Source organism: Anaerocolumna sedimenticola, from assembly GCF_009931695.1.
GTDB lineage: Bacteria > Bacillota > Clostridia > Lachnospirales > Lachnospiraceae > Anaerocolumna > Anaerocolumna sedimenticola.
In genome coordinates, this window is sequence record NZ_CP048000.1 from 4,460,857 (window position 1) to 4,922,229 (window position 461,373).

Annotated in this window: 415 protein-coding genes, 4 tRNA genes, 1 other RNA gene, 22 pseudogenes and 3 other annotated features; of the genes and pseudogenes, 87 read left to right on the forward strand and 355 right to left on the reverse strand. The window is 35.7% G+C overall.

Annotated elements, in window-relative coordinates; genetic code table 11:
- Positions 1-25: 25 nt before the first annotated feature.
- The 32 genes from Ana3638_RS19815 to spoIIIAA all read right to left on the reverse strand — a co-directional run bounded on the left by Ana3638_RS19815 (position 26) and on the right by spoIIIAA (position 31,245).
- Positions 26-841, reverse strand: coding sequence for a CheR family methyltransferase (locus tag Ana3638_RS19815; RefSeq protein ID WP_161839571.1), 816 nt, complete (start codon positions 839-841; stop codon positions 26-28).
- 17 nt (positions 842-858) lie between these two features.
- A complete protein-coding gene (locus Ana3638_RS19820; RefSeq protein WP_161839572.1) occupies positions 859-2,577 on the reverse strand; it encodes a methyl-accepting chemotaxis protein in 1,719 nt (572 codons plus the stop codon).
- A gap of 45 nt (positions 2,578-2,622) precedes the next feature.
- Complete coding sequence (locus tag Ana3638_RS19825) at positions 2,623-3,120, reverse strand: chemotaxis protein CheW (protein WP_161839573.1); 498 nt, start codon at positions 3,118-3,120, stop codon at positions 2,623-2,625.
- Between the two features lie 46 nt (positions 3,121-3,166).
- The gene (locus tag Ana3638_RS19830) at positions 3,167-5,242 is read right to left on the reverse strand and encodes a chemotaxis protein CheA (RefSeq protein ID WP_161839574.1); all 2,076 of its coding nucleotides are present in this window, start codon (positions 5,240-5,242) and stop codon (positions 3,167-3,169) included.
- Positions 5,243-5,273: 31 nt separating this feature from the next.
- Complete coding sequence (locus tag Ana3638_RS19835) at positions 5,274-5,636, reverse strand: response regulator (protein WP_161839575.1); 363 nt, start codon at positions 5,634-5,636, stop codon at positions 5,274-5,276.
- 758 nt (positions 5,637-6,394) lie between these two features.
- The gene (locus tag Ana3638_RS19840; protein WP_161839576.1) at positions 6,395-10,147 is read right to left on the reverse strand and encodes an Ig-like domain-containing protein; all 3,753 of its coding nucleotides are present in this window, start codon (positions 10,145-10,147) and stop codon (positions 6,395-6,397) included.
- 429 nt (positions 10,148-10,576) lie between these two features.
- On the reverse strand, positions 10,577-10,969 hold the full coding sequence (locus Ana3638_RS19845) for a DUF2680 domain-containing protein (RefSeq protein ID WP_161839577.1): 393 nt from the start codon (positions 10,967-10,969) through the stop codon (positions 10,577-10,579).
- 372 nt (positions 10,970-11,341) lie between these two features.
- Complete coding sequence (locus Ana3638_RS19850) at positions 11,342-11,560, reverse strand: DUF3006 domain-containing protein (RefSeq protein WP_161839578.1); 219 nt, start codon at positions 11,558-11,560, stop codon at positions 11,342-11,344.
- 84 nt (positions 11,561-11,644) lie between these two features.
- A complete protein-coding gene (locus Ana3638_RS19855; RefSeq protein ID WP_161839579.1) occupies positions 11,645-12,049 on the reverse strand; it encodes a ComEC/Rec2 family competence protein in 405 nt (134 codons plus the stop codon).
- 125 nt (positions 12,050-12,174) lie between these two features.
- On the reverse strand, positions 12,175-12,672 hold the full coding sequence (locus Ana3638_RS19860) for an MBL fold metallo-hydrolase (protein WP_161839580.1): 498 nt from the start codon (positions 12,670-12,672) through the stop codon (positions 12,175-12,177).
- Positions 12,673-12,962: 290 nt separating this feature from the next.
- Complete coding sequence (gene nudC / locus Ana3638_RS19865; protein WP_161839581.1) at positions 12,963-13,811, reverse strand: NAD(+) diphosphatase; 849 nt, start codon at positions 13,809-13,811, stop codon at positions 12,963-12,965.
- A 120-nt stretch (positions 13,812-13,931) separates the two neighbouring features.
- Positions 13,932-14,333, reverse strand: coding sequence for an FMN-binding protein (locus tag Ana3638_RS19870; protein ID WP_161839582.1), 402 nt, complete (start codon positions 14,331-14,333; stop codon positions 13,932-13,934).
- Positions 14,334-14,906: 573 nt separating this feature from the next.
- Positions 14,907-15,419: a tetratricopeptide repeat protein gene (locus Ana3638_RS19875; protein WP_161839583.1), complete on the reverse strand. Its 513-nt coding sequence runs from the start codon at positions 15,417-15,419 to the stop codon at positions 14,907-14,909.
- A gap of 225 nt (positions 15,420-15,644) precedes the next feature.
- Positions 15,645-15,896 (reverse strand): hypothetical protein, encoded by a 252-nt coding sequence (locus Ana3638_RS19880; protein WP_161839584.1) that lies wholly within the window; start codon positions 15,894-15,896, stop codon positions 15,645-15,647.
- Positions 15,897-16,608: 712 nt separating this feature from the next.
- Positions 16,609-17,337: a YebC/PmpR family DNA-binding transcriptional regulator gene (locus Ana3638_RS19885; RefSeq protein ID WP_161839585.1), complete on the reverse strand. Its 729-nt coding sequence runs from the start codon at positions 17,335-17,337 to the stop codon at positions 16,609-16,611.
- Between the two features lie 255 nt (positions 17,338-17,592).
- Positions 17,593-18,054 (reverse strand): arginine repressor, encoded by a 462-nt coding sequence (argR, locus tag Ana3638_RS19890; protein ID WP_161839586.1) that lies wholly within the window; start codon positions 18,052-18,054, stop codon positions 17,593-17,595.
- Between the two features lie 2 nt (positions 18,055-18,056).
- Positions 18,057-18,923 (reverse strand): NAD(+)/NADH kinase, encoded by an 867-nt coding sequence (locus Ana3638_RS19895; RefSeq protein WP_161839587.1) that lies wholly within the window; start codon positions 18,921-18,923, stop codon positions 18,057-18,059.
- A 75-nt stretch (positions 18,924-18,998) separates the two neighbouring features.
- Positions 18,999-19,865, reverse strand: coding sequence for a TlyA family RNA methyltransferase (locus Ana3638_RS19900; RefSeq protein WP_161839588.1), 867 nt, complete (start codon positions 19,863-19,865; stop codon positions 18,999-19,001).
- A gap of 36 nt (positions 19,866-19,901) precedes the next feature.
- Positions 19,902-21,851 carry a 1-deoxy-D-xylulose-5-phosphate synthase gene (gene dxs / locus Ana3638_RS19905; protein ID WP_161839589.1) on the reverse strand — a complete coding sequence of 650 codons (1,950 nt, stop codon included), beginning with the start codon at positions 21,849-21,851 and terminating at the stop codon, positions 19,902-19,904.
- Between the two features lie 77 nt (positions 21,852-21,928).
- Positions 21,929-22,897: a polyprenyl synthetase family protein gene (locus Ana3638_RS19910; protein ID WP_161840646.1), complete on the reverse strand. Its 969-nt coding sequence runs from the start codon at positions 22,895-22,897 to the stop codon at positions 21,929-21,931.
- The gene (xseB, locus tag Ana3638_RS19915; protein WP_161839590.1) at positions 22,887-23,096 is read right to left on the reverse strand and encodes an exodeoxyribonuclease VII small subunit; all 210 of its coding nucleotides are present in this window, start codon (positions 23,094-23,096) and stop codon (positions 22,887-22,889) included. Before xseB ends, Ana3638_RS19910 begins: the two co-directional genes overlap by 11 nt.
- Positions 23,097-24,305: an exodeoxyribonuclease VII large subunit gene (gene xseA / locus Ana3638_RS19920; protein ID WP_161839591.1), complete on the reverse strand. Its 1,209-nt coding sequence runs from the start codon at positions 24,303-24,305 to the stop codon at positions 23,097-23,099.
- 61 nt (positions 24,306-24,366) lie between these two features.
- A complete protein-coding gene (gene nusB, locus Ana3638_RS19925; protein ID WP_161839592.1) occupies positions 24,367-24,771 on the reverse strand; it encodes a transcription antitermination factor NusB in 405 nt (134 codons plus the stop codon).
- A gap of 197 nt (positions 24,772-24,968) precedes the next feature.
- On the reverse strand, positions 24,969-25,358 hold the full coding sequence (locus Ana3638_RS19930; RefSeq protein WP_161839593.1) for an Asp23/Gls24 family envelope stress response protein: 390 nt from the start codon (positions 25,356-25,358) through the stop codon (positions 24,969-24,971).
- A gap of 379 nt (positions 25,359-25,737) precedes the next feature.
- Entirely contained in the window at positions 25,738-26,598 is an 861-nt protein-coding gene (locus tag Ana3638_RS19935; protein WP_161839594.1) for a SpoIIIAH-like family protein, read from the reverse strand.
- Between the two features lie 20 nt (positions 26,599-26,618).
- A complete protein-coding gene (gene spoIIIAG, locus Ana3638_RS19940) occupies positions 26,619-27,233 on the reverse strand; it encodes a stage III sporulation protein AG (RefSeq protein WP_161839595.1) in 615 nt (204 codons plus the stop codon).
- A 28-nt stretch (positions 27,234-27,261) separates the two neighbouring features.
- A complete protein-coding gene (gene spoIIIAF / locus Ana3638_RS19945; RefSeq protein WP_161839596.1) occupies positions 27,262-27,888 on the reverse strand; it encodes a stage III sporulation protein AF in 627 nt (208 codons plus the stop codon).
- A 20-nt stretch (positions 27,889-27,908) separates the two neighbouring features.
- On the reverse strand, positions 27,909-29,084 hold the full coding sequence (locus Ana3638_RS19950; RefSeq protein ID WP_161839597.1) for a stage III sporulation protein AE: 1,176 nt from the start codon (positions 29,082-29,084) through the stop codon (positions 27,909-27,911).
- A gap of 21 nt (positions 29,085-29,105) precedes the next feature.
- A complete protein-coding gene (spoIIIAD, locus tag Ana3638_RS19955) occupies positions 29,106-29,495 on the reverse strand; it encodes a stage III sporulation protein AD (RefSeq protein ID WP_161840647.1) in 390 nt (129 codons plus the stop codon).
- 12 nt (positions 29,496-29,507) lie between these two features.
- The gene (gene spoIIIAC, locus Ana3638_RS19960) at positions 29,508-29,702 is read right to left on the reverse strand and encodes a stage III sporulation protein AC (RefSeq protein ID WP_161839598.1); all 195 of its coding nucleotides are present in this window, start codon (positions 29,700-29,702) and stop codon (positions 29,508-29,510) included.
- A 36-nt stretch (positions 29,703-29,738) separates the two neighbouring features.
- Positions 29,739-30,263 (reverse strand): stage III sporulation protein AB, encoded by a 525-nt coding sequence (locus Ana3638_RS19965; protein ID WP_161839599.1) that lies wholly within the window; start codon positions 30,261-30,263, stop codon positions 29,739-29,741.
- 31 nt (positions 30,264-30,294) lie between these two features.
- The gene (spoIIIAA, locus tag Ana3638_RS19970; protein ID WP_161839600.1) at positions 30,295-31,245 is read right to left on the reverse strand and encodes a stage III sporulation protein AA; all 951 of its coding nucleotides are present in this window, start codon (positions 31,243-31,245) and stop codon (positions 30,295-30,297) included.
- A gap of 231 nt (positions 31,246-31,476) precedes the next feature.
- Here spoIIIAA and Ana3638_RS19975 point away from each other — a divergent pair, with 231 nt between their 5' ends.
- Positions 31,477-32,262: a shikimate dehydrogenase family protein gene (locus Ana3638_RS19975; RefSeq protein WP_161839601.1), complete on the forward strand. Its 786-nt coding sequence runs from the start codon at positions 31,477-31,479 to the stop codon at positions 32,260-32,262.
- Position 32,263: 1 nt separating this feature from the next.
- On the opposite strand, the gene Ana3638_RS19980 is transcribed toward Ana3638_RS19975, so the two are convergent.
- The 7 genes from Ana3638_RS19980 to leuB form a co-directional block, all read right to left on the reverse strand.
- Positions 32,264-33,328, reverse strand: a complete 1,065-nt coding sequence (locus tag Ana3638_RS19980; protein ID WP_161839602.1) for a linear amide C-N hydrolase — start codon at positions 33,326-33,328, stop codon at positions 32,264-32,266.
- A gap of 219 nt (positions 33,329-33,547) precedes the next feature.
- Positions 33,548-35,617 carry a HelD family protein gene (locus tag Ana3638_RS19985; RefSeq protein ID WP_161839603.1) on the reverse strand — a complete coding sequence of 690 codons (2,070 nt, stop codon included), beginning with the start codon at positions 35,615-35,617 and terminating at the stop codon, positions 33,548-33,550.
- A 453-nt stretch (positions 35,618-36,070) separates the two neighbouring features.
- Entirely contained in the window at positions 36,071-37,672 is a 1,602-nt protein-coding gene (locus tag Ana3638_RS19990) for an MBL fold metallo-hydrolase RNA specificity domain-containing protein (RefSeq protein ID WP_161839604.1), read from the reverse strand.
- Positions 37,673-37,704: 32 nt separating this feature from the next.
- On the reverse strand, positions 37,705-38,577 hold the full coding sequence (locus tag Ana3638_RS19995) for a DegV family protein (RefSeq protein WP_161839605.1): 873 nt from the start codon (positions 38,575-38,577) through the stop codon (positions 37,705-37,707).
- Between the two features lie 262 nt (positions 38,578-38,839).
- The gene (leuD, locus tag Ana3638_RS20000) at positions 38,840-39,322 is read right to left on the reverse strand and encodes a 3-isopropylmalate dehydratase small subunit (RefSeq protein WP_161839606.1); all 483 of its coding nucleotides are present in this window, start codon (positions 39,320-39,322) and stop codon (positions 38,840-38,842) included.
- 196 nt (positions 39,323-39,518) lie between these two features.
- Entirely contained in the window at positions 39,519-40,784 is a 1,266-nt protein-coding gene (leuC, locus tag Ana3638_RS20005; protein WP_161839607.1) for a 3-isopropylmalate dehydratase large subunit, read from the reverse strand.
- A gap of 231 nt (positions 40,785-41,015) precedes the next feature.
- Positions 41,016-42,098, reverse strand: a complete 1,083-nt coding sequence (gene leuB, locus Ana3638_RS20010; protein ID WP_161839608.1) for a 3-isopropylmalate dehydrogenase — start codon at positions 42,096-42,098, stop codon at positions 41,016-41,018.
- A gap of 309 nt (positions 42,099-42,407) precedes the next feature.
- On the opposite strand from leuB, the gene Ana3638_RS20015 reads away from it, so the two are divergent.
- Positions 42,408-43,352 carry a LysR family transcriptional regulator gene (locus Ana3638_RS20015; RefSeq protein WP_161839609.1) on the forward strand — a complete coding sequence of 315 codons (945 nt, stop codon included), beginning with the start codon at positions 42,408-42,410 and terminating at the stop codon, positions 43,350-43,352.
- Positions 43,353-43,434: 82 nt separating this feature from the next.
- Here the strand turns inward: Ana3638_RS20015 and Ana3638_RS20020 are convergent, their stop codons facing one another.
- The 9 genes from Ana3638_RS20020 to pheA all read right to left on the reverse strand — a co-directional run bounded on the left by Ana3638_RS20020 (position 43,435) and on the right by pheA (position 52,615).
- Positions 43,435-43,851, reverse strand: a complete 417-nt coding sequence (locus tag Ana3638_RS20020) for a VOC family protein (RefSeq protein WP_246240407.1) — start codon at positions 43,849-43,851, stop codon at positions 43,435-43,437.
- A gap of 191 nt (positions 43,852-44,042) precedes the next feature.
- Positions 44,043-45,131 carry an A/G-specific adenine glycosylase gene (mutY, locus tag Ana3638_RS20025; protein ID WP_161839610.1) on the reverse strand — a complete coding sequence of 363 codons (1,089 nt, stop codon included), beginning with the start codon at positions 45,129-45,131 and terminating at the stop codon, positions 44,043-44,045.
- A 384-nt stretch (positions 45,132-45,515) separates the two neighbouring features.
- A complete protein-coding gene (gene ilvC / locus Ana3638_RS20030; RefSeq protein WP_161839611.1) occupies positions 45,516-46,526 on the reverse strand; it encodes a ketol-acid reductoisomerase in 1,011 nt (336 codons plus the stop codon).
- A gap of 161 nt (positions 46,527-46,687) precedes the next feature.
- The gene (gene ilvN, locus Ana3638_RS20035; protein WP_161839612.1) at positions 46,688-47,194 is read right to left on the reverse strand and encodes an acetolactate synthase small subunit; all 507 of its coding nucleotides are present in this window, start codon (positions 47,192-47,194) and stop codon (positions 46,688-46,690) included.
- A 197-nt stretch (positions 47,195-47,391) separates the two neighbouring features.
- Entirely contained in the window at positions 47,392-48,393 is a 1,002-nt protein-coding gene (locus Ana3638_RS20040; protein ID WP_161839613.1) for a glycosyltransferase family 2 protein, read from the reverse strand.
- A 77-nt stretch (positions 48,394-48,470) separates the two neighbouring features.
- A complete protein-coding gene (locus Ana3638_RS20045) occupies positions 48,471-49,466 on the reverse strand; it encodes a glycosyltransferase (protein ID WP_246240410.1) in 996 nt (331 codons plus the stop codon).
- Between the two features lie 567 nt (positions 49,467-50,033).
- Positions 50,034-51,050, reverse strand: a complete 1,017-nt coding sequence (locus tag Ana3638_RS20050; RefSeq protein WP_161839614.1) for a S1C family serine protease — start codon at positions 51,048-51,050, stop codon at positions 50,034-50,036.
- Positions 50,999-51,349 carry a hypothetical protein gene (locus Ana3638_RS20055; RefSeq protein ID WP_161839615.1) on the reverse strand — a complete coding sequence of 117 codons (351 nt, stop codon included), beginning with the start codon at positions 51,347-51,349 and terminating at the stop codon, positions 50,999-51,001. The genes Ana3638_RS20050 and Ana3638_RS20055 overlap by 52 nt, the downstream gene beginning before the upstream one ends.
- 129 nt (positions 51,350-51,478) lie before the next feature.
- Complete coding sequence (gene pheA / locus Ana3638_RS20060; protein ID WP_161839616.1) at positions 51,479-52,615, reverse strand: prephenate dehydratase; 1,137 nt, start codon at positions 52,613-52,615, stop codon at positions 51,479-51,481.
- A gap of 252 nt (positions 52,616-52,867) precedes the next feature.
- Between pheA and Ana3638_RS20065 the strand changes: the two genes are divergently transcribed.
- Positions 52,868-53,899, forward strand: coding sequence for a DUF5050 domain-containing protein (locus Ana3638_RS20065; RefSeq protein ID WP_161839617.1), 1,032 nt, complete (start codon positions 52,868-52,870; stop codon positions 53,897-53,899).
- Here Ana3638_RS20065 and folK read toward each other — a convergent pair.
- From folK to Ana3638_RS20090, 5 genes are all read right to left on the reverse strand, one after another.
- Positions 53,891-54,703 (reverse strand): 2-amino-4-hydroxy-6-hydroxymethyldihydropteridine diphosphokinase, encoded by an 813-nt coding sequence (gene folK, locus Ana3638_RS20070; RefSeq protein WP_161839618.1) that lies wholly within the window; start codon positions 54,701-54,703, stop codon positions 53,891-53,893. The two genes, Ana3638_RS20065 and folK, sit on opposite strands and share 9 nt — an antisense overlap.
- A 73-nt stretch (positions 54,704-54,776) precedes the next feature.
- The gene (gene folP, locus Ana3638_RS20075) at positions 54,777-55,592 is read right to left on the reverse strand and encodes a dihydropteroate synthase (protein ID WP_161839619.1); all 816 of its coding nucleotides are present in this window, start codon (positions 55,590-55,592) and stop codon (positions 54,777-54,779) included.
- Positions 55,593-55,712: 120 nt separating this feature from the next.
- A complete protein-coding gene (gene folE / locus Ana3638_RS20080) occupies positions 55,713-56,264 on the reverse strand; it encodes a GTP cyclohydrolase I FolE (protein ID WP_161839620.1) in 552 nt (183 codons plus the stop codon).
- 19 nt (positions 56,265-56,283) lie between these two features.
- Positions 56,284-57,609 (reverse strand): bifunctional folylpolyglutamate synthase/dihydrofolate synthase, encoded by a 1,326-nt coding sequence (locus Ana3638_RS20085; protein WP_246240413.1) that lies wholly within the window; start codon positions 57,607-57,609, stop codon positions 56,284-56,286.
- 9 nt (positions 57,610-57,618) lie between these two features.
- Entirely contained in the window at positions 57,619-58,821 is a 1,203-nt protein-coding gene (locus tag Ana3638_RS20090; RefSeq protein WP_161839622.1) for a class I SAM-dependent rRNA methyltransferase, read from the reverse strand.
- Positions 58,822-59,089: 268 nt separating this feature from the next.
- Between Ana3638_RS20090 and Ana3638_RS20095 the strand changes: the two genes are divergently transcribed.
- Both Ana3638_RS20095 and Ana3638_RS20100 read left to right on the forward strand, forming a co-directional pair.
- Complete coding sequence (locus Ana3638_RS20095; RefSeq protein ID WP_161839623.1) at positions 59,090-59,488, forward strand: putative ABC transporter permease; 399 nt, start codon at positions 59,090-59,092, stop codon at positions 59,486-59,488.
- 264 nt (positions 59,489-59,752) lie between these two features.
- Positions 59,753-60,958 carry a GNAT family N-acetyltransferase gene (locus tag Ana3638_RS20100; protein WP_161839624.1) on the forward strand — a complete coding sequence of 402 codons (1,206 nt, stop codon included), beginning with the start codon at positions 59,753-59,755 and terminating at the stop codon, positions 60,956-60,958.
- A 119-nt stretch (positions 60,959-61,077) separates the two neighbouring features.
- On the opposite strand, the gene Ana3638_RS20105 is transcribed toward Ana3638_RS20100, so the two are convergent.
- The 8 genes from Ana3638_RS20105 to Ana3638_RS20135 form a co-directional block, all read right to left on the reverse strand.
- Positions 61,078-61,446 (reverse strand): hypothetical protein, encoded by a 369-nt coding sequence (locus tag Ana3638_RS20105; RefSeq protein WP_161839625.1) that lies wholly within the window; start codon positions 61,444-61,446, stop codon positions 61,078-61,080.
- Between the two features lie 121 nt (positions 61,447-61,567).
- Positions 61,568-62,359 carry a TIGR03915 family putative DNA repair protein gene (locus Ana3638_RS20110; protein ID WP_161839626.1) on the reverse strand — a complete coding sequence of 264 codons (792 nt, stop codon included), beginning with the start codon at positions 62,357-62,359 and terminating at the stop codon, positions 61,568-61,570.
- Positions 62,356-62,703, reverse strand: a complete 348-nt coding sequence (locus Ana3638_RS25405) for a hypothetical protein (protein ID WP_246240419.1) — start codon at positions 62,701-62,703, stop codon at positions 62,356-62,358. The genes Ana3638_RS20110 and Ana3638_RS25405 overlap by 4 nt, the downstream gene beginning before the upstream one ends.
- Positions 62,704-62,723: 20 nt before the next feature.
- Positions 62,724-63,842 (reverse strand): putative DNA modification/repair radical SAM protein, encoded by a 1,119-nt coding sequence (locus Ana3638_RS20115; protein WP_246240422.1) that lies wholly within the window; start codon positions 63,840-63,842, stop codon positions 62,724-62,726.
- 87 nt (positions 63,843-63,929) lie between these two features.
- Positions 63,930-65,093 carry an ABC transporter permease gene (locus Ana3638_RS20120; RefSeq protein ID WP_161839627.1) on the reverse strand — a complete coding sequence of 388 codons (1,164 nt, stop codon included), beginning with the start codon at positions 65,091-65,093 and terminating at the stop codon, positions 63,930-63,932.
- Positions 65,080-65,298 (reverse strand): hypothetical protein, encoded by a 219-nt coding sequence (locus Ana3638_RS20125; RefSeq protein WP_161839628.1) that lies wholly within the window; start codon positions 65,296-65,298, stop codon positions 65,080-65,082. Before Ana3638_RS20125 ends, Ana3638_RS20120 begins: the two co-directional genes overlap by 14 nt.
- Positions 65,295-66,215: an ABC transporter permease gene (locus Ana3638_RS20130; RefSeq protein ID WP_161839629.1), complete on the reverse strand. Its 921-nt coding sequence runs from the start codon at positions 66,213-66,215 to the stop codon at positions 65,295-65,297. The genes Ana3638_RS20125 and Ana3638_RS20130 overlap by 4 nt, the downstream gene beginning before the upstream one ends.
- A 35-nt stretch (positions 66,216-66,250) precedes the next feature.
- Positions 66,251-67,183 (reverse strand): ABC transporter ATP-binding protein, encoded by a 933-nt coding sequence (locus tag Ana3638_RS20135; protein WP_161839630.1) that lies wholly within the window; start codon positions 67,181-67,183, stop codon positions 66,251-66,253.
- A 218-nt stretch (positions 67,184-67,401) separates the two neighbouring features.
- On the opposite strand from Ana3638_RS20135, the gene Ana3638_RS20140 reads away from it, so the two are divergent.
- Together Ana3638_RS20140 and Ana3638_RS20145 are read left to right on the forward strand one after the other, a co-directional pair.
- Positions 67,402-68,358 (forward strand): sensor histidine kinase, encoded by a 957-nt coding sequence (locus Ana3638_RS20140; protein ID WP_161839631.1) that lies wholly within the window; start codon positions 67,402-67,404, stop codon positions 68,356-68,358.
- Positions 68,359-68,651: 293 nt separating this feature from the next.
- Positions 68,652-69,275, forward strand: a complete 624-nt coding sequence (locus tag Ana3638_RS20145) for a response regulator (protein WP_161839632.1) — start codon at positions 68,652-68,654, stop codon at positions 69,273-69,275.
- Between the two features lie 141 nt (positions 69,276-69,416).
- Here the strand turns inward: Ana3638_RS20145 and Ana3638_RS20150 are convergent, their stop codons facing one another.
- The 5 genes and pseudogenes from Ana3638_RS20150 to Ana3638_RS20170 form a co-directional block, all read right to left on the reverse strand.
- Positions 69,417-70,394, reverse strand: coding sequence for an ABC transporter ATP-binding protein (locus tag Ana3638_RS20150; RefSeq protein WP_161839633.1), 978 nt, complete (start codon positions 70,392-70,394; stop codon positions 69,417-69,419).
- Positions 70,394-71,555, reverse strand: a pseudogene (locus Ana3638_RS26915) (ABC transporter ATP-binding protein). The gene Ana3638_RS20150 and the pseudogene Ana3638_RS26915 overlap by 1 nt, the downstream one beginning before the upstream one ends.
- Before the next feature lie 10 nt (positions 71,556-71,565).
- Positions 71,566-72,561, reverse strand: coding sequence for an ABC transporter permease (locus Ana3638_RS20160; protein WP_161839634.1), 996 nt, complete (start codon positions 72,559-72,561; stop codon positions 71,566-71,568).
- 14 nt (positions 72,562-72,575) lie between these two features.
- Positions 72,576-73,544 (reverse strand): ABC transporter permease, encoded by a 969-nt coding sequence (locus Ana3638_RS20165; protein WP_161839635.1) that lies wholly within the window; start codon positions 73,542-73,544, stop codon positions 72,576-72,578.
- A 221-nt stretch (positions 73,545-73,765) separates the two neighbouring features.
- Positions 73,766-75,826, reverse strand: a complete 2,061-nt coding sequence (locus Ana3638_RS20170; protein ID WP_161839636.1) for an ABC transporter substrate-binding protein — start codon at positions 75,824-75,826, stop codon at positions 73,766-73,768.
- A gap of 706 nt (positions 75,827-76,532) precedes the next feature.
- Between Ana3638_RS20170 and Ana3638_RS20175 the strand changes: the two genes are divergently transcribed.
- Both Ana3638_RS20175 and Ana3638_RS20180 read left to right on the forward strand, forming a co-directional pair.
- A tRNA-Pro gene (locus Ana3638_RS20175) sits at positions 76,533-76,606 on the forward strand.
- Between the two features lie 15 nt (positions 76,607-76,621).
- A tRNA-Thr gene (locus Ana3638_RS20180) sits at positions 76,622-76,694 on the forward strand.
- Between the two features lie 473 nt (positions 76,695-77,167).
- On the opposite strand, the gene Ana3638_RS20185 is transcribed toward Ana3638_RS20180, so the two are convergent.
- From Ana3638_RS20185 to Ana3638_RS25420, 18 genes are all read right to left on the reverse strand, one after another.
- Positions 77,168-78,418: an MFS transporter gene (locus Ana3638_RS20185; protein ID WP_161839637.1), complete on the reverse strand. Its 1,251-nt coding sequence runs from the start codon at positions 78,416-78,418 to the stop codon at positions 77,168-77,170.
- A 24-nt stretch (positions 78,419-78,442) separates the two neighbouring features.
- Positions 78,443-78,658, reverse strand: a complete 216-nt coding sequence (locus tag Ana3638_RS20190) for an LPXTG cell wall anchor domain-containing protein (protein WP_161839638.1) — start codon at positions 78,656-78,658, stop codon at positions 78,443-78,445.
- Between the two features lie 5 nt (positions 78,659-78,663).
- Positions 78,664-79,368, reverse strand: coding sequence for a hypothetical protein (locus Ana3638_RS20195; protein WP_161839639.1), 705 nt, complete (start codon positions 79,366-79,368; stop codon positions 78,664-78,666).
- Entirely contained in the window at positions 79,361-80,092 is a 732-nt protein-coding gene (locus Ana3638_RS20200) for an ABC transporter ATP-binding protein (protein ID WP_161839640.1), read from the reverse strand. Before Ana3638_RS20200 ends, Ana3638_RS20195 begins: the two co-directional genes overlap by 8 nt.
- Positions 80,093-80,172: 80 nt before the next feature.
- Positions 80,173-80,823: a TetR/AcrR family transcriptional regulator gene (locus Ana3638_RS20205; RefSeq protein WP_161839641.1), complete on the reverse strand. Its 651-nt coding sequence runs from the start codon at positions 80,821-80,823 to the stop codon at positions 80,173-80,175.
- 369 nt (positions 80,824-81,192) lie between these two features.
- Positions 81,193-81,693: a GNAT family N-acetyltransferase gene (locus tag Ana3638_RS20210; protein WP_161839642.1), complete on the reverse strand. Its 501-nt coding sequence runs from the start codon at positions 81,691-81,693 to the stop codon at positions 81,193-81,195.
- A gap of 332 nt (positions 81,694-82,025) precedes the next feature.
- Positions 82,026-82,823: a sugar phosphate isomerase/epimerase family protein gene (locus tag Ana3638_RS20215; protein ID WP_161839643.1), complete on the reverse strand. Its 798-nt coding sequence runs from the start codon at positions 82,821-82,823 to the stop codon at positions 82,026-82,028.
- A gap of 101 nt (positions 82,824-82,924) precedes the next feature.
- Complete coding sequence (locus Ana3638_RS20220) at positions 82,925-83,614, reverse strand: aspartate/glutamate racemase family protein (protein WP_161839644.1); 690 nt, start codon at positions 83,612-83,614, stop codon at positions 82,925-82,927.
- A 36-nt stretch (positions 83,615-83,650) separates the two neighbouring features.
- Positions 83,651-84,403, reverse strand: coding sequence for a GH39 family glycosyl hydrolase (locus Ana3638_RS25825; protein WP_161839645.1), 753 nt, complete (start codon positions 84,401-84,403; stop codon positions 83,651-83,653).
- A 41-nt stretch (positions 84,404-84,444) separates the two neighbouring features.
- Positions 84,445-85,311 (reverse strand): GH39 family glycosyl hydrolase, encoded by an 867-nt coding sequence (locus tag Ana3638_RS25830; RefSeq protein ID WP_161839646.1) that lies wholly within the window; start codon positions 85,309-85,311, stop codon positions 84,445-84,447.
- A gap of 105 nt (positions 85,312-85,416) precedes the next feature.
- Positions 85,417-86,457: an ABC transporter ATP-binding protein gene (locus tag Ana3638_RS20235; protein WP_161839647.1), complete on the reverse strand. Its 1,041-nt coding sequence runs from the start codon at positions 86,455-86,457 to the stop codon at positions 85,417-85,419.
- On the reverse strand, positions 86,457-87,461 hold the full coding sequence (locus tag Ana3638_RS20240; protein ID WP_161839648.1) for an ABC transporter ATP-binding protein: 1,005 nt from the start codon (positions 87,459-87,461) through the stop codon (positions 86,457-86,459). Before Ana3638_RS20240 ends, Ana3638_RS20235 begins: the two co-directional genes overlap by 1 nt.
- 10 nt (positions 87,462-87,471) lie before the next feature.
- Positions 87,472-88,599, reverse strand: a complete 1,128-nt coding sequence (locus tag Ana3638_RS20245) for an ABC transporter permease (protein WP_161839649.1) — start codon at positions 88,597-88,599, stop codon at positions 87,472-87,474.
- Between the two features lie 16 nt (positions 88,600-88,615).
- The gene (locus Ana3638_RS20250; protein WP_161839650.1) at positions 88,616-89,599 is read right to left on the reverse strand and encodes an ABC transporter permease; all 984 of its coding nucleotides are present in this window, start codon (positions 89,597-89,599) and stop codon (positions 88,616-88,618) included.
- 177 nt (positions 89,600-89,776) lie between these two features.
- On the reverse strand, positions 89,777-91,783 hold the full coding sequence (locus tag Ana3638_RS20255; RefSeq protein WP_161839651.1) for an ABC transporter substrate-binding protein: 2,007 nt from the start codon (positions 91,781-91,783) through the stop codon (positions 89,777-89,779).
- 87 nt (positions 91,784-91,870) lie between these two features.
- Positions 91,871-92,899: a substrate-binding domain-containing protein gene (locus tag Ana3638_RS20260; protein ID WP_161839652.1), complete on the reverse strand. Its 1,029-nt coding sequence runs from the start codon at positions 92,897-92,899 to the stop codon at positions 91,871-91,873.
- A gap of 938 nt (positions 92,900-93,837) precedes the next feature.
- Positions 93,838-94,467, reverse strand: a complete 630-nt coding sequence (locus Ana3638_RS25415) for a DegV family protein (RefSeq protein WP_330588052.1) — start codon at positions 94,465-94,467, stop codon at positions 93,838-93,840.
- Positions 94,407-94,706 carry a DegV family protein gene (locus Ana3638_RS25420; RefSeq protein ID WP_246240425.1) on the reverse strand — a complete coding sequence of 100 codons (300 nt, stop codon included), beginning with the start codon at positions 94,704-94,706 and terminating at the stop codon, positions 94,407-94,409. Before Ana3638_RS25420 ends, Ana3638_RS25415 begins: the two co-directional genes overlap by 61 nt.
- A 222-nt stretch (positions 94,707-94,928) precedes the next feature.
- Between Ana3638_RS25420 and Ana3638_RS20270 the strand changes: the two genes are divergently transcribed.
- The gene (locus Ana3638_RS20270) at positions 94,929-95,645 is read left to right on the forward strand and encodes an ABC transporter ATP-binding protein (protein WP_161839653.1); all 717 of its coding nucleotides are present in this window, start codon (positions 94,929-94,931) and stop codon (positions 95,643-95,645) included.
- 424 nt (positions 95,646-96,069) lie between these two features.
- Here the strand turns inward: Ana3638_RS20270 and Ana3638_RS20275 are convergent, their stop codons facing one another.
- On the reverse strand, positions 96,070-96,255 hold the full coding sequence (locus Ana3638_RS20275) for a hypothetical protein (RefSeq protein ID WP_161839654.1): 186 nt from the start codon (positions 96,253-96,255) through the stop codon (positions 96,070-96,072).
- A gap of 161 nt (positions 96,256-96,416) precedes the next feature.
- Here Ana3638_RS20275 and Ana3638_RS20280 point away from each other — a divergent pair, with 161 nt between their 5' ends.
- The 7 genes and pseudogenes from Ana3638_RS20280 to Ana3638_RS26920 all read left to right on the forward strand — a co-directional run.
- The gene (locus tag Ana3638_RS20280) at positions 96,417-98,060 is read left to right on the forward strand and encodes a recombinase family protein (RefSeq protein WP_161839655.1); all 1,644 of its coding nucleotides are present in this window, start codon (positions 96,417-96,419) and stop codon (positions 98,058-98,060) included.
- Between the two features lie 37 nt (positions 98,061-98,097).
- Positions 98,098-98,268 (forward strand): sulfonate/nitrate/taurine transporter ATP-binding protein, encoded by a 171-nt coding sequence (locus tag Ana3638_RS20285; protein ID WP_161839656.1) that lies wholly within the window; start codon positions 98,098-98,100, stop codon positions 98,266-98,268.
- The gene (locus Ana3638_RS20290) at positions 98,255-98,752 is read left to right on the forward strand and encodes an ABC transporter permease (protein WP_202621518.1); all 498 of its coding nucleotides are present in this window, start codon (positions 98,255-98,257) and stop codon (positions 98,750-98,752) included. Before Ana3638_RS20285 ends, Ana3638_RS20290 begins: the two co-directional genes overlap by 14 nt.
- Before the next feature lie 302 nt (positions 98,753-99,054).
- Complete coding sequence (locus tag Ana3638_RS20295) at positions 99,055-99,228, forward strand: hypothetical protein (protein WP_161839657.1); 174 nt, start codon at positions 99,055-99,057, stop codon at positions 99,226-99,228.
- A gap of 224 nt (positions 99,229-99,452) precedes the next feature.
- Positions 99,453-100,298 (forward strand): recombinase family protein, encoded by an 846-nt coding sequence (locus Ana3638_RS25425; RefSeq protein ID WP_246240428.1) that lies wholly within the window; start codon positions 99,453-99,455, stop codon positions 100,296-100,298.
- Positions 100,250-100,660, forward strand: coding sequence for a zinc ribbon domain-containing protein (locus tag Ana3638_RS27150; protein WP_246241197.1), 411 nt, complete (start codon positions 100,250-100,252; stop codon positions 100,658-100,660). Before Ana3638_RS25425 ends, Ana3638_RS27150 begins: the two co-directional genes overlap by 49 nt.
- Positions 100,661-100,860: 200 nt before the next feature.
- Positions 100,861-101,213: pseudogene (locus Ana3638_RS26920) on the forward strand (ABC transporter permease); the annotation flags it as partial.
- Between the two features lie 172 nt (positions 101,214-101,385).
- On the opposite strand, the gene Ana3638_RS20310 reads toward Ana3638_RS26920, so the two are convergent.
- The 18 genes and pseudogenes from Ana3638_RS20310 to Ana3638_RS20395 form a co-directional block, all read right to left on the reverse strand.
- Positions 101,386-102,231, reverse strand: coding sequence for an MBL fold metallo-hydrolase (locus Ana3638_RS20310; protein ID WP_161839658.1), 846 nt, complete (start codon positions 102,229-102,231; stop codon positions 101,386-101,388).
- A gap of 87 nt (positions 102,232-102,318) precedes the next feature.
- Entirely contained in the window at positions 102,319-103,104 is a 786-nt protein-coding gene (locus Ana3638_RS20315; protein WP_161839659.1) for a sugar phosphate isomerase/epimerase family protein, read from the reverse strand.
- Positions 103,105-103,844: 740 nt separating this feature from the next.
- Positions 103,845-104,855, reverse strand: coding sequence for an ABC transporter permease (locus Ana3638_RS20320; protein WP_161839660.1), 1,011 nt, complete (start codon positions 104,853-104,855; stop codon positions 103,845-103,847).
- Between the two features lie 9 nt (positions 104,856-104,864).
- Positions 104,865-106,343: a sugar ABC transporter ATP-binding protein gene (locus tag Ana3638_RS20325; protein WP_161839661.1), complete on the reverse strand. Its 1,479-nt coding sequence runs from the start codon at positions 106,341-106,343 to the stop codon at positions 104,865-104,867.
- A 79-nt stretch (positions 106,344-106,422) separates the two neighbouring features.
- A complete protein-coding gene (locus Ana3638_RS20330; RefSeq protein WP_161839662.1) occupies positions 106,423-107,484 on the reverse strand; it encodes a sugar ABC transporter substrate-binding protein in 1,062 nt (353 codons plus the stop codon).
- 103 nt (positions 107,485-107,587) lie between these two features.
- Positions 107,588-108,997, reverse strand: a complete 1,410-nt coding sequence (locus tag Ana3638_RS20335; protein ID WP_161839663.1) for an ATP-binding cassette domain-containing protein — start codon at positions 108,995-108,997, stop codon at positions 107,588-107,590.
- The gene (locus tag Ana3638_RS20340) at positions 108,990-109,817 is read right to left on the reverse strand and encodes a sensor histidine kinase (protein ID WP_161839664.1); all 828 of its coding nucleotides are present in this window, start codon (positions 109,815-109,817) and stop codon (positions 108,990-108,992) included. Before Ana3638_RS20340 ends, Ana3638_RS20335 begins: the two co-directional genes overlap by 8 nt.
- 12 nt (positions 109,818-109,829) lie before the next feature.
- A complete protein-coding gene (locus Ana3638_RS20345) occupies positions 109,830-111,581 on the reverse strand; it encodes a response regulator (RefSeq protein WP_161839665.1) in 1,752 nt (583 codons plus the stop codon).
- 176 nt (positions 111,582-111,757) lie between these two features.
- Positions 111,758-112,375: an L-2-amino-thiazoline-4-carboxylic acid hydrolase gene (locus Ana3638_RS20350; protein ID WP_161839666.1), complete on the reverse strand. Its 618-nt coding sequence runs from the start codon at positions 112,373-112,375 to the stop codon at positions 111,758-111,760.
- Positions 112,376-112,687: 312 nt separating this feature from the next.
- Complete coding sequence (locus tag Ana3638_RS20355) at positions 112,688-113,680, reverse strand: restriction endonuclease (protein ID WP_161839667.1); 993 nt, start codon at positions 113,678-113,680, stop codon at positions 112,688-112,690.
- Between the two features lie 18 nt (positions 113,681-113,698).
- Entirely contained in the window at positions 113,699-113,899 is a 201-nt protein-coding gene (locus Ana3638_RS20360; RefSeq protein WP_330588053.1) for a BrxA family protein, read from the reverse strand.
- A 545-nt stretch (positions 113,900-114,444) separates the two neighbouring features.
- Positions 114,445-115,281, reverse strand: a complete 837-nt coding sequence (locus Ana3638_RS20365; protein ID WP_161839669.1) for a DegV family protein — start codon at positions 115,279-115,281, stop codon at positions 114,445-114,447.
- Positions 115,282-115,864: 583 nt separating this feature from the next.
- Positions 115,865-117,927: pseudogene (gene htpG / locus Ana3638_RS20370) on the reverse strand (molecular chaperone HtpG).
- 254 nt (positions 117,928-118,181) lie between these two features.
- The gene (locus tag Ana3638_RS20375) at positions 118,182-118,601 is read right to left on the reverse strand and encodes a hypothetical protein (RefSeq protein WP_161839670.1); all 420 of its coding nucleotides are present in this window, start codon (positions 118,599-118,601) and stop codon (positions 118,182-118,184) included.
- 256 nt (positions 118,602-118,857) lie between these two features.
- A complete protein-coding gene (locus tag Ana3638_RS20380; RefSeq protein ID WP_161839671.1) occupies positions 118,858-119,199 on the reverse strand; it encodes a hypothetical protein in 342 nt (113 codons plus the stop codon).
- Positions 119,200-119,438: 239 nt separating this feature from the next.
- Positions 119,439-119,957, reverse strand: coding sequence for a hemerythrin domain-containing protein (locus tag Ana3638_RS20385; protein WP_330587681.1), 519 nt, complete (start codon positions 119,955-119,957; stop codon positions 119,439-119,441).
- A 97-nt stretch (positions 119,958-120,054) separates the two neighbouring features.
- Entirely contained in the window at positions 120,055-120,663 is a 609-nt protein-coding gene (locus Ana3638_RS20390; RefSeq protein WP_161839672.1) for a hypothetical protein, read from the reverse strand.
- A 158-nt stretch (positions 120,664-120,821) separates the two neighbouring features.
- Positions 120,822-121,319 (reverse strand): DUF5721 family protein, encoded by a 498-nt coding sequence (locus Ana3638_RS20395; RefSeq protein ID WP_161839673.1) that lies wholly within the window; start codon positions 121,317-121,319, stop codon positions 120,822-120,824.
- Positions 121,320-121,421: 102 nt separating this feature from the next.
- On the opposite strand from Ana3638_RS20395, the gene Ana3638_RS20400 reads away from it, so the two are divergent.
- Entirely contained in the window at positions 121,422-121,619 is a 198-nt protein-coding gene (locus Ana3638_RS20400) for a hypothetical protein (protein ID WP_161839674.1), read from the forward strand.
- Here Ana3638_RS20400 and Ana3638_RS26925 read toward each other — a convergent pair.
- From Ana3638_RS26925 to Ana3638_RS20435, 7 genes and pseudogenes are all read right to left on the reverse strand, one after another.
- A pseudogene (locus Ana3638_RS26925) lies at positions 121,601-122,385 on the reverse strand (TraX family protein). The gene Ana3638_RS20400 and the pseudogene Ana3638_RS26925 sit on opposite strands and share 19 nt — an antisense overlap.
- Before the next feature lie 22 nt (positions 122,386-122,407).
- Complete coding sequence (locus Ana3638_RS20410) at positions 122,408-123,772, reverse strand: alpha-amylase family glycosyl hydrolase (protein WP_161839675.1); 1,365 nt, start codon at positions 123,770-123,772, stop codon at positions 122,408-122,410.
- Positions 123,773-123,825: 53 nt separating this feature from the next.
- Positions 123,826-124,248 carry a hypothetical protein gene (locus tag Ana3638_RS20415; protein ID WP_161839676.1) on the reverse strand — a complete coding sequence of 141 codons (423 nt, stop codon included), beginning with the start codon at positions 124,246-124,248 and terminating at the stop codon, positions 123,826-123,828.
- A 205-nt stretch (positions 124,249-124,453) separates the two neighbouring features.
- Positions 124,454-125,116: a DUF6320 domain-containing protein gene (locus Ana3638_RS20420; protein ID WP_161839677.1), complete on the reverse strand. Its 663-nt coding sequence runs from the start codon at positions 125,114-125,116 to the stop codon at positions 124,454-124,456.
- A 14-nt stretch (positions 125,117-125,130) separates the two neighbouring features.
- The gene (locus Ana3638_RS20425; protein ID WP_161839678.1) at positions 125,131-126,390 is read right to left on the reverse strand and encodes a hypothetical protein; all 1,260 of its coding nucleotides are present in this window, start codon (positions 126,388-126,390) and stop codon (positions 125,131-125,133) included.
- A 350-nt stretch (positions 126,391-126,740) separates the two neighbouring features.
- A complete protein-coding gene (locus Ana3638_RS20430) occupies positions 126,741-127,655 on the reverse strand; it encodes an alpha/beta hydrolase (protein ID WP_161839679.1) in 915 nt (304 codons plus the stop codon).
- Positions 127,656-127,725: 70 nt separating this feature from the next.
- The gene (locus tag Ana3638_RS20435; RefSeq protein WP_161839680.1) at positions 127,726-128,100 is read right to left on the reverse strand and encodes a YkvA family protein; all 375 of its coding nucleotides are present in this window, start codon (positions 128,098-128,100) and stop codon (positions 127,726-127,728) included.
- Positions 128,101-128,392: 292 nt separating this feature from the next.
- Here Ana3638_RS20435 and Ana3638_RS20440 point away from each other — a divergent pair.
- Positions 128,393-130,026 (forward strand): annotated as a pseudogene (locus tag Ana3638_RS20440) (ABC-F family ATP-binding cassette domain-containing protein).
- Positions 130,027-130,290: 264 nt separating this feature from the next.
- Here Ana3638_RS20440 and Ana3638_RS20445 read toward each other — a convergent pair.
- Positions 130,291-130,887, reverse strand: coding sequence for a zinc dependent phospholipase C family protein (locus Ana3638_RS20445; protein ID WP_161839681.1), 597 nt, complete (start codon positions 130,885-130,887; stop codon positions 130,291-130,293).
- Between the two features lie 891 nt (positions 130,888-131,778).
- Between Ana3638_RS20445 and Ana3638_RS20450 the strand changes: the two genes are divergently transcribed.
- Entirely contained in the window at positions 131,779-133,056 is a 1,278-nt protein-coding gene (locus Ana3638_RS20450; protein ID WP_161839682.1) for an HlyC/CorC family transporter, read from the forward strand.
- A gap of 128 nt (positions 133,057-133,184) precedes the next feature.
- On the opposite strand, the gene Ana3638_RS20455 is transcribed toward Ana3638_RS20450, so the two are convergent.
- From Ana3638_RS20455 to Ana3638_RS20605, 32 genes and pseudogenes are all read right to left on the reverse strand, one after another.
- The gene (locus Ana3638_RS20455; protein ID WP_161839683.1) at positions 133,185-133,382 is read right to left on the reverse strand and encodes an alpha/beta hydrolase; all 198 of its coding nucleotides are present in this window, start codon (positions 133,380-133,382) and stop codon (positions 133,185-133,187) included.
- Between the two features lie 77 nt (positions 133,383-133,459).
- Positions 133,460-134,068 carry a nucleotidyltransferase family protein gene (locus tag Ana3638_RS20460; RefSeq protein ID WP_161839684.1) on the reverse strand — a complete coding sequence of 203 codons (609 nt, stop codon included), beginning with the start codon at positions 134,066-134,068 and terminating at the stop codon, positions 133,460-133,462.
- Between the two features lie 90 nt (positions 134,069-134,158).
- Positions 134,159-134,683: a dihydrofolate reductase family protein gene (locus Ana3638_RS20465; RefSeq protein WP_161839685.1), complete on the reverse strand. Its 525-nt coding sequence runs from the start codon at positions 134,681-134,683 to the stop codon at positions 134,159-134,161.
- Positions 134,684-134,942: 259 nt separating this feature from the next.
- The gene (locus tag Ana3638_RS20470; RefSeq protein ID WP_161839686.1) at positions 134,943-135,269 is read right to left on the reverse strand and encodes a hypothetical protein; all 327 of its coding nucleotides are present in this window, start codon (positions 135,267-135,269) and stop codon (positions 134,943-134,945) included.
- A 488-nt stretch (positions 135,270-135,757) separates the two neighbouring features.
- Positions 135,758-135,961: a hypothetical protein gene (locus Ana3638_RS20475; RefSeq protein WP_161839687.1), complete on the reverse strand. Its 204-nt coding sequence runs from the start codon at positions 135,959-135,961 to the stop codon at positions 135,758-135,760.
- An 83-nt stretch (positions 135,962-136,044) separates the two neighbouring features.
- Positions 136,045-136,503: a DUF3788 family protein gene (locus tag Ana3638_RS20480; protein ID WP_161839688.1), complete on the reverse strand. Its 459-nt coding sequence runs from the start codon at positions 136,501-136,503 to the stop codon at positions 136,045-136,047.
- A 121-nt stretch (positions 136,504-136,624) separates the two neighbouring features.
- Complete coding sequence (locus tag Ana3638_RS20485; RefSeq protein WP_202621519.1) at positions 136,625-136,888, reverse strand: hypothetical protein; 264 nt, start codon at positions 136,886-136,888, stop codon at positions 136,625-136,627.
- 362 nt (positions 136,889-137,250) lie between these two features.
- Positions 137,251-137,814: a GNAT family N-acetyltransferase gene (locus Ana3638_RS20490; RefSeq protein WP_161839689.1), complete on the reverse strand. Its 564-nt coding sequence runs from the start codon at positions 137,812-137,814 to the stop codon at positions 137,251-137,253.
- A gap of 237 nt (positions 137,815-138,051) precedes the next feature.
- Complete coding sequence (locus Ana3638_RS20495; protein ID WP_161839690.1) at positions 138,052-141,297, reverse strand: DUF5704 domain-containing protein; 3,246 nt, start codon at positions 141,295-141,297, stop codon at positions 138,052-138,054.
- A 14-nt stretch (positions 141,298-141,311) separates the two neighbouring features.
- The gene (locus tag Ana3638_RS20500) at positions 141,312-142,541 is read right to left on the reverse strand and encodes an S-layer homology domain-containing protein (RefSeq protein ID WP_161839691.1); all 1,230 of its coding nucleotides are present in this window, start codon (positions 142,539-142,541) and stop codon (positions 141,312-141,314) included.
- 528 nt (positions 142,542-143,069) lie between these two features.
- Complete coding sequence (locus tag Ana3638_RS20505; RefSeq protein ID WP_161839692.1) at positions 143,070-144,023, reverse strand: hypothetical protein; 954 nt, start codon at positions 144,021-144,023, stop codon at positions 143,070-143,072.
- A complete protein-coding gene (locus tag Ana3638_RS20510) occupies positions 144,010-144,525 on the reverse strand; it encodes a hypothetical protein (RefSeq protein WP_161839693.1) in 516 nt (171 codons plus the stop codon). The genes Ana3638_RS20505 and Ana3638_RS20510 overlap by 14 nt, the downstream gene beginning before the upstream one ends.
- A 39-nt stretch (positions 144,526-144,564) precedes the next feature.
- Positions 144,565-149,685 carry an Ig-like domain-containing protein gene (locus Ana3638_RS20515; protein WP_161839694.1) on the reverse strand — a complete coding sequence of 1,707 codons (5,121 nt, stop codon included), beginning with the start codon at positions 149,683-149,685 and terminating at the stop codon, positions 144,565-144,567.
- A gap of 50 nt (positions 149,686-149,735) precedes the next feature.
- On the reverse strand, positions 149,736-150,116 hold the full coding sequence (locus Ana3638_RS20520) for a hypothetical protein (protein WP_161839695.1): 381 nt from the start codon (positions 150,114-150,116) through the stop codon (positions 149,736-149,738).
- Between the two features lie 2 nt (positions 150,117-150,118).
- A complete protein-coding gene (locus Ana3638_RS20525; protein ID WP_161839696.1) occupies positions 150,119-150,568 on the reverse strand; it encodes a hypothetical protein in 450 nt (149 codons plus the stop codon).
- Between the two features lie 104 nt (positions 150,569-150,672).
- Positions 150,673-152,697 carry a hypothetical protein gene (locus Ana3638_RS20530; protein WP_161839697.1) on the reverse strand — a complete coding sequence of 675 codons (2,025 nt, stop codon included), beginning with the start codon at positions 152,695-152,697 and terminating at the stop codon, positions 150,673-150,675.
- On the reverse strand, positions 152,690-154,504 hold the full coding sequence (locus Ana3638_RS20535) for an ATPase, T2SS/T4P/T4SS family (RefSeq protein WP_161839698.1): 1,815 nt from the start codon (positions 154,502-154,504) through the stop codon (positions 152,690-152,692). The genes Ana3638_RS20530 and Ana3638_RS20535 overlap by 8 nt, the downstream gene beginning before the upstream one ends.
- On the reverse strand, positions 154,501-155,295 hold the full coding sequence (locus tag Ana3638_RS20540) for a hypothetical protein (protein ID WP_161839699.1): 795 nt from the start codon (positions 155,293-155,295) through the stop codon (positions 154,501-154,503). The genes Ana3638_RS20535 and Ana3638_RS20540 overlap by 4 nt, the downstream gene beginning before the upstream one ends.
- Position 155,296: 1 nt before the next feature.
- Positions 155,297-155,950: a hypothetical protein gene (locus tag Ana3638_RS20545; RefSeq protein WP_161839700.1), complete on the reverse strand. Its 654-nt coding sequence runs from the start codon at positions 155,948-155,950 to the stop codon at positions 155,297-155,299.
- Complete coding sequence (locus Ana3638_RS20550) at positions 155,940-156,926, reverse strand: CpaB family protein (protein ID WP_161839701.1); 987 nt, start codon at positions 156,924-156,926, stop codon at positions 155,940-155,942. The genes Ana3638_RS20545 and Ana3638_RS20550 overlap by 11 nt, the downstream gene beginning before the upstream one ends.
- A complete protein-coding gene (locus tag Ana3638_RS20555; RefSeq protein WP_161839702.1) occupies positions 156,923-157,789 on the reverse strand; it encodes a hypothetical protein in 867 nt (288 codons plus the stop codon). The genes Ana3638_RS20550 and Ana3638_RS20555 overlap by 4 nt, the downstream gene beginning before the upstream one ends.
- A 428-nt stretch (positions 157,790-158,217) precedes the next feature.
- Positions 158,218-158,370 (reverse strand): hypothetical protein, encoded by a 153-nt coding sequence (locus Ana3638_RS24735; protein ID WP_202621520.1) that lies wholly within the window; start codon positions 158,368-158,370, stop codon positions 158,218-158,220.
- A 54-nt stretch (positions 158,371-158,424) separates the two neighbouring features.
- Complete coding sequence (pyrE, locus tag Ana3638_RS20560; protein ID WP_161839703.1) at positions 158,425-159,099, reverse strand: orotate phosphoribosyltransferase; 675 nt, start codon at positions 159,097-159,099, stop codon at positions 158,425-158,427.
- A 34-nt stretch (positions 159,100-159,133) separates the two neighbouring features.
- Positions 159,134-160,044, reverse strand: a pseudogene (locus Ana3638_RS26935) (dihydroorotate dehydrogenase).
- Positions 160,045-160,158: 114 nt separating this feature from the next.
- Entirely contained in the window at positions 160,159-160,926 is a 768-nt protein-coding gene (locus Ana3638_RS20570; protein ID WP_161839704.1) for a dihydroorotate dehydrogenase electron transfer subunit, read from the reverse strand.
- 196 nt (positions 160,927-161,122) lie between these two features.
- On the reverse strand, positions 161,123-162,265 hold the full coding sequence (locus tag Ana3638_RS20575) for a DUF4097 family beta strand repeat-containing protein (RefSeq protein ID WP_161839705.1): 1,143 nt from the start codon (positions 162,263-162,265) through the stop codon (positions 161,123-161,125).
- A gap of 55 nt (positions 162,266-162,320) precedes the next feature.
- Entirely contained in the window at positions 162,321-163,004 is a 684-nt protein-coding gene (locus tag Ana3638_RS20580) for a permease prefix domain 1-containing protein (RefSeq protein WP_161839706.1), read from the reverse strand.
- Positions 163,005-163,019: 15 nt separating this feature from the next.
- A complete protein-coding gene (locus Ana3638_RS20585) occupies positions 163,020-163,343 on the reverse strand; it encodes a PadR family transcriptional regulator (RefSeq protein ID WP_161839707.1) in 324 nt (107 codons plus the stop codon).
- Between the two features lie 808 nt (positions 163,344-164,151).
- Positions 164,152-164,460, reverse strand: coding sequence for a DUF2087 domain-containing protein (locus Ana3638_RS20590; RefSeq protein ID WP_161839708.1), 309 nt, complete (start codon positions 164,458-164,460; stop codon positions 164,152-164,154).
- Between the two features lie 20 nt (positions 164,461-164,480).
- Positions 164,481-165,230 carry a DUF2087 domain-containing protein gene (locus Ana3638_RS20595; protein WP_161839709.1) on the reverse strand — a complete coding sequence of 250 codons (750 nt, stop codon included), beginning with the start codon at positions 165,228-165,230 and terminating at the stop codon, positions 164,481-164,483.
- Between the two features lie 258 nt (positions 165,231-165,488).
- On the reverse strand, positions 165,489-166,415 hold the full coding sequence (locus Ana3638_RS20600; RefSeq protein WP_161839710.1) for a glycosyltransferase family 2 protein: 927 nt from the start codon (positions 166,413-166,415) through the stop codon (positions 165,489-165,491).
- Positions 166,416-166,429: 14 nt separating this feature from the next.
- Complete coding sequence (locus Ana3638_RS20605; protein WP_161839711.1) at positions 166,430-169,141, reverse strand: YfhO family protein; 2,712 nt, start codon at positions 169,139-169,141, stop codon at positions 166,430-166,432.
- Between the two features lie 271 nt (positions 169,142-169,412).
- Between Ana3638_RS20605 and Ana3638_RS20610 the strand changes: the two genes are divergently transcribed.
- The 4 genes and pseudogenes from Ana3638_RS20610 to Ana3638_RS26940 all read left to right on the forward strand — a co-directional run bounded on the left by Ana3638_RS20610 (position 169,413) and on the right by Ana3638_RS26940 (position 175,018).
- Positions 169,413-169,937 (forward strand): peptidylprolyl isomerase, encoded by a 525-nt coding sequence (locus tag Ana3638_RS20610; RefSeq protein WP_161839712.1) that lies wholly within the window; start codon positions 169,413-169,415, stop codon positions 169,935-169,937.
- Between the two features lie 235 nt (positions 169,938-170,172).
- Entirely contained in the window at positions 170,173-171,969 is a 1,797-nt protein-coding gene (locus tag Ana3638_RS20615) for an aminopeptidase P family protein (protein ID WP_161839713.1), read from the forward strand.
- A 204-nt stretch (positions 171,970-172,173) separates the two neighbouring features.
- Positions 172,174-172,469 (forward strand) — a binding site (T-box leader).
- Positions 172,470-172,634: 165 nt separating this feature from the next.
- Entirely contained in the window at positions 172,635-173,768 is a 1,134-nt protein-coding gene (locus Ana3638_RS20620) for a trans-sulfuration enzyme family protein (RefSeq protein ID WP_161839714.1), read from the forward strand.
- A gap of 54 nt (positions 173,769-173,822) precedes the next feature.
- Positions 173,823-175,018, forward strand: a pseudogene (locus Ana3638_RS26940) (MalY/PatB family protein).
- 211 nt (positions 175,019-175,229) lie between these two features.
- Here the strand turns inward: Ana3638_RS26940 and pyrF are convergent.
- From pyrF to Ana3638_RS20640, 3 genes and pseudogenes are all read right to left on the reverse strand, one after another.
- A pseudogene (gene pyrF / locus Ana3638_RS20630) lies at positions 175,230-176,152 on the reverse strand (orotidine-5'-phosphate decarboxylase).
- 29 nt (positions 176,153-176,181) lie between these two features.
- Positions 176,182-177,464: pseudogene (locus Ana3638_RS20635) on the reverse strand (dihydroorotase).
- A gap of 99 nt (positions 177,465-177,563) precedes the next feature.
- Positions 177,564-177,959, reverse strand: coding sequence for an NUDIX domain-containing protein (locus Ana3638_RS20640; RefSeq protein ID WP_161839715.1), 396 nt, complete (start codon positions 177,957-177,959; stop codon positions 177,564-177,566).
- Positions 177,960-178,261: 302 nt separating this feature from the next.
- Here Ana3638_RS20640 and Ana3638_RS20645 point away from each other — a divergent pair, with 302 nt between their 5' ends.
- On the forward strand, positions 178,262-178,513 hold the full coding sequence (locus Ana3638_RS20645) for a hypothetical protein (protein ID WP_161839716.1): 252 nt from the start codon (positions 178,262-178,264) through the stop codon (positions 178,511-178,513).
- 459 nt (positions 178,514-178,972) lie between these two features.
- On the opposite strand, the gene Ana3638_RS20650 is transcribed toward Ana3638_RS20645, so the two are convergent.
- The 5 genes from Ana3638_RS20650 to Ana3638_RS20670 form a co-directional block, all read right to left on the reverse strand.
- Positions 178,973-179,647 (reverse strand): DUF3298 and DUF4163 domain-containing protein, encoded by a 675-nt coding sequence (locus Ana3638_RS20650; protein WP_161839717.1) that lies wholly within the window; start codon positions 179,645-179,647, stop codon positions 178,973-178,975.
- Between the two features lie 89 nt (positions 179,648-179,736).
- On the reverse strand, positions 179,737-180,585 hold the full coding sequence (locus Ana3638_RS20655; RefSeq protein WP_161839718.1) for a sugar phosphate isomerase/epimerase family protein: 849 nt from the start codon (positions 180,583-180,585) through the stop codon (positions 179,737-179,739).
- Between the two features lie 220 nt (positions 180,586-180,805).
- Entirely contained in the window at positions 180,806-181,807 is a 1,002-nt protein-coding gene (locus tag Ana3638_RS20660) for a Gfo/Idh/MocA family protein (protein ID WP_161839719.1), read from the reverse strand.
- A gap of 90 nt (positions 181,808-181,897) precedes the next feature.
- Positions 181,898-183,070 carry a Gfo/Idh/MocA family protein gene (locus Ana3638_RS20665; RefSeq protein WP_161839720.1) on the reverse strand — a complete coding sequence of 391 codons (1,173 nt, stop codon included), beginning with the start codon at positions 183,068-183,070 and terminating at the stop codon, positions 181,898-181,900.
- Between the two features lie 176 nt (positions 183,071-183,246).
- Positions 183,247-184,005, reverse strand: a complete 759-nt coding sequence (locus tag Ana3638_RS20670; protein WP_161839721.1) for a sugar phosphate isomerase/epimerase family protein — start codon at positions 184,003-184,005, stop codon at positions 183,247-183,249.
- Positions 184,006-184,207: 202 nt separating this feature from the next.
- Here Ana3638_RS20670 and Ana3638_RS20675 point away from each other — a divergent pair, with 202 nt between their 5' ends.
- A complete protein-coding gene (locus Ana3638_RS20675; RefSeq protein ID WP_161839722.1) occupies positions 184,208-185,053 on the forward strand; it encodes a helix-turn-helix domain-containing protein in 846 nt (281 codons plus the stop codon).
- A 161-nt stretch (positions 185,054-185,214) separates the two neighbouring features.
- Positions 185,215-186,600: an MATE family efflux transporter gene (locus tag Ana3638_RS20680; RefSeq protein ID WP_161839723.1), complete on the forward strand. Its 1,386-nt coding sequence runs from the start codon at positions 185,215-185,217 to the stop codon at positions 186,598-186,600.
- Positions 186,601-186,714: 114 nt separating this feature from the next.
- On the opposite strand, the gene Ana3638_RS20685 is transcribed toward Ana3638_RS20680, so the two are convergent.
- The 6 genes from Ana3638_RS20685 to Ana3638_RS20710 form a co-directional block, all read right to left on the reverse strand.
- The gene (locus tag Ana3638_RS20685; protein ID WP_202621521.1) at positions 186,715-187,332 is read right to left on the reverse strand and encodes a glycerol-3-phosphate acyltransferase; all 618 of its coding nucleotides are present in this window, start codon (positions 187,330-187,332) and stop codon (positions 186,715-186,717) included.
- Positions 187,319-188,413, reverse strand: coding sequence for a glycosyltransferase (locus Ana3638_RS20690; protein WP_161839724.1), 1,095 nt, complete (start codon positions 188,411-188,413; stop codon positions 187,319-187,321). The genes Ana3638_RS20685 and Ana3638_RS20690 overlap by 14 nt, the downstream gene beginning before the upstream one ends.
- Before the next feature lie 308 nt (positions 188,414-188,721).
- A complete protein-coding gene (locus Ana3638_RS20695; RefSeq protein WP_161839725.1) occupies positions 188,722-189,549 on the reverse strand; it encodes a helix-turn-helix domain-containing protein in 828 nt (275 codons plus the stop codon).
- Between the two features lie 181 nt (positions 189,550-189,730).
- Positions 189,731-190,552, reverse strand: a complete 822-nt coding sequence (locus Ana3638_RS20700; protein ID WP_161839726.1) for a phosphotransferase — start codon at positions 190,550-190,552, stop codon at positions 189,731-189,733.
- 298 nt (positions 190,553-190,850) lie between these two features.
- Positions 190,851-192,146, reverse strand: a complete 1,296-nt coding sequence (locus tag Ana3638_RS20705) for a WS/DGAT domain-containing protein (RefSeq protein WP_161839727.1) — start codon at positions 192,144-192,146, stop codon at positions 190,851-190,853.
- Positions 192,147-192,248: 102 nt separating this feature from the next.
- Entirely contained in the window at positions 192,249-192,812 is a 564-nt protein-coding gene (locus Ana3638_RS20710; protein WP_246240434.1) for a DUF6198 family protein, read from the reverse strand.
- A 321-nt stretch (positions 192,813-193,133) separates the two neighbouring features.
- On the opposite strand from Ana3638_RS20710, the gene Ana3638_RS20715 reads away from it, so the two are divergent.
- From Ana3638_RS20715 to Ana3638_RS20720, 3 genes are all read left to right on the forward strand, one after another.
- Positions 193,134-193,883, forward strand: coding sequence for an HAD family hydrolase (locus Ana3638_RS20715; protein ID WP_161839728.1), 750 nt, complete (start codon positions 193,134-193,136; stop codon positions 193,881-193,883).
- Positions 193,884-194,188: 305 nt separating this feature from the next.
- Positions 194,189-194,446, forward strand: coding sequence for a Rossmann-fold NAD(P)-binding domain-containing protein (locus tag Ana3638_RS25440; protein WP_246240436.1), 258 nt, complete (start codon positions 194,189-194,191; stop codon positions 194,444-194,446).
- A 41-nt stretch (positions 194,447-194,487) separates the two neighbouring features.
- The gene (locus Ana3638_RS20720; protein ID WP_246240439.1) at positions 194,488-195,144 is read left to right on the forward strand and encodes a D-2-hydroxyacid dehydrogenase; all 657 of its coding nucleotides are present in this window, start codon (positions 194,488-194,490) and stop codon (positions 195,142-195,144) included.
- Positions 195,145-195,395: 251 nt separating this feature from the next.
- Here Ana3638_RS20720 and Ana3638_RS20725 read toward each other — a convergent pair whose 3' ends face one another.
- The 16 genes from Ana3638_RS20725 to Ana3638_RS20800 form a co-directional block, all read right to left on the reverse strand.
- Positions 195,396-195,641, reverse strand: a complete 246-nt coding sequence (locus tag Ana3638_RS20725) for a hypothetical protein (protein WP_161839729.1) — start codon at positions 195,639-195,641, stop codon at positions 195,396-195,398.
- Between the two features lie 82 nt (positions 195,642-195,723).
- Entirely contained in the window at positions 195,724-196,296 is a 573-nt protein-coding gene (gene rfbC / locus Ana3638_RS20730; protein ID WP_161839730.1) for a dTDP-4-dehydrorhamnose 3,5-epimerase, read from the reverse strand.
- A gap of 216 nt (positions 196,297-196,512) precedes the next feature.
- Positions 196,513-197,289 (reverse strand): APH(3') family aminoglycoside O-phosphotransferase, encoded by a 777-nt coding sequence (locus tag Ana3638_RS20735; RefSeq protein ID WP_161839731.1) that lies wholly within the window; start codon positions 197,287-197,289, stop codon positions 196,513-196,515.
- A 118-nt stretch (positions 197,290-197,407) separates the two neighbouring features.
- A complete protein-coding gene (locus tag Ana3638_RS20740) occupies positions 197,408-198,058 on the reverse strand; it encodes a flavin reductase family protein (protein ID WP_246240443.1) in 651 nt (216 codons plus the stop codon).
- Between the two features lie 367 nt (positions 198,059-198,425).
- Positions 198,426-199,061, reverse strand: a complete 636-nt coding sequence (locus Ana3638_RS20745) for a hypothetical protein (protein WP_161839732.1) — start codon at positions 199,059-199,061, stop codon at positions 198,426-198,428.
- Positions 199,062-199,692: 631 nt separating this feature from the next.
- Complete coding sequence (locus Ana3638_RS20750; protein WP_161839733.1) at positions 199,693-201,105, reverse strand: HAMP domain-containing sensor histidine kinase; 1,413 nt, start codon at positions 201,103-201,105, stop codon at positions 199,693-199,695.
- Positions 201,102-201,803, reverse strand: a complete 702-nt coding sequence (locus tag Ana3638_RS20755) for a response regulator transcription factor (protein WP_161839734.1) — start codon at positions 201,801-201,803, stop codon at positions 201,102-201,104. Before Ana3638_RS20755 ends, Ana3638_RS20750 begins: the two co-directional genes overlap by 4 nt.
- A gap of 122 nt (positions 201,804-201,925) precedes the next feature.
- Positions 201,926-202,135, reverse strand: coding sequence for a DUF1189 family protein (locus Ana3638_RS20760; RefSeq protein ID WP_281352847.1), 210 nt, complete (start codon positions 202,133-202,135; stop codon positions 201,926-201,928).
- A 135-nt stretch (positions 202,136-202,270) separates the two neighbouring features.
- Entirely contained in the window at positions 202,271-203,110 is an 840-nt protein-coding gene (locus Ana3638_RS20765; RefSeq protein WP_161839736.1) for a CPBP family intramembrane glutamic endopeptidase, read from the reverse strand.
- Positions 203,111-203,336: 226 nt separating this feature from the next.
- Positions 203,337-203,582: a hypothetical protein gene (locus Ana3638_RS20770; protein WP_161839737.1), complete on the reverse strand. Its 246-nt coding sequence runs from the start codon at positions 203,580-203,582 to the stop codon at positions 203,337-203,339.
- Between the two features lie 118 nt (positions 203,583-203,700).
- Positions 203,701-203,898 (reverse strand): hypothetical protein, encoded by a 198-nt coding sequence (locus Ana3638_RS20775; protein ID WP_161839738.1) that lies wholly within the window; start codon positions 203,896-203,898, stop codon positions 203,701-203,703.
- Positions 203,899-204,112: 214 nt separating this feature from the next.
- A complete protein-coding gene (locus tag Ana3638_RS20780) occupies positions 204,113-204,922 on the reverse strand; it encodes a CPBP family intramembrane glutamic endopeptidase (RefSeq protein ID WP_161839739.1) in 810 nt (269 codons plus the stop codon).
- A 609-nt stretch (positions 204,923-205,531) separates the two neighbouring features.
- The gene (locus Ana3638_RS20785) at positions 205,532-206,299 is read right to left on the reverse strand and encodes an alpha/beta fold hydrolase (RefSeq protein WP_161839740.1); all 768 of its coding nucleotides are present in this window, start codon (positions 206,297-206,299) and stop codon (positions 205,532-205,534) included.
- 379 nt (positions 206,300-206,678) lie between these two features.
- Positions 206,679-207,140, reverse strand: a complete 462-nt coding sequence (locus Ana3638_RS20790) for a helix-turn-helix domain-containing protein (protein WP_161839741.1) — start codon at positions 207,138-207,140, stop codon at positions 206,679-206,681.
- Positions 207,141-207,407: 267 nt separating this feature from the next.
- On the reverse strand, positions 207,408-207,866 hold the full coding sequence (locus tag Ana3638_RS20795; protein ID WP_161839742.1) for a GNAT family N-acetyltransferase: 459 nt from the start codon (positions 207,864-207,866) through the stop codon (positions 207,408-207,410).
- 107 nt (positions 207,867-207,973) lie between these two features.
- A complete protein-coding gene (locus Ana3638_RS20800; protein WP_161839743.1) occupies positions 207,974-208,522 on the reverse strand; it encodes a flavodoxin family protein in 549 nt (182 codons plus the stop codon).
- Positions 208,523-208,763: 241 nt separating this feature from the next.
- On the opposite strand from Ana3638_RS20800, the gene Ana3638_RS20805 reads away from it, so the two are divergent.
- The 5 genes from Ana3638_RS20805 to Ana3638_RS20825 all read left to right on the forward strand — a co-directional run bounded on the left by Ana3638_RS20805 (position 208,764) and on the right by Ana3638_RS20825 (position 214,068).
- The gene (locus Ana3638_RS20805) at positions 208,764-209,018 is read left to right on the forward strand and encodes a tyrosine-type recombinase/integrase (RefSeq protein ID WP_161839744.1); all 255 of its coding nucleotides are present in this window, start codon (positions 208,764-208,766) and stop codon (positions 209,016-209,018) included.
- Positions 209,019-209,473: 455 nt separating this feature from the next.
- Positions 209,474-210,688: a DNA cytosine methyltransferase gene (locus Ana3638_RS20810; RefSeq protein ID WP_246240446.1), complete on the forward strand. Its 1,215-nt coding sequence runs from the start codon at positions 209,474-209,476 to the stop codon at positions 210,686-210,688.
- Positions 210,669-211,196 (forward strand): ATP-binding protein, encoded by a 528-nt coding sequence (locus Ana3638_RS20815; RefSeq protein WP_161839745.1) that lies wholly within the window; start codon positions 210,669-210,671, stop codon positions 211,194-211,196. The genes Ana3638_RS20810 and Ana3638_RS20815 overlap by 20 nt, the downstream gene beginning before the upstream one ends.
- Positions 211,197-211,408: 212 nt before the next feature.
- Positions 211,409-212,797 carry a sensor histidine kinase gene (locus tag Ana3638_RS20820; RefSeq protein ID WP_161839746.1) on the forward strand — a complete coding sequence of 463 codons (1,389 nt, stop codon included), beginning with the start codon at positions 211,409-211,411 and terminating at the stop codon, positions 212,795-212,797.
- Positions 212,794-214,068 carry a hypothetical protein gene (locus tag Ana3638_RS20825; protein ID WP_161839747.1) on the forward strand — a complete coding sequence of 425 codons (1,275 nt, stop codon included), beginning with the start codon at positions 212,794-212,796 and terminating at the stop codon, positions 214,066-214,068. Before Ana3638_RS20820 ends, Ana3638_RS20825 begins: the two co-directional genes overlap by 4 nt.
- A 187-nt stretch (positions 214,069-214,255) precedes the next feature.
- On the opposite strand, the gene Ana3638_RS20830 is transcribed toward Ana3638_RS20825, so the two are convergent.
- Positions 214,256-214,900, reverse strand: a complete 645-nt coding sequence (locus tag Ana3638_RS20830; RefSeq protein WP_161839748.1) for an HNH endonuclease — start codon at positions 214,898-214,900, stop codon at positions 214,256-214,258.
- Between the two features lie 521 nt (positions 214,901-215,421).
- Positions 215,422-216,546 carry a transglutaminase domain-containing protein gene (locus Ana3638_RS20835; RefSeq protein WP_161839749.1) on the reverse strand — a complete coding sequence of 375 codons (1,125 nt, stop codon included), beginning with the start codon at positions 216,544-216,546 and terminating at the stop codon, positions 215,422-215,424.
- A gap of 179 nt (positions 216,547-216,725) precedes the next feature.
- Between Ana3638_RS20835 and Ana3638_RS26945 the strand changes: the two genes are divergently transcribed.
- On the forward strand, positions 216,726-216,938 hold the full coding sequence (locus Ana3638_RS26945; protein WP_161839750.1) for a helix-turn-helix domain-containing protein: 213 nt from the start codon (positions 216,726-216,728) through the stop codon (positions 216,936-216,938).
- 110 nt (positions 216,939-217,048) lie between these two features.
- Here the strand turns inward: Ana3638_RS26945 and Ana3638_RS20845 are convergent, their stop codons facing one another.
- On the reverse strand, positions 217,049-218,137 hold the full coding sequence (locus Ana3638_RS20845; protein ID WP_161839751.1) for a hypothetical protein: 1,089 nt from the start codon (positions 218,135-218,137) through the stop codon (positions 217,049-217,051).
- A gap of 294 nt (positions 218,138-218,431) precedes the next feature.
- Between Ana3638_RS20845 and Ana3638_RS20850 the strand changes: the two genes are divergently transcribed.
- From Ana3638_RS20850 to Ana3638_RS20880, 7 genes are all read left to right on the forward strand, one after another.
- On the forward strand, positions 218,432-218,773 hold the full coding sequence (locus Ana3638_RS20850; RefSeq protein ID WP_161839752.1) for a hypothetical protein: 342 nt from the start codon (positions 218,432-218,434) through the stop codon (positions 218,771-218,773).
- Entirely contained in the window at positions 218,773-219,522 is a 750-nt protein-coding gene (locus Ana3638_RS20855) for a hypothetical protein (protein ID WP_161839753.1), read from the forward strand. Before Ana3638_RS20850 ends, Ana3638_RS20855 begins: the two co-directional genes overlap by 1 nt.
- Positions 219,523-220,260, forward strand: a complete 738-nt coding sequence (locus tag Ana3638_RS20860) for a hypothetical protein (RefSeq protein ID WP_161839754.1) — start codon at positions 219,523-219,525, stop codon at positions 220,258-220,260.
- Positions 220,257-220,577: a hypothetical protein gene (locus Ana3638_RS20865; protein WP_161839755.1), complete on the forward strand. Its 321-nt coding sequence runs from the start codon at positions 220,257-220,259 to the stop codon at positions 220,575-220,577. The genes Ana3638_RS20860 and Ana3638_RS20865 overlap by 4 nt, the downstream gene beginning before the upstream one ends.
- A 201-nt stretch (positions 220,578-220,778) precedes the next feature.
- Complete coding sequence (locus Ana3638_RS20870) at positions 220,779-221,807, forward strand: hypothetical protein (RefSeq protein ID WP_161839756.1); 1,029 nt, start codon at positions 220,779-220,781, stop codon at positions 221,805-221,807.
- Positions 221,808-221,891: 84 nt separating this feature from the next.
- Entirely contained in the window at positions 221,892-222,698 is an 807-nt protein-coding gene (locus Ana3638_RS20875) for a hypothetical protein (RefSeq protein ID WP_161839757.1), read from the forward strand.
- The gene (locus Ana3638_RS20880; protein WP_161839758.1) at positions 222,674-223,087 is read left to right on the forward strand and encodes a tyrosine-type recombinase/integrase; all 414 of its coding nucleotides are present in this window, start codon (positions 222,674-222,676) and stop codon (positions 223,085-223,087) included. Before Ana3638_RS20875 ends, Ana3638_RS20880 begins: the two co-directional genes overlap by 25 nt.
- A 252-nt stretch (positions 223,088-223,339) precedes the next feature.
- On the opposite strand, the gene Ana3638_RS20885 is transcribed toward Ana3638_RS20880, so the two are convergent.
- Positions 223,340-223,411 (reverse strand) — tRNA-Gly (locus Ana3638_RS20885).
- A gap of 405 nt (positions 223,412-223,816) precedes the next feature.
- Positions 223,817-224,608, reverse strand: a complete 792-nt coding sequence (locus tag Ana3638_RS20890; RefSeq protein ID WP_161839759.1) for an HAD family hydrolase — start codon at positions 224,606-224,608, stop codon at positions 223,817-223,819.
- A gap of 333 nt (positions 224,609-224,941) precedes the next feature.
- On the opposite strand from Ana3638_RS20890, the gene Ana3638_RS20895 reads away from it, so the two are divergent.
- Entirely contained in the window at positions 224,942-226,081 is a 1,140-nt protein-coding gene (locus Ana3638_RS20895; protein WP_161839760.1) for an acyltransferase family protein, read from the forward strand.
- A gap of 180 nt (positions 226,082-226,261) precedes the next feature.
- On the opposite strand, the gene Ana3638_RS20900 is transcribed toward Ana3638_RS20895, so the two are convergent.
- From Ana3638_RS20900 to Ana3638_RS20910, 3 genes are all read right to left on the reverse strand, one after another.
- Positions 226,262-227,044, reverse strand: a complete 783-nt coding sequence (locus Ana3638_RS20900; protein ID WP_161839761.1) for a class I SAM-dependent methyltransferase — start codon at positions 227,042-227,044, stop codon at positions 226,262-226,264.
- A gap of 140 nt (positions 227,045-227,184) precedes the next feature.
- Positions 227,185-227,868, reverse strand: a complete 684-nt coding sequence (locus Ana3638_RS20905; protein ID WP_161839762.1) for a 4Fe-4S dicluster domain-containing protein — start codon at positions 227,866-227,868, stop codon at positions 227,185-227,187.
- A gap of 350 nt (positions 227,869-228,218) precedes the next feature.
- Positions 228,219-228,683: a GNAT family N-acetyltransferase gene (locus Ana3638_RS20910; RefSeq protein WP_161839763.1), complete on the reverse strand. Its 465-nt coding sequence runs from the start codon at positions 228,681-228,683 to the stop codon at positions 228,219-228,221.
- 156 nt (positions 228,684-228,839) lie between these two features.
- Between Ana3638_RS20910 and Ana3638_RS20915 the strand changes: the two genes are divergently transcribed.
- Complete coding sequence (locus tag Ana3638_RS20915) at positions 228,840-229,481, forward strand: peroxiredoxin (RefSeq protein WP_161839764.1); 642 nt, start codon at positions 228,840-228,842, stop codon at positions 229,479-229,481.
- Between the two features lie 96 nt (positions 229,482-229,577).
- Here the strand turns inward: Ana3638_RS20915 and Ana3638_RS20920 are convergent, their stop codons facing one another.
- From Ana3638_RS20920 to Ana3638_RS21120, 42 genes are all read right to left on the reverse strand, one after another.
- Complete coding sequence (locus Ana3638_RS20920) at positions 229,578-230,042, reverse strand: RidA family protein (protein ID WP_161839765.1); 465 nt, start codon at positions 230,040-230,042, stop codon at positions 229,578-229,580.
- A gap of 4 nt (positions 230,043-230,046) precedes the next feature.
- A complete protein-coding gene (locus Ana3638_RS20925; protein ID WP_161839766.1) occupies positions 230,047-230,418 on the reverse strand; it encodes an amidohydrolase family protein in 372 nt (123 codons plus the stop codon).
- Between the two features lie 34 nt (positions 230,419-230,452).
- Positions 230,453-231,529, reverse strand: coding sequence for an alanine racemase (locus Ana3638_RS20930; RefSeq protein ID WP_246240449.1), 1,077 nt, complete (start codon positions 231,527-231,529; stop codon positions 230,453-230,455).
- A 208-nt stretch (positions 231,530-231,737) separates the two neighbouring features.
- The gene (locus Ana3638_RS20935; RefSeq protein ID WP_161839767.1) at positions 231,738-232,835 is read right to left on the reverse strand and encodes a hypothetical protein; all 1,098 of its coding nucleotides are present in this window, start codon (positions 232,833-232,835) and stop codon (positions 231,738-231,740) included.
- Positions 232,836-233,131: 296 nt separating this feature from the next.
- A complete protein-coding gene (locus Ana3638_RS20940) occupies positions 233,132-233,917 on the reverse strand; it encodes a class I SAM-dependent methyltransferase (RefSeq protein ID WP_161839768.1) in 786 nt (261 codons plus the stop codon).
- A gap of 93 nt (positions 233,918-234,010) precedes the next feature.
- Positions 234,011-234,460, reverse strand: a complete 450-nt coding sequence (locus Ana3638_RS20945; RefSeq protein ID WP_161839769.1) for an NUDIX hydrolase — start codon at positions 234,458-234,460, stop codon at positions 234,011-234,013.
- Positions 234,461-234,515: 55 nt separating this feature from the next.
- Positions 234,516-234,998, reverse strand: coding sequence for a cupin domain-containing protein (locus Ana3638_RS20950; RefSeq protein ID WP_161839770.1), 483 nt, complete (start codon positions 234,996-234,998; stop codon positions 234,516-234,518).
- A gap of 223 nt (positions 234,999-235,221) precedes the next feature.
- A complete protein-coding gene (locus Ana3638_RS20955) occupies positions 235,222-236,187 on the reverse strand; it encodes a GNAT family N-acetyltransferase (protein ID WP_161839771.1) in 966 nt (321 codons plus the stop codon).
- Between the two features lie 201 nt (positions 236,188-236,388).
- Positions 236,389-237,615, reverse strand: coding sequence for a UTP--glucose-1-phosphate uridylyltransferase (locus Ana3638_RS20960; protein ID WP_161839772.1), 1,227 nt, complete (start codon positions 237,613-237,615; stop codon positions 236,389-236,391).
- A gap of 139 nt (positions 237,616-237,754) precedes the next feature.
- Positions 237,755-237,880, reverse strand: coding sequence for a hypothetical protein (locus Ana3638_RS25835; protein WP_281352848.1), 126 nt, complete (start codon positions 237,878-237,880; stop codon positions 237,755-237,757).
- 95 nt (positions 237,881-237,975) lie between these two features.
- Entirely contained in the window at positions 237,976-238,386 is a 411-nt protein-coding gene (locus tag Ana3638_RS20965) for a GNAT family N-acetyltransferase (RefSeq protein ID WP_246240452.1), read from the reverse strand.
- A 156-nt stretch (positions 238,387-238,542) separates the two neighbouring features.
- Positions 238,543-238,796 (reverse strand) — a binding site (T-box leader).
- 307 nt (positions 238,797-239,103) lie between these two features.
- On the reverse strand, positions 239,104-239,934 hold the full coding sequence (locus Ana3638_RS20970) for a PHP domain-containing protein (protein WP_161839774.1): 831 nt from the start codon (positions 239,932-239,934) through the stop codon (positions 239,104-239,106).
- Between the two features lie 60 nt (positions 239,935-239,994).
- On the reverse strand, positions 239,995-240,813 hold the full coding sequence (locus tag Ana3638_RS20975; protein ID WP_161839775.1) for a DUF4037 domain-containing protein: 819 nt from the start codon (positions 240,811-240,813) through the stop codon (positions 239,995-239,997).
- 163 nt (positions 240,814-240,976) lie between these two features.
- The gene (locus tag Ana3638_RS20980; protein WP_161839776.1) at positions 240,977-241,339 is read right to left on the reverse strand and encodes a hypothetical protein; all 363 of its coding nucleotides are present in this window, start codon (positions 241,337-241,339) and stop codon (positions 240,977-240,979) included.
- Positions 241,340-241,465: 126 nt separating this feature from the next.
- Positions 241,466-241,996, reverse strand: a complete 531-nt coding sequence (locus Ana3638_RS20985; protein WP_161839777.1) for an HD domain-containing protein — start codon at positions 241,994-241,996, stop codon at positions 241,466-241,468.
- A gap of 100 nt (positions 241,997-242,096) precedes the next feature.
- On the reverse strand, positions 242,097-242,579 hold the full coding sequence (locus Ana3638_RS20990; protein WP_161839778.1) for a deoxycytidylate deaminase: 483 nt from the start codon (positions 242,577-242,579) through the stop codon (positions 242,097-242,099).
- Between the two features lie 71 nt (positions 242,580-242,650).
- Positions 242,651-243,328: a class I SAM-dependent methyltransferase gene (locus Ana3638_RS20995; protein WP_161839779.1), complete on the reverse strand. Its 678-nt coding sequence runs from the start codon at positions 243,326-243,328 to the stop codon at positions 242,651-242,653.
- 240 nt (positions 243,329-243,568) lie between these two features.
- The gene (locus tag Ana3638_RS21000) at positions 243,569-244,114 is read right to left on the reverse strand and encodes a GNAT family N-acetyltransferase (protein WP_161839780.1); all 546 of its coding nucleotides are present in this window, start codon (positions 244,112-244,114) and stop codon (positions 243,569-243,571) included.
- A 30-nt stretch (positions 244,115-244,144) separates the two neighbouring features.
- The gene (locus Ana3638_RS21005) at positions 244,145-244,330 is read right to left on the reverse strand and encodes a hypothetical protein (protein ID WP_161839781.1); all 186 of its coding nucleotides are present in this window, start codon (positions 244,328-244,330) and stop codon (positions 244,145-244,147) included.
- 5 nt (positions 244,331-244,335) lie between these two features.
- Positions 244,336-244,524 (reverse strand): hypothetical protein, encoded by a 189-nt coding sequence (locus Ana3638_RS21010; RefSeq protein WP_161839782.1) that lies wholly within the window; start codon positions 244,522-244,524, stop codon positions 244,336-244,338.
- 108 nt (positions 244,525-244,632) lie between these two features.
- Positions 244,633-245,178 carry a sensor histidine kinase gene (locus Ana3638_RS21015; RefSeq protein ID WP_161839783.1) on the reverse strand — a complete coding sequence of 182 codons (546 nt, stop codon included), beginning with the start codon at positions 245,176-245,178 and terminating at the stop codon, positions 244,633-244,635.
- An 84-nt stretch (positions 245,179-245,262) separates the two neighbouring features.
- Positions 245,263-245,733: an NUDIX hydrolase gene (locus Ana3638_RS21020; protein WP_161839784.1), complete on the reverse strand. Its 471-nt coding sequence runs from the start codon at positions 245,731-245,733 to the stop codon at positions 245,263-245,265.
- 92 nt (positions 245,734-245,825) lie between these two features.
- Positions 245,826-246,446, reverse strand: a complete 621-nt coding sequence (locus Ana3638_RS21025; protein ID WP_161839785.1) for a methyltransferase domain-containing protein — start codon at positions 246,444-246,446, stop codon at positions 245,826-245,828.
- A 214-nt stretch (positions 246,447-246,660) separates the two neighbouring features.
- Positions 246,661-247,326: a DEAD/DEAH box helicase family protein gene (locus Ana3638_RS21030; protein ID WP_161839786.1), complete on the reverse strand. Its 666-nt coding sequence runs from the start codon at positions 247,324-247,326 to the stop codon at positions 246,661-246,663.
- Positions 247,327-247,466: 140 nt separating this feature from the next.
- The gene (locus Ana3638_RS21035; protein ID WP_161839787.1) at positions 247,467-247,634 is read right to left on the reverse strand and encodes a hypothetical protein; all 168 of its coding nucleotides are present in this window, start codon (positions 247,632-247,634) and stop codon (positions 247,467-247,469) included.
- Between the two features lie 4 nt (positions 247,635-247,638).
- Complete coding sequence (locus tag Ana3638_RS21040; protein ID WP_161839788.1) at positions 247,639-248,421, reverse strand: class I SAM-dependent methyltransferase; 783 nt, start codon at positions 248,419-248,421, stop codon at positions 247,639-247,641.
- A 305-nt stretch (positions 248,422-248,726) separates the two neighbouring features.
- Entirely contained in the window at positions 248,727-249,443 is a 717-nt protein-coding gene (locus Ana3638_RS21045) for an ABC transporter permease (protein ID WP_161839789.1), read from the reverse strand.
- Entirely contained in the window at positions 249,440-250,255 is an 816-nt protein-coding gene (locus Ana3638_RS21050; protein WP_161839790.1) for an ABC transporter ATP-binding protein, read from the reverse strand. Before Ana3638_RS21050 ends, Ana3638_RS21045 begins: the two co-directional genes overlap by 4 nt.
- The gene (locus Ana3638_RS21055) at positions 250,252-251,052 is read right to left on the reverse strand and encodes a MerR family transcriptional regulator (RefSeq protein WP_161839791.1); all 801 of its coding nucleotides are present in this window, start codon (positions 251,050-251,052) and stop codon (positions 250,252-250,254) included. The genes Ana3638_RS21050 and Ana3638_RS21055 overlap by 4 nt, the downstream gene beginning before the upstream one ends.
- 232 nt (positions 251,053-251,284) lie before the next feature.
- Positions 251,285-251,479, reverse strand: coding sequence for a DUF6199 family natural product biosynthesis protein (locus Ana3638_RS21060; RefSeq protein WP_161839792.1), 195 nt, complete (start codon positions 251,477-251,479; stop codon positions 251,285-251,287).
- 556 nt (positions 251,480-252,035) lie between these two features.
- Positions 252,036-252,779 carry a GNAT family N-acetyltransferase gene (locus tag Ana3638_RS21065; RefSeq protein WP_202621522.1) on the reverse strand — a complete coding sequence of 248 codons (744 nt, stop codon included), beginning with the start codon at positions 252,777-252,779 and terminating at the stop codon, positions 252,036-252,038.
- A 241-nt stretch (positions 252,780-253,020) separates the two neighbouring features.
- Entirely contained in the window at positions 253,021-253,200 is a 180-nt protein-coding gene (locus tag Ana3638_RS26950) for an NUDIX domain-containing protein (protein WP_161840654.1), read from the reverse strand.
- Positions 253,201-253,465: 265 nt separating this feature from the next.
- Positions 253,466-253,933 (reverse strand): NUDIX domain-containing protein, encoded by a 468-nt coding sequence (locus tag Ana3638_RS21075; RefSeq protein WP_161839793.1) that lies wholly within the window; start codon positions 253,931-253,933, stop codon positions 253,466-253,468.
- Positions 253,934-254,105: 172 nt separating this feature from the next.
- The gene (locus Ana3638_RS21080; protein WP_161839794.1) at positions 254,106-255,110 is read right to left on the reverse strand and encodes a phosphotransferase; all 1,005 of its coding nucleotides are present in this window, start codon (positions 255,108-255,110) and stop codon (positions 254,106-254,108) included.
- Between the two features lie 283 nt (positions 255,111-255,393).
- Positions 255,394-256,188, reverse strand: a complete 795-nt coding sequence (locus Ana3638_RS21085; protein ID WP_161839795.1) for a class I SAM-dependent methyltransferase — start codon at positions 256,186-256,188, stop codon at positions 255,394-255,396.
- A gap of 68 nt (positions 256,189-256,256) precedes the next feature.
- Positions 256,257-256,506: a binding site (T-box leader), on the reverse strand.
- A 98-nt stretch (positions 256,507-256,604) separates the two neighbouring features.
- Positions 256,605-257,048 carry a GNAT family N-acetyltransferase gene (locus Ana3638_RS21090; protein WP_161839796.1) on the reverse strand — a complete coding sequence of 148 codons (444 nt, stop codon included), beginning with the start codon at positions 257,046-257,048 and terminating at the stop codon, positions 256,605-256,607.
- Positions 257,049-257,149: 101 nt separating this feature from the next.
- On the reverse strand, positions 257,150-257,740 hold the full coding sequence (locus tag Ana3638_RS21095) for an HAD family hydrolase (RefSeq protein WP_161839797.1): 591 nt from the start codon (positions 257,738-257,740) through the stop codon (positions 257,150-257,152).
- A gap of 470 nt (positions 257,741-258,210) precedes the next feature.
- A complete protein-coding gene (locus tag Ana3638_RS21100) occupies positions 258,211-260,844 on the reverse strand; it encodes an alpha-L-rhamnosidase (protein WP_161839798.1) in 2,634 nt (877 codons plus the stop codon).
- A gap of 80 nt (positions 260,845-260,924) precedes the next feature.
- Positions 260,925-261,779, reverse strand: coding sequence for a carbohydrate ABC transporter permease (locus tag Ana3638_RS21105; protein ID WP_161839799.1), 855 nt, complete (start codon positions 261,777-261,779; stop codon positions 260,925-260,927).
- A gap of 9 nt (positions 261,780-261,788) precedes the next feature.
- Positions 261,789-263,768: an ABC transporter permease subunit gene (locus Ana3638_RS21110; protein ID WP_161839800.1), complete on the reverse strand. Its 1,980-nt coding sequence runs from the start codon at positions 263,766-263,768 to the stop codon at positions 261,789-261,791.
- Positions 263,769-263,873: 105 nt separating this feature from the next.
- Positions 263,874-265,553 (reverse strand): ABC transporter substrate-binding protein, encoded by a 1,680-nt coding sequence (locus Ana3638_RS21115; RefSeq protein ID WP_161839801.1) that lies wholly within the window; start codon positions 265,551-265,553, stop codon positions 263,874-263,876.
- A gap of 140 nt (positions 265,554-265,693) precedes the next feature.
- Positions 265,694-266,674, reverse strand: a complete 981-nt coding sequence (locus Ana3638_RS21120) for a LacI family DNA-binding transcriptional regulator (protein ID WP_161839802.1) — start codon at positions 266,672-266,674, stop codon at positions 265,694-265,696.
- Positions 266,675-267,313: 639 nt separating this feature from the next.
- Between Ana3638_RS21120 and Ana3638_RS21125 the strand changes: the two genes are divergently transcribed.
- From Ana3638_RS21125 to Ana3638_RS26960, 4 genes and pseudogenes are all read left to right on the forward strand, one after another.
- Positions 267,314-267,898 (forward strand): tyrosine-type recombinase/integrase, encoded by a 585-nt coding sequence (locus tag Ana3638_RS21125; protein ID WP_161839803.1) that lies wholly within the window; start codon positions 267,314-267,316, stop codon positions 267,896-267,898.
- A gap of 106 nt (positions 267,899-268,004) precedes the next feature.
- A complete protein-coding gene (locus Ana3638_RS21130; protein WP_161839804.1) occupies positions 268,005-268,253 on the forward strand; it encodes a carbon storage regulator in 249 nt (82 codons plus the stop codon).
- 182 nt (positions 268,254-268,435) lie between these two features.
- Positions 268,436-268,850, forward strand: a pseudogene (locus Ana3638_RS26955) (flagellin N-terminal helical domain-containing protein); the annotation flags it as partial.
- A 1,907-nt stretch (positions 268,851-270,757) separates the two neighbouring features.
- Positions 270,758-271,213, forward strand: a complete 456-nt coding sequence (locus tag Ana3638_RS26960) for a flagellin (protein ID WP_246241201.1) — start codon at positions 270,758-270,760, stop codon at positions 271,211-271,213.
- A gap of 86 nt (positions 271,214-271,299) precedes the next feature.
- Here Ana3638_RS26960 and Ana3638_RS25450 read toward each other — a convergent pair.
- The 8 genes and pseudogenes from Ana3638_RS25450 to Ana3638_RS21175 all read right to left on the reverse strand — a co-directional run.
- Positions 271,300-271,453, reverse strand: a pseudogene (locus Ana3638_RS25450) (transposase); the annotation flags it as partial.
- 121 nt (positions 271,454-271,574) lie between these two features.
- Positions 271,575-272,339, reverse strand: a complete 765-nt coding sequence (locus tag Ana3638_RS21145; RefSeq protein WP_161839805.1) for an HAD-IIB family hydrolase — start codon at positions 272,337-272,339, stop codon at positions 271,575-271,577.
- Between the two features lie 456 nt (positions 272,340-272,795).
- The gene (locus Ana3638_RS21150; RefSeq protein WP_161839806.1) at positions 272,796-274,331 is read right to left on the reverse strand and encodes a M3 family metallopeptidase; all 1,536 of its coding nucleotides are present in this window, start codon (positions 274,329-274,331) and stop codon (positions 272,796-272,798) included.
- A 250-nt stretch (positions 274,332-274,581) separates the two neighbouring features.
- Positions 274,582-274,926 (reverse strand): hypothetical protein, encoded by a 345-nt coding sequence (locus Ana3638_RS21155; RefSeq protein ID WP_161839807.1) that lies wholly within the window; start codon positions 274,924-274,926, stop codon positions 274,582-274,584.
- A gap of 346 nt (positions 274,927-275,272) precedes the next feature.
- Complete coding sequence (locus tag Ana3638_RS21160; RefSeq protein ID WP_161839808.1) at positions 275,273-276,109, reverse strand: MBL fold metallo-hydrolase; 837 nt, start codon at positions 276,107-276,109, stop codon at positions 275,273-275,275.
- Positions 276,110-276,716: 607 nt separating this feature from the next.
- Positions 276,717-277,175 carry a GNAT family N-acetyltransferase gene (locus Ana3638_RS21165; RefSeq protein ID WP_161839809.1) on the reverse strand — a complete coding sequence of 153 codons (459 nt, stop codon included), beginning with the start codon at positions 277,173-277,175 and terminating at the stop codon, positions 276,717-276,719.
- 83 nt (positions 277,176-277,258) lie between these two features.
- On the reverse strand, positions 277,259-277,633 hold the full coding sequence (locus tag Ana3638_RS21170; RefSeq protein WP_161839810.1) for a VOC family protein: 375 nt from the start codon (positions 277,631-277,633) through the stop codon (positions 277,259-277,261).
- Between the two features lie 601 nt (positions 277,634-278,234).
- Complete coding sequence (locus Ana3638_RS21175) at positions 278,235-279,863, reverse strand: putative polysaccharide biosynthesis protein (protein ID WP_161839811.1); 1,629 nt, start codon at positions 279,861-279,863, stop codon at positions 278,235-278,237.
- Positions 279,864-280,881: 1,018 nt separating this feature from the next.
- On the opposite strand from Ana3638_RS21175, the gene Ana3638_RS21180 reads away from it, so the two are divergent.
- Both Ana3638_RS21180 and Ana3638_RS21185 read left to right on the forward strand, forming a co-directional pair.
- Positions 280,882-281,085 carry a hypothetical protein gene (locus Ana3638_RS21180; protein ID WP_161839812.1) on the forward strand — a complete coding sequence of 68 codons (204 nt, stop codon included), beginning with the start codon at positions 280,882-280,884 and terminating at the stop codon, positions 281,083-281,085.
- 20 nt (positions 281,086-281,105) lie between these two features.
- Positions 281,106-281,702, forward strand: a pseudogene (locus Ana3638_RS21185) (tyrosine-type recombinase/integrase); the annotation flags it as partial.
- A gap of 231 nt (positions 281,703-281,933) precedes the next feature.
- Here the strand turns inward: Ana3638_RS21185 and Ana3638_RS21190 are convergent.
- The 3 genes from Ana3638_RS21190 to Ana3638_RS21200 form a co-directional block, all read right to left on the reverse strand.
- Positions 281,934-282,005 (reverse strand) — tRNA-Gly (locus Ana3638_RS21190).
- 117 nt (positions 282,006-282,122) lie between these two features.
- On the reverse strand, positions 282,123-282,890 hold the full coding sequence (locus tag Ana3638_RS21195) for a nitroreductase family protein (RefSeq protein WP_161839813.1): 768 nt from the start codon (positions 282,888-282,890) through the stop codon (positions 282,123-282,125).
- Between the two features lie 51 nt (positions 282,891-282,941).
- Positions 282,942-283,805, reverse strand: coding sequence for an AraC family transcriptional regulator (locus tag Ana3638_RS21200; RefSeq protein ID WP_161839814.1), 864 nt, complete (start codon positions 283,803-283,805; stop codon positions 282,942-282,944).
- Between the two features lie 346 nt (positions 283,806-284,151).
- Here Ana3638_RS21200 and Ana3638_RS26585 point away from each other — a divergent pair, with 346 nt between their 5' ends.
- From Ana3638_RS26585 to Ana3638_RS21210, 3 genes are read left to right on the forward strand one after another with little or no spacing between them, the layout of a single operon-like run.
- Positions 284,152-284,319, forward strand: a complete 168-nt coding sequence (locus Ana3638_RS26585; RefSeq protein ID WP_330587702.1) for a hypothetical protein — start codon at positions 284,152-284,154, stop codon at positions 284,317-284,319.
- Positions 284,320-284,327: 8 nt separating this feature from the next.
- Entirely contained in the window at positions 284,328-285,914 is a 1,587-nt protein-coding gene (locus Ana3638_RS21205) for an ABC transporter ATP-binding protein (protein WP_330587704.1), read from the forward strand.
- Positions 285,907-287,703: an ABC transporter ATP-binding protein gene (locus tag Ana3638_RS21210; RefSeq protein ID WP_161839815.1), complete on the forward strand. Its 1,797-nt coding sequence runs from the start codon at positions 285,907-285,909 to the stop codon at positions 287,701-287,703. The genes Ana3638_RS21205 and Ana3638_RS21210 overlap by 8 nt, the downstream gene beginning before the upstream one ends.
- 163 nt (positions 287,704-287,866) lie before the next feature.
- Here the strand turns inward: Ana3638_RS21210 and Ana3638_RS21215 are convergent, their stop codons facing one another.
- Genes Ana3638_RS21215 through Ana3638_RS21225 form a run of 3 tightly spaced genes read right to left on the reverse strand, consistent with a single transcriptional unit; the run spans position 287,867 to position 289,548 of the window.
- Positions 287,867-288,493 (reverse strand): DUF4825 domain-containing protein, encoded by a 627-nt coding sequence (locus tag Ana3638_RS21215; protein ID WP_161839816.1) that lies wholly within the window; start codon positions 288,491-288,493, stop codon positions 287,867-287,869.
- On the reverse strand, positions 288,480-289,208 hold the full coding sequence (locus Ana3638_RS21220; protein ID WP_161839817.1) for a permease prefix domain 1-containing protein: 729 nt from the start codon (positions 289,206-289,208) through the stop codon (positions 288,480-288,482). The genes Ana3638_RS21215 and Ana3638_RS21220 overlap by 14 nt, the downstream gene beginning before the upstream one ends.
- Complete coding sequence (locus tag Ana3638_RS21225) at positions 289,201-289,548, reverse strand: PadR family transcriptional regulator (protein WP_161839818.1); 348 nt, start codon at positions 289,546-289,548, stop codon at positions 289,201-289,203. The genes Ana3638_RS21220 and Ana3638_RS21225 overlap by 8 nt, the downstream gene beginning before the upstream one ends.
- Positions 289,549-290,319: 771 nt before the next feature.
- On the opposite strand from Ana3638_RS21225, the gene rsgA reads away from it, so the two are divergent.
- Positions 290,320-291,393, forward strand: a complete 1,074-nt coding sequence (gene rsgA, locus Ana3638_RS21230; protein ID WP_161839819.1) for a ribosome small subunit-dependent GTPase A — start codon at positions 290,320-290,322, stop codon at positions 291,391-291,393.
- A 314-nt stretch (positions 291,394-291,707) separates the two neighbouring features.
- Here rsgA and Ana3638_RS21235 read toward each other — a convergent pair whose 3' ends face one another.
- The 3 genes from Ana3638_RS21235 to Ana3638_RS21245 form a co-directional block, all read right to left on the reverse strand.
- Positions 291,708-292,238: an ABC-2 transporter permease gene (locus Ana3638_RS21235; protein WP_330588054.1), complete on the reverse strand. Its 531-nt coding sequence runs from the start codon at positions 292,236-292,238 to the stop codon at positions 291,708-291,710.
- A gap of 109 nt (positions 292,239-292,347) precedes the next feature.
- Positions 292,348-293,205 carry an ABC transporter ATP-binding protein gene (locus Ana3638_RS21240; protein WP_161839821.1) on the reverse strand — a complete coding sequence of 286 codons (858 nt, stop codon included), beginning with the start codon at positions 293,203-293,205 and terminating at the stop codon, positions 292,348-292,350.
- A 50-nt stretch (positions 293,206-293,255) separates the two neighbouring features.
- Positions 293,256-293,624 carry a GntR family transcriptional regulator gene (locus tag Ana3638_RS21245; RefSeq protein WP_161839822.1) on the reverse strand — a complete coding sequence of 123 codons (369 nt, stop codon included), beginning with the start codon at positions 293,622-293,624 and terminating at the stop codon, positions 293,256-293,258.
- Between the two features lie 334 nt (positions 293,625-293,958).
- Here Ana3638_RS21245 and Ana3638_RS21250 point away from each other — a divergent pair, with 334 nt between their 5' ends.
- The 4 genes from Ana3638_RS21250 to Ana3638_RS21265 all read left to right on the forward strand — a co-directional run bounded on the left by Ana3638_RS21250 (position 293,959) and on the right by Ana3638_RS21265 (position 295,563).
- Positions 293,959-294,171 carry a helix-turn-helix transcriptional regulator gene (locus tag Ana3638_RS21250; RefSeq protein WP_161839823.1) on the forward strand — a complete coding sequence of 71 codons (213 nt, stop codon included), beginning with the start codon at positions 293,959-293,961 and terminating at the stop codon, positions 294,169-294,171.
- Positions 294,164-294,487: a hypothetical protein gene (locus Ana3638_RS21255; protein ID WP_161839824.1), complete on the forward strand. Its 324-nt coding sequence runs from the start codon at positions 294,164-294,166 to the stop codon at positions 294,485-294,487. The genes Ana3638_RS21250 and Ana3638_RS21255 overlap by 8 nt, the downstream gene beginning before the upstream one ends.
- A gap of 130 nt (positions 294,488-294,617) precedes the next feature.
- Positions 294,618-294,899, forward strand: coding sequence for an autorepressor SdpR family transcription factor (locus Ana3638_RS21260; protein WP_161839825.1), 282 nt, complete (start codon positions 294,618-294,620; stop codon positions 294,897-294,899).
- Positions 294,889-295,563: an SdpI family protein gene (locus Ana3638_RS21265; RefSeq protein WP_161839826.1), complete on the forward strand. Its 675-nt coding sequence runs from the start codon at positions 294,889-294,891 to the stop codon at positions 295,561-295,563. The genes Ana3638_RS21260 and Ana3638_RS21265 overlap by 11 nt, the downstream gene beginning before the upstream one ends.
- 211 nt (positions 295,564-295,774) lie before the next feature.
- Here Ana3638_RS21265 and Ana3638_RS21270 read toward each other — a convergent pair whose 3' ends face one another.
- From Ana3638_RS21270 to Ana3638_RS21280, 3 genes are all read right to left on the reverse strand, one after another.
- On the reverse strand, positions 295,775-296,725 hold the full coding sequence (locus tag Ana3638_RS21270) for an L-lactate dehydrogenase (RefSeq protein ID WP_330587706.1): 951 nt from the start codon (positions 296,723-296,725) through the stop codon (positions 295,775-295,777).
- Positions 296,726-296,753: 28 nt separating this feature from the next.
- Positions 296,754-299,117, reverse strand: a complete 2,364-nt coding sequence (locus Ana3638_RS21275; RefSeq protein WP_161839827.1) for a diguanylate cyclase — start codon at positions 299,115-299,117, stop codon at positions 296,754-296,756.
- 439 nt (positions 299,118-299,556) lie between these two features.
- Positions 299,557-303,336: a phosphoribosylformylglycinamidine synthase gene (locus tag Ana3638_RS21280; RefSeq protein ID WP_161839828.1), complete on the reverse strand. Its 3,780-nt coding sequence runs from the start codon at positions 303,334-303,336 to the stop codon at positions 299,557-299,559.
- Between the two features lie 409 nt (positions 303,337-303,745).
- On the opposite strand from Ana3638_RS21280, the gene Ana3638_RS21285 reads away from it, so the two are divergent.
- The 3 genes from Ana3638_RS21285 to Ana3638_RS21295 all read left to right on the forward strand — a co-directional run bounded on the left by Ana3638_RS21285 (position 303,746) and on the right by Ana3638_RS21295 (position 306,083).
- Positions 303,746-304,519: an MBL fold metallo-hydrolase gene (locus Ana3638_RS21285; protein WP_161839829.1), complete on the forward strand. Its 774-nt coding sequence runs from the start codon at positions 303,746-303,748 to the stop codon at positions 304,517-304,519.
- 132 nt (positions 304,520-304,651) lie between these two features.
- Entirely contained in the window at positions 304,652-305,020 is a 369-nt protein-coding gene (locus tag Ana3638_RS21290; RefSeq protein ID WP_161839830.1) for a VOC family protein, read from the forward strand.
- 181 nt (positions 305,021-305,201) lie between these two features.
- Positions 305,202-306,083 (forward strand): LysR family transcriptional regulator, encoded by an 882-nt coding sequence (locus Ana3638_RS21295; protein ID WP_161839831.1) that lies wholly within the window; start codon positions 305,202-305,204, stop codon positions 306,081-306,083.
- Between the two features lie 212 nt (positions 306,084-306,295).
- Here Ana3638_RS21295 and Ana3638_RS21300 read toward each other — a convergent pair whose 3' ends face one another.
- The gene (locus Ana3638_RS21300; RefSeq protein ID WP_161839832.1) at positions 306,296-306,508 is read right to left on the reverse strand and encodes a hypothetical protein; all 213 of its coding nucleotides are present in this window, start codon (positions 306,506-306,508) and stop codon (positions 306,296-306,298) included.
- A gap of 269 nt (positions 306,509-306,777) precedes the next feature.
- Here Ana3638_RS21300 and Ana3638_RS21305 point away from each other — a divergent pair, with 269 nt between their 5' ends.
- Positions 306,778-307,890: an aldo/keto reductase gene (locus tag Ana3638_RS21305; protein ID WP_161839833.1), complete on the forward strand. Its 1,113-nt coding sequence runs from the start codon at positions 306,778-306,780 to the stop codon at positions 307,888-307,890.
- Between the two features lie 120 nt (positions 307,891-308,010).
- On the opposite strand, the gene Ana3638_RS21310 is transcribed toward Ana3638_RS21305, so the two are convergent.
- The 10 genes and pseudogenes from Ana3638_RS21310 to vanR form a co-directional block, all read right to left on the reverse strand.
- Positions 308,011-308,943, reverse strand: a complete 933-nt coding sequence (locus Ana3638_RS21310) for a DUF1848 domain-containing protein (protein WP_161839834.1) — start codon at positions 308,941-308,943, stop codon at positions 308,011-308,013.
- A gap of 215 nt (positions 308,944-309,158) precedes the next feature.
- Positions 309,159-310,448, reverse strand: a complete 1,290-nt coding sequence (locus Ana3638_RS21315) for a LysM peptidoglycan-binding domain-containing protein (protein WP_161839835.1) — start codon at positions 310,446-310,448, stop codon at positions 309,159-309,161.
- Positions 310,449-310,590: 142 nt separating this feature from the next.
- The gene (locus Ana3638_RS21320; protein ID WP_246240456.1) at positions 310,591-310,881 is read right to left on the reverse strand and encodes a hypothetical protein; all 291 of its coding nucleotides are present in this window, start codon (positions 310,879-310,881) and stop codon (positions 310,591-310,593) included.
- An 18-nt stretch (positions 310,882-310,899) separates the two neighbouring features.
- Positions 310,900-311,226 (reverse strand): MazG-like family protein, encoded by a 327-nt coding sequence (locus Ana3638_RS21325; protein ID WP_161839836.1) that lies wholly within the window; start codon positions 311,224-311,226, stop codon positions 310,900-310,902.
- A 298-nt stretch (positions 311,227-311,524) separates the two neighbouring features.
- Entirely contained in the window at positions 311,525-313,594 is a 2,070-nt protein-coding gene (locus Ana3638_RS21330) for a DNRLRE domain-containing protein (protein ID WP_161839837.1), read from the reverse strand.
- Between the two features lie 608 nt (positions 313,595-314,202).
- Positions 314,203-315,579: an alpha-galactosidase gene (locus Ana3638_RS26590; RefSeq protein ID WP_330588056.1), complete on the reverse strand. Its 1,377-nt coding sequence runs from the start codon at positions 315,577-315,579 to the stop codon at positions 314,203-314,205.
- Positions 315,556-316,395 (reverse strand): annotated as a pseudogene (locus Ana3638_RS26595) (glycoside hydrolase family 36 N-terminal domain-containing protein); the annotation flags it as partial. The gene Ana3638_RS26590 and the pseudogene Ana3638_RS26595, both read right to left, overlap by 24 nt.
- 232 nt (positions 316,396-316,627) lie before the next feature.
- Positions 316,628-317,790: pseudogene (locus Ana3638_RS27155) on the reverse strand (D-alanyl-D-alanine carboxypeptidase family protein).
- A gap of 168 nt (positions 317,791-317,958) precedes the next feature.
- Positions 317,959-319,095: a vancomycin resistance histidine kinase VanS gene (gene vanS / locus Ana3638_RS21345; RefSeq protein WP_161839838.1), complete on the reverse strand. Its 1,137-nt coding sequence runs from the start codon at positions 319,093-319,095 to the stop codon at positions 317,959-317,961.
- Complete coding sequence (gene vanR, locus Ana3638_RS21350; RefSeq protein WP_161839839.1) at positions 319,085-319,780, reverse strand: VanR-ABDEGLN family response regulator transcription factor; 696 nt, start codon at positions 319,778-319,780, stop codon at positions 319,085-319,087. The genes vanS and vanR overlap by 11 nt, the downstream gene beginning before the upstream one ends.
- Positions 319,781-319,991: 211 nt before the next feature.
- Here vanR and Ana3638_RS21355 point away from each other — a divergent pair, with 211 nt between their 5' ends.
- The 5 genes and pseudogenes from Ana3638_RS21355 (at position 319,992) to Ana3638_RS21375 (ending at position 324,853) form a co-directional block, all read left to right on the forward strand.
- Positions 319,992-321,086, forward strand: a complete 1,095-nt coding sequence (locus Ana3638_RS21355) for an acyltransferase family protein (protein ID WP_161839840.1) — start codon at positions 319,992-319,994, stop codon at positions 321,084-321,086.
- Positions 321,087-321,242: 156 nt separating this feature from the next.
- The gene (locus Ana3638_RS21360) at positions 321,243-321,605 is read left to right on the forward strand and encodes a DUF1622 domain-containing protein (protein WP_161839841.1); all 363 of its coding nucleotides are present in this window, start codon (positions 321,243-321,245) and stop codon (positions 321,603-321,605) included.
- Between the two features lie 104 nt (positions 321,606-321,709).
- Positions 321,710-322,611, forward strand: a pseudogene (locus Ana3638_RS21365) (M14 family metallopeptidase).
- The gene (locus Ana3638_RS21370; RefSeq protein ID WP_161839842.1) at positions 322,604-323,539 is read left to right on the forward strand and encodes a M14 family metallopeptidase; all 936 of its coding nucleotides are present in this window, start codon (positions 322,604-322,606) and stop codon (positions 323,537-323,539) included. Before Ana3638_RS21365 ends, Ana3638_RS21370 begins: the two are co-directional and overlap by 8 nt.
- Positions 323,540-323,680: 141 nt before the next feature.
- Positions 323,681-324,853, forward strand: coding sequence for a peptidylprolyl isomerase (locus Ana3638_RS21375; protein WP_161839843.1), 1,173 nt, complete (start codon positions 323,681-323,683; stop codon positions 324,851-324,853).
- A 279-nt stretch (positions 324,854-325,132) separates the two neighbouring features.
- Here the strand turns inward: Ana3638_RS21375 and Ana3638_RS21380 are convergent, their stop codons facing one another.
- Both Ana3638_RS21380 and Ana3638_RS21385 read right to left on the reverse strand, forming a co-directional pair.
- On the reverse strand, positions 325,133-325,435 hold the full coding sequence (locus tag Ana3638_RS21380) for an AzlD domain-containing protein (protein ID WP_161839844.1): 303 nt from the start codon (positions 325,433-325,435) through the stop codon (positions 325,133-325,135).
- A 13-nt stretch (positions 325,436-325,448) separates the two neighbouring features.
- Positions 325,449-326,159 (reverse strand): AzlC family ABC transporter permease, encoded by a 711-nt coding sequence (locus tag Ana3638_RS21385; protein ID WP_161839845.1) that lies wholly within the window; start codon positions 326,157-326,159, stop codon positions 325,449-325,451.
- Positions 326,160-326,403: 244 nt separating this feature from the next.
- On the opposite strand from Ana3638_RS21385, the gene Ana3638_RS21390 reads away from it, so the two are divergent.
- The 3 genes from Ana3638_RS21390 to Ana3638_RS26965 are packed head-to-tail and all read left to right on the forward strand — an operon-like array spanning position 326,404 to position 329,744.
- Positions 326,404-328,206 (forward strand): sensor histidine kinase, encoded by a 1,803-nt coding sequence (locus Ana3638_RS21390; RefSeq protein ID WP_161839846.1) that lies wholly within the window; start codon positions 326,404-326,406, stop codon positions 328,204-328,206.
- Positions 328,207-328,209: 3 nt separating this feature from the next.
- Entirely contained in the window at positions 328,210-329,601 is a 1,392-nt protein-coding gene (locus Ana3638_RS21395; protein ID WP_246240464.1) for a response regulator, read from the forward strand.
- Positions 329,559-329,744 carry a helix-turn-helix transcriptional regulator gene (locus Ana3638_RS26965; protein ID WP_246240467.1) on the forward strand — a complete coding sequence of 62 codons (186 nt, stop codon included), beginning with the start codon at positions 329,559-329,561 and terminating at the stop codon, positions 329,742-329,744. The genes Ana3638_RS21395 and Ana3638_RS26965 overlap by 43 nt, the downstream gene beginning before the upstream one ends.
- A 169-nt stretch (positions 329,745-329,913) precedes the next feature.
- Here Ana3638_RS26965 and Ana3638_RS25470 read toward each other — a convergent pair whose 3' ends face one another.
- From Ana3638_RS25470 to Ana3638_RS21425, 7 genes are all read right to left on the reverse strand, one after another.
- Positions 329,914-330,222, reverse strand: a complete 309-nt coding sequence (locus tag Ana3638_RS25470; protein ID WP_246240470.1) for a hypothetical protein — start codon at positions 330,220-330,222, stop codon at positions 329,914-329,916.
- Positions 330,201-331,748: a type 2 periplasmic-binding domain-containing protein gene (locus tag Ana3638_RS21400; RefSeq protein WP_246240472.1), complete on the reverse strand. Its 1,548-nt coding sequence runs from the start codon at positions 331,746-331,748 to the stop codon at positions 330,201-330,203. The genes Ana3638_RS25470 and Ana3638_RS21400 overlap by 22 nt, the downstream gene beginning before the upstream one ends.
- A gap of 82 nt (positions 331,749-331,830) precedes the next feature.
- Positions 331,831-332,751: a carbohydrate ABC transporter permease gene (locus Ana3638_RS21405; RefSeq protein WP_161839847.1), complete on the reverse strand. Its 921-nt coding sequence runs from the start codon at positions 332,749-332,751 to the stop codon at positions 331,831-331,833.
- 14 nt (positions 332,752-332,765) lie between these two features.
- Positions 332,766-333,719, reverse strand: a complete 954-nt coding sequence (locus tag Ana3638_RS21410; RefSeq protein WP_161839848.1) for an ABC transporter permease — start codon at positions 333,717-333,719, stop codon at positions 332,766-332,768.
- Positions 333,720-334,140: 421 nt separating this feature from the next.
- A complete protein-coding gene (locus Ana3638_RS21415) occupies positions 334,141-335,184 on the reverse strand; it encodes an aromatic acid exporter family protein (protein WP_161839849.1) in 1,044 nt (347 codons plus the stop codon).
- Between the two features lie 77 nt (positions 335,185-335,261).
- Complete coding sequence (gene yicI / locus Ana3638_RS21420; RefSeq protein WP_161839850.1) at positions 335,262-337,631, reverse strand: alpha-xylosidase; 2,370 nt, start codon at positions 337,629-337,631, stop codon at positions 335,262-335,264.
- 567 nt (positions 337,632-338,198) lie between these two features.
- Positions 338,199-340,829 (reverse strand): bifunctional diguanylate cyclase/phosphodiesterase, encoded by a 2,631-nt coding sequence (locus tag Ana3638_RS21425; RefSeq protein ID WP_161839851.1) that lies wholly within the window; start codon positions 340,827-340,829, stop codon positions 338,199-338,201.
- Positions 340,830-341,039: 210 nt separating this feature from the next.
- On the opposite strand from Ana3638_RS21425, the gene Ana3638_RS21430 reads away from it, so the two are divergent.
- The gene (locus Ana3638_RS21430) at positions 341,040-342,749 is read left to right on the forward strand and encodes a S8 family peptidase (RefSeq protein WP_161839852.1); all 1,710 of its coding nucleotides are present in this window, start codon (positions 341,040-341,042) and stop codon (positions 342,747-342,749) included.
- 80 nt (positions 342,750-342,829) lie between these two features.
- Here Ana3638_RS21430 and carB read toward each other — a convergent pair whose 3' ends face one another.
- The 4 genes and pseudogenes from carB to Ana3638_RS21450 form a co-directional block, all read right to left on the reverse strand.
- Entirely contained in the window at positions 342,830-346,030 is a 3,201-nt protein-coding gene (gene carB, locus Ana3638_RS21435; protein ID WP_161839853.1) for a carbamoyl-phosphate synthase large subunit, read from the reverse strand.
- Positions 346,030-347,166, reverse strand: a complete 1,137-nt coding sequence (locus tag Ana3638_RS21440; RefSeq protein ID WP_161839854.1) for a carbamoyl phosphate synthase small subunit — start codon at positions 347,164-347,166, stop codon at positions 346,030-346,032. The genes carB and Ana3638_RS21440 overlap by 1 nt, the downstream gene beginning before the upstream one ends.
- Positions 347,167-347,640: 474 nt before the next feature.
- Positions 347,641-348,027 (reverse strand): annotated as a pseudogene (locus tag Ana3638_RS21445) (peptidoglycan-binding domain-containing protein); the annotation flags it as partial.
- Positions 348,028-348,047: 20 nt separating this feature from the next.
- The gene (locus Ana3638_RS21450) at positions 348,048-348,404 is read right to left on the reverse strand and encodes a hypothetical protein (protein WP_161839856.1); all 357 of its coding nucleotides are present in this window, start codon (positions 348,402-348,404) and stop codon (positions 348,048-348,050) included.
- Positions 348,405-349,031: 627 nt separating this feature from the next.
- Between Ana3638_RS21450 and Ana3638_RS21455 the strand changes: the two genes are divergently transcribed.
- Positions 349,032-349,319, forward strand: coding sequence for a hypothetical protein (locus tag Ana3638_RS21455; RefSeq protein WP_161839857.1), 288 nt, complete (start codon positions 349,032-349,034; stop codon positions 349,317-349,319).
- Here the strand turns inward: Ana3638_RS21455 and Ana3638_RS21460 are convergent.
- Positions 349,316-349,498, reverse strand: coding sequence for a hypothetical protein (locus Ana3638_RS21460; protein WP_161839858.1), 183 nt, complete (start codon positions 349,496-349,498; stop codon positions 349,316-349,318). The genes Ana3638_RS21455 and Ana3638_RS21460 overlap by 4 nt on opposite strands.
- Positions 349,499-349,868: 370 nt before the next feature.
- Here Ana3638_RS21460 and Ana3638_RS21465 point away from each other — a divergent pair, with 370 nt between their 5' ends.
- Entirely contained in the window at positions 349,869-351,317 is a 1,449-nt protein-coding gene (locus Ana3638_RS21465; RefSeq protein WP_161839859.1) for a recombinase family protein, read from the forward strand.
- A gap of 20 nt (positions 351,318-351,337) precedes the next feature.
- On the opposite strand, the gene Ana3638_RS21470 is transcribed toward Ana3638_RS21465, so the two are convergent.
- From Ana3638_RS21470 to Ana3638_RS21500, 7 genes are all read right to left on the reverse strand, one after another.
- Positions 351,338-352,318: a carboxypeptidase-like regulatory domain-containing protein gene (locus tag Ana3638_RS21470; protein ID WP_161839860.1), complete on the reverse strand. Its 981-nt coding sequence runs from the start codon at positions 352,316-352,318 to the stop codon at positions 351,338-351,340.
- 155 nt (positions 352,319-352,473) lie between these two features.
- The gene (locus tag Ana3638_RS21475) at positions 352,474-353,373 is read right to left on the reverse strand and encodes a polysaccharide deacetylase family protein (RefSeq protein ID WP_161839861.1); all 900 of its coding nucleotides are present in this window, start codon (positions 353,371-353,373) and stop codon (positions 352,474-352,476) included.
- A 302-nt stretch (positions 353,374-353,675) separates the two neighbouring features.
- On the reverse strand, positions 353,676-354,488 hold the full coding sequence (locus tag Ana3638_RS21480; RefSeq protein ID WP_161839862.1) for an ABC transporter ATP-binding protein: 813 nt from the start codon (positions 354,486-354,488) through the stop codon (positions 353,676-353,678).
- Positions 354,481-355,488 (reverse strand): ABC transporter ATP-binding protein, encoded by a 1,008-nt coding sequence (locus tag Ana3638_RS21485; protein WP_161839863.1) that lies wholly within the window; start codon positions 355,486-355,488, stop codon positions 354,481-354,483. The genes Ana3638_RS21480 and Ana3638_RS21485 overlap by 8 nt, the downstream gene beginning before the upstream one ends.
- Before the next feature lie 14 nt (positions 355,489-355,502).
- On the reverse strand, positions 355,503-356,756 hold the full coding sequence (locus Ana3638_RS21490; RefSeq protein WP_161839864.1) for an ABC transporter permease: 1,254 nt from the start codon (positions 356,754-356,756) through the stop codon (positions 355,503-355,505).
- 25 nt (positions 356,757-356,781) lie between these two features.
- On the reverse strand, positions 356,782-357,786 hold the full coding sequence (locus Ana3638_RS21495; RefSeq protein WP_161839865.1) for an ABC transporter permease: 1,005 nt from the start codon (positions 357,784-357,786) through the stop codon (positions 356,782-356,784).
- Positions 357,787-357,943: 157 nt separating this feature from the next.
- The gene (locus Ana3638_RS21500; RefSeq protein WP_161839866.1) at positions 357,944-359,836 is read right to left on the reverse strand and encodes an ABC transporter substrate-binding protein; all 1,893 of its coding nucleotides are present in this window, start codon (positions 359,834-359,836) and stop codon (positions 357,944-357,946) included.
- Positions 359,837-360,162: 326 nt separating this feature from the next.
- Between Ana3638_RS21500 and Ana3638_RS21505 the strand changes: the two genes are divergently transcribed.
- The 3 genes from Ana3638_RS21505 (at position 360,163) to Ana3638_RS21515 (ending at position 363,362) form a co-directional block, all read left to right on the forward strand.
- Complete coding sequence (locus Ana3638_RS21505) at positions 360,163-360,807, forward strand: cupin domain-containing protein (protein WP_161839867.1); 645 nt, start codon at positions 360,163-360,165, stop codon at positions 360,805-360,807.
- 11 nt (positions 360,808-360,818) lie between these two features.
- Entirely contained in the window at positions 360,819-362,663 is a 1,845-nt protein-coding gene (locus Ana3638_RS21510; protein ID WP_161839868.1) for a GH39 family glycosyl hydrolase, read from the forward strand.
- Between the two features lie 147 nt (positions 362,664-362,810).
- A complete protein-coding gene (locus tag Ana3638_RS21515) occupies positions 362,811-363,362 on the forward strand; it encodes a DUF3877 family protein (protein WP_161839869.1) in 552 nt (183 codons plus the stop codon).
- A gap of 197 nt (positions 363,363-363,559) precedes the next feature.
- On the opposite strand, the gene Ana3638_RS21520 is transcribed toward Ana3638_RS21515, so the two are convergent.
- The 14 genes and pseudogenes from Ana3638_RS21520 to Ana3638_RS21575 all read right to left on the reverse strand — a co-directional run bounded on the left by Ana3638_RS21520 (position 363,560) and on the right by Ana3638_RS21575 (position 380,840).
- Positions 363,560-365,710: a methyl-accepting chemotaxis protein gene (locus tag Ana3638_RS21520; RefSeq protein WP_161839870.1), complete on the reverse strand. Its 2,151-nt coding sequence runs from the start codon at positions 365,708-365,710 to the stop codon at positions 363,560-363,562.
- A 274-nt stretch (positions 365,711-365,984) separates the two neighbouring features.
- Positions 365,985-366,539 carry an RNA 2',3'-cyclic phosphodiesterase gene (gene thpR, locus Ana3638_RS21525; RefSeq protein WP_161839871.1) on the reverse strand — a complete coding sequence of 185 codons (555 nt, stop codon included), beginning with the start codon at positions 366,537-366,539 and terminating at the stop codon, positions 365,985-365,987.
- Positions 366,540-366,624: 85 nt separating this feature from the next.
- Entirely contained in the window at positions 366,625-367,314 is a 690-nt protein-coding gene (locus Ana3638_RS21530) for an MgtC/SapB family protein (RefSeq protein WP_161839872.1), read from the reverse strand.
- Between the two features lie 386 nt (positions 367,315-367,700).
- Complete coding sequence (locus Ana3638_RS21535) at positions 367,701-369,473, reverse strand: APC family permease (protein ID WP_246240475.1); 1,773 nt, start codon at positions 369,471-369,473, stop codon at positions 367,701-367,703.
- 423 nt (positions 369,474-369,896) lie between these two features.
- Positions 369,897-370,967 carry a branched-chain amino acid aminotransferase gene (locus tag Ana3638_RS21540; RefSeq protein WP_161839873.1) on the reverse strand — a complete coding sequence of 357 codons (1,071 nt, stop codon included), beginning with the start codon at positions 370,965-370,967 and terminating at the stop codon, positions 369,897-369,899.
- A 187-nt stretch (positions 370,968-371,154) separates the two neighbouring features.
- Positions 371,155-372,287, reverse strand: a pseudogene (locus Ana3638_RS21545) (class I SAM-dependent methyltransferase).
- A gap of 323 nt (positions 372,288-372,610) precedes the next feature.
- Positions 372,611-374,248, reverse strand: a complete 1,638-nt coding sequence (gene hcp / locus Ana3638_RS21550) for a hydroxylamine reductase (protein ID WP_161839874.1) — start codon at positions 374,246-374,248, stop codon at positions 372,611-372,613.
- A gap of 247 nt (positions 374,249-374,495) precedes the next feature.
- Positions 374,496-374,900 carry a D-lyxose/D-mannose family sugar isomerase gene (locus Ana3638_RS21555; protein WP_330587713.1) on the reverse strand — a complete coding sequence of 135 codons (405 nt, stop codon included), beginning with the start codon at positions 374,898-374,900 and terminating at the stop codon, positions 374,496-374,498.
- 172 nt (positions 374,901-375,072) lie between these two features.
- Positions 375,073-375,189, reverse strand: coding sequence for a glycoside hydrolase family 2 protein (locus Ana3638_RS25475; RefSeq protein ID WP_246240477.1), 117 nt, complete (start codon positions 375,187-375,189; stop codon positions 375,073-375,075).
- Positions 375,186-377,600 (reverse strand): glycosyl hydrolase 2 galactose-binding domain-containing protein, encoded by a 2,415-nt coding sequence (locus tag Ana3638_RS21560; RefSeq protein WP_246240478.1) that lies wholly within the window; start codon positions 377,598-377,600, stop codon positions 375,186-375,188. Before Ana3638_RS21560 ends, Ana3638_RS25475 begins: the two co-directional genes overlap by 4 nt.
- Before the next feature lie 39 nt (positions 377,601-377,639).
- Positions 377,640-378,473 carry a carbohydrate ABC transporter permease gene (locus tag Ana3638_RS21565; RefSeq protein ID WP_161839875.1) on the reverse strand — a complete coding sequence of 278 codons (834 nt, stop codon included), beginning with the start codon at positions 378,471-378,473 and terminating at the stop codon, positions 377,640-377,642.
- A complete protein-coding gene (locus tag Ana3638_RS25480; RefSeq protein ID WP_246240481.1) occupies positions 378,473-378,688 on the reverse strand; it encodes a hypothetical protein in 216 nt (71 codons plus the stop codon). Before Ana3638_RS25480 ends, Ana3638_RS21565 begins: the two co-directional genes overlap by 1 nt.
- Entirely contained in the window at positions 378,685-379,356 is a 672-nt protein-coding gene (locus Ana3638_RS21570) for a carbohydrate ABC transporter permease (RefSeq protein ID WP_246240483.1), read from the reverse strand. Before Ana3638_RS21570 ends, Ana3638_RS25480 begins: the two co-directional genes overlap by 4 nt.
- Positions 379,357-379,472: 116 nt before the next feature.
- Positions 379,473-380,840 (reverse strand): extracellular solute-binding protein, encoded by a 1,368-nt coding sequence (locus Ana3638_RS21575; protein ID WP_161839876.1) that lies wholly within the window; start codon positions 380,838-380,840, stop codon positions 379,473-379,475.
- A 305-nt stretch (positions 380,841-381,145) separates the two neighbouring features.
- On the opposite strand from Ana3638_RS21575, the gene Ana3638_RS21580 reads away from it, so the two are divergent.
- Positions 381,146-382,879, forward strand: coding sequence for a sensor histidine kinase (locus tag Ana3638_RS21580; protein ID WP_161839877.1), 1,734 nt, complete (start codon positions 381,146-381,148; stop codon positions 382,877-382,879).
- On the forward strand, positions 382,854-384,362 hold the full coding sequence (locus tag Ana3638_RS21585) for a response regulator (RefSeq protein WP_161839878.1): 1,509 nt from the start codon (positions 382,854-382,856) through the stop codon (positions 384,360-384,362). The genes Ana3638_RS21580 and Ana3638_RS21585 overlap by 26 nt, the downstream gene beginning before the upstream one ends.
- Positions 384,363-384,416: 54 nt before the next feature.
- On the opposite strand, the gene Ana3638_RS25485 is transcribed toward Ana3638_RS21585, so the two are convergent.
- The 11 genes and pseudogenes from Ana3638_RS25485 to Ana3638_RS21630 form a co-directional block, all read right to left on the reverse strand.
- Entirely contained in the window at positions 384,417-384,830 is a 414-nt protein-coding gene (locus Ana3638_RS25485; protein WP_246240485.1) for a Crp/Fnr family transcriptional regulator, read from the reverse strand.
- Positions 384,713-385,087: a Crp/Fnr family transcriptional regulator gene (locus tag Ana3638_RS26970; RefSeq protein ID WP_334297122.1), complete on the reverse strand. Its 375-nt coding sequence runs from the start codon at positions 385,085-385,087 to the stop codon at positions 384,713-384,715. The genes Ana3638_RS25485 and Ana3638_RS26970 overlap by 118 nt, the downstream gene beginning before the upstream one ends.
- A 1-nt stretch (position 385,088) precedes the next feature.
- A complete protein-coding gene (locus Ana3638_RS21595) occupies positions 385,089-385,580 on the reverse strand; it encodes a dihydrofolate reductase (RefSeq protein WP_161839879.1) in 492 nt (163 codons plus the stop codon).
- Between the two features lie 156 nt (positions 385,581-385,736).
- Positions 385,737-386,584 (reverse strand): annotated as a pseudogene (gene thyA / locus Ana3638_RS21600) (thymidylate synthase).
- A gap of 281 nt (positions 386,585-386,865) precedes the next feature.
- Entirely contained in the window at positions 386,866-389,307 is a 2,442-nt protein-coding gene (locus Ana3638_RS21605) for a ribonucleoside triphosphate reductase (protein ID WP_161839880.1), read from the reverse strand.
- 662 nt (positions 389,308-389,969) lie between these two features.
- Positions 389,970-390,914 (reverse strand): GTPase HflX, encoded by a 945-nt coding sequence (hflX, locus tag Ana3638_RS21610; protein ID WP_408609481.1) that lies wholly within the window; start codon positions 390,912-390,914, stop codon positions 389,970-389,972.
- Complete coding sequence (locus Ana3638_RS27160) at positions 390,914-391,225, reverse strand: HflX-like GTP-binding protein (RefSeq protein ID WP_330587720.1); 312 nt, start codon at positions 391,223-391,225, stop codon at positions 390,914-390,916. The genes hflX and Ana3638_RS27160 overlap by 1 nt, the downstream gene beginning before the upstream one ends.
- Before the next feature lie 38 nt (positions 391,226-391,263).
- Positions 391,264-392,463: a tetratricopeptide repeat protein gene (locus Ana3638_RS21615; RefSeq protein ID WP_161839881.1), complete on the reverse strand. Its 1,200-nt coding sequence runs from the start codon at positions 392,461-392,463 to the stop codon at positions 391,264-391,266.
- 271 nt (positions 392,464-392,734) lie between these two features.
- Positions 392,735-393,004 (reverse strand): hypothetical protein, encoded by a 270-nt coding sequence (locus Ana3638_RS21620; protein ID WP_161839882.1) that lies wholly within the window; start codon positions 393,002-393,004, stop codon positions 392,735-392,737.
- A 198-nt stretch (positions 393,005-393,202) separates the two neighbouring features.
- A complete protein-coding gene (locus tag Ana3638_RS21625; RefSeq protein ID WP_161839883.1) occupies positions 393,203-393,868 on the reverse strand; it encodes a GyrI-like domain-containing protein in 666 nt (221 codons plus the stop codon).
- Between the two features lie 256 nt (positions 393,869-394,124).
- The gene (locus Ana3638_RS21630; protein ID WP_330587721.1) at positions 394,125-394,466 is read right to left on the reverse strand and encodes a hypothetical protein; all 342 of its coding nucleotides are present in this window, start codon (positions 394,464-394,466) and stop codon (positions 394,125-394,127) included.
- Between the two features lie 434 nt (positions 394,467-394,900).
- Between Ana3638_RS21630 and ssrS the strand changes: the two genes are divergently transcribed.
- Positions 394,901-395,077, forward strand: a non-coding RNA gene (ssrS, locus tag Ana3638_RS21635) — 6S RNA.
- Positions 395,078-395,401: 324 nt separating this feature from the next.
- Here ssrS and Ana3638_RS21640 read toward each other — a convergent pair.
- The 9 genes from Ana3638_RS21640 to Ana3638_RS21680 all read right to left on the reverse strand — a co-directional run bounded on the left by Ana3638_RS21640 (position 395,402) and on the right by Ana3638_RS21680 (position 405,793).
- On the reverse strand, positions 395,402-396,202 hold the full coding sequence (locus Ana3638_RS21640) for a sugar phosphate isomerase/epimerase family protein (protein ID WP_202621523.1): 801 nt from the start codon (positions 396,200-396,202) through the stop codon (positions 395,402-395,404).
- A gap of 62 nt (positions 396,203-396,264) precedes the next feature.
- Complete coding sequence (locus Ana3638_RS21645; RefSeq protein WP_161839884.1) at positions 396,265-397,320, reverse strand: Gfo/Idh/MocA family protein; 1,056 nt, start codon at positions 397,318-397,320, stop codon at positions 396,265-396,267.
- 181 nt (positions 397,321-397,501) lie between these two features.
- The gene (locus Ana3638_RS21650) at positions 397,502-398,473 is read right to left on the reverse strand and encodes a sugar phosphate isomerase/epimerase family protein (RefSeq protein WP_161839885.1); all 972 of its coding nucleotides are present in this window, start codon (positions 398,471-398,473) and stop codon (positions 397,502-397,504) included.
- A 124-nt stretch (positions 398,474-398,597) separates the two neighbouring features.
- Positions 398,598-399,419 (reverse strand): AraC family transcriptional regulator, encoded by an 822-nt coding sequence (locus tag Ana3638_RS21655; RefSeq protein ID WP_161839886.1) that lies wholly within the window; start codon positions 399,417-399,419, stop codon positions 398,598-398,600.
- A gap of 379 nt (positions 399,420-399,798) precedes the next feature.
- Positions 399,799-400,113: a hypothetical protein gene (locus Ana3638_RS21660; RefSeq protein ID WP_246240488.1), complete on the reverse strand. Its 315-nt coding sequence runs from the start codon at positions 400,111-400,113 to the stop codon at positions 399,799-399,801.
- Between the two features lie 122 nt (positions 400,114-400,235).
- Entirely contained in the window at positions 400,236-402,938 is a 2,703-nt protein-coding gene (locus Ana3638_RS21665; protein ID WP_161839887.1) for a GH36-type glycosyl hydrolase domain-containing protein, read from the reverse strand.
- 198 nt (positions 402,939-403,136) lie between these two features.
- Entirely contained in the window at positions 403,137-403,676 is a 540-nt protein-coding gene (locus Ana3638_RS21670) for a DUF5662 family protein (RefSeq protein WP_161839888.1), read from the reverse strand.
- 235 nt (positions 403,677-403,911) lie between these two features.
- Positions 403,912-404,229 (reverse strand): hypothetical protein, encoded by a 318-nt coding sequence (locus Ana3638_RS21675; RefSeq protein WP_161839889.1) that lies wholly within the window; start codon positions 404,227-404,229, stop codon positions 403,912-403,914.
- A 58-nt stretch (positions 404,230-404,287) separates the two neighbouring features.
- Positions 404,288-405,793, reverse strand: a complete 1,506-nt coding sequence (locus Ana3638_RS21680) for an amino acid permease (protein WP_161839890.1) — start codon at positions 405,791-405,793, stop codon at positions 404,288-404,290.
- Positions 405,794-406,043: 250 nt separating this feature from the next.
- Here Ana3638_RS21680 and Ana3638_RS21685 point away from each other — a divergent pair.
- Positions 406,044-407,410 (forward strand): annotated as a pseudogene (locus Ana3638_RS21685) (MATE family efflux transporter).
- Positions 407,411-407,446: 36 nt separating this feature from the next.
- Here the strand turns inward: Ana3638_RS21685 and Ana3638_RS21690 are convergent.
- A complete protein-coding gene (locus Ana3638_RS21690; RefSeq protein ID WP_161839891.1) occupies positions 407,447-409,051 on the reverse strand; it encodes a nitrite/sulfite reductase in 1,605 nt (534 codons plus the stop codon).
- A 331-nt stretch (positions 409,052-409,382) separates the two neighbouring features.
- On the opposite strand from Ana3638_RS21690, the gene Ana3638_RS21695 reads away from it, so the two are divergent.
- Positions 409,383-410,306, forward strand: coding sequence for a LysR family transcriptional regulator (locus Ana3638_RS21695; protein WP_161839892.1), 924 nt, complete (start codon positions 409,383-409,385; stop codon positions 410,304-410,306).
- Positions 410,307-410,975: 669 nt separating this feature from the next.
- On the opposite strand, the gene Ana3638_RS21700 is transcribed toward Ana3638_RS21695, so the two are convergent.
- The 33 genes and pseudogenes from Ana3638_RS21700 to Ana3638_RS21855 form a co-directional block, all read right to left on the reverse strand.
- The gene (locus Ana3638_RS21700) at positions 410,976-413,282 is read right to left on the reverse strand and encodes a glycoside hydrolase family 3 N-terminal domain-containing protein (RefSeq protein WP_161839893.1); all 2,307 of its coding nucleotides are present in this window, start codon (positions 413,280-413,282) and stop codon (positions 410,976-410,978) included.
- A gap of 336 nt (positions 413,283-413,618) precedes the next feature.
- The gene (locus Ana3638_RS21705) at positions 413,619-414,920 is read right to left on the reverse strand and encodes an alkaline phosphatase family protein (protein ID WP_161839894.1); all 1,302 of its coding nucleotides are present in this window, start codon (positions 414,918-414,920) and stop codon (positions 413,619-413,621) included.
- A gap of 22 nt (positions 414,921-414,942) precedes the next feature.
- Complete coding sequence (locus Ana3638_RS21710; protein WP_161839895.1) at positions 414,943-416,331, reverse strand: ABC transporter substrate-binding protein; 1,389 nt, start codon at positions 416,329-416,331, stop codon at positions 414,943-414,945.
- Between the two features lie 75 nt (positions 416,332-416,406).
- A complete protein-coding gene (locus tag Ana3638_RS21715; protein WP_246240491.1) occupies positions 416,407-417,234 on the reverse strand; it encodes a carbohydrate ABC transporter permease in 828 nt (275 codons plus the stop codon).
- 212 nt (positions 417,235-417,446) lie between these two features.
- A complete protein-coding gene (locus tag Ana3638_RS21720) occupies positions 417,447-418,400 on the reverse strand; it encodes a carbohydrate ABC transporter permease (RefSeq protein ID WP_246240493.1) in 954 nt (317 codons plus the stop codon).
- Between the two features lie 11 nt (positions 418,401-418,411).
- Positions 418,412-419,446, reverse strand: coding sequence for an ABC transporter ATP-binding protein (locus tag Ana3638_RS21725; RefSeq protein WP_161839897.1), 1,035 nt, complete (start codon positions 419,444-419,446; stop codon positions 418,412-418,414).
- A gap of 352 nt (positions 419,447-419,798) precedes the next feature.
- Complete coding sequence (locus Ana3638_RS21730) at positions 419,799-420,206, reverse strand: F0F1 ATP synthase subunit epsilon (RefSeq protein WP_161839898.1); 408 nt, start codon at positions 420,204-420,206, stop codon at positions 419,799-419,801.
- A gap of 201 nt (positions 420,207-420,407) precedes the next feature.
- Positions 420,408-421,811 (reverse strand): F0F1 ATP synthase subunit beta, encoded by a 1,404-nt coding sequence (gene atpD / locus Ana3638_RS21735; RefSeq protein WP_161840659.1) that lies wholly within the window; start codon positions 421,809-421,811, stop codon positions 420,408-420,410.
- A 227-nt stretch (positions 421,812-422,038) separates the two neighbouring features.
- Positions 422,039-422,911 (reverse strand): ATP synthase F1 subunit gamma, encoded by an 873-nt coding sequence (gene atpG / locus Ana3638_RS21740; protein WP_161839899.1) that lies wholly within the window; start codon positions 422,909-422,911, stop codon positions 422,039-422,041.
- A 9-nt stretch (positions 422,912-422,920) separates the two neighbouring features.
- Positions 422,921-424,429, reverse strand: a complete 1,509-nt coding sequence (atpA, locus tag Ana3638_RS21745; RefSeq protein WP_408609482.1) for a F0F1 ATP synthase subunit alpha — start codon at positions 424,427-424,429, stop codon at positions 422,921-422,923.
- Positions 424,426-424,932, reverse strand: a complete 507-nt coding sequence (atpH, locus tag Ana3638_RS21750; RefSeq protein ID WP_161839901.1) for an ATP synthase F1 subunit delta — start codon at positions 424,930-424,932, stop codon at positions 424,426-424,428. Before atpH ends, atpA begins: the two co-directional genes overlap by 4 nt.
- Before the next feature lie 19 nt (positions 424,933-424,951).
- Complete coding sequence (atpF, locus tag Ana3638_RS21755) at positions 424,952-425,413, reverse strand: F0F1 ATP synthase subunit B (RefSeq protein ID WP_161839902.1); 462 nt, start codon at positions 425,411-425,413, stop codon at positions 424,952-424,954.
- Between the two features lie 15 nt (positions 425,414-425,428).
- Positions 425,429-425,653, reverse strand: coding sequence for an ATP synthase F0 subunit C (gene atpE, locus Ana3638_RS21760; protein ID WP_161839903.1), 225 nt, complete (start codon positions 425,651-425,653; stop codon positions 425,429-425,431).
- Between the two features lie 97 nt (positions 425,654-425,750).
- Entirely contained in the window at positions 425,751-425,975 is a 225-nt protein-coding gene (gene atpE, locus Ana3638_RS21765) for an ATP synthase F0 subunit C (protein WP_161839903.1), read from the reverse strand.
- 35 nt (positions 425,976-426,010) lie between these two features.
- Positions 426,011-426,697, reverse strand: coding sequence for a F0F1 ATP synthase subunit A (locus Ana3638_RS21770; protein ID WP_161839904.1), 687 nt, complete (start codon positions 426,695-426,697; stop codon positions 426,011-426,013).
- Positions 426,698-426,859: 162 nt separating this feature from the next.
- Complete coding sequence (locus tag Ana3638_RS21775; protein ID WP_161839905.1) at positions 426,860-427,225, reverse strand: hypothetical protein; 366 nt, start codon at positions 427,223-427,225, stop codon at positions 426,860-426,862.
- 391 nt (positions 427,226-427,616) lie between these two features.
- A pseudogene (gene gloA2 / locus Ana3638_RS21780) lies at positions 427,617-427,996 on the reverse strand (SMU1112c/YaeR family gloxylase I-like metalloprotein).
- 361 nt (positions 427,997-428,357) lie between these two features.
- Positions 428,358-429,167, reverse strand: coding sequence for an SDR family NAD(P)-dependent oxidoreductase (locus tag Ana3638_RS21785; protein ID WP_161839906.1), 810 nt, complete (start codon positions 429,165-429,167; stop codon positions 428,358-428,360).
- A 182-nt stretch (positions 429,168-429,349) separates the two neighbouring features.
- Complete coding sequence (garR, locus tag Ana3638_RS21790; RefSeq protein ID WP_161840660.1) at positions 429,350-430,234, reverse strand: 2-hydroxy-3-oxopropionate reductase; 885 nt, start codon at positions 430,232-430,234, stop codon at positions 429,350-429,352.
- Between the two features lie 245 nt (positions 430,235-430,479).
- Positions 430,480-431,415 carry a transketolase family protein gene (locus Ana3638_RS21795; RefSeq protein ID WP_161839907.1) on the reverse strand — a complete coding sequence of 312 codons (936 nt, stop codon included), beginning with the start codon at positions 431,413-431,415 and terminating at the stop codon, positions 430,480-430,482.
- A gap of 236 nt (positions 431,416-431,651) precedes the next feature.
- Positions 431,652-432,476, reverse strand: a complete 825-nt coding sequence (locus Ana3638_RS21800; protein WP_161839908.1) for a transketolase — start codon at positions 432,474-432,476, stop codon at positions 431,652-431,654.
- A gap of 136 nt (positions 432,477-432,612) precedes the next feature.
- Positions 432,613-433,293: a FadR/GntR family transcriptional regulator gene (locus tag Ana3638_RS21805; RefSeq protein ID WP_161839909.1), complete on the reverse strand. Its 681-nt coding sequence runs from the start codon at positions 433,291-433,293 to the stop codon at positions 432,613-432,615.
- Between the two features lie 174 nt (positions 433,294-433,467).
- On the reverse strand, positions 433,468-434,229 hold the full coding sequence (locus Ana3638_RS27165; protein WP_408609533.1) for a beta-xylosidase family glycoside hydrolase: 762 nt from the start codon (positions 434,227-434,229) through the stop codon (positions 433,468-433,470).
- Positions 434,230-435,050 (reverse strand): annotated as a pseudogene (locus tag Ana3638_RS27170) (glycoside hydrolase family 43 protein); the annotation flags it as partial.
- Between the two features lie 57 nt (positions 435,051-435,107).
- Entirely contained in the window at positions 435,108-435,956 is an 849-nt protein-coding gene (locus Ana3638_RS21815) for a carbohydrate ABC transporter permease (protein ID WP_161839910.1), read from the reverse strand.
- 57 nt (positions 435,957-436,013) lie between these two features.
- On the reverse strand, positions 436,014-436,901 hold the full coding sequence (locus Ana3638_RS21820; RefSeq protein ID WP_161839911.1) for a carbohydrate ABC transporter permease: 888 nt from the start codon (positions 436,899-436,901) through the stop codon (positions 436,014-436,016).
- A 348-nt stretch (positions 436,902-437,249) separates the two neighbouring features.
- Complete coding sequence (locus Ana3638_RS21825; RefSeq protein WP_161839912.1) at positions 437,250-438,626, reverse strand: ABC transporter substrate-binding protein; 1,377 nt, start codon at positions 438,624-438,626, stop codon at positions 437,250-437,252.
- A 232-nt stretch (positions 438,627-438,858) separates the two neighbouring features.
- Positions 438,859-440,655: a cache domain-containing sensor histidine kinase gene (locus tag Ana3638_RS21830; protein WP_161839913.1), complete on the reverse strand. Its 1,797-nt coding sequence runs from the start codon at positions 440,653-440,655 to the stop codon at positions 438,859-438,861.
- 3 nt (positions 440,656-440,658) lie between these two features.
- Positions 440,659-441,396, reverse strand: a complete 738-nt coding sequence (locus Ana3638_RS21835) for a response regulator transcription factor (protein ID WP_161839914.1) — start codon at positions 441,394-441,396, stop codon at positions 440,659-440,661.
- Between the two features lie 99 nt (positions 441,397-441,495).
- Positions 441,496-442,395, reverse strand: coding sequence for an alpha/beta hydrolase (locus Ana3638_RS21840; RefSeq protein WP_161839915.1), 900 nt, complete (start codon positions 442,393-442,395; stop codon positions 441,496-441,498).
- 472 nt (positions 442,396-442,867) lie between these two features.
- A complete protein-coding gene (locus tag Ana3638_RS21845; protein ID WP_161839916.1) occupies positions 442,868-443,293 on the reverse strand; it encodes a hemerythrin domain-containing protein in 426 nt (141 codons plus the stop codon).
- A 74-nt stretch (positions 443,294-443,367) separates the two neighbouring features.
- The gene (locus Ana3638_RS21850; protein ID WP_161839917.1) at positions 443,368-444,480 is read right to left on the reverse strand and encodes a glycoside hydrolase family 88/105 protein; all 1,113 of its coding nucleotides are present in this window, start codon (positions 444,478-444,480) and stop codon (positions 443,368-443,370) included.
- Positions 444,481-444,641: 161 nt separating this feature from the next.
- Entirely contained in the window at positions 444,642-444,935 is a 294-nt protein-coding gene (locus tag Ana3638_RS21855; protein ID WP_281352850.1) for a helix-turn-helix transcriptional regulator, read from the reverse strand.
- Positions 444,936-445,515: 580 nt separating this feature from the next.
- Here Ana3638_RS21855 and Ana3638_RS21860 point away from each other — a divergent pair.
- Positions 445,516-447,678: a HelD family protein gene (locus Ana3638_RS21860; RefSeq protein WP_161839919.1), complete on the forward strand. Its 2,163-nt coding sequence runs from the start codon at positions 445,516-445,518 to the stop codon at positions 447,676-447,678.
- 189 nt (positions 447,679-447,867) lie between these two features.
- Here the strand turns inward: Ana3638_RS21860 and Ana3638_RS21865 are convergent, their stop codons facing one another.
- The 10 genes and pseudogenes from Ana3638_RS21865 to Ana3638_RS21905 form a co-directional block, all read right to left on the reverse strand.
- Entirely contained in the window at positions 447,868-448,776 is a 909-nt protein-coding gene (locus tag Ana3638_RS21865) for an acyltransferase domain-containing protein (protein ID WP_161839920.1), read from the reverse strand.
- 191 nt (positions 448,777-448,967) lie between these two features.
- Positions 448,968-449,549, reverse strand: coding sequence for a manganese efflux pump (locus Ana3638_RS21870; RefSeq protein WP_161839921.1), 582 nt, complete (start codon positions 449,547-449,549; stop codon positions 448,968-448,970).
- Between the two features lie 263 nt (positions 449,550-449,812).
- Positions 449,813-450,304: a siroheme decarboxylase subunit beta gene (ahbB, locus tag Ana3638_RS21875; protein WP_161839922.1), complete on the reverse strand. Its 492-nt coding sequence runs from the start codon at positions 450,302-450,304 to the stop codon at positions 449,813-449,815.
- A 4-nt stretch (positions 450,305-450,308) separates the two neighbouring features.
- Positions 450,309-450,764 (reverse strand): siroheme decarboxylase subunit alpha, encoded by a 456-nt coding sequence (gene ahbA / locus Ana3638_RS21880; RefSeq protein ID WP_161839923.1) that lies wholly within the window; start codon positions 450,762-450,764, stop codon positions 450,309-450,311.
- A gap of 1 nt (position 450,765) precedes the next feature.
- Positions 450,766-451,215 carry an SPASM domain-containing protein gene (locus tag Ana3638_RS26625; protein ID WP_330587733.1) on the reverse strand — a complete coding sequence of 150 codons (450 nt, stop codon included), beginning with the start codon at positions 451,213-451,215 and terminating at the stop codon, positions 450,766-450,768.
- Between the two features lie 17 nt (positions 451,216-451,232).
- A pseudogene (locus Ana3638_RS26630) lies at positions 451,233-451,720 on the reverse strand (radical SAM protein).
- Between the two features lie 76 nt (positions 451,721-451,796).
- Positions 451,797-452,981 (reverse strand): putative heme d1 biosynthesis radical SAM protein NirJ1, encoded by a 1,185-nt coding sequence (gene nirJ1 / locus Ana3638_RS21890; RefSeq protein WP_161839924.1) that lies wholly within the window; start codon positions 452,979-452,981, stop codon positions 451,797-451,799.
- A gap of 266 nt (positions 452,982-453,247) precedes the next feature.
- Positions 453,248-454,999 (reverse strand): S8 family peptidase, encoded by a 1,752-nt coding sequence (locus Ana3638_RS21895; protein ID WP_161839925.1) that lies wholly within the window; start codon positions 454,997-454,999, stop codon positions 453,248-453,250.
- 29 nt (positions 455,000-455,028) lie between these two features.
- The gene (locus Ana3638_RS21900; protein ID WP_161839926.1) at positions 455,029-455,976 is read right to left on the reverse strand and encodes a DUF2156 domain-containing protein; all 948 of its coding nucleotides are present in this window, start codon (positions 455,974-455,976) and stop codon (positions 455,029-455,031) included.
- Positions 455,977-456,207: 231 nt separating this feature from the next.
- The gene (locus Ana3638_RS21905) at positions 456,208-456,519 is read right to left on the reverse strand and encodes an ArsR/SmtB family transcription factor (RefSeq protein WP_161839927.1); all 312 of its coding nucleotides are present in this window, start codon (positions 456,517-456,519) and stop codon (positions 456,208-456,210) included.
- A 386-nt stretch (positions 456,520-456,905) separates the two neighbouring features.
- On the opposite strand from Ana3638_RS21905, the gene Ana3638_RS21910 reads away from it, so the two are divergent.
- Together Ana3638_RS21910 and Ana3638_RS21915 are read left to right on the forward strand one after the other, a co-directional pair.
- Positions 456,906-457,727, forward strand: a complete 822-nt coding sequence (locus tag Ana3638_RS21910; protein ID WP_161839928.1) for a LysM peptidoglycan-binding domain-containing protein — start codon at positions 456,906-456,908, stop codon at positions 457,725-457,727.
- 171 nt (positions 457,728-457,898) lie between these two features.
- On the forward strand, positions 457,899-458,669 hold the full coding sequence (locus Ana3638_RS21915; protein WP_161839929.1) for a LysM peptidoglycan-binding domain-containing protein: 771 nt from the start codon (positions 457,899-457,901) through the stop codon (positions 458,667-458,669).
- Positions 458,670-458,872: 203 nt separating this feature from the next.
- On the opposite strand, the gene Ana3638_RS21920 is transcribed toward Ana3638_RS21915, so the two are convergent.
- Positions 458,873-459,571, reverse strand: coding sequence for a cyclic nucleotide-binding domain-containing protein (locus Ana3638_RS21920; RefSeq protein WP_161839930.1), 699 nt, complete (start codon positions 459,569-459,571; stop codon positions 458,873-458,875).
- A 135-nt stretch (positions 459,572-459,706) separates the two neighbouring features.
- Between Ana3638_RS21920 and Ana3638_RS21925 the strand changes: the two genes are divergently transcribed.
- On the forward strand, positions 459,707-460,129 hold the full coding sequence (locus Ana3638_RS21925; protein ID WP_161839931.1) for a DMT family transporter: 423 nt from the start codon (positions 459,707-459,709) through the stop codon (positions 460,127-460,129).
- 28 nt (positions 460,130-460,157) lie between these two features.
- A complete protein-coding gene (locus Ana3638_RS21930) occupies positions 460,158-460,607 on the forward strand; it encodes a DMT family transporter (RefSeq protein ID WP_330587736.1) in 450 nt (149 codons plus the stop codon).
- A gap of 158 nt (positions 460,608-460,765) precedes the next feature.
- Here the strand turns inward: Ana3638_RS21930 and Ana3638_RS21935 are convergent, their stop codons facing one another.
- Positions 460,766-461,320, reverse strand: a complete 555-nt coding sequence (locus Ana3638_RS21935; protein ID WP_161839932.1) for a flavodoxin family protein — start codon at positions 461,318-461,320, stop codon at positions 460,766-460,768.
- Positions 461,321-461,373: the final 53 nt, after the last annotated feature.

The window sequence follows — 461,373 nt, forward strand, 5'->3', positions numbered from 1 at the left end:
ATTTAGAATTTCTCCCCTTATAGCATTATTCTTTTCTATAAACCGCAGGCATAAGATATTTAAATCTGGTATCATCGTGGTTCAGGGATTCGGAGTGTCCAATAAAAAGATATCCTCCGTATTCCAGATAATCATAAAATTTCTGTACCAGTTCCTGCTTGGTTTTACTGTCAAAATAGATCATAACGTTCCTGCAGAATATTACATGGAATTTCTTTTTAAATGGAAAACTCCTATTAATTAAATTAAATTGCCGGAATATTACTTCATTTTTTATTTTATCCTGGAAGATATAATGTTCTTCGTCCTGTCTTTTTAAATAGTAATGTTTCCATTCCGGAGGCAGAGCTGATATATCTTCACTTTTGTAAATGCCAGTTACCGCTTTTTCTAAAACCGAACCGGATATATCGGTTGCTAAAACTTTGGAATCCCATAAGTGCTTTTCCCAACCGAAATATTCATCCATGATCATTGCTAACGTATATGGTTCTTCTCCGGAAGAGCATCCGGCACTCCAGATTCTTAAATCCTTATCAGTCACTGTATTCTTCAGATAAGGGAGCACTTTATCCTTAAAATAGTCAAAGTGCTCCGCTTCTCTCATAAAAAACGTATGATTTGTAGTTATTTTATTAATGAGTATAGAAGCAGCATTACCGGTTTTGTCCGAAACCAGATAATCATAATAATCAGTGAAATTCCGGAAATTCTTTTCCATCAGCACATGCTGAAGTCTGCCCATAACCAGGGCCTGTTTTTCCGGTTTCAGATAAATACCGTAATAAGATTTAATATATGTAGCAAGTTGATTAAATTCTTTCTCTGTAATTGTAATCACTTTAGTTCTTTACCACCTTAATATTTACCAAATTCATTGTCATTCAGAGTTATCTGTGGCTTTGGGACAGCTGTTTCCCCCTGTTCTTTCCGATTTTTCTTAGGGTTTCTATTTTTTTCAGCCATATTCTCTAACATATTCAGCACATCCGGACTGATGTTGTCTATAGAATTATAGTTCGTTGTATTCTGTTTTAATTTAAAATTGCCAACCATTTCTCTTAACAATAATGCCTGGCTGGAAAGTTCTTCACTGGCACTTGCACCTTCTTCCGAAGTTGCCGAATTGGTTTGAATGACCTCTGAAATCTGCATTATTCCCTGATTAATCTGTTCGATACCTACCGCCTGTTCATTGGAGGCAACAGCGATATCTCCGACTAAAGATGCGGCTTTCGTAACATCGGTAACTATTTTGGTAAGAGCGTCTGCTGTTTCATTAGCTATTTTAGTACCTATTTCGACTTTTTTTATAGAACCCTCAATCATATCGGTGGTTTCTTTTGCCGCATTTGCTGATCTTGCAGCAAGATTCCTTACTTCCTCTGCCACAACGGCAAATCCCTTTCCGTGTTGACCGGCTCTGGCCGCTTCTACAGCAGCATTTAATGCTAAAATATTAGTCTGGAATGCTATTTCGTCAATAACTTTAATTATTTTTGATATATTGGAAGAAGAATCATTAATATCTTCCATGGCTTTTAGCATCTCGTTCATCTGGAGATTGCCGTGTTCAGCATTGTTTTTAGCAACTTCAGCCAAATCATTCGCCTGATTTGCATTCTGAGCATTTAGTTTTGTCTGTGAGGAAATTTCTTCCAGTGAGGCTGTCAGTTCTTCGATTGAACTTGCCTGTTCCGTTGCACCTTGCGATAGTGCCATACTGGAATCAGAAACCTGTTTTGACCCGGAAGCTACCTGTTCTGCTGCTGAATTAATATTAGTCATAACCTGGTTTACGTTATCTGTCATTTTCTTAAAAGCTTTAGCCAAAATCCCTACTTCATCATTTGAATAAACATCAATGGTTACATCCAGATCTCCGTCCGCAATCCTATTAGCGGCTTTAACAAGTCGATTAAGCTGCTTACTTATCATATTGGCAAGAAGTAAACCAAAAAGTACTGCCAGGATAATACCAATAATCATGACACCTATCATTAAAGCAGTTTGCTTTTTGAAATTTTCAGCATTGGTATTAATCGTATTAGTTGATAATAATTTATTATAATCTACTAACTTTTGTAATGCTTCGTCTGCTTCCACTCTTGCATTCGTAACATTATCCAGATCACTTAACGCCTCATCATATTTTTGATTCTTAATTATATCCAGATTTTTATTACGAACTGTCCGATAATTTTCCATACAGCTAAGGACATTATCATATAGTGTTTGATTTTGTGAATCACCTAAGATGGTTTTTTTATAATTTTCCAATAAGGTATTGGATTGCTCTACTAAACTTGTTATTTCGTCCATCCGGGTTTGAAACTTAGTTGAATCTCTTTCATATAATACCAATAAATGATCTGCCCGTACTTGTTGCAAAGCAGTTTGTATTTTAGCAAGATCCTGAGACGGTAAAAAGTCATTATGATACATATTCATACTGGTGTTATTTAAGGTATTCATATTACTGATGCCTACTATACCTACAATTCCGGTAAATATTGCAAGAACAATAAAACAAGCTATTAACTTTGCACGAATTTTCATATTTAAAAACCACTTCATAATTTCCTCTCCTGACTTATGACGGAACTACAAGTTCCCTTATTTTTAATTTATATATACCTCATCCAAATCATTAAGCTCATCTTCTGATAACAATTTTTCACAATCCAACAATAACTTTACGTCATTACCAACCTTTCCGATTTTTTTAATGTAACGGTTAAATCCTTTATTCATTTCAGGCGGATCCACAATCTCCTGCTCCGGTATGGTAAGAACTTCCGATACACCGTCTACGATTAAACCGATAGAAATATTTTTTATATCTACTACAATAATACAGGTTCTGTCATTGTAGCTTTTCGCTTCTTTCTTAAATCGCAGCCTGACATCCATTACCGGAATAATTTTGCCTCTAAGGTTAATGATTCCTTTGACATAATCAGGCAGTTCCGGTATTTCTGTTATAGATTGAATACCTATGATTTCCATAACATACTGTATTTCAATTCCGTAACTTTCTTTCCCAAGAGAAAAAGTCAGATATCTCCCTTTTTGGGTATCTTCCTCCATTTCCACAGCACTATTATTTATCTCTTCCATATTCAGCTCCCATCTGTGCTTTGCACTTTTTTTATAAGGTGTGAATCTATTTACTTTGGATTAATCCAGTAACATCAAGTATTAAACTAATACTGCCGTCTCCTAAAAGTGTACACCCTCCCAATCCTTTTATCTTTTTATACCGCACAATGTAATCCGGCAAAGATTTAACTACAACCTGCTGCTGACCAATTAACTCGTCTGCAAATATGCATAACCTTTTTTCTTCTTGCTGGGCCATAATGAATATTCCTTCGGTAAATTTCACAATATCAGTCTTTACCTTGTAACGCTCATGCAGGCGTAAAATAGGATAACACTGCCCTCTTACCATTATCATTTCATTTCCGTCAGGGTCAGTTATAAGATCTTTATCCATGGGGCGGAAAGATTCTTTGATGGAATTGGTAGGTATGGTATAATAGGATTTACCGACTTTGATAGTCATACCGTCTATGATTGCTAAAGTGAGAGGAATTTTCAAAGTGATAACGGTTCCTTTATCAATTCCGCTGTCTACGACTAACGAACCGCCGACCATCTCAATATTTTTAGCAACCACATCCATTCCCACACCTCTGCCGGAGAATTCCGTTACACTTTCTTTTGTTGAAAATCCCGGCAATAATATGAGGTTATAGATTTCTTTCTCTGTCATTTCATTTTCATCTTTATAAAGCAAATTATTTTCTTTCGCTTTTTGAAGAATTTTTTCTTTGTCTAAGCCGCTCCCATTATCTTTTACAATTACCAGAACGTCACTTCCTGCATTTTTTGCTTCCAGGGTTATGGTTCCATTCCCCTGTTTACCTTTTTGCTTCCGTTCTTCCAATGATTCAATACCATGATCCAGGGCATTTCGAACCAAATGCATTAGCGGATCAGAAATATGCTCAATGATATTTTTATCAACTTCCGTATCTTCACCTATAATCTCCAGTTCTACTTCTTTCCCCAATTTTTTATTCATATCCCGGACGATTCGATGCATTTTTTGGAACGTAGCTGATAAGGGTACCATTCGTATGGACATTACCATATCCTGCATTTCACTTGTAATCTTACTTAGCTGCCGTGCTGATTTTTGAAAATTGTCCAGTATCAATCCCTTTAAATCCGGATTCTGTATTACCATTGCTTCGGCAATCACCATTTCTCCGACCAAATCCATCAATTTATCCAATTTAGCTACACTTACACTGATTATACTTTGGCCGGTTGATATGACTTGTCCTTCTTTTGTACCTGTCTCTTTTTCTCTTACCGCAGTATTCTTTACAGATTGAGAAACCGTACTGTCCGATAGCTTTATCTCTTTCGTTTTAATAAATTGTTTAAATTCATCCTCAGTTTCTAATTGGATTAATTCTAAGTCTTTCAGAAATACTGTATGTATTAATTGTTTATGCATGTACTCATAATCATAATTTGATTTAAAAAATATTTGAAACCCATCTTTGCGGATAACCTCAATACTGTCATCGCTCTCCATAATATCATCCGGAATGTAATAAACCTCTTCTGTAATATCTTTTAGATCATGAATTACTGCATAGGCTCTTATGTTTTCCATTTCACAGCCATCTTCAAAAAAAATGGTTGCTTTATAGCTGTATTTATACAAAATGGGTTCTTTCTTTTGCTGACTTATGTAATATTGTTGTTTTTCATCTTTTAATGGCTGGATTTCACAACTGACACCCGTATCATTATTTTGCTTCAATACCATTAAATAATCTTTTAAATTAGTTATAAGCGGTGTTGAATTTCCATCAGCCTCTTTATTAATTTTTATCTTTTCCAGTTCACTTTTTATAAAATCCACTCCGTTTAGAACTAAATCAGATAGATATGAATAATCTACCTGTTCCGGGCTGCACTCTCTAAGATAATAAAATAAATCCTCAATGGTATGAGCTAATGTAGAAATATTATTAAACATCATCATGGATGATGATCCTTTTATTGTATGCATGATACGGAATATTTCGTTTATTGCTTCCAGGGTATAGCTGCATTCTTTTTCACTTGACAATATAGATTGTTCCAATTGTTCCAACAACTGAGCAGTCTCAAATATGAACATATCAAGAAGTGGTTCATTGGTATATTGGTCAGACATCGGACTCCCCCTCTTCTTCCATTTGAGATAATTATATCGTAGTCAATTTGTTTAATGATTGGATAACCTGCTCTTCTTTAAAAGGTTTTATAATAAAGGTTTTAGCTCCGTTTAAGATGGATTGTTTTACTAATGTTTCCTGTCCCATAGCTGACACCATAATAATTTTGGCTTTAGAATCATATTGCATGATTAATTTTAGTGCCTCAATCCCATCCATCTCCGGCATTGTAATATCCATTGTTACGATGTCCGGTTTTAATTCTTTGTATTTGCTAACCGCTTCCAAACCATTACCGGCCTCTCCTGCTACCTCATAACCACCTTTTTCTAGCATGTTTTTAATTGACATCCTCATAAATGATGCATCATCAACAATCAAAACTCTCTTCATATGTATCTCCTTTCAATTCCTTATTCCCCCGCAAAGGCCTTTTATATAACATTCAGCGTAGATATAATCTGTTTTTTCGGTGATTAATTATCTCTGTCCATTCTATATTTTTACTATATTTCATGGCACATCCTGATATAATATCAGATAATTGTACGCTGTCTGTTTTTCAACTTATTTCACCTGCTTTTATGGCAGTCTCAATTATTTAATCCATGGATGAATCTTCTTCTATGAAATACTTTTCCGTATTATTCCATCCAAAAAGCTTTTCCATATATATCCACTAGAGGTAGTAAGTACTTACATATCCTTTTTATAACATTATATCTGTAAAAATTTCCTTTGTCAATATATGTTTTATATTGTCGAAGTTAATTTTATAACATCATTTTTTGTCAAATAGTGTTATCTGAATGGTATCCTTGGGTTGTCCCGATTGAAATGGTCGGTTGAATGGTTCGATTGAATGGTTCGATTGAATGGTTCGATTGAATGGATTGAAAACTATAGAAAAGATAATTTTACTGAATAAAAGCTTATTATAACATTTATACCAATATAAAGGTACAGGGCGGGATTTCAGCACAACCTGAAAATCCCACCCTATAAAGAATTGAATTTAGTAATTATTTAAAATTATTTTACTATTCGGTTAAAACTCTCTAACACTCAAATCCCAAACCCACCGCTTACGCTGCACCAAGAAGCGGGGGAATTACTTGTAAGGTTAAATTGGTTCTCTTTATCTGATTAAACTACCTGATTTTCACTACTTGCAGTCTACAGGTTAAGCGTCTGCCGTTAACAGTGGCTGTTATGGTTGTCGTCCCGGTTCTTCTGGAACTTACTAAGCCATTTGAAACAACTGCTATATCATTGTCTGCGACATCCCAGGTAATGCCGCTGGTTATGCCTATCACGGTAAGCTGGTAAGTGCTATATTGTTCCAACACAAGGTTGGTTGTATTTAAACCAACAACTGTTACTTTCGTAGTAGCTGTTTTTCCTGATTCCGTCATAACCGTTATATTTGCAATACCAGGAGTACGCGCAGTTACTGTACCTGTTGACGAATTTACGGAAGCAACGGTTTTGTTATCACTTTCCCAGGTAAATCGGTCAGTGGAAGTAGTCGGATTTATTGCTTTCTGTACTGTTGTAGTTTCACCAACTACCATAGTAAGATTCTGATTAATTATAGTAACGCTATTAGCAGGTGTCCTTTTTTGAACAATAACAAAACAGGTTGCAACTTTTCCGCTGTTATCTTTCGCAGTAGCTTTTATGGTAACTGTTCCTTCCGCAATTGCAGTTACATTACCTTTGGAATCAACAATTGCTACTTTCTCGTCACTTGAACTCCAGTTAAGCGTTTTGTAAGTCGCATTACTTGGATTAACTTTGGCTGTTAATTTAAAGCTGCGTCCTTCCACGGTGGTAACGGAAGTTTTACTTATAGAAATGGAAGTAGCCTGCTTTACTACACGAATGATACAGGTATCTTTTGCTTTGCTTCCATCCTGTGCAGCTGCGGTTATTGTAACCGTACCTATAGCTTTACCTGATACTCTACCATTAGAATCTACCGTAGCTATTCTACTGTTGCTGGAAGACCATTTTAATTTCGGTTTGGTAGCCGCATTACTTTTTACCGTTGCCTTTAAAGTATAACTTTTACCCAGCCCTACCGGTATATTGGATTTATTGAGTGTTACGCTGGTAACCCGTTCAACTACGGTAACAACACAGTATGTAGTAAACCGCCCATCATCTGTTTTACAGGTAATGACTGTTGTCCCACCCTTTATACCTGTTACGACACCGGATGCGGATACAGTAGCAACGGAAGTTTTCGAACTGGACCACTTAATACTAACTTCATCGGCTGCTGAACTTGGTACGATTGTTGCTTTTAACGTAAACTTATCGCCTTTTACTATATTTTTTTCCTTGTAATTAAGTTGGATACCGGTAATTTGCTCTTTGACCGTAACATAACAATACGCAATTTTACCATTCGAGGTTTTTACCGTTATAGTTGCCGAACCAGCCGCAACAGCAGTTACAACACCATCTTCATCTACGGTAGCGACCGTTGTATTAGAGGATTCCCAGGTAAAATCATCCTTATCACTGTTTGCCGGAGTTACGGTTGCTTTTAATTCATAAGTCTGATTTACAAACAATTCCAGATCAGTAACGTCTAATTTAATTCCTGTAGCTTTTTGTTTTACCGTAATAGTACAGGTTGCTGATAAACTGCCATCTGATGTTTTTACTGTAATCACAGCCTGACCGGGTGCTACTGCCTTTACCAATCCGCTTGAGTCTACCGTAGCCACCGTTGTATTTGAAGAACTCCAGGTAACATTTTTATTTGCTGCATTGGTAGGTGTAATAACATAACCCAATCTTACCGTATCACCTACATCCATGGTTTTGGTTGTTTCATCCAGAACAATACCCGATGTTGATACTTGTACCGTAATATTACAGATAGCAGTTACAGCAGGATTGTCATCTGAAGTCGCTATAATGGAGGTAGTTCCTCCGGCTGCCAAAGTAACTAATCCATTACTGTCTACCGTAGCCACCTGTGTATTGGTTGATCTCCAATTTATCTTTTTGTTAACTGCAGTATCCGGAGTAACCGTTGCTGTCAGCTGATATGTCTTTTTAGATAATGCCAGTGTCAGAGATGTATTAGATAATGTTATTTTGCTGACTTTATCTTTCACCGTAACATGACAGTAACCAACAACAACATTTTCCTCATTGATTGCAGTAATAACTGCAGCGCCAGGTGCAAGTCCCTGAATTGTTGCCGATAAATCGTAAGCTTTATCTACTTTAACAACCGTTTCATTGGATGATACCCATTTTAAATGTACATTATTTAATTCAGCCGGTTCAACCGTAGCTGTCAAGGTTGTTTTTTCATTCGCATTCAAGGTTACTGTTGCAGGATCAATGGCAATCTTATTAACTGACGGCTGTACGTTTACGGTACAGGTAGCCGTTTTAACGACTCCATTTATGGTCTGGGATGCTGAAATGATTGCAGTCCCCTGGCTCACACCTGTAACAAGACCGTTTTTGTCAACTGTTGCAACAGCAGGCTTATCGGAAGTCCATACAATCGGTGCAACTTTGTTTGTTACATATGCATCCAGCTGTATGGTTCCGGAAGTATATATTTTAACACTGCTGTAATTAAGTGCTATACCGTCAATAACCTTAATAGTAAAGGAATAACTTTCCGGTGGTGTTGAAGTAGAACCTAAAACTGTTAATGTTACAGTAGTTTCTCCAACTTCCATAGCTTTGATAATACCCTGGCTGTCATTGGCAATAGCTGTATTGCTATAGTCAATACTGAACTTTTCATAGGAGTCAATGTTTGTATTATCCTCAATACTATAGGTATCTCCCACGTTCATTATAATTGTTTTATCACGGTCATTCACTTTGATCGGCACGGTCAGTTTAAGCTGGATAAAACCAACATTGCCCCTAATATTCTCTTTTAATTCAGATGGTTTATAATCCTCTTTTATGTATCCTCTTATAAAATAAGTTCCCGCCTTGGCACCATTTATAATAAACTTATTACTATCCAAACTGTACGATATCTTTCCGCTAGGAACAGGCTTAAAATCAGTATCATATATCTGCCAGAATAATTTTTGAGCACTGATTGCATTTGTATAAATATTTAAAGGAAAAACATTTGTTTCTTTAGTAAGGTTCGTTGTATAAGAATCACTCTCATTTAGTCTGGCTTTTGGCTCTACTATTACCTTAAAAGTCTTGGTAATAGGTTCTTCCTTTAGGGTAGAATTGGTGCTGACTTCTATGTCCGTTTCGCCCGCACCTTTTATTGTCATTTTTCCAGTGGTATTATCTATCTCTATAACATTCGTGTCCAGAGATCTCCAGGTCATTTGAGTGCTCGTAAGAGTTCCATTATCTGCATTGGTGTATTTTAGTTTTACTGCTTCTACAGGGTCACCTACGTTACCACTTAATAACATTGTATAATTATCCTGTAAGTCTGTTGTAAAAATCGGTTGAAAGGGTGCAATGCTCTTATCAACCTTATAATCAACCTTTACCTTACAGGTAAGGGTATAATAGGTAGTTCCTTTTTTAATAATTGCAGTTACTTTAGAATAACCGGGACCTTTCCTGGTTAGTTTGGCAATCATAGGATTTGGATTTAATGGATCAGATGCGTTTCCGCCCTTAACTTCCAATACATTTGTGTCTGAAGATTCCCAGGTGACTGTATCCGTCCCCGATATTTCCATACCAGCCTCACATTTTACAATAATGCTGTCTTCTGCCTGCTTGAGTTCTATTTCGGCACCTTCTTGTATGGCACTTTCGTAGAAAAACCAATAATCACTATTAGCTGCATAAACCTGGTAAAACTTCCATAGCCCTGCAATCATAAAAACTACAGCACAAACTGTTACCAATAAAAATTTCTTTTTCTTAATATTCATTTGTGACCTCCCTGCCAGTAACACTCCTATTATTACTATAAATTAATAAGTAAGAAGTATTAAATAAAATACTTATCCTTGAATAATTTATCAATATTTACACAATAACCCAATACTTTGTCATTTTTGTGTTATTTTGAATAATTCATTCAAATAATCTAAATATAGCCAATTATGTATCAATTCTGATTTTAATCATTAATGTTTATTCCTAAATATATATAACATTTTTATTAGTTCTTATCCTCCCTTTTTCCCTATAATATCACATTTTTCATCTTTTTTAGTTTAGCATACTCTTACTGTTAAAGCAAGTAATGTTGCCACGGAGTAACTAGCATATTTTTCCTAGTTATAATACTTGAATAAAAAAGTTAGCGTTCTTGTTGTTATATCGATCCGTAACCTGCCGCTTTTAATCTTTACCTGTTATTTTCTTCCTTTTTGCCTGATAAATGGAAAATCCCCGCTCTCTTTTATTCTATTATATCTTTCCTGCATACGGGATTTCATAGCTTCTGCATCATTTTGCTCTAATATTCCAAATTCAGCTAATTTATCCATTAACCTGCTTTCAACTTTCATTTCTTCCTCTAACAGCGAATAAACTTCCTCTTTTTGCTTAGCAGATAGAGTATTCCATTTTTCTGAAGCTTTTTTTAATTTTTCTTCAATTGCTTTTCTATCTTTATTTTTGTTAAGATTATCTGTCTGAGTTACTGATTCCGTATTTGTTTCAGCCGCAAAGGTGGTAATTGGACTTATACTAAGGAATCCTATCATACCTGCTAAAGCCAAACCGCATAACTTTCCTTTATCCATCCTGCTTCCTCACTTTCTTAACAACAAGTACACTAACTTTCTGAATTAGTATTCCCATAAGATGTGAAGAAAGTGTGAATTCCATAGAAATATCCTTTAATGTAATAATTACCATTGAACCAGAAATATGTAACATAATTTAATCCTATTAAATTTTATTTTCATTTAATTAATTTCATAATTCTTTCACGAATCGTTCATACCTGCTACACATTTTTCATTTATTATAATATTATAAATAAAATAAATTTTAGAAGCCACGACTGCTATAGTGGTTACTGGCTTCGCCTACAAATAAGTAACCTTAACATAGATTTTCATAAATCTCCCTCTCTTTAGCCAGCTGATAACAGTTGGCTTTTTTCTATAAATTTACTCAGCCAGTTCTTCTAATAATCTTGCTATCTCTTCTTTCCTTTTTAGATATTCCTCCTGATCTTCTTTGATTGTTCCATTATCCGTTATAATAATACAACTTCCCTCTGTTACCCCTTGTGGCAAAGATGACCTTGGAATATCTATCATAGTCCTGTCTTCTTTTTCACATACTGCAAACTCTTCTTCAAATCTATCTATTATAAGTTTTTCCATATTGTTCTTCTCCTTTCTGAATATTAAACCTTTGTTTAATATTCTTAATTTGTCATTTATAAATTTACTTTTTAACATATCCATTTATTTGGGCGGATTACATCTGCTGCAGGGAGTTAAATTCTTTGCTTTTGCATCGTTTAAAGAAGTTTTTATTTTACTCTGGCTTAAGTATGGGCAGTTAGGCAGATGATACTTCTTTCCGGTTTTCGTAATGTATACTATCGTGCTGTTATCCGTACTTTTTACCGACTTTATTTCAGTAGGTTTTGCATTAAATGTTATCTTATTTCCCGTGCTGGATGCTACAATTGTTCCGCTTATATCAGTGCGATAAGTCTTTATATTCTTTTTAGCCAGTAAATTTAACGTACTGTCACTCGGATGACCATAATTATTTTTACCAACTGATATTACAGCATAATCCGGATCTACCGCATTTAATAATTTATCGTTTGTACTGGTTTTAGAACCGTGATGTCCACACATTAATACATCTGCTTTTATGTTTATTTTATTAGCCAGAATATCGGTAATTGCTTCCGACTCATTATCACCTAAGAATATAAATGAGTCATTACCGTTGACCAGCTTTATCCCTACGGAATAATTGTTTATATTATCACCATAATTATAATTTTCGGGGACAAGATAGTAAAAGAAGCTTTCCCTAAAGTATATTTTGTACCAACAACCGGTTTCGTTATTTTTAAACCTTCTTTTTTAATTGTAGTAACTAAATTGGTATATGCTTTTGTAGTATGTGTTATAATCGGTACAATTACTTTGCCAACGGTATACTTTTTAATTACATCATCCATGGCACCAATATGGTCTTCATGAGGATGTGTCGCAATTATGTAATCCAGCTTTTTAACTTTTTTCGATTCCAGGTAATTGATAATTACATCAACGTCATCCGTATCGCCTGCATCTATTATCATATTCTTTCCGTCCGACTGGATCAAAACGCTGTCCGATTCACCAACATTTATGTAATTTACCTGCATAGGATAATACTTTGCTGCCGCATAGGTATTATAAATTACACCGGAAATTGTTAAAGCAATCAGAAAAATGCTTAAATAACTCAGATATTTTTTTAATTTCATAAGATAAACTCCTATTTTTATTCTATTATATCATCCGCCTTATTATGGATTCGTGGGATATAATTTCATAATTTAAATTTTTTCATATAAGTACCTATTTTCGTTTACTTCTATCCTTTGTATAGCATCCATACATGGTTAAAGCCGGAAGAAACACGCTTTGCGAGTTTCTTCGGTTCGCGTGCGCGTTGGAATTATTGCAAGCAAGCTTGCTAATTCTCACTTTGCTTTCGCGGAATTAATAAAGCGGACCTTTCTAGATATTTTTAGGGTCCGCTTATACATCTCTATTAATTTGACATTTTGTTCATCTGGTCACGGTACCAACGAATCATCTTACCTGCTACACTGTCGGTGTTTGGAATCTCCGGTAAGTTATCTGCACTATACCAAGCAGCATCTGTAATTTCGAAATTATCTACCTCTATTTCTCCGCTTTCATATTCAGCGGTAAAAGCCATCATTAAAGAATCTGGAAACGGCCAGGGCTGGCTTCCAAAATATTTCATGTTTTTAACTTTAATCCCTACTTCTTCCCGGATTTCTCGTACCACACACTGCTCCAGAGTCTCTCCAGGTTCAACATAACCAGCAATAAGACTATATAAATCCTTTTTAAAATTTTTATTATGAGCTAGTAATATCTTATCCTTATGAAACACTGCTGTAATCGTTGCCGGAGAGATTCTTGGATATACCGTATATCCGCAATTAGGGCAGATTTTTGCTCTCTCATCTTTTTTATCCGCAGTTTTATGTCCACAGTAACCGCAATACTGATTCACGCTATTCCAATGGAGTATATGATTTGCCGTACCTGCAAGTATAAATAACCCCGGATCACCGGTTTGTACTGTAATTTCCCTTAATTCCACTGCTTTTAGATTCTCTGTAAGTGTTTGCAAATCGTCTATCTTTTTGCAATAACAGGCATGACCGTCGTATCTGCCGATATACACCATGTCTCCATCTATTGATATGGTATCTTTCAATTCATTTATTTCAGGAATCCGTAATTGATTGTCTGCTTTCCATAATAATATTTGTTTACCAGATATAATAAGGGCCCACGCATCTTTTTCAATTTTTTCCGGCTTTAGAAATGCGGGTATGTATTTAACTTCACTTGATATCATCATTTCAATTTACCCTTTCTTGTTTAAAAATCCCTCTGTGGACCATAATCCGATTTATGGTACACAGAGGAATTTTCTTATGTATTTTTATTCAATGGTTCGAGGCTTTAATACCCTTTAATTTTATTGTTCTAAAGCATTTTCAACAGCTTTTTTAATAACCTTACTTGAATTGGTCGCTCCCGAAATAACATCAACATCAATGCGCTGCTCTTGCAGTATTTTATCCGTTATGGCCTCCGCATTGCTTCCATGCTCATTTTTGTGTTCCAGTAGTTTTACATTCGTTAATTTTCCGCCTTTAACGGTAACCTCGACTTTAGCATAAATAAAATCAACATCACATTCTCCGATATAAGTTCCGTCGGCTATACTAGAAATATCAATATCATTATAAGTTAAATTACTTACTTTTTCCTGATATCGGTTGACCCGAAGCATATAATTAATAAAATATGCAGCTGCAATCAGTAGAACTACGCATACTATTACTACCAGAATCCTGGCTTTCTTTTTTGTTTTCATACCTAAAACCTCTTACATCATAACCAAATTTTTTAACATTTCTTACAATCATTGAGTAGTAGTTTATCATTATCTTCCTCCAAAAACAAGCGTTAATATATTAATATTTTGTAAAAAAATTAATGTTTATGATTCATTTTTTGTATTTATCCTTATAGCCGCTAAAGAAATAGGCAGTATTCTAGCAAACTTTCCATAGTTTTAAAACTGGAAGAAACACGCTTTGCGAGTTTCTTCGGTTCGCGTGCGCGTTCGAATTATTGCAAGCAAGCTTGCTAATTCTCACTTTGCTTTTTCCTTGAATTCCTTGTAATAAACCAAACCACAGAAATTTGAACTACGATTACACTAAAATTTACTGCTAACGGAAGAATCCTGTTTTGCTGTGAAAGAATCCCGGATGTGCTTCTTTCATATTTATTTTCTCCTTTAATTTTTATTGTTAACATCAAATCCTTTCTTTAAAGATTTACCGGTAATACCTGCCGAACCAAATTATAATCTGTTTTTCATATACTTTTATACCTCTAATTCCATGTATAATTTAAAGAAAATCTCACAGTAAATGGGATACTATTTATCAATATATTGCTGCTTATTAAAATCCAAACCACTGGCTGCTTCAAACATCTTTAATGAAGTTATTGCTATCTGACTATCAGGAAATTCTTTTAATACCTGTTGGTATAACTCCTTTGCTTTCTCACCATTCCCTAGCTGTCCATAGCAAAATGCCATATTTAATAAAGCCATTTCAGTATATGAAATTTGGCTGGGGGACAGCATTACTATATGTCTATATTTATCAATCCATTTATATTTTGAAAAATATAGGTAGCTTTCATGAAACTCAACTAATGCCTCATCATATTGGTTATTTTTAATATAGTTAATTCCTTTTCTATGATTTTTTGGTATTATTGCTCTCCCAGTATAGGAAACCACTAAATATACAATTAAACTCTCTTCTATAGGAATTGAAATCCCCATTAAAGAAAAAATTCCATAAGAAATAACTATCAACAAGATACTCGGTAACAAGAAACTATATTTTATTTGTCTTACAATTGGAAGCTTAGAAGCCATATTATACTCTCCTTTTTAATTCGTATATTGTAATACGTTCATCAATGGTATCTTTCTTATTTAACCGTTGATGTTAAAACTTTTATAACTAATCATTAAACTTAGTTTTCTTCTTAAATATATAAATCACGAAAATTAATCTGTATAGAATCATATCCTTTAAAGAGTTATACATGCAGTATGGGTAAAGATCCTACCCAGAAATCCGCTAAAGTTGATATGCTCTTATTTCTTAATAGAGAAAAATCTAACTAAGGAGGGGGCACATAACGATGCAAATGGCAGATATAATTTATCCGGATTTAAAAACGTTTTATCCTTAATTAAAGATAATAGAATAACGATTAAAAATGTACCCAAAAACGAAAGAGCAGCCTCTTTAGCAATGGTTGTAAAGCCGATCTTTTTAATTCCATACATGGTACCTATTACAACACATATTCCCAATAATACAATTGAGATATAAAGTAAAATCATATATATTAATCCAATATGTTGTATTATAGTCAGAATTTTTTCATTTGCTATATTAGGATTAATTAGCGCAAACAACAGAATTACAAGGGAGAAAATAAAAAAGGATGTCAAAAATATAATTATTAATTTTACCATACGTTTCCTATTACCCTCATCTATTATATACATAAAGACCTACATTAGAATTATATCAGATGTTAGTATTTTATTATACATGTAGTATGTGGTAACACCCTACCTGATTTTCGGATAGAAATATAAATTAATCAGTCTTAACAATAATCAGTCAAGCATCCCAGCTTCCATCTTCAATTATTTCTTTTATTATAATATTCCAGTTTGGAAAAGTCAAAATTTACCTCAATAAATTAATGGATGCAATCTTGCAGATTTAAATGTATTGTGCCATAGGAATTCATACAAAAAAAGAGGATTTGATAACCCCTCTGCATTGCATCTATAAATTATATTCAATTCTTTTTAATATCTGAATAACGATTACCTTTTCATATCACCAAACTGATTCTTTTAAAATATCTTGATTTTACATAGAAAAATCCTCCATTCATCACTTGTGTCAGTTGTGATAAATGTAGGATTAGAAGTACCCTCCATTTTCTATTTAAAGCTACCTAGTATATCATACTGGTAAACTTTTTTCTCTTTTAAAATTGCAAAAAACCAATAAAAACAGTACTATCAGCCTTTTCCCTTACTCATCCCAGTTATGATATACTTCCTGTACATCATCATCCTCGTCGAGTAAGTCAAGAGTACGGTTCATCATTTTAATATCCTGATCACTGGTTAATTCTACCCAGGTCTGCGGAATCATAGTTACGTCAGCCTGAGCCATTGGTATTCCTGCTTTTTCCAGCGTTTCACGAACTTCACTAAAAGAATCCGGATCGGTCAGAACTTCAAAGCTATCGTCTTCTTCTGTAAAATCTTCCGCACCGGCATCTAATGCGATCATCATAAGTTCATCCGCTTCCATGTCGCATTCTTCTTTATCTATAATAATTTGGCCCTTTTTATCAAACATAAATGATACACAACCTGGTGTACCTACATTACCGTTACCTTTAGTAAATGCATTTCTTACATTGGATGCAGTTCTGTTCTTGTTATCGGTCAAAGCTTCTACAATAATTGCAATTCCATTAGGACCATAGCCCTCATAGGTTACAAATTCATAATTGACAGCATTTGCATCACCTGCAGCCTTTTTAATACTTCTGTCTATGGTATCATTAGGCATATTATTGGATTTAGCTTTCGCTACGATATCTTTTAATCGACTGTTACTATTAGGATCCGGACCACCTTCTTTTACCGCTACCGCTATTTCTCTTCCTAATTTCGTAAAGATTTTTCCTTTTGTAGCATCATTTTTTTCTTTTTTATGCTTTATATTGGCAAATTTGGAATGTCCCGACATATTAACTCTCCTTTTTATTATTAATGGATATAGGTAATTGCGAAACTCTAGAGTCTTCTGGATATACCATACAATTAATACGAATTTCATATCTTCAGTTGCCTTTAGGGGCAAAATTCAGCTCTGTCATTGTATTAATTGCATGGCATATAAATACAATAATCTAGTTTTTCCAATTACCTAATTTAAATCGCAGGTTCTTCAGATCATGAGATAACCTGCACAATAAAACATTGTACCACGGTCTGTTTTTATTTACAAGCTTTTTGAATTGATAAGTTTGTTCAACTTTTCCATAACAATAACGGTTTCTTCCGTAGTTTTAATTACGCACATAACCGTATCGTCTCCTGCAATACATCCCATAATTCCCTGAATGTGTAATGCATCCAAAGCTGCTGCAACAGCCATAGCCATACCGGATACGGTTTTTACAATAATAATATTCTGGGCCATGTCCATGGAAACAAAACCATCTTTTAAAACACGGACAAATTTCTCACTTAAACCGGTTTCCGTATTGTTTAAAACAATATATTTCTGTCTTCCGTCATCTACTGATATTTTGGTTAATTTTAATTCTCTGATATCTCTGGAAATTGTAGCCTGAGTTACATTATAACCTGCTTTCGTTAGTAAATCTGCCAACTCTTCCTGGGTTTCAATATCATTCTTATTAATTAACTCTATAATTTTACTCTGTCTTCCTACTTTCATATTTATTCCCCGCCTTGTCCTATTTTTGTTCTTAGTATATCAAAAAAACTAGTATGATTGATTTTCACTAATTTTGTTTCTTCTTTTGCTTTACCCACTTCTATAATATCTTCTGCCTGAAGTAAAATTGCCATCCGTCCGTCAAATGTAGCTATTGCTTCTTCTTCCTGGGTCTTTTTGCTCTCATCGATTTTTATCTTAACAGCATCCTCGGAAGAAACCACAATACTTCTGGAATTTAAAGTATGAGGACATATTGGTGTTATGATAATAGTTCTTGCATCCGGTTTAACAATCGGCCCACCGGAGGATAAATTGTATCCTGTGGAACCTGTCGGCGTGGATACAATAACTCCGTCACCGCGATACCGCCCTACTAATTCATCATTTACAAAAATACTTACACTAATAATCCTTGAAAAACCACTTCGGGTTATAACAATATCATTTAATATAATACCGCCGTAAACCCGCACTTTTTTGCTATATACATTTCCTTTCAGCATCATTCTGTTCTCTAAACTAAATTGATCCGAGTATAAGACATCCAGCGCTTCATAAAGGTTATGCTTTTCAATTTCTGCCAGAAAACCCAGTGTTCCAAGATTTATACCAAGTATAGGAATCCCTTTTCCTGCAAGATCATTCGCAGCCTGTATAATGGTACCGTCCCCGCCTAATACAATAGCGCATTCCGTATCTTTAGGAATAGTACCTGCATCCGTAAAACGGTTTTGGTAATTTACAGGGTTTTGACCTTCCAAAAGGATACATTCCTTTTGATTTTTCCTCATATAATCTACAATCTTAGTTGTAATTTCTAAATCTGTATCTTTATCCCGATTTGTTATTACACAAAACTTTTTCATTAAAAGCTCCTATAAATTACATTGTTATGATTATTTATACAATGCCCATATTATTGTATCATAAACACTCCTTATTTACAAGTTTAATGTATTATGAGCGACTCCTACAATATTATGAATATAATTCGATAAATTACCTATATCATCATTGTGGACGTACTGATTGCATTCTTCTAAAGCAAATTCAGTCTCCTGTTCCCGGTCAGGGATGATATCTTTCTGAATATGTAATAAATATTCAATATTACCCTCCGGTCCTTTAATCGGTGAATAGTCCAGATTAAGAATATGAAAACCTGTGGATACGGCATAAATAATTACTTTCTCTATTACTTCAATGTGAACACTCTGTTCACGAACTACACCTTTTTTCCCTACTTTTTCCCTGCCTGCTTCAAATTGAGGTTTTATAAGGCATACAACCTCACCGCCGTCTTTTAACAGTTCTCGTACGGGTAACAAAACCTTTGTAAGGGATATAAATGCTACATCTATGGATATAAAATCTATACTGTCCGGAATTTGATTCGGTTCCAAATACCTGATATTGGTCTTTTCCATGGAAACAACCCGTTCATCCTGTCTTAATTTCCAGGCAAGCTGATTTGTTCCCACATCCACGGCATAAACTTTACTGGCTCCGTTCTGCAGCATACAATCCGTAAATCCTCCTGTTGAGGACCCCACATCCATACATATTTTTCCCTCTAAGGAAACCCCATATTGTTCAACAGCCCTTTCTAATTTAAAACCTCCGCGGCTTACATATCTTGATGGAATACCTTTTACTTCTATGGTTACCGAATCCGCAAATGTACTTCCGGCTTTATCTTCTCTCTGCCCGTCAACGAAGACATTTCCTGCCATGATAATCGCTTTTGCCTTTTCCCGGGATTCTATCAGGTTTCTTTTAACTAATAAAACATCCAATCGTTCCTTCACAATAACCTCCACAAAATAGAAACGAATATTACGAAATTAACTTTCTACTTTTGCTAATATATTTTTTAAAATAGATGCTGCGTCAAATTGTAATTTTTCTTTTAATACTGCAACATCGCCCTGTTCTATAAATTGATCCGGCAGAGAAATATTAATCAGTCTGATCTGCCTGTAATTATGTTCCATTAAAAATCCAGCAACTTTTTCACCATAACCGCCTGTCTTTACATTTTCTTCCATGGTAATCCATACCCCAGTACTTAATGCTAAGCGGTGGAACAACGCTTCATCCATAGGAGAAATAAATCTCACATTTACCAATACTGCCTGCTTGCCAAGGTTACTCAATTCCTTAACAACCTGTACAGCTGTTTCCACCATACTTCCTACTGCAAGGATAACCATAGTCTCCGGCTGAAATTCTTTGCCAAATATATCAAGGGAGGTTTGATCTTTATCGGTTCCAAACACATCGTTATTTTTTCTTTTGTTTAAATTAATAATCTCACTTTTGCCGTATTCGATTGGAGTTTGGAACTCTTCCAACCCTTCATATACCCGGCCTCTGGGATACCGAATGGCAACAGGACCGTCAAACTGATTTGCAAAATAAAGCATTTGACGGAATTCCTGTTTATTCTTAGGTGCTAACATTGTCATCGACGGCATATGGGATAAAAATGAGATATCAAAGATTCCCTGATGGGTTTCACCGTCATTTCCGACTAACCCGGCACGGTCGATAGCAAGTACTACAGGAAGTTTATTAATACATACATCGTGAAGAATCTGATCATAAGCCCGCTGCAAAAATGTAGAATAAATAGCTACAAAGGGTTTCAAACCACCGGAAGCTAAACCGGCGGCATAAGTAACCGCATGTTCTTCCGCAATCCCTACGTCAAAAAACCGTTCCGGATACTGTCTCATAAATTTATTTAAACCGGTCCCGCTGGGCATGGCTGCCGTGATTGCTACCAGTTTCTCGTTTTCTTTCGCAAGTTCTAGTAAGGTTTCAGAGAAAACATCGGTATAGGTAACACCTTTTTTCGGGGTACTATTTTTGCCGGTCTTTACATCAAAGGATTCCACACTATGGTACCAGCAGGGATTCAGCTCAGCCGGTTTATAACCTCTGCCTTTTTTGGTTATTACATGAACCAGAACTGCTTCATTAACTTTGGACGCACTGGAAAATGCAGTAATCAACTGGTTAATATCATGACCGTCAATCGGTCCTATATAAGTTAATCCCATATCTTCAAATAACATACCCGGAATAACCAGCCGTTTAATGGAATCTTTAGACTTTCTTAATTTGTCCATAATGATAGAACCCAGCCCAGGAATATGATTCAAAGCATTTTCTATGGAATCCTTAAATTTATTATATTTTACGTTTGTCCGCAATTGACCTAAATAATTAGCCAAACCACCGACATTTTCTGAAATGGACATATTGTTATCATTTAAAACTATCATCAGATTGGAGTTAAGCCTTGCCGCATTATTCAAAGCTTCAAATGCTAATCCTCCGGATAATGCTCCATCTCCGATAACTGCCGTAACCCTGTAATTCTCACCTTTTAAGTCCCTGGCTTTTACCAGTCCCATTGCGGCTGAAATCGAAGTTGAACTGTGTCCGGTATCAAAAGAATCACAATTACTTTCTTTCTTTTTGGGAAATCCACTTAATCCCTCGAAAGTTCTTAAAGTGCAGAAATCATTTTTCCTTCCGCTTAATAGTTTATGCGTATAAGCCTGATGGCCCACATCCCATACTAATTTATCCTTAGGAAAGTCCATACACAGATGCAAGGCCATGGTTAATTCCACCGTACCCAGATTAGAAGCTAAATGCCCGCCTGTCTTACTGATATTTTGCACCAGAAATTTTCTAATTTCCTCAGCCAGTTTCTTATAATCGGATGGGTTTATTTTTTTTATGTCATTTGCCTGATTTATATTATCCAAGATTCGTGACAAAACTTCACCTTCATTTCTGTTTATAATAAGTTATCGGAAAGTAATGAACCGATAAACGATATATTCTTCTCAAATTACTACTTTTTACGGTTAATAAGATCTATAATTAAATCTTGTAAAAACTGATTCTCTTTCTTTAGCGTTTGAAAAGCAGAAATTCCTCTCTCTGATAATGCCGCAACTTCTTCTTTTGCTTTGTTTATTCCTAATAAGGTTACATAGGTAACTTTATTATTCTTTTCATCGCTGTGAGCTGGCTTTCCCATAATCTCAGTCGTTGAAGTAACATCTAAAATATCGTCCTCTATCTGAAATGCAAGGCCTATATCCGAAGCCATTTGTTCCACTGTCAGTACCTCTTTCGCATCTGCCCCTGCCAATACAGCGCCTATCATCATACTGGCTTCAATCAGAGCGCCTGTCTTTAGCCTGTACATATAGTTTAATTTATCCAGAATTGATTTATGATTCGTATGGAAGTCTGATAATGGTACCTCATTTTCATTCTTATTTAAGTGCATATTCGATTCATTTAGAGTTCCGAATCCCTCCATATCAACAACCTGTCCGCCTATCATCCCATAAATACCTGCTTTTTTGGCAAGGATACTAAGTGCGGCTGCCGCACACTTTAAATTTTCATAAGAACCACCTTTTAATGCCAGACAGGCTGTTTCAAAAGCATAATTTAGTAAACCATCTCCTGCTAAAATTCCCATGGCTTCACCAAATACGATATGAGTGGTTTTTCTTCCTCTGCGGTATTCATCATTATCCATTGCAGGAAGATCGTCATGTACCAGAGAATACGTATGAATCATCTCTATTGCGGCCATAAAAGGTTTTATTTCTTCTTCCTCACATCCACCGAATAAACGGTATGTTTCCAACATTAACATGGGACGAAGCCTTTTACCTCCGGCCAGTATGCTATAGTTCATAGCTTCGTAGATACGTTTTTGGTATCCCTCTTCTTCAGGCAGATATTCCTTAATTATTGCTTCAATATAATTAACCCTCTTATCAAGTTCTTCCCTAAAGTTCATCTGTTTCATTTTTCTCCCCTAATATTATAAGCTTTTTTTCAACCTTATCGATGGAATCATTACAATATTTTAGTAACTTGATACCTTCCTGATAGAGTGAAAACGAGTCTTCAAGCGTAATATCTTCCTGTTCCAGCTTACTTATAATTTCATTTATTTCTTGAAAGGAAGCTTCCAGGGATTTTTCTTCTTTTTTCATTTAATTCCGCTCCTTTTTAATCATTTCATCAACCGTAGCCAATACATCACCATCCGTAATACAAATGCGGATTTTTTCACCTACCGATACTTTATCAAGATGGTTCATTATCTTGTTCTCACTATTTAAAACCAAGGCAAACCCCTGATTTAATTTCTTAAGAGGAGAAAGCCCTTCTAATTTTTCAATATATAGTTCCAGCATATGTCTTTTAAGTGTTAACTTATTTTGCAGCTGCTGCGACAATTTCTGTTCCATATCAATCAGCTGCTGCCTTTTTTGGCGGATTTGATAGATAGGACTTGCATAATCTAATTTTAAGGATAGATGTTTCAGTTCATTACGGTAAACTGCAATTTTCTTTTGTAAGCCGCTGTTCAGGGAATGATTCAGTGCCGTTATATCAAAAAGAATCGCTTTAATATCTGGTACAGCCAGCTCTGCAGCCGCGGACGGCGTCGGAGCCCGCAGATCAGAGACAAAATCAGCTATAGTCACGTCGGTTTCATGACCTACCGCTGAAATAACAGGGGTTTGACATTCATAAATAGCTCTCGCCACAATTTCTTCATTAAAAGCCCATAAATCTTCAATGGAACCGCCCCCGCGTCCGACTATTATCGTATCCACACCCAGTTTGTCCAAAGTACGAATCCCGGCTGCAACGGTTTGTGCCGCTCCCTCACCCTGCACCAAAGCCGGATAAAGTATTAATTGAACGTATGGATTCCGTCGTTTTGTAATATTTATGATATCCTGAATTGCCGCTCCTGTCTTAGCTGTAACGATGCCAACCTTTTTCGGGTAGACAGGTATCTTTTTCTTGTGGTCTGCTTCAAAGAGTCCCTCTTCTTCCAATTGGTTTTTAAGCTGTTCATACTTCTGGTATAAAAGACCGGAGCCGTCAAGTATTATTTCTTTCGCATAAAGCTGATACTTTCCGTCTCTTTCATATACATTCACAGACCCAAGGGCTATAATGCTCTGTCCTTCTTTTAACTGAAATTTCAAACCATTTCTCTGCCCGGCAAACATGACACAGGCCATTTGCCCTTTATCGTCTTTCAGTGTAAAATAAATATGCCCGGAAGTATGATATTTACAATTGGATACCTCTCCTTTAATATAAATATTATTTAAAGCATAGTCCCTTATAAACATATTTTTGATATATAAATTAACCTGTGTTACGGAATAAACATTATTCATGAAATCACCCTTGTTCCCATAACATATCCGAAGTAAACTTCAGATACCGCCTGATATATTGTTATTCATCCTTAGCGAGCTTAGCCAAAACACCATTAACAAAGGATCCGGAGGAATCTCCTCCGAAAATTTTGGCTATTTCAACAGCTTCGTTAATAGCTACTTTAGTTGGTATATCATTGTCATATTTAATTTCATATATGGCAAGCCTCATTATGGTAAGGTCCACCTTACCCATACGGTTTAATTTCCATCCGCTGGAAGCTTCTGCTAATATAGCATCAATTTCCGGAATTCTTTCATTTATTTTATGAAAACGCTCTTTTAAATAAAGTAAATCCGCTTCTTTTGGTTCCTCTAAAGATTCAAAATATAAATCAATCTGTTCCTTTAATTCCGTATCTTCATGAAAATCTTTTCGGAAAAGCATTCGAAAAAGATGTTCCCTGATTTCTCTTCTACTCATAATTACATCCATTGCATACCGCATGCTGTTTAGCGGTACCGCCTCATATAAAACAGGTTAAAAGAATGATTTATGGCATCCTTTCACTTTTAATTTTCTTTCAACCTTTATAAAACGAAATGGTATTAACACATAAACAACCCTTAAATAGAATTATCTAAGGGTTGCATGGGTTTAGACACTATTATTTTATTCGTTTATTTGTTTCTTTCTATATTAACACCTGAAATCCTGACATTAACTTCCGAAACCGTCAAACCGGTCATATTCTCAATTGCTGATTTAACCTTTTCCTGAACCTGTCTGGAGGTATTGGGAATACTGTATCCATATTCCAATGTCAGGGATAAATCCACCGATACGGAGTCTGAGCTAACATCAATCTTAACTCCTTTGGATAAGTTTTTCATACCTAATTTGCTCACCAATTCTTTGGTGATATTAGTTGACATTGCAGCGACGCCTTCTACTTCGGTGGCAGCTAAACCGGCAATGGTAGCAACTACTTCATCAGCAATCTGCACCTCACCCACATTACTTTCAGCATGTATTTGATAAGTATTTCTATTCTCTTGCTCCTTAACCACTGTAATTACCTCCTAAGTTTATACACATAACAGTAACATATGTCCATAAAATGCTACTTAATGTAATTATTATATCAAACTTATTCTTAATTGCAAATCATTTATTCATATTTTTAAAATACAAGTACAGCATTGTATTAGTTTCACCTTAATATCAGTGCCAAATATTTGCTCTGGTACAAGGCTGTACTAAGAAAGCTTACCGTGTTGTCTGTTTTTAGGAACAAATTTTCTTATATTAATTTATTATGGTATACTTCACCACTTAATATTATTATTACCAGATTTTTATACCATAATCGTAAAAAAGGGCTATTGCAAAATTTGCATTAGCCCCTTAAATTATGCTGCTATGCTATTAACATTGATACTTTTTTTATTATTCTCCAACTACTACCGGAGCTATATTAATATCTTTTGATTCAAAACCTGTTTTTCTCTTAACTATATCTTCAATTTTGGCAACATCCTGTTCGTCTAAGCTGGCTGCATTAACAACAACATCAACGAGTTTTCCTTCAATTGTAACGATAGCATCGCTAAATCCCATTGCTTCCAGAAGAGTTTCCGTTGCATTTTCTTTTTCAGAAATTGCAGTCATTTCAATAATATTATTAACTGCATCTTCTTTGGCTTTTTCAGTAAGATTTGCGCTGTCAACGATTTTCATTAATTCATCTTTATTAACTGCCCTCATTTGCTCTCTTGCTAATTTCCTGGAAGCAAAGAAATCAGGAGTCGTAGTTGTGCTGACTAAAACTGCTTCACCAGGCGCAGTGGTTTCTTCACCTTTTTCATCAACAACAACTTCACCGTTATCGGATACATCATAAGCAGCTACTTCTTCTGAATCAGCTTTCTTGGAATCATCAGCTTTTGCTTCATCTTTCTTCTCACCATTATCTGTAGAAGCGGTTTCATCCGTGTTCTTCGCATCTTTTTTATCTTTTCCTGTATCTTCTGCTAATGTCTCTTTGCTGTCACTTTCTCCATCCGTAGTTACGTCCAAAGCGGTTTCATCCAATAAATCTTCGGTATCCTGAAGAGAAACAGTATCTCCGTCTGTAATATTGTCGCCTTCCGTTTCCGTATATGTATCATAATCCAATACCTCACCGTTGCCGACATCGGCAATTTTATCCTCGTTGTTTCTGTCAGAAAAATTCAGATACCCTGCAATTGCTATCATAATAGCCAATGCAGTAATAATGATTTGATTTTTCTTAAATATATTTTTCATACTTGCCTCCTTTAAAACATTTATTTATTCATTTTCATTACTTTAACTTTATGTGCAGGTACGTCAAATAATACCTGTGCTGCCTCCATAATTTCTGTCATAATTTTTGCATTACCTCCGCCTTCGGCTATTACCACTACACCTTCCACCTCCGGTTCTTTTTCCTGTATGACATATGGTACGCCTTCTCCGTTACCACCATTTACCAAAACAGTGGTATCTTCTTTGCTAATACTGCTGCTATCTCTGTTTCCGCCCTCCCCATCTACTTCATTCATGCTTTCTTGTGTATATGGACCATCTTTCAGTATAACTTTTTCTTTGGAACCCTTTAAAGTAATCATGACATCTACATCCCCAATACCCTCTACTTTAGCAAGTACCTTCTTTAAACGGTTCTCTAATTCATTGATATAAGCTTCGGTTTCATCATCTGTCTCTGTATTGTCAGTATTCTCTTTCACTTTGTAATCTTGCTTTGCCGTATTATCTTTTGAGGAATTTTCTGATGAAAGCATATCAGGAAATGATAATACAAGCAGAAATATTCCTGCCATCAACAGTATTACGAGTCTTGCGGGACCAATTTCCTTAATACTGAGCTTTTTCTTTTCCTTTACCTTTTCTTTTTCCATACTTTCTCCTTAAGTATTACAGGCTCGGTTATTTCTCCTGTATACTAATATTTATATTATCAGGGTTCATATTATAGAAGTCCGACAACAGGTTTTTTATATTAATTTCAATAGGTGTAAGAAGATTTTTTTCTTTATCCGTCTCGTTCTCCTTCTTTTCTCCGATTTTAATGTCTTCTATATCTACCTTGTCAATATCAACAGAACCTTCCTTGGTTTCATTCCTGATATAACCGGCCGAAATATTAAGTGACAGCAGATTACCGAAAGTACTGCTGTTTTCATCTTCATCTACTTTAACTTCAATACCGGTAAGATATAGATTCTCTCCTTCCAGTAAATTACTGACCTGTTTTCCGATCTGTTCCTTATATTCTTTTAAAATAGCAGACATCTGATTATCTTCTGCATCCACTAATTTATCGTTCATATCCTCAGCCTCTGCCAAAAGGGAATTGGTAGTAAAATAATAATCCATGGTTTTGTCCAGCTGAAACAGTTTTAATAACGGGGAAATAACAAGAATTACCAATATAATCCCAGTGATTAAATTTACGTATTTCTTATAGGAACTCTTGCCAAGCAAGTTGGTAATAATCGTTGTCAGAACCAAGAATATTACTATATTTTTAACCCAACCATATATTTCACCCATATCTTATTCCAATCATCTCCTTATGTCGTTGTAGCTGCAATTATTGTTATAGTTAATAGAAATAAAACGGCACCTACCAATACGGTCTGCAGTAATAAAGCCGCTGCGTCAGCGGAGGCAGTAACACAATTTAACATACGCTTGTCCGAAATTGGCTGAACGGCTGCACTGCTTACCCGGTAAATAAGGGTAGTTATTGCCAGTTTAATAATCGGAAGAGCACAAATGATGATGATTACAACAACCCCTGCAACTCCTATGGCATTCTTTAGCAGGATACCTGCTCCAAATACGCTTTCGGTCACACTACCAAGTACATCTCCAACACCCGGTATAACACCTGCAATTTTATATAAAGCTGATTTCTTAATGTTATCTGCTACGGGTAAAATCAAACCCTGTATCGCATTGAAACCTACAACTAATCCCACCAGTGTTTTTAGCGCCCATTTGATTACTACGGATAACAGATCTGCAAGTTTTGATAATAAATCTTCTTTGGATAGATTATTTGCCATAGATACAACCAGATAAATATTAATCATAGGAATAATTAATTTAATTAATAATACATCCACAAAAGTGATTAAAAACAAAGTTACCTGATAATAAACCATAGAAGTTCCGGCACTTGAGACAAATGCTACCGATAAGAAATAGGTTGGTACTAAAGCTTTCATAAAGTTTAGGACTGCCAAAATAGTATTAGATGCTAATGTTGCCGCCGAAATAAAAGAGGCCGTCAATACGGAAAATAAAAGCAGGTATGCAACATAAAATCCGGTTTCTGCCACCTGGGTATTTTGAAAAGCATACGAAAAATTTGTAAAAACGGCAGCAATTACAGCGATGGATATTAAGCTTGTCAAGGTGCCGATATTATCTCTGATTTCGTTTATTACGGCATTTTTAATATCGTTACCAATCTGCTGCAAAGAAAACTTCTTATTACCTGTCACAAGATCGGTTACGTATTGTTCAAAATTCATATTATCGCCCGAATCTAAAACTTCGTCAATTACACGCTGTATATCATTATAATTGAAATCTGTACCGCTGGTTTCATTGGAATCATCCACATTGATTTCATTTTCCATTGCATATACTTTTTCTTTCGTTAATAACAGGAACAAAAGAACCAGCAGAAAGATAAGTATTTTAGTTATTTTCCGGTTTCTTTTCGTAGAAATAATCATTAGGAATCCTCCTCCTATGAACTATGCCGTTAAAAATTCATTAATGGTATCCAGCAAAGCCAGCAGAATTGGCATTCCAGTCGCTAATATCGTCAATTTACCTACCAGTTCAATCTGATTGGCAACTGCAGTATGTCCACAATCCTTGCAGATATTTGAAGAAAACTCAGCAATATATGTAATCCCTATAATCTTAATTAATATGGAAATATAGGTTTCATTAAGACTGATATAAGTCTGGATTTTCTTTATGGTATCAATAATAATCTCTAATTTATTTACTCCAAGGTAAAAGATGAGAATGCATCCTACAAGGCTTATGTATACTGCATATTCTGATTTCGTACTCTTAAATTGTATTGCCATTAAAACTACAATAATACCGATTAAGGCAATCTGTATCATACTTATGCTCCCTTCTCCTTATAAGGTAAATAAATTCCTGATTATTTCAAACAGCTCGGATATGTATGGTACAATCCAAAAAAGTACCAGAATCAGCCCTGCCAATGTAGTCAAAAATGCCTGTTCTTCTCTGCCAGATTGCTTAAGTATCTGGTTAAGAACCGATACCAGTATTCCGACCGCTGCAATTCTAAATATCAGGTTGATAGTCATGTTATCCTCCTTGTGAATGTTTATGGCTTAAGCGCTTCAAAGCATTATAATCGTTATAAATATCCCTCCCAGAACACCCAGGGAATTGTATAAATAGGACTTTTGTTTTACGTTATGGGACAGTTCTTTTATTTCATCTTCTATTTGGGATATATATAAATCTATGGTATTAATCTGCATATCCTTATCCAGATATCCGAGGTTTTCTCCAAACTGGCCAAGACCAGCCAGATCCTTCTTACTTAGCGAGGTATTATCCAGTTCCTTTACAACCGCCTCTTTCCATATGGTACAAAATGAAACACCGCCCAGTTCATTTAGCCTGTCTGCAATTCCGGAGAGAAATGTTTTATATTTTCCCTCGTGCCGTAATGATAAGGCTTGTACTGCTTCCGGCAATGGAGTATTGGCATACCGGATATCACCCCGTAAAAGAAAGATAATCTTCTTTAATTCGCGTAAATCCATAATCCTGTTTTTTAATTCGCTGCTGAAATATAAACCCATTCCGGCAGATGATGACAGTATTAATATACAGCCAATCACTTTAATAATTATCATAGCTACCTCCTTTCTTATTCCTAAAGAACACTTAGTAAATTCTCATACCATTCTCATCATAGATTTCTTCCAGATGGCCTACTCCTCCATGATTGTTCAGTAATATATAACGCTCAAATAATTTTTCTTCCACTAGTTTTCCCAGTATGGGTTTATTTCTTATATCTTCAATAGAATTACCATGAACTGTGGCTATTAATTTGCATCCGCAATTCATTACATATTCTATGGCACTGATATCTTCCACGGATCCGACTTCGTCAACGGCAATTACTCTTGGGGACATGGACCGGATCAGCATAAGCATTCCTTTTGCCTTAGGGCAGCAATCCAATACATCCGTCCGGATTCCCAATTCATTTTGAGGAATGCCCATATAACAGGCTCCGATTTCAGAACGTTCATCTACTACACCTACTGTAATACCCGGACGTTTTTCATTGCCGTCGGATAATTGGCGGATTACATCCCGTAAGAGAGTCGTCTTTCCGCAGCGGGGCGGTGATATAATTAACGTATGATAGCAGTCATTTCCCATAACACCTGTTATATAAGGTATTACCTTATCTGCACAGCCCTTTACCTGATGGGATAGTCGGATGTTGATAAAGGATATATGCTTCATACTTTTTATTTTATTTTCTTCCAAAACTGCCTTTCCGATAATACCTACCCTATGCCCTCCGGTTATGGTGATAAATCCCTGTTTCAGCTCTTCTTCGAATGCATACAGGGAATAGTTACTGATATATTCCATAGTTTCCCGGATTTCATTTTTCGTAATTACATAGGTATCTTCATCGCTTACCGAAAGTGTTGACTGTGAAGTTACGAAAAACTCCTGATTATCGTAGATAACCAGCAAGGGTGCATTTACCCTAAGACGAATTTCCTGTAATAAATCATAATCAAAATTTATCTTGGAAAGAATTGTCCTAAGCTTTATCGAAAAGATTTTCAACAGCTCGTCTTTTTTATTCATCTCATTCCTCCTCCTTTAGAACAATATATGTATGGCATACGAAATTATGACCGGATATTTTTCTTGCAAATTTATATTAATTATATTATTCTTTAACTAATTTATTTTTGTAAGTATTTGCGAAACTTATAGTTTTCTGAATCTACCATACAATTAATACGAACTTTATAGCTTCAGTTGCCCTAAGCTTCAGCTCTGAAGTTCATGATTACAGGAAGGAAAGAATTTGACATGGAATATGGATTAATAGGAGAAAAATTGGGACATAGTTATTCAAAGATCATTCATGAGAAGCTTGCAGATTATAATTATGAGATTACTCCTTTATCAAAGGATGAGTTTACGCTTTTTATGGAGAAAAGGAAATTTAAGGCTATTAATGTTACGATTCCTTATAAAAAAGATGTAATTCCGTACCTGGATGAGATAGATGACAACGCAAGGCAGATTGGTGCTGTAAATACCATTGTTCATAAAGATGGTAAATTAATCGGGCATAATACGGATTTTTCCGGATTTTTATATATGGTTGAACATAACGGAGTGAAAGTAGAGGATAAAAAAGTAATCGTACTTGGCAATGGAGGTGCTGCCCAGGCTGTTATAGCAGTACTTAATTATTTAAAGGCTAAGGATATTATTATTGTGAAAAGAACCGGAGGGGATGGCTTTATTTCCTATGAAGAATGCCAAAATTACCATTCCGATGCACAGCTGATAGTAAATACCAGTCCGGTAGGTATGTATCCCAAAACGGATGCAAGTCCCATTGATTTATCCCTTTATCCTGAGTGTGAGGCTGTTTTGGACATTATTTACAATCCCCTTAAAACAAAATTACTGCTTCAGGCGGAAGCATTGGGAATGAAAGCTGTCAATGGGCTTGAAATGTTAGTTGCTCAGGCGAAATATGCTGTGGAATATTTCCTGGATTCCGAGATAAAAGATGAGGTGATAGATAAGATCTATCAAAAAATATTGGTTGAACTTTTAATAGAATCGTCACCGCTCACATAAGCTAAGGGTTCATATCTAATTGCGTATGTATTATATTATGTATATTCCTTTGGGCGAAAAGTTCTACATTACCTGATGTCAGATTGTACAGTACGGACCATTGCAGCTTGTCCGTAGCTCCATCCATAACGCCGACTTCCGCCAGAAGGGAAAGTGCCTGTTCATCGGTGAGGCCGATTTTGTTTTTTTCAATTGCTGCTTTGACAGTATTATAACGGTCAAACTCCGTAAAACCCTCACCAATATTGACATCATTATATGCAATAAAATTTGATGCAATCTGATAATTCCCACTCGGCCTTACAGTTTGCATTTTGCCGTCGTAATACTCCAAAAGAACCGATTCTCCAGCCGCATCCGCAATTAAATAATGACAGTCAATTCCCCCGGAAAAATAGATGTTATAATTGCTGAGCAACTGAACCGCCTCGTCAACCGTGGCGGCTTTATCCAATACAAGCCGTATTGCAGTAGTTGTATTAAGCGTAATCTTATCCGGGTCGCTGCTATAGTCCGCTTTCGGCACCGCCAGTAAGGCTATGGCAACACCCTTTTCATTGATACCGTCAAAAGGCAAATACGGGGCCGACAAAGTCAAAAAGCTGTTAAAACTCAGACCTTCGGGAAGATTATCTCTTCCGTATCCTGCGAAAGACAGATTGACTGTTGAAACAGACGCATAACCCTTATTAGGATTTGTAAATACCTGCAGAGAAGGAGCATACGTAAAATCAAAATTCCTGCCGTATATAATTTCACCGTCGTTGTTTCGTGTCACAAAAGCGGTACAGCCATCCCCTGTAATTCCCAAATCGATGGGCAGGCCTTTCAGCAGTCGTTTTGTTACAAAACTTTCAATATCGTTGTCACTTGTTGCACCGGTTATCAAAAAATCATCAAATCCATAATCACCATAATATGTCATCTGAAACATACCATATTCGTCAACTTTTCGAAGCGAGTACAGCGACCTCAGCTCATTCCGGAACAATATGGTCGAAATTACCGCGACAGCTAATACAAGACACAAAACAATAAGACCTGTCCGCTTAAGCATCTTTTTCATTATGTACTTCACGTCCCCACTTTATAAACTATCGATAATCTAACTCTTGAATATCATTATAAAGTAAAAGGGCTCAAACCACAAGTGAATATTCTTTAGGATACAATGCTTCGCCTGGTGGAAGCTTAGTGTATTGTTTCCCAGGTATTGGGAACATAAGTAAAGAGTCATTCTCAGTTATAATTCTGTAATGACTCTTCACATTTATTATATTTATTTTTATATTAATTTTGTTACAGCCCCTGCATGAAGTATAGTTAGTTCATGTAAAGCACGAGTTGCTGCTACATACAAAAGTTTAGCGTGGCCGTCATCCTCGGGATAATTATTACTGGTTGGATTATATATGAGAACTGTATCGAACTCCAGCCCTTTTGTATACTCTACCGGAAGCACCATAACTCCTTTTTTAAATTCTGCTTTTTCCAGGTCACTCTCCTCGATAGTGATACGTTTCCCAAGATTTTTAGCTACAAGCTCTGCTTCCATAGCATTTCTGCATACTACCGCAATGGTATCATATCCCTCCTGCTGCCACTTTTCAATAATACGGGCGGATTGGTTCAACATATCTTTCTCATCATGGCACTCAGTTACAGATACTTCCTCTCCATGTCGTATAATGGGTTCAATCGGATAACTGGAAAATGAGCCCTTCTGTAATATTTTCTGTGCAAAATTGGATATCTCTACAGTATTTCTATAACTCTTAGATAATATTCCGAAGTTGTCAAAGCGGTCTGTTAAAATTAAGTCCTTTAATTCTTCCCAGTCGTGGAGCCCATATCCAAAGTGAATATTCTGGGATACATCACCCATAATAGTAAAAGAACAATTTGGAATGCAATAATGCAACACCGAATATGCCATCATACCAAAATCCTGTGCTTCATCCACTACGATGTGGTGCGCTTCACGAATGGGATCTGTTTCCTTCACACGTTTATACAAATATGCCAGGGCAGCTAAATCATATACATCAAATTCCTTCATGGAAACATTCATTTCTTGTATCCCAATATCCTCATGCCATATTTCTTTTTGTTTTATCAGAAACTCACTATATAAATCATAGATGGAGACTTTCCATTTCTTCTCTCCAAACCGTTTCGTATAATCTTTCACTAACTGTTTTTTCATTTCCGGAGTATAAGTAATCTCTCTGCCTGTAATCTCATTCTTTAACTTGTTTAAAACACGTTGATTTAAACCGTCAATTTTTGTTTGTATCGATAATCTTTTACCTTCCTCAATATATCCTTTAATCTGTTCAGAAGAATAAAGAAGCTTGTCATTTAAATAAATATCCTCCTGTGGTATCACTTTAGCTTCTAGCTTACTGCAAAATTCTTCTAATGTTTGAAACCAATCATAAGTTCCTTTACGATAGTTCCTCTTATCACATGGAATTACTTTGTATTTTTTTTCATTCCAATCTTCATAAAGCAAACGGATAAAGAGCTGTTCCATGGTCATTTGCTTCACACCATGTACATCCAAATCAGGTAACACACCAGTAATATAGTTCAACAAAATACGATTACTTCCAATGATGTAAAAGTCTTCCGGTTTAAAATCTTCTGCGTAGTTATATAGGATATAGGAGATTCGATGCATTGCCACGGTGGTTTTCCCACTGCCTGCAACTCCCTGTACAATCATATTACGATAGGGAGATTTTCGTATAATATCATTCTGTTCCTTTTGTATTGTTGCTATGATTTCACCTAGAACCGCTTCTTTGTTCTTCGCTAAATATTTTGTCAGCAGATCATCATTGGTCACCACTTCAGAATCAAAGTAATCAATTAGCTTTTCTCCATCTATTTCAAAGGTCCGTTTCTTTTTTAAATCAATGGTAATTTTTATTTTATCCGGTGCTATATAGGAGCATTCACCGAGTCCATTTTCATAATAAACATTGGCTAATGGAGCACGCCAGTCGACAACCATGATTGTGGTGGCGTCTTTCATAACTCCTCCCTTTCCTATATAGAATGTCTCTTCTTCCATATCATGGTCTTTGATGTCAATTCGCCCAAAATAGGGTTTCTTCAAAGCCCGCCTGTTCTTACGAAGTGCTGTTTTCATATTTTCATTCATGGTGATGGTGTTTGACAATTCTGTAAATATTTCCGGATCATCATGCCGATACCGATCATACATATCTTCAATGTCTGCACTCATAATTTCAATTTCTTTCTTATACGCATCAATATTTTTTTTAATGATACTGATGCAACTATTCAAGTATTGCTCTTCCAAAAGACGCTCTGTCTGGTTTGTCATATTGGTAACCTCCTTTTTTTCGACATATTAACTTCGCTATCGTGCAAAATCTGTTTTGTTCTTGCATACAGTCGGTTTTAACTGCCGTTATCCACTGTTTATCAGTTGCAAAGTCTATTATATAGAATAAAAAAAATAATACTAGACTTTATTTTCAAAATGTGTTAATATTAATAATGAGGTGTGGATAAATTTAAGAATTTACATATTGTGCTATCTGCTTATGGCAGGCAGCTTTTTTTATGCTTTCTGTATAAAAAACTCCCTGCCGTCAAAAGAAATCAAAGGACGTTTATATGTCCTATTATTATATAAAACAAGGACGTACTGCATCCTAACTTAAAAAAATTCATGATAAGACCGATAAAAATTTCCAAAGAAAAAGTACTATTACTTATTGATATCACCGCATCAACTTCCGTAATAGTACTCTAAATCTACAAATATATAATTTTATCTATCCCATTTATCACTTAAGGAATTAATCTGATCTGTGAACTTGGCCAAATCTTTATTCGTGCCTCCTTCATTATGCTGAATTACAACCAGTAAACGCTTTCCGGCATTTACCAGGCGTTCATATACGGATGAAATTCCTTTCTTCTTATCCTCTCTGCCCTGTACTTCAATTGCTTTACCTTTTTCCAGACATTCATTGGTAAGAAGATCATAAATTTCTCCGCTGAAAGGTGCAACCGCATCATATCCATACTCACTTTTCAGAGTTTCGGTAAATAAATCACATACATTTGATTCACCATGAACTACAAATACCCTTTGTGGTTTCTTTTTAAACTGATTGATCCATTTTAGTAATCCGTCTTTATCTGCATGACCGCTTACTCCATCCAGCCTTTTGATTTCCGCATTTACCTGGACTGTTTCACTGAATAGCTTAACTTCCGTTGCACCATCCTGTATAATACGCCCTAAAGTACCGACTGACTGATGGCCTACAAATAAAATCGTGCTTTCACTTCTCCATAAATTATGTTTTAAGTGATGACGGATTCTGCCTGCATCGCACATTCCGCTGGCAGAGATTATTATTTTACAGTCATCATCAAAATTAATTGCTTTGGATTCTTCTGAGGTTACGGAGGTTTTTAATCCCGGAAATGATATCGGGTTAATACCTTTCTTAACTAACTCCATTGCTTCCTGATCAAAATAACCAACCATATTTTCATTGAAAATCTGAGTTGCTTCATTCGCTAATGGGCTGTCCACATACACTTTAAAATCTCCATGTCCGGTAACCATTCGGTCTGCTTTAATTTTACGGATGAAATACAATAATACCTGTGTTCTTCCCACCGCAAAGGATGGGATAACAACATTACCGCCCCTGTCAAAGGTAGTCTGTATAATTTTGGTTAACTCTCCGATATAATCCGGTCTTGCTCCATGACTGCGATCTCCGTAAGTAGACTCCATGATAACATAATCTGCTTCGCTGATATATTGGGGATCATTAATTAAAGGCTGATTATTATTTCCGATGTCTCCGGAAAATACAATTTTCTTCGTAACTCCCTCTTCGGTAACCCAGATTTCAATACTTGCAGAACCAAGTAAATGGCCTACATCAACTAAACGAAATTGGATACCATCAAATAAATTAATTTTTTCATTGTATCCGTGGGATACAAAAGAACGTATGGTGCCATAGGTGTCTTCCATTGTATATAGAGGTAAGAACGGACTTTCACCTTTTCTTTTTCCTTTACGGTTTCTCCATTCCGCTTCGAACATTTGAATATGTGCACTGTCTCTGAGCATTATATCGCATAAATCACTGGTTGCAGCCGTTGCATGAATTTTTCCTCTGAATCCCTGTGCATACAACAGAGGGAGTTTTCCGGCATGATCCATATGTGCATGAGTTAATAATATGGCATCTATTTTGGCGGATGGTATTGGAATCTCCTGATTTTCATATATATCTTTTCCCTGTTCCATACCACAGTCTATTAATATATGTTTTCCGCAAGCCTCTAAATAATAACAACTTCCTGTAACTTCATGTGTAGCTCCAATAAAAGTCAATCTCATGTTGTACCTCCATACTTTTTTCTATGGTCTCTTTATCTTTGTGTTCCAAAGAAGAACAATGCTATGGTACCGGGTCCTGAATGGGTTCCGATAATCGGTCCGATTGGATTAATAATAATATCCTGCACATCAAACTTTTCTCTTATTAGATCTGCCAAAAATTCCGCATCCTCATAGGTGTCACCATGTCCAATAAATACAACCTGACCCTTAGCCGGGGCACAGGTATCAATCATATGATCTAAAAGTGCATAAAGAGATTTTTTGCGGCCCCTGACCTTTTCCATTGGAATTAAATGTCCTTCGTTATCAACATGAAGAATAGGTTTTACATTTAGAGCAGTTCCTATTCCTGCACTAAAAGCACTGACTCTGCCGCCGCGTTTTAAGTGATTTAAATCATCAACGGTAAACCAATGACATAGTTTTAGTATATTCTGTTCAAGCCAGCTGCCTAATTCCAAAAGGTTTAATCCTTCTTCCTTTTTTTTCACCGCACTGTAAACCAGTAAACCTTCTCCCGCACATGCTGCTTTTGAATCAATACAGATTATTTTTGCATCCTCATATTTTTCCAATAATTCTTCTCTGGCAAGCAGGGAAGAATTATAAGTTCCGCTTAATCCGGATGAAAATGCAATGTAAAGAATATCCTTACCATCTTTTAAAATAGGTTCAAAAAATTCAAGAAAGGCTTCCGTATTAATTAATGATGTAACGGATTTTTCCCCTTTTTTGAGACGCTGGTAAAACTCGTGTATGTTCATTTCCCTGGTGTCCGGATAGTGCATGTAACTTTTTCCATTTAATTCAAATGCCATAGGCATTACTTTAATTCCCAATTCGTCAATCATGTCCTGGGAAAGATCAGCAGTAGATTCCGTTATTATTACATAATCTTTCATAATTCACCTATTTCCAAAGTATTTGGATTGCCTGTTTTTTTTTTATATTTTACCACTTTTATATATTTAATACAACTGCTACCAGATTAAAATGGGACATATAGCCGTATCCAGATATAAAAAAAGCTCCCCAGGAAATGATATAGCTCCTATAAAAATAAATTAAACTATTTTTACAGATAACATAGATCGATATAATTCCCGAAAGCTTTTTATATTTTATACTATTTAATAATTCCGTTCAATACACACTTAGCCTGAATTAACCGTTAATATAATTAATTAATCCCTCAGCTTTTATTATTTTCTGCATAAATTCAGGGAATGGCTGGCCCTGGTAGCTGGTACCTTTTGTAATATCATAGATTTTACCATTGTCAAAATCAATCTCTATTTCATCCCCTGCTTCAATTGCTTTAGCAGCTTCCGGGCATTCTATAATAGGCAGCCCGATATTGATAGCATTACGGAAGAATATTCTTGCAAATGTTTCAGCAATCACACAGCTGATTCCGGCTGCTTTTATAGCTATCGGCGCATGCTCTCTGGAGGAGCCGCATCCAAAATTTTTATTGGCTACTATAATATCTCCGGCTTTTACCCTGCCTACGAAATCAGGATCAATATCCTCCATACATTTTTTAGCAAGTTCCGCAGGATCGGAAGAATTTAAATATCTTGCAGGAATGATTACATCCGTATCTACATTATCCCCATATTTGTGTACTGTTCCATGTGCTTTCATAATTTACACCTTTACATACCGCAGGTTAACCAGCGATACTGCCACAAATAAAAAGAGTGAAAGAATTATCTTGTGGCATCCTTTCTTTATTTATATTTTTCTTCACTCTTGCCTCTCATTCAGCCGCAGCCGGGAGAAAATATCAAGGTTATTTCTTAGCCAATTTAGCTTCTATCATTCACTTTATGAATGTGTCTTATAATCCCAATTCACTCGGCCCTGATATTTTGCCGGTTATGGCACTTGCTGCTGCTACGGCCGGACTTGCTAAATAAACTTCAGAATCTACATGTCCCATACGGCCTACAAAATTACGGTTTGTTGTTGCTACGGCTCTTTCCCCTGCAGCCAAAATACCCATATGTCCTCCGAGACAAGGTCCGCAGGTTGGTGTGCTGACAACCGCACCTGCTTTTATAAAAGTAGTTAACAACCCCTCTTCCAGAGCTTTAAGATAAATATCCTGAGTTGCAGGAAATATTATTACGCGCATGCCTTTTGCTACTTTTTTTCCTTCCATTACTTTGGCAGCAATTCTTAAATCATCAATCCGGCCATTGGTGCAGGAGCCGATAACAACCTGATCTATCTTAATCTCACCTACTTTATCTATGGTCTTTGTATTTTCCGGCAAATGAGGAAATGCAACGGTTGGTTTTAAGGTTGATAAATCAATTGCGTAAGTTTCATCATATTCCGCATCTTCATCTGCCTCATAGATTGTATATTCTTTTTTTGAATGCTCTTTCATATATTCCACTGCTTTGTCATCCACAGGGAAAATACCGTTTTTCGCTCCTGCTTCAATTGCCATGTTTGCCATTGTAAAACGGTCATCCATACTTAAATTAGCTATTCCGTCACCGACAAATTCCATGGATTTGTATAAAGCACCGTCAACTCCTATCATACCAATGATATGCAAAATTACATCTTTACCGCTTACCCACTTTGCAGGTTTGCCGGTTAATTCAAATTTAAGGGCGGATGGAACTTTAAACCATGCTTTTCCCGTAACCATACCGGCTGCCATATCCGTACTGCCCACACCGGTGGAGAATGCCCCCAAGGCTCCGTATGTACAGGTATGTGAATCCGCTCCGATAACCGCGTCTCCTGCAACAACCAGACCTTTTTCCGGTAAAAGCGCATGTTCAATACCCATTTCGCCGATCTCAAAATAATTGGTTATTTCATGTTCCATAGCGAAATCCCGCATACATTTGCAATGTTCTGCAGATTTGATATCCTTATTCGGAGTAAAATGATCCGGTACTAAAGCAATTTTATCCTTATCAAATACTCCTTTTTTATTTACTTTCTCCATCTCATGAATAGCCACCGGAGCTGTTACGTCATTACCTAAAACTAAATCCAAATCTGCTTCAATTAACTGACCGGCTGTTACGCTTTTAAGTCCGGCATGAGCTGCTAAGATTTTTTGAGTCATTGTCATTCCCATACTCATATCCTCCATTTATTTTATCAGTTTATAAACTTATACATAATTTAATCCTATTATGTAAATTGAATATTTTAAAGTTTTTAATCTATCTTATCATTAATTACCCGGCGCAAAAGGTTTAAAGAAGAAAATATTATGTACGAGGGAAGTCAGCTAAATTGAATCTATTATTCATTCGTATTCATTCAATTTATTAGACTTTTAACCCTTAATTCACAGTTATAAAAATTAGATTTCATCAGTAATACGGTCACCCATTTCCTTGGTTCCTACTAATGTTTTACCCTCAGACATAATATCTACGGTACGGTATCCCTTCTTAAGTACGGTTTTAACTGCTTCTTCAACCCGGTCCGCTTCTTCCTCTAAATCAAAAGAATACCTTAGCATCATAGCAGCGGACAATATGGTGGCGATTGGATTAGCTTTATCCTGTCCTGCTATATCCGGTGCGGAACCATGACTCGGTTCATATAATCCAAGTTTCGTATCACCAAGACTTGCGGAAGCTAACATACCGATGGAACCTGTTATCATACTTGCTTCATCGGATAAAATATCACCAAACATGTTCTCGGTCAAGATAACATCAAATTGTTTCGGATCTTTTACTATCTGCATAGCACAATTATCAACAAGCATATCGCTTAATTCCACTTCAGGATAATCAGCGGAAACTTCTTTTACGACCTGCCTCCATAACCGGGACGAATCAATTACATTGGCCTTATCTACGCTGCAGACCTTTTTATTTCTTTTTTTGGCAATTTCAAACGCCCATTTGGCAATTCTTTTTATTTCATTTTCATCATACACTAATGTATCCATGGCTTTTCTGAGACCATTTTCTTCATAAGTTTTACGTTCTCCAAAATATAATCCGCCGGTTAACTCTCTTACTACCACAAAATCAAACCCATCACCGATAATTTCATCCTTAAGCGGACAGGCACCTTTTAACTCATCAAATAAAACGGCCGGTCTTAGATTTGCAAATAGTCCCAACCCTTTACGGATAGCTAAAAGTCCGGCTTCCGGTCTAAGATGGGGTGGAAGGCTGTACCAATTGGATTGTCCGACTTTACCTCCAACCGCACCAAGCAGCACCGAATCACTTTTTCCGGCAGTTTCCAAAGCTTCCTCTGTTAAAGGTACTCCTGTCGCATCAATGGAAACACCCCCCATAAGTACTTCAGTATATGTAAATTTGTGGCCGTACTTTTCGCCTATTTTGTCCAGTACTTTCTTCGCTTCCGTAATTATTTCAGGACCAATCCCATCCCCCGGTATAACAGCAACATTATAATTCATAGCCCTCTTCCTTTCGTCCTCTTATAGGATATATTTTCTATTGTTATTTCATCCTTAACTATTTTATTTTTGTTATTGCTATTCTAACATACTCTTTGCTATAATTGAAATACATATTAAGAATATGTATTATAACTTATAGTTATAGTTATAATTTTAAAACATGAATCATATATCCTGCTATTATACTCTTCACACTAAAACCCATACTTATTATGCATAAATCTCGAAGAATAGCTGCTTTTGCTATTCTTCCAATGGCTTACATGATTTTGCGAAGGAAAAGAAAGGGATGCAATGGGAGAAACTATGGAACAAAACTTATCCTTATATAAAATTTTTAACACGGTAGCAGAAACAGGTAATATATCCCATGCAGCAAAAGAGCTTTATATCAGCCAGCCTGCCATCAGCAAAGCCATAACAAAACTGGAGGAGAATCTGGGTATCCTTTTATTTAACAGAACCTCAAGAGGAGTTCATCTTACCGAGGAGGGAAACCTGTTATATGAACATACAAAATCTGCTTTTGATACCTTGCTGCAGGGGGAAGCAAATATAAAACGTATTAACGAATTAGGAATCGGGCATCTCCGTATCGGAGTCAGCACTACATTGTGTAAGTATATCTTACTCCCATATCTGAAGCGTTTTGTATCTTCCCATCCACATATTAAAATAACCATAGAATGTCAGTCGACCTTCCAGACTTTAGAATTATTGGAACGTGGAAAACTGGATATTGGTTTAATTGGAAAACCGGTTAATTTAAAAAATTTAGATTTTTATACGGTAGAGCAGATTGAAGATATTTTTGTTACTACGGAATCATACCTGGAAAATTTAAGAGTACGTGAATCTACCTCCTCCGTGTCAGTTCAGGTAAAACGTTCTAAGGATAATAAATTATCTGGTATTTCGGACGATATTTTTAAGACAGCTAATGTTATGCTGCTTGATGAAAAAAATATGACCAGATTATATATTGAAGATTATTTTACAAGAAACCAGATTGAAACTAACCAGATACTCGAAGTCAGTAATATGGATCTGTTAATTGAATTTGCTAAGATCGGGCTCGGGGTCTCCTGCGTAATTAAAGAATTTATACAAAAAGAATTAGAAGGTGGAATCCTGATAGAAATTCCATTAGAAAAGCCCTTAGGCAAAAGAGAAGTAGGTTTTGCTTACTTAAGTAATTCCAGGCTATCGGAAGCAGCAAAGCGGTTTATACAATTTTATAAACATCAATAATTTATATAACGAATATAGGATGCTGCTGCAAATTCTCACCAGAAAAATATATTTCAGCTGTAGCAACAGCACCCTTCTTTAATCAATTATTACTTTCATGGCTTAATTGCCAGTGAATACCAAACTTGTCCGTTAAGGAACCGTAACATTTACTCCAGAAAGTTTCCTGCAATTCCATTTCAACCTTACCGCCATCTTTTAATTTTTCAAACCAATTTTTTATTTCATCTACGTTATTATGGACAACAGCAAGACTGATATTATTTCCCTGGGTAAATGCCGATCCGGCCACATTATCGGAAAACATAACGTAACTACCGCTGATGTTAAGTCTGGCATGCATGATTAATTTTTTATTTTCTTCTGAGACCGGATAATCCGGATCCTCCGGAGCATCTCCCATAGTCATGATCTGGGGCATATCAGTACCAAAAACCTCTGCATAAAACTCTACCGCTTCTCTGCAGTTCCCGTTAAAAATGAGATATACATTTACCATAATCGTTCTCCTTATTCTATGCTTGATTTAGGTAATTACGAAACAAGATAATTACAGTTTATAACATACGATTAATACAATAATTCCGTTTCGCAATTATGTTCATTTTTGTCTATCAATTTGAAATAGTACAGTAAATAATGTCTCTGATATTATATAGATTATTTTTATTTTTATACTTTTATAAAAACTTAATCACGATTTTCCAATACTCCCCTGTATTTTTCAAATGCGCTTGGCAGTGTATAAATCTCATCGATTTCTTTTTTCGTTACCCAGGCTTCGTTTAAAGATATATCTGAGTTGTAAACACTTTCTTCAGCTACCTTATCTTCTTTTGTGATATGCACATAAAATCCTGTCATATGCCATTCAATATGGGAAAAAATATGTTTTCCTTCTCCTAAGCTATAATAATTAAAATCAGAATATCCCTGATTCTTTAAATATTCTTCCAGTTGTAACGGTGTTAATTTTCCCTCCAGAGAAGGTAGTTCCCAGAGTCCGGCAAGCAAGCCTTCATTATGACGTTTTCTAATGTAATACGTACCAGATTTCTCTAATACCAGAATTGTTTTGTCTTCGACTTTTCGCGCCTTTTTGTCCTGTTTAACCGGAATACTCATCTCAGTTTTATTGTGATAAGCCTTACATAAATGCATAATAGGACATTTCATACAGATTGGTTTCCCGTTTGGTATACATACCGTAGCTCCAAGTTCCATAATTGCCTGATTAAAATCACCCGGCCTCTCCTTGGGTATAATTTCCCTGATATCCTGTTCCAATTCTTTTTTTATACTTGCTTTGGTAATGTCGTCAAAACTACCTGCCACCCGCTTCATTACCCGAAGTACATTACCATCTACTGCCGGTTCCGGAATTTGAAAGGCTATGGAAGCTATGGCACCTGCCGTATAGGAACCGATTCCAGGGAGTTTTAACAGACTGGAATAATCCGGAGGTAATTCACCATTGTATTCCTCCAAAATAATTCGGGCTGCTTTCCCAAGATTCCTGACTCTGTTATAGTACCCTAACCCCTCCCATAATTTAAGAAGCTGCTCCTCTTTGGCATATGCCAGTGACTTTATGTCCGGCAGGGTATTGATAAAACGGTCAAAATAGATTTTTACCGCTTCTACCCTGGTTTGCTGCAGCATAATTTCCGAAATCCAAACATAATAGGGCTTGGGATTTTCCCTCCATGGCAATATTCTGGCATTGTTGTCGTACCAGTCCAGTAAATATTCAATTGTATCCGTATAATTATAATTCATTCCTTGTCTCCATTTTATTGAATTTAACCTAAATGTATAAGTAACAAAACATAATAGGAAAGACATTACGATCGTTTAATATCGTAATAATCCTATTCATTAATCCTGTATGTAATAATCCAATACTATTTTACATGAATACAGAGGTTGTAACAATAAATATTTATTAGCTGATATTTCCATAAGGGTCAAAGTGTGGAAAAGAAACTGCCCTGCAGTTCTTTGGAAGTATGAAACTAAATCCGCAGGAATTTCCTATGTAACAAAATAAGAATATCCCCGGTTATTATAATTACCTCATCCGGGGATATTCTCCTTTTTTTCTAAAACAGTCGAAACTCCTAAACATTTCTTCCTGTTATAAATCCAATAAATTAATTATTTTTAGTTATTGATGAGTTTATCTTTATTCGTCCAGCTCATCATCTTACGAAGTTCTGCTCCGACTTTTTCTAATTGATGTTCGGATTCTCTTCTTCTCATTGCTAAGAAATTAGTACAGCCGATCTGATTCTCAAGTAACCAGTTACGTGCAAATACACCTTCCTGGATATCTTTAAGAACCTGTTTCATTGCTTTCTTTGTATCTTCAGTAATGATCTTAGGTCCGGTAATATAATCACCGTATTCTGCGGTATTGGAGATAGAATATCTCATTCCGGCAAAACCACTTTCATTAATCAGATCAACAATTAACTTCATTTCATGAATACATTCAAAATAAGCACTTTCCGGCTCATAACCTGCTTCTACCAAAACTTCAAAACCGGTTTTCATTAATTGGGTTACACCGCCGCAAAGAACAGCCTGCTCACCGAAAAGGTCTGTTTCTGTTTCTTCTCTGAATGTAGTCTGAAGTACACCGGCTCTTGCGCCACCAATTGCAAGGGAATATGCTAATCCCAAATCATGAGCTTTACCGGTTGCATCCTGTGCTACTGCTATTAGACAAGGAACGCCTTGTCCTTCTTTGTATTGACTTCTTACCGTATGTCCGGGCCCTTTTGGAGCAATCATAATAACGTCAACATCTTTTGGCGGAATAATCTGACCGAAATGAATTGCAAAACCATGAGCAAACATAATAGCATTACCCGGCTCTAAATTAGGTTCAATGGATTCCTTATACATCTTGGCCTGTTTTTCATCGTTAATTAAGATCATAATCATATCTGCTTTTTTTGCAGCTTCTGCTGCAGTATATACTTCAAAGCCGGCAGCTTCTGCTTTTGCCCATGAGCTACTGCCTTCATACAGACCGATAATCACATGAACACCTGATTCTTTTGCGTTTAAAGCATGGGCATGTCCCTGACTGCCGTAACCGATAATAGCTACTGTCTTGCCTTCTAATAATGATAAGTTACAATCTTCTTGGTAAAATATCTTTGCCATCTTCGTATCCTCCTAAATATAATAATTTATTATTGTAAAAAGTGTCGCCACTCTTTGAAATAATCCCTTTTATCTTTACCCATTTAACTTGTTAAAGTCTCAATTTAAATAACACCGCCTGCACGTATGCAGGCGTTTTAAATAATGTCACCTACGACTGCTTAATCATCCAGATAATCCGCTATATCTCCTGAACCTCTTGTAAGACCGGTTATTCCCGTTCTTACAATTTCCTTTATGGTATAACCCTCTAATAACTTTATAAAAGCATCTATTTTAGCCTGGTTACCGGTTAATTCTATCATGAGGGATTCCATAGCCACATCTACGATTTTAGCTCTGAAAATGTCGGCTACCGCAATAATTGCTTGTCTTTCTTTTACTGTCGACAATACTTTTACCAGAATTAACTCCCTGCATACAGATTCTTCCGGAAGCAGCTCACGGATTTCCCTGACATCCTCTAACTTTAATAATTGTTTTCGGATCTGTTCTAAAATCTGGTCATCACCATTCACAACTACAGTCATTCTGGAATAAGCAGGATCCTGTGTTTCACCAACTGTTAAACTGTCTATATTGTAACCTCTTCTGCTGAATAAACCTGATACACGGCTTAATACGCCGGCCGTATTATCCACCAGTATTGATAACACCATTTTCTTCATAGGAACCTCCCATGTATTTCTATGCATTTAAATTGTATTCATTTTAACAATATGAGTATTAATTGTCAATAATTAAAACATTTTTTGAATAACAATTTATATACGGCGGAAAAACTCCGCCTTTTATCGGATATTTGTAAAACAATTTCTAATAAGGAATACTATCATGGATTATGAGAAAATTTCGGTTTCATTTTCTAAAGAATGTACAGTAATCCCAGGTTTCTTAAAACACCTGTTTTCATAAACCCGAATTTTAAAACCAGATGTCTTCTTTTAATCCAATTTTGATTTAGTATATTTGCCATGGAATAAACCTGTAACTTTTGTCTTATTGGCATTTCCGACTCAAACATACGGTAAAATTCATCTGCCTGCAGCGCGGTTTTATATATAACTTCTTTTTGCTTTTCTAAAGAGGAAACGCGATCGTGTATATAGGACAAAAAGTTTTGATTTCCAACCACATTCCCGCCATGCTGTCTGTAAAATAATGTAACGGTAGGTAAAAAATTAATTTTACCAAATGTAGCAGCAATTAAAGCTACCCACCAATCATGATATCTTGCATTGATGGGCTGAACAGTCATATATTTTCTTAAAGATTCATTAAACATAACGGTACATCCGATTAATTTATTTTCCATCATAATATGGGGCAGGTCAACTTTCCTGGTATCTAATTTACTGCTTTTATAAAAGGAGCGGTTTAGGATGTTCAAATTGCTGTCTACGACCAAAGCATCTGTAAATACTGCTAACGGGATATCTTGTCCGTATTTCTTCTCTACCTTTTTCATTTGAATCATAGTTTTATCAATTTTGTCTGTCATCCAGACATCATCCTGGTCACAAAACATATAGTAATCCATCACAGGTACCGGCTCCGAATCATCACCATCCGCTTCTTCAAGCCGTCCCGCTTCTTCCTGTAATCTTCTGTTAAAATCAGCCGCATATTGAACACCCTCTAAAAAATTCAGAGTAACTCCTTTATTTCTGTTATTCTGCTGAAACATAATTTTATCCGGTTGACGACGAACATATTCTTCAATTATACCTTTGGTATCATCCGCTGAGCCATCATCAAATATCCATAATTTCCAATTTTTATAAGTATTCTTTAATATAGATTCAAGCTGTTCTCTTATATATTTCTCGCCGTTATATGTTGCCATAATAATATTTACACGATTCATACCTTTTCCTGACCTTTCCGGAAGTTTACCTGCAAAAACAGGTAAGTCATTTTAATTTCTATCATTATTTAGTTTCTTCATTTCCAGTAAGAAGGATTCATACTTAGTTTTTTTATCAGACTCGAAGGGAGCTTATCATAATTTTTCCCAGCTAAATAACCCAGATATTTAAACCCGCTTATGAATATTAAGTCAGGGATTAAAATATACTCTTTTTTCTCGATTAAATAATCTAAGGTCTGTTTTACCAATTTAGTACCTTCCGTTTCTGATTTAACGGATGAAAAGATATGATTATACTGTTTTTGTGAAACAGCTAAATCAAAATTTCTTTTAAATTGCTGTACATAAGTATATACATGGGAATGATAAACCCTGGCGCCGGCAGCATATGCTATGGAGTATCCGGCATTAATAATTCCGGCTGCCATTATCATATCCTCATTGAATATTGTCTTGGTAGCAAAACCGGAAAGCTCTTCGTAAACGCTTTTTCGGTATGCGGCACATACATTAGAGCAAAAATAAGTTTTTATACCCAGCACAGGTAAGTCCTCCAATGATTTTGTGAAACTTTGATCGGGATAATTAAACTGTCTGGTATAACTTTCAATGATACCGCTTTTTGGCATAGCTAACTGCCTTCCATAAGCTGCTGCGACCTTCTTGTCCTGAAAAGGTATAAGCAGAGATTTTATCAGATTTACATCGGCCGGAACTGCATCCTGTGTCATAAAAACAATGATTTCAGCCTGTGACAGGGAAGCACCGTAGTTTCTTGTTCCACCATGATCAAAATCAGGTTTTTTTATTTCATAACGCTCAATCTTACAGCCGGAACTGTTTAAACTCAGGGCATATGCCAGGGCTTCTTCCGGATTATCTATACTATCGGTTTCTGTCTCCACGGTATGAAGTAATATGATCCGATTTGGCTTTACTGTTTGTTTTACCAGTCTTTCCATTAACTGATTAAATTTTGTATCCGGTTTATATACCGGTATTATAACATCAACTGAGACCGAATATTTACTCGGCATATCATTATTATCTAGTTCTTCTCTCTCCTTCATATCGATGTGCCACCTCACTTATTGTACAATTATAAGCCTATCATACCCAAGTATTAATTTTCTGTCAAGGAGGTATCTATTTTATCTTATTTTGTTGGATTTTATTGTATTTTGTCACATTTCAATCAATTACTATCTCTGAGCTTCTCCCTTTCTCCCTATTTACAATCATTCAAACAAGCTTATATTAACTGTACTTTCGCGTAAACCGGAAGAAACACGCTTTGCGAGTTTCTTCGGTTCGCGTGCGCGTTCGAATTATTGCAAGCAAGCTTTCTAATTCTCACTTTGTTTTCGCGGAAATAACAGAGTGTCCATAAAAGCAACACTCTTATGGACACTCTCTGTTCATTTTAATTTTATAAGATTAGGCTGTCAAAAGGTCAATTTAAAATTATGGTTCGTTAATTATTTGTATGGCTTTTGACACCCTAATCTTTTATAATTATTAAAAATATTATTCAGTTAAATCTTTCAGATAATAAAGTCTTCAAAATTATCATTTTATTAAAGTTTTTAACGGTTTATTTATTTAAGGTTATTAATTTACATCAATCTTTAATACATTTAATTACCGGCAGGTCTGGCATCAAAAGTTACGTTAATTGTCTTATCAACATATTTTCCGTCTTCTAAAGATTTGACTACTACCGTACCGTTTGTATCTGCTTTGGTATATCCCAATACTTCCTGTAAATCAGCCATTGTTTTAATCGTTATATTATTTACTGAAATAATAATATCTCCAACTTTTATACCCGCTTTTTTGGCAGCGGAACCTTCTTTTAATTCACCCACATAAACACCAACCGGCATATTGAATCTCTGGGAATAATCATCGGTAACATCTTTTCCGGCAATTCCTAAATATGCTTTCTCTTTATCCGTTAATACCGTTCTGTTCATTAATTCATTAATAACCGGAATGGCATCGGAGATAGGAATCGCATAACCAACACTTTCAACATTGTCATCTACGTATTTCACAGAGTTAATACCGATTACTTCACCCTTAGAGTTAAGCAATGCGCCGCCGCTGTTACCGGGATTAATCGCTGCATCTGTTTGTAACACTTTTAAAGTGACACCATCAACGGTTACTTCACGATCTAAAGCACTGACATAACCAACCGTTATGGATTGGCCATAACCTAACGCATTACCGATTGCAATTGCCATCTCGCCCAATTTTACAGATTTGGAATCACCTAAGGTTGCAATTTTAATCTTATCTATGGTTCCTTCTTTTAAATCTGAGAGTTTTACTGATACGACAGCTAAATCATTACTTGGCTCCGTACCTTTTATCGTAGCCGATGCTGTTGTATTATCTGCAAATACGATATTAACGGTTTTAGCATTTGCTACAACGTGGTTATTGGTTGCAATTAATATTTCATTTTCATTCTGTCCAATTATAATACCTGAACCGCTGCCCTGTACATCTTCGCTGTATTGTCTGCCGAAAAAGTCACTGGTCACATCATTCACTGTTGAATTAATCGCTACAATGGATGGCATTACATTCTCTACTACAGTAGAAACATCCCCTGATGAATTACTCTTTGTGTTTCCTGTTTCCACTGCAACAACGCCATCAGCCCCCCTTTACTATTATCACCGGCACTGTTAACGATCTGTCCTTTTGAATTATTCAGGCCTGATAATGCATAATAGCCCTGGAATGAAGCTCCTGCCACTAAGCCGAATACTGCCGCTGATACAACTATTTTTGATAGATTTTTTAAAAATTTATGTTTTTTCTTCGGTTTTACATCGGAGATTATTACATTACTTTCAATAATATCTCTGTTGTTATTGGATGTAAAATCATTATTATTTTCATTATCATTAAATTGGTTATTAAAAAAGTTATCGTTCATAGTTATTACTCCTTTCAAACTTTAGTTATTATATTTTGTCATTCAATATTTGTTTCTTTATTTTATAACTAAAGTTTAACAAGAAATTATGTCTACTTTGTGATTACTATTTGAAAATTGTATGAAGCATTAAATCGATTTATAGTTTCCTAATATTTTTAAACTCATGGCTTCTTCCTGAATTCCGAACAATGCATTTTTTACACCTGCTTCATTTAAATTTCCTTCAAAATCTACAAAAAAACGATATTCAAAAACTTTTCCCTCCAGGGGCCTGGATTCAATTTTCGTCATATTTAAATTATTATAAATAAAGTGAGAGAGCATATTATAAAGTGTTCCGCTCTCATGAGGCAATTCAAAGCAGATGCTTATTTTATTGGCATCTTTTCTATACTTTTTATCTCTTGAAATGATTATAAAGCGGGTTGAATTAGAATCCTCATGGTTAATTGCTTCTTCTAATATCTGAAGCCCATAATAAGCCGCAGCCTGTTTACTTGCAATGGCACCCTGAGTCATATCCTTATCTTCCAGTACTTTCTTAGCGCTGTCTGCCGTGCTGGTACACTCTACAGGTTTCATAAGCGGATGGCGTTCTATGTATTTCGAACACTGCATAAGGCCCTGTGGATGAGAATAAATTGTACGAATATCATTAATTTCAGCTCCGTGGAGTCCTAAAAGTGCATGCTGGATTTTTACAACATGTTCTCCTATAATAGAATTATCAAATTCTACAAGTAAGTCATAAATGTCGGAGATTCCGCCGGTAGAAGTGTTTTCAATGGGAAGAACACCATAATCTGCTTCTCCCTCTTTGATAGCCTGCATAACTTTTTTAAAAGACGGAGCGTAACTACGGCTGATATTCGATCCAAAATACTCTTCCATAGCCTGTTCCGTATAGGAACCCCTTACACCAAAACAAACAACTTTTGTATTCTGATCTACGGGAAGACTTTGAAGCTCAGTAAATGGGTGTCTAAAACTTCCTTCACTGATTAATCCGTATTGCAATTTACGGCTCATTGATATTATCTGTGTAAATAACTCCTGGATGCCGTGGCTGTTATAGTCGTTGCTTGCCATTCCTTTTAAAACACGTAGTTTTTCCTGTTCCCTTTCTTTATCGAAAACCTTTTTACCAGTCTGAATTTTATATTCCGCAACATCTTTTACTAATTGCATCCGATATTCAAACAAATCTACTATTTGTTTATCTACCTTATCAATTTCATCCCTGCTCTGTTGTAAATCAATCATATAAACCTCTTTCTTGGTACTTTCCTATTAATTGTTCGGATTTAAGTAAATGAAAAAAACCGCTGCCTTTATCACTTTATTCGGTTTGTATTTAATTCTACACAAATTATATAACACTTTGGTGTACGAATGCAATCCTTAAGAAGAATTCATTGCACAATATACATTATGGATTTATAATTAAACAAAGGAACTTTAATTATAGGTAAAGGTGGTAACACATCTGCCTGAAGATGTGTGATGGGTGGTGTTATGAAACTTAATAAAAAAATTATCAGTGTTTTTATTATCATTATTATAACAGGCAGTATCTTTTTATTTTATCGAAATTCCATAAAAACAAAATATATTGCTGACAAGGCTTATGGCAATACATCCGGTAATCTGTTTAACGGAGGATTATTCTGCGAATATAACGACCGAATATATTTTAGTAATTTAAAAGATGACGGTACTTTATATTCCATGGATTTGGACATGCTTAATTTTAAAAAGATTAGTAATGACAGAGCAGAATACATTAATGCAACCGGCAGTTATATTTACTATTCCCGTATGAATCATAAAAAGGAAAAGAGCAAACCAAGTGTATTTGCTTTTAGAAATGCGGGTTTATACCGTATTAATTTAAACGGCAGAAATACAAAAAGTTTAAACGATAATCCCAGCGGTTTATTAAATGTGTATGGCAATAACGTATATTATCAGCATTATACGAACGAAGACGGTTTAAAATTTTATAAAGTAGGAATAGACGGATCCGGGGAAAAGAAATTATCAGATGAAGGAATCCTCCCTATGACTATAGATGATTCTGTTTTATATTACAGCGGAACTAAGAAAGATCATTACCTCTATTCCATGAATTTAAAAAACGGCAGTATATCTACCGTTTTTGAAGGAGAATGTTATGCTCCGATTTTAATTAAAGCTAATCAAAATTACATTTATTTTATGTCGGTTTCAGATAACTATTCCATAAATCGTATGGGTTTAAACGGCGGTCATAAAACTCTAGTTTTAAATGAAAGATGCAGTACTTACAATATTTCGGAAGATGGCAGATTTTTATACTATCAGGTTGATAACAATAAAAATAACCATATCGGAGTAATGGACCTTAATACAGGTAAATCCCAGAACATAATGGAGGGGAATTTTAAAAACATACATATTGCAGGAAATAAAGTATTTTTTAATGATTTTAATGAAAAAGTGTCCTATTATATACCTGTTGGTCTGAATAATACTGTTTCCGTTTTTCAGCCGCCTGCGCTAGATTAAATCCTGCAGTAATTGGTACGTTGTAGCTTTGTATATGGGATGAATGTAATCGGGGGCAATTTCATACAGTGGTTTTAATACAAACTCCCGGTTTTTAATTTCCGGATGGGGAATAATTAAATTTTCAGTATTAATCACGATTTCATCATAATAAAGAATATCCAGGTCTATCGTTCTCGGCCCCCAATGTATGATCCTCTCCCGTTTTAATTTTGCTTCAATTTCATGTATCAGCTCCAAAAGTTCAAAAGGGGTTCGAAGTGTTTGAATCTCAAGAGCACCATTTAAAAAATCATCCTGCTCTACCCCTCCAACCGGTGCGGTAACAATAAAATTTGAAACATTGGCTACTTTGCATAAATTATCTGCTTTTAATAGTTCTACGGCTGTTTTTAAGTTTTTTTCCTTATCACCAAGATTGGAACCAATGCTCAAATAAACCCGGTGCCATTCTCTCTCCATAACTACTGAAACCGTTTCTATGGGCAGTAAAATGGGTGCCCAGGGCTTTTTAACTTCCAGATTAACTTTCTCTATAAGAGGAAAATGAATTAATATCTCCCTTGCCAGATGTTCGGTTAATGTTTCAATTAATTTAAAAGTATACTTTTCCACTTCACGTTTTATAAAATGGCAGACCTCGCCATAATTAACGGACCTTGATAAATCATCGTTACCGGAAGCTTTCGATAAATCGGCATATAGTATAACGGTAACTAAAAACTTTTGTCCTAGTACATTTTCTTCTTTATAAACACCATGATGTCCAAACACTTCAAGGTTGGTTATTCTTATCTGATCCATACTAAACCCCTTTCAAACTTTGCGATATGGCCGCCATACGACACGAATAAGAAACTGAAAAACAGTTTCTTTCTTATACCTTCTGTTCCTTACGTATAGCTTCCGTCATTTTTACTGCTCGGTAATTCGGTAATACATCATGAACCCTTATAAAACTGCAACCTTTTAATACTCCAATAACCGTAGTTGCAATAGTACCCTCCAGCCGTTGTTCGGGCGGTAAATCCAGGGTAAGGCCTATCACTGATTTTCTTGAAGTACCTAATAAAATGGGAAGTTCTAACCGGTGCAGTTCCTCAAGATGGTTCAATAACGTAAGATTCATCTCATAAGTCTTAGCGAAACCGATACCGGGATCGATAATAAATTTCTCCTGTTTGATACCCGCTGAAAGCCCGATTCGAATACTATCCTCTAAATCTGAGATGACATCTTCCAGATAATTCTCATAAATAGCTACTTTTCTATTATGCGTAACACAGACAGGAACATCATAACTTCGGATGATTTCAGCCATATTACTGTCATATTTCAATCCCCATATATCATTTACAAGATCTGCTCCTGCTTCTATGGCTGCTTTAGCAACTTTACTTTTATAAGTATCAATAGAAACGGGTATATTAAATTGTTTTTTTATTTCTTTAATTACCGGAACAACCCGGCGGATTTCTTCCTCATCCGTTATCTGTGTAAAATTGGGCCTTGTAGATTCGCCGCCTACGTCGATAATATGTGCACCTTCGGCTACCATTTTCTGTGTTTGCTTCATTGCTTCCATAACACTATTATATTTGCCTCCGTCAGAGAAAGAATCCGGAGTAACATTTAATATCCCCATAATATAGGTTTGTTCTTTCAGATCAAAATTTTTATTTCCTATTTTCATAATACACCTCATGCATTTCGCAAGTTTACCCCCGAAACTGCCCAAATTGATAGTGAAATACATTCTCTCCTGTAATCAAACGAAAGAAATCCTGCATAATATCGGGTGACAATTTATTGCTTATTTTAACAGTTGAAAAAATGAATTTCTCAGCTCTGTGTTATTTTCAAAAACTCCTCTGCCAAGTAAAGTAGTCGTTAAAGTTCCGGGCTTTTTTACTCCTCGCATTGTCATGCACATATGCTCTGCTTCCAATAATACAATCACTCCTTTTGGTTTAAGGTATTTCATAATATCATCTGCAATCTGTGCGGTCAGTTGTTCCTGTATCTGCGGCCTGCGTGCATAAGTATCCACCGTTCTTGCCAGTTTACTAAGTCCTAATACTCTACCGTCAGGTATATATCCAATATGTGCTTTCCCGTAAAACGGCAGTAAATGATGTTCACAGACGGAATAAAATGTAATATCCTTTTCAATAATAATTTCATTATTTACGGCATTAAAAGTTCTGGACAGAAATTCTCCCGCATCCTGATTCAGTCCGCCGAATATTTCTTTACACATCGCTGCTATCCTCTTCGGTGTATCAGTAAGACCTTCTCTATGAATATCCTCGCCGATTCCCTCTAAAAACAGCTTAACTGCTTCTTCTATTTTTTTGTCATCCATAAAAGTCCTCCTTGTACAGCTATGGCAATGCCACTCCTAGTGCATCGTAAATCTCATTTAGATAGGATAAAGAACCAAAAGCAATTATAACGTCTTCTTCACCTGCTGTTTCGTAAGCTAGTTTAACAGCCTGCAAAACAGTCCCTGCAATGACAACCTGGCTGTTATGTTTTAAAGCAGTTTGGGCTAACTTTTCAGCCGGTAAACCGCGTATCGTATTCGGTGTAATTGTATATATTTTGACTGCATATTTCCCTGTATGTCTTAATACGGCATCATAATCTTTGTCTGCCAGAACACCCATAATAAAAATAATTCTCTTACCTTCAAAGTAATGTTTTATATTTTGTGCCAACGAAGCAGCTGCATCCTCATTATGAGCGCCATCAATAATAAAATATGGTTTCTTTTTAATAACTTCAAAACGCCCCCGCCAATAAGTCTGTTCTAAACCGTTATAAATATTTTTATCGGTAATGGAATATCCAAGGTTCCTTAAATTTACGGCGGTTAATACTGCTATGATTGCATTCTTAACCTGGTTTTCTCCTAATAAGCTTATTTTTAAATGTTTAAAACTCTCATAGGAAAATATGGTTTCTTCTATATTTTGTGTTTCTATCATAATTTTATTAAAATCAGCTTCTGTTAAAACAGAATGATTTTTCCTGCAGACGAATTCTATTACCTTTTTAGCTTCCGGCTCCTGATCATAGGAAATAACCGGTATTCCTTCTTTTATAATTCCTGCTTTTTCTTCTGCTATCTTTTCTAAGGTATTCCCTAAGATATGCATATGATCCATACTGATGGAAGTTATCACCGCACACTCTGTTGTTGTGATAACATTGGTGGCATCAAGCCTGCCTCCTAAACCAACTTCCAGTACTACCACATCACATTTTTCCTTTACGAAATGCAGCATGGCCATAGCAGTTTCAATTTCAAATACCGTAGGATGTGGTAGACCTTCGTTTGTCATCATCCAGCATATCTCTTTTATACGATCAATATATTCGGCAACTTCATTACTTTTGATAAATGTAGTTTGTACCGATGAGTTCTCCTGCATATGTTTATCCGAAAAGGTTATTTGTATTTTCTCAAAATAGCTGAATACGGAAGGAGAGATATAACGTCCCGCCAGATATCCTGCAGAGGCCAGTATATTGGCTATATAAGCAGCCGTTGAGCCTTTGCCGTTGGTTCCCGCTATATGAACAAATTTCAGCTTATCCTGAGGATTGCCTAACCTTCTTAGCAAATTTCTCATATTATCCAGACCTAATACACTGCCATACTGCTCGGATGATTTTATAAAACTTAAAGCCTCTTCATATGTCATGGCTGTCACCTATCTTTCCTCGCATATCTGGAAAATAAAGAATTTTAAATAATAGGATTCATCGGCTGCCCAAAGTATCGGATGATCCGGTGCCTGGGTTCTGTATTCCACCTGTCTTAATCTTTTTCTTGTATTTCTGGCGGCCTGTCCAACCGTTTCTGAAAATAATTCCGGTGTCATAAAATGGGAACAGGAGCAGGTAGCTAAATACCCTCCGTCTTTAATTAATTTCATAGCTCTAAGATTGATTTCACGGTATCCTTTGATTGCATTTTTTATGGAATTTCTTGATTTTGTAAATGCGGGCGGATCCAGGATTATTACATCAAATTTTCTATTTTGTTTTTCTAATTCCGGTAATAATTTAAATACATCCCCACATTTAAAGTGAACGATATCCTGTAACCCGTTTAAGACTGCATTTTCTTCGGCTTGTAAAATCCCAAGCTCCGAAGCATCCACACCAAGTACACTTTTGGCACCGGCCAAACCGGCATTTAAAGCAAAGGAACCGGTATGGGTAAAGCAATCTAATACCTCGGCTCCCTGACAAATTTTTTTTATCGCTTCCCTGTTATATTTTTGATCAAGGAAAAAGCCTGTTTTCTGGCCTTCTTCCACATCAACCATATATTTTACACCATTTTCAACTATCTGGACTTTTGTATCAAATGGTTCACCGAGGAAACCTTTTATCCGTTCCATTCCTTCATTACTTCTTACTTTGGCGTCACTTCTTTCATAAACACCTCGGATATTAATACCATCCTCTTTCAGACAGTCTTTTAGCAACTCCACAATGGTATTTTTCATACGATCAATTCCAAGCGCCAGCGACTGTACCACTAAAATATCGGCAAACTTATCTATAACAATTCCAGGCAGAAAATCAGCTTCTCCGAAGATAATTCTGCAGCTGCTGGTATCCACGGTTTTTTTTCTGTATTCCCATGCGTTTTTTACCCTGTTCTTGAGAAACTCCGTATCAATCTCCTGTCCTTTGATTCTAGACATAATTCTAACAGTTATTTTGGACTTGGTATTGATAAAACCGCTTCCCATATAATAATCGTCAAAATCATGGACATGTATAATATCACCATTTTCAAAATCACCTGTTATCGTATCTATTTCATTATCATAAACCCACATACCGCCTGCTTTAAGGGTTCTTCCTTCCCCTTTTTTTAACTTTACGATTGCTTTCTCCATTCGCTGTTTTTCTCCATTTTCTCATAATTTCACTATTAAAACTCCATGTTCACAATCTCCCATGGTATAATATCTGTCGATATTATACCATAGTAGGCAGGATTGTCAACGCACCCTGGCTTTCCATCCAAGGTGTATGATTAAAAACATAATTTGTTAAAGCTTCGGCAATCCCGGAGTAGTGTATCCCGTTCCTGTCAGCTAAAACCGTAACACTATGTTATAGATGCAGTGTATAGTTTTTCCATGATTCGTTTATACTAAATCCATGAAAAAATGTTTTATAAGTAATTTTTTATTATGCGGCCTTAGCGGCTGGTGTATGGAATGCTTTTGGACCGGACTTCATTCTGTTTTAACTCATAAGGATAAAACTTTGCTTTGCCGTACCTCTGTATGGATGTTTCCTATTTATGGTATGGCTGCTTTCCTAAATCCTGTTTGCAAAAAACTGAAAGACAAGAGTGCTCTTATAAGAGGAGGTGTTTATGCATTTTTTATCTTTATAGCAGAATTCTCAACCGGAAATCTGTTAAAAAAATTTGGAGCATGTCCCTGGGATTACAGTAATGCAAAACTAAATTATAAAGGATTAATCCGTCTTGATTATGCACCGGCATGGTTTTTAGTCGGATTATATTATGAGAAATTATTAAACCGGTCATAAATTAATTTATTATACAGGTTAAAAGCTGTTACAGAATCCTTAAAAGTATACACTTGTGTAAGAATATGCCGTTATATTTTGCAGTTACTTTGTACGAAGTATTTATTATTCCCAATACAAAAGTAATATAACCCATATTCCAGACACAAGTTTATTACTGTTTTAAATTTTTTAGTTCGTCTATCTATAATATTAACGGTTTTCTTTCCATTCCTTTTCTGGTATAATAGCTGCAAAATATTTGCATAACAGGAGGTAAACACAGTGTTAAAAGCCGTAATTTTTGATATGGATGGTGTATTGGTAGATAGTGAACCTCAACACGCCAGAGCTGCCGTTCTGGCTCTAAAAAGTCTGGGTTATCAAGTTACAATAGATTATTGTTATGGTTTTATTGGCTCCACTACAATACATATGTTAGAAACAATGATAAAGGATTATAATATATCTTTATCCGCCGCTGAATTATATGATGTTTACAAGGAAACCTTGAATCATTTAATTAAAACGGAAGGATATGAACCAATACCTTATACTAAAGATTTAATTTTAGATCTGTATCATAACGGAATCAAATTAGCTATTGCGTCTTCTTCAACAATTAAAGAAATAACAGCTGTGGCTGAAGCCTTTGGTATAACCGAGTATTTTACTAAACTGGTAAGCGGAACTACTGTTTCACACCCGAAACCAGCACCCGACATATTCTTAAAAGCCGCTGATGAACTCGGTGTAAATCCGGACGAATGTATCATAATCGAAGATTCCTATAATGGTGTTTGTGCTGCAAATTCTGCAGGTATTCCGGTTATCGGATTTGTTAACGAGCATTCCGGGAAACAGGATCTATCCTCCGCCGCCTATCTGATCGAAGGATTTGATGAAATAAATAAAAAATTTATTGAAACGGTATACTTACACGCTTTCAATTTGCCTGCTACTATTGTAATAACAGACCGGTTAGTTATTAAAGAATTGACCTTGGATGATATCCCGGCTGTGTATCAGATTTATCAAAATGAAGACATAAAAAGGTATATACCCGATATATCGGATAATTTGGAAGAAGAAATAGAAAAACATAAAGCTTATATAAAAAATGTTTACCACTTTTATGGATATGGTTTTTGGGGTATATTCGATAAAAATTCAGGAGAGCTCATTGGGAAATGCGGATTCAATGATTCGGTAATTGATGGTAACGAGGTAATTGAACTGGGGTATATGCTGGATTATAATAAATGGGGTTATGGATTTGCAACGGAAAGTTTACAGGCTGTACTGAAATATGCATTTTATAGTTTAAATATAGAGACCATTGTTTCTGTTATAAACCCTTTTAATAACCGTTCAATAAAAACTGCTGAACAAATCGGTATGATAAGAGAAAAACAAATAATTAAGGATGGAACAGAGTACTTATTATATATGATAAATAGCAAGGATTATAAACAAACCCATCCTAAATAAAAATATGAGAATTTTAATGTTCCCTGGCAAATAAAGCCCAAGCTTAAAACTTTAAAATAAAAACGAGTAGAAATCTTCTTCTGCTCGTTTTTTAATTCTTTCATAAAATATTAATAATTTTAGTCTGTGGTATTAGTGGTATTAGTATTTGTAGTATCGCCAGCTTTATTGATAGTATCATTGGTATTGTTACCGGCACCACCAACACCTGTTGTACCGTTATTTACTCCACCGGTTCCGCCGGTTGTATCAGTTGTGCCATTGGTTGTTCCGGTTCCGCCGGTAGTACCATTATTATCATTTATTGTACCTGTACCTGTTGTGTTTCCGGTTCCGCCAGTATTATCGGTTGTATTTCCGATGCCATTTGTTGTGTTTTGATCCGTTGTTGCAGAGTTGTTGCTGCCATTACCTGTTCCAGTACAAGCAGTAAAAGTTAGAAATGTCAGGCAGCATACCGCCATTAACAAATATAATCTTTTTTTCATGGATACTCCTCCTAATAATATTTAATTTTACGGATTTAGTATCCCACTGATTCATGTAATTATGCATTTTAATTTATGAATAATATTACTTATCAGAAGTTGCTTTGATAAAGGCAGTTTTTCACTTTACATCCGGCGCATCTTTAAATTCCAACATATTACTTCGAAATCGCAAAGGCAGATTATTTTTTTGTAGTTTATCATTTTTACGTTCCTCTATTGCAATAGAATCAAAAAATGTTTTCCAAAGTAACTGGAATTCTTCTTCCCGTTCAGATAGTTCCTCAAACTTGTCCAGATCAAAATCATTACCTGAAACATAAACCCAGGAAAAACCGCTCCGATGTATCACCGCTGTTTTTCTTCTTTCATCATATATTACAAAATTTTCCGTATTAAGACGATCTGAAAAATGCGGTGCAATAAGCCGCAATATATCATTTTTAGGATTTATTTTGGATAATAAAATATGATTTTCTATTTCCTTAAAGCGGAGAAAACCAAGAAAGTGATGTGATTCATTAAATACATTACGATTTAAATTAAAAATATTTAAAACAGCATCCTTACTTAAACAGCTTACTACTTTAGACCCCATGGTAAACCCTAATATCAGAAACCGGTAAATCTTATCTCCTTTTTGCAAATCGTCTGAAAATACAGAATGACAAACCATGTCGAAAGCTTCCAGCGAAATTTTTTCCTTAATTGCTTTTGCTACTTTTTCTGCTTTTTCTGCGCTATCCTTGATATAAATATATTCGGTAAAAAGTTCCATATTATAATTGGATTCGTCCGGATTCTGTACCTGTATCCGAATATTATCATGTCCATATCTACTGCTCCAGGCATCATAGATAGCTGTAAATATACCCTCAATACTATCGTAACATAAAAATATTTTTTTATTCATAAAGATAAGCTCCTAAAACCTGAATTATTAACTGAATTAAAACTAACGTCATCAAATAAGGATATCTGCCTGTAAAGGTTACTACCATCAATCCCCAACGGAAGTCTTTCTTTGATACTGATTAACTGATTCGTAATATAATTCTCCTCAATCTTTATTGGATACATCATCTTACCGCTGCAGGTAATAAAATATAATGCTCGTTTTAAAACGACTCCGATTTTTTTCAAATCTTCAAAACGCAGATTACAATTCCGCCTTGCTTTTACGATTCGTTCGGCTGATTTAACACCGATACCCGGTACTCTAAGTAAGGTATAATAATCTGCTTTATTAACTTCCACAGGGAATTGCTCTAAATGTCCTAAAGCCCAATTGCACTTGGATCCATTAATATATTAAAATTAGGCCTTGCCTCAGACAACAGTTCCGAAGCCCGAAAACCATAAAACCTGAGTAACCAGTCAGCCTGGTATAACCGGTGTTCTCTTAATAAGGGCGGACCTCCGGGTAATGCCGGCAATGAACTATCCTCGTTAACTTTAACATAGGCAGAATAAAAAACACGTCTTAAATCAAACTTCTGATATAATGCTTCCGCCACGGATATAATCTGATAATCGTTCTCAGGTGTTGCTCCTATAATCATCTGTGTGCTCTGTCCGGCCGGCACAAACCCCCTGTTGGTTTTAGGGCGGTTCACCAGACCCAAAACAGATGAATTCGTATTGGCCAGTATCGTATTCCTATCCGTAACATCCTCACCATGTAAAATCCCCGATGTATTAATCTCATTATTTATTGAAATTCTCCTTTGATTTCTGTCAGCCGGCAGCCGGTTATAAGAATGAATTCCCAGTGATTCATTTCTTCCAAGCTGAATCTGCTTCATTGGCCTTAATATATTCTTACGGCTTTTATGAGGCGCAAGGTTCCTTAACCCGTCTGCCGTGGGTAATTCCAGATTTACACTCATACGGTCTGCATACCATCCGGTCATCTCGATTAGGGAGGGATCTGCACCGGGTACTGCCTTACAATGTATATATCCGTTAAAGCGATGCACTTCCCGTAACATCTTTAACGTATTACATAATAATTCCATAGTGTAATTGGGAGTCATCAAAACACCGGAACTTAAAAATAAACCCTCGATATAATTCCTGCGATAGAATTCCATTGTTAAGGTACACACTTCCTCCGGAGTAAATGAAGCCCTTACAATATCATTGGAGGAACGGTTAAGACAATACTTGCAGTCAAAAATACATTCGTTGGTAAATAATATCTTTAATAAAGAAATACATCTTCCATCTGCTGAAAAAGTATGACAGATGCCGCAAGCCACCGAATTACCCATAGCACCACTCGTACCATTCCGGTCAACACCGCTGGAAGTACAAGCAACATCATACTTTGCCGCATCAGATAATATCTCTAATTTTTTTTGTATTGACATATTCTCTTGAATTATCACACTCATAGTTTTCACTCACTTTACAAACATTTGTTTGTTTTATTGTAACACCATCCGGCAAATAAATCAAGGTAAAAAGAACATTTGTTTGCTCTAATTATTCAATTTTCTGTTTTTACTAACTACCAGGGATAATGAAAATATCGCTGCAGCGAATCCGACCTGTATTAACATATAAGCATATATTTTACTTAAAAAATTCCCGTTAAAATCAGTTAATAATGCGATTGTGTCATTTCCTTTGACAAACCAGTAAACAGGTGTAAAACTGGCCAGCTTAAGCACGGAATCACCTAAAATAAATTGCGGAATAAAAGCCCCGCTGATAAAACTAAAACCCAAAGGTAATACATAGGCCATAATATCATTTACCTGCTTATTTTTAATTACGACTGCCATAAAATAACTGATGCTTAAAGCGCTGATGGAATATACGATCATATTAAGCCAAAATAATATAAGATTACCGGTTACACTCTTATCATCATTTATAATAAAACCAAACAGGGCAAACAATATGTCATGGGTTAACACAAAGATCAGATTTCCTCCAATAAGCTGTAAATTCATATCTTTATGCGTCATGGGTGTTACCATGTTTCTCCTTAAAATATGCACGTTATGAAAGGTCAGCATGATCATACCAACCCCTATCAGACAGCTGCTTAATATGATATAGGAAGCGGTGTTAAAATATCTATTATAAAAACTAAAATTATTATCTTGTTTTTCAAAATTCGCTATTGTTACTTCTGTTTTTTCCTGCATATCCTGATTTACATAGGATACTAACTCTTCTTCTGAAATATTCGGAAGGTTTCTAAGGTAGTTTCTGGCTGTATTTAAATAATTATTAATTGCATGATCAACGGATGAATTGTATACACCATCCGGAATGGCTCTTTTCTCTACTGCGACATCTTTACCGTAATAAAAATCTTCCCCGAAATCATATGGTATCGTAAGGATATATTCTACCTGGCGGAAAAATAAGGCATCCGCCAGATTGTCTTCATCATCGCCATAATCTTTAAAATTACAATAATTAGATAAATAATTGATTAGATTTTTTGAAAAAATACTGTCTTCATCATAATTTACCAAAGCCGTATCGATTTTCGTTTCTTCAAAATGCGTTATATTTTGAGCCTGATCCGTAGAGATGATAAAAATTAAGATTACAAATATAACTGCATAAATAATTAAAGCAGGTGCTACACTTTTTAAAAGTTTAAAATAAAGATTAAATACTTGCATATTCCCGCCTCCTGACTTCAAAATATGTGATTAAGCCGAATATTACAGTTAGAATACCAAGCATATACAGATTTCTAAATAATCTGTCATAACCGTCATAATAGTACAAACAGTAAAAGGAATCCGTTATCAGGCTGGAAGGATTAATAAACTGAAGCATAGGTAATCTGGTAGCTATTATATATTTCATATTAACAATTATCATTCCGGATAAAACCCCCCTCCCAAAACTATAGCATTTAATATAGCACCTCTTACCTTTACATTTGCTTTGACAAATACACATACCATAGCACCAAGAGAAATGCCACATAAGGACCCAAATGCACCGGTTAGTAATATCATTCCAATCCGATGACCGAAATCTATTTGTAATACTTTATTCAGGAATGTTAATAAAAATAAAATACTGAGATAATGAAGAGTGAACGCTGCCAAAATATTACATAACAAAAGTTTCATCTTATGGACAGGTGTTATATTTATTCTGGTACCAACTGCTGATTGATCTGCCTGAATATCCACCATTTCGCGAAACCCCCAATTCGTACCAAACATACAGGCTAATGCAATTAAAGTATAAAAATAGATAAGAGTGTAGTCAGGATTTCTTTCTTCATCACGGTTGTCAACAATATAATCCTTATAAGCAGTTATACTCTTATAAAAATTATCATTTATGGCTTTTGGGGTTAAATCAGATATATGTTTCGCCGTACTGCTCATTTGAAGATAATTGTCAGTCAACAATTTAAGAATGGATTGTTCTAATCCGTTATTCTTAAAATACAGGGCCGGTTTATTATTCAGTACAATGTAACCGGCAATCTTATTATCCCGAAGCATAACCTTGGCATTTTCCAAGGATTGAAATTCCACCATAAAGAGATTTTTATCATTACTTATGTGAGCGTTTATTATTGTTTTTATAAATTCCACATCTGCATTGGATTCTTTTACTATTGCAACAGGAATTGTCTTTATATTTTCATGACTGGCTAAATTATTAAACCCCATATAAAAGAATAAAGATAATAATATTGGAAAACCAAATGACCAAAAGATTGTTTCATAACTTCTGCATAAACATTTAATCCTGGTTCTGTATAAATAAAAAGCCATGGACTTTCTCCCTTCTAATAAATAACTAAATAAGTTTAATCTCTGAGATCTTTCCCTGTTATCTCCAGAAAAACATCATTTAAAGTCGGCATTTCCGTATAAATTTTCCCGAATGTAATTTCGTGCCTTTGTAAATAGTCAAGAACATGGATTAAATTATTTTTTCCTTTTTTCGATCTGATAACTAATTGGTTTTCAGTATAATCAACATGGGAAATATTAGGGATATGCAGCATTTCATCCAGCTGTTCCTCCCTTAAGTTATAAGCTTCCACTGTAATCTTTTCACCCAGAGATATCATATTTTTTAATTCGTCTTTCGTACCGGTAGCTATGACTTTTCCTTTATCAATAATGGAAATCCTGCTGCAAAGCTGTTCCACTTCCTCCATATAATGGGATGTATATATAATTGTGGCTCCGTTTTCATTCAGTTTCTTAATACCCATAAGGATCTTATTCCTGCTCTGGGGGTCAACCGCAACCGTCGGTTCATCTAATATAATAAGCTTCGGTTTATGAGCAATTCCACAAGCAATATTCAATCTGCGCAAAAGTCCTCCGCTTAATTTTTTCGGCATAAACTTAGTAAAATCCTGTAAAGAAACAAAATCAATTGCTTCCTCCGTAAGTCTTTTTACTTCTTTTTTATCTTTTATATATAAGCTGCAGAAATAAGAAATATTTTCATAAACCGTCAGCTCATCAAAAACAGCTACATTTTGCATAATGATACCAATATCCTTCTTGATATCATAAGCATCCGGTCTCATGGGTTTTCCAAATATCTCTATACTTCCTTTATCATATTTTAACAGGGATAACATGCAATTTATAGCAGTAGTTTTACCGGAACCATTGGGACCTAACAATCCATAGATTTCTCCCTCTTCCACTGCTAAGTTCAAATGGTCTAATGCAACTAATTTATTATATCTTTTAACCAAGTTTTTTACTTCAACAATCATGCGCTTTCCTCCCACTATCTCATTAAACTAATGTGACGGTCAGTCACTCTGTTACTTTAATTTAAACCAGATTTTTCATTCTATGTATACTATAGCTTATCATATTTTCCCTTTATAGTGAAGAACGTCATAAGAATTTATGACAAATGTAATTGTTGATTTATCAAGTAAATTTTGATATTATGTTTATAATTATTAAAAAACTGGCGGAGGACTTCATGTTTGAAATTCATGATAAAATACTTCTATTTCTTTGCTGTTTTGCATTATATATGTTAGAAGTTGATTCCGAATTTGCAATTGTACCGATTATTATCGCAGTATTGTTCTCCTGCCTGAGTACTTATTTAGATGACAGGAGGCTTAAGCTTGGGTTTTTTCTTATCTATATAGCCTGCTGTCAATTGATACCCGATTGCTTTGTTTTTTTACCTTTAATCATTTATGATATTGCTTTATACGATTATCAGATACTTTCCTTTTTGGGTTTGTTTCCCTTATTCATAAATTTTCATCATTTTAATTTAAGAATAGTCATTTTTTGTTTTGTTTTTTTTATCTTTAGCTGGGTAATTAAATATAAATCCTTATCCTATGCAAGGCTGCAGGCTGAATACAACGAACAGAGGGATAGCTCCAAAGAATTAGCCCTATTACAGGAACAGAAAAATCAAAGTATTCTGGAGAACCAGGATTATGAAATTAATGTTGCTACGTTAAATGAAAGAAACCGTATTTCCAAAGAAATACATGATAATATCGGACACCTGCTTTCCCGTTCTTTATTGCAGATAGGAGCTCTTCTTACCATCTCTAAGGAGGAAACCACAAGGGATGGGTTAACTGCTTTAAAGGAATCCATATCCGGAGGAATGGATAGTATCAGAAGCAGTATCCATAACTTACACGATGAATCCATTGATTTATATACCAATATTGATGCCTTGGTCAAAGAATTTACTTTCTGTAATATCAGTTTTGAATATGATATAAAGTCAAATCCGGATATTAAATTAAAATACTCGTTTATTGCTATTGTAAAAGAAGCTTTGGCAAATATTATTAAACATTCCAACGCTACCAAAGTATCCATCTGCCTCCGGGAACATCCTGCCATGTATCAGCTGATCATTTTAGACAATGGAACAATGGATGAACAAAACAGGCAAAATTAAGTAAACTGATAGAAAATCAAATCTATTATGATGGTATTGGAATACAAAATATTACTGACCGTGTAAAAAGCTTTCAAGGAAATATTAATATTACTCTTGATAAAGGCTTTAAAATATTTATAACCATACCAAAACAAAAATTATTATAATTTTATATAAGCATAAAGTGAATGGCAAAAACAAGAGAATAAAAAGTGAAAGAAAATATAGTAAAAAAGGAGCCACAATGTAATTCTTTCACTTCTTTTATTTGTGGCAATATCACAGACTGTGGTATGCAATGGGTGACGAATATGAATGTTTTAATTGTAGATGATGATAAATTAGTTTGTTCTTCTTTAAAAATCATATTAGATTCCGATAAAGATATCACTGTAATTGGTACCGGAAACAACGGTATGGAGGGTATTCGGTTATATGATGAATTTAATCCTGACATTTTGCTTATGGATATAAGAATGGATCAGATGACAGGTTTAGATGCCGGAGAGATTATCCTAAAGAAGCATAAAGATGCGAAAATACTCTACCTTACAACCTTTCTGGATGATGATTATATTATTAAAGCTTTAAATATCGGAGCAAAAGGATATATGCTGAAACAGGACTTTGACAGTATTATTCCTGCTCTGCATGCTGTATATAAAGGACAGAATGTATATGGAAACGAAATCATTACAAAGCTCCCGAATTTATTACATCAATCCAATCCCGCTGCCAATTATTCTTCCTATGGTATAACCGATAAAGAATATGAGATTATATGTAAAATTGCAGACGGGCTTTCAAACAAGGAAATATCCGAACTTTTATACTTAAGCGAGGGTACCGTCCGTAACTATATCAGTTTGATTTTAGAGAAACTTTCCTTAAGAGATCGAACACAAATCGCTATCTTCTATTATAAAAATAAATAATGACAGGGCTGTTGCAAGTTGGTATGTTACCGCCAGAGCTGAATAATGATTTTGTATTCATTGTACTCTGGGAATAAAATACTACATGCAACAGCCCTATTAATTGGTAATGCTAATTTTAGTTATTTGGCAGCGCTTATATTAATTCTGATCAAATAAGTGACAGGCTGCTTTGTGATTTTTACCATAGTCCTTAAATTTAGGTGCCTGCGTTTTGCAGATTTCCATTGCATGGGGACACCGGGTATGGAATTTGCATCCGGATGGCGGATTAGCCGGGGATGGGATATCTCCCTCCAAAATTGTACGGTTCATCTTAATATTTGGATTTGGTATGGGAACCGCACTTAGTAATGCTTTGGTATATGGATGCATTGGAGTGCGGAAAATCTCTTTCTTCGGTGCCATTTCCACCAGACTGCCAAGATACATAACTCCCACATTATCTGAGATATGCTCAACCACGGATAAATCATGGGAAATGAAAAGGTAAGTAAGTCCTCTCTCCCTCTGTAAATCTTTCATCAGATTTATTACCTGTGCCTGAATTGATACATCTAAAGCAGATACCGGCTCATCGGCAACAATTAAGTCCGGATTCAGTGCAAGAGCACGGGCGATACAGATACGCTGGCGCTGCCCGCCTGAGAATTCATGAGGATACCGGTCAATATAATATGGCCTTAACCCACAATCTTTCATTACTTTAATAATATAGTCACGGTAATCACTCTTAGGAACAATATTATGTTCCCGCACGGCTTCACCAATAATTTCACCTACCGGCATACGGGGATCCAGGGATGAATAAGGATCCTGGAAAATCATCTGAATTTTGGGGCGTAATGGCCGTAAATTACTCCTTTTCATTTTAAATATATCTACACCGTTGATGATTGCTTCACCACCAGTAGGTTCTGTTAATCTTAAGATTGTACGTCCGATTGTAGTTTTTCCGCAGCCGGATTCTCCTACTAAACCAAAGGTTTCCCCTCTTTTAATATTGAAACTAACCCCGTCTACAGCCTTAACATGGCCTATAGTTCGCTGCAATACACCCGATTTGATAGGAAAATGTTTCACAAGGTTATGGATTTCAAGAATATTCTCATTATTCATTATTTTTCCCCCCCTATCTTCTCTATTGTTATTGCAGATTTCTTATGTAAATAACAGCTTACTTTATGGGTAGGTGTAACACTGATTAATTCCGGATACGCACCATTACAAATTTCCATACATTTCTCACAGCGATTTTTAAAATAGCAGTGAGGCGGTAGGTTAATAGGGTTAGGAACATTACCAGGAATGGAATAAAGTCTTTCCACTGCTCCATTTAGCACCGGTTTTGATTTCATTAACCCTATGGTATAGGGATGTTTGGGTTTGTTGAATATCTCATCCGCCGTACCCTGTTCCACAATACGTCCGGCATACATAACAACCACATAATCTGCCATTTCTGCAACAACCCCTAAATCGTGGGTAATTAACATAATAGAAGCATTAATTTTATTCTTTAAATCACGTAATAAATCCAGGATCTGAGCCTGGATGGTAACATCAAGAGCTGTAGTTGGCTCGTCAGCTATAATTAAACCGGGATTACAGGAAAGTGCCATAGCAATTACTACTCTCTGCCTCATACCACCGGATAATTCGTGGGATAAGAATCATAGATACCCTCAGCCCTGGCAATACCCACTAATTTAAGCATTTCAACCGAACGGGATTTTACTTCTTTTTGTCCATCTTTGGGTTATGTAACATGATACATTCATCTAACTGGTTACCGATTGTGAAAACAGGATTTAAAGTTGTCATTGGTTCCTGAAAAATCATAGCAATTTCATTCCCGCGGATTTTCTGCATCTCTTTTATAGGTAACTTGGTGATATCAACAGCGCGTTTTTTATTTAATTGATTATAGCGAATCTGGCCTCCCGTAATCTGGCCTTGCGGTCCTTGCAATAAACGCATTAACGAAAGACTGGTAACAGATTTACCACAACCGGATTCACCAACAACACCGATTGTTTTACCCATGGGTATATCAAACGAAACTCCATCCACTGCTTTTACCGTTCCGGCATCCGTATAAAAATAGGTTTGCAAATTATCAAATTCAATTATATTAGACGGATCTCTCATCGCAGTTAAATATTCCGATTCCGGTATATTTTTCCTTTTACTTTCCTTGGTATACAATTTATACATTTTATTATTTAATTTTTTGATTTCTCTAAATCTTTCTCTTTTTGAATTCTTATCGTCAGCCACCTATTTTCACCTACCTTTTCATTTTGGGATCGAAAGCATCACGAAGCCCGTCACCAATAAAGTTGAAAGCTAAAACTGTCAATAAGATACAAATTCCCGGAGGCATCCAAATATTTAAATAATTTTTAAGAATAATAGAGTTTGTTACGGTATTAACCATATTACCCCAGGATGCATATGGGAAGGAAATACCAACACCCAGGTAACTGATAACCGATTCCGTCAGAATCGTACCGCCAATGTCCATAGTTGCCATAATAATAATAATCGGCATAACATTTGGTACCAAATGTTTAAATATTTTTTTATAGGTACGAATACCGGTAGCTTCCGCAGCCTGCATATATTCCATTTCACGTAAGGATAAAATCTGACCGCGGACCATTCTAGCTACACCTGCCCAATTTAAAATACCCAATACAACCATAATATAAAAGATTTTATACCGTGGTGAAATACCATATCCAACTAAAATGGCGGAAATTACCAACATAAGAGGTATAAAGGGTATGCAATAGAATATTTCTACCAGACGCATGATTATCATATCAATCTTGCCACCGTAATATCCTGCAATTCCGCCTAATGTAACACCTACTAATAATTCTACAATAACAACACATATACCAACTGTTAATGAAATACGGCCGCCATACATGATACGGGTTAAAACATCCCTACCGTCAGCATCAGTACCCAATAAATGAGTGGCTGAAATAGGTGCTTTAATATTTAAATTAACACCCGCTTCTTTAATTCTTGGGTCATTCATATTAATTTCTTCCCCAGTTTGTTTGTTAATATAAAATATCTCATATTCACCATAGGGAGAAAAAAACGGACCGACGAAACAGAAAAGAATCATAAATATAACAATTCCCATACCGAATCCTGCCAGCTTATTTCGGAAAAAGCGTTTTACAACCATTTGTCCCGGAGTCATGATTACCTGGTTTTGTTCAAATTCATCCTGTTCCTGCTCATTTTTTAATCTGATATCTTCCATGACAAACCTCCTCCCTAACTATATCTTACACGGGGATCAACCACCGCATATAATATATCCGATATTAAAGTACCTATTATTGTTAAAATTGCAATAAACATATTAAATCCCATTAGATAGGGGATATCACCGGATTGTACTGCTTTTATGGCTATGTTTCCAAGCCCTTCCAGGGAAAATATCCCCTCTGTTATAACTGCACCGGAAAACAAACCCGGGATCATAATTCCTAACATTGTTACGATTGGTATTAATGTATTTCTAAAAGCATGTTTTCCAATAACTTTATATTCCGGTACGCCTTTTGCCCTGGCAGTTCTGACGTAATCTGCACTTAATACTTCTAACATATTCGTACGGACATATCTTAATAAACTACCCACTCCGGTAACTACAAATACAGTAACCGGCAGAACTAAGTGTTTGGCAATATCGGCAATTCTTGCCCAGCCTGTATAACCTGCTCTTGCGTTTACCATGCCGGATAATGGAAGAACACCAAGTCCAACTGCAAAAACACGTTTTAATATGGCGGCAAAAAAGAAAGATGGTAAGGATATACCTATTATTGCTATGGCAACAATTATGTAGTCTGTCCTTGAATATTGCTTTCTGGCTGCAATAATGCCAAAAGGAATCGCCAAAAGGATTTCAAAGATCATTGCACTGAAAGCTAAAGAAAAAGTAATTGGTATGTACCTCATAATAATTTCGGTTACCGGCTTCTGATATAGGAAGGATGTTCCAAAATCACCTCTTATTGCATCCCAAAGCCAACTTAGATACCCTTCAACAATTCCTTTATCCAGCCCATAAACTTCACGCATCCTGTCTTGCATTTCTTTCGTAATGTTTGGGTTACCTGCCGTAATATTGGCAACATAATCTCCGGGAGTCAGACGTCCGAGTAAATACAACATGATTGATACGCCAAACAATACGATAATACTAACGAATAAACGTCTAATAATGTACTGTTTCATAATATTCTCTTCCCTTTCATTATACTATCGTTGGCAGCACAGCTGGTAAAACATGGATATATTTTCTCAGCTGTGCGGCTAACCAACAACATGATTCATTGATTTTACTTAATTTAATTATCATCTTATCAAATTAATAATCCCTCATAACAGTCCATATCCACCTATTTAGGTGGGATATGGACTGTTTATCAATAAATTAATATATTGATTTATAATAGTTAATTCAACTCAAGCTTGTTAATTTCTTTTGCATAATTCCAATATGTTGTTGTTTCTTTTGGAAGAGTATCTGCCTTAATGGTAGTTGTATTGTATATTTCCATATTTTTTCTCTGGTATACCGGCATATATACTGCAGCATCCATTATAAGATCAAGTTCCTGTGCAACAAGTTTACATCTTGCATCAAAATCTACCGTTTTAAGAATCTCTGCTTGCAGCTTATCGATTTCATCACTGTAAAGATGAACATCATTATCATTACCTTTACTTCCGAACATCTGGGTTAAGTCACAGTCGGCAGCATTTCCCCATGCTGCAACCCACATATCTAATTCTCCGGCATCGATTAAATCAAATAAAGTTGAAGAATCAATATCCTGAATTATTAATTCTGCACCCATGGATTTCAAATCATTCGCCATCTGGGTTAAGATCGGAGCAGAAGGATGATTCATTGTACCGTCACCGGCGATACCAATAGTAATTTTTAACGGTTCACCATTTTTAACAAATTTGCCGCTTGCATCTTTTGCATAACCTGCCTTTGTTAAATACTCTAATGCTTTATCCGGATCATAACCATAAACTTCCTTTGCATCACGAGGGTATTCTGCAACAGTAGGTGTCATAGGTCTTTCGATAACCTGTGCTAATTCTCCGTAATAGGACTCAACTGCGGGTTTTCTATTCATTAAATACATAATACCTTTACGTACATTAATATCAGGAATTTTCTCTGCATTAATAGCTATGTAACCATAACCAGGATTATCCACTAAAGAATACGCCATTCCGGCTGATTCAACCTGATCAACAACTTCCTTTGAAGCAGATGGAACGGCAATATCGATATCACCGTTAATAACCGAATCAACCTTATCATCTTCAGATACCACCTGGAACTTAATGGTAGGAATCTTAGGTGTTTCACCCCAGAACAGGGTATTTGCTTCTAAGGTAACAATATTATCCTGATAACTTACAAACTTATATGGGCCGCAGCCTAAAGGAGTACCATTAAATGCTTTTATTCCATCCAGATTACCTTTGGTGAAATCTGCTCCATAATAATGTTTCGGAATAATCGGAATCCAGGCAACCTGTTTGTCTCCGGAGATATTTGGTGAATCAAATAAAACGGTACAGGTATAATCATCAACTTTTTTTATACCGGAGATTTCCTGAACATCAATACCATCTTCCAAATTTCCTTTTATGTATTGTCCCTCTAATTTATGCTGATAATAGGATTGAGGATCATAGCCGTCTTTATATTTTGTATATTCGCAATCAACAAGCATTTCAAAGAGTTTTTCTTCGTCTTTCTCAATACCGGTAGGGTCATAACCTTCGCCCTTAAGATAGGTAACCCAGTCGTAGCTGTCTATGCCTTCCCACCAGCCATCAAGTTTCGTATCTCTTAAATATGCTTTGTAATCTTCTTCTGAAATTTTATCAAGTGAATATTTTGCTTCTACTTCTTTTGTAATTTTGTCAAGCTGAGCAGAATAATTCGGTGTATCATAGTAGTAATCTTTCAAACCTACAATATCAAGCGTTGAAAAAGTAGATGAACCATCATAAGTAGGGTCTGATGTTACATAATACCAAAAAAGAACATCATCTATTGTAACGGGTTCCCCATCGGAAAATTTCATGTCGGGTTTTATGGAAACGGTATATTCAATCTGAGTGTGTCCGTCTGCAGCCGTAATTTCTTTTGCTTCCACATGTCCTGCATTATCAATTAATGCCCCCTGTGGATCCAGCCAGGAAACTGGTGAAAATATAAGATCTGTTACTTCTTTATCAAATGCACTAAATGAAAACATTTCATTAAATACTCCATTTAATGGATCTGTACCTATAACTAATGTATCATATGTACCGGTAGCAACAACCTTATCAGGTACCTCCGCAGAATCAGCAGCTTTACCTGCATTGCCAGTAGTTTCAGCTTCGTTTGCCGTGTCAGCAGTATCTTTATTTTTGCCGCAGGCATTTAAAGAAAACACCATACACAGAACAAGAAGAATTGATAGAACTTTCTTTTTCATAATTAACCTCCATTTTTTTATTTTTGCATATCCAGAAACCTAAATCATTTAGCACAGATAATGAAAAAGACTTTCGACACGCTGTCATTTACACTCTCCCGGCATGTCTACTGGCCTCATCGCTTTATCTTATAATAAATGATTATCATTCTTAGAAAAAGTTCCTCAAAACTTTGACTTGTTCAAAGCAATAAGAAATATCTTCCAGAATTATTACCTGTATTATAGTATCCTTGCCTATAAATGTCAAGCCACCCTAACTTTTCCAATTATTTATATAATTATATATTTTCTATGAATATACTTACAAGAATATGTCTTAAATTAATAAAAATTTATTTTTTTGTCTTCCCTGTACGAACAAAATCCCGCAGGATACAAACTAATTAAACTTATTCTATTGTTACAACTTCTTTATTGTGCATTAATACTACTTCTTTTTTAAATTACAACGTTAATATATTAAATTATTGTATATATATTCACATTATTTTTTATGCCTTAATATTTTTTTTAAATAAATTTAATGTTTTTGTAACATCTAAACCTCTAAAGGCATCTTCCGTTATTTTATCCTTCCGTACAATCTTTTTGAATTATTGTAATAATTAAAAAGATTTAAAAAATTATAATTTTATCTTGACATTTTTCATTAAAAGTAGGATAATAGTTTGGCAAGCTTTAGTACATATCAATATATTTTTAACGAGGTGTGGCTCAGATTGGTAGAGCGCTGCGTTCGGGACGCAGAGGCCGTGGGTTCGAATCCCGTCACCTCGATTTTTTTATGATTTTGCTGGAATAACTCAGTCGGTAGAGTACCTCACTCGTAATGAGGAAGTCGAGGGTTCGAATCCCTTTTCCAGCTTATTAAATATAAGCAGATATTGTAGGAGAAAAATTACAACCTATCTTAAATTAATGCCACTCATTTTGAGTGGTTTTTTTAATTAATTTACGCGAAAGCAAAGTGAGAATTAGCAAGCTTGCTTGCAATAATTCGAACGCGCACGCGAACCGAAGAAATTCGCAAAGCGTGTTTCTTCCGGTTTCGGGATTGTCTTGCGAATGAGGTGGTGTTATGTATATAGCATAAGTGACCCTTTCGCTATTATAAATACATGTAGCCATAATAACACTTTTCAGAAATGACATGCATAACAATAGCCGTTCTGACTTTCGTAAAAGTTAGGACGGCTATTATACATATTAGTTTTCTATGCAGTTTTTCATAATAGCTAATCCGTTATCTAAAAATTGACGTGATTCTCACGCCCTCCGCAATACTTTTTCCGAAAGGAAACGGCGACCATGATTTTCTGTTATTTTACTATTTATGATTTATTCTACTAACAACGATTTGCTATCTAATTTCCTGAAAAACCTCGTCACTAGCAATCCAATTATAAAAATCATTACTCCGGTTGGAATTAAGATAAGGTAAACCGCATTACCGAATCTGTCAAATAGAATTCCGTAAACTATTTGACCCAGTGGTTGCGCACATATTGTAATGGTGGATACAAAAGCCATAACTTTTCCAATCAGATGATCTGGTGTCTTTTGTTGTATAAGAGAAAGAGAAAAAATTGAAAAAATACAAGCCGCAAACTGCATACAGCAAAAAGCTGTGATGTTGATGGCGTATTTTGTAATCCTACTTGTTGGAGCAAGAAAAACGCCGCCGGCAGGAATTAAAAATACTCCCAGTACCACAAGGGTAATTGATAAATGATATGTGCTTAATTTTTTTGTTAATAATTCGGCGGCAATACTTCCGAGAATTGCAGCAAAGCCTAACGCACTTTCTGCCGCTCCGTAATATTCCGCATTTAAACCAAGAATAGTCTGCACAATATAGGGTAATCCCACCACAGCAGTACCTATTACAAAAAAATTGATCAGCGCTATTAAAAGCAGCATTTTAAAAATCTCTGATTGCTCTTTACAGATAAATCTCATGCCCAACAAAAAATCATTTTTAATAATTGACACAACACCTATCCGTTTATCAGATGGTATGTTTGGCAGTTTTATATACCACTCAAATAGTGCTGTAATAAAAAAACATATAACACTTGCAGCCATGACAGGTTTTAACCCAAAGGTGACATAAAGAACACTACCAAGTATCGGGGCGATCAAAGCAGATACCGCGGCTATTTGATTGACAACTGCATTGCCCTTAATGATGTTATCCCCGGTTTGCATTTGTGGAATACAGGCTTGCACAGTTGGCGATTCAAATGCTCCTAAAACGGATAATAAAACAAGCAGTACACCAATTACTGTAATGTCAGTACTGTCGGAAAACATGAGAGCGGCACATAAAACGCATAGGGCGGACAGAGCATCCAATGTCACCATGATATTTCTTCTATTTACTCTATCCGCAAGGATACCCCCTAATGGAGAAAGCAAAATAGTAGGAATAGTAGCAAGCGCTAAAATGCTTGCGTATATCGCCGCTGAACCTGTCAACTCCAGCACATACATAGAAAGAGCAAACTTTAAGATATAATTTCCGAAAAGAGAACTAACTTGCCCCATAACAAGAAGTGTATAGTTTTTCGTGAATAATTTTTGTGTCATAGGTTAATCCCCCTGATAAAGTAATTAGGAAACTCGGAGCAACGCTTTAATGACATCGGAAATAAGTACGAGTAAACTAATTCCCAAACAAATGTATCCTGCGTTTTTCTTTTTCTTTTTTAATAATGCAAAGCCTGCGATGAGCAAAATAATAAATATGACTCCACCAATAAGAAGCTCGTATTGCCATGCCCAATCTGCGAAGTTCTCCACTGACTGTTCAAATCCCTGTTCTGTCATTTAAGTTATACCTCCATATTCATAACTCTTTTTCTTAGATTGCTTAATGTGATTCCTGCTACAATAGTACCTATTGCCAGAAAAGCAATTCCTCCTATAATATTCATTGCAATAGCCAGCATTTGACACATGACGGTGGAAATAATTATAGCAGCGATAATTGTTACTGAGACGGATTGTTTCCCAAACCCAAAATACAAGGCGACAATGCCCCATACTCCGGCCAGTAAGGAATAACATAATAGAGAAAGGAAACCACCGAAAACTGTCTTTATACTCAATTGGTCCGCACATATTGGGAAATAGCTTTCTGTCGTAAAGAAAACACCCAATACTATTGATCCGCATAAAAGCATTGCACCCACTGTATAGAAAAACACCATAAATATCTTTGCTTCCAAGATTTTTTTGCGGTCAACCGGATAGGAAAATAAAAGCATCGCTCTTTTCCCTGCGTATTCTTCTACAACAAACTTTGAGAACATGACTGAGGAAAATATTGTGAAAATAACCATGCAGAGGATATTGTTTAAATTAATCAAGTTGTTATAAGTCATGATCATATTCAAATCTGTCTCTGTGGGGTCAATCTTTGGTATAATGGCTAACAGATACAAAAAACTAAGCATAACACCTGTAATAATGACTACCGCAAGATGATAGGATTTCAAGCCGTTTCGTTTCAGTTCAAGAACAATCAATCTATTCATTCTCATTTCCTCCTTTCGTGATCGTCATAAAGTACTCTTCTAAACCTCCTGCGTATCTCTTACGTATTTCTTGAGGGATAACTTCCTGCACGACTGTGCCATTTACAATTACACCAATCCGATTTGCGGTCTGCTCTATTTCCGAGAGGATATGGCTTGATAGTAAAATGGTGATTTCTCGTTCTTTTACAAGATTGCATAACAGTTCCCTCATTTCCCTAATTCCAACAGGGTCAAGCCCATTTACAGGCTCATCTAAAATCAAAAGCTCCGGTTTATGTATAAGGGCGCGGGCAATTGCCAAGCGCTGCCGCATACCGAGAGAAAAAGTTGAAACAGGCTGTGCTCCAACCTTTGGCAATCCCACCATTTCAAGTGTTCCAATAATATCGGAATTTGTTATACCCATATAATCAAGATGGATTTGCAGATTTTCAGTTGCAGATAAATGTTCATAAAAAATAGGTGTTTCAATCAAGCTGCCTGTCCGCTTTAGAATATCAAGATTTTGTTTTACGCTATCCATACCCAAAACAGTTGCCGCACCCGCAGTAGGTTGAAGCAACCCTAAAAGAATTTTGAACACTGTCGTTTTTCCTGCCCCATTTTTTCCCATAAAACCATAAATAGAGCCTTTTTCAACTGTCATCGAACAGTTTCGGATGACTTCACGCCCTCCGAAGGCTTTTGTTAAACCTCTGATTGTTACTGCCGTTTCGTTCATTATTCTACCTCCAATTTAGATACATATATATGTATGTATATTGCTAATAATAAACTGCCTAAATTGGCAGCCTATTATAATTAGCCGTTTTGTACTACATAGTCATAGTATTTTTCAAATAAACCGAACAGTTCATCGTTGATAACAGGTAAGCCAATACCATGGAACAATGATTTAACATGGCTGATTTTATTCCTATATTCTTCTTTTGTAACAGTGAATGTAATCGGATTCAGCCAAAGGTTAGCAAGTAAAATAAAAGTTTCAGCGGCTTGTTTGGGATTATCAACATTCACCGATCCATCCTGATTGCCTTCCTCAATACACTCACAGATATGCGGAGCAATCGACTTTACACAATCTTTTATCTGTTTCCCTATAAATATAGGACTTTGCAAAACAGATGGAGCTATTTTTACAAATTGCAGTTGTCCTTCATTGATGAGGGAAGCTGCGAGAAGATTACGAAGTTTATTAAGGCCATTTACATTAAGGTTTGCATTTTCCTCAATCAAAGATGCAACATCACCACTGAACATCTGTGTTGTTACAGCATCAATGATGTCGTCCTTTGATTGAAAATGATGATAAAAGGCCCCTCTTGTCACATCAGCCAATTCATCAACAATATCTTGTACGGTTGTTTCTTCCCATCCTTTTTCCATAAACAACTTTTGGGCTGCCTCTAAAATTCGTGCGCGTGTTATTTCCGGATATTTGTTTCGTGCCATATCATCACCTCGATAGATACATTTGTATGTATCTATCTTATCATGAGATTTTTTATATGTCAACTTGATTTCATATCGTTTTGAAGATACACATAAGCTTTCTTTTTATCAGCTGTTTTTGTCTCATAAACATTTCTGGAATAACAGACTTCTTCATAAACAGTTTTTATACCAAATGTTAATAAAACTTGTTTTATCAATTCGAACTAATCGAACTTTTGAGATATGACAATACCTCGTGTACTAACCCTGATATGAAAACTCATCTCAATTTACCTTTCTCATAGTTTGTTGATAATACTAACAATTACGAATCAATTCCACTCTGTAACTTGGGATTTACTAATTTCAAATTATTTTTCTCATAACCTAAAAGAGCTTAGACATGTAATACTCATCGATATACTCATCGTCTATAATGATGGATTGTTTCTTTACCCCTTCAATAACAAATCCTCTTTTCTCATATAGATGTTTTGCAACCTCATTTTGGCACATAACTGTTAGTTCAAGCCGGGTAATTTGATTCTTCTTTGCCCAGTTATCCAATTCAACAAAAAACTTTGAACCAATCCCATAGTTCTGATATGCAGTACGGATTCCTACGACGATATACGCTGAATGATGTATCCTTTTACACTTGCCTCTTTCTGCTGAAAGATACCCGATCAATTCACCTTTATTTTCAGCTATTAACAAGAGATTATCTCCATAGACGGCTTCATGAATGACATCTTTTACCCGTTCAATATCTTTTGATCGTTCACCTGGCTCGTACATCATATATTTTGTTTCAAAGTCGAGAGCATACATTAGTTGCCATAATGCTTCAGCTTGGTTTTCAGTAACCGGGTGAATTATAATATCCATACCTACCTCCTATTACATAATTGATAGTTCGCATTTTCCCACATGTACTAAACTGTTAGCGCAGTGGTTCTCTTGTTTCAGGTAATTCTTTCCTTTTTATTTTATCACTTTATTTACATAAGGTAAACCTTTAAAATAAGCTTCCTATTATTTTAAAGGAGGTCATTTCTATGACAAATGAAGAAGTTTTATTAAAACTTGAAGAGGATGTTCGTCTTCGTGGCTTTACCTCAGCTAATCATACATGTAGCCATAATAACACTTTTCAGAAATGACATGCATAACAATAGCCGTTCTGACTTTCGTAAAAGTTAGGACGGCTATTATACATTTTAGTTTTCTATGCAGTTTTTCATAATCGCTAATCCGTTTCCTATATCTTTTCTGACCTGCTTCGAATTGGCCTCAATACTAACTCTAGAATCATATCCGACGTTATTTAAAGCAGCGAAAAAGTTTCTGTATTCATTCAATATGCCACTAGGAAAGATCCGCCCTTCAGGCTCTGCAAAATGAACATGGATAATATCAGGTCCGTTTTCTATTATTGTGTCCAGACTTTCTTTTTCAACTGTGAAATGATAATAGTCAACCAGTAATTTAATATTAGAAGCATTTACTGCCTGCATTAATTTTTTTCCATCCGATAGATTCACAATAATATTACTTTCCATTCGGTTCAGCGGTTCGATTGCTATTTGAATCCCCTCATAAGAGGCATGTTGATCAGCGATTTTTAATACTTCTACAATCTGCTGGAATGCCTTTTCTTCCGGAAATCCCTCCGGAACATTTTTTGCTCCCGCACTGCCGAAAACGATAACTTTAACACCTAATTCCGCAGCGCGGGAGCAGGCATTTCTAATATAGTCTTCTATTACATTCAGAGATGTATTTTCTCCGGTAAGCCGGACTGAAGCTGGGAAAAAGTTATTGCAGCACTCACAGTTCATATTATATTTTTTTAATGTCTCTTTAAGCTGTTCGAACTTCTCCGTAGGTAATTCCATGATTTGCGCGAGTGGTAATTCAACATAATCATAACCGCTTTCCGCTAAATATCCGATGTAATTCATACCGACAGGATCCATTTTATTTCCAAACATATTTACACAGCAGCCGTATTTCATACTACCTCCTATTTTCTTGGGATTGTCACAAATTTTTCTTAACATATTAACTTATGGAAAAATATGCGTTATATTTCGCAGACAATTTATACGTTCTAGTTTCAATGAGTTTCCATTCTTTCAAGTATCTGGCGTACACTTTCAAATCCGGTATCCCCACTGTTAAATACCGGCACTTTCGTATTGGTAAGCAAGGGTGCCAATGCTGACATTGATAACTGTGCCATAACAATACACTCTGTTTCTTCCGACAGCCGATTAATTGCCTCCAATAAAATCTCATTATGTACCTCTACATGGCCTTTTGAAAGCTCTTCAAACGCTTCACTGCATAATACGGTTTTAAATTCAATCTCCTTTCCTGCTTCTTTTGCTGCAATCTGAAGCAATCTTTCCGAGGAAGGAATTGTTGTCGCCAGGGTGGCTAATAAACCGATTTTTTTTCCTTGTTTTACAGCTGTCTCCATCATAGGCCTGTCAATTTGCGCAATCGGTACATTAACCAAGGGTCTTCCCAGTTCTGCGGCATAGTTAAAAGTGGAACAGGCTAACAGGATCAGATTAACCCCAGCTTCTTCCAGATTATGTGCATATTGAGTAAATTTAAAATAATTTACTTTTGGTATTACTCCTACCCCTGCACGAATATTATCCCTTTGGATCGTATCATCACATAGGTGCATGATATTGACTTCCGGTATATACTTTTGTATATAAGGTTCCATGGCTCCAATTGTAATGTGGGAAGCATGGATGATTCCCAATGTTTTATTTGAAAGATCTTTTTTCATACTATTCCTTTCCGCCCTTTGGCTTATTATTTTAACCTATTTCACTACTAAGTAGGATACGGAATGGGCAGTTAAGTCAAAGGATACCGTAACCTGACCATCCGTTACCACTGCTATATAATCATCCGTCAATTTTTCAAGATCATCTCTGGCTTTGATTGCCTTGTATTGCAACTCATCCGGATACATGGGTGAACCCTGGCGTATCCACTCGGCATACGCATTGGAATGTTCTTCATCAATTCTATAGTGGGATACCGTTACTTCTTTTTTACCTTTAAGTCCTGATACCTTAAGATTAACTTTGATCACCTCTTGTTTATCCCTGTCATTATTATGGCTGTATATTACAATTTGTGTTTCACCATTACTGCCTTTCACTGCAAACCCTGAAATATCCGTTATTTCCTCTTCTGCTGTATATTGGCTTTGTACAGGATTCCCGATATCCGGTTCTTCTTCATATCCCCTCTTTAACGCCTGATTGTATTCAAGGTTCAATCTTTCGTGTCCTAATTGTCCCAGTATCTTAAACATATTAAATACGGCCTTATTAATGCCCTGGGTTGTAAAGGTTCGTGTTCCTTCAAAACAGCGCTCTCCCGGGAACATAAATGCCCACGCAAGGGGTCTTACTTTTATCTTATACCTGCGGCTCAATTCATCAATTTTGGTATAGGTTGACACTACATAGGTAGCATAATATTCCGTATTCCTGAATATCATGTTGGCATTGTCATAAACACCTCCTGCCGCCCAGCCGTCCGGGTCGGCTTCGGATAGAACCACTTCCCTGTCTTCATATCCGTATTCCTTAATTATATCAAGGCTTATTTTACCTGATGAACCAGACTTTCTACCGAGGGCACGGCTTTTTTAGCGCGGATCTTAAACGGGAATCCACCGCCTTTTACATGGAAAGTAATGAAATCCAACCTGGTACCCTTTTGGTTTGTATAGTAGTTGGCACCGCTTCTGCAATGCTCCAGGAAAAACCGGAAAAACTTCTTTGCATGCCCGTCTTCAAAAATACCGGTTACTGCCGGGCCGGATAATCTGGCTTCGGGAAGAACTGCATGAAATGCATGTTCCGTATAGTCAAATAATTTACAGTACTCTCCCGGATTTCCGTTCCAATAAAAGATGTCAGGTTCATTCCAGAGTTCAAAATACCAGGTATTTACTTCTTCCATACTATATTTACTGGCTAAATGCTTTATGGTTTCTTCAATCAAAAGATGCCATTTATCATAATCTTTCGGCGGACAGGTCCAGCCCACCTCTTTGTATTGATTATAAGCCTGCCAGCTTCCGTCTACGGGATTCAGATAATTCTTATCGACCAGATCCATTGGCATAAACCCGAGTTCAACAAATGGTTTATTTCCTGTTTCCAGATAAGCATCAATAATTTTGTCATAAAAAGTAAAATCAAAAACCGGATTTCCGTCTTCATCCTCCGTATATATATTGGTAGAGCCGAACTTATAAGTACCATGGCAATTTCCCGTACAGAACATAAAATGAGTACGGAAATAATAAGGGGAATCCTTAAGGTCTCCAAACTTTTTCAGCAATTCCTTACCCTCGGGGATATAGGTATAGTTACATTCATCATAACCAATATACCTCCAGTAATGTTCCTGTTCCCCTGTAACTTCCTCTGCTTTTACATTCATTTCAACCGATTGTTTCATATTATCCTCCATTCCTGCGCACGTTATTTGCACATCTGAAGCTTGTGCCGGGGATTACTTTAGACACAAACTTTATGAGCGAAAGGTTTGAAATATCTTTCACACTTATCTTATTTTTTTATTATTTAATTTTAGTTCTTTTATACCAGACAAACTTAAATCTTTTGCAAAATGACAGGCTGCCAGGTGTCCTGCACCGACTTCCTTTAGAGGTGGATACTCTTTTTTGCAGCATTCTTTCGCATACCTGCATCGTGGATGGAAACTGCAACCAGTGGGAAGTTTCGCCGCATTACCGATTTCACCGGGCAGCATAATCCTTTCGCTTTTTACTGTAGGGTCCGAAACCGGTATGGCAGACAACAGTGCTTCCGTGTAGGGATGCAGCGGATGGTAGAATAGCTCTTCCGTTTCAGCGATCTCAACCACCCTGCCCAGGTACATCACACATACCCTGTCGGATATATGTTCCACCACGCTTAAATTATGGGCAATGAACATATAAGTAAGGCCGAATTCTTCCTGCAAGTCTTGTAAGAGGTTTAATATCTGGGCTTGTATGGAGACATCCAGTGCCGAAACTGCTTCATCGGCTATTACAAATTTAGGCTGCAGGGACAGTGCCCTGGCTATACCGATCCTCTGCCTTTGTCCGCCGGAAAACGCATGAGGATAACGGTTTAAATGCTTCTCTTCCAAGCCAACTTTCGTAATCAGCTCCCGTACCCTGTCCGTAATATCACTCTGTTTAAAGGTTTTCGCCAATACCATAGGCTCTGCAACGATATCAAATACTGTCATCCTTGGATTTAAAGATGTGTAAGGATTCTGAAAAATCATCTGGACATATCTTCTCATAAATCGCAGCTCTTTCTTATCCAGAGCTGTAAAATTAATCTGCCTATCATCAAAATGATAAATTACTTTCCCGGAAGTCGGTTCCACAATCCGGAGTATGGTTCTTCCCAAGGTGGTTTTACCGCAGCCCGATTCACCCACAACACCTAATACTTCGTTTTTATGTATGGTAAGTGTAACGTCATCCACCGCTTTCACTAAACCGACCTGCTTCTTCATGATACCTGCTTCAATGGGAAAATGTTTTTTCAGTTGTTTTATTTGAAGCAAAGGTTCTTTTCCCTCCATTACCGCACCTCCGTATTGTATTTAAAGCATCTCACGAAATGACCGTTTCCCACTTCTGTTAAGGATGGGATTTCATTTTTACACTTTTCACATATCTCATCACACCTTGTTTTAAATCCACATTCATCCGGTGGATCTAAGGGCACCGGAACATTCCCCCTTATGGCGTTTAACCGATCTTTTGTTTTATTTCCCAAAACCGGCATGGATTTTAATAAATTCTTCGTATAAGGATGAATCGGATCTTTAAATACATCCATTACACTTCCGCTTTCAACGACCCTGCCCAGATACATGACTGCAATTTTATCGGCCATTTCCGCTATAACACCCATGTCATGGGTAATATAAATAATTGACATATTAAATTCGGACTGAAATTTTTTCATTAAATCCGTGATTTGTGCCTGTACCGTTACGTCAAGGGCTGTTGTCGGTTCATCAGCGATCAGTATCTTCGGTTTATTCACTAATGCCATAGCTATCATTGCCCTCTGGCACATTCCTCCGGAAAGTTCATGGGGATAACTGTTGAATCTTTGTTCCGGATTGGGCATACTTACTTCTTTTAGCATGGAAAGGCAGATTTCTTTCGCTGCTTTTTTATCTTTTTTAATCTGGTGTACCATAACAGCTTCCATCATCTGTTCCCCTATGGTGTAAACCGGAGCCAGACTCGCCATAGGTTCCTGAAAAATCATGGAAATATCATTCCCTCTTAACTTTCTCATTTCCTTACTGTCAGGTGCATAATTTACCAGATTGATGGTACCGTTTACTCCGCCGTTATAAAGGATTTCTCCTCCTAGAACTTTTCCGGGGTTCTGGACAGTTCTTAAAATGGAATGTGCCGTCACACTTTTTCCGCAACCGCTTTCTCCTATAATTCCGATTGTTTCATTTCGCTTCAAGTTAAAAGTAACATCATCCACTGCTTTTAACATACCGGTATCCAGCTTAAAATAAGTTTTCAGGTTTTTAACCTGTAAAATATAATCTTCCATACATCCTCCTTTACTTATAAGGGTCGGCTGCATCCCGGAGTCCGTCACCAATAAAATTAAAAGCCAATACCGCTATAACAACAAAGATTCCAGGAATCATCATCCAGGGATACAAGGAAATCGTATTAATACTCTGCGCATCCTGAAGCAAAACCCCAAGACTGACAATGGGCGGTGTTAATCCGATTCCCAAAAAGCTTAATGAAGTTTCCGCCAGAATCATATTGGGTATGGCTAAAGTTGCATTTACAATCAGATAGCTGCTGAAAGAAGGAAGTAAATGCCGCCTGATAATATAGGCATCCGCCGCTCCTCCGACCCTTGCAGCCACTACAAAATCTTCATTCTTAAGTTCTAAGATCTTGCCTCTTACAACCCTGGCTAAACTGGTCCAGCTGATTAAAGATAATATAATGGTTATTGCAAAATAAGTTTTTAAGGAGGACCATGAGCTGGGAAAAGCCGCAGCAAGAGCCATCCATAATGGTATATTAGGCATTGACATTAAAAATTCAATGATTCTTTGAATCACGGTATCAACAATTCCTCCATAATATCCCGAAATTCCGCCGATAACACAGCCCAATATGAAAGTGAAAACAACTCCGAGAAGACCGGTACTTAAAGATATTCGGAGAGCTCCTAAAACTCTGGAAAATAAATCTCTTCCTGAAGTATCCGTTCCAAAAAGGAAAAATACATCTTTATCCGGTGTTCCGAAAAAGTGGATGTCACTTTTAATAAAACCCCACATTTTATAGGGATCACCCTGGTAGAAAAAAGATAAATAATGTTTTTCTTCCGTATTTTCCGTATAATATTTTTTCCAGGTAACAGGATCCTCTTCCTGCTTTAATCCATAGACAAATGGTCTTAGGGAAAAATTCCCTTCCGCATCAATAAAATGAATATGGGTAGGTCCAATACTAATGGCTGATGTACTTCTTTTGGCCATATCCTGGGGCGCGAAGAACTCGCTGAATATACCAAGTAAATATAAAATGCAGAGAACAGTAAACGCTGCCAAAGCCAGCTTATGCTTTTTAAACTTCCTCCACATGAGCTGGTACTGGGTCTGCATATAATAGGAATCCTGTTTTGATATCTTACTTTTAAGTTTTTTATTCCATGCAATCATACGCTTTCCTTATCTCCTAATCTATTTTAATTCTCGGATCCACTACAACCAGAAGAATATCCGATAGAAATGTACCCACTACGGTTATCGCCGTTAACATCAGTACACTTGCTCCTGCGAGGTACATATCCTGGGACAACAAAGCTTTATATAACAGGGAGCCTACCGTAGGTATATCCAATACGATTGCGGTTACTGTTGCCCCGGAGACAATGGAGGGAAGAATACTTCCTATGGAACTGATAATAGGATTTAAGGCTACTCTCACGGGATATTTATAAATCATTTTATTTTCTTTTAATCCCCTTGCCCTGGCTGCCACAACATATGGACGTTTTAATTCGTCCAAAAGTGTAGCCCGCAGTATACGTATTACATTTGCCATACTTGCAAGACCGATTACAAATACCGGTATCGGGAGATGTTTGACCAGGTCCTGTACCCTTGCAAAACTCCAGGGAGCATTCTGATATTCCGGGGAAAAGAATCCACCGACACTGATTCCCAGATAATGATTACTGTAATACATCATAATCAGGGCAAGAAAAAAGCTTGGAGTTGCAAGGCCAATGAAACCAAAAACAGAAAAGACATAGTCGCCGATAGAATATTGGTGGCGGGCTGAAAAAATACCGATCGGAATTGCACAGGCATACGCAAAAAGCAGGGTTATGGCAGATAGCAGAATTGTCATCGGCATACGTGTGGCAAGTAACAATCCCACCGACTGTTTCCATTCAAAAGACTGACCGAAGTCACCCTGCAGCATATTTTTCATCCATATAAAATATCTTTGCCACATGGGACTATCCAGTCCATATTGGGTTCTAAGGCTCTGCACGACCGAATCATCCACCTTACCCATCTGCTGCTGCAAATTTGAAATATAGGAAGTCAGATAATCTCCCGGCGGAAGCTGTATTACCACAAAAGCGAAAACTGACATTACCCATAATAAGATAACCATATATAGAAGGCGCTTCAAAAAATACCGTCTCATTTATTAGATTCCTCCTTTCTTTCCCATCTGTAATAGGTAATTACGAAACTATTTAATTTTTTGTTTACTTTGCTTCGCAATCATTTACCCTTTGGAAAGGTGCCTGGAAATATAGTTGTGAGCAATCTTTCCAGACACCTTTACTTATGGCAAAGTTTCTGTCCGATACCTGATAACCTAATTTTTAAAATACCAGGTATCTCCGCGATATGGTTTCCAGAAGTTATAGTCACTTGCAAAAGTACCTTCCGTAGGTGTATTACCCAGGCGGTTACTGATAATTACAAGTCTCGGTGATACACTGACACCGATAGCCCAGCAGTTATCACTGATCCTTTTTAAGATACTCTCACCCAAAGTCTTATATTCCGGATTATCCGAGGACAAGGTACCGAATTTCAGACAATCGTTTCTTAAGGTATCAATATCTTTAGGGGGCTGTTCTCCGTTAGCACCGTCACTGTCCCACCAGTCCTTGTAAGCCCGCAGAAATTCTAAATCATCAAATGCATTACCCGGCCTTAATCTGCTGAATGCACCTGAACTTAAATTAAATTCACCCACACTGTCCATGGTAAAAGCCTGCATGCTCCTGTCATTACTGATTCCTCTCTCAAGGTAATAGGATCTTTCCTCCTGCTTAAGCGTGACCTTTATACCGACGGTATTCCAATATTCACATGCAATTTCACTGATGGGTGCAAATTCTTCTATTGTTTCCAGGGTTATATTAAATTCTTTGCCATCCGGCAATAACCGTACCGTTTGGGAAGAATTCCACTTTAATCCGCAGGCATCCAGAAGCTCATTTGCTTTATCCGGATCATATTCTGTGTTGGCCGTTTCAAATTCCTTTTTCATAAAGGAAGTATTAAAGGAAGCCGTAGCCTGCCTTACCGTTCCCTTATTATAATACAGCGTTTCATTGATTGTGTTTCTATCCAGGGCTATACTCATAGCCTGTCGAAATTCCAGCTTATTAAAAACTTCCCGGAGGGTCGGATCTTTATCTGTTAAATTAAAAGTAAAAGCACAGTCGGAACCTCTGGTATTATCAAATAAATATACGGTATAATTACCTGCTTTTTCATTTTCCTTTAACATCGTGTAGTCACTGACGGGCAGAGGATTTTCACCTGCCGCATGTATTTCCCCGCTGATTAATTTTAAAGCACGGACACTTGCATCCTGAACGATTAAAGCTTCCTGTTCATCTATGTACGGCAGCTGGTTTCCTTCCTGGTCAACTACATGATAATAAGGATTACGGGTAAAAAATTTATTGCCCTGTGCATCAATCCGGTTTAATACCCACGGATAAACATCCGGGGCGTTACAGTCTGTCTGTGCCTGGGAATTATCTATATGAGCCTGGAAACATAACACCCAGGATTCATACCCCTCTTCTTTTGCCAAAGTATCCGCTTTTTCGTTATATTTGATATGATATTGTTTCAGGTATTTGGAAGGTGCGAAAAATGACCGGATAATACCCGTCGAATAGCGGGCCATAGTAATTTGGAAGGATGGATTGGGTTCCTTAAATTTTATGTTTAAAGTATACGGGTCTGCCTGTTCATAAACCATTACTTCTCCGTTGGTACAATAAGAAGCATCTATAGACGGATTAACATCCTTATTCAGCAATACCTCATTATACCAGAACATAAAATCATCCGTTGTAAAATCATCCCCGTTGGACCATTTCATCCCTTCTCTTAAGTGCAGGGTATATTGGGTAAAATCCTCGTTTACATCATAAGATTTTATTAGATTCGGTTTAAATGTCTTTAAATCTTTCTCAATGGTTAACAAGGACTGGTAACGAAGACCCTCGGTATCAACCTGACCGGTACTTGGACCAAAAGCTGCTCCCACATAGGTTCCTCCGTAGGTACCGATTTCATTTACATTTACCACTGCCGGTTCTTTCGGCAGTCTTTCTTCAATCGGCGGCAATTTACCTGACTTTACTTCTTGGGCTAACATAGGAGCCTCTTTATATTGTCCTGTTCCCACTCCTTTACCGCCAATCGCATTTTCCTGATTTGTTGAATCAGATTCCTGCTCAGATTCAACTTCAATCTTTTTATCGACCTTTGTTGTTTTCCCCCCACATCCTGTTAAAGCTATCATCAGTATTGTAATGACTGCTAATAATCGAATAATCTTTTCTGTTTTCATAAAAAGCTCCCTTCCATTCACAATAAAATGCATTTACATCCAAAAAGACTTCTCATTCAATGAATGAATTTAACCGGTATCAATTTCTTATATTTTTTGTAAAGTATCTCTTGTAATTAGAATTGGCCTAAGAATGATTCTTTTATCAACTGAATATCCGCTATCATCGGAAATACGATCCATTAGTGAAAATACTTCTGCAATCATCATGTTAGCATCCAGTGAATAGGTTGTGAGATTAGGGGCAATCTGACTTGCAAGCGGGATATTATCCACGCTCAGTACCGAAACATCCCGGGGTACACTAAGCCCCTTGGCTTTTAATGCCTGTATCATTCCTATAGCCATCCAGTCATTTGCTGCAAAGACTGCAGTAAACTTCCCCTCCCGGACTAATTTTGCAACTACTTCCCCTGCTCTGTATCCACCCTCAAAATTCATTTTTTCTGTAATAATGGTAAATTCCATTCCCTGCTTACGTGCACCTCTTATAAATCCGTTTCTCCGATAACAGGCTGAAGCATATTTATCTGGACCTGTTATATGAATCACTCTTTTATGTCCATAAGAGGATAATACTTTTGCCGCATTTAATCCAATCTTAAAATGGTCAAAATAAATCTGGATAAAATCATCATGCTCCGGATAATTTTCAAAGGATATCACCATAGAAAATAAAGATTTGATTTTTTTAAGGTCCTCCTCTTCCAGTTTACCAATCATAAGTAATGGAAATTCCGATGTACCATTCGATATATTTTCCAAAGTCAAGGGTACAATATTGATGCAGTTTTTAGCAGAATAACAGGTTAATTCCATCAGTAATCTGTTATAAAACGGATCGTTACTTTTAATCGTTGGAGAACATAAAAGGTTTACATATTGGCTTTTAATATAAGGAGCAATATAAGTTCCTTTTCCTTCATACTTAATTAGAAGTCCCTCTTCTACCAATTGGTTGATTACTTCCCTTATCCTTTGTCTGCCTACTCCGATTTTTTCCTCCAGGGCTCTCTCTGATTCTATTTTCACTAGCCGATCTGCTTGTATCTGCTTAAATTCATTGCGTAGATTATCAATAATCCATTTGTTTTCCTGGTTCATATTAATAACCATACCTTTCTCACAACCTGCAAACTTTGAGCCGCAGGCACAAATTTGCGTGTGATAAATTCATTTTTCACACTAACCGCCATGTTATTTCCAACGCGCCTCATGTTTGGGCCGAGGATTTCGCAGGCACAAACATGTGTGTGAATTATGCCTTTCAATAATTCACACTAACGCCCATGCTCTTTGGGCATAAATCCTGAAGAATAGCGTCTTTTGCTATTCTTTTAATGGCTCGCATGTTGTTGGCGAGACTATTCACACTACCTCCATACCTCATAAGCACCTGATGCCTCGTTTGCTAAGCTCTTATTACCGACTTACCTGCTGTTTTTCGAGCATTTTTTCTATGCAATATGCACATAATATATTCCATTGACATCATGTGCATATTGCACATTTTCTTTGTTTGGTTTAACCCAAACAATGTATTTTTTAACTTATTTTTTGCTATAGATTCCCTCCTTTATATGCTTTTTGTACATATTTTTCAGTTGTTTTTGAATTTATTTAGATAAATTCACCACATACTAGCATGGTATTTAATCTATGTCAAGCTTTTAGATAAATCTTTTTTAAAACAATTTCATTTTTAGCATTTTATACATAATAAGAGAATACTGAAAAAAATGATAAAGTGCATCTATGAACTTTTATGTTGTATAACGGTAGATACGATTCATTCAGTTGCTGGGATTTTTGGCAATCAGAAATAAAGCTAATTCAAGACAACGGCTTAGAAGATTTAGATAATCTGGTTACTTTACTTTCACGAAAAAAAAATAGACTAAACATTATACTGAACTGACCTCCCATGTGTTAGATTTTGATATGTATCCCCTTTACTGGACAAAACCAGCAAAGGGGTACATATCATTTTGGTCTAACATATAGGGGGTCAGTTTAATAAGTGTTTAGTCTGTTTTATTATTAATTATTCGATTTTATCTGTTCTCTCCGAAGTAACATATTCCGATAGCACCTGGGCCGGAATGTGCTCCAATACTTGGGCTGATTGTATTAATTATGATATTACCGGTATGAAGTTTTTCCTTTATCAGGTCTGCTACATATTCAGCATCTTCCAGAGCATCTCCGTGAACAACACAGATTGTATTATCTTCATCTTTATATTTTCCAATCTGCTTTTCCATATTACTTACTATGGTAGCCAGTGACTTTTTACGTCCTCTTACCGTCCCTGCCGGAACTAAAGCACCGTCATTGTTAACTACCAGAATAGGTTTAACATTAATCATACTTCCAACAATTGCTGTCATTTTTGATACTCTTCCGCCTCTTTGCAGGTGGAATAAATCATCCACTGTAAACTGTATACAGAAATTAAGCTTATGTGTTTCTATCCATTCAGCAATTTCATCAATACCTTTACCGGCTTCTTTCAACTGAACCGCTTTCATGATCACAAGACCTTCACCCATAGAAGCATTCATAGAATCCAAAACAATTATCTTTGCTCCAGGGTTCTCTTCACAGATTTCGATTGCTCCGGTTACGACATTGCTATGCCCCCGCTTAATGCAGAAGAAAAACTGATATGCAGAACATCCAATCCCTGATTAACATAGTTCTGAAAAGTTTCCCTTATTACAGCCGGATTACTTGCCATAGTTGTTGGCATAAAACCTGCCCGCATCTTATCATAAAATTCCTTTGGCGTCAGATTTATCTCATCTCCATATGTAATGCCGTCAATATCATAATAATGGGGTATAATTCCTATATTTTTCTCTTTAATAAATTCCGGTAATAAATCGCAGTTAGAGTCTGCGGTAATGACAAAATCCTTCACTATATCCCTGTCTCCTTTTACTATGAATTATGTAAACAACTACTTCCTTATTTTACCCGATTTATCACTATTATGCAACTAAATTTTGGCAGTTATTCATTGTTTATTTATTTATATTTTATATTTTTTTTATTTTTTTCCCATAATCTTTATATTTTTCAGCAAGTAACCCTATTAATCCGGTTTTCATATAATACTGTATAACTTAATTAGGAGGAATATATGGGAGAACTATTAAGAATTGACCACGTAAGTTATAACTACCATAGCTTAGAAGGCGAGACACCTGCATTGTCGGATGTGTCCCTTCATGTAAATGACGGTGAATTCCTCGCAATTGTAGGACCCAGTGGATGTGGTAAATCAACTCTTTTATCACTGATAGCAGGGCTGTTAAACCCTGACACCGGTGGTATTTATATAAATGATAAAGATATCAAGTCATCCGGTAAGAATATTGGATACATGTTGCAAAAGGATCATCTGTTGGAATGGCGTTCTACTTTACGTAATCTGACCTTGGGATTAGAGATTCAGCATAAATTAACGGAAAGCAGTTATGTTCTAATTCATGATATGCTTACCACCTACGGCCTGGTAACCTTTAAAGATGCAAAACCGTCGGAACTATCGGGTGGAATGAGGCAGAGAGCTGCTTTAATTCGTACTTTATTAATGGAACCGGATATTTTGCTGCTTGATGAACCATTTTCAGCTCTGGATTATCAAACGCGAATCGAAGTTTCTGATGATATATGGGGGATTATTCGGAAAGAAAAGAAAACTGCTATTTTAATCACCCACGATATATCGGAAGCTATCTATACTGAAATATATGTAACACACATGATTCTACAACTTTCACCATTTTCTATCAAATTGCATATAATAATAAAAAACATAAAGGAGAGTGTAGAATATCATGTTAAATGGCACTAATAAGTTGCATCAGAATGAATGCCCTTCCTGCAGAGATCCCTGGGGGCCTCCTTTCTGGGGACCGGGACGAGGCAGACCACCTTGGGGCCAGGTCCCGGCAGACCACCCTGGAGTCCGGGCAGGCCGCCTCATCATCATGGGCCGGGCAGACCGCCTTGGGAACCCGGCAGACCATCTCACGGCCCGGGCAGACCACCTTTTGGATCTAGACCTTATTAAGGATAATAAACGGTAAGTACCATGTAGCGATTCCTATTTACCTTCAGATTCATACGATTCATATATTAAGAATTGGCCATTCTTACTAAATTAATTAATCATAGTTCGAACATTATCTGTACTGCGTACAGTTTATATAAATATAAGCAGTTATTTGACCGGAGCTTATTAAATAAAGCAAAGCAGGGAACTAAATGGTATCATATTAATTCCCTGCTTCTTTTTGCCCTTTTTCTTTTTGCTCTTTTTCTATTAACAGCTCAAACAATTTTATCCGAATGGGCTCAGGCTGTTTCATTAATTCAGAAAATATGATTTCGGCAATAACAGAACTTTTTATTTCATTTATGTAATCTTTGGCTTCCTCTGTATTATTTATTATTATCTTCAACCTTACCTCCCCTCCCATCGATAATATGTATGCATACTACTTGTACTTATTGCCAATAACAAGTGTTTTGACTTAACGGCTTGCTTCCGTATATTAGTTTACCTATGCGATAGGTATTTTTACCTTGATCTGCTGATATATTTCTATAGGAGGTGAAATTAATGAATATAGCTATCTATAGCAGGAAATCGAAGTATTCCGAAAAAGGTGAATCTATAGACAATCAGATTCAATTTTGTAAGGATTATGCTAAGATGCGCATGTCCCATATCACGGAAAAAAACTTTTTTATCTATGAGGATGAAGGGTTTTCAGCTGCAAATACATTCCGTCCGCAGTTTCAAAAACTGATTAGTGATATAAAAAGCAGAAAAATAAATATACTTATGTGCTATCGTCTGGATCGAATAAACAGAAATGTATCCGACTTTTCCAAAACACTGGATTTATTAGAACAATACGATGTTTCTTTTGTATCTGCCACGGAAAATTTTGATACGGCTACACCTATGGGCAAAGCAATGATTTATATTGCTTCTGTATTTGCGCAGTTGGAGAGAGAAACTACAGCCGAACGTGTCCGGGACAATATGCTTGCCCTCTCTCATACCGGCAGATGGCTTGGTGGAGTCACGCCGTATGGTTATAAATCCGAAGCAATTCTTTATATAGATGAGGATTATAAGGAACGGCAGCTTTTTAAATTGGTGCCTGTGGAAACAGAATTAATAACGGTAAAGCTTCTTTTTTATAAATATATGGAACTGAAAAGTTTGTCGCAGGTAGAACAGTATTGCCTTACAAATCATATAAAAACTCAAAATAATAATGATTTTACCAAAAGTTCCATTTCGTTAATCTTACAGAATCCCACCTATTGCATTGCAGATAGCAATACATATGATTATTTTAGGTCCCTGGGTTGTACGATAGCAAATGCTGCTTCTGAATTTGACGGCAAACAGGGTATTTTATGTTATAATCGAACCAAACATCAATCCGGTAAAAAGCAGAAAAAGCGCCCTTCAACTGAATGGGTAGTGGCTATCGGAAAACATGAGGGTATCATTAGCGGCAAAGATTACACACTTGTCCAGAATTTAATTAAAAATAATAAAATAAAAGGATCTCCCCGTGCAGAAACTTCTTCCGTGGCTCTTTTTTCCGGTAAAATTATTTGTGAAAATTGCGGTTCCAGGTTAAGAGTTAAAAATATACATAGAAACGGTAATAAGGTTAATTTCTGTTATGCCTGCGAAATGAAAGTTTTATCGAAAAGTTCCAGATGTTCTATTAGCAACATTCCCGGAAAACAATTTGATAACCGAATGCTGGAATTGGTTAAAGATTTACTTGAAACAGATGTTCTTACTTATGATTACATTCCCTATCTGAAAAAAAAAGAATCTTTCATTCTGGGAGCAACACAGGAAAAAAACAATCGTTTATATGCCCTTCGCCAGGAAGAGCATTTGATCCGAAATTCAATACAGAATATTATTTTTCAAATAGGGCAAAGAGATAATTCCTTAGCTGAAAAATATTTGATTCCCAAATTAGAAGGATTGGATAACGATCTGTCCAGAGTTCAAAAGGAAATTAGAGTTTTAACAAATGACGAAAAAAAGAACGAAACCCAGCAATATAATATACTCTCCCTATATCATGATTTCACTCATTTGGGTTCCCTTATAGATACCTCAGATATTGAGCTGAAAAGATATCTTCTATATGCCCTGATAGATACCGTAAAATGGAATGGGAATACTGCCTGGGTAACTTTAAAGACGAAAAGTACGGTGTAAATTTAGTATTTAAGTAGTGATAGCTGAAGCTGTTTCCATGGCTGACCGTATCATTGTCCTTACAAGCCGCCCCGGAACTGTAAAAAAAGTAATTGACGTGAATTTAACTGTTGATGAGAAAACTCCATTTCGTGCCAGAAGCGCTCCCGAATTTAAGGATTACTTCAATTTAATATGGAAGGAGTTAAGCCAGAATGAAATTAAATAAAAAAAAATTACTTAATTCAACTCAGCTTTCTCCTACCCATAAAGCATATCTCTTAAATTATATAAAAAAAATGCATAATGTCCGTATTTATCAGATGGTCATTATCGTTAGTTTTTTATTGTTATGGGAAATATCCACCCGTATAGGAATAGTGGATTCCTTTATTTTCAGCAGTCCTTCCAGAGTTATCCGCTGTTTTGTCGAAATGGCAGCTGACGGAAGTATTTTTTATCATATCGGAGTTACTTTAATCGAAACTTTTGTGAGCTTTTCGCTAGTTATTATTATAGGTATTTTAACTGCAATTATTTTATGGTGGAATGAAAGTCTGGCTAAAGTGTTAGAACCTTATTTAGTGGTTTTAAACAGCCTGCCCAAGTCTGCACTTGCACCGGTATTTATCGTATGGCTGGGAAATAATATGAAAACTATTATTGTAGCTGCCGTTTCGGTAGGTAGTGTTTTACCAGTACAAAAGTATTAAGGTTTCATTATTTTTAAAAGTATTTCCAAGTCGTATTTCTTCGATAATAATAATGAAAGAACATTGATTAATTTTTCAATATCCATATATACCTCTTCCATCTATAATTTTATATAATATATCAATCCAAATAGGTTCATAGAACCGCCGTAATTAAAACAGTTAAGAACCCCAGCTATTCCATAACAACCGCCAATGATATAACCATTAAAGTAAAATGTATACTTTTTACTTTTCTGTAGATACTAGCATACTAATAGGCAATTGCCAATAGTATACTAAACTTGAAAGGAAAGTGATTTATGGATAATTTTAAGGACAATAAAGGTACACCGACCAAACGTACCGGTTCAAAAAATAAAACATCCCTTGATAATAACCTTTATTCTAAATTTGATGAAAATGATATTTCGGACAGTGATAACCTCAGCAGTATCGTTAATGAGATAGAATATTCTGAGGAAACAGATTTTTAATCTGTTTCCTCTTTCGTATTTTGAATTCATTTATCATATATTTAAATAAACAGTGATAATAATATACTACTGAATACAAAAAATAACTAAAAAAATCATATGTTTGCCGAGACGGCACCGGAAAGGTTGAAAGAAAATATGTAGGGAAAGGATGCCATTTAATTTTTTCAACTTTATGGCAGTAACACATCTGCATGCAGATATGTTAGGAATAGGTGTGGAAATTGATAAGATGCGCTGTATACATAAGGGTTTCTACGGAAGAACAGGCATTACACGGATATTCACTTGAAGCTCAGAAAGCTGCTTTAACGGATTATGCCAATGTCCATAATATGTATATTGTAGATTATTACATAGATGAAGGCTTATCGGCAAGGAAAAAGATGGCAAAGCGTAAAGAATTCCAGCGAATGCTATCCGATGTAACCGCGAACCGGATTGACTTAATTTTAATAACAAAATTAGACCGCTGGTTCCGGAATATATCTGATTATTATAAGGTACAGGAAATATTGGAAACTTATCATGTAAACTGGAAGACCATTTATGAAAATTATGATACTACCACTGCTAACGGGAGGCTTCACATCAATATAATGTTATCCGTTGCCCAGGATGAGGCTGATCGTACCAGCGAAAGAATTAAAGTCGTCTTTCAAAATAAGAAAAACAAAGGGGAGGTTACCAACGGTTCCCATCCTTTAGGCTTTAAAATTGTAAATAAGCGGCTGGTGCCGGATGAAAAGAATATAACAATCGTAAAAGATATTTTCAGTTATTATGAATTTCATCAATCTGTTTATGAAACTGCGCAGATGGTAAGGGATAAATATAAATTAATTTTCTGTAATGCTACCATATCCAGAATATTAAAAAATAAAATTTATACAGAATACAGGGATGATAATTTTCCAATGTCCATTATTGATCTTAAGCAATTTAATCAGGTTCAATCCATTCTCCCAATACCAAAAAAAAGAAAAATAAGGAACGGGTATATCTGTTCAGCGGATTACTTATATGTAAGGAATGCGGCAGGAAACTTACTGGGAATCATAGTACGGTAAAATACAAGAATACCATAAGGGAATATAACATATACCGCTGTAAAAGGTATTCGGAGCAGAGAGCTTGTTCACATAAAAAAAACTTAAATGAAATAAAACTTGAGAAATATCTGATAAGCCAGGTTAATCAAATTCTTGACGGATATCAATTCACTGCAAATATTAATGAAACAAATAAGAATACCACTACAAATGAAATCAATAAATTACAACTTAAATTGGAGAGATTAAAGGATTTGTATATGGAAAATCTCATAGACTTAAAAACCTATAAGGAGGACCAATCTCTTATCAAAACTCAGTTACATAACTTACATAAGATAACTGTAAAAAAGGAACCCATGAATTTGACCATTTATTAAATGCTGATTTTAATTTTATTTATGGTTTATTATCCCGTGAAGAAAAAAGAATTTTATGGAGATCTTTAATAGCTAAAATCAATGTAGATTGTGATAATCAATTTGAACTCTACTATAAATAAAATAAACTTTTAGGTATACCAATTGAATTATATTTTAAGTTAATCTCAATAAATTATTGTACTTTTATTCCTTCACCGGTAGCTGTTTTTGGTAGTATCATAACTTTATACACTAATTTCATTAATGTTGAGGAAGATAAAATAAAACTGATCCGCACTCTTGGAGGCGGTAAACGGGATATCCTGTTAAAGGTTATTATCCCAGTAATATTCCCTCCGTCATCAGTGTAATGAAAGTAAATATCGGTTTATCACTGGTAGGTGTTATTATCGGAGAATTCCTGGCTGCAAAGGCAGGACTTGGATATCTGATAATATATGGCAGTCAGGTATTTAAACTTGACTGGGTTATTATGTCCATCGTATTGTTATGCATATTAGCCACCGGGTTATATCAACTATTAGCTTATTTTGAAAGAAAGTATAAATAGAATAGCTCATAATAACGGGGATGCTGCAAATAGCTGGTTTCGGTAATTAATCCCAACGAAACACAGGTTCATTGCAGCATCCCTAATTATATAAATCTGCGTTTGGTATCTTTATACGTTTTATTATGGCTAATTACTAAGGTAGAATATGAAAAACCAGGCTATTATTCCACTAATAATTGATTTCCAAGCCGTCATATGCAAATTCAATTCCATCAAATTGCTTTTGCAGATTTAAAAAATCATCATAGGATTTTCCCCAATCCTCTTCTAAATGAGTAATAATCACTCTCTTAATATGGTATTTGTTTTTCAATTTAACAATTTCTTCCATAACAAACAACTCATCTCTGAGCGGATTATTATTTTCAAGGATAAAACCGTCCTTTAAAATATCTCCAACAATTGTGTTTCCAATAACCAGGCAGTCCGCATCCATGAAAATATCATTTTCTGGAAATGGTTTTACATCACATGGTGCATAAATTACCTTATGTAAATCCTCTTTAAAAACAAAAACAGTGACTCCTGCAGAATCATCGACCGGTACTAAGTCTATATGTATGGAATTAAGGTCAAGACTCGTAAACGTTTGAATACTTATTAAATTCATGCTTTCATAATAGTTTAACGCAGAGCCATATTTCGTTCCCTGGAATTTTAAGTCTTTAATAATTGGCGGCAAGGAAGCTACTGTTATCGGGTTCTTACATTTCACTCCAATGGAGTTTGCTAACCAGTCCAGCCTCAATTGTTCGACTACCCGCATTCCCATGGTATGGTCAGGGTCAATATGGCTGTAAAGAATATATGCAACTTTCTTAACATCTGCATTATTCAGTGCATAGGCAATATCTTCCGGTGTATCAATCAATATATTAGCATCCTCAACATATAGGCTGCAACCGCATCTCGCATAAGGAAAACCTTTTTCCCTTGCCTCAGTACAAACCTTACACTGACATAACGGTCTGGGTATACTGACACAGCCTCCGGAACCTATTATCTTTAATTTCATAAGCTGACTCCTCTCAAAATTGTTCTATCGTCCTATAGCTCTCTATTAAAATCATCAATGCAGCACCCCACTTTCTCCCTCTTTTCCTTATAAAGACCTTATCCGGGTATATTTCACAGATTCTCTTAAGGCTTCTATCGTTTTGGTCTCTATAACACATGTGCAGCCATATTTTTCAGCTGTCTTTAATCTCTCTGCCAGATTGATTTCACCACTGCCAAGTGTTAGATGGTTTTTATTTCCAACTGCATCATGGATATGAAAGTGTTTTAATCTATCCTTATGTTTTAAAATGAATGGCTCGTCTATATTTTTTGCTGTATGCGAATGACCAATATCCCAGGTTAATGAGAAAACCTTACTTTGCAAAAGGCATTCTATTGCTGTTTTTTCATATTCCAGATATCCATCCGTGTTTTCGATTGATATTTTAATATTAGAATCTCCTATTGCTGCACCACAAAGTTCTTTGAAAGCTTCTATATCAGACATATATTTTGTATTATACTTTTCGAACAGATAGATTTTCCTATCGGGTAATGTAAAATACACCCCCTTATTCAAATGCATGTTTATTATTGGAACTTGAAGCTTCTTTGCAATATCTATCGTTCGTTTCACCGTATCAGAATAAGCTTTTGTAACTGTTCTGTTAAAATCACAGAAATTCAAATTTTCATCCAGATGTATTGTATAAAAAATTCCATACTGGTCTGCTAACTTCAGGAATTCATCCGTATTCTCAAGACATTCTATCTGATACTGCGGTAGATTCATATTTAATTCAATAAAATCCAAACTCAATTCTTTACAAAGCAAAACCGTCTCTTCCAAATTCTTATTTTCAATCAGCGTTGGCATACCAAACTGCATAATAGTCCGTCCTCCTCTCTGCATCATTAATTTCCCAGACAAAATCTGTTTGCGCATACTCCTATGTGTGTCATCCGTATCTTGCTGCAAAATCTTTCTTCAATATTAGCTGGTGTCAGTCCGGTTCCATTTGGAAATCACGCATGTGCCATGACTTTACCATCGTTCCACCATTTGGAGATAAATGTCACTGTCTTCTATCGTTGCATTTCTAATAAGTAAATTGTTATATCTTAACAGCATAACTCCCCATAATTTGTTGATTGTAATTGTATATTTCTTTTAAATTCACCATTTTGGTACTGGATACCTATGCTAAATGCAAATTTAAGAAATGACTATTCTCTATACACAAAATGCTTTACACCTAATCCCCTGTAACATTGTATTCATTTACCATTTCCTTTTAGTTAATAATTACCATTTTACACCATTTTTTCAGTGATTACTACTTCAATTTACTGAACCTGGATTCTTCTTTGCTCGTGCTAATTTGCAGATGCTTATATGCGGTCTGGTTCTGAAAATTAGAAAGCACTTCCTGAGTAAAAAAATAGACCTGAGGCGGGGCGGTTAAGCGAACTGAGTATCAGTTCGCTGCCCTAATCTAGGTCTGTTTTTTTATTATTCTGCGAGGTTTTCGCATTATTTTCTATTATGTCGGCGAGGGGGATTGCGGGTCCGAATTGAAATAGTTTTTAGCCTCTCGCTGTTCTTGAGAATCATTTCCCTTTCTAACTTTATTTTTTCTCTGTCTGTTCCGTGGTATCTACGGCCTGAATCTTCACCGATGCTTTTTTCTTACGGTTTAACTGGAATACATCAAAGCCGATGGCAGCTAACATGATAATACCTTTGGCAACAAATTGATAGTATACATCCAGTCTTGCAAGCTGCATACCATTGGAGAGGATCGCAAGAATCAGTACACCGGCCACTACGCCACTGATCTTACCTTCACCACCACGAACACTCACACCACCTAATAATACTGCTGTAATGATGGTAAATTCAAGTCCAGTACCCATATTAGCTGTCACGGAACCAAGTCTGGCGGATAAAATGATGGCACCAACACCTGTCATAAATCCGGCAATTCCTGCGATGAATACTTTCATTCCGAATACATTGATACCTGCTAGTCTCGCAGCTTCCACATTACCACCAATGGCAAATACATACCGACCAATATAGGTCTTATTAAGAATGAAGCTGACAATTAGGAATAGTACAAATGAAATAATAACTGGGATTGGAAATGGTCCAACATAACCCTGGCCTATCCATTTGAAAGCAGCAGGAAGATTGCTAATGGTCTTGGACTGTGTCAATACGAAAGCAAGCCCCTGGAAGATTGTAGTCGTACCTACCGTTGCCATAAATAACTGTAGTTTCAGCTTATGGGCAATCAGCATATTTACCAAGCAGATTATAATACCAAGTACGATGGAAACGATGACACCAAATACCGGTAACATACCATACTTCGTCATTAGCAACGCAACTACAACGCCATTTAAGGAAATGGCAAAACCAACAGAGATATCTACCTCACCAGCCATCATGATAAAGGAAATACCCAGGGCGGTAATGATAATATAGGCATTCTGATTCAGAATATTGATGATATTAACAAAGGAGAAGAAGTTAGGTGATATAACAGAGAAGATAGCACAACATACTACAAGTAACACCCATGCCATATTATTACGTAGAAACTCTCCCACAATTAATTTTTGTTTTTCTTTCATAACATCCTCCTATAATCCTGAAGCATACTCCAGAATCTTATTCTGTGAAAATTCTTCTTTCTGTAATTCGCCAGTAATGGCTCCTTCATGCATAATAATGATTCGATCACTCATACCAATTAGTTCTTCCATCTCGGAGGAAATCATAATAATGGAGATTCCCTGTTCTATCAAAGAATTCATCAGTTGGTAGATTTCCTGCTTAGCACCAACATCGATTCCTCGAGTAGGTTCATCAAAGATGACGATCTTACTGTCGGTTGCCAGTGTCTTCGCTACTACAACCTTCTGCTGATTACCACCACTGAGGTTCTTAACATACTGCTTAATCGTAGGTGTCTTAATTCCTAACTTCTGTTGGAACTCAACAGCCAACTCATCTATTTTCTTTACGGCTACAACCATGCCCTTTGACAATCGGGACAAGCTCATAATCGATATATTCCAATCTATTGGAAACTCTAAGAATGCACCCTCATTCTTACGATCTTCAGGGATATAACCGATTCCTGCAGCAATCGCATCGTGAGGCGTCTTAATCTTCATTTCCTTTCCATTTACACGAATCATACCGTGCTCTGCTTTGGCAGCACCATAGATTACTTTCGCTAGTTCTGTACGTCCTGCCCCAACCAGGCCGGCGATTCCCAGTATCTCTCCTTTGTGCAGACAGAAATTAATGTCACTATTTCCATTGCCATAGAGATGCTCCACTTCCAGTACTACTTCTCCTACGTTCTTTTCACGTACCGGATAGGATTCATTCAGTTCCCGTCCTACCATCATGGTAATTAAGTCTTTACGGGAGACTTCTTTCATACTCTTCGTACCAACGTACCGGCCGTCCCGCATAATGCTGACTACATCTGCAATCTCAAAAACCTCTTCCATACGGTGGGAGATATAGATGATTGTAACACCTTTCTCCTTCAACTGACCGATGATACGGAACAAGGTCTGTACATCTGCAACGGATATGGAGGCACTTGGCTCATCCATTATAATTAGCTTAACATTTCTTGTCAGTGTCTTCGCAATCTCCACCAGCTGCTGCTTTCCTGGTGTAAGCTCACCAACCATAACCTTTGGATCAATATCAACTCCGAACTCATCAAAGATGTCCTGCGCTTTTCTTTGCATCTCCTCAAAGTCAGGTATGATAGAACCACCAATCTTCTCACCTAAAAATATGTTCTCTACCACTGACATTGTTGGTACTAAATTGAATTCCTGATAGATTACCCCGACTCCCTTATCCTTGGATAGTGCTGGTGTTAAGGAGTCAAAACGCTCACCAGAAATATTAATGTGTCCCTGCTCTGGTTTAATAGCTCCACTTATTACCTTAATGAGAGTTGATTTTCCGGCACCATTCTCTCCCATAAGTGCATGAACCTGTCCTTCCTCTATGAAAAAACTAACATCGTCCAATGCAACAACGCCGGGATAAAATTTACTTATATGCTCTAATTCTAGAATTTTACCCATTCGACTTTCCTCGTAGATCTTTCTAATATTATTTGGAAGCAGCCCTATGTTGCCATTGACTGCTTCCATTGACTGGTTCTTATTTCAGATACTCATCTACATTACTTGCTTTGATATCAAATGTTGGCTCATAGTATACGCCTAAGTCATCAACCTGTACGTTACCTACTACAGTATCAAACATAACTTTACCAAATTCAACACCGAATGCACCAGATCCTCTGTATGTACTCTCATTTGTTACGGATTTCTTAATTGCTTCGCATCCTGTAGAAGAATAATCACAACCGAAGATACCGAATTTACTCTTATCGATGGATGGGGTTCTCATGATTACTTCGTCTGCTGGAAGACCCATGAAATCGGAGTATGCAAGGATACATTTTACATCTGGATGGGAAACTAACATCATTTCAGTGTATTCCTGTGCTTTTGTTGGAATGGAAGCTGCACCTGTGGAATCATATACTTCTACAATCTTAGCTTTCTTTGTTAATTTTTCGATTTCCTCTAAGCCCTTTTCTCTCTTGATTGCTTCTTCCGTGTTGTTAAGAGCTAAGATGGCTACTTCAATGCTGCCATCTGCTGCATCCGGGAAGGTTGCATCGATCCATTCAGCTGCTGCTTTTGCTGCACTCTGGCCAAGGTCAAACTGCTCTACGTTAGCAACGGTATCATAGTAATCTTTGCTTTCTGGAATACATCCACACATGGAGATTACAACACCTTTTTCTTTGGCACTCTTTAATGCATCTAAGATACCAGTTAAATCTACAGGGATAACACAGATTGCCTGACAACCTGAGATGACCATGTTTTCAATCTGTTCAACCTGTTTTGCAGTTGTCTGATCAGCCTGAGCAACAACTACTTCAATACCATTCTCTTTTGCAGTCTTCTCTAAGCTGGCTTCAAGGTTCGTTGTAAATTCATTGTCCATTGCTGCAACAGCAAGTCCAATCTTAGTAAGTTCCTTACCATTGATGGTTTTAACAGCATCAGCAGTATCATTCACAATCTTGTCAGCGCTGTCACTGGCAATAGCAGGTTTGTCATTTGTTCCTGATTTCTGACTACAGCCTGAAAGTAAGGTTGCAATCATGGCAATTGTAAGAACAACTCCAAGTAATCTCTTTTTCATTGTATTTCCTCCTAAATATATGTAATATTTTTTGTACTCTTAGGTTATCGTTTTTCAACATAATAAAAAAGGACACTATTTTATGAAAAGGTGTCCTTTTTTGCTATTCTTGCCCCATTGTATCAATTTTTACTATTTTGCCATCCTCCACATACAGAATTGTACCGGCCGTCTGATCCACTTCATGTAATCTGTGGCTAATCAGAATGACCTTTCGCTTTTCCGCCAGCTGAAAGATATATTCTCGCATATACTTCTCCTCCGCAATGTCCAGTCGAAGAAACATATTGTCCAGTATCATCAGATTCTTTCGAAACCGCTCAAATCTATAAATGGCAACCAGTCGATAGAAGAAGTAGTCTGAATACTGTCGATGACGATTCTGCAGAAAATCAAACTGTTTGTAGAATTCCTGCTCTAATACTTCTTCTCTTGTACGACTTGTCCTTGATAATAGCTCCCTGTTATTCCTTGGTAGCATCAAATTATGAGTCATAGGGAAATCACTTAACAACTTATCATACTCTCTATTCTCTATAAAAATGTACTGCTTTTTCTTAGCTGACTTACTTTCTATAATGTCATCAAAAAAATATCTATACGCAGTGAGTTCCTCCCTGTTGATATGGTAAAGCTTGCTAAAATACTTCAGCTCGTCCTCTCCATTGCCCCAGTCCTTATCATAGACTCCGAGAATGTTATGGCATCTGCTGTCTTTAAAGCTACTACCTCTTTGCATGCTGTAGGAAATTCGGCTATTCGTACCGGCACTGGGACTCGCACTATTATAAGCCTCTCCCAACCAGTAGTAAGGAATCTCATGCCGAAGAATTGTACTGACAGGCGCAATCTTTTTATCAATACCATCGCTCATAATAAGCACACGGTCACATAATTTGTACACTTCATCATACTTCTCACTAAAGATTAGAAAGGACCGTTGCTCTTCCTTCTGCCTTGCCATCCAAGTCTTCAGGTAAGCAGGATGACTAACTTGCAGAATATTATCCATATAGTCAAACAAAATCACCTTACTGCCATAAGATACGGCTTTGGCCAGACAGACTAGCAGTCGCTCATAGTAATCCAGATCTCTAACCACTGCCTCGGGATCCAGTGGAAACCCCAGTGTCTTCATTAAATTGGCAGTTTGGATCTGCATTGCTTTCTTGCTGGGCTTAATACCAATCTTACCACTCCGAACGGTGTAGATATTCTCCGCTACCGTGTAGCTTTCAATCAGGACCTCATCGGGACTGGCATAGAATATCTCATGCTTCTGAATAATCTCATGTAACCTCTTTCTATCAAGGCACTCTTCATTCCAGTAGAACTGACCTTCATAAGCGGTGGTCTTACCAATTAGCACCTCTTTTAGAATCTCTTTTCCTGAAGAACAGTTCCCAAGAATCAGCAATGTTTCCGCCTGGTATAGTTCCATACAAAGGTGGTCTAACCCATACCTCTCACCTGCACAGATATTCTTCGCTCTTACAATCTCAACTTTACTCATTCTCTCTCACCTTCGGAATTAGAATATTGACATCCGTTCCAAGATACTTGGTCGAATGTACCGTAATTCCATAATCACTTCCGTAATGCAGTCGGATGCGGTCATTGACATTCTTTAATGCAATTCCGGTCTTATTACTCTTACTTTCCTCATATCCCTTAATGGTAAATTCTGCTGAACTGCGAAGTCTTTTATTAATCTGTTCTAACGTCTCTTCATCCATTCCTACACCATTATCGGATAATAGAATCTTCACATTCTTCTCTGTCTCAAAGACCTGTATGGAGACGGTACCTCCATCCTTCTTACGCTCTAATCCATGGTAGATGGCATTCTCCACAATGGGCTGTAACGTCATCTGTGGAATCTTATAGTTATAGCACTCTTCCTCTACTTCCGTCTTTAGATGGAACTTATCACCGAAGCGATACTCCTGAATGTAGAAATAGTCTGCTATATTATTAATTTCATCCCGTATGGTAGCTATGTTCCCTTTGTTGGAGATACAGTACCGAAAGAAGCGGGACAATCGTTCCGTCATGGCCGCAATGCTGCCATTTCCCTCCATAAGTGCCTCACCGCGAATGGAATCCAACGTATTATAAAGAAAATGCGGATTAATCTGGCTTTGTAACGTCTGATACTGCATCTGTTTAGTCAGCACCTTCGACATACATTCCTTCTCCATCTCTGCCTTCTGCCTCTCACATTCCTCTATTACACTTATGTTACCTTGAATATAACGTCTGTACATAGCAACTAAGGATAGGATATATAGAACGGTAATACCTATGATTACAATTACTGCCTCTATTGACATATACCTTCTCCTTTAATGCAATTTACGATATTCACTTGGTTTGATTCCTACAACCTTCTTAAAGAGCTTACGAAAATACTTCTCATCTATATAGCCTATAGTGGCCGCAATAGTCTTCACAGGTAAGGTTGTCGTTTTTAACAGCTTCTTAGACTGTTCTAAGCGAATCTGTGTCAGATACTCTATGTAGTTGACTCCTTCCACCATCTTAAACAACTTGGAGAAATAGGCCGGACTGAGATCCACCCGCTGTGCCATCTCCTCAAGTGATATATCCTGCATGTAGTGCTCAGCTATATATTCCTCTGCCTTTATGATAGGCAACTTCTTCATAGATGTCTTACGATCATAATATTCCTGCACAGACTTGTTAATATATAACTTAAGATGAAGAAAGATATCGGAGACTGAATCTGAACACTTAAGCTCCTCCATCATATGTGTTACTGTCTGGTTGGTCAAAAGTGTCTCATCCTCTGTTACCAATCTCTCCACCTGTAACACAATACGGCGTATATGATCAAACAGGTCATCCAGATTCAGTTTACTTTCCCGGTTAACATGTATCTCCATAAGACTGAGTAATTCGCTCGCCTTACTTTGGTTGCAGCTTTCCAATGCTGCCTGAAACTCGTTCCATTCCTTCTCATTCCAAAAATCAGTTTTACTCTCTGTGGTAATATGTAACTTTTCGAACTCTAGATACTCTCTGTCAGTAAGTAGAAGCCGTTGCTGCCAGGCAATGCGCGCTGTCTCTATGGATAGTTTCATATCACCAATGCTTGTTACAGGAAGACCTACCCCCATAGTCAACTCAAACTGTCCATAGATATCCCTGTCACGTACCATTCGTTTGAGAATCTCAAACAATTCCTCTCGGATACGTTTATAGTCATTCTTCTGATAATTCAGCAGGAGATATACCCCGTCATCCTTGGCCACTTCTATGGCTTCCTCTATGCTTATGATCCGCTCCAGATTACTTAGTATATCTTCTGAGAATTTGGATTTACCCATATTAAGTTCCATTTTGTTCGTCTTAATAATGACTGCCTGAAAAATATCTTTCTTAAATAGTGGGCTTTCTCCCTGCAATTGTGCTCTATTTGTTAGCTCTTCTGCTTCCAGACCACTTGCCAGCCTGTTTAAGAGAGCTACCTTTTCGCTCTTTTCCTTGTTGTACAGAATCTCATTGACATTCTGCACATTCTTCTGGTCGATAATCCCATTAACTGCTTTCTGTAAGGCAGTATTCAAGTCCTCTTGATTGATGGGTTTTACAAGAAAGTCCACTACCCCGTATTGCAATGCCTGTCTGGCATACTCAAACTGCTTGTAGCCGCTTATAACAATAAAAGCAGTGTCCATATCCTGCTTTCGAACCTGTTGTATAATCTCTAGCCCATCATAAACAGGCATACGGATATCCGTTAATACAATATCCGGTTTATGCTTTACAATACTTTCTAAAGCAACCTCTCCATCCTGGCAGACATCAATGATCTCAATGTTCAGGCTCTCCCAGGCACCGAGGCATTGTATTAATTGACATATCTTCAATTCATCATCTACAATAATTGCTCTATACAATATGTTACCCTCCAATACAATGACTATTTTTATTATATTAGAAGAGCATTTTAACGTCAACCTAAATCTACTCCTGTTCCAGCAATGTGTTGCACATACAAACTGGTATTCCTCATTGCCGAGGCGTTTCCCGAACTCCATACCAATATGGTGATCCCTTCTTCTTATAGCCATAAAATAAAACCTCCAAACTGATTAATTTTATTTTACATCAATTTGAAGGTTTACACAAACTTTGGGATGCTCCCACCAATTTTATCAGTTAATAGGCTACGATTCTACTTATTAAATTATCCAAGACTTTCGCAAAAAATTAATTATAATTTCAGCCAATTGGATTTTACTTTATCCTACTTTCGAATTTCTAATATAAAATCACAACATTCATTTCCTCTTGCAAGAGTTTTGGTTCTTCCCCAAAATAATTTCGGATGCATATTTCCATATGCAATATCATCTGCATTACAAAACGCCGTCCCAAGTTCCGGACATCCATATTTTACACAGTTATTAAAATAAGGACATATTGTCATATCAATATGACACTTTTCTTTTTCACTTGGATAGTCTACCATAACAAAACCCGATTTTTTACCATAAACATTATGTATAATCTTAGTCATAACCAATGGAACAATTTTGTAACTAAACGGTATTTTGCATATTTTCCCAATTGACTTATTTACATCTTTTGCTTGACGATTAAAATAATCTGCTATTAAACTATAGGCTTCTTCCTTGCTTTCAATATTCTCCATGATTGCTTTGTAAAAAGAAATCGCTGGATATATCTTGTCTCTTGTATGCATCAATACCTTTCGCGGTTGATTTGAATTTTCTTCGCAGAGATGTTGGTTAATCTCTAAAGCTCTATTTATTATTTCCTCTGATTGTACTGGATATCGTTTCAAAACAATATTTTTTAGTTCTTTCGTCAGCTTAACCGATTTCATATTCTGTTTTGGCATATTGTCCTCCATAAATACCTGTTTGGAACCTCTTATTAAGAATTATAGTACCACAGAAAATTTATTTCTACCATTTTATCCCATCCGTTTCCACCGTCAACGGTCAATCCATCACTCATACTTCCTCGTTATCTCCGTTTACTTTATGTTCAAATCTAAAGACCAGTAATAAAACAACATAGGTCGCTGCTATTAACGGAACTGCATGCTTTAACTGATGTCGCAGCTATACGTGGTCAGGTTCTGAAAACAGAAAAGAAAGCACTTCCTGAGCAAAAAAATAGACCTGAGACGGGGCGTATTTACCTCGGGTTATTCCATATCCTGTTTTGACACCGGAATGTAAACCATCTTCAATGGTATCATTTTTCTATACTTTTCACTGAGCAATTCATAATACTTTAAAATCAAATCTACGAGCTCGGTTCCGTTAATTCCTCGAATAATTGGTGTATTCTCAAGATACTTCTGTGCATTCTTTGTATAATTGGACAATGTAACAAATAAGCCATAATCTCCTTCACGCATCGCTCCCTTAAGTGACTGAATTGTAGTTTCCTTAATATCACCGTCTTGGCTCTTGACCTGAACCAAGATACGAGGAGGCAGCTCGTCCTTATAAGCTGTAATATCGATACCGCTATCACCGCCATGTGCAGAAATAGATGTTCGATAACCCATAGCAGTTAAAAGGTCTGCCACAAACACCTCAAGTTCATATCCTTTAAGATTTTTGCTTAGTTCTTTCAGAATAAAATCCTTTGTCGTTTCAACAATTTCTTCTGCAGTAGTGGCTACACTCTCATCTTCGCCATTATCTGTAGATATTGCTGTCTTTTTAAAGTTCTTGTCCAATACTGCCATATATTCATCTGCATAATTCTTCACAGTAAAGAATGACATCGCAGAACCTATTTCGTAGAGAGCACCTTGTGAAAAAGCTGTCCTAGGCAGATGCTTTAGCCATTTCACTTTTCGCTGCTGTGCATATTCTTCCGCATCATCAACATAGGTATATTCTCCCTCTACCCTGCCAATATTAATCTGGCGGTCTATTTTAGAAGGATATACAATATAGTCTCCAATCTCTACTTCATGAATAAAACGATAAAGCATACCGGCACCTGTGGCAATGCTGCCTTTTTTGGCATCTGGATAAGTACTTTCGTATTTTTCCTTGAAAGCATCTCGAGATGCATCAATTTTGCTGAGGTCACCCATATTTTTCCATCCAATAGCAATTACATCATTGTGTAAAAACAGATTATCGTCTTTTGTATGGATACCCCAAACGTTATTTGTCATTATTATCTTCCTCCTTACTCAACTCCTAATGCCAAAAACGGCATCCTCTGCAATTTGGTAAAATATAAAATTCTCACCGATTACTGTCAGCATAAATTCCATCACAAGTCTGCTATGCATCATTATGGAATAAAGACATACCTGCTTTGCTACATCAGCCGGCTGAGTTGCTATGGCATTAACCAGCGACTTATCATTCATTGCGTTCAGCCTGTTAATTCATGCTACTAAATGTATAAGAGAAGAAAGATGGCTCAACAACATGTCCTTGACGATTTAAAAACATATACTCATTTTTTTCTTTTCATGCTGCCCTAAGTAATTCTTATGCTTTAAATTGTAAACATAATTAGTATCTATTACAATAGTGAATTTCAAATATTTTACTATCTGAATTAAATTCTTCATTAATGTTTCAAAAAAAAGCCAAGATAACAAACCTCTCCATCACCTGTTCTTTATTATAATCAGGATTTCCCATAATCTCCTTTATATCGATTAAAGGAATTTTTCTATTGTTTATGAGTAGCAGCTATACGTGGTCAGGTTCTGAAAACAGAAAAAAAGCACTTCCTGAGCAAAAAAACAGACCTGAGGCGGGGCGGTTAAGCGAACTGATACTCAGTTCGCTGCCCTAATCTGGGTCTGATTTTTTATTATTCTGCGATGCTTTCGCATTATTTCCTATTACTTTTCTACTTATCGACGAGGATAAACGGGGTTGCCTTTTGGGTAAAGGGCAGTAGCTCGGGACAAGCGCCCTCTTAATAACATACAATAATTCCGCCATCACAGGCATACATGGTACTTACTCCGGCTGTATCCACTATAAAACTATCTTTAAATGACACTCTTTTTAGTATCTCCTCTTTAACGAACATTGCCCTGTCATAATTGTTACAATGCGAAATTGCTAAAGTTTTTTCTTCCGGTTTCTGTACATCCTGCTCGATAAGGCTGGCCAATAAAACGAGAGCTTTTTGTATTCCTCTGGCCTGATCTAACTTGCAGATAGTTCCCTCGGGAGTAGCTCCCATAACCGGTTTTATATTTAAAACACCTGTCAGCAACGCTTTAATTCCGGTTAAACGTCCGCTTTTACGAAGTGTATCAAGGTTTTCCAGCACAAATTTTGTACTTAATTTATCTCTAAATGCTTTCACTAACCTGATTACTTCATCAAAAGGCTTTCCGGCTTCCGCATATTCCTGAATTTTTATAGCTATCAAAGTCTGCCCAACCGAAGCAGAACAGGAATTAAATATCTCAATATTTTTATGGGGATGTTCTTCTAAGTATAATTTTCTTCCAAGAACTGCACTGTTATGTGATCCGCTCAAGTTGGCGGATAAAGTTACAACATAAATATCTTCGTCTCCGCCGTAATGCTGCATATAAGCTTCCGGGGAAGGACAGGAAGATTTAGGACTATTGGGACTTTCTGCAACAATTTTTAGGAATTCTTTCTGATTAAAGGTATCATCATCTATGATTGATTTATCATCAACCTGTAATGTCAGCGGTACCAATTGAAAATGCCCGTCCTTCTTCATACTATCTGTTAAATCCGTACAGCTGTCTACTATTATTTTGTAAGCCATTCATTCATCCTCCTAAGAACTTCATACCTTTACTTTATAATTAAATTACATATATTGGTAATCGCAACTATGTAATTTTATTTATCTTACTATGATATATAGTTTTTATTACTATCAATCATAGCATACTATATTATATTTTTAAAGTCCTTTTCATAAAGTCTTATAAATATTTTCTAAAATCATAAAGTGCAGATAAAAGGAACTAGAAACCATTTAATAGTTCGATGAGTAACTTATGTACCACTACGTACTTCATCCAAGCGAGAGCGTGTTACGAATGAACTATATGGAACATCACGCAATCAAGAAATAAATAGTAAAAACGACGGAACCATAATTTAAAATTGGCTTTTGCCGGACGAATCATATAAAGATCTAAAATTAAATAACCAAATAAATGCTGCCTATGAAATAAACACTGCTAACTTACCCAAAAAAAGCCTGTTTACTATTATAGGTCTAAATTTGAGAAATTCAAATTTTAACTTAATAGTAAAACAGACTTTTCTGATATGGATAATACTATCTACTATATTTTTAGTAATGATAGAATAATCGGTTGTTCAATTAGTTACTTCTTTTATTTTGCAAGTACCATCATAATTTCATTGCTTCTGCTGATGAATTTAGTCATGGCTTCCGGTTCAAGCGGCTTATGACTTAACATAGCTAAATCGTATAATTGCTCGCAAATCATTGATACATGTTCTGCTTCCTGATTTTCGAAGATATATTTTACCAGTTTATTGTTTGCATTTAATACAAGAGTTTCGCTATTGCCGAACATACCCGGATCCATTCCGTACATATTGTACATCTTCATCATATCCTGCATTCTGCGGCTTTCTTCGGACAGTGTAATCATGGAAGATACTTTATCGTTCTTTAACTTCATAACTTTAACTTCCAGTTTTTCTTTATTTAAAGTTTTGCGGAAAATCTCTGTAAGTTTTTCATTTTCTGCTTTTAAAGCTTCTTCTTCATTTCCCTCTTCCTTAAAGCTGTCCGTAATATCAGCATCGATTCTCTGGAAACGATAGGTCTTCTCCTGCTGTTCTAACTGGGTAATAAACGGCTGGTCTATGTTATGAGTGCATATTAATGCATCAATGCCTTCTTCTTTAAACATATTAATATATTGGCTTTGCTGCTGTTCATTGGTTACATAATAGATAATGTTCTTTTCTTCTTTTTCACCTTTATCTTCTGTTTTGTCAGCTGCTGCTTCTGCTGCTTCGACTTTATCAGTATCTGCATCGGTTTCACCTTTGCTTGCTTTTACATATTCGGGCAATGTGATATATTTACCCTCCAGATTTTTAAAGATGATGAAATCTTTCATCTTCTCACGGAATTTATCATCTTTTAAGCAGCCGAATTTAATAAACGGACTGATATCATCCCAGAATTTTTCATAATTTTCTCTGTCCACTTTATACATACCGGAAAGTTTATCGGCAACTTTTTTGGTAATATAATCGGAAATCTTCTTAACAAATCCATCATTCTGAAGTGCACTTCTGGATACGTTTAACGGAAGATCCGGACAATCGATGGTACCTTTTAACAGCATTAAGAATTCAGGAATAACTTCCTTTATATTATCAGCAATAAATACCTGGTTGCTGTATAACTTGATCGTTCCCTCAAGGGTATCATATTCCGTATTTAATTTAGGGAAATATAAAATACCTTTTAAATTGAACGGATAATCCATATTCAGGTGAATCCAGAACAGCGGTTCTTTGTAGTCAAAGAAAACATTCCGGTAAAATTCTTTATACTCTTCGTCGGTGCAATCATTGGGATGTTTCGTCCAGAGAGGTGTCGTATTATTGATAGGTTCCGGTTTTTTAGGACCTTTTTTCTTATCCTCTTTAGATTCGCTATCCTTGTCCTTGTTTTCTTCCTGCTCGGATACATTGCCGTTTTCATCCACGGAAGCATCTATTACATTCTCTTCTTCTGCGGTTTCTTCTGCTTCTTCGACTTCTTCTGTTTCTTCCGGAGCATTGGCATTTTTAAAGTAGATCTCTACCGGCATAAAAGAACAGTACTTCTGAATTACTTCCTTAGCCCGGTACTCGTTGGCAAATTCATAACTGTCTTCATTCAAAAATAAAGTTATCTCGGTACCTCTGATCTCGCGGTTTCCTTCCTCCATGGAGAATTCCGTACCGCCCTCGGATTCCCAATGAACGCTGGCTGCCCTTCCTGCCAGGACAAAGTATCTATGGTAACTTTATCAGCAACCATAAATGCTGAATAAAAACCTAAACCAAAATGTCCGATTATCTGCTCTTCATTTGCTTTATCTTTGTATTTATTTAAAAAGTCAGTTGCGCCGGAGAATGCAATCTGATTAATATATTCTTTTACTTCATCAGCGGTCATACCAATACCGTTATCAATGAATTTTAAGGTTTTTTCTTCCGGATTAACAATTACATCAATTTTATATTTATTATCTTCCGGAAGAGTTACTTCACCCATAAGCTCAAGCTTTTTTAATTTTGTTATTGCGTCACTGCCGTTGGATATTAATTCCCTGAAAAAAATGTCATGATCCGAATACAGCCATTTTTTAATTATGGGAAATATATTTTCCGAATTAATTGATAAGCTACCATGTTCATTCATCATAAAATCGCTCCTTTATATTATTTTTATTATTTTTAATCGATAGAAATAATATTAATACTACTGCACAATTTTGTCAAGAAAAAATTAGCACTCATTTCCTGTGAGTGCTAACAAAGATAAATTTCTTTTAATGATATTCATAGGATGTAACTTACTAATTCCTAAAAGCTATAAGTTCTATTTAAAAGGAGCTGTACATCGATTGCATCAGCTCCTATAATAAACAATTAACAAATTTAATTATATGCTAGAAATTATACACTCCCAACTAAATCACCTTCATATGTAGCTGTTGTTGTACCTTCATCATAATCATATACAAAACTATCAAGATATAAAGTTCCTCTTATAGTAGTATATGAATCTAGTTTTTCTGACCAAGATATACTTTCTGGTAATTCCCATTCTTCCATGATAGCATAGTAAACAACCTTTCTGGTAACATGAACTGTTATTACAGAATTAGTTGACATACCTGAATTATTACTAAATGTCGGTGTTTCATATACTTCATAATAAATACCATCTTCAGTATATCCGGTATCAACAAGTTTTCCTGCATTATTATTAGTAGATTCCGTTAATTTTACAGTTGCTGCAGAAGCATTAACAGTTATTGACATTGTTAGAGTTAAGATTAGTAATAAAGATATTAAAAATTTTCCTTTTTTCATATTTTCCCTCCTTATTAATCATTTGTTAATTGTTTACAGTAAAATTATACCATTTTTATAATAGTAAGATATTAATATTTTATTAATTTTTAGTAAATATTTGGTGAATTATTTAGTTTTATAGGAAATATACTAATTAAAAAAGCATCATACTAAGTGAATAAGATCTCTTATTCCTTAAAAATGATGCTAAATAATTATTTTTTAGCTCAATGTCAAGTGATGGGAGCTAAAAACAGAATTATTCGAATTTTAATCAGTTAATAAGAATTTTATTTGCTTCATATTCTAATTTATTACTATTTGAATTATAAAATTTTATGTTAATTGCAATAGCATTATCAGGTGTATTTAAATTCTGGACATATTTATCTATTATATCAGAATCTACCTTACCCGAATATTGAACATCTTGAGTATATAATTTTCCAATATAAGTCTGATTTTTACTATTTATAGAAAAATTATCTACTATACCGTCATTCCTTAATTTAAAATTTGGCTTTTGATAGTAAGCAATAGATGCTATAGATATTAAAATAAATAAACTAAAAATGGCTAACAATATAATTTTCTTTTTGTAAAAAAATTGTAACATAATAACCTCCTTAATATATGAAATATGACAACCATTCCCTCATTACATATATTTTACTTATATTACAAATAAATGTCAATAATAAATTAAATTTTGGGGTTTACTATAAAATGCTAACTATTAAATTATTTTGTTTACATTATAAATGGGTAGCATAAAAATATGTTCTGATTGCGTTAAATAATAAATTACACGAATTGGGGATTATTTATACTTATCCTCAAGTCCCTCCAACACTTTTACATATCTATCCTGTATCCCTGATCTTTTGCTTCCTTTTCAAAGGCTTCTGATTTTTGGTTTATCTCGTTTATAATATCCGCTGACAGATTTTTACCGCCATATACATAAACGACGGAATCTTCTTTATCTATATGCCTGTTCAACAAATGCGTATAGCTGACGGCATTGCTTATTACATCTAATTTACTTTCTTCCTCCCCATTTTTCACTCTTTTTAGTGCTTCATCTAAATCGCTGATATATAGTCTTCCCAAATCGTGTTCTACTAACATTCCATGGGTTACAAGGTTATTCCCCACAGCACCCAAGTGACTCTGCATTTCTTTAAATAAGAATTTTTCCTCTTTGCCATGATGATGTTTGTCCGCATAATTACGAATAAAATCTATCATTTTATTAAAATCATCATAGTCAATTTCATACCCTTTCATGATTAAAAAACATGCTTTTCTTACTACTTTTAACATACGCTTAATGTTTTTATGTTCTTCTACCATTAAATCTATACTATTCATAACTAACTCCCGTCTGCCTGCTTTATTGATAAACCTGGCATATTAACATTACTTCCCTGTTTACTTAAAGCACAATTTAATTACTGATTTTAACTGTTTATTTGGTTATTTTGCTTGTGGTTTCATCCTGTTTTACGTATACGGCACCTGCACCAGTGATAAAACCTTTTAGGAATTCTTCTCTTAGTAAATAATACGTCTTAATATCTCCTCCTACCTCATTCCAATAATCTTCGTGTACACATATATTCCGCTTCCAAATAACTTCCTTATCATCCTGTGAAATTACCAGATTCGCATGATCACAGGGCATTCCATCTAAAAGTATATCATTCAGATTCTTAAATATCTCTGCAGCATCATTATTACTATAGGAGGCAGAAATCTCCTCACCGGTATTCCAAAATAGTCCCTTTAATTTGTCCATAGAATCCGGATCATTTTTAAGTAAAAAGGTTACGGCATAAGCCAGTCGGTATTCTACTAAGGTTACCCTCTCCTGAAGCCATCCATGAATATTGGAAGTATCAATCATATCTTCCAGTGGTTTTTTTTCCAAACTGCCATAGTTGTTGTCTAATTGAATTCTTAGGTCGGTTTCTGAAAACTGATTCTCCGCTAATTTTATGATTTTTTCAACCAAATTGTCCTGCATCTTTATCTTATTATATAACCAATAATGTATTGGGCCCAATACTGCACTCATATTTCACTCTTCCTCCCATAACAGTAATATAACCGGCAAAATGTTTTGCATTCTGCCGGTCAAATCACGATTAATATCAATATTTTATAAGAATAGTATCTTACCAAAGATATGAATTATTCAAAAATTTGCAAATATTTTTAAATTTTTTGTATTTATTACTCTTCTTCGGCTGCTATTTCATAATGCTTTAAAAACAGCCTTAAATCATCATCCCAGGTATGTTCCAGAGTTTTATCCATACTAAAACTTTTTATCGATGTACCGGTAATTAAATATAAGCTTCCTTTGTCAAACCGGATGTTTAAAAATAATCCGTTTATATCACTATTTGTCAATGCCATTCCGGATCTTTTAAGTACTTTTTCCGTATTGGCCGACGATAGTAATAAGATAATTTTAATGGACAACGGCAATTTATTACCTTTTACTAATGAATAGGCAATGGGCTTAATTTCACTCCAGGTGGCATATTCTCTTCCTTCTAATAATTCTAATTCGTCCGCGGAATAATAATCGGTATTTAATCGTCCGGACAGATGGAAATGGTTAAACGTTATAATTTGCATTTCCGACAGCAAAAAATTATCGAATACATTTTGAATCAATAAACTATTCATAAATCCTTTTATATCAATTATTTTTAAAGAAATCATGTATATTTCCTCCTATATTACAAACACTAAAATAGCATGTTTAAATAAGCATGTAAAGTTAAAAAGGACTTCAGTAAGAAGGATAAGATTGGAGGGCAAATTATGTATTTTGATCATAGTAAACGAAGCTATTATCGATTTCCCAGTAAAAACAGTGTAACAGATTTTGATACACAGATGCCTTACTATTTTCCAGAGAAGAATTCCGTGGTTTCAGATGACCTAACCGGAAGCTTCCAAGATTCAAACTACTATAATTATGATGATGTCCACGATTACTCTCATGGAATGACCTTATAAAACCCAGCTTTGAAGCCTTTGAAAGTTAAGTGAACGTAAAACGGGGGTGCAGGGTTTTTACATCCCCGTAATTGTTTAATTAAGTATAGGCAGCAGGCTGATGAGATATAACAGTAAGATATGTGTTGGGTAAAAGATATAAAAATATATTTATTTCCCTGAGGACCTCTTTTACCGTTATAATAAAAGATAAACAACATAGATAATGCAGCAAGTACCTGTAATCCTAAACCAAAAGATATGTTAACCAATAAGACTGCCAGTGTAAGCAGAAATTTATTCAAGCGGAATACATAAAATGCAACTATCAACAATACACCCATAAATTCATAATCCGTAGCGAGGATTGTTGCTAAAGTGCAGCCCGATATTACTATAAGACAATCTAATCCTTTCCGTATGAATACATTCTTAGCAAATTTCGAATCAATTATACTCATGAAATAAATAACAGCTAAGCCAATGAACAGGGTAAAGAATATATTTTGTTGAAGTTCATATCCATAATGAAGTGCTTTATTCGAAAATGCCAGGTCATAAGGAATCTCTGAAATGAAAGCAAAGATTCCCAACCTTGCCAGATATTTTTTAACATTCCTCGTATGTAAAAGCCTTCCACCAATAAAAAACAAAATATCGGGAAAGCCAATCTTCCGATACTTCTGCATATTATATATGCGGTTGAATCGGAAGGAATTAAGATAGCTGCCGTATGATCGATAAACATAGTTACAATTGCTATCATCTTCAATACATAACCGTTCATATTTTCCACCCCATGTTAATCTTTATTTACTGATTAAAACAGCTGCCGATCTGGCAGGTATTTCATAGATTCTTTGATTGGTTAAAACCTGTTCTTCCATACTATCCCCGCCTGTATTCGAATTATAGAGAACGTACCACTGTTTACCGGAGGGCAGTTTTGGCAGGTCAAAGCCATGATTTTCCCAATGCATATTAAATCCCAGATAAAAAATCCGGTCGTTTTCATTCCTGTTTATTTTTACATAATTTCCGGCAAGCATAACACCCAACACTCGGCTGTAGTGTTTATAATCCGGGTACCAGGCTTTGATACCATGAAATGATATATCCGGTAATCCGCAGGATATATAATCCATATTACGAAGCTGTTCTTCCATATGCAGGATCGGATGCTCCATACGAAGTTTAATTAATTGCTTCACAAATTGAAATAAGCTATTATTCTGCTCTAATAAATTCCAGTCCAGCCATGAGATTTCATTATCCTGACAATAAGCATTATTGTTCCCTTCCTGGGAATTGCCAAATTCATCACCGGCTAATAAAAGGGGAGTTCCCTGGCTTAAAAATAGCATCAGTAAAGCATTGATTACTTGCTTTCTTCTTAAATTCGAAACCTTCTTAGATTTGGTTTTACCCTCTGTTCCGCAATTCCAGCTGTAATTATAATCTGCACCATCCTGATTATTCTCACCGTTTTTCTCATTATGTTTCATATCATAAGAGTATAAATCCATTAGAGTAAATCCGTCATGATTTGTAATGTAATTGATGATGCCGCACTTATCGGGATTTTTTTTCATTCGGTTAGCAACTGCAGCAACCTGTTCTTCATCCCCTCTTAAGAAACGTTTTACATCTGCAGAATATCCTGCGTTATATTCAGCAAGGTTTTTTAAATCAGGTATCATATCTTTAGGATAAATCTTTTCTAGATCCCATCCTTCAGCCAGCAGTTTAACCTTACTAAGTATAGGATCCGTACCCAACAGAATTCCCGGTACCGTTTCAGATGGAATCTTAAAACCGTCGATGTGATACTCCAAAAACCAATATCTTAAACAGTCCTGAATAAAACCGGGATTTAACCCTTTTACAAAATTCATCTCCATGATAACTTCTATCCCATTATTATGAAGAGAATCAATCATATATTTTACTTCATCAGCGGCTTGTGTTGGTTCTGCGCAATAGGAAGCCTTGGGAGCAAAATAGTAATTTTCATTGCTATACCCCCAGTAATTCAGCTTATGGTTACCGCCAAACCCTGTTTGTCCAATTAGCTCATTATATTCATAGATTGGCATCAATTGGATACAATTGACTCCCAGTTCTTTTAAATATGGTATTTTGTCAACAACTCCAAGAAATGTCCCATTGTTCATAACTTCAGATGACGGGTGTTTGGTGAACCCCCGCACATGTAATTTATAAATAATCAGTTTAGAATACGGAAAATTAAGAGGCCGCTCTCCCTGCCAGGAAAAACCGGTATGAAAGATCCCCCTCTTATCTTTACTTTCTCCTCTGCACTTAATACTTTTCCATATATTTCTCTTCCATAGATTTGTTTCGCATATGGATCTATAAATTCTTTATCCCTTACCTGATACATATAAGAAATTCCGTTTATGTCTAAATTTTTTATCAATACGGAGAATACATTGCCGGTCCTATTTTGGTCCGTAAGTACTATAGACTCCATAAGGGAGCCGGTACCGTTTTCATATAGGTTTAAATAACAGGTGTCACTGCCATATACAGATACTGCAAAGTTTATTCCATGATTTAATACGGTAACACCAGGGAGAAGGGGATCTCCTTTCTCTATTAGGAACCCTGACTTACTTTTCTTTCCCATGTCAACCCTCCTGTTATAAGAATTTCTTTAGGTAATTGTGAAACTATATCGTTTTCTGAATATACCATATTAGCACGAATTTCATAGCTTCCGTTGCCTTCCTGGCAAGATTCCGCTCTGAAATTATATTAATTGCATGGAATATAATTCAATAATCTCGTTTCGTAATAACCTATAAGTCATCGCCAGTTATTTTAATACCAATTTACAAATGCATTCGTTTGTCTAACTCTTCCCTGATATTTTCACCCTCAAATAAGATGACGGCTGCCAGTGATAATACACTGATAGATATGGAGATTACGGATGGAAATTTAACATGAAGAAGATTTAGTAATATAAATAATATGGGAATTATACCAAATATACTGTCCAGCACAATGTATATTATAAAATCTCTGACACCTAACCGCATAATTTTTGCTGTGATATACATAACAATCATGGCAACAACGCAGACAATAGGAATTACATAATCCAAAGACCAACCTCTCCACCCCGTCCTCCAATCCCATAAAACAGCCAGGATAGAAATAACGGCAACCTGCCAGATAATACTTTTAGGTATATTATGTCTTTTACGTATTACCATAGCCAGGCTGATCCAGATACATAATATTCCGAATATAATAAACATCGGCCAGTTTACATTCACAGGAAACATGGCATTTACGGCCAGACTGATTACAACGATACTGATGGATATAAACAGCATAACCCGTATCATTAAATTATATTGATAAGTTACCGGTATTTCAGGAAATAATTCTTCCTCATCACTTCCTGTTCCGGATAACGTATTTTGGCATAATGGGCAGTATTTACGGTTGCCCCGAATATGAACCTTACAATGCTCGCAATACTGCATGATTCTTCCTCCTGTTAAAGGTTTGTGGCTATCTTTACATCAATACCTTTTTTTGAAAGGATTTGAAAGAAAGTTTTCTGAATATCCGTGTCCGTAAAAGGTGATGTAAAACTGATTACCAGATTATCCCCGTAAGAACACATACATATCTGGGGCCTTCTGGCACTGGTAAATACATCAAACTGCCTGATATAAGGTGTAAATTCTACCGGCATGGTTACTTTACCAATATTGGAAAGAGCCGCAGTAATACCTCTTTCATTGATACGGTTGGCTAATTTTAAAGTAACATCCTTTAGAACTAAAGGCACTACTCTTGTAAATACATTGTGTTCCAGTGCGGCTAACCGCTCCATATGATTTTTCAGACGTTCCTCTGTTAACTCCTTGGTAAAACTTTCATTTACACTTCTAATAACATCCTGTAAATCAGTCCTATCCTTACCGAAATGATATCCGATATTAATCGTACTGAAAAAATTCCTGGCAGATTCTGATTCAAAATAATTTCTTAGATTCACAGGAATCGATAAGACTACCGGATGTTTTTTACCACGCTCCGGCATATTCTTATAGATAGAATACATGAACAAGGCTGTCAGATATACCGTTAAGGTTGTATTATACTCATGTGCCACATTAAGAACCGACTTTACCGACATGGTTCCTTCCACCAGGCGCATCCGGTTTTCTTCTCTTCTGATTCCTCTAATATGATAGGCTCGTTCACTCTTAACCATCAGGGACAGCTTTTTACCGGTATAGTGTTTTAAGAAACTGTCATCCATCTTCTGGCTGATGGAAGCATCGTAATCTATTCTGGGTATCGTATTCTTTAAGGAATCCTTGTATTTTCTGGTAAAATACTGATATAATAAACTTTTCATGAACCAGAGAGCACCTGTGCCATCAGAAAGAGCATGAAAAATTTCTAGATTTATTCTGTTTTTATAATAGAATACCCGAAATAGAAGATTTCTTCTGTTCTCATTATAAATTCTTGCACAGACAGGCAGTGATTCTTCCTCTACAACAGGCCGTATACTGCTTGTTTCAAAATAGTACCAGAATACCCCTTTTCTTAATACGGATTTATAAAGAGGAAATATTTCTATCGTTTCATCCAAGGCCTCCTGCAATATAATCGGATCCACCCTTTCAAATAATTCACAGGCGAACCGGAAAACTTTTGTATCCCTTTCATTGCTGGTAGGCGGAAAAATCTTGGCCGCATTATCGAGCCTGGTCCATTCAACCTTTTTTCGATGTTTCATTTTTATACCCATTGCATAACACATATGCTTACAAATGTATTACTGCCACATATCCGGAAGAAGCACGGTTTGCGAGTTTCTCCGGTTCGCGTGCGCGTTCGAATTATTGCAGGCAAGCATGCTAATTCTCACTTTGCTATCGCGGAAATAAAATGTGAGACAAGTATCACCGTGCGAAAGAATCAACATATGGCATTCCTTTCTTCAAGTATATTTTTTCTATCGCAACATGGCCGTTTATCGGCCGCAAATGTTACATAAAAATAAAAATAAGGAGAAATATGATCATAAATTCCTATGACTTCATTATCATATTTCCAGAGAAACTGCAAAGCGGTTTCTTTTTCGCTCTATATCTCCTCATAAAGAAAACGGTTTATTATCTCATAACACTGTATAACATAAACTGAATGCCTGGGAAGGGATAAAAAGCCATGAAGTGCGTCATTTATCCGTTTAATAACTACATTATTTCCATATTCTATAAGGCGCATACCATACGCTTCCCCCTCATCCCGTAAGGGATCGTATTCAGCCGTTATAATCAGGGTTTTGGGCTGGTTGCTTAAATCGTTAGCTAACAACGGTGCTACATAAGGGTTGTATCGATCCTCTTCTCCCGTTATATATAAATCCATATAGTCCTGTATTCGCTTTGAAGTCAGAAGATATCCCGTTCCATTTTCCAGTATGGACGGAAACGGTGAATTATCACTATGGTCATTATAAGTAGAAGGATAGATAAGTATTTGTTTTACCGGTAAAAACTCTCCTCTGTCCCTGGCCATCAGGGATACGGCCGCGGCGAGATTTCCACCCGCACTATCACCAATTAAAACCACTTCTTTTGGTGTCTTCCGAAATATACTGTGGTCTGTAAAAACCGCCTTAGCAGCATAATAGCAGTCTTCTGCTCCAGCCGGAAAAGGAAATTCGGGCGCCAGCCTGTAATCCACGGAAACTACCACATAACCTGTTGCATTAGCCATATTCGCACAAATATAACTGTAACTGTCTATATTCCCGGTAACCCAGCCTCCGCCGTGAAAAAATAATAAGACCTTAAATTCTTTTCTTATATTTGGTTTAAATATCCTTACAGGAATTTCCCTGTCTTTAAATATGATTTTTTTATCTAATAACTTATATAACGGTTTTATATAAGGATGTGCTGCAATAAATAACTTACGTTGGAGCTTATAATTTTTCTTTAAATCAATAGGATACGTGAGGGCTTTTAAAGCCATTCTCCTGACACGATTCATAAGCCTGAGCATCTCCTTACCTAACATAATCTTGTCTTCATTTTATAGAAGAAACCTAAAAAAGTCAATCTCACCAGATGTTTGATACTATTCTGATTAATAGAACTACTACTGCTATCCAAATACACACAATTGGTATCGCATAATACCACTTGTCCGGTTTACCATCTTTCCAAATATCTATAGCTTCCTGTTTAGCCTGCTCTAATATATGTTTCGGAATCATCCTTATAGATAAAAGAATTAGTACCGGTAAAATAATTAAATCATCTAAATATCCTAAAACAGGAATAAAATCCGGTACCAGATCAAGTGGGGAAAGAGCATAAATTACGGTAAACCCGGCAAGAATTTTTGCATACCAGGGAGTTTCTTTTTTCTTAACCGCAATAAATAAAACTACTATATTTTTTTTTATTTCTTTGACTTTCTCTTTCAAATTCATTTCGTCTTATTCCGCAACATCCAATTAAATTTCCGATTGTTACTACCGGATATTTCATATGAAGCCTCTCCTGTATTAATCGTTTATTTTTATACACTAACCCAGATTATACCATAGTTAAGAATACATTTATATAAATATTTTATCGAAAGAAAAAATAAGTATTGGGAAACAAATCCCTAATAAGTCCCATGTTCCCACAAAATGCAATAAAACACTTGCAAAATAGTAAATTTACGTTAAAATATAAAATGAATCTTAACACGCAGAATGATCGAGAGGTATAAAAATAATGATACAAGCAAGTAACGTAACTTTAAGACTCGGTAAAAGAGCCTTATTTGAAGATGTAAATATTAAATTCACGGAAGGTAATTGTTATGGTCTGATTGGTGCAAACGGTGCCGGTAAATCTACTTTTTTAAAGATTCTTTCCGGTCAATTGGAGCCTTCCAAAGGGGATATCATTATAACCCCGGACAGCGGTTATCTTTCTTACAGCAGGATCATTTTAAATATGATGAATATGATGTACTGAATACCGTTATTATGGGCAATCAACGTTTATATGATATTATGAAAGAAAAAGATGCTATCTATGCGAAAGAAGACTTTACGGAAGCTGACGGTATTAAAGCAAGTGAACTTGAGGGAGAGTTTGCTACTTTAAACGGATGGGAAGCAGAATCCGATGCGGCGACCCTTCTAAATGGGCTTGGCATTGAAAATGAGCTTCATTACAAACTAATGAGTGAATTAAACGGCAGTGAAAAGGTTAAGGTATTATTAGCCCAGGCTCTGTTTGGTAATCCGGATATTCTGCTTTTAGATGAGCCTACAAACCATTTGGATTTGGAAGCAATCCGCTGGTTAGAAGAATTCCTGATTAATTTTGAGAATACTGTTATCGTTGTATCCCATGACAGATATTTTTTGAATAAGGTATGTACCCATACTGCTGATATTGACTATGCAAAAATACAACTTTATGCAGGTAACTATGACTTCTGGTATGAATCCAGCCAGTTAATGGTTAAGCAGATGAAAGAAGCAAATAAGAAAAAAGAAGAAAAAATCAAGGAATTACAGGAATTTATCCAACGATTCAGTGCCAATGCTTCGAAATCCAAGCAGGCGACTTCCCGTAAAAAGGCACTTGAAAAAATCGAATTGGATGACATCCGTCCTTCCAGCAGAAAATATCCTTATATTGATTTTAGACCCAACAGAGAAATCGGCAACGAAGTCCTTACCGTATCCAATCTCTCCAAGACTATAGATGGAGTAAAAGTTCTGGATAACATATCCTTTACCGTAAGCCGTGATGATAAAATTGTTTTTGTCGGTCCTAACACCCAGGCAACCACAACTCTTTTCCGTATCCTTTCAGGTGAATTAGAACCGGATGAGGGTGATTATAAATGGGGAATCACCACTACCCAATCCTATTTTCCGAAAGATAATACCAAGTATTTTGATACCGATGATACCATTGTAGACTGGTTAATGCCATTTTCTCCGGAAAAGGACGTAACTTATGTCCGTGGTTTCTTAGGCAGAATGCTCTTCGCGGGAGAAGAGGGGATAAAGAAAGTCAGAGTCCTTTCCGGTGGTGAAAAAGTCAGGGTAATGTTATCTAAAATGATGATTGTTGGTGCAAATGTATTGCTTATGGATGAACCGACCAACCATCTGGATATGGAATCCATTACGGCACTGAATAACGGTTTGATTAAATTTCCAGGAGTAATATTATTTACTTCGCAGGATCACCAGTTTATCCAGACAATTGCAAACCGTATTATGGAACTTACTCCTAACGGCTTAATAGATAAAGTAACAACATATGATGAATATTTAGACAATGATGAATTTGCAAGAAAGAGACAGGTTATGCAAATTGACCGCGGAGAAGATGACATCTAATGGAAACTTTACCGTAACATAAACCGGTAGAATCCTAAGCTAGTTTCTTCGTTCCATGTATTCGCACCTATGAATGCAAGCGTTTATTCAGATTCTCATTTAACTTATTTAAACTTAAAAGCTCTATCTTTATATCCGGGAAATTAATTTCCGATACAAAGATAGAGCTATTTATTTCCGCGAAAGCAAAGTGAGAATTAGCAAGCTTGCTTGTTCGAACGCCCACGCGAACCGAAGAAACTCGCAAAACGTGTTTCTTCCGGTTTAGGCGGCTGTCGCCTGGCTTATTCGCTTTTCGTTTAAATTAAGTTCAAATATCTGCAATATTGCGTCAACAACTTTATGGCATAATTCAACAATATAAAAACAATCCACCGTTATGACCTTAATTGCTCTCAGATATTCTTCATGCATTTTTTTGATAAATTCAAAAATTTCGTCTACCGATTTAAATATCGAACCATTCTCACGTCCTCGTATTGCTTCATCACTTTTAACATAAGACCGGAACGCCAGTTTTAAATCTCTTTCATAGGTACAGTGTTCTTTCAGGTTTCCTTTAAAAATATCATTATGGGGAAATGTAAAATAATCGGCTATATAGTGAGTTACAACACCCAGATGCCTTGAATAGTATCCGGTCATCCCCCTGTCCATATCATAATTATCCGTAATTTTTAATATTTCATTTTTTAGGATTTCAAAAGTTTCTTCAATGTTATGTTTTCTTGTTAAAAAAGATGGAACGCAATCCGGTAAAATACTGCCAATATAAAATGCCTTTTTGTGATTTACTAATTCTTCAGATTTCATACTTTTTATTAAATAATTCGCTAATGAGATGTGCGATTTTTTTCTCATAAAGTCCCCCGCTCTTATGGTGAGTAAAAATAAAACGTTCTGTCAGACTGGATACTTCGACTTGTCACGACACTGCTGATAAATATTCTACTACTTCTATAGTCAAAGCGGATATTCGCAATCCGCTATGTTACTTGCTCATAACCTTATGCCTGTTACGCAGGCATTTCAGTCGGAGCTTGAACTCTGACAGAAACAAGTTAGTCCCAAACCCATCGCTTACGCTTCGCTAAGAAGCGGGGGACTTACTTGTAAGGTTAAATAAACAATATATAATTAATGGTAAAATTAAGCAATGAAAGATAAAATTCCAAATTATATCCAAAGTCTTTTTACAAGCCTCAATGACTCTATTATAAATCAATTTAATCTATTTATAAATAGTGCAATTCTTATAAAATAAAAAATATTTAATGTGAAAATTGCTGTAGTACAAGATATATTAATAATTATTCTTTTTATTACAGTAATATTCTAAAAATAAAAGTTAAATTAAATCACAATATCTGGCAGGTAATTTACTTTATTTTTTCAGAAACCTATGAAAAATACCCATTTCTGTTGACATTTACTACATTTTCATGTAAAATTATAACAATTGTATACAAAAACAAGATAATTTTATTAATCGAATGGCACTTATAACCAGCAAATTATAATTATAAAAAATGGATTCTTTTAATGCATAGTATCATAAACGGATTTGCTGCTGTCATAAATGGAAATATTATAAAGTATAATTTAAAATGTATTTTTAAATTCATCCATTTATACCAATACTTATTTCAAAAGCTCTGTTATGCATACACAATTATACATATTGTGTTAACCCACTATGAGAACTATATTACCGTTATACTTGCCACCCATTAAGAATTAGGAGATGATAATTTGGACTCGAGTGAAGTCACGCAACTGATCATATTAGGTATTCTATTGCTACTATCTGCATTTTTTTCTTCAGCAGAAACCGCCCTTACCACTGTTAATAAGCTACGGATCCGTAGTTTAGCAGAAGATAATGTAAAGGAGGCTGTAATCGTAAATAAGCTGATTGAAAATCCGTCGAAGATGTTAAGTGCAATATTGATTGGTAATAATATTGTCAATCTGACTGCCTCTTCAATTGCCACTGCCCTCGCTATTCAATATTTTAACAGTATTGGTATCGGTATCGTTACCGGTATCCTTACCATATTGATATTAATATTCGGAGAAATTACCCCGAAGACCATTGCAACGATATATTCAGAAAAATTATCGCTGCGTTATGGACGAGTTATAAATTTATTAACTCAAATAATGACACCTGTTATATTTTTAATCAACCGGATTTCATTAGGATTTTTATTAATGTTTCATATAAACCCTCATGCGAAATCTTCTGTTATAACAGAAGACGAACTTCGTACAATTGTAGAGGTGAGTCATGAAGAAGGAGTAATTGAAAGTGAAGAACGCAGGATGATTACCAACGTGGTAGACTTTGGTGATTCTCTTGCTAAAGATGTCATGGTACCCAGGGTAGATATGGTATTTGCTGAAAGCTCCTTAACCTATGATGAATTAGTTGAACTATTTGCTCTTGATAAATATACCAGAATGCCCGTCTACAGTGAATCCAGAGATAATGTAATAGGTATCGTTATAATAAAGGATTTATTCTTCTATCAGGGTTCAAAAGAAGAATTCAGCATTAAAGATATCATGAGGGAACCTTATTTTACTTATGAATACAAGAAAACTTCAGAATTATTGATTGAAATGCGTAAAGAATCCATTCCATTGGCTATCGTACTTGATGAATACGGTGCTACTGCCGGATTGATAACCCTGGAAGACTTATTGGAAGAAATAGTCGGAGATATTCGTGACGAATATGATGATGATGAAGAAGATGCGATTCAAAATATCGGTGAAAACGAATATGTTGCTGACGGAAATACGAAACTGGATGAAATAAATGAAGTACTCGGATTAGAATTAGAATCCGATGATTACGATTCCATTGCAGGACATATGATTTATCTTTTAGACCATTTACCAGAGGTGGGCGAAAGCGTAACGGATCATAACGTTATCTTTACGGTTGATGCAGTAGAAAAAAACCGTATTGATAAAGTGCACATTATTATATTACCGGAATCCGAGGAGAAAACGGAAGAATAAGAAATATTTCACTAAATTACAAGCAGTACAGTAGAAATCGTGATTAATTTAATAGAAACTATACTTTGGGTTGCTGAGATACATTTCAGCAACCCTGTTTTGTTGATTACATAATTGTAAACCAATCGTTACTCCATAGGTCCAAAATAATTAAATTCCTTAAACCCACATTTTTTAACCACTGTCTCAATCTCCTTAATGATATTATGTACGGAATAAAAATCCGGATTGTAGGACTGATCACTTTCTCCATGCCCTCTTGTATCAATGGTTATAACAGTGAAATAATCTTTCAGTTTATCTATCCAATTATTTTCTGCCCTCATTTCCTTATTGGAGTCATACCATGTACCAACACAAGGGTATATCCATTACCGTAAACCTTATAAGCGATTTTACTTAATTACCAGGGAATAATCGATAGTTCCGGCCATTTTTCAAGCCAGCGTAATGTTTTCGATCGATAAATATCCTCTGTGATCTGTACTTTATTAGGTCTTACAATTTTACCAAATAAATCATTAAAACCAAAAGGAGCATATACTCTCAGACTATCATCTTCATTTTTTCTGACACCTATCGCTGTTGCAGTCGTTGGCCATGTATTTACGGCAGCTTCCAGACTTTTATATGGCAATATATCATATCCGAAATGCTCTTTATACCAGCGATGTACTCTTGCCTGATTTTTAACATCTAATTGAATTTTCATATCTGCATATAGTTCTTTTAAGCTGGTAATAACTTTATTTTCAGCTTCATAATCCAAATTGACATTATCAAAATAAACAAAGTCTATATCTTTAATACCATAGTTAAAAGGCTTATGAAATATATAATTCCAAACTGTTTGAGTTATACAACCCGCTCCAATATAGTAATTATTTAAACCTGATAACTTAGCTCGCTTAAGTACTTCCCTTATTAGCTCACTGGAATTTAAAATAGATTCCAATATTTTTATTTGCAGAAGTATATCTTTATTGTAACCATCTAAAAAGTCGTCTGACATAACTATTATCTCTTTCTTTAATTTATAATGACAAAAATAGTTGTTTTTTCACAACAGACATAACAGGCTTAATTAGTTCAGTCATTCATATTATATAGAATTATAATGAAGCTCTGTAAATTGGTTAAAGCGTCTTATCCCTTTTAAAACTAATCGTGTTTCAAAATCAAGCTTTTTGAAAAGAGGAATACCATCGCCTATGATAGTCGGTGCAATCGTAATAATCCATTCATCCACTAAACGTTGTTCCATAAACTCATGCAGTAATTCTCCTCCGCCAACAATCCAGATATTTTTCCCGTCCATCTGCTTTAATTTCTTTGTAAAATCTATTACATTACCATTGATAAACTCTACATTTTTATCTATCCCAAACATTGTTTTTGAGAATACGTAACATTGCTTATTTTTATACGGAAAATTATCACTTTCATTATTTAGAATCCAATCGTAGGTTCTTCTTCCTAAAATAATTGTATCTACCGTATCATAAAATTCAGAATACCCGTTATCACCTTCTCCTTCGGTATTAAAAAGCCATTCTAAGTGATCATCTTTTGTTGCAATATATCCATCCAGACTCATGGCAATATACAAAACTATTTTTCTTGGCATTCTCTTTTTCCTCCTATAATATATCATTTTTTTGTGGCAGTTTTTTTATGTGAAGAACAGTTTAGGTTAGATAATCATCCAAGTTATTATGCTTTTTCATAAGATTTTTCTATTTTAATAACATAATACTTAATTTTTAATTGGTAAACACCTCCATTTATTTGAAATATATTGATTTGGAAGTTTACTTGACAAATTCTGATTTGTCCCTGAATTATAGTGTAAATCAATTCACAATCGATAACTATTTTGAAACAGGCTAAGCATTATGACACTCTAAATAATCAACCCTTTTTCCAGTCTTTATAGCGTATTCTATTTCACCTTTTGTACTTTCGCCTATATATCCGTTTTTGTTAATCACATAAATTTCATCAGACATATCGATTTTTCTTTTATGGATATCGTCAAGCATTACTTTAATTTCAGGAGTGATTACATTTTCAAACTCACCATCAGCATGTCCAAACAATCCTACTGAAATAACTATATTTCCTTCTAGCGTTAATTGTTTTTGTGCTTTCAAGAACTCATCTTTAAACCTCGTACTCCCGCACAAAGTTATTACTTTATACTTTCCTACCATAATATCCTCCATTTAATTCGCATTATCTAACGATTGTGTAAGAATTTTACTGAAGATTATGCTTATAATGTAGAGTTGCGTAATATGTCAAGTCGTTCCTTCATGCAATAGGGAATTACCAAATTCGTAACTTCTTCAGCGGTAATACCTAAATTACATTGACCCGAATAATGACAGTCACGGTAAACATCACATGAATGATAATCTCCACATTCCACGCAATTATTGTACCCTTTTTCCGTAGGGCAAATAAAGTATTAGCAATCTTTTTTCTTTGCTTCACAGCTTGGACAGACGCTTTTTTTATGAACATTCCGTTCGATACTTACGTTTGGAACACAGTTGTGATAGCACACCCTATTCATTTCGTCGAATTTTTCGCTTCCCAAGAAGTCGCTTTCATTGTACTTTTTATTTCCAAGGCATATATCGCACCGATAACCGCAGGGGTATTCATTTGGGTCATATTCTTATTAATAGTAAGCTGCTCAAATGGACGGCGCCGACCAGAAGACACCGTTTTCTTTAATGTCGCGAAAACGGTGTCCCAACAAGGTTTCATCAACTATTCGGAAATCTTCTCTCGCGATTTGTACATAGAAAATATCATCGTCAAGCGTGATAGCGGTCAGCTGCTCATCCTCTGCGTTGAAAACAAGCGATGACTTTCCATCCCAAATTTCATCTGCCATATAGAAAAAACGAATATGTCCAATTAGCTTAGAAAAAGCTGGGAATGCACCATTTAACTACGGCTTCAATTCTTTCGGTGGCGTTAAAATTCTTCCGTCGTCTGCATAAAAATGAAACATAAGTCCTCCTCCTGCACGTATTTCTTTATTTTGTTTGGTTTACGTTTAATAAATAACATTTTCTTTAAATCATCAAAAAGAGTTAAATCATCTAAATAAATATCCATCCATTTACCATCATGAAAAGTATTGGCTTCATTATAAATTGTTTGTATTTTATGGGAATAATGCTCTTGTTCAAGTTCATATTTATCTCTCTCGTTTTTCCCAAATACAATTTGTACGCACAAACTTACATCATTTGCGAATAGAGTACAAAGTGTTCTGCCACCTCTACGGTACTTACAAACGTATTTCCAATTGTTCCATTTAGTCGTATCCAATTTTCGTTCCATCTCGTATAAACTCTCTACTAAATCGCATAACTGTGTCCAAATTTCAAATTTATCTGCTGGAAGTAAATTTTGTAATTCTTTATCCATGTTTTATCACCTCATATAGTAGTTTAGCACTTAAAACTATGATAGCCGTATGCCATATTACAATAATCTGTAGTTCGCCTTGTATAACGATTGAGAATTAAAAAATCTCTCACCTTAGAATTTAAATAAGACTCTTGTATGAATTTTCCACAACATTGGGTAATATAGAATACATATCGCAATTACATTTTTTATCAAAATACACTTTCAGATTCATAAACGCTTTCCACTTATCAATTGTAAAATTTGGAAGACCATGTCGCAAAGCTACATCAATAAACCTTTTTTCCATAATACAGGCGCCATTTGGCAAAGATATGGCGTCACTTAACTGAATCAATAAATCATAATCATTATATGTTATATTCGAAATATATTCATCCAAAAATCCTTTCTGCTCATTCGTACAATCATATTTTCCAAAAAAGGTATTACTATCCTTTATTGGAAATAAAATCCTGTTTGTCGATGCTCATCTGATGAAACATAATATCCGCCAATCACCATTGATTCACAATCGGAACCAACAGGGAATTATAACTTATATTATAGCACCATTATAGGATTAGCTCTACCTTTTTATTCCAATTATACCAGCTACTTATACTTAGTTTCTCATGCACATGATTCTACTAAATACTAATATTAAAGTTTTGCTGGTTCATGTACACTAAATTAATCAATATACATTTCAATGTTATACTGACTTTTCATGCTACTTCTGCCATATGGTTTGGCTCTCGTAACTTATTCGGTACGTTTCCAATCTTCCAATGTTATTTCATAAAAACAATAATCACCGCTAATTTGTGCGGAATCAGGAATATCCTTGTATTTCGTCTCAAGATAATGCATACCAGATTTTTGCATTACTTTACCGCTCGCAGGATTATCTACATGGTGGTGTGTATGAATTTTAGTAATACCTATTTTATTAAAGGAAAAAGCCAGAACAACTCTGCATGCTTCCGTTATTAAGCCTTGATTCCAGAATTTTCTGCTAACAAGGTAGTGTATGGATGCACTCTTTTCTTCGTTGTTTATTTCATTCAAGTAAATGGAACCTATTGCTTCCGATAGCTCCTTAATGACTATCACCCAATGATAGTTATCTGTTTTGGCATAATCGTTAATCCATCCTTGAAGCAATGATTTCGTTTCTTCGATATTTTCGTGCGGTTTCCAACCCCAAAATCTACTGACTTCTGGATCAGTTACCCAATTACGAAACATATCGTCAGCATCTGTTATTTCATATTTTCTTAACAGAAGTCTGTCAGTCTCTAAGGTCTGAGTTCCAATATGTGTCAAAGTTTCCTGCCTCCAATTATATAAATACTCATTAGTTCGTAATATCTAACAATTGTGACGAAATATACATAGATAATGAATTAAATTATCCCATATTATATATTTCTAAATATTTTTTACTCGCTATTATCTATGAAGCAAATTATAACTCATATTATAGCACCATTATAGGATTAGCTCTACCTTTTTATTCCAATTATACCAGCTACTTATACTTAGTTTACTTTTGAAAATAAATTAATGTGTTCCAGCTGAGATATAATCCTGTGCTGCTGATTTATCTGTATAATATAATACATAATCACCATCTAAGAAAATAAATTCATTTCTTTTATCGTCGACTTTTCTATACTGATATCCCTCCCGTTTCCACATATTACAATATCCATTTGCAGCATTATCAACATTAGTATAGCTTAAATGCCTTTGGCCATCCTGGATAGTTTCTATTGCGAAATTGACAATAATGTAACCATCTTTTAACCAAAATGGTTCCTTATAAGTGAGTCCACCATGGTACTTCACATATTCCTCTATTTTGTATCCTTTTGGTGTGACATGAATCTCACTTGGAAGATAATATTCCCCATACCAATATTGAACGCTTTTCACAATGGAAGCTTCGGTAACACTGCTAGGAATATTGGAAATGTAACCTACAAAAGTCCTTAAGCTTCCAGGCAGCATAATATTAGTATAAGTATAAATATTCTTTACCTGCGCTTTCCAGTCTTTCAAGGATACTCCGGTAAAATATGCAGTCTGGTTTAAGGCTCCTTCCGGAATTGTTAGGTAGGGATCTCCGGTTCTTAAAGCTTTTTTATTTGTCAAGTCCAGGTCACTACCCATTTTTACCATGATATTTTTCTTTCCGTTAAAAGTTTCAGAGTAATAAATATCAACAACTTGCCTGTTATTACCTGTACTGTCAACATAATAAAAAGTTGGTTTAATCCGGACGTAATCATTATCACCATACATATTTCCGACAGTTTGCAGATTAAACCTTGTTACATATCCAGTCTTTACCACTCCTACATTGCTGTATTTTGGATGTACACCATTTACCAGAGCTAAAGTATATTTAGGATCGTTACCGTTACTGTTTCCGTTTTGATCTTTATCTCCCACCGTATATTTAAAACCGGTTAAAGATAAGGATTTAGGAATGCGGAACACATCTTGCCATATTGGATAATCCGATATGTCATAAAGATTTAACCCGTAAATACGACCGGATACTTCTACATTGACTGTATCCGTAGCTACATAATTTTCAAGTTCTGTATTAGCCAAAGTTTCTATCTTATTCATACCGTCATTTGCATCTGAGTTTATAGCGATACTTCTAAAGTTTACAGTATATTTTCCTTCATCAACCCAGGTAGGTAAATAAAATTGTGTATTGGATGAAACGCTTGTCCATGTATTTTTCTTTACAAAAGCTCCACTGGTAGATGAACCTTTATAAACGTCAAAAGGAAATTTTACCTGTCGGGATGCAATGTACTTCTCATAATCGTTATAGCCGTACCCTTTAATGTAACGGTGATCTCCTGTTGTAGGAAGTTTAATATTAAAAGGCCGGTCTAATACCAGTGATGCTCTGCTGACATCCGGACTAATCATCTGATTATCCTGATAATTATCTTGAACTTTAGCATCACAAACGGTTGGTGTATGTACTACTATATTATTCACATCCGTAAGTTCATATGTTGTTTCTACATCTGTTGGGTTTATTTCCGTTACTGGTATATAAATTACGATACCTGTGGTTTCATACTCTGCATTTGCAGTGTCTGCCGGAATAATCAGTCCAGAATCGTATAATACATTTTCTCCTATTTCACTTAATCCGGAGGGAATTTCCGTAGGTGTATCCGTCATTTTCTCTTTCATTTCGTCCGAAATGATTATTTGTCCATTAAACGTAAGCTTGTCGTTTTTACACTGTATTTCAGCAACCGCTTCTTCCGCTTCGCTCCTATATTCCCTACTCGGTACACTGCTTGAATGTACTGTTTCTGATCCTAGATTAATGGTAATTTCATCATCCGGTTCGATCAAATGGTCATTTTCCTCATCACTATGAACATAATCAACTGTTGGCAAGTCATACCCAACGGGGACCAGTGTTATCCTTCCACCCGGTAGAGCATCATTATTCAGTTCAGCTTTTCCTACCCCATATACTCCTAAAGCAGATATAATCCAATAGGAAAAGTCACGAGCTATATTATAGGTATATGTCATATGTTTTATTTCACTATGATGTATGGTTTCTGAATACCCTTCAGAATCGGTTGATGTTGTAGTCCACTTTAATTCAAACGTTTTTTTAACATTTACAGTATAATATTTCGTTCCATATTTTCTTGTAAAAGTACTACCGGCTAAATATTCACTGGTAAAAGCATTGGCATAAAGAGATTCCGTTCCTGGGATTCCGTCCTCCACATCATAAGCCTCGTTTTCACGGGAATCTGCACGGAGCTTTGCAGTCGGATCAGTTTCTTCATATTCTTTGGTTATCTCTTCTTCCTCTTCACTATCTGTTCTGTTTGGATAACGTCGGTAGATTGCAACTATATTCAAACCATCTCCATTCTTAGCACCTTGTACTATGAGAGAATCTCCATTTCCTTCATGCCTAATATATTTTAAATCATCTTCATATTGCTGCGGGTACAAATTTTTATCTACAGATGTCTTACGGTTACCAAGTTTCCGTGTACTTGGTAAATTCTGATAATAAGTACGGTAAAGAAAATATGTTTCTTCGTTATAAACCTTGCTGTCCGGCACATTATTGGAACTAAGCTTAAATTCAGCGTGATTCTGATACTCTCCACAATCCTTAGTTCCTGCAGGAATATAATTTCCTGATTGGTACAATTGATAGGTTATTGTTACAGGGTAGGTCTGATTGCCTGCCTTGTATGTAATTTTTATATCAAATCGATCTTCAAAATCGTCTGGATTGGCCCAACTTTCCGCATTTTTGATACCATTTAAAGTTTTATAAATATCCTGATCTTTCGTGCCATTATGAACTTTGATGATTCCATTAAGGTAAATTATATCGTTATCCTTTATTGTTGCAAGGGCAGTACTTTCTAAAGCATCATTTACCTGCTTTTTTGTTAAATAAAAGGTTACGGTTTTTGTCCCATTCGGCATTGTTAGCCCTTCATCCTTCTGACCTGATACTAATTTAAATGTAGCATAGTTATCATCCGTTAATGGGTTACCATAACTTTTATCTCTACGAACGGTAAAGCCTATCGTTTCCCAGGTTATATTTGTGGTCGCTGCAGTGTCAGTTGTTATAAATTCAAAGTCGCCATTATCATACATTGTTGCAATTGCGCTTTCTTCAGCGGCTTCCACTTTTTGTTCCACTAATAACAGAATTAATAAAATAAGCAAATATATAATAATTATTCTTTTATATATACACTTATACAATTTTTTGAACAAATCATTCCTCCGCTTTAATTATAATCAACAAGTGAAGCATCAGTTACATAGTAGTCACTACCATCACTGGAACCATTTATAGTTCCTAATTTTATATCATAAACTCCGTCAAACCAGATATTTTTTTTTAATCCATTCAATAAGACGTTATCTCCACTTATTAATTCATCCGAAGTCATTTTTGTTCCAGAATAGGTTAATTTAAATTTTACATAAGCTCTTACGTAATAACCTGCACCTTTCTTATATAACGTAGACGGTTCCACTGATATTATTTGGGATTGGATTATAATCTTGTTTTTCTTTACTACTCCTACATATTTTTTAATTACATCAGTAATCCTTTTATCACTGTATGCATCTCCGTATTGAGTATAAGTGCTTCTTAAATTATTAATCCAAGCATTATCTACCGACTTATAGTTTACATTCAATCGATACTGCAGGTTTGTTTCTACCCTCTCCATCCAGGTATTCAGGTACTTGTCAAGTACATTCTGCATATCCCCGCCATGAAAATTAATATCCTTAAACTTTGCAGGGCTTGCATAATCTACCAACTCCACTGGTTTATAGTAATACTTTGACATCTGATACATAAATTTCATCTCATAAAAAGAATTTGGATAGGTTTCAAGTATATATTCATAATCCTTTGCATTTTTGGGTAAATTCGTTGTACGTATCAGCTGACCGTCCGGACTTAACTTCGCCCTTTTCTTGGTGTCCTTCAGCATAGCAATAACACCTTTTGCCCCGGTAATAGTCATATACTCGCTCCCTCTAAATTCACGGCTTTTTATGTAATATCCATTACTGTAACCTTTCATAAAGCCCTTTGCGTATATTTTGGCTATAGCTTCTCTCTTATCCTTAGTTATCTTGGAAATATCGGATATACGGTTTTTTAAAACTAAGTCCAGAAAGTCGGCATCTACCGTATCTCCATGAAGATATTCATCTGCACGGTTTAAAATTACTGCGGCATCAGCTCTGGTTGTGTATTTACTATAATCTGTAAAATCACCATCCTTTACGATACCGGCTTTTAATGCTGCATTCAAATATGTGGATTCAACATTTAAGCCGGCAGCTTGTACCGTTAATTTTACAAAGTTATAAAGTTTAATTTTACTGCTTGTCGCTGCCGTTGCGGACGAACCTGGAATTACAATAGTTGTGGCTAGAATGACGAATACTAATAAAAAGCTTAATCCTCTGTTTTTTTGTGTTTTTTCCCTCATTTTGTTTACTCCCTTCATCAACATCCTTTTTTATATATGGAACAAGTACTTTCTGAATGAAAAGTCCTGTTATTACACTACTATAAAATCCCTCATTTTTTTACTCAGTTGATTAATTTTCCTCATTATTCTCATTATTCAGGTTTAATAATATTATGGGTACTACCAATACTAATATTATTTATCATAGCTAATTTTCTGATTGATAAACCGCTTTTCCCACAACTGTATAATTTCTTTTCTTGTCATTTTCCGTAATTTTAATCGGTTTACCTAAAGATCGGTTTATCTAAGATTCACTGAACCACTTAACTTCCTCTCTCAATGCTTCGTTTTCTTTACTTTTTCTACTTTTTTCATTATACCATGAAATTCCAGGTGGTTTAAATAACTATTTATTCCTATTATTATATCAATCAAATAGTATTATCAGTAAAACAAATCAGAGATTTGTTACCGAAATTTATTAACTAACTGTCTTTCCAGCTATATATAAAAAAATGGTTATTTAATATCTGGATTAACATTTTATGGATTGCAATCCGGACAAGGATAAGCACCCTCAAGGGCACATTCTTCTCTTGAATAATAAGCAATGCCAGGATTGGTTTTATGAGGACAAGCCGATTTATGATAATACTTAGTACCATTACCTGCAGTAATAAAATAAATATTTGATTTTTTTATTCTTGCTCCACTCAATGCATACCGGTTGTAGGTGTCTAATCCTGCAGCAATATAAGGATAACCTTGAAATATTACCAATATACTGATATCATCAATGGTTCTGTACCAATCCGTTTTATCAATCTGAGGTAACCAAAACTGATAGGTGATACCGGATTGATAAGCAATTTCATTACGCTGATTAATATAATAATTCATGCTTTTTTCTATCGCTCCAATGATAGCGTTTCTACGGACTGTATCGAATGTATTTCTATCAGCTAATAATGAATATGGGAATTGAGCCTTTAAATCCTCATATTCTCCCGTATAAACTTCATTTGTGGATTTATCATATAAAGTCAAGTAAGTACCAAGGGTAAAATTATATATGATGCCGTTATTTTCAAGCGCATATGGCATCTTTTCACTCCATTTTTGCCCTAATAAGATTTCTCCGTTTGTTTGATAAGTATTTGTATAATAAATATAAAAACCATCCGTATCAGTCACTAAAATGATTGGAATATAACCTTTTAAGTTATTTTCTAACCGTTCATTTCCTATTACCCCCAAATTAGCATATAAAGATTCATAGAACTGATTTACAGCGGCTTCTTTATTTAGTACCAGATTTCTTTTACTGTCTACTTCCACCAAATTACTTGATCCATCATCAATTGCACTGTCTAATGCCTTATTATATTCCATCTTTTTATTTGTCACGGCAGTTAAGTTATTCATTCTTACATCAAGTATTGTTATTAAAGTGAGTGCAATGAAGAAAAAAATAATTGCAAGATTAGTTAACTTCATCTCTTATCATACCTCCGTATGTAACTATTATCTGTTCATCCGGGATATCAGCACGATAGAATAACTCCATAATTTTTGTGGCCAGTGTTTTAGTTCGATTCACTATAGTAACCGATATAAAATCACCTTGCTTAAAATAATAATCCTCTCCATGATCAAAGGAATCGAATATTTCATCTTGATATGTATTGGTATAGTAAGTATCGTAATCATTCAAAAATACACCTGTATTTTCATCATATAGAGGCTCTACCTCTTTATGACTATGTACAATCTCAATCTTATATAAATTATTGGTATTATCAATTTTTTCAATATAATCCAAATACATATCCCTACTTAGGAATGCGGTATTTTTTATGCTGTCTACCAGCTTTGTTGTCTCATTGGACATATAGTTCTGATTAATAGTATCCTGTTTCTGTGCCATATATAATAGTGGCCCAATAAACATTATGATTGCTGCAATTAGGAAAGCTATTACTTTACTAAACGAATTCATGACAACCCTCTTTTTGGAATTATTTAAACTTTTTGCTTATTATGCTGTAAGGTAATCCCACATGGAATCATCTTCTGTACCGTCATCTACCCTTACTTTAATGATATAAATATAGATTGTATCATTCTGGGCGAGAGTGGCAGTAATTGTTGTGTTACCCTTTTTATTGCCTTTTATGACTCCATCCTTATTCACCGTTGCGATACTACGATCTGAGCTAATATAAGTGACAGTAGCATTATCGGCATATCCGTTTAAGTCAATTTTGGTTGTCTTACCTTTATTCACTAACTTATATACCATGAGTACCGGATTATTGGCAGACATCTGAATTGCCTGATCTTTTAAATTAAGGGTTCGGTACTCTCCGTCTTTCACCGTTACATTAATTGTAAATTGATATGGGATACCATCCTTTGTTAGGGTACCGGTTATTTTAGTTTTACCTGGTTTTACTGGTGTAATGGTACCGACTTTATTAATTTTGGCTATGCTGCTATTCGCGCTCTTATAAGTTATCATTGCATTTTTGGGGACATTGGCCACATTTAAGTTAAACTCTGATCCAAGGTAAATCAACTTGTCCATGGTGAAGTTCGGAATTGCAACCGGCTTTTCTACATTCATTGTCTCGGTATAGACCTGTTCCGGTTTGTCTTCTTTCCTGGCATAAAAAGAAATATCAACATTTTCTTTTTTGTTGGACTGTCCTACTACATCTATCAGGTCAATTTCTTTTCCCCATTTTGATACTAACGTAGGAGCAATCTCCCACCCTTCTTCTGCTTCTATCTTATCTTTCTTGATTGGTTTATCCGCCGATTCTTTTATTACTGATTCATTGACTGTTTCTGCGTGTAGCACGACCACCGAATTTTCCGGTATTTTTATTTCCGTACTTCCGGTATTTCCTCTATTATCTGTATTGTCTGATTCCGTTCCATCCGTTACACCTGAATTATGTTGTATCTGTTCTAATTCCTTTTTTGTATTTTCTAAATCAGATAAAGCCTGATCCAGTTTATCCTGCAGCTCTTTCACTTCTTTTGTATTGCTTGAACTTCCGCCGTTACTACTACCGGAATGATCATTACTGTTTTCTAATTGCTGTTTTAAGTTCCCAATCTCTTGTTTTAATGCAGCATTTTCATTTTCCAGATTCGTTTTACCGGCTGCCATGTCCGCAAGCTGCTGTCTTAATTCATCGATGGTACTGTTGGCTGTATTTAAGAGCGTTTCCAGTCTTACAATTTCACTCTCTAATTGCGCTTTTTCTGAGTTTAAATCCGTTACCTGTAACTTCAAGTCATTAATGGATTCCTGCAGTTCCTGGTTATTCTGGATTAAACGATTAATCTGCTCTGTTAAAGCAAGAACCTGTTTTTTTATTTCCTCTACATCGGAACCACCTAATTGTAATAATTCATCGATTTTTTGCTGTAAGGATTTATTTAGGTTTTCCGCTTCCTGCAGGTCTTTCATTAAATCACTCTTTACTTTTTCCAGTTCAATTACCCTGGACTCTGATTCCTTTAATGAGTTCTGAAGTTTAATGATTTTTTCTTTTATTCCTTCCTGATTCTCCGATCCAACTAAATTCATTAATTCCTGCAGCTTTGAAATAAGTACCGAATTATTATCCCTGGCTGTATTAAGCTCCGTGTTTAGTTCATCCAATTGTTTCTGTAATAACTCATTATTATCTTTTTCCTGTTGTAACTGCGCTTTTAATTGCCGTATGGCCGGTATGATATCCTCATTATTAATTACCCCTAATTCTCCCTTAATTAAAACGAATAAGGCATTTAAAGAGGTTATGGTATCATTGGCTGTATCAAGCTGTCCCTGTAGGGCTGTATTACTATTATGCAGAGTTTCTAAATCGCCCTGAAGATTGGTAATATCATTTTCCAAACCGGATACCGTATTCTGCAGCTCTGTCACCCGGTTCACTAATTGGGTTTTTTCTTCTTCGCTATCCTCTAACTTATTTGTTATGATAGTGATTTGTTCATTTAAATCGGTTATCTGATTATTTAACTCGGTTACCGTACTCTGCAAAGAGTTTCTTTCTTCTGTGACAGAATTAAGTTGGTTCTGAAGATTGGTTACTGTCTGATTTAAATTGGTAATCTGGCTGTTTAACTCGATGATAGTCTGGTTTAAGGTATCCTTATCAGCCCCTTCTTGCTCCAGGGCATCCTCTAATTCAGAAACATGATTATTTAATCCATCAATTTGACCATTTAATATTGTGATCTGATTTTCCAGGTTAGTAATCGTACCCTGTAAGGCTGCTTTATCCCCATTGACAGTATTTAACTGCTCTTTTAAGAAATTAACCTCCGTGGTAAGATCATTTACCTGTTTCGTTAAATCATGAATGGTACCGTTCGCTGCATCCAGAAGATCTTGTAACCTTTGTATTTCATCTTGTAGGTCCTCATTTTGATTGGTAAGAGATTCAACCTGGTTGATTAACTGATTATTATGTTCGGTCAGGGAATCCATATCATTCTGAAAGTTTGTAACTTCGGTTTCTAACCTGGAGATGGTATTATGGAGTTCCGAAACCTGATTCTTCAGTTCGGTATTTTCTGCCTGGCTGTCCGCTAACTTACCCTCTAAAAGAGTGATCTGGCTGTTTAGATTAACAATGTCATTCCTTAAATTTATAATGGTATTTTCTAAAACTTCTTTCTGTTCATTGATAGTTTCCAGATCTGCTTGTAAGGAAGTTATCTGTTGATTCAAGTTATGAATTTGGTTATTCAAAACTATTATTGTCTGGTTTAGAGCATCTTTATTCCCCTCCGCATCCGCCAACTGCTGATCCAGGTCTGCGATATTTCCCAATAATTCACTTATTTGATTCGTATAAGTTACAATCTGGCTTTCCAGGCCGCTAACTATAGTCTGTAAATTTGCCTTTTCCTGATTCGCTGCATTTAGTTGTCCGGTTAAGGTTCCCACCTGTGAAGTCAGATTGGACACTTGTTTCGTTAAATCTGCAATATCATCTTCCAAAGGATTTTCTTCTACCATTACCGGAATAGGGGCAGAATCAATATACTTCGAATCTTCATATACCCGGCAGATAAAAGTACCGGAATCCTCGATTTGAACTGAATTTAAGGATATTTTACTTTCTGTTGCACCAGTTATTTCTTCCCCATCCTTAAACCACTGATAGGTTAATGTTTTGGTACTTAAGGAAGGTTTTGCAGTGACATAAAGTTCTGTTGAATACCCTTTTATTAATGTTTTTCCGGTTGATTGAGAGATAAGCGTTAATTCTCCTGGTACTTCTAACTGGCTTTCATCGATTATCACTGTAATCGGAATTGACGCAATCGTCCTTCCATCTGACTCCGTAATAATACAGGTATAGATACCGGCATCTGAAACCTGTGAAGTTATAAGATGCAAAACCGGGGAAGTCTTACCGGGAAGTATTTCATTGTCTTTATACCATTGATACGTTAAGGTATCCCCCATTATGTAAGGTTCGGCAGTTACATAGATTGTTCCCTGTTGCCCTTTTATAAAAGTAAGATTAGAGCTGCTTTGCTCTGTGATGATCGGTTTATCATCGTAAAATTCTCCAACTATCCCATCTGAAATAATTGCATGTTTGTTTTCGCCTGTTTCAACTAATTTAATATAAATTCTTACTGCATTATCCGGAATTACCGCCTTAAAATACCCTGTCTCATCCGTAACCGCATTATTCCAGTTATTATTATCAAAGGAATATTGGATTTCTTTATTTCCGTATGGTGTTTTTATATTAGTGGATGGCTTAGCCGGTGCCAGTTCTCCAATGATATTAGGATTACTTGTAGTCTCTCTGGCTTCCATTGCTGTAAAGGTTTTTTCATAAACATACCCGTTTTTATCATTGGCTTTAATTGTATGCTCTCCGGTTGGCAGATATAAATATAAATAACCATCCGTATCCGTCCCTAAATTAACATTATCTTGTCCATCTACCGAGACAGTAACAAAAGAATCCGATGCACCAGGTACCTTTAACTTATTCAGAAATAATGGTTTATTTTCTGAGTTAATAGGATCGACTACAGTTTTAGTAATAGATGAATAAAATCTATTTGTACTTGTTTTTACTCCTTTTAATATAATACTGCAATCATCGATTATTACGTTAGAATTGGTATATATATACCAATTATAAGCAGAAGTACTTGAATCTATAATAGTAGATCCTTTTAGTGACACTGTATTATAAGAAGAAATAGCAGTTCCGGCATAATGAAGATATATTGTAGAATCAATTACTTTATTTGCAGTTCCTCTAAATTCAATCCGTGAAAGGTTAATTGTACTGTTTTTAATAGTCTCATTTCCATAAAAACTTAACGTTCCGTCACCACCCCTAACGGTCACATTATCCATAAAAACATCTGCGGACGGATTCATTTGTAAGTTCACAAAATCACAATCTTCTATGGTCAATGTCTTTCCTGCGGTATTACTGGTTGTAGTAAATAGTGGTGTTTGCAATGATTTGCAATTTTTTATCAGTATATTCCCGGATGACTTTATGCTAGTTTGATTATTACCGGAATCAAATGTTAAGTTATATAGCTCTATATCAGTAATCATTCCTAAGATAGATATCATAGGATAACCTTTTATTAAACTGCCGCCTTCCCCTGTTACAGTAATTTTAGGGATGGTATTCGTAGGAGAAATCATATTATTGAATGTGCATTCTCCTTCAATTATTAAATTCAAGGCACATGTAAAACTACCTTTAATAGCTCCCTCTAATGACGCATTTTTAAATCTAATGGTTGGAATATTACTGCCATTAAGGGTCACATCCCAAGCACTTGGCTGAATACCCGTAAGTATAAGTTCTCCTGTAATATCACCCTGGCTTATAATCGTACCGCTACTTGTTTTCTGCACATAAGACCGGTCAGTAACAGTAATGATGCCATCCATTAAATTCAAAGTTGTATTCATGTCTTCTGCCATAGTCTTTATCGCCGCAGGGCTTACAACTGTTTCTTCACCAGTTAAATTTTCACCTGAGTTTTCCGCTGCTTTAATAATCTTGGCCGGAAGTGCTGGTAAAACCAATGCAACAACCATAATTATTGATAAAACTTTATATAAACTCTTTTTGTTCATTCATTATCCTTTCCTTTTTTTTCGGGACTCAAAAAATTGTGTCCCATTTATTAACTTTTGTAAATCACTTTTACAATATTTCCGGAAGAATCATATTGATATGATTTTGTATATTCCCTTTTAGGTACGGTGGTAAAATCAAATATCTGACAGTTATAATTCTCCTTTAATATTGTCATGTTATTAATCTGTATATCATAATCAAGATCTCCGAAAAGTGTTGCAATTACTTCTGCATAGGAAACCTTACCCTCTTGTATTTCATCCAGTGACCGCTCCTGTTCATAAAAAATATCTTGATTGCTTATCTGCGCTTTTATTGCCATTATAAAATCATTTAGCAGTCTGGTCTGATAAAGAAGAAACGTTAGCGCAATACAAAATATCAAAAGAGAAGCTGCCATCTCTAAGAATTTGGTTACGTTTTGCATACTTATTGCTGTACAAATGAAATACCGATAATGGTATCGTTCACATCTCTCAATATCTCACCGGTAAATTGTGCTTTCTGGTTTATGTAATAATCACTGGTAATTTGCTGCGTATTTTTTACGGATGCAGAACTATCATTTCCTAATTCTTTGTCATCATCCGTTAATAAGCGGTTATAATAAACAATTGATTTTTTGGTTTGTACTTTAACTGAGATATCTTCACTTTTATATTTGTTTATAGCATTAATAACTTCACTCCCGGTTACATCCAAGCCGTCATACATAACTTTATCTGACTCAGCTACCTCTTTATTCATTCTGCTGATTTGACCTGTCCCGTTTGTTGCCGCGGCACTTGCCTCTCTGCTAATATAAAATCCTATTCCTACGACTAGACATGTGATTATCACTCCAGCTGCTAAAATTAACCCTTTTAATGAATTATCCATAATTTTTCTCCTTTTATATAATTTTTGATTTTACTTTAACTTACATATAATAATTATTATTTAAAAAAATAGTTCTGTTATTACTATCCCCTGCTCTGCACAAATTAATATATACCCTGCATCTGCTGCATATACCCGGTATACTGGGCTAATCCTTCCACTATAAATGGAATAATCAGATATAATCCTATTGTAATAGCGATAGGTGTAAATGCGATTACCTTACCTAGAATTGATTTATCATTGATATAGATTTCATTCTCCAACTTCCTTTTTTCCTGATAATGAGTTCGTTCTACTGCTATTTCATCAAAAGCTCTACTAATCCCGATCCGATCACTGATTTGCAGATTTTCAATCAATTTAACAAAGGGCTCATAGGGTTCTTTCCGTTTTAATTCTTCCAGTACTTCTAGATCGCCGGACTGTAAATCGTTCATACATTCCTGTATGGATTTTTTAAAAATAACTGCAAAATTTTCGAGCCAAGTTAAAATCGTTTCAATCGTCATCCTATCAATATGCATTAACATAAGAATAATGGAATGAAACTGAATAACCTCATCTTCCATATTCATTTGCCTTAATTTTTTAAGAAACAGTAAATTTAATAATGGTACATAATAAGCTGCTACTGCTGCAAATAAAGTAAATAGCAGTTCATACCAGTGATAATACTCATTCTGATAATGATTCACCCTGCTGATTATCTCTTCTATGGTCATAGTCATTAACTGTTTATTTTTTATCATTCCCTCGGCTAATAATTTATTCTTTACTTCATCAGGAGTAATCTTCTTTTTTTTATACTGACTGACATATTTTACAATAGCTGCTTTTATCACGTGGATTTGTTTTTCGGATATGGATGAACTGAGAAAATTAATATTATCCAGATTGGTTAACAATTGAATTTTATTATTATGATGAATGTTGATAGAAACGAAGATGCAACAAAAGAATGCGCATAGACTAAATAGATATCTTTTTAAGATAAACTGCTTTATTGTGACAGGTTCACCGGTTTTTCTGATTAAATCTTGTATTTTTAATGTTTTTACATAGTTTTTATTTATTATATTGGTTAGGATCCGGTTAACCAGCCGAATCTTAACAAAATGACTCAGAATAATATAATTTTTATTTTCTATTTGGCTGTTCTCTTTCATCCGGTTAATTAGATGATAGGAAGCTATGGTTATTAAAATAATCATAACCATGGTAATAATGCCGAATGCACCTCGATAATAACTCTTCATTTCCGGTAAACTAAAAACAGCCCAGTTTTCAATAGCTTTTAAAAACATAACCGGCATAACAGTTATAAAAATCAATCCTGAGAATAGATGTTTTATTTTCACACGTTTTAATATTTCTATATTTAATTCCTGTTTTAAATACTTAATATTGGTTAAAAATAAGGATTGATTTTCCACCTTTTTATCACCGAAAGTAATCATTAAAACACATAGGGATAAAAAAGTTTTTAAAAACCGGTTAGGTACATTTTCATTATATTTACTGACCTCCTCTTCTATTTCTTCAGAATTCAGAATCTCATAAATTTTATCTGCATGCAATTTTACAGGCAAAGGTGCCGATTCAATGGAATCATATACCGCTTCATCTATCATACCGTGAGATTGGTAATTATGTCTGATGTCACCAAGTAATTTATCAAACTGTTTTAATAATTTTATCTCATTACAATCAACAGCTGAATAAACCATCTGATTATTAATGATATATAATAAAGCTATAATAAGTGCTATTGTATAAAAAGTCGGACTCCGGGATAACAGAAAAATTATTAATATCAAATCCAGACACCAGGTTTTTAATAGGATTTTCATTACTGCATCTGCAATTTTTCTATTATCTCCGGGCATTAGTATTTCAAATTGTCTGGTTAACCTTCTTAAATAACTTTTCGTAATTCCCCAATGTTTGAAAAAGTCATACCAGATACGAATATAATCCCTGTCTTTCTTTTTTCGTCCATTTATGAAAATTGTATACTTTTGTCTTTCCTCCAATCGTTTTCGTATTACAAAAAAAAGAAAGGAGAAAATACAGAAGACAGCAATCAATATTAAAAATAATAATTGTATCATTTGGAGATTACTCATATACCATTCCCTCCTGTTCACCTGGTTGAAATAACCGTAAATATTCCTCTTGTTCTAAATCATCTAAATTTCGCAATATACGGTCATTGGCTCTTGAACTAAAGTTATTTTTTAAAACATACTTCCCGTTCTCGAACCGGATGATGTCTTTCGTAATATAAGCTCTTCGATCCGTATTTCTCTTAAAGAATTCCAATGCCGCCGGTCTTAGGTCGGACGGATATTCCTTATCCGTTATAGGAATTATTTCTGTAATTCTGGATATATATCGATGACCATTCTGGTTTTCCATATGTATATCAATGTTAACAGCTTTCACTACCTGTTCTTCCGCAAGAAATTCATTGTGGAAACCTCCTACTCTTAATTGGGAAATTTTTAGATGATCAACCAGATCCTCCGTTGTTTGGGCATGGTGCGAGCACATGGTCATTTTTGAAATCTGAGCGGTTTCTACCAGCCAGTTTGCGGCTGTATGGGATGCCACCTCACCCAAAATGATTACCGTTCCATCTGTTTTTTTCATAATATCCAAAGTGTCCTGTCCTGAGATTGTATCGGTTTCCCGCAAGGTAAGAATATTAAGTTTCGGATAGACTCTGCTTAAATTAAGTTCAAAAATCTGCTCATGAATACGCAGGGTAAAACTTCTTCGGATATATTGAATCATTAACTTTAACAAAGTTGTTTTGCCGCTTCCCATCTCACCGGTTATAACAATTACCAGGCATCCTCTGACCATCCACTTTAATATTTCAATCAGTGTCTCCCGTCCCTCATCCTTTATGATATTATTTATATCCATATCCAATATGCTGTCATGCTTTCGGACAAAAAATGCCCAACGGTCGGAAAACGGCGGCCGAAAAGTTACAACCCTTGACCCATCTTTCATATCATTCGCTATAAAACCTCTTGCCTCACTAAGCTGTCCCGGATTTCCATAACGGTATATGTTTCTGCAAACTCGAATCAATTCGTGCTGGGAACCAAATCCTAAAAATGAAAGATGAGTTGTTTTTCCCTGATAAAAAATCCAGATACTATTGTAAGCATTTAAGTTTTTCCCATCCATGGCGTTAAAATTATCTGCCTGATATGTATAAAAATCAAACGGTATTCCTGATATACCGCCGGAAACCCCATCAATCTTCATATCCCTGATTTCATCAATGACTCCAAAACCTTTATATAATTGATAGATCCGCTGAGTCAACACCTCTAGCTTATCTGTAAATAGCAGATTTTGACACTCCAGATCGTAGATTTCCTCGATTTCCTCTTTTGTAATCTCGTAATGCCCCTCATCACCATCTTTTTTTAAATCCGCCAGATGATACATGTTAATCAGCATGGATAAAGCATCATATTCGTATTGCTTTTTAAAGATATATAAAAGGATCTCAAACTTATCCTGTAGTGTTAATAAATTACGGTTGGTAAAAGGGATAATCCGGTCAATATTTCCCTCCTTAATATCTAAATCTTTTAGAAGTATTTCTTTTATGTAATCTTTTACATACTCTTTTGCTCCTACATCTCCATAACTGCAGCTCCTTAAATTTTTTCTGATGAGGCTTTTTATTTTAGCCCGCTTCATAGTTTCTGCCTTATTGAGATTTAAATCAGCTATATTCTTATTCAATATACCCTCAAATGTATTTTTGACTTCATTCACCAGATACGGAATACGGTAGGGATCCACATTTAATTCTGCAGGTACGGAACTATCTCTTTTTCCTATGAAATAGAATCTAAACAAAGCAAGCCCTGAGATGATTATGATTAAAATTAAATTAAATATCACTGTATCTCACCTGCCCCTTTTTCATTACCAAAAAGCAAATCAACTGCCTTATTTATCTTTTTGAAAAAAATCTTATTATTATCCCCCTTGCAGTTAACCAGATTTTTCACTATAAACTGCATCACCTTTCCGTCTGCCATGGCATCCATAAACCCAACATTATAAGGAATAGCTTCTGTTTTGTTTTTTAACTTAGGATAACACCTTTCCAGATTCTTAAGATTATATCTGGATTTACAGTTATACTTTCCTATCAGATATAACGTTTTTTCTTCCGGTAAATGGTATTTTGAAAAATACTTGTCGATCATATTCTTATCCTGCGCAAAGGTTACTACAATTAAATCTGCTTCCTCCATGATTTTACTTGAATTTATATCTGCCCCTGCCGCAAGATTTACAAATGTAAGATCATAAAAACTGTTGACCGCATTTATAATGGACGGAATAGTGATAGAAATATCTTTCTCGAATAAATTTTTGTTTTCTTTAGCCGTACCCGGTAATATATGAATCATATCTTTGTAAAGAGACATGGAAGAATTGTTAATAATATCTTCCGTTAATGGTGAAACTTTAATATTTCTTGCCAGAGAATCAAGTCCGATATCTTCATACATATCAGCTGTTTCGTTGCCAAAAACAGCTTTTTCCATACTCCGATCCATAAATTGATTATGTAATAAGAAGACGCTTTTCTTTAATTTCAAACACGATAAAAGAGCTATGGCAAGCATGCTTCCTGTAGTTCCGGAATGCCCGGCTTCAGGGCTCCAAAATGCTATTTTCAATTTATGCACCTCTTTTCGCCTTTTTATAGGCTTGTCCAGCTTCGATTTTACTGAAATTAAATGTTTCTATAATTAACTCATTTAATAAATCTTTCAACTGACCGGATTGATGTTTAAACGAAATATCATTCCTGTACTGTATTGCTATCATATTTTCCTTATCCAGGTCATCATAATACAGACAATAATACTGTTTGATATTAATCCCTTTCGCTTTCATCGTTTCTAATAAATATACAATATTTTTATCTTTAATCCTATCTTTTATAATTAAATAAACTTCCTGACTGTATTTTAGATTTTGGATTCTTGCAAGATTATGCTGCTGTTTGTCTGTTACCAGATAGATATAGGAACAGTTTTGTATCTCTTTATGATTTGTTTTAAAACCAAAATCAATTAAAATATAATCATAATCTTTCAAATATCCAGAAACACTTTTTTCTTTAATAAAATCTATGTTACAGAAATTTATTCTATTGATTTTCGGATTCATAGTTGCCGGAATTGATATACAATAGGTTAGTGCTTCTGTATCTGAATCATCGATAATTAGTACTTTCTTATTTAAATGATACAGCATTTTAGAAAGATATAATATAATGTCATAAGTTTCGATACCTAGAAAACCGATTACATTTGCTTTAATCGACATAATAAATTTCCTCCTTATTTTCTTCCTTTTGCTTATATTCATCTGGCGTATCAGCTTTTGTATCATTACCCGTCTGGTACGTATCATTAATATGATCTGAATCCGATAAATCTTCCGTATTGTCTGCTTGATTTATGGGATTAATCTGACTGGTATAATACTGGTCCCAAGTAACTTCACCACCGTAATTACTATAAAATTGATTCAACCTGCTTTCTAATTCCGAACGGACTGATAAGCTTAATTTCTCCATTGCTTTTTGTACAACATTGGGGTCTTTTTGAATCAGCCGGATTACATCGGCATTAGGTATGTAAGTGATTACAGAAGCTTCTTGTATTCTAGGTTCGATATACTTTACACAATACAGTTTTGAACCTTCTTTTAAAAAACAATCAACTATTGCTCCCGATATCCTTAATAATTCATCTGCATTAAGCCACATAAAACAATCGTTTTTTTCTAATGATAGATTTTTAACCTGCTTTTTACTCAGAACAATATAATTCTCACCGTTCGGATATAAAATTCGGATATCCACATAATCATTCTCTTTCAGGTTACTGTTCAGATAGATTGTATTAAATTCCGCTTCCCTCATACTATTATCGGAAAGCTTTTTGGTTAACATGGATTTTAATAAGGGGGTTCCCGTTTTAATATCAATTAAGGTAACCATTCCAAGTTCTTTTTCTGTTATGTAATCATCCTGAGGCTGTTCTGATAAAACCTGTTTAAACATAAGTTCATCTTTAGTTATTACACTCCCCGCCGGAATATTCTTACCCGCTTCATATACCTTTACTTTATTTGTTTCCAACTGATTTGACAGTTCATTTATCTCTGTTTCATAATTTTTTTTCATATTGATGATAACTGTAAGGTATGCTGTTAAAAATACCCCTCCAAATATTATGATACATAAAAAAGAAACGACAATATGCTGTTTCGTTGATCTTTTAAGCCTTCTTTTCACAGGCACTCCTCCTTCTGTCTTATTTTGGCTGCATTTTTGATAATCATCGCTGCAGCCTTTTTAACTTCCCGTATAAATGTATAATTGGGGCTTTGCCGCTTACAGGTATAATTGCGCGATAAAAACTCTACAACCGTTCCTTGTGATACCGCTTCCTGGTATTCTATATTATAAGGAATAGCTGCAATATTAGGCTTGCTTATTGAATGAGTTTTGGATATATTATTAAGATTTAAAGTTGAATTTTTATTATAATTACTAATTAAGAATACACACTTGTTTAAGATTGACGAATAATTGTCAAAGAAATATTGTATCATAAATGAATTTTGAACCAGATTAACAACCACTAAGTCTGCTTCTTCGAGAATAATTTTTGAACTAAGATTATTTTGACCGGACGTATCGATATAAGTTATATCAGCAAATTCCTCTGCCGCATTTAGAATTTCTTTGATGTTGCCGTAAAGATTATAATCAAAGGTTTCCTGATTAATATGATAACTTACAGGTATATAATATAAAAAATTATCCAATATTACTAAGGATGCTTCTTTAATAATCTGTGCCGACTCCTGATCCGGCACATGTGAATTATCTGGAACCTTATAATCATCATTCCCCTTTGAAAATTGATTCATAATATAATCAATACCCAAATTACTGAATTGATAATTTGCTTCCCTTTCTAAATAATTCGCCCTTTGATACATTAGAATATTACCTAGCTTATTTTTCTGGTAGTGATTCTCTATGAGTACTGATTTATAAGAATACTCCATCGCCGATGCGATACTGATACACGCCAGATTACTTGTCACACCGCTGCTCCCCCTAGCACTGCTCCAAAACGCTATCTTCATATATAGTCCCCTCTTTATTGAATTATGAATTAGACAGAATAACCCCTCATGCCAAAAAACCACCTCATTTCGTTTTATGAATAGGAATGTAAAAAAATGATACAAATAGATAATAAAGAAAATAGAAAAATAAGATACCTTTATAATATATGATTTTATCCCAATTGTAAAGTAATATTTTACAGATTATGCTATAATTTTTAAATTATGAAAAGATATAACCAAAGATAATTCATTATATAAAAATTCAGACTGCTGTAAATATCCAGTATATAACTTACATTCTGCTGATTCCTTAGTATGGCTGATTGGAACTTAAATAATATTCCCATAATCAGAAACACGGCGGTTAAGCCATTTATCAGAAACTTGTAAATCAATTTCTGATAAAGTTATATTCTATATTTCACAACAGTCCCTATACGTAATTAGAAGAGGATTTCCGATTTTTTCTTAAGTAATTTTCCGCCGCTGATAATCATAATAACTCCACCTGCTATGCCAGCTACTATAAATAGGATTCCCATAACTAAATTACCAACGCCTACCGATTTCATTGTAATATAAATTTTTTCACTCATACTTAGCTCCTATCTGCTGCAAAAGCAGCCTCTGATACTAGAAACTTATCTTTCTTATTTAGCACCATATTGTTCATAATATGCATCTATGGCTGCTTTTAGTTGATCGTCAATAACTATATTTCCATTATAAGGCTTATTGTATAAATGTTCAACTACTTCTTCCATTGTTACGATTGCAGTTGTCTTAAGTCCATAAACATCTTCAATTTCAGCTAAGGCACTCTTATTTCCCTGACCCCTTTCCATTCGGTCAACAGATACTACCAGGCCAAGAGCCGTAACATCACCCTGTGCTTTTAAGATAGGCATTGTTTCACCAATAGAAGTACCGGCAGTCGTAACGTCTTCAATAATAATGATTTTATCTTTATCCTGAATCGGCCCGCCAAGTAGTATTCCTTTATCTCCATGATCTTTGACTTCTTTTCTGTTGGAACAATATCGGATTTCTTTTCCGTAAAATTCACTGATAGCCATAGAAGCTGCTACACTTAAAGGAATTCCTTTGTATGCAGGTCCAAATAATACGTCAAAATCCAGCCCAAAGCGTTCCTTTATCGCTTTTGCATAATATTCACCAAGCTTTCTTAATTGTGAGCCTGTTCTGTAAAAGCCCGCGTTAATAAAGAAGGGGGTTTTTCTTCCGCTTTTGGTTGTAAAATCACCAAATTTTAATACTCCGCAATCCACCATAAATTCAATAAATTCCTGCTTGTACTGTTCCATTGTATCGACCTCCGTTTGATTTCCTTTGTTCTTTCTAGTCCATTCTGTTAACACACCCAATTAATTCGTTTATATCGTCTATTTTATATTTACGCATATAGTTTTCAATCCCCTGTATAACATCCAAAGTGGCCGTAGGATTTATAAAATTAGCGGTTCCCACTGCGATAGCCGTTGCACCTGCCATGATAAATTCCAGTGCATCATCTCCAGTCATAATTCCGCCCATACCTATAATCGGGAGTTTCACCGCATTTGCCACCTGATTTACCATTCTAACTGCAATTGGTTTAACAGCCGGGCCGGATAAACCTCCGGTTCTATTGGCTAATACGAATTTTCTTTTATGGATATCTATCTTCATTCCTGTCAAAGTATTAATTAAGGAAAGAGCATCTGCTCCGCCGGCTTCGGCAGCTTTTGCAGTTTCTGTAATATCGGTTACGTTAGGGCTGAGTTTCATGATAACAGGCTGTTTGGCACGTTTCTTCACTTCTTTGGTTATGGCTTCCACTGCACAGCTGTTCTGCCCAAACGCTATTCCCCCTCTTTTACATTGGGACAGGAAATATTAATCTCTAACATGTCCACGTCGGTTTCAGAAAGACGTTCCACAACTTCGATGTAATCTTCCGAAGTTTTACCGCAGACATTAACAATTATATTTGTATCATATTTCTTTAAAAAAGGAATATCCCGCTCGATAAATACCTCTACTCCGGGATTCTGAAGCCCTATGGCATTTAACATTCCGCCGTAGGTTTCCGCAATCCGTGGTGTGGGATTTCCGGTCCAGGGAATATTCGATACACCTTTGGTAGTCACTGCACCGAGTTTACCTAAATCTACAAACTCACTGTATTCCATTCCGGAACCAAAGGATCCGGAGGCTGTGGTTACCGGGTTATTCCATTCAACACCTGCAATATTTACTTTTGTATTCATCTTAATCTTACCTTTCCAGAGGATAAACTTTAATAAGAATCATATTTCATTATAGGAACAAAAACCACGTTCCTATAATCGGATGTACGGCGGTAAAAAGCACCGCCTTTTGCACTATATTTCTATTTCATCGGAATAGAATACCGGGCCATCCTTGCAGATTCGTTTATTATTTACATTGGTGTGATGATCCTTTTCCCTGGATTTGCATACACAGGCCAGACAGGCACCAATACCGCAGGCCATTCTCTCCTCCATGGACAACTGTGCTTTGATTCCCGTTTCTTTCGCATATGCCTGAACTCCCCGAAGCATAGGGGCAGGTCCGCAGGCAAATAAGATATCCCCCTCCAAACCATTCGCTTTTATTGCATCTATGACATTACCTTTTGTTCCGGTACTTCCATTCTCCGTTGAAATATACACTTCACCATATGTTTCAAATTCTTTATTCAGAAATGTAATATCCCTGTAGCCTAATACAATCTTTTTCTCACAATTTAACTGTTTTGCTAACTCTAACATAGGAGGTATACCAATTCCCCCGCCGATTAAGATTGCTTTCTTTCCCTCTAAGCAAAAGCCATTGCCCAGAGGACCTAAGACGTCAATAGTATCGGAGGTTTTATAACGGGAGAATTCCTCTGTTCCATTGCCAACAACACGGTAAACAAGGCGTAACTTACCGTTTTCTTTGTCTATCTCACATATACTGATGGGTCTGGGAAGCAGCCTGTTTCCATTTTTACAATACAGGGACAGGAATTGCCCGGGGTTTGCAGCAGCTGCTATCTGGTTATCCTGAATCCACATACTGAAAACATCCTCGGTTAACTGGACTTGTGAAGTAATCACTGCTGTTTTTTTTAAGGTACCTACCATTGATTCATCTCCTAATTCATAACCTTGAGAACAAGGTTAAATCACTGTTTTTAAGTTCCAAACTTTAATCTTACTAATTATAAACGAAAAATTTTGGTAACACAAGCCTTCGTTCCAAAATTTTTGGTACATTTTCGTTAGGCGGAAGTTCTCCATGAATGCAAAAATTAAAAATAGGGAATGGGTATGATTACTATTAATCCACATGTATACTTCCGCTGTTGGTTGTGACTTTTAAATCAAAAGACGGATTTGAACCGATGATTCCGGAGGCATGATCGTCATTCTTATCAAACGCCAGTGAATCATCGAAAGAAGTACGGATGTCACCACTGGAGGTTTGGGCCTTAAAGTTGAACTCTGCCTTAGCAGGTAGGGTAAGATTTACATCACCACTGGATGCTTTTATTATGATATCTTCTTCGATGGCAGCTGCGTCCTCGGCATATGCAAGCTTTATTACGCCGGAAGTGGTTTCAAAGTTACCTGCACCGCCAAAATCATTGATGCGGATATCACCACTGGATGCGGAAGCTTCCGTATAACCGTCAGAATCGGTAATTACGATTTGCCCGGAGGTTGTTTCGATATCCTTTTGTCCGGAGGAATTCCTGATTGTAATGTCTCCGCTGGAAGCCTCCGCTTCCAGGGACCCTTTGGAGGCCTCTATCGTAATATTGCCGGAAGCAGAGGATACCCCTGTGTCTCCTTCGCCTCCTAAGATTTTGATATCGCCGCTCGTGGCTCTGATATTCCGCGTGCCCTCTGCTTTATCTATAGATATGTTACCGCTTGAGGTGGCGGCATCAATATTCTCGGCATATACTTCCGTAAGTTTGATATCACCACTGGAGCAGGAAGCCTTAAATTTCCTGACCGCAAATACCATATCGGAGCTAATATTTCCACTTGAAGTGCTGACGGATAATTCACCCTTGTAATCAGAGGGCAGATAGATTTCCACCCTGCTTGAGCGGTTGAAATTAAAGAACCAGCCGCGGTAATTATCTCTACGTCCGTCGAGCCTTGCTTTGCTTCCGTTTTTTATAATTCTTGTCAGATCGTCGTCGTTGGGAGTATAACTCATATATTCATTTAAAATCAATTCGCTTGTGTCACCCTCATAAAATGTAACATCATCTGCATAATAGTCAATGGTAAGAGTTTGAATACCATCCAGACTGACATTCTGGGTATTCACAAGCTTCAGATTCGATGATCCGAAATAGGTCCCACTCCTACGCAGACCACCTGCATTGATGGCAACAATCATCAGACAGATTAAGCCGGCTGTAATGACCGTAAATGCGGTAACCATGATTATGATGAATCTTCTCATTCCTTTCTCCTTTCCCGTGCAGGGTTTCCTGCACTATTCCCTTAATGATGTCTATTTACGATTTCAGATCTTTCAAGCGGAATAGAAGCTCAATGATTGCATGGATGCAGGCACCTACCAGAAAGATAATCCAGGTTACATACCAGGCAAAGGTAGCAAAGCTGATCACAAAGTAGAGAACCAGGATTAAAGACCAGCCTGCAAAGATGGCGGCACCTTTCACTGACTTGGTATTTCTGGAGGTGTTCTTCCATTCCTTGAATTCTTCCACAACCGTATCATTGGAGCGCTTATATTTGGGATAAATACTGTTAATATAGACCAGCATGCAGGTTGGTATGATGGACAATAATAACATCATAATTAAACCTATTGAGGTCAGATCTACATTATAATAAAAAAATTGATCGATCAGACCACAGGCTAAGAATAAAACGACACTGAAGAAATAAAGTCCTACGGCAGCAGTCTTAACCACGGCATATTTCTTTGTCCGGGTCTCAAATTCCATCCTGTCCTCGGGTGTTCTTTCCTCTAAATCCCGGAACAGCTCTGAGACATTACCGATCGAGCTGATCACATTTTTAAATGCATCCTCTGTCTTTACGCCGTTTGCTACAAGATCCTGATAACGTTCCTGTGAATTCGCTAATAATTCCTCTTTCAGTTCAAAAGCTTTTCTTGTCTTGGGAGCATCCTCGAAAAGCTTTTCAATATGAACTCGCATTTTTTCTTCCATTTCTAATCTCCTCCATTATTTTAATAAAGTGTCGATAATTGCTTTGGCATTTTCCCAGTCCTTCTTGTAATCCTGATAAGCCTCCCGGCCTTTCTCTGTGATGGCATAATATCTTCTTCGTGCACCCACCTCCTGGTCACCCCAGTAGGAGATAATCAGTTGTGCCTGCTCCAGTCTGCGGAATGCGGTATAAAGAGTAGCCTCTTTCAACTCATACGAGTTATTTGTCTTTTCCATGATTTCCTTATTAATCTGATAGCCATAGCTGTCACCCTCTAATAAATGAGCAAGTATTATGGGTTCGGTATGACCGCGTATAACATCCGATGTGATAGACATAGAAACACCTCCTATTCTTTGCTTACATTATATATATATATACCTCACCTGTCAAGGTATATTTTTATATAATGTAAATTATTTTATGAAGTAAGTAAAAATGAAATTTTCCCAACATAAATACATAACTAGACCAAATACTGCGAAAATATTCAATTTATTTCGAAATTAAACGTGAATTACAGGGAATAGCAGAAGCTGTATGTAAAAGAAAATATGAAAAAGAAAACAGCTTAGATATTCAGAGCCTTACGCCCAAGCAATAACAAAGCCAAAGAGAAGTTTAAAATGGGGCTGTGACACTAAATGCGGCGCCCTTTTTCACTTCCGCGAAAGCAAAGTGAGAATTAGCAAGCTTGCTTGTAATAATTCGAACGCGCACGCGAACCGAAGAAACTCGCAAAGCGTGTTTCTTACGGTTAGAGATGTTTATCACATTTTAGGGTATCAAAATAGCGTGTGATTATTATCCAACAGAGACACGTTCTCACTCGTTTGCCGCACATAGCGGTACATAAGGTTGTGGCAGATAAGTGATTCTGCCACAACCTAAGTACCGATGGCGGCAAACGGTCTCTTAATGGATTAATAATCACACGCTAGTCTTTTACAAATCTATGTGATAAACATTCCAGATTTCTGAGGCGCCGTCCTGCTTTTTAGACAAAAAATAAATCTTAGAAGGTGCCAATGTTCCTGCATTAAAGCGACAGCCCCATTAAGTGTACCCCCAGTCCGGCTGATTTCCATCCTGCTTTTTTACATTCCTCGCAGATTGATTTAATAGCTTCTGTCCGTATTCCAGCTTTCAATAATTTTCATGCTTAACCTCCAAGGAGTTACTTATATTTTCCTCTTTCCAATACTGTAAACCGTCTTTGGTTCTTGATAAATATTTCATATCAATGAGCCCTCTTCGAAGCAGAAAAAAATCAGAAAAAGTATGCCAGTTTTTAATAATTTCATTCACTTCTTTTTCTGTGTAAAAAACCCCAGTTTCAAATTTTTCAGAAAGATACTTTAAAATCTCTATCTTCAAATCACGTTTTGCAGGCCATATTTTAATCTTTTTATCTTCATCGAGAAACCGTTCTATATTAATATAATCACTTTTCATAAAAACACCGAAACCTTTCCTTATTTTAACCAATATTCCTTACAATCCTTTGTCCGGTCCATAAACCCATATTCGATCAGATACCGCCTGATGGTAGGAAAATCCGGATATATCTCTTTTAATATACGGTTTAATTCTTTTTCTTCATAATTCCTGCCATTTTCAAACTGTTCTACTATTTTCTTTAATATAACTATCTTTTTCTTCTCTTTTGCCGGAAATTCTATTAATTTCAGAGGTGACAGGGAAGAAAATGCTGTTTTTAATATTTTATCTCTTTCTTCCATGGTTGTAATGTACCTGTCATCTACCATGGTCGCACTATTATGGATGTTCACCAGATTCTCGTGAACGGAATTTCCTTTTATTGCAAGTTCATAGACTGAAAGATACATTTTCGCTTGTTTTGCTTTTTCACGAAACATAAATTTTTGATGGCGTACGGTGGATGGAGAGATGCCTAGCTGTTTGGCAATTTCGTTATCCGATAATCCCGCATTTAGCAGTCCTAATAAATTTTTTTGATTTTCCGTTAACCCAAGATATTTATTTTCTGAGGAAACCAGCAAATCATATACTGTCCCATGTTCTTTTGATATATGGATTTCCACTGCAAGGCGGCAATCAAAAAAACGCTTATCAAAAGGGTATATTTCACCCATAAAATATTCTTTACCGCAATGATTGCAGATATATTTTTGATTTTCTTCGTCAAACCGGTAACCATTTTTGATTTCTTCTATCTTTAAATCATTAAAATCATTTATCATATAAACCTCCATCACTATCGTTTATATTAATCATAAACATATGATATATTAGTTTATCATTATTGTCAACAGGATATGTAAAGGATAATTATTTTTTTATTCCTGGGGATGTTCGGAAAATTTCAGATAAAAAAAGCCGCTGTAATATTTTTACAATCTTTAGATTATAAAGAATTAACAGCAACTTTATTGATTAATACTAACCTATTAAATTAAAAAATAAATAATAACATCATTCTTTATTGATTCTTAATCTTATTAACCTTTTTCCCTTACAATATAAATAGGACGGTCTTTCACTTCCAGATAGGTTTTAGCCAGATACTGTCCTAATACTCCCATACAGAATAACTGAAACCCGCTTACAAATAAAATAATGCAGGTCATGGAGGACCAGCCATAAGCCGATTTCACTCCGATCAAATACCGTATCATAACAATAATGATACCGATAAAGGATAATAGACATAAAAAAAGTCCGGAAAATGATGCAATACCCAAAGGCATGGTAGAAAATGCTACAATTCCGTCAAAAGAATAAAATAATAACTTACGAAAAGACCATTTGGTTTCACCTGCTGCCCGTTCCACATTATTATACTCCAGCCATTTTGTTTTAAAGCCTACCCAGCCGAAAATTCCTTTGGAAAAACGGTTGTATTCTTTCATATTAACAATCGCATCAACCATTTGCTTTTTCATCAAACGGTAATCCCTTGCACCGTCTACAATGTCCGTTTTCGATATGCGATTCATAAGATGATAAAATCTTCTGGCAAAAAAAGAACGTAACTTTGGTTCTCCCTCCCTGGTAACTCTTCGGGTTGCAACGGAATCATAACCCTCTTCTATCACATAATGGTACATCTCCTCCAGCAAGGCAGGCGGATCCTGAAGGTCCGCATCCATCATAACCACATAATCGCCGGTACTGTTTTCAAGTCCTGCAAATATAGCAGCTTCTTTCCCGAAATTTTTTGAAAAAGAAATATATCGTACCCGTTCATCAACCGCTTTTAAATTTTTTGCAATCTGTAAAGTATTATCCTTAGAACCATCATCAACAAATATTATTTCAAACCTCGCATAATTCATTTTATCCATGATCTGTTTCATTTCTTCATAAAACAGGGGTATAACTTTTTCTTCATTATAACAAGGTACAACAACGGATATCTTGTCCAAATTATTCATCTCCTTTAATCATAGTTTTTCCCTGATTTTGTCTTTTTTATCAAGTTAAATATAATAATACAGAAAAAAACAAACCACCCGGTAACCGATATTGCAACTCCTGCTTTCAGATAAGGTGTTTCATAATACAGTTTAATATCATTTGTGCCGGCCTCCAGCTCCAGTGCCATATACATAACGTTTGCCTGTATAAGTTCCTGCTTTTTACCATTCACGTAAGCTGTCCATCCTTTATTATAAGGAATCGACAAGCACAGTATCGAATCCTTATTGGAATTAACCGTACCGGTTATCTGATTGGTTTCGACTTTAATATTATAAAGTGCACCTGACTTTCTATCTTCCACCTGCTTCCCATAATTGCTCATGGGTAAAGCATACGCTTCTATACCGTCTAACTGAAAGATACCTGTTTGGGGAAAAGTCAATACACAGGATCTCTTTGCTTCCTTTTCATATCCCAGGTTCACCAAATAATCTTCTTTGCCAAAATAAGCATTATTTCTCACCGATCTGGTATTTACGGTTTTATTTACATCGTTCTCGTTTTTAATGTAAAAGTTCATGGCATACAAATCCGCATTTAGATTGAAATTTTCGAGCCGCAGATAGGTTTCTGAATCTTTCACCCCGTCAAAATATACTTTAATCTTTGCTCCGGGTTTTTGAACATTTAATAAATTCCCTTCATAGGATATCCCTTTTCCATAATGAACAGATATGGGAATCTTCTTTGATAAAAAGCTTATTTGATTTCCTGTAACATTTCCGGATTCATACTCAGATGGCAATATGCCCGTAAATCTTTCAGCGGGTTCTTCCAGGACAACTGCCTGCAGCATAACCTCCTGCTTTTGTATTGCATTTAAACTTTCATACACATCCCTGGTTATATATTTGTCATAGTTATACCCCAAGGGTAATGCATATTGATTTGCAAATATATAATAGGTTTTATCATTAAATTTTTTCTCCGATAACAATTTATATCCATATGGCACGGCAGCTTTATGTGGGGTAATCATATATTTTACCCCTGCCAACGTACCAATTCCTGTGCGGAAATCTAAATTGTCAAACCGGTATGCAGTTTTCTGGCTTACTAGTTCTAAACCTTTCATATACTCCGCTGTTCTTTTATCCATAATGCTGAAATACCCGCTTACATCATGATAGCCTAACGTAAGCGCTTCATTAATCCATTTATCGCCATAGGTTTCTACACGGTAAAAAGAATCGTCCTGAATACCGGAGATAAGGCTGACTGCCGAATTACGTATGGATTTATCAACTTTACCCGAAGCAATGAATTCATTTACATAATTACCAAATCTTCCGGAATAAGTCATGTATCCGTTTACAGCCAGGTTACAGAATACCAGCGAAAAAATTACCATTCTCTGAAGATATGTGGATTTTTTGTAACGATTAAAAAATAGAATGCAAAAAACCGTGACACATAAAATAAGAAATGCGAGCAGGATATACCAACTAGGTTTTATCAGCCCTGCAACTCCATATAGAACCGTACCAACCAATAAAATGATTTTATCCAGCCTTTTTAATTGGAACAATTCATCATAAACCGACACAACTATAAATGCCAGTAGAAAGCTGTAACCAAATTCCCAGCGGTTACAGACATAAGACATGCCGTTCATAAGATATCCGATAAAAGGCAACATAAGACTGATGGTTGCAATTATAAATCCAATCATCAGTTCCCTGTACTTTCTGTTACGGAATACCATCCATACGGCCGCAGGGACTATTGCTGCAAAGGTGCACTGAGTCCAAAATCCCGGTGAAATATTAGGAGCTATAAAAGAATCAATCATTAATAAATAATATCCTAAATTATAATGTATCAAATTCACCTGATATCCGCTGTTAAAACGGCCGTTACCCGCAAATGCAGCAAGGACGGGCAACAGGATAAAGGCTGCCATAACCACACCTAAAGTATAATACAGGCCTGCCCGCAAAGATGTCCTTAAAAATAATTTCCAGACCGATTCATCCGTGTTTTTGTTATAAGTATAAAAAAAACGGATGAATGCATATATTATAACTAAAATTGTCAGCATATAAAAAAAGTAAAAATTACTTAAAGCACTGATACAGGTCATAACGACAAACAGATACGGTTTTTTCTTTTGTATTATGAGATCCACACCAATAAAAAGAAGCGGCAGGTAGATCATCGGATTTGTAAAATATGGGTGCCTGGTTCCGGCATAAAAAACATATCCGCAAAATATATAAATTAATCCTCCAAGAACGGAAGAAAAGCTCTTTTTTTTCATGTAAATACAATACAATAGAAAGCTTATTCCGGATAAATATAATCTTAAGATTATGAGGAAACGATACATACTTTCCATATTGCTTTCCTTGCCAAATATGGTCAGCAAGGTAAGCGGATCCCCGATTGCATAATAATTTAATGTCGTAAGTGTATCAAACCCCATACCCACATTAAAGTCCACCATAGGAATTTTTCGGCCCCCAACCAGGTCCTTTAGAAGGTTACCATAATAAACCAGTACAGGATAATGCTGATTTATACCATCCATATTCCATATAAATGATTTACCGTTTGACCAAAAAGGATAATATACAATAAACTGTAATAATAGAAAAGCTGCTGTAAAAGGTAATATATATTTATAGAAATAATTTTTCAGAATAGTATTCTTCTTAGATAAAACCATCATTAATTTTAATACTCCTTTATTCCATAATCCTCTTCTATATTATACCACCGTGTTTAAAATATAATCGAAAATAAAGAATCTTCATATAACTAAATTAATTTCAATAAAATTATTTTTAGAATCAATGAATAACAAAATATAGTTTACGTAAATTATATGTAAATTTAAGATCAATAACTGATAGAATATTTAATAATTTAATTAGACACCCAACATAATATATGTTATAATTGTCCAATGTAAACATTTGACTTTAGAAAGGATAAAAAAAATGGCAGAGAAAAATCCTATAGTAACAATCGAAATGGAAAATGGCGATGTAATGAAAATTGAACTTTATCCGGACATTGCCCCTAATACTGTTAAGAATTTCATTTCATTAGTTCAGAAAAAGTTTTATGATGGTATTATTTTTCACAGGGTTATACGTGGGTTTATGATTCAGGGAGGAGATCCTGAGGGTACCGGTATGGGAGGTCCCGGTTACCAGATTAAAGGTGAATTCTCTTATAATCACTTTGAAAACAACCTAAAACATACTGCTGGTGTAATTTCCATGGCAAGATCACAAATGCCTGATTCAGCAGGATCTCAATTCTTTATTATGCATAAAGATTCCCCTCATTTGGATGGTTCTTACGCAGCTTTTGGTAAAGTGATTGAAGGTATTGAAGTTGTTAACAAAATAGCTGAAACAAAAACAGATTATTCCGATCGTCCGCTGGATCCACAGGTAATGAAATCCGTAACGGTTGAATTATTTGGTGAAACATACGACGAACCGGAAAAACTTTAATATATAGTCAGATATAATTTACAGATTTGCGACATAACTGCCGGAACCACGCATTTATGTCGCTTTTTAACCTTACAAGTAAGTTCCCTGCTCACAAAGCATAAGTCTATGCAGGAGTTAGGGACTTCCTTGTTTCAGTCGAAGTTTATGCACCGGCTGAAATACCTGCGTAGCAGGTATAAGGTTAGAGCCAAGTAGCGTAGCGGACCTAAAATATCCGCGTAAGGAGGATAACATGATAAAGGAAAGAATCCAGCATTTAAGAGCATTAATGGCTGAAAATCAAATGGATGCCTATATTATCCCTACTTCTGATTTCCACGAATCAGAATATGTGGGGGATTATTTTAAGGCAAGAAAGTATATGTCCGGTTTTACCGGTTCCGCAGGCACTTTAGTGGTTACTTTAACGGAAGCCGGTCTTTGGACAGACGGAAGGTATTTCATACAGGCCGCAAGACAACTGTCAGATACGGGAATCACCCTTTATAAGATGGGTGAAGAAGGGGTTCCAAGTATTGAAGAATTTTTATTGGATAAATTACAACAGAATGGAACACTAGGTTTTGATGGACGTATTATCAATGCTAAATTTGGTTTAAAGCTAAAAGAAAAATTGCAGGTGAAAAATATAGCCATAAAATATGATAAAGACTTGGTTGACAGCCTATGGACTGATCGTTCTGCACTTTCAAAAGAACCGGCATTTTTATTAGAAGAAAAATATTCCGGCAGATCCACAGCTGATAAATTACAGGATGTCAGAAATGAAATGAAAAAGTCAGGAGCAACCGTTCATATTATTACAACTTTGGATGATATCGCTTGGCTCTTTAATATCAGGGGGAATGATATTACTTATAATCCGGTAGTTTTATCCTATGCCGTTATTACTCTGGAACATGCTTATTTATTTCTGGATCAGGATAAGTTATCTGTTGATATTAGAGAAAAATTATCGTCGGATCAGGTTGAATTAAAGAATTATGCGGATATTTATACCTTTGTTACGAGTCTTTCATCCCAGATGTCCGTACTGCTTGATTCCAAGAAAGTAAACTATGCTATATATAAAAATCTCAATCCGGAAATCAATATAATTGATGCCGCCAACCCCACTGTTCTTTTTAAGGCAATGAAAAACCCGGTTGAGATAGAGAATTTAAGAAAAGCACATATCAAAGACGGCGTTGCTTTTACTAAGTTTATGTATTGGCTGAAAACCCAAATCGGTAAAATAGAAATAACTGAAATCAGTGCCAGTGACTATCTGGAAGATTGCCGCAGAGAACAGGACGGGTTTATTGAATTAAGTTTTGATACCATCTGCGCATACAAAGCAAATGCTGCCATGATGCACTACTCTGCTAACCAGGACAGCAATGCAGTTTTGAAACCGGAGGGATTATTATTAGTGGATTCCGGCGGACAATACTATGAGGGAACAACTGATATTACCAGAACCATGGCTCTTGGAGAAATCAGTGATGAACTGAAAAAACACTTTACCGCAGTATTGCGAAGCATGTTAAATCTGGCAGATGCGAAATTCCTGCACGGCTGTATCGGTATGAATCTGGATATATTAGCAAGAGGACCTATCTGGGATATGAATCTGGATTATAAGTGCGGAACAGGTCATGGTGTCGGTTATCTTCTTAATGTACACGAAGCCCCGAATGGTTTCCGCTGGAAGAAGGTACCGGAAAGGGATGATGGCTGCGTACTGGAGGAAGGTATGGTTACAACGGATGAACCCGGTGTTTATATCGAGGGCAGCCATGGAATCCGAACAGAAAATGAACTGGTCTGCCATAAGGGCGAGAAAAATGAATATGGCCAGTTTATGTACTTTGAACATATAACGTTTGCTCCTATCGATTTAGATGCTGTGGATGTCTCCTTAATGTCACCTGCTGAAATAAAAAGATTAAACGATTATCATAGGGAAGTATACGAAAAGATTTCACCTTATCTTACTCAGGAAGAAAAAGACTGGTTAAAAGTATATACACGAGCTGTTACATTATAAATCATAAGTAGGTTCATTATTAACTACCCGCTTAATCAAAACCTCTCATTGATTTAAAATATACTGGCTAACTTTATACACTATGAATAATTTTAAGGTAATCCGTTAATTTATAGAAAAGACAAAGTTAATATTTTTTAATATAATTATTTTAATCTGTTGACATTGTATTATTTCTTTGCTATACTTTTATCAATTTCATACTAAAACACTAGGAATGAGAGAGTAAGTGATTAAAAGTCTTACAGAGAGCTTTTGGCGGTGGGAAAAAGCAGATGAAAAATGACTGAATATGGCTCAGGAGTGGCGGTTTGAACTGCAATACATTTTTTTATATTAGCTTAGTTAAAGTTTGAGACTGTATTGCATTTAGAATTCGACAGGATTGCCTGTTACAGCAAGCGAGTATAATTAGGTTTCTAATATCGTACTCTTAGAGGTCTGTTACAGTGATGTACGGATAAATTGAAGTGGTATCACGGGTTTTACTCGTCTTCTTATATAAAGAAGACGAGTTTTTTTGTATAAAGAAAATGAATTTAGATTAATTTTTTTGTATAACGAAAGATTACCCCCGCAATTATATTAATGTACTCCAGGCCTGCCTATCAGTAACCAAGAGACACAGCATTTGTTATAAAAACAGAAATTAAGGAGGAAAAAATATGGACATATCAACACTTTGTATACATGGAGCAGATAATAATACCCATAATACCGGAGCTGTCAGCGTACCAATCTATCAATCGGCGACATTTGCCCACCTGGACGTTGGTAAAAGTACAGGTTATGACTACTCCCGTCTGCAAAATCCCACCAGAGAGTATCTGGAAAAGGTGATGGCTAATTTGGAACAGGGTACCGATGCTTTGGCTTTCTCAACGGGAATGGCTGCAATTACTGCCCTTATGGAACTCTTTTCCATTGGAGATCACATTATAGCTTCCGGTGATTTATACGGTGGAACGGTTCGGCTATTTGAACATATCTCCCGTAAGAACGGTCTTAAATTTGATTATATAAATACATCAGACCTGGATGCTGTTCGAGGCCTGATTCACCCAGATACAAAAGCGATCTATATTGAATCACCGACAAATCCCATGATGCAGGTAACCGATATTACCGCTGTCTGTGAAATTGCAAAAACTTTTGGCCTCCTGGTCATTGTTGATAATACTTTCCTGACTCCTTATTACCAGCAGCCTCTTGTATTAGGCGCTGACATTGTTGTGCACAGCGGAACCAAATATCTAAGCGGTCATAATGATACTTTAGCCGGCTTTTTAGTTACTAAGAATGAAGATTTATCTGAAAGACTTCGTTTTATATATAAAACCACCGGAGCCTGCCTCTCTCCCTTTGACAGCTGGTTATTAATTCGAGGAATAAAAACCCTCGCCGTACGTATGGACCGTCAGCAGGAAAATGCGGTCAAGCTAGCAAATTGGCTAACCACCCAGAAAAAGGTAAACAAAGTATTTTATATAGGTCTGCCTGACCATCCCGATTACGCGGTTTCCACAAAGCAGGCATCGGGTTTCGGATCCATGATATCCTTCGAAGTTGACAGTGAAACAACTGCCATCCAATTGTTGGAGCGGCTTCAATTAGTTCTCTTTGCAGAAAGCCTTGGTGGTGTGGAAACCTTAATTACCTACCCAATGCTTCAGACTCACGCGGATGTTCCTATGGAAGAACGGCTGGAAAGGGGTATTAATGACTGTTTACTGCGTCTTTCCGTAGGCCTTGAAAATGCAGACGATCTTATAGCTGATTTTGAACAAGCATTAAATTAGTAAACGATTTACCTAAATGAAATGGACGATATTATGAAATGGGAGGCATAGAAAATGGCATATAATTTTAATTTAGTAGTTGACAGGAAAAATACTAACTCCTTAAAATATGATTTTGCTGTAGAAAGGGGTAAAACTGCTGACATATTACCTCTATGGGTTGCAGATATGGATTTTCCCACGGTACCGGAAGTTACGGAAGCTCTGGTAAAAGCCAGCCGTCATGGGATTTTTGGTTATACGGAAGTTAAGGAAGACTATTTTAAGGTACTTCGCAACTGGTTTTCTTCCCATTACCACTGGGATATTGAACGTAAATGGCTTGTCAAGACACCAGGAGTTGTTTTTGCTATTGCTATGGCTATACGGGCATTCACAGAAAAAAACGATACCGTCTTAATACAAAGGCCGGTTTACTATCCTTTTTCCGAAGCCATTGAAAGTAATGAAAGAGTGCTCATAAATAATCCTCTGGTTTATGAAAATGGAAAATATCATATGGATCTTAATGATTTTGAAGAAAAAATCATTAAAAATAACGTTAAATTATTTATTTTATGTAACCCTCATAATCCGGTGGGAAAGGTATGGACCAAAGATGAGTTAATACAGCTGGGTGATATCTGCGTAAAGCATAATGTATTGGTCGTATCCGATGAAATCCATGCGGACTTTATCTATCCCGGACATGAACACCTGAATTTTGCCAGCTTAAAACCGGAATTTTTCGCTGGAACCATCACTTGTACTGCCCCAGTAAGACCTTTAATCTGGCAGGTCTACAGGTATCCAATGTAATAATCGGAAATCCTGAATTAAAATCGGCTTTTAAAACAGAAATTGTAAAATCCGGTTACAGCCAGTTAAATACCATGGGATTAATCGCATGTCAGGCAGCCTATGAATACGGAGATGTTTGGCTTCAGGAATTAAAAGAATATTTATATGGGAATTTAATATATGTAAAAAACTTTTTAGAAGAAAATATTCCGGAGGTTAAGTTAATCGACCCGGAAGGCACTTATCTGGTATGGATTGATTGTAACAAATTAGGCCTGTCAGCAGAAGAATTGGAAGACCTAATCGTAAAAAAAGCAAAACTCTGGCTGGATGCCGGAACTATGTTTGGACCGGAAGGACTTGGTTTTCAGAGAATTAACATAGCATGCCCAAGAGAGACTTTATCCCTGGCTTTAACCCAGTTAAAGGTTGCTATAGAGGAATTAAAAAATGTAACTGCATTTTCTTAATGAATTTAAAACCGGAAGAAACACGCTTTGCGAATTTCTTCGGTTCGCGTGCGCGTTCGAATTATTACAAGCAAGCTTGCTAATTCTCACTTTGCTTTCGCGGAAATGAAAAATCCGTGGCACCATTATTACAGGTTACCACGGATTCTTATAGCTGGGGATATAAATTTACTTTTATGAAATTATTTGTTTAAACTGCACTTTTATGAAATCACTTGCTTAATGCTCCCATAATATCTTCTCTCATATCAATAACAGCCTGTCTGGATGCATCAGCATAAGCAGCCGGTCCGAACTTTTCATAAGCGGCTTGTTTATACGCGGCGATAATACCACGAGAGGAATTTACGATAGCCCTAGACCATCCTTATTAAAGTAATGAACCAGATCTTCTCCTTTACCGCCCTGAGCACCGTAACCGGGTACTAATATATAGGTTTTCGGCATAATCTTTCTTAAAATTTTACCCATTTCAGGATAGGTTGCTCCTACAACTGCACCAACATAGCTGTACTGATCTCCCATACATTTCTCTCCCCATTCGGCAACTTTCTCTCCCACTAATTCGTAAAGAGGACGTCCGCCGATTAACTGATCCTGAAATTCACCGCTGGAGGGGTTGGATGTTTTAACAAGAATAAATAATCCTTTCTTTTCTTCCTTACATACATCGATAAACGGTTCCACACCGTCGGATCCCAAATAAGGATTTATAGTAGCAAAATCTTCATCAAAACCACAATAAGTATTACCTCCTACTTTTACTTTACCTAAATGTCCGGTGGCATAAGCGGCTGAAGTTGAACCGATATCCCCTCTTTTTATATCACCGATCACTACCAAATCCTTTTCCTTACAGTAATCTACTGTTTTCTTAAAAGCAATTAAGCCTTCAATTCCAAATTGCTCATACATTGCTATCTGGGGTTTAACAGCCGGTATCAGGTCATACGTAGCATCTACGATTGCTTTATTGAACTCCCAGATAGCTTGTGCAGCACCGGCTAAAGTCTCACCTTTTTCCTGATAAGCTTTCTCTTTCACATGATCCGGGATATAAGATAACATAGGATCTAATCCAACAACAATTGGTGCCTTGCTTTGTTCAATCTTCTTAATTAATTTGTTAATCATATTAATCCTCCGCTGATATTTTATTCTTATCATTTATATTTATCCTTAAATACAATTTTACCGTTAACGATTGTAAGCTTTATCCGGCCGACAACTTCTTTCCCATGAAACGGCGTATTCTTTCCTTTAGAAGCAAATTCACCAGCATCAATCTTATATTTCTCGTTGGGATCCGCAATTACAATATCAGCTGCTTTTCCGACTTCCAGCGTACCCTTATCAATTCCTAAAACCTTAGCCGGATTAAAGCTCATCTTTTCCACCATCTGCATAGGTGTTAAATAACCTTGCTTAACCAATTCCGTCATCGTTAAAGCAAATGCCGTTTCTAAGCCTACAATTCCAAATGGCGCATCCAATATGGATTTTGCTTTTTCTTCTGCACTATGGGGGCATGATCGGTTGCTATCACATCCATAATATTATTCTTAAGCCCTTCTTTTAAAGCCTTTATATCCTCTCTGCTTCTTAACGGTGGATTCATTTTATAATTAGCATCATCTCCGGTTATCTCATCATCAGCCATGGAAAAATGGTGAGGGCAAACTTCGCCGGTAACAGGTAACCCGCTTTCTTTAGCCATTTTTATAAACATTACGCTGTCCTTGGTAGAACAGTGGCACAGATGAAGTCTTACCCCTGTTTCTTTCGCTAACAGAATATCCCTGGCAGCTATAATATCTTCCACCGCATTACTGATTCCCGGCATACCAAGTTCTCTGGATTTTTTGCTTTCATTCAGTACACCAATACCCGCCAAATCTTTATCTTCGCAGTGAGCAAACACGGGGATACCCGCCTTTTTCGCTTCTATCATGGCACTTTGGTACAAAGCAGTATTCATGACAGATTTGCCATCCTCACTGACAGCAACGGCTCCGGCAGAAACCATTCCTTTCATATCGGATATCTCTATCCCAGCCTGCCCTTTCGTAACTGCGCCGATAGGAAGAACATGAACTACCGCAACTTCCTCTGCTTTCTTTACAAGCTTTTCAACCATTTGCTTACTGTCGATTGCAGGTTTGGTATTGGGCATGGGACATATAGTAGTATAACCGCCTCTGGCAGCGGCCATTGAGCCCGTTGCAACCGTCTCTTTGTATTCATAGCCGGGTTCCCTTAAATGTACGTGGAGATCTATAAAACCGGGCATGACATAGTACCCTTTCGCGTCAATTACCTGTTCTGCTATCGTATTAATATTTGTTTTAATTTCCTTAATAATACCATTTTCTATAAGCAGATCAGATAATCCTTCCGTTCCTGTTGCCGGATCTAACAGATACCCATTTTTAATCAATATTGACAATTTTATTCTCCTTTCATTGGTTGATTACATAGGATTTACCTGATTGATTACACACAATGACGTCCGGCAAGCCGAACGTCGTAAGTTTTAAATATGAAATTATAATTCTGCTTTTTCAATATCTGCCATTACGGCTTTATTACTGATATAATTACCGATATCCTCTTTGGTAACCCATTTATAACTGTTAAGCTCTTCGCTAAGAACTACATCGTCTCTGGTACTCATACATAAAAAGCTGATTCCGATATTGCAAACATCTCCCACCATGAAAGACCAGGTGTAAAGAATGCGGTTAACATATACGGATAAACCGGTAGTTTCAAATATTAATCTGAGAACACCTTTTTCAGGATTTTCACCGAATTCTAATTTTCCGTCAATAAATTCCCATTGATAAGGATCAACGATTCTATCATCATACCATTTTTCAACCAGTAAGTATTTATCCTCATATTGAACAATACCTTTCACCATTATTTTGTACTTTTCCATAGGCTTCCTCCTTGAATACGCAGTAAACTCCATCTTTTTAAATTTTGTTCTGTTACTCTATAATCCCCCAGAACAAATTTTATTATAATTTTATCTTCATTATTATAACGTAACTGCAGCGTGAATACAACAGCTTGATTGTTTTATATGTAATATTTTCTAGCATATTTCTTAATCCCTTCGTAAAAGATATTAATAATGTCTATATCTTTTGTAAAGACTTCTATTCCTTTTGTGTGTAGATTATTACTTTATAAAACAACAATACCGGATGATGTATCGGTAAATATTAGGAGGTAATTATGGATAATCCCAATGGTATTAATGCATTTCCCAATGGTTTAAGCACTTTTCCAAATGGTATAGCTACGGGCTTAACGGGCTTTCCCCCTGCTATAGGTAATTTAATCAATGAAGATTTGGGAGCAAGACACTATTATGATAATATGGATGATGCCCATAAAGCAGAATTGCTCCGAAATGCTAAGGATTTTCAGTCCCAGGAAGAATTAGAACGATATCTGTATCATATTGAAAATGATGAATTCAGATAATGCAGTTTATCAGCGTACAATTAAGGATTTTATAAGACGTTTGCCGGAGGCGGGCGTCTTTATTTTTTTCATGTAACAATTAAGTAATACTTATTTAATATATTGTTAATATTTCCTTAATAACCATTACTTACTTGTATAAACCTGACATAACATATGTTATAATGAAGATGTTCTAGAACAAACATAAACATCCGATTATCGTATGTCTTATGTTATCAATATAAAGGAGGATAAAAAAAATGTGTTTCAAATACTTTAATTATTCTGAGCTACTTAACTTTATCCGAAACAATTTTTGTATTAACTAATTAATGACCCTAAAAACGAATCATGTAAAAACATACGCCTGATAAGGGCTATCAACTTATGATATAAGAAAAACCTGTCATAGATTCAAAGAATTTTTTTGAGTTTATGACAGGTTTTTTATTTAGCCGAAAACAATGCTTTTTTCGGTTAGCAGCTCGGCTCTGCACCCTTTGAATATGGAATAGTAAATGTCTGAATCCCGCTTGCATAAGGAGCAATCTCATAAAGCTGATAATATATAACTACTCCTTCGTTGGATAAATAAAAATTCTTTGCATTAAAATTCTCTTTTACCAGATCGGCATAGTCATCAAAGAACATGGTGTTATCATTTTTCCTTTCACCTTTTATCATATGAATGATATCCTGCTGTATCGATTCCGTATAATTTTCCTTATCCGGGAAGAAATCCCTCAATTCCATACGGGTACCTTTTTGCAGATCCCAGGTATCCGAACTGCGATAGGTCATTCCGTGGGCTCCCCCTGTATATTCATACCTGTCAAAATATAAGCTTAAAGTACAGTTTTTGTTATAGGTTACATGAAACTCCACATATACTTCATACTCATGAACAGGAAAATCATTTGCTATGGAATTTTCATAATCATCCATAGCCATCTGATACAGTTTCATAACTTGGGTTCTGCGGTACATAGAAGCTTCTGCTTTATAAAATAAATTTAATTTAGTAACAAATAACTTAAATTTATCAGAGACAAATTTGGGATATTTAATTGTATAAGTCAGAATTAAATGCCCTTTATAATACATATCTTTTTTAATCTTATGTTCATTTACTGTTAGGGTATAAGATGTCAATGAAAAACCCCCCGTCAATATCATCTAAGATAACATATGCCACCGGATTCTATCATGTTCATATTCTTCTTATACCCTAATAAAGTTAATCAATTTTCTGACAATATTTTTTGAAGTGCCTTATAAGCAATTTGAAAGGCAACCTCCCCATCCGTAAGTGTACGTTGTTTCGAATTCTTCTCCAGAGACTTTAGTGCTGCAAATTCTGCCAGATGCGGCTCTAAACTTAAGTATCCGTTATAACCGCTTTTATCCAGTTCCTTTAGAATCTCCTGTACATTACCGTCCCCTTCTCCGGCCGGAACCACTTCCCCGGTTTCTAAAACCGCATCTTTTATATGGATATATTCAATATAAGGTTTTAAAAGTTCATATGCTTTCAGAGTTTCCTGCCTGCATTGTACAAAATTTGCAAAGTCAAAGGTACATTTAAAATTATCACAGTAAAATGTTTTAAGAAGTTTAAAACACCTTGGTGCAATATCTCCGTAAATATCTTTCTCATTTTCATGAAGTAGAATTATGTTATGTATTTTGGCATAATCAATCATACGTTTTGTCCGGTTTAAAACCTCATCGTAATAAATCTCAGGATCTTCCCCTTTCGGAATATAGAAACTGAACATCCGGATATAAGGTGTTTCAAACAATTTGGCAATTTCAACAACTTTTTTATACACTTCAAAATGAGGCTCAAAATCATCTGTAATCATGATCTTGCCAATAGGTGAGCCAATTGCTGAGATGCGAATGTTATTTTCCGAAAGATATTTCTTAAGTTCCTTTCCTTCTTCCAATGAATAATCCGCTACATTTTTTCCATTAGCACTGCGGAATTCAATATATTTTATTCCTAATTCCTGCAGCTGCTTAACCTGTACCTTAATATCGGTATGGATTTCGTCTGCAAATCCTGTTATAATCGTATTTTCTAACATAATACCTCTTTTCCGAATTCGTTGATAGATTGAACTATATTTATTCAAGTTTTTTATGTTTCTTATCAAGTAATTTAAATAGTTTCATTTATATATATTATTTGTAAGGCCGGAAGAAACACGCTTTGTGAGTTTCTTCGGTTCACGTGCGCGTTCGAATTATAGCAAGCAAACTTGCTAATTCTCACTTTGCTTTCGCGGAACCGTTCATACTCCTATACTATCGTATGAATACCTCTTTACCGGTTCTTGCCGATTCGTATGTTCCCAGCATAAGTAATATGGTCTCGTTTAAATGTTTTAAGTCGAGGGAAAATGGATGGTTCTTTTCAATGCTGTTATAAAAATCAGTGATACAATCCATATGTCCGGCACCCCAATAACTTTTACCAAGATTGGTTTTATGTTCTAACTGTAATTTTTTTCTTTCGCCGTCTTTATAATAGCAGGTTACTTCAAGGTCCTCGATACGTATGGTCATATTCTCACAGGATAATTCGATAAGCGGAGGTACATCTGCACAATATGCCGTGGTAGCATAAAAACAGGCAACCTTATCGTCTTCAAAGCGAAGATAAGCTTCCATCATATCTTCCACTTCGATAATTCCTTTTAAATGATGATTCGTCATGGTTGCATCAACCGATATGGGAGTTCCCAACAGATAAGTTAGCAAATCCAAAGTATGTATAGACTGATTAATCAGAGCTCCTCCACCCTCCGTGGCAAGGCTTCCCCTCCAGCCGCTCTCCGTGTAATATTCTTTAGATCGGCTCCAGGTTACAATACCTCTGGCTCCGTTAACCTTACCGGTTTCACCTGAGGTTATCATCTTTTTTACCTGTATAATACTGGGGTTATACCTGTTTTGAAAACAGATACCTAATCTTTTAGCACTTTTAACCGTCTTTAATTCTTCTAATTGACTACCGGAGATTACGGGAGGTTTTTCCATAAATACATGAATACCTCTCTCCAAGGCATAAACCGCCATTGGAACATGCAAATAATGAGGGGTACAGATATGAAGTACATCAATTTTTTCCTTATCTAGCATCTCTTCCAAGGTACTGTAAGCATTTCCCCCATATTGATTTGCAAAATGCCCTGCTCTTTCCGGTTTGATATCTGCATAGGCAGTCATATCAAGATTTTTTAACTGGTGAATACATTCGGCATGCACTTTAGCTATACCGCCGCATCCTACAATAGCCGTTTTCATTTTAACACCTATTACATAACACAACTGCAAGCAGCTGTGATACTGTACCTACCTTTCTATTATTACCTGGCCAGCTGTCTGATTCATTTATTATTTTTTCTCCGAACCATAACTGCTTTCCGTGTTATAAACTGTTTCTTTAACATTTTTCTTAAGTTTGGAATCTGCACGTCGTTTATTTAATTCAGTTAAAAATAATTCTTCATCAAAAGGAAGCTCTACCGGCTTATTAATCCAGCTGGATAAATGCATGGCATTTGATAAAGTCAATCCGTTAATTCCCTCTGTACCCTCTGCTACCAGTGGAGTACCGTGTAGTATTTTACCCGCAAAAGCATTTAAAACACCAACGTGCTGAGGATTTTTACCGTCAGTTTCTAAAATAACATCATGTCCTTCCGGTTTCTTAAACCCTTCCGTAGCAGAATAACAATATTCTCTTTCACTGGTTTCTAATTCAAATAAAGTTAATTTATCTTCTTCACAAACCAGCTTACCCTTTTCTAAGGTTATTTCAAAACGGTTTGTACCCGGTGCATCACCGGTTGTGGTAACAAATACACCCGTTGCTCCTCCCGGGTATTCCAGATAAGCGGTTACATCATCTTCCACTTCAATATCGTGCCATTTACCATTATGGCAAAAAGCCTGCACTTTATTTGGCATACCGCAGATCCACTGCAGCAAATCCAGATTGTGAGGGCATTGGTTTAATAAAACTCCGCCCCCTTCCCCCTCCCAGGTTGCTCTCCATTCCCCGGAATTATAATAAGCCTGTGTCCGGTACCAGTCCGTTATAATCCAGTTGACCCGTTTTATGGCACCCAGCGTGCCTCCATGAACAAGTTCGTACATTTTGCGGTAAACATGATTGGTTCTTTGGTTAAACATCATGGCAAATACCAGGTTTGACTTGGCTGCTGCTTCATTCATCTGGCGAACCTGTTTGGTATAGACTCCTGCCGGTTTCTCACTTAATGCATGCTGCCCATATTCCAAAGTTTTCATTACAAGTCTTGGATGGTCATAATGGGGTGTTGCAACAATAACGGCATCACATACCTTAGCTTCTATTAAAACATCGCCGTTCTCAAATATCATCACTGATTCAGGCAGATTTTCTTTTGCCCAGTTTCTTCTTGATTCTTTCAGATCTGCAACCGCAATCAGCTCCATTTCAGGAACCTGATTACTTAGCAGGGTATTGCAATGGCCGCTCCCCATATTGCCGATTCCGATGATTCCTACTTTTACCTTATCCATGTATTTTCTCCTTTACTATTGATAATCGATAGGTAATTGCAAAACTATATAGTTTTTCGAATATACCATACAATTGATACGAATTTCAGAGCTTCAGTTGCCCTATGGGCAAGATTCAGCTCTGAAATTGCATTAATTGCATGGTATAATGTGCAGTAATGATATTTCATAATTACCTATCGATAGCCTAAGTTTCTTAAATTGTCATAGCTTAATTTTAAGCAGTCGAAGGGACTGCCCTGGCAGGTATCCTGCTCAACCAGCAGATATTCGCAGTTGGTCTGTTTCAGCTTATCTAAAATAGCTCCGAAATTTATATTTCCCTCCAGAACCGGAGCCATAACGGGTGTCCCGTTTACAACTGCCATATCTTTTAAATGTACACAGGATAACCGGTCCTTTAGAACTTCAATCCACTGACATACATCACCACCGGCAGCCTGAACCCAGTAGGTATCCAGAGTAATCCCCATCTCCTCCGGTGAGAAAGCTTTAAGCAGATAATCAATAAGATACTTACCGTTAAATTTTTCGAATTCAAAATGATGATTATGATACATAAATAACTTTCCTGCTGCAGCTATTTTTTTCGCAGGTTCTTTAAAATCCTCTGCAAAATGGGATACCCAGAAAGGTGTCCGGTATTTTTCCGGCATGGATCCAAGTCCGATATAGTTACATCCCATAATATTATGTTCCTTGATTAAGTTCTCCGTATCATAGAGTATACGGTTAACATCACTGTGGGTCAGAACAATTTCCAAAGAAAGGCTGTCGCAGATTTCCTTAATTTTGGATGGGGAGATATCTTTGCCGATACCGGATATCTGAACTGTTGTATACCCCATTTCAGCAATCTTTTTTGCAGAAAAATAAAAATCCTTTTCATTCTGAATATAATTCCTTACAGTATATAGTTGTGCTCCCAGTTTCAATAGAATCAACCTTCCTTACGTTTTATTATGCTTTTATTGTAGAAATAATTCAGATAAAATACCATTGCAAATAAGAACATTCATATTGCAAATATAGCGATACTAAACTATACTGAAATAGGTAATAGTGAAACTGTTTTACTTTCTGAATAACCTTGTTTCACAATAACTATCTCTAAAAAATAAAAAGGTGGATAAAGTAATGGGGATTTTAGCAGAAATAAAAACGGACAGGGTTATGTTCAGCTATACGGAAAGCGAAGAAACAAACAAAGATTATTACCTTCATTGCCATAATTATTATGAATTGTATTATTTTATTGACGGGGATGTTGATTATCTGGTTGAAGGAAGGCAGTATCATCTCACTCCCCACAGTATTCTTTTGCTAACTCCTAATGTCTTTCATGGAGTGAAAGTAAATTCTACAAAGCCTTACCTGCGGTTAGCCCTGCATTTTCTTCCCGATATTCTGTCAATGGAGCGGAGGCATTTATTACTTTCTTCCTACCCCGCTATGGAAAAACATTCTGAGAAAAAAGTATATTATCAGGACCCGGAACAATACCGGATTTATTCCTTTTTTGAATCTTTAATTGAATGCTCCAAATTGGAGCCGGAATTACAAAAAGAACTGCTTCCCATTTACATGGAAGCACTGTTATCCCAGGTAACTGTTATGAGCCACTTAATACAAAGTGATTCAGGCAATGGAAGCAGCCCTAACACCATATCAAAAATAATTGCTTATCTGAATCAGCATCTGACCGACTCCATAACTCTGGACAAAATTTCGGAGGAATTTTATATCAGCAAGCATCATTTAAACAAAGTATTCCGGAAAGCCACCGGAACTACGGTCGGTGATTATCTGCTGCACAAAAGGATTATTTACGCGCAGCAGCTGTTAATTAACGGACACACTGCATCTGATGCAGCATCCGAATCAGGCTTCGGAGACTATTCTGCCTTTTACCGGGCATATTCTAAGATAATCGGACACTCTCCTTTACAGGACAGAGGTGTGCTGCCTTCTTTAGTGAAATAATCTCCTAAATTATCCTTTATTTATATCTACTCCCAGAATATTACATATCTATAATCTTGAATCTATACTTGACTCTAAAATCCAATAAGAGTATAATCGTTTTTCGTAACGCTTCTACATATGGATTTTGTTACCACTTTAACAATCTGGCAGGTGATATTATGAGTTTTTTAAAGCAAAATATTGAACAAAGACGTGATCTTATCTTAAATGGCCGAGTCTCCACGACCATAATGCTTCTTTCCGTACCATCTCTTATGATGGGCGTAATACAATCTGTTATACCGGTTATTGATGGTTTATTCTTAAATAATATCGTCGGTACCGTCGCCGCAAGTGCTGTTACCTACTCTGCTCCTATCGTTAATATGGCTGCGGCATTAGCTCAAGGATTAAGTGTAGCAGGAATGGCTATTATAGGTCAGGCCAACGGAAAAGGAGACTTTGAAGCTGGTCGGCGTATTTCAACACAAATGATTGTTTTTTCATTTTTATTAGGATTTCTCTTAGCACCGGTTCTTATCGTATCCGCTTTTATTGCTTCCGGACATGTAACTCCGGAAATTTCCAAAGATGTATTCCTATATCTTTCTCTAAGTGCCAGCGTTCTGCCCTTTTCATTTATGGAATCCATTTATAACTCAATTAAAAATGCCAGCGGTAAACCTGAAGACACCTTTATTAGAATGGTATTCATGCTGATATTAAAAGTTATCTTTAATGCCCTGTTTATTGCTGTATTCCGTTGGGGTATCGTAGGTTCCGTACTAGCTTCTCTGGCCTCCAATGTACTAATTACTTCCTGGATGTATTATGAACTGTTTATAAAAGCAAGCGGTGACCGCCTTGTATTAACCGGCTTTAAATTTGACCGGCGGATTATAAGAGATCTTATACATATCGGCTTTCCCTCTATGCTTTCCAGTATTATGTTAAATCTTGGTTTCTTACTGATTAATAACGAAGTCGAGAAATACGGTGCAATCGTCTTAAACGGACAAGGTATAGCTAACAATATAACCTCTGTATGCTTTATCCTGCCCTCCTCTTTCGGTTCCTCTGTTACCACCATGGTAAGTATGAATATCGGAGCCGGACAAAGTAAAAAAGCGAAAACTTCCTGTCTGGTTGGGTGTATTATCAGCGCAATAACAGCTATTATATTAATTGCCATTATTGTTCCGTTATCTTCAAGAATTACCGTTTTGTTTACCCGCTCAAAAGATGTGTTGGAAATAGCTGATAAAGCCTTACATATCTATACTTATTCCGTTGTCGGCTTTGGTATCTGTATGGTTCAGTTGGGAGCTTTCATAGGCCTCGGGCGAACCAAGATTACTTTGGTAATCAGTATACTTCGTGTATGGCTGCTGCGGTATGTGTTTATATTGGCGACTGAACACTTCCTGGGCTTTTATTCCGTATTCTGGGGCAATCTCTTCTCCAATTACATGGCTGCTTTGATTACTACTATATTAATACTGAGGGTAAACTGGGTCTCTTCCATTCCTCAGGAAATGAAAATAAAAAACGCATCCGGTTCATAAAAATATCCATTAACTAGGATAAAGAAGTAATTTCAATATGCAAAATGGGATAAATTTCCCAGTTAAGAATTTATCTGTGAAATTTATCCCTAAGCAAATTTATACTTTAAAAAACTACATTTCTTTCCAAAAACGGTATAACTTTCTTCTGTTAGCATATAGAAATATAATCAGATTTCCGAGCCATACCCCCATATAATAACCCTGTAATCCAGATACCTTTAGACAGATTCCCATAATCAGCATTCCGTAAACTACCATCACTCCATCTGCATCTGAAGAAATGGGTTTCCTCTTACTAATACTTCCTGCCAATATTTTGATAATTGCTAATAAAATAGCAAATGTTAAGGAAACTTTAAATCTTGATATGGCACTCCATACTCCAAATGTTACAGCAATGGCTTTCCCGCCTTTAAACTTGGTAAAAGCAGGGAATACATGACCGAATATCGGGGCAAGTGCTACCGGTACTAGCTTATAACCATTAATAATGCCAGATTCATAAAATAATACCAGGGGCAGATAACCTTTCATAAAGTCCAGCAGTACACCCAATAATCCCATTTTATAACCGGCAGCATGCCACAAATTAAATGCACCCGGATTACCGTCACCAATGGTTTTTAAATCTTTTTTTACTGCAATCCCCAGCCAATAGGAAAACATAAGCGAACCGCAAAGATACTCAATCAGAATGAATAACAATAGTATAAGATTATTTTCTCCCAACCTTAACCTGCCTTCCTTTCCATGTTACGCTTCCGATAATAGCCACCTGATAATAGGAATATAAAATTATAACGATAAAAAATATGGTTGATATGAAATGTAATACAGGTACTAATCTCCCGTATTCTCCGCTGTATTTCAGGAAATAAAAAATCTGCAGGGTAAAAAGGATATATCCTATTAAAAACGGTGTGGCATAAACATTTCCCAGGATCATCAAAACCGGAGTAACAAATTCAGCTGCCACTAATCCAACAAACCACAATCCTATCCATATAATCGTGAGAGGACGAAGATTGGCGGTGCTCAGTACAGCACCTTTACCAAAACCCTGTAATTCACTCTGAATACCACCGGGATACATCCGGAAAGATACGTTATTAAATCCGATAAAATTATGAACGGGTATTCCGGCACCAGTTAATTTTTTGCCTAAATTAAGGTCATCTAATACTTCCGACTTCACACTGTCATGGCCTTCTATTTTACTATAATCTTCTCTGGTCATAACGATACAGGAACCATATAGACCTTTCTTTTTGCTGTATTGTTCAAAAGGTGAGGTAAACGCCAATACCCCCAGAAGGTAAGGAATAAGGGATAATCTTTCATAAAATTTCCGTGTCTTATGATATGGTACAACTGAAATTGCACCGCCTGAAACAGTTCTGGTAAATAATAAAGTCTCCAGTGCTTTTGGTTCCAGTCTTACATCCGTGTCAAGAAATACTAATGTATCACCGGATGATTCTTTCACACCATTCCAAAGTGCCCATGACTTTCCCGTCCATTTGTCAGGTAATTCCGTACTCTTTATTACTTTCACTCCATAGCTGGTAGCAATCTCATAAGTCTTATCCGTAGACATATCATCAACCACAATAATTTCAAATGGTTCTATCGATTGTGATTTTAAAGAATCCAGAAGAAACGGTAAATTATCTTCTTCATTTCTGGCGGGTATAATAACGGATACTTTACTATGCATTTTTGTTTGGTATTCAGGATTTTTAAGCAGAATTTTTGAAAAAAGAACATAGCCACACATGCAGGAACAAACTAATAAAATCACGATTAACATAATAGTCATCCCCTTTTCCTTAATATGGAATCTATGGAAATATTTATTAATTATATTATAAGCTTTTGGCAAAAATAGTCAATCACAATTGTTTTTAAAACCGAAAGAAACAAGCTTTACGAGTTTCTCCGTTTCCCGTGCCCGTTGGAATTATTGCAAGCAAGCTTGCTAATTCTCACTTTGCTTTCGCGGAAATAAAAATCCCCGGCCATATAAAACCGGGGAAATTCCATGTCAGAAATCAGCTGAATTAATTATAACCCTGTCTGCCACTATTGTCTGCTTTCATAGGATATAACTTACTATATTTACTTTGTTAATCTTTGGTCCATATTAATAACGCGAAGAATTTCCTCTACTATGGCATTAACATTATTATTATTTTTTGTAAGAACTTCTTCTTCCAATATTTCAATTATTGCTATTAAGTTGTGAATACTCTGGTTTTTCATAATGATACCCTCTAAAACCCTTTGAACGGTTAAATAGGATATCTTTTCAGGAATCACTTCATCAGCTACACCCGGATAGTTCTCTTTCAGATTGTCAATTAGTGTTTTCACCATATGTTTATTTATAATCGCCGCATAATTGGCTGTGCAGATTTGGAATAATTTCTCCATAATATATGTATATACAGAATCATTTATTAAATCTAATTCCTCTCTGTATAAAACTCTGTCATAAGATATAATTTGAAATTCTTTGTCGTTAAGGTTGTTGTCATCAACAATGCGGATTCTGGGGATTAATATGCCATATAGGCTTGCAATCTGCAATCTTTTATCGGTAATCAGCTTTGTCTTTAATCCTTCTACAATTGCCGGAATAATATCCTTTCCAAATGTCAGCTTAACCGGTTCAGCACAAATATTGGATAAAAGCTTTTTCTGATCAAATAAACCATCTTTCTCCGTCATGTCTGCTTTTGCTGTAATACCAAAAATTTCATTGGCATCAATGCCCAAAATATTACTTATGCTGTTAATCAAACCAATATCAGGCAGGCTTTGTCCGCGCTCCCATTTTGAAACTGCCTGCGCTGTTACTCCCATTCGTGAAGCAAATTCCTCCTGTGTCATATTTTTATTTTGCCGATAAACTGCCAGTCGTTCTCCAAAATTATTCATATCCATAATATTTTCTCCTTTTGTAATTAAGTATTATAAAAGCAGTATAACAATAGATTACTTATTTGTATAACAACCAGCTGTTCATAAAAGATTCAACTGTCCTTGCAAAATCAAATATCCATAGCTTTGGACAGTTCGACCAGCTTATTAGTCCATAAACAACCTTTCGCATGTCCTCTTATGTTTATGTATTTTTCACTATTTCATTGCAACGTTCAATTACCAATTGAATTAATGCCTGTTTTTCATTTTCTGAAATCCATTCCCGTAATCTTGCTGCTGCAACAGGCAATTCCCATCTATTAATATCCTCAATACTTCTTTTCGAAATCATGAGATATTCTTTTATATATATTTTATATATGTGATATTTAAAAATTGAAATAAACTTTTTCATAATCCATGGTGCATGTGAAACTTCACCATACTTTAGTAAAATACATGTACGTGCAACATCAGCACATGCATCTCCCCTGCAGGCTGTCATCCAATCTAAAAAGACTGCCTTATTATCTGCTATCATTATATTACCTGGATGAAAATCAAAATGGCATAACACATTACCATCTGGTAATTGTTTTAAATATTTTCGGATTATTTCTTTATATTCTTCTGAAAGCACATGAACACTATCCACATCTTCTTCTAATTTTTCTTTTACACTATACAGTGTATCATCAACCGGTTTTTGTATATCCAGATGATACTGTGCTAATTTCTTTGCATAATCATTGATTTTCCAAAAAGAAACAAGCATAGTTTTTAACAAATCAGTTCCCTTAATTTCTTCATAGACAATTCCATGCCTGCCATTTATCTCAACCATCTCATATACTTTGGGAATACAGTTCAATATTTTCTGTACGGTAATTCCATTTTGATATTCTCTTTCCACGACGCTTTTATGTAGTCCATTCCTAAATAACTTCAATATTTTATTACTATCCAATTTATATATTTCAGCAGTATTACCTTGCCCTATCATTTTTTCCATATTTATCACCATAAATTTCCTCCAATGATTAATAAATCACCTCACAAATTCCAGTTCACTCAATTCTCTTATCAATAATATCATATTGATTATAATTAATAAACTTTATTTTCCAGCCAGATAATAGATTTTTATGTATACCTATTTGTCAGATATATCATCCACCATTTCCATAAATGGTTTAACTGGTATTGCACAGGTGTGTTACGTTAAATAATCGAACACGACAAAAACACGGGAACGCCGCAAGTTTATATACCAATACATTTACGACGGCCCCGTTTTTATGTAAAAAGTGCGTAACAAAATTCTATATTAATATTGTATTTTGTAACTCCGTTACAAGCTTATCCAAAAAAAGTGATAATTTGCTTCTGTCTGATTCTGTTCCATATAAATTAATGCTAAGTGTCGCAACATCATCGAATGTTGAAATCGCTAATTGAAAATATGGACTGTATTTGATCGAACCCGTCATATATGCTTCCGTTACTTTAACACTTCCGAAAGTAAGCTTAGTTTTATCTAATATCCCGATATTCGTAAATGCTATAAAAGGATTGGAGAAGTTTTTTTCAATTAAACTTCTTGCTAATTTATCAGGCAGTAAATCAAATGCTTTTTCCATCAGGTAAATACTTTTAACACAGGAAATATTTGATTTTTCTTTATCCATAACCTGTTTTACCTTACAAAGTGTTTCCTCAAACAAAAGACCGATTTCTGAACCGATATTACAGGTAAGATTGGTACATAAATTACAAATACCGTTTGTTCTCCGGTTTGGCAGGTATTTTCTGGTATCCACCGTGCATGGTATTATGACAGTACGGCCGTATAATTGGTAAAGAACACGCACATATGCCGTAACAATCATATCGTTCACAGTAGCACTGTAATTTTTAGCATAAGCTTTTAAAGCTGAAAAATGTTCCTGTGGTATGGACCGTGTTTCAATATAAGGATTGGAGAGGTCTCCTTCTAAATCAAACTGTATTGGGTCGATTGTTGCCATATCATTTTTACCAAATAATATTCTGAATTTATCTCGTAGGGAAAAGGTTTTGAAGACTTGATTCATCTTTCTGTTTCCCATTGCCGCCATATGCAGATTCATTTTCTTATGTAAATTAATGTAAATATTACATAACATATAAAGATATTCTTTAAATCCTGCGGCATCACATAACATATGATTCATGGAGATACAGAGTTTATCAATTTCCCCTTTGCGTATTACTTCAGCTTTCATCTGCGGGCCATCAAACGCATCAATTTCCTTACAAATAAAGTGAGTAACACTTTCCTCCGTATTTGCGGATACCAAAAAATGTACCATATCATCTGATGTATAACCTTTATCTTCCCAGGTTAGCTGACCTTTCGTTTCATCCAACCTGCACCTTATAAGCGGAAAAGCCTCTGCTGACAGGTTAACCGCATGCTTAAAACGTTCTAAATCAAGTTTTCCTGAAAGCGTAGCAACAAAATGCAGAGTATGATCATTGATATTTTTTACTTTAAAAAGATATTGAAGTTTATCCCATGCTTCTACTTTATAACTAACAGATTGACTATTTGTCGTTTGGTTCCACCTTCTTTGCATTCAATGAAAGTCCATCTATAAATATTAAATGTTTTTCAAACCAAGTACTGAAAATTCCGATTGTCATTCCATTGATGAGTGCACATATGATTGTACCGATATTTACTCCTTCAAAATGAAACATACCAAAAAAACAAAGGACATAATAACACTAATCAAACAACTTACACAATCGTAACAAGTCTTAAACTTATTTATATTAATTTCAAACCGTTTTGATACCTCTTTAACAAAAAGTTCATATACTTCCGGTGCAATATAAGTATGAAACATAAATGCCACACCAATAGCACACAAAATAAAACCTATAGAAAAGAAAACAATCCTCCAAATGAACACATCTGTTTTAATCAGTCCTGCCATAAACATACATCCATCCAATGTAATACCATAAATTACTGCTGTTACAAAAGAAAACAGATAGGATGCTTTGAATTTTCTCAATACCGTCATCATTATAATTAATAATGTAGCTTGAACCGTATATTCCATCATACCAAAAGTTATAAAGCTCCAAATCTGTGAAAATTTAAGGTAAAGTATATATGCAGGCGCAACAACCATGGACATTCCAAAGTTTGCTTTCTCCATCAATGCAGTTCCCAATGCCAATGTTATAATACCACAAATATATGCAATTTCCGTATAAAATGTTTTCTTCTTCATTTTTCCTCCCAAAAACAAAACAACGAAACCTGTTTAATATAGAAACAGGAAAAGCTGTTTTTAATTATACATAAACCAAAAAAAGCAACCACCCTGTTTGATATAGAAACAGGAAAAGTTGCCTTAACAGGCTAACATAAACCGAGCAAAATGTCAATAAAACATTATTTATAATTTACCTCTTTAACAAATACCTAGATAATGATATTGATACCGGATTATTCTTTATTGTATAATATTACCATGAATTACAGTTGCATTTGACGTTTTTGAGTATTAGTCAGTTCCATAACAAATAAAACAAATGAAAGGATATTACGTATGAAACTTGTAGTTTTTGATTTGGATGATACTTTATTGAATTCCAAAGAAGAGGTATCCGAAAGAAATAGAAAGGCTATTCTAAATTGCAGTCAAAAGGGAATGAAAATCGGTTACATTACAGTTCGTTCGCCACGCAAAATTAAGACTTTTCTTCAAGGACTTCCTTGTGATTGTATTGCTAATTATAATGGAGCTGTAATTTATGCTGATAATAAACTAATTGTAGCAAATACAATTAAATATGATAATGCCATAAACTACATAAATAAGGTGACTGAAATTGCCCCTGGTATCGGTATCTGTGCCTATTTTGAGCCATATTGCTATAAGAATAAAGAAATAAGAAGCTATATTACACAGGAAATCTTAAAATATGACTTGTATTCAACGCCTAAACAAAATTTTCAACGAATACGTTTATTTTATAATGGATATGAAAATATTGATTTTTCAAAGTATATCAGTAGCGAAATGCAATATCAAAAGTCTCAGGATTCTGCAATGATTACAAATAAGCTTGCAGATAAAGGAACAGCACTTGAATCATTAATTAGGTATTTTGGGTTTAAAAAAGAGCAAATAATATCATTTGGAGACAGCATAAATGATATTCCCATGCTGAAAACAAGCGGAACCGGTGTGGCTATGGGAAATGCAGTATCAAAATTAAAAGATATAGCAGATTATATAGCATTATCAAATGATGAAGATGGTGTTGCAGAATATATAGAAGCATATTTACTGTAGTGTCAATTAATACCTTTTCCTGATTACATAACATATTTTAATTTCTACCTATATAATTCTGCTGTTTCGTGGTAATCCATGATAATTCCTTCTTCTCTTACAAATTTATATAAAACACCCCCTCTCTTCTACCAGGTTATATCCGATAACCTGGTATCCTCATTATTAATAAAAAGAATAAGTTCACTTTGATACATTGACTTTTTAATTAGTTATCACTATGATAACTATATAAGAATATTAGCAACTGATTCTACCGCTTTCTCATTGCTAATATAAAAGACCGAAAGAAAGGACAATATTATATGAAACGAATTTTAGTAACATTGCCGGTAACAGAACAACATAAGGAACGCTTGGAAAGGAGTATTTCTGATTGCATCTTTCAGTATATTCCACTATCGGAAGTAACCATCGATATGGTACGAAATTCAGAAATTATTGTTGGTAATGTACCTTCTACTTATATTTGTGCATCCAACACCTTGGAATTACTTCAATTAAATTCTGCCGGAGCAGATGCTTACATCCTGCCGGGGTTCTTTCTTCCAATACTATACTGACTAATGCCACCGGAGCATATGGAAAAACAGTAGCAGAGCATATGTTCGCAATGATGATGTGCCTGCAGAAAAAATTGCATCTTTATAGAGATGATAGAGTGAATGGGGAATGGAATGACTATGGTACAGTCACCTCTATTTCCGATGCAACGGTAACAATCATCGGATTAGGTGATATTGGGTTATATTATGCCGGATTGGCAAAAGCCCTGGGTGCCTATGTTATTGGAGTAAAGCGACGTAAAAGCGATTGTCCGAAACAAGTGGATGAACTGCATCTAATGGAAGATGTGAACGAAATCATACCTAAATCAGATGTAATTGTCTCTTTTCTACCTAACACTCCATTTACTTATCATCTTTATAATGCAGAATTTTTCTCTAAAATGAAAAAATCAGCAATATTTTTAAATGGCGGACGAGGAAGTGCAGTGGATCAAGATGCTTTATTATCTGCTGTGCAAAATCAGGATATTTATGCTGCCGGTTTAGATGTAACCGACCCGGAGCCGCTCCCATCCGAACATCCTTTATGGAAAGAAAAAAATATAATGATAACCCCCCATGTATCCGGTTCCTTTCATTTGCCTGAAACCTTGGATAAGATTGTGGAAATTGCCGCTGCAAATATAGAGAATTACCTTACCGGTAAAGCACTTAAGAATATAATTGATTTTGAAACCGGATATTGCAAATAAAAAAGCTGACTTAGTTCTATTACCATCTGATTTTAAACGCGAAAAAAGGATTCTTCTTATGGAGAATCCTTTTTTATTTCCGCGAAAGCAAATTGGGCATTAGCTTGCTTGCAATAATTCCAACGAGCACGCGAACCGCAGAAACTGACAAAGCCTGTTTCTTTCGGTTAGGTTATAGTGAAAAAACTAATCACTATAATACCGATGCTGCATTCTTAAAAGCAATTTCTTTAGGACAATTATAATCTTCATTATCCTATTGCAGTGCCCAGCAATACTAACGCTCTTTTATAAAGTGGGTCAAATTCACATCCACAACTTCCACATTCGTTATCCGCTTTTTCAACTGCGGCTATTAACTCAGTGGTAACTTTCTCTGATACTTCATCGTTATTATTTGCATTTAACCATACCTTAGATGGCTCATCAATTACACTCCAACCAGACTCAGCAAATTTAGTGATAATATTAATTAACTCCTCGTCTTTGTTTATCATGTCAATTCCTTCCCATATAATATATTTTCAACTTTCTGTAATAAGGCTTGTCCTTATCTCATTATAATAACTTCCGCCGCCCTTATTTCCTTTTCGGTTTTAACACGATCCCCTCAATAAAAGCAGGATGGTTACTGTCTCTTTCAGATATTATAATTTTCATTTCTTCTGGAATAGGCCATTCAATACCTAATGTTTTATCGTTCCAGGGTATACCACTTTCATCTTCCGGATGATAATAGTCAGTAAGCTTATAGGCAAATTCAGCCGTATCAGAAAGGACTAAGAAACCATGTGCAAATCCTTCCGGAATATAAATCATGTTTTTCTTTTCTGCTGATAAAATAACACCAAACCATTTACCGTATGTTTTTGATCCCTCTCTAATATCAACTACCACATCAAAAACTTCACCGCTGATAGCTCGTACCAGTTTCCCTTGCTGATACGTTTTCTGAAAATGTAAACCTCTAAGAACACCCTTAATTGATTGTGATAGATTTTCCTGAATAAACACCATATCAAGTCCGGCTTCCGCAAAATCTTCATAATTATATGTTTCCAGAGAATACCCTCTTTCGTCTGAAAATATCTTAGGCTCTATTGTATAAAGTCCCTCTATATCCAAACATTGTTCAAACTTAAATTGTCCCATTTTTTAACCCTCTACATTTCACTATATTATTTATACTTTATACTAACGATAAAATTTATTTTATAACACTACTTCAGAATTAAAATATTTCTCCTGAAAATGAACTTGCTTTATTATTTCATCTAGTGAAAAAATCATATCACTAGGTACTACAACCCATTATTCTTCAATATCATCTTTCCGGTGCATTCACATGTAAACCTCCTGCAATTTTGACTAAAATAGTTCGTCTAGTAAGATATAGTAATTTATTTTTTCCCAATTTGCTTTTATTCCTAATTCTTCAAACAATTGAGAAGTATATACACTATCTTTGCCATAGTTATGCCCTATACTTCGAACACAAAGTGCAATATCCTGCCACTTATCCGCTATACCGGCCCGTCCCAAATCTATAAAGCCACTAATTTTATTATCACTGATAAATATGTTAGGAGGGCAATAGTCACCATGGGAAAATACTAACTCTTCTTCCGGTTGATTGTTAACTAACCATGTAAGTAGTTCACTGGGAGATTCAAAACCATTATTTCCGTATGTTTCTGGCTCACAGTCTTCCCTGCCTGACAATCCATTTTCTATACGGTATTTTGCTAATCTTAATTTATTTTTGATGTTATTTTGGTAAGGACAATCCCTTATATCAACCGCCCATAATAATTTCAACCCCTCTGCCAATAAATGAATCTGTTGTTTTGGCCTTTGTAACCAATAATTACTATAAGCCATTTGTCCTTTTAATTTTGACATAAGCAGATAATTATTATCATTCTCTTTATGTGATACATAAATATAAGGTACTGATAATTTATCTTGTAACCACTGAAGCATTATGTGCTCATTATTTGATTCTTCTCTCTCCTTTTCAATTTTAAGAACATAATTGTCAAAGAATATGACTTGGGAATCAGAACAGCCAATATTATCTATCTGCATTTTGTCGTTTTTAACAATTTCTTTAATACAAGCTGGAAGTTCTATTTTTTGATTCAATATTATTTTCACCCCTTTAACATATCATCAGAAACTGTCAATTTATCTGGTTTACTAAGCTATCATTAAAAATGTTTGTTAATTCTTCGATTCATTCATATGTAATCATTTGATTTTTTCAATATTCTCCCATATCTTTAAACTTTTTCAATGTTGCTATCCAGTCGTGTGATTTGCCCTCAAAATTTTCTGGGTTTATAGGATAATGTACATTGTAAAGGTATCCTTTTTCACCGTACCTTCCTTGAATGATTTCATCCAAATGCACTTCATCCACACAAATATTAACAACTTCTAAACACATTAAAACATGGGTATCTCCATCTTTTATCTCACGTTCCCACAGATAGCGGCATTCGAGATTAAGGAAACAATCTTTGATACGTGGTGCATTTATACCCGTAGCTTGTTCTGCAGTAAGTCCCGATAATGTTATTTCATCATTATCGAATCCATTGTTAGTGATTGTTGCCGTGCATTTTTCGTAAATATCAGCAGAGGGAAAATTCAGCACTGCTTCCCCTTTTTCCTTTATGGATTGATACATATGTCCAGATTTATTTACATTTGAGAGTATTGCATAAAAGCCATGAGGGCTACCATTAAAGCATGCCCATGATTGCAGACAAGCATTAGGTTTGCCATTAGATTTATAGGTAGTTACAACAAATAGTGGTGATGGTATCGCAGTTACGAAATCCATCCATGAAAAACCATATGTTTCCATATCTTTCATCGACTCTGGAATAGCCGAATATTCTTTTTTCATTAAGTTTCACCTTCCTGTAATATAAATAATCTTCTCAACATTATTTTGATTTAACATAGTATGTAAAATCATCTTTCGCAATCGTCATCTATTGTATCATGATTATGTCTTATGTAATTCAATAATATTAACCATTATATCATCTATTTTCATTTATGACAATATATTCCAATGCACATCTCTTATTTACAAAAAATGTATAGGGACTCGAAAGATTATGCATGATCTGGATACGAACCAAAATCCAACACTGAAAATATTGAAAGGAAAAGTTCTATCAATTCTGATTTATGTGCATAAAAAGTACACCTATTTTTTATGTACTTACACCGGTGATGTCTGATACATTGAATGGATAGATTCCTGATTAACACAGGCGTTTAAAATATATTATATTTGCATTCCCATACTCTTTATATGCTTTATCAAATTCTTCTTCACTTACTATTTTATTTTCATCACCTATAACTCCTATCGTTATAGCGTTTACTTCCTGCCCTACTTTGTGGAAAAACATTATATATTTATTTATCATTTTCAATTTGTGGTTTTGAATATCTAAACTATACTTTGTTACTTCGTGCCCACCTGCGGTATAAATACCTGTAGTATCGGCCGAAATAGGATACGCAGTTCCATTCGAGTTTATATTTCCAAACATTATTATTTCGTTATTAACCGGATAATAAATATCTGTCCACAATGCAACTTCACTTTCATTATTAAACTTATAAACACCATTGGAAAGTAGAAGAATAGGATAGTCATAACTATCTAGTTCAATAAAAGAGTAATAATATTTTTCTCCCTGACAATCAAAATTTTTTAGGAAATTATCATAAATATCAGTATTTTCTAAATTTTTATCTTCTATGATTGTATTAACTTCTTTGTATGATTTTTTTGCATTTTCTGCTCTTCTAAAATTAATGCTATATACAATGAAACCTATACAGCTTAAAAGTATAAGAAAGCTAATTAATAACTGAATTTTTTTATCCATATAAAACACCATATTTTTTAATAAATATATGCTTTCATATGGATTATAGGACTTTATTAACAGATATCTGATTTTTAATTATAGGCGGTTAGTAAAGGGGTTGACATACCAACCCAATCCTGTTGGTTTCTATTATTATTTTATTACTATAAGCATTTAATCCATTAGTCAAAAAAACATTAGCAATCTTTTTAACTTCAAAATCACTATTACAATTTAATAATGGATCATAACCTATCGTATCTTCGCTAAATAGATTGAGTATATATTTTTTCTTATTTGATATACATGTACTCTCTATCTCTCTACTCGGATCTGTAACAATAATGCTGCAATTTTCTAGGCTATTTACATTTTGCATTATAAATCTTCTAGATTTCTAATCCACTAGGAGCCAACATCAATATATGTTCATTAGATTGCCTGACTATTAATCTTACATGTTTACTACATTTAATTCCATCGCCTGATAATGATTTAGGTTCTTTAGGTTTACATATCTCATTTGCATTATCAACTTGATTTAATGTAATTAAAAAGACAAAAATACAGACCTGAGATGGGGCTGTTTAGTGAACAGTTTCTGGTTCACTTCTCTATCTAGGTCTGTTTTCTTTGATGCTTTGTCTTTTTATAATCTTATCTCAATTTTTGTTCCAACTATTGTATCTATATATGTAATTATCCCACCATGTTTTTCTATAATAGCCTTTGTTATCGCTAATCCCAGTCCAGTACCACCAGACGTTTTTCTTGCATTATCTCCTACAACAAATAGTTCAAATAAATTTTTCTTTATATGTTCTGGAATACCTGCCCCTTCATCCTGTACTACAATTAACACCTTCTCGCCATCATTTTCAGATACTATAGTAATTGTTGTATTTTCAGGGCTATACTTCATTGCATTAACCAGAAGATTCCCTAATGCTCTTTTCATTAATTGCATATTTATCATTTTAAAGCACTCTGTTTCAGGAATATCTAGTTTTAATTTCAAGCTTTTTTCCTGGATTTCATCATAATACTCTACAATAGTTTCTCTTAAAAATTCATTAATATCGATTCGTTTCATTGTAACATTATATTTTTTATTTTCAAGTTTTAGTAGTTCAAATAATTCATCGACCAGACCGCTAATTCTTTCAACTTTGAGTGAAATTGTATGGTAGTACTGATTTTTTTTATCTTCATCCGTAATATAGCCTTCACTTAAAGCAGTTGCATATCCTTTTATTGTTAACAACGGCGTTTTTATATCATGAGATAAATTCAGTAACATAAGTTTTTCATTCTGTTCTATAATTTCCTTATCTTCTATAGAAGCTTTTAGCTTATCAACCATCGTATTAAAGCTTTCTTGAATAACTTCAAACTCTTTTTCGGATACTAGGCATAAATGCATATTCAAATTACCATTACTTATATCCTGAAAACCTTTCTCAATGTAATTCAGTGGTTTTTTCACTTTTTGATTAACCCAATGACTTAAGATTAAAACATCACAGATACATAAAAATATAAATAATAAAATTCCTTTCATAAAAATATGGTTTATAATTGCTCCCTGCTCATTTGTTAATATAAATTCTCTCTTCTTATTTGTTAAATTAACTTTATAGTTAATAATATCTTTTTGATATTTAACCAGGCAATACCTATTTTTTTGATTTGTATCTATAAACTTCAGGACATCAGCATAAAATGAACCTTTATTACGATATATGATATTACCTAAATCTTTAGAAGTATAATGCGTAACTGAATCTTTTTTTGTACCCTTCACATCTATAACATTTAAATCAGAATCTAGCAGCTCTATCCAAGAATTATCCGACTTAAGATATGATAAATTATCTTTTAAAACATCATCCTCTTTTACTAATTCGTCTGCCTGCACCTGTATTACTTTTCCGTCTGTAATTGATTTTTGATACTCATAATATAGATAAGCTGCACTAAATATAATTGAAAAAATTATAATCAAGCCGAAAGTAACATATCCATACACCAGCTTTATAAACAAACTTTTACTTCTTCTCATACATTTGTCACCTTATCCATTTTATATCCTAATCCCTTTATTGTTTTCAAATAGACCGGATGTTTTGCATCCTCTTCAATTTTATTTCTTAAATTACTGATATGAACCATTACCGTATTATCACTATCGAAAAACTCTTCTTCTCTAACTGCTTCAAATATCTGCTTTTTTGTAAAAATCCGTCCACAATTAGATAATAATAGTTTAAGTATTTTAAATTCTGTGGCAGTTAACTCGATTGTTTTATTATTTATGATGACTTTTCCTTCATTTATATTTATTCCCAATGCTCCATTTTTCAATATACAATCATCTTTTTTTTCTATATTAAAATGATATGTACGTCTTATGTTAGCTTCTACTCTCGCGACTAATTCCAGCGGATTAAAAGGTTTTGATATATAATCATCTGCGCCCAACTTAAGCCCGATGATTTTATCATAATCTTCCTTCTTCGCAGAAAGAACTATAACTGGAATTGTACTTTTCTTCCTTATATATTCTAATACCTGTATTCCATTGATACCCGGCATCATTATATCTAAAATTGCCAAATCTATTTGTTCCTTGTTAAAAATATCAATTGCCTTCTGTCCATTCTCAGCTTTTAATATGCGGAAACCTTCTTTGCTTAAGAACAATTCAAAAATTTCTAATATTTCTTTTTCATCATCTGCTGCTAATATCGTATAATCCATAAAATCAACTCCTTAATATGCTTCATCCATAAATTAAATTATATTTATATCATATAATTGTTTGACTTTATTAACAATAGATTATTACGAGCTGACAGAATCTTTATTATATTTTATCTTCACTACGTTTTACATTCTGATTCCGGCAACTCGGATGCCTTCACAGACTTTACTGCCAATACGATATAAAATACGGATATTCCAATGTCAATGACCCAGAAAGATGGTATTTTTACAGATACCATTGCAAGCAGGCCTTTTATAAGTAGTGGAAGCGTTCTTGTATAAACCGCCATCTTATAAATCTGCATAAAAGTAAGTGTATACTTCATACTATATAATAAAGCGACGTTAATACCATACTAAATAAAATTATTCTAGATTTTCTGTTCTTTATAAATTCTTTATAAGATTTAAAATCGCAGATTGATAGTAACATCTCTCTAAAGATACTCATTTCCAGGGTTCTACCTTCTATAATTCGGCTTATTTATTTCGTCTTTTATATTCACTGGTTCTACTTTTCTTAATAAAAATAGCCCTATAAATGCTAACGGCAATAACAATAAATTAAATGCAAATGCATTTCCTACCGTAATATCTGTTATTTCATTTACAGCTGTTGAAAATACCTCTTTAAAAGAGGCTGCAAAATCAAACAATGCATGCAAGAATATTACAGCCCATATATTTTTACTTCTTAAATATATACTTGCAAAAAATAGCCCAATTGTTGTAGCATAAACTATTTGTGCCATTATTGCTATTTTTAAATCGGGTGTATAGAATAAATTAACCAAATGGGCTATCCCAAATAATCCACTTGATAAGATAGCCGATTTATAAATACCTTTCTTTGTATGACCCCAATTTAAAATAAAATTATTTAATATAAGTGCACGCATCATGATTTCTTCATAGAACCCTATAGATATTGAATAAATAACGAAACCTGCTGTAGTTGCTAATGGCGGCATAATAATTCCATGCTGTGAAATAAATGAAATATCCAAGTTGATTACACTATAAATTATAAATATCCATCCTAATCCAATTCCTACCAGTAATCCTTTTCTCGCAAATCCTATTTTTTGTTTAGGTAGTATGCATCTAATAGTGAGCAAAATTAAAATACCCGGAATGATTTGCCCCATAATCTTAGGTAAATATTCTCCTGGTTCTAATAAAGAGAATATTTGAACAAATAAAGGGTCTAAGATTAATGCTATCACAATTACAACTGCTGAAAATATGATACAGTGATTTTGTGATAGTGATTTCATAGTCTTTCGTACATTTCTTTTCATAACATTTTCTCCTAGTTTGTCGTTTTTCATTACTATAATATAATAATCTTTAGTTATTATTAATGTAACCTTAAGATAACCTAAATTAAAATTTTCTGTATAATGTCCTTTTCCTTAATTTCATATTTAAATATTATTCTTGCAGAGTTAAACACTACCAGCCACGTCTGATATTTGAACATTTTAAATAAAAAACAGACCTTAGACGGGGCAGTTAATGCCCTGTCTAAGGTCTGTTTTTTATTATTCTGCGGTGTTTTTCTATTATGTCGACTAGGATAAAACGGGGTTGTCTTTTGTTGGATTCATTTTCATATGGAAACTTATCTGTATCTGGTACAGGAAGTTCACCATATTTCTGGGAATTTTCATTCTCATGGTTTTCAACAACTGATTTTGTATAAATTGTATAACCATTGCTTTTTAAAACTCGATAAGCCTCATGAAAACCATTCATCATTTTTGCTTGCATGCTTTCATACCCAGCATTAGAAAATACGACAGAATTGTTCAAGATCCATCACATGCAAGATAAACCATTTCAACATACGGATTTTTCCATTCGTTTGAGTAAAGAATTTTATCCCATTTTAAATACGGTGACTTATATCCACCATTACTATCGTTATCGGCCAGTTTATTCTTTTTATCTGATGTTTTATTCCTTGTCCTGTTCCGCAGGTAATATCTAACATCATTCTAGGACGAAGCTTTTCAATCTCTGACCAAATAGCATAGGTTTTTATGTAAAAACTGATTCTTTTGCCTACATCAATTTTATTAATCATATAATTTCCTCCTGCTTTTAAATTATATTTTACTATTATTTCAGAAGAAAACAATGGATTAACAGTTAAGTGTTGTTATACTAAGTCATGAGAGAAAAAACAAATATAAATTTAAAATAACAAATCTATGAAAAAACAGAACGATTTTTGTTACATATGTATACTTTCACACTATTAATCTAGTATTACAATATATTCCACTAACGGTTGCACATCACATTTCACGTATGGGTACCTTGCTCTTTTTTTCATATACCACAACAGTTACAATTGAAACAAGAACTATCACAGCATTTGCGACAATGGTTCCCGCCCAAGTTATAGTCATGGTACCAAAGATGGGGGATGCCGCATTGAACATGGTGTGGAATAATACACACATAAACACACGGCCTTTTCCTGATATTTTGTAGATAGCCCCGTTGAAAAATCGAAATGCCATGAGTTGAACTGCAAACATCCAGAAGTTAATGAGCCCATCTCCGTGATTCGTCCCCGGAATGAAGAAGAGAGGGATATGCCATAAAATCCAAATGATTCCCATTAAAACAGAAGATAAAACGAAACCATATTTTTTGTTAAGCTCAGGCTGCAATACGTACATCCAGCCAGCTTCCTCCAAGCCACCGATAATAAGATTTCCAGGCAAGGAAAGGAAGAACGTATAAAATGGGAGCACCATTTCCTTGCGGCCTGAAACTGCAAGATGGATCAAAAAATACAGTGCAAGCCCTGCAGCAACGAATAAATAGAGAGATAGGTTATTTTTGGCGTAAAAAACAGTTTTCAACCATTCCTTAAAATCCGTTATTTTATTATTTTTCTTCAGAACGATATAGGAAGCAATAGCGGGGGACAAAATATAGATTGCAAATGGAATATTCATCCCGAATTGCTGTAACGAGTGAACCCAATTGTGAACCGAATATCCGAATTGCCCAAGAACTATCATAGCACCTGACACAAGATAGGCTATGCAAAATGTCAGTATTGTAAATTGTACTATTATTTTTTTGTCTGTCATGATTCTTCACCTCACATTTCGAATGATACATTAACTTAAACTTGTGGACCCTTTTACTTTTATCGCTTAATGTTTAAGTTTCTTCCTATTCAAAGTTACGCTCCGTACAAAATATTCCAGATTCATACATTTCTACTACTCATATACACCCTTTGAGTAAATTTCTCCTTTCCTCTTCAATATGTGCTCAAAAAACTTCAGAATTATACTGTCTTCAAGTTCAATATTCTCTTTGGCATCAACACGATCTCCCTGTCCATCATAAGACAAGTGAGAAAAGGAGATACTAAGGATAGGTTGGTAAGAGTCAGGTGTTTCGTACCCTTTAGATACACATCATAACTTTCCTTACATATTTGGTCTGAAATTTTATTACCTGCATAAAATCCTGAATTGGATCCCTCCTGCAGCTGTGCCCATACTGGTCAGAATAGATATTGAAGTGGTATTTCATATTGCTCTCTGGTAGCAACAATTTCATCCAAATCTGTATTATAGGTTATTTCACAAAAATACGGTTTAAATTTATCCTGACAATCTTTATAATCTAATACAACCATTTGAGATACAAGATTAGCATCTGCCGTAATAGTCAAATCAAAACAAAGTTTAGTCCCTTTCTAAAAATGATAAGGTCTCTTTTATAAACTGTGTTTGATTAGACAACATTGCAGGATGCCCTCCATGCTCAAACAGGTAAAAATCACCATGTCCAATTTCTTTTATCATTTTTGAATATATCTTTCTATAGAATTCTGTATCCACGCATGTAATAAATACATCTTCGTTACTGCCTGTCATTAAAATATCTGCCTGTAAAGTAGAAATCGGCTTATGAAAGAATTTTCCAATCAGTTTTGAGTGCTCAAAAATCGCATTTGTATCATTATCGACAACGCTTTCCCAGTCATCACCCTGCATCGCCTGATAAAACATTCGCGCTCCCTCGTTTTGTTTCGAGAAATCTCTGTCATTAACGATATTTGCAGTAAAAGCATCGATTGCATTTGTACCCTCAAAGCTATCTGCAATAACTTTACTAACAAGGTCTGGTCTCTCTAAAGCAATATTGATGGCAACTAATGCACCACCACTGCTACCGAGAAGAAATACCTCAGCATATTTTTTTTGAGATAGAAATTCAATTACCTGTTGAGCTTCTTCATACCATAAATCAACAGGAAATTTATCAAGTCTATCAGATTTTCCGTGTCCCAAAAAATCAATTAGAATTACTTTGTATTTCTCGGCATATTGGTTGGCAATATTTAAAAACATGTTTGAGGATGCAGTATTTCCATGCAACAGCAACAATGGTTTTCCTGTTCCTATTTCTTCATAAAATATATTTTTAGATTGATAATTATAGTATGACATAATTTGCCTCCTGATTTTTTGTGTATTTATAAGCGTAAGAGTTTACACAGAACGTGAAACGCTCTCAGCAAATCTGTTACATTTGTCAATTCATTTTATTTATATACTGGATGCAAGAGGTGTACTACTGATTAAGGACGATATTCGTCTTTAATAATTGAATATCTCATTCTATCGCTCATATCTCTACCAAATCTTCGCAAAGTTCCTTCATAAACAAATCCAGTTTTTATCATAGCTTGCTTTAATATTTCTTCATCGCAGCCGCAATAAGCAAAAGCAACTAATAGTCCTAATTCATTAAACCCATAATCTAATATTAGTTTATGTGCCTCAGTGACATACTCTAAATCGTTATAATTATTACAAATATGAACTTCTAATTCTCTATACCCTTATATCTGTTTATGTCAACAAGACCAACAACTCCAATAAGTTTGCCTGTTTCTTTTAAAATAACAGGGTACATTTCTTGATACTCTTTCCATATTTTGATGGAATCTAAGGTATCATCAACTATACTAAAATTCAAATAATCAATAAAATTGTTTGATTTTTGTTTCAATTCAAACAAATCAGTTGCATCACTTTCGCTCCATTCTCTGACTAATAATCTGTTAGATTCGATGGTTTTCATAACATTCCCTCCACTGTTTAGTAAGTAATCAACAGTAACATGGAAGTATTTTGCTAAAATCGGCAACATAACAATGTCAGGGTATGTTACTGACGTTTCCCATCTTGATATCGTTTGCATACTAACATTTAGATATTCTGCAAGTTGATGTTGTGTTATGCTTTTTTTAATTCTTAATTTTTTGATTGATGCTCCAATGTCCATATTCATTACTCCTGATTTAAATTTGTTACGTTACAAGATGATAATAACTCAAAACCATTTCATCTTCTATGTCACAAAACAAGAATGGGTTAAACATATATGAGGTAATAATTATAAGAATCAGGCCCTATTTCTGGTATCTAATTTACTCCAACCAATAAATGCGAGACGGGATTCGAATTCTATCCCCTTATAAAAATATTAATAGAAAGGGACTTTACGGCACTTCCGATTTTTACGTACTCATAAGGGTACTCAACCGTATGATTAGGAACAAAATTCAATGGAATATAAAATATCGTTTAAATCTTTATATTTATACTCACCTATCTTATTTAGGCTACTATTATGTTCAATAGCTGTGCGCTCGAAAAATTTATAACTTGCCCTATTGTCACTATTTATGGTTAATTCTAATTTATTATATCCTTTAAGTTTTGACTCTTCGATAATACGGTCAACTAATATAGATGCTACCTTCTTACCCCGATAGTCAGCGTCTACTACTATCTGCCATATAAAATAACATTTTTTATCTATTGATGGGAGTGCACATACAAAATCAATAACCTTATTCTCTTCTGATACCACATAATTACTTGAAGGAAAATACCCCTCCATTATCCAATAAACATAGTCATGATGGGGAAAGACATACGGTTTTCCATTCGAGAGTAATTCCATTACCGCTGGAAAATTATCTTTTTTCAAACTCATAATTTCCATTTTCATTTTCTCCTTAAAAATAGTAAGTTTCATTAAACAACGAAGCTTCTACATAAATACCTGCATTCCAGTTTATTAATTTGCTCGTTAATTTGGTATATGTAAAACTAAACATTTATAATTTTATTACAAAACTCTTCTATTTCACTTCTCTTGCTTTCAATATCAACTTTATACTCGACAGAGCAGAGACCCAAACTATCAGTAGGAATTATTCCCATGTGACCATAAAAGTGTTCTATACTCTCTATAATTCTATTACACTCCTTCATACTCGGTCCTGTTCGTAATGCAATACTATACCCTTTTTTCCCCTGACCGATTGTTGCATGCGGTTCATGTGTATTACACCAAGGTGTACATCTGTCAATAAATGCTTTAAATTGTCCTGGAATATCTGCCCAATAAGAAGGTGCTACTGAAATAATACTATCAGCCCAAGAATAATCTTCGATAACGTTTAGAACATTATCGTTTTGTATGCATTTTGCTGTTTTATGACATGTCCTGCACCCTTTGCAGAACTTTATTACATAATCATCAATGCAAATGTTTCTAATATCATATTTTGTTCCCAATATTGAGTTTACAACATTTATTATTTCGGCTGTAGCACCATTTTTGACAGGGCTACAGTTTATCAGTAAAACATTCATCAATATACCTCCACGAAATACGGTTTGATTCAACAACTTACTTCATTATATCATTCTCTTTCGAATATGCCAACATATTCCAATAACGGTTACACATCACATTTAATGGAAGTCGTGGAACCAAGAAACGGGATGTACATTTCTCTGAAACAAAGAATAAGGAACCTGTAAGCCACCGAATAATCCCAAGGATGAAAGCAGGGTCTATCTCCCGGAAAAAAAGGAAAAGCTCTTTAAGCAGTTGAACAAGCTGTTAATGCAGATGCCTTTTGAAACCGATGCTTATGTTGTATTTCTTCTCTTCAAGCTTGGGCTTAGAATTGGAGAAGCTGTGGCGCTGAAATGGGCGGATATTGACTGGGAAGCCAGAGAAATACATATTCACCGTATGGAAAGTCGTGTTGAAGATGAAAACGGAAAACTCAAAGTAGCTATCTGTGAGTATACGAAGAAGAAAAGTCCTGTCGGTGACCAATATCTCCCCTTACGTGATTAACAAGGCATTATAGCGGTTCGAGTACGTAAAAGGATTTTACACACATCCTGCACACATTATGTTTTGAAACAAAAAAACAGGAAAGCTTGATTTTACTAGCTTTCCTGCCCCTTTTTCATTAAGCGCGAGACGGGATTCGAACCATACACCATCTGAAAAATACGGATAGAAAGGACGTTCCGTGCATCATCTTTTTAAGTGTAATCAAAAATGTAATCAGATAATTTAAAATCAAAATATTGTAGATTAATATAGTGGTCTGAAAATATTATATAATATTATGTTGTTTTACACATTATTATGAATTATAATATTTGTGCAGTATAATTATTCTTATATGTTATAATGATGTTGAATAAAACTCATGGGATAATGATAGTAAAATAGACATATACTGCTATTAATAACTGGAGGTATGTCGTGTATATTATTGATTTATTTGCTGGAGCGGGGGCTTGGCAGAGGGCTTTATTTCTGAAGGGTTTACGCCGCTTGTTCATATAGAAATGGATAAAGATGCTATAAATACTTTAACAACTAGAACAGCTTATCATTATTTAAAGCAGTGTGAAAAAATAGATTGTTACATACAATATTTAAAGAAAGAAATAAGTAGAAATGATTTATATAGTACTTTGCCATTAGAATTAATGAGTACTATTTTTAATGAAACAATATCATATGAATCTTTAAATCGAGTTTGTGATATAATTGACAATAATATGAGCGCAATGAATTGTACTGAAGTAGATGGGCTGATTGGCGGTCCACCATGTCAAACATATTCTATAATAAGCCGTAGTAATGGGAAATATCAAAACGAGAAAGACCAAAGAAACCATCTGTATAAATTATATGCAGAGATTTTGGCTAAATACAGCCCAAAGTTTTTTGTTTTTGAAAATGTACCCGGAATAAAGACTATCAAGAATGGAGATTTGTTTCGAGAATTATTAAGCCTGATTGAAAGTAAAGGATACACTGTATTTCCTTTAGAATTAAACGCAATGGATTTTGGCGTGTTACAAAACAGGACACGGGTGATAATCACCGGTTGGAAAAAAGAATATAATATTAAAGAGATGTCCTATCCGATAAGCAAAAATAGCCAATACATCGTAAATGATGCTTTACTAGATTTGTATCCTTTGAAACCGGGAGAAGAAATAAATAGATACTATTCTTCTCCTAATAATTATTTGCTTAATAGCGGTATAAGAAGTAATTTGGAAATACCTTTAACACAACATATGTGTAGATACCATAATGAAAATGATCGGGAAATATACAAAATTGCTATAGATTTATGGAATACAGAAAAAAAACGGCTTGTATATTCTCAACTTCCTTCTCGGTTAATAACTAGAAGTAATCCAGATATTTTTTCCGATAAATACAAGGTGGTGGCAGGGGATTTACCATATTCACATACCATTATAGCTCATATATCTAAAGATGGACATTATTATATTCATCCTGATATAAAGCAAGCAAGATCAATTTCAGTCAGGGAAGCGGCACGAATTCAATCATTTCCAGATGATTATTTTTTTGAGGGGACTCGTCAAAAAGTCTATACCCAAATAGGTAATGCAGTTCCACCGTTAATGGCAAAGAAAATAGCTCAAGGCATAAAGGAGGTATTGAAAAATGTCCAAAAAAGATTATAGTTTTAATCCAAAGGCAAGATTATTACTTCAATTAGGAGATCAATTAATCAGAAATGAAGCGGTAGCAATTTTTGAGTTGGTAAAAAATTGCTACGATGCTAATGCTAATTATGCCTTAGTTTCATTTTATGATATTAATAAACCAGAAGAGGGAACGATCATAATTGAAGATGATGGCGATGGTATGGATTTAGATATTATAGAAAATGTATGGATGCAGCCAGGTACTGACTATAAAGAAAAGATATATCAAGAAAATAAAGATAACAAAGAATATTCAAAAAGACTACCTATTGGAGAAAAAGGAATAGGTCGGTTTGGTGCATATAAATTAGGAAATACAATTGAAATCGTTACAAAGAAAAAGGAATCAAAAAATGAAATATATTTTAAAATAGATTGGTCAAATCTCATAGATATTAATTATCTAGCTGATATAAGTGTAGAAGTTGAAGAAAGAAAGCCCAAGTATTTTTTGATAAAGATAAAAGTGGCACTCGTATTATAATTAGTAATTTAAGAAATACTTGGAGCAAAAAAATTCTGCGCGAAACCGTTAGGTTAATTAATACTTTAACAACACCACCCCAAGTAGAAACAATCGATTCATTTGAGGTCAAAGTCGATGAAAATATGCGATGGACAGACGGTTTGTTGGATGTATCTAAAGTAATTAAACAATCCCTTTTTAAAGCGAAGATCATAATTAAGAATGACCATATGAGTGAGTTTTTTTATAAATTTACTCCTTGGGACTCAATGACAGAAATTAATCATCGTAATCACAAAGAGAAAGATATAATTTTAAAAGAGCAAATTTTTGATGAAGAGACAAAAAAGAAAATTTTTAAGGAAATTAAGTTGTCTCCGTATGATATTGGTGAAATTCAGATATATTTTTATGCATATAGCTTTGAGTCAAATATTTTGAAACTGGAAATTGATGACAAACAAGGTTTTAAAGATTATGTATCTGCTAATAGTGGTGTAAAAGTATATAGAGATGGTCTACGTATATATGATTATGGAGAAAAAAGTAATGATTGGTTAGGACTTGATATACGCCGTGTAAATAGACCCGGAATTACAATCAGTAATAATCAATTAATTGGTTATGTTATGTTGAATAGATCACAAAGTTCGGCTCTTGTGGAGAAATCAAACCGTGAGGGATTTGTAGAAAACGAAGCTTATGAGGCTTTTGAAAAGGCGGTTTTATTTGCATTGCAACAATTCGAAATACAAAGAAATATTGATAAGTCGAATCTTAATGATAAATATGTTTCTAAAAGAGTTAAAGAACCTGTAATACGGCGATTATCGGATTTACGCGAAACCATCGAAACAAAAGTTAAAGATGATAGTTTAAAATTAGATTTAAATAGAGAAATTGCACGTATTGAAGATGAATATAATGACATGATAGAAACGTTTATTAAAAGTGCAAATGCAGGGATTAGCCTTGGTGTAGCTATTCACGAGATAGATAAGGTGGTTGATGAATTAAATCGTTCACTTGACAGTCGTTCAAACCAAGCACTTGATCATGCCCAGGATTTGGCGAAGAGACTTACAGAACTTGTAAAAGGATATTCCATGTTATTGAGAAGTAAAGATACAGGGATTTATGATATAAAGGCGATAATAAAACAAGCACTTTTTAATGTTGATTTTCGCTTAAAGGCACATGGCATTCAACTCATCTCAAATATAGAGCAATATCAATCTTCTAAACTTAAATGTTCTAGAAGTATTTCGATTGGCGCGATTACTAATTTAATCGACAATTCAATATGGTGGTTAGGTTATAAAGAAATAGAAAATAAGAAAATTTATGTAGGCTTGACTAACGAAATGGCAAATTACGATACAATAATAGTTGCTGACAATGGAATTGGGTATACAATACCTACAGAAGACGCTATTAAGCCATTTATTCATGGTCGTCCAACAGGTGCAGGTGTAGGCTTAGGACTTTTCGTAGCTAATCAATGTATGGAAAACCAAGGTGGCGAATTATTATTCCCTGAGTTTTATGATTTTGATTTACCGCAAGATTTTAAACATGGAGCTATAACCGCATTAGCATTTAGGAGGAAAGCAAAATGATTTTACCAAAGAACGGGCGAATAGTTATTATTGATGATGAAATGGATAATATTAAAGAATTTATGGAGATTTTTTCAATGGAAGGTGTGTCTTTCTCATATTTCAGCGGAAGTTATGAAACATTACCCGATCCCGATAAACCTCTTACAGATACATTTTTGGTGCTTTTAGATTTAGAATTGGACGGTTCTTCAAGAGGAGATGATGCTACTCAAGCATCACAAGTTATTAATGTATTAGATAAAGTTTTAGGTCCCTCTGCAAAAGACCGTTCTGTGATTATTGTTGCTTGGAGCAAGTCTCTTAACATACTGAAAGAATTGAAACCTCGTATGTCACTAGTAAACATGTCTCCTTTAGCTTTTTTAGAAATGGACAAGCTTTCATGTAAAAAGGAGGACGGTCATTTTGACATTGAATTAATTAAGAAAACCATTGAAGAAAAAATGGCAGAAATACCATCTATTAATTTAATGTACTTTTGGGACAACCTAGCTGGGCAAGCAGCCGCCAAAGTATATAAATCAATATTGTCATCATCAAATGTGGTAACAATTACAGATTTAAATAAACGATTAAATACTTATTATGAAGAACTTGCCAAGGCATATGTAGGAAAAGGAGTTACCCAAAACCATTCTTATGCAACAATAAATATGCTAAATGTATTGTTGGCTAATGAAATAGGTAAATCTGATAGTAGCTCGATATCACTAGATATTTCTAGAGATAATAGAACTATATTAGATCTTATTGATTATGCAAAAATAAATTCTAGTATTAATTTGATTTCACAGCCTAAAGCGCTGTCTTGCGGTAGTGTACATATTAATCCTGATACAGAACTAAAAGTAACTGGGTTTGATATTTTTAAGAAAAAAGATGAAGCTAAACAGGAATTCGAAAATGAATACAATAATATGATATCAATTATTTGCGAAGTATCAACATTATGTGATCAAGCTCAGGATAGAAGGTTATTGATGAGATTTTGCCCAGGTCTATTGGTTCCTAGTGTTCTCGATAGGCATTTTAAACAATATGCTGATTACTTGTATATAAGCTGTTTGTTATACGATAAAAATATATTTAATGGAAAGCCTTTTTATTTAGTATTAGATTTTAGAAAATTCTTTACAGTAAAGAATTTCGAAAACCAACCTAATTTACTATTTCAATTGAATGAAAATTTATTAATGCATTTACAAAATAGATTAGGCAGACAAATTAGCAATCCGGGATTAATATTTGCCGATCATAAAAATAGGTAGATGAATAGTAAAAATGGGAAAAGCAAATAAATAATATTTACTCACTCTTATTTCGGATTGAGCATATTTTAAGCCATATTCAAAAATAAAATCCATGAAACATGTAAAGGCTGATTCAAAAGCCTTAACTATGTTTCATGGACTTCGTTTTTAGCAATGGCACAATATTTAAAAATTCTTTAGAACTTTAATTAATGGGTTTATTTTGCTTAATAAGTAGTGCTTTCACTTCATCTATTGAATATACACCATTAGGTTTGCTATGAAGAATTAAATGACAATTTGGACATACAGGTATGAGATCCTTTATAGGATCTACAACATATTCTTCAGAAATCTCGCTTAATGGTTTTAAATGGTGGACGTGAATAATGCCGATGTAATCTTGTCCATATGTATCGGCAAAACTAAAACCACATACAGCACATTTGTCACCATGAATTTGTATACATTTTTTTCTGGCAATAGGATTTCTTTCATAAGCATTTATTACTATAGTTTTTCGTTCCCCCTCATAAAGGCTGTTTGAAAGCAGTGTTTCAGGATAAATATATAATGTACTCAATATTGTACCTTTAATAAACTTTTCGAAATTATGAAGAGCAACTCCATACATATTATTTCCTATTGAATTTCGTTCTTGAAAAGTAGGATTGTTTAATGCCGTATCCATAAATAGCTTTAGTCCATCTGTAGATATAATATCTGTAATATCCATATTAGCCCAAGATAAAATGTTCTTTACGGCACTAGAGTAGTGTCCGATACTACTATCTGATATATTAAGATTCTTTTTCATCCAATCTTTAAAGGATGCTTGCCAGTTGTTCATTAAACCACCTCCTTTATGGTTAATATAACATATATAATCAACTTAATAAATAGTGATTTTAAGCTATGTGATATACAAATGAAAATATCCTATGATTATACTGGAGTACTTTGAGCCACCATTTCGGAAGGTCAGAGCCACTTTTTGTAATCCGCGAAAAACATTATTCCACGGTGCTCTTGACATAAGCCTCCATCGGATGTGATTTCAAGGCAATGCGGCCAGCCAGCGCATTCTGCGAGCTTTGCCTTGGCAAGAAAAGCCTATCACATCCTACTCATGTAAAGAGCCTTTCGCGCCATAAGCTTATTGGCTCTCTGGAACCGGAACGGTGGCTCCCAATTTTCCGGACAGGCGGCTCTTTCAAGTGTAATCAAAAGTGTAATCAAATATTATATAAAGGTTTTACCAACCATCATAAAAATAATTACTAAAGTTCATTATTTCCGGGTAGATATAAATGAAAAAATCATCGTTTCCTACTACTGGTATGTTTATAGTATAATTAAGTATATTCTTTCTTAATTAGGGTCATATAAAGAACCATCCATTAATCTCACTGAGTAAACAAAATAACCAAGTGTAGCATCGTATTTAATCAGCTCATAAGTCTCTTCTGCACCAGCCAATTCTGGTAATTCGTAATTATAATCTAAACGATATTCATCAGGGGAAATTTTAGTAACTATTGTTTCTGTATTACAATAGCAAAAAAGTTGAGTATACAAATCACCATAACGGTTACCGTTTAAATCATAAACATAATAGCGTTTATCGGGATTTTTATAATTCTTATCAATATATTGGTGTACGACCGAACCAGCTAAACCGCCACCTTCACCAAAATTACTAAGAACGCCTGAGAAGAAATCACCAGTTTGTGCAGGAACATTGATAGTATAGTATGTATTCCCATCTTTCACTATTGGTTGCCAATCAAAAAACATTTTATCATTACTAGAATCTATAGCCTGTACTGGATCTATAATGTTCCATTTACCATTAAGTTTCACACGGCAAAAAGCATGAGCATCAGGTTCATAATCATGGTAAGTCATTTTTTCACAAGTAAGCCCAGCGGCTTCACATAGTTTTTGATAAACCGTAGATAATTCATCACAAACACCAGTCTTTTTGAATAATGCTTGAAAATCACTACATTGGTCTGTATAAGTAAAATTATCATGAAAATACATGAATATACCAGCGGCTTTTTCATAATCATTTTCAGCCTGATTTGTTGCAATTTTTACAATACGTTTTATTTCATTATCATATAAACTACTTTGCATTTCTGATATATTGTATTTTTTTATAGAAGATGTATTATTTCCTGATACAGCCATTAAATAAATAGTATCACTATATCTTACACTTTTACCAAGGTTAATTTCCTTACCAGAATATATATTTTTACATTTTGTTGTTACATTTTTATTATCAATTCTGTAATAAACTTTACTATTTGGGTCTGCTGTAACTTTGAGATAAAAATTACCGTTGTTTACATCGTACCTGATTACAGCAGTGGGTGTTTCTAAATTAGCGCCTTGAGCAAAAACTATGTTGGTAGGAATTATTAATAACAAAATGCCAAGTATTAAGTAAGTTAAAATAGAATAGCAATATCGATTCCTGTTTTTCATAAAAATCCTCTCTTTTCCTATGTATTTTTCTATAAATTAAACAAAATTACCCTAGGCAAACTTAGAAATAATAATCCCGTATTTTTACATATTGTTAATCCAAATTTTCCTTGTAACTATATGGTAGCATATCCAACAAAAGAATGCAACTATCCAGTAGTATTATTTTGGGTGATGTTATGTATTTTAGAAGAATTGAAGAATTACGTATTGACAATGATAAAACTCAACAAGAAATTGCAGATTATCTAAACTGCCAACGTGAAGTGTACCGACGTTATGAAAAGGGGACACGTGAAATTCCTATATCATACGTTATTTTACTGGCCAAATATTATAATTGTAGTGTAGATTATATATTAGGACTAAGTAACCGGAAACAGATTAAGTGATTATGTTATCCTCTATATTTTGAAAAATTTTTACAGATGAGAGTTCCTTTCCTTATTATTATCAGGAAATTGAACTCTCTTTTTTTAACCTAAAAGTAGTAACTCTTTCATCAAATTATTAGCCCATGATTTAAAAATATATTATTTATAGCTTGAGATATCCTATACTCTTTGCTCGTATCTGATAGCGCAATAATACAAAATACATTCCAAACATCAGTATTAATATTTGAAAATATATCCCACATTTCTAATAAAAATGATTTTTCCTGATAATTTAATTCTTGTGAAAGGAATACAATATAATCATTTTTCTCGACCTGGTTAAGTTGTTTCTCGTTCAAAGTGATATTCAGAAGTCTGCAATATTCAAAAGCATTATCAATAATATCCATTTTGGGTATCTTCAATTCGAGAATTTTATTCTTTATTGCTTCTAATTTTTCTTTGCTGAGAGATTCAAGGACTTTTATAATATTCCATTTGTAATCATCTAATAGTAAAAAAGATTCATAATATTCATAAATACATTGTAAGGTTTTATCTGATAATTTTTCTATATTTATAAAAAATTCTTCGTTGATAGCATTTTCCGCTATGCTAGAGTCCATGTAGAAATTTATTTGTTCATCCTCAGAATCAACTTGATTAATAGCAGTCAAAATATCATCCAGTGATGACTTCTTTAAAATATTAAGGCTATATTCATTTGGCAAATAAATGAGCGTATCTTTATTCAAATTTTTATCAAGTAAATCAACTATTTCTGAAAATCTATAAACTTGTTTAATTTTAATTGCGTCCTCACAATTTATATTTTCTTTAAGGACGACATTATATTTTTCTAGAATTAAATCATTTAAAAATTTTGATACTGTTTTAGTAGGTTTGTGAGTATCATTTTTTCTATATATTTTAGAAATGTAATCTCTTGTATGTTTATAATTCTCTTCATCTTTATCCTTATTTTTATCTTTATCCTTATCCTTATTTTTAATGTATTTATATAAATCACTTTGCGCAATTTTATATTCGTCCATAATTTTTGTAAACTCAACTTTTGAATATCGAGATTTGGCTTCATTTAAACTAATCAACTCTATGTTATGTGTTTTAATAAACTTCTTAAATGCTATAACACATTCTTCTAATGGAATTATCTCGTTAATTACTTTTTCCTTTTTATCTTTTGAATTCATATTTTCTCCTTAATATGTAATACATAGTAGACAATTAATTAAAAATATCGAAATGAATGTCTATAGAAAGCAACATCTATCTGTTTTATAATATAACACAGATACAGCGAAAGCAAGAAATTAACATACTAACATCAGAATAATCTACTTCGATAACACCAAAAGAGAAAAAGTAAAAATATTAAACTTAAGCAGTTTATATATTTCACCTTAAAAATCGGTTTGCGCAAGCCTTTATAATAAATTTTCTTAAAGCCGGCACTTTAATATATTTTAGAAATAGGAGGAATCATTATGGATGTTTTATGGCTATTGAAGTTGATTTTAACAGCTCAACAGGTCTTAAAATCAACCCGTTTTATAGTTACTGGAACCAAAGAAATAAAGGAATATATAGACGGTAAATATACCGGAAAAATAACAGGCATTGCCTATAGTGGAGTAGCACCAGACAATAATTACATTCCGCTGACAATTAAAATTTTATCACCGACTTCTGTAATAAGTAAAGAAGATTTAGAAAAAGGTCCTGTAAATGTAAATGTCAAAGGCTTTACTGCAACTCTGTATAAGGACAAACAGAATAATGTACAACTGAGCTGCAAGGCAGAAACACTGGAGGTGGGGATTAAGTAATGTACTGGGTAAAGGCCTGGGTAGAGAGCTTTAAAAGCTCTCTACACCTTAAAAAAATAATATTAGTATTAATAGTACTGCTTTCAATCCTATCGTTAACTTTATTTATTATTTTTGTTAGCATGAAACTTTTTAATTTCTTGGCAACAAATTTTATTCCAATTCTCTGTGTATTTGGCGGATATATTTGGTTATACCAAGTCTTTAAAGATCGTCAACAAAAAAAGCAACAAAATATCGTTTCTTTACAGGAATTAAAACAAGAAAAAGAAACAGAGCTGAAACAGATTCGCGCTGAAGATGATTATAAATTAATCAGGCAATATCTCTATCTAGTATTAGCAGATATTTCTGATACTGTACAATTAAGAATGCCTAAAATACATTCTGAATTAGACACTCCTAATCATTACATTGTTAAAAACGGTGTAAACATATACCAGTACATTGTAGCTAAAAACAATACATCACTAACTACGGATGAAATAAAAGACGTACTAACCCGACGTATTGAACAACGGCTTAAAGAACAACAATTTCCCGGTATTAACCAGAGCTATTATATACATACGTCTGGCATTAGGTATCCAATCTTTCTTATTGATTCAATATCTGATATGGGAGCGTATTATCAGCTTGATATTGCATTCTGTGGTTTAAAGTTCTGTGATTATCTAGAAGCAAAAGCATATGCTAAATACGATACTATGCAAAATCAGAATAGTCAACCAAGAGATAAGGAATTTTAAATGAATATAGATACTTTTATTAATGAATCACTTCTACAGAATGGGCTAACAAGGTATATACCATGGAAAATATTGGAAGAACCTCATGCGCTTATAGTCGGTAGTAGCGGTTCTGGAAAATCTTTTAGTTCTTTACTTTTACTAGCAAGATTATCATTACATTTGAAAAATTTAGTGTTAACTGTATGCGATTTCAAAGGCGATAAGTCCTTTGCTTTCTTAAACGGTCAACCTGGATTTTACAGATACAGTGAATGTCTTACTGGAATAAATGCTTATTATGATGCATTCATACAAAGGCAAAGCGGTAATGATACGAGTGATAATTTTCATATTCTCTTCATTGATGAATACTCTAGCTTTCTATTATCACTTTTGAAAGCAGAAGCAGAAGCCGTAAAATCTAAACTTTCACAAATATTATTTATGGGTAGATCGTTCCATTTTTTTCTAATCATAAGTATGCAACGATGTGACAGTACCTTTTTTCCATCAGGAGCCCGAGAAAATTTCTCAATGACATATTGCACTGGCAGCATAAGCCCTGAACTGCGTGACATGATATTCTTTAATTTCAAGGAAGCAGTCAAAGTGCCTAAGCAAAGAGGTCATGGGTATATGCTTAAAAACGGAACAGAGTTATATCAATTTGTAGTTCCACAAATAACATCACTACAAAAAGTACAGGCATGTATTAAAAAGACAACTGAAATTTCAGAAGAAAGGAGAACAGAATGACTTACCAACAAATCATTGACAAGTTAAAGACAAGAACACGTCATAAATTTAAATTAAAGCATGGATTTCAAATTGAAATATATAATAGTCCATTTCTATTTCAGTGCAATGTCTCACGTTATAAAACGCTACTGTTTCAAATCTTGCAGGATGAGCCCAACACTGTATTAATACATAATACTGCCTATAATGACCCAAACAAGATAAGTGAACAAGGGTTAGGATATGACATGAATAAGGATATCTTCGAAACAGATGATTATGCCTTAAGCCTAAAAATCAAATTATTATTATGTGATGCATTAGCTCGATTATAAACCATATTTAAATGGCTGTGATGCGGAGCAAATCACAGCCATTTAAATATGAGTGAGCCAAAGGCGAACCAAAACCCGGGCCTAGTATTACCCGGGTTATGTAACAAATTATAAAATACCGATAAACAATGATTTATAAACCTTTCCGATATATCTCATTTGCGACATCTAAAAATCGCATTTGTCGCAATCAGAAAAGAGGTGATAAATATATCTGAAAAACAAGCAAGGAAATACCAGTTAACGGATAATCATAAAGAAAAAAATGGGCTTTCACATAATCAAATTAAAGAAAAATGCTTTACAAAATTTAAGGCATTCAGATATGGAGCAATAGTTGATGAAATAGGAAGTAACGGAACACATCATAGTCACATTTTTTTATGCTTTGATAGTCCAGTAAGATTCAGCACAGTAAAAAAATCTTTTCCATCAGCACATATAGAGCCATGTAAAGGAAGTATTGAACAGAATTTAGATTATCTTAAAAAAACAGGGAAATGGTCGAATACTAAGAAAGCAGAAACTACCATTGAGGGAAGTTTTGAAGAATTTGGAGAACGTCCTCCAGAAAATAACGGAAAGCGCAAAGACCTAGAGGATCTTTACCATATGATAGTAGATGAAGAATTATCCAATGCAGAGATTATCAGAATCAATCAGGATTATATTATGCAGATTGATAAACTCGATAAAATTCGTACAATTTATTTACAGGAAAAATATAAAGGAATGCGCCGTCTGGATATGGAAGTTACTTATGTATTCGGTGTTACCGGTAGTGGTAAATCAAGAGATATTCTTGATACTTATGGAGATGGTAATGTCTTTAGATTAACTGACTACTTGCATCCTTTCGACCAGTATTCATGTGAACCTATAATCGTATTTGAAGAATTCCGTTCATCTTTGCCACTAAAAGACATGTTGAATTATCTGGATATTTATCCCATTATTTTACAAGCGAGATACAACAATAAATATGCATGTTTTCACAAAGTATTCATATGTACAAACTGGGAATTAGAAAAGCAATTTTCAGAATTAAGACAAAGTGACAAAGAATCGTGGGCTGCTTTCCTACGTCGAATACATAAAATAAAGGAATATCGTGATAGTTCAATAATAACCTATAATTCAGTTAACGAATACCTAAACCGTAATTCTACTTTTACATCAGTCAACCAGTTAACATTAGATGAGCAGATAAAAATACCGTTTCAGAAATAAGAACATTAAAACCAATCCAAGAAAGGGGGCTAATGAGCGGATACCTTTTCAGAACTCTTGCGTTTATTGCAGGATAATAATATAATGAATATAGATGATGTACGGATGCGTGAAATGGTAAATAACATGAAACGAGAAATCATTTTAAAAAATCATCCTTACGACATTTTCTTATCTACTGATAATCGCTACCATACCTATGTTATGGTAAATGACAAGCGTAAACCAATCGCTAAGAGTACAAAAGAAAAGGTCGAAGACGCATTAGTACAATTTTATAAAGAAAATGAAGCAAAAACGCAAAGTACATTGAAAACCTTATATCCTGAATGGCTTGATTACAAGCTAATCTGTACGAACTCTTCCAATACGGTAAGACGGATTGACAATGACTGGAACAAGTATTATGTTGATACGGATATTATTGAAATTCCATTAGCAAAACTGGATTACATAACCGTTGATAAATGGGCACATTCCATTGTCAAAGAGCGGAATCTGACACAGAAACAATATCGTAATATGGCATTAATCATGAGACAAGTTTTACTATATGCCATAGATAAAGGTTTAATAATAGAAAGCCCTTACGAACGAATTCGGTTGTCAGGGAAGATATTTGCAAAAACATCCAAAAAGCAATCTTCTACCCAAGTATTTTTAACAGATGAACAGCCACGAATTGAACAAGAAGCCTATGCAGAATTTTATACAACAGGCAATCCAGTATCCCTTGCTATTCCCCTTGCTTTTCAAACAGGTTTACGTGTAGGTGAGTTAGTTGCCTTGCAATACAGTGATATTGAGGGCGAATATCTACATATACAACGGATGGAAGTAAGAATACCTCATAAAGATACAGATGGATGGGAACTATCGAATACCAGGTAGTAGAACACACCAAGACACTAGCTGGAACAAGAAAGGTATATCTAACCACAAAAGCACGTGAATTATTAGATACTCTCCAAAAAGCATCTATCAATACCGGATTTGTTGATAATGATTATATCTTTGTTAATGAAAAAGGTAGAATCCATGTCAGGGCATTGGATTACCGATTGAGAAAATACTGCTCGAACCTGAACATACCAGAAAAAAGTATGCATAAGATACGCAAGACTTTTATATCAACCTTAATAGATAACAATGTGAATATTAATTATATTCGTGAAACAGTTGGACATGAATCGGAAGAAACAACATATAAAAGCTACTGCTTTAACCGGTTATCAACGGAGAAAACGGAGAATATCTTAGAAAATGTTCTCTGTGGATAATGTAATCAAGTGTAATCAAAGGATATAGAGAGAAAAGAGAAATGGAAGCCTTATAAATCAAGGCTTCCATAAAAATAATTGAAGCGCGAGACGGGATTCGAACCCGCGACTCCCCGCAGCGGCATTGCTCTGCAAAGCCGCCGGAGAATGCTGACGCATTCTCCCTAAGTCTATTCTCGTATGAGTTCGATTCTTGTCTGGTATTTGAATATAAAAAAGGACTCTTCTAACGAAGAATCCTTTTTTATATTAAGCGCGAGACGGGATTCGAACCCGCGACCCTCGCCTTGGCAAGGCGATACTCCACCACTGAGCCACTCGCGCGTATGTAATTTTGAAATGTTTATGTGTCAGACACAAATGATATTATAGTGTATCAAGGCCAATCTGTCAATAGATATTTTCAATTTTTTATTTTTTTAACTCTTTTTTTGAAACCTTTTTGGGAAGCCCTTTTTATCTGTTTTTTGGAACAAAAACATTTATTTTTGTGTCTCACTCAATATTCAGTTTTCATTCTATTAATATATAATAGTGATGTAAAAGCTTGTCCGAGCGATATAATATATTATAAAGCAAAGCAATGAGGCAAAAATAAGCATATAATAGTTGTTAACCATGTACGGGAAATAAATTTTAAACTCAAGTACATTTAAGTTAACCTCTATTATATTTATATCCGCCTCTGCCGATTGATGATTGAAATAATATAATTTTCTATATATAACTTTATATAATCTGAAAATGCTGCATTGCGAAAGCAATTCCGTCATCATGTATATCCCTAGTTATAAAACTTGCTGCATTATAAATGCATTCGTCGCTTTTACCCATTGCGATACTATTGATTGCGTATTGAAACATGGGAAGATCATTGGAACTATCTCCAAAAACATATGCATTTTCAAGTGGTAAATGGTAATGCTCCAATACCCGCTTAATACCGCTGGCTTTTGAATAACCTTTTGGCACTATCTCCAACAGGCAGTCACCCCGGTCAATACAGTCAAAATCTTTCTCCATCATCTTAAGGAACTCCTCCACACCTGAATCCTCGTTAAATTGGGCAAAAATTTTATCATATAAAAGGCCTTCTGATTCCCAGTTTTTCGTTATGCCATAACCTCTCTGATTAAAATGTTCCTTTAACTTTTTCATTTCTGCTGATACAATTTCCTTTGTATCAAAATAAACATCATCCAGGCCCTCTAATACTGCATCTATATTATATTTACGTAATAAATCAATAATTTTTCTGCAGGTTGTTTCCTCGATTGTTGCTGCTTCCAATATCTTATTATCAACGTTAATATAGGTACCGCAGCCACATACAAAACCATCAAATCCGATGTCACGTATTTTTCTTTCAACATTAAAATAGGTTCTTCCGGTGTTGATAAAAGCAAGGTGCCCATTCCCACGCGCTTTTCTGATTGCTTTGACGGTACTATCCGGAATCGTTTGCGTATCCTCAGTCAATATTGTTCCATCAATGTCAAAGAACATTATTTTTCTTTCCATATGATACTTCCTTTCTCTGCAAATGATTGAGCCCCATACATCATATTTTGTAATTATATCTGGAATTAAGAAAGAATGCAAATAGATTCATTTATTTAGTAAATTTATTTTCTCCTTTAATTTCTCCCATTAACGTAAAAGTAACTTAATCATACCTGCTAATTCCAATTTATATGATTGTTTTTTGTAAAAATTCAGTTAATTAATTTAATTAGAAACCATAAAATTTCTACATAACAATATACCCTCTATAACTTTCCTATACAATAATTCCAAAATATGCTATACTTTCAATGTATTTAAACTTTTAATAGTTGGATTAGGAGGGTATTTATGATAACAAATGGCTCATCCAGATTTGCTTATATTGATAATCTTCGTTTATTAATGATTATTTTTGTAGTTATGGTACATCTGGCAGTAACCTATAGCGGGATCGGCAGTTGGTATTTAGTGGATAGTACAGAACTTGGCGCGGAGTCTTTAGTTTTTTTCGGGTTGTTTCAATCCTTTACACAGGCTTATTTTATGGGTTTTTTATTTCTTATTTCCGGATATTTTGTTACTAAATCTTATGACAAGAAAGGTCCTAAAAAATTCTTAAAGGACCGTTTTATACGATTAGGAATACCCACCCTAATTTATATGTTAGTTATACACCCTTTTATTGTTTATGTTCTCTTAGGAAATATGTGGGATAGACCAGTATTTATAAAATATTATTTGGTTTACTTTTTTAGCCTTGAATTTCTTGGTGAAAGCGGCCCCTTGTGGTTTGCTTTTGCACTATTACTTTTTAATTGCTTTTATGTTTTATACCGTAAAATCAATAAAATATACAGCTCTTCAACTAAAAAGGAATTACCTGATTGGAAGGCTGCTATTATGATAATTTTATTAATCTCCATAGTTACCTATATTGTCCGTTTGGTTCAACCCATTGATACCGCTATTTTAAATATGCAATTGTGCTTCTTCACCCAATATATTGCTTTATTTATCCTTGGTATAAAAGCAGGAAAGTATGATTGGTTTTCAAAACTTTCCTATCCGATCGGACACAAATGGTTCTTAACCGCATTAATTCCGGGAATTCTTTGCTGGATTGTTTTAATGATAGGAGGCGGAGCCCTTGATGGAGGGTTCGACCTATATAAAGGCGGGTTTAACTGGCAGAGTGCCGCTTATGCCATATGGGAATCATTCACAGCAGTTGCTATGTCCATTGGACTAATTTCTTTATTTAAAGAAAAATATAACAGACAGTCAAATTTAATAAAAAGCCTATCTGATCGTTCCTTTACGGTTTACATGTTCCACGCTCCAATTATAATTACAATTTCACTCATTTTGATGAATGTGCATATGCACCCAATCTTAAAATTTTTAGCAGCATGTGTAATCGGATTTCCCTTAACCTTTTTTATATGTAATTACATTAGAAAGATACCGGTTTTAAATAAAATATTGTAGTCATAATATAAAGTTAAAGGCAGCTGAATAAATTACAATCAGCTGCCTTCTCATATTTTCCTATTAACACATAACATTTAACTAGCTTTACATAATATTTATCTATCTTCACATCACAGTTATCTATTTTTTAAAACCTATTTAACTTATATATAACAATGTGCCAAATAATGTTATATCTCATTTTTTTCTGCCTACATATAGCCCATGACTACTGTATCCAATTAACTCTTCCCGTTCACAGGATTGAAAATGATATTTAAGCCAGGCCTCAAATAATTCTTCTTCTGCATTATCTATCGTTTCCCTAAAATGACTCGCCATTCCGTCTGTTGCAGCCATATGTAATTTATCAATTGAAAATGCTCCCATTAAATCATTGATTTCATTAACTGTTGACATCTCAAATAGCAGCTCCGGCTTTCCAACGCAATGAAACTGATCCGTTATGATTCCATCCTTTATACCATTTACCAGATTACCGGATAATAATCCCCATCCTAATATTACCGCATCATTCATAATAAATGCAGCATAAATAAGACCTCCCGGTTTCGTAACACGAAGTGCCTCTCCCACTGCCTTTTTCTTATCTTCTATATTATATAAATGATACAAAGGACCCAATAAAAGAGTTATATCGAAACTATTATCTTCAAAAATAGAAAGATCACAGGCATTACCCTGGTGTATATTTACTTTCATATCTTCTGTTATTTTATTTTTAAAACATTCAATATTGTGTTCTATTAATTCCACAGCTTCTACTTGATAACCATTTTTAGCATAATGCAGGGAATACCTGCCGGTACCGGCACCGACTTCAAGAATATTCATACCTGGTGTCAAATATTTATCTATATACCTAGTAGTAGTCAAAAATTCAACGGATCCATGTCTGCTGAGCAGACGTCCTTCTTCATCATGATTGCTATAGTAGTTATCCAAATGTTCATTTTCCATACATATTCCTCCCCGACTGCTATTTTAATATCAATAAGGCAGTAAATTCTTTTTCTAAGACTAACATTATCATGTATATTTGTCAATCCAAAAATTACCATACTCAAATAATAATTTTAGGATAATTTAATTTACCCGGATTATAAATTAAAATTGTTTTTACAGATATTTATCCTATACTTTTCCATATACTTTATCGTCCATGGACAGCTTATTAAACATTTTAAACATCCTTCACATTTATATACATCAACGATACAATCCCGATTCATACCTGGTTCCCATGCAGAGCCATGTATTGCATTTGCAGGACATATGTCAATACATTTCGTACAGCCTTTACATTGGGAATCTATAAATGGTCTGTTTTCAGATAGTAAAGGCGCATTTGTTAAAACAGTACACATACACACTGCACTGCCATATTCTTTGGTAACCAGCAGATTACTTTTTCCGATCCAGCCTATACCTGTTAACATTGCAATTTTTTTATGTGGCAGGGGAGTTGTTTTCGTAGATTCATTAAAAAACCCGTGTATTAGATTTCTTTCTGATTGGGAAAAAGCATCATAACCTTTTGAAATGATAAAATCAGTCAGCCAGTCTGCAAGCTCATCCGCACGGTGCTCTTTCTCCCCGAACTCAGAGTGATCCACTGTATTTTCTTTTATTTGACGATAAATATAATCGGGGCTTAAGGTTATCCCTATCAAAATAGCAGAATGATACCCTCTGTTTTCCCTATCCTGGAGCTTTGTTATATCAACTACCTTGATAAAATCAGCACCACGGTTTTTTAATTCAGCTTTGATTTCGCTTATCATACATAATCCCCTGAAAACCTATAGATTTCATTTTTCCTAAATAAAACGATATAGCAATAATATCATTTCAATATTCTTTTAACAACCTCAAAGATTTTTCAGAATTATAGGTAAGCAATTAGTTCCTGCTATTTTTAAGCCTAACCATACTAAAAATTAAAGTAAATAAATCAATTAAAACGATGATTCCTATCCCTCTTATTATCATATCCGAAAAAAGAAATACAAACCGATTAATACCCATTAATAGCAACGCTATTACCATAATAATAAAACTAATAATAAACAAAGGCTTGCTTTTCATATTTAATTTCCCCATTTTATCTTAGTATCATTGCCGGATCTAGCTATCACTTAAGCGTATATACCATAGGAATATATTCTGATTCCTTTATTTTAAAACCTGCCTTTTTATATAATTCATATCCATCATTCGTTGCCATAAGTTCAATTTTTGCAAGATTTAATAATTTACCATCTTCAATGGCCATAGAAACAAGCTGCCTCGCGATACCCTGTCTTCTATATTCATATATCGTATAAACGTTCATTAAAATTCCTATCTTGCCTGTAATAAAATGAGGACTTGCAGGACGTTCTTCAACAACTAAAAGTACTGTTGCAACTATCGTTTTATCAACAGCAACATATGCAAATAAATCATGGTTTAGATGTCTCGTAAAATATCCAGGTAATGTTTTTTTCATTATAGTTCTGTCACTTTCATTTATATAACCCTGATCTTCTAATAAATAAGCCATTCTCATCTCTGCCAAATCTTTTATATCTTCTGGCACCGCTTTTCTGTAAATCAAATTATTTCACCCCTTTTAACTCATCAATTATTATATTCCTTAAAAATCCTTTACAGCTTCTTTTCTACGCTTTATTTACTTTAAGTTATAAGTTATATTTTAACATATTCTTTCGAGCCGTCATATGATATTAAAAACTGTTTTCGGGGTACATTTATGAATGTTAGTATTGGTATGAAAGCCCCTGATTTTAATGCGCTAACGACATTCGGGCCAATGAAATTGTCCGACTACAAAGGACGCTGGGTTGTACTGTTTTCTCACCCGGGTGACTTTACTCCTGTATGCACTACCGAATTTATTGCATTTGCACAGGCGAACGATCAGTTTGAAGCATTGAATACAAATCTAATCGGACTTAGTATAGACAGTAACCCTTCCCATCTGGCGTGGGTGAATCAAATCTATTTATTAACAGGTGTCCAAATTCCTTTCCCGGTTATTGCAGATCGTATGGCTGAGGTTGCAAAGCTCTATGGAATGATTGCACCTGATGCCAGTAAGCAAGAAACGGTAAGAAATGTATTTTTCATTGATCCGGATCAGGTGATACGTGCTATTTTAATTTATCCCTTAACAAACGGCAGAAACATTTCTGAAATTCTGCGTCTGTTAACCGCTCTTCAGACAACAGACCGGTGTAAAGTTGTAACACCTGCAAATTGGCAGCCCGATAAATCTGCAATGGTTCCTCCGCCTGGTACTTATGATCAATTATTAGAACGTGTCAATGATCCGCAAAAAAGTGGCCTGAATTGTATGGACTGGTTCTGGTGCTATAAAGATATCAATAATTAAAAATATTTAAGTGGATTGTGTTTGACTCGTACCATAGGGTTTTGGAAGAATTTATTGCAAAATAGCGCATGTGAATTACTTCACATGCGCTGAAAATTATTCTTTAATTTCAAATATTGCTTCAATTTCAACGGGAATATTTCCCGGAAGTACGTTAACACCGATTGCCGACCTGCTTGGTGCCCCTGCATCTTCTCCAAATAAATCTACGAGAAGCTGAGATCCGCCGTTTGCTACATAGGGCTGTTCATAAAATTCATCCGTACTTGCAACAAAAACAAGTATTTTAACTGCTTGCTTTACCTTATTTAAATCACCAATCTGTGCCTGTAAAACTGCCAATACGTTTAACATGGAGTTTTTGGCAAATTCTTTTGCTTCATCCTTGTTAAACTCTTTACCAACTTTTCCAGTAACAGGAGTATCCATTACCGGGCCGCATCCGGATATGTAAACCAGATTGTTTCCAAATCCTTTCGAAGAGGAATAAACCCCTCCTTTTGCAGGTGCTTTTGGCAGTTCCAGTCCTAATTCTTTTAATTTGACATATATATCACTCATACAATTAACCTCTTTCTTTTAGTTCCGGTGCGGCTCCAAGACATGGTTCAATATAATCAAAGATATCTTTACGGTATGTCCTGGGTGCGGGAACCGGAGCCAGTCCGCAATTTCCGCCTATAACCGTTGTAAGTCCCTGGGACAACTCAATGGTACCAAAATCAGCGTTATATAAAGCATCCATATCACAATGCCTGTGTGTATCAATAAATCCCGGAGTAACCGCAAACCCATTCGCATCAATAACATTCTCTGCACAGACCTCTATGTTTTCTGTAACAGAAGCTATCTTATCTTCTTCTATTAAGATGTTTTTCTGATAAAGACTGCCGCCGCTTCCATCATAGATCAAACCGTTTTTTATCAGAGTTCTCATACCAGCATTCCTCTTGCTGCTACTTTTTCCTGTTTCAGACTTTCACCATCGTAAAGGTAAACCTGATTCTGCATATTGATAGCAGTACATACAGAATTGGAATCAGTGCAATCTTATCCCCTACTTTAAGCCCTGTATCACCTTTCATGCTTGTAATGATACCATGTTCTTCATTCATTCGCCGCAGTCTGAGATCCTCGTTTCCCTCCACAAGAGCATACCCAGGATAGTAATAAGGTGCCGTATCCAAAAGGATATCCATGGGAAATGTTTTGGTCCCTCCATCAATAACAGCATATTCCTTACAGGGGACACTTACTACGGTAGCATAAATTTTTACTGCAATCTCTTCCGGTTTTGCCGCTTCCTCCATACAGAGCATATGGTCGTTAAAAATGTAAGTTCCGGGACGTATTTCATTTACTTTTCCGGTCTTTGCCACCTCCAGACCTGTGGGCGTAGAACCGGCACTAATATCCTCAATTGGAACACCAGCATTTCTAATTTCCTCTGCAATCTGTTCCATCAAATCACCCTCTTCCAAACCTGCAAGCTCTCTATCCACCGTAGCTTCATCGTGAAAGACCAGGCTTTTAAAGGTATAGATTCCGGTCAGTTTCAGATTGGATAGTCCGTAAATCTGCTTTGCAAGCTGTGCTGCCTGAGTCCGTACAACTCCGGTACGTTTTGCACCGGTATCCACTTCCATACGTACCTCAAATATCAGTTTGGCAGCCTTTGCCGCTTCATTTAGCAAATTCGCGCATTCCATACTGTCCACTGCCAGGATAAGTCTTTTCACACGTTTCGCTAGTTTTATTGCCCGCTTAATCCGAAAATCCCCTACCATAGGATAGGCAATAAAGATATCCTCTGCCCCACCGTCTGCCATTACCTCTGCTTCTGAAACTTTAGCACAGGTAATACCACTGGCCCCATGTGATAACTGCATACTGGTAAACAACGGCATCTTATGTGTCTTAATGTGGGGTCTTAACCTGCAATGATAAGCGTCCGCTGCTGCCTGCATTCTTGTTATGTTTTCCTCTGTTTTCGCCATATCTATTACAATACAAGGTGTCTCAAGCAGTTCAAGTAATTCTTTCTGCATAATTTTACTCCTTTCCTATTCCTATCGACATTATACCAAAAAATTACTATGATGAACTTATTTTAAACTTTCATTCACTTTTTATAGGAAAGTTTTGAAAGCTTTACTAAAATTATCCTATCTCTATTGCTCATAATCAGGTGATGTTGGTAAGTCTTAATTTTAATCCAATGAAAACTGAATATTGAGTGAGACACAAAAATAAATGTTATTTTTCTTGAATATCAAATTCATAATCTGTATTATAAGTACGTACAAATACTACATCATCTTTTTGTATGATATATGACGCAGCAGATTTCAGCTGCATTTTATCTAAAACTTTACCGGTATTAATATCTATTTGATACAAGTAATCCGGCTCATTTGTAAATCCATATCCGCAAATAATAACATCACCGTGAATCTGAAAATTACGAGAATTGCAAACTAATGCATCGGTTCTCCACAAAACACTCATATCTAATAAGTCAATGGCAGTTATGTATGCATTCATATTCTTAGAGCTTTTTGCGTAAGTATTATGGCTATGGGAAATATATAAGATATTATTTTTAATCGAAGCCCAAACAACTTTCTGTTGTATATAATCATAATCCTCTTTCATATAATCCGGGGAATACCTGTAATTGGAGAAATCCAAGGAATATATAAGTTTCAAAGTGATTGCATCATATATATTTAAAATATAACCTTCTGAATAGTCTGAGCCATAGGTACAATAAATATAGGAATCGTCATAAAAAGCAGATGTTATTAACAAGTCATTCCATACAGAATATATTTCATCCTGTAAATTACCTGTTGTGTCCTGAGATGGAACCGGTATCTGCGAGGTATTCATGGAAAGTTCATTATTTATGAACCAATATTCATCATCGGTTATTTCATTCGCCTTACTTGACCTCTCATTCAATTGTATGGGTTTATTTTCTTTATCTGTTACTTTGTCAGATATATAATAACTAAATGGTGGAGCCGGTAAAAGTACCGGATTATCTATAGCATTGTCTTCACCCTCAGCATAGAGTGTGTTAGGCTCGATTACATCTGACGACTCATCCATTGTATCTGCAGTGGGGACTTTAATTGACTCGTCAGTTTCTCCTGCATTGGATTCATCCATTGACTCATTGGTCTGATCTCCGGTTGATTCTACTGAATTCCCCACTTTTGTTTCTCCCTGCTTTGAATCTGCTGCTCCGGTCATAGACTCATCTGTCTTAATTACTCCTGTATCATTTCTGCATGCACCTAAGATTACCAGTATTAATAAAGTAAGTAGTATCCTTAATTTTCGTTTCATAGCAACCTCCGAAATTGTAATATAACTATTATTTTTTATTTAATGATATATGCCATATTCGTAAATTCCGTTTCATATATGTCGTAATCATAGATCATTTTTTCTATATCCAATATATCCGTTGCCTGATAAATCTGATAGGTTTAATTTTCTTCATTTGCCTTGGCAAGCTCTCGCCCAAGCGCGGTCCCTTGCGGCACAATTCCTATTCGCACGGGTGCATATCACCGGAGGGGTTTTTATCTCATTGGACGAACTTTACTTTGAGATAAAAAAATCAAGCTTGAGATTACATCTCATTTTTTAGCTGCCAAATACAACACACATAGATATGGACGAATAATTTTTCCATTAAACTCATTGGCATGTTCTATTATTTCTGCATGGGCTTTTTCTTTTACTTCTTCAGGTAATTGCAAAAACCGATTTCCGGTTAGTACAAATCCATAATATTCCTCAGCAGTATATTCCTGTACCCACGAGTGCTTAACTACTGTTGGTGTTTCAAACAGTCCACTTTCCTTGATGCCTTTTACAATGGATTGTATTCTGTTTATAGATTCTTCTTCACTAACGAAATCGGCAAAGCCGCCATACTTCTTTGATAATTTAAGTAAGTCGTTATCAGCTTTATTATCATATGTTATGTACATATTCCAAAAGGGAGCTAGATATCCATTTTCTTTCAACATCTCCGCACATTTTTGATAACCAATAGGCTGAGGCAGCCAATGAAAGGATTGGGCCGCAAAGATAAGATCATATTTTTCGTTGCTTTGCTCTAATTCTTCAAATCTTCCACATTCAAAGCTGATGTTTGGATAATCCATAAACTTTATCCTGCCATTTTTCACCAGATTCTCACCTGGATCAATACATCTGATGGTAAATCCATAATTTTTTAGATACTCAGTTGCTTTCCCGCTTCCTGCTCCTATTTCCAAGACTTTTGAATCTTTATTTAATTTCGTTTGTTTTACCATTACCTCAATAATTTCATTCGGATAGCCCGGTCTGAATTTATCATAATATTCGGCAGCCTTATTAAACATTTCACTTTCTTTTTTTGCATCAAATCCCATAAATCCCTCCGATATTATTAATATCTTAGCATTGCTTTAAAATTCAACCCTAAAAATTTATATCAAACAACCTGAATTTCATCAATTTCTAAATCAGGTACGAGATCTTAGATAAATTTTTATACAGTCTTTATATTCTTGCTCCATTCTCTCGGGTAAACAATTAATTTCATAAAACTTCAAGGATTTACTTTCATCCATATCGGGGATTAATTCACCCGTGTAATCCGTAGTTGTGTAAATTGCTGTTACAGAATATAATTCATCTTCATTAGGCATTTTATTATAATATTCTGGGCCGGATAATACATCGAGTAATACCAAATTCTGAATACTAAGCCCGGTTTCTTCAAATACTTCCCTTTTTGCCGTATCTGCTAATGACTCTCCCAAATCCATTAATCCTCCTGGTAATCCCCAAAAGTTATTCTCTCTTTCCTGCAGTAAGATTTCACCGTTACCATTAACTATGATTACAACAGCACCTGGCAGGATTATAGGCTTATGTCCTACAAATTTACGTAACTCTTTATAATACTCCAAAAGTTTATCACCTACCCATAATTATTTTAGTATTTATGATGGGATTATCCCCTGCCTATTCTTTGCATTCACCATCATAATAATCAACTTGACTTTTATCATAAAAAAACATACCCGGTTGATTTCGAATAATAATACCTGTTTTATTTGAATCTGGATAATGTATTACATCAGGAGAATTTGTAGTATCAAAATCTATATACTTTAAAATCTCGTTATCAGATGCATTTATTATTTTATGTGCACCTTTATCAGAGGGAGGACATACAATAAAATCTCCCGCTTTGAGGTATCTTTTACCATCCTTTGTCTCAAGAATTCCGCATCCGCTAATAATATAAAAAACTTCGGTATTGGCTGCATGATAATGATACGGATAACCAGCTTTTAATGGTGGTATTTCATATACTGATACATAACACTGTTCAAACCTGTTTCGTGGTGTAACCTCATATTTTAAATATTCATAATTTTCATGTTCTGCTTTGTGTTTTCCTACTAAATCCTTCTGATTAACAATTACAATACCCTCTTCCATTGTTTACCTCCTCATACATGAATAATATTAGACAATTACGAAACTCTAAAGTTTCTCAATATCCATGCAATTGACGCAATTTCATAGCTTTAGTTGCCCTTTTGGGCAAGATTCAGCTTTGAAATCGCATCAATGGCATGGCATATAAATACAATAATCTAGTTCAGCAATTACCTGGAATAATATAATTAACTTATTGCAAATTTTTTACATCAATAATCATTTACATATTGTTCCAAATTCTATCATCAACCTTACGTACTACAGAATAGCAAGCAGGTTTAAAGTATTTCAGCCAAAAATTTCTACCACTGACATTTTGAGACTCAAAAACTACGGCACATCTCTTATAACCTTTTAATAAAGCTTCTTCCATTACTTTTTGTAGCAATGCTTTTGTAATGCCCTGCCCTCTATCATTTTCGCTTGTATATGTAACACCAATACTTACAGTATCATCATCGGATAAGATTTGTGCATCATTGGATTGCTTATAACTAACTTCCATGATTGCAATAATATTTCCATTACTTAAACCGAGCCATAAATTATTATCAGGATTTTCCAGCCACTGATTTATATCCTCTGCATTTTCAACCTGGATTAATGGTAAATAAATAGGTGAAGAAGCCATGTACGTTTTATATTCCAAATACAAATGAACAACTTCTTCTATGTCTTCTTTTTTAAATTTTCTGATTTCTATATCATTATTGAAATTTCCTGGTAAAATATTCAAATCCCGTACTGCATCAACTACATGTAATCCAAAGCCATTCCAAAACCAGATGTTCATTGCTTCATCATCATGTGCCATTATAGTTATAGCATGGTTAAGACACCCATTTTGAATCCACATATTAGATGCTTCTTTATATAACTCTTGATATACAAACGGTCTGTCTTTATACATAACCGCATGTGACCATTCAGGACAATAAATACCGCGTTGAGACCCTTTGAAATCGGAAATAGGAAGTCCGGTTAGATATCCGATTACTTCACCGTTCTCAACAGCAACTACCCCAATGTACTCTTTGTAAAAATCTTGAAGTAATGTTAAAATAGTATTCTTATCTTCATATTTTATGGGTAATATATTCAGATTTTCTCGTGCTTTCATATAACTTTTTGTAAAAAGATCAGCTGCATGCTCCAGATAATTTTCACTAAAATTAAATATTTCCATACGAATCCTCTCCCTTTCGTAAATGATTTTAGTAGTTATTTAAAGTACCTATTATATATAGTTTATATTTCCATATACAGGAAATCAAGCAAAATATTAAAGCAAGGAGAAAAGGACCCTAAGATAATATTAAGCAGACCTTGAGAGACATTGGTATTTAACAAGGTGTAAAAAATTATTTCCTGTTATTCCCATATCATTTCACAAAACATACCCTTGATTGATAAGTAGTTGCCTTGCAGTACTAATTGAATCTACACCGGTAGCATTTTTAACAGGAGCAAATTCATTTTCTCGAATTACTTCAAACGGAAGGCAGTTATCAAAAAGATGAACCATATCTAACACAAGTTCTTCAAACTTATATCCATTTGGTTCATTAGGTTCAATATATTTACCATCAATTGATAAATATGGTACTTTTTTCTCTACCACATGAATAGGCAAATCATACTTTATAACATCTTCCAGTTTATCTAAACGAAATAAATAATTTAATATAACTCCAAATGTATAGCTTAATTCACCGTTATCTTTTCTTGCATTAATCATTTCGTCGGTCATTTCGTAATACTCTACAATAGATGGTTTTCCGTCTTCTAAGCATAAAACACCCACGCGTTCATTGGGATTCGCTTTCCTTACAACTTTTGCACCGCTTAAATAATTCGTTGCGATCGTAGCTCCAATAAAGAAAGGGTCTGCGATTTTTTGAAGAACATTATCAACTGCAAAGACATTAATCCATTCTATTTTACGGTCATGCAAGTCATGAAGTAAGTTCGCCTTAACCATTGAAGAAAACCAGCCACCGTTACCATTGGGGGAAAGTGAAAGTTGGTTTGGGGCTTCCATTAATAATCTACCATGAAAATCTACCGAAGGTGTCATATCTTGGATATAGAAAGTTATAAACTCTTCCGGATATCCAAAAAAGTCATGTTGTTTCAGAAATGATATCGTCTCCTCGTTATTCTTATTACTTGTCATAATATATAATGGTATCCAAGTATCTGCTGCTTTTGCTGTATCCAAAATATTTTTTAAGATTAATTCAAAGATAAAGATTTCCTTTGTAAGACCGATGTTTACCATTCCTTTAGGACCTTCACAACCCAGGCGTGTACCTTGTCCTCCTGCTAATAAAACAGCTGCTACTTTACCATCACGAATTGTCTTAATACCTATATCATAATATAGTTTCTTATTAGACTCGATTTGTTTGATACTAATCCCCTCAAGGGGTTCATAGTTACCGCTTTTTTGCAGTTGGTTTTCTTGACGTATGAGATCAAGAAGTTTCCAATCTACTTTTTCTATTTGCGCAGCTAAATTATCCTTATTCTCTTGAGATAATTTGTCATAATAAGAAAAAAGATGTTCCTGATTATGTTTTCTAAGTAAGATTGCTAATTCCTCTCTATTCATGAATTTCTCCTTTTATGTTAACATAATCCCTCTTTCTGGTTAATCTAATAGTGTTTTGCACTTTTTAATTTTTTAGGTGCAATTTTTTGTAACTTGATTTATTTACAAATCAGCTTATTAGATAGCATTAATGTATCCTTTATAAAAATTTAGCTTTAAATGTTTTTGTTCCATCAATTTTACTGTATTCACCATAATATTCGAATTCTTCTAATGTCAAAGCTCTTATAATTAATCGTTCGGTTTCTAAAGCCGGAATGTTCATATATTAACCTCCTCGCTCAAAATGTACTTACCGTATTTTTTTATTATATCTCAACTATATTGAATAATAAACTAAAATTTTCCATTTTTCTATTTTTAAGTTAAATATTTATATCCCATTTTAAAATAAAATTCACATGCTGTTATTGATGATGGAATTTCTATTCTTTTAGCACGCAAAAATAATTCATCTTTTTCTAAGGTTTCGATTATTAATTTACCAATTCCCGTTCTGTGAAGTTCCGGTTTTATGAAAATGGTTAATAGAATACTTTCTTCTATATTTCCCCAATTTTTAGAAATTGCACCGCAACCAACAATTTCATTATCAAGACAGCACACGTACATGTGAGAATATCCGGCAATTATCCGTACCTTTTCTTCATTAAAAAGCCTTGCATTTAACTCTTCTTTTGTATAGTTTTTAATATTTACTTCAAAAAAATTGCGGTTTATTATTTCAGCAATGTATTGTGCATCTTTATTTTCAAATCTTCTTATTAACATTATATAGACCTCCATATTATCAATAATGAATAACCGGAAGAAACACGCTTTGCGAGTTTCTCCGGTTCGCGTGCGCGTTCGAATTATTGCAAGCAAGCTTGCTAATTCTCACTTTGCTTTCGCGGAAATAAAAAAGCTACCCTCCTTGACTTAAATTTCAAGGACGATAGCTAATATGCTTCGTGATACCACCTTAATTTATCTATATTTCCCAATATAGACCTCTTCAAGTACGGAATTGACTTCGATACTCTGGTGCTATAATGGGCACTCCCATCGCAGCCTATACAATAAATGTAGTCGGTACGCGGCTCCAAGACCATTTTCTGCAATGTATTCTGTGCTTTTTCTCACCATAAAAGCTCTCTGTAACATATCCCATTGCTTACTATTCTTTTCATAGCCTTTATTAATTTGTTTTATCTAAAATACTACATTTTAGTAATAAAGTCAAGAGCCTGTGAAAATATAAAATGAGTATTGGCCTATATGCTTTAATTTCTCCCTATATATTCAAAATATAATTATCATAATAGATAATATAAATTTGCCTAATCAAATATCAAACCAATAGACTGTGTTTTCGTTCACTTTCTCAATCCTAATCTTCCAGCCATATTATATGAAGTTTGATTTGATTCAACACAATCCCATTAAATTTAGAGCTTTCCTTATTTATCTGAATGCATTCTTATCCACAGAGGATGTTTATAATATTTATATAATTGTATCAAGCTTTAAATTTTCAAGAGTAATATCCATTTCACCTATTTCTGTACTTTGAAATTTTCCATGACAATCAGAACCGCAAGTAATGAGCAAATCCTTACTTTTACATATATCTACACAAATATTAGTTATTTCAGCTGTGTGTGATGGATAATAACACTCAATTCCATCAAGTCCAAAATCAATTATTTCCAGTACTTTTATTTTGAATTCATTTAGATTATTACTTTTTATTACTTTCCCTGGGTGTGCTAAAACCGCTTTACCCCCAGCGTGATGAATAATATCACATACTTGTTTTATAGAAAGAAATTGCACACAATTATAAGAATGCTTGTATTTGGTATAAATCATAAATCCCTCAACCAAGCTGTTTGTAATGCCTTTTTCGATAAAATAGTGTAAAGCTTTCCAGCCACCCATTCTTTTGTCATAGTTAAAATCCAGATAGTCCGATACAGTAATAAAATCATAATCTTTCTGCATCTTTTCGATAAGTTTAATATTTACTTCTTCAAGTAAATCACGATTTTTTAGTATAAACGCAATAAAATCCTTATCCTCTAAATCAACTCCATATGCTAGAATGTGGTAATTTACCCCATTTTCAAGGGCATCTATTTCAACACCTGGTATACATTTAATATTGTAATTATTTGATAACTCCATTAATTTTAATGAACCATCTATGACGTCGTGGTCGGTAATGGATATTACCCCTAAATTTTTATTATAGGCTGTTTCTAATATTTCTGCCGGTGACATTGTACCATCAGAATAAAAAGAATGTATATGTAAATCTACTATTTTAATTGTCATTTATAACTCCAATCTGGGAAGTAAGATGGTCTTTCAAAATCTCCCGCTGACTTTCTAATACTACATCTTTTTATATTTGTTATTACCAATTTCCATTGTTTCTGAAGTGATATTTCTTAATTCTTCTACTGATTTATCAATAGTATCACTTGAGGTCGAATTTTTAATAATTTGTAATAACCGGTTAAAGCAATCATCAGGTTTGTATTTAAAATCATTGATATACTGCTCACTTCTTTTTCTGCTAGGAAAATATGTGGAGTTCACCGCAAACAGTGCCTGCAATAAATGATCTAAAGAGTTTTCCAAAACAGTATGGTAAAACATGATCTCTTTTCGCAGCATCACCCTTCCTAAATCCTCCTCATCTAATACATTTGAAATATGATATTCAAACAATTTATCAAACAAATTGATAGGATATTTCTTAACTTTTTCTATCATTGCCGTCCATGCAGTATCACTTTCGTACAGTATATTTATGTTTTCAACACTAGCTAATCTACCTGTTGGATAGAATCCGCCTTCTTTGTTCAAATGTTTTCCTTGTAAAGTCTCATCCAAATACTTTTCCATTTCTTCCATCGTAAAATACATGAACATAACGTCAATTCCATCAATAATCAATATATCTCCATAGCCCCAGATTCCCCCATTACATACATTCATCTGACAGTCCGAATATTCCTTGGAATATTTTTTATAGACACTTTTTCTTTCATCCTCTGCGGGTATCGTGGTACATAAAACAAATATATCAATATCACTGTTTCCGGGTATCAATTCAGCATTGATATCCCCGGTTTGACCAATTCCTTTAATCTTATCATTTTGGGAGAGTTGACTTACCAACCTATTTTTAGTATCAATTATATTCATTTCCATTTCTCCAATTTTATAAATAATCTATGTAAATTCAACGAATTAATAAACCTAATATACTGCCCTAATCACTGTAATCCCTCATTCACAATATATAATAATCTATTGTTCGCCTTAGCCAACAATTACGATATAACGAAATACGGCAAATTGGAATTCACTAAATAAAATTAATCAACTTTTCTTTATAAAAGTGATTTCCAATTAACATGGACTTTATTGATTCAAACTTACAATTACATAATTTTTCACAAAGATCAAGAACTTCCTTATTCTCAAAATTATTGACTTCATACTTTTTTATGCCATCTTGCAGATGAAATATAAAAACTATACAATTATCAGCTATATATTCATTCCAATAATCAATCTCAAGATGCTTGGTTATAAAATCTTCCCAAATTGGTGCTTTTTCCTTTGGAAAGGATACCATATAATTACCACTGTCATTTTCTATAATGAACCCATCATTTTTTAACTCGTTTTTTATACTGTTTATACCCATTACATAACTATAATACATGAGAAATTTCTCCTTATATTTTATTGTGTTCATAAATTTTTACATGTCACTAAATTACAGCAAATCTCCTGTTCGTATTCTAAACCGAAAGAGAAGACAGTTTTATTGAACTACGTATTATGCTTACTAAATTCGCTTAATACCAAATTCAGTTAATAAATTCTGCAGTCTACATTTTTCTTGTTCCATCACAGTAAAAAGCGGATTATATAAATAATGCTGCAAAACATCTGCATCTTTTAATACTTCATCAAATGCAGAATGAGTCGCAGCCTTTGAACTGTGGTTGCGAATAGCTGAACATATTAAATCTGTTTCTTTCTCAGTTGTCAATGACAACTCCTCAAGAATTTGACGTGCCAAAACTGCACCGTGTTCAGCATGATTTTCAGTATTCATGACTTTGTAAGAATGTAAATCGTGTAACATACCAACCATGGTCGCCAATTCAACATCTTGATTTCTTTTGAGCGCTATAAAAGCACATGTTTGTGAAACTCCATAAAGATGGAGATACCCACACCTTCTTTCTTGAGTGTCTTTCATATTTAAAAGAATTTCATCAATATATTTACGAAGTCTTTCAATACGATTGTCCATTTCTTCAGCATGTCCAGTATGTAAATACTTTTGTATTTTTTCAAAATAGTTTTCCATATCTCCCTCCGCCCATTCTATCAATAATATTTAGATCGCATCTTCTACAAATACGGATAAATTAGCTTCGTAAATTCAAATCAGGACCTCATAACTAACCTTAATTATGCCATATCAGTTTCTTCGCTGGAATTATCACATACTCATCTTCTTTTTCACCTGTACGCATAATTACATTCTCTATGCCTGCTTGTATAATTAGCCTGGCACATAAGGGACAAGGCTTTGCCTTATGAACAGTGTTATCCTCAGGATTTACACCTGCCAGATATAAATCTGCTCCTACCATTTGTTCTTTTGGACAATTGAGTAAAGCATTTTGCTCTGCATGGACAGCTCTGCATATTCCGTAGCCTTCTCCCTGGTGCATATCTAATTCCATTCTGGGACATCTCCCAATGTCACAGCAATTTTCAAGTCCTCTTGGAGAACCATTATACCCAGTTGAAATTACTGTATCATTTTTCACAACTACTGCCCCATATTTTCTTTTAATGCATGTACTTCTATATGCAAATGTTTCCGCTACATTTAAATATGTATTAACTTTCGATATTCTTTGTAACCCATTTGGTTTTACCATCTATTCATACTCCTTCATGTAAATCTCTATAATTTCCATGCTTTGTGTAAGAAATTTACTGTTAATAAAGCTTATACTATTCGTTCGCTATACACTTTCGTTACCCTATCGCAGTGTAATAGACCGTTTACGCTATTACGATCAAAAATTGCGTTTATTGCAGCGATATGTGCGTCATATCCAGGTTCTGAGGGCAGTGGATTGTTGTCCTGGGATGCGATATAAGCTAGCCAACTATCCCGCGTGTAATCCATTGGGTTGGGAAATTCCGCAATCACCGGCTTTCTAAAAAACTCATCTGTTGTTTGTTTGCTAAGATTTATCATCTCCCCACCGTGTGTAAGGTTGTAAACAGCAATGATCAATCCATTGGGTTTAATGATGCGACGACATTCTGCACGGAAAGCATCCAGATTGAACCAGTGCAAAGCATGGGCGACAGTGATGACATCAATGCTGTGTTCGGGAAGTGTTGTCGCTTCAGCTGTACTGCTCATAATTTTTATATTTGGAAAAGGGACAAGCGTAGCAACCAGCTGGCTACGCATATCCGCGTTGGGCTCAACGGCAAACACAGAATAACCGCGCTCTGCCAACGTAACAGTGAATTTTCCCGTCCCCGCACCAATATCGGCAAATACGACATCCCGCGGCACAAGTGAACAAATATATTCAATCGCCTCTTTTGGGTATCCCGGACGTCCTTTAACATAGGCTTCCGCTTTGCCTGTAAAGTTTTCTGTGTTCATTGTTTTTTTCCTTTCCATTATATAAATTTTCTATTTCCCATTCAAAATTAATTGTGAATCAAATACACTTTTAATGATAACGCCAACGAGCTATAGGGTCACTTTGTTAAATAAATTGCTTTTTCAGCGGGGTTTCCTTGAATGTTCCAAAATTCATAAGCTCGATATTCCCAAGCTTTTTTGTATTCTTCAGCTCGTTCTCTCATAATTTCTCCTGGTCTTTTTATCTAACAATAAAGATTAATAGTTAGCGCAGCTGCTTGAACCAATAGAATAAAGAACATGCCTTCTCAGAGGATTACCCTCAATAATATTCGGATGCTCAAATTCCATAACTTTTACCATACCAACTTTTTTCATTACATTTTCAGATGGAAGATTTATTTTCGAGGTAAAACTATATATTTTATTGAATCCTAAAGCATCGAATCCATATTTTAAACATGCATTTGCTCCTTCCGTTGCAAATCCATTACCCCATGTTTCATATTTAAGTCTCCAACCTATTTCAATGCAAGGAGTAAATTCTGAATTGAAATTAGCCCAATGGAATCCAATAAAACCAATAAAGTTATTATTATGTTTTGTTTCAACTGCATAAAGCCCGTACCCGTAATTTCTAAATTCATCTTGGATTATGTTATAAAATCTATCTGTCTCCTCTTCCGTAAGTGTTTTTGTAAAATATTTCATTACTCTGGTATCCTTATTCATGATCCGAAATTCACTTAGGTCTTGCTCATTCCAATCACGAAATACCAATCGTTTTGTTTCAAAATATATCATGTTTGCCCCCTTTGCCGATTCCCTCAAAATCTATTCTTTTTTAAGGTAATCCCCGATTTTTCCTAAACTTTTACCTATGGAATGATACTGTCCGGAATATACAACCGGGTCAAAAACTGTCAGGTCAATTCCGTCAGATATATCTATATCGCTATCAATTTGAACATTTTTAATGAATGTCACAGAAAAAGGTGTCAGAATCTCCTGTTTGTACAATTGTTTTAACCTCGCATTTGTTTTTTTGTACCAAACATACGAATGACAAGCATAAAATGGTCGATATCCCATGTAACGCTGACCCAGGTTATAGGAGCAAAATTAACATTGCCCTCTTCATCATAAGTACCGATTAGAAAAGCTGGTTGTACGCACATGGAATGTTGAGTTCCTATAGATTTCCTCTTGCTCACTTCTTTATCTCCCTTTGTTCAAAAATATAGAAACACCTGTTTGTTTCTATTTAACTCATATTATAACACCATAATTATATTGTTTCTACCATTTTATTCCATCCATGATTATATCAAAGTATAAATAATGGTAAGCGGTAATACCGTCAAATCTAACAGTTCATCCTCGCAGCAAATATTGCTGTTAATTTTATTCCCAAATCTAAAATTTTGTACTAACAAATAATCCTTAACAAAGGATAATTCTTCTCTTAAGGTTATATAGTCATTTGACAATTCCAGATTTCTTCGTATTAATGCACCCATCTTCTTAATAATGGTTGCAATTTCATCCTCTCCGTTTACATGAGCTTTCATTCTTATAGATTCTAATACATTAAATAAAAAATGGGGATTTACCTGACTGGCTAGTACTTCAAATCTCATCTGCTCCTTATATAATAAATAATGCTGCTCCTGCTGATGGGATGCCAGACTAGATAAGGCAAAAATTAGTGCCAGACCTCCTACCAGACTTAAACAAATGACCCATCCTCCAAACATAGCTGCCTCTTTTGAAGTTGCCACCATTTGTTTGATTGGAATAGCTGATACTAAGTAAAGAGGGGTAGAGAGCATACTAATGTATTGCAGAAGTCTATAGAAACGAAACATTAAGAAAGTCCTCAAAAATCTTAAAATAATAAATCCCCAGAAGTCTTGAATTCTCAAGATTTCTGAGGAAATTAGCCAGCCCTTTTATTCTTTTGTAATAATATGTTTAACATCGTTTAAATTGCCTGCTAAATTATACTTCAAAAAGTCAGGTACAATATTAAATTGCTTTAAATTACTTATAGGCAGCCAATGCAAAGTTTCATTTTCACCTTGGTCTGTATACGAATTTTCTAAAATATTTACATCGGTTCTATATTTCATAAAATAGAAAAAGACTATTTCATGGTGATTTTCACCGGAATATTTAAAAAACCTTTCTTGAACAAACACTAATCTGTCTATTTCCATGCTAGCCCCTGTTTCTTCAAGAACTTCACGGACAACAGCTTCCTCGGATGTTTCATTTATCTTAACAGCCCCGCCGACCGCATAATAACAAGGATTATTTTTATGTCTTGCGACAAGTAATTTATCATCGTTGATAATCAAAGCAGCCGCTCTATAAGTAAATATGCCGTGAACTGTATTTATGGATACGTCATTATTTTTCATTTTACACCCCATGTATTTCGCAAGTTTACTTGTGATACTACTCATAGAAAGTAAAGATATATGTAAAAAGTTAATTAAAAATAGAACTATATTTATTTCTTCCTGGCTACTATCTTATTAATGGCATGATAATGTTTTGGAACTCCTGCATGTTCATCTTCAAGAATAAATTCCTTGTGGTCTATGATTTTCCAATCTTGATAAAGTGTTAAAAGTTCGCCTTCTTTTGAAAGGCCAACTGCAAATTCTTTAATATCTTCTGATGCAGGAACTTTATCAGTGAATATTTGGATAACATGAAAACCGCCGCTATTTGTATGTTCTTTTGCGTCAAATATAAATTTATGCCATTCTTCACTTTTTACAAAATGCAGTGTCCCATATGAAATTACAAGGTCAAAATTATTATCCCACTGATACCTGCATAAATCTTGAACAAAAGCATTGATGTGAATTTTTCTTTTTTCTGCAATTTTATGTACTTTTTTTATCGCATTGTCCGATAGATCAAATGCTGAAACATTACGAAAGCCGTTCTCAATAAGATAAAATGCATTTTTTGCCTCGCCACATCCTGCTTCAAGTACTTTTCCATTTTTATCAAAAATATCAATAAATTCTTTTACTTCTGGATTGGGGTTTGCACCAAATGCAGAGATGTCATCATTCTTATAACTTTCTTCCCAAAAAGGTATCTTCTTCTTTTCTTCCATTTTCCCCTCTTTCATCTATTCTTAAAATTTCATTTTGGATTAATAATCTTACTATTTCCTATAAAAAATGTTTGGCCTTATAACTCTTTCCCTTTTGAAAAAGTTTTAATTCATTTAAGCGATTTCTTCAGCAATTAAATAGTGTATTAATCTTGAAGCCATTATTCCTCCTTTGTATAGGGAATAAGTCAAAGCCCTACTCAAATACATATCCCTAGTGTAGTTTAAAATGAGTTGACAGTATTTTTATAGTTTCTTCCCTAGTGTCTCTGTTAGCGTCTATTCTTACTAATGTGAAAAATCCACTCTCTGCATATTCATCATAATGCTTTTTACTATTCACTTGAGCTAGACAAGCTTTAAAATTCTCCATTGTTTTTTGGGGATTATCTGCTTTCATAATCTGCTCTTTTATAAAAGCCTTGTCAGAATCATCACGGTCAAAAAACCTCTCAACCGACATTTCCTGCGGTGACAGCATTACTGCGACTTGATGATAGTCTGCTATATCATGCAAAATATCAAGTGGTATATTCGTGTCCACAATTACTCGATGGTTTTGAGAAATACGAATTAACTCAGCCACTTCAAACTCAGCTGCTTCCAGAGAACACCCCTGAATCCATTTATCATATTCTTCCGGTGTCCGATTCAAAAATTCCTGCCAATCTTTCATGGTTTGAAAATAGCACAGATTTGGCTGACGTTCTGGTACTATAATTTGATCTGCTACGAGAGAATGATAATTCTCTCCGCATGGAACCAATCCATATTTTTCTGCCAGTAAAGCTACCATGGTCGACTTACCGGCATATGCTGTACCTGTTATAAACATAACATTTTTTAAGTAATGCTTTATAATTCTATTGTCTATTTTCATATTATGGTCTCCTTTTTATATACAATAAAAAAACCTGCGCCTGACTTGCATAAGTTTCTACAACTTGACGGTTATTTTTATTTTTATTAACGTATTCTATTGTTGTTATATAAAAAGTGACACCACATGTTTTATTCTCCTTATTTAGTCGTTATATAACTATCATCCCATACCTGAACTTCTATATATCCACCAGATTTACCATACATACCCGGAATATCAATAATCTGATTACCTATACCTTTGTCTGAACTTGAAAGCATTTCTAATAATATTTCCTTGCTCCAAACATTACCATTCAATTGCATAAAGTTATGGTTTCCTTGCAATCTGTAAATCTATTGTATCATAAAGTGTAATAATACCGCCATTATCATCTATTGCTTGTCTTATTTCGGCAAAAAATTTCTTCCGTGTCGTTTCTTCAATAGCAATATGGTCTGAATAAGTGCCTAAAAGCATTGTATAATCATTTGCTGTGAAAGTTCTAGTCCTATGATAAAGTTTATAACTTATATCTGTAAATCCATATTTACAAGCAATGTTAGCTATATTTTTTGCATTTTCTTCACTATATTCATCGCCAGCTAATGATCCTGGCATGTATTTTGCATATATCTTTTGAAATGCATCATGTATTTCATTGCATTTTTTATCTTTATATGGATGGTTTGCAAATCGTGCAAAAATACCGCCGCTTTTTAACAAATCAAATACTTTGGTATATCCTATTTCTTCCGGAATCCAGTGAAAAGCTGTTGCTGAAAAGATAAGGTCAAAAGAGTTAGATGGACATTCAAAATTTTGAAATGCAATATTTTTTACTTTAAATTGTTCGTAATTTTTGAATTTTTCTTTTGAGTATTCTGCAAGCTGGTCACCCAATTCAATTGCAGTTAAACTACAACCGGTTTCAAGCAGAGGCAGCGTTGCTTGTCCTGTACCTATCCCAATTTCAAGTATATTGCTTAACGGATTTATTTCTTTGATGTTAAAAATTTCATTATATAACTCCTTAGGATATGTGGGCCTCCACTTGTCGTATTCGAAATAAACGGTATTAAACGTGATTTCCAAACCTTCTGTTGTCGGCATTTCCTCACCCTCCCTGTCTAAATAATCATTACTATTGATTTCTGAATAAATTTCTAATGAAATGATATCATATTTAACATAATAAATAAACAAAAATTACCAGCAAAGTGTCGAACATCTAAGTAAAAATTACAGGATAAAAATATGCACTCGCTAGATTTAAATTTTATTCCAAAAAACCGGAAGGAAGAACTTCCCAAATATTCAACTTTAGAAGAAGGCACCTTATTACTATACTAAAAGGTTCCCATGTGAAAAACATGGGAACCTATAACACAGATTATATTTTATATGATAATTTCTCATTATTCTGATTGCAGTCTTTTAAGCCCTATGCTGCATAGTATAACCGCAGCTATGAGTATAACCACCAAAGGACACAGATTGCCAAAATAAAAAACGTCGGCCACCATTAATTTATATCCCCAAGTCGCAGGGAATAATCTTCCCACAATCTTAAAAAACCTAGGCAGTAAATCAACCGGAAACATAATTCCCGACAGCATAATGGATGGCAGAAATATAACTTGAGAAATCATTGTAAGTTTTGCTTGGTTTTTAACCGCTAGCCCCAAGACACTCCCAATACTTAATGATACAGCAATAAAAATTGCAAGTGCGCCAAAATACACCGGCAGCCTTGCCGGCGGTGCTGCGTTAAAAGCAATAGGAGCGACAATGTATATTATTGTACACATAATCAATAGGTGGATAAAAGCTGATAAAAAAATCGAAACCAGTCCAAGATACAGAGGTACCCCATTGGCTGTGTATACCTTCTTAATATCACTTCCGTATATTTCTACCAGGGAAGGAGGCAAACCTATTAATGCACCCATTGATACTCCCATCACGGTCATGGATTGTATAAGCGTATATTTAGCCTCCGGATTTATGGATGTAAATATTCCTCCCATAACAGCAAAAAACAAAAGAGGAACTATATAACAAGTAATCAACAGTGATTTGCTCCGTATATCCAATTTCCATTGCAATGCTACTCCGTACAAAAATGCACTCATTCACCATTCCCCCTAGCTATATCGATAAAATGCTGTTCCAGCGTTCCCCTGTCTATTTTTATATCCAACACGGCAATTCCCCGATACTTCAAATCTTCAAGCAAATCCAGCATGGTATCCCCGATGTTATCACAATCACAAATTTCATTACCTTGCTCAGTCTTGATGTGAATGGTATAGCATTTACCGATTTTAGAGGTCAATTCTGCAATGGTACCCAAAAAGACAATATTACCATCATTCAGAATAGCTATGCGGTCACACAGGCTTTCAACCTCTGCCATATCGTGGCTGGCTAATATGATTGTCTTTCCCTGTTCTTTCAGTTTTCTGATTTGGTCATGAAGAGATATTCTGCCTTCAACATCAAGCCCGGCAGTCGGCTCATCAAGGAACACAATATCCGGGTCACTGATTAAGGCAAGGGCAAGGTGTAACCGCCGTTTTTGCCCTGTTGACATATTTGTGTACAACTTTTTCGTCAGTTCATCAATCCCAAGGGCGGCAAGCATAGAATAGTCTATTTGGGTTTTATTCCATTTTGCAAATAACCGAACAGCTTCCATGGGTTTAATATATGCCGGGAGAGACGCTGATTGCAGCTGAATACCCATTCTGCCATTCACCACGATACTTCCGCTGTCATACTTTCGCAAGCCCTCGATACATTCAAGGGCTGTGGTTTTGCCCGCCCCATTAACGCCAAGTAATGCAAAAATCTCGCCTTTTACAACATTGAAATTCAAGCTCTTCAGTACGGTATGATCGCCATAGCTTTTCGTTAGCCTTTCAATCTGTATGGCATAGCTCATTTTGCTCCCTCCTCTAACGGATTATAACCCAATGCAGTAAAATAAGCTCCTAAAGCCGGTTCGATAAAAGAGTTAGCCATCGCTTGTTTTTGTTTCCATTTATTATCCGGGCTATTGAAGCTTTCAATCTCCATAAGCTTAGTCAGCATACTTATATCCCCGCCTGTAAATTCCATAACCATTTTCCAAAACTCCTTGGCATAGTTTTGTCCCTTCTCACTCTCGGGCGGTACGCCATCTTTTTGAAGCTGTATTGCTTCATCTTGCAGGTGTGTAAAAGTCTCAAGCATCGCAGGGCCGCTATCCTTATCGAAATGGCTCCTAAAATGTTCAAGAGTCTTATCATCGAAATGCTTAATAAGCCAGTATAACTCATTTTTCATTTGTAGATTCACGATAATATCAGCGTATTTTTTAAAATCCACCGTTTGCATTTGCAACACTTCTGCTTGCAACATTTCTATCTCTTTCAATGATTCAGAAAGGGCTTCCATCTTCTCCCGTATAGTTGAAGCTTGCTCTGTAAGCGCTCTTGCAACATCGGTGGGGGTATCAAGAGAGCTCAGTCGATTTTTAATATCATCCAATGAAAACCCCAGATGTTTCAGTGACAGAATTTGATGGAGTTTAATCACATCCTTATCGGTATAAAGCCTGCGGCCTCCTTCACTTTCTAATGATGGTGAAAGCAGACTTTCCTCATCGTAGTATTGCAAGGTGCGGACGGTGACACCCATTTTCTTTGCAACCTCGCCAACCGTCATATACCCCTCCGGTGTCGCTTTATATTTTCCCATACTTACACCTCCTGCCTCTATTATAATTTATTACGTAACGTCACAATCAAGATGTTTCGTAATTTTTATATAATTTTTTTGGCAGCGGTAATTCTCAGTTAAGATCAGTTTAATACTTATTAACCGCCGAAGTATTATTTTAAAGTGTATTCAAGCTCTTCTTTTAACATATGAAAAAAATCTAATTATAACATCTACATTATTAAGATGGTAGTCATAAATTCTTAACTTATTACATCTGTAAAATGGCAAATATGCCACCTATAACTAATATGCTGCCAGCTATACGGATAAGTATAATATACAATTCCGTTGGCTCTGCAAATGTTTTTAATTTCCATGATTCTGCAATTCTCCACATTGTCTTAGGTTTTATTAGCATTACCGCACCCATTATAAATAAAAATATTCCTATCGTAATCTCCATTACATACCCTCCCTGTATTTATCCTCCGATGGATTTATTCAATACTTTCTCCGCTCATAATATTAAAAGGCATTATTAGCAATTTACTTAATCGTTTCTCAAAATTAATAAAAAACCAAGAAGTCGCATTGGTATGGTTTTCAATTGTGCCAAATTGCCAATACGAGTAATACTTAACACACTTAACAATTTTGTTAATGGTCATGGTGCTTCTCCTATCTTATCAAATACAAAAAATCTTTTCATGTATTTGATATCAATGTTTCCATCGAGTTCTTTGCAGTGGTAACATTTCTTTTACAAGTTTTTCGAATTCATCAATTTTATCAGGCTTTACCTGAAATAATTTGGCCTCTGAAAATGACATATTTACTGCCTTCCCGAATTTATTTTTTAAAGTTACGTTACAACCTAAATTATACCGTGAATATAGAATAATCAAACATTTTTATTAGTTACAAGGCTTTTAAAGAATAAGCGCGTGAGGGGATTTGAACAAATCCTCTTACACAAAAATACTGAGAAATAGGAGGTTTGCAGCTTCTTTAATTTGACTTTAAGAATTACTAAGTTCGCCTTCAAATCTAAGTTTATTGTCACTCATCCATACAGGCATATAACCCGCTCTGTATGCTACCTTTTGAGAAGTAATGTTACATGCGGTAGTTGAGTAAACAGGAACGATATTCCTTCTTAGAATTTCAATGGTAAGCGCATTAACCAAATATGTTGCCAACCCATTATTACGATATTCAGGTAATACATCAATCCCTAACGCCCACATTTTTGAACTCCATGCCGAAGCAGACACTACAGCGATAATTATGTTACTTTTTTTTGCAAGCATAAGCAGTGTATTCTGAATAGGATGATTTGGATTATGTTGTATTGCATAGTTGAAGCCATTCAGTTTTTGAAGCTTTGATATCTCACTTTTTTCAATTGTTTCGTAGAAAAAGCTGTCAGGTGCAGAAAGGTGCTTTAAATTATTAAAATCAGGCAGATAATTCATGGCATAATCGCTGATAAACGGCATGGCATAAGCTTCATCACGGCTTTTTCCAGTAAGCTGTTCTTTCACATATTTTAGCCGCATTGGAGTTGCAGAAACAATAATTGCCTTTCCCATTGTCAACATTTCAAAATATTGTTCTCCACGAAGAAAAGGTCGTCTTCCTGGATTATCCCTTGCCTCAACGAAAATAAAGCTGTCTTTGTCACCATTTAAGTCTTCAACAGTACAGTTTAAATCAATTGCAAGTTGGTTCTCTACAATATTGAACATTTCACCTTTTGTCACTATAATCCCTCCTTCCTAATATATAAATTAAATGGAAGTTGCTAATTGAGTTCTTTACGGTAGGCACGTTTGTTTGCGACTTCCAAGACATCCTCACAAGGTTTACCCAGAAACTTAAAAAGTGATATTTTTACAGGTTTTGCAATAATCAATAAATCATCTCCATTTTTTTACCTCCGTATTTTAATTTACATCCCACCATTATCTGTAACTTTATGGAATTTGTGTTTTTTCTACTTGCCTAATTGAACCAACGAAGTTTCTCCGGAATATTTAAAAATCTTTCTTGAATAAACACTAATCTGTCTATTTCAAAATTAACCCCTGTTTCTTCGTAAACTTCTCGGATAACAGCTTCCTCTGATGTTTCCTTTATTTTAACAGCTCCGCCGACCGTATAATAACAAGGATTTATTTTTATGTTTTACTACAAGTAAATTAGCATCTTTGATAATCAATGCAGCGCTCTATAAGTAAATGAACCTTGAACTGTATCTATGGATAAATGATCATTTTTCATTAAATATTCCTCCATGAGTAAGTTTATACATACGATATCAAAGATAAATAATCCGAATCCAAACACATGTTGCTCTTATAATCACATCATAATGTCTATATTTAATATGCTTTTTTATTAAATTAATCTGATTACCTTCGGTTTTGTTACGCTTATGTGTATGAAGTTATTTTTCGCGAACATATCCTAAATATTGAGGGTGATTTAAACAAATTAAATCTGTAATTCTCCCTGTTAATTGTCTGGGGCGGAAAGCAACTTTATCTATTTCATCAAGAGACATCCATAAACTTTCAACTTGTTGCCAGTCTCTTTCCGTAATGTCAACAGCTTTTTCACTTATCAGTTGTACAAGGAAAATATGTAATATTCTATGAGAATAATCAAAATATTTTTCTCGCAGTTCATCATTATCATTAATTTCTTCTGCAAGTGCAATAAATCTAACGATTTTTACTTTATACCCTGTTTCTTCTAGAACTTCTCTTATAACGGCATCTTCCATCGTTTCAAATTGATTTTGACCACCGCCAGGTAAATCAAAATAGACCTCGTTATTTTCAGTAATACATCTATTAACAAGTATTTTACCATTATGTAGAATAATAGCTTTTGCCGCGCTCCTGATTGCCATACGTATACCTGCCTTTATAATTTTTATATTCTTGCAAACGATTCGTTTAATTTTTATATATCTAATTATACATTTCCTGTATTTGGAAGTCAATTATAACCCAAAATTTGTAACTCTGCCACTATCCAGAAGGGAATATTATTGCCTGTTAAGTATAAAATAAAATCATTTTTTATTCACTTAGCCATTTCTTTAATATGATCAATTGGTTATCATATCTTTCCAGTTCTTTGATGGTTCCAATCACCTGCTCTGCCCCAAGTTCATTCTCTTCCTCGTCAGAACTTTCAATTCCTAATGCCCGTTTTAAGTTGTATTCTAACCAACCAAGCATACCCGCATAACCGCTATTAAGTACACAATCCCAATCCGCGGTTTTTGTACTCATATATTCATTATAAGCATTTAATAAAATTTTGAATTTAACTTTATCTAATTCACCATTTCCATTATTAGCCCAATAATTTAACACTTCTAATAGCTCTTGATATGGATTTACATAACCCGCAGCTTCCCAATCAATGAAATATGGCATGTCTTGATACCACATTACATTTTTGGGGTCTAAATCCCCATGGCTGATAACCATAAATTCTGATAATTTATATTTTGATTCATTAATAAGAGTGTTCCAATAAATTAATTTATCAACCATTTTAGCGTAGGTGTCAATCCAGAAGGTATTTAACTCTTTTCCTTTTACTAGATATTGCTGCCAGTTATAGATTATAGAATCGTTATTATTTTTTTTTACTTCAGGTATAGTAATGTTTAATCGATGGATTTTACCTAACGAATTTCCTATTTTGTAACAATGTTTTTCACTGATTAAAGGAGGAAAAATTGAAGTACCCTCAATCCAATGAAACACCATATAATACTTATTATTGGAATGCAGAACATTTTGACCGTCAATATTTAATGCAGCTATAACTGGTAAATGTTTGGAAAAGGCATTTGCAATTAGTTCTGAATTAATCATATTTTGCATTACGCCGTTTCGCTGCATTATGGACGGGTTAAGCCATTTTACAGCGTATATATTTGTTTCAGTAGTTACCTGAAACATTTTGTGCATGAGACCACCTGAAATACTTAAGGGTTCTTGGACTACGTTTCCAATCTTATATTTATTAAATAATTCTTTTATATCATTGAAAATTTCTGTGATACTCATATTTCTCCCCTTTAATTTTTATTTTTTATTAAATATATCATCTTTTGATATTATATCAAATAAAACCAAATGAATAAACAAAATTTACCAAAAATCCGTATGCCATATTTCAATTGATAAACTACATTTTTCGTTAGCTTTATGCTTTAATATTGGAAGAAATTATTAATTAAAATTCGGACCACCCCTAAAAGAGGTGATCTTGGATATCCTTTTTTATTGTTAGGTGGTATACTTACCAGTAGATGAACCTAAATACCAACAAGTGAGACTTGTATAATACTTATTTTCTTCCTGCTATAATAACATGATTGCTTGCTCCTAATACGGATTTTTCACGACATATACTATAATGGTAATTGCACCAGACTTCAAATTCAACATCATTGAAAGAATCTACTTTCTCTCGTAGCAATGGTGACATTCCATCCTGTGCAAAATGTTCGATTACTTGCATACCATTTCTTTTGTACAGCTCTTCCATTTCATCCATACTGGAATAATACGTATCTGTCCAAAAACATTTCTTGTCATCATGTTTCAATACCCCAGTATTGAGTATTTGTTTCGCTAAATCCATATCCAAATATTTGATGTCGCTTATAGCCACATATTGAAATACGTAATATCTAGGAATATATGAGGTTACTAAAATCCCACCCTCTTTAAGAACCCTAAGTGATTCCGTAAAACATTTATGTCTTTCACTTTCAGAAATTAGGTGATAAAAGGGTCCCATATTGAGAACAATGTCAAATGATTCATTTTCAAAAATACTCATATTTGCAGCATCTAAAACAGAGGTATTCATATTGTATTTTTTATCCAATAACTTTTGATTCATTATATCAATATGTCTAGGTGTAATATCTGTAGCAGTGACCTCGTAACCCTTATCAGCTAGATAAAATGCATATACCCCTGTTCCGGCAGCACAATCCAGAACTTTCATTTTATTATCAAATAATTCATCAAATATCCTAGTTGTTGTTATGAACTCAATTTTTCTGGCATTATTGGTTGTTAGCCTATCTTCTTCTCTGGAATTTTCATAACTTTCCACAATATAATTCTTCATATCCTTCCCTCCATAAATAGAATAATAGTTAATTTATATAACTAAAAAAGCTCCCTCCTTTATTAATATTAAAGGACGAGAGCGTAAGCTTCGTGTTACCACCTTAATTTATCCGTATTTCACAATACAGACCTTAACAAGTACGGAATATAAATCGATACTCTGACGCTATAATGGGCGTACCCAGTGCAGCCTATACAAATGTGGTCGGTACACGGCTCCAAGACTGGTTCAACATATTATCAATAAAGTTTTTCACCAACCAACTTCTCTCTGAAATTTCAAATAATGTTTACTATCTCTTTTCATTGCCATTAATTATTTTTGAAAATTATAACCTTTATACCAGATCTTGTCAATATGGATAATTCTTGGAAGATAAATCGTATGATAATTCTTGGAAGATAAATTCGAAGTCACGATAAACACTGCATATATATTTTTTCTTCTGCACCCCAAGAGGCTATTCTCCTATCAACTACAGAAAAACCATATTTTTCATAGAGATTGTCATGATCACTTACTAAGTATACTTTTTCAAATCCTAAATCTTTGACATAAGCCATTGCTTCTTTTATCAGTTTTTGACTGATTCGATTACCTCTATACTTTTCTCCAACAAACATAAAACTAATGTATGGGGTGTAAGGAACATTTGGGATACAATCTGTCTTGGCAACGGTACAATAAGCTGCAATTTCATTACCTTCAATTGCTATAAAAACGCGTTCCCATTCTGTAAAATGTTTATTTTTCATCTTATTTGCTAAAGTTTTTCCTGCTCTCCAAGAACAATTTTCAGCATAATCAATAACTTTAGTCCATTCATAATCAATTGATGTAATTGCTTTAATATTCATAATTTGCCTCCGTGATATGTAGAGGGTTATTTATTCAGTTTCCTCCAATGAAGTTGCAGTATAATATATTTTTCATAATATATCATACTTTCATCAAGATATCATAACAACATATTTGTAAGTTGGATAAAATCGGTTACAGTACTACCCTCACATTGAACATTTCTACTATTAAACATAATAGCATTCATTCCAACTTTACTTGCGGCTTCCAAATTTCCCTCCCTGTCATCTACATAAAAACAATCTTCTGCATTACAACCTAATTGCTCGATTGTTCGCTGAAAAATACGCTCATCTGGTTTTTGAATTTTCAAATCACCGCTGATACTAATTACATCAAAAAGTTTACTAATATCAAATTTTTCACGAAGATATTTACTCCATCTACTCGAATCATTCGATATAATAGCTAACTTATATTGTTTTCTTATGGCAGTAATAAAATCCAAAAAACCATCGTTTAGTTCAATGGTATCTAAATATTCTTTCTCAATTTTCTCCAAATCACCTTGAAATCCAATGGCCTCCCATACCTCTAATGATGTTAATTCTCCTACATCGGCTTTAAACCAAGGTGTATATATTTCTTCTGGTTTTAAATCAGGAAAAGTTCGTAGAACATATGGAACGAAATCATCTCCTGTCTGTTTTACTATAACTCCATACATATCTAATACAATTGCTTTCATATATAATTTCCTTTTTATTCAAATTCAAGTTTCTCTATGTCAAATAAAATACTTACCCCAAAAACTATTTATCTCGTTTCACAGGAAATCTTGTGATGTTTTATCTAACAAAGTACAAATAACTTTAAATTCTCATCCTATAATTATTGTAATAACTCTATAAAACACCATCTGTTAAATATTACCATTCTAATAACTGATAATATTATAACATCCTTTGTATAGCAAGGCAATAAATCACTACCTAAAATGAAAAAGTAACAACAAATCACCATACGATTTCCCCAAAAAGCATGTACTGATATTGAGGAACCCTTTATTTAATTTCATTCCGGAACACAAAGTGTTTCATGGCAAAACAATCATACATAAGATTGCATGGAATGTATTAGCTATAAGTGCGGTATAATCAGTCATAGAGCAGTCAATATCAACCTGTGACATCTGACTGCTCTATGATCAACGTTATCTTATTTTTGTACAATTATCTCATATTCACCTGTTTTCAGCGTAAGCTCACACTTACCGCAGAGTTCCTTGTGCAGAATGCCGTTCACTTTTACACTTGATATAGTATCCCTCACAATGAATCTGGCTTTAGCATCAAACGGAATTGTGATATGATATGCCACTCCTGAATCTGTCTTTTCCCATCCGCTCTTATACAGACCTGCAGCAGACAGATACTCTGCTCGCGCAAAATCAAATCTTTCGTCAATTTGCGGTTTTAAAGTTATTTCCTTGAAGCCGGGTGCACTTTCCACGGGATTGATACCGCACATATAGCGATACATCCATTCTACAATAGATCCATACGCATAATGGTTCATACTGTTCATACCAGTATCGCTTACGAGACCATTCTCGAGTACAGAATTCCAGCGCTCCCATATTGTAGTCGCGCCCATATTCACCTCATATAACCAGCTGGGGAAATCCTCATTCAGCAGTAGTTGATAAGCATAGCTCTGGAGTCCGTTCTCAGAAAGCACCTGGCAAAGCAAATAGGTTCCAACAAAACCAGTGGTAAGGTGGACCTTATTATCATCCAGCTTTTTCTTCAAATCCTGGACTAATCTCTCCTTATGCTCTTTCGGAACCAGATTCATATACAAAGCAACAACCATGGCTGTCTGCGTATCCACTGCAATTCTTCCATTCGGAGTAAAATATTCTTTCTGAATTGCCTTTTTGATTTCTTCCGATAATTGCTGATACTCCTTTGCTTTTTCTGTCTCTCCTAATACGGATGCTGCTTTTGCAGCCAGGCTGGCAGAATAGAAATAATATGCAGACGCAACATAATAACAGTCTGTACCGCCGAAGCTGCTGCTTTTATCAAGGTTATCCAATGCAAGCCAGTCAGCAAAATGGAACCCGGTCTTCCATAATCTTGAGCTTCCGGTTAAGGTATCATCTTGCATCTTAATATAATCAACCCATAGTGTCATATTCTCAAATTGTTCCCGAAGCAGGGTCTTATCACCATAAAAAAGATAGGTGGTCCAAGGAATAACAGTTGCTGCATCTGCCCAAGCACAGGAACCATGTTGGACGGCATCTTCATTCCCTGATAAAACCATACAACGCTCCAGGATATCCGGAACAACATGCGGTACGGATCCATCATGAGTTTTTTGCTCTAAGAGCATGTCATAAAGATACTTTTTATAAAAAGCCGGAGTATACATGTTAAAACTGGCTGTCGCCGAAAACACTTGTGCATCACCAGTCCACCCCATACGCTCGTCTCTCTGCGGACAATCAGTAGGAACATCCAGAAAATTATCTCTCTGACTCCAATGAGCATTTTCAATTAATCGGTTCACTTTATCATTTGAAGTTTCTAACTTACCTGTAAATTCCAGCCCGGAATGAATCACACAGGCTTCAAAATTCTTCAGGTCAATATGGGATAGTCCTATAATTTTTATATAACGGAAGCCATAAAATGTAAAGTGAGGTCTTATGACTGCCGGTTTCCCATTGGATATATATATGTATTCCTCTTTTGCTGTTCTAAGGTTTTCATTATAAAAATTGTCATTCTGTAACAGCTCACCAAACTGGAGTCTAATTTTTTCTCCTGCCGGAAGATGGCATTTAAACTCTACCCATCCGGTGATAACCTGCCCAAAATCGATTACCTGTTCATCAGCAGGTGTATGAAGAAGTTTTACCGGAGCACACCTTTCAGTAATTACTACCGGTGGACTCAGACGCTCTGTCAGTGTACCACAAACTGGGCTGAATTTTATCGCTGCTGCATATCCATTCAGATCACAATCTATAGTCGACCAGTCATCCACTTCTTTTCCAGCATCGTATACTTCACCATCATAAATACTGCTTTCCAAGATCGGAGATGGATGGCATAACCAGCTTTCATCTGTGCCAATTACAATATGTGACTCATCCTCAAGCATGATATCTATATCGCAAAGCAGGCCAAATTGACTGCCATACAATTCTTTCATCTGATTGATAAAGCCAAATCTCCCTTTATACCAGCCATTTCCAAGAATGGCTCCAATCGCATTTTTTCCTTCACGAAGAAAAGAAGTGATATCATAAGTCTGATATTGCAGCCATTTATGATAATCATTATAAAATGGCGCAAGATATTCATTTCCTACTTTCTTACCATTAATCTCGAACTCATAAGTTCCAAGGCCAGTGATATACGCACGGGCTGATTTCACTCTTTTCTTCAAGGAGAAAGCTTTGAAGAACTGCGGATGGATTTCTTTATCAAAGGGAGAAGTAATCCATTCACCGCTCCAGGGCTCATTCCCTTTGCCTGTCTCGAACCAGGATACTTCGCTTATTCCATGATCTTTTTCTGACCATACCAGAACGCGCCAATAATAGCGTGTACGTGGTTTTAGTGTAATATCAGGGGTATATCCCAACGAGCTTATCGCTTCTTGTCGCCCACTATCAAAAATAATGTTACAAAATGCCTCATCTATTGCAATCTGAAGCTGTGCAGCCTCCTGACAGGTACCAGCTGAATCAGAGGTAATCCAGGAGAAAGTTGGCTTATCAAGCAGATAACCAAGCGGTTTCTCTATGTGATTAACTCGTAAATGTGAAATTATCATATTTTACCTCCCACGATGCCGCTTCGCAGCATCTTAAATAATCTATAAGAACCTATATTTCCGGCTTTGCCTGGGATAAATCAACCCTTTACTGCACCGGCGGTAATTCCTTCTATATATAGTCTTGATGTACAAATAAAAAGAAGAAGCATTGGAATCGTTGCAAATACAAAGCCAGCAATCATAGACCCCAGATCAATTGAACCTGTTGCAGACTGAAACACTCTGATTGCAACAGTAATCACCTGTTTTGAATTAGATTCAATTACCATGAGCGGCCAAATGAAATCATTATAATAGTCAATCATCTTCATAATGGCAACGGTTGCTAAAATAGGCTTAGCCAAAGGTATTGCTATTTTGAATAATGCCTTAAATTCATTGCAGCCGTCCATACGAGCCGATTCAAATACCTCAGTCGGTAACCCCGTCATAAAGGTGCGACAAAGGATAATACCAAATACCTGTCCGCCAGAAATCCAAGGTAATATTAATGCAAGCCAGGTATTATAGATTTTATATGTCTGCATTAATGAATATTGTGATGTTAGTGTTAATACTCCAGGAACCATCATTAACGATATAATTGCCATAAACAGAAAATTCTTACCTGGAAATTCCAACTTTGCAAATACATATCCTGCATTAGCAGATAAAAGTACGGTTAGTACGGTAGCAATCGTAACCACTATTATTGTATTTATCATATTTGGAATTAACATACCAATCGCTTTGTTATAATTACTCCATTGAATAGGATGAGGAAGCGACCAAAAATTTCCATAAATCTGTACATTTGATTTCAAAGAGAGAATAAACATCAAAATGATAGGGATAAATGCAAGTAATAGTAATACAACCGCAATCAAAACAATCACGGATTGAAATGATACTTCTCTTAAATTCTTTTTTGATAGCACTTTTTTCACAGTCATTATCCCTCCTTAATCTCTTTTTGACTTAACACGCATGTTTAAAAGTGTTCCTGACATAATAACAATAAACATTACAAGCCCCAGTGCGCATGCGTATCCATAACGGCCGAATTTAGTAGCATTAAAGTATAATTCCAAACCTGGTACATAAGTGCTTGTTCCCGGTCCTCCTCCGGTCAGAATATAGATGGAAGTATAATCCTGTACTACTCCGATAAAGGTAAGAATAACCATCATGAAGATTTCACCACTGATCATCGGAAGCTGGACCTGGAAGAAAATCTTACCTCTGGTTGCTCCATCAACTTTTGCTGCTTCGTATAAAGAAGCATCGATATTTATAAAACCTGCATAATAAACCAGGAAAGCAAGAGCATTAATGAACGGAAAACCCATGAAAATAATTGCCCATATAGCTGTCTTTGGATCTCCTAACCAGACATGCTGTAAATTTTCAAGACCTACTGTTTTTAATACCTGATTGAGCATGCCAATCGTTGGATTATATATTTGCTGCCACATCAAGGTTGATACAACACCCGGAACCACCATGGGCAATACAAACAAAAAGCGGAAGCCATATTTTGCTTTCGGTGATTTGAGTGAATATACCAGCCATGCAACCAGAAGTGGTACTGTTAATACTTTAATAAGTCCACAAATAGTCATCAGAATTAAATTACTGACACCAATTATGAAATAACCTTCTGATATCATTAATTTAAAATTCTCCAGGCCAACAAACTTAAGCTCTGACCATGTATTAAAATCCTTCGACCAATTCGTAAAAGCACCACCAACAGCTGTTCCTACCGGAATATAATTAAAGAAAAGTAGAAGTAAAAAGGTTGGAAACAGCAATATGTAAGCTGTTCTGTACTTTACCAGTGTTTTACCAAACCTGCAGATACACCTGTTTGCTTTTGGTATTGCCATAAGAAAGCTGATAAGTGAAAAAATAAGGGCAGCAATGCCGACAACCATAGATACTTTTTTGCAGGTAACCAGTAGACTGATATTATTTAAGGAACCTGTAGAAATACGCATGATGAAGTCACCCAGACCGGTGATATACATACTGTCACCCGTAGACATAATTCCGGTAATACTTTTTGAAAGTCTTTGGGTGAATACCTGCTGGTCCTTGTTATTGAGTATGTATAGATATCCTTCTTCTGTTCCCACTGCAACATTGTTTCCATCAGTATCAATACCGATGACGCTGCTTGTAACCTGGATCATAGTATTAATCTTTCCCTGTCTTAAAAGCTGTAAATTATCATCAAATACAACATAGGAACCATCCCCGCAAAGTGCTGCATAGATTTCTTTGTTTGCAGCTTTCGAAAGACTTACCAGTTCATATTTAGTCGCCAGCTTTGCAAGCTCATCGCCATTTTTGTTTATCTTGATTATCTCTCCCCTGTTATTAATGAAGATGATATTCTCATCCCCTGCAGTATAAGATACACCCTGTATTCTTGTCTTGTATTGGAGATTTTTCACCTGTTCGCCATCATAAGAATAAATAAGAATATTATGTTTATTCGTGCTGACACCGGCAGATATTAGCATTTCGCTGCCATCTTCTGTTACATCAATCCCATAGACCCTTCGCTGAACATTGATTGTATTAATTAATTCACCTGTATCCAGATTAACAATATATATATTATTGTCTTCATTCCCTGCATAAACAATACGTTTCTGTTCGTTAACAACCATTTGGCAGAAAGGACCTTTTGCTTCCAGTTCCCATAATAGATTATCTTGTTTATCAAATGTCTTAAGCATATTATTATAGGTACCGACAATCATTATTTTCTGATCTTGATCGTATGCAAGGCAATTGTTCTGCAATCCGGTTTTAATATTCGATTCGTTTAAAATATTTGAATTTTGACCGGAATACAGATATAAGATAAAACAGGCCACCAATATTATAAGAAATAATGCTGTAAGCTTCGACCAAAGTTTATCAATTTTCATATACAATACATTCTCCTTCCATTGTTATGATAAATGTATTACATTCCTTTCATCCTTTTTTCGCAAAAATCCCCTCTCTGTCAAGAGAGGGGATCAATTTAACCACTATTGACCTGTCGGAGCAGTCTGTGGATTCTTTAAATCATTCTCACTGATACCAGATGTTGTCATTGCCTTATCCAAATAGGTATTTACATTTACTTTATGTTTTGCTAGCCACTGATCAATAGTTAATTTACCTGATAAATATTTATAGGAATAATCATAAAATGCACGATAAGATTCTGTGATATCACCTGCACTGCCTGCCATACCTCTCGCCAACATACAGCTATAGCCTTTCTGACAGTTACCAATAAAAGATAGGTTATCAAATATACTACGATATTCCTCTGGAAGTTCAACACCATATACAAGTGATGGACCATTCGGAACCATCTCTGCATTGATACCAGCAGTTAAATAATAACTGTAGCCTTCCTTAGAAGAAAGATACATTAAGAAATCAACTACTAATGCATCATGCTCTTTATCTTTCTTGATTGCTCCAAGGAAACCATTTGCAACCTCGATTGTTCTGGCATTTGCCTCAATACCTTCTCCTTCCATGGATGGCATATTGAAAGTTCCCAGATCAAACTTCTTAACACCGTCAATTACTGTATCACCGCTCTTAACGTCTTCACCAGAAGCCACTTTTTCCATATCATTCTTGAAGTTAACTAATCTCCAAGCCCCATCTACCATCATGGCAGCCTTGCCCTGATAGAACAACGATACACCTTCACTTGTTCCGAAGAATGCATCTCCACCGGCATACTTAGGGAATACCTTGGCAAAGTTAGTCCAAACCGTCTTCATGCCAACAGAGTCAGGCGCATATTTTCCTTCTTTAACTGCTTTAAATGCTCTTACCGCATTACTGTTAACTTTCCAGCTGTCATCATTGTAAGGATCCGTAGGATCATAGGACCAGGTACCATCCACATCTGGATCATAACAGTAATCGCCTTCCTGCGCACGATATTCATTAACCATAGATCTTGTTGTCTGATCAGCATATATCTGAGCTAACCATCCCATCGTTCCTGACCAAAAACTGTTATAATCACCGGGCATAGAAATTGGTTGATAACCAGCCGCTTTCACTTTCTCGCAAGCAGCGGCCAATTCATCCCATGTTTTAGGAGGTTCCGTAATACCTGCTTCTTCAAAAATCTGTTTATTATATAACCAAAGTACCTGAACTGAGTCTAAACTCAATGCAGTCCATTCGCCTCTTGCTAAATCACGAACCTGCATAGAGTAATTGAACTGGTCTGTCCATACACCATCAGAGTAAGGACTGTCACTGTCAGCATACTCAAGGAAGTTAATTGATTTACCAACTGCTGCAGAACCAGCAAGGTTAATATTAACAATATCAGTGGTAGGGTTTTCTGTATTATAGATATTCTGTACCCATTCACCATAACCTTCGGTTGGCTTTAAATCAACAACAACCTGCACATTGGGGTGATTTATCATATATGCCTTTGCTACTGCTTCCCAAGCTTCGGCTACACCAACACCAGCCTGGGTATTAATTGTTATGGTACCACTTAATGTGTCAGCTGCTTTTTCAGGAGCAGTCGTTGCTTCGGCTTCTGTTTCAGTGTTTGTGTCATCCTCTGCACTTACTGTATTATTATTTGTCTGTTCCGTATTGCTTTTACTGCATCCAGCCAGACTGCTTATAACTAATAGAATTGATAATATGGTACAAAGAAGTTTTCTATTTTTCATAATTTTCTCCTCGTTTTCTAAAAAGTTATTTTATTAATATACTAATTATCATGTGAATCCACCCAACGTATTTGCTTCAGACTTATACATATCCTGTCAATTATCTGAACCATTCATTGAATAAATTGGGCTATCGGCAACTAATCATATTTTGTTAAATCGTAAATTGAATCTTTACAAAGAAATTCTGCTGTGATACTCTGTTTAAAGTGAGGATCACCTTTTATCTTAGCAATAAGCTGATGCATTAATGCGCATCCAATTTGAAAGGCTCCCGCATCTAAAGTAGATAGGGATGGTTCGATTTTATCCAGAATTTTCAAGTGGTCGCACCCCACTAATGAAATGTCCTGAGGTAATTTTAAATCGGCATCCCTAATTGCTTTTGAAGCACCAAGTGCCATTAAATCATTAATTGCAAACACAGCCGTAAATTCTTCCTTGCGTAAAAGCAATTCTTTCATGGCTAATTCACCTGCGTTCTCATCAGTATCCCCATCCGATTGTGCATCGACAATCAGGTTATGATTTACTTCAAGTCCAAAGTATTGCAGGGCTTTTATGAAATCCTTATATCGAACATGCGCGGGATTATTAATTGGAATGCCACTTAAGAAACCAATGTTCCTATGTCCCTTTGACTTCAGACATTCCACCATATCAAAGATTGCCTTCTTGTAATCAACGTAGACATTATCATCTATCCAGACACAAGGAATATGTAGGTTTGAAAAATCATTTCTATCTTTTTCCTTACTCCCTAATGCAAGAATAATACCATCAACCCCTCGTCCAGCTAATTCCAGAACATCATCTTTATTTGAAACATTGATGGAAATTACTGATACTATATAGCCAGCTTTCGACGCTATTGATTGCGCTCCCTCAAGTATTTCGCAATAATGAGGGTTTTTTAAATTATCTACCATCAATGCCACATGTCTCGTCTGCTTTGTTACCAGACTCCGTGCAACCAAATTTGGCCGATAATTTAGTTCCTGTATAACACTAAGTACTCTGTCTCTTACTTCAGGAGTTATACTCTTGGTATTATTAATTACATATGATACTGTAGCTTCAGAAACCCCTGCTTTTTGAGCTACATCTTTTCTAGTTACCATGAATTCTCCCTCCTTAGTATGCATCACAAATTTACTACCCGGTATAGTATTCTGATGCTAGTTACGCGCGTAACCTCTTGGTAAAATAAAATGCAAACACTTCAATAACTATTACTTTGAATTATGTTTGCTTCTATTATGACAATATTATAACACAAATAATTAATGTGAGAAATAGTCAAACTGCACATTTATTATTCCGTTTTTTGTTGTTTTTACACAAAGAGCACTTTCACTTTTCTATCCCGGACCTTTGACAATTGCCTTCTTAGTTATGAAACTGGAGAAGCAACTTGGCAATTTGGTACATAGACAATTTATTTTCAATAATATTGGTATATACTGGTGTGGTTGTAAAAAACTCCTAGGCAGTCATATAAATTCGAAATGAACAACCTAATATGTAAATTGGCAGGAAAATTCCACCAACCGAAAGAAACACGCCTTGCGAGTTTCTTCGGTTCGCTTGCGCGTTCGAATTATTGCAAACAAATTTGCTAATTCTCACGTTGCATTCGCGGAAATTCAAAAAAAGAGATGAAACACAATAAACATTGAGTTTCATCTCTTTACATTTTGTATATCGGTAGGGTACCGATAAAACTTAACACTTAAATTAAATTTTTTTGGAGGTAGAGTATGAATACAACAGAACCAATTAAGAATCAGGAAGAACTTGATAGTTTTAAGAATTATTACACACGCAAAGAAAGGAATCAAAGGAATCAGACCCTGTTGACTGTTGGACTGAATACGGCATTGCGAATTTCAGACATTCTGTCTTTGCACTGGGGAGACGTTTATGACTTTGAAAAGCAGGTATTTCGAGAACACATAATCATTACAGAACAAAAAACACAAAAAAAATCTGTGGTGTTCATGAATGAAAGTATCTTACATGCTCTAAGAACGTATATGGGACAAATTGATCAGAGTACATCAGTAAAACAGGATAACTATATTTTAGAGGGAAAAAATCATCAGGCTCTTTCACGAACCCAAGCGTGGAGAATTATAAAAAAGGCAGCAAAAGCATGTCAGATAGAAGGAATCATAAGTCCACATTCATTAAGGAAAACTTTTGGTTATCAGGCATGGAAAAAAGGTGTTACACCAATACTTTTAATGAGTATTTATAATCATTCATCATTTGAGATAACGAAAAGATATCTCGGAATTGGACAGGATGAACGGGATGACGTATTTCGAAATATTTGTATTTAATGATTACCCAGATGAAACACAATGTTTATTGTGTCTCATCTGGGTAAAAAAATGTATCTATTTACGAAATTTTAAGGAATCGGTTAAAAACAGGGAGGTTCTTACTATGTTAAAACTCACTTTAAAGCCTGGGGAATACATTGATATCGGACCATCGATTCGTATTGTATTTTCAGGCGGATCAGGTAATAATATTCATCTTTTGGTTGATGCACCTAAAAATCTGAATATTTTGAGAAGCAACGCAGGTGGTAAAAAGGGTAATCATTATAACAAGGAAAATGGAATTTCGGAAGAAGCGAAAAAAGAAATTATTGGAATACTTATGAGAGAAAAGGCATCTAAAAGCAGGTAATACAGCGGTAAACCTAGGAGCACCGCTTATTATATAACGCCATTTGGTGTAATGGCTGTAAAGAAAGGATTCAATCAGTCATCGATCTTATGTTTTAAATAAACTGGCCAATATAAGAAAAGCATAAGACAAGTAACTAAAAACATGCAAACGTAAAATACTATTACACGGAGGTAATAAAAATGGTTATTCAACACAATTTGCAGGCAATGAATACCAACAGAATGTTGGGAAAGGTTACATCAAGTTTATCAAAATCAACAGAAAAGCTTTCTAGTGGATATCGAATCAATCGAGCAGCTGATGATGCAGCCGGATTAGCGATTTCTGAAAAAATGAGAGCACAGGTCCGTGGATTAAACAGGGCGTCTGCTAATGCACAGGATGGTATTTCTCTGGTCCAGACTGCTGAGGGTGCATTAAGCGAATCACAGGATATCTTACAAAGAATGCGTGAGCTTTCCGTTCAAGCAGCCAATGAAACAAATAAAGATGAAGATCGAGAAAATATTCAGCTTGAAATTAATCAGCTGACAGATGAGCTGAATCGTATTGGAAACACGACGGAATTCAATACGAAGAAGCTGTTACAAGGCAACACTACAAAAGCAACAACTTCAGCCAGCGATATCACAACTCTGCAGGAAGGCGTAAAAGCTGATACCATAGGTAATGTAAGTATACTGCTTGAGAAAATTGAAAGTAAAAAGGCAGAAACATCTACTGCTACATTGACTGCCGGTTCCGCTGGGACAACAGGATCTGCTACCGCAATCACAACGAAGACAGAAGCGGAAGCCAGTGCAAAAGCTTCTACAAAATTACTGGGATTAGTGTTTGAAGCAGCAACTACTGGTACAGCTGGTAATGCTTATAGTATTGAATTGAATTCTTTGGGTCAGGGCAGCGCCAGCGCTGATGATTCAGCAGATTTTACAAATGGGAAATTAACAATTAGCTTATCAGAAGAGACCATTAACTCAATTACCACAGTTAGTGATTTAAACTCCAAGGTAGGAGAACTTCTTGCAAGTACTACTAAGGCATCCAATAATGGAATCGCTGGAGCTATTACTGCTATCAAAGTTAAAGTACCGGAAGGCCAAAACAGCGCCACTGACATATCCTCAGATTTACAGGCTCTTGTAACAGGTACTTCCGGCAGTGAAAAGGCGAACCTTTCCGGTGGTACTGCTGGTAAGGCAGGTGTATATAGCTTTAAACTGGAGGATGCGTTTTCAGAGGCAGGCGACAGCATTACAATTGCAGGATATACATTTACTGCAGAAGCAAGCGCTGCTTCAGCCACAGCAGACAATGATAATACATTCCGTTTAGGTACTGCTGTAACAAAAATTGATCTTTCGACTCAGGCTGCAGATATCGCAAAAGAATTAGAAACCAAATTAGGAGCAGGTGCCATAGTAACAGCTGCGTTAGATGGTACAATTACAATTAAGGAAGCTGCGGGCAGCGAAGGAAAACTGAAACTGGATTCAACTGTAACAACAAAAGGTAATGGAAATGATGAAACACTGACAATCAAGGATGAATTCGGCCAAAATCTGCAGGTAAAATTAGTACAGGCTGATGACGATAATCTTGCTGTATCATACACAGCAGCTACCGGAACAGATACTACAGGCACAATTACCATTGCATTGGCTAATGCTACTGCTTCTAAAAATTCAGCAGATGCAATTCAAACTGCACTTAGAAGTATGGCAGATCCAGGACTGGCAACAGATGGAGTCAATGTAAGTAAAATCAGCGTAACAGGTAATGCCGGATGGATAGAGGGTACAACAGGTGCTTCCATTAATACATCCTGGTCAACGATGACCGGAGGTGTAAAAGCGCAGCAGGGTGTTTATGAATTCAATTTAACCACTATGATGAGGGCTGGTGAAACGTTGACGATTGGCGGCGAAACCTTTACTGCTGTTGAAAGTGATGCAGATGCCAGCAAAGGGGAATTTAATGTTGGAACCGATATTGCTTCTCAATTAAACAATATCCAGAATGCATTTAACAACAATGCCGTATTAAAGAAATACGATGTGACAATTGATGGCTCTAAAGTCACTCTTACCGAACAGGCTGCATCTGGTAAAAATCTGGCTGCAAAGGGTGTTATCGTATCTGCCAATGATACAATGGGCTCCTACTCCGTAGATGTTGCTAATCTGCTAACTGACGGAGCAAGCATCACAATTGATGGTGAACAGATTGCGGTTTCATCCAAAAATGAACACGTAGGTTATGATAATGGTACTGCATTTAAAGAAGCAAAAACAATTGCAGAGCAGACACAAATACTAAAAGATGCTATTAATAAAAATAAAGTATTAAGTGAGAAATATACAGCATCTGTAGGCGATGATGGTAAGCTCGTACTTACACAGAAAAATGCTTCTGCAGAGGGGCCAGAAGTAAGCACAACCTCAAGCACAAAAGGTAATTTTGAATTAAAACTGCAAATTGGTGCAAATGCCGGCCAGTCCATGACAATCGAGATTGGAGACAACCGCGCGTTAGCTCTTGGTATATCGGGAGACGGATCTAGTACTACTATAAAAGCAAGTGATGGAAATGTTGCAAGCTATACTACAGTTACAAATGTAAATAATGGCTCTGATAATGAAAATATAGAATTCGCATTGGATATCTCCTCTTCTGAAAAAGCAAGTGCAGCTACATCCGTGATTGATGATGCATTGAACAATATTTCGAAACAGAGAGCTGTTTTAGGAGCAGCACAGAACCGTTTAGAGCACACAATATCCAATTTGGATAATACAAGTGAGAATTTATCATCGGCTGAATCTGCTATTCGTGATACGGATATGGCAAAAGAAATGGTATCTTACTCTAAGGATAATATCTTATCCCAGGCTGCACAATCTATGCTGGCACAGGCTAATCAATCCAATCAGGGAATATTATCACTCCTTAAGTAATCTCTAATGCTATCTTAACGAAAGGCTTATGACAGGTCTTACTACATACAACTTTGAAAACCCTTGGTCCTAGAAAGCCGAGGGTTTTCTACTTCCTTATAACTGCATAACTGTTTTATGATATCTCGTATACTTTTTTTGTTGATTATAAATGATTTTTCGTCTATACTTATATATTAAGACGATGTGGTATCTATACATCCATTTTGTATGTGCCATATCGTTGCTTTTGTTAGCCATGAAATCACCTTTCCTCTCATTATGATAGCAGCCTGAACAACTCTATTATAAACGGAAAGGTGATTTTTTGTATAACGATAAAAGCGCTTTTCCTGTTTGAAGAAGCGCTCATGTAATTCATTTATATATATTCCCCGATAAGTCCGGCGATGCTGTCAAAGGATTTTCTCGCCTTGGTAATGACTTCGGGTCTTCCGGAATTAACACTGAATCCATTGAATTCCAGAATCATGTCCAAATCATTGAAATTATCTCCGATAACCAACACATTCTCTTTCGGAACTTGCTTTAAATGCATGTATCGAAGCAATCCCGTAGCTTTATTAACTCCTACCGGAACTATATCAATACAAACACCATTTTGGAACGCGGTTACATTGTCTCCAAATAGTTCATTGATTTGCTGTGTGCATTTATTTGCCTGCTCCTCTTTCTCATACTGGGTACTTAGCTGCGTAAAATACGTAATCTCATTTAAATCATCTATTAAAATTTGAGTGAATTCAGGACCTGATTTACGATCCATATTTTTACTAATCCAATAACCGGCTTCCCTATTAATCTCTATTCGACCGATAGCTGCATGAAAACCTCCGGATTCCAAAATTAATGAAACTAGCGAAGGGAGCACCACACCGTCTGCAGTTTTCTGTTCAACCGGCTTAGCCTCATTTTCATAAATTAAACCACCGTTGTTACATATAAGAAAATCAAAATCCACCTGATGGCGTTCTAGTTCTGCCTTAATACCGCAGTAGCCACGTCCGGTATTAACTCCAAAAAGATTACCGGCTTTCCGCCATGCTGCAATTGCAGCCTTGTCCTTGCCCGATACCGTACCATGCTGTGTTAAAGTACCGTCAAAATCACTTGATAAAATATACATATTTTCACCTCGGTGATATTCTATCATATCTTTTTTGAAAAAGATAGTTTGGGATTTAAAAAAGACACAGGTAAATAATTTTTCCGATTCATTTCTTATACTTTAATAGAGATTCTACTAATATTAAATTAACAGCTTGTAAACCAGAATCGTACCTATATGAATAAAGCTTTATAACCGGATGAGTAAGTCAGAGGATATTGTACCATCCTGCACATGATTTTGAGCAAAAAAATTCGCTAACCGATGGTTTATAAGGATTAGCGATACTTTTTCATTAAGTGCGAGACGGGATTTGAACAATTTCCCGCACACACAGTTACTGATAAATAAGGTTTGCGTCTTCTGCTAGTTATATGCTCACATGGTTGCACACATGAGATGTGTCTTTTTTAAATTTATAAATGAGTAAGCAAATTCAAACTACGCTCATAATCATATGCGAATAATTTTGTATTACATGAGTGAGAATAATTCGTCGAGAACTGGCTTACATATTTTCGTAACGATGTCTTGTGAAAATGGATTTGATAAATTGCCAACCTTTAGAAGATTTAAATAATTCTTACTTCCCCCAGTTTTACATAAGTTAGCATAGTCTTTCCATGCCTGGTTCCAGTTGTGTTTTGAACGTTCGTAAAATTCGAAAACACTCACTTGTGCAACGTTATATTCAATATAGTAAAAGGGATGCGTGAAAAGATGTGATTGATTCGGCCAGTACGTTCCTTGCTTAATTGATTCTAAATCATTCGTTCTCCAAGGCATATATTTATTTTCAATTTCTGCCCATAGCTCGCAACGCTGAGTTCGTGATAGATTAATGTCATCGTAGATAGCATGTTCAAACTCGTCTATTGCACATCTGTAAGGAAGGTTATCAAATGAATGAAATAAATGATTACGGATATAAATATTCTTTTGATTACCTAATAACCTATCTAAATAAGGATATGCAAAGTGTTCCATCGTTTTTGAATGTATCTCATTAACAGAGGTCGTTGCACGATGATATTCATATAATTTTTGACTACGAGCGGCTGTATAAAATGCATATCCATGACCTAATTCATGGATAAGAGAATTTACCTCCAAACCATTACCATGGAAACTACCGATAATGAAAGGTAACTTTATATATGGAAGCATACAACAGCAAAAGTAATTTTGACGCTTATTTGGTCTGTCTGCAATATCGAATAATTCATGCTCAAATATATAGTTCATGTAATATCCGCTTTCCGTAGAAAGGTCAGAAAACATATCTTTTATTACAGTTATTAATTCATTGGTATCCTTAATAATAGTGTCTGGATATTTTATCGTATTTGATTTTCTTAATTCATTACATGCAGGTGTAATCAATTTGTGTAATTGCGAACGAAATGAGGCAATCTCTTTTTCTCCATAATCAAAACGCCCGTGTATTTTGTACGCCATCTCAATATAGTTTTTATACTCCAAGGTTCTTGCAATTTCAGTTCGAACTTTAATTAATTTATTTAAAATGTCATAGATTTTATCGGAAAATCCTTCTGTTCTTTGCTTGGCAGAAAGTAAGCTCATATATTCCGACCTAAGTTGAGATTCCTCAGCTTGCAATGAAACGGTTTGTGTATTCGAAAGCATAACATTATTACTAAGATGATTTACGATCTTGTCACCAAACTCTAAACGGAAATGATCTATATATGATGAATTCAAAAGCAATTTGTCACATTCATTTTGCAATACGACTATCTGTGGGTCTTCTATATTCTGTATACGTACTTCTTCTTTATAAAACTCGTCTGACATACCACATAAATATCGTATAAATGCAATTTCTTCTATATACTCAAGATATTGCATAACCTCTTTCATAGAGAGCCATGATTGGCGAATATCCTCATAGGACGTAGCGTTTAATATCTTATACCTATATTTTAACAAATTTTCTTTTACTTGTTTATAGTCAGGTCTAGTATAACTGAATTCACTAAATTTGTTCATAAATGTATTCCTCTCATTTTTCACAATTTATTCCATTGTATATTTTCTCTTATATTATGTCATTTGATTGAGATAAGTAGAACTACCCATTATATAAAGATGTGCTTATCTTATTCATGATAACGGTTACCCGAATATTATTTCTTCGAGTATTGTTTCAATTCTATAAATCATTTGTAATTCGGGAAAAAGGAGAAGTAAAATAACTATGTAAATTGGAATTAAAGATTATTCTGTTATGTCTACTTATTTATTTCTTTTTTATTAAATATCCGAAATTGTGGTCACCCACAAAATCGTTCCACACCTGAGGAATATCATTTTTAAAATAAGATTTATATATAATTGTCCAATTGTATTTGTTGCAGATTTCAAGAATTGATTTTTCATTCACCTTTGGGTCTTCAAGGTAATCAATAATTATTATGTATCTACTATTAATATTGCATACTTTATCAAGAAGAACTTCATATGAATTTCCGAATTTTGTCGCCTCCCCCAATAGCAAATGAGCAATTATTAAGTCATATTCCTTATTAACAATGTCTAAACATATATCTCTCTCGATAACATTAATTTGTTGATTCTTTAACATTATTTCATTGATTGAATTCAGCTTTCTTAAATCTCCAGGGTAAATTACAGCATCAATAGTTGCTTTTGGAAAGTTTTAAATAATAGTTGCTAAACTCGTACGTCCACTGCCAGCATCTAGGATAATATTGATATCGTTTTCTCTTAGAAACTCCAAATAGTTATCAAGAATTATCTTATGACCTTTTTCCATATACACCTCACTAATTCTAAATAATTTCAGCACCAAATTCTTTTATAATCTACAAATGAAATTAATATTCAGTTACTTAACTATTATATCAACGGGTTTCATTTATTACAATATTTTCCATTAATATTTTTTGCAGCTATTTCAATCAAATTATTTAAAACTCTAATTTTAAACCGTCATATGCAATATGATATTTATTCACATTAGAAGTTATCTCCATGTTATCATGTGTGTCATTTCCTTCATGTGAAATGTGGGTAGCATAAACATAAGATTTTTCATTAATAATCTTTCTATCTCTCATTTCATTAATAATTTGAATGACCTGTCCGCTATCTAAATGTCCTCCTTGATTATAACCTCTTCCATAGGTTTGGTCCAAAACTACTAAATCAAGTTTATAATTTTGAATAATGTTCCATGCCTTTCTTGATAAATTTAACAAATCAGTACCATAAAACATATATTTTCCGTTCTGACCGATAATATATACTAAAGCTTCCACTCGTTTATCATGTTCTGAATCTACTGCTATTATTTCGTAATCATTTACTACTTTTATATCTCCACTTTTTAAATAATTCATATCTTTTTTCCAACTGGTATCATGTATATCAAAAGATGGTTCATTTTCTTTTATCCAATGATTCATATCGCTACATGTACCGGAAGAACAAATAATATCAAGATGCGTTAGGTTTTTAGTTGCATATTCGCTCCATCTTGTTATAAAGTGTCCACCATCGAAATGGTCTGAATGAGAATGTGTCTGCAGTAAATATTTAACTTTGCTCAAATCAATATCATATATTTCCGCCTGACTACATAAATCTGGCCCTAAATCAATCAGCATCTCATTATTTATAATGGCTGATGCCCTTTTTCTTATATCCTTACCCTTCTTTCTTCGAGCCTGTTGACATAACTCGCAATTACAAAACACTAACGGTACTGATGTGGCAGCCGCAGTGCCAAGAAATTGAAATTCCATTCGTTATCCTCACCAACTTCCGACAAATTTCTTTTAATTATATAATATCATATAATTTGAAAATTTAAATATAGAATTTCAATACTGTACACTTATTACTTAGAATGTATAAATGTATTATCTACACTTTCAAAAGAAGTGTAGAGAGAAGATAAAGAAAGTATATTCATCAAAGTATAAAAGTATTGCGGATAAAACATAAATGAAAATTAGCTTCAGAGAAGATGGAATCAAAATAACGAAGCTCCATGCTAATCATGGCTTCTTCGTTGTTTTGATGAGCAGATGACGCAAAAACGTCGGCAAGACCCCTCGGAGAACGAACTGGGCAGTTATGGAACAGCAAAAGGCCATTAACTATGCATTGAAAATGGAAAAGAAAAGAATCTTAACATCATGATGAAGCTCTGAAAAAAGGCGCCAAAGAGTATAAAATAGTAGTTCACATACGGTGCACATATCAACGCAACAAAAAATCCCTTAAAAATCAAGGGATTTCGTAAGTGGGACGGGATTCGAATTCTATCCCCTCGAAAAAATACTGATAGAAAGGGACTTTCCGGCACATCCGTATTAAACGTACTCAAGAGGGTACTCAGGTATATGATTAGGAGCGAAATTCAATGGAGTAGACAATTTCATTCGAATCTTTATATCTATATTCACCTATACTTTTTAGTCTGCCTTTGTGTTCATTAGCTGTGCGCTCGAATAAATTGTAACTTGCCTTATTGTCGCAATTTATGGTTAACTCTAATTTATTAAATCCTTTAAGTTTTGCCTCATCAATAATCTGGTTAACTAATATTGTTGCTACCTTTTTGCCCCGATAGTTTTCATCTACTACAATTTGCCAAATAAAATAACTTTGTTTATCTATTGATGGGAGTGCACATATAAACCCAATAATCTTATTATCTGCAGATACCACATAATTGCTTGAAGGAAAATACTCCTCCATTATCCAATAAACATAGTCATGATGAGGAAGAACATATGGCTTTCCGTTGCCGAGTAATTCAATTACTGCCGGGATATTATCTTTTTTCAATCTCATTACTTCCATCTGCATCTTCTCCTTATGAATAATATTATTATGAAAGTTAATTAAGCAAATATTTTGTAATCGGTATTAATCTGCTAAACAACTCAAGTCAATTTTAGAGTATACTCTACAATAACCACCTCATTGCCATCTGGGTCATTTACCCGCAACTCATATGTACCCCATTCATATTTTTTGGGAAGCGCAAGAATAAGACCCTTGTCTTTTAATTTCACTATTGTATCGTCGAGATTATCACATACAAATACAAATGAATTAGGCCCGGTGCTTGGAAGATTACACCATATGCAATCCCAGATACATATCAAAGGAGCATCTTCTATAAACCCCAAATAAACACCATTATAATCATCTACATCAGTCTTAATAATGGGGATTTCTAGTGTTTTATTATAGAATAGAGTCAACTCTTTTGAATTCCTTGTAAATATATTTGTACAAATAAAACCATTTATCATGTTACTATTCTCCCTTAACATTACGATAATCACACTTCTAATTTCACCTGTTCAATATTAATTCATTATAACATTAAAATTAAAAATATACCAACATATTCCAATAACGGTTGCACATCACATTTATGAATGGATAAACGGTTATTGGAATTTTTTTATATATCGAACAAGTGATTCAATCATATTCTTAGCATCAAAGACGAAAGGAGAAACAAATTGAGGCATAGAAACAAAAATAACAAACAGAAATTTTAAAATCATAACAAACAAAAATGCCATCTTATTTTAAAGTGAGGCATTTTTATGAAAAAACTTTTGCAAGAATATTTTAACTGCGGTACAAGGAAGTCGGATGAGGTGGAAAAAGTGACGTACTCATGGGTACTCAAAACTCCAGAAATGAAAAATCACAGAGGCCTTTTAAAATAAGGACTTCTGACGAAGTTAGTTAAGCGCGAGACGGGATTCGAACCATAATCCTATCCTACAGATACTGAAAAGAAAGGGGTTCCATCCACTTCTGATTTATGTGCACATAATAGTGCACATATTTTTTTGGGGAAAATGAACTAGTTTTTATCGTTTTATAATTTCCTATTCATCACAATAATTTCAGCTTTTTTGCGAATCCAACTATCATTTTTCCATTTGGTAGAATAATAAGTTCACTTTCGTTTATACCACCAAACTTTATGACTATTATGCCATAAAGAGGAATTGCAATAATTATGGCTAAAAAAATCGAAATCGTATTACTTTTACATAAAACATAGAATAATATATATGATAATCTTGCTATCATCCCCATTATAGCTGAAGCGGCAAAGGGTATAAGAATATTATTCCTTATATTCAATCTGTATCCTAATTTTTTCCGTATGAAAAATCCATTAAGAACACACATAAGGAATGAATATACGATAGCTGCTATAGTAAGTGCATATATATTCCAATCGGTAAATAATAATATTACAACAAGTACAGTTGTCTGTATTACTAGTGAAATCAAGGCATTTATAACAGGGAGATTTACTTTATTTATGCCTTGGAGAACGGCATTGGTTACTGTTGATAGCGAATAAAAAATAACAGTAATACTAAGAAAGCGAAGTATTTCGGACGCTTGCATTAATGTATCTTTTTGTGGAAATAAGATTTGAACTATTGGTCTTGAGAGAACGGCAAGTCCAACAGCCGATGGTATAGAAATTAGCATTGTAGTTCGAATAGCCATATCGATTTTACGATTCGTATCTTTTATATTACTAAGAGAATAAGTTCCTGAAATACTCGGTAGTATTGAAGCTGCTATGGCAGATGCAAGAGCTATTGGGATGTTGGTAATAACAACGGCTTCACCTGAAAAAATACCATATTGAGAGGCAACTATCTTTTCTTCAAAACCTTTTAAATAAATAAGTAATTTTGTGTAAATTGTTTGATTTAAAGTGGTACTTAAATTGTAAATAAATGTGCTCAATATAATGGGGGTTATTGTAAAAAAAATTCTCCTTAACACTACAACATATGGTTCTGTCTGATTATCAATATCCCTTTGAATCCGTTTTTGAATGAAACCTTTATTCAAAAGATATATTATCAGCATAAATAAAAGAGCAATCAGTACACCCGCTCCGGTTCCAATTGCACTGCCAATTGCACCGTATATTGCTTGAGTAGTGGGGGTTGACTGTTTAACTGCTTCTATAAAAAAATATGCAGCCAATATGCTGACAACAGCATTGAAAATTTGCTCAAGAATCTGAGATAAGGAAGTCTGATGCATGGTTCTATGTGCCTGAAAATATCCTCTAAATACACCTAAAAGGCCCGATAGAAAAATAGTAGGAGCAAAAACTTGAAGAACAATAACTGAGTTATTTTCTACTAAAAAACTGGCGCAAAAATAAGTAAAAAAACTAGCTAGACCACCTACTATAAAAACATATACAATGGCACAATGGAAAAGTTTTTGAGCATTCTTGTATTCTTTTAGTATTAATTTTTTTGCCATTTCTTTCGAAAGCGCCGATGGAATACTATAAGAAGAAATTAGAAGAATAATTGCATAAATATTATAGGAAATACTATAATAACCAAGACCTTCTGTACCAAGTAGTTCAGTTAATGGACGTCTATATAATATTCCAATAATTCTACATATAATACCAGCTAAAGCCAGAATACCTGCCTGCTTTATAAAATTATTTTTTCTGCTTTGTTTTGACATAAATATTAACCTACTCTCATGGTTAAATAACCATTGATTTGATTATAAGGATAAACTGCATTCTAAGAGATGCAATAAATGAAGATAGCATTGTTTACCAATTCAAACAATTATAACATAAGAGATATTGATAATAAACTAAAATTTCCATATAAGATAAGTACACAATCAGAATAAGTGTACCTTATACTACACTTCTTTAAAAGGTGTATGCTTTCTTTCTGTCATAAATAAACATTGCCTGTAAAGAGGTAATCAAATAAGTTTGATATACACTTATTGAAGCATAAAAGCTTTGCCCAAAGCGCTATGACAGTGAAAATACTACCGCCAGAGAAGGTGGAATCGAAACAACGAAGCTCCATGCTATGCATGGATCCTTCGTTGTTTTGATGTGAGGATGATGCAAAAGCGTCGCGTACCCCTCGGAGAGCGAGCAGGGCAGTTGCAGTTTACTGCTCTAGTGAGTTAATACAGATAATCTGAAATAAAAGAATTAAAAATCATTTCCTAAAAAATCGTAAAAAAATACTACTTTTTAAATTGGGCTGTTATTTTTATTGATGTACCTAATTAACAAATTATAAAGGAGGAAATATTTATGGCAAATGTTTGTATTTTAAGACACCAGGGTCATAAAATCCATGATGCATTATCAACATAATTTCAGGACACTGAAAAACTACGGGAACAAAAATATTGATACATCACTTACGCATCTTAACACCTGTATAGTGAATAATCTGAAAGATGGAGAAACTTATCTTACTGCTTTCAATCGCATGTATGAAAGAGGGGAATTTAAAGGGCAGTTAAAAGTGCAAGGTGCAGTGGATAAGCAAACAAAGTTCATAGATGAATTTTTGATTTACCCACCATATGAGAAAATAACGGAAATGAGTCTTGAGGACCAAGAAGTATTTTTCAAAAAAGAATTGCAGACACTCAAAAAGTACTTCCCACATATGATTAAGACCATTCCATCATTCATGTACCGATTTCAAAGCTGACAACCAAGATGCTGAATGATTTCTTTAATGCTACCATTACCAAATTTAATTTCTCTACCAGAGAATACAACAACATGAAAAGCATAATGATTGCTTTAATGCGGATTGCTATCGATGAAGAGATAATTGTAGAGAATCCAATGAATGGAATCTATACCAAAGCAAAGTTCCGGCAGTCAGAAAGAAAAGTGATGGTTCGAAGCTATATCTAAATGATGAATTTGATGCTTTAGATACACATTCTGAAGAGGAAAGTACGATTGAAGCATTATGCATTCAGCTTATGTTCCAGCTTGGTGTTCGTATCGAAGAGAGTGTAGCGCTTAAATTCTCTGATATCGAATACGGAAAAATAGCAATTCAAAGGATGGAAGAAAAGGTGCTTGTCTTTGATGGAAAGAGTTTTAAGAGCGCCGGTGTCCAGATAGTGGAGCATCTGAAAAAGGAAAATGATTCGGAGTACCGCTTTATTCTTCTTACTGACGTAGCAAAGGAAATCATAAGAAAAGCTAAATTACTTAATCCCGATGGTGAGTTTATCTTTGAAAGAAATGGTGAGCGACTAACTGCAAGAGCAGTAACCTATTGGCTTAGTAAATATTGCAGAGATGCAGGAGTTACATACAAAAGTCCTCATTGTACAAGAAGGACTACTGCAAGCCGATTGAGTAATGAAGGATTGCCATTAGATATGATACGGGATATTCTTGGACAAGTCGATGAAAAAACCACCCTCGGCTATATTTACAATCCCAATACGGAACAAGAGAACTTAGATATTATGAATAAGGCTCTGAATAGTAGCAATAAAAAGAACAAGAAAAACTAGTGCACATACGATGTACATATCGACGCAATAAAAAATCCCTTGAAAATCAAGGGATTTCGTAAGCGCGAGACGGGATTCGAACCCGCGACTCCCCGCAGCGGCATTGCTCTGCAAAGCCGCCGGAGAATGCTTGCGCATTCTCCCTAAGTCTATTCTCGTATGAGTTCGATTCTTATCTGGTATTTGAATATAAAAAAGGACTCTTCTAACGAAGAATCCTTTTTTATATTAAGCGCGAGACGGGATTCGAACCCGCGACCCTCGCCTTGGCAAGGCGATACTCCACCACTGAGCCACTCGCGCATATCATGTGCTTTTCTTGTTTTGTGTTTCCCTCAAGCACATGACATAGTATAATATAATATGAACTGTTTGTCAATACTTTTTTAATTATTTATTTAATATATTTTTTTCATAAAATTAACACACTTTAATACTAATAACATAATCATTTTTCTTAAAAGCAATACTGCTGATATTATCCAGGTGAATAACCTTAACGTCCACCCACAACTCTTCTGCCGTTACCAGAAGATGTGCAAGACATATACCGATGTCAATTAATTTGACTTCATTTAAGACACCGGTTAAAAATATATTCTTTTTACAGAATATATGAATCCGGTTATCATAAACCACTAGTCTCCAAGGCTGGCTGTTCATACTGGATGGAGACAGCCGCGCTGCCTGAATCATCGTTTTAATATTCCGGTTTACTTCGCTCTTAAAGATTGCGATATCATCCATCGGTAAGCGTTTCGCTTTATCGGAGGAACGGTAAACCTCGTTCTCCGCTTTACCAAAAGCTAAAGTAATGATATATTCCAGTTTAGAACCATCCTGTTTCATTTTCTTAGGTTTTAGCATACCTAAATAACAGGAGCCAATCCCTTTTGCAGTCATATATAGGGAAATCTGCTGCATCAGATAACCTGCATTCATCTGGTAACCGGATATATTTTCAGAATATATGGCAAGATAATGGGGCGCTCTATGAGTAAGTGTACCGTTAAAATACTTATAAATATCGGTCTGATCCATTAATCTATATTCAACATTAATACCCTCAAATAACTTAAGTGTACTTTCTGCGAAATTCATAATATTATCCAGTAAAGTTTGATCCAGGGGTTCCATCTTGTATCTTCTTACTGTTTTTCTAACAAATATTGCTTCATATAAATTCATAAATGACTCCAATTCCACGCTTAAATATCTTTAAACTACATCTGTTTTGGATCAGGCATGCTTTTCCAAAGCAATCTTCTTGTAATAAAGGGGCGATATACCATAGTACTTCTTAAATAACTTACTAAAATGGTAAACATCGTCATATCCGACACTATTAGCTATACTCTTAATACTGCCGCCTTCTGATGTAAGTAATATATCTCTCGCTTTTTCCAACCTTATTTTTATTAAATAATTAATTGGTGACTCTCCTGTTTCTTCTTTGAAAATCTTAGAAATATACACTGGGCTCAGATACATATTATGTGCAATTTGATCTAAAGATATCTTATTTTCATAATTTTCATTTAAATAATTGATTATCTTTTTCACAGCATAACTTTTATTATAGGACTCAAAATTACAGCCTTTTTGATTATTATCCTGGGCTTCTGTTATATCTCGAATCATTAATAACAAGATCTGTATTAAATGCGCTTTTAACATAAAATATTTGCCCACCTGGCAGGATTCATTTTCAGCCAGCATTTCAAAACAATGCCTTGAAATTTCCTGTTTAATCTCGGAAGTTGTATGGAGTATATATCCTCCGTCTCTTAAAATAATGGAATTTGGGGGCATATTTTTGAAATGAAAATCTGTAAAACCTGCAAAAAATTCTACGGTAGGTTCTTTGGGATTAACCAGAATATTTTGATGTTTTACTCCAGGATTGCATATAATTACATCTCCTGCTTCCACATCATATACATTCCCCTCTAATAAATACTTCCCCTTACCTGATAATATATAAGTTAATTCAGTAAAATCATGATCATGATACACAGATTCCGTTATCATCTTCTGTTTACTGGCAAAAAATATGGTTGGATTCAAGTCATTATAGGTTATATCAAATTGATGCTGGCACATACGATACCCTCCTCATCTTTGCTAGCAAGAATTATACCTACGGCAATTAGTCTGTTACCAGCTAACAGGCTTGGTATTCGTTGCTTTAAAACTACATTTTATTATAACACCTTTTTTCCAAATGAAAAACACATTTTTTGTACTATTTTATCTTTTTTTTACTTTGGCTTATCTTAATAATAATAAATTTTATCAGCTAAAAAAGATGTTAAATATTTAACGAAAACTTTCGCTATTATAATATTCGACATGTTTTAAATAACAAAGTACATTTTAAAAATTATTTATAATAATATAATGGAACAGAATCTATAGAAACAGAAGAAAAGGGGAGGACACTTTATTTATGACAGCTATCCAATGGTTTTTTTCATTTTTGAAAAAATACCGGCTTAACTTAATCATTGCACTTGTTCTAGTTACCATATCATCCGGCCTTACCATTATTAACCCATATATTTCAGGTATTATTGTGGATGATGTAATCAAGGGGGACATAAGGAGTTACTATTAAATTTAGTATTGCTTCTCATTGTTACTACATTAGTAAGATCGATTATTCGATATACATATTTATATATGTTTGAGACTACTTCACAGAAAATGCTCTATACCATGCGTGATTATGTATATCGCCGCTTCCTGGAAGAAGATTTTACCTTTTATAACAAAAATCGTACCGGTGATTTAATGTCCAGGCAAACCGGTGATATGGATGCAATCCGCCACTTCGTGGCATTTGTAATCTATTCTATCTATGAAAATACTTTGCTGCTATGTTTTGCATTGATTATGATTTTTACGGTTGATTTCCGCCTGGCTTTATGTATGATTGCGGTAATGCCCATTACCGTGTTAATTACTTCAAAACAATTAAAAGCGATTAAACCGGCTTTTCATAACATTCGTAAGCATTTTTCCAGCCTTAACACAGCTGTTCAGGAAAATGTCAGCGGCAACCGGGTTGTTAAAGCATTTGCAAAAGAAGATTTTGAGATAGAGAAATTTAACAAGGAAAATGACGGATACCGGGATGCGGAACTGAAAGCTGCTGCCATCTGGCGTAAATATGTTCCCGTATTCGAATTTTTGTCCAGTTTCTTAACTTTTATTCTTTACTTAGCCGGCGGTATCATGGTAGTAAAAGGATACATATCTCTTGGTAAACTGGTTACGGTAAGCGGTTATTTATGGATGCTAAACAACCCTCTGAGAATGGCCGGCTGGCTTGCCAACGACTATCAAAGGTTTGTAACATCTGTTGAAAAAATATACGCTACCATTAAGGAAGAACCCGTTATAAAAACTCCGAGAAATGCGATTGGTAACAAACGCTTAAAAGGAGAAATTGAATTTAAACATGTTAATTACCGGGCCGAAGATGATGTTATCTTAACAGATATTAATTTTAAAATATTACCAGGACAGACGGTAGGTATCATCGGAGCAACCGGCTCGGGTAAATCCACCCTGATGAATCTATTATGCCGTTTTTACGATGTAACAAACGGTGAAATTACCATTGACCGTATTAATGTAAAAGATATGGATTTATATAGTCTGCGCAGTAATATCGGTATGGCTATGCAGGATGTATTTTTATTTTCAGATACCATCGAGGGTAATATCGCTTATGGGAATCCTAATTGTACCTTTGAAGAAGTGAAGGAAGCTGCCAGAATTGCTGATGCAGATGCATTTATACAAAATATGCCCGATGGGTATGACACCATTGTAGGGGAACGTGGTATGGGGTTATCCGGCGGTCAAAAGCAAAGAATCTCCCTTGCAAGAGCCCTGCTTAAGAATCCATCCATTGTAATACTGGATGATACGACGTCGGCAGTCGATATGGAAACCGAAGCTCATATTCAAAGTGAATTAGCCTCTCTTTCCAATCGGACCGTATTTATTATAGCCCACCGTATTTCTTCTATTAAAGATGCGGATGTCATATTGGTACTTGATAACGGTAAAATTGTAGAATCCGGTAATCATGACAGCCTCATCGCTAAGAAAGGTTATTATCATACCGTATTTAACCATCAATACGGAGAATTTGATAAATACTTAAAAACAAAGCAAAAAGGAGGAAAATACAATGGCTAGAAATAAATATGATATTGATGAAACGCTCCAGTCCGAATTCAGCTTTGAACAGTTAAAGCGGCTTTATTCCTATATTAAGCCCCATAGAAAAGATATGATATTTACGATTATCCTCATGGTGATATCCAGTGCTCTCAGTATGTTTACCCCAAGAATTTTAATGACCATTATGGATGATTACATCCCAAATAAAAATATAAGAGGAATCGTAACAATCAGTTTACTCCTGCTGCTGTTTAACTTAATTATCGTAGTATTCTTACGTATGAAGATTCATATAACCACAAGATTAGGCCAGAACATCATTCATCAGATCCGAAGCGATATTTTTAATCATTTGCAGGAACTGCCCTTTTCCTATTATGATGACAGACCCCACGGTAAAATACAGGTACGTGTCGTTAACTATGTTAACAGCTTAAGTGATTTGCTTTCCAACGGTATCGTAAATACCATAACAGATTTATTCAGCCTTTTCTTTATCGTTGCATTTATGCTGTCCATTAATATCCGTCTCTCCTTAATATGTTTATTGGGATTGCCGGTACTTATGGCATTGATTTTTATTATCAAGAAGAAGCAGAGGGTTGCCTGGCAGATTTCCAGCAATAAGTCCTCCAACTTAAATGCTTACATAGCCGAAAGTATTAACGGTATCCGTGTTACCCAGAGTTTTGTAAGGGAACAGGAAAATATCAAAATATTTAACAGCTTAAGTAATAACTACAGTAAAGCCTGGATGAATGCAGTTAGATTAAATTTCCTTTTATGGCCGGCTATCGACAATATATCTACCTTAACGACCGCCGCCGTATATACCCTGGGTGTTGCCTGGATTGATAATCAGATACCCGGAATAACCATTGGTGTATTAATTGCATTTACCGGATATATAGGAAGATTCTGGGCACCGATTAATACTCTCGCCAGCTTTTATAATTCCTTATTAACTGCAATTTCCTATCTTGAGAGAATCATGGAAACCATTGATGAACCGGTTCTGGTTAAAGATATGGAGGGAGCTGCGGCAATGCCTCCGATCAAAGGTACGGTAGAATTTAAAGATGTGTGTTTTAGTTATGAAGACGGCATCCGTATCTTAAATAAGGTTAGTTTTAAGGCAAATCAGGGCGAATCCTTTGCAATCGTAGGTCCCACCGGTGCGGGCAAAACGACCATCATCAATCTGATCAGCCGTTTTTATAACCTGGATTCCGGTGAGATCTTAATTGATGGAATTGACATCAGCAAAGCAACCATTAAATCCCTTCGTAAACAGATGGGCGTCATGCTCCAGGACAGTTTTATTTTCTCCGGAACGATTATGGATAATATCCGTTACGGTAATATGGAAGCCACGGATGAACAGGTAATGACTGCTGCCAAAACCGTATGTGCCCACGATTTTATTATGGGACTGGAAAATGGATACTACACCGAAGTAAATGAGCGAGGCAGCCGCTTATCAGCCGGACAAAGACAGTTAATTTCCTTTGCCAGAGCCTTGCTTGCAGATCCTAAGATTTTAATTCTGGATGAAGCGACCTCCAGTATTGATACGGAAACAGAAATCCTGTTACAGGAGGGCTTAAGTAAACTCTTAGTGGGAAGAACCTCCTTTATTATAGCCCACAGGCTTTCCACGATAAAAAACTCTTCCTGTATTCTCTATGTAGACGGTGGAAGTATTCAGGAAATGGGTAACCATGAAGAATTAATGAAATTAAAAGGGAATTATCATGATTTATTTGTTTCCCAATATGAATTTTTAAATGAGAGTACTAAATAATTCACTTACCTAGTTTAATATTTTTTGCCCTATAGGCAAAGTTCAGCTCTGAAATTGTATTGCATGGTATATTAATGCAATGATGGTGTTTCGTAAATTACCTGATTATAACTCATAATAGGAAGTATTTCTCCTTCCCCTATTATGAGTTATAAAAATACAATCAGGGAACCTCAAAAGCCTTTTCCATACTACTACTTACCAACTCCGGATCATTTAAATTATCCTGAACCAGTTTCCTCCAATTCTCTTCTGTCAATAAATCCGATAACTTCACGGAATATAAATCTTCAATCATATTCCGTGTTACACTGTAGTTGATATCGGAAAAGTTATAATTTATCTTTTTCAGATTATCTATCAGTGCAAATGCAGCGGTAGAATTATAAAGTAAGTCTTTAAAAACTTCATATTGATAAATATCATCCTGTTTGCTATCATCCTCCCCTGCCTGTACTCCTTGCATCTCTATACTTTTTTTACCTGCTAAAAGCAGATCGTCTTTATAATTAATCTCTAAGGTCAGTTCATCCGATAATAGATGGAATGTCCTATCAACTGCCATTGGAAGATTATTATATAAATTGATAATATTGGGGGCATCTCCCATATAAGGACTTTTATAAGGCAGAATTCGGTTTAAATCATGGGTAGCTGCATTAAGTTGTGCCTTATTATATTCTTCCTCTTTTCTTGCATTATCAGGAATAATAATAAACCTTACAATGATATATAAAATAGCACCAATGATTAACAACACTGTAATAATCCGGTTCCTAATCTTCATCATAATCACCTGCTTTATGCTTAATTAAGATTCTATAAATATGGCTTACGGCAATTGGAATTAAAATTGTGATGAAAGGTATATAATACTGTATTGCCAGCATTGCAAGCTGGTAAGGTCCGGCTATTTTAATTGGTCTTAAAAACCATATATTGCTGGCAAAATTTATTCCGGTAATTAAAAGTATATTCACCAGGAAAAATATACCCCATAACAACCAGATTGCTTTTTTCCACTTCTGATAACTTTCTATTGGTTGAGAACTTATAATATCGTTATTCTTTAACTGCTTATTCTTAATGATATAACAAATTCCGGTAATGATAACAGCCAAAATTAACAGCGTATTAAGAAGTGAGTATCTATGAAAGATCATCACCGGTGTTGTTAGTATCCAGGCAATGATAAGATACATTAAAATTAATTGCAGCCTTGCTAATTTAAATCGGCTGGCATAAAATAATTTATTATCTTCCACTAACCCGTCAATACTGGTAATACTGTTCTTAACTTTTAATAATGCTTCTTTTTCACTCATTCCCTGATTGATATAATCCATCCATTTTGCTTCCAGATTACTTAATATCTCTTCTTTCAAATCAGCGGCTTTTCGGTTATTTTTATATTTCTTAAATAACTGATCCACGTAAATTTTAAGTTCTTTTACAGCATAATTATCTATCACATTTGTATGTTTCATGTTATTAAGGTCATTCATGCTCCTGCCCCCTTTGAATCAATTTATTGATTATTATCACAGCGGCATTCCAAGCCGTTACTGCGTCCTCATAGAAAGAAATACCGCTGTTTGTTATTTTATAATATTTACGCCTGCCGCCCTGGGTTTCATCTCCCCAATAACTGCTGATATAATTCAGTTTTTCAAGCCGTTTCAGACTGGTATAAAGGGAAGGTTCTTTTAACTCATATTCTCCATCGCTGTTTTTCGATATTGCTTTTATAATTTCATATCCGTAATTATCGCCATCTAATAATACCCGTAATATGATTGTATCAATATGACCGCGGATTAAATCACTGCTGATAAAGTCTCCCATTTGTTCACCTCCGAATTACATTTTATCAAATATTACTATGTATGTCAATGTACTATTTCACAAATTCTATTATGTCTTAAAAGTAGTTAAAAAAGCTGCAATAAAGTAATAATCCCCTTCTTTTGTTGAACAGTTTTTTCACACGAATAGGCTGACTGTTGATAAATAACTTATGGTTTTTAATAAATCACATAATAGACTTACTTTAATACTAATAATAAAAAAATAAATCTTGACAATAATAATAAATGTAATTAGAATGAAATATTATATGGTGTAATTTAGCATAAATATAATATGCTGATACACTTGGAGATTGAATCCTCAATTTCCCGAAAGGAGTTGTGTTTATTATGACTTTAGCTTATATGGTGGTTTATTCTTAAACTGAATATGAGCGGAGCATAAAGGGAGAATATGATGTTATGGTATATAACCTTACCTTTATATTTTCTTTCGACAAAATAAATAATATGTTTATTGGATTTCTTGATCCGGTAACTTCATCGGGTTTGTTACCCTTTATTTTGTTTGCTCTGCACTAAAACCTTTCGTGGAATGTATTTTAAAATATGAACTCTTATGTATAGTATCATTTTTGTGTTACTATCTTTTAGATTCATCATACTTTTTAATATAACAGGCACGCGAATTGGCGTGTTTTTTTTGTGCTTATTTTTATGTTTTAAGGACAGCCGCCTTATATAGCTACCTATTGTAACAAACAAAAATTCATTATTATTTTAAAAATTAATCTTGGAGGAATTATTAATGATAAACTTAACAGATTATGGTTATAACGATATTTACGAGAGACAAATTACAGAAGAAGAAAAAGGTGCCGGCTTGCAGCCTGCAAGAGTATTATCCGTGCAAAAAGAAACTTATCAGCTTATATCTTCAGCCGGAGAAAATAATGCAAAGCTAAAAGGGTCCATCTTTTATCAGGATTCCAAATACCAGACCTATCCTGCAGTAGGGGACTTTGTTTTAATCAAACCTAATCCAATTGGAGACGATGTTATTTATCGGGTTTTAGAAAGACGCACCAGTTTTTCCCGGTTAAATCCAACCTTAAGAAATAATGTGACCAGTGCCAGTGAACAGATTGTTGCAGCTAATTTTGACTACGTCTTTATTATGGCATCCCTAAATTATGACTTTAACGTAAGGAGAATTGAACGTTATCTTACCACAGCCTGGCAAAGCGGAGGTTCTCCGGTAATCCTGTTAACAAAAGCTGATCTATGTGAAGATTACAGTGATATGGTTGCTGAAATAGAGTCTGTTGCCCCAGGTATGGAAATACACGTAATCAGTACCTACACCGGATTAGGTATGGACGCCTTGAATAAATACATGAAACCTGCTGCTACCCTTGTATTTCTCGGTTCTTCCGGAATCGGTAAATCCTCTCTGGTAAACGCTCTGGCGGGTGAAGAACTGATGAAAGTAAACATTATCCGTGAGGATGACAGTAAGGGTCATCATACCACCACCTATCGCCAATTATTTAAACTGAATAACGGTGTCCTTATTATTGACACACCGGGAATGCGCGAACTGGGTATTTGGGCCGCAGATGAGGGGATCGGAGAAACCTTTTCCGATATTGAGGAATTAGCTTCCCAGTGTAAATTTAATGACTGCAGTCACACCAGGGAACCCGGTTGTGCGATAAAAGCAGCTCTGGAAGATGGTACCCTGACTCAGGAACGGTTTAAATCCTATATAAAATTAAGAAAAGAAGCACAGCATAGTGCAAATAAAGCCGCTTACCTGAAAGCGAAAACTCAGTTTTTTAAGAACGCTGCAAAAAACCAACACGCATCCAGAAAATATTAAGCATACAATAGGATTACCGTTTTCATTTTAGGGATTTTCCTTTTTATATGTTCAATAATTTAGATAATTACCGAACTATATAATTTTCTAAATATACCATACAGCTAATACGGATCCCTGCAGTGGTTTAAAGTCATATTATATAAACATGTATTAGTTGTATGGATTTATAGATACAAAAATGTCAATTAACAATTGGTTATTCGTTAGATTCTTTCTCTTTTTATTCTAATTTTAGAAATTTCTTTTAATATACCCTCATCAATTATTCTCATATATTGTAAAAGGAATTATTAAATATCCGATTTCTTTTATTAATCTGTAGCTTTGTTTTCATCTTTTTCCCACAATCTCTGAGAAGTGTAAAAGTAATAACCTGATAAAATTTGCTCCGCACAGATACTTAAAGCCAAAATAATTATACAAAATATTCCCCATCCCAAAACACCTTTTACTTTCAATATACTACTTACTATTTTATATCCACCCATTACAACAACCACGGATATCATATAGGCAACTATAGTATATAGTTCTAATTTCTCCGATGATTCTTCAATTAAGCAATTCACTATAATTAGAAATGTACCTGAACATATGGATATACTTATCCCCATTAAAACAACTTGTTCTACAATCGCGAACTTTCCACTTTCGATAAATAAGTAAGGTAACGAAAGAATGATTCCTAGTAGACTTCCTATTATGGTTAGTAATATTAATAATAAATACTTCGACATAATTACTGTGTTTTTTTTCAATGGCAAAACAGTAACATACTTATCAACTCTAAAAGATGTTATAATTAGAGTACTTAGTATCAAAACTGGAATAATGCCTATAATTACTTCTTTTTAGTCGCAAAACAAAAAACAAGCAAACATAACAAAATGACTCCATATGTTTTTAAAACTCCTCTTATATTATAAAAGTCTTTTAAAAGTAACCCTTTCATCATTTATCCTCCTTAGACAAAAGTAACATTATCTCATCGATTGTCGGTTCTTCATGTACCAATCCTTTTTCTTCACAATAATAACGTAAATCAGCTTTTGCCAAAGCTACTACTCCACTTTCAGATTTTTTACTCGCTATAACACCGTTCTTATCCAGTTCTTCATACTCTATGTTTTTACATCGAATAATGATATTATTGTACATCAGTAAATCTTTCTCTTCTGAAAAAACAATATGACCTTTATCTAAAAAAGTTATATAATCAGCTATTTTTTCCAAATCAGTTGTTATATGTGAAGACAGTAATATACTCCTCCTCTCATCCTGAACAAATTCCATAAATATCTTTAAAACTTCGTTTCGCATAATTGGATCCAGAGCACTTGTAATTTCATCTAAAATCAATAACCGTGCTCCATGTGACATAGCTACAGCTAAATTCAATTTAATTTTATTCCCTCTGGAAAGTTCTTTAATTTTTTTATTATTTGGAATATCTAATCTTTTTAGATAACTCCCGAAAGTATCACTATTCCAATTTATATATATTCCTTTAAAAACTTTGTTTATTTCCCAAGAATTTAATTCATCTGGTAAACAATTTTCATCATAAACAACACCAATATTTTCCTTTTCTCTTAAATCCAGTTTATTATGTTTCTCACCGAATAAATTAATATTTCCTGAATCTATTGGCTGAATATTTAAAATAGATGATATGATGGTAGTTTTACCGGCGCCATTAGCACCTATCAGCCCCATAATACTTCCTTGAGTTAAAGAAAAACTTATATTTTTTAATTCAAAAGTCTTAAATTTTTTTGTAATATTGTTGATTTCCAAAATATTTTCCATATCTCTACCTTTCACTAAAAAACAATACTTACTTATAATTAATCCGATTTTTATTCAAATAATATCTCTATTAATTTCAGAACATCATCTTTTGAATAACCTCGCCGTTTTGCTTCTAAGACCAACTCTTCTGCATGAGATTCAAAAATTTGTATTTGCTCATCTTCAATTTTATTGAAATATTCACACCGTACAAAATTACCTTTTCCTTTTACCGATTCGATAATCTTATCCTTTTGGAGGGCATCATATGCTTTCTGAACGGTTAATATACCAACTCCCAAATCCTTTGCCAGGCCTCGTACAGAAGGTAATATTTCACCTTCTTTTAAATCTCCCTTTAAAACTGCATCTTTTACTTGATTTATAATTTGTTCGTAAATTGGAACACTGCTTTTGAAACTTATAATTATTTCCATCAATTACCTCCATTGTTATATAACAGTATATAACACTATATAACACATGTCAATATGAAGTATTCATTTCTTACTGTCACCAATAAATTTAACAAAAAAATATAAATTATATTCATGATTATTGGTAAGAGGACAAAAGTAACTGCTGGAATAGTTTTGTAATGTATATTATCTGTAATAATTTGTAATTTTCTTACTTGCAAAGAATCATAGAAAAGTATTTTTAAACAAAGATTCTAACAAATACACCTAAAAATAGTATTTAACTGTTGACAAAATGTAATCTGTTGATTACATAATAAAACAGATTACATTTTGTTAAGGAGGTAATACATTGATTCAGAATCGAATTAAGGTTTTGAGAGCAGAGCGTGATTGGACACAAGCTGATTTAGCTGAAAAGCTTGAAATTTCCCGCCAGGCGGTTATATCAATAGAGAAGTATAAGTATACTCCCTCATTAGAATTAGCTTTTAAAATTGCAGAAGTTTTTAATGTTTCAATCAATGAAGTTTTTGAACACAAGGAGGGCAAAAACGATGAATGAACAAGCTATTATTTTATTTTTCCTTATTGTTTATACTGGTATTACTCTTTTTCTTTATATGTGGAAATCTAAAAGGGAAAGCGATTACAAAAACGACGAACGTTGGCAGGTGATTCAGCTTAAATCGAATAATGCAGCGAATTTTTCAAACTATATCTTGATTGTATTAATAGCGATTGGAGATATCGTATCGTTATTTTCTGATATTCAAACTACCTTTACCTTTAATCGTGTTTTGATTTATGGTCTACTTTTCATCGGTTTTCGCAATACGATAGAATTTTTTGCATTATTATATTTTGATAAGCGGATTTAACTTCAAGAAATAAACTTTAATGAGATACCTTTTCATATATTTAGAAAATTATCGAAATATATATTGACGCTTCATCCCAGAAGTATTAAAATGAATTTAGAAAGTTATCGAAATAAAAGGAGGTGATGATGTGGGATTTCCCGATATTTTTAAAGCGCTTTCCGATCCGGTTCGACGGGATATTCTGATATTACTAAAAGAAAACGGTAGAATGTCAGCCGGAGACATTGTATCAAAATTCAACCTTACAAACGCCACCGTATCTTATCACTTATCTCAATTAAAGAAAGCTGATTTGGTCTTTGAGACAAAAGTGAAACATTTCATTTATTATGAAATCAATTTATCTGTATTTGATGAGTTAATGCTCTGGCTATCTCAGTTTAAAGGAGGAAATGAAAATGAAAAGTAAAATTGGCCGCTCCTTATGGATAGGCTCTCTAATCTGCCTTTTGCCGATTGCTTTTGGTTTGATCTGTTATAACAAGCTGCCTGATTCCATGGTTATCCATTTAGATTACAGAGGAAAACCGAACGGTAATGCACCAAAGGAGTTTATAATATTTGTTTTTCCAATTTTAATGATGTTGCTCAATATTATAATTAATATTTCAGTAGCAAAAGCAGCTGTAAAAGGTAATGCCGCAAAACCTTTGATTGGAATTGGCAAATGGATTGTCCCTATCGCAACAGTTATGATCCAGCCGTTGATAATTCTTCGGTCAATAAATAGCCAATCTCCTGTAAATTTGATAATCTCCATCATGGTCGGGCTCATTTTTATATTAAGTGGTAATTATTTTCCGAAAAATCGGGTTAACCCCATTGTGGGAATGAAATTCCCGTGGTTATTCAATGATGAAGAAGGCTGGAGGAAAACTCATAAACTATCCAGCTACCTCTGGATTATCGCAGGCTTTATTTTGATGATTGCTCCATTCATTGAGATTCCTTTTATTATTATATTTATCGTGCTTATTTCATTAATTGGTGTCATTCCGATTGTTTATTCACTTTGTTTCTATATAAGGAGAAAATCAAATCATATTAACAACTCGGAATCTTCATTAAAGTGATTTATCCAGAAAATTAACAACCGAAACACGATAAGGCGGCTAAATTTAATAATGGCTCTCCATAGAGGACATTTTAAGGCATCAGGATACTGTAATATCATGATACCGTAGAGACGGCAGTACCACATCTGAGTCAAGTGGTGCCTGCCGTCTTTTAATTTCCGCGAAAGCAAAGTATAGAATCATTAATTTTTAGTAATTTTCTTAGCTGTCACTGGATTATTTTGCCGGTATATTCCCGGATTACTTTTACTGAGTTTTTGAATTTAACCTTTTCCGCCTCAGTCAGATGAACTTCAACCACATCTTTTACGCCACTGCGGTTTAAAATTACGGGAACCCCGCAGAATACATCATATTCCCCAAATTCACCCTCTAACAGGGTTGAAACAGGAATGATTTTGTTTTCATCATTTAGGATCGCTTTTATAATTCCTGCGGCTGTGGTTGCTATACCATAACAGGTAGTACCCTTTACTTCCAGAATATCAAAACCTACCCGTGTTATTCTTTTTACGATATCGTCAAGATTTACATTGTCAAATTCTTTATTATCTTCCAGAATATCATAGATTCTCTTTCCTCCTACCGTAACATGGGACCATGGACACATCTGACTGTCTCCGTGCTCTCCCATGGTATAACCTTGAACACTTCTGGGATCTACATGAAATAACTCTCCAATAAAGTATTTCAGCCTTGCGGAATCCATGGCAGTACCTGTTCCAATTACCTGATTCTTTGGTAATCCGGATAATTTATATACATAGTGAGCAATGATATCTACCGGATTGGATACCACAAGAAAATGTCCCCTAAAACCGCTCTCCATAACCGGACCAACAATTGATTTGGCGATATTTGCCGATAATTCAAGGGTATCTAATCTTGTCTGACCTGGCTTGGGAGGTGCTCCTGCGGTAATAACTACAATATCCGCGTCACCACAGTCTTTATAATCTCCTTCGCTCACCTTAACATTCCGGTTTAAATATTCTACACAATGGCATAAATCCATTACTTCTCCCCGGGCTTTATTTTTATTAATGTCAATTACCATTACTTCATCGCATACACCCTGTGTGATCAAACTAAATGCTGTAGAAGAACCAACTAAACCTGCTCCGATAATTACTACTTTACTGCGGTTAATTGTCATCATCCTTACCATTTCCTTTCTCAATATTATTTTATGAAACTTCCGTACGATTTCTACCATTTTCTTTTGCCCGGTATAAAAGGGTATCAGTACGTTTTACAAAAGTCTTTGTTTCTTCAGATTGAAAATCCGTAAGACCTATACTAATAGTAACATTTAGATTCTTTTTTGTAAATTTAAAATTTTGAATCCCTTTTCTAATATTTTCAGCTATCTGATATGCATCCTCTAAACTTATATCCGGCAGTACAACCATGAACTCTTCACCGCCGTATCTTCCTATAGAATCATAATCCCTGACATTTAATTGAATTAATTTTGATACAACATTCAAAACTCTGTCACCGGTTTGATGCCCAAAATTATCATTCACTTTTTTAAAATAATCAATATCTAACATCATCAGGCACAAGTTGGTCTTATTTTCAATGGACTTCCCGATTTCCTGTTCCAATAATTCCATGATGAATTTATGGTTATACAGATTGGTCAAACCGTCTCTTACCGATTGTTCCTGTAATAAGGAGTTGCTGATTATTAACTCACTGTTTACTTTTTCAATCTCTTCTTTGCTTCTTTTTAAGGCATCCTGAACCTTTTTTCTTTCGGTAATATCCCTGGCAACAAAAACATAACCGAAAGGCTCGGTGGATTTATCCCGTAAAACCGTGCCGTTAACTTCAGCAATAATATAAGAACCATCTTTTTTGATATGCTTATATTCCACCGGACCTATATCTTCAACTAATATCCGTCTCATATTTTCTCTGGCAATTTCCTTATCATCTTCGTCCAGGAAATAAATTACATTTTTTGGTATATTATCTGCTTGCGGATCATAACCCAGTATCTGTTTGATACTTTTGTTAATATAAGTAATATCTCCATAAATATCACAAACCAGTACCAAATCAGGAATAGAATCCATTAGTTTACTTAACATTTCTTCCGATTTCACGATATTTTGCTGCAGTATTTTTTGTTCCGTTATATCGGCAAGGCAGGAAAGCAGAACTTCCTTATCATTATATACAGCCGGTACCATAGTGATCAGCCCTGTAAATACCGAATTATCACCACGTTTAAATAATACCTCTTTGTCTTTAATCTGATAGCCATTTGTTATATCCTCAACAAATTTAAACCTGTCCTGAGGATTTTTATAAAATGAAAAAGCATCTTTTCCTATTATATTGTCATAACCAACATGGAACAAATCTTCTGCATTTTTATTAATGTATAATAAGGTATTATCATTTTTGTTAGTAACAACTATACCAAAAGGTATGGTTTCCGTTACAGTTCGAAATAATTCCTCACTCTTTTTTAATTTTTCCGCAGTTTTTTTATGATTGCTTATTTCGTTTTTTAAATCCTCAATCATTCTGATATCCTGTCCAACGATTAAAAACCCTAATAATAAATTATTTTTTGATTCCCGTATTGGAGTAATTGAAATATTTAATGGAATAGGTTCTCCGTTTTTAGTATGTATTATAACCTGATTCAGTTTTACGGTATCTGTAATTCGATCAAAGTCTGTAATAAGGTTTACTATCTTTTTTTCCGGTATGACTTTGGTAATCGGCGTATTGACCAGGTCAATTAAATCGTAGTTAAGCAAACTCAGGACTTGTTTATTCGTTCTGATAATTCTCCCATTCAAATCAATTAAAAAAGTCAGATCCAGGATTTCATGAAATAACTCGTTGACAATTAAGGAATTTGAAGCCATTAAAAAATTATAGTTAACCACCGCATAATAAATACCCCATAACATTATTAAGACAAATATCTGGGTTACATTAGGCAGATAGTAATGCAGTTTTAGGGGTAATATTGTTTGTGTAAATATATCAGTCAGAAACGGTATAATACCGGAAATAATTATTATTTTCGCCTGTTTCTTCTGTATCGATTTATCAGAATTTCTACCCCATTTATATATTAGAATAAGACTAAGGATTACATACAGGTTGTTGTAAATTAAATCCACATAATAAAATATACGATATAATAAATCAGAATATCTGATCGCTTCCCCGAATAAAAAGATTTCTGTAAATAATAAGAAGAAACCAGGTATGGCGATTATAACTTTGTATATAAATTTATCTAAGACCGGGTTATTCGTTATTGATAAAACTAAAAACAAGACCAGAGCAGGGAAAGTACACCAACCAATTGCAGACACTTTATTCCAGACAGAAAATATAAACTCATTATCTGCGGTATAAGCAAAGGAATAGGCAAAAGACCAAATAGAAAGAGATAAGGTTAAAAGCAGAAATATAAAACCATCCCTCGATTTCTTATTTAATTTATATGTATTAAATCCTACAAACAAATATATAACAGTTGCTAATGTTGATAGAAAGGATAATAATTGATTCATAATTTATTCCATCCTTAAGCCTTACTTAATAACTGTAAATTATCCACTTTTATGTGATATCACTATATCAGAAATATCGACAGTATTCAATCTTTTATTATAAAAATTAACAATCTTAATTGGTGAATTCGTAATTTGAATAAAAGCTCATTCTATTGAATGTAATAAATTAAATAACTTTGAGATAGAATTACTTTTCCAGTATCTACAAACCGGAAGAAATACGCTTTGCGAGTTTCTCCGGTTCGCGTGCGCGTTCGGATTATTGCAAGCAAGCTTGCTAATTCTCACTTTGCTTTCGCGGAATTAAAGCTGCTGCAAATATTAATTTATCAATTTATATTTACAGCAGCATAAGTTAAATTTTTAATTATTTAGTTTAAAAATCAAAGGTTTGATCTTAAATCTTTATTTCAATTCCCTATATTATTCATGATATCTATTTATAATAATTTACGCCGGATTCAAAGATATACTGGTTCTGGTTGCCGTATATATTCACTGCCACACCATCTCCTCTTCTTTCGGAATGAGCCATTTTGCCAAGTACTCTGCCGTCAGGGCTTGTAATTCCCTCAATTGCATAATAGCTGCTGTTAGGATTATAATCCTCGTCCATGGTGGGATTTCCATCCATATCCACATACTGGGTGGCTACCTGGCCATTTGCAAATAATTTCTTAATCCATTCCTCATTTGCAACAAACCTGCCCTCGCCGTGGGATGCCGGAATTGCATAGATACCGCCCAATTCTGCCATAGTTAACCATGGAGATTTATTGGATACCACTTTAGTATATACGGATTTGGAGATATGACGGCCAATATTATTCGTAGTTAAAGTGGGAGAATCTTCCCTTTGAGGTGTGATTTCACCATAAGGTACCAACCCTAATTTTATCAATGCCTGAAAACCGTTGCAGATACCAAGGACTAAACCATCCCTATTCTTAAGCAGGTTATTAACAGCTTCCTTAATCCTGTCATTACGGAATGCGGTAGCAATAAATTTACCGGAACCATCCGGTTCATCTCCTGCGGAGAAACCACCCGGGAACATAAGAATCTGCGCTTCATTAATCCCCTTTTCAAACGCATCTACGGAATCTCTGATATTTCCTGCGTTTAAATTTTTAAATACGGTGGTAGTTACCTCAGCCCCAGCCAATTCGAAAGCCTTTAAGCTGTCATATTCACAGTTGGTTCCCGGAAATACCGGTATAAATACTTTCGGTTTCGCTACTTTATTTTTTGCAATGTAAACTGTCTTTGCATCAAATAAATATGGTTCCGTCTTCTTATTCTTAATCTCAGGTTCTAACATAGAGCGGGTAGGAAATACTTTCTCTAAAGCAGCCGTCCAGGAGGATAACGCTTCTTCCATGGTAATTTCTGCACCACCTATTAAAAACTTAGGCTGTGGGATTACTTTACCTGCTATTTTATAGGTTATATTAATCCTGTCCAGTTTAATCAGATCCTCTTCCTTAAGTTCCGCAAGTATGGAGCCGTAGGCCGGAGCAAATAATTCTTCCTTACCTACTTTCTGATTGATCAGGACACCCAGCTGATTACCAAATGCCATCTTACTAACTGCTTCCGCTATACCATACCCCCCTAAGGCATAAGCAGAAACCAATACTTTATCCTTCGTAAGTATCTGAATCTTATCATAAAGAGCTTTAATCTGCTCATAGACAGGCAGGTCATAAACATCTTTTTCCATATCAAACTTAACAAGTATATTACCAGGTGTTTTTAGTTCCGGTGTGATAACATCGTGAATATCAGCTACATTAACTGCAAAGGAAACCAATGTAGGAGGTACATCAATATCATTAAAGGTTCCTGACATGCTGTCTTTACCGCCGATGGACGGAAGGCCTAACTTCATCTGGGCATCAAATGTACCCAAAAGTGCAGTTAATGGTTCACCCCAACGTTTTGCATCGGTTCCAAGCCTTCTGAAATATTCCTGGAATGTAAAACGAATTTTCTTATAATCACCGCCTGCTGCAACTATTTTAGCTACGGAAGATATAATAGCATAAACAGCACCATGGTAAGGACTCCAGCTTGAGAGATAAGGATCAAAGCCATAACTCATCATAGTAACAGTATCACATTTGCCTTTTAATACCGGTAACTTTGCAACCATTGTCTGAATCGGGGTTAATTGATATTTGCCTCCGTAAGGCATGGTTACGGTTGCAGCTCCGATGGAACTGTCAAACATCTCTACCAGTCCCTTCTTAGAGCATACATTTAAGTCCTTTAAAGTTTGTAACCATTTTTCTTTTATATCTATATTATAATTATTTTCTTTATTAAAATAATTCTCTTCTGCTTTCGGCAGAGTAACCAGGGCATCCGCTTCCTGATGAGCTCCGTTGGTGTCAAGGAAAACTCTTGAAATATTTACGATTTCTTTGTCTCTCCATATCATAACCAGCCTTGGTTCTTTAGTGACCTCTGCAACAACAACAGCTTCCAGGTTCTCTTCTTCTGCAAAGATAAGCATCCTGGATACGTCTTTTTTATCTACAACCACAGCCATTCTTTCCTGTGATTCAGAAATTGCAAGTTCTGTTCCGTCAAGCCCTGCGTATTTTTTTGGAACTTTATCCAGATAGATATGAAGGCCTTCCGCTAATTCACCAATGGCAACTGACACACCGCCTGCGCCAAAGTCATTACATTTCTTAATTAATCTGCTTACTTCTTCCCGGCGGAATAAACGCTGTAACTTTCTTTCCGTAGGTGCATTTCCTTTTTGTACTTCGGCTCCGCAGGTTTCAATGGATTCGGTTGTATGAACCTTGGATGAACCGGTTGCTCCGCCGCAGCCGTCACGTCCTGTTCTTCCTCCCAATAAAATAATAATATCACCCGGATCGGAATTTTCCCGGATTACATTCTTACGGGGAGCTGCTCCCATAACCGCACCTATTTCCATCCTTTTTGCCACATAATTCGGGTGATAAACTTCATCCACTAATCCTGTAGCAAGTCCGATCTGGTTACCATAAGAACTATAACCGTTAGCTGCACCGGTCACAATTTTTCTCTGAGGTAACTTTCCTTTTAAGGTATCTTCTAAAGAGACGGTAGGATCTGCCGCTCCGGTTATACGCATTGCCTGGTATACATAACCTCTTCCTGACAGGGGATCTCTGATTGCTCCTCCAAGACAGGTTGCAGCTCCGCCGAAAGGTTCAATCTCCGTAGGATGGTTATGGGTTTCGTTTTTAAAGAATACCAGCCATTCTTCCGTTTTACCGTCAATTTCTACCGGTACTACAATGGAGCAGGCATTAATTTCATCGGAAACCTCCATATCCTCTAATTTACCGTCTGCTTTTAATTTCTTCATGGCTATTAATGCAATGTCCATTAAAGAGATATATTTATCATCCCTGTCTTTATATAAAACTTCCCGGCTGGATAGATAACTTTCATAAGCTTTCCGTATAGGTTCTTTATAAAATCCGTCTTCAAATTGTATGTCTTTTAATTCCGTTAAAAAGGTGGTATGTCTGCAATGATCGGACCAATAGGTATCCAAAACACGGATTTCGGTTTTGGATGGGTCACGTTTCTCCTCTATTGCAAAATAATTCTGGATATGAAGAAAATCCTGAAAGGTCATAGCCAGATTAAGGGATTGATATAACTCTTTTAATTCCGTTTCTGACATGGAAATAAACCCGTCAAAGATTAGTACATCTGCAGGTTCTTCAAATACTGTTTCTAATGTTTCCGGTTTTTCCTCATCGGTTTCTTTAGAATCTACCGGGTTTATGCAATAAGCCTTTATTTTATTAAAATCTTCGTCGCTGATATCTCCGGATAAAATGTAAGTAGTAGCGGTACGGATCATGGGTTCTTCATTCTCATTCAGCAATTTTACACATTGCTCTGCAGAATCTGCCCTTTGGTCAAATTGACCGGGTAAATACTGAACTGTGAAGATTCTATCGTTCTCTGCTTTTTGAAAAGATTCCTCGTATAACATGTCAACAGGCGGTTCGGAAAAAACAGTTCCTAAAGCTTTCCTGTAAGTTTCTTCACTGACATTCTCTATATCATAACGGATTAAAACCCTTACTTGTTTTAAGTTACTCATACCAAGATAGCTTTTTATTTCATCGAATAATTCTTTTGCCCTTACAGCATAGGGGTTTTTCTTCTCTACATAGATTCGCTTTACGCTGCTCATAGTTATTATCCTTTCCATATATCATTCATTTAACGAATTGCAAAACTATAGTTTTCTGAATATACCGTACAATTAATACGAATTTCAGAGCTTCAGTTGCCCTCCGGGCAAGATTCATCTCTGAAATTGTATGAATTGCATGGTATATAGACACATTAGTGGAGTTTCGCAATTACCTGCATCATTCATTTCATAAGTTTCTGCCACTATTATAGCATAATACCTTTTATAAAAGAAATTAATATATATAAACCTTTTAATAAGCAGTACTAATACAAAGTATCTATTTTTATAAGTGTTTTCGTTACAGTTTGCCTCACTTTTCCATTCTCCATCTATACAAATTGCTATCTTTGAGGTAGAATAATATAAGGTTAGTAATACTGGGAGATATCCAAGGAGGTTTCCTGTGAAAATAACTTATATTCACCATAGCGGTTTTTGCGTAGAGACAGAAACCACGGTTTTAATTTTTGATTATTATAAAGGAACCATACCTTTGTTTCATAAGAAAAAAGATGTTTATGTATTTTCCAGTCATAAGCATCAGGATCATTTTAATTTAGAAATTTTTGAACTTGCTAAAATCTATCCTGAAATTACTTTTATTTTATCGAGTGATATACGTATGAATGAAGCTTATATGGATCGAAAGAATATTCCGGAAAGTATCAGGCCGCATATTTATTTTATCGGTAAGAATGAAACCAAAACTTTTCCGGTAAAAAGCAGCACCAAAGACGGGCACCCTGATTCATCCCTGGATAATAAATCTTCCAATCTCCTTGTAGAAACATTGACTTCTACGGATGAGGGTGTTGCCTTTATCGTTACCGTTAACGGCAAGGTGATCTATCATGCCGGGGATTTAAACTGGTGGTCCTGGGAGGGTGAAACAAAAGAAGAGTATACGGATATGACCGACCGTTTCCAGACGGAAATATTAAAAATAAAAGACCGGCATTTTGATGTAGCTTTTCTCCCGCTTGATCCAAGGCAGGAAGATCGTTTCTGGTGGGGTTTTGATTATTTTATGAAATCAACCAAAACAGCACTTGCTTTTCCCATGCATTTTTGGAAAGATTATACCATTATTTCCAAGCTTAAAAATATGGGAAATGCCGAAGAATATTCTAATAGAATTATGGACATAAAAGAAGAAGGCCAGATTTATGAAGTATAACCGGTACAAACATCTTCTCACAATTATCCCCGGTACTGATTATCGGTACCATAATGGTAGTGAAAGAAATATTAAACAAGAAAGGCTGCCACAATCTTCCACTCTTTATTAATTGTGGTAATGGGTAAAAATATGAAATTTAAATTTGCACATAATAATCTGAATGTAATCAACTTAGAAAATTCTATCAAATTTTATGAAGAAGCATTGGGTCTTAAGGTTACTAAGAAAATAGAACCGGAGGACGGCAGTTTTATCATTGCTTTTTTAGGCGATAATGAAACCACCCACCTCTTGGAATTAACCTGGCTTAGTGATTGGGAGCATCCTTATGATCTTGGGGATAATGAATTTCATCTGGCATTTGTTGTAGATGATTTTGATGCAGCTTACAAAAAACATAAAGAAATGAACTGCATCTGTTATGAAAACACTGCTATGGGCATTTATTTTATTAGTGACCCGGATGGCTATTGGTTAGAAATTATCCCAACCAGATAGTAGGTAATTGCGAAACTATATAGTTTTCTGAATATACCATACAATTAATACGAATTTCATAGCTTCAGTTGCCTTTCGGGCAAGATTCAGCTCTGAAATTGTATTAATTGCATGGCATATAAATGCAATATTCTGGTTTCACAATTACCTACAACCAGATAGAATAGAAAGGAGACTCAACATGGATATAAATTATGAATTATATAAAGTGTTCTATTATGTAGCAAAAACCCTGAGTTTCTCAGAGGCTGCAGCATCACTTTTTATATCTCAGTCCGCAGTGAGTCAGTCGATCAAAGTACTGGAAACCAATCTTAGCCAGACTCTCTTTATTCGCAGCACCAAAAAAGTTACGCTTACCAAAGAGGGCGAACTCTTATTTAAACATATAGAACCTGCGATTAATTTGATCAGTCGTGGTGAAAACCAACTTTTAGAAGCTGCTGCTTTGGGCGAAAGTCAGTTACGTCTGGGAGCCAGCGATACCATATGCAGATATTTCCTGGTGCCATATTTAGAAGATTTTCATCGGAAATATCCGGATATTCATATAAAAGTAACCAACGGAACCTCCTTTCAATGTGCTAAAATGTTAGAGGCTAATGAAGTTGATATTATCGTTACCAACTCTCCTAACTCGGCTTTGGTTAACAGTATGTATATTGAACCAATTTTGGAATTTCAGGATGTTTTTATCGGTAATTCCGATTTCTTTCCTATTAAGGATGAACCATATACGTTGGAAGAATTACTGCAGTATCCTATCCTGATGTTAACCAAACATTCAACTACCAGTGAATTTCTTCATAATTTATTTTTACAGCATTCTCTGGATTTAGTACCTGCCATAGAACTTAGCAGTAACGATTTATTAATTGATTTAGCAAAGATTGGGCTTGGTATTGCATTTATACCGGATTTTTGCTTAAAAGACCAATCCAAACTGGTAACCATGAAAGTAAGTGAAACCTTGCCAACCAGAAAATTAGTAGCCGCCTATAATAGTAATATTCCATTATCTTCTGCTGCCAAATATTTTATTGAACAATTAACCCAGCAATAAATGGAATTGAAAACTGATTTTATGATTACGAATCAATTGTAATTTTTAAGAACTTAATAAAAAAAACAAACAAAAATATCTGTAAACATATATACACCCCAAATATTTTTATGATAGATTTAAAAACATTTGGGGTGTAATTTTAAAGAGGTCATTTTAATAAATGGTTTGGTCACTCCGGTTGATTTACTTAAAACATTCGACATGTTTGTTTAATTTCCTTTGCTGCTTAAAGGGTTGCTTCTTTCTTCAAAAAATGCGCCGTTATCCGGATTACATTCATTTTGCGGGTAATATCCCGCTCTTGGTACAATGGCTGATGCACCATTTAAAGCGTTTTTATTATTTTTTGATTTGATTTGTTCTTTTACCAAGTTCGTACCTGTCGTTATTTTAATTCCCGGAGTTTTATCTTCTTGTTCCATTTTATCAATCCTTTACGAAAAATTAGTAATAAGTTACTCTACTAGTATTACCTGTTTATGATAATATATGTAAGGATATTCAGGAATAATTTTCCGTTCATTTGCCTGAATTCTAACTTACTGATATTTATCAACAAAACTTTCATTTAATTTTTATACATTTATCATGTTTCATTAGGTCCGCTATTATACTATAATAGAAGTTAAATTGGTAATTAACCAACTTCTACAAATAACTAAAGTACTTTAACCAATACAAGGAGGAAATTATGGAAAAAAGAGCATTTGGTAAAACCGGTTTGAAAACATCAGTTTTAGGATTTGGCGGTTTCCATTTATTGGAAATACCAGCTACAGAAGCGGAATATCTATTAAATCAATATCTGGACGCAGGCGGTAATTATATCGAAACCGCAGCCAGTTATGGTGACGGAGAATCTGAACGAAAAATAGGACATAGTGTTTCTCATAGAAGAAATGAATACATACTGGCTACTAAAACCGGTGAGAGAACGAAAGATAAATGCCTGGAATCTCTTGACAGAAGTCTGAAAAACCTTCGTACGGATCATGTCGATCTCTTTATTATGCATGCTGTGGGAACTATGGAAGAGTTAGATACCATACTTGGTCCTGGCGGAGCTTTAGAAGGTGCCCGTAAGGCAAAAGAAGAAGGTAAAGTAAATCATATTGGTATCTCCATGCATGGACAACCGGATGTTTTGATCCGTGCATTGAAAGAATACCCTTTTGATGCAGTAATGACGACCATTAACTATTACGACCATTTTAACTATCCTGAAATTCAGAATGAACTACTGCCTTTAGCACATGAGAAAGAAACGGCAATTATACTAATGAAACCGATCGCAGACGGATTATTATGGCGTTCTGCTGCCAATGGTTTCCGCTATGCACTGAGTCAGCCAGTATCTGTGGTAGTTACTGGTATGAACAACCGTGAAATGCTTGAGACTGACTTAAAATATGTTCAGGATTTTAAGCCTATGACACAGGAAGAAATAGAAACGCTTTATCAGGATGCACCTGAATTAGGTAATTATGTATGCAGACAATGTAATAAATGCTTACCATGTCCGGAAGGTCTTCCAATTCCTGAAATCTTTAAATGTGAAGGATATTTCGACAGACAAATGGGTGATGGAATCGTAACCAATGCTTCCGATTTCGCACTAAAAGAAAGACTTCGTTTCTGGTTCGGCAATAAAGAACAAGCCAGCCTGGCTTATTCTAAAATTGATGTGAAAGCGAACCGTTGTACAAAATGCGGTGTCTGCCTGCCAAAATGTCCATATGGAATTGATATCATCCGTAAATTATCCATCGTTGATTATAAACTGGAAAACCGTGATATATATTAATGAATCAATAAATCTCTTTCATACTTGGGTACAGCGAAACAGCCGCAATGAATTACTAAAGCGGCTGTTTTAAAAACTGGATTTTGCCAGTAACCAGGAATCGTAAACTTCCTTTGAAAATTATAATAATTTTTTACAGGATGACATTTTCTTTTCCACAATCTTTTCTTCATTACCAACTTCTCCTATTAAGATAGCAGCTTTGGGATTATGTTTCCGACAGTTGTTTTCTACTGCCTGATAACTATAATTAGCATAACAGTAGATACAACCGTTTTTACAGGTATTATAACCCCCTATATCTGTACTCTGAATACAGCCGCAGCCTGCTCGTTGATTCATATCTCCTTTTACCTCCAGACTGCAGCCGCATATTTCTTCTATAACAGCTTTATCAATACAGCTGGCTTGTCTTACTCCATAAGCCGATAAATCAACCCTCTCACTCTCACAACAGGCACGCAGTTCTATACCAAAACTATTGCCTATTTTAGCAAAACCGGAGGTTAGATTTATCATTTCCTCTTGTGTTATTTCTCTTAACAAATTATTTTTAACAGATTTGCTAAGCTTACTATAGATATCCACAAAACTGATATTACAGATCCTGGTAAAACCACTAAGTTTACTGCATAAATACTGAAAATGTTCCAGGTGATACTCTATCGTTAAATCCTTGTTCAGTATAATGGGATCATAACGCCATAAAACTTTATTTTTACCTATTTTTCCGGATAGTTCTATAAAAGTATTGATAATTTCTTCTTTATTACGTAAAAATAATTCGATCTCCCGGTTATACGGTGTTAAGGTAAATTGAAAATAATATTGATACCCTAAATCATCTATAACAGGTAATTTATCCATAATATTTTTAGGGTCTTTTGTCCAGAAAGCAATACAATCTACTGCTTCCGGTGTGAGTAATATTTTACTTATCTGGGAGTGATTCATAGGATTCCTGGTTAATATATATCCATCTTTTAACCGGTTCATAAACCAATCTGAATAAAATGCCGGTATGTCGGTTCTGCGGGATGCACTGATTATCATAATTCCTCACTATTTAAACGTTTTATCGAACTCACTTCCGAATCAAATCGGATGTTCTTTCTATATTTTATCACGCGGAATCAATTTCCGCAACAAAAAACAGAACATATTTTCGATATTGTATTTCCAGTTATTAAATTCAATCCACTCTGTCTTAAAAAAATAAATTTATACTTCCATACTTCATAGCATTCCTTTAACATTCAAGGCTATAGTTATATTAATTTAACTATGTCAAAAGTAGAATTTGTAATTGTCCATAATTGTTGATTATAGATCATTATATTCCATACCCCGCTTCCATTAAGTAAATAATCGATAATCAATCTATTCAGTACCTCTATACTTCTAGCATCAATAAACCAAACAACATGTTGAGCCGGATAAGTAAAGCCAAACTCGTAATAATAAAAATAAGGTGTTTGTGATTCCTCATCAAATTCAATGATTGCACCAGCATCATTAGCTAAAATTAAAACTGAATTTATTGTAAGGGAAGTGGCATATGATTCATTAGGTATAAATGGTAATCTCCAATCGTAACCAAGAATCGGTTTGCCAACAATAACTTTATCCGGTGATACTTGAGAAATAACATATTCAGTTAATGCCCTTAAATAAGAAATATTACTAACCGGCGCCGGAGGGTTATCATTAGTACCCCATACAAATTTTAAAAAAATCATCCCGTCAACATAACTGCTAAAATTAGAATAATTCACTTGTTCTATTACTATAGTACCATCCTCTTTACGCACATCATAATTAATGGTAATAAAGAATTTAAAGTTTTCCTGTTGCAGACGATTAGATATTCTTTGTATTAAGTTATGGTAAAGTGATTGATTATTTTCATTTAAAAAATCTAAAAATAAATTGATACCCAGATAACCCTTACTATGCATTATGGAAATAAATTGATTAATAGCATTATCCTGATATTCTTCATTTAATAATATGTCATATGCTGTCTTAATATCAGGCACTCCTTGAGGTGTTAAAGTGGTTAATACTAAAAGAGGAATAACAAGATAATCTTTTATGGTTTTTATTATAGTTGTATCATCATAATATGTAACCATTTCACCTTTTTCAGTAACTGTGTAATTAAAAACAGACAGATAAGTTAGGTTTGGTAAAGTTTTAATCAATGTTTCCCGCCTTATAAATGGATAAGCAAAACCATTTGTTGTTATACTTCTGCTCGTATTATAACTAATTATCAGCGATTCACCCGGATATAAAAATTTTCTTTCTGAAAGATTAGGATTATTTCTTAATAGCTGCATAAGTGTGACATGATAAAAATCAGCGATACTTTGTAATGTGTCACCATCCTGTACAATGTGTGACTGTTTCGGAAAAGCTATCACCATAGCTTGCCCAATAACTAAGTCATAAGGATATTGCAGTTCATTATCTTGTATTATTTTTTCAACCGAGACCCCATATTTTTCTGCTATCGAATATATACTATCACCTTGCTGAACCACATATATTTCCATTAAAGTCCTCAAGATTATCATTATTATTATATGAGTATGAAAGTTCGATATATTATATTATTCATTTTTTAAAATCTTAATCAATCTGCATCCAGTGTTTTTATGTATCTGATCTGGTCTCTGTTATCTATAAAAACCCTGTCTAATATTTGAAATCCGGCAGACTCATAAAAGTTACGCAACCCGTATCCTCTTTTCTTAACTCAGGCCAAAATAAAGCATCATACCACTGTAGAATATAGACTCCGATTAAATTGCCATTAGCATAACATAATTTCATATCTTCCATGTCATAACTTTTTAGCAAGATTTCAGGAGTTAAGTCCTCTACTTTCCACATTGATTGTTTTATTGAATTTAACCACTCTGCTGATTCTATTAAAACTGTTGTAAATAGTTTTAAATTGCTGTCATTGACATCAATTATTTCCATCCGATACCTCCACAGAGACTAGACTCCTTTTCCTTTTAAATAATTATCTTCATCTTCCCGTGCAGCAATATGCGCTTCTAAAAGGTCTATCTTGTAATAATCGGCTATCCTTATAATTTGTCCGAACACATCAGCCAGTTCATTTCCAATCTTAATTAGATTTTCTTCCGGATTATCAGCAGAAAAGCAATAGTAATTTTCCTGCAGCATAACACATTTGGATAGTTCCCCAACCTGTTTAGACAGTTCCATCATGCCGCCTTCCACTCCCCAGGGCTTCCCTTCAATCTTGGAAAATCTTTTTACTATATTCCTGTACATATCAATGACTTCATTAAATTCCATTATAACCTCCCAAATTTATAAAATTTTTTGTTACCGGAATATTATACTCCAATTATTGCCAATCATCAACCAATCTGCAGACCAGGAAGCCGTAGTATAGTGGTAAAAATTGGTTAGCAGGACGGTACCTCAGAAATCTTGCATATTTATCACATAGATTAGTAAAAGAATAGCGTGTCTCTGTTGGATAAAATCACACGCTATTTTAATACTTTAAAATGTGATAAACATCTCTAATGAAATAGGGCGCCGCATTTGTGCGGCAGCCCCTTTGGTAATTCCATAATTCCTGCCTTATTTAATTAAAGCTGCCTGCTATATTTACTCCATTATTGATAAAGGTATTATTACTTTGGGTAATTACAACTGTTGTAACATTCTGCAGCCCGATTCCATTGTTTGCAATTGTAGCACCGGTTACAATGGTATCCGTCGGATAACTGTTGTTTCGGCCGGTCTCGCCAAACCGTATACCAACCGGGGCATTTGAGTAAGTGCCGCCGGATACGGTCACATCGGTAAGGGTGCCATTGTTAGTTCCGTCATTCCTGCCTTTTATTACGGCAGCCGCACCGTTTACAGGGTCGCCGTTCCCGCTGTTGGTTACCGTATTGTTAATGAGATTGACGTTCTGATAGTTGCCGTTTTTAAGGTTGATATCGATACCGGCTGCAAAACTTCCGTTGGTACCGCTGTTATTGATGGTATTGTTTGTTAGAAATGCATTGTTTAACGCTTCATAATACATCCCTTTTGAGGTATTGTTATTAAACTGGGAATTGTTAATATTAATGTTGTTAAATATAGCAGTTCCTGAAAATACAAGTATTCCATTGGTATTTCCGTTAAACATACTGTTTTGGATGGTTACATTGGAAACCTGGGCGTAGGTTGGTACCCTGAATCCTGCAATAGCATTATTTGAGAAGTTGCTGCCTGTTACAATCAGATCGTTCATAACAGGAAAAGCGGGAGAGATATTAATATTAAACCCGTTATTCAAATTATTTAACAATGCCACATTGGATAGTGTAATAAAACTGGGCTGGTTGCTTCCTATGGTTGAAATCCCCTGGGTAGCGCCGGTGACCTGAAGATCTGATATTACCAGGCGCTCTGAAGTATTTAATCCTCCGTTTGAAATTGATATGCCGACTCCCGCAGCCGGATTGATTCTAGTCCCGCCGGCGCCGCTACCGGAACCATTTAGAGTAATCCGCCTGTCAATTGTTACGTTTTCAGGATAGTTTCCGGGTCCGACCTGGATAACATCACCCGGATTGGCGGCATTTATGGCCTGTTGAATCGTAGTATAGAAAGTACTCTGGGTCTGATTATATACGGAGTTGCTTCCTATGGCAATGACAGTAAATGATATACCGGGACCGTCAATATTTTTTGTGGTCACGGTTATTACGGCAGAACCGGAATTATTGATTGTAATAATACCTGAATTGGGGTCTACGGGAAAATCCGGATTATCCGAACTAAAGGTAAGGGCTGCGTTATTCGGATTAAATAGGTTGCCGTTTGCATCCAGGGTACTGCCAACAACTCCGGAGATGATCGGATCAATGATACCGACAATAGATATTCTCTCATCGAGCCTGGAGGCTGTGGTAGACAACACCTTTGTCTGTCCGGGACTTACCTCTTCCGACTTCTCATCCACCCAGATGTTACTGCCGTTCAGAATTTGAAGTACGGCAAGTCCATTGGTAAACCCGGTATTTTCAACACTGAAAGTACCAAGTATTCTTTGGTTTAACAATAGCGTATTGGACTCATTAATAGTGTAGTCACCAGATTGAGTTACGACATTGATCATGTCACTGGTACAGTTACAGCTGTCCTGGTATGTTACCTGAAGAAATGGATATAAGCTGCTGTCTGAAAAATTAGTACTATAGCTGCCAATTAAAGAATAGGTATTTTCAGGACCGGTTATTGTAATACCGTTATTTGCCGCAGGATTCGTATGCCATTGTTCTGCAAGCTGAGTGATATCAATGCTGATAAAACTATTTAAATCAGCGTCGGTAACGGTTGCCGTAATTCCCGTGGGTGTAATGGCAGGTGCAGTTGAATACGTCACCGTATTCTGATTGAAGTCGCTTTGATTTAAATTTATGCTTATTATTTCCGGACCGGGTACGTCTTTTCTGAAGATATAAAGATTTAATAACGCCTCAGTGATGATACTGCCTTGAGGGATAGCGGACAGGTCAAATTTTATCAACGTCCTGTAATTATCTCCCGGAGCTATATATACACCGATATATAAAAAGGGATAACTGCCAAAGACCGTTGTGGGGTAACCTGTAGCAATAAAAGTATCATCACTTGGAAGTAAAATGGATACTGGCATGATAAAATTCCTCCTTCATGATAATATTAGTTTGAATTCTGAGCATAGCAACCAAAAGTCTCCATGGCATAATACTTGATTAAACGTATGGTTTTTTATGAAATCCGCATATGGTATATTTTTATTTCTGTCGCACGGTATACACAGCAGGTATTTATACCCATCCTTAATGCTTAATAATTATTTATACGGATGCAGATTCGGGCACCGCCATATACAGCTATCTCGTTACAGTTACCATTTCAGTCAAAGCGGATATTCTTAGGTCCGCTGCTCTATCCTTATACCTGCTGCTCAGGCATTTCAGTCTGAGCATAAACTCGAACTGAGGTAACCATTCTATCAATTCGCCATAAAAATAATTATATAGACATAATATACATTAAGTTTACAAAATGTGACTAAACGCATAATGGATTTTGCTCAACAGGACATAGTTACCCTTAAGAACCGAAAGAAACTCGCTTTGCGGGTTTCTCCGGTTCGCGTGTCCGCTCGAATTATTACAAGCAAGCTTGCTAATTCTCACTTTGCTTTCGCGGAAATAAAAAAGAGGTTATATTTCGAAATAAATCGTGAAATATAACCCTCTTTTCAGATCCTGACTGTTATTTCATCTTCAGCCGGTAACGTTTACTCTTAAAATCACCCCATCCTAACTGGGTGGGTACATTTAAACCATAGTTCATTAATTGGGCACCACTGATTACCGTATCGTCACCATTTACCGTATAATCAACATCTTCCTTAAGTCCGGTTAATTGAAAGTGGTATAGGGCATCATTTGGTGTAGTTAAAATTTTGTAGAAAAATACTACCGCATCTTTTTTATCTTCTGAAACATACATCCACGCAGTTACATTTCCGTCAAAAGGACTAAGTAAGCGGTAAAAATCTCCATATTGTACCAACTGCCTGATTTCTTTATAAGTTTTGACCTGCTCTTTTATTACTTCCTTTTCCTCTTCCGTCATTTTGGTAACATCCAGTTCATAACCAAAATTGCCGGCCATGGCTACATCTCCCCTGAATTCCATAGAAGTACTTCTTCCGGTTTGATGATTCGGAGCAGCAGATACATGTGCCGTCATGACGCTGCAGGGATATATAATGCTGGTACCGAATTGTATCTTTAAGCGTTCTACTCCATCCGTATCATCACTGGTCCAATTTTGAGGCATATAATAAAGAATTCCGGGATCAAAACGTCCGCCGCCACCGGAACAGCTTTCAAATAAAATCTCCGGGAACCGCTCGGTAATACTTTCCAGGATACGGTAAAGTCCTAATATATAACGGTGAGCCGTCTCCATTTGGCGTTCAGGAGGTAATAAATCGGAACCGATTTCTGACATATTGCGGTTCATATCCCATTTTACATAAGTAATATTGGCACTGGATAAAACATCCGATATCATTTTAATAACAGCATCCTGCACATCTGATCTTGTCAGGTCTAAAATCAGCTGGTTTCGCCCTAAGCTTCTTTGCCTGTCTGGAACATGAATACACCAATCCGGATGTGTCCGGTATAAATCACTGTCAGGTGAAATCATTTCCGGTTCAAACCATAATCCGAATCCCATACCGTATTCATTTACCGCATCGGCCAGGGATTTCAGCCCTCCCGGTAATTTTTCCTTATTTACAAACCAGTCACCTAAACTGCTGTTATCTGAATTTCTCTTGCCAAACCATCCGTCATCTAATACCAGTAATTCAATGCCTAATTGTGATGCGTCTTTGGCAAGGGCTTTGAGTTTCTCTTCATTGAAATCAAAATAAGTAGCTTCCCAGTTATTAATTACAATAGGTCTTATCGCATTACGGTGCTTACCTCTGGCCAGACGGTTGCGGTAAAGTTTATGATACGTTCTTGACATTTCTCCAAGTCCGTTACCAGAGTATACCATCACAACTTCAGGAGTCTGGAATTCTCCCCCTTGGTCCAATAACCAGTTAAAATCAAAAGGATTTATACCCATTACAACTCTTGTTGTTTTATACTGGTCCACTTCCGCACTGGCTAAGAAATTACCGCTGTAAACAAAACTGAAACCATATACCTGACCTTGGGTTTCTGTTGCATTCTTACTTAATAAAGCAATAAACGGATTTTCAGAATGGCCGCTGGCACCCCGTCTGCTTTCTATGGATTGTGTTCCATTTACAACCGGTCTTTTTACCACATGGCGTTCTCATGCCCAGCTTCCGGATAAACTCAGCATGTCAAAATCCGAATGGTCAAAATCCACACTCATACTAAGTGCCCTTAATACATTTAACCTGGAATTACCATTGTTTACAAGCCTTGCGGAGCGGATTACAGCGTCATAATCAGAAAAAACCGTATAGGATAATATTACCTTTAACCCTATCAAAGGATCGGCCAAAGTTATGAAAAGGGTATCTGCTTCCCTGTCATTATCCGTATAAACTGCCGGAAGACCTTTTAGTTTTGGTTTTCCCTTTATGATTTCATAAGAATCATAAGTCAAATCCGTTATTCTTGTACCATTTTCCAATTGGATCTGATAAGCCGGCATCCGAAGATCCGTATTACCGTATGCGGGATATTCACTGGGCACGCTGTCCAACGAAAAGGATGTATCTTCATCCGGGTTGGCACTGAAGGAACATCTGGATGTGCTGTTTTCAATCTGGTCTACCGCCGGATTTGCTATTTTACCTCCCCAATAAATATGGGATAAATACTTATCTCTTAAAATCTTAATAATATAAGTTGAATTTTTTGCCTGTAAAATAAAACTTTTCTGCTTGTTATCAAAAATAATACTCATATATACAGCTCCTGTTCTGATTTTTTTCCGCGAAAGCAAATCGAGCAATCACCAAGCTTGCTTGAATGTATGAATACGCTCGCGAACCAAAGAAACTTAAGTGAAGTTTATCTTCCGGTTTCATAAATATTTAATTATTTTATCCGGATTCTGTTTTTAACTCAATGTATTATTTTCTTTTTTATTTTGATTAAATTATATTATTTCTTTGAGATAAATATATTTAACATACTTATTTATGGTCTACTTTAGCTAATTCCTGACCAATTTGACCATAAACCGAAAATGCATCTGTAAGATTAAATTGCTCCGTGGAATGATCTCCTTTCGCTCCAGCAGTAACAAGTATATAATCTTTACCGTTTATATTTGCCAAACTTGCCAGACACAGACCCGCTTCACTGGTAAATCCTGTCTTACCTCCCAGTATCTCACCACCCTCCACCTCCATATGATCCATGGATTTAAACATTGTACTGACAAAAGTGAAACCATCCGGATGTTTATTGGTCGATGCCACAGTATACCTGCTGCTGGTAAAGATACTACGGAATACATCATTTTGAAGAGCATAATTTAAAAGGACAGCCATATCTTTCACTGTTGTATAGTGGCTTTCATTATGCAAACCGGTGGAATTGCAAAAATGTGTATTGGGCATTCCCAACTCTTCTGCCTTTTGATTCATAAGATCAGAGAAAGCTGTTTCAGTACCGGAAATCTGTAATGCAATAGTCAAACAGCACTCTGCCCCGATGGAAGTAAAATGCCATAGATCAGATCTTTTGCGGTGGCTGCTTCTCCAGGTTCAAAACCGGCCAGAGAGGCCCCCTCGGCATATAAATCCTGGTATATATCCGATGGAATTTTTAATTTTTCATTTAAATCCGGTATATTTTCAATTGCCAGGATTGCAGTCATTATTTTTGTCATAGATGCCGGATATATCTTTTTATCCCCATTATTGTCTGCGATAATGTTTCCGTTCTTTCGTTCCAGCAGAATGGCCTCCGGACTATACAGATTTTCCACATCCAAGCTTAAATCGGCTTTCCTGACAGTATTTACATTTTGCCCGTTATCATAACCGGTTACCCTGTTAAAATCCTGGCTCTTATCTTGTTTTGCCAGATTCTGAGTTTCTTGCGTTTGGTATTGATTCTCTTTTGAGTTGGTTTCATACTTATTTTCAATCCCATGGCCTGATTCTAAATAATCCAATCCTTTCGATATGGTATTCGGTAATTTCGTTAAATTTTCCCCTTTATAATTTGTTAAAAGTAATGTAACTAAAATAGCCAGTACCAACATACCAAATAAAAGAATGCAGTATAATTTGGCAAATAGAATCTCCTTTCTCCTTCTTTTTCTTTTCGTATCGTCATAATAATTCATACCTGTCCCTCCATAAAGAAATTTAAACCTTTCGGAGAAGTGCTCGGTTCCTAATCGGTATTTTTATTGTACCGTAAGGAAGCTGTAAATATTTTAATTTCCAATTGATACTTTATTAAGAAAAAATATAAACTTTACTAAGCTTAATTAATATTCCTGACAACCCTGCTAAAGCTCTTTATTTACCGGCAAGGTTACCGTAAATGTTGTAGTCCCATTTTCACTCTCCGCATAAATGGTACCGCCATGTAATGCAACAATTTCTTTCGCAATGGCAAGGCCTAAACCTGCTCCGCCGGTGTTGGTTACGCGGGCGTCATCCAAACGAAAGAATTTTTCAAAGATGGAATTTAATTTTTCTCTGGGAATGGTTTTACCGGAATTCTGAAATGTAATAATTATTTCATTATCCCTTAATTTAGCAGTAATATGAATTACAGTATTTTCTGCGCTGTAGGTTATGGCGTTTTTTAGAATATTATTAAAAACTCTTGCTAATTTTTCAGAATCACCATATAAAACAATATTTTCATCGGCATGGATTACCGCTTTTTTTCCATACGGTTCTAATAACGGATAAAATTCATCGGCTAACTGAACCAGCATATAATATAAATCAATATCTTCTTTCTCTAAGACAATATTCTGAAGATTATATCTGGTTATTTCGAAAAATTCATTTATAAGCTTTTCCAGCCGGTAAGCCTTATCTAAGGCAATCTTTACATATCTTTCTTCCTGCTTTGCGGGCATATCGGGAGCTTCCTCCAAAAGACTCAGATATCCTATAACCGATGTCAGCGGAGTTTTAATATCATGGGCTAAGTATACGACTAAATCATTTTTTCTTTGTTCCGCCAGTTTAGCGTCCTGTTCCCTTTGTTTTAAAATATATTTGCATTCATTTAAACGTACCTGCAAAAAACTCATTTCAGGAGACAAGATAATATCCCTATCATTCTGATCCATTAAAGCATCCAGTCCCTGACTGATTTCATCAAAATAATGAGTCATTACGGAAATAAAAATCCGCAGTATGATCCAAAATCCTATAATGCCGGCTAACGCAATAATAAAAGTTTTATTATTACGAAGACTATATTGATAGATGGTAATGGCATCCTCATAATCCAAAAAAAATTGCCTCTGAAGAAAAGCCACGACAGCATTCCCTAGTTTGCCTGCAATTAATGACATGAGAATGGAAATCAAAACTCCCGTACCAACCGCAATAAGGAAAATATACAGGGATAACTTCTGTTCGAATTTTGTATAATCATTTTTTTTCTTTTTTTTATTTATCAATTTTATAACCTACCCCCCATATCGTTTTAATGTACTTGGGATTATCTACGGAATCGCCCATCTTTTCCCGCAAATGCCGTATATGAACGGTTATTGTATTATTACTTTTACTGTAATATTCATCCTTCCATATATCATGGAATAATTCTTCGGCACTAACTACGTTTCCCCTTTTCTGGCTCAGAATTTTTAGTATGGAAAATTCAGTTGGTGTTAAGGATAACGGTTTCTCATTTAAAGTACACTCGTGGGTATCTATATTAATAACCAGGCCAGATAATTCTATGATATTCTCTTCCTGTTCCATTCCGCTGTTATATCTTAAGTACCTTCTAAGCTGTGCTTTCACCCTTGCCACCAGCTCTAACGGCCGGAAAGGTTTTGTAATATAATCATCTGCTCCAATCGTAAGCCCTGTAATTTTATCAATTTCTTCATCCTTTGCAGTAAGCATAATGACCGGATAATTATATTTTTCCCTTATTTTCTGACATATAGTAAATCCACTGACACCGGGAAGCATAACATCTAAAATTGCCAGATCAACTTTATTTTTATTAAGAAAATCCACTGCATCCGTTGCAGAATAAAACTTATAGACCGTATAATTTTCACTTTTTAAGTACAGCTCGACTAAATCAGCAATTTCTTTTTCATCATCAACAACAAGAACAGTCCCATCCATAATACCACCTCTTTCATAATACTTAATCTCTATTTTAGCAGATATAATAATCGGCCTTCTTAGGATAATGTTGATAAAATCTTAAGATTTTCCTAAGATTAATTAGAGCCTGCCTATCTTAATGAAATTACTGAAAAAATTTGTATAATTTTGAGATATGTAGTATGATTGCTAATAGCGTTCAAAATTGAATGCAGGAACGGAGTATAATATGGACAAAAAAAGTATATTACTGAAGGAACTGGCAAAGGGACGATGCAATAATTTTGACTTTCTCAGATTTATTGCGGCAATATTTGTTATAGTGTCACATTCCTTTCCCCTGGTATATGGAGATAATAAAAAGGAACTATTTTATATCTTTACCCATGGTCAGTTAACCTTTGGAAATTTGGCAGTTAAAGTTTTTTTTATAATAAGTGGATTTCTTATCGCCAGGAGCTGGGACAATACAAATAATATATTTCAATTTATGAAAGCAAGGATATTAAGAATTTTCCCCGGAATAATAACGGTGGTAGCTATCAGTACTTTCATATTAGGAGCCATATTTACTACATATCCTTTAAAAGAATATTTTCAAAATGAAAACACCTACCGGTATTTATCTTCCATTACCTTGTACCATATGCAGTACAGTCTGCCGGGAGTCTTTCAGGATAATATTTATCAAAATGCCGTTAATGGTTCCTTATGGACTTTAATGCATGAATTTAACTGTTATATCCTAATCGGTATATTAGGATTATTAAAATTACTGAAAAAGCAATTTATATTACCATTGTTTCTTTTTACTTTCACTTCCTATGTTATGAAATGGGAATTCCCTGGTTTACCCCAATTAAGTCTTAAGTTGGCTGTCTGCTTTTTTGCCGGTACTTTATTTTTTTGTTTCAAGGATATAATTAAGATCAGAACTACTTATTTCATCATTAGTGTTGCAGTATTATTACTGGCTACCCAGTTTCGCGGATTTGAAATAACTTCAACTATATTATTGCCATATATTGTTCTTTATTTAGCATTTACACCACATATCAAATTAAACCGGTTTGCAGCAGGCGGTGATTTATCTTATGGCATTTACATATATGCATTCCCGATACAGCAAATCATAACACATTTATTCGGTGAAACCATACAGTGGTATACGAACCTGATACTCGCTATTCCTTTTGTATTATTATTTTCCTTTTTATCCTGGCATTTTATCGAGAAACCCTTTATTAATTTAAAGAATATGGGAGTAAGAGATTTTTATGAAAATATTAGAAATCAGTTTCACTATTTAAACCGCGCCCACTAACAATCTCCTGACTACCTATACGAATGGATAAACACTTAATAAAAAAACGGTCTTTTCTTGTTTTTTTCGTAAAAAAATGGTATTATGTTATGAGTTGTTATTACGGATATAATATTAAAGCATTAAAATCTTCATAAGTTCGGAGGTGTGTGGCAAATGGAATTTATACATGACATATTAAACAACCTGGTAGATATTGCCATATTACTTTTTGAATATATGGGAGTATTGGTTTTAATTATTGCCGGACTGCGGGGAATTTATGACTATTTTCGGAAATGTCCCCTTACGAGATTAAATCTGGCTAAGGGAATGGCTATGGGCCTTGAATTTAAACTGGGCAGCGAAATACTAAGAACCGTTATAGTCCGCGATTATAAAGAAATATTAACCGTAGCCGGTATTATTCTGCTTCGGGCAACCTTAACTTTTTTAATTCATTGGGAAATTAAAAATGAAGAAGCCCATCATGGTTATGGGATTACCCTTTCCTTTATAGGCAATTGCAAAACTATTTAGTTTTCTGAATATACCATGCAAATACCTGCATTACTAAATTTAGAAAGGATGTATGTTACATGATAAAAACAGTATTTTCTATCGACCTTCCGGTTTTAGAAAATATGCACATACTAAAAAACAGAATCGAACCTTTAAGCTTAACCGGGAATGAAAAACGTGTCTGTATCGTAACAGGAATTCACGGAGATGAGCTGGAAGGTCAATATATATGTTACGAAATAATACGTAGAATTAAAGCCAATATTCAGAATCTGCATGGTATTATAGATATTTATCCCAGTCTAAACCCCTTGGTATGGATTCTTTAACCCGCGGTATACCTGCTTTCGATTTGGATTTAAACCGATGCTTTCCGGGTAATAAGGAAGGAGATATGTCAGAAAATGCCGCTGCCAAAATTGTTGAGGATATCTTAGGCTCCTATCTGTGTATCGACCTGCATTCCAGTAATATCTCTCTTCGTGAGGTCCCTCAGGTCAGAATGATTGAGGAAAATGCCTCCATGTTATTACCTTACGCAAAATTACTGAATCTGGATTTTGTATGGGTTCATCCCTCTGCCACGGTACAAAATGCAACCTTGGCACATGCCCTTAATACTAACGGGGTTCCTACCATAGCCGTGGAAATGGGAACCGGTATGCGCATTACCAAGCAGTTTGGGGATCAGATTACGGAAGGGATTTTCTGCCTTTTAAAAGAAATAGGCATGTGGGACGGTGAGGTAATTACACCGAAAACTCCTATTATCTCCTCCGAAGGACAAAGGGAGGTTACTATGGTACATGCCGATGTATCCGGTATTTTCCTGCCTGCTGTCGAACATTGGAAAGGTATCAAAAAGGGGGATGTCATTGGTGACATAGTAAATACTTTGACCGGAAATATAGAGCAGCATATTATTGCTCCCTGTGACGGTATGGTTTTTACCCTTCGGGAATATCCGGTGGTTAACAGCGGTTCCTTAATCGTAAGAATTCTGGGAGGTGACTTTTATGATTAAAGATACGATCTACAGCATCAAATCCTCTTTCCGTGGAGAAATGAACATCTTAGGATACCGTTTTGGTAAAGGGGAAAAAGCAGCTTGCATCGTAGGTCCAACCAGAGGAAATGAAGTTCAGCAGCTTTATATCTGTTCCCAGCTGATTAAGACCCTGTCAAGGCTGGAGAAAACAGGTGCAATTGTTAATAATAATGAGATTATGGTTATTCCATCCATTAACCACTACTCCATTAATATTGAAAAACGGTTCTGGGCTATGGATAATACGGATATCAACCGTATGTTTCCCGGTGATGAAGAAGGAGAAACGACAAAAAGAATAGCCGCGGGTGTATTTAAGGCTGTAAAAGGTTATAGTTATGGAATTCAGTTTGCAAGTTTCCATACTCCGGGTGATTTTATACCCCACGTACGAATGATGGAAACAGGTTATCACAATACCAGCCTGGCAAATCTATTTGGGCTTCCATACGTTATGACCAGAAAACCGCAGCCTATTGATACCGGAACTTTAAACTATAACTGGCAGTTAAACGGAACCAATGCTTTTTCCGTCTATACCAGCGCAACCGACCGGATTGATGAAAAATCAGCCAAACAGGCGGTTTCCTCCGTACTTCGTTTTCTAACCCGTATGGGTATTATAAAATATAACTGCCATAACGGCTATATCGCTACCACTCTGGAAGAGGAGGTTCTTATGGCCATAAGAGCAGATGTCTCCGGTATTTACCGCCGTTTTAAAGAACCAGGGGATGAAGTTACTTTTGGTGATCTTCTGGCTGAAGTGGTCGACCCCATTGAGGGTGAAGTAATATCCCAGATCATAGCTCCCAGCGATGGCATTATCTTTTTTGCTCACGGAAAGCCGCTGGTTATTGAAAATTGTACGGTTTACAAATTAATACGCAGATTGCACGAATAAATAATGAATACTGTGTAATTTATATGAACTCTTCTATATATCTTGACTTATAGGAAAAAAGGTATAAAATAGATACTATGTGTATGCATGTCCTACTTTCATGTTATGGCACTGAGTAATTTGATTAATGGAGGAAATAAAGTGAAAAAGTCAAAACGAATCATGTCACTTCTTCTGGTATTTGTAATTACCGTTGGAATGACATTCATGACAGGATGCAGTAAAAGTGCTGATCCTGCAAAATCTTTAGTAGTAACGGTTGGTGACAACAATATTTATTTAAATGAAATGATGTATTATATTTTTTATGTAGAATCAACCGGAGCTCAGTATGATGCAGCTTATCAGCAATATACCGGTCAAAGCTACTGGGATATGGAAGTTACTGACGGCGTAACCATGAGAGAACAGGCAAAGGACTATGTCATGGATATGGCAGAAATGTACCAAATTCTATATGATAAGGCTGTAAAGGACGGTTTATCCCTCACGAACGATGAAAAAACTCAGGCTGGAACCAATGCAGACCAGATTTTAACAAGTATTAGTAAAGATCAGTTAAAACTTACCGGTTTTACAAAAGATACACTTACCAAAGTTCAGGAAAAAGTCATGCTTGGCGGAAAGTACTATCAAAAAATAATCGATGGTGCCGATATTGATTACGAAGGTATTAAATCCACCATTAAAAAGGAAGATTACAGACAGTACAATACGGAATATTTATTTGCTCCAACTACAAAATTAGATGATAACCTGAAATCAGTAGAATTAACTGCGGAAGAAAAAGAAGCCGCAAAATCTTCAATCACCGATGCTCTCGCTAAAGTAAAAGCAGGGGAAGAATTCTCTAAAATTGTGGAGGGTAATGATAAACTTTCTACCAGCACTTTAAACTTTACAGCTAATGATACCACTACTGCGGAACAAGCTTACAAAGACGCAGCAATGAAGTTGGATAAAGATGCTTATACGCAAGATTTCGTTGAGACGGATACCGGGTATTATATTATAAAGATGGTTGACAATAATTCAACGGAAGCATATGACAAAGCAGTTAGTGACGCTACTTCAAAAGCAGAACAGGATGCATTTAATGCAGAATATGAAAAGATAAAGAAAGACTACAAAATTACAATTAATACCAAAGTATGGGATCCAATTGTAATGGGCAAAACTACATTAGTACCTGCCAACACGTCTGCTAACACCGTTTCCGGTGATACTACCTCTACTTCAACAGCTGATGATACAACTGCCGGAGATGCAACAACGGATAATACAGCTACTGAAGATGCAACAACCGGTGAATAAATCACTGTGACTAAAGTATATAGATATTAAATAGTGTCTTTAAAAAGGCTGTCCTTAAATGAAACCCCCAGATGTCAGGCAATAAAACCGGCATTGGGGGTACTTAATTTAAGGGCAGCTTTTTCTTTCCGCGAAAGCAAAGTGAGAATTAGCAAGCTTGCTTGCAATAATTCCAACGCCCACGCGAACCGAAGAAACTCGCAAAGCATGTTTCTTCGGTTTGTACAGCATATATTATTAGTCATCCCCGCCTAAACGGCGGAGAACTTCCTTGAATGGTCAAAAAAATAATCCGGTTAAATATACGGTTAATATTGCCGCAAGTGCCACAATAACCAGGCTTTTTTCTTTATAAGCCAGATAAAATGCAATTACGGTTCCTGCGGCCGCCGAATAGGAATTGCCTGTGGAGTAAACTATCTCCGGAAAGGTAAGTGCTCCCAAAACCGCATAGGGAACATATTTTAAAAAAGACTTGATGTATACGGATTTTATTTCTTTTCTGAATATGGAAACCGGAATAACCCTGGGTATATATGTAACAAGTGCCATTAATAGTACGGCAATGAAAGCCTTATTCATTATTTTAACCTCCTTAAGCCTCTTTTACAGGGAATAGAAAAGCACCGGTTCCGGCTCCAACTGCGGTTGCTATAATGATTCGAAATCCTGAAGATATTACTTTAAATATTGGAATGTATTTCAATATACACATAGTAAATACGGATATTAAAACTATAATAAGTATGGCTTTGGATTTTTTTGCAGGTGGTACGATAATTGCAATAAACATGCCGTATAAAGCGATCCCCATGGCACTGCTCAAGCTTTGCGGTAACTTCGAACAAATAAGGGAACCCATGGCAGTTCCCAATGTCCAGCCGCATATCGGCCCCGTAATTAATCCCAATAAATAAAAAAAGGGTAATTTCCCCTGTTCCATAGATGCAACCGTAAAAGTTTCATCCGTTATACCAAAAGCAAATATTAATCTTTGATACAGCGGCATTTTACTTTCAATTTTCTGGGATAAGGATAGGGACATTAACATATATCTTATATTTATTATAAAAGTGGTAAGTGTAATCTCCAGATATCCTGCTCCAGCAAGAATTAAACCGGTCCCCGCAAATTGTCCTGCCGATGTAATATTGGAGATTGATATAAATATGGTAAGCCAGACCGGAAGTCCGCCTGTAACAGCCATTAAACCAAAGGTAAAGGAAACCGGAATATACCCAAGCGCAATCGGAATCCCTCTTTTTAATCCATAGTAAAAATTTGTTTTGTTATCATTCGTAAACATAATCTTCTCCCGCATACATAAAGGGATGTTGCAGATTTACAATGAAAGTAACTCATGCAACAGCCCCAAGCTGTAGGTTGATTATAGCATTTGTTTCCATAAAAGGAAACCCTTATTTAAATTTTCATGAAAATTTACCAGCCGGTTTCAGAATTAAGCCATGTTTCGTTATTTGACAATAATTTTGGATTCTACTATAATAAAAAAGAATCCTAATTATAAGTCATGAAAGGTGCATCTGATTATGAAGATTTTACAAGTATTACAACGTTTTTTTCATAATACAAATGTAAAAAAACAATTAAACTTCATTTACGTTTCTGCACTTTTAATCCCGGTTCTAATCATTGGGATTTTCCTAATCGTGAATACCCGCAGATTATTATTGAATCATTACCAGGAACAGGTGGAAGCTGATAACACCCGTGTAAAGTCCGTTATGTTTGACGTGACCACCACAGTTTATAACATTTCTGATGAAATTTTTGCAGATAAAAATCTCCAGACTCTTTTAGCCACCCGTTATTCCACCAGACAGGAAGCTGCAAAAAGCTGCAGCAATTTTACAAAACTTAGCAATTACATCTATAAAAATACGTTTATTTCATCCATTGAGCTGTATACGACCAACCCGACTATCTTTGAGTATGCATCCTTTAAGCCGGTCACGAAAGATATTTTAAGTACGCCCTGGTATCAGGAGGCAAGCAAACGGGCAGATATACTCTGGAAGAGCCTTAATTCCGTAGATTCCTGGAATAATACCTCACAGGAATTATGTTTAATAAGGAGGATTCCCATTATCCACACAAAAGAGTATGCCATATTAGTTATAAGGATAAGTAATATATATCTAAAAAATAGAATTCAAAACAATTCCTTGTTCACTGCCATTACGGTAAATAAAGATCCGGTATTCTACGGTTCAGAACGGAATCTGTCCGGAAATAACTTAAATCTTCCTATTGATTATGAACAACCCCTTTATCAATTTTCCGGTCAGTTAACTTACGAAAATAAGGAAAGGATAGCAAATATCTCAACTTTGCATCCCTATACTTCCAAAGATAAAATCTATATCTCAACTTTAGACTTTCATGCATTGGATGATACTGCAAACATAATCATGGTTTGCAGTACCATTATACTCATAGCAACTATAGTACCTTTAGTTATAATTACTTTATTTACCAACCAATTCAGTTCCCGTATCATTACCCTGCGCGGGGAAATGTATAAGGCCAGCAAGGGTAATTACAATATTATAGACTCTATTCCGGGGGACGATGAATTATCACAGGTATTTTCAGATTTAAAGGTTATGATTCAGAGCATTACACAAATGAATGCGCAGATGTATGAAGCCAAGATTCAGGAGCAGGTACTTAAGAACCAGCAGCAGAAAATGGAATATAAAATGCTGTCAAGCCAGATAAATCCGCATTTTCTCTATAATACCTTAGAAACCATCCGTATGAAATCATTAACGGAAGGAAATAGGGATGTAGCCAATGCTATAAAGCTGCTCGGTAAATCCATGCATTATGTACTGGAAAATACCGGTACCTCTTCTACTACGCTTAAAAAGGAATTGGATTATATCTCAACTTATTTAGCAATTCAAAAATTACGTTTTAATGACCGCGTAAACTATACCTTAACGGTTCCGGAAGATATGGATTTGGAAGAATACCAGATTCTTCCCCTTCTTCTCCAGCCAATTGTGGAAAACGCCATACTCCATGGCTTGGACGAGACGGAGTACAACGGACAGATTTGTATTAATGTAAAAACAAAAGATGATGAATTACTGCTAATCAATATTTTTGACAATGGTCTGGGCATGACCGAAGAAGAATTAAATTCCTTAACCGACAGTATACAGACACCCAGAAAAACCAATGCTTCCAACATCGGACTTCATAATATCAATCAACGAATCAAGCTTTTTTATGGTGACGCTTATGGTGTGGAAATAAAAAGCCAACCGAAAGAAGGAACTTTAGTATCCCTTACGCTTCCTTTACATAATATAATGGAGGATTAATGCATGATGAAAGTATTTATAGCAGATGATGAGGCAATCATTCGGGAAGGATTAAAATATATTATCGATTGGGACGAACTGGAATTTACCATTTGCGGGGAAGCAAGTAATGGTGAGGACACCTTAAAGGGCATTCTGAACTTAAATCCTGATTTAGTCCTTTTAGATATCCGCATGCCCAAATTACAGGGAACAGACCTTGCAAAACTGGCAAGGGAACAGAAATTTAAAGGTCATTTTATAATCCTGAGCGGATATTCCGATTTTAAGTATGCCCAGACAGCCATCCGGTATGGTGTGGATTTCTATTTAACCAAACCCATTGATGAAGATGAATTGTATCATGCGGTAAAAACCGTAAAAGAGACCATAGAAAAAGAGAAATTACATACCAATACCATGAAGCATTACCGTGAAAAAGCCAAATATACCATACTGCGGGACATTCTTCTTAACTCCGGTGGTTTTTCAGGTGTTAATCCGGACGAGATAAATCTTTCTGCTTCCATTTATCAGGTTGTTATTTATGAAAATTACAATCATGATACCTTTGGCCTTACCTATAGCTTTACAGACATACTAAAAGTTACCAATCAGGAAAACAACTCATTTGAATATATAAAGATACATCAGAAAGATGTCATACTTTTAAAAGGAACTTTTGCCCTGGAACGTTTTTGCAATGTTCTTCACCATTACGAGGAAAAACCGCAGAAGGGGTCGCTCCTGGATTCTTTGTTTGTAACCTACGGACGCCTTATTTATAAATTAGAAGACATCCATTATTCCTATGAAGATGCACTGAATTTATTAAACCGACGTTTTTTCTGTGAAAAGGACCAGCATGCTATCGGTTATGAACAGCTACCAGACTTTAAAGACCTGGTATATGAAATCAGCTCTGAAGAAACGAAGTTGTACTCTGATAAATTCTGTGGTTATATCCAGAGCTTTAACCGTAAAATGATTGCGGATACCTTATCTGCCCTTAATAAAAATCTCTATTATACCAGGACGGATTTATCCGGTATTAAGCTGTTTCTGGCAGATATTTATCTGCAAATCAAGCAGAATATGAATCACATTTACAGTACTGCCGATATCCCGTTTCCAACCAATTCTTCCGTTATTGATCTTATTGAAAGCAAATATTATTTATACGAAATTATTCTGTTCTTTTCGGAGCAGTTTGAGATGTTAATGAACGCAATCGGCAATTCCACCAGTGAAAGTATATTAGATGATATTGTTTACTATATTAATCATAATTACTGTGACAACATAAAACTGGAAACCATAGCCCTCTCTTTGGCTATAACAGTTCCTATCTGGGCAAAATATTCAATAAAAAAATGGGAGAAAGCTTTAATTCTTATATTGATCATGTGCGGATAAACCATACGATGGAGCTTCTGAAGCAGAAGAATTTAAAGGTATATGAGATAGCAGAACTTGTAGGTTATAAGAATGTAGACTATTTTCATAAGAAATTCAAAAAATATGTTGGGATAAGCCCGGCTGAATTCCGAAAAAAATAATACCTTGCTCTGACTCTGACAGCTCCACCTCCTTAACAGATAAAACTATTTTAAAAAAACTTCCTGACATAATAGACTCAATAAATAATCCGTTAGGTCAGGAAGTTCTCTAGAGCAAGCTGTTATAACAGGCAAACTCATTATTCTGATTTTATCGAAACTAATTACCTTATTTCGAGGCCGTTGCTGCTTCTACCCTGGATGTGTTCTGGTCTTTTGCATTCTGCATGTCAACAGCTAATACCTGATCATAACCAAGGCCTTTTACCGTATCCTGCATTTCTTTTAATAAGCTGTTAAATTCAGCCTCGTTCGATGCAAATACCATCTTCCAGGAATATTCAATAATAATTGCCTTGCATTGTCCTCTTAAAGTAGTTATTTCAGAATCTTCTTCCGGTGCAATATAAGAGGAACCCGGTGCAACCATAAGCTGATTTTTATTCTGTAAATACTCTAATGTAGTTTTTGCACCCATTTTTGTCTGCCAGTCAGTATCAAGGGGGTAGTGTTTTTCTCTAATACGGAATCCCATAACGTATAGTTATATGGATATCCTGTTTCCGGATTGATATCACTTGGTATGACAGCCGGGAAATTAAGTGCGGATACTCCGTCTTTCCATGAGCCGCCGCCCCATTCATCAGGAACTATGGTATTACCGCCTTCATAAAAAGCCTTCCATCCAAAATCAGTTAAGACAGGTTTACCATCCATTAATTCCCAGGTTAAGCCTTCCGGGCCACAGGAAGATGAGGTCTGTGCGGCAGACATCATAATTCCTTCCGGAGAATAGAGCCATTCAATGAAATCTGCCAACCTTTCGGGATCTTCCGCTTTACTTCCGATTGCAATACATTGCCTGTCACCATCCGGCCTGCATCCGTAAGATAAATCTTTCATGTCATCAATGGATGCAATCATAAATCCTTTACCGGCCGCTTTATTATCGGGAGTATTATATGCGGCCTGGCCTAACCACGGCCATGGAGAATATAATATCTGTCCGTCCTGATATTTTGTATATAACGTATCATAATTCTGGGTAGTAGACTCCGGATCTACAAGACCCATCTGATTTGCATCATAATATAACTTTAATACTCTGGTGTACATGGAATCACTGTCAATTATACTCTGGTCATCAGAGCCGTCTACCTTTGACAAAACAAATCCCAGCTCGTCATACCCATAAAAACAGGTTGGCTGTTTGGCTAAGCACATCATATTGCCATCCCAGTCTTTGAATAATGAGATACCATAGGTTTTCTTACCTGTATCACTTTCCGGAACCGCATCCTGCATTGCTTTTAAAACCGGAAGCAGGTCTTCCATCGTTTTCATCTGGGGATAACCGACTGCCTTATATGCATCCCAACGAAGATATGGTCCAAAGGTCGGATCCAGTCCCTCGGATGGATTCGTTGCCGGCTGTTGGGAAACACTGCTGGGGATTCCATAAACTCCGTCTTCCTTAACCAATTCATTTAAGGAATCAATTCCACTTTGATATTTCTTAAGGTTCTCTTTATCTGAAACCAAATCCGTTAAATTAAGTACCAGCCCTGCAGTCACCATGTTTTGTAACCTTCCGCCATCCGCACCATAGATAATTAAATCTCCAAGGTCTCCGGAAGCCGAACGTGTCTGAAACAATGTCTCTCCGCCGCCTGCTACGTTAGGGGCTATCATGTTAAGTTCCATATTGAATTTGTCTTTTACTATTTTGGCAAACCAACCTGATTGAATCCCCTGATAATTAGCTAAACCATCAAATACATCAACAGTAATGAACTTCGGATATTTTTCTTCCCCGGTTTTCGTATTATCCTCTGATGTTTTAGTATCTGCTGTTTTTGTGTCTGCTGTTTTTGTGTCTGCTGTTTTTGCAGTGTCCGCAGGATTAACATTGCCAGATACCGGACTCTCTTTTTTACCACATCCGGCAAGCATGGATGCTGCCAATAGGACACATAATAGCATACTTAGTAATTTTTTTCTCATACCTTATTCCTCCATTATATTTTTTTCATATAATCAGCAAAAAAAATAATTCCTTTATTTTGTTTTGCTTATTAATTATTATTTAGCCTTTCACAGAGCCAATCATAATACCTTTTACAAAATATCTCTGAAACATGGGGTAGATGAATAATATAGGTAATACTACAATAACAGTAACGGTCATACGTACCGAAGTCGGTGTCTGCTGTGTTGCCAATGCCATAACATTACTTCCGGAACCAACACTGTTCTTAATCAATGCCGCAAGGGAATTTGCCTGATTTATATAACAATACAATAAGTATTGCAGGGAATATAATTTCTGTTCAGTAATATAAATTAAGGTATCCTGAAAGGAGTTCCACTGGGCTACTGCCGCAAAAATTGCAATTGTCGCTAAAATCGGAGTAGTGGTTGGCAGGATAATCTTTCTGAAGACCGTTATAATACCTGCTCCGTCAATCTCAGCCGCTTCCTGAAGAGATGATGGGATTGATTCCACATATGTTTTCACCAAAATTATGTTAAATGGCTGTACAATTACCGGAATTATGTATACCCAGAAAGTGTTGGTAAGGTGTAAATTTTTCATGGTTAAGAACATAGGAATTAGTCCTGCATTAAAATACATGGTAACAATAATAAAACGGTACCAGAATTTTCTGCCCCACATCTTTTGCTGGGTAAACATAAATCCCAAAAATGCGGAAGCTAATACCGTACAGGCAGTTCCAATTACTGTTCTGGCCACCGAAACCCATAAAGCAGTACCAAGCCCCCTGATTTTTATAACATTAATATAATTATTAAAATGAATTTTCTTAGGCAGAAAATTAATCATTCCATTTGCACTTAAATCGTTAGCACTAAGTGTATTTATAATCAGGTAATAAAACGGATAGATACAAATTAAAGTAAATACAATGAAAAACGAGTAATTTAAAATATTAAAGACCAGATCTGCCCCTTCCGGTTTTTTCTTTTTTTCCGTAATCTGCTTCATAACGATTTTCCTTTCTATATAATGGATTCTCCGCGAACTTTTTTGGATACAAAATTTACAATAAACAGTAAAGTAATACTGACTAAACTCTTTAGCATACCGATGGCAGTTGCCAAAGAAGGACTCCTGCCTGTCATGCCAACATTGTAAACATATAAATCAAGTACCTGTATATGTTCTTTATTAAAGGAATTCTGAAATACATAATACTGGTCCAGACCATTATTAAGAAAATTTGCCACGGAAAGCATTAATAATACAAAAAACGTAGGTAATAAAGCCGGCAAGGTTATGTGTCTCATTAATTTAAAGCGGTTGGCACCATCTACCCTGGCAGCCTCATATAATTCCTGGTCAACACCTGCAATTGCCGCAAGATACATAATAGATCCCCATCCAAGACCTTTCCATGTATACCATAGAAGCATAGACAGCCAGGTATGGGTATCGCCATCCAAAAATTTTATGGGAGTTGTAATGATCCCGGCCCCCATTAAAAGCGTATTAACCATACCTGTGTTGGAGAAGAGACTGAATGCTACGGAAAATACCATAACCCAGCTGATAAAATTCGGTACGGTTGTAAATGTCTGAACAAAATTCCGGAACCATTTACTTTTAATTTCACTTAAAAAGATAGCAAAAATTACCGGCAGAAATGATGTGGCAAGCGTTAACCCACTCATGGCAAATGTATTCTTCATTACTTTCATAAGCTGGCTTATCTGGGTCGGATTGGCAAATAACATTTGAAACCACTTAAATCCTACAAATTCACACTGCGCTAATTTCAGCGGCGGCTTATAATCAAAGAAGGCATATATCCAACCATGTAATGGAAAATAGGAAAACGCGAAAGATAATATTAAAAATGGTACTATGTACAAAAACAGTTTCTTTCCTTCCGGGATTCCTTTTTTCTTCACTTTCTGAATATTTTTAGTCTGTGCTGATACTGATTTCTGCATTTTTAACCTCCTGGACTTAGTGCTGCCATTATACAAATAATTTTGTAATGACTAAATTTATACTATCAGTTTTCTTTTCACATTTATACTATAAAAATTTAATATAATTTACAGTAGAAATTGGATTTTTATAATTACATGAAATTTCGAAATTGAATCAATTCCGTTAAACCTGGTAAATCAGCATCAAGCTAATGTGGATTTGAAAATCATAAATACAGGTATCTCTATATTCGATATTACATAGATCGGCCGGAGTAAATAATATAACGTTCGAGGATAAATTGGGCTTATGATACTTCAGTGATAAAAAAACCGGAGAAACACGCTTTGCGAGTTTCTCCGGTTTTATGCGGGTTGGAATTATTGCAAGCAAGCTTGCTAATTCTCACTTTGTTTTCACGAAAAAAACGGATTATAACTAATCATCCGTTTTCCAATAGGTTATTATCTGATTAAAACTTATGTTATTAACAAAACTCTTTTTAATATTTAAAAAATTTTCTAAATCATACAATATTATATATAAAACCGCCCTGTTTTCAAATTCTTCCCTTGTAACAGGGTTTTGTTCTCTCCGAAAACCTGATTTTATCTGTTCTAGTTCCCCCAGTAGTTTCTCCGCATTATTATACTCATGAAACTGCTCCCTGACAGTATTTAAAAATGAGGCGATGGGTGATGCCTGTCTTGGAACTATCGTCAGCAGACATAATTGTTCCTTAATATGCTTTAAAATATTTACCTGGGTTTTTCTCATGGTAAAATATTGAATATAATAACGGGTATCACTTAATAAAGTGTTATTCATGTTATCATAAGCACGGGAGAAAGCTTCTCTCAGATAATCATCCAGATCATTAAAATCCTTATCCAAGGTGCAACAATTCTTACTCTCATCACTTTTTACCGTATCCCTGTTACTTAAGATACATTCGGAGAGCTTCCCTAAAATTATTTTCATATCGTTTTCAATCAGCCGCATATCGGCTTTTACAGCATCAGAATTTCCCGGCATATACAGATTTAAAAGAATACCAACAAAGGTGCCGACAATCATAATCAAAGTTTCATTCCAGATAAAGGCTGTACCCATATCCTTTTCAATAAGAAAATGGGTAACCAGTACCGAGCACATCGCTATTCCCTCCTGTAAATGAAATACATAGCTTTCCGTAATAAACACCAATAAGAATACACCAAATGTAATGGTATGATAACCAAAAATCCGAAACAGGACATAGGCAGTTAATAAAGCCAGTAAGAATGAAAGGAACCGTTTCCCGGCAACGACCAGGGTCTCCTTTTTAGTATCCTGAATACTTAATAAAGTAATAATCCCGGCGGATGCACTGTACTTAAGGCCCAAAAAATCTGCAAACAGAATTGCGGCACTGCTTCCGGCTGCTATTTTGAATATTTTTATAAAATTAATTTTATTTGTTTTCCTTTTAAATGTTTTCAATGAAAGCTTACTCCTTTGTCAGATCCGGATGATAAATACAGGGCTTGCCAAACAATTATGGCAAGCCCAAAATAATACTAATTTAATATACAAGTCATAACCGTAACGGAATCCTTACCGGTTTCGGAAGGTATGATAATACTACCTTTCTCTTCCTCTTGTACGGCAGCTCCGGTAACGGAAGTTACATTTTTGACATCATGGAGATAAACCTTATACGGTTTACCCTCTCCAAAGCTTTGAACTTTAATCGTAATTTTATTCGCTTCCTTTAAAGCGGTTATACTTAATTCTAATTCCCCATTCATATTGTAAACATCTGTTTTTGCTTCTCTTCCATCAAGTAACTGGAATACTTTTAAGGTTACATCCTTAGCATAGTCATATTCCGGCTTCGTATCCACGGAACCTACGGCAATAATGGAATTTTCTTTTGCAAGGCAAGGTAAGCTTAAGTAGCCGTGATGTTCTTTTATCCATCTGCCGCCGGTTACCTTTTCTCCCGTTAAGAAATTCGTCCAATTTCCTTCCGGAACATAATATTCTGCCAAACCTTCTTCATTCAATATCGGTGCTACTAAAAGACTATCACCTAACATATATTGTTTATCCAGGTACATGCAGGCAGGATCATTCTGGAACTCCAATACCATACTTCTCATGGTAGGTACACCTGTTTTATTGGTTTCGATAGCATTTCTATAGAGATAAGGCATTAAAGAGACTTTTAATTTCGTAAAGAAACGGGCTACCGCAACGGATTCTTCATCATATGCCCACGGTACACGGTAAGAAGAACTGCCATGTAATCTGGAATGGGAGGACATCAGTCCGAAAGCTACCCATCTCTTATATACGTCCGCTGTGGAGGTATCTTCAAAACCACCGATATCATGACTCCAGAAACCAAAACCGGACATGGTTAAGGATAAACCGCCTCTTAAGCTTTCCGACATGGATTCATAATCAGACCAGCAGTCACCGCCCCAATGTACCGGGAATTTCTGTCCGCCAACCGTTGCACTTCTTGCAAATACTACACCATTGCCTTTACCGCGTTTTCTTTCTACCAAACCAAATACAGTTTTGTTATATAGATAGGTGTAATAATTATGCATTTTAACCGGATCCGCTCCGTTATAATATACAACATCCTTTGTGGGAATTCTTTCACCAAAGTCTGTCTTAAAGCAGTCAACACCCATATCCATTAAAACTTCCAGTTTTGATGCGTACCAATCGCAGGCTGCAGGATTCGTAAAGTCAACCAACGCCATACCTGGCTGCCACATATCCCATTGCCATACATCGCCATTTGTTCTCTTTACAAAATATCCGTTTTTCATACCTTCTTCAAACAATATGGATTCCTGGGCTATATAGGAATTAATCCATACACAGATTTTTAAACCTTTTTCTTTCAGACGTTTTAACATGCCCGCCGGATCCGGAAATACATCCTTATCCCATTGAAAGTCTGACCAGTTAAAGGCTTTCATCCAGAAACAGTCAAAATGGAATACACTTAATGGAATATCCCTTTCAGCCATACCGTCTACAAAACCGGTTACGGTTGCTTCATCATAATTTGTGGTAAAAGAAGTAGATAACCATAAACCAAAGGTCCAAGGTGCCGGAAGAGCCGGCTTACCGGTTAAATCCGTATATCTGGATATTACTTCTTTCATCGTAGGTCCGTTAAAAATAAAATAATCCAGGCTTTCTCCCGGAACAGAGAAACCAACCTTTTTAACCATCTCCGAGCTTACTTCGTAGGATACTTTATCGGAGCTGTTAACAAACACTCCGTAACCTCTGTTAGAAAGATAAAACGGTATGTTCTTATAGGATAATTCCGTCGAGGTACCGCCATCTTCATTCCACATATCTACAGTCTGGCCATTTTTAATAAATGGAGTAAACCGTTCACCAAGACCATAGATTAGTTCGCCAACGGATAAGCTTAACTGTTCCCTCATATAGGCATCTTGATTATCCGTTTCATAAGCAAGTCCTCTAAAATCCGTCTTCATATATGCTAAATCACGACGGTTGCTTGTCGTTAATTTAGAATCACCACGGTTAAACTGCATATTTGCATTCTGTTTATTTATAGTTAAGTTTAATGAACCGCTGGATATTTTATAACCCCAGTCAGCCTCTTCTACTGTTAATGTATTATTTTCATCTATAGATAAATCAAAATTGGGACCATGATCAACCACACCCATATAGTGGAATGTCTGAACACGTAAAACTTCCGGCGCAGGTGATGAAATTTTAATGGTTAAATTTGGTCCTCCCAAAGTATCACCTCTGTGATTTATTTTATGTGTGGGAGCACAAAATGTTATACTGTTACTGCTTCGCTTTGTTTCATAAATCTCAGCCGGACTGAAGCATTCGACTTCCTCTCTTTGTACCCAACATCCATTACTAAATTTCATAACGATCTCCTTTCATATTAACTGATTCTTTAAGGCAATTGCGAAACTATAAAGTTTTCTGAATATACCATACAATTAATACGAATTTCATAGCTTCAGTTGCCTTTCAGGCAAGATTCAGCTCTGAAATTCGTATTATTTGCATGGTATAGATGCAATAAGCTAGTTTCGCAATTGCCTATAACTAATTCTTTAGGTAATTTTTTATGGTTCCGGAAAACTCCATATTGTAATAATGAAATTATTCATCAGGTATTAACCGCCTTTTATCGGAAGTTTAAAACCAACTTCTGATAAGTTATATTATAGGAACAAAATCGTGTTCCTATAACCGGATGCACGTTGGAAATTGCACCGCCATTTATCAGAAATTTGAATAATAATTTCCGATAAATTATATTATATCCATAATAAAAAAACAAACAATGTCTTTTTTCATAACCTACATGTATTATAGTTTATTAATTATACAAATATCCCTCCTTATTTTAGTTCATTTACAAGTTGCTTAAGAACTTAATAAGGAGGGATATGATATAATATTAAAAGAATAAAAATACTATGAATTTAATTTTTATTATATGTATCTTTCATAAGAATTTCAAAATCCTCAACAGGGACTGGTTTGGAATATAAATACCCCTGTGCCATATCACAATCCACTGTTTTTAAAAAGTCAGATTGTGTCTGGGTTTCTACTCCTTCCGATAAAACTTTCATATTTAACTGTTTTGCCATACTTATTATACTGGAAACAATAATCTGTTCCTCTTTCTGCATATCACCTTTGCCGAAAAATTCTTTATCCAGCTTTATAACGTCAGTCTCCATATTTTTTAGCAAATTGAGAGAGGAATAACCTGCTCCAAAATCATCAATGGAAACCCCGAATCCAAGCTTTCGTAGTTTTTTCATGGTAATTAAAGCTGCTTCCGCATTATTTAAGAATATACTTTCTGTTAGCTCCAATTCCAGCAAATGATAAGGTATTTCATAATGATCTACCAGCTTCTTAATTTCATTTACAAAATTCTCATCATTTAAATGTATACGTGAAACATTTACGGATATCGGCACCAAAGGAAAATTATTTTTAATCCAGTAATGCAATACTTTACAAACTTCCTCATAAATATAAAAATCCAAATTAACTACAAAACCATTACGCTCAAATATCGGAATAAAATCATTAGGAGAAATCAGGGTATTGTCATTCTTTTTCCACCTGACCAATGCCTCTGCTCCGACTAAATTATTATCCGTCAAACCAATTTTGGGTTGAAGATATACGATAAATTCACTGTTTTTTAATGCCTGCTCCATGGAATTCGTTATCTCTGCTTCCCGTTGTAGTTTTACTTTCATGGAGTTGTCAAAGAATTTACAGTTGGTTTTGGATGAATTTTTAATGCTTTTTCTTGCAACATTGGCATTGTCAATTGCAACTGAAATATCTTCTGCCGGATCTATGACAGATACACCGCTGGCAACAATAAACTTAGTTCCAGGATATTTTGCCCTTTGTTGGATATTAAACTGCTCATTCATCAATAAAATATTATCCGTAAGAACTTTCTCATCCATCAAAGGAGATACAATCAGAAAATTATCCTCTGAAATTCTTGAAACCCTTTCCATCCTAGTTCCGTCACCGGATAGAAGCATCGCAAGATCACATAATATCCTATCACCCACATCATATCCTAACGTATCATTAATATACTTAAATTGGGTGATATCTGAATATATTATTGCATATTTCTGACCCGGATTATCCGCTAATAATTTACTTACATCCTTTTTGAATTTATGCAAAGATGGGAGTCCTGTCAGTGCATCATAATTCTTTATTCTATATAACTGTTCATTTGCTCTTTCAGACGCACGCATCTTTAATAAATAAGAAGAAATGATTTTCGCTATTGTAACCAAAGAATCAATTTCATACTGTGTCCAATATCTGGGTTTTTCGTTATCATGTATACTGACGCAGCCTTTTAGTATACCATTTTCGAAGATTCCGCATTGCAGTAATGCCTGAATATGTAAAGTGTTAAGAGTGTCAAACCCAAAATTTCCATTCCATTCGGCAATATTATTTATATAAAAAATACCGTTTTCATCAAACCTGCTTGAATTATCATTTAATTCTATTGTTAAATTATTAAATTTACTTTTATCCGGTTTTAATTCGTCTTTACAACTAAGATATGTAGTAATTAATTGTGAATTGATAGAATTCTCCATAATACAGATATGGCTGCAATCAAATTGCGCCCTTACCTTATTCAGTAAAAGATTAATTGCACTGTTAACGTCTTTGGTTCTTGACATAATGTCAAAGGCAAAGGCTGTAATTTCCTTATCAAAGTTATTGCTGCCGTAAGCTCTGGTTTTTGTAATCTTATATTTTTCATAACAGTTCGGATCTATATACTTACCGCTATCTTCTATTTCACGATAAAATCCATAATAATTCTTATGGTTTTCTCTGGTATAAATTAATGCTGCATCCGCTTTAAAAAACAGCTGTTTAAAATCTAATCCGTCATCAGGATACACTCCGATACCAATACTGCACGACATGGAATAATTTGTATTCTCACCGGTATATGTATTGCGAAATACTGAATATATCTCTTCTGCCTTATCTTTTAACACTTCCGGGTTAGCAATATTTTTCAAAAAAATAAGAAACTCGTCTCCGCCAATACGGCCTGCAATATCCGTATCGTAAAATATCTTTCTTAATGAATCTGCAATATTCACTAAAACCGTATCACCGAATAAATACCCTAAATTCTCATTCACTACCTGAAAGTTATCAATATCAACAATCATAAGTGCATGGTGGGAATCAGGTTTGGAAGCTGTTAAAAATTCATCTATGATATTTCTGGTATATTCTTTATTGAATAATCTTGTCAAAGAATCCTGTTTCTCCAATTCTTTAATCCGGTAGCTTTCTTTAAGCTTTCGTTCCTTTTGCCGAAACATTTCTTCTCTGATTTCCTCCCAATTACCCCCGTCAATTAAAGCAGAGTAAATAGTATCATCATAAATAAATTCAATATAATTATCTTTTTCTATATAATTACTTATCACGCCATCCGGCAATGTAATGTTTGTAAAGAAATCCATCAATTGTTCTTTCGTGTAAAGATTTCTTTTCTTTCGTATTTTATCTTTACCATCCATGCTTTGTATTTTCCCATCTTCCCTGATGTACTCTATATAAGTGTATCGAGTTAAATTATACCATGAAAACAAATATCAGACAACCCCGGAAAAGTTAAAAGCTTCCTTGTATTCGAATAATATAAAGGTATGCTCCTTGGTAAAATAGAATAATAAGGATATTTACTCATATATTTAATTAATGAATTCTATTAAATGGAGATGATTACCTTGGATCAAAATTGCAGAGAATATGCCCTCAGCGAAGATTATGCTGAATTTATATTTGAATTTGGACCGTCATTTGATCAGTTTACAGCAAGACAAAATACCTGCTATGCTCCTCTTACTACAACACATGCTGTTGTTTATGCTCCTATCAGCGGTCTGCCTGATAATTTAATTCAATTATATGGATATAGCATTTATCCCAGTTGTTTTGGTTTAATGGACACCGGCAGCCTGGAAGCCTCCGGGGTAACCAGAATTCGTAATATTCCAGTTTTCAACCTAAGGGGTGAGGGTGTATTAATAGGAATTATTGATACAGGGATTGATTATACCCATAATGCATTTAAAAATGCTGATGGTACGACTAAAATATATTCTATCTGGGATCAGACCATACAAACAGGTCAGTCTCCGGAAGGTTTTTTTTATGGTTCGGAATACACACAGGAACAGCTTAACCTTGCTCTTGGAAATACAGATCCGTATTCTGTGGTGCCAACCAGAGATGAAGATGGGCATGGTACTTTTATAGCAGGTATTGTAGCCGGAACAGAAAGCAATGAAAATAATTTTTCCGGTGTTGTTCCTTTTGCTGATCTTGTAGTGGTAAAATTAAGGCAGGCCAAGCAATTTACCCGTAATTTTTTTTCAATACCACAAGATGCCGTCTGTTACCAGGAAACGGATATTATGCTGGGAATCAATTATTTAGTCAATATAGCCAATAGGCTGATGAGGCCTTTATCTATATGTATCGGTTTTGGAACTTCTCAGGGTGGCCATGATGAACGCGGCGTATTAAGTAACTACCTTTCTGCTTTAGCAGATATCAGGGGTATCGGTGTATCCATAGCCGCAGGAAATGAAGGGAACTGGGGACATCATTTCGCAAGTACCATCACCCGCGGTACGGAATATCAAACGGTGGAATTAAGGGTTGGTCCGGGTGAGGGTGGATTCTCCATGGAGTTATGGGGTGAAGCCCCCAGTACTTTCTCTATTGATATCCTTTCTCCTACCGGAGAATTCATACCAAGGATTCCGGCAAGGATCGGGGAAACCAGAGTAATCCGGTTTATCTTTGAGCAAACCGTTATTTTTGTAGATTATCAAATAGTAGAAGCGCAGACAGGTGATCAATTAATTTTAATCCGCTTTAGAAATCCCACGGAAGGAATTTGGCGATTCCGTGTATATTCGAATACCGATTTGGATTCCCGTTTTAACATATGGCTTCCCATTACGAATTTTATTGGTGATCAGACTTATTTCACACAACCGACACCGGAAACCACTCTGACCTCTCCTGGTAACACGTACATTCCTATTGTTGTTACTGCCTATGATTACACCAATCAAAGTTTATATATCAATGCCAGCAGGGGATTTACCAGAACGAACAACATCAGCCCTGACCTGGCGGCTCCCGGAGTCAACCTGGTAGGCCCTGCTCCGGGAAATACATACACAACCAGATCGGGTACCAGTGTTGCTGCCGCTCATACGGCAGGTATTGCTGCAATGATATTGGAATGGGGCATTATTGAGGGCAATTACACACAACTTGACAGTGTGGAAATTAAAAATCTGTTAATACGAGGAGCAAAAAGAGCTCCGAATACCGCATATCCAAACCGGGAATGGGGATACGGTATATTGGATATTTATAATTCCTTTAACAGTTTAAGAGGAGAAACCATCACGGGTTAAGGAAACTTATTTTGCTTAATGCAGAAAGGTCTGTTGTAAATTTATACTTTTAGTATTTTACAACAGACCTTTCTATTTAATTATAATTTTGCTATATCAATTAATGAAATATTATCTATATCCGCATTTTCCAAGCTGGTTAGTAAAGCATTCGCTGTGTCTAAAGATGTCAGACAGGTTACGCCCGTCTCAATGGAGGTACGGCGGATCAAAAATCCGTCCCTTGATTTATCACGGCCCTGGGTAGGTGTATCAATAACCAGGTCAATTTCATGCCCAAGAATCAAATCGATAATAGTCGGTGCTTCCTTATCCAGTTTGTTAACCGGAATCGCTTCCACCCCATTTTCATTTAAAAACTTTGCCGTACTTCTGGTCGCATAGATTTCATAACCAAGTGCCTTAAATCTTCTGCCTACTTCTACAGACTCCAATTTATCTGCATCTTTTACGGTCATTATCATCTTTTTGTGCTTCGGAAGATTGATTCCTGCACCTAAAAATGCTTTATACAAAGCTTCATTAAATGTCTCTGAAATTCCTAAACATTCCCCGGTAGATTTCATTTCCGGTCCGAGGCTGATATCCGCACCGTGTAATTTTTCAAAGGAGAATACCGGCATCTTAATTGCTATATACTTTGCATTAGGTGCTAACCCGGTTCCATATCCCAAATTCTTAATCTTTTCACCTAATATGACACGGGAAGCCAGACCTACAATCGGGATACCGGTTACTTTGCTGATATAAGGTACCGTACGGCTGGAACGTGGATTTACTTCGATTACATAAACCTCATCATGATACAGGATGAACTGTATATTTATAAGTCCGATTACGTTAAGGGATTTTGCAAGCTTTCTGGTATAATCCACTATGACGTTCTGCAGTCTTTCCGTTATATTCTGGGCAGGATATACGGAGATACTGTCTCCGGAATGGATTCCGGCGCGTTCCACGTGCTCCATAATACCGGGGATTAAAATATCTTCCCCGTCACATACGGCATCTACTTCAACTTCCTTACCCATTAAATATTTATCAACGAGAATCGGATGTTCCTGTACATTCAAGTTTATGATTTCCATAAATTCTCTGATATCATTATCTGATATTGCAATCTGCATGCCCTGACCGCCTAATACGTAGGAAGGTCTGACTAATACCGGATATCCTAATTCACCCGCTGCGGTTATCGCTTCTTCCGTGGTAAACACGGTCTTGCCTGCAGGTCTTGGGATACAGCATTCTTCCAGGATAGCATCAAATAACTCCCTGTCTTCCGCCGCATCTACATTTTCTGCTGAGGTTCCAAGAATAGGAACACCCATCTTTAATAAGGCATCCGTTAACTTAATTGCTGTCTGTCCGCCGAACTGTACTACGGCTCCATCCGGCTGTTCTAAGTCAACGATACTTTCCACGTCCTCCGGTGTTAATGGTTCAAAATATAATTTATCCGCAATATCAAAGTCCGTACTTACTGTCTCCGGATTATTGTTTACAATTATGGTTTCATATCCCGCTTTTCTTAATGCCCATACACTGTGTACGGAGCAATAATCAAATTCAATCCCCTGACCGATCCGGATAGGGCCGGACCCTAACACCATAACTTTCTTTTTCGTTTTAACCGGATCCACCTCATTTTCACTGGCAAAACAGGAGTAATAATAGGGTGTACTTGCTTCAAACTCAGCAGCACAGGTATCTACCATTTTATAGGCAGGTGTGATTTCATACTCTTCCTTTCGTAGCCTTTTCACTTCATCCAAAGACTTTCCGGAGAATTCAGCAATAACACGGTCCGGGAATTCCAATCTCTTGGCTTCTTCCATTAACTCTTTCGTCAACGGTTTGGTCTTTAATTCCTGTTCCATTTCTACCAGTATGGCAATCTTGTCTAAGAACCATTTATCTATTTTTGTTATATTGTGTATTTCATCATAGGAAATTCCTCTGCGGATAGCTTCTGCAATGACAAATAATCTGCGGTCATCGATCTGGTATAATTTCTCCCTGATTTCATCCGTCTTAAATTGCTCATATTTGCCGTAATGCAGGCTGTAGATATTCTGTTCCAGAGAACGAAGTGCCTTCATTAAGGCCCCTTCAAAATTCGTGCAGATACTCATAACCTCACCGGTTGCTTTCATCTGTGTGGTCAAGGTTCTCTTCGCCATGATAAATTTATCAAAAGGCCACTTAGGAATCTTAACTACAACATAATCCAGTGCAGGTTCAAAACTTGCATAAGTCTTACCGGTTATCACGTTCTTTATTTCATCCAGATTATAACCAAGAGCAATCTTTGCCGCTACTTTTGCTATAGGGTATCCTGTCGCTTTGGAAGCTAAAGCGGAGGAACGGCTTACTCGCGGATTTACTTCGATAACACAGTATTCAAAAGTGTCGGGATGGAGTGCATATTGAACATTACATCCACCGGTTATATTAAGCTCCGTAATAATATTAAGCGCGGAGGATCTTAACATCTGATATTCTTTATCAGATAAAGTCTGGGATGGTGCAACTACGATACTGTCACCGGTATGTACTCCGACCGGATCAATATTTTCCATATTACATACCGTGATACAGTTACCCTGTTTATCCCTCATTACCTCGTATTCGATTTCTTTCCAGCCGGCAATGCAACGTTCAATTAAGCATTGTCCAACGCGGCTTAAACGAAGGCCGTTGGAGCAGATTTCTATTAATTGTTCTTCATCCTGGGCAATTCCGCCGCCGCTTCCGCCAAGCGTATATGCCGGACGGACAACCACCGGATAACCTATGGTTTCTGCAAATGCTACCGCATCTTTTACTGTAGTAACAACCGTACTTGGTGCACAAGGCTCACCGATTTTTTCCATGGTTGTTTTAAATTCCAGCCGGTCTTCTGCCTTTTTAATGGTTTCTGAAGTAGTACCGATTAATTTAACATCATTTTCTTTTAAAAATCCGGATTCTTCTAATTCCATGGCGATATTTAAGGCTGCCTGACCGCCGAGTGTGGGCAGTACACTATCCGGTTTTTCTTTTAAGATTATCTTTTTTACGATATCCGGAGTTAATGGTTCAATATAAACCATATCTGCTATATCTTTATCCGTCATAATGGTAGCCGGATTAGAGTTAACTAACACAACGATGATTCCTTCTTCTTTTAAGGAACGGCAGGCCTGCGTACCTGCATAGTCGAATTCTGCCGCCTGGCCTATAACAATTGGACCTGAACCTATAACCAAAACTTTTTTAATACTATCGATCTTTGGCATTATTGTACCTCCATCATCTGAATAAACTCATCGAAAAGGAACTCTGAATCCTGCGGTCCGGCACAAGCTTCCGGATGGAATTGGACCGTAAATATATTCTTTCCCAAATAATGATACCCTTCTATGGTTCCGTCATTGGCATTGATAAAACTCTTCTCTGCTTTTGTTTCACTCATGGAACCGTCTTCCACTACATACCCATGATTCTGGGAAGAGATATATACTCTGCCGGTCTTTAGATCTTTTACCGGATGATTGGCACCCCTGTGTCCGTATTTCATTTTTTTGGTATCCCCGCCATTAGCCAGGGCCATTAATTGGTGACCCAGACAGATAGCAAAGATGGGGACATTACTTGCGTACATTTTCTTAATTTCTTCGATTATTTCCACACATTCTTTTGGATCTCCGGGTCCGTTGGACAACATAATTCCATCCGGGTTTTCTGCAAGAATTTCTTCTGCTTTTGTTAAGGCAGGATAAACGGTAACATCACACCCTCTTTTTAATAAGCAGTCTTTGATATTTTCTTTTGAACCGTAATCCAATAAGGCAACTTTAAAATTACCTATTCGGTAAGGATGAATTTTAAGTCCGCTTCTTGCATTATCTGCATCCGTTGCTACATATTCTTTCGCATAATAGTTCTTTTTTTCAGTGCAGGTTACCTTTTCAACTACTTTTGTTACGCGATGTGCTTTTAATTTCTTCATGACATCATCTAAAACAAAGTTCTCATTGGTAGTAATCATCCCGTTCATGGTACCTTTTTCCCTTAATATCTTAGTTAAGGCCCTGGTATCAATTCCAGCAATTCCGGGTATGTCCTTCTCCGTCAAAAAGGTTTCAATGCTGTCCTCACTTCGGAAGTTACTTGGGCGCCTTGCAATTTCTCTTACAATATATCCGTCCACCCATGGTTTTTTTGATTCCATATCTTCATAGCAGATACCGTAATTTCCGATTAACGGGTAAGTCATCACAACGGCTTGACCTGCATAAGATGGGTCCGTAAGCACCTCCAGATATCCTGTCATTGAGGTGTTGAATACTATTTCACTAATCATATCCCTAGTTGAACCAATACTTTTACCTGTGAAAACATTACCGTCTTCCAGTATTAGAAAAGCTTTCATAACTTCCACCTGTTCCTTTCAAATAATGTAGTGCATTTTTAAGTAACTGCAGAGTCTACAGATACCCAAATTGTCAAAATTCTATCATATCTTTATTTAAAATGCAACACCTATTTTTTAATTTATCGCAAATTTATTATTATTCATTTTCGTTTATAATTATAAATTATAATCCTGATTTAATCAAGTAAAATGTTCAGCTTTTTCTGTAATGGTTATCTTCCTTATTGGATCAACCGGATGAAACACGCTTTGCGAGTTTCTCCGGTTCCCGTGCCCGTTCGAATTGGTGAAAAGCAAGCCCATTAATTCTCACTTTGCTTTTGTGTAAGTAAAAAGAGCTTAATCACTTTAAGATTTAATAAAATCTTAAAGCCTTAAGCCCTTTTCATTGAGGTTATATTTGATATATCAGCTCTTGCCACTTCAACTTATACATTGATCAAAGGATTCATTGTACTTATAAAATCTATTTTATAACTCTGCTATTCTGGTTACGGCTACATATATCTCAGAGATTCTATACCAGGTAGGGAAATCTACAATCCCGTTTGCCGGTAAACCAAATGTCTGTTGAAAAGCACTGACAGCATTGGCGGTTTGCTGGCCATATACTCCATCAACGGCAATTTTCGGTATTACGGTATAAACATCAGAAACGGCATTTAATTGTTCCTGAATCATTCTTACACTGTCGCCCCTGGACCCGATTGTCAGATTGGAACCCGGCCAGGATGCGGGTACTCCTGCTACTTCATTTGCCGAATTAATATACATATTCGATCCATAGAAATTGCGGATTATCTGAATGGCAGTAAGACCTTGGTCTCCCAATTCTTTAGAACCCCATTGGGTCATCCATATAGCAACAGGGTATAAATTTATTCCTCTTTGTTTTTATCTTCTGCATTATCATCTATGCTGCTTTTTAATAATTTTTCCGTGTTATCCATAATGATATCTTTTATCTTGCCTGCAGCATCCGGTTCTATTTTCCTTAGCAGCTGAATCTGATGGTCTGATTTCGCCATATTGTAATACAATGCTTTTGCTACGCCATAACCTCCCCAACCGGCAAGACAGACCTGATAGAGTTCTCCGGTATCAATCCCGAATCCCTGCATCAAAAATAATGCTACCGTCATTGCCCAGCATTCAAACCTCGAATATTCCAAGAGTTTTTTACTAAAGGGCAGGAAATTCGAATTTGATATCTTTCTTTTTGACCTTTTAAACATATAGCACCTGTTTTTATATTTATATTTAACAATATTATCGTACTAATTTATTTAGTACTACTAATATATTTAGTACGTTTATTATATTTAGTACTTCTATCATATTTGGTACTACTATCATATTTGGTACTTCTATCATATTTAATACTTCTATTATACTTAGTACTTCTATTATACTTAATACTTCTATTATACTTAATACTTCTATTATACTTAGTACTTCTATTATACTTAGTGCTACAGATATACTTTTATTTTATATGCGATGCTGTCTGAAAGGATTATAGTTTTATATAAGATGCTTTCAGGCGGTATTTCAGCTTTTAATTTCTAAACATCCGTTAATAAATCTTAACAGTTCCTTCACAAATTCATAAAACTATGTACATAAATGAACGCTATAATAAATTCATAGCATTAATAAAGCTTAATAATTTTTTTCATAAACATGGCCAGTAGGAATACCTACTGGCCACTCCTCTGTCATTATCTATTTTTTACGTGAATATTAATCTTTTCGTTAAAGCAGAAAGCAGAAATACTTTACCTAGTTTTCCTTGTCTTCCTCCTATAATTCCCATTGATATTAGAACATATGTTTACTATAATTCTTGTGAGGTGATGATTATGCCATTCTTTGAAACCACTACTATTAGTACTATAATTGATTATTCAAAATGCCAGCCCATATCCGTGATTGCGGCTTTCAACCGCGAAGGTAAAATTATGCCGGTATATATCAGCCTGACAGACTTATATGGGAATATCTGCAAGGTGAAGATTGACGGTGTAACATTCACCAAAGATGGAAGTGGTTTTACAACTTACTGCTGCTTGTATACCACGGGCAGATCTCGGAAACAAGTTAACCTGACCTATTTCATTAACCAGCATTTATGGGTATTAGAAAATTAATGATTCATTTCCGACTGCTTCCCATTTATCTCAGAAGTAGGAATGTATCCCATAGCTCTTAATGCTTTATCATTAAGAGCAGTTCCTATCTTTCTCTTCTTTTCCTCCGTAAAGGAATCCCAAGGTTCATATTGATTTTCTATATTGATATAAATATTTACTTTCAGTTCCTGTTTCATACTTTACACTCACCTCATATCGCAGGCAGGCCTGCGATACTGCCACAATCAAAAAGGAGTGAAAGAATCACATCGCGGCATCCTTTCCTTATCCAATATTTTCTTTCACACTACCGTCTCTGTTACAAATCTATGAAAATCGGTTTGTACATATTTCTGATCTGAGAATTTTTCCACCTTTTTTCAAATATAATTAGGTAATTGGTGTCAAAAGCCATACAAATAATTAACATTCGTCAATTTGCACATCTACACCTCTGCATAGCGGGATGTCTCCTATAGTTTGATGAGCATCTATAGGAAGTCGTTGGTACTTAGGTTTTACACCCTAATCCTATTCAAATATAATAATAAAGAGGAGCTGGTAAATATGCAGACCGCAGCACTCTATATTCGGGTAAGTACTGAGGATCAGGCAGAATTCTCACCGGATGCCCAAAAAAGATTATTATTAGAGTATGCAAACCGCAATAATATATTGGTCTGTCAGGAATATATCTTTGTCGATGAGGGTATTTCCGGCAGAAAAGCAGAAAAACGGCCCGGATTTATGAATATGATAGCAACCGCCAAAAAGAAACCCAAACCTTTTGATATCATATTGGTTCACCGCTTTGACCGGTTCAGCCGTTCCAGGGAAGACAGCATAGTATACAAATCATTGCTGAAACAAGAATGTAATATTAAAGTAATATCCATAACGGAGCAGCTTGAAGACGACAAATTCAGTGTAATATTAGAAGCTATGCTTGAGGCAATGGCGGAATATTATTCCTTAAATCTTGCGGATGAAGTAATGAAAGGTATGACAGAAAAAGCTTTAAGAGGCGGTTACCAGGCAAATCCGCCTCTTGGTTATAAAATACTTCATACAGGCGGACTTCCGGTTATTGTTCCCGAAGAAGCAGAAATTATTAAACTTATTTTTCATAAATACGTTGATGCTGACATGACTGATTATCAAATAGCTAAATATTTAAACTCTTTGGGTTATAAGACAAAACAGAAAAAAGATTTTGAACGGAGATCCATCGATTATATCCTGAAAAACCCTATATATAAAGGATATATCCGTTGGAATCACCTTCATGGTGCCTCCAAAACCCTTAAGGAAAAATCAGAATGGATTATGGTCAAAGGCCGCCATGAACCGATTATCACGGAGGAATTATTTGAGAAAGCACAGAAAAAAAAACGATTGGCAGATCCATTACCCAGAAAAGCAAGGCCGTCCGCCGAATATAAGCATTGGTTGACCGGAGTAATAAAATGCAGTAACTGCGGCCGGAGTTTGACAGTTACAAAAAGGAAAAATTCCAGATTTCTGCAATTTTGCTGCAGCGGATACACCAAAGGCAAATGTCCTGTATGCAACAGTATCTCGGAAAACAAGCTGTTACCCGTTGTTATGGAAACCCTGGAAAAAGTACTTTATTCTGTAAAAACTGATTACTGTATCAACGAATCAGAGTCGTCTGTATGCAATACTGAATTATTAAAACTGCAGCTTAATAAGTTACATGAAAAAGAAAATAGAATAAAAAAAGCGTACATAGATGGAATTGATTCTTTGGATGAATATAAAAGAAATAAAACAGCTATACAAAAGGAATACCGGTTAATTAAAGATCAATTGGAATATAAAAATGAATGTGATCCAGATAATACAGGAAAAAAATTGAACTGTTTGGATACTGTTTATACTGTGATATCTTCGGATGCTTTTGATGATTTGGCGAAAAATAAAGCCTTACGCACCATTATCGATCAAGTAGTGTATAATAAAAAAGACGGAAGTTTAAATTTTTATTTTAAGTAACAGCTGCCGCTACCCTGTTACTATACGGTCATCCATCCGGGGCAGGTAACATTTCGTCCGTCACAATACTGTGTTAAAATAGGCTGCCTTACATTTGGTCTGGATAGAAAGTTATTAAAAATCTGATCAACTGCTAAACCGATATTAGTAAAAATATTTCTTCCTCTCATCCATTTATGGTCAAATGCGGTAGAGGATGTAATAGTAAAATTAAAACCCTGATTCCTGTACCATTCCGTAAAAACCCTATTTAAAGTAAAAGACATGATAGCTAAAACATTGGCTGTAATGGTTTCATCCGGCCAGGTTGCATAAATTTCACTGGAAGCAACATTTTTAATATAATCCCTGTAACGCACATAGTAATTAGCGGCCGATGTATCCGTAGGAGGTCCGTCATGCACGATAACGAATTCCGGCACAACAACAGAAGCTAAAACGATTTCACCGGTTTCTGCGGTTGGTTTAATCTCTGCTTCAGCAATTTTGGGAGGAAAGTCACCAAATAAGGTATGAGGAGGTATGACGAAAACTTGCGCTTCTTGTGTACTTTCCGGTGCTGGTTGCATTTCAACCTGCTGCAATGCTGTTACTCCTCCTAATAGCTGAGCTCCGTCAACTTCTATACTTTGAAATCCCGGTGCTGTTACGTTCACGGTATACTGCGAATAGGGCTGTTCTGTTACTGCCGGATCCAAACTATATTCAACAGGCGGTGTAGCTAATTCAATCTCCTCCGTACGACCTAAATCATTTGTTGTCACTTCTTCTGCGGTAGAAGTAGGATCAGCGGTATATGCGATTCTTACTGTTGCATTTGGTACAGGCCTGAATCCTTCCCGGGTTACACAGTTCACCTGCAGTCTGCCAAGGGACTGGGTTTCCATTTGTGCAGGATAAATTCTTCTCCAGTCATACCCATAAGAAAGTCCGGGGGATTGGCTTAAATTCGGATATGAAAATGATTTGGAAGTATCCATATAATAATCTCTAATATTCATATTTTTCCCATTCCTGCGTACGTTTTTTGCATACATGAAGTTTGTGTAAAGCTTTGCAGACACATACTTTTGCACCCATCACGTTCGCAATATTGTCACTTTCAATATATGCTTTAGTGAATAAGAAAGTGATAGTTACGGTTCAGCTTATGGGCTTAAAAACCAAACTGGTACGGCTCTCTATGATCTAAAGTATCAAAATCATATCCCTTCTCTTTGATGGATTCCAATATATCCGGAAGAGTTTTTGCCGTTAACCGATTAACGGATGAGTCATGCATAAGGATAATGGGATTATCAAATTGGTCTAAATCTTTTAATACATTCTGTTTTATCCGGTATTCCGAGGGATTACCGACGGAATCTTCTGCACTTACATTCCAATCATAATATGTAAAACCCCGGCGCTTCATTTCAGCAATTAATTCATTCCGGATATTTTTATTATAAGTATTATAACTGCCCCAGGGGAAACGGAAGATGTTAACCTTTACCCCTGTCGTTTCATATATCAAAAGATAATCCTTATAAAAATCATCCAGAAATGCTTCCACGGAAGAATATATATTTTTATAATTGTGGGAATAGGTATGGATACCAATGGTATGCCCCTGTTCCACCATTTCTTTCAGACATTCTTCTCCTTCCCCGGTAATGGTACATCCTAACACAAAAAAAGTAGCTTTCGTATTATGTTCATTCAAAGTTTCTAAAATATCGCTAGTAATATAACTAGGCCCGTCATCAAAAGATAGATAAGCTATCTTTTTTTCCTCTAAATAGATAACCGGTTTGATACTTTCCACATACATATCCGGATAAAGCTCCATATAACTTTTTTTTTGATCGTCACTTAATACTTTTTCTTTTGCCATCGCATTTTCTTTCCTTACCACTGCTTGTAATTCGGAATTAGTGTTCCATACCGTTACTGTCTCGTTCTCCCGTTTATGTATTGATAAATCGGTACCTATCTTAGTATTAATAATACATAATCTAAGCATTAAAACTATCAATATTCCAAACATCACAATTTTATATTTTTTTGTTTTCATTTTTTACCTTATTCAATATTCGGCCCAAAGTTTATATAGGTTATCAGGGCTGCTTAGATTTTTTATATAATAATATGCCGGAATCATAAAACCATTCATAATTACAAGCCATCGCAAGTAATACGAATTTCCTTTATAGAATCCTTTATAACGGAAACAGGCCTGATCCTGTAAATAATTTTACAGAATCAGACCTGCCTGAAAGGTTAGCTTATGTTATTTTCCTAATAAGGATAAAAACATACATATTAATTCTTAAGAGCCAAAGCGGTATTCTTAGAGCCGCTACGCTGCTTATCTGGTTAGACAGTTGACAAATCCCATTCCTCATAAATCTTAGGTACGTCATTGATTAACCTCTTGGTATAATCTGCCTTCGGATGGAGAATTACATCATCAGCTGTTCCTTTTTCTACAAATACTCCATGTTCCATTATATAAACAGAATCAGATACATAATATGCAAGACCAATATCATGTGTAATAAAAATAATGGTCATATTTATCTCTTCACGTAACTTTAATAACATATCCAGTATGGTTGCTCGGGAACAGGCATCAATCATAGAGGTCGGCTCATCCGCTATTAATATCTGCGGTTTTAATAAAAAGATTCTCGCTATCATTAATCTCTGCATCTGCCCGCCGGATAATTCAAATGGATACTTTTTGGTTAATTCAGCAAATTTCAGATTAACAAAACTGCAGGCTTCTGTCATTAATTCAACTTTTTTATCATAAGGTAAATCTTTTTGTCCCCTCATATTAATACAATCTAGTAATAAGGTATCAATACGGTTAAAGACATTAAAGGAGGAAAAAGGATCCTGAAAGATAGCCTGTATTCCCTTCCAATAGGCTCTCTTTTTACGTGTAGAGCGAATATCCCTAAGTTTACCGTTATAATATATTTCACCTGAAGTTACACTATGTAACCCTAATAACATCTTTGCCAAGGTAGTCTTACCGCTGCCGCTTTCGCCAACAATCGATATGATTTCTCCTTTATGGAAATCAAAATCAACTTTATTTACGGCAACGGTTTTCTTATCACCAAAACCATATACTTTTGTAACACCTCTGCCGCTTAAGAAAACTTCATCGGATTTAGCCATGATTCTCAACCTCCTTCAACTGATTCTGATTAAGAATACAACGATACATACGACCGTCATCCATATGCATTTCCTCTATGCTTTGCACTTTACATGCTGGTTGTGCATACTTACAACGTTCTGCAAACCGACAGCCTGCCGGTGGTTTTTTCAGATTCGGAGGTGTTCCCGGGATAGCCGTTAATTTTACATCCCTGGTACCGGCTTCGGGAACAATAATGGATCCCATAAGGCCTTTCGAATAAGGATGGAGCGGATCAAATACCATCTCTTTAGCAGTACCTTTTTCTACTATCTGTCCTGCATACATAACCATAATATCATCCGTAACATTATAAAGTAACGGAAGCTCATGGGTTATGAATATCATGGATTTGATAAACCCTTTTACCATTAAATCACGCATCATCTTAATAACCATCTTTTGAGATGTTACGTCTAAAGCTGAGGAGGGTTCATCTGCAATTAAAACCTTTGGTGATAATATGGTTGAGATCGCAATAACCGTACGCTGCTTCATACCGCCTGACAATTCAACGGCATGTTTTTGTAATACTTCTTTGGGTAAATTTAAAACTTCAAACCTTTCCCTTGCCAAATCATAAATCATATTCTTAGGCATCTTAGGATCATGGGCATGTATAACATCTTCAATAAAATTAATAATTTTCTGAGTTGGGTTTAATGCATTCATAGCAGCCTGAGGAATATAAGAGATTTCTGTACCAAGTACGGTTTTTCGAACCTGATCCGGTGTCATCTCTGAAATATTCTTTCCGTCTACTATAATACTTCCCTCCATATAATGGAGCGGTGCAAAATAATAACCCATAAGACTTAATGCCAGGGTCGATTTACCACATCCGGATTCCCCGGCAATACCAATTGATTTACCCTCTTCCAGCTTTAAGGATACGCCGTCAACTGCATAAACACTTTCATTAAATCTTGTAACGTATTTCGTTTTTAAATTATTTACTTCCAGCATTATCTTTCCCATATTCAATTCCCCCCTTAATCTCTTAACTGTGGGTTGAATACTTGATCTAAGCCGGTATTCATTAAGTTAAGTGAAAATGATATTAGTGCTATGGAAAGTACAACAGGAATAAATGCCCACCATGCAGATGACAGCGGTGCCTGGAACTGCATCGCCCAGTTCATCATAAGTCCTAACGTTGCCACCTTATTTGTACTTGGTCCTAAACCAATCATGGATAATTGTGCTTCGGAAAGAATACCGGAAGCAATTTGAAGAATATAGGCCATAACAACATAGGATGCTACGTAAGGAAGAATATCCGTTAAGATAATTCTTGGTAAGCTGTGGCCGGAAAGTTTGGAGAGATTAACATGATCTCTGTTTCTTAAGGAAATCGTCTGTGCCCTTACAGACCTGCAGGTCCAAGGCCACGAAGTCAATCCAATAACTACCGCCACCAGCATGGCTCCTCTACCTGCCTGGCCTAAACTGGATGCTATTAATATTAATATAATAAAGGATGGGATAACGGTGAACATGTTCGTGACAAACGTGATAATATTATCAACCAGTCCTCCCACATAACCGGCTAACAGACCAAGTGTCAAACCAATTGCTGTTGCTACAGTACCTGCCAGTAACCCAATCTTTAATGAGGTTTTAATTGCTGCAACAAGTTCGGTAAGAACATCTCTGCCGAAGTTATCGGTTCCGAGCGGGAAAGTCACCTGATTTGGTATATCCTTTACATTAACAAAAGCTTGTGTTCCAAGTACTGCGACTTCTTCCAGTTCTCCAGTTTCTGCGTTTTTCTGGGAAACTACATATCCCTGAGAATTAAGAACATTTTCAATCTTATCATACAATCTTACATATTGATTTTTTACTGCTTTTGTGGCGCCTTCCATTTTGACTTCTTTATCATAATATTTCAGCCATAATTCAATAATATCATAAGCTTCTTTTGCAGCATTTACCTCTTCCGGTTTTACGGTAGGACAGTATTTTAATAACCAGTCCTTCATTAACTGCTGCTCTTCCGTTGATGCTGCTTTAGCCAGCTTATCAGCTATAACATCTTTATTGATTTTATAGGAATTCGTATCTACGGCATCCGTAACACTTACATAGGTTCCGGGTTTATAAAACAAACCGCCTACCATTTCCAACGGATTTTTTGTAACCAGCAGCGGGTAAATGGTAATCAATAAAAGGATTGCAGCAAAGATAACAAATCCGGCAACAAATTTCTGTGACTTAAATATTAATTGTAATTGATGTTTCATTTCGCACCTCTTTTCCTTTCACCTTTTACTCCTGCTGTGCCGCTTTAATTCTAGGATCAATTAAACCATACAGAATTTCTACAACAAGATTCGCTAACAGAACACCTACGGTAATAATTAATGTGCAGCCGGATATTACCGGATAGTCCTGACCGGTAACAGCATTTAACATTCTGGTACCAAGCCCTGGATAACTGAATATCATTTCGGCTACTAACGCTCCCCCTACCATGGTTCCAAGGGAAAGTGCAAGTCCTGTTATCTGTGGAAGCATAGCATTACGAAATACATATTTTACAATTACTTTATCTTTAATTCCTAAAAATCGGCTATATTTTACATAGTCCGCATTTAACTCATAAATAGACATAGATCTCATACCAATGGCCTGACCACCTATGGTAATTAATACAATGGACCAGAATGGCATCTGATAATGTCTGATAACGGATAGTATAAAATTAATATTCATAGAAGGAATTAAGTCAAATCCGTATCCGCCGCTGGTCGGAAACCAGTTCAGGTAAATACCGAATATAAACAACAGAATAATAGCCATACCAAATGCAGGTACATTACTGATAAATAAGAAAATAGGGAAAATAACTTTATCAAAAGAACCTTTGATATAGGCAGCAACTGCTCCTAATAAATTACCAAGAAACCACCCTACTAAGATAGCCGGAAGCTGCAGTGCAACCGTCCATCCGATTGCGGAGCCAATCAGATTGGATACTTCCCTTGGAAAATACGCAAAAGAAATCCCCATATCCCCTTTGAATAAATTAGATATATATAATATGAACTGTTCAGGAAGGGATTTATCCAACCCGAACATTCTAGAATAATCTTCGTAAACCTTTTGAATCGCATTCGCATCTGTCATTCCGGTTACTGCTTTACTTGCAATTGTAGCTACCGGGTTCCCCGGCGTTAAACGGGGCAATAAGAAATTAAGAATAACTGCAATTACTAAAGTCAATAAATACCAAGCGATTTTGCTGGAAAAATACTTTGCATAACCTTTCAAATCAAACACCTCGTTTCATTGGTTGGAGTCTCTTAAAACTATGATATATCGTTTTAAGGGGTTCCATTCTGTCATAACATAAATCAGCGGTCATGAATTTACTTTATTTTCATTTCAAATCATGACCGCCAGAAGCAATCTCTAATTAACTTTTATATTATTTCACTAAAGTCAGGTTATAAAGTCCTGCTATACCATAACCATCAGTAAGAACGGTAGGAGGTACATTAGTACCATCGTCAGCCTGAGGGAATCCGGTCCATACGGATTCGTTTACGGTATGGAACAGACCTGGACGATACATTAATGCGAAAGCCGGTACATCTGTTAAATAAATCTTATTTAATTGGGTATATAATGCTTTTAATTTAGCCTGGTCAGTTTCAGTTGGAATCTGTTCAATAATCTTATCAGCTTCCGGATTGCTGTAACGTCCGAAATTCCAGTCTGCATTCTGACCTTCTTTTGCAGGTGTAGAATACATTGTCTGATAGCAACGGGTCCAAGGGTTGGAAATACTTGCTCCGGGATAGGAGTTCATAATTACATCAAAATTACCTGTTAAACGGTTGGTGGTCCACTCTGCAGCAGTGGTCCAAAGGGTTGTTACATCCAAACCGATTGCCTGGCCTGCAGCAGCAACCATTTCAAGAGCTGAGTTCCAGTCAGTCCAGCCGGACGGGCACTGTACGGTAAATGCAATGTTCTTGCCGTCATATTCACGGATTCCATCACCATCCGCATCTTTAATACCGGCTTTGTCTAATAAAGCTTTTGCTTCATCAATTTGTTTACCTTTCCATTGTAAATCTTTCAATTGAGCTTCATCAATTAAAGCACGTTCCGGATCGGTCGGATTCATAAGTGCCGGAGGTGCATCACTCATTAAAGGAGTATATCCGCTCATAGCGGTTGTAGCAATCTGTTCATAATCGGTAGCCATAGCTAGAGCTTTTCTGACTGCCGCCTGATCAAGACCCGGTTTTGTTACATTAAAGATCGCGGTAGGAAGTGTAACGCAAGCATAATATGGTGCATCATCAAGATAGGTGGAAACTGGTTTTCCGTCTTCCCACATCTTCCAAACTTCTGACATAAACTGCTGTGATACGTCAACTTCACCTTTTTCAAATGCAACAGCACCTGCATTGTTATCGATAAAGATGTTATGTGCTAAGTATTTAGGTGCAGGAAGTTTGCCCCACATAGAAGCGTCCTGGCCCCAATAATTGTCGTCTCTGACAACAACAACTTTTGTTTCATCATCATAATATGGTTTGTAAGGACCGGAAGCGATCAGGTTTTCATTTTTAGCGGTTTTGATTTTATCTGCATCATTACCGTTATCTGCTTCCAGTTTGGACATCTGCGCTTTGTTAACAATAAATACTTTCGGGAATACTTCAAGTACTTTCAGAGGATTATAATTTTCGCTGCTTGCAGTGAAAACTACTGTCTGAGGATCAACTGCTTTCACGGAATCAATATATGGTGCAAACTGAGAACCTTGAGCTGTATTCAGTCTCTTATGAGCATCAAAAGTATATACAACGTCATCCGCAGTAACCGGTGTTCCGTCACTCCATTTAGCAGCCGGTTTTAACTTAACGGTAAATTCTTTATCTTTTTGTTCATAACTGTCTGCTAACAGACCGTATAATTTACCATCATTCTGATTATACATAAATAATGTTTCATAAACCATTACTCTGGCGTCATCATTTTGTTCAATCCACCAGTTGTTGGAGTTACTGGAGAATGGGTTGTAGTCATTGATAGCGCCCCATTGCTGACCTGAAAAATAAAGGGTTTCTTCTCTTGGAAGAGAAGCTGCTACTGTAGCTGCATCCTGTGATTCTGTTGTTGCTGCTTCAGTTGGTTCCGGGGTTGGTTCCTCCGTAGGTTCCGGAGTTGTTGCCTCTACCGTTGGAGTTGTTGTTGCTTCACCGGATGTATCGGCAGTGTCATTCTTCTTACACCCGGCCAGTAATGACGTAACTACTAAAGTCAATACTAATAAAAGAGCTGTTAAATGTTTCCTTCTTTTCATTTTTTACCTCCCGTATTTAAATATGATTTGAAGTTAGAAAATTTTACATTTGTAAAGCTTTCTATTTACATATCTTAATATATATTGTAGAATAAATCCATGCTGATTTATATTTATTTTGTTAATATTTTATACATGATTTAGCTATATTTGTAAATTAACTTAATATTTCAATTAAATTAACACAAATATTATACATGCTTTTGTTTATATTTAATAAAGATTTTCCCTTTTTAATTTTTTTATGGTTTTTTACTTAAATAAATCATTATTAACCTAATAATTTATCTATAATGCATAAAACAGTCAGATAGGGGGACTAAATAATGTACAAACATGAAATAATTGAATATTTGAAAGATGTTCCAATCAGAGTCAATATCCAAAGGATGGAAAACACAACCAGGCATTGGCATGGAAGTATTGAAATTTATCTGGTTCTAAGCGGTGACATAACAGTAATACTGGAATCAGAAACATTTCATTTAATTGAAGATGATATCCTGTTAATTAACAGCAATCAGTTACACGAAATACATAGCAATGATAATGTTGTCGCTGTTTTACAGATAAAACACAGCTATTTTAAACAGTGGATAAACGAGTCCACTTTTTTTGAAGTAAATTCTTCTATTTATCATAACAAATCAAGATTTCTGGAATTAAAGCGAACAATCGCAAGATTAATCTATTTAAATTATAATAATACCGATTGCGATGATTTATTATGTATCTCACATTCTTATCAACTGCTTCATGAACTGGTAAAAAACTTTAAATGCTGCGATACAAAAATTGCCGGTAAAAAATCCAAAAATCTAAAGAGATTAAAAGGAATCATTGAATACTTAAATGATAACTATACGGAAAACATTACATTAAATACGGTTGCGGAAAGGGAATATTTATCAGCATCCTATCTTTCACACTTTTTTGAGAAAAATATGGGTGTCAGTTTCTTTAATTTTTAACAGGAATCCGAATGAATCATGCAGTATATGATTTGTTAAATACCAATCTTACAATAGAACAGATAGCGGCAAACAACGGATTTGCCAACAGCAGATATTTTGTAAGCTGTTTTAAAAAAGAATACGGATTGTTACCGAAACAGTATCAGAAAGAACATAGGAAAGAAGCGGATATTAATACGGTAAAAGCACAAAAAATCAACGACTACCTGTTAATCGAACAGCATGATTATCTGAATAAGCTGGGAGAATATCTGGGAAGCGGAAATGCAATAAAAAAAGAAAAAACAAATTCTTCTTCCTTATATAATATAATTAATGTAAATGTGTCAAATTTGAAATGCAGCCTGTTACATACCTTTAAAACATTTACCGGTGTTGGCCGTGCCAAAGAGATTCTTATGCAGCGGGTACAGTACGAACTCATTACCCTTCAAAAAGAAATTGGTTTCCAATATATTAAATTCCATGGTATTTTGGATGATTCCATGATGTTATATAATGAAGATAAATTTGGAAATCCCTACCTTAGTTTTACCTATGTGGATGAAGTTCTTGATTTTTTGCTTTCAATCGGATTTAAACCCCTGATCGAGTTCTCTTTTATGCCCAAACTTCTTGCAAAAAATCCTGAATGCACCCTTTTTTATAATCCCGTTATATTAAGCGAACCAAACAGCTATACAAAATGGGCTTTTCTAATAACTGAACTTACCAAACATTTTATTAGGCGGTATGGTTTATCAGAGGTGCGGACCTGGCTTTTCTCGTTTTGGAATACACCTTTTAAATCCTATCTTTTCGCTTTTGACAGTAATGAAATAGCATATGACTTATATCGAATAACCAGAAATTGCGTAAAAGAATGCGATCCTCATCTTCTGTTTGGCAACCCCTCCTATGGGTCAATTAACTTTACCTGCTCTGAATTTTATGATTTTCTGGATTATTGTAAGTTGAATAATTGTTATCCTGATTTTTACAATATCCATTGTTATCCGGTTAAGACATCCACCACAAAGGATCTTGCTACCTTAGGAGAGTCTTACCGAGACAATGAAAATGATAAAATTATCTTGTCGGATGATCCGGATTATGTTGCCCATACCATTGCGTGTATCAAGAAAAAGATGACCGGTTATCCAAAACTTCCGACTTATATAACAGAATGGGCTTCCACTTCCTCCCACAGGGATTGGCTTAATGATACCTGTTATCGCTCCTCTTACATTATAAAAAATATATTGGAGAACTACGATGCCATGGATAGCTTCGGTAATTGGTGTTTATCCGATACCCTTGAAGAATTACCTTTGTCTAACGATGAGTTTCATGGAGAATTAGGCCTGTTTACCTTAAACGGTATAAAGAAGCCTGCTTATTATGCATTTATCTTCTTAAATAAATTATTAGATACCTTGATTGATAAAGGGGATGGTTATTTTGTAACTACTGACCAGAAAGGGAACTATGCAATTATTTTCTATAATTACTCCCACATTTCACCGCTGTATGCACAGGGTGTTTTATTTAATGTTACGTTTATAGAAAGGTATAATGCTATCATTGACGCTAATCCACTGGAATTCGATTTAGTCCTGACCCAGATTGAAAATGGTGATTATACCCTTACAGAGCAGATTGTAAACCGTGATTATGGCAGTGCTTTTGATGAATGGGTGAGGATGGGTGCTCTCCCACTCACATCAGATGAAGAGATAAACACTTTAAAAGGTCGCTCCATGCCGAAAATAAATAAAATGAACGTACAGATAAGTAATAACCTCTTAAATTATTATGCAGATTTAAAACCTCATGAAATAAGATTAGTAACGATTAAAAAACAGCTCTGGTAACACGGCAAACCGTTTACTATGGCTCTGCAGCCCAGCCGTTGACACTTAAATTATTCTATATTACAATAGGTATGACGATTCAGCTACTGCGGTTCTAATCGCTAAAATAAGTTAACATTTAAATAACTTTATACAGGAGTACCCAATATGTCAAACGATGCTGGTTTTATTAATCTGGAAGAAAATATTAAAAGTACTATTTATGAGGGTTTATTAAAATTAGGTTATCAGAACAATGAGAGTTTTAGTATATATTATGACCTGGACCTTTTAAATCATCTGCTTTTGTCCTCATTTGATTCAAACGAAACTTGTCTTAATTATCTGCAGGAATTTAAAACTTTTGCGGAACAGGATCTATTGGATATAGAGATTTCCTTAGAACGTAACCGTTTTAAATTCTCGGTGAACAAAGATGGTATTGAATCTATTTATAAACATGAAAATAACCCGTTTTTAAATGATTTAATTCAAACGGTTAATACCCACTCTTTTCATTTAGAAGATATTCTGGCTATCTTTAAACGTTATTCCGATGAGTATATCTGTGAAGAGATAGATAACGACGAATTTCAATATGTACTGTATTTTAAAGACAACAAGATGGATAAATTCAAATACTGTTTCACCTTTGATGAAATGGGCGGATATTATCATCGTTTACTGGATTTTAGTTTTAATAAAATCCTGAATGAATAAATACTGATTTAAACTTTATGAGCAGGGAACAGGATCCGGAATAACAGGACTTCCTCAACCCGAAAATAAGGCCGTACAAAAACATATACTTACTTAACCCTGATCCAGGATATAACCAGTGGTCTCTCAAGTAAATTAATTATGATTTTGGTACGGCCTTTTCTTTTTTATACAACTGGTAATTAATGTAAATTCCATCAAACACGAAAAAGATTAATTGCCTCATTTAATTCTTTTGCATTTTCACCCAGCACTTTTGACGCATCTTCCAGGGCTTTAACAGATGTATTTTGGGTATTTACAGTGTCCTCTACCATATCGGAGTTAGCCAGGGTCTCTTCCGCTATGGCTGAAATACTTTCCACTGCATTTAAGGTTCCTGTTCTGGCACTATCCATATTCTTCATATTCTGGCTGATAACAGTAAGACTTGAAATTAATTTTTCAACTCCGGAATTCATGTTATGGAAAGACTGAATGGTATTTTCCACTATATGATTCTGCTTTTCAACTATGTTCTCAGCTTCCCTTGCCGTAATAACGGTTTCTGAAGTCTGTTTTGTAATTTCTTCAATTACTTTCCTTATCTCATTTGCGGCTTGTACGGACTGCTCGGCAAGTTTTCTTATTTCATCCGCTACTACGGAAAATCCTCTTCCTGCATCCCCTGCCCTTGCAGCCTCTATGGATGCATTTAACGCTAAAAGATTAGTCTGATCCGCTATTTGATTTATAACCTGGATAATCTTGTCGATGGAATAGGATTTCGCTTCCAGGGCTGTTATATTATCCACCACATATTTTGTTATATTATTGGTAGCCTCCGACTGCCTGGATAATTCCTCCATGGTGGTAATTCCCTGGGATATCATATATTTGGTATTATCCGTAACTTTTTCTATCTCACCGAGATTTTCATTAACCGCTGTAATTTTACCCGACAATTCATCCATTTGCATTAAGCAGTTCTGGGAATCCTGGGCCTGGGCCGATATGCCGTTGCCGATTTCATTTATCGCAGTTGAAATATTGCCGCTGGCTGCTGCTATATTCTCCGATGTATGCATTACATTTTGTGCAGAACCCGACACCAGTCCGCTTACATGGGTAACTTTCTGTATTAAGTGTCTCATGTTATTGAGCATTTCCGTAATATTTCCGGCCAGTACGGTAAACTCATCCCTGTGTTTTGACGATACCTGAACAGTTAAATCTCCTTCCGAAATCTGTTTTAAATTATTATTGATGCTCTTTAAGCTTCTTCCTATACCGAACGAAAGATACATACCGATACCTGCGGCAATCAGGCAGGCTATCAGCACCAATATAACGGTTATGCTTTTTATGTCATTTGCCTGCTGCATAAAGCTTGCCTTTGGCACCAGACCGCAAATTGTTACTCCTGTGCCGCCGATTTTACTGTACAGGTATAAATAATCCTCTGATTTATATTTTACATATTTAGAACCAGCGGAAACCTCCGATTTCATACTTTCCTTAAAATATTTTTGCGAATTGAATTGAAAGTCTTTATTTTTATCTGAAATCACGGCAGTTGCAGCCGATTCTTTTTCCTCGTTTTTTTCTGATGCGCCCAAATCTTCTGTTAATATCTCCGAACCCTCCGGAGTCACCAGACCTACAATACTACCTTTACCAAGCTCCAGTTTTCTCAAAAAATTAATGATCTCTTCCCGGCTTACATCGATAATAACCCCGGAATCTTTTGATGGAAACGGACGATAAAGGGAAAAAGCATATTTATCCGTATCTAGACCAAATTTGGAATCAATCAAAGGATGTTTTCCTACCCAATAAAACTCGAGACCAGAATCACTTAAAAATTTACCCTCCTCTGCTTGTGTTAATTCCTTATAAAATCCATCCACAATTTTATTACTGCTGGTTAATACGGGTATACCTGACGGAGTGATGATATGTATATTTTCAATTAGCTGTTCTAAATCCACCTTTTTCATAAGTTCTCTGTCGGTGGATTTTATAAAGATATTTCTCATGGAATCCGTATTATTGGTTACACCCTGGGCATAGTAACCAATATCTTTATCTTCCGTATATTGTAAAGCAATGGAATCAACAGTACTTAATCCGAAATTCATATATTCCGTGGCCATATTAATGGTATTTTTTGTAGCCTGTTCATAATTGGATAACAACCCCTGAGATGCTTTTGTATAGGAAATAAACCCTAAAATAACAATAAATAACACAGGTATCAAAAAACCCAAAATCAGCTTCTGACGAATACCAAACTTATTATGAGGCTTCTTCAAGCCCTTTTCTTTTCTTAATCTTTTTTCCTTTTTCTTTAAATTCATTTTATTCATACAGCAGCATCTCCTTTGTATGGTATATCTCTGATATTTCATAAAAAAATCACGGAAGTATTTCCAAATAAAAAGAGTCCCTGGAAATACCAAAACGGATATCACCATCGACCCTTAACTATATTACACTATTCAACTAAGATTGACAAGTATCTATCTATGAAAATTTTACTATTTTTTTTAAAAATAAAGACTACAATTAATCATTCGACACTAAAAAATATTAATATTCCTATTTCGACAAATCATCAAATTGTGATCTTGATTACTCAAATCATAACAAATTTTTATGGTAAACTTCGGTATAAACCAATCTGCCATTTATCCGTTCTGACTTCATCAATCCGATTTCCTTTACTGTCATAGTCATAGGTGGTATAATTTGTTCAAAATCTTTGATCGTATATCCGTTTTTAAGCACAATACCTCTTCCCAGGGTTAGATGGGGTTTGAATTCCTTATCGTCTACTTTAAACTCAAAAGTTTTAAGTTCTCTGATAAGTTCATTATTTGATTCCGTTAAAACCGGATGTTTTTTAACACCTACCCAGAAGATATCTCCATCCCTTCCCTTAAATCTGCCAAAACCGCCAAATTCTAATTGAAACGCATGAATCTTCCCTTTTTCGACTGCATTATCAATCGCCTCAATCACATGCTCCTTATCTTTTGTTTCTCCAATAAAAGCAAGGGTGAGATGAAAATTTTCCCTGGCAGTGAAATGACCACGGGAAGTATTTTTTTTAAGTATCTCCGTTAACTGAAATAAATTCAATTTTATATCATCCGAAAAATTAATTGCAATAAAAAGCCTTAATAAGTCTTTCACCCGATAATCCTCCGTAATTCTTTATTTTTTAATTGGTTCATATGGTTAATTTAATTTCATTATATTTATTAAATTGTTCCTTGCCTTATATCTCTTCCACAATTACAACATCATCCAGCGTCCCAATCAAAGTAAGTACTTTCATATGGTCGTGTTTTTCTTTTTGCTTGATAGTAACAAAAAGTCCGACCAGCTCTTCCGACGTTCTTGTTTTTATTATCTCCACATTTGTAATTTCCATATTATTATTCCGTACAAAATCAAAAAATTTGCTGATACTTTTTACTGAAACCAATTCCACATACAATTCAATCAATTTTGTTTTAGACATAACAAATGCATCAAACCTGTGAAGCAGCGTCATACTTCCTAAGATGAATATACACCCTATTAATGCTCCTTCATAAAAACCGATTCCGATTGCAAGCCCCATACATGCTGAGGCCCATAAGCCGGCTGCCGTGGTAAGTCCCTTAACCTGTTGTTTGCCTGTTATTAGTATCGTACCTGCTCCTAAAAAACCAATACCGCTGATAACCTGCGCTCCTAATCTGGTCGGGTCCGTGTCGTATTTCATGATTTCAATTATATATTGGTTCGTTATCATAACCAATGCGGAACCGATACAGACTAATATATGCGTACGAAATCCTGCCGGCCTTCTTTTTCTTCCCCTGTCATAACCGATAAGACCGCCGCATATGGCAGCCAGACTTAAACGTATCATGATTGAAAGTGTATTTACATCTCTTAAACTGATTTCAAGTTCTCCCATAACCCTTTCCCTTCTTAGCTTTAACTGATTTATCTTTATTATATGTTAATTTTTAATATGGATTAAGTATCTTTGAACAATAGTTAGCCTTTATTCAACTATCCGAAATAAGTTATATATTTTTATATAAAACCAACTACTGCTGGTAATGATATACATTTTAATCAATTAGGTAAAGAAAGTAAAGCAAGAATTCATTGCAAATGTTTTTATTTGGTAGAAAAATTACGAAAGAATATGGATTTTAGAAGTAAGCGGAATGATTAAAATAGCTGCTGCAGAAATAATAAAGTATTAACTTGTGGCAGAAAATACCTCCACATTTCTGAAGCAAGTTAGTTGTCTTATTATTTTGCAACAGCCTATCATTTTTATAGCGTTAATTTTTATTTTTTACAGAAATGTTTGTCATCCAGCATATAATGGAATGGCAAAATGATTGTTGAGATATTTTTGTGTTTACTTAAATGCTGCATAAAGAAATAAGTTGTCTGATTATGCAAAATATTATCATACCAGTGGGCAGTTATAAATTTAATTATTATAACAGAAATATTCTCCCCATGGTTTAATTCCCGTTCTCTCTGCCACAAATAATCATCCATGGGTTTTATGATGTCACGGTAAGGTGTTTCAATAATTTTAAGTTCAATCGGTATCTCAAGTTCTTCCCATTCCTTTCTGAGTTGCTTTGCATGTTCCGGATGGCGGCATACATGAAGTGCCGTTATATTATTGGAAATGGAATTCGCATAATTAATGGCTTTTAAAAATGGTTTATTAATATCATGAACCATTAAAATACATTGCGTGGATGTCACGGCATCTTTATTGTAATATGGGTTAAATGTTACCAAACGAAGCTGTTCCCCAATCGCCGAATAATGTTTATGGATAAAATACATACCTGTCATGATACTTGGAATAGCAATTGCCAATATCCAGGCACCGTCCATAAATTTTGTTGAGAAAACAATAATGGAAACAACTAAAGTAACCAATGCTCCAAATCCGTTAATCCAACATTTATACTGCCAATTTTTCTCCTTAATCGATAACCATTTTTTAAACATACCATATTGAGCGATGGTAAAAGATATAAAAACACCTACAGAATACAAAGGAATCAAGCTGTGGGTTTCACTTTTAAAACCGATAATCAACAAGGATGCCGCAATAAAAATAAATAATATACCGTTAGAAAAACTAAGTTTTGTACCTCTTGAGGAAAATTGTCTTGGTACATATCCATCGTGGGCAAGAATGTACAACAACTGCGGTAATCCGTTATAGGCAGTATTCGCTGCAAGAATTAAGATCAAAGAAGTAAACACCTGTATGATATAATACATAAAGGTGTTTCCAAATACTGCAGAAGAAATCTGGGATAATACCGTATGTCCTTCTACCGGTGTTACTTGAAGATGAATTGCAAGAATACTGGTACCTCCGAAGATAAAAACAATGATGCCACCTAACATAAACAAGATATGTTTGGCATTTCTTCTGGAGGGTTTTGCGAAGCTTGGAACTGCATTACTGACCGCTTCAACACCGGACATTGCAGAACACCCGGATGAGAATGCTTTCAGCAAGATAAGTATACCAACTCCCTGCATCGTCTCTTCCGGCAGAAGGGGTGCTGAATAAGCTATTGGGTTTAATGTACCTGTAATCAAACGATATAACCCGCATAGTATTAATATTGCCATGGAAATAATAAATATATAAGTCGGTAATCCAAAAACTTTGGATGCTTCCCTTACACCGCGTAAATTAATTAACGTGATGATAGCAACGCATATTAAAGAAATAATTACTTTATAATTATGCCATGACGGAAAGGCGGATACTAAAGCCGCTGTTGAAGATGAAATACTAACTGCAACCGTCATGATATAATCAATAGTCAATGCGGCAGCTGATAATAAGGAAGCTGTCTTGCCAATGTTTTCCTTAGCTACTGCATAAGCACCTCCACCATTCGGATAGTGGTCAATTATTTGTGAATAGGACAATACCAGGATAATTAATAATAATAAAATAGGCAGAATAATATAAGGCAAAGTGCGAAAAGCCAGAAGGCCCATTGCCGGTATCAAAATTAATAGGATTTCTTCGATGGCATATGCTACAGAAGATACGGCGTCGCTTGCCATTATCGGTAATCCCCATAATCTTGAAAGCTTTTCATGACTTATTTCATTATTTTTAATGGCTTTCCTAGTAAAATATCTTTAATGTTCATTTATTTTCTCCTTAAAATTATGTACTATATTTATAGCGAATTCCAACTAATTCTACTAATTTCTATTTTAAGCGTCAATATAACAATTGCACAATAAGCGGATAGTTTATTAGTGAAATATTGTATATTAATACATATTTTTTAATTCTACACCGCATTCTAGCGGAATTCATCCAGTTACATAATTCCCCTGATTTTCATGCATTATACAAAACCGCAGCAGTGTTCACCTTTATTTCGTGCAAATAGGTAACAAGCAAGGTGGCTTTTCGGATAACGTATATATTAAAAGAGCTGTTCCCTAAAAGAACAGCCCCTGCTGAATTTATAACTATTATTTTACTTCTACGGTCCAATTAAATTTATCTTCTAATCTTCCCAATTGGATTCCGGTAATGGTATCATAAAACTTCTGGCTGTATTCACCGATACCGCCGTCTTTTACTTTCATGATATGATCTTCCCACCTTAATTGTCCAACCGGAGAAATTACTGCTGCTGTTCCGGTTCCAAATACTTCTTCCAAAGTTCCGCTCTTATGGGCTTCATAAATCTCATCAATGGATACTCTTCTTTCTTCAACCGGTAATCCCCATGTTTTACATAAATTAATAACAGAATCTCTGGTTACACCGGGTAAGATACTTCCGTTTAATTTCGGAGTTACGATTGTTCCATTAATTTTAAAGAAAATGTTCATTGCTCCGACTTCCTCAATATATTTTCTTTCTACACCATCCAGCCATAATACCTGGGAATAACCCTCTTCATGTGCTTTCACCTGGGATTTTAAGGAAGCAACATAGTTGCCGCCGGTTTTGGCTTCTCCGATACCGCCTTTAACGGCACGTACATACTCATCTTCTATCCAGATCTTAACCGGATTTAATCCTTCCGGATAATATGCGCCAACCGGAGATAAAATAATGATAAACAAATAAGTATCAGCAGGTCTCACTCCCAAAAACGGATCCGTAGCAATAATAAACGGCCTGATATATAAAGAGGTTCCCTGTTTGGTTGGAATCCAGGCTTCATCCATCTTTACTATAGCTTTTAAAGCCTGCAGAAAATCCTCATCCGGAATCTCTGGTATACAGATTCTTCGATTGGTTTTATTTGCTCTTTCAATGTTTTTGTCAGGACGGAATAATAATACTCTGCCATCTTCTGCCTTATAAGCTTTTAATCCCTCAAACATTTCCTGACCGTAATGAAATACCATGGCGGAAGGTTCTAAGCTGATTGGTTGATAAGGCACTATTCTTGCATCATGCCACCCCTTACCTGTTTCATAGTTCATAACAAACATATGATCCGTAAATATGGTTCCAAATTTTAAGGGATTATCCGCTTTTGGAAGTTCCTTGGGGGTTGTTGTTGTTTCGATTCTGATATCTAACATGATACTCATCCTTCTTTCATAAATTTTTGCTGCCAACTACTCGAAATTCTTACGGATTTCTTTAGACAAATAAATAATTATAAATATAACTACTATATTAGCCTTACTAATAATAATTTTCAAGTATTATTTTTTATTAATTCCTCAGCTGTTAAACATTTTAATCCAACCCACTTTTTCTGTTTTCTTACACTACTCTGATCATTGGAAGATCATTGGCGACACCCTTTGATACCAGTATTTGATGTAAGTCTATTATACCGTTATTAAAGGTTGCAGCGCAGGATGCCAGATACAATTCCCACATCCTTGTAAATTCATCACCCATCATTTTAATAATCTCTTCCTTATGTTCCAAAAACCTGCTTCTCCAGCATAACAATGTGCGGTTATAATGTCTTCGAAGACTTTCAACGTCTAACGTATAAAACTGATATTCCGGAAGAATCTGCATGAGTTCCCTTAAACTTGGAATTGTTCCCCCCGGGAAAATATATTTCTTAATCCAGGCATCCCCGGGATATTCTTTTAATGCAGTTATGGAATGAAGTAAGAAAATACCTTTATCCTTTAATACATGATACACATTTTTCATAAATAAATCATAATTATCCCTGCCGACATGTTCTATCATACCTACGCTTACAACCCGGTCAAATGATAAATCCGAACTGCTTAAATCCCTGTAGTCCATGATTTTAACTTCTAACAAATCTTCCAATTTTTCTTCTTTAATTCTTTCACTGAATTTCTCATATTGTTCTTTACTTAGTGTAATTCCGGTTCCTTTTACCTGATATTTCTTAGCCGCTTCAATTAATAGGGAACCCCATCCGCAGCCTATATCCAATAATGACATTTCCTTATCTAAATAAAGTTTATCCAGAATATGATTAATTTTGTTCATTTGGGCTTCGTAAAGGGTATTATTTTTGTCTTTGAAATAAGCACAGGAATAACTCATGGTTTCATCCAGCCATAAGCTATAAAAATTATTTCCGATATCATAATGAGAGGTAACTTCTTTCTTTTGGTTACCTTTACTGGTAGCGGTATATAACAGGCTGTGGAGCTTTGATTTATTCGTTGTAAACTTGCCCATTTCTCCCAGAAATAAATTCAGCACTTCATATAAGTCTTTATCAACTTCAATATCCCCCTCATATAAGCTTCCCCTAAGGCTAAGGACGTACTGGTTACCAAATCGCTTTTACTGATTGGTTTTTTTAGAATTACCGTAAAATTCGGTTCTCCGTTGCCCATTTTCTTTATTTCATTTTCCGATTGCAGATTAAATGCCACCGGTATAATGTTAGACATATAATCCATAAAAAATTTATCAAACATGATTCTGCACCATCCTTTCTATTTGGGGTATTGATCACCAAAATATCCCATTTAATTATATTCACAAAAAAACGTATCGTTATACAATTAATTAATTATTTTGTTAAATTCTTATTTTTTCGTCAAACATAGACTCTTTCTGTCATCCCATTAATACTTATTTCACAAAAAGCTTAAGTTATAATCCGGATAGTACGGAAATAACTTAAGCCTTTTTGTTATTTTTCTATATAATTTTTATTAGAGGATAATCTTTATATATTTATAAATGAATATTCGTTTTATCGACGGTAAAATTAAGCCATAAACAATTTGATATCGTCTTCTACCGTGCCGATTCCTGCAATTCCAAAGTTCTCAACTAATACCTTGGCTATATTTGGAGATAAAAAGGCAGGTAGTGTTGGTCCTAAATGGATATTCTTTACTCCCAGATATAAAAGGGAAAGTAAAACAATAACTGCTTTTTGTTCATACCATGCAATATTAAATGCAAGAGGCAATTCGTTAATATCGGATAAATCAAATACTTCTTTTAATTTTAATGCAATTAAAGCCAGGGAGTAGGAGTCGTTACATTGTCCGGCATCTAAAACTCTCGGTATTCCGCCGATATCACCTAAAGGTAGTTTATTGTATTTGTATTTAGCGCAACCTGCTGTTAATATAACAGTATCTTCCGGCAATGCTTTTGCGAAATCCGTGTAATAGTTTCTGGATTTTGCTCTTCCGTCACATCCTGCCATAACGAAGAATTTCTTGATTTTACCGGTTTTAACTGCTTCAACAACCTTATCTGCTAAAGCAAATACCTGATTATGAGCAAATCCACCGATGATTTCTCCGGTTTCAATTTCAGTAGGAGCCGCACATTTTTTCGCATGCTCAATTATCTGTGAGAAATCTTTCTGATCTCCGCTATCCCCCGGTATATGGGCACATCCGACAAATCCTGCCGCACCTGTTGTATATAATCTGTCTTTATAGCTTGCTTTCGGCGGTACAATACAGTTTGTAGTCATTAAAATCGGTCCGTTAAAGGACTCAAATTCTTCGTTTTGTTTCCACCATGCATTACCGTAGTTGCCAATGAAATGAGTATATTTCTTAAATGCAGGATAATAGTGGGCCGGAAGCATTTCAGAGTGTGTATAAACGTCCACGCCGGTTCCCTCTGTCTGTTTCAGTAATTGTTCTAAGTCCTTTAAGTCATGTCCGGAAATTAAGATACCAGGGTTCTTACCTACTCCGATATTAACTTTGGTGATCTCAGGATTACCATAAGAAGAAGTATTTGCTGTATCCAATAAGGCCATACCGTCAACACCGATCTTACCGGTTTCAAGGGTTAAAGCTACTAATTCATCTGCACTTAAGCTATCATCTAAAGTTTTTGCTAAAGCGCTCTGCATAAATACATGAATGGATTCATTATCAAATCCTAAAGCAAGAGCATGTTTAACATAAGCGGAAAGACCTTTTAAACCGTATGTGATTAATTCTCTAAGACTTCTTACATCTTCATTTTTTGTTGTTAAAACGCCTACCGTTACGGATTTTGCATCTAATTCAGAATCTGTACTTGCATCCCATAAAGCTGCTTCTGATAAATTTGCTTTATTATTTAATTTATTTAATAATTCTCTTTTTGCATTTAAAGTCATTTTAACGCGGTCATAAAATACTTTGTCATCAAAATTTGCGTTTGTAATTGTAGTAAATAGATTAAGTGTTACTAAATGATTTATATCTCCGCCAACGCTCTGGCCTTCTTCTCTTAATCTGGTTGTAACTTCAGAAAGCCCTTTGGTCGTATAAATTAATAAATCCTGCATTCTTGCAAGGTCGGGTGACTTACCACATACCCCGAATTTTGTACAACCGGTGCAACCTGCTGTTTCCTGGCATTGATAACAAAACATTGTATTTTCCATTCAAATATCCTCCAAATCAAATTTGTTTTTTTGTTTTTCTTGATGTGTTAATCATATAACAAAATACAATCATTTTCCGTAACAAATGTTACAAATTTATTTGGATTACTATAATCATACAGAAAATCAGCCATTCTAAAACCATAACGAAACAGGCGTGAAAGTCATCACTTCCACGCCTAAATATTAAGCATCCATTTAATTATAAATGTTTACCTCTCATAACTTTCGTTTTTACACCTGCTTTTTAATCCTCTATTGCAGGAACCCGTTTGATATCCGGATCAGTAAATACATCAAATTCATCCAGGCTTCTTGTACTGAATTCCGAGATTACGGCACCCTGGGGTCCTGCCTGAAACCAATGTTTGGTATTCGGATATAAGGTATACTGCTCTCCTGCATTTAACACAATTTCATGTCTTACCGTATATCCGGCTTCATAACCTTTGGGTATATGCCCTTTTGTTTTCTCTGTTTTATCCCCTTCCACATATAAATATACCGTACCGTAACGGCAGCGAAAGGTTTCCTCTTTCCCCTCATAATTTAGCTCAGGAACCGGTCCGTGGCAGTGTTCCGGACAGGTTTGTCCGGGTAAAAGCACCATCTCCTTTGCACAGCACCGTTCCGTATTTACAAACGTTACCAAACTTAATCCAATATGTTCTAAGTCATTTAATCCAAAATCGGCAATTTCAATGTTATTTTTTCTTCTTCAGTTAATATAATATGAGCTTTCTCATAATAATCCAATACCTGCTGTCTTACTTTGTCATAAATTGCTTTTTTCATGGTTACCTCCAATCTACCAGCTTGTAGAATTATCTGACTGCAGCAATGACTAATTCATGCCCCTTCGCCTTTTTTACGGTAAATGTCTTTACTTCGCCGGGCAGTAAATCAAAGTAAGCATCGGAGCAGTCATAATCACCTTTCACATATACCCATGGACATAACCTTTTGCAGTTACCGTCACCAGCTTATTCTCTCCCTCTTCCTTTTCTGATACTACCTGAACATTTGATCTCTCATAGGATAGTTTTCGATTATCCTCCATTCTTAATGAGATATTATCAATTTTCTCATCTTCTACATAGAGCATAACCGTTCCCTTAGTATAATCATACGCAGGTAATTCCTTCTGATACAGATATACTCTTTGGCCCGCCGGCACTTTCAGAACCATTTCTTTCAGATCCATAATTTTCCCGTCAAAAGAAACGTAACCATACCTGGCTTTTACCTCCAAATCCACGGACAGATCATTAAGCCCCTGGAGAACCACATTATTACCTACAAGCCGCAAGGTAAATTTCTGATGTGCCAGTGCTCGTTTTACCGCATAAAACGGTATTTTACGTCTTAAATAATAATCTATGATTGTCCAGCCCACTTCACCCCAGGCATCATTATACATCCAGAATAACCCGCCGGAGCAATGTTCCTTAAACCGCATGGCTTCCAGGGAATAACCGTACATCAGCCCGTGTACCATACCGCCGTATAAAATGTAATCCTCAAGAGACAGCTCTGCCGCGTTATCAACATAATTCTTTTCAATACCGGCATAAACCGTTCCCTTTTCAAATACATTACAATGCATACGCCACGTATCCGTTCTTCTGTCCACCCCTGCATTTTCCATGTATTCCAAAGTTGTTTTCTTACTGCAGGGTCCGATAAAGCCGTATTCACTGACAAACTTGGATTTTATGGTATCATAATCCTTTACCTCTATCCGCTCCTCCATCCTAGGGCTCATCAGGGCATTATGCCACCTGTGCACGTCACCCACCGTATCCGCATTGGGAAGGGCACCTCCATAAGGTGAGCTGTTCCAATAAGGTATCTTTTCGCAGTTTTTATGTAAAACTTCCTTAACCATATGGTTAGGAATGGAAAGGCCATACTGGAATTCATATTTAAATTCAATGTTCCATCTTGGATTATCGATGGAATTAAAAATCCAATGTACTTCATTGGTGCCGCAGAATAATCCGATACAGCAGTGATTCCGCAGCCTTTTGGTCTGGAAGTCCAATTCCTTATACATTTCATCACGGAACCACTGGTGATGGTCCGGATAAGTAGAGCAGGCAAACATAAAATCATGCCATAATAAAATCCCTTTTTGATCGCACAGTTCATAAAAAATATCCCTCTCATACAGGCCGCCGCCCCAGACCCGGAGCATATTAAAATTGGCTTCAACGGCCTCATCCGTCAGAACGTGGTATTTTTCCTCCGGAACACGGGCATAGATAAAATCATTGGGAATCCAGTTGCCACCCTTGCAATAAATCGGTTTATCATTCACCACTAAGGTAAAATTACGGTCCTCTCCCTGTATTACACTGGTATCCAGCTTTATGGTACGAATCCCGAAAGAAAAAGCCGGATACTCAGTTACATATCCTTCGCAGCTGGCTTTCACTTCAATCCGGTATAAAGGCTGAAGTCCATAACCGTTGGGCCACCAGAGCTTGGGATTTTCTACCGAAAGGTAACAATCCATAAAATTGTAACCGGAAGTAACTAAAGTATTTTCTATTTTTTCACTGGCACAAAGGGTATCACCCTCCCATAAATTCACTTCCATATCACAGCTTCTGGTACTGATAAAGCTTAAATTTTCCACATTGACACAAACATGAAGTTCGGCCGCTTTACCAATGGATAAGGTTTCCGCTTTTACCTCTCTTATTGCTACGTTTTTATAACTTCTAAGAAAAGCATTCCCTGTAATTCCTATGGTAATTACTTTAGGTCCCCAATCCCATCCCACCGTATACTGGGGACGTCTTACAAAAGCTCTTCTTTCATCACCGCGGTATTTACCACCGTTACGTTCCTCAATACATACCGCATGGTCGAGTTCTGCCATATCCTCTTTGCTAATTTCTTCCAGTCCGCTTGTAAGCCGGACCGTTATCACATTTTCTCCCGGAATGATATATTCCTTAATATCATATACAAAAGGATAATGGACATTCCGGTGGGTTTTTAAGTAGAGTCCGTTAATAAAAATATCACTCCTGCAGTCCAGTCCTTCCAATACCAGTTCAATGATATCCTCCTGTAAACTGACTTCCCTGCTGTCAAACCTTTTTACAAACCACCAGGAACGGTCTTCGATCCATTCCGTTTCCCTGCAATAATCGGATAACAGCGGTTCTTTGATTTTACCAGCCTTAAGCAGGGGCATTCTTACATCCACCGGTAAATCACATTGATACCAGCCTTCTTTCATAGCCCTTATCTGATTGTGATAGTCCTTGCTCCATTTTAATGGAGCCTCCAACATCTCCCAGTCTTTATTTAAATTGATTGTTTTCATCTTTACACCCATTGCATTCGCATCCTTTTCTGATTCTTTATCGTTTTAATACTAGCCTTTCACTGCCCCGGCTACCATTCCCTTAATTATCTGTTTGGAAAATATAAAATAGATTAGCATGGCAGGAAATATGGCAATAATCATTGCCGTCATCATTTTTGGGTAATCCGTTGTAAACTGGCCCTTAAACAGGGTAATTCCCACCGGAACCGGCATCCATTTTTCCGAATCCGTTAAAATCAAAGCAAAAGTGAATTCATTCCATGCATAAAAAAATTGAATAATCCCAACCGTAACTAAAATCGGTTTGCATATGGGCAATATAATCGAAAAAAGAGTTCTATGTAAGGAACTTCCGTCAATTGCCGCTGCTTCTTCCACTTCGCTGGGAATTGACTTTACATAGCTCTCAACCAGAAATACGGCTATGGGTAAACCAAGGGCCGTATAAGGCAGGACTAAGGTAAACCAGTTATCGGTAAATCCTGCTTTGGTAAAAAGCACATACATGGGTACAATAAGAGCATGTACCGGAACCAGCATTCCCAATAAGAAATAATTGTAGACCACATTCCTGCCGCGGAATTTATAACGGGAGAGAAAATATCCGGTAACAAATCCAATCAACAGGATGAAAAATAAAGATAATACACTGTTGCGAACCGTATTTCCCATCCAGGTCAGAATGTTACTATTGGTAAAAATGGAAATATAATGTGAAAAATCCAAACTCTTCGGCAAAGCAAGCGGACTCTCATAAAACTCGGATTTATCCTTAAGGGATGAATAAAACAGCCAGATTGCAGGAAATATGCAGGTAATGGAAAACAGCATAAGTACCACATTGGGAATCACCCTTAAGAGCTTTCTGCCCGTATCCTTCATCACTCCACCTCCTTGTTCTTTGTAAACCGAAGTAATATGCCCTGGCTGCCGGCTACCAGAATAAAACTGACAATCAATATTATAATTGACATGGCACTTCCGTACCCCATTTTATAGGACAGGAAAGAAGTTTTATAAGCATACATAGCCATTACACTGCTTGCTGTACCCGGGCCTCCACCGGTCATTGCATAAATATGGTCAAATATTTTCATATTCCCGCAATACATAAGGTCACACAAACAATCAGGGTATTCTTGACTAATGGCAGGGTAATATAAATAACTCTCTGCAAACCACTGGCCCCATCAATCTCAGCCACCTCAAATATCTGAGGATCAACGGATGAAAGTGCCGACATAATGATGATCAGATAATAGCCCACATACTGCCATACCAGAGGAACAGCTACAAGCATTAATACTAATTTATCATTATTCAGCCAGGCCTGTGCCCTATCACCAAATCCGGTCATCCTTAACAGGGTATTTAGAAGTCCATAATGGTAATCATAAATCAGGTTCCAGATAAAACCGATTACTACCGCGGATAAAACTGCCGGAAAATAAGTCATGGTCCTATGGAAACCTTTGAAACGAACATATCTTCCGTTAAGCAGAACCGCTAAAATAAAAGCAATACCGATCTGGCCGATCAAGCAGACTACTGTCAGGTAAATATTATTTTTTAAGGATTGAAAAAAAACATCATCCGTAAGGACATCCGTAAAATTCTTAATTCCCTGATATATCATTTTGGTTCCGCCGGACCAGTTAAACAGCCCATAATAGAAAGCCAGACAGATTGGTATCAAAATGATAAAGCTATACCATAAAATACCCGGAAGAAGATATAAAAATATCATAGGCTTTTTTACTTTCATACCGCCATATTCTCCTTTTAAAATTGGGGCTGGTGCAAAATAGTCAATTTACTAAACTTGTGTCTAGAATATGATTTTTATTTCTTGAATTTTGCAACAGCCCTAATCATTATTTATTATTTCAGCAGATCCTGTTCCGTCTGGATTTCGGCTGCCAGATCCTCCGGAGTCTTAGAATTATTCAAAAGCTCCTGTATTCCCGTATTCATTACTTCAATCACCGATCCGTTCATTCTCAGATCATATACCGGTGTAAAGCTTACCCCGTCAACCAATTTTATAAAATCTTTGGACAACTGGGATATTTTAGACTGATCCGGATTATCAATGATTGCCGCGCCGATAATACCGTGTTCATTTGCTGCATATTCACACATATCATAACCGGTGGTTGCAAAGATAAAATCCATTGCCGCATCTAATTTTTTACCGGTAAGGTTCTTATTGACCGCAAAATACCATCCGCAGCCGCCGGATATACTGTCTGCCTTGCCGCCGTCAACTGCCGGTAAGATCGCTACTTTTGTATTGTTTAATATATCCTCTGAGGCAAAAGATTCTATTGCCGATACGGTCCAATGTCCTGAAACAACAGAAGCCGCTTTTTCCTGAGAATAATATTCAACAGACTGGGTCTCAGTGATTGTGTTAAAATCCGGATTAAATACCTGTTTAACCGCCATTTCCTGCAGCTTTGTTAGTGCTGAAATAAATGCCTGGTCCGTAAATTTAGCCTTTCCGTCATGGGCAATAATACTGTTTGTCCAATCCATACCGGTATAACGGTCTCCCAATGTGGAAAGGATACAGGATTCTGCAGGCCATCTCTCTGAATTTCCTAATGCGATTGCAGCAATTCCCTTTTCATTAAATTTCTCAGCTGCGGAGGATATGTCATCCCAATTATCCGGAAAAGTATCATATCCGATGGATTTCCATAACTTGTCATTGTAATAGACAACTGATGTAATGGATAACTGGTTCGGCAGACCATAAATATTTCCATCCCTTGTTGCGGCATCAAATACCCCTTCGCGAAAAGCATCTTTATGTTCATACTTATCTAAATAATCGTTAATCGGTGCCATAATGCCGTTATCAACAAAGTTGTCTACCCAGGAACCCTTAACCATAAAAATGTCCGGTACTTCATTCACTGCAGCCTGCGCCTGGATTTTGGTGGAATAGTCCGACTGGGACATTGACTGCTGGTTCAGTGTAATATCCGGGTTTTCCTGCTGCCATTTTTCCGCCATGGTTAAAAAGCTGTCACCTACTGCATTGCTGCTTCGTTCTTCTTCCAGATAATAATGTGATACGGTTAATTCAACATCTTCCCCTGTTTCCCCGCTGTCTGTTTCTCCTCCTGCATTTTCCCCGCTGGCAGCCTCCTGCTTTGGTGTGTCCGTCTTTGCACTGCTGCATGCCGTTAAAGCTAAAATCATTGCCATAAGTAAAGCTAAAGTACATATGTTTTTTTTCATACCCAATACCTCCGTTTAATTTGATACCTTATTTTAACCCGTAAAGAAGAAAGAAAAAAGCCATGAAACACGCTATTCTTATCCTCATAAAATGACTTTTTCATGTTACTGCTAATTTCTTGGAAGTTTTCACCATTAAAATATCCCATATTCTTTACCAATATCCCAAGATAATGTCGTGTTTTTCTTTCCAGTTCTAATTGATTGACACTCCTATTTGCAGATGATAAAATTTAAACATAAGTTATAAATAAATCTATACATAAGTCAGCCATCTCATAATAAAGAGAGGTAATTTAATACATATGAAAATGTCGATGCAGAAAAAAATTATCCTGTTTTTTATTTGCCTGGTTACTCTTCCTATCTTAATAATATATATGCTCGTAAGCAATATCTTTATTAAGAGCACACAGAAAGATATGACAACAATCTATGCTGCTAATATCAGAGAGGTTGGCAAGAATATCGATGTTATATTAGGCAGTGCGTTGGATCTGTCCATCTATCCGCTGATGGAACAGAACTTTAAGGCGTTTTTAACTGCTTCTGTACAATCCTCCAATTATAAAAAGATTAAAAAAAATGCCGGAGATATCCTTCTTTCCATGCCTTACGGATATACCTCAGGAATACACGGGGTAAGTATTACCAACATGGCACAGGATTCTCTCAAAACGAACATAAATACCAAACTGACGTCATCCGATATGAATGAAGCCGGGAGATTGAATGGTTCGCCCTATTGGGATTATTCCAAAAGCGGTTTGAGAAACGGATACCTGTATTTAACCCGTCTCTTAAAAAACCCCAGTAACATCTCACAGCATATCGGATATGTAAAACTTTCCATAAGCTGTAATAAGATACAGTCCAGTATCTTGCAAAACCAACAGGATAATCAGACCTCCTATTTTATCATCGCTAAAGACGACCGTTACATCATCCGGTCGGACAATAATAACTATTTGGAAAATCAAAGAACCAGCCTTACCTATCACCGGTTATCCAGGCTGGCCGCCTCAAAAAAAGGCAGCACGATTATTGACGGCCATATTGTCTCTGCATATCCATTGGGCAGAACTGATTTTATTATCTACAGCATAACGAAACCGGAAGTACTGTCTGCGGTGAAACATAGCTTTTATTTAAACATGGCAATCATTTTTATTATCGTATTAATCTTTTCCCTGCTGCTTTCCATAGCTTTTTCCAAAATTATTATGACTCCCCTGGAACGGCTGGGTCATTATATGAAATCCATTTCAAATGAAGACTTTACCGTACGATATCCCGTTAAAGGTTCGGATGAAATTTCTGTTATGGCGGAACATTTTAATAACATGGCGGAACGCCTGAATTTCTTATACACAGAAGTCTATATGGGGGAACTTAAGTTAAAACAGTCCCAACTGGATATCCTGCAGAATCAGATTAATCCCCATTTTCTATATAACACTCTGGACACCATTTATTGGATGTCCCGGATGGGGGATAACGAAAATGTAAGCATCATGGTATCGAATATGTCACGTATGATGCGTCTGACACTGGCTCCTAAGACCAATGATAAAATACAGCTGTCACAGGAACTGGAACATCTCTCCTGTTATATCAATATCCAGAAGATCCGATACGGAAAAAAGGTAACTTTCGAACTGCAATATGGGGAGGAAATCACCGGTGAATATGTACTTAGTTTTCTGTTGCAGCCGCTGGTTGAAAATGCCTTGGTCCACGGCCTTTCCAATTGTCTTAAAGGTACCGTAAAAATAAACATTTACGAACAGGAGGATACTATTTATTACGAAGTGTCAAATGACGGAGAACCCATTAACGAAGAAGAAATCGATAATATTTTAAATGCTGCGGATAAAAGTATGAAAGGTTTTGCACTTAGAAATATTAATGAGCGAATTAAATTAAAATACGGGGATAACTATTCTTTAACCTGTTATAGAGAAGCAGAATTCAGTGTTTTCAAAATCGTTCAGCCAAAGGAGGCCATTCATTATGATAAAGATACTAATTGTGGATGATGAGGATTATATCCGCCAGGGTATGCGCTACACCATTCCCTGGGAAGATTATGGCATGGAAATCATTGCGGAAGCTTCCAATGGAGAAGAAGCACTTAAGTTAGCCGTCCGCCTGAAACCGGATATTGTATTGGCCGATATCCAGATGCCTGTTATGAGCGGTCTTAAACTGGCAAGCGAGTTGGGTACGCTGATGCCTGAGACAAAGGTTATTATCTTAACCGCCTATGGTAATACGGAAAATTTAACAGGCGCAATTGATGTGAAAGTAAGTGCCTTTTTGTTAAAAAGTGCGGACAGTCAAAAGATTCTGGAAACCGTTTTAAACGTAAAAAAAGAAATTGAAACAGAACGTAAACAATTACAGAAAATAGAACAGCTGACAAATATATATGATGAAAACCGCCACCTTATTAAGGCCACTTTACTATCCAGATATATACTGAAACAGATATGTTATTCGGACTTTTCCAGGAAAGCGGAAAAAATCGATCTTGACATTACAGGAGATTCCTTTTCTTTAGTACTGATTAAATGCAGCTATGACAATGAGAAACTGGCAATCGGCAGTTTCATACACAGCTTTCATGACTATCAGCCGTTTGCATTTTTTATCCAGGACCAGTTAGCCGTCATTCTATTAAAATCCTATAGCAAACCCCTCACCAAAAGTGAGATGGATGAACTGCTGCCAGGTATTTTGCCCCTGACTTTCGGAAATTGTATTGTAGTGATGAACCATATTTCCTCCTACAAAGATTTCCCTGTAATTTATCCGATTTTAATACAAGCCCTGGAGCATTGCTTCTGGAATTCGGAAGCCTCCTATACCCTGCTGTCACCGGCAGATAAGATTACTACTGAATCTGCTGTTAATACTTTCCCCTTGGAAAGCAGCCTGATTGCCCATATCATCACCCAAAACATAGCGGCAATCAATGCTTCACTTGATGATTACTATTCTTATATGTCCCAAAGAAAAGTATCCCGGCAGCTTTTTATAGACTCCATACGCAGACTGGTTGTACTAATCAGTGCAATATCAGAAGAAAACATCGATATCCTTAAAATAAATGAACTAATTGATGAGCTTGAGACTCCCAAGGAAATTATTGATTTGATTGCCAGCCTTGCAATCCCCTCCTTAGATGCTTCACTTTCCAACTCCCAAATCAATACTGCCCTTCAGTATATCAACGGGCATTATACCGAAGACTTATACCTGGAGGATGTTGCAAAAGCCGTTTATCTTTCGGCAGGATATTTAAGCCGGATCTTTAAGGGGGAAACCGGGTACTCATTTAAAGAATATATACATAAGCTTAGGATTTCAAAAGCACAGCAGTTAATCTGCCAGACCAACTTAAAATATTATGAAATTGCTGAAAAAGTCGGATATAAAAACTATAAATATTTTTCTTCCTATTTTAATAAAATTACCGGGTGCAGTGCAAAGGAATATCGTGTTTTACATTCCAATTAAGACATATATCTATCCTTACAGTCTGAAAAGTTTGAAAGTTCTCTCCTTTTCAGACTATAGGGAATCGCTTAATTTATCCATATCCACAATCTTAACCATATCCCGGTCTACTTCAATGAGTCCGTCTTCCTGCATTTTAATCATTTCCCTGGAAAGGGAAGGTCTGGTTACATTAAGATAAGCAGAAAATTGTTCCCGGTTCATGGTTAGTTTGACATATTTTTTGTTATTACAATTTTCCAGCAGGTATTTGGCAATCTTCTGCCGCAGGCTTCCGCTGGTTAACAACTGTACTTTATTATTTAAAAAATAGGCTTTCTGAGCCAATATACCCAACATATTCTGTATGATTACCGAATGGGCATTGCAGGATTTATCACAGGTTGAAAAAAAATATTCTTTTGGTATGGCCAGTACCGTAGAATCGGTATTAGCCATTGCATAATATTTATAATCCGCTTTTTCCAAAAAACATATACCTCTCCAAATATATCCTTTTCTTCAATATTGGTAACGATATATTTTCTTCCGTCGGGTGTATCCTTACATACGGCTACGGAGCCTTGAAGCAGTACGTATAGCGCTTTAGGCGGATCCATCTGGCTGAAGATGATTTGGTTTTTTTCATAGTCCTTAAGTTTGGCCTTGGAGCATCCTAGGCACATTTCTATTTCTTCCTGTGTTAATCCTTTAAAAAGGACATTGTCTTTAATTTTATCTATCATATTATTTTTTTCTCACATATTTATAAAATATATATTCAATATCATAATAAGTACGTTCATCCGATTCCGCCTCAATTACCCATTCCGGTTTTTCATCCAGATTAGGAAAATACGTATCGGCATGATATGCATAATCTATTTTTGTTATATGGGCTACATCACAATAATCAAGCATCTGTTTATAGATGCTTGCTCCTCCGATAACATAAACATCTTCCGATTTATAATCTTTAGCAACCTCCAGGGCTTCCTCCACACTATGAACCACAATGGCATCATTGACGTAAAAATCCGGCCTGGAAGTAATTACGATATTGGTTCTGTTTATTAAGGGTCTGCCTCCCGGAAATGTTTCCAGTGTATTTCTTCCCATAATGACTACTTTGTTCATGGTCTCATCCCGAAAAAAGCGCATATCTTCCGGTATGCTGATCAATAATTTATTTTGGTATCCAATAGCCCAGTTTTTGTCTACTGCAACAATTAAATTCATAATTCAACTCCCGTCCTTTCTGTATTGATACGAACAGATACGGTTTTATGCTGTTTTAACGCACCATATCTTGTCTCTCCTTAAAAGATCTTTTACTTGCCTCTATTTAAAAGACCTTATCTTTTACTTGTCTCTTTGACAGGCCTTATCTTTTTATTACACTGCTACGGGTATATGTTCAATTTTAGGACCTGTCAAGTAATTATCCAGTCTAAAATCATCTACCGTAAACTGATAAAAATCTTTAATATCAGGATTCATCCAGAATACGGGCGCTTCATAAACGGGTCTTGCTATTAGTTCTTTAATAATTGGAATATGACGGTCATAAATATGGGCATCCGCTATAACATGCACTAACTCCCCAACCTCCATATCACAAACCTGTGCCAGCATATGGACCAATACTGCATACTGACATACATTCCAGTTATTAGCTGCCAATATATCCTGGGAACGCTGATTTAAAATGGCATTCAGTTTCAGCTTTTCGCTGTCTTTTGCTTTGGTTACATTAAAAGTCATACTGTAGGCACAGGGATATAGATTCATTTCATAAAGATCCTGGTGGACATAAATATTGGTCATAATCCGGCGGCTATACGGATTATTTTTTAAATCATAAATCACTCTGTCTACCTGGTCCATTTCTCCTTCTTTGTACTTGTGTTTTACACCTAATTGGTAACCGTAAGCTTTTCCGATGGAACCCGTTTCATCCGCCCAGCTGTCCCAGATATGACTGATCAATTGGTTAACATTATTGGATTTTTCTGCCATATCCATAATAATTCGTCTATGCAGCTTTTAATTGCTGTTCTTCTTAAGGTTATTGCCGGGAATTCTTTGGATAAATCATAACGGTTTACCACACCAAATTTTTTAATAGTATAGGCACTTGTCCCATCTTCCCATTTAGGGCGAACCTTTTCTCCTTCCGTGCTAACTCCGTTTTCTAAGACATCATTACACATATCAATAAAAATTTTATCTGCTAAACTCATACTCAGCCATCCTTTCACTTTAATCAGGCCTGGGCAGGGAATATTTAAGCCTGTTTGTCTACCGCAATTATATCATCATACCTTATGACCGTCAAATAATTATACGGCCGTACTGCCATTTGTTTATGTAAATTTCTGTTAGTTTATAATCGAATTAGAAAAAAAAAAAAACACCCTCCGGATGGTTTTAAGTTTTAAAATCATTTACCCGGGCAGGGTGCTTTCTCTTGATCGGAAGAAGCATACTATCTTAGTCTCACCGTATCATGTACTTTTTTGATTTATTTGACACCAGCCATTTGCTCTTCCATAAAAAATTTTATATTGGAAGCATTGGCATATTTTTTAAATTGTCCATCCCTAACTACTACAAGTGTAGGTGCCTGCATAACTCCGTATTCTCTGGTAAGCTCCGGATTATCCTCTGCATCCACCTGGATGTAAGGATAGCTGCCTAAAAATTCTTTAGCGAGTTTACAATTGGGACAGGTTTTGGTTGTAAACAGATATACTCTGTTCTGTCTTGCATCTGCTGCCGCAATTTCATCCATATAAAAGGAAACTTCTGCAGAACTTTCCTTGGAACCTTCCGCATAATATTCTTCGGAAATATCTTCACGGTCACAGCCATCGCTTACAGGCATAAGCCTGGATTGATTCATCTCATAGAGTTTTCTGTTCTTATATTCTTGTGCCTTACCTTCATTCCAGTTTTGTACCGGGCGATAATAACCGGTAATACGGCTGTATACTTCTGCATTTTCACCGCATTCGGGACATTTAAACTGTTCACCCGTTAAATATCCGTGGTTTTTACAGATAGAATAGGTAGGTGATAAGGTGTAGTAAGGTAATTTATAATTTTCGGCTATGGTACGTACTAATTTTGCCGCCGCTTTCCAATCCGGTAATTTCTCTCCTAAAAATGCATGGAATACGGTTCCTGAAGTATATAGGGTCTGAAGCTGATCCTGAACGTCCAAAGCTTCAAAGATATCTTCCGTATAACCTACCGGTAAATGGGAGCTATTGGTATAATAAGGAGTATCGCCCAGCTTGCCTGCTGTCTTAATTAATGGCCAGCGTTTCCTGTCATGTTTAGCAAGACGGTAACTGGTTGATTCGGCCGGTGTTGCTTCCAGGTTATAGAGGTCGCCGTATTCCTCCTGATAATCGGATAACCGTTCTCTCATATGATTTAATACTTTTACGCTGAAAGCCTGGGTAGCCGGATCAGTCATATCTTTTCCCAGCCATTTTGCGTTTAAACCAACTTCATTCATACCCAAAAGACCAATGGTGGAGAAATGATTTTCAAAAGTTCCCAAGTAACGTTTTGTATATGGGTATAAACCTTCTTCCAGAAGTTTCGTGATAACATCCCGTTTAACTTTTAAGGAACGGGCAGAAATGTCCATCATACGGTCTAAGCGTTTAAAGAAATCTTCCTCTGAAGCGGACTGATAAGCGATTCTTGGCATATTAATCGTAACAACACCAATGGAACCGGTACTTTCTCCTGAACCAAAGAAACCGCCTGTCTTCTTTCTAAGCTCCCTTAGATCAAGACGAAGTCTGCAGCACATGGAACGTACATCACTGGGCTCCATATCGCTGTTGATATAGTTTGAAAAATAGGGAGTTCCATATTTTGCGGTCATTTCAAATAACAAACAGTTATTTTCCGTATCGGACCAGTCAAAGTTGCTGGTAATGGAATAGGTAGGTATAGGGTATTGGAATCCCCTTCCATTCGCATCCCCTTCTAACATAATTTCAATAAAAGCTTTATTGACCATGTCCATTTCTTTTTTACAATCTTTATACTTAAAGTCAACTTCTTTACCGCCCACAATACAATTAAGTTCAGCCAGATCGTTCGGTACCGTCCAGTCCAGTGTGATATTGGAGAATGGCGCCTGAGTCCCCCAGCGGCTTGGTGTATTAACGCCGTAAATAAAAGACTGGATGCATTGTTTTACTTCACGGTATGAGAGGTCGTCAATCTTTACAAAAGGTGCTAAATAGGTATCAAAAGAAGAAAATGCCTGCGCGCCGGCCCATTCATTCTGCATGATTCCTAAAAAATTAACCATCTGGTTACATAGGGTTGAAAGATGGCTTGCCGGAGAAGAAGTAATCTTTCCAGGTATTCCGCCCAAACCTTCCGTTATTAACTGCTTTAAGGACCATCCGGCACAATAACCGGTTAACATGGAAAGGTCATGCAAATGAATATCCGCATTTCTATGGGCATTGGCTATTTCTTCGTCATAGATTTCAGACAACCAGTAGTTGGCAGTAATGGACCCGGAATTATGTAATATTAAACCACCTACGGAATAAGTAACTGTCGAATTTTCTTTCACACGCCAGTCCTCTTCTTTCACATAACTGTTGACAATTTCTTTATAATCAAGGATAGTCGATTTCATGTTACGGATGCGTTCCCTGTTTTTACGATATAAGATATACGCTTTAGCTACATCCGTATAGCCTGTCTGCTCTAAAACGTGCTCTACACTATCTTGTATATCCTCAACGTGCACCAATCCGTCTTTAACTTTGGTATTAAAATCCGCCGTAACTCTTAATGATAACAGGCCAATGATATCTTCTGTAAAATTTTTTTCCGTTGCCTTGAAAGCCTTAGTGATGGCTTCCGTTATTTTAGACAGATTGAAATCAGCTATTTCTCCGTCTCTTTTTACTACTTGAATCATTGTTAAAGATCCCCCTTCTTTATCCATTTCGCACTTATCTTTTGCAACTTTTACCTAAAAAATATATTAGCAGAATTTTCTTAATACGTCAAGTGATATCTACAATATATATATTTCCTTTCATATTTTACCACTATATATTGTGGTATGTATCTAGTCCTTAATACCCATTTACTTTTTAAAATTCTGAATTTTTTACAGTCTTATCTTTGTATTACAACACCATAACCCATTATGTGAAATGACATAAATAATTTGAATATTATGATAATTAAATCAATTAAACAAATTCTTATTTTACTCTTTCGTTTTAAATCAATTAAATAATTTATTTGATAAAATTACATGATACATATAAATTAAAGCAGTTATTAATTTAATCAATTATTATCTAAAAATTTACTCATAAAATATTTTTTTGCCATCTGATTTAACATTTATAAATAATAGAAATTACCAGGGTGTTTTAATCTAAGGCTGGATGCAAATTACTATAACCGGAAGAAACACGTTTTACGAGTTTCTCCGGTTCGTCTGCCCGTTCGAATTATTGCAAGCAAGCTTGCTAATTCTCACTTTGCTTTCGCGGAAATAAAAAAGACCGTAGATAATAAGATATACCTTATTATCCCCAGCCCTTTCGCAGCAGATTTTATAAATATCTATATTCTGTTGTATATATCCTTGGGCAGATATGCTTTTACATAGATTCCCTCTTCCTGGTATTCTTCTTCTAAAAGCTGCCCATATTTTCTAATAACCTGAATCTTCCCTGCATCCTGATAGGAAAATACCCGTTCAATTAGGATTTTTCTCTCACGTAATATCTCCTCAAAGATTTCCTGTAATTCATCCAGTCCCTTCATCTGTTTTGCCGATATCTTAACCGATTTATCCGCTTTAAAATCTTTAATAATTAAATCTGTTTCCAACAAATCCTGTTTATTAAAAGCTGTTATAATAGGCTTATCTTTCACACCAAGATTTTCTAAGGTTTCATATACTACATGCATCTGTTTATATGCCGATGGATTGGAACTATCTACCACATGGAGTATAATATCCGCATATTTTGCTTCCTCCAAGGTACTTCGAAAAGCCTCGATCAGATGATGCGGAAGTTTTCTTATAAAACCAACGGTATCCGTTAACAATATCTGCTGTCCGCTGGGAAGTGTCAAATTTCTGGTTGTTGGATCCAGGGTAGCGAACAGTTTGTCCGCTTCCAGTACCCTATTATCTATATCCGCACTGGTTAAACGGTTTAATAAGGTGGATTTACCGGCATTGGTATAACCCACTATGGCAGCAATCGGTATGGAACCTTTACTTCTTAATTCTCTTGATGTTTGCCTGTATTGTTTTACATCCGAAAGCTCTCTGTTTAATTGGGATATACGGTCCCTGATTAATCTTCGGTCCACTTCCAGCTTCTTTTCACCGGGACCTCTGGTACCGATTCCGCCGCCTAATCTGGACATGGAATTACGCATTCCAACCAGTCTGGTAGCACGATATCTTAATTGGGCCAGTTCAACCTGAATTTTGCCTTCTTTTGTAGTTGCATGCTGAGCAAAAATATCCAGAATCAATATGGTTCTGTCCATCACTTTCGCTTGCAGGGCATCTTCCAGATTTTTAGTTGTGCAGGTGATAATTCATCATCACAAATTACCCCCGTTGCATCCAACTCTGTGAATAATTCCCTGACTTCCTCAATTTTACCTTTGCCAATATACGTTCCCGGGTGAACACTTTCCCTGTTTTGAATGATCTTTGCAACGGTCACTGCCCCTGCTGTTTTTGCCAGTTCTTCTAATTCATCCAGAGATTCTGCAGTATCATCTCCATCGTTTACAGCAACACCTACCAAAATCAGGCGTTCCTCTTTTTCCTTTATCTCAAACAGTTCACCCATGTATAACCTCCTAAATTTCCAACTTTACGCTTATATCCTTACTCTTTATGTGCCGTACTGGCTTCAGGCAGTCTGGTTTTGATGAATTCGTTTTCCATCTTGGCCTTTTTATCATCGGGATATTCTTTCCTATAAGCATTCATAAGAGCATATGCTTTTTCATAATCTCCCATATTCTCATAAACGATGATTTCATTCCGCTTCAAAGACTGGTTCACTGTTATGTCATTATATTTAAGTCCTGCCTGAATATAAGATAAAGCATCTCCGTAATCAGCAAGTTTCATTTGACAGAAAGCAATCTTATCATATACGGAAGCAGAAGTTATATTGGTATCTTCCTTTATATACATACTGTAATTATTAACGGCATTCTTATAATCTTCTTTTTGTTCATAAATATTGCCCAAAAAATAATAAGCTTCAGCAAATCCATTACGAAATGCTTCGCTAAATTCACTGATTGCATTATCATAATTACCCATATAAAAATGAACTTTTGCAAGATTAAAGTTATCCTCCTGTGTAGCCCCTTTTATATTGGCAGCCATCTCCAGTACAGCGGCAGCTCCATCCTTATCACCGGTTTCTACAAGTAAAAAATATTTACCAAAATAATATTCATAATTTTTACTATCCAATTTAATTGCCTTATCATAATCGGCAAGGCTTTTTTCATAATCCTTTTGTAAGCGGTATGCATAGGCTCTGCTGTAATAGGTATATGCGTCCGATGGATTTTCCCTGAGTATGGCAGTATACGTTTCTGCAGCTTCTTTATACAGTCCTGCTTTCGCTTGGGCGTTTCCTTTATAATATAAGATGTCCATATTTAAATCAGATAATTCATTAATTTCCAATGCCTTATCAAACTGACTAAGAGCATTTTTATAATTATGTGATTTAAAATAGGCAATACCTTTTCCCCGATATGCTAGTTTATTATTTTTATCAACAATGCTATTGTTTTTATTTAATATTGCCCTGTCAAAATACTGATTCGCTTCATCATATTTCCCAAGTTGAATTAGTGTCATTGCATAATCTATATAATAATCAGCACGTTCTCCATTTATCTCCAGGGCTTTGGAAAAGCTTTCTTTTGCTTTATCATAGTTGCCGCTATTAAAGTACTGAAGCCCTTCCTTATAAAAACTGCCGGCCGATTGGGCGCAGCCGCCAAGTAAAGTAATGGTTAACAGTAGGATAGCCGCACTTTTTAATCTCGCTTTTTTCATTAACAACTCCTATTCATTTATTTATCTGATATTGCTTATTAACAAAAAACTGTTGTATTCTGTAACCGTTTCCGTAATATGTATCTTAGTACACAATAAATATTATAGTTTCAGCTGATTATAATTGCAAGACTTCACATCTGTTTTTAGAAAAAACGTAAGTCAAAAATATAAGCCATAAAAATAGTAACCAACTATAAATAAATTATCTGTAATTGGTTACTGTTTGTCAAGTGATTTACTTAAATATTCCATTATTAAATTTCCATTATTAAGTATCGGAATCTACACCCTGCGCTATATCTATCATTTCAGATTGTGATAACATTAAACCATTTTCCAGATCTTCGATTTCATCATCTCCCTGATTTAATGATGCTCTTTCTTCCGGGGGATCTTCCCTTACATAATCTCCATTTTCTCCCAAAATACGATTATTGGTAAAAGGTGAACGTGTACCCTTTTTCAGATCATATTTTTCTACTATATCTTCATCAATGGGAATGTTGCCATTTTTCGTTTCTAGATATAATTCCTCCATATTACCCTCCATTTCATAAATTTTCTCGATTACTAAGATTTGAGGGGAAAAGTCCAATATAATTTTCAGATTAAATACTGAGTATATAATATATATAAACTCTATCTAAGAGGACTTTTAATCCTTCAATCATACGAAGTAATTTCGGTATATTTAATTTATGCATTATGGAGTAATTCATACTGGAATATTATAGCTTTATACCATTGTAGTTTGCCTTACAGGATGTCTTATTACGGTTTTCCTTTTTTCCTCTGTAACTTTTCTTGGATCCGATAAATATATTTCGTGGTGTCTTTTAATCAAACCATTAGGTAATTTAGAAGAAATATCATTTTGCAGATTCATTTTATTAATGAATAAATCCATCTTATCAATGGATTTACGTTCATTATCATAGGAACCTATATGCATAATCTGAACACAAAGCCCTTCTTCATAGTTTTCTAATCTGGCTTTTGTTACATCCATTTGGGGTTTTTTCTTTTTCACTTCCTGACACGCCCATGAGAATACCGATTCATTTACAAATTCAGGTTGTCGTATCATAGATGTCCAATAAAAATTATCTTTATTAATAAAATCCGGTTTAACATCTCCCTTAAGCCACCATAACCCCTCAAGAGGCGGAACAACATAATCAAAAAACCCCTCTGTTTTCTTTTCCTTTTTCAAACCCATTTTAATAGTATAAGACAAACTATATAAAAGTTCCACGGCTTTACTATATTCACCGTCCTCTAAATTCGGATTGCCTTTTCCGTCAACCATTATAAAATTCATCGCCGGAACGTCTACTATTACGGGTTCTGCTTTAGGTAAATATAACTTCTTGTCCGTATTCTTATAATCCACTTTTTCCATATTTTTTTCTCCTGTTTGAAATTATAAATTTATTTAAGCAATTGCGAAATTTTTCTATTCTTTCTATTTGTGATACAGCTTAAACAAATCTGGAGCGGAAGTTAAGCGGAAAGAGCATCCCCTCGGAGGAAATTATATAAGATGTATCACAAATTCAGAATATTTATTAGTTTCGCAATTACCTAATTATTAATTTTTATTATTAATAACTTATAATAACAGGATACCACAAATAATCAGACACCATGATGTCATATTATAGTTTTAATTTCTTAAATATATTATAAGAATTTTTTAATTCCTCTATATTATTTTGTTCTGTTTTTAATAGTTTATCAGCTAATTCCAATATAACATTGTCCGCTTCTGCATATTCTTTCATTATTTTAGTCGCGTCAATTATTCCCATTGTGCTGCCTTGAATTAACATTTCGGCAATATGAGAAGGTGATTTATCAGCCAGAGTTTTCATATTGATTGACATATAGGCGGATACTTTTGTCATTGCGCCAATTTCTTTTTCTTCGTGGCCGTGCTCGTTTAATAATTTTACAGCGGATTCATTTAATTTTTTATATTCTTCTTCCTGTATTTGCAATAAATTCGTAAAATCCTTATCTTCTGCTATTTTAATAATTGTTCAATTGTCCTAACCCCATCTGGGAATTTTGATATATATAATTTAGCAGTTCCGTATTTCCATTCATATACTTTTTCCTTACAATCCACAAATTTAAGTAAATTAAAATAACGTAAATTGAATTATGATAATTTAGTGGAATCCTTTCGTAATATTGTCTTCTGGATATTTTTATATATACTTATTTGTAACTTTTCTCATAACCTGTCTCATTACTTGTTACTCAACATGTAATTTTTATTCTATATTTTTCTAGATTAGTATATCCTATAATTTTCAATTTATTTATTTTATTATTCTCAAAATAACCGTGTATTGTGAAAAATTTAGTTTACATAATTTACTATTGATATCTTTTTTATATCTTGTATAATAGCCTTACAAACGAAAGAGAAATCCTGGGGTGTTCGAGCCCCTACTATTTTGATCCTACATTATTATTAAGGGATTCCTATATTTCGGATTGGATGGCAGGCCATCATAGCAGTGGAAGTCAGAAGATCAGATGCGGTTGCCCACCTAGCTAAGCTAGGTATCAAAATTGTAGATAACGGCATTTTGGGTTAAATTTAGAATCTAACATAATGAAAAATATAAAAAATCCCTGCAACTCTGATTTTAAATCAAAATTGTAGAGATTTTATTTTTATAGGACGTATATATTTGATTTCATATGAACTTTTTTGATAGTTATGTTGGTCCGGATGCAGCAGGGTTTCATTATGTTTTTACAATTATAATTTTCAAACTATAACATAAGCAAACTTACCGCACCCCAACCTTATATATTAATATATAAAAATTCAGGAAGTAATTTTATTTATCCCATGGATTAGGAACAAACTCTCCGCCGCGGCACCATTTGAGATAATTCAGAGAATGAAGCTGAGCTGTCATCTCCCAGTCGCCATTATAAATCGGGTCGTGATAACCCTCAACGCAAATATCTCCGTTATAACCTCCCATATGCAGGATTGACAGTATATCCTCCAATTAGTATCTCCAAAACCAGGAGTTCTGTCATAAGCAAATTTAACCCCTCCGAATACACCAAAACGTCGAACCAAATCCCAGTCAACGGAAGAATCTTTGCCATGCACATGAACGACTTTCTTTATCCACTGCTTCAGCTGGGGAATGGGATCAATTAATTGTGACAGCTGATGGGCTGGTTCCCATTCTAACCCGATATTATCACTTGTAACTTCATTAAACATCATTTCCCAGGCTTTAGGATTAAAGCCGATATTACAGGTCGGCTGATTCCAGCTGCCACCCATAGGGCAGTTTTCAAAACCGATTTTAACCTGATTATCTTCAGCTCTTTTTGCTAAATCACCAAACACCTTACCAAAAACCGGTATGGCTTCTTCCACTGGTCTGCCTTCAAGAGCACCAGCAAATGTGGTTACTGTTCCTGCACCAAAGTAATGTGCGGAATCAATACAATATTCTAAAGTTTTTTTATGTTCTTCATATTGCAAAGCATTGCAATAGTATCCAAGACAGGAAACCTGAACGCCGGAGTCTCCTAATATTTCCTTTACCTCTTTAGCCAATTCTTTTAAATCTGTATTTTCCAAAGACATATGAAAATTAAGAGATACTGTTTCAAAACCGGCTTTCACCATATGAGGCAGCCACTCTTTAGCTTTCGTTCCCGGAATACAGGTACCAATTTTAATCTGTTCCATAGCTTTAAATCTCCTTTATTTTGCCAACCCTTTTTCTAGTTAATACAATTTAAAACTATAACTTACTCAAATCTAACCACAGTGTGGCTTTCTGCAGATTCAAAGATTACTTCCATTAATTTCATGACACGTTTTACTTCCGGTAATTTAATTTTAGGTTCTTCTTTTTCTCCGATTACTTTCATAACGTTACGGTAGAAATCCCTGATATCACTTTTAACGATAGGAAGTTCCTGAATTTTTATAGTATCTTCCCTGCGTGGAGCCATGGTTTTAGTAAGTCCTGCTGCAGTACGTACCGGAATTACATCGGTTTCATTCTTACCGGCAGCCGAAACAATTTTACCGTTTAATTCCCAATCTTCTATAATAGCAGTTCCGTTATTTCCTAACATATACCATCTGGGAAGATTAATAAAGTTACTGGTTCCAACTTCAACTAATACTTCCACACCATTTTCAAATCTTAATTCAGCTGTAAATCCGTCATCTACTAATTGATTTGTGATATGAGTCTCTGTTGCGTATACCGTATTTAATTTAGTATCTCCCATCATAAGAAGAATCTGATCTAACAGGTGGACACCCCAGTCAAGTACCATACCGCCGCCGTGTTCTTTTTCCTGACGCCAATCTCCCGGTATTCCTCTGGAACCGTGTACCCTGGATTCGATACGGAAAACTTCTCCCAGACGGTGTTCTTCATATATTTTTTTCATGGTTAAAAAGTCTTCATCCCAACGTCTGTTCTGATGTACGGTAAAAAACATTCCTGTTTCTTCCGAAGCATCAATCATTTCCTGTAAATCTTTAGAATTTAAAGTTACAGGCTTTTCACTTACCACATTTTTACCGGCTTTCATAGCCTTTATAGCTATGGGTTTATGCAGGTCATTCGGTGTGGAAACCAAAACGATATCGATACGGTCATCTGAAAGTAACTCCTCCAGGCTCTCATATGCTTTGATGCCGTTTTCTTTTGCATAGTTTATTCTTGACTCTTTTATATCATAAATTCCTGCTACCTTTAATCCATCAATAGAATCAATAAGCTCTCTATGCCAGTTGCCCATACCTCCAAAGCCTACAATTCCTAACATAAAATTTTGCTGTTCCATTACTTATCTCCTTATTATCAAATAACATAATAGGTAATTGCGAAACTATATAGTTTTCCAAATATACCATACAATTAATACTTGTTTCCGGCTTCAGTTGCCCTATGGGACAGATCTGGCCCTGAAATTATATTTATTGCAGGTATATAGATGCAATAATGGAGTTTCGCAATTGCCTAAATTAAGCCCAAAACATACTGCCGCGATCTTCGTAAATCAATACATTTTTAAGACACCCGATTGCTTTTAAAAGTCCTTCTTTGCCGGACATTAAACTATCTTCATGTTCTATACTGATGGCATAATCATATCCTGCCAGTCTAAGTTCGGAAACGATAGCTTTCCAATATTCTTCTCCATGACCGTAACCTACAGAGCGGAAAATCCAGGAACGTTTCAGTTCCTCTCCATAATGGGTTGTATCAAGTACACCGTTAAGAGCGCAGTTTGCAGGATCAATCTTAGTATCTTTAGCGTGGAAATGGTAAATAGCTCCTGCTTTACCAAGTTCTCTGATACAAGCACATGGATCCATTCCCTGCCAAATTAAATGACTCGGGTCAAAATTAGCACCGATTTCCGGCCCAACGGCTTCACGTAACCGAAGAAGTGTATTTGTATTATAAACACAGAATCCCGGATGAAGTTCCAGAGCTATTTTATGAATACCGTGTTCTTTTGCGAAAGCAACTTTTTTCTTCCAATATGGAATAAGTACTTCATTCCATTGATAATCTAATACTGCCATGAAATCTTCCGGCCATGGACAGGTAACCCAGTTAGGCTGCTTGTCTTCCGGACTTCCGCCAGGACATCCCGAAAAAGTATTTACTACAGGAACACCAAGTTTTTCTGCTAATAAAATTGCTTTTGTTAAGTCTTCATCAAATTTCTCTGCAATTTCTTTCACAGGATGTATCATATTGCCGTGACTGCTCAGAGCACTGATTTCAATATGATTATCTTTTAGGGTTGTCTTAAATTTCTCCAGTTCTGCCTCATCATTTAATAAAACATCCGGATTACAATGTGCTTTACCAGGATAGCCGCCACATCCGATTTCAATCATCTGAACCCCGTTCTGGCTTAAAAATTCACAAGCTTCTTTCAGCGGAAGGTTCCCCAATACTACCGAAAAAGTTCCTAATTTCATAATTACCTCTCATTCCGCTGCCAAAGGCAGCATTTATTTTATACGGATTTTATACCCAATATCATATAATTTTTCACACAAAAATCTATAGATGTATTGCTGAATGCACATACAATCTTGCTATTCATCCCCATACTTTTGTCGGAGGAAATCCATAATGTTTTCGAAACAGCCGGCCAAAGTTATTATAATCCTGGAAACCTACGGCTGCTGCTACCTGAGAAACAGTCATTTCTTTTTGATCCAGTAAATAATAAGCCTTTTTTAAGCGTACTTCATTAATATAATTTAACGGGCTTTGTCCCATAATTTCCTTAAATAAATGGCAAAAACGGTACTCACTGATATGAATTTTATCAGCCAGTTCCCTATTTGTTATGACTTCCGTATAATTTTCCTGAATATATTTAAGTACTGTATTTAACCTGCTTAAGTTGCGTATTCGGTTGATGCTCTCCTTTTCTGAAAGTTGTTGCGCAACATAATTCCTCAATAAATAAGCAATGAGCTCGTACAGTTTACCTTTCATTGCTAATTTATACCCGGGTCCTTTTTCATTTTCTTCCTCGTAAATGGACATTATCAGCTCATTAATTTTTAAATCAGCTTCAATCAATGATTTAAATATAACGTTATAGTTTGCGATCTCTTTCGAAAATACGCCCATTTCAAAGATAATAACCAAAGCATGAAAATCCGTGGTATAACTGATACCCTCATGTATTTCATTACTATTGATAATAATAAGACTTCCCTCTCTTACAGGTAATGGTTTTTGATTGCAATAAAAAATTCCGTTTCCCTTTAAAACATAGTGTAATTCCAAATGTTCATGCCAGTGTGCATGGCAATAAGTACCCGGAATGCGAATTTGATTTTCAAACATTTGAACCGGAAATTCTTCATCATTTATTATTTTCTTTTCATATAAACTTAAATCATGCATAGTAACCTCACATTATATCTGCTGTCAATTTTTCATATAGTGCGAATTAGAAACTAATTTAATCAATTCTATTTTAACACATTATAATCCGGGATACTACCCGATAATGATAGAAAAGCATAAAATGCTTCCTTTCAGACAGACCGGTTTCCCTTTAGATCTGCAGCCCGAAAGGAAGCATAGTAAAAGCGGATATTCTTGAGTTCGCTGCACTGCGGCTCTATTCGTATACCTGCCACGCAGGCATTACAGCCGGAGCCATTAAATTACAGTTCTTTAAATCCAATCTTTCTAAAAATGTTCTGAAGTTCTTCCATTTGTGAATCTTCTAAATGTAACACCGGTGAATTTTTGTCCGATGTGTCCTGATTTTCAACAATTAGTACAGTACCATTTTTGTCCAGGGTATGGGTATGCCATACCCCCTCTTAACATTATACAATTCCAAAGGTTTCATGGCAATTCCATCTATGTCCTGAATCGTATCCTCTTTTCCTCCAGTAAAAAGTGTACAGTTTCCGTCAAGAAGTATAAACACTTCATCCGATTCCATATGCTTCTGCATGGTTTTTAAATTCCGTACTTCCAGTTCTTCACAATACCTTAATATTGCTACTCTCCAGGTCCTATAATCAACTAATGGCTTATATCCCTCTCCCTTGTATGAGGTAACATCTATATATTCTTTATTCATCGTATTTGACCTTTTTTCCTTTCACAATATTCTATAATTTAGGATTGGCTTTTATCAGCTCTGAAATGGTATTACTTGCATGGTTATAAAATCAATAACCGTATTTCGCAATTGCTAATATCTTATAGTAGTTCCACGGTTATGAGATGCAGATTATTACTATCCAGATTATCCAATATGTTTCTATTAATTACCCAATGGTTTTTATCACAATCAGATTGATTACCGTCAATAGCTATACTCCCTATCTGATATGCCCCATATTCTTTTGAATTTTTGTTATGATAAGCAACTTTCAGTTTTCTGTCTGCGAAAATAAATTCCACAGAAGCCTGCTTATCTTTATCAAACTGTTCTAACAATAGCTTGGGTTCTAATTTCAGACCTCCCAATTCTCCTTTTATACCAAACATCTCGTTTAAAACCGTTAATAACAGCCAGCTTGCAGAGCCTGTCAGGTAATGGTAAAGTCCTCTTCCATTATCGCCGACATATTCCGGTATTCCCGGATATATCCTGCTCTTACTAAAGTCACATAAATGACGGTATAGGCTGTTTATTACTTTATACCCCTCAGGTACAAAATTTCTTTGGTATAATGCATTGGCATACATCACAGCCATATGGGAAAATACGGCTCCGTTTTCCTTACTGCCATATGCGAAACCAAACATTCTTCCCAGGTCCGTTTTTAATTCATGAAAATCAGTGTTTAACTTATAACCGCCGATTGACTCATCATAGAGATAGGCATCAGCTGCGCTCATTATATCTTTTACCTGCTCCTCATCAGCCGTGTGTGACATAATCGCAAATACCTGCCCCGTAAGCATCATTCTCACACCTTTGGCATTATCTCCCTCGACTGCTCTGCCGTTGTTATCATAATAACTGTTAAACCAGGAATAACCATCTTTATCAGTGATCCATTCTGTTTTCCGGATATGATTTTTAATCCAGGCAGCTTTATTTTTTAAGTTATCTGCTAATTCCTTACAGGATACTTGGAGTTTATCTCCGCTCACCGTATGCTTACATTTTCTGCAATAATCAAACAGCAGTTCCTGTTTCTTAACCGGACTATCATATAATTCAGGATTATCCGAAAGTAGTAAGGCGATTTCTTTTAGCAGCAACAATTTATGGGTCCCCAAAACGTCCAACGTTAGTAACAGCTCTGCCATTTGTTCTAAATTAGCACCATACATAAATGTAAATGCTACGCTTTCTCCCCTGTCTTTTGCCATATCAAGGGCATCGTTCCAATCAGCACCGCGAAGACGGATATGGTTATGCTCACCAACATCATAAAATGCTGTCAGGTGTTGTATCAGCATATGTTCCAATAAACTTCCCCTATATTCTTCTCCCAGAGAAGTTCTTAGGAGATTCCCGTCTGCAGGTTTCCATAAGTCATCCTTTTCCTCTCCCCTTACAGCCTGCGGATCTTTAAAATAAGTATTCTCCTTTAACAACAGGTTAATATCACCGCTTTGCATAATATAAAGATATGTAGTTAAGAACGGCCACATTCCATGATCCATCCATACCCGGGTTATATTATTCCTGTCGGCAATAAATTCCCCCTGTTTTGTCCCAATAATAGTGGCATTGCTTCCATCCACGCGAACCCCGGCAAAATTATCGAATAACATCTCCTGTACTCCGCTTGGATTCATTAAAAGCAAAGCCAGGCAATCCTGCCATAAATCTCTCCAGCCTCTTCCCCCTTTCCCATAATCATGATGAGGAAGGAAAGAACATCCATAGATTCTGCGCAGGATCGGCTGAAAATTCACCCACTGCATCCAGCTGTCAAAATCTTTTTTACCTGTTTTATATGTAATATTAAGCTTTTTCCTCCAATATGCCATGGTTTCTTCCAAAGCTTTTTTGCAGAAATTTATAGATAGGAAAGGTTTTACTGTTTCCTCAAGATTTTCCTTTGACGTGCCAAACCCTAAAATAATAACATAAGCTGCTTCTTCATTTACGGCTAATGTATTTTCAGTAAAACGGATACCTCCAAAAGCCTCGTATCCGTCTATCTTAAATCCCTCGGTCATATAGGGAATATCATCATCCTGAACTGCTTTAGGATTTTCAAAATTACCGCCCTCACCGATAAAATCTTCTGCCACAGGATAGAAACCAATGGGCTTTTCTCCTTCCATGGCAGCTCCGAACACACCATAAACCACAGAATTTTTCTGATGCCCTCTTTCATCAAATGTCAGAGTTGGATTTAATATTACTCCCTCTTTTGTAACTTCCACCCGATGCAGTAATGAGGTAACATGCCTGTGATCCCTGATATTATCTGCGGACCTCCCATAAATGGGTATAGCTGCCGTAGGTGTAAACGTAACAGGTTCCGCTCCGGAATTCTTTAGCGTTACGATCATAAGTTCAACGGTATCCTTTGTATAAGGGACAAAGGAAGTAATTTCTGAAGTAATCCCATACTCCTTTGATACTCTTTTTATCTTATGCCACATCATTCCGGCTTCTAAAACCGTATCCTCTTTTTCTTTTGAAAAAAGCACTGCCTCCTGTTTCGCCGATCTGCCTGTCGCCGACCAAATACCTTTCCCTTTCACATTACACCAGAAATTCCTGGATGACTTATTGTTATGTAAATCTTCACTGCTTACCGGAGCCAGTAAAAATGTATTCTGCCCCATTTTACAATCCCCGCCAAGGGTAGGTGTCACACTGCTCATAACTCCGCTTTCATTCGCAATGGGAAAATAAAGATAACTGGTTAAATCCGGATTCGATAAACGAAACGTTCCTTTATCATCTAAAAATTCATATCCTGCCATATAAACCCCCGTCCATGTGCCTTAGGCATATTTTTTGATATTTTCTTATGATTTATAACTGGTTTGGATGTTATAAGATGACATACAAACAAATTATAATCTGTTTTGGATAATATATACATTATATAAAAGTTCAACAAAAAAAACAACCCAATCTATTAGGATTAGGTCGTTATATACAAAAATTAAAATTTTTATCTAATACCCCTTGACTAATAAAACCTTTCTGATGTAACGAAAAGTCGCTTCTTCCCCTTCTTCCTTTAGCATTGTAAGTAATTTCTCCAATATCTTTTTAGTATCTTCATGTATTAAATAATGCTCTTTGGATGCTCTGAAATAAGCTAATGGATCGCCATCCGTATATTTCTCTTTATTATAATTCCTGCTTGCGGCTATTCGGTCGCAAAACATCTCAACTACATAGTTCACCGGCATTTTCATACCGGCCATTGGAGTACCCTCACTTAAGCTATAATCAATCCAGTATTCCAGATGATGTTTATTTCTACCTTTATGATGAAGCCAGGCCAGGCTATATCCCTTGATTTCCCGTTCTGCATTATTAGGACTGCGGTTTCCCTGGAAATATTTTGCCCCCACCGAAAATTCAACCCAGGAATATTTGGATAAATCATGGAGAAGTCCTTGCTTATATAGACCTGCCCGAAAGCAATACCGCATAACAAGCCATTTATGATGATTAATTGTTTTAAGATGCTGTCGCCATTTTAACATAAAAACCTCCACTTCGTATCACTATTATGCTTCACCTGCTAAAGATAGTCAAGGTTTAGAATATAGAAATTAATGGGGGTTTATTTTTTATCCTGCTCTTTGGGAGCATCAGGGAGGTTTTTATAATACTCTGTTTTCTTAAATTCTTTTTCCGTATTCTGAATTGTTTTTAACTTTAGTTCTTTATCCGGATCTTTTTTGCCGATCAGACAAACTTCCCCGGTGATTACATCATTTACCTCTTTTTTGATCTGCAGGTTTTCAGTCTCTGCTTTAGCATCTCCCGTTTTCTTTCCATCATCATCATTTTGGTATACAAAATGGGATTCTTTTTTTGAAGATATAACAGCTCTTTGGGAGTTAACTTTTCTCCTGAATTTATCTTTGCGGCAATACTTGCATTTAGCTTCCGCTCTTCTGCTTCGGAATAATCAAATGCATCAGCGATTTTGTCTTTAATACTATCATTTTTATTTCCTGTTTGTTTTTTATCCTTATAAAGAGTTTGTTTCGTATACTGTTTAAATAACAGATTTAAATTATTTATAAGCAATTTAAGCACCTCCTTTATCTATATATCGGAGACTTCGGCAATTGCTTTAATTTTCCTTTTATTTCTGATTCTTACATTGGGTACAGTTTTCATCTATTTTCTTGTTCTCCGTATATTCCTCACCTATCTCAGCATTTTGCTGCTTCTCAATAATCCCCGACAATTCATCAGAAAATTCTGTTAATAACTTATCCTGATAGTTTTTATTATTCAAACTATCGTTACCTTTTTCTTTATTATGCATAAACTGGTAGATTCTCATGCCTATATAACATACCGTATAGAATATAAGCATTATGATACCCGCTATTAAGCCGGTACCCTGTCCCTCTATAAAAGGCATACTCACAATGGAACCGATAAGGCAAATTAAAACAAAAAGGGAAGAATACGGATAACCTCCCAGTTTACATTTTCCCTCCGGGCACCCATATTTCTTACGAAAACGGATATGAGTAGCCATAATAATGATATAAGTAAAAAGTGTAGCGAAGCCGCCGGCACTGATTAAAAACAGATAAACTTTTGGAAGCAGCAGGCCAAGTCCGAGACCTAATAACATTGCAATTCCCGAAAACAATATCCCTCTATATGGTACATCAGTTTTGTCCTTTACCCAATTGGGAGCAAGCCCTTCATCTGCTAAGGAACGTATCATTCTGCCAATTGCAAACACGGATGCTAACATAGTGGATAAGATAGCTGTAATTAAAACAACATTTATAACTGTCCCTGCCCAGGTAATTCCCCATCGGTCCAAGGCAGCAACAATCGGGCTGGTTTCTTCATTAACCGAAGCAGTGGGAATCAGCGGGAGTAATACGACAACTGACAAAATATATAATCCTAATAAGCATAATACGGTATAATTAATAGCTTTCGGAATCGTTTCCTGGGGATTCTCCGTTTCTGAAGCGGCGAGCCCGATTACCTCAAAACCCGCATAAGCAAATAAAACAATGAGCATACTTCCGGCTATTCCTTTTACACCACCTGCCAAAAACATCTCATTTCTCAGTTCTCCGGCCCCAATAGTCGGAACACCGGGAAATAATCCTATGATTAACAGGATTGCTATTATTATAAATGCAAAAACAGCAAAAATTTTAATTACCGAAAATCCGCTTTCTAATTTACTTAATCTGCTTGCACCCAAAAGGTTAAGTAAAGTTACACCAATGATAATGAAACTGCCCAGCCAGGATATGGATATATTAGGGATCCATTCCCTAAAAAGAATAGAGACGGCGGTAGCTTCACTGGACATAGCCAATACCATACCTGTCCAATAAACCCACCCTGTTACAAACCCGGTTCCCTCTCCAAAAGCTTCTGCTGCAAAGGTACGAAAGGAACCGGAATCCGGGTTAGATACGGTCATTTCTGAGAGGGCATAAAGGATAAAATATACCAATAACCCTGATAAAATATATGTGATTACAATAGAGGGTCCGGCAGAGTTAATCGCTACAGCCGACCCAAGAAAAAAAGACGCTCCTACTACGGACCCTACTGCCATCATTGTCAATTGCCACGCTGTTAACCCTTTTTCTTTATTTTTCATGTATTTTCCTCCATATAAATAATAAAAAGAAATATAGTTCAAACGTTTTCTTTGATTATTATTCCTGAAATTTCATATTACATACCCATCTATTTAATATCAATTTGAGATATATGTCGTCCGGATTTGAATCCAAGTTTTATAAAAACCTTTTTTTCCCTAAAAAAATATGGTACAATCGAAAAGAATGAAACATTTCTTGGATTTTACATAAGGTAAAATAGAATTTAAGAAACATATAGAAAGAAGAATGACTTTGAAGAATGACTTTACAAAGGGAAGTATCGTAAAAAACATCTTAAATCTGGCATTTCCAATGACTTTGGCACAGCTGATTAATGTCTTATATAATATTGTTGACCGAATTTATATCGGTAGGATTCCCGAGAGTTCTACCCTCGCTTTAACCGCTATTGGTCTGACTTTACCCATAATTACTATTATTATCGCGTTTGCCAACCTTTTTGGTATGGGTGGTGCTCCGTTATGTTCCATAGCCAGAGGACACGGCGACACGGAAGAGGCAGAACGGATTATGGGAAATTCTTTTACTTTATTAATAATATCCGGAGTTATATTAACTATAACAGCCCTTATCTTTAAAAGACCCCTGCTTTACCTGTTTGGTGCCAGTGATGTTACATTTCCATATGCAGATTCCTATTTAACTATATATATGTTTGGAAATATTTTTGTAATGATTGGTCTTGGTATGAATAGTTTCATTAACTCCCAGGGGTTTGGCAAAACCGGAATGATGACTGTCTTACTGGGGGCTGTCTCCAATATTATTCTGGATCCCATATTTATATTTGGTTTTCATATGGGAGTAAAAGGTGCTGCCTTAGCTACCATTCTTTCACAATTTCTGTCGGCGGTATGGATACTAAAGTTTCTAACCGGTAAAAAAGCAATATTAAAATTAAGAATATCCGGCTTCAGACTGAAGAAAAGCAGAGTAAAAAATATTACTATGTTAGGATTATCCGGTTTTATGATGGCCATTACCAACGGTGCCGTACAGGTTATGTGTAATGCCGGATTAAGATTTTATGGCGGTGATTTATATGTTGGGGTAATGACTGTTATTAACTCCATCCGGGAAGTTATATCCATGCCCGTGTCCGGACTTACAAACGGTGCCCAGCCGGTTATCGGATATAATTATGGAGCTGGCGCTTATGGAAGAGTGAAAGCAGCAATTAAATTTATGTCAGCAGTTTGTATCACCTATACTGTTATTGCATGGGTATATTACTAATATTTCCTCACTTCTTTATACAGATATTCAGTTCTGACACCAAGCTTCTGGAAGCCGCCTTACCCTCTTTAAAAATTTACTTTTTTGGATTTTTTATGATGTCTTTACAGTTTGCCGGCCAAGCCGTTTTTGTGGCTCTTGGAAAAGCAAAACAGGCTGTTTTTTTCTCACTTCTTAGAAAAGTAGTGATTGTTATTCCACTGACTTTATTATTACCCAGGTTGTTTCAATTAGGTACAAAAGGTATATTCCTGGCTGAACCAATTTCAAATTTTATCGGCGGAACGGCCTGTTTTACCACCATGTTAATCATTGTCGGAGCCGAATTAAAGAAAAACCCAGATACTAAGTTTTAATTGCATAGAGGCTATTGCAAAATCAAAACTATATTCTTATACTAAATATTTTTCAGTAATTTTTGCAAATCTATCCGCATATTTTGAAAGATACTCCCTGAAATACATTTTATTTTCGTTTAATTCAATTGCAAGTTCATTCATAAAAACAGGTATTTCACTTATTTTCATAAACCCAAATGCTTTCCCGAATTCTGTATTATCCTTGCTGTATTGCCCGCCTATATGGAGTTCGAAAACATCCTCCACGTTATCTTTGATTCTTTTTTTACAACCTGAAAAACCGATGGAATTTACCTGATGTCTGGCACAGGAATTATTACAGCCGGAAATATGCACTGCCGGTAAATATCTGTCCGGTGTCCGGTTTTTTTCCAAAGTTTCCAGAATGGATTTACATAAAGCCTGGCTTTGTTCCACACCAATCTGACAGGTTGGAACACCAACACAGCTGACACTCATCCGAATATTGGAATCCTGTATCACATCTTTTGCTATGGCAAGCAATTCCCTTGCTTCATCCGGATTCAGATTCCGGATATACATGCTTTCCGTCATACTGAGCCTGATGTCTGCCCTATCACATCCATTAAGGAACGGTATCAACTGTGTTAAAGTGTCAGTCGGCATCAAACCACACAGCGGATGCAGGACTACGGTATAGAGACCTTTTTGTTTCTGAGGTATCAGGCAGGTTTTATATTCCTTTTGATCCCGATACATTTCATCGATAAATACTTCATCATTTTCTTCGGCGGCTGACTCATGCTTTTTGGTAAGCTCTTTTGCTAATTCCGGCTTACTTTCATCCAAGGTCAGTTCTGCTTTTACTTTTTCCAAATGCTCTTTATAACAGGCTATAAAAGCTTCTGTTCCCATTCTTCTTGGAATAAACCTGAGTCTGGCTTTCCCTTTGTTCTCATAATCACCTTCAGCCGCAAATAATCTGGTAACCGCTTCTACGTGATATAAAACATCCTCTGCAGGAATTAATTCTTCCAACGGTATTCCGATAGCGGGGTTATTCCCTAATCCCCCTGCCAGATATACCTGAAAGAAAGGTTTTCCGTTACTTACAACCGCTATAAATCCCAGGTCATTAATGGTACTGCTGCCGGTATCCGCTTCATTATTGGAAAAAGATATCTTTAATTTTCTTGGCAGACGGTATTCCGTAATTCTCTCCATCAAATAATTGCTTGCAAGCAAAGCATAAGGTGTCACATCAAATGCTTCTTTTCTGTCAACACCGGATAAGGGAGAAAGGGCAACATTTCTTGGGAAATTTCCTCCGCCTCCTCTGGAATATAAACCAAAATCAATCGCTTTGTCCATGATATCACATATCTCATCAATTTCTAAATCATGAAGCTGAATAGCCTGCCTGGTAGTCAGATGGATGGTATCCAGATTGTATTGTCCTGCAAATTCCGTAATTAATTTTAAATGAGGTATGTTTAAGACACCGGAGGGTATTCTTAAACGAATCATAAATTTTTCCCCTCCGCGCTGCGCATACACTCCCATTCCACCGGATACAGCTTTAAACTCAGCCGCGTTAATTTCTTTATTAATAAATTGGTGCCCTACCTTTCGAAAATTAATGATCTCTTCTTTTAATTTCTGATTATAATCCAGCATTTCCAACGCTCCGTTCGTTTTTCAATTCTAGTCTTCCAAGCTTTCACTCTTTGCAAATTCCAACCCATATATTTCCATATTTTTTTATTAACCTGAATTTACAAATCACTTGATTTTATCACAAACGAATAATAAAATGAAATTATAAATAATTATTTATCTATAAATTAATTTTATAGTTGATTTCCGATTGTAATTATAAGTTTTCGATTTATCTATTATGATTTGAGGGTCAAAAGAGGTCTATATTACGTATTTATTTATTTGAAACATTAAATTGACCTTTTGATCTCCAAATCCTATTATTGTTTAACAATAGAAAGGATATTGGATGCTCGATTTTAGAATAGAAACCTTTCTCACACTCTGTGAGGAAAAGAGTTATACAAAAACTGCCGGGAAGCTTTGTATTACCCAGCCTGCTGTCAGCCAGCATATCCGTTATCTGGAACAGTATTACGGCTGCAAACTTTTTTATTATAAAGGCAAAAACCTTATTTTGACCAAACAGGGGGAACAGCTTTTAAAATATGCACTTATCTCCAAAGCAGATTGGAATAAGGTAACCGATACACTAAAGACGGAGACCGGAGGGGGACATATTTCCTTTGGGGCTACCCTGACTATCGGGGAATATGTAATGCCGGAAATCCTGTCAAAGCTCATCGAGCAGTCTTATAACAACACCATTTCCATGCTGGTTGACAATACAGAGACGTTACTGCAGAAATTACAGCAGGGGCTTATTGAATTTGCATTTGTAGAAGGGCAGCTTGATAAAAAAGAATACACTACCAGACTTTTTTCACCTGCCAGGTTTATTCCGGTATGTTCTTTAAACCATGAATTTGCCCGCCGTTGTGTATCCTTTGATGAAATATTTTCACAAAGGCTTATCGTCCGGGAGGTGGGAAGCGGAACCCGTGGTGTATTAGAGCAGGTGCTATTGGAACATAACCAGAATATTCAAAGCTTTTCCCAAATTGTTGAAATCGGTAATTTAAATGTAATCAAAAACCTCGTGGGAAAAGGATTAGGTATTACTTTTCTTTATGAAAATGCCGTAGAAAATGAAATAGCCCGGGGATTGCTTAACCGGATCCGGTTATCAGACTTTGAAGCAGAAAGGGAATTTAATTTTGTTTGTATGAAAGGAAGCCAATTTACGGAGAAAAATTTGGAGTTCTTTGAACGCTGCCAGAATATATATCACTCCAACGCAAGCGACCCAAGCAGTTTTCCGGTATTGGGCTAAGTAGATGTGAAATTGTACATGAACTTTTTATATTTCCAAGCCTGAATTATAATAAATGGGGCTGTCGCTTTAACGATTGAAAAATCGTGAGGCGGCAGCTTCCTTTTGTCTAAAAATACTTTTTCATCTATTTCATCTTGAGTTGAGTTTGTTAAAAATAAAGTACCTTAATAAATCTAAAAATAGAACTTCAAAATTTTATTTAGACAACTTAAAATTTATGCACTTTTAACTGGAAATAAGATCTTCTTGCCTTTAATTGATATCCGCCCTGAAATGAATTATAATTTTTAGGTAATTATTTTGTAATCGCATACAAATATTTTACCATAAATCCCTTTCTTTTCGATGTTTGGGATTTATTTTTTGTTTAAAAAGCAGGACGGCGCCTCAGAAATCTTGAATGTTTATCACATAGATTTGTAAAAGACTAGCGTGTGATTATTAATCCATTAAGAGACCGTTTGCCGCCATCGGTACTTAGGTTGTGGCAGAATCACTTATCTGCCACGATCTTATGTACCGTTATGTGCGGCAAACGAGTGAGAACGTGTCTTTTGTTGGATAATAATCACACGCTATTTTGATACCCTAAAATGTGATAAACATCTCTAATGAAAAAGGGCGCCGCATTTAGTGCGACAGCCCCATGAACGTTAATGATAATAGTTAATTCATATTATTATTGAATACTTTTTCCTTAATCAATTTCTTTCCTCCCGGAAATTCCAATTTGTATGTTTCTTCTTTCAGAATTTCCTTGGAACTGGTACCTATCATTACCGTTACCTCACTGTCTTCCAGGCAGTAATCCATATCAATATTATAGTATGCCAGAGAATCAAGCCGCAAGCAAAAAGGTACCAGGCATTCTTCCCCCGGTTTCAAATATACTTTCTTATAGAACTTAAGTTCTCTTTCCGGCTGGCTGATTGTACCAAACCGTTTCTTTACATATAACTGTATTACTTCACTGCCGGCTCTGTCACCAATATTTTTTAGACGCACCTCGCCGCAGACAGAATCACCTTTACATGTAAAGTCTGAAACATCGATAATAAAATCCGTATAACTTAAACCAAATCCAAATTCATATAACGGATTTAAATCCATCTCTAAGTACTTATTTCTCCAGAACTGCTTTTTACCGGTTATTCTTTGAGAGTAATAAATCGGGCACTGTCCGATGTGTTTTGGAATTGTAACAGGAAGTTTACCTCCCGGACTAACAGAACCATCCAGGACATCGCAGATTGCCCTTGCTCCGTAATAACCGGTCTTAAAAGCCTCCATTATTCCGTCACAAAGATCAGATTCTATTGACAATTCCACCGGTTTGGCATTCGCCAGGATTAAAATAAGCGGTTTCCCCGTTTTCTTTAATTTCGCAAGAAGATTTCTTTGCTCTTTGGACAAAGTAATCTCAGTCCGGTCCGTTGATTCTCCCGTATCATTTTCATAACCCATACCGCTGGTTTCGCCAAGTACCGCCACAAGGACATCGCAGCCTAATAATTCGTCATCCAATTCATAATCTTCAAATTTTGGATCTTTATAATAATTATAGGTATCTCTTAATAAATCTCGTTGAACCACCGTATATCGTATTTTTAATTCTTCATAAATCGTTGCAGTATCATGATATAATTCATCAAACTCTTTAATCCTGGAAGCCGAAAATGCGGATCTTGCCAGTATCTCATCCTCACTTAATCCGGCACAGGCATAATACACTTCTTTGATATGTGTCGGATAAGAATAATCCCCGTAAGCAAAATCTTTCCGGTTGGATAACGGTCCAACCAATCCTATCTTTTTCCCTTTTGCAACAGGAAGAACCCTATCCTGATTCTTTAATAAGATGATTGAATTAACCGCCATCTCATAAGCTAAGTTAAGATGTTTCCCGCACATAACGATCTCATCCACTTTATCTATGTCCACATAAGGATTCTCAAATAGACCTAACTGTTCCTTTAACGTAAGGACCCGAAGAACGGCTTCATCAATCCGTTCCATGGAAACAGTGCCCTTTTCTGCTTCAGAAATCAAAAATCTCCGGTAGACATCATCTAACTCCAGATCGATCCCAGCATTAATACAAAGGGAAGCGGCCTCATTTAATGTCCCGCAATATTCCTGAAAATGGTTAACCAATTGAATTCCGTTTCCGTCCGATACGGTAAGTCCTTCAAATCCCAGCTTTTCTCTTAATATATCTAATAAAAGATACTTTGACGCATGGGTCGGTATACCGTCAATTTCATGATATGCCGCCATAATTGTGGCCGGATTGGCTTCCTTTACACATGCTTCAAAAGGAACCAGATATTCGTTTAACAATTCTCTCTGTCCTAAGTGTACCGGTGCCGTATTTCTTCCGCCGTCACTGATACCCTGAGCCACATAATGTTTCAGCGTTGCAGCCGCACCGGTTTTCAAATCCCCCTGCAAGCCTTTTACATATTCCACACCGTTTCTGGCAACCAGGTAAATATCTTCTCCGTAACTTTCTTCATACCTTCCGTAGCGAAATTCCCGGATTGTATCCACTACAGGTGCTAAAACCCAGTTTTCACCTGCTGCCCTTAATTCCTTACCGATTGCTTTACCCATTTCATAGGTCAGATGTTCATCGAACATAGCACCTGTATTTAAATTGCCGGGAAATAAGGTGTAATTCCTGGATAAAACGCCCGAGGTACCCTCCGTAGATAATAATACAGGTATCCCAAGTCTTGTTTCTTCAACAAAATACCGCTGCAATTCATTGGCTGCCATGGCAATCTCTCTTGGCGTTAAATCCGTGGAACCCCCAACCCTGTCCAGATGTCCTACACTGTAAGGCATACGTTCCTTTGCATGATTATTTATTCTCAAAGTTTTTAAATCCAATATCTGTTTAAAACTACCGCCGGATAGTTGTGCCACTTTTTCCTCTATTGTCATTTCATTTAAAAGTTTAACGATATCCATACCTTTTCTCCTTTATCCTGATCTTTTATTCCCGGTTCCTATTGTATAAAATTGATTGTACTATTGAAGATGTCTTTATTCAATGTATTATTCCATAATACATTGAGGTAATTTTATATAAATTAGTATAACAATTTAACCTTATATGTAAGTCTCCCGCTTCTTATACAGTACCAAAAGGGCTGTTACGAAATTCAAAATCTAACTTACCCGGGAGAGATTATCGTTTCTGTTTGCCGATAATTACAGGCCCAAAGTCCGGTAAAATTTTTTATTTTATAACAGCCACAAAACCATAAGTTATCTAATTACTGCATTCAACTGCTTACAATTCCTTTATGAAAATATATCAAAAGGATTACCTTCCATACCTTTCATATCAACCTGCAGCAGTTTTGCCAGGGTAGGACATTCATCCAGCATGTCACCGCTTTCGATCACTGCCCCCTCTCTGATATCCGGTCCGAAAGCCAGAAAAGGAGGTTTGGGCCCCTTGGATGGGTGATGTCCATGCATGGCATGATAAACAGAATTCCGGGTATGTTTCATTTCTAAAATCACATCGCCGTTAAGGGGATTATCAAAAATCACTCCATCTGCAGATTCGATAACAAATGAGAAATCCCCGGTTAATCCCTCTTCCCGTTCTGCTTCTTCCTTACTAAAAATACGTCCCATATATTCTCCATACTCCCTTTGTATTTCCAGTAATGCAGAATATATTCTTTCTTTCATTTTTTCATCCTGCGGATCTTTTAATATAATATGAGTAGAAAACCCAGCTGAAAAACTATAGGCATCGTAATCCATCACTTTACCTGCGGCATCTGTCCGGATAAAACCTTTTTGTATTAGCAGAATATTAAGCTGAAATACTTTTCGTATATTTATCTGCCCATGATCCCCTAAAATCACAAAGTTTGTATCTTTATAGATACCTGCTTCCTCCGCTGCATTTAATAATGTACCGACAATCCGGTCCACACGGTCCAGGCATTCATTGATTCTGGTGCCTTCATCCCCGTATTCATGCCTGCAGTGATCCAGACAAATGGAATGAATTAACATCAGATCCGGTTTAAAGCGTTTTATCATATCCGCCGCAATATCCATGGAATAACCGTCCATATCGGTTCTATGTTCCCAGTCAAAGGTTTCTAAATATTTATCATAATACAGCTCCACAATATCTTTCGTGCAGGCACGTTCAAAAGTTATTTTCATGTCTTCATACCGGTTCGGCCAGATTTCAGCCAGGTTGTGGTCCGGCTTATGCCCTCCCATAACCGGCCACATAACCGATGCGGTTACCAGATTTTTTTCATTGGCAGCATCAACTAAGGACGGTACTTTAACCGAATTACTGTACCAGTTCCAATCCGATCCCATAATGCTCCAGTCCGGATTTTCCGGATTTATGGATGGTAATTGATTATGTGCGATTCCATGGGTTTTAGGGTGTACGCCTGTTATAACCGTGGTATGTATCGGATAAGTCAATGTAGGATATATTTCCCTTATATTTTTTACCAAGGCACATTTCTTAAGAATTTTTGCAAAATTTATTTTATTTTTCAGATAAATTAAATCCGTAGTCTGAAGAGAATCTACTGATAATACGATTAGTTTATGTTCCATATTGATGGCATCCTTATCTTTATTATTCATTTAATAACGTATTTACTTTTGTTTCCAGATCCTCCAGTGTCTTATCCACATCCTGATTATTTACCCATATGGCATCCAGAGCATCCTGAATTGCTTTGGCTGCTTCCGTATAACCGGGATTCATCGGACGGCCTGTACTGTAAGATAACTGGTCCAAGGCTACCTTAAACTGAGGTATTTTTTCATATAATGCTAGCATTTCATCGGAATTTTTTGCGCTGATTCTGGAAGGCAGATAACCGGTATTGGTACTTGCTTTAGTTGTCTGTTCTTTTTCTGTCATCCAATGTATGAATTCCCATGACGCAGCTTTTTCTTCATCGGTAATATTGGTCGTCATAATTAAGTTACAGCCGCCGGTTGGCACTCCGTACTGTACGGCTTTCGGAATAAATGCGGTATCCAGTTCAAATCCGTTATCTTTTGCAATCTTTAAGTTGTTGGTCAAATCACCGGTAGAACTAAACCAAATGGCCGCATCCTGATTCATAATATCCGCCTGCAGTTTATCACTTTCTGCCGATGAAATCTGATGTGCACTTCCATCCTTTTTCAAATCGTTAAAAAAGTTGACGATGTCTTTCGCTTCTGCTGTATTTAAATTAGCTGCGGTTTCGTCTTCATTTAATACACTGCTGCCATGTTCCATCATAAAGGCTTCAAAGGTCCAGATATAACTGTATTGGGACAAACCGTATTTGCCGGTTTTTTCATGTACGGTTTTTGCATATTGCGCTAATTCATCCCAGGTAGAGGGACCCTTTGGATTAAGCCCCGCAGCTTTTAGCATGGTAGTGTTCTTATACATAATTGGGGTACTTCTTAAATAAGGAAGACCATAACAGGCATTTTCATAATAGGAATTCTTCATTAACCCTTCCTGAAAATCACTCATATCTACCCCTGATTTCTGTATATAGGAATCCAACGGTTCCAATACGCCGTTCATGGCAAAAGTTTTGATCGAAGCAATTTCCATAACGGTTACTTCCGGAGTTGTACCGGCTACATAAGCCGCCTGGAGTTTTTGATGAAGGTCGTCATAAGTTCCCTGATATTCGGCGGTTACATGAATTCCTTTTTCCTTGCCTACCGTATTATTAAATTCATCCGTAAGTGCAATATTATTCTCCTGAATCAGATCTGTCCAGGAATACCAGAAAGTAATTTCGGTCATTCCATCATCTGACTGAGCCGTATCTGCGGCGGTACTGTTATTTACGCCCTCGGCTGCGGTTTGTTCCGCTGGGGCTGAGTTTTCATTTGTATTAGTACCACCGGTGGTCGCTTCCGTTTTAGTACCGCAACCGGTTAATCCAAACAATAATACTCCGGTCAGACAAATAGCTGTGAATTTTTTTACTAGCATTGACAATTTCATTCTTAATATCCTCCTTTTAGTAGTTAGTACTTCAGGACTAACTCAAGCCTTTTTCATTTCCTTGTTAAATTTGCTTTATTTTTCACCCATATAGGTAAAAGCTTTGATAATCTGACCCTGTGCAAGAAGATATACCAATAGAATCGGAATAATCAATATGACATTTCCGGCCATAACGGTATGGTAGGATATACCGCTTTCTACCATTCTTAAAGATACGATCCCAACCGGAAGTGTTCTGACAGAATCATTTGTTGTCATAACCAGCGGCCAGAAATAATCATTCCAGGTGCCGATAAAGTTAAGCAGCCCTAAGGTCACTACGGTAGGTTTTGCAATTGGAAGCATTATTTTGAATATGATCTTTGCTTCACTGCTTTTGTCCAACCTGGCTGCTTCCATTAATTCCTCCGGTACCTGCTTGAAGGTCTGTCTTAACATAAAGATACCAAAAGCACTGGACGCGCTGGGAAGAATCAAAGACCAAAAACTGTTTATTAACCCCCACTTGCTGAACAGTAAAAAAATCGGCAGGAACACCAATTGCCCGGGTATCATCATGGTTGCTAAAGTAACTCCGAATAAAAAATTCTTAAACCGGAATTGATACCTTGCAAAAGCATATGCCGCCGGTATCACTGTCACGAATTGGAATAATAAGGTCCCTCCGGTTACGATTAAACTGTTTATGGTAAATTTCAAAAAAGGGATTGCCCGATAGGCATTTATAAAATTTTCAAAGTGAGGAGATTTAACAAAAAATGTGGGCGGAAATATTAAAGTTTCCCCAAGTGACTTTATTGCAGTTAAAGCCATCCAATAAAAAGGAACAAAAAAAATCAGAATAATCAGTATATTCAATAATGTTTTTATTGTTCCGGTAACTAATTTTTTTGAATTCATAAAAACCCTCCATGCTGCCGATACCCCCGAATTTGGGCGTCGGCACATATTTGCCGTGTGAATTATGCTTTTTTAATTATGCTAACACCCATGCTTTTTGGCATATATCATGAAGAATAGTGCTTTTGCTATTCTTTTCAAGCCTCGTATCCGAAGCTTTGGGCCCGCATATCTTTTGCGGAATATTCACACTAACCTCTTTTCCGGATTATCTACCTGTAATAAACTTTTTTACTTAAGACTTTAAAGTATAATAACGTCATAACACCGATAATCACCATTAAAACTACCCCCAGGGCGGAAGCATAACCGATTTTATAGAAAAAGAAACCGTATTCATATATGTTATATACAAGGGTATTGGTGGAATTGGCACCCCCCGTCATAATATTAATGGTTTCAAAAACTTTTAGTCCTGAAATAATGCCGGTTAAGGTTACAAAAAATAAAGTGGGTGAAATCATTGGTAAGGTAATGCGGAAAAATGTTTTTATTTTACTTGTTTTGTCCAGTTTTGCAGCTTCGTAAAGATAGGTTGGGATGCTTTGGAGGGCGGATATAAAAATGATTGTATAATATCCGGCGCCTTTCCATATATTTACCAGGACCAGAGAATAAATTGCTACTTTGGGATCTTCCAGCCAGCGGACCTCCGGCAGATGTAATAGTCCTAATATGTAATTGAAAAGCCCCAAATCACCGTCCATCATCCACATAAAAATAAAAGCAATGGAAACCAGGGAGACGATATAGGGAGTAAAAATAATACTCTGTAAAATACGGTTGATTTTCGTATTGCTTTTTAAATATAATGCCAAAAGCAATGCAAGTATAATCGATCCGCTTACGGTTCCAGCCATAAATTTTACTGTTGTTGACAGAACCTGAAAGAATTCCGGATTTTGAAACATACTTATATAATTTTTTATACCGATAAATTCTTTTGCACTTAATAAGTTCCACTTGTAAAAGCTTAAGTAAACCATATAGATAATCGGATAAATCATAAATACGGCAAATATTATCATGGATGGTGCTATCATTACATAGGGTAATGATTTTTTGCGGATCATTTTTACTTTATCCGCTAAAATCAAGCTGATATCAATTGATTTTTCTTCTTTTTGTACGAAACCATTTTCATTCATTAAATTCTCATTATACATGGCAGATCTCCTTAAAAATAAATACGGTTCTGTTTCTCATCAAAAAAATACATCCTATTTTTAGGAACGCCTATAGTGACTTTTCCTTCCATAACCCTTCCCAGGTCGAAGACTTTTACATTAACCCTGCCATACCCGGTATCAATCTTATATAAAACTTCAGATCCTAACATCTCATGGGTAACTACCTCTCCGATCAGGTTCAGCCCATCCACATTCACTGACTGACCCTCAGAAAGCTTTCCATGTTCCGGACGAAATCCCACATAATAAGCATCCTCATACGGTATTTTTATATTATCCCAATCATTCACCCTGATAATATTCATTGGCGGTGTTCCGATAAACTGTGCGGTAAATACGTTATGGGGATTATTATAGATTTCTACCGGACTGCCCTGCTGCATGATTTTTCCCTGGTTCATCAATACAATATCAGTCCCCATGGACATGGCTTCCACCTGGTCATGTGTAACGTATACAAAAGTAGTTTTCAGTTTGTGATGTAATTCAATCAGTTCTGTGCGCAGCTGGCTCCTTAATTTAGCATCCAGATTGGATAAAGGCTCATCCATTAAGAAAACGGACGGTTTTTTCACCATTGCTCTTGCAAGAGCTACTCTTTGCCTCTGCCCGCCGGATAGGGACTGGGGTTTACGGGACATAAAATCTGTTAAACCAACGATTTCGCCGATTTCATGTATTCTTAAATCTCGTTCTTCTTTCGGAAGTTTATTGTTCACAAGCCCGAATTCTATGTTACCCCGGACCGACATTGTGGGATATAATGCATAATTCTGAAATACCATGGCAATATCCCTGTCACCTGGTTCTACGGTTTTCATACTTCGTCCGCTGATATAAACATCACCTCCCGTTTCTTTTTCCAGACCGGCTATCATTCTTAAGGTAGTTGATTTTCCGCAGCCGGATGGTCCTAAAAGTACTGTAAAACTCCCCTCGCCAATATCCAGATTTAAGTTTTCAATGACCGGTTTATCCTTGCCATATGCTTTATCAATATCGACCAGTTCAATTTTATTCATGTGATACTCCTCCCTTTCCAAAAGAATACCTAAAATGGATATTCCGTATTCTTTTAATACCATAACCAATAAATGTATAAAAGCAGTTATGAATATGTAAAAACTTGGTTAACAAATGTAAATTTCTATACTAAGAAATTAATATTTCAATTTAATAAGCTGGGAAAAGGTAAGAGTTCAGAGCCGGAAAGGAGAAAAATAAAGATATTAGCAATTTTGCTTTTTTTAATGTCTGCTGCAACTTTTCTTTATATGCGCAAAAAAAAGAGCTGCTGCAAATTCTTAAATCATTAACTTGCCCACCGGCAAGTTAAATAATTCAAATCATTTGCAACAGCCCCTGCTGTATATTTTACATATGCCTTTTCGTAACCTTAAGGCGGCTCATAGCACGATTGAGCGCCGCCTGGGTATGATAATATTCCATAATACTTTGTTTCTGACGCAGTCTTTCCTGTGCACGCCTTTTTGCTTCATTTGCACGGTTGATATCAATTTCTTCCGGTTTTTCCACCGTATCAGCAAGCAGTACCACATAATCGGAGGTAATTTCTACAAATCCTGCACTGACTGCCGCATAATGCCATTCGCCATCAACTAAAAACCTAAGTTCTCCTGCGTTTAAACAGGTAACCATCGATTCGTGTTTTGCTAAAATTCCATGCTCACCGTCTATTCCGGGGAAGATCAGCATCTCACATTGCCCTTTAAAAAAGGGATGGTCACTCGCAATGATTTCAAGTTCAAATGTCTTAGCCATTGCTCCTCCTATCTATAAACTTTAACAGGCAATTGCGAAAGTATCTAATTTTTTGAATATGCCATCCAATTAATACGAATTTCATAGCTTCAGTGGCCTTGAGGACCAGATTCCGCTCAGAAATTGTATTAATTATACGGTATATAGATTTAGTAACCTTGTTTCGCAATTACCTAATAAACTTTAGGTTTACATCGGAAATTAATTAGTTTCATTTTCTTTGATACGTTTCGCTTTTTCAATTACATCATCAATGGTTCCTACCATGAGAAAAGCTGCTTCCGGATATTCATCCATTTCACCGTTTATAATGGCTTTAAAACCTTTGATGGTTTCACTTAACGGTACATATTTTCCCTGGATACCGGTGAAATTCTCAGCAACATTAAATGGCTGGGATAAGAATTTCTGAATCTTTCTGGCACGGTACACGGCTAATTTATCTTCTTCATCCAATTCTTCCATACCAAGAATTGCGATAATATCCTGTAATTCTTTATATTTCTGCAGAAGTTCCTGTGTCTTTCTGGCAGTTTCATAATGCTCTTCACCAACAACATCCGGTTCCAGGATTCTGGAGGTGGATTCCAGCGGATCAACGGCCGGATAAATACCCTGTTCTACTATTTTTCTGGATAATACTGTAGTCGCATCCAAGTGGGCAAAGGTAATTGCCGGAGCAGGGTCAGTTAAGTCATCTGCAGGTACATATACTGCCTGAACAGAAGTAATGGAACCGTTCTTGGTAGAAGTAATTCGCTCCTGTAATTCACCAACTTCATTAGCAAGAGTAGGCTGATAACCAACGGCTGAGGGCATACGTCCTAAAAGTGCGGAAACCTCGGAACCTGCCTGTACAAAACGGAAAATATTATCGATAAATAATAAAACGTCTTGTTTTTCTTCATCTCTGAAATATTCAGCCATAGTAAGACCGGTCTGTGCTACTCTCATACGGGATCCCGGCGGCTCGTTCATTTGACCGAATACCAAGGCAGTTTTATTGATAACACCGGACTCTTTCATTTCCATCCAAAGGTCATTACCTTCTCGGGAACGTTCCCCTACACCGGTAAAAATAGAATATCCGCCGTGCTCTGTTGCAACATTTCGAATTAATTCCTGGATTAATACTGTTTTACCAACACCGGCACCTCCGAACAGACCGATTTTACCGCCTTTTGCATACGGGGCTAATAAGTCTATAACCTTAATACCGGTTTCCAATATTTCTACAACCGGGCTTTGATCTTCAAATGTAGGAGGTGTCCTGTGAATCTTCCATTGCTCTTCTCCTACTACCTTTTCTCCCCCGTCAATTACTTCACCTAATACGTTAAACATTCTTCCCAGTGTCTGTTTTCCGACAGGCACTGTGATACAGGAACCGGTTGCGGTTACTTCCATGTCTTTTACCAGACCTTCACTGGAGGCCAGCATGATACAACGTACGATATTATTACCAATATGAGAGGCAACTTCCATAACAAGTCTTTTTCCGTCATTGGTGACTTCGAGGGCATCTTTAATCATAGGAAGCTCGCCATTTTCAAATTCTACATCAACAACCGGACCTAATACCTGAACTATTTTTCCTTTTTCCATATCATCAAGTTTTCTAGCTCCCATGGGTTTATCACAAAACCAGCAAGAAAGAGTCTGGCTTGCCAGACTCTAGCGCCGACGCGTGTCACTTCAGTGACAATCTTCCTTTGGCGCGTCATGCGCATCCCGCCCGGAGGGCTTTTAATCTTATAGGACGCAATTTCCTATAAGATTAAAACCTGGCTGTAAAAACCCTTTACAGGGTGTGTATAGAAATCTCCTTTCCGTTATTTTTTTAAACTTTTGGCACCACTGACAATTTCCGTTATTTCCTGAGTAATGGATGCCTGTCTTGCTCTATTATATAAAAGATCCAATTCCCTTAACATATCTTTGGCACTTTTTGTAGCTGCCTCCATCGCCATCATTCTGGCATTCTGTTCACTGGAAAATGACTCAATTAAAACACCATATAACAGTCCTTTTAAATAATTAGGTACAAGCTGATTCATAACCTCTTCTGCAGAAGGTTCAAATCTTGCATGCTGATATCCGGCTGCTCTTCTTTCAAACTTACGTCTTTCCAAAGGCAGAATTCGAACAGACTGTACTTCCGCTTTCATAGGGGTAATCATTTTGGTATAGATTACATATACATCATCCAAATCCCCTTTTTCAAACAAGTCAATTATGGTCTCTGACATTAATTGTGCACGGTACATGGTCGGATTCTGTGCAGTATATAAGAATTCACCGTCAACATGAACATTTTTTCTCTTAAAATATTGTCTTCCGACCTGACCTACAACGTATAGATAATTATTATTACTCTTACCCATATCTTCTTCGGCTTTTTTGATTACATTATGATTATATGCACCGGCCAAACCTTTATCGGCTGTTATAACAATGTATCCTTTTTTTCTGTCATCCGGCTCAATATCTTCTCTTCGCTCGAAAAAAACCTGATGTATATGAGGCGCACGTACCAATATATCATGTATGGTAGCCTGTAGTTTTTCAAAATAAGGTTCCGTTGCAAGAAGGTTTTTTCTTGCTTTTTTTAGTTTAGATGAGGATATTAAGTACATGGCATTAGTTATCTTCATGATGTCTTGTATGCTTTTCATTCTGGTACGAATTTCTCTCATATTTGCCAAAACAATCACCTACTTTTTAAATTCTTTAACTGCATTTTTAATCTGTTCACTCAGTTCATCTGTCAATACTTTATTTGTATCAATTTCCTTTACGATTTCAGGATATTTCGTTCTGATAAATTCCATTAAATCATTACGGAACGTTTTAATCTGTTTTACCGGAACATCATTCAAAAGCCTTAAGTTTGCAGCAGTTAAGAGTATTACCTGTTCATGTAATGCTAACGGTTTTGATAAAGGCTGCTTTAAGAGTTCTACCAGACGGTAGCCATGATCTAAAAGGTCCTTTGTGGATTTATCCAGTTCTGAGCTGAACTGGGTAAATACTTCCATTTCCCTGAATTGTGCCAAATCGATACGAAGGCTGCCGGCAGCTTTTTTCATTGCTTTTGTCTGGGCTGCACCACCAACACGGGATACGCTCAACCCAACGTTAACCGCAGGACGGACACCGGCGAAAAATAATTCACTTTCAAGGAATATCTGACCGTCTGTAATGGAAATAACGTTTGTTGGTATATAGGCAGAAACATCTCCGGCTAACGTTTCAATAATCGGTAATGCTGTAATGGATCCGCCGCCATGATCTTCATCCAGCCGGCTGGAACGTTCCAATAACCGGGAATGCAGATAAAATACATCACCCGGATAAGCTTCACGTCCCGGTGCTCTTTCCAATAACAGGGACATGGTACGGTAAGCTACGGCGTGTTTGGATAAATCATCATAAACAATTAATACGTCCTTGCCCTGTTTCATAAAATATTCCGCCATAGCAGTTCCCGCATAAGGAGCAATGTATTGAAGCGGCGCAAGGTCACTTGCGGAAGCAGATACTACGATAGAATAATCCATAGCCCCATACTTACTCAGGGTGGAAACAATTTTGGCAACGGTAGACGCTTTCTGACCGATTGCAACATAGATACACACAACATCCTGTCCTTTTTGATTCAGGATCGTATCAATTGCAATGGAGGTCTTCCCGGTCTGACGGTCACCGATGATTAACTCACGTTGTCCTCTTCCGATTGGGAACATGGCATCTATTGCAAGAATACCGGTTTGTAAAGGTACACTAACTGATTTTCTGTCGCAAACACCGGGTGCTTCATTTTCAATGGGGAAAAGTTCATTAGCATCAATGGGACCTTTACCGTCTATCGGACTTCCCAGAGCATCCACTACTCTTCCGATTAAGCTCTCAGAAACCGGAACACCGGCTCTCTTTTTCGTCCTGACTACTTTGGATCCTTCCTTTATTCCATAGTCTGAGCCGAGTAGAACGCATCCGATGGTTTTTAACTGAAGATTTTGAACAATACCACGTACGCCTGTTTCAAATTCCACCAATTCACCATACATGGCATGATCCAATCCGTACACGGTTGCAATACCATCACCGATACTAATAACTGTTCCTGTTTCTTTTACTGTCATTTTTATATCATAATCTTCTATTTCACTTTTCAAAACAGAAATAATATCATTTTGATTTACATTACTCAAACATTTCACCTCCTGATTAGAGCTTTCTTCATTTCTGATATAGTTCCCCTGACGCTTTTATCAAATTCCATATCACCGACTGTCAATACATAACCGCCAATCAGGGAATCATCTTCTTCCAAATCAAGAATAACTCCTGTTTTCCCATATTTATCGCATAACATATCTTTAATCTGTCCAAGTTCAGCTTCATCAGGCCTTGTAACATAAGATAATTTAGCTGTTATTATATTCTTGCTGTCTAATACTAACGTTTCGTATGCTTCCAATATCTTATCAAGGATACTGATACATTGATTCTTGCATAATACTTTTAAAAAACTGCGAATATCATTCTCGAATATACGATCTATGACAGCTTCCTTCTCTTTTTCTTTTATGATAGGATTATCCAAAGCTTCAATTAATTCGTGGTTTCTCAAAAATATCTGTTTTACCTGTTGTACCGCTTCTTCCTTAAGTCCCAAAGAAAACAGAACCTTTGCATAGTTCGCTGCCTGTGAAGTCATCATTTAGAAGCACCTACTTCTTTTAAGAAATCCCCAGGAATTCTTTATTTTTACTGTCATCCATGTTTTTATTGATGATTTTAGAAGCTGCAAGCATGGCAATTCCAGCGATTTCAGCCTGTGCATTTTGAATGGACTGTTTTCTTTCCAATTCAATTGTCTTACTTGCTTCCTGCATAATTCTGGCTGCTTCTTCTTTCGTTTCTTTGATTCTTCTATTATATTCCGAAGTTGCCCTATCTCTTGCTTCATTTATAATCTTAGCAGCTTCTTCATCCGCATGGCTTAATTCCGCTGCATACTCATCTTTTAATTTGTTGGCTTCTAATTTAGTATCTTCGGCATCCTGCAGAGAATCTTCAATTGTCTGCGTACGCTTTTCCATAATTTCAGTAACCGGTTTGAATAAAAACCTTTTCAGGAAAAAATAGATTACCAAGATATTAACAAAAGTCCATATGATGTTCCAATCTAAGTTTAACAATACTATCCCCTCCTATTATTTTAAGAAAAGTATAATCAGGACGGCGATAACGAAACCATAAATTGCTGTTGCTTCTGCCAAGGCACATCCTAACAATAATGCCTTGTTAATATCTCCTTTTGCTTCCGGCTGTCTTGCGATGGCTTCGGATGCTTTAGAGGTGGCAATACCGATACCGATACCTGCACCTACACCTGTTAATACTGCTAAACCAGCTCCTACTGCGATTAATCCTGTCATAATTTTACCTCTCAATCTGCCACTGGTGGCTACATAAAATTTCTGCGAGATAAGGTAATTTTCTTATCTCTGAATAGAGTTTTTCTTTCATTCTTTTTTATTTTAAGAATAAAATAATTAATACTGCGATAACAAATCCATAAATTGCTGTTGCTTCTGCTAACGCACAACCTAATAATAAAGCTTTGTTAATATCGCCTTTTGCTTCCGGCTGTCTTGCGATAGCCTCACTTGCTTTTGAAGTAGCAATACCGATACCAATACCGGCACCTACACCTGTTAATACTGCTAAACCAGCTCCTACTGCGATTAATCCTGTCATAATTTATTCTCCTATCCTAAATTTTAAATAATTTTTTATTCTTCCATTTTTTCTTTCATAAAAAGTGATGTTAAAAATACAAAGACATAAGCCTGTATTAAACCGTCAAATATATCAAAATAAAAACTGAACGGTATCGGTATAATGACCGGAACAATTATCTTAATTAATTCCATAATAACAAAAGAACCCAATACATTACCAAAAAGTCGCATACACAGGGATAACGGCCGTATAAACATTTCCAAAAAGTTTATGGGAGTCAGAATAGACATGGGTTCCGTAAAACTTTTCAGCCATCCTTTTCCGCCTTTTGCATGTATACCGGAATATTCAATTAAAATAATACTCATAATAGCGAGTCCGGCAGTAATGTTTAAGTCCTTTGTGGGAGGGGTGATTCCGAAAATACCAATTAAATTTGCACAGGTAATATAAATTAATACTGTACCAAGGTATGGAATATATCGTTTCCCTTCTTCCCCTAAAATATCTTCAAAGAAATTATTAATAAATCCAACCAAAGCTTCTACGTAGATTTGCGGTCCTTTGGGAACCAATTTTAAATTACGTACAAAAATTAGCGTCAGAATCATGATAAATGCCATTATTCCCCATGTCACAACTACTGAAGTTGGTACAGGTATCCCTCCAAAAATGGGAATGACAAAACTTATTTTACTGCTTAATTCTGACATTAACTCTGCTCCTAAATCCTCCATAGATCTCACCTCCTTTTGTTAAATTTTTACCAAGACGGCAGCCTTTTGTAAGGCAGTTCTACGCTCCTGTTTTTCGTTCTAAAGGCGCAGTTAATGAGCGGCATAATACTAAATTAATTTTGATGTTAGTATTATGAAATAAACCATTTTAAATTCATCATATTAAAATGAAAGCTGATAAGACAGAGCGCTCTTTTTACCGTCTTTCAACTGGATAAAATGCACCTGATAAAATTGATATCTCGATAGAAGTACTTTAATAAACCACCCTTTGTTATAAAGGATGAATGCAGATAGAAATAGAAAATTTAATATATAAAAATAGTAGAACACCCATTTTCTCACAAGAGAGCCTTGATGGCTGTCAGCTAATTTTTTTTCTGAATTTAATTCCTCGTTTTCGGTTACCGCTAACTTTTCATTGGAATATTTTGATTTATTGGTATTAGTACCTGATTTAGTCATAGTTTCACTGTTTAATTTCACGCTCTGACTATTACTTTCCAGGTTTTTTTTGTAAATTGCCATGGATGTATTCATATTATTATAATAAGAAAAAATAACGTACAAATTAAAAGAGATATAATAGCTGAAATATATAATTTATTTAATTGAAATACTTTTGTTAACATATTACATCCCTCTCCTCTCATCCAATTTTCGAAATTAAACATATAATATACCTCTCTTGGCAATCTGTCTAGTTAAAAAATCTCAAAAATGCTAAAATTGTTAAAAAACATAGAATTTTGCTGAAAAAGCTATTAAGTGTCAGCATTTTTTTTAAAAAATCAATACCGAAAGTAAAGATATATTTAGAATTTGTATATTTAAACGAAAAAGGCTGCAATAAAGTATGTTTTTTCACATAAATTTACTGTAAAAATCTATTTTTTAAAAACTGCTTTTGCGGATTACGTTACTCATGAAGTTCCAGGGGCAGTCCGTCGGGATCAAAGAAAAAGGTCATTTTTTGCCAGTAAACTCATCCAAACGTACTTCTTCCGTTTGGACTCCCTGCTTGTTCAATTCCTGTATGGCTTGTTCTATATTGGATACACGAAATGCCAAATGTCTAAGTCCACAGGCTTCCGGACGGCTTACTCTTTTAGGGGGATTTGGCATTCCGAATATTTCCAATTCACAATCACCCAAACGCAGATCAAGTTTATAGTCGCCCCGTTCCTGTCTGTAATTCTCGCGGATTACTTCAAAGCCAAGTTTATTAACATAAAACTCTCTGGATTTTTTATAATCTGATACAATAATCGCTACATGATGAATTGCATTTACTATCATAATTCCCTCTTTCCTGGGGCTTTTGCAAAATAATATACTTACCTTACTTGGGCTTTCTCTCCCTGGTAAGATAGATTTAAGATTTTGCAACGGCACCATCCGCATACTTCTCTTACTTGCTTCACCGGTCTATATATTACCCTACTTTATCATACTCTTAATTAAAAATAAATGCTCCAAAAGTATTATTATGATTCTTATTCCCGGAGTATCCCAAAAATTCGTATAAAAAAAGTATTAAAACAGTATAAATTCAGGGCTTTTTTGAAGAATTTTGTTGAATTTTAAGATAAAACAGTAAATTAGCCCCATTTCACGTAAGATCCATGGGGCATGTTACTGTTTAGCTAGAATGTTGTATTTAATATTTTGTATCATAAGGCCAGGGCTGGCCGCCTGCGATACATCCGCCGTCCACTCTGTATTCACAGCCTGTTATGTAGGAAGAAGCATCTGAAGCAAGGAGAATACATACTCCTACAATATCTTCCGGATATCCGGGGCGGTTCATGGCTATTCTGTCTAACAGATATTTGGAACGAACCGGGTGTTCCCAGGTAACAGTAGTTAAAGGAGTCTTAATATGCCCGGGACTTATACAATTCGAGCGGATATTATATTTTGCCCATTCCACTGCCTGGGATTTTGTAAATGCATAAATCCCGCTTTTCGTTGCCGCATATACGGAGCAACCCCCTAATACCCAACCAGTATTATGGGATCCGATATTTATTATACTTCCGTTCCTTTGCTTCATCATGTAAGGAGCAACTTCCTGGGACACCAGGAATACACCTTTTAAGTTAATTGCCATTATTCGGTCATAGGTATCTTCTTCTACATCCATGAAGCCTTCTCTTTTGTTAATTCCGGCGCAGTTTACCAGTACATCAATATGTCCGTAAGTATTTCCTATTTCCTCAACACAGGACTTTATATTATTCTTATCCAATACGTTTAAGACGTGGGTAGATGCTTTTCCGCCCTCAGCTTCAATCTGTCCTTTTACAACTTCTAATCTCTGCTTATCAATATCACAAAGAGCTACAGCCGCACCTGCCATCGCCAATCCTGATGCCAATTCACTTCCGATACCACCGGCTGCACCGGTAAATAATACAACTTTTCCCTCCAGGGAAAATAATTTTTCTAAGTTCGATCCAATTGACATTTTTAATCTCCTTTAAAGGTCATTTCTATTCTATTAATTGCGAAACTAATTAATTTTTGAGTATACCATACAATTAATACTTGTTTCTGGCATTTGTTGCCTCCTGACAGATTTGAGCCCTGAAAGCGTATTATTTGCATGGTATACAAACGATAATCTTGTTTGGCAATTACCTATAATATCTATTTACGAATTTCGGTTCCAGCCAGTTTTTCATAATACATAGCAATACCGCTGTGGTCATCCTGTCCGTGTCCGTCCGCATGTAAAGTCTGGAGCATTTCCATAACCAAAGAGGTTAGCGGAAGCGGTGCTCCTACTCCATGCCCGGTATCCAATGCATTACTTAAGTCTTTAATATGTAAATCAATCTTAAATCCCGGTTTAAAGTTTCCTTCTGTAATCATTGGAACTTTAGCGTTCATAACGGTCGAACCTGCAAGCCCGCCTTTAATTGCATCAAAAACTTTTATGGGATCAACTCCTGCTTTAGTACTAAGCATAAAAGCTTCGGATACAGCTGCAATATTTAAAGCAACAATAACCTGATTTGCCAGCTTGGTCGTATTGCCGGCACCGATATCTCCGCAATGAACGGCACTGGCACCCATAACCATTAAAATATCATACACTTCATCAAATACGGTTTTATCTCCGCCTGCCATTATAGATAAAGTTCCGTCAATTGCTTTTGGTTCTCCTCCGGATACAGGGGCATCTATCATTTTAACTCCTTTTTCGGCACATGCCTTGCAGATTTCCTGTGATGCCAGGGGAGCAATCGAACTCATATCAACAAGAATGGTACCTTCCTTTGCTCCTTCTAAAACACCGTTTTCCCCTAAAACTACAGTTTTTACATGAGGGCTGTTTGGCAGCATGGTAATAATTATTTTACATTCTTCTGCAACTGCTTTCGAGGAAGCCGCAGGTATTGCACCTGCTTTTGTTACATCGTCCAGATTATCCTTCATTACGTCATAAGCAACTATTTCATATCCGGCCTTTAAAAGATTCTTAGCCATGGGTTTACCCATAATTCCTAATCCTATAAATCCAATTTTCATTATTTTATCCATATGGGACTGTTGAAAATCCTCTAATTTATTAACTGGGTCCAGCATATAACTTTCCTCTCCCAAGTAAGTAAATTTTAAATTTTACACCGGTCTCATCGCCACATATTAAAATATAAATAAAATTTAACAGGCTGTAAGATTTCAAATGTGGCATCCTTTCTCTGTTTTATTTTCTTTCAGCCTTATTTTCTTTTATGTAGTCAAAGCGGATATTCTTAGGTCCGCTAAACTACTTATTTGTAAGGTTCTACCATTTTAAGAATCGATTCCACAATATGCTCTTTGGTCAGCTTGTAATATTCCAGAACATCATTATAATTATGGCCGCTGCCACCAAAAGTATCTTCAACACCTACAAATTCAATCGGTTTACATTCTTTGCAGAGTACTTCTGAAACAGCACTGCCAAGACCACCAACTATACTGTGCTCCTCTACGGTAACAACAGCTTTGCAGTCTTTTGCCTGTTTAATAACAGCTTCTTTATTCATTGGTTTAATGGTACTGACATTTACAACTTTTACAGAAACTTTATCCTTTAATTCTTCCGCAGCTTCCAGAGCTTTACCAACCATAATACCGGTTGCAAATACTACAATGTCACTGCCTTCTTTTAAAACACTTGGAATACCGATTTCAAACGGTTTATCTTCCGGTGTGACGTTCTCATAGTCATTACGGTTTAATCTAAGATAACAGGGGCCATCCAGTTCCACCATAGCTTTTACTGCCTGTACTGTTTCATTTGCGTCGGCAGGACATATAACTGTCATGTTAGGAATAGCCCGCATAATAGCCATATCTTCTATAGCCTGGTGCGTAGCACCGTCACCGAAATCGGACATGCCGGAAGAAGATCCGCAGATTTTAACATTTAATTTTCCAATAGCTATTGTCTGTCTTATCTGATCGTATGCCCGCCCTCCTGCGAAAACTGCAAAAGAATTGGTAAAAGGTATTTTACCGGTCTGTGCCAGACCTGCTGCAACGGAAGTCATATTGGCTTCCGCAATACCCATTTCAAAATGTCTCTCCGGATATGCAGCCTCAAATAATTTGCCCATGGTTGAGCCTCCAAGGTCCGCATCCAGAACAACAATTCTCTTATCCTCTTTACCTAATTCAACTAATGTGTTACCATATGCCATTCTTTGATTTGTATATGTCATTTTTACACCCATTGCATAACCCATCTGCAGAAAATGGGTTACTGCCACTTATAAGAATGCGAAACATGTTTCGCAGGTTGAAAGAAGTCTTTCGTGGCATCCTTTCTTTTCTTTATATTTTCTTTCAACCCTCCTGATTCGATACCGCATAGCGTTTTCCGATGGAATTCCAATGAATTTCATTCTGGAGTTCTTCTATATAATTTTGGCTTTTTAAAATTCTTTTTTACACCTGCTTAGGATAATTCTTTCAATGCCTGTGCATAATTTTCTTCCGTCAGCATTCCATTATGAAATCCTACGACGTTTTCAGCAAAGCTGACACCTTTCCCTTTAACGGTATGTGCTATTATGACTGTCGGTTTCCCTTTAACCATATCCGCCTCATCGAATGCGCTAAGGATTTCTTCCATGTTATGCCCGTCTATTTCAATTACATTCCAACCAAAGCTTTCCCATTTGGGAATAAGCGGATAGCTGTTAAAACGGTCCGTTACTTTACCATTTGCCTGTAATCCGTTATTATCAACGATCGCAACCAGATTATCCGCTTTAAATGCACTGGCAGCCATAGCAGCTTCCCAAATCTGACCCTCTGCGCTTTCACCGTCTCCGACCAGTACGTATACCTTTCTATCAATGTGATCCAGTTTCATACCTAAAGCCATACCAAGTCCGATGGACAGACCCTGACCAAGTGATCCGGTTCCTGCTTCAATACCGGGAGTTTTTAAGACATCCGGATGACCTTGTAAATAAAATCCGATTTCCTTGGTCTTCTTTAAATCTTCAACCGGAAAATAACCGGATTCTGCTAATGCTGCATATTGTAAAATCGCAACATGCCCTTTGCTTAATAAAAAGCGGTCTCTGTCTGGCATCTTTGGATTTTTCGGATCATGTTTCATTTTGTGGAAATACAATGCCGATACAATATCCGCTGAGGAATTGGAGCCTCCTATGTGGCCAGCAACCCCCACACCAATGCTGATTACAACATCCTTTCTTAATTTTTTCGCCTTTTGATTTAATTCATCAATCAACTCTTTACTATACTTCATTTTTATCCTCCTTTAGGTTTATAAAATTAATTATTTAATTTTTTGTATGTTGTTTGTTGTTACTTGTCTAACAGGTATGAATAAAAAATAAATTTGTTACTATTTATATATTCATTTACCTACAATAAATAACCATCTATTTGTAATACTCACGATTATTCATTAGATGCTTCTTCATATATTCCCTGGCTTTTAATTCATCATGTGCCTCTATGCTGTCAATTAATAACTGGTGGTATTGTTCCGCATATTCCGTACCCATTTTGGTAATACCATCATACATGGCTGCTTCCAGAATGTCGTCTAAAAGGGCATAAGTTTTAATAATCAACTCATTGCCGGTCATTTCACCAATCTTGCAATGAAACGCCAGATCATCCATAGCGAATTTCTTAATATTATTTTTATTGGATAACATTCTAGTATAAATATTTTTTAATTCCGTAAGCTGTTCCCCGGTAGACCGGATAGCCGCTAATCCTGCTGATTCCGTTTCAATCATCTCTCTGAATTCAATTACATCAAGGAAAGAATCTTTATTTAAATACATTGCCGGCATTAAGGCATTTAAGGAATCACCTGCTTCTAAAACTCTGACGTAGGAGCCGTCCCCCAATTTGGTTTCAATTAATCCAAGAGCGATTAATTTCTGTAATGACTGTCTGACCGTCATCCGGCTCACTCCAAAACTTGATGCAAGTTCATTTTCTGACGGAATCTTATCGCCGGGTTTCCATTCACCCTCTATAATGGCTTTCTTTAGTTGATTAAATACCTGTTCGCTTACGTTTACCTTATTAATTGGTTTTATAACCATGAATTCCTCCGTAAAATTTTGATGCAACAGCTTACAATCTTTCCTGTCTAGATGTAAGCTGTCTTACAAATTTTCTTTTATTCTATTATTGCACTGATATTCCATTCTGTCAATTGGTTTCCTGTCATAAATCCAACTATTTCATGAAAGGAATCCTGTCAGATTCTATTTTGTCTAAATTTCTTTATATTCGAAATAATCAAAATCAGCAAAATTACCCTGTCCGGATAAATCCTGGCAGCAAATGCCAATAAAGGCACCGGTAAACATAATATGACCCGTAGGTGCATAAAAATCATCGGAAAGTACGGTAGCATCCAGAGTTTCTCCGATTTGAAGAAACGTTTTATTATCCATGGAATAAGAAAAATAAGCCTTTTCTTTCTCCGTCGTCAGTCTTAAATAAACTTCTCCCTCTGCCGGTATTTGAATTCCTACGCCAATGGGTTGTGTTCCTTTGCCGAGAACATTGGATATTATGCTTAATACCTTCCCCTCAATCTCATCTTCCGTAATATACAGATAATAATAACTTAAGGAATCGTAATAATAAACCAAACCGGCCATTTGCTGGAAGTTCTTTGGATTAAAATCTACCTTTGTTGTTACTTCACAATAAAAAGCCTGCTGCCTGTGAGCTAAAAGTGACTGGTGAAAACAGGAAGTAAAGGATTCTTTCCCATATAAACGCAAATATCCGGGACGTTCTTTCAAAGATGCTCTTTCCTCCAATGGTACCCGTAAAGTCTGTAAATGAATGCTCCAGGTATCTTTCTCAAAGTCTTCCATCAGATATTTCTTAGGCACGGTTGAATCTGCCGTAACTCCGGCGATTTCTACTGTTTCACTGGGTGAATTACCGCCGTTAGCTAACCTTAACCACCCGTCTTTCCATACAACCTCTTCCAGTGCCGTTTCACGTCCCAAAATGCACATGCGGTCTTTTCCCACCGGTCTTCCGCAAAGATGCACCATATACCATTTTCCGTTATGCCCTTCCGTTAAACTCCCATGACCGGCTTTCTGAATGGGCTGATTTGGGTGATGTAACGCGGTAATAACCGGATTACAGGGATCCACCTCATAAGGTCCTAAAAGATTCTTACTTCTTGCCATTGTAACAGCATGTGCATATTCCGTACCGCCTTCTGCTGTCATCAAATAATAAAAATCATCATGTTTATAAATATGCGGGCCTTCCGTTAACCCCAGGGGAGTTCCTTTAAAGATAATTTTCGGTTCTCCGACTAAACACTGCTTCTCTTCCGAATATTCCTGCAAGACAATTCCTCCGAATTTTGAGTTCCAGCGTCTGTGGTCCATTATCATATTAACAAGATATTTTTTACCGCTGTCATCATGAAAAAGGGATGGATCAAATCCGCTTGAATTCAAATAAATAGGTTCAGACCAAGGTCCTTTGATATCTTTTGCCGTAACCAGATAATTATGAGTATCTTTAAACATCCCAAGAAAAGATTTCACATCCGTATAAATAAGGTAAAAAGTCCCCTTATCATAGGTAAGACAAGGTGCCCAGATCCCGCAGGAACTCTGGTTGCCTAACATATTTAGCTGAGAAAGCCTATTTAGGGATGACCGATCAGTTCCCAATGGATTAGATCAGTGGAATGATGTATCTGCACTCCGGGGAACCATTCAAATGTCGATGTTGCTATGTAATAATCACTGTCTACCCTGAGAATGGAAGGATCAGGGTTAAATCCTGTTAAAATTGGATTCGTTGCATACGCCATAAATTCCTCTCAATCCGCCGCCTGGGGCGGCATCACTAATAGTATTTGAAGATCATTTTAACCTTTTAAGCCGGTTGTTGCAATTCCATCCACAAAATATCTCTGACAGCAGAAAAATAAAACTACCACCGGTAAAACCGCAACACAAGCCATTGCCATAACTTTATTCCATTGTACCACAGTTTCTGCATCCAGGGAAAGACGTAATGCTAAGGAAACCGTATATTTTGTAACCGTATTAATATAGATTAAAGAATTAAAGTAATCATTATAGGTCCAGAGGAATTGAAATAATCCGGCTGAAAACAGTGAGGGTTTTAATAAGGGAAGCAAAATACCGGTAAAGGTTTTAAAAGTCCCGCAGCCATCTATGTAAGCCGATTCGTCCAGGTCTTTCGGCAGACCTCTTAAAAACTGGATTAACATATAAGTAAAAAACGGATAACAGGCAAATATGGCGGTGAGGTAAAATGGCCAATAGGAATCTAATACTCCGAGGGATCTGTAAATCGTATATCTCGGTATTATAATAACCGCATTGGGTAACATTAAAGTTGCAATCAGTACCGCAAAAAGCAGTTTCTTTCCGGGAAATTCAAAACGGGCGAACCCATAGGCTACCAGGGCACTGGAAGCAACGGTGAATAATGTAGTCGGAAGAACTAATATAAAGGTATTTAAGAAAAATCTGCCGTAAGTTACACCTCCCGCACTCTTCCATCCATCCGGATAGGCTTTCCAGTTGAAACTGGACGGCAATAATTTAAGAGATCCGAATATTTCTTCGTTACTTTTAAAACTTGCGAAAAACATCCAAATAAGAGGATATATCATAGCAATCCCGATTAGTATTATCACACCGTAGATAACACGTTCGGTGATTTTTTTTCTTGATTTTCTACTCATGAATTAAAACCTTCTTTCCATTAAAATGAAATCTCATACAATCTGAACTTTAAAATTTTATTCATCTCCATAAAACACCCAGAACTTTGAGGTTGCAAATAAAATCACTGTGACAAATAAAATCAGTAAAAATATTACCCAGGATGTCGCAGAAGCATAACCCATCTTATAATAAGCAAAACCATCATTATAAAGTTTTAGGCCCAGCATATAGGTTGATTTAACAGGTCCACCCTGGGTGATAACAAATGCCGAGGTAAAATTCTGCAGTGCATTAATTGATTGCATGATAACGGAAAAGAATATAATAGGAGTAATCTGAGGAAAGGTAACTTTAAAAAATGTCTTAACTTTGTTTGCGCCGTCGATTTGGGCTGCTTCATATAAAGATGCCGGAACCTGTTTTAATACGGCAAGAAACATAACCATGGAAGAACCAAACTGCCAGACTTCCAATAAACTTAATGTATTCAGTGCAAATCTGGGATCTCCAAGCCAGGAAACGGATTTTATGCCGAAAGTGCTTAAAATTGTATTTATAAAGCCATTATCCATAAATAATAATTTCCATAGTATCGCAACAGCAATACTGCCTCCGAACAGTGACGGCAGATAGAAAATTGTTCTCATGATGCCGATACCTTTTCTGGCTTTATTTAACATTACCGCTATAACTAAGGACATTATAATCTTACCCGGTACCGTAAATATAGTATATTTAATTGTTACACCAAGGGATTTGTAAAATTCTTTATCCTTTGTAAATAAACTGATATAATTATTTAAACCGATAAAATTCATTTTACCGAAAGCATTGTAATTGGTAAAAGAATAATACAGGGAAGATAAAAATGGATATAACTGCAGGAAACTAAAGCCGATCAGCCAGGGCAATAAATAAAAATATGCCTGATAACCTCTCTTAGCAATAACTGATTTTTTCATTCCGTTTCACCTCTTGTCTTTAATAAAGAGTTTACATAAGCAAACTCTGCACTGGTGGTATCTCCTAAAAGATAAAATGGGTTGTTGCAAATTCCAAATCATACTACCTGCAAAACGCATTCAATACGCAAGTTCATGAATTAATTCTTTGCAATAACCCATTTTCCCCCAATTATGAATTTAATCTTATAAGTAAGTCCTTCGCTTCTTAGCGAAGCGTAAGCGGTGGGTTTAAGACTTACTAGTTTCAGTCGGAGGGTAGGCTCCGACTGAAATGCCTGCGCAGCAGGCATAAGGTTATGAGCTAGTAGCGGATTTCGAATATCCGCTTTAACTTGATAGCCGTTTTTATTGTAATGCAAGATAATCATTTAATAAGGAAATAACTTCTTTTGCTTCGTCAGCGGGCGTTTTAGCACCGTAGGCGACACTTTCAAAAGCATCTTCCAGTATAGCTGTAACTTCAGCACTTGTTGTCTTTCCTGAATCAGAGAGTCCGTTATACTGCTGGCTTATATCTACACACATTTTGGTTAAAGGATTTAAGGAGCCTGCTTCTTCCGTAATCTGCTGAGCTTTTGCTGTCGGTGGTACGGAACGAACGGTACCTAATGTTTTCATTGCATCTTCATTATTAAAGAAATAGTCTACGAACATAGCTGCTTCTTCCGGATACTTGCTTTTTGCATAAATACCTATATACTGAGGACAGTCGTTAAACCAGCCGTCACTTTTTGCATTTGACATAACCGGCATATTACCTGCAATATAGTTGGCGTTAGGATTAGCAGCCTGCATAACGTCAGCTGATGAGGTATAACCAATGGTACATACATATTTTCCTGCTATCCAGTTCGGATCATCCTGGTTGCTTGTACCATAGGATGCCATATAGGATAGTGGAGCAGCTGCTTTGTTGTCATATAAAGATTTTATGTATGTTAAACATTCTTCAAACTGCTGTTCTGTCATGTTTAATTTATTATCTTTGCTGATAATCGCATCACCATTTGCCTGTCTTGACCAGGTACGCATAATAAATGCCGTCATATAAGTTAAATTACCGGAAATTAAATACATGGACGGATCATATTCCTGAACCTGTTTTCCCCATTCTATTAACTGATTCCAGTCATATTGTTTGGTGAAATCGATTCCGATTTTATCGGCTAAATCCTTATTAACAACAATAGCACTTCCGGCTTGTCCGGTTGGCATTGCATATTGGCTTCCCGAGCCGAACTGACCGTTGTTTTGTAAGAATGTAGGATCAAAATTAGAAAAATCAATACTGGTTTCAGATAAATTTAAAAGCTGGCCTTGTCCATAATATTCCGGAGCTGCACCTGTTTCCAATTGCATAATATCCGGAGCGGTACCGGAGGCGAACTGTGTCATAAGCTTATCGTTGTAACCATCTTGGGAACTGTATTCGGCTTCAATGGTAATCCAGGGATATTCTTTTTCAAATTGGTCAATAACTGCTAAGGTAGCTTCATGTCTCGCATCACCACCCCACCAGGAGAAACGAAGACTTACCGGATCATGTTTTTCTGCCGTTTCAGCACTTACTGTACTGTCTGCGGCAGAATTCGTTTCTGTAACAGCATTTGTTGTTTCATCTGTATTGGCAGTGCCTGAGGTACTTTTTGAACCACTGCAGCCAACTAACGATGCCGTCATTGCCATAGTAAGAAACAAAGCAACAATTTTTTTCTTTTTCATAATGAAACCCTCCACTATATTATTTTTATGAGCGGTTACCCATTTCGCATTTGTGAACCACTTCAGTGATATCATTCTATCATCCGGCAGGAATCATTAAAAGGTACACAGTCTAATATAAAGATTCATATTTTACGCATTAAAAACCGGATGGTATCATTTTTATTTTTTTTTATTCATTTATTGCAATATTGCTAAGACGAATCATGTTTTTCCTCTGTTTTTCGTGATATTACACATAACTTTTCTTAATTTCTCCCGTTTGTACAGGTATCCTAAAGTAAATTCCTGTACCCATATCTTTTTTGCTTCGGATGTGTAATTTACTCCGATCCCCATAATGAAGTACCAATCTGCGGTTTAAGTTCGTTAATCCAATGTTCTTTGACGAGGGATCATTGATTTTAATATACAGCTCGGCAATTTCATCTTTCGTCATTCCACAGCCGTTATCAATAACTGCTATGTTTATTTCATCATTCCTTAAGTACCCTTTTATCTTAAGATAACAGCGCCGTTCGGTAGATTTTATTCCGTGGTTAACACTGTTTTCAACCATTGGCTGCAGCATAAGACGAAAAACCTGATGATCTAAAATCTCATCATCTATTTCAAAATAGGTGATGATGATATGATTAAACCGGATCTCCTGAATCTGAAGATATGCCTTTAAATAATTAAGCTCCTCCCGTAAGGTTACAGGCTCCGTCGGATTGGTCAGAGCATATTTAATTATTCTTGACAGTTCCTGTATCATGGTATGGAGGGTGGATTGGCCGCCTTTTTCTTTTAATACTTCTAAATCCATTGTCTGCAGGGTATTAAAGATAAAATGCGGGTTAATCTGCAGCTGTAAAGCCATAATTTCCGTAATTTCATTCTGGTGTTGTTTTTCCATTAATTTGGTCTGCATCTGACTGTTTTTAATGAATAGAAAAAGAATATTATTCATAATCAAATTGTATTCATCTTTTACGATCAACTGCGGTTTTTCTATGAACTCTCCCCGTTCAGCCGCACTGAAAACATCCACCAGATAAGTAATATGTTTAAATGCACTTTTGGTGGTAATCCAAGCCAGAAGCATAACAATCAGAAAATTTAAAAGGAGGATTGCCAGAGCTAACTTTAGAAAATCCAAGAGACTGTCGGCAAAAACATCAAAAGATATCATGGATACGAAATAAGTCTCATAATAAGCCGCAGGTTCTATGTAAAACAGATAATATTTTCCGTTAATATTCACCCATTCCTGATTTTTACTGAACTTACCCTTAGCTTCATATTCCTTAATAATATCTGAGAAAAAACCTTTTTTGGACGTTACATCGGACGCTGTATCCGGATTGCTGGCAAATAACGTATCACCTTTTTTATTTAAATAAAAAAAGCTCTGGCCCGAATGATAAAGCATATTGTCAATCATCATTCCGAAATTCTTTGCGTTGACATTCACTACTATAACACCCTTGGCATATTTCATACGCTGATAAATAGTTATAACTTCTTTAGCTGCTTCATAGCTGTATCTTTTCAGCCACCTGGTCTCAACAAATTGCTCGTCCTCTTTGGGAATCTTTTTATAATGATTAAACCAATCTTTATCAAAATAGGTTTTAATAGATGCCAGCTGATCGGAAGAAGAAGCCAGAAAATTATCTCTGCCGTTTATGTAGAGATAAACGGAATTGATATAAGGATAAGAAGTCTCTGAACTCTTTAAGAAGTTTTCGATAGCATTCATAAATACTACATCTTTAAACTCTAACTGAGCATGACTGAGCAATTTCTGAAGTGCCAGTTTATATTGGGCACTTCCCATCATAACATCCTGTTGGTGTATGGTACTGTAAACAACATATACGATATTGTCATTAATACTTTTTAAGGTATTGGCTCCTTGTTTTTTAAGTTCCTCCTGCTGGGTATAAATATTCATGAATCCCATTATGATAAAGAGAAGCAGCAACGGTATAAACATGATAATCGCAAATGTACGGAATCGTTTCATAAAAAATTTACGAAGCATACCTTATCTGTTCTCCTTCCTGATTCCATTTCTAAAATCCATGGGACTAACATTATAATAGGTTTTAAATGCCCTTGAGAAATTTTTGGGATTATCATAACCTACATAAAATGCTATTTCATAGCTTTTATAGTTAGGATCCAGCAAAAGTTCACTTGCCTTTTCCATTCTGATTTTATTTAGTTTTTCTAAAAATCCGCTGCCGGATTTTTCTTTATATATTTTCGATAAGTAGTTTGGACTAAGCCCTACTATCTCCGCAGCTCCTTCCAAGGATGCTTTCTGGTAATTGTTTTGAAGGTAATTATCCACACGTTGAATTATCTCGTTATAATAAGTTTTCGGCCGATTATCCATTACTTTATTAGTTTCATCTAAGTTCATTCTGATTTTCTCAAAACAGGCTACCAATTCTTCGTAACGGATGGGTTTTAACAAGTAATCGCTGATCCCATACTGAATTCCGGCACGCATATATTCATAATCCTTATAACTGCTGAACAATACAATTTTTATATGAGGAAAACGTTTCAGTTCTTTTGTCAGGCTTATTCCATTCATTACAGGCATGGAAATATCCGTCATCACAACATCTACCGGCTCCTCCTCCACATAGGACAAAGCGCTGTCGGCATCCGTAAAACGCGCAACAACCTCAAATCCAATATTATTCCATGGAAATAACTCCGATATACCGTCTAAAATTTTTTCCTCATCATCGACAATGACTAAATGATACATGTATCCACCCTTTCCCACATTAAATTTATCACCGGTTTGGCTGTTATAATCCGGACACTTATAACCAATACTAAGAAAATTAACGGTTTTGTCTTTCTATCATGGATTAATTAAATATTTTCTTAAGAATTTTTCCTCCAAGTTATATATTTCCTCTGATTCAAAGTCTGCCAAATTATGCCTTGCCCCTCGGATTATATGATATTCTGCCCTGGTAAGGCCTGCAGCCTGCTTAATCGCAGTAGCTAATGTCATACTTTGTAAAATTGGAATACACTGATCCTGGTTACCATGAAAAAATAAAAAAGGAGGGCAGTTTTTATTCACATAGGTATGTGGATCTGCTAATTTTACTAACTCAGGAACCTCAGCCGGTTTTCTACCTCCGAAAAGCATCCCCTCCATAGAATCTGCTTCTCCAACCTCCTTAAAGGAAGGTTCCAACCCGAGAGTATCCAGTTCTTCTTTTAAAACACCAAGATTACTGGGGCAATAAACTGCGATAACCGCCTGTACTTCACTGGTTACCTGTGCATTTCCCCATGTTTCTTTATCTTCTAATTTACCGCAGGAAGAGGATGTTGCACATAATGCAGCATAATGAGCTCCTGCAGATTCTCCCATAAGTGCCACATTAAAAGGATCTAAATCATATTCACCTGCGTTGGCTTTAATGTAACGGATTGCCGCCTTAATCTCATCCACCTGTATGGGAAACTGTTGTTGATAGCTTAAGGAATAATTAATACTGACCACGGCAAATCCTCTTCTCAGGAGTTTTAAGGCCGGTTCTAATTTATAGGAGCTTTTATTACCAAAGTACCAACCCCCTCCATATATATCCATAATTACCGGATACGGGCCTATACCCGTATTAGGAAGATAAATATCCAGCTGTCTTCTTTCGTTTCCTTTAGCATACTGGATATTTAAATATTTACGCTGTACAAATTCTGTTTTGGCCGGTATATGTATTCTCTTATCATCAATAAATTTCATAAAATAACTTTAGCGCATCCCTCTGAAAACAGAGAGAATACCGCTTCTCCTCTTAATTTATTATTATTTTAGGTAATTGCAAAACTCCGATAGTGTTACTATTTGTGATACATCTTATAAAATCCTAATTAATTATTTAACAAGTCAATATGCTGAAGATTTTCGACATAATATTCTATTTTTTATTACAATTATAACACAATTAAATTTTTAAAAAAACAGAAAAACCAAGGAAGCATAAAAATGAATACTTTTCATAAGTAAAACACCTTGTATTCCGTTACTTTGATTAAATTATCCAAAACAGAATTAATACACACCAACGGAATTTAAGAAACTTTATATTCCCAATTAGAATCAGGGGTAAACTCTTATTTCAAGCAGGCATTCTATATGTTTCCTTTGCTTTTGCGAGACGAAAAAGGAACCAGCAGCACTAAAAATGTTACTTAGTGTTTTACTGGTTCCTCTTTCACATATTTTTAATTTTTATTAAATGATACAATTCATCATCTTCTTTTTTTATGCGCTTTTTCAAAGCTTCCATCATATTTTTTGTATCCTGAACAAATATATCTAATTTTGCAGTAATCTTAGAGCCCACATTGTAGCTGCTTTTATATTCGGAGTACGTATTTGCCAAGTCACCCATTTCCCTTATGTATTGACTTGCTATCAGTTGAATCTCTTCGTCTTTTGAATCCAGTAAATCCGGATATAAAAACTTGTCTTCTTCTATTAAATGGATTTTAAGCAATCCGGCCAGTTTACTGATATGTAAAGCTGCTTCAGCCGTATTTATTGATGTACTGCTGCCTTTTTTTATTGCAGATTCTATAAAGCCGATCTCTGCTTTAATTAATTCATGCTGCCGATTTAGATTCGTTAAATTTATCATAGGTACCTCCACCATTTTTATTTGATATTATTATAATGGCTTCAGTATGATTCGTATGTTGCAAAAGCAACAAATTAATTCAATGCTTCACAAAGAGCTACCAAAGCCAATGATTGTCCATACGCCATGGGTGCCAGCATGATATTTTTATAATGTTCTTTATCCATACCAATTCCGGTTCCGGCGGATACATTTAATACCGTTCCGTCAATATCGATATTTCTGCATATTGCTTCAATTGCCTTATCCGCTTTTATTTTATAAGAGCCATCAAGGATTCCAAGCTTTATACCTTTTAAAATACCTGTTGCTATAGCAGCCGTACCCGAAACTTCTTCGTAGCTCGTTTTATCATCCAGAACCGTATGCCAGAGACCGCTTTCCGGTTGTAAGGTTACCAGCCTGTTAACCTGTGCTTTAAAGGTATCTTCCAAATACCTCTTTAAACCGCCGTCCATATGTCCATGAAAAGCCTCAATAAAATCTACAATGCCAAAAGTAAACCAGGAGTTTCCCCGGCACCAGAATACTTCACCGAAATTATTATTTTCTTTAAATGTCCAGCCATGGTAAAATAATCCTGTTTTTTTGTTATACAGATATTTAATATGTAAAAGCACCTGATGAATGGATTCTTCAATCCAATCTTTCCGGTTATATTTATGTCCCATTTTATTTAAGAAAAGTACAGCCATAAACAGCGTATCAATCCACAATTGTTCTTCATGCCGCCCTACTGCATTCCGGTTACCAATGGCACTGGTAACATGTTCAAAACCATTCTCTTTTGTTTTAGGAAGTTCGTTCATTAACCATTCTGCCCTTTTCATACAAAGGATTTCATAATCTGCATTTTTAAATTCGTCCAACAGATCAACTAAAGTAAGAAGAGGCGCAGTTGTATTAATATTAGCTGATGGAAGTCCTTTTTTTATGTTAGCTTCAAACCAGTTCTTAAAAAAATCCATGTACTTATCCTGACCCAGAAAAAGCTGCAGTTTATTCAGTCCATACAATCCAACTCCTTGAGGCCAGTCCCATTCTTCAATACCGAAATCACGTGCAACCAAACCGGTTTTTCTGGCATTTTCCGAAGTTGTTTTATCACTGTCATAATCTGCACCTCCCAAATTCATTAATTTCTCAACTATGAGATAAATCTTTTCTAATAATAATTCATTTGTCATTTTATTTGTTATTCCTTTCAATTAATATATTTCATATATAACCGCTCCTCCGCCGGTGTAAGAATGTGTAAGTTATTCCAACCTGCTCTAACAAGAATATCGTAAATGCTATCTAAATTAAATAAAAAAACTTTGTTCTAAGTTCAATAAAGCGACCCGTTTTAAAAAACATTATCAAGATATTCTTTTGGTGTATATCCGGTATATCGTTTGAACACCTGGCTGAAGTAATGCGGGTTATTTCCGAACCCAACCTGCCTGACTATATTTTTTATGTTATCAAAAGAATATAGGTTTAACAATTTTTTGGCTTCTTCCATTCGAATTCCGTTCAGGTATTCGGAAAATCGTATTCCTTCTTCTTTTACAAATTGCTTGCTCAAATAACCGACGCTGATAAATAAATAATTTTCAGCAAGCCATTTGAGTGAAAGTGATTCTTCGTTATAATGCATTTTGACATAGGTTTTTAAAGTGGCAATGGTTGATTTATTTTTTATCTCCGTATGCTCCCTAAAGAAATTCTTTGCTATAATACCTTGCAGCAGTTCCTGTATCGCTTCAATTGATGAGCAGGAATAGAGCTTTCTGAAAAAATCACCGGCGATATCGATTGTATCTTCATTTTGCGCGGTATCCAGCCGCAGAAATAATGCAACCGCTAAATTACCAAAACAGATTACTATATTTTTTTATCATACAAAATGAACCGGGACTGCTTCGTCATATACTGAGCAATTCCGGTTCATTTTAATTGTCTATATAAATTTTAGCGGACATACCGACTATTCTACGGGTCAAAGAGAAATAATAACTAATAATGTACTGCTTAATAATACATGGATAGTATGATAGGCGTAGACCGTACTATGGTGATGGATGATTCACTGCAATCACCTTTCCTCCCATTATAATTATATCAAATCTAGTCAATAACAACAAGACTGTTTTTCTGAGGATAGTTATGCTAGAGTTATTGGTGACGGTTTTGGAGGTAATTTTCCTGCCGATTCTAAATAAGGGGTGATTTCCATAATGGAAAACAATCAATCAGAATTAAATTTTGAAAAGGAACGATTAGAAAAAACAATAATGTTAGCAAAAAAACAGCTGAATCAGGCCAGACAGAAAAATGAAGAGAATAAATCAGCGATTATTTCTGCCAAAAAGGAGCTGCGTGAAAATACGTCACACTCCATTTCAGCTCTTTGGACTTCAGATGGTTTTGAAGCCCTTGCTGAATTAAGTCAATATCTGAACCCCGTTACAGATAAAATCGTAGACTATGAAGAAGTAGAAAACAAAATCCTGCTGCTGGAAAATTTAATTAAATCTCCTTATTTTGCCCGAATTGATTTTAAATTTGACGGTGAGGATATATTTGAAAAAATATATATCGGACGCTCTTCCTTAATGAAAGACAATTCCTACGAAATGTATGTTTATGACTGGAGGTCTCCAATAGCAAGCGTCTTTTACCGTTTTGTAATGGGAAAGGCATTTTATGATGCCCCTGGCGGACGGATAACAGGGGAGGTTAATTTGAAGCGACAGTATGAAATTAACAATGGCGTATTGGAATATTTTTTTGATGCCGATGTTCAAATCGTAGATGAATTTTTGAGAAAGCTATTATCCCAAAATACTTCTTCTAAAATGAAAACGATTGTAGAAACCATACAGAAAGAGCAAGATATTGTTATAAGAGATATGGAAAATGACTTAATGATGGTGCAAGGAGTAGCCGGAAGCGGTAAAACATCCATTGCCCTTCATAGGGCTGCATATCTTATGTATCAAGGTCTGTCCTCTAAACTGTCCTCTAATAATATTATTATTATATCGCCAAATTCATTATTTGAACAATATATTTCTAATGTATTACCCGAACTTGGAGAAGATAATGTTGTTTCTGTGGTATTTGAAGAAATGCTTACTACAATATTGCGGAATGAACAGATACAATCAAGAAACCAATTTCTGGAAAACCTGATCACAAACTCCGGGTATCATGACATTATAAAAAGCTGCATAGAATTCAAAACCTCACATCAGTTTTTAGAAATTTTAAATCTCTTTCTTTGTGATTTGCCACATAGATGGATAGCGTTTGAGGATGTCTATTATGATGGTCAGTGTATTGTAAGCAAAGAAATACTAAAGGAGAAAATATTGGGGAGAAAAGAAGTTCCTTTAGGGATGAAATTAAAGCAGCTGGAAGAGTTTATTTTGGAGTTAATATACGAGTCAAAGAAAATTCGTATAAAGAAATCAGAAGAGTTTATTATTAAAAATCAAATACAGAAGTTTACCGAACTGAATGTATTAAATCTGTATAGGAAACTAATTAGTGACAGAGAATATTTCTATCGTTTATCAAAAGACTCTGAGCTTCCGGACTGTATAGAAGATATTTTAATATTCACAGAAGAAAATTTAAGTACCAGTTTTTTATACTATGATGATGCAGCCGTTCTCGCTTACTTGTATTTAAAAATTAACGGAACCAACTATTATAAAAATATAAAACAAGTGGTAATCGATGAAGCACAAGATTATTATCCCCTGCATTATGAAATATTGAATATCATGTTTGCAAATTCTAAATTTACGATTTTGGGGGATATAAACCAAACTCTTGAAAAAAAAGAAGATTTATCCCTATACGGACAAATTAGAGAAATTTTAAATAAGAAAAAATCATCTCTTGTTACCATGGATAAAAGTTTTCGCTGTACGAATGAAATCTTGATTTATAGTTCAAAATTCATTAAGCAAAGTATAGAAATAAAGAGCTTCAACCGAAAAGGGGATGAGCCAAAAGTCTTTGCGGCCGACAACCAATTATCTCTTAATGAAATGATTATTTCAGAAATTAAATTCTGTCAGGAAAAAGGATACCAATCAATCGGATTAATTTGTAAAACCGAAAAAAATGCTCTTTCTTTGTTTGAATGTTTAAAGGACAGATTGGATGTTACATTAATAAAAAATAAAAGTGAAGCAGATTTGCAAGGTGTATTTATTATTCCTGTGTATATGTCAAAAGGGCTTGAGTTTGATGCTGTTTTAATATGTGATACCGATATTACAAATTATTACAGTGAAGATGATAAAAAACTATTATACATCGGGTGCACAAGGGCACTTCACAGGCTCAATCTGTTCTCCAAGGGAGAAGTAAGTCCGTTATTATAAAATTGCCATGTCAATAAGTTGTGTAATTACTATTAACAGTCTATCAGCATGTAAGGATTATTAGTGAGATTGTAATGTGATTTGTATTTTATTAGGTGTTAAATTTTATAAAATCCCGGATAGTCCGGAAAGGCTGAAAAATCATTGCTTTCACCGCATATCCGGGATTTTTATATTAAAAACTTATTTTTAATTCTCAGGCAAGATCTTCTCTCCGTCAAAGAAGAATATGCCATAACCACTTCCGGTCTTGCCGCCTGCCATCAGGTGCTCTGCATAAGCTTTTTGTAAAGAGGTATTCTGTGGCAGCTCATTGGGCGCCTTCATACTGTCTTTTCCAAATACCCTCCAGGCATTTTCAAACTTCTCTTCCGTCTCACTTTCAATATAAGTAAAATCCTCCATAAAGCTTCGGATATTCAGGTGTTCCGGCAAAAATTCCCTGTGCTGCGGATACAACAGCCAGGAATTACAAACCATGGGAATCGGTTTACCGCCAAAATCATCTTTATAAAATTCAAACGCTCTTTTATAGGAATCCAGCCGCTTTTCTTTCGAGAAAGAACCGCTGGAAGGAATATGCATATTAATAACCCTGTCACCTTTTTTCAGGATATTACCATCCACCTCATACTGATTCAGTTTAAAATCAGAGTATTCATACTGCAAACGTCCCAATGCAAACCTGGTCATCTGATAAAAACCCGGATACCATGATCTTACGAAAGTTCCCCAAATACCGTAAACCTGATAACATTCCATCAGTTTGAATTTAAGATCAGACATAGAATCCCAATATATCTCTTCCGGTATTTCTTCCTCTTTATATTTAACAAGCAGCTCTTCCCCGCACCAAAGCATGAGCATCAGTGACATCGTATAACTATGGACGTTCATAGTTTCAGCCAAAACATCCAATTCGTCATAAACCCCATCCGTTTCCCCGCTCATAAATCGGTCAGCCAGTTCTTTAAGCTTCTCACGGTGCCCTGTAACATGCTCAATTTTTCTGCACAAGTTAAGAAAAACCTCCTGCGCTTCCTGTGGAAATTCAATTTTTTCCATGAAATATTTAATAAAATCCAGTTTACTTTCCATTTATCTACCTGCCTTCTCCTGCTTTTTAGAAATTGGTCCGCCGCCAATAGATTCAAGCGTTTACTTTGAATCACTGTTCTACCTGATTTTTCTCAGTTATGGATAATTCAATCTTATTTTATACAACTGCAAAATAAAAGTCAAATTATCTTTTAACCCGCTTGTATTGATTCTTTGACAATACCGGTTTTTTAGTTAAAGAAACCCATAATGCCCAATAGTAATACCAGAACTGCGGAAAAGGTCTCTAATACCTTTGAAAGTTTTTGAGATGTAATATGCCTGCCGAATACACAGCCTGCTTTTATAAAAATAAAACTTGCCGCCGCACAAATTACCGGTGTAACGGAAACCGACATACCTGCAATACCCGCTCCGATTCCCATCCCCATATTATTTATACTTAAAAATATGCCAATCAGCAAGGATTCCCTGAGCTCTATCACTTTGGAATTATCCTTATCAACGACAGATGGATCCTGCGTATACTGATGCTCCCCTTTTTCGTCAGGATGCAATGCATTAAATAACATATAAACCGCAAGACCAACAAGTACGATACTGCCTATTATGTCAGCAACATGTACGGAAACAAAGCCGCCAAGTGTTTTTCCTATAAACATGGAAATCAGGGTGCCGCATAGGCAAAGAATTGAAATAAAGAAATTGGAAGAATTGCTGATAATAACTTTTTTAATCCCATAGTTAAAAGCAATTATAAAACTGTCGGCAGTTGCCGCAAATGTCAGAAAGACAATCATTAATATTCCCATAAGAAAACCTCTATCAATTAGTCGTTGTTTATCTTATGCGAATGCTGTCGTTTTGTTTACCACTACGGCCAAAACAATCAAAATTGGAATGGTAATAAAAAAGAAAAGACATATAAAACTCCTCCTTTAATACGCTATTTGTCTTTTCTTTTTTATCATTTTATTCATTTCAAACACATGGGGCGTTTAACCATATTTTATAGATTTTTAAAACTCTCGCTTCTATAACCCTGTTGTTCTTTTCACTGCCCGTACCCATTTTTTTAATAGTTGTTTTTATCACTTTTTATACCGGAATATAACATACTGCTCTTTTTTAATTCTTTCGTACTATATAAAACTTCATAGTTACTGATATTTGTCATTTGAGATATCTGCTTAATGATATCATCACATAACTCATAACTTACAGAATGAATCATCGTATAAATATTATAATTCCAATTTTTTAATATCTCCCGTTCGTAACAATGGCTTACCTGAGGAAATGAAATCATAATATCCGAAACCTCTTTTATTCTTTCGGCAGGTACTGCCCATACCACCATAGCATTAGCCAAAAAACCTACTGTTCTGTGGTTTAATACCGCACCAATCCTTCGCAATGTTTTATTATTCTTTAATTCAATCATATAATCTAATAATTCATTTTCCGGAATTCCTATATCATCGGCGATTTTTTTATATGGTTCAGGTATTAAAGGAAATTCGTGCTGCAATTTAAAAATAATCTGTTTTTCCCTGGAATCATCCATAACCTTATGCTCCCTCAACATTTAATTTAACATTAATTTTGAAAGTTCTCAAAGAATTCAGAACTAATATTTCATCGATTCCTGTTTTTGTTTTAATCTCATTGATATGATTATCAAGGCTGGACTGAGAAGGTTCAATCAATGTAAACCACATATTATATTTGTGGTTTCTGAGATAATTATGGGTAACATTAGTATAACTGTTTACAATATGGGCAACTTCTTCAATTTTATTTTCAGTTACTTCCATTCCACATAATGTGCCTGTATAACCTAAATTCTTTGAATCGAATGTACCGCCGAATCTGCGGATATATCCCTGTTCTTTTAATTCTTTTATCATATCCAGTACTTCATCTTCTGACTTTTCCATTTTTTCAGCTATGGATAAGAAAGGTCTTGATTCCATAGGAAGGTCATTTTGAATCATATTAAGCAATTTACTATATTTGTCTTCCATATTAACTGATTACTCCCTCATAAATACATAAAGAATCTTCTGCCATGTAATCACCATTATAATAATATGCTGCTCTGGCACGGCATCCGCCGCATAGTTTTTTATATACACATAAGCCGCATTTATCCTTATATGCCAATGTACGTAAATTCTTTAATATAGTATTATGCTCCCATATCTCATTAAAAGGTTTTTTTCTTACATTATCAATTGGTATATCCAGATATGCGCAAGGCTGTACATCACCTTTCGGATTAATGATACAATAACTGATTCCGGCAAGACAACCCTTGGCAAACCGGTAAGGTACTCCCTGCTGTTTTGCAATTCGCATAAATTGGGGTGCACAGGTAGGTTTTACTTCAATGTCAACTTCCTTTTGTTTATTTACTATATTGGCTAATAATTCTTCATGCTGCTTTGCACTTAAAAATTCTTCTTTTATTTCCAATGCCCGTCCAGTAGGAACTATGAAAATATATGATGGGCAGTAGCCCCTATTTCAACTGCAAAATCAGTAATATCCAGTATTTCTTTATAATTCCAGTCCATTACAGTAGTATGTATCTGAAATCTCAACCCGGCTTCCCTGCAATTTTCCATACCTTTAACGGTTTCTTCCCAGCCTTTTGAAAGTCCCCTGAAACTGTTATGTTTTTCTTTGTCCATGCTGTCTAAACTGATACCTATACCCATAACTCCAACAGACTTTAGTTTATAAGCCGTTTCCTGGTTTATTAATGTGCCGTTGCTGCCTAATACAGGGCGGAGTTTACATTTGGCTGCGTGCTCTATCAATTCATATATATCAGGCCGCATTAATGGTTCCCCCCTGAAAATATCATAATTTTAAAACCGGCTGCTGAAATTTCTTCTATTAGTTTCTTAGCCTCCGAAGTATTAAGTTCATCATTAAATTCCGTCCCTGCATCACGATAGCAATGTTTACAGGTCATATTACATCTGTTGGTTGTATTCCAAGAAATAATCAACTTTTTAACCTCCCGTATTTATATTTATATTTTAATTTTATTAGATCAGAGCTATTTCATCAGGCACTCCTATCTCTTCGTTACTAAGATAGCAAGCCGGGTCAGATGCCCAAAAATCACCGGTAACTGCTTCAGCCCTTACTCTAAGATTACCATTACATATATTTAACCACTGGCACTTACCGCATCTTCCTTTTAATAAAGATTTTCTATCCCTTAGACCGATTGCTATTGGATTGGTAGGATTTGTCCAAAGCTCACTAAATTTCGTTTCCCTGATATTTCCAAAAATATGATTCCAGCTAAACTGGTCAGCATGTACATTGCCTTTATAATCAATATTGGCAATGGCAATACCGGAACGATTCCCACCGCCCATTTGTATTAATTTCCATATTCTGTCTGATAAAATTGGATATTTATCTCTTGATTGGAGATATAAATAAATATTATCTGCGTGATTATCCACCGTTAAAATTTCAGCATTTTTATCAAATTCAATGGTCTTCTTCATAATCAAATCCATTGCGGCTCTTTTTTCTTCTTTCGTTATATCCATATTAATCAGGGAAGTTCCTCTACCTGAATAAGCTAAATGATAAAAACAAACTCGGGGAATTTTTTCTTCCTGAATCAGATGAAAGATATCATTTAACTGATCATAATTATATCTATTTATTGTAAATCGAAGTCCGGCTTTTTGTCCGATTTCCAAACAGTTTCTTATTGCTTCTAAAGATCTGTTAAAACTGCCGGAACATCCACGAAAATCATCATGCCTGGAACCAATACCATCCAGGCTGATTCCCACATAACTTACATTAAACTTTTTTAAATCTTTTGCCATTTTCCTGTCTATTAAGGTACCGTTCGTTGAGATTGTAATACGTATATTGTATTTATTTGCATAATTAATAATTTCAAAGATATCGTCCCTCATTAACGGTTCCCCGCCGGATATCAGTAAGACTGGTATATGAAGTTTTGCTAAATCATCTATTAAAGATTTTGCCTCATTTGTGCTCAATTCCTGTTCTGCTTTATAGTTTTTTGAATTAGCATAACAGTGTTTACAGTTTAAATTACATTGGTTTGTACAATTCCAAACAACTACGGGTCCATAACCTGCACTGGCACCATATCTTTGTTCGGATGCATCGGGTACATAACGTAATTTGTCACCAAAAGATTCAGAACCACATAATAACTTAGTTATTCCTACCATATTGACTCCTTTTATGTTTTGAAAAACAAGATAATTTATTTATACTTAAATTTATATAAAATATAGGTAGAATATATGTAGTAATTTTTACTTTAGGTTCTATTGTCACCAGATGCATTGGTTCCGCTGTTGCAGACCTGTTTATATCATTTCCTGTTTTATCAGTATTTATGAAAAAGAGTTAAGTTCAGGTATTAAAAAAACGCTGTTAGGCATTCGCCTAACAGCGTTATAAACAACTTATTCTATCGATAGCTTCTGCCTGATTACTGTGTCAATGCCAGCGTATCCCTTAAGCATAATGCTCCAAACCCAAAGGTTGGATTGGGATATTCCGGTTCAAAGCTCAAATGTCTGGCACCGGCAATGAGATAGGCTTTCATTTTCTCTCCATACATATACGGGTCATTCCCGTTTACGATACCCCATTGCATCATAAGTGCCACACTTCCCGTGACAAAAGGGGTAGCCATGGAGGTACCGGAACGGGTGGCATAACCTCCTCCAGGAGCTGCCGCCGTAATATTTACACCGGGAGCTACTAAGTCCGGTTTCACTGAGGTATTTCCTCTTGGAAATCCTCTGCCGGAGAAAAACGCCAGACTGTCATTATAGGCATCATAAGCCCCCACCGTAATTGCCCGCTCTGCAGTTGAGGGTATCGTAAGAGTTGTTCGTTCCGTAGGCCTTAAAAATTGAGTTTGAGGTGATACTACACTACCGGATGGAAGCCACATGTCAAAATCACCAACCACAATATCCACAGGAACTAATTCAATATTCCAAATCCCGGATTCTATATAATCCGTAACCGGTATGAATTCAAGGTAGATTTCCTGCTGGACATTATATGGAACAGGTTCACCGTAATATAAGAATATTTCTGTCTGGCCGATCCGGAACTGTTGTGTTCCCAGCCGCTCCGGAATTGGTCCCACCCGGATTCCTCCAGGTGAGGTTATTACAATTTCAAACCTATCATAAAAGTTTTTCCAAATCTGAAGATTAAAAGTAAATTCATAGGCTCCTACTGCCAGTTCAATAATTTCTCTGGGAGCACCCGGCGCCCCGCTTAAGATACCACCTGTATGTTTTCCAGCCGTCCCTTCATTTCCGGTACCGATAATAATATTTACTTTCCATCGGTTTGCTATTTCATTGATGTAATTCTCAAGTAATGAATTCCCGGTATGAGAGCCATAATTGTTACCAAAACTAATATTAATTGCCATTGGCATATTTAATTCAATTGCTCTTTTTATACAATAATCGATTCCCTGCATCAGTTCGGCTGTTCTGGGAAAGGAATCCCCTATGGAAGTACCTAATTTTACAATAAGAAGATCACTCTGGGATGCCACTCCCCGGTTTCTTCCATTACTGGCCCTGCCGTTACCGGCGGCAATACTGGCTACATGGGTTCCATGTCCGGACAAGTCTGTACTGGGTAACATAGAAAGGCGTTCGGCTTGATCCGTGACTGCTAATGCCGCATTGATCTGTTCTCTGCTATATACGGTACCTATTGCATAACCTGCCGGAGGATTCCCCGGAATAGTCTGGTCCCATAAATCCAAGATCCTGGTTGTTCCGTTTTCATTACGGAAATCAGGGTGGGTCCAATCAATACCGGAATCAATAACAGCAACAATGACCCCTTTTCCGAACAAATTATACTGGGCAGTCTGAAGGGGATTGATACAGGAAGCTGTCCGCCCCTGTGCTACGTTATAAAATAACCTTTTTGGTTTTTCAATAAATTCTATCTCTTCAAAATCAGATAACCTGTCGATTAAGTCTTCCCGAATCGTGATAATAGCATATTCATTTAGAAGAGGTACAATTGTCAATTCTAATTCCTGAGCAATCCGGGTAATATCTCCGCTATATTTTACAATTAACTCCCACATGTTTACTGACGGCTCATAACCTACATTTAAATCTAAGGTTTTTTCTCTTATCTGTTCCGGAACATCCAATGCCAGATTTAATTGATTCTCCAGTTTTCCATCAGGCATACATAAAACCATCCCATTTTATCATTATTCTAATATATGCAGGAATCTTCCATTTCTTTAATATTTTTAATCACCGTTCGAAATGCAAGTTTTTTAACAAGAATACCTTTCTCCGCCATAAATACGGGATGGTAAGATTCTTTTGCTTTTCGAAGACCTTTTATCCCCATATCTTCCTCCCGGTTAACATACGTATAACCGGATAGTTCATGAATAATAAACTGTTGGTTTATCATTGGATAAGCACCACTAACATCTGCAAATGCCTTCTCGAAATGTATAATAAACATATCTTCTCCTGATTTTTCACCCATCGTCAGAGCTACAATACGACCTTCTGCTCTAATAATACCGCCTATCATATGAAGCTCTTTTCTATGTTCCAGGCCTTTAATCAGTACATTGATTTCATCGGCTTTTGATGAATCTCCGCTGCTTCCATTCTCCTTACCCCATTCTTTTACCATCTCAATACATTCTTTTGTATTCTCATCCGTAATAGTATCGTAAGTCCAGTCCGGATATGTTTTTACAAATTTATTTATATGATTTTTCTTGCCATGATATTTCTTGCCGGAAAGATTTTTTAAATCTTCAACCAAATATACATAGTCCGCACTATCCCTGACATATGTTATTTCATATTCACACGGATATAATTTTTCTATCTCTTTATACATGGATGGTTCTATAAGATTCATTTTAAATTCTATTTTCTGATTTTTGCAGTATGCAATCAGCCATTCCAAAGCCTGTTTTATATTACCGCCACCCATTGGGAATGCAAAATAGTTTTCATTGTCTTTCATAAATTTTATGAAAAGCATATCTTTTTCAATTGCAAACCGGGTATTATAAACATCTGACCACAAAATCAAATTTCCGGCACTATAATCACATGCCCTATGTTTATCCTTTTCCAAATATTTTTCTATAATATCTCTATCTTCAATGGTTAATTTCTTGAACTGATCCATAACTTATACCTCGTTGATTTGATTTTTTCTTTTTATCTTTGGAATCTTTTAATCATGCTCTTTCGTTTATAATTCTCATAATTGTTCTACACAATGTAAATCTTATAAAATTAATTGAAACCAGATAACATATCGATATTTATCAATCTAAATGCCATTATAAGGAACATATTGATAATTGTCAATATACAAACCAAAGCTTTTTACCACTTTGATAAATCCCTTTATATATTATTTACAAAAACAACTTAATGTTCCATCCGAATCACTGTTTGAAAATTTATCCAGAATTTCTTTTAAATCTTCGAACTTACTTTTGTTTATAGAATAATGCATCCATTTACCATCTTTTCGTACATTAACAATCGAGCTCTCACAAAGAATTTTCATATGATAGGATAATGTAGATTGCGTAATTTGTAATTTCTCCAGTATTACACAGGCGCAACGTTCACTTCCCAATAGATAATCTATAATCAATAACCGGTTAGGGTCGGAAAGAGCTTTAAATAATAATGCATATTCATTATATTTCTCGTTCATAATGTCACCTCATATTAATTCGGAACTATATATCATATTAAGGGTTCGTAACGAAACTGTCAATACCCCCAACCCTTTACTCTCAAATCAATATAATAAAAGAAACCAATATTTTTATAGTAGTCTCCTGTTTTATCGAAATAAAATTTATTCTATTCTCTTTATAAAATATTTTTTTCTTTAATTTACTATATTTTTTGTTTAATTTGCTTCACTTTTTGTTTGAGTTGCTGTACTTTTTGTATTTTATATACAGTTTTATACATTTTTGCACATAACATCCTCTATTGTTAACAATTCGATATATACCCAACTGTCATTCTAGTTTAGAATAGTAGTACAGGAATTGCTGCCACAAATAGAACACCAACCAAAAGGAGGTACCTATGAAGAGATTTAGAAAAGCCGCTGTTTTTGCATTTGGATTGATATTATCCATTACAATCAGTTCCACAACTGCATCGGCAGCTGACTATACTATTCTTAAGAATGATACACTATACAAAATTGGTCGCTTATTTGACACTCCTGTAAAAACCATAAAGTCAGATAACAATCTGAAAACCAATACCCTTTATCCCGGTCAGGTTATTGACGTGAAGGCAAAAACCTACAAGGTTAAGAAAGGGGATACCCTGTTCCTCATTGCAAAGAAGAGCAATGTTAACGTTGCTTCTTTAAGAAGAGCAAATAATAAATGGAACGATAAGTTAAAACCAGGTCAAAAGCTTATTTTGCCTGCTTCCAAATCAACAAGTAAAACTAAAAAAGCATCTGTAAAAGCAAGTACATTTTCTACGAAAGCAAAAACGTATGCAAGTAACTCAAAAGCAGTTATCTCATATACGCAAAAAGAACTGGATTTACTGGCAAGGCTAATAACGGCAGAAGCTACCGGACAACCTTATAATGCCATGGTAGGGGTAGGCGCAGTCGTCGTTAACAGAGTGCAAAGCCCGGATTGGCCTAATACCATAACAAAAGTTATTAATCATGTAGCAGGTGATTATTATCAGTTCACTCCTGTTAAAAACGGCTATATTAATAAGCCGGCATCCCAAACTGCTATTAAAGCCGCAAAAGCCGCATTAAAAGGAAGTGATCCGTCAAAGGGTGCTATGTTCTATTTTGATAATACCTCGACGAATGCCTGGTTATGGTCTAAACCAATAACCGCAAGATACGGTATCATGGTTTTTGTTAAATAATGATTAAGGTTTAGAAAAAGGTTGTGTAAAATCATAACTACTCATCCTGATTGATGAATACGATTTTACACAACTTTTTTATTTACCCGGGAGTAAAGGAAGAAATTGAATGCTATACATATATAAGGGAATAGACATCTGGCTAATAATTTAAAATCAGGGAGGATTAACATGCATCTTTTAAAAAAAGGACAAGTTCTTACATTTGGCATTTTATTTGCCTTAATACTCAACTCAGCAACAGCATTAGCTGCAGATTATACGGTCGTTTCCGGCGATTCTTTGTATAATATCAGCGTATTATTTAAGACTTCCATTAACACACTAAAATCGGACAATCAGTTGAATACGGATATGATTTATCCCGGTCAAGAATTAAAAGTTCCCGCCAAAATATATACGGTTAAAAGCGGAGATACTCTTTACCTGATTGCAAAAGGTTTCGCTATTCCATTAAACTCACTACGTAAAGCAAATAATAAATGGGATGATTCCTTAATACCGGGTCAGCAGCTTGTACTGCCAGGAATCAACACAGCCGGTGAAACAATGAAAACTTATGATACGGTTATTCCTTATACTGCCGATGAGGTTAATCTGTTAGCAAGGCTGATAACTGCCGAAACAACCGGTGAGCCATATGAGGCAATGGTTGCGGTGGGTGCCGTTGTAGTAAACCGGGTTAAAAGTCCGGAATGGCCTTCCACTATTACTTCTGTAATCAATCAGGTAGCAGGTGGATATTACCAGTTCACCCCTGTTAAAAACGGCTACATAAATAATCCTCCAACCGACGCGGCTTTAAGAGCAGCATGGGCAGCACTTTATGGCAGTGACCCCAGTAAAGGTGCCATGTTTTACTTTGATGACAGTTCTACAAACCAGTGGTTGTGGTCAAAACCCATAACCGCCAGAATCGGCTCAATGGTTTTCGTCTACTAAACGATAAAAGGTATCTTGTTTACAGTAAATTACTACTGAACAAGATACCTTTTTCTCTGTTATAAGATATTTTAAACATTATAACTCTGATTTGGCAATCAAAAATCCACTCCGAATATCTATTTTGAATATACATACGCTTTGTATTCTTTCAAAACAATATCTATCGGACTTTGGACACCCAATTATAAATATATTCCAAATTATCTGTACAAGTCTGCCGATAATTGTATCAGTACCTTTTCATCCAAAACCTCATACCTTTCATTTTCCTTAATCAATACTCCCATTAGGCATAATCCGTTTAAAGTCCTTAATAGGTGCCGGTAGCTTGTCCCTAAAAGTTCTGCTATCTCTGTCATATTCTCTTTAAAAATAATCTTTGTCTTTCCACCGGAATCTTTTATCCTCTCTCCGGTTGTATAAATGTAACTAGCCAGTCTGTTCTCTAATGAATAAAGTAAATTAATGGAACTATTTTTCGAGCAGCGGTATAATTTATCACCTAGGGAACCACAGATAAAACGCAGAAATTTAGCATCCTCCAGCAGTAAAACCTTAACTTTCTCTAAAGACAAACCAATACAAGTCGTATCTTCTATAACCTGTATATTCGTAACTGCATTTGGTGAACCTGTAATCTCCAAGTCACCTAACACTTTAAATTCCTGATAAAAACATAGCAAAAGGGATTTTCCGTTACTTAAAGTAGTAAAAACTTTGGTTTTGCCGTTAACAAGAAAAAAAAGGTAATCCATTTTTTCACTATCCCTTACGATAAATTCATTTTTCTTATAGAAAAACAATTCCATATAAGGCTTCATGTCTCTAGTAAATAGCTGATCCATATTAAATTCTGCAATGTATTTATCCAATAATTTTTTGTCATTGATTTTTTCCATAAGCTAGTATCAACACCCTTTATCCTTTTCTCTAATTAGTATGACATATGTCATAACTAATCTCAACTTATTTATGTTAAATTATTAATATAATATGGTTTATGTAAATACTTTGGTTATGGAGGTAATACCGCAATGAATTATTTTATTTCCCTGATTATCGGAGTTATCACTTCCGTTATGATTCTACTTAACGGAACTTTATCTGACACATATGGAAACTATACATCCACTGTACTGATACATGTGGTTGGACTCGTATCCGTTATAATTGTTCTGATCATAAGTAAAACAACTATAAAAGTATCCCGAAGTATTCCTATCTATTTCTATAGTGCAGGTTTTATAGGTGTTGCCACTGTGATTTTTACCAACCTTGGTTTTATGAATCTTGGGGTATCCTTAACACAGGCATTAGGATTACTTGGCCAGACTGTTCTATCAATTATATTGGATCATTTCGGTTTAATGGGAATAAAACCTTCCAGATTCAAAGTAAAAAAGTTAGTCGGATTATGTTTTATTGCAGGAGGAATCCTGGTTATGACAATTTATTAGTAATTATTTTAGAGAAGGAGTAAATTTTATGTTAATCATTTATCTATTACTTTCCTTTTTAGCGGGAGTATCCATTGTACTTGGCAGAATCATAAATGCACAGCTGGCAGAAAAAATAGGTACCAAACAAAGTACCTTTATCAATTATATAACCGGATTAAGTTTATCAATTATTGTCTATCTTATCAGCAAAGACAAACCCATATTTTCCTCAGTCACCCGAAATATAGTACCTTTCTGGGCATATCTTGGGGGTTTGGCCGGAGTTGTAATTATTATGGCATCCAACTATGTAACACCCAGACTCTCTGCTTTTTATATAACACTGCTTATTTTTATAGGCCAGTTGTTTACAGGTATTTTGATTGATTATTTTATATTAAAGGAAATATCCATAGGCAAATGTATCGGTGGATTTCTGGTCTTTATAGGTTTAACCTATAATCTCTGGATTGATAAAAAGGCGTCGGCAAGCTGACACTATCTTACACGAGCGGATAGGGCAGCAACGTAAGCTGACAGTTTTGGTATTAATAAAACTGCCAGCTTATAATTTATGCAAAAGTCAGGTTTACAGGAGTCTGGCGGCATATTGATAATCCGATTGTTTATATCATTATCAGGCTAGTATTTAATTTAGGATATCGATTTTACCATGGATGCAGCGGCCGCTTTTATTGCAGCAAGTTTATATTCCCTGTTCCATCTGTTTACCCCTATAAAATCATAAATTTTGGCACTTAAATGTCTGCATACTCTCTCCATTTGCTCTAAACAGCTTATCAGACCATTACCACTTCCGCCCGGAGAGGCAATGAGTAGCACATTTTTATCTGCAAGCGCACTTTCTGAACCTTTGAAGGCCTCGCAGCGGCGGAAGCGGTCAAAAAATGCTTTCATAATTTCTGTCATATCTCCCCAATATACCGGAGTATTTAAAATTAATAAATCTGCTTCGGCTAACTTTGACTGAATTTCATTAAATCCGTCATCGCCATAGATGCAGGTATGTTTATCACGGCAGGTGCCCCACCCATCACCGCACATAGCACAACGAGTGAGATTATAATCACATAATTTTATTACTTCACCCTCTGCACCGGCACTTATCACACCGGCTAATGCAGCTTCTTCGCAGGAACAGGATAATCCCTCCCTTTTGGGTGTTCCGGAAATAATTAAAACTTTCATACTACCTCTTTCTGAATCCTGGTATTAAATGATTACTTAAAATAAATACGGGA

Bases quoted from the DNA above. Each gene is read 5' to 3' on its own strand.
- Ana3638_RS19820 (WP_161839572.1), bottom strand. From the start codon at position 2,577: ATGAAGTGGTTTTTAAATATGAAAATTCGTGCAAAGTTAATAGCTTGT.
- Ana3638_RS19825 (WP_161839573.1), bottom strand. From the start codon at position 3,120: ATGGAAGAGATAAATAATAGTGCTGTGGAAATGGAGGAAGATACCCAA.
- Ana3638_RS19830 (WP_161839574.1), bottom strand. From the start codon at position 5,242: ATGTCTGACCAATATACCAATGAACCACTTCTTGATATGTTCATATTT.
- Ana3638_RS19835 (WP_161839575.1), bottom strand. From the start codon at position 5,636: ATGAAGAGAGTTTTGATTGTTGATGATGCATCATTTATGAGGATGTCA.
- Ana3638_RS19840 (WP_161839576.1), bottom strand. From the start codon at position 10,147: ATGAATATTAAGAAAAAGAAATTTTTATTGGTAACAGTTTGTGCTGTA.
- Ana3638_RS19845 (WP_161839577.1), bottom strand. From the start codon at position 10,969: ATGGATAAAGGAAAGTTATGCGGTTTGGCTTTAGCAGGTATGATAGGA.
- Ana3638_RS19850 (WP_161839578.1), bottom strand. From the start codon at position 11,560: ATGGAAAAACTTATAATAGATAGATTTGAAGAAGAGTTTGCAGTATGT.
- Ana3638_RS19855 (WP_161839579.1), bottom strand. From the start codon at position 12,049: ATGTGTGGACATCACGGTTCTAAAACCAGTACAAACGATAAATTATTA.
- Ana3638_RS19860 (WP_161839580.1), bottom strand. From the start codon at position 12,672: ATGAAATTAAAAAAATATCTGAGTTATTTAAGCATTTTTCTGATTGCT.
- nudC (WP_161839581.1), bottom strand. From the start codon at position 13,811: ATGATGATATCAAGTGAAGTTAAATACATACCCGCATTTCTAAAGCCG.
- Ana3638_RS19870 (WP_161839582.1), bottom strand. From the start codon at position 14,333: ATGAAAACAAAAAAGAAAGCCAGGATTCTGGTAGTAATAGTATGCGTA.
- Ana3638_RS19875 (WP_161839583.1), bottom strand. From the start codon at position 15,419: ATGGCTTCTAAGCTTCCAATTGTAAGACAAATAAAATATAGTTTCTTG.
- Ana3638_RS19880 (WP_161839584.1), bottom strand. From the start codon at position 15,896: ATGATTTTACTTTATATCTCAATTGTATTATTGGGAATATGTGTTGTA.
- Ana3638_RS19885 (WP_161839585.1), bottom strand. From the start codon at position 17,337: ATGTCGGGACATTCCAAATTTGCCAATATAAAGCATAAAAAAGAAAAA.
- argR (WP_161839586.1), bottom strand. From the start codon at position 18,054: ATGAAAGTAGGAAGACAGAGTAAAATTATAGAGTTAATTAATAAGAAT.
- Ana3638_RS19895 (WP_161839587.1), bottom strand. From the start codon at position 18,923: ATGAAAAAGTTTTGTGTAATAACAAATCGGGATAAAGATACAGATTTA.
- Ana3638_RS19910 (WP_161840646.1), bottom strand. From the start codon at position 22,897: ATGAACTTTAGGGAAGAACTTGATAAGAGGGTTAATTATATTGAAGCA.
- xseB (WP_161839590.1), bottom strand. From the start codon at position 23,096: ATGAAAAAAGAAGAAAAATCCCTGGAAGCTTCCTTTCAAGAAATAAAT.
- xseA (WP_161839591.1), bottom strand. From the start codon at position 24,305: ATGAATAATGTTTATTCCGTAACACAGGTTAATTTATATATCAAAAAT.
- nusB (WP_161839592.1), bottom strand. From the start codon at position 24,771: ATGAGTAGAAGAGAAATCAGGGAACATCTTTTTCGAATGCTTTTCCGA.
- Ana3638_RS19935 (WP_161839594.1), bottom strand. From the start codon at position 26,598: ATGAAAAATATATTTAAGAAAAATCAAATCATTATTACTGCATTGGCT.
- spoIIIAG (WP_161839595.1), bottom strand. From the start codon at position 27,233: ATGGAAAAAGAAAAGGTAAAGGAAAAGAAAAAGCTCAGTATTAAGGAA.
- spoIIIAF (WP_161839596.1), bottom strand. From the start codon at position 27,888: ATGGGTGAAATATATGGTTGGGTTAAAAATATAGTAATATTCTTGGTT.
- Ana3638_RS19950 (WP_161839597.1), bottom strand. From the start codon at position 29,084: ATGATTATTTCTACGAAAAGAAACCGGAAAATAACTAAAATACTTATC.
- spoIIIAC (WP_161839598.1), bottom strand. From the start codon at position 29,702: ATGACTATCAACCTGATATTTAGAATTGCAGCGGTCGGAATACTGGTA.
- Ana3638_RS19965 (WP_161839599.1), bottom strand. From the start codon at position 30,263: ATGATAATTATTAAAGTGATTGGCTGTATATTAATACTGTCATCATCT.
- spoIIIAA (WP_161839600.1), bottom strand. From the start codon at position 31,245: ATGAATAAAAAAGACGAGCTGTTGAAAATCTTTTCGATAAAGCTTAGG.
- Ana3638_RS19975 (WP_161839601.1), top strand. From the start codon at position 31,477: ATGGAATATGGATTAATAGGAGAAAAATTGGGACATAGTTATTCAAAG.
- Ana3638_RS19980 (WP_161839602.1), bottom strand. From the start codon at position 33,328: ATGAAAAAGATGCTTAAGCGGACAGGTCTTATTGTTTTGTGTCTTGTA.
- Ana3638_RS19985 (WP_161839603.1), bottom strand. From the start codon at position 35,617: ATGACAAACCAGACAGAGCGTCTTTTGGAAGAGCAATACTTGAATAGT.
- Ana3638_RS19990 (WP_161839604.1), bottom strand. From the start codon at position 37,672: ATGAGATTGACTTTTATTGGAGCTACACATGAAGTTACAGGAAGTTGT.
- Ana3638_RS19995 (WP_161839605.1), bottom strand. From the start codon at position 38,577: ATGAAAGATTATGTAATAATAACGGAATCTACTGCTGATCTTTCCCAG.
- leuD (WP_161839606.1), bottom strand. From the start codon at position 39,322: ATGAAAGCACATGGAACAGTACACAAATATGGGGATAATGTAGATACG.
- leuC (WP_161839607.1), bottom strand. From the start codon at position 40,784: ATGGGAATGACAATGACTCAAAAAATCTTAGCAGCTCATGCCGGACTT.
- leuB (WP_161839608.1), bottom strand. From the start codon at position 42,098: ATGAATTATAATGTTGCTGTTATACCGGGGGATGGGATTGGTCCTGAA.
- Ana3638_RS20015 (WP_161839609.1), top strand. From the start codon at position 42,408: ATGGAACAAAACTTATCCTTATATAAAATTTTTAACACGGTAGCAGAA.
- Ana3638_RS20020 (WP_246240407.1), bottom strand. From the start codon at position 43,851: ATGGTAAATGTATATCTCATTTTTAACGGGAACTGCAGAGAAGCGGTA.
- mutY (WP_161839610.1), bottom strand. From the start codon at position 45,131: ATGAATTATAATTATACGGATACAATTGAATATTTACTGGACTGGTAC.
- ilvC (WP_161839611.1), bottom strand. From the start codon at position 46,526: ATGGCAAAGATATTTTACCAAGAAGATTGTAACTTATCATTATTAGAA.
- ilvN (WP_161839612.1), bottom strand. From the start codon at position 47,194: ATGAAGAAAATGGTGTTATCAATACTGGTGGATAATACGGCCGGCGTA.
- Ana3638_RS20040 (WP_161839613.1), bottom strand. From the start codon at position 48,393: ATGAATCGTGTAAATATTATTATGGCAACATATAACGGCGAGAAATAT.
- Ana3638_RS20045 (WP_246240410.1), bottom strand. From the start codon at position 49,466: ATGAAGGAGAGAGAAGAACTAGATAATAATGATATGCCGAGTAAATAT.
- Ana3638_RS20055 (WP_161839615.1), bottom strand. From the start codon at position 51,349: ATGAACGATAACTTTTTTAATAACCAATTTAATGATAATGAAAATAAT.
- pheA (WP_161839616.1), bottom strand. From the start codon at position 52,615: ATGATTGATTTACAACAGAGCAGGGATGAAATTGATAAGGTAGATAAA.
- Ana3638_RS20065 (WP_161839617.1), top strand. From the start codon at position 52,868: ATGAAACTTAATAAAAAAATTATCAGTGTTTTTATTATCATTATTATA.
- folK (WP_161839618.1), bottom strand. From the start codon at position 54,703: ATGGATCAGATAAGAATAACCAACCTTGAAGTGTTTGGACATCATGGT.
- folP (WP_161839619.1), bottom strand. From the start codon at position 55,592: ATGAAAATAGGAAATAAAAATTTTGATCTGAAAGAACAAACCTATATT.
- folE (WP_161839620.1), bottom strand. From the start codon at position 56,264: ATGGATGACAAAAAAATAGAAGAAGCAGTTAAGCTGTTTTTAGAGGGA.
- Ana3638_RS20085 (WP_246240413.1), bottom strand. From the start codon at position 57,609: ATGACATATGAAGAGGCTTTAAGTTTTATAAAATCATCCGAGCAGTAT.
- Ana3638_RS20090 (WP_161839622.1), bottom strand. From the start codon at position 58,821: ATGGAGAAAGCAATCGTAAAGTTAAAAAAAGGGGAAGGAAGAACCCTT.
- Ana3638_RS20095 (WP_161839623.1), top strand. From the start codon at position 59,090: ATGAAAAAATGTTTTATAAGTAATTTTTTATTATGCGGCCTTAGCGGC.
- Ana3638_RS20105 (WP_161839625.1), bottom strand. From the start codon at position 61,446: ATGAAAAAAAGATTATATTTGTTAATGGCGGTATGCTGCCTGACATTT.
- Ana3638_RS20110 (WP_161839626.1), bottom strand. From the start codon at position 62,359: ATGAATAAAAAAATATTTTTATGTTACGATAGTATTGAGGGTATATTT.
- Ana3638_RS20115 (WP_246240422.1), bottom strand. From the start codon at position 63,842: ATGAGTGTGATAATTCAAGAGAATATGTCAATACAAAAAAAATTAGAG.
- Ana3638_RS20120 (WP_161839627.1), bottom strand. From the start codon at position 65,093: ATGCAAGTATTTAATCTTTATTTTAAACTTTTAAAAAGTGTAGCACCT.
- Ana3638_RS20125 (WP_161839628.1), bottom strand. From the start codon at position 65,298: ATGATAATTGTTAATATGAAATATATAATAGCTACCAGATTACCTATG.
- Ana3638_RS20130 (WP_161839629.1), bottom strand. From the start codon at position 66,215: ATGGCTTTTTATTTATACAGAACCAGGATTAAATGTTTATGCAGAAGT.
- Ana3638_RS20135 (WP_161839630.1), bottom strand. From the start codon at position 67,183: ATGATTGTTGAAGTAAAAAACTTGGTTAAAAGATATAATAAATTAGTT.
- Ana3638_RS20140 (WP_161839631.1), top strand. From the start codon at position 67,402: ATGTTTGAAATTCATGATAAAATACTTCTATTTCTTTGCTGTTTTGCA.
- Ana3638_RS20145 (WP_161839632.1), top strand. From the start codon at position 68,652: ATGAATGTTTTAATTGTAGATGATGATAAATTAGTTTGTTCTTCTTTA.
- Ana3638_RS20150 (WP_161839633.1), bottom strand. From the start codon at position 70,394: ATGAATAATGAGAATATTCTTGAAATCCATAACCTTGTGAAACATTTT.
- Ana3638_RS20160 (WP_161839634.1), bottom strand. From the start codon at position 72,561: ATGGAAGATATCAGATTAAAAAATGAGCAGGAACAGGATGAATTTGAA.
- Ana3638_RS20165 (WP_161839635.1), bottom strand. From the start codon at position 73,544: ATGAAACAGTACATTATTAGACGTTTATTCGTTAGTATTATCGTATTG.
- Ana3638_RS20170 (WP_161839636.1), bottom strand. From the start codon at position 75,826: ATGAAAAAGAAAGTTCTATCAATTCTTCTTGTTCTGTGTATGGTGTTT.
- Ana3638_RS20185 (WP_161839637.1), bottom strand. From the start codon at position 78,418: ATGACACAAAAATTATTCACGAAAAACTATACACTTCTTGTTATGGGG.
- Ana3638_RS20190 (WP_161839638.1), bottom strand. From the start codon at position 78,658: ATGACAGAACAGGGATTTGAACAGTCAGTGGAGAACTTCGCAGATTGG.
- Ana3638_RS20195 (WP_161839639.1), bottom strand. From the start codon at position 79,368: ATGAATAGATTGATTGTTCTTGAACTGAAACGAAACGGCTTGAAATCC.
- Ana3638_RS20200 (WP_161839640.1), bottom strand. From the start codon at position 80,092: ATGAACGAAACGGCAGTAACAATCAGAGGTTTAACAAAAGCCTTCGGA.
- Ana3638_RS20205 (WP_161839641.1), bottom strand. From the start codon at position 80,823: ATGGCACGAAACAAATATCCGGAAATAACACGCGCACGAATTTTAGAG.
- Ana3638_RS20210 (WP_161839642.1), bottom strand. From the start codon at position 81,693: ATGGATATTATAATTCACCCGGTTACTGAAAACCAAGCTGAAGCATTA.
- Ana3638_RS20215 (WP_161839643.1), bottom strand. From the start codon at position 82,823: ATGAAATACGGCTGCTGTGTAAATATGTTTGGAAATAAAATGGATCCT.
- Ana3638_RS20220 (WP_161839644.1), bottom strand. From the start codon at position 83,614: ATGAAAAAAGATCTTTCAAATAAAACATTGGGAATCATCCATGCTTCC.
- Ana3638_RS25830 (WP_161839646.1), bottom strand. From the start codon at position 85,311: ATGAAACAATCGGTTGAAATGAATGTAAAAGCAGAGGAAGTTACAGGG.
- Ana3638_RS20235 (WP_161839647.1), bottom strand. From the start codon at position 86,457: ATGGAGGGAAAAGAACCTTTGCTTCAAATAAAACAACTGAAAAAACAT.
- Ana3638_RS20240 (WP_161839648.1), bottom strand. From the start codon at position 87,461: ATGGAAGATTATATTTTACAGGTTAAAAACCTGAAAACTTATTTTAAG.
- Ana3638_RS20245 (WP_161839649.1), bottom strand. From the start codon at position 88,599: ATGATTGCATGGAATAAAAAACTTAAAAGTAAGATATCAAAACAGGAT.
- Ana3638_RS20250 (WP_161839650.1), bottom strand. From the start codon at position 89,599: ATGAGACGGTATTTTTTGAAGCGCCTTCTATATATGGTTATCTTATTA.
- Ana3638_RS20255 (WP_161839651.1), bottom strand. From the start codon at position 91,783: ATGAAAACAGAAAAGATTATTCGATTATTAGCAGTCATTACAATACTG.
- Ana3638_RS20260 (WP_161839652.1), bottom strand. From the start codon at position 92,899: ATGGTTATTAATATGAACCAGGAAAACAAATGGATTATTGATAATCTA.
- Ana3638_RS20270 (WP_161839653.1), top strand. From the start codon at position 94,929: ATGGGAGAACTATTAAGAATTGACCACGTAAGTTATAACTACCATAGC.
- Ana3638_RS20280 (WP_161839655.1), top strand. From the start codon at position 96,417: ATGAATATAGCTATCTATAGCAGGAAATCGAAGTATTCCGAAAAAGGT.
- Ana3638_RS20285 (WP_161839656.1), top strand. From the start codon at position 98,098: ATGGCTGACCGTATCATTGTCCTTACAAGCCGCCCCGGAACTGTAAAA.
- Ana3638_RS20290 (WP_202621518.1), top strand. From the start codon at position 98,255: ATGAAATTAAATAAAAAAAAATTACTTAATTCAACTCAGCTTTCTCCT.
- Ana3638_RS20295 (WP_161839657.1), top strand. From the start codon at position 99,055: ATGGATAATTTTAAGGACAATAAAGGTACACCGACCAAACGTACCGGT.
- Ana3638_RS20310 (WP_161839658.1), bottom strand. From the start codon at position 102,231: ATGAAATTAAAGATAATAGGTTCCGGAGGCTGTGTCAGTATACCCAGA.
- Ana3638_RS20315 (WP_161839659.1), bottom strand. From the start codon at position 103,104: ATGCAGTTTGGTATGCCAACGCTGATTGAAAATAAGAATTTGGAAGAG.
- Ana3638_RS20320 (WP_161839660.1), bottom strand. From the start codon at position 104,855: ATGAAAGAAAAACAAAAATTAATTGTGGGAGAGTTTCTACGTAATAAT.
- Ana3638_RS20325 (WP_161839661.1), bottom strand. From the start codon at position 106,343: ATGGGTAAAATTCTAGAATTAGAGCATATAAGTAAATTTTATCCCGGC.
- Ana3638_RS20330 (WP_161839662.1), bottom strand. From the start codon at position 107,484: ATGAAAAAGAGATTACTTGGAGTTGTTCTTACAATTGCCATGATTGCA.
- Ana3638_RS20335 (WP_161839663.1), bottom strand. From the start codon at position 108,997: ATGAGTAAAGTTGAGATTGTAAGAGCGAAGAATATCTGTGCAGGTGAG.
- Ana3638_RS20340 (WP_161839664.1), bottom strand. From the start codon at position 109,817: ATGTCAATAGAGGCAGTAATTGTAATCATAGGTATTACCGTTCTATAT.
- Ana3638_RS20345 (WP_161839665.1), bottom strand. From the start codon at position 111,581: ATGGCTATAAGAAGAAGGGATCACCATATTGGTATGGAGTTCGGGAAA.
- Ana3638_RS20350 (WP_161839666.1), bottom strand. From the start codon at position 112,375: ATGCCAAAACAGAATATGAAATCGGTTAAGCTGACGAAAGAACTAAAA.
- Ana3638_RS20355 (WP_161839667.1), bottom strand. From the start codon at position 113,680: ATGACAAATAACGTTTGGGGTATCCATACAAAAGACGATAATCTGTTT.
- Ana3638_RS20365 (WP_161839669.1), bottom strand. From the start codon at position 115,281: ATGGCTTACAAAATAATAGTAGACAGCTGTACGGATTTAACAGATAGT.
- Ana3638_RS20375 (WP_161839670.1), bottom strand. From the start codon at position 118,601: ATGAAAAAAGGAAAATTTTTAATATCTTTATTACTAATCTTAACTCTA.
- Ana3638_RS20380 (WP_161839671.1), bottom strand. From the start codon at position 119,199: ATGTTACAATTTTTTTACAAAAAGAAAATTATATTGTTAGCCATTTTT.
- Ana3638_RS20385 (WP_330587681.1), bottom strand. From the start codon at position 119,957: ATGAATAGTATAGATTTAATGGTAGAAGAACATAAAAACATTAAGCGT.
- Ana3638_RS20390 (WP_161839672.1), bottom strand. From the start codon at position 120,663: ATGAGTGCAGTATTGGGCCCAATACATTATTGGTTATATAATAAGATA.
- Ana3638_RS20395 (WP_161839673.1), bottom strand. From the start codon at position 121,319: ATGATTTCTTTAAAAATAATTGATATAAAAGGATTTATGAATAGTTTA.
- Ana3638_RS20400 (WP_161839674.1), top strand. From the start codon at position 121,422: ATGTATTTTGATCATAGTAAACGAAGCTATTATCGATTTCCCAGTAAA.
- Ana3638_RS20410 (WP_161839675.1), bottom strand. From the start codon at position 123,772: ATGAACAATGGGACATTTCTTGGAGTTGTTGACAAAATACCATATTTA.
- Ana3638_RS20415 (WP_161839676.1), bottom strand. From the start codon at position 124,248: ATGGGAAAGAAAAGTAAGTCAGGGTTCCTAATAGAGAAAGGAGATCCC.
- Ana3638_RS20420 (WP_161839677.1), bottom strand. From the start codon at position 125,116: ATGCAGTATTGCGAGCATTGTAAGGTTCATATTCGGGGCAACCGTAAA.
- Ana3638_RS20425 (WP_161839678.1), bottom strand. From the start codon at position 126,390: ATGAAACATCGAAAAAAGGTTGAATGGACCAGGCTCGATAATGCGGCC.
- Ana3638_RS20430 (WP_161839679.1), bottom strand. From the start codon at position 127,655: ATGAATCGTGTCAGGAGAATGGCTTTAAAAGCCCTCACGTATCCTATT.
- Ana3638_RS20435 (WP_161839680.1), bottom strand. From the start codon at position 128,100: ATGAATTTGAAAGAGAAAGTCAAAGAAATAAAAAAAAATATAGTAGTT.
- Ana3638_RS20445 (WP_161839681.1), bottom strand. From the start codon at position 130,887: ATGAGAAAAAAATCGCACATCTCATTAGCGAATTATTTAATAAAAAGT.
- Ana3638_RS20455 (WP_161839683.1), bottom strand. From the start codon at position 133,382: ATGAGGGCAGAAAATAATTGGATAGATAAACTGAAAGATTATTTCACT.
- Ana3638_RS20460 (WP_161839684.1), bottom strand. From the start codon at position 134,068: ATGTCAGACGACTTTTTAGATGGTTACAATAAAGATATACTTCTGCAA.
- Ana3638_RS20465 (WP_161839685.1), bottom strand. From the start codon at position 134,683: ATGCCAAGAAAAATAGTTTTGTATATTGCCATGAGTCTGGATGGATAT.
- Ana3638_RS20470 (WP_161839686.1), bottom strand. From the start codon at position 135,269: ATGGTAGGAAAGTATAAAGTAATAACTTTGTGCGGGAGTACGAGGTTT.
- Ana3638_RS20475 (WP_161839687.1), bottom strand. From the start codon at position 135,961: ATGGCAGATGAAATTTGGGATGGAAAGTCATCGCTTGTTTTCAACGCA.
- Ana3638_RS20480 (WP_161839688.1), bottom strand. From the start codon at position 136,503: ATGGATAAAGAATTACAAAATTTACTTCCAGCAGATAAATTTGAAATT.
- Ana3638_RS20500 (WP_161839691.1), bottom strand. From the start codon at position 142,541: ATGAGGGAAAAAACACAAAAAAACAGAGGATTAAGCTTTTTATTAGTA.
- Ana3638_RS20505 (WP_161839692.1), bottom strand. From the start codon at position 144,023: ATGAAGTTAACTAATCTTGCAATTATTTTTTTCTTCATTGCACTCACT.
- Ana3638_RS20510 (WP_161839693.1), bottom strand. From the start codon at position 144,525: ATGAATTCGTTTAGTAAAGTAATAGCTTTCCTAATTGCAGCAATCATA.
- Ana3638_RS20515 (WP_161839694.1), bottom strand. From the start codon at position 149,685: ATGAACAAAAAGAGTTTATATAAAGTTTTATCAATAATTATGGTTGTT.
- Ana3638_RS20520 (WP_161839695.1), bottom strand. From the start codon at position 150,116: ATGCAAAACGTAACCAAATTCTTAGAGATGGCAGCTTCTCTTTTGATA.
- Ana3638_RS20525 (WP_161839696.1), bottom strand. From the start codon at position 150,568: ATGGATAATTCATTAAAAGGGTTAATTTTAGCAGCTGGAGTGATAATC.
- Ana3638_RS20530 (WP_161839697.1), bottom strand. From the start codon at position 152,697: ATGAGTAATCTCCAAATGATACAATTATTATTTTTAATATTGATTGCT.
- Ana3638_RS20545 (WP_161839700.1), bottom strand. From the start codon at position 155,950: ATGTCGATTAAAGCAAATGTAATCGGTTTTCTAGGTATCGAAACTTAT.
- Ana3638_RS20555 (WP_161839702.1), bottom strand. From the start codon at position 157,789: ATGAAGATAGCGTTTTGGAGCAGTGCTAGGGGGAGCAGCGGTGTGACA.
- Ana3638_RS24735 (WP_202621520.1), bottom strand. From the start codon at position 158,370: ATGAGTGAAAAAATTTATATTACAATGAAATCGGTAGGCGTTGGTAAT.
- pyrE (WP_161839703.1), bottom strand. From the start codon at position 159,099: ATGGAACAGTACAAGCAGGAATTTATTGAATTTATGGTGGATTGCGGA.
- Ana3638_RS20570 (WP_161839704.1), bottom strand. From the start codon at position 160,926: ATGGTAGGTACCTTAAAAAAAACAGCAGTGATTACTTCACAAGTCCAG.
- Ana3638_RS20575 (WP_161839705.1), bottom strand. From the start codon at position 162,265: ATGAGAAGATTCATCATAATCATGGTTACCGCATTTACGGTCATTACA.
- Ana3638_RS20580 (WP_161839706.1), bottom strand. From the start codon at position 163,004: ATGGAAGAAAAAATGCGAGTTCATATTGAAAAGCTTTTCGAGGATGCT.
- Ana3638_RS20585 (WP_161839707.1), bottom strand. From the start codon at position 163,343: ATGTCTATCACATCGGATGTTATACGCGGTCATACCGAACCCATAATA.
- Ana3638_RS20590 (WP_161839708.1), bottom strand. From the start codon at position 164,460: ATGAAAAGTGATTATATTAATATAGAACGGTTTCTCGATGAAGATAAA.
- Ana3638_RS20595 (WP_161839709.1), bottom strand. From the start codon at position 165,230: ATGATAAATGATTTTAATGATTTAAAGATAGAAGAAATCAAAAATGGT.
- Ana3638_RS20605 (WP_161839711.1), bottom strand. From the start codon at position 169,141: ATGATGGTTTTATCTAAGAAGAATACTATTCTGAAAAATTATTTCTAT.
- Ana3638_RS20610 (WP_161839712.1), top strand. From the start codon at position 169,413: ATGGCAGAGAAAAATCCTATAGTAACAATCGAAATGGAAAATGGCGAT.
- Ana3638_RS20615 (WP_161839713.1), top strand. From the start codon at position 170,173: ATGATAAAGGAAAGAATCCAGCATTTAAGAGCATTAATGGCTGAAAAT.
- Ana3638_RS20620 (WP_161839714.1), top strand. From the start codon at position 172,635: ATGGACATATCAACACTTTGTATACATGGAGCAGATAATAATACCCAT.
- Ana3638_RS20640 (WP_161839715.1), bottom strand. From the start codon at position 177,959: ATGGAAAAGTACAAAATAATGGTGAAAGGTATTGTTCAATATGAGGAT.
- Ana3638_RS20645 (WP_161839716.1), top strand. From the start codon at position 178,262: ATGGATAATCCCAATGGTATTAATGCATTTCCCAATGGTTTAAGCACT.
- Ana3638_RS20655 (WP_161839718.1), bottom strand. From the start codon at position 180,585: ATGTTAGAAAATACGATTATAACAGGATTTGCAGACGAAATCCATACC.
- Ana3638_RS20660 (WP_161839719.1), bottom strand. From the start codon at position 181,807: ATGAAAACGGCTATTGTAGGATGCGGCGGTATAGCTAAAGTGCATGCC.
- Ana3638_RS20665 (WP_161839720.1), bottom strand. From the start codon at position 183,070: ATGGATAAGGTAAAAGTAGGAATCATCGGAATCGGCAATATGGGGAGC.
- Ana3638_RS20675 (WP_161839722.1), top strand. From the start codon at position 184,208: ATGGGGATTTTAGCAGAAATAAAAACGGACAGGGTTATGTTCAGCTAT.
- Ana3638_RS20680 (WP_161839723.1), top strand. From the start codon at position 185,215: ATGAGTTTTTTAAAGCAAAATATTGAACAAAGACGTGATCTTATCTTA.
- Ana3638_RS20690 (WP_161839724.1), bottom strand. From the start codon at position 188,413: ATGTTAATCGTGATTTTATTAGTTTGTTCCTGCATGTGTGGCTATGTT.
- Ana3638_RS20695 (WP_161839725.1), bottom strand. From the start codon at position 189,549: ATGGATATGAATAATTTTGGAGAACGACTGGCAGTTTATCGGCAAAAT.
- Ana3638_RS20700 (WP_161839726.1), bottom strand. From the start codon at position 190,552: ATGGTGATAAATATGGAAAAAATGATAGGGCAAGGTAATACTGCTGAA.
- Ana3638_RS20705 (WP_161839727.1), bottom strand. From the start codon at position 192,146: ATGCAAAGAAGGTGGAACCAAACGACAAATAGTCAATCTGTTAGTTAT.
- Ana3638_RS20710 (WP_246240434.1), bottom strand. From the start codon at position 192,812: ATGAAGAAGAAAACATTTTATACGGAAATTGCATATATTTGTGGTATT.
- Ana3638_RS20715 (WP_161839728.1), top strand. From the start codon at position 193,134: ATGAAACTTGTAGTTTTTGATTTGGATGATACTTTATTGAATTCCAAA.
- Ana3638_RS25440 (WP_246240436.1), top strand. From the start codon at position 194,189: ATGAAACGAATTTTAGTAACATTGCCGGTAACAGAACAACATAAGGAA.
- Ana3638_RS20720 (WP_246240439.1), top strand. From the start codon at position 194,488: ATGTTCGCAATGATGATGTGCCTGCAGAAAAAATTGCATCTTTATAGA.
- Ana3638_RS20725 (WP_161839729.1), bottom strand. From the start codon at position 195,641: ATGATAAACAAAGACGAGGAGTTAATTAATATTATCACTAAATTTGCT.
- rfbC (WP_161839730.1), bottom strand. From the start codon at position 196,296: ATGGGACAATTTAAGTTTGAACAATGTTTGGATATAGAGGGACTTTAT.
- Ana3638_RS20740 (WP_246240443.1), bottom strand. From the start codon at position 198,058: ATGAAAAAAGAATATTCGGCTATTCCAGAGTCGATGAAAGATATGGAA.
- Ana3638_RS20745 (WP_161839732.1), bottom strand. From the start codon at position 199,061: ATGGATAAAAAAATTCAGTTATTAATTAGCTTTCTTATACTTTTAAGC.
- Ana3638_RS20750 (WP_161839733.1), bottom strand. From the start codon at position 201,105: ATGAGAAGAAGTAAAAGTTTGTTTATAAAGCTGGTGTATGGATATGTT.
- Ana3638_RS20755 (WP_161839734.1), bottom strand. From the start codon at position 201,803: ATGGATTATACGATATTAGCAGCAGATGATGAAAAAGAAATATTAGAA.
- Ana3638_RS20760 (WP_281352847.1), bottom strand. From the start codon at position 202,135: ATGAAGTATACACTTACTTTTATGCAGATTTATAAGATGGCGGTTTAT.
- Ana3638_RS20765 (WP_161839736.1), bottom strand. From the start codon at position 203,110: ATGAAAAGAAATGTACGAAAGACTATGAAATCACTATCACAAAATCAC.
- Ana3638_RS20770 (WP_161839737.1), bottom strand. From the start codon at position 203,582: ATGCAAGCAAAAATGATGAATGGTTTTCATGAGGCTTATCGAGTTTTA.
- Ana3638_RS20775 (WP_161839738.1), bottom strand. From the start codon at position 203,898: ATGATTAATAAAATTGATGTAGGCAAAAGAATCAGTTTTTACATAAAA.
- Ana3638_RS20780 (WP_161839739.1), bottom strand. From the start codon at position 204,922: ATGACAGACAAAAAAATAATAGTACAATTTACAATACTGACATTTTGC.
- Ana3638_RS20785 (WP_161839740.1), bottom strand. From the start codon at position 206,299: ATGTCATACTATAATTATCAATCTAAAAATATATTTTATGAAGAAATA.
- Ana3638_RS20790 (WP_161839741.1), bottom strand. From the start codon at position 207,140: ATGGACATTGGAGCATCAATCAAAAAATTAAGAATTAAAAAAAGCATA.
- Ana3638_RS20795 (WP_161839742.1), bottom strand. From the start codon at position 207,866: ATGGAAATTATGAGTTTGAAAAAAGATAATTTTCCAGCGGTAATGGAA.
- Ana3638_RS20800 (WP_161839743.1), bottom strand. From the start codon at position 208,522: ATGAATGTTTTACTGATAAACTGTAGCCCTGTCAAAAATGGTGCTACA.
- Ana3638_RS20815 (WP_161839745.1), top strand. From the start codon at position 210,669: ATGTCCAAAAAAGATTATAGTTTTAATCCAAAGGCAAGATTATTACTT.
- Ana3638_RS20820 (WP_161839746.1), top strand. From the start codon at position 211,409: ATGAGTGAGTTTTTTTATAAATTTACTCCTTGGGACTCAATGACAGAA.
- Ana3638_RS20825 (WP_161839747.1), top strand. From the start codon at position 212,794: ATGATTTTACCAAAGAACGGGCGAATAGTTATTATTGATGATGAAATG.
- Ana3638_RS20830 (WP_161839748.1), bottom strand. From the start codon at position 214,900: ATGAACAACTGGCAAGCATCCTTTAAAGATTGGATGAAAAAGAATCTT.
- Ana3638_RS20835 (WP_161839749.1), bottom strand. From the start codon at position 216,546: ATGAAAAACAGGAATCGATATTGCTATTCTATTTTAACTTACTTAATA.
- Ana3638_RS26945 (WP_161839750.1), top strand. From the start codon at position 216,726: ATGTATTTTAGAAGAATTGAAGAATTACGTATTGACAATGATAAAACT.
- Ana3638_RS20845 (WP_161839751.1), bottom strand. From the start codon at position 218,137: ATGAATTCAAAAGATAAAAAGGAAAAAGTAATTAACGAGATAATTCCA.
- Ana3638_RS20850 (WP_161839752.1), top strand. From the start codon at position 218,432: ATGGATGTTTTATGGCTATTGAAGTTGATTTTAACAGCTCAACAGGTC.
- Ana3638_RS20855 (WP_161839753.1), top strand. From the start codon at position 218,773: ATGTACTGGGTAAAGGCCTGGGTAGAGAGCTTTAAAAGCTCTCTACAC.
- Ana3638_RS20860 (WP_161839754.1), top strand. From the start codon at position 219,523: ATGAATATAGATACTTTTATTAATGAATCACTTCTACAGAATGGGCTA.
- Ana3638_RS20865 (WP_161839755.1), top strand. From the start codon at position 220,257: ATGACTTACCAACAAATCATTGACAAGTTAAAGACAAGAACACGTCAT.
- Ana3638_RS20875 (WP_161839757.1), top strand. From the start codon at position 221,892: ATGAATATAGATGATGTACGGATGCGTGAAATGGTAAATAACATGAAA.
- Ana3638_RS20880 (WP_161839758.1), top strand. From the start codon at position 222,674: ATGGGAACTATCGAATACCAGGTAGTAGAACACACCAAGACACTAGCT.
- Ana3638_RS20890 (WP_161839759.1), bottom strand. From the start codon at position 224,608: ATGGAAAGAAAAATAATGTTCTTTGACATTGATGGAACAATATTGACT.
- Ana3638_RS20895 (WP_161839760.1), top strand. From the start codon at position 224,942: ATGATAACAAATGGCTCATCCAGATTTGCTTATATTGATAATCTTCGT.
- Ana3638_RS20900 (WP_161839761.1), bottom strand. From the start codon at position 227,044: ATGGAAAATGAACATTTGGATAACTACTATAGCAATCATGATGAAGAA.
- Ana3638_RS20905 (WP_161839762.1), bottom strand. From the start codon at position 227,868: ATGATAAGCGAAATCAAAGCTGAATTAAAAAACCGTGGTGCTGATTTT.
- Ana3638_RS20915 (WP_161839764.1), top strand. From the start codon at position 228,840: ATGAATGTTAGTATTGGTATGAAAGCCCCTGATTTTAATGCGCTAACG.
- Ana3638_RS20920 (WP_161839765.1), bottom strand. From the start codon at position 230,042: ATGAGTGATATATATGTCAAATTAAAAGAATTAGGACTGGAACTGCCA.
- Ana3638_RS20925 (WP_161839766.1), bottom strand. From the start codon at position 230,418: ATGAGAACTCTGATAAAAAACGGTTTGATCTATGATGGAAGCGGCGGC.
- Ana3638_RS20930 (WP_246240449.1), bottom strand. From the start codon at position 231,529: ATGCAGAAAGAATTACTTGAACTGCTTGAGACACCTTGTATTGTAATA.
- Ana3638_RS20935 (WP_161839767.1), bottom strand. From the start codon at position 232,835: ATGAAACGAAAATTAAGGATACTACTTACTTTATTAATACTGGTAATC.
- Ana3638_RS20940 (WP_161839768.1), bottom strand. From the start codon at position 233,917: ATGGGATTTGATGCAAAAAAAGAAAGTGAAATGTTTAATAAGGCTGCC.
- Ana3638_RS20950 (WP_161839770.1), bottom strand. From the start codon at position 234,998: ATGGAAGAGGGTATTGTAATTGTTAATCAGAAGGATTTAGTAGGAAAA.
- Ana3638_RS20955 (WP_161839771.1), bottom strand. From the start codon at position 236,187: ATGGAAATATTTAATTTTAGTGAAAATTATCTGGAGCATGCAGCTGAT.
- Ana3638_RS20960 (WP_161839772.1), bottom strand. From the start codon at position 237,615: ATGAATAGAGAGGAATTAGCAATCTTACTTAGAAAACATAATCAGGAA.
- Ana3638_RS25835 (WP_281352848.1), bottom strand. From the start codon at position 237,880: ATGAACATTCCGGCTTTAGAAACCGAACGATTAATTATAAGAGCTTTG.
- Ana3638_RS20965 (WP_246240452.1), bottom strand. From the start codon at position 238,386: ATGTTAATAAGAAGATTTGAAAATAAAGATGCACAATACATTGCTGAA.
- Ana3638_RS20970 (WP_161839774.1), bottom strand. From the start codon at position 239,934: ATGACAATTAAAATAGTAGATTTACATATACATTCTTTTTATTCTGAT.
- Ana3638_RS20975 (WP_161839775.1), bottom strand. From the start codon at position 240,813: ATGAATATAATTGATACTAAAAATAGGTTGGTAAGTCAACTCTCCCAA.
- Ana3638_RS20980 (WP_161839776.1), bottom strand. From the start codon at position 241,339: ATGTATTATAGTTATGTAATGGGTATAAACAGTATAAAAAACGAGTTA.
- Ana3638_RS20985 (WP_161839777.1), bottom strand. From the start codon at position 241,996: ATGGAAAACTATTTTGAAAAAATACAAAAGTATTTACATACTGGACAT.
- Ana3638_RS20990 (WP_161839778.1), bottom strand. From the start codon at position 242,579: ATGGTAAAACCAAATGGGTTACAAAGAATATCGAAAGTTAATACATAT.
- Ana3638_RS20995 (WP_161839779.1), bottom strand. From the start codon at position 243,328: ATGAACACAGAAAACTTTACAGGCAAAGCGGAAGCCTATGTTAAAGGA.
- Ana3638_RS21000 (WP_161839780.1), bottom strand. From the start codon at position 244,114: ATGATATATTTTGAAACAAAACGATTGGTATTTCGTGATTGGAATGAG.
- Ana3638_RS21015 (WP_161839783.1), bottom strand. From the start codon at position 245,178: ATGTTTCGTTTCTATAGACTTCTGCAATACATTAGTATGCTCTCTACC.
- Ana3638_RS21020 (WP_161839784.1), bottom strand. From the start codon at position 245,733: ATGAAAAATAATGACGTATCCATAAATACAGTTCACGGCATATTTACT.
- Ana3638_RS21025 (WP_161839785.1), bottom strand. From the start codon at position 246,446: ATGGAAGAAAAGAAGAAGATACCTTTTTGGGAAGAAAGTTATAAGAAT.
- Ana3638_RS21030 (WP_161839786.1), bottom strand. From the start codon at position 247,326: ATGAAAATAGACAATAGAATTATAAAGCATTACTTAAAAAATGTTATG.
- Ana3638_RS21035 (WP_161839787.1), bottom strand. From the start codon at position 247,634: ATGCAATTGAATGGTAATGTTTGGAGCAAGGAAATATTATTAGAAATG.
- Ana3638_RS21040 (WP_161839788.1), bottom strand. From the start codon at position 248,421: ATGCCGACAACAGAAGGTTTGGAAATCACGTTTAATACCGTTTATTTC.
- Ana3638_RS21045 (WP_161839789.1), bottom strand. From the start codon at position 249,443: ATGAGTGCATTTTTGTACGGAGTAGCATTGCAATGGAAATTGGATATA.
- Ana3638_RS21050 (WP_161839790.1), bottom strand. From the start codon at position 250,255: ATGAGCTATGCCATACAGATTGAAAGGCTAACGAAAAGCTATGGCGAT.
- Ana3638_RS21055 (WP_161839791.1), bottom strand. From the start codon at position 251,052: ATGGGAAAATATAAAGCGACACCGGAGGGGTATATGACGGTTGGCGAG.
- Ana3638_RS21060 (WP_161839792.1), bottom strand. From the start codon at position 251,479: ATGGAGATTACGATAGGAATATTTTTATTTATAATGGGTGCGGTAATG.
- Ana3638_RS21075 (WP_161839793.1), bottom strand. From the start codon at position 253,933: ATGGCAATCAGGAGCGCGGCAAAAGCTATTATTCTACATAATGGTAAA.
- Ana3638_RS21080 (WP_161839794.1), bottom strand. From the start codon at position 255,110: ATGAGTATCACAGAAATTTTCAATGATATAAAAGAATTATTTAATAAA.
- Ana3638_RS21085 (WP_161839795.1), bottom strand. From the start codon at position 256,188: ATGAAGAATTATATTGTGGAAAGTTATGAAAATTCCAGAGAAGAAGAT.
- Ana3638_RS21090 (WP_161839796.1), bottom strand. From the start codon at position 257,048: ATGAATATTAAAGCAATTACATCAATTGATTATGAATGGACTAAAGTT.
- Ana3638_RS21095 (WP_161839797.1), bottom strand. From the start codon at position 257,740: ATGAAAGCAATTGTATTAGATATGTATGGAGTTATAGTAAAACAGACA.
- Ana3638_RS21100 (WP_161839798.1), bottom strand. From the start codon at position 260,844: ATGATAATTTCACATTTACGAGTTAATCACATAGAGAAACCGCTTGGT.
- Ana3638_RS21105 (WP_161839799.1), bottom strand. From the start codon at position 261,779: ATGACTGTGAAAAAAGTGCTATCAAAAAAGAATTTAAGAGAAGTATCA.
- Ana3638_RS21110 (WP_161839800.1), bottom strand. From the start codon at position 263,768: ATGAAAATTGATAAACTTTGGTCGAAGCTTACAGCATTATTTCTTATA.
- Ana3638_RS21115 (WP_161839801.1), bottom strand. From the start codon at position 265,553: ATGAAAAATAGAAAACTTCTTTGTACCATATTATCAATTCTATTAGTT.
- Ana3638_RS21120 (WP_161839802.1), bottom strand. From the start codon at position 266,674: ATGGTAACTAGAAAAGATGTAGCTCAAAAAGCAGGGGTTTCTGAAGCT.
- Ana3638_RS21125 (WP_161839803.1), top strand. From the start codon at position 267,314: ATGAATACAACAGAACCAATTAAGAATCAGGAAGAACTTGATAGTTTT.
- Ana3638_RS21130 (WP_161839804.1), top strand. From the start codon at position 268,005: ATGTTAAAACTCACTTTAAAGCCTGGGGAATACATTGATATCGGACCA.
- Ana3638_RS26960 (WP_246241201.1), top strand. From the start codon at position 270,758: ATGACAATCGAGATTGGAGACAACCGCGCGTTAGCTCTTGGTATATCG.
- Ana3638_RS21145 (WP_161839805.1), bottom strand. From the start codon at position 272,339: ATGTATATTTTATCAAGTGATTTTGACGGTACTTTAACACAGCATGGT.
- Ana3638_RS21150 (WP_161839806.1), bottom strand. From the start codon at position 274,331: ATGAACAAATTTAGTGAATTCAGTTATACTAGACCTGACTATAAACAA.
- Ana3638_RS21155 (WP_161839807.1), bottom strand. From the start codon at position 274,926: ATGTTAAAGAATCAACAAATTAATGTTATCGAGAGAGATATATGTTTA.
- Ana3638_RS21160 (WP_161839808.1), bottom strand. From the start codon at position 276,109: ATGGAATTTCAATTTCTTGGCACTGCGGCTGCCACATCAGTACCGTTA.
- Ana3638_RS21165 (WP_161839809.1), bottom strand. From the start codon at position 277,175: ATGGAAGTAATGAGATTGAAAAAAGATAATATCCCGGCAGTAATTGAA.
- Ana3638_RS21170 (WP_161839810.1), bottom strand. From the start codon at position 277,633: ATGATAAATGGTTTTATTTGTACAAATATATTTACAAGGAATTCAAAA.
- Ana3638_RS21175 (WP_161839811.1), bottom strand. From the start codon at position 279,863: ATGTCAAAACAAAGCAGAAAAAATAATTTTATAAAGCAGGCAGGTATT.
- Ana3638_RS21180 (WP_161839812.1), top strand. From the start codon at position 280,882: ATGCTGAATGATTTCTTTAATGCTACCATTACCAAATTTAATTTCTCT.
- Ana3638_RS21195 (WP_161839813.1), bottom strand. From the start codon at position 282,890: ATGAATTTATATGAAGCAATATTTGTTAGAAAAACAGTAAGAAGATAC.
- Ana3638_RS21200 (WP_161839814.1), bottom strand. From the start codon at position 283,805: ATGTGCCAGCATCAATTTGATATAACCTATAATGACTTGAATCCAACC.
- Ana3638_RS26585 (WP_330587702.1), top strand. From the start codon at position 284,152: ATGACAGCTATCCAATGGTTTTTTTCATTTTTGAAAAAATACCGGCTT.
- Ana3638_RS21210 (WP_161839815.1), top strand. From the start codon at position 285,907: ATGGCTAGAAATAAATATGATATTGATGAAACGCTCCAGTCCGAATTC.
- Ana3638_RS21215 (WP_161839816.1), bottom strand. From the start codon at position 288,493: ATGATGAAGATTAGGAACCGGATTATTACAGTGTTGTTAATCATTGGT.
- Ana3638_RS21220 (WP_161839817.1), bottom strand. From the start codon at position 289,208: ATGAATGACCTTAATAACATGAAACATACAAATGTGATAGATAATTAT.
- Ana3638_RS21225 (WP_161839818.1), bottom strand. From the start codon at position 289,548: ATGGGAGACTTTATCAGCAGTGATTTAATCCGCGGTCATATTGATACA.
- rsgA (WP_161839819.1), top strand. From the start codon at position 290,320: ATGATAAACTTAACAGATTATGGTTATAACGATATTTACGAGAGACAA.
- Ana3638_RS21240 (WP_161839821.1), bottom strand. From the start codon at position 293,205: ATGGAAAATATTTTGGAAATCAACAATATTACAAAAAAATTTAAGACT.
- Ana3638_RS21245 (WP_161839822.1), bottom strand. From the start codon at position 293,624: ATGGAAATAATTATAAGTTTCAAAAGCAGTGTTCCAATTTACGAACAA.
- Ana3638_RS21255 (WP_161839824.1), top strand. From the start codon at position 294,164: ATGAATGAACAAGCTATTATTTTATTTTTCCTTATTGTTTATACTGGT.
- Ana3638_RS21265 (WP_161839826.1), top strand. From the start codon at position 294,889: ATGAAAAGTAAAATTGGCCGCTCCTTATGGATAGGCTCTCTAATCTGC.
- Ana3638_RS21270 (WP_330587706.1), bottom strand. From the start codon at position 296,725: ATGATGACAATTAACCGCAGTAAAGTAGTAATTATCGGAGCAGGTTTA.
- Ana3638_RS21275 (WP_161839827.1), bottom strand. From the start codon at position 299,117: ATGAATCAATTATTATCCTTTCTATCAACATTAGCAACTGTTATATAT.
- Ana3638_RS21280 (WP_161839828.1), bottom strand. From the start codon at position 303,336: ATGAGCAGCGTAAAGCGAATCTATGTAGAGAAGAAAAACCCCTATGCT.
- Ana3638_RS21290 (WP_161839830.1), top strand. From the start codon at position 304,652: ATGAAATTTAAATTTGCACATAATAATCTGAATGTAATCAACTTAGAA.
- Ana3638_RS21295 (WP_161839831.1), top strand. From the start codon at position 305,202: ATGGATATAAATTATGAATTATATAAAGTGTTCTATTATGTAGCAAAA.
- Ana3638_RS21300 (WP_161839832.1), bottom strand. From the start codon at position 306,508: ATGGAACAAGAAGATAAAACTCCGGGAATTAAAATAACGACAGGTACG.
- Ana3638_RS21305 (WP_161839833.1), top strand. From the start codon at position 306,778: ATGGAAAAAAGAGCATTTGGTAAAACCGGTTTGAAAACATCAGTTTTA.
- Ana3638_RS21310 (WP_161839834.1), bottom strand. From the start codon at position 308,943: ATGATAATCAGTGCATCCCGCAGAACCGACATACCGGCATTTTATTCA.
- Ana3638_RS21315 (WP_161839835.1), bottom strand. From the start codon at position 310,448: ATGGAAATATATGTGGTTCAGCAAGGTGATAGTATATATTCGATAGCA.
- Ana3638_RS21320 (WP_246240456.1), bottom strand. From the start codon at position 310,881: ATGGAAATAATTGATGTCAATGACAGCAATTTAAAACTATTTACAACA.
- Ana3638_RS21325 (WP_161839836.1), bottom strand. From the start codon at position 311,226: ATGGAATTTAATGAAGTCATTGATATGTACAGGAATATAGTAAAAAGA.
- Ana3638_RS21330 (WP_161839837.1), bottom strand. From the start codon at position 313,594: ATGCCAGTATCCATTTTACTTCCAAGTGATGATACTTTTATTGCTACA.
- Ana3638_RS26590 (WP_330588056.1), bottom strand. From the start codon at position 315,579: ATGGGTATAAATCCTTTTGATTTTAACTGGTTATTGGACCAAGGGGGA.
- vanR (WP_161839839.1), bottom strand. From the start codon at position 319,780: ATGGATGGGACTGTTCTTGTTGTTGATGATGAAAAAGAAATTGCTGAT.
- Ana3638_RS21355 (WP_161839840.1), top strand. From the start codon at position 319,992: ATGGACAAAAAAAGTATATTACTGAAGGAACTGGCAAAGGGACGATGC.
- Ana3638_RS21360 (WP_161839841.1), top strand. From the start codon at position 321,243: ATGGAATTTATACATGACATATTAAACAACCTGGTAGATATTGCCATA.
- Ana3638_RS21370 (WP_161839842.1), top strand. From the start codon at position 322,604: ATGATTAAAGATACGATCTACAGCATCAAATCCTCTTTCCGTGGAGAA.
- Ana3638_RS21380 (WP_161839844.1), bottom strand. From the start codon at position 325,435: ATGAATAAGGCTTTCATTGCCGTACTATTAATGGCACTTGTTACATAT.
- Ana3638_RS21385 (WP_161839845.1), bottom strand. From the start codon at position 326,159: ATGTTTACGAATGATAACAAAACAAATTTTTACTATGGATTAAAAAGA.
- Ana3638_RS21390 (WP_161839846.1), top strand. From the start codon at position 326,404: ATGAAGATTTTACAAGTATTACAACGTTTTTTTCATAATACAAATGTA.
- Ana3638_RS21395 (WP_246240464.1), top strand. From the start codon at position 328,210: ATGATGAAAGTATTTATAGCAGATGATGAGGCAATCATTCGGGAAGGA.
- Ana3638_RS26965 (WP_246240467.1), top strand. From the start codon at position 329,559: ATGGGAGAAAGCTTTAATTCTTATATTGATCATGTGCGGATAAACCAT.
- Ana3638_RS25470 (WP_246240470.1), bottom strand. From the start codon at position 330,222: ATGGGTGCAAAAACTACATTAGAGTATTTACAGAATAAAAATCAGCTT.
- Ana3638_RS21400 (WP_246240472.1), bottom strand. From the start codon at position 331,748: ATGAGAAAAAAATTACTAAGTATGCTATTATGTGTCCTATTGGCAGCA.
- Ana3638_RS21405 (WP_161839847.1), bottom strand. From the start codon at position 332,751: ATGAAGCAGATTACGGAAAAAAAGAAAAAACCGGAAGGGGCAGATCTG.
- Ana3638_RS21410 (WP_161839848.1), bottom strand. From the start codon at position 333,719: ATGCAGAAATCAGTATCAGCACAGACTAAAAATATTCAGAAAGTGAAG.
- yicI (WP_161839850.1), bottom strand. From the start codon at position 337,631: ATGAAATTTAGTAATGGATGTTGGGTACAAAGAGAGGAAGTCGAATGC.
- Ana3638_RS21425 (WP_161839851.1), bottom strand. From the start codon at position 340,829: ATGGATGGTAAAGATAAAATACGAAAGAAAAGAAATCTTTACACGAAA.
- carB (WP_161839853.1), bottom strand. From the start codon at position 346,030: ATGCCAAAGATCGATAGTATTAAAAAAGTTTTGGTTATAGGTTCAGGT.
- Ana3638_RS21440 (WP_161839854.1), bottom strand. From the start codon at position 347,166: ATGAAAGCTTTTCTAATACTGGAAGACGGTAATGTTTTCACAGGTAAA.
- Ana3638_RS21450 (WP_161839856.1), bottom strand. From the start codon at position 348,404: ATGTTTAAAAGGTCAAAAAGAAAGATATCAAATTCGAATTTCCTGCCC.
- Ana3638_RS21455 (WP_161839857.1), top strand. From the start codon at position 349,032: ATGCCATTCTTTGAAACCACTACTATTAGTACTATAATTGATTATTCA.
- Ana3638_RS21460 (WP_161839858.1), bottom strand. From the start codon at position 349,498: ATGAAACAGGAACTGAAAGTAAATATTTATATCAATATAGAAAATCAA.
- Ana3638_RS21465 (WP_161839859.1), top strand. From the start codon at position 349,869: ATGCAGACCGCAGCACTCTATATTCGGGTAAGTACTGAGGATCAGGCA.
- Ana3638_RS21470 (WP_161839860.1), bottom strand. From the start codon at position 352,318: ATGAATATTAGAGATTATTATATGGATACTTCCAAATCATTTTCATAT.
- Ana3638_RS21475 (WP_161839861.1), bottom strand. From the start codon at position 353,373: ATGAAAACAAAAAAATATAAAATTGTGATGTTTGGAATATTGATAGTT.
- Ana3638_RS21480 (WP_161839862.1), bottom strand. From the start codon at position 354,488: ATGGCTAAATCCGATGAAGTTTTCTTAAGCGGCAGAGGTGTTACAAAA.
- Ana3638_RS21485 (WP_161839863.1), bottom strand. From the start codon at position 355,488: ATGGGAAAGATAATGCTGGAAGTAAATAATTTAAAAACGAAATACGTT.
- Ana3638_RS21490 (WP_161839864.1), bottom strand. From the start codon at position 356,756: ATGAAACATCAATTACAATTAATATTTAAGTCACAGAAATTTGTTGCC.
- Ana3638_RS21500 (WP_161839866.1), bottom strand. From the start codon at position 359,836: ATGAAAAGAAGGAAACATTTAACAGCTCTTTTATTAGTATTGACTTTA.
- Ana3638_RS21505 (WP_161839867.1), top strand. From the start codon at position 360,163: ATGTACAAACATGAAATAATTGAATATTTGAAAGATGTTCCAATCAGA.
- Ana3638_RS21510 (WP_161839868.1), top strand. From the start codon at position 360,819: ATGAATCATGCAGTATATGATTTGTTAAATACCAATCTTACAATAGAA.
- Ana3638_RS21515 (WP_161839869.1), top strand. From the start codon at position 362,811: ATGTCAAACGATGCTGGTTTTATTAATCTGGAAGAAAATATTAAAAGT.
- Ana3638_RS21520 (WP_161839870.1), bottom strand. From the start codon at position 365,710: ATGAATAAAATGAATTTAAAGAAAAAGGAAAAAAGATTAAGAAAAGAA.
- Ana3638_RS21530 (WP_161839872.1), bottom strand. From the start codon at position 367,314: ATGGGAGAACTTGAAATCAGTTTAAGAGATGTAAATACACTTTCAATC.
- Ana3638_RS21535 (WP_246240475.1), bottom strand. From the start codon at position 369,473: ATGGCAAGCGACGCCGTATCTTCTGTAGCATATGCCATCGAAGAAATC.
- Ana3638_RS21540 (WP_161839873.1), bottom strand. From the start codon at position 370,967: ATGTTAGATATCAGAATCGAAACAACAACAACCCCCAAGGAACTTCCA.
- hcp (WP_161839874.1), bottom strand. From the start codon at position 374,248: ATGGAAAATACAATGTTTTGTTATCAATGCCAGGAAACAGCAGGTTGC.
- Ana3638_RS21560 (WP_246240478.1), bottom strand. From the start codon at position 377,600: ATGGGTGTAAAGATGAAAACAATCAATTTAAATAAAGACTGGGAGATG.
- Ana3638_RS21565 (WP_161839875.1), bottom strand. From the start codon at position 378,473: ATGAAGGATACGGGCAGAAAGCTCTTAAGGGTGATTCCCAATGTGGTA.
- Ana3638_RS25480 (WP_246240481.1), bottom strand. From the start codon at position 378,688: ATGAAAATATTTGACCATATTTATGCAATGACCGGTGGAGGCCCGGGT.
- Ana3638_RS21570 (WP_246240483.1), bottom strand. From the start codon at position 379,356: ATGAAAGTAAAAAAGCCTATGATATTTTTATATCTTCTTCCGGGTATT.
- Ana3638_RS21575 (WP_161839876.1), bottom strand. From the start codon at position 380,840: ATGAAAAAAAACATATGTACTTTAGCTTTACTTATGGCAATGATTTTA.
- Ana3638_RS21580 (WP_161839877.1), top strand. From the start codon at position 381,146: ATGAAAATGTCGATGCAGAAAAAAATTATCCTGTTTTTTATTTGCCTG.
- Ana3638_RS21585 (WP_161839878.1), top strand. From the start codon at position 382,854: ATGATAAAGATACTAATTGTGGATGATGAGGATTATATCCGCCAGGGT.
- Ana3638_RS26970 (WP_334297122.1), bottom strand. From the start codon at position 385,087: ATGATAGATAAAATTAAAGACAATGTCCTTTTTAAAGGATTAACACAG.
- Ana3638_RS21595 (WP_161839879.1), bottom strand. From the start codon at position 385,580: ATGAATTTAATTGTTGCAGTAGACAAAAACTGGGCTATTGGATACCAA.
- Ana3638_RS21605 (WP_161839880.1), bottom strand. From the start codon at position 389,307: ATGATTCAAGTAGTAAAAAGAGACGGAGAAATAGCTGATTTCAATCTG.
- hflX (WP_408609481.1), bottom strand. From the start codon at position 390,914: ATGGACAGAACCATATTGATTCTGGATATTTTTGCTCAGCATGCAACT.
- Ana3638_RS27160 (WP_330587720.1), bottom strand. From the start codon at position 391,225: ATGGGTGAACTGTTTGAGATAAAGGAAAAAGAGGAACGCCTGATTTTG.
- Ana3638_RS21615 (WP_161839881.1), bottom strand. From the start codon at position 392,463: ATGAAAAAAGCGAGATTAAAAAGTGCGGCTATCCTACTGTTAACCATT.
- Ana3638_RS21620 (WP_161839882.1), bottom strand. From the start codon at position 393,004: ATGGAGGAATTATATCTAGAAACGAAAAATGGCAACATTCCCATTGAT.
- Ana3638_RS21625 (WP_161839883.1), bottom strand. From the start codon at position 393,868: ATGGAAAAAGTGGATTATAAGAATACGGACAAGAAGTTATATTTACCT.
- Ana3638_RS21640 (WP_202621523.1), bottom strand. From the start codon at position 396,202: ATGGAACAGATTAAAATTGGTACCTGTATTCCGGGAACGAAAGCTAAA.
- Ana3638_RS21645 (WP_161839884.1), bottom strand. From the start codon at position 397,320: ATGGAACAGCAAAATTTTATGTTAGGAATTGTAGGCTTTGGAGGTATG.
- Ana3638_RS21650 (WP_161839885.1), bottom strand. From the start codon at position 398,473: ATGAAATTAGGAACTTTTTCGGTAGTATTGGGGAACCTTCCGCTGAAA.
- Ana3638_RS21655 (WP_161839886.1), bottom strand. From the start codon at position 399,419: ATGCATGATTTAAGTTTATATGAAAAGAAAATAATAAATGATGAAGAA.
- Ana3638_RS21660 (WP_246240488.1), bottom strand. From the start codon at position 400,113: ATGAATAAAGAATATATAGATGTTACCTCATACAAGGGAGAGGGATAT.
- Ana3638_RS21665 (WP_161839887.1), bottom strand. From the start codon at position 402,938: ATGGCAGGATATGAATTTTTAGATGATAAAGGAACGTTTCGTTTATCG.
- Ana3638_RS21670 (WP_161839888.1), bottom strand. From the start codon at position 403,676: ATGTTAAAATGGCGACAGCATCTTAAAACAATTAATCATCATAAATGG.
- Ana3638_RS21680 (WP_161839890.1), bottom strand. From the start codon at position 405,793: ATGAAAAATAAAGAAAAAGGGTTAACAGCGTGGCAATTGACAATGATG.
- Ana3638_RS21690 (WP_161839891.1), bottom strand. From the start codon at position 409,051: ATGCTGGATTATAATCAGAAATTAAAAGAAGAGATCATTAATTTTCGA.
- Ana3638_RS21695 (WP_161839892.1), top strand. From the start codon at position 409,383: ATGCTCGATTTTAGAATAGAAACCTTTCTCACACTCTGTGAGGAAAAG.
- Ana3638_RS21700 (WP_161839893.1), bottom strand. From the start codon at position 413,282: ATGGATATCGTTAAACTTTTAAATGAAATGACAATAGAGGAAAAAGTG.
- Ana3638_RS21705 (WP_161839894.1), bottom strand. From the start codon at position 414,920: ATGGAACATAAACTAATCGTATTATCAGTAGATTCTCTTCAGACTACG.
- Ana3638_RS21710 (WP_161839895.1), bottom strand. From the start codon at position 416,331: ATGAAATTGTCAATGCTAGTAAAAAAATTCACAGCTATTTGTCTGACC.
- Ana3638_RS21715 (WP_246240491.1), bottom strand. From the start codon at position 417,234: ATGAATTCAAAAAAATTAGTTACCGGAACAATAAAAACATTATTGAAT.
- Ana3638_RS21720 (WP_246240493.1), bottom strand. From the start codon at position 418,400: ATGTATAATGAGAATTTAATGAATGAAAATGGTTTCGTACAAAAAGAA.
- Ana3638_RS21725 (WP_161839897.1), bottom strand. From the start codon at position 419,446: ATGAATAAAATTGAACTGGTCGATATTGATAAAGCATATGGCAAGGAT.
- Ana3638_RS21730 (WP_161839898.1), bottom strand. From the start codon at position 420,206: ATGGCTAAGACATTTGAACTTGAAATCATTGCGAGTGACCATCCCTTT.
- atpD (WP_161840659.1), bottom strand. From the start codon at position 421,811: ATGGAAAAAGGAAAAATAGTTCAGGTATTAGGTCCGGTTGTTGATGTA.
- atpH (WP_161839901.1), bottom strand. From the start codon at position 424,932: ATGATGACTTCACAGGCAGCGAACTATGCAAAGGTTCTGTTTTCTTTG.
- atpE (WP_161839903.1), bottom strand. From the start codon at position 425,653: ATGACAGGATTAATCGCAGTAGGAGCTGGTTTAGCAGTATTAACAGGT.
- atpE (WP_161839903.1), bottom strand. From the start codon at position 425,975: ATGACAGGATTAATCGCAGTAGGAGCTGGTTTAGCAGTATTAACAGGT.
- Ana3638_RS21770 (WP_161839904.1), bottom strand. From the start codon at position 426,697: ATGGAGGATTTAGGAGCAGAGTTAATGTCAGAATTAAGCAGTAAAATA.
- Ana3638_RS21775 (WP_161839905.1), bottom strand. From the start codon at position 427,225: ATGGCAATTTACAAAAAAAACCTGGAAAGTAATAGTCAGAGCGTGAAA.
- Ana3638_RS21785 (WP_161839906.1), bottom strand. From the start codon at position 429,167: ATGTCAATTGGATCGAACTTAGAAAAATTATTTTCCCTGGAGGGAAAA.
- garR (WP_161840660.1), bottom strand. From the start codon at position 430,234: ATGAAAATTGGATTTATAGGATTAGGAATTATGGGTAAACCCATGGCT.
- Ana3638_RS21795 (WP_161839907.1), bottom strand. From the start codon at position 431,415: ATGACATATACAAATCAAAGAATGGCATATGGTAACACATTAGTTGAA.
- Ana3638_RS21800 (WP_161839908.1), bottom strand. From the start codon at position 432,476: ATGAAGTATAGTAAAGAGTTGATTGATGAATTAAATCAAAAGGCGAAA.
- Ana3638_RS21805 (WP_161839909.1), bottom strand. From the start codon at position 433,293: ATGGTTATAAAACCAATTAATAAGGTAAACGTAAGCGAACAGGTATTT.
- Ana3638_RS27165 (WP_408609533.1), bottom strand. From the start codon at position 434,229: ATGTGCATTTTGGGACGTGAAACGGCACTGGAAGAGGTTGTATGGAAA.
- Ana3638_RS21815 (WP_161839910.1), bottom strand. From the start codon at position 435,956: ATGAGTAGAAAATCAAGAAAAAAAATCACCGAACGTGTTATCTACGGT.
- Ana3638_RS21820 (WP_161839911.1), bottom strand. From the start codon at position 436,901: ATGAAAAAATCAGTTATTGCTAAGAGAGGTTATCAGGCATATTTTTAT.
- Ana3638_RS21825 (WP_161839912.1), bottom strand. From the start codon at position 438,626: ATGAAAAAGAAAAAAATTGTTGCTTTGTTTCTTACTATGGCAATGACG.
- Ana3638_RS21830 (WP_161839913.1), bottom strand. From the start codon at position 440,655: ATGCTTCGTAAATTTTTTATGAAACGATTCCGTACATTTGCGATTATC.
- Ana3638_RS21835 (WP_161839914.1), bottom strand. From the start codon at position 441,396: ATGTATCATTTAGTCATTGTCGATGATGAGGAAAAAATTTTAGACGGT.
- Ana3638_RS21840 (WP_161839915.1), bottom strand. From the start codon at position 442,395: ATGAAATTTATTGATGATAAGAGAATACATATACCGGCCAAAACAGAA.
- Ana3638_RS21845 (WP_161839916.1), bottom strand. From the start codon at position 443,293: ATGATAAATTTAACGAATCTAAATCGGCAGCATGAATTAATTAAAGCA.
- Ana3638_RS21850 (WP_161839917.1), bottom strand. From the start codon at position 444,480: ATGACAAATGAATTATTATTAGAAAAGATTTATCTCATAGTTGAGAAA.
- Ana3638_RS21855 (WP_281352850.1), bottom strand. From the start codon at position 444,935: ATGCATTATAACGAAGAATCACTTTCACTCAAATGGCTTGCTGAAAAT.
- Ana3638_RS21860 (WP_161839919.1), top strand. From the start codon at position 445,516: ATGGAAAACAATCAATCAGAATTAAATTTTGAAAAGGAACGATTAGAA.
- Ana3638_RS21865 (WP_161839920.1), bottom strand. From the start codon at position 448,776: ATGGAAAGTAAACTGGATTTTATTAAATATTTCATGGAAAAAATTGAA.
- Ana3638_RS21870 (WP_161839921.1), bottom strand. From the start codon at position 449,549: ATGGGAATATTAATGATTGTCTTTCTGACATTTGCGGCAACTGCCGAC.
- ahbB (WP_161839922.1), bottom strand. From the start codon at position 450,304: ATGGATGATTCCAGGGAAAAACAGATTATTTTTAAATTGCAGCACGAA.
- ahbA (WP_161839923.1), bottom strand. From the start codon at position 450,764: ATGGAAGACAAATATAGTAAATTGCTTAATATGATTCAAAATGACCTT.
- nirJ1 (WP_161839924.1), bottom strand. From the start codon at position 452,981: ATGGTAGGAATAACTAAGTTATTATGTGGTTCTGAATCTTTTGGTGAC.
- Ana3638_RS21895 (WP_161839925.1), bottom strand. From the start codon at position 454,999: ATGCCTGATGGAAAACTGGAGAATCAATTAAATCTGGCATTGGATGTT.
- Ana3638_RS21900 (WP_161839926.1), bottom strand. From the start codon at position 455,976: ATGGATCAGTTCAAGAAATTAACCATTGAAGATAGAGATATTATAGAA.
- Ana3638_RS21905 (WP_161839927.1), bottom strand. From the start codon at position 456,519: ATGAACGAGAAATATAATGAATATGCATTATTATTTAAAGCTCTTTCC.
- Ana3638_RS21910 (WP_161839928.1), top strand. From the start codon at position 456,906: ATGAAGAGATTTAGAAAAGCCGCTGTTTTTGCATTTGGATTGATATTA.
- Ana3638_RS21915 (WP_161839929.1), top strand. From the start codon at position 457,899: ATGCATCTTTTAAAAAAAGGACAAGTTCTTACATTTGGCATTTTATTT.
- Ana3638_RS21920 (WP_161839930.1), bottom strand. From the start codon at position 459,571: ATGGAAAAAATCAATGACAAAAAATTATTGGATAAATACATTGCAGAA.
- Ana3638_RS21925 (WP_161839931.1), top strand. From the start codon at position 459,707: ATGAATTATTTTATTTCCCTGATTATCGGAGTTATCACTTCCGTTATG.
- Ana3638_RS21930 (WP_330587736.1), top strand. From the start codon at position 460,158: ATGTTAATCATTTATCTATTACTTTCCTTTTTAGCGGGAGTATCCATT.
- Ana3638_RS21935 (WP_161839932.1), bottom strand. From the start codon at position 461,320: ATGAAAGTTTTAATTATTTCCGGAACACCCAAAAGGGAGGGATTATCC.